471 protein-coding genes, 3 tRNA genes, 1 other RNA gene, 9 pseudogenes and 1 riboswitch (2 of these 485 running past the window's edge) are annotated in these 461,373 nt (G+C 48.0%); of the genes and pseudogenes, 173 read left to right on the top strand and 311 right to left on the bottom strand.

Annotated elements, in window-relative coordinates:
• Nucleotides 1-570 carry the 5' portion of an ATP-NAD kinase family protein gene (locus XMG48_RS02965; RefSeq protein WP_173480562.1) on the bottom strand. The gene continues 543 nt to the left of window position 1, outside the view, so only the first 570 of its 1,113 coding nucleotides appear in the window; the start codon lies at nucleotides 568-570; the stop codon falls past the left edge of the window.
• Complete coding sequence (locus tag XMG48_RS02960) at nucleotides 567-1,724, bottom strand: 4-phosphoerythronate dehydrogenase (RefSeq protein WP_173480561.1); 1,158 nt, start codon at nucleotides 1,722-1,724, stop codon at nucleotides 567-569. The genes XMG48_RS02965 and XMG48_RS02960 overlap by 4 nt, the downstream gene beginning before the upstream one ends.
• A 162-nt stretch (nucleotides 1,725-1,886) precedes the next feature.
• Between XMG48_RS02960 and XMG48_RS02955 the strand changes: the two genes are divergently transcribed.
• Genes XMG48_RS02955 through XMG48_RS02945 form a run of 3 tightly spaced genes read left to right on the top strand, consistent with a single transcriptional unit; the run spans nucleotide 1,887 to nucleotide 3,367 of the window.
• Nucleotides 1,887-2,324 carry a hypothetical protein gene (locus XMG48_RS02955; protein WP_173480560.1) on the top strand — a complete coding sequence of 146 codons (438 nt, stop codon included), beginning with the start codon at nucleotides 1,887-1,889 and terminating at the stop codon, nucleotides 2,322-2,324.
• Nucleotides 2,321-2,905: an SCO family protein gene (locus XMG48_RS02950; protein WP_173480559.1), complete on the top strand. Its 585-nt coding sequence runs from the start codon at nucleotides 2,321-2,323 to the stop codon at nucleotides 2,903-2,905. Before XMG48_RS02955 ends, XMG48_RS02950 begins: the two co-directional genes overlap by 4 nt.
• Nucleotides 2,906-2,914: 9 nt before the next feature.
• Complete coding sequence (locus tag XMG48_RS02945; protein ID WP_173480558.1) at nucleotides 2,915-3,367, top strand: copper chaperone PCu(A)C; 453 nt, start codon at nucleotides 2,915-2,917, stop codon at nucleotides 3,365-3,367.
• 4 nt (nucleotides 3,368-3,371) lie between these two features.
• On the opposite strand, the gene XMG48_RS02940 is transcribed toward XMG48_RS02945, so the two are convergent.
• The 20 genes from XMG48_RS02940 to XMG48_RS02845 form a co-directional block, all read right to left on the bottom strand.
• Nucleotides 3,372-3,881: a hypothetical protein gene (locus XMG48_RS02940; protein ID WP_173480557.1), complete on the bottom strand. Its 510-nt coding sequence runs from the start codon at nucleotides 3,879-3,881 to the stop codon at nucleotides 3,372-3,374.
• Complete coding sequence (locus tag XMG48_RS02935) at nucleotides 3,869-4,420, bottom strand: elongation factor P hydroxylase (RefSeq protein WP_173480556.1); 552 nt, start codon at nucleotides 4,418-4,420, stop codon at nucleotides 3,869-3,871. Before XMG48_RS02935 ends, XMG48_RS02940 begins: the two co-directional genes overlap by 13 nt.
• 109 nt (nucleotides 4,421-4,529) lie before the next feature.
• Nucleotides 4,530-4,742, bottom strand: coding sequence for a cold-shock protein (locus tag XMG48_RS02930; RefSeq protein ID WP_173480555.1), 213 nt, complete (start codon nucleotides 4,740-4,742; stop codon nucleotides 4,530-4,532).
• A gap of 378 nt (nucleotides 4,743-5,120) precedes the next feature.
• Nucleotides 5,121-7,316, bottom strand: a complete 2,196-nt coding sequence (locus XMG48_RS02925; RefSeq protein WP_173480554.1) for a YgiQ family radical SAM protein — start codon at nucleotides 7,314-7,316, stop codon at nucleotides 5,121-5,123.
• 78 nt (nucleotides 7,317-7,394) lie between these two features.
• Nucleotides 7,395-8,087 carry an ABC transporter permease gene (locus tag XMG48_RS02920; protein WP_173480553.1) on the bottom strand — a complete coding sequence of 231 codons (693 nt, stop codon included), beginning with the start codon at nucleotides 8,085-8,087 and terminating at the stop codon, nucleotides 7,395-7,397.
• Complete coding sequence (locus tag XMG48_RS02915) at nucleotides 8,084-8,803, bottom strand: ABC transporter permease (RefSeq protein WP_254442789.1); 720 nt, start codon at nucleotides 8,801-8,803, stop codon at nucleotides 8,084-8,086. Before XMG48_RS02915 ends, XMG48_RS02920 begins: the two co-directional genes overlap by 4 nt.
• A gap of 20 nt (nucleotides 8,804-8,823) precedes the next feature.
• Nucleotides 8,824-9,561 carry an ABC transporter substrate-binding protein gene (locus XMG48_RS02910; protein ID WP_169450310.1) on the bottom strand — a complete coding sequence of 246 codons (738 nt, stop codon included), beginning with the start codon at nucleotides 9,559-9,561 and terminating at the stop codon, nucleotides 8,824-8,826.
• A 27-nt stretch (nucleotides 9,562-9,588) separates the two neighbouring features.
• Nucleotides 9,589-10,371: an ABC transporter ATP-binding protein gene (locus tag XMG48_RS02905; protein ID WP_173480552.1), complete on the bottom strand. Its 783-nt coding sequence runs from the start codon at nucleotides 10,369-10,371 to the stop codon at nucleotides 9,589-9,591.
• A gap of 124 nt (nucleotides 10,372-10,495) precedes the next feature.
• Nucleotides 10,496-12,004, bottom strand: a complete 1,509-nt coding sequence (locus XMG48_RS02900; protein ID WP_173480551.1) for a fumarate hydratase — start codon at nucleotides 12,002-12,004, stop codon at nucleotides 10,496-10,498.
• Nucleotides 12,005-12,159: 155 nt separating this feature from the next.
• Complete coding sequence (yegQ, locus tag XMG48_RS02895) at nucleotides 12,160-13,512, bottom strand: tRNA 5-hydroxyuridine modification protein YegQ (protein ID WP_173480758.1); 1,353 nt, start codon at nucleotides 13,510-13,512, stop codon at nucleotides 12,160-12,162.
• Nucleotides 13,513-13,538: 26 nt separating this feature from the next.
• Nucleotides 13,539-14,090: an RNA 2',3'-cyclic phosphodiesterase gene (gene thpR, locus XMG48_RS02890; RefSeq protein ID WP_173480550.1), complete on the bottom strand. Its 552-nt coding sequence runs from the start codon at nucleotides 14,088-14,090 to the stop codon at nucleotides 13,539-13,541.
• Nucleotides 14,091-14,177: 87 nt separating this feature from the next.
• A complete protein-coding gene (locus XMG48_RS02885) occupies nucleotides 14,178-15,107 on the bottom strand; it encodes a hypothetical protein (protein WP_173480549.1) in 930 nt (309 codons plus the stop codon).
• A 109-nt stretch (nucleotides 15,108-15,216) separates the two neighbouring features.
• The gene (locus XMG48_RS02880; protein WP_173480548.1) at nucleotides 15,217-15,975 is read right to left on the bottom strand and encodes an ABC transporter ATP-binding protein; all 759 of its coding nucleotides are present in this window, start codon (nucleotides 15,973-15,975) and stop codon (nucleotides 15,217-15,219) included.
• Complete coding sequence (locus XMG48_RS02875; RefSeq protein ID WP_173480547.1) at nucleotides 15,972-16,727, bottom strand: ABC transporter ATP-binding protein; 756 nt, start codon at nucleotides 16,725-16,727, stop codon at nucleotides 15,972-15,974. Before XMG48_RS02875 ends, XMG48_RS02880 begins: the two co-directional genes overlap by 4 nt.
• A gap of 22 nt (nucleotides 16,728-16,749) precedes the next feature.
• A complete protein-coding gene (locus XMG48_RS02870) occupies nucleotides 16,750-17,865 on the bottom strand; it encodes a branched-chain amino acid ABC transporter permease (protein ID WP_173480546.1) in 1,116 nt (371 codons plus the stop codon).
• A gap of 1 nt (nucleotide 17,866) precedes the next feature.
• Nucleotides 17,867-18,883 (bottom strand): branched-chain amino acid ABC transporter permease, encoded by a 1,017-nt coding sequence (locus XMG48_RS02865; RefSeq protein WP_173480545.1) that lies wholly within the window; start codon nucleotides 18,881-18,883, stop codon nucleotides 17,867-17,869.
• Nucleotides 18,884-18,972: 89 nt separating this feature from the next.
• Nucleotides 18,973-20,322 (bottom strand): substrate-binding protein, encoded by a 1,350-nt coding sequence (locus XMG48_RS02860; RefSeq protein WP_173480544.1) that lies wholly within the window; start codon nucleotides 20,320-20,322, stop codon nucleotides 18,973-18,975.
• A 282-nt stretch (nucleotides 20,323-20,604) separates the two neighbouring features.
• Nucleotides 20,605-22,245, bottom strand: coding sequence for a chaperonin GroEL (gene groL, locus XMG48_RS02855; protein WP_173480543.1), 1,641 nt, complete (start codon nucleotides 22,243-22,245; stop codon nucleotides 20,605-20,607).
• Between the two features lie 47 nt (nucleotides 22,246-22,292).
• Nucleotides 22,293-22,586: a co-chaperone GroES gene (locus XMG48_RS02850; RefSeq protein WP_173480542.1), complete on the bottom strand. Its 294-nt coding sequence runs from the start codon at nucleotides 22,584-22,586 to the stop codon at nucleotides 22,293-22,295.
• Between the two features lie 219 nt (nucleotides 22,587-22,805).
• On the bottom strand, nucleotides 22,806-23,309 hold the full coding sequence (locus XMG48_RS02845) for an FxsA family protein (RefSeq protein WP_173480541.1): 504 nt from the start codon (nucleotides 23,307-23,309) through the stop codon (nucleotides 22,806-22,808).
• Between the two features lie 441 nt (nucleotides 23,310-23,750).
• Between XMG48_RS02845 and XMG48_RS02840 the strand changes: the two genes are divergently transcribed.
• Together XMG48_RS02840 and XMG48_RS02835 are read left to right on the top strand one after the other, a co-directional pair.
• Nucleotides 23,751-24,512, top strand: a complete 762-nt coding sequence (locus tag XMG48_RS02840; RefSeq protein ID WP_173480540.1) for an SDR family oxidoreductase — start codon at nucleotides 23,751-23,753, stop codon at nucleotides 24,510-24,512.
• Between the two features lie 111 nt (nucleotides 24,513-24,623).
• On the top strand, nucleotides 24,624-26,030 hold the full coding sequence (locus XMG48_RS02835; RefSeq protein WP_173480539.1) for an MFS transporter: 1,407 nt from the start codon (nucleotides 24,624-24,626) through the stop codon (nucleotides 26,028-26,030).
• Between the two features lie 66 nt (nucleotides 26,031-26,096).
• Here the strand turns inward: XMG48_RS02835 and XMG48_RS02830 are convergent, their stop codons facing one another.
• The gene (locus XMG48_RS02830; RefSeq protein ID WP_173480538.1) at nucleotides 26,097-26,579 is read right to left on the bottom strand and encodes a YajQ family cyclic di-GMP-binding protein; all 483 of its coding nucleotides are present in this window, start codon (nucleotides 26,577-26,579) and stop codon (nucleotides 26,097-26,099) included.
• A 67-nt stretch (nucleotides 26,580-26,646) separates the two neighbouring features.
• Here XMG48_RS02830 and XMG48_RS02825 point away from each other — a divergent pair, with 67 nt between their 5' ends.
• The 4 genes from XMG48_RS02825 (at nucleotide 26,647) to XMG48_RS02810 (ending at nucleotide 30,571) form a co-directional block, all read left to right on the top strand.
• Nucleotides 26,647-27,546, top strand: a complete 900-nt coding sequence (locus XMG48_RS02825; RefSeq protein WP_173480537.1) for a ketopantoate reductase family protein — start codon at nucleotides 26,647-26,649, stop codon at nucleotides 27,544-27,546.
• Nucleotides 27,547-27,616: 70 nt separating this feature from the next.
• A riboswitch (cobalamin riboswitch) is annotated at nucleotides 27,617-27,797 on the top strand.
• Nucleotides 27,798-27,828: 31 nt separating this feature from the next.
• Complete coding sequence (locus tag XMG48_RS02820) at nucleotides 27,829-29,628, top strand: TonB-dependent siderophore receptor (protein WP_173480536.1); 1,800 nt, start codon at nucleotides 27,829-27,831, stop codon at nucleotides 29,626-29,628.
• Nucleotides 29,629-29,638: 10 nt separating this feature from the next.
• The gene (locus XMG48_RS02815; RefSeq protein ID WP_173480535.1) at nucleotides 29,639-30,202 is read left to right on the top strand and encodes a cob(I)yrinic acid a,c-diamide adenosyltransferase; all 564 of its coding nucleotides are present in this window, start codon (nucleotides 29,639-29,641) and stop codon (nucleotides 30,200-30,202) included.
• Nucleotides 30,203-30,220: 18 nt separating this feature from the next.
• Nucleotides 30,221-30,571, top strand: coding sequence for a hypothetical protein (locus XMG48_RS02810; protein WP_173480534.1), 351 nt, complete (start codon nucleotides 30,221-30,223; stop codon nucleotides 30,569-30,571).
• A 3-nt stretch (nucleotides 30,572-30,574) separates the two neighbouring features.
• Here the strand turns inward: XMG48_RS02810 and XMG48_RS02805 are convergent, their stop codons facing one another.
• The gene (locus XMG48_RS02805) at nucleotides 30,575-31,372 is read right to left on the bottom strand and encodes a helical backbone metal receptor (protein WP_173480533.1); all 798 of its coding nucleotides are present in this window, start codon (nucleotides 31,370-31,372) and stop codon (nucleotides 30,575-30,577) included.
• 124 nt (nucleotides 31,373-31,496) lie between these two features.
• On the opposite strand from XMG48_RS02805, the gene XMG48_RS02800 reads away from it, so the two are divergent.
• The gene (locus XMG48_RS02800; protein WP_173480532.1) at nucleotides 31,497-31,997 is read left to right on the top strand and encodes a ZapG family protein; all 501 of its coding nucleotides are present in this window, start codon (nucleotides 31,497-31,499) and stop codon (nucleotides 31,995-31,997) included.
• A gap of 34 nt (nucleotides 31,998-32,031) precedes the next feature.
• Here XMG48_RS02800 and XMG48_RS02795 read toward each other — a convergent pair whose 3' ends face one another.
• Nucleotides 32,032-32,793 (bottom strand): Nif3-like dinuclear metal center hexameric protein, encoded by a 762-nt coding sequence (locus XMG48_RS02795; RefSeq protein ID WP_173480531.1) that lies wholly within the window; start codon nucleotides 32,791-32,793, stop codon nucleotides 32,032-32,034.
• A gap of 95 nt (nucleotides 32,794-32,888) precedes the next feature.
• On the opposite strand from XMG48_RS02795, the gene XMG48_RS02790 reads away from it, so the two are divergent.
• Nucleotides 32,889-33,977 carry a S1C family serine protease gene (locus tag XMG48_RS02790; RefSeq protein WP_173480530.1) on the top strand — a complete coding sequence of 363 codons (1,089 nt, stop codon included), beginning with the start codon at nucleotides 32,889-32,891 and terminating at the stop codon, nucleotides 33,975-33,977.
• 20 nt (nucleotides 33,978-33,997) lie between these two features.
• Here XMG48_RS02790 and hisD read toward each other — a convergent pair whose 3' ends face one another.
• The 9 genes from hisD to XMG48_RS02745 all read right to left on the bottom strand — a co-directional run bounded on the left by hisD (nucleotide 33,998) and on the right by XMG48_RS02745 (nucleotide 40,515).
• Nucleotides 33,998-35,308 carry a histidinol dehydrogenase gene (gene hisD / locus XMG48_RS02785; protein ID WP_173480529.1) on the bottom strand — a complete coding sequence of 437 codons (1,311 nt, stop codon included), beginning with the start codon at nucleotides 35,306-35,308 and terminating at the stop codon, nucleotides 33,998-34,000.
• Between the two features lies 1 nt (nucleotide 35,309).
• Nucleotides 35,310-35,954, bottom strand: a complete 645-nt coding sequence (gene hisG, locus XMG48_RS02780) for an ATP phosphoribosyltransferase (RefSeq protein ID WP_173480528.1) — start codon at nucleotides 35,952-35,954, stop codon at nucleotides 35,310-35,312.
• Nucleotides 35,955-35,968: 14 nt separating this feature from the next.
• Nucleotides 35,969-37,231, bottom strand: a complete 1,263-nt coding sequence (gene murA, locus XMG48_RS02775) for a UDP-N-acetylglucosamine 1-carboxyvinyltransferase (RefSeq protein WP_173480527.1) — start codon at nucleotides 37,229-37,231, stop codon at nucleotides 35,969-35,971.
• Nucleotides 37,232-37,252: 21 nt separating this feature from the next.
• Nucleotides 37,253-37,492, bottom strand: a complete 240-nt coding sequence (locus tag XMG48_RS02770) for a BolA family protein (RefSeq protein ID WP_173480526.1) — start codon at nucleotides 37,490-37,492, stop codon at nucleotides 37,253-37,255.
• Between the two features lie 106 nt (nucleotides 37,493-37,598).
• Nucleotides 37,599-37,844: a lipid asymmetry maintenance protein MlaB gene (locus XMG48_RS02765; protein ID WP_173480525.1), complete on the bottom strand. Its 246-nt coding sequence runs from the start codon at nucleotides 37,842-37,844 to the stop codon at nucleotides 37,599-37,601.
• Entirely contained in the window at nucleotides 37,844-38,464 is a 621-nt protein-coding gene (locus XMG48_RS02760) for a phospholipid-binding protein MlaC (protein WP_173480524.1), read from the bottom strand. Before XMG48_RS02760 ends, XMG48_RS02765 begins: the two co-directional genes overlap by 1 nt.
• A gap of 1 nt (nucleotide 38,465) precedes the next feature.
• Complete coding sequence (mlaD, locus tag XMG48_RS02755) at nucleotides 38,466-38,924, bottom strand: outer membrane lipid asymmetry maintenance protein MlaD (protein ID WP_173480523.1); 459 nt, start codon at nucleotides 38,922-38,924, stop codon at nucleotides 38,466-38,468.
• Nucleotides 38,924-39,706 (bottom strand): lipid asymmetry maintenance ABC transporter permease subunit MlaE, encoded by a 783-nt coding sequence (gene mlaE, locus XMG48_RS02750; protein WP_173480522.1) that lies wholly within the window; start codon nucleotides 39,704-39,706, stop codon nucleotides 38,924-38,926. The genes mlaD and mlaE overlap by 1 nt, the downstream gene beginning before the upstream one ends.
• Complete coding sequence (locus XMG48_RS02745; RefSeq protein WP_173480521.1) at nucleotides 39,703-40,515, bottom strand: ATP-binding cassette domain-containing protein; 813 nt, start codon at nucleotides 40,513-40,515, stop codon at nucleotides 39,703-39,705. The genes mlaE and XMG48_RS02745 overlap by 4 nt, the downstream gene beginning before the upstream one ends.
• A 181-nt stretch (nucleotides 40,516-40,696) precedes the next feature.
• Here XMG48_RS02745 and XMG48_RS02740 point away from each other — a divergent pair, with 181 nt between their 5' ends.
• Genes XMG48_RS02740 through yjgA form a run of 12 tightly spaced genes read left to right on the top strand, consistent with a single transcriptional unit; the run spans nucleotide 40,697 to nucleotide 49,412 of the window.
• Nucleotides 40,697-41,683, top strand: a complete 987-nt coding sequence (locus XMG48_RS02740) for a KpsF/GutQ family sugar-phosphate isomerase (RefSeq protein WP_173480520.1) — start codon at nucleotides 40,697-40,699, stop codon at nucleotides 41,681-41,683.
• On the top strand, nucleotides 41,683-42,219 hold the full coding sequence (locus XMG48_RS02735) for an HAD family hydrolase (RefSeq protein ID WP_173480519.1): 537 nt from the start codon (nucleotides 41,683-41,685) through the stop codon (nucleotides 42,217-42,219). The genes XMG48_RS02740 and XMG48_RS02735 overlap by 1 nt, the downstream gene beginning before the upstream one ends.
• Complete coding sequence (gene lptC, locus XMG48_RS02730) at nucleotides 42,216-42,806, top strand: LPS export ABC transporter periplasmic protein LptC (RefSeq protein ID WP_173480518.1); 591 nt, start codon at nucleotides 42,216-42,218, stop codon at nucleotides 42,804-42,806. The genes XMG48_RS02735 and lptC overlap by 4 nt, the downstream gene beginning before the upstream one ends.
• Complete coding sequence (gene lptA, locus XMG48_RS02725) at nucleotides 42,781-43,290, top strand: lipopolysaccharide transport periplasmic protein LptA (RefSeq protein WP_173480517.1); 510 nt, start codon at nucleotides 42,781-42,783, stop codon at nucleotides 43,288-43,290. The genes lptC and lptA overlap by 26 nt, the downstream gene beginning before the upstream one ends.
• Before the next feature lie 2 nt (nucleotides 43,291-43,292).
• Nucleotides 43,293-44,018: an LPS export ABC transporter ATP-binding protein gene (gene lptB / locus XMG48_RS02720; protein ID WP_173480516.1), complete on the top strand. Its 726-nt coding sequence runs from the start codon at nucleotides 43,293-43,295 to the stop codon at nucleotides 44,016-44,018.
• A gap of 30 nt (nucleotides 44,019-44,048) precedes the next feature.
• Nucleotides 44,049-45,548, top strand: a complete 1,500-nt coding sequence (locus XMG48_RS02715) for an RNA polymerase factor sigma-54 (protein WP_173480515.1) — start codon at nucleotides 44,049-44,051, stop codon at nucleotides 45,546-45,548.
• A gap of 52 nt (nucleotides 45,549-45,600) precedes the next feature.
• Complete coding sequence (gene hpf, locus XMG48_RS02710; RefSeq protein ID WP_173480514.1) at nucleotides 45,601-45,891, top strand: ribosome hibernation-promoting factor, HPF/YfiA family; 291 nt, start codon at nucleotides 45,601-45,603, stop codon at nucleotides 45,889-45,891.
• Nucleotides 45,892-45,903: 12 nt separating this feature from the next.
• Nucleotides 45,904-46,362: a PTS sugar transporter subunit IIA gene (locus XMG48_RS02705; protein WP_173480513.1), complete on the top strand. Its 459-nt coding sequence runs from the start codon at nucleotides 45,904-45,906 to the stop codon at nucleotides 46,360-46,362.
• A gap of 2 nt (nucleotides 46,363-46,364) precedes the next feature.
• Entirely contained in the window at nucleotides 46,365-47,225 is an 861-nt protein-coding gene (gene rapZ / locus XMG48_RS02700; protein ID WP_173480512.1) for an RNase adapter RapZ, read from the top strand.
• Between the two features lie 8 nt (nucleotides 47,226-47,233).
• Nucleotides 47,234-47,503 carry an HPr family phosphocarrier protein gene (locus XMG48_RS02695; protein WP_173480511.1) on the top strand — a complete coding sequence of 90 codons (270 nt, stop codon included), beginning with the start codon at nucleotides 47,234-47,236 and terminating at the stop codon, nucleotides 47,501-47,503.
• A gap of 29 nt (nucleotides 47,504-47,532) precedes the next feature.
• The gene (mgtE, locus tag XMG48_RS02690) at nucleotides 47,533-48,888 is read left to right on the top strand and encodes a magnesium transporter (protein WP_173480510.1); all 1,356 of its coding nucleotides are present in this window, start codon (nucleotides 47,533-47,535) and stop codon (nucleotides 48,886-48,888) included.
• Between the two features lie 2 nt (nucleotides 48,889-48,890).
• Complete coding sequence (yjgA, locus tag XMG48_RS02685) at nucleotides 48,891-49,412, top strand: ribosome biogenesis factor YjgA (protein WP_173480509.1); 522 nt, start codon at nucleotides 48,891-48,893, stop codon at nucleotides 49,410-49,412.
• Between the two features lie 9 nt (nucleotides 49,413-49,421).
• Here the strand turns inward: yjgA and XMG48_RS02680 are convergent, their stop codons facing one another.
• Genes XMG48_RS02680 through XMG48_RS02655 form a run of 6 tightly spaced genes read right to left on the bottom strand, consistent with a single transcriptional unit; the run spans nucleotide 49,422 to nucleotide 57,657 of the window.
• Complete coding sequence (locus XMG48_RS02680; protein WP_173480508.1) at nucleotides 49,422-53,180, bottom strand: YhdP family protein; 3,759 nt, start codon at nucleotides 53,178-53,180, stop codon at nucleotides 49,422-49,424.
• 10 nt (nucleotides 53,181-53,190) lie between these two features.
• A complete protein-coding gene (gene rng, locus XMG48_RS02675; RefSeq protein WP_173480507.1) occupies nucleotides 53,191-54,669 on the bottom strand; it encodes a ribonuclease G in 1,479 nt (492 codons plus the stop codon).
• 11 nt (nucleotides 54,670-54,680) lie between these two features.
• Nucleotides 54,681-55,265: a nucleoside triphosphate pyrophosphatase gene (locus tag XMG48_RS02670; RefSeq protein WP_173480506.1), complete on the bottom strand. Its 585-nt coding sequence runs from the start codon at nucleotides 55,263-55,265 to the stop codon at nucleotides 54,681-54,683.
• A complete protein-coding gene (mreD, locus tag XMG48_RS02665) occupies nucleotides 55,265-55,756 on the bottom strand; it encodes a rod shape-determining protein MreD (RefSeq protein WP_173480505.1) in 492 nt (163 codons plus the stop codon). The genes XMG48_RS02670 and mreD overlap by 1 nt, the downstream gene beginning before the upstream one ends.
• Nucleotides 55,749-56,585, bottom strand: coding sequence for a rod shape-determining protein MreC (mreC, locus tag XMG48_RS02660; RefSeq protein ID WP_173480504.1), 837 nt, complete (start codon nucleotides 56,583-56,585; stop codon nucleotides 55,749-55,751). Before mreC ends, mreD begins: the two co-directional genes overlap by 8 nt.
• A 34-nt stretch (nucleotides 56,586-56,619) precedes the next feature.
• Nucleotides 56,620-57,657, bottom strand: coding sequence for a rod shape-determining protein (locus tag XMG48_RS02655; RefSeq protein WP_173480503.1), 1,038 nt, complete (start codon nucleotides 57,655-57,657; stop codon nucleotides 56,620-56,622).
• Between the two features lie 195 nt (nucleotides 57,658-57,852).
• On the opposite strand from XMG48_RS02655, the gene gatC reads away from it, so the two are divergent.
• From gatC to XMG48_RS02630, 5 genes are read left to right on the top strand one after another with little or no spacing between them, the layout of a single operon-like run.
• Nucleotides 57,853-58,140, top strand: a complete 288-nt coding sequence (gene gatC, locus XMG48_RS02650; protein ID WP_173480502.1) for an Asp-tRNA(Asn)/Glu-tRNA(Gln) amidotransferase subunit GatC — start codon at nucleotides 57,853-57,855, stop codon at nucleotides 58,138-58,140.
• A 19-nt stretch (nucleotides 58,141-58,159) separates the two neighbouring features.
• The gene (gatA, locus tag XMG48_RS02645; RefSeq protein WP_173480501.1) at nucleotides 58,160-59,611 is read left to right on the top strand and encodes an Asp-tRNA(Asn)/Glu-tRNA(Gln) amidotransferase subunit GatA; all 1,452 of its coding nucleotides are present in this window, start codon (nucleotides 58,160-58,162) and stop codon (nucleotides 59,609-59,611) included.
• A 10-nt stretch (nucleotides 59,612-59,621) separates the two neighbouring features.
• A complete protein-coding gene (gatB, locus tag XMG48_RS02640; protein ID WP_173480500.1) occupies nucleotides 59,622-61,073 on the top strand; it encodes an Asp-tRNA(Asn)/Glu-tRNA(Gln) amidotransferase subunit GatB in 1,452 nt (483 codons plus the stop codon).
• Nucleotides 61,074-61,085: 12 nt separating this feature from the next.
• Entirely contained in the window at nucleotides 61,086-62,456 is a 1,371-nt protein-coding gene (locus XMG48_RS02635) for an FAD-binding oxidoreductase (RefSeq protein ID WP_173480499.1), read from the top strand.
• Nucleotides 62,456-62,635: an oxidoreductase-like domain-containing protein gene (locus XMG48_RS02630; RefSeq protein WP_173480498.1), complete on the top strand. Its 180-nt coding sequence runs from the start codon at nucleotides 62,456-62,458 to the stop codon at nucleotides 62,633-62,635. Before XMG48_RS02635 ends, XMG48_RS02630 begins: the two co-directional genes overlap by 1 nt.
• On the opposite strand, the gene XMG48_RS02625 is transcribed toward XMG48_RS02630, so the two are convergent.
• Nucleotides 62,604-63,287: a DUF3108 domain-containing protein gene (locus XMG48_RS02625; protein ID WP_256368148.1), complete on the bottom strand. Its 684-nt coding sequence runs from the start codon at nucleotides 63,285-63,287 to the stop codon at nucleotides 62,604-62,606. The two genes, XMG48_RS02630 and XMG48_RS02625, sit on opposite strands and share 32 nt — an antisense overlap.
• Before the next feature lie 209 nt (nucleotides 63,288-63,496).
• A complete protein-coding gene (locus XMG48_RS12125; protein WP_371731415.1) occupies nucleotides 63,497-63,919 on the bottom strand; it encodes a cold-shock protein in 423 nt (140 codons plus the stop codon).
• A gap of 176 nt (nucleotides 63,920-64,095) precedes the next feature.
• Here XMG48_RS12125 and XMG48_RS02615 point away from each other — a divergent pair, with 176 nt between their 5' ends.
• A complete protein-coding gene (locus XMG48_RS02615) occupies nucleotides 64,096-64,305 on the top strand; it encodes a SlyX family protein (protein WP_173480496.1) in 210 nt (69 codons plus the stop codon).
• Nucleotides 64,306-64,329: 24 nt separating this feature from the next.
• Here the strand turns inward: XMG48_RS02615 and XMG48_RS02610 are convergent, their stop codons facing one another.
• From XMG48_RS02610 to mpl, 5 genes are read right to left on the bottom strand one after another with little or no spacing between them, the layout of a single operon-like run.
• A complete protein-coding gene (locus XMG48_RS02610) occupies nucleotides 64,330-65,106 on the bottom strand; it encodes a class I SAM-dependent methyltransferase (RefSeq protein ID WP_173480495.1) in 777 nt (258 codons plus the stop codon).
• Nucleotides 65,106-65,918 (bottom strand): undecaprenyl-diphosphate phosphatase, encoded by an 813-nt coding sequence (locus XMG48_RS02605; protein ID WP_173480494.1) that lies wholly within the window; start codon nucleotides 65,916-65,918, stop codon nucleotides 65,106-65,108. Before XMG48_RS02605 ends, XMG48_RS02610 begins: the two co-directional genes overlap by 1 nt.
• A complete protein-coding gene (tsaB, locus tag XMG48_RS02600; RefSeq protein ID WP_173480493.1) occupies nucleotides 65,915-66,604 on the bottom strand; it encodes a tRNA (adenosine(37)-N6)-threonylcarbamoyltransferase complex dimerization subunit type 1 TsaB in 690 nt (229 codons plus the stop codon). The genes XMG48_RS02605 and tsaB overlap by 4 nt, the downstream gene beginning before the upstream one ends.
• A 10-nt stretch (nucleotides 66,605-66,614) precedes the next feature.
• Nucleotides 66,615-67,235, bottom strand: a complete 621-nt coding sequence (locus XMG48_RS02595; RefSeq protein WP_173480492.1) for a flavin prenyltransferase UbiX — start codon at nucleotides 67,233-67,235, stop codon at nucleotides 66,615-66,617.
• A gap of 8 nt (nucleotides 67,236-67,243) precedes the next feature.
• Entirely contained in the window at nucleotides 67,244-68,611 is a 1,368-nt protein-coding gene (mpl, locus tag XMG48_RS02590; protein ID WP_173480491.1) for a UDP-N-acetylmuramate:L-alanyl-gamma-D-glutamyl-meso-diaminopimelate ligase, read from the bottom strand.
• 129 nt (nucleotides 68,612-68,740) lie between these two features.
• Here mpl and XMG48_RS02585 point away from each other — a divergent pair, with 129 nt between their 5' ends.
• From XMG48_RS02585 to XMG48_RS02575, 3 genes are all read left to right on the top strand, one after another.
• Nucleotides 68,741-69,721, top strand: a complete 981-nt coding sequence (locus XMG48_RS02585; protein WP_173480490.1) for a class 1 fructose-bisphosphatase — start codon at nucleotides 68,741-68,743, stop codon at nucleotides 69,719-69,721.
• 80 nt (nucleotides 69,722-69,801) lie between these two features.
• Nucleotides 69,802-70,335 (top strand): inorganic diphosphatase, encoded by a 534-nt coding sequence (gene ppa / locus XMG48_RS02580; protein WP_173480489.1) that lies wholly within the window; start codon nucleotides 69,802-69,804, stop codon nucleotides 70,333-70,335.
• A 102-nt stretch (nucleotides 70,336-70,437) separates the two neighbouring features.
• Nucleotides 70,438-70,998: a hypoxanthine-guanine phosphoribosyltransferase gene (locus XMG48_RS02575; protein ID WP_173480488.1), complete on the top strand. Its 561-nt coding sequence runs from the start codon at nucleotides 70,438-70,440 to the stop codon at nucleotides 70,996-70,998.
• Nucleotides 70,999-71,002: 4 nt separating this feature from the next.
• Here XMG48_RS02575 and XMG48_RS02570 read toward each other — a convergent pair whose 3' ends face one another.
• Both XMG48_RS02570 and XMG48_RS02565 read right to left on the bottom strand, forming a co-directional pair.
• Nucleotides 71,003-71,770, bottom strand: a complete 768-nt coding sequence (locus XMG48_RS02570) for a ParA family protein (protein WP_173480487.1) — start codon at nucleotides 71,768-71,770, stop codon at nucleotides 71,003-71,005.
• A gap of 3 nt (nucleotides 71,771-71,773) precedes the next feature.
• The gene (locus XMG48_RS02565; protein WP_173480486.1) at nucleotides 71,774-72,817 is read right to left on the bottom strand and encodes a DUF2333 family protein; all 1,044 of its coding nucleotides are present in this window, start codon (nucleotides 72,815-72,817) and stop codon (nucleotides 71,774-71,776) included.
• Between the two features lie 336 nt (nucleotides 72,818-73,153).
• Here XMG48_RS02565 and accB point away from each other — a divergent pair, with 336 nt between their 5' ends.
• The 13 genes from accB (at nucleotide 73,154) to XMG48_RS02500 (ending at nucleotide 85,614) form a co-directional block, all read left to right on the top strand.
• The gene (gene accB, locus XMG48_RS02560; protein WP_173480485.1) at nucleotides 73,154-73,609 is read left to right on the top strand and encodes an acetyl-CoA carboxylase biotin carboxyl carrier protein; all 456 of its coding nucleotides are present in this window, start codon (nucleotides 73,154-73,156) and stop codon (nucleotides 73,607-73,609) included.
• A 28-nt stretch (nucleotides 73,610-73,637) separates the two neighbouring features.
• Complete coding sequence (accC, locus tag XMG48_RS02555; RefSeq protein ID WP_173480484.1) at nucleotides 73,638-74,981, top strand: acetyl-CoA carboxylase biotin carboxylase subunit; 1,344 nt, start codon at nucleotides 73,638-73,640, stop codon at nucleotides 74,979-74,981.
• 71 nt (nucleotides 74,982-75,052) lie between these two features.
• Nucleotides 75,053-75,943 (top strand): 50S ribosomal protein L11 methyltransferase, encoded by an 891-nt coding sequence (prmA, locus tag XMG48_RS02550; protein WP_173480483.1) that lies wholly within the window; start codon nucleotides 75,053-75,055, stop codon nucleotides 75,941-75,943.
• A gap of 16 nt (nucleotides 75,944-75,959) precedes the next feature.
• Entirely contained in the window at nucleotides 75,960-76,694 is a 735-nt protein-coding gene (locus XMG48_RS02545) for a DUF3426 domain-containing protein (protein WP_173480756.1), read from the top strand.
• 413 nt (nucleotides 76,695-77,107) lie between these two features.
• Complete coding sequence (gene dusB, locus XMG48_RS02540) at nucleotides 77,108-78,082, top strand: tRNA dihydrouridine synthase DusB (RefSeq protein WP_173480482.1); 975 nt, start codon at nucleotides 77,108-77,110, stop codon at nucleotides 78,080-78,082.
• Between the two features lie 37 nt (nucleotides 78,083-78,119).
• On the top strand, nucleotides 78,120-78,389 hold the full coding sequence (gene fis / locus XMG48_RS02535; protein ID WP_173480755.1) for a DNA-binding transcriptional regulator Fis: 270 nt from the start codon (nucleotides 78,120-78,122) through the stop codon (nucleotides 78,387-78,389).
• 23 nt (nucleotides 78,390-78,412) lie between these two features.
• A complete protein-coding gene (purH, locus tag XMG48_RS02530) occupies nucleotides 78,413-79,990 on the top strand; it encodes a bifunctional phosphoribosylaminoimidazolecarboxamide formyltransferase/IMP cyclohydrolase (RefSeq protein WP_173480481.1) in 1,578 nt (525 codons plus the stop codon).
• A gap of 21 nt (nucleotides 79,991-80,011) precedes the next feature.
• Nucleotides 80,012-81,295 carry a phosphoribosylamine--glycine ligase gene (purD, locus tag XMG48_RS02525; protein ID WP_173480480.1) on the top strand — a complete coding sequence of 428 codons (1,284 nt, stop codon included), beginning with the start codon at nucleotides 80,012-80,014 and terminating at the stop codon, nucleotides 81,293-81,295.
• Between the two features lie 150 nt (nucleotides 81,296-81,445).
• Nucleotides 81,446-82,489, top strand: a complete 1,044-nt coding sequence (locus XMG48_RS02520; RefSeq protein WP_173480479.1) for a YeeE/YedE family protein — start codon at nucleotides 81,446-81,448, stop codon at nucleotides 82,487-82,489.
• Nucleotides 82,490-82,561: 72 nt separating this feature from the next.
• Nucleotides 82,562-83,134: a LysE family transporter gene (locus tag XMG48_RS02515; RefSeq protein WP_254443541.1), complete on the top strand. Its 573-nt coding sequence runs from the start codon at nucleotides 82,562-82,564 to the stop codon at nucleotides 83,132-83,134.
• Between the two features lie 15 nt (nucleotides 83,135-83,149).
• Nucleotides 83,150-83,515: a histidine triad nucleotide-binding protein gene (locus XMG48_RS02510; RefSeq protein ID WP_173480477.1), complete on the top strand. Its 366-nt coding sequence runs from the start codon at nucleotides 83,150-83,152 to the stop codon at nucleotides 83,513-83,515.
• A gap of 9 nt (nucleotides 83,516-83,524) precedes the next feature.
• Nucleotides 83,525-84,463, top strand: a complete 939-nt coding sequence (locus XMG48_RS02505; RefSeq protein WP_173480476.1) for a bifunctional enoyl-CoA hydratase/phosphate acetyltransferase — start codon at nucleotides 83,525-83,527, stop codon at nucleotides 84,461-84,463.
• 2 nt (nucleotides 84,464-84,465) lie between these two features.
• Nucleotides 84,466-85,614, top strand: a complete 1,149-nt coding sequence (locus XMG48_RS02500) for an acetate/propionate family kinase (RefSeq protein WP_173480475.1) — start codon at nucleotides 84,466-84,468, stop codon at nucleotides 85,612-85,614.
• Here XMG48_RS02500 and rlmB read toward each other — a convergent pair.
• The 3 genes and pseudogenes from rlmB to folE2 form a co-directional block, all read right to left on the bottom strand.
• Nucleotides 85,606-86,343 (bottom strand): 23S rRNA (guanosine(2251)-2'-O)-methyltransferase RlmB, encoded by a 738-nt coding sequence (gene rlmB / locus XMG48_RS02495; RefSeq protein WP_173480474.1) that lies wholly within the window; start codon nucleotides 86,341-86,343, stop codon nucleotides 85,606-85,608. The genes XMG48_RS02500 and rlmB overlap by 9 nt on opposite strands.
• Before the next feature lie 85 nt (nucleotides 86,344-86,428).
• Entirely contained in the window at nucleotides 86,429-88,285 is a 1,857-nt protein-coding gene (locus tag XMG48_RS02490) for a SurA N-terminal domain-containing protein (RefSeq protein WP_173480473.1), read from the bottom strand.
• A 582-nt stretch (nucleotides 88,286-88,867) separates the two neighbouring features.
• Nucleotides 88,868-89,560, bottom strand: a pseudogene (gene folE2 / locus XMG48_RS11980) (GTP cyclohydrolase FolE2).
• A 31-nt stretch (nucleotides 89,561-89,591) separates the two neighbouring features.
• Between folE2 and XMG48_RS02475 the strand changes: the two are divergent.
• Nucleotides 89,592-90,770 (top strand): annotated as a pseudogene (locus XMG48_RS02475) (IS3 family transposase).
• Nucleotides 90,771-90,783: 13 nt separating this feature from the next.
• On the opposite strand, the gene XMG48_RS02470 reads toward XMG48_RS02475, so the two are convergent.
• The 3 genes from XMG48_RS02470 to XMG48_RS02460 form a co-directional block, all read right to left on the bottom strand.
• Nucleotides 90,784-92,442 (bottom strand): electron transfer flavoprotein-ubiquinone oxidoreductase, encoded by a 1,659-nt coding sequence (locus tag XMG48_RS02470; protein ID WP_217361981.1) that lies wholly within the window; start codon nucleotides 92,440-92,442, stop codon nucleotides 90,784-90,786.
• 27 nt (nucleotides 92,443-92,469) lie between these two features.
• Nucleotides 92,470-94,248, bottom strand: a complete 1,779-nt coding sequence (locus tag XMG48_RS02465; protein ID WP_173480470.1) for an acyl-CoA dehydrogenase — start codon at nucleotides 94,246-94,248, stop codon at nucleotides 92,470-92,472.
• Between the two features lie 202 nt (nucleotides 94,249-94,450).
• The gene (locus XMG48_RS02460) at nucleotides 94,451-95,509 is read right to left on the bottom strand and encodes an AraC family transcriptional regulator (protein WP_173480469.1); all 1,059 of its coding nucleotides are present in this window, start codon (nucleotides 95,507-95,509) and stop codon (nucleotides 94,451-94,453) included.
• A 280-nt stretch (nucleotides 95,510-95,789) separates the two neighbouring features.
• Between XMG48_RS02460 and XMG48_RS02455 the strand changes: the two genes are divergently transcribed.
• Complete coding sequence (locus XMG48_RS02455; RefSeq protein ID WP_173480468.1) at nucleotides 95,790-97,700, top strand: DUF1302 domain-containing protein; 1,911 nt, start codon at nucleotides 95,790-95,792, stop codon at nucleotides 97,698-97,700.
• A 27-nt stretch (nucleotides 97,701-97,727) separates the two neighbouring features.
• Nucleotides 97,728-99,068, top strand: a complete 1,341-nt coding sequence (locus tag XMG48_RS02450) for a DUF1329 domain-containing protein (RefSeq protein ID WP_173480467.1) — start codon at nucleotides 97,728-97,730, stop codon at nucleotides 99,066-99,068.
• A 456-nt stretch (nucleotides 99,069-99,524) separates the two neighbouring features.
• Here XMG48_RS02450 and XMG48_RS02445 read toward each other — a convergent pair whose 3' ends face one another.
• Nucleotides 99,525-100,286 carry an alpha/beta fold hydrolase gene (locus XMG48_RS02445; protein ID WP_173480466.1) on the bottom strand — a complete coding sequence of 254 codons (762 nt, stop codon included), beginning with the start codon at nucleotides 100,284-100,286 and terminating at the stop codon, nucleotides 99,525-99,527.
• Nucleotides 100,283-100,909 carry a TetR/AcrR family transcriptional regulator gene (locus XMG48_RS02440; RefSeq protein ID WP_173480465.1) on the bottom strand — a complete coding sequence of 209 codons (627 nt, stop codon included), beginning with the start codon at nucleotides 100,907-100,909 and terminating at the stop codon, nucleotides 100,283-100,285. Before XMG48_RS02440 ends, XMG48_RS02445 begins: the two co-directional genes overlap by 4 nt.
• Nucleotides 100,910-101,007: 98 nt before the next feature.
• Between XMG48_RS02440 and XMG48_RS02435 the strand changes: the two genes are divergently transcribed.
• The 4 genes from XMG48_RS02435 (at nucleotide 101,008) to XMG48_RS02420 (ending at nucleotide 107,627) form a co-directional block, all read left to right on the top strand.
• Complete coding sequence (locus XMG48_RS02435) at nucleotides 101,008-101,856, top strand: crotonase/enoyl-CoA hydratase family protein (RefSeq protein WP_173480464.1); 849 nt, start codon at nucleotides 101,008-101,010, stop codon at nucleotides 101,854-101,856.
• Nucleotides 101,857-101,883: 27 nt separating this feature from the next.
• The gene (locus tag XMG48_RS02430) at nucleotides 101,884-103,908 is read left to right on the top strand and encodes an FAD-dependent oxidoreductase (RefSeq protein WP_173480463.1); all 2,025 of its coding nucleotides are present in this window, start codon (nucleotides 101,884-101,886) and stop codon (nucleotides 103,906-103,908) included.
• Nucleotides 103,909-104,157: 249 nt separating this feature from the next.
• On the top strand, nucleotides 104,158-105,264 hold the full coding sequence (locus XMG48_RS02425; protein WP_173480462.1) for a YCF48-related protein: 1,107 nt from the start codon (nucleotides 104,158-104,160) through the stop codon (nucleotides 105,262-105,264).
• Entirely contained in the window at nucleotides 105,261-107,627 is a 2,367-nt protein-coding gene (locus tag XMG48_RS02420) for an RND family transporter (protein ID WP_173480461.1), read from the top strand. The genes XMG48_RS02425 and XMG48_RS02420 overlap by 4 nt, the downstream gene beginning before the upstream one ends.
• Before the next feature lie 131 nt (nucleotides 107,628-107,758).
• Here the strand turns inward: XMG48_RS02420 and XMG48_RS02415 are convergent.
• From XMG48_RS02415 to XMG48_RS02370, 10 genes and pseudogenes are all read right to left on the bottom strand, one after another.
• Nucleotides 107,759-108,860, bottom strand: a pseudogene (locus XMG48_RS02415) (IS3 family transposase).
• Nucleotides 108,861-109,109: 249 nt separating this feature from the next.
• Entirely contained in the window at nucleotides 109,110-110,285 is a 1,176-nt protein-coding gene (fadA, locus tag XMG48_RS02410) for an acetyl-CoA C-acyltransferase FadA (protein WP_173480460.1), read from the bottom strand.
• Nucleotides 110,286-110,297: 12 nt separating this feature from the next.
• A complete protein-coding gene (fadB, locus tag XMG48_RS02405) occupies nucleotides 110,298-112,460 on the bottom strand; it encodes a fatty acid oxidation complex subunit alpha FadB (RefSeq protein WP_173480459.1) in 2,163 nt (720 codons plus the stop codon).
• A 69-nt stretch (nucleotides 112,461-112,529) separates the two neighbouring features.
• Nucleotides 112,530-113,459, bottom strand: coding sequence for an electron transfer flavoprotein subunit alpha/FixB family protein (locus XMG48_RS02400; RefSeq protein ID WP_173480458.1), 930 nt, complete (start codon nucleotides 113,457-113,459; stop codon nucleotides 112,530-112,532).
• A gap of 12 nt (nucleotides 113,460-113,471) precedes the next feature.
• Nucleotides 113,472-114,221: an electron transfer flavoprotein subunit beta/FixA family protein gene (locus XMG48_RS02395; protein WP_173480457.1), complete on the bottom strand. Its 750-nt coding sequence runs from the start codon at nucleotides 114,219-114,221 to the stop codon at nucleotides 113,472-113,474.
• Nucleotides 114,222-114,627: 406 nt separating this feature from the next.
• Complete coding sequence (locus XMG48_RS02390) at nucleotides 114,628-115,353, bottom strand: enoyl-CoA hydratase-related protein (protein ID WP_371731416.1); 726 nt, start codon at nucleotides 115,351-115,353, stop codon at nucleotides 114,628-114,630.
• A 20-nt stretch (nucleotides 115,354-115,373) separates the two neighbouring features.
• Nucleotides 115,374-115,931: a DUF2889 domain-containing protein gene (locus XMG48_RS02385; protein WP_173480455.1), complete on the bottom strand. Its 558-nt coding sequence runs from the start codon at nucleotides 115,929-115,931 to the stop codon at nucleotides 115,374-115,376.
• A gap of 18 nt (nucleotides 115,932-115,949) precedes the next feature.
• Nucleotides 115,950-117,620, bottom strand: a complete 1,671-nt coding sequence (locus XMG48_RS02380; protein WP_173480454.1) for an AMP-binding protein — start codon at nucleotides 117,618-117,620, stop codon at nucleotides 115,950-115,952.
• A 67-nt stretch (nucleotides 117,621-117,687) separates the two neighbouring features.
• Nucleotides 117,688-118,005, bottom strand: coding sequence for an SCP2 sterol-binding domain-containing protein (locus XMG48_RS02375; protein ID WP_173480453.1), 318 nt, complete (start codon nucleotides 118,003-118,005; stop codon nucleotides 117,688-117,690).
• Between the two features lie 120 nt (nucleotides 118,006-118,125).
• A complete protein-coding gene (locus tag XMG48_RS02370) occupies nucleotides 118,126-119,913 on the bottom strand; it encodes an acyl-CoA dehydrogenase C-terminal domain-containing protein (protein WP_173480452.1) in 1,788 nt (595 codons plus the stop codon).
• A gap of 560 nt (nucleotides 119,914-120,473) precedes the next feature.
• Between XMG48_RS02370 and XMG48_RS02365 the strand changes: the two are divergent.
• Nucleotides 120,474-120,776, top strand: a pseudogene (locus XMG48_RS02365) (transposase); the annotation flags it as partial.
• A 702-nt stretch (nucleotides 120,777-121,478) separates the two neighbouring features.
• Here XMG48_RS02365 and XMG48_RS02360 read toward each other — a convergent pair.
• From XMG48_RS02360 to nfuA, 3 genes are all read right to left on the bottom strand, one after another.
• Nucleotides 121,479-121,754 carry an HU family DNA-binding protein gene (locus XMG48_RS02360; protein WP_173480450.1) on the bottom strand — a complete coding sequence of 92 codons (276 nt, stop codon included), beginning with the start codon at nucleotides 121,752-121,754 and terminating at the stop codon, nucleotides 121,479-121,481.
• A gap of 151 nt (nucleotides 121,755-121,905) precedes the next feature.
• A complete protein-coding gene (gene lon / locus XMG48_RS02355; RefSeq protein WP_173480449.1) occupies nucleotides 121,906-124,326 on the bottom strand; it encodes an endopeptidase La in 2,421 nt (806 codons plus the stop codon).
• A gap of 419 nt (nucleotides 124,327-124,745) precedes the next feature.
• Entirely contained in the window at nucleotides 124,746-125,342 is a 597-nt protein-coding gene (gene nfuA, locus XMG48_RS02350) for a Fe-S biogenesis protein NfuA (RefSeq protein ID WP_173480448.1), read from the bottom strand.
• A gap of 137 nt (nucleotides 125,343-125,479) precedes the next feature.
• Here nfuA and XMG48_RS02345 point away from each other — a divergent pair, with 137 nt between their 5' ends.
• The 3 genes from XMG48_RS02345 to XMG48_RS02335 are packed head-to-tail and all read left to right on the top strand — an operon-like array spanning nucleotide 125,480 to nucleotide 128,663.
• Nucleotides 125,480-126,646 (top strand): cation:proton antiporter, encoded by a 1,167-nt coding sequence (locus tag XMG48_RS02345; protein WP_173480447.1) that lies wholly within the window; start codon nucleotides 125,480-125,482, stop codon nucleotides 126,644-126,646.
• Between the two features lie 38 nt (nucleotides 126,647-126,684).
• Nucleotides 126,685-128,034 (top strand): 23S rRNA (uracil(1939)-C(5))-methyltransferase RlmD, encoded by a 1,350-nt coding sequence (rlmD, locus tag XMG48_RS02340; protein ID WP_173480446.1) that lies wholly within the window; start codon nucleotides 126,685-126,687, stop codon nucleotides 128,032-128,034.
• Nucleotides 128,031-128,663, top strand: a complete 633-nt coding sequence (locus XMG48_RS02335; protein ID WP_173480445.1) for an RluA family pseudouridine synthase — start codon at nucleotides 128,031-128,033, stop codon at nucleotides 128,661-128,663. The genes rlmD and XMG48_RS02335 overlap by 4 nt, the downstream gene beginning before the upstream one ends.
• A gap of 52 nt (nucleotides 128,664-128,715) precedes the next feature.
• Here the strand turns inward: XMG48_RS02335 and purC are convergent, their stop codons facing one another.
• From purC to dapA, 3 genes are read right to left on the bottom strand one after another with little or no spacing between them, the layout of a single operon-like run.
• Complete coding sequence (gene purC / locus XMG48_RS02330; protein ID WP_173480444.1) at nucleotides 128,716-129,426, bottom strand: phosphoribosylaminoimidazolesuccinocarboxamide synthase; 711 nt, start codon at nucleotides 129,424-129,426, stop codon at nucleotides 128,716-128,718.
• 39 nt (nucleotides 129,427-129,465) lie between these two features.
• Nucleotides 129,466-130,824 (bottom strand): outer membrane protein assembly factor BamC, encoded by a 1,359-nt coding sequence (gene bamC, locus XMG48_RS02325; protein ID WP_173480443.1) that lies wholly within the window; start codon nucleotides 130,822-130,824, stop codon nucleotides 129,466-129,468.
• A gap of 10 nt (nucleotides 130,825-130,834) precedes the next feature.
• Complete coding sequence (dapA, locus tag XMG48_RS02320) at nucleotides 130,835-131,710, bottom strand: 4-hydroxy-tetrahydrodipicolinate synthase (RefSeq protein WP_173480442.1); 876 nt, start codon at nucleotides 131,708-131,710, stop codon at nucleotides 130,835-130,837.
• 153 nt (nucleotides 131,711-131,863) lie between these two features.
• Here dapA and bcp point away from each other — a divergent pair, with 153 nt between their 5' ends.
• Nucleotides 131,864-132,313, top strand: coding sequence for a thioredoxin-dependent thiol peroxidase (gene bcp / locus XMG48_RS02315; protein WP_173480441.1), 450 nt, complete (start codon nucleotides 131,864-131,866; stop codon nucleotides 132,311-132,313).
• Between the two features lie 55 nt (nucleotides 132,314-132,368).
• Here bcp and XMG48_RS02310 read toward each other — a convergent pair whose 3' ends face one another.
• Nucleotides 132,369-133,442 (bottom strand): AI-2E family transporter, encoded by a 1,074-nt coding sequence (locus tag XMG48_RS02310; RefSeq protein ID WP_173480440.1) that lies wholly within the window; start codon nucleotides 133,440-133,442, stop codon nucleotides 132,369-132,371.
• Nucleotides 133,443-133,449: 7 nt separating this feature from the next.
• Complete coding sequence (locus tag XMG48_RS02305) at nucleotides 133,450-133,686, bottom strand: sulfurtransferase TusA family protein (RefSeq protein WP_173480439.1); 237 nt, start codon at nucleotides 133,684-133,686, stop codon at nucleotides 133,450-133,452.
• Nucleotides 133,687-133,761: 75 nt separating this feature from the next.
• Here XMG48_RS02305 and XMG48_RS02300 point away from each other — a divergent pair, with 75 nt between their 5' ends.
• On the top strand, nucleotides 133,762-135,171 hold the full coding sequence (locus XMG48_RS02300) for a M48 family metalloprotease (RefSeq protein WP_173480438.1): 1,410 nt from the start codon (nucleotides 133,762-133,764) through the stop codon (nucleotides 135,169-135,171).
• A 44-nt stretch (nucleotides 135,172-135,215) separates the two neighbouring features.
• On the opposite strand, the gene nadA is transcribed toward XMG48_RS02300, so the two are convergent.
• The 8 genes from nadA to XMG48_RS02260 form a co-directional block, all read right to left on the bottom strand.
• Nucleotides 135,216-136,259 carry a quinolinate synthase NadA gene (nadA, locus tag XMG48_RS02295; RefSeq protein ID WP_173480437.1) on the bottom strand — a complete coding sequence of 348 codons (1,044 nt, stop codon included), beginning with the start codon at nucleotides 136,257-136,259 and terminating at the stop codon, nucleotides 135,216-135,218.
• A 57-nt stretch (nucleotides 136,260-136,316) separates the two neighbouring features.
• Entirely contained in the window at nucleotides 136,317-136,991 is a 675-nt protein-coding gene (gene queC, locus XMG48_RS02290) for a 7-cyano-7-deazaguanine synthase QueC (protein WP_217363800.1), read from the bottom strand.
• A 14-nt stretch (nucleotides 136,992-137,005) separates the two neighbouring features.
• Nucleotides 137,006-137,851: a tol-pal system protein YbgF gene (gene ybgF, locus XMG48_RS02285; RefSeq protein WP_173480435.1), complete on the bottom strand. Its 846-nt coding sequence runs from the start codon at nucleotides 137,849-137,851 to the stop codon at nucleotides 137,006-137,008.
• Entirely contained in the window at nucleotides 137,851-138,369 is a 519-nt protein-coding gene (gene pal, locus XMG48_RS02280) for a peptidoglycan-associated lipoprotein Pal (RefSeq protein ID WP_173480434.1), read from the bottom strand. Before pal ends, ybgF begins: the two co-directional genes overlap by 1 nt.
• Nucleotides 138,370-138,464: 95 nt before the next feature.
• Entirely contained in the window at nucleotides 138,465-139,328 is an 864-nt protein-coding gene (locus XMG48_RS02275; RefSeq protein ID WP_173480433.1) for a Tim44 domain-containing protein, read from the bottom strand.
• 18 nt (nucleotides 139,329-139,346) lie between these two features.
• Nucleotides 139,347-140,261 carry a DMT family transporter gene (locus XMG48_RS02270; RefSeq protein ID WP_217361980.1) on the bottom strand — a complete coding sequence of 305 codons (915 nt, stop codon included), beginning with the start codon at nucleotides 140,259-140,261 and terminating at the stop codon, nucleotides 139,347-139,349.
• Entirely contained in the window at nucleotides 140,258-141,952 is a 1,695-nt protein-coding gene (locus XMG48_RS02265) for a TrkA family potassium uptake protein (RefSeq protein WP_173480432.1), read from the bottom strand. The genes XMG48_RS02270 and XMG48_RS02265 overlap by 4 nt, the downstream gene beginning before the upstream one ends.
• Nucleotides 141,949-142,332, bottom strand: a complete 384-nt coding sequence (locus tag XMG48_RS02260; RefSeq protein ID WP_173480431.1) for a DUF6394 family protein — start codon at nucleotides 142,330-142,332, stop codon at nucleotides 141,949-141,951. Before XMG48_RS02260 ends, XMG48_RS02265 begins: the two co-directional genes overlap by 4 nt.
• Nucleotides 142,333-142,473: 141 nt before the next feature.
• Here XMG48_RS02260 and XMG48_RS02255 point away from each other — a divergent pair, with 141 nt between their 5' ends.
• Entirely contained in the window at nucleotides 142,474-145,218 is a 2,745-nt protein-coding gene (locus XMG48_RS02255) for an insulinase family protein (protein WP_173480430.1), read from the top strand.
• Nucleotides 145,219-145,227: 9 nt separating this feature from the next.
• Here XMG48_RS02255 and sbcB read toward each other — a convergent pair whose 3' ends face one another.
• Entirely contained in the window at nucleotides 145,228-146,673 is a 1,446-nt protein-coding gene (gene sbcB, locus XMG48_RS02250) for an exodeoxyribonuclease I (protein WP_173480429.1), read from the bottom strand.
• 81 nt (nucleotides 146,674-146,754) lie between these two features.
• On the opposite strand from sbcB, the gene XMG48_RS02245 reads away from it, so the two are divergent.
• Entirely contained in the window at nucleotides 146,755-147,174 is a 420-nt protein-coding gene (locus XMG48_RS02245; protein ID WP_173480428.1) for a YchJ family protein, read from the top strand.
• Nucleotides 147,175-147,271: 97 nt separating this feature from the next.
• Here the strand turns inward: XMG48_RS02245 and phbB are convergent, their stop codons facing one another.
• Together phbB and XMG48_RS02235 are read right to left on the bottom strand one after the other, a co-directional pair.
• Nucleotides 147,272-148,021, bottom strand: a complete 750-nt coding sequence (gene phbB / locus XMG48_RS02240; protein ID WP_173480427.1) for an acetoacetyl-CoA reductase — start codon at nucleotides 148,019-148,021, stop codon at nucleotides 147,272-147,274.
• Nucleotides 148,022-148,276: 255 nt separating this feature from the next.
• Nucleotides 148,277-149,611 carry an MATE family efflux transporter gene (locus XMG48_RS02235; protein WP_254443538.1) on the bottom strand — a complete coding sequence of 445 codons (1,335 nt, stop codon included), beginning with the start codon at nucleotides 149,609-149,611 and terminating at the stop codon, nucleotides 148,277-148,279.
• A 75-nt stretch (nucleotides 149,612-149,686) separates the two neighbouring features.
• Between XMG48_RS02235 and XMG48_RS02230 the strand changes: the two genes are divergently transcribed.
• Nucleotides 149,687-150,403: a 16S rRNA (uracil(1498)-N(3))-methyltransferase gene (locus XMG48_RS02230; RefSeq protein WP_173480426.1), complete on the top strand. Its 717-nt coding sequence runs from the start codon at nucleotides 149,687-149,689 to the stop codon at nucleotides 150,401-150,403.
• Here XMG48_RS02230 and ampD read toward each other — a convergent pair.
• Complete coding sequence (ampD, locus tag XMG48_RS02225) at nucleotides 150,396-150,950, bottom strand: 1,6-anhydro-N-acetylmuramyl-L-alanine amidase AmpD (protein ID WP_173480751.1); 555 nt, start codon at nucleotides 150,948-150,950, stop codon at nucleotides 150,396-150,398. The two genes, XMG48_RS02230 and ampD, sit on opposite strands and share 8 nt — an antisense overlap.
• Before the next feature lie 101 nt (nucleotides 150,951-151,051).
• On the opposite strand from ampD, the gene nadC reads away from it, so the two are divergent.
• Together nadC and XMG48_RS02215 are read left to right on the top strand one after the other, a co-directional pair.
• On the top strand, nucleotides 151,052-151,891 hold the full coding sequence (gene nadC / locus XMG48_RS02220; RefSeq protein WP_173480425.1) for a carboxylating nicotinate-nucleotide diphosphorylase: 840 nt from the start codon (nucleotides 151,052-151,054) through the stop codon (nucleotides 151,889-151,891).
• Nucleotides 151,892-152,096: 205 nt separating this feature from the next.
• A complete protein-coding gene (locus tag XMG48_RS02215) occupies nucleotides 152,097-152,303 on the top strand; it encodes a hypothetical protein (protein WP_173480424.1) in 207 nt (68 codons plus the stop codon).
• 136 nt (nucleotides 152,304-152,439) lie between these two features.
• Here XMG48_RS02215 and yacG read toward each other — a convergent pair whose 3' ends face one another.
• From yacG to pilB, 6 genes are all read right to left on the bottom strand, one after another.
• Nucleotides 152,440-152,646 carry a DNA gyrase inhibitor YacG gene (yacG, locus tag XMG48_RS02210; RefSeq protein ID WP_173480423.1) on the bottom strand — a complete coding sequence of 69 codons (207 nt, stop codon included), beginning with the start codon at nucleotides 152,644-152,646 and terminating at the stop codon, nucleotides 152,440-152,442.
• Between the two features lie 16 nt (nucleotides 152,647-152,662).
• The gene (gene coaE / locus XMG48_RS02205; protein ID WP_173480422.1) at nucleotides 152,663-153,265 is read right to left on the bottom strand and encodes a dephospho-CoA kinase; all 603 of its coding nucleotides are present in this window, start codon (nucleotides 153,263-153,265) and stop codon (nucleotides 152,663-152,665) included.
• Complete coding sequence (mutT, locus tag XMG48_RS02200; RefSeq protein WP_173480421.1) at nucleotides 153,265-153,663, bottom strand: 8-oxo-dGTP diphosphatase MutT; 399 nt, start codon at nucleotides 153,661-153,663, stop codon at nucleotides 153,265-153,267. The genes coaE and mutT overlap by 1 nt, the downstream gene beginning before the upstream one ends.
• Nucleotides 153,664-153,684: 21 nt before the next feature.
• Nucleotides 153,685-154,899 (bottom strand): bifunctional glutamate N-acetyltransferase/amino-acid acetyltransferase ArgJ, encoded by a 1,215-nt coding sequence (gene argJ, locus XMG48_RS02195; protein WP_173480420.1) that lies wholly within the window; start codon nucleotides 154,897-154,899, stop codon nucleotides 153,685-153,687.
• Nucleotides 154,900-155,528: 629 nt separating this feature from the next.
• Nucleotides 155,529-156,776, bottom strand: a complete 1,248-nt coding sequence (locus tag XMG48_RS02190) for a type II secretion system F family protein (RefSeq protein WP_173480419.1) — start codon at nucleotides 156,774-156,776, stop codon at nucleotides 155,529-155,531.
• 36 nt (nucleotides 156,777-156,812) lie between these two features.
• Nucleotides 156,813-158,528 carry a type IV-A pilus assembly ATPase PilB gene (pilB, locus tag XMG48_RS02185; RefSeq protein ID WP_173480418.1) on the bottom strand — a complete coding sequence of 572 codons (1,716 nt, stop codon included), beginning with the start codon at nucleotides 158,526-158,528 and terminating at the stop codon, nucleotides 156,813-156,815.
• 273 nt (nucleotides 158,529-158,801) lie between these two features.
• Between pilB and XMG48_RS11940 the strand changes: the two are divergent.
• Together XMG48_RS11940 and XMG48_RS02175 are read left to right on the top strand one after the other, a co-directional pair.
• A pseudogene (locus tag XMG48_RS11940) lies at nucleotides 158,802-158,904 on the top strand (prepilin-type N-terminal cleavage/methylation domain-containing protein); the annotation flags it as partial.
• Nucleotides 158,905-159,248: 344 nt separating this feature from the next.
• Entirely contained in the window at nucleotides 159,249-159,602 is a 354-nt protein-coding gene (locus tag XMG48_RS02175; RefSeq protein WP_173480417.1) for a hypothetical protein, read from the top strand.
• A 1,411-nt stretch (nucleotides 159,603-161,013) separates the two neighbouring features.
• Here XMG48_RS02175 and XMG48_RS02170 read toward each other — a convergent pair.
• The 11 genes from XMG48_RS02170 to rpsU form a co-directional block, all read right to left on the bottom strand.
• On the bottom strand, nucleotides 161,014-161,472 hold the full coding sequence (locus XMG48_RS02170; RefSeq protein ID WP_173480416.1) for a hypothetical protein: 459 nt from the start codon (nucleotides 161,470-161,472) through the stop codon (nucleotides 161,014-161,016).
• Nucleotides 161,473-161,891: 419 nt separating this feature from the next.
• Nucleotides 161,892-164,036, bottom strand: a complete 2,145-nt coding sequence (locus tag XMG48_RS02165) for an AAA family ATPase (RefSeq protein ID WP_371731425.1) — start codon at nucleotides 164,034-164,036, stop codon at nucleotides 161,892-161,894.
• Nucleotides 164,033-164,491 carry a hypothetical protein gene (locus tag XMG48_RS02160; RefSeq protein WP_173480414.1) on the bottom strand — a complete coding sequence of 153 codons (459 nt, stop codon included), beginning with the start codon at nucleotides 164,489-164,491 and terminating at the stop codon, nucleotides 164,033-164,035. Before XMG48_RS02160 ends, XMG48_RS02165 begins: the two co-directional genes overlap by 4 nt.
• On the bottom strand, nucleotides 164,491-165,153 hold the full coding sequence (locus XMG48_RS02155; protein ID WP_173480413.1) for a hypothetical protein: 663 nt from the start codon (nucleotides 165,151-165,153) through the stop codon (nucleotides 164,491-164,493). The genes XMG48_RS02160 and XMG48_RS02155 overlap by 1 nt, the downstream gene beginning before the upstream one ends.
• On the bottom strand, nucleotides 165,146-168,280 hold the full coding sequence (locus XMG48_RS02150) for a hypothetical protein (RefSeq protein ID WP_173480412.1): 3,135 nt from the start codon (nucleotides 168,278-168,280) through the stop codon (nucleotides 165,146-165,148). The genes XMG48_RS02155 and XMG48_RS02150 overlap by 8 nt, the downstream gene beginning before the upstream one ends.
• Nucleotides 168,273-169,697: a site-specific integrase gene (locus tag XMG48_RS02145; protein ID WP_217363799.1), complete on the bottom strand. Its 1,425-nt coding sequence runs from the start codon at nucleotides 169,695-169,697 to the stop codon at nucleotides 168,273-168,275. Before XMG48_RS02145 ends, XMG48_RS02150 begins: the two co-directional genes overlap by 8 nt.
• Before the next feature lie 117 nt (nucleotides 169,698-169,814).
• Nucleotides 169,815-169,891 (bottom strand) — tRNA-Ile (locus tag XMG48_RS02140).
• Nucleotides 169,892-170,077: 186 nt separating this feature from the next.
• Nucleotides 170,078-171,910, bottom strand: coding sequence for an RNA polymerase sigma factor RpoD (rpoD, locus tag XMG48_RS02135; RefSeq protein WP_173480410.1), 1,833 nt, complete (start codon nucleotides 171,908-171,910; stop codon nucleotides 170,078-170,080).
• A gap of 141 nt (nucleotides 171,911-172,051) precedes the next feature.
• Nucleotides 172,052-173,968, bottom strand: a complete 1,917-nt coding sequence (dnaG, locus tag XMG48_RS02130) for a DNA primase (protein WP_173480409.1) — start codon at nucleotides 173,966-173,968, stop codon at nucleotides 172,052-172,054.
• Nucleotides 173,969-174,003: 35 nt separating this feature from the next.
• Nucleotides 174,004-174,447 carry a GatB/YqeY domain-containing protein gene (locus XMG48_RS02125; protein WP_173480408.1) on the bottom strand — a complete coding sequence of 148 codons (444 nt, stop codon included), beginning with the start codon at nucleotides 174,445-174,447 and terminating at the stop codon, nucleotides 174,004-174,006.
• Between the two features lie 70 nt (nucleotides 174,448-174,517).
• Nucleotides 174,518-174,733 carry a 30S ribosomal protein S21 gene (rpsU, locus tag XMG48_RS02120; protein ID WP_169451420.1) on the bottom strand — a complete coding sequence of 72 codons (216 nt, stop codon included), beginning with the start codon at nucleotides 174,731-174,733 and terminating at the stop codon, nucleotides 174,518-174,520.
• A 175-nt stretch (nucleotides 174,734-174,908) separates the two neighbouring features.
• Between rpsU and tsaD the strand changes: the two genes are divergently transcribed.
• The 9 genes from tsaD to XMG48_RS02075 are packed head-to-tail and all read left to right on the top strand — an operon-like array spanning nucleotide 174,909 to nucleotide 182,629.
• Nucleotides 174,909-175,958, top strand: a complete 1,050-nt coding sequence (tsaD, locus tag XMG48_RS02115) for a tRNA (adenosine(37)-N6)-threonylcarbamoyltransferase complex transferase subunit TsaD (protein ID WP_173480407.1) — start codon at nucleotides 174,909-174,911, stop codon at nucleotides 175,956-175,958.
• The gene (gene folB / locus XMG48_RS02110) at nucleotides 175,955-176,314 is read left to right on the top strand and encodes a dihydroneopterin aldolase (RefSeq protein ID WP_173480406.1); all 360 of its coding nucleotides are present in this window, start codon (nucleotides 175,955-175,957) and stop codon (nucleotides 176,312-176,314) included. The genes tsaD and folB overlap by 4 nt, the downstream gene beginning before the upstream one ends.
• Nucleotides 176,314-176,793, top strand: a complete 480-nt coding sequence (gene folK / locus XMG48_RS02105; RefSeq protein ID WP_173480405.1) for a 2-amino-4-hydroxy-6-hydroxymethyldihydropteridine diphosphokinase — start codon at nucleotides 176,314-176,316, stop codon at nucleotides 176,791-176,793. Before folB ends, folK (XMG48_RS02105) begins: the two co-directional genes overlap by 1 nt.
• Before the next feature lie 43 nt (nucleotides 176,794-176,836).
• The gene (locus XMG48_RS02100) at nucleotides 176,837-179,629 is read left to right on the top strand and encodes a monovalent cation/H+ antiporter subunit A (RefSeq protein ID WP_173480404.1); all 2,793 of its coding nucleotides are present in this window, start codon (nucleotides 176,837-176,839) and stop codon (nucleotides 179,627-179,629) included.
• Nucleotides 179,629-179,973: a Na+/H+ antiporter subunit C gene (locus XMG48_RS02095; RefSeq protein WP_173480403.1), complete on the top strand. Its 345-nt coding sequence runs from the start codon at nucleotides 179,629-179,631 to the stop codon at nucleotides 179,971-179,973. Before XMG48_RS02100 ends, XMG48_RS02095 begins: the two co-directional genes overlap by 1 nt.
• Nucleotides 179,970-181,481, top strand: a complete 1,512-nt coding sequence (locus tag XMG48_RS02090) for a monovalent cation/H+ antiporter subunit D (protein ID WP_173480402.1) — start codon at nucleotides 179,970-179,972, stop codon at nucleotides 181,479-181,481. Before XMG48_RS02095 ends, XMG48_RS02090 begins: the two co-directional genes overlap by 4 nt.
• Nucleotides 181,478-181,975 (top strand): Na+/H+ antiporter subunit E, encoded by a 498-nt coding sequence (locus XMG48_RS02085; RefSeq protein ID WP_173480401.1) that lies wholly within the window; start codon nucleotides 181,478-181,480, stop codon nucleotides 181,973-181,975. The genes XMG48_RS02090 and XMG48_RS02085 overlap by 4 nt, the downstream gene beginning before the upstream one ends.
• Entirely contained in the window at nucleotides 181,969-182,238 is a 270-nt protein-coding gene (locus XMG48_RS02080; RefSeq protein ID WP_173480400.1) for a K+/H+ antiporter subunit F, read from the top strand. Before XMG48_RS02085 ends, XMG48_RS02080 begins: the two co-directional genes overlap by 7 nt.
• A gap of 19 nt (nucleotides 182,239-182,257) precedes the next feature.
• The gene (locus tag XMG48_RS02075; RefSeq protein ID WP_173480399.1) at nucleotides 182,258-182,629 is read left to right on the top strand and encodes a Na+/H+ antiporter subunit G; all 372 of its coding nucleotides are present in this window, start codon (nucleotides 182,258-182,260) and stop codon (nucleotides 182,627-182,629) included.
• Here the strand turns inward: XMG48_RS02075 and XMG48_RS02070 are convergent.
• On the bottom strand, nucleotides 182,614-184,392 hold the full coding sequence (locus tag XMG48_RS02070; RefSeq protein WP_173480398.1) for an O-antigen ligase: 1,779 nt from the start codon (nucleotides 184,390-184,392) through the stop codon (nucleotides 182,614-182,616). The two genes, XMG48_RS02075 and XMG48_RS02070, sit on opposite strands and share 16 nt — an antisense overlap.
• 129 nt (nucleotides 184,393-184,521) lie before the next feature.
• On the opposite strand from XMG48_RS02070, the gene galU reads away from it, so the two are divergent.
• The 4 genes from galU to mnmC are packed head-to-tail and all read left to right on the top strand — an operon-like array spanning nucleotide 184,522 to nucleotide 190,274.
• Entirely contained in the window at nucleotides 184,522-185,400 is an 879-nt protein-coding gene (galU, locus tag XMG48_RS02065; RefSeq protein ID WP_173480397.1) for a UTP--glucose-1-phosphate uridylyltransferase GalU, read from the top strand.
• Nucleotides 185,401-185,409: 9 nt separating this feature from the next.
• On the top strand, nucleotides 185,410-187,029 hold the full coding sequence (gene pgi, locus XMG48_RS02060) for a glucose-6-phosphate isomerase (RefSeq protein WP_173480396.1): 1,620 nt from the start codon (nucleotides 185,410-185,412) through the stop codon (nucleotides 187,027-187,029).
• Nucleotides 187,026-188,291 (top strand): UDP-glucose/GDP-mannose dehydrogenase family protein, encoded by a 1,266-nt coding sequence (locus XMG48_RS02055; protein WP_173480395.1) that lies wholly within the window; start codon nucleotides 187,026-187,028, stop codon nucleotides 188,289-188,291. The genes pgi and XMG48_RS02055 overlap by 4 nt, the downstream gene beginning before the upstream one ends.
• A 15-nt stretch (nucleotides 188,292-188,306) precedes the next feature.
• A complete protein-coding gene (gene mnmC / locus XMG48_RS02050; RefSeq protein ID WP_173480394.1) occupies nucleotides 188,307-190,274 on the top strand; it encodes a bifunctional tRNA (5-methylaminomethyl-2-thiouridine)(34)-methyltransferase MnmD/FAD-dependent 5-carboxymethylaminomethyl-2-thiouridine(34) oxidoreductase MnmC in 1,968 nt (655 codons plus the stop codon).
• A 45-nt stretch (nucleotides 190,275-190,319) separates the two neighbouring features.
• Here the strand turns inward: mnmC and XMG48_RS02045 are convergent, their stop codons facing one another.
• The 16 genes from XMG48_RS02045 to XMG48_RS01970 all read right to left on the bottom strand — a co-directional run bounded on the left by XMG48_RS02045 (nucleotide 190,320) and on the right by XMG48_RS01970 (nucleotide 206,316).
• The gene (locus XMG48_RS02045; protein ID WP_371731417.1) at nucleotides 190,320-190,571 is read right to left on the bottom strand and encodes a YheU family protein; all 252 of its coding nucleotides are present in this window, start codon (nucleotides 190,569-190,571) and stop codon (nucleotides 190,320-190,322) included.
• Complete coding sequence (gene ligA / locus XMG48_RS02040) at nucleotides 190,571-192,898, bottom strand: NAD-dependent DNA ligase LigA (RefSeq protein ID WP_173480393.1); 2,328 nt, start codon at nucleotides 192,896-192,898, stop codon at nucleotides 190,571-190,573. The genes XMG48_RS02045 and ligA overlap by 1 nt, the downstream gene beginning before the upstream one ends.
• Nucleotides 192,899-192,909: 11 nt before the next feature.
• Entirely contained in the window at nucleotides 192,910-194,493 is a 1,584-nt protein-coding gene (gene zipA / locus XMG48_RS02035) for a cell division protein ZipA (protein WP_173480392.1), read from the bottom strand.
• Between the two features lie 46 nt (nucleotides 194,494-194,539).
• Nucleotides 194,540-195,787, bottom strand: a complete 1,248-nt coding sequence (gene ccmI / locus XMG48_RS02030) for a c-type cytochrome biogenesis protein CcmI (RefSeq protein WP_173480391.1) — start codon at nucleotides 195,785-195,787, stop codon at nucleotides 194,540-194,542.
• Nucleotides 195,787-196,248 carry a cytochrome c-type biogenesis protein gene (locus XMG48_RS02025; protein WP_173480390.1) on the bottom strand — a complete coding sequence of 154 codons (462 nt, stop codon included), beginning with the start codon at nucleotides 196,246-196,248 and terminating at the stop codon, nucleotides 195,787-195,789. Before XMG48_RS02025 ends, ccmI begins: the two co-directional genes overlap by 1 nt.
• On the bottom strand, nucleotides 196,245-196,778 hold the full coding sequence (locus tag XMG48_RS02020) for a DsbE family thiol:disulfide interchange protein (protein ID WP_173480389.1): 534 nt from the start codon (nucleotides 196,776-196,778) through the stop codon (nucleotides 196,245-196,247). The genes XMG48_RS02025 and XMG48_RS02020 overlap by 4 nt, the downstream gene beginning before the upstream one ends.
• Before the next feature lie 9 nt (nucleotides 196,779-196,787).
• Nucleotides 196,788-198,749: a heme lyase CcmF/NrfE family subunit gene (locus XMG48_RS02015; RefSeq protein WP_173480388.1), complete on the bottom strand. Its 1,962-nt coding sequence runs from the start codon at nucleotides 198,747-198,749 to the stop codon at nucleotides 196,788-196,790.
• Nucleotides 198,746-199,207, bottom strand: coding sequence for a cytochrome c maturation protein CcmE (gene ccmE / locus XMG48_RS02010; RefSeq protein WP_173480387.1), 462 nt, complete (start codon nucleotides 199,205-199,207; stop codon nucleotides 198,746-198,748). Before ccmE ends, XMG48_RS02015 begins: the two co-directional genes overlap by 4 nt.
• A complete protein-coding gene (ccmD, locus tag XMG48_RS02005; protein ID WP_173480386.1) occupies nucleotides 199,204-199,383 on the bottom strand; it encodes a heme exporter protein CcmD in 180 nt (59 codons plus the stop codon). Before ccmD ends, ccmE begins: the two co-directional genes overlap by 4 nt.
• Nucleotides 199,384-199,438: 55 nt before the next feature.
• A complete protein-coding gene (gene ccmC / locus XMG48_RS02000) occupies nucleotides 199,439-200,188 on the bottom strand; it encodes a heme ABC transporter permease CcmC (protein ID WP_173480385.1) in 750 nt (249 codons plus the stop codon).
• A gap of 5 nt (nucleotides 200,189-200,193) precedes the next feature.
• The gene (ccmB, locus tag XMG48_RS01995) at nucleotides 200,194-200,874 is read right to left on the bottom strand and encodes a heme exporter protein CcmB (RefSeq protein ID WP_173480384.1); all 681 of its coding nucleotides are present in this window, start codon (nucleotides 200,872-200,874) and stop codon (nucleotides 200,194-200,196) included.
• Nucleotides 200,874-201,524 carry a cytochrome c biogenesis heme-transporting ATPase CcmA gene (ccmA, locus tag XMG48_RS01990; protein ID WP_173480383.1) on the bottom strand — a complete coding sequence of 217 codons (651 nt, stop codon included), beginning with the start codon at nucleotides 201,522-201,524 and terminating at the stop codon, nucleotides 200,874-200,876. The genes ccmB and ccmA overlap by 1 nt, the downstream gene beginning before the upstream one ends.
• 79 nt (nucleotides 201,525-201,603) lie before the next feature.
• Complete coding sequence (locus XMG48_RS01985; protein WP_173480382.1) at nucleotides 201,604-202,224, bottom strand: 3'-5' exonuclease; 621 nt, start codon at nucleotides 202,222-202,224, stop codon at nucleotides 201,604-201,606.
• A gap of 40 nt (nucleotides 202,225-202,264) precedes the next feature.
• A complete protein-coding gene (locus XMG48_RS01980) occupies nucleotides 202,265-204,091 on the bottom strand; it encodes a DUF294 nucleotidyltransferase-like domain-containing protein (protein WP_173480381.1) in 1,827 nt (608 codons plus the stop codon).
• A 244-nt stretch (nucleotides 204,092-204,335) separates the two neighbouring features.
• Nucleotides 204,336-206,051, bottom strand: coding sequence for a sodium:solute symporter family protein (locus XMG48_RS01975; RefSeq protein WP_173480380.1), 1,716 nt, complete (start codon nucleotides 206,049-206,051; stop codon nucleotides 204,336-204,338).
• A 10-nt stretch (nucleotides 206,052-206,061) separates the two neighbouring features.
• Complete coding sequence (locus tag XMG48_RS01970; RefSeq protein WP_173480379.1) at nucleotides 206,062-206,316, bottom strand: DUF4212 domain-containing protein; 255 nt, start codon at nucleotides 206,314-206,316, stop codon at nucleotides 206,062-206,064.
• A gap of 280 nt (nucleotides 206,317-206,596) precedes the next feature.
• Here XMG48_RS01970 and XMG48_RS01965 point away from each other — a divergent pair, with 280 nt between their 5' ends.
• Nucleotides 206,597-210,517 (top strand): NahK/ErcS family hybrid sensor histidine kinase/response regulator, encoded by a 3,921-nt coding sequence (locus XMG48_RS01965; RefSeq protein ID WP_173480378.1) that lies wholly within the window; start codon nucleotides 206,597-206,599, stop codon nucleotides 210,515-210,517.
• Nucleotides 210,518-210,722: 205 nt separating this feature from the next.
• Here XMG48_RS01965 and XMG48_RS01960 read toward each other — a convergent pair whose 3' ends face one another.
• The 12 genes from XMG48_RS01960 to murJ form a co-directional block, all read right to left on the bottom strand.
• On the bottom strand, nucleotides 210,723-212,351 hold the full coding sequence (locus XMG48_RS01960) for an NAD+ synthase (protein ID WP_173480377.1): 1,629 nt from the start codon (nucleotides 212,349-212,351) through the stop codon (nucleotides 210,723-210,725).
• A gap of 263 nt (nucleotides 212,352-212,614) precedes the next feature.
• Nucleotides 212,615-213,097 (bottom strand): prepilin-type N-terminal cleavage/methylation domain-containing protein, encoded by a 483-nt coding sequence (locus tag XMG48_RS01955; protein ID WP_217363798.1) that lies wholly within the window; start codon nucleotides 213,095-213,097, stop codon nucleotides 212,615-212,617.
• Between the two features lie 42 nt (nucleotides 213,098-213,139).
• Nucleotides 213,140-215,161, bottom strand: coding sequence for a hypothetical protein (locus XMG48_RS01950; protein ID WP_173480376.1), 2,022 nt, complete (start codon nucleotides 215,159-215,161; stop codon nucleotides 213,140-213,142).
• Nucleotides 215,161-216,261, bottom strand: coding sequence for a hypothetical protein (locus tag XMG48_RS01945; RefSeq protein ID WP_173480375.1), 1,101 nt, complete (start codon nucleotides 216,259-216,261; stop codon nucleotides 215,161-215,163). The genes XMG48_RS01950 and XMG48_RS01945 overlap by 1 nt, the downstream gene beginning before the upstream one ends.
• Before the next feature lie 2 nt (nucleotides 216,262-216,263).
• Nucleotides 216,264-216,893, bottom strand: a complete 630-nt coding sequence (locus XMG48_RS01940; protein ID WP_173480374.1) for a type II secretion system protein J — start codon at nucleotides 216,891-216,893, stop codon at nucleotides 216,264-216,266.
• Nucleotides 216,886-217,362: a GspH/FimT family pseudopilin gene (locus XMG48_RS01935; protein WP_173480373.1), complete on the bottom strand. Its 477-nt coding sequence runs from the start codon at nucleotides 217,360-217,362 to the stop codon at nucleotides 216,886-216,888. Before XMG48_RS01935 ends, XMG48_RS01940 begins: the two co-directional genes overlap by 8 nt.
• A complete protein-coding gene (locus tag XMG48_RS01930) occupies nucleotides 217,362-217,766 on the bottom strand; it encodes a type IV pilin protein (RefSeq protein ID WP_173480372.1) in 405 nt (134 codons plus the stop codon). Before XMG48_RS01930 ends, XMG48_RS01935 begins: the two co-directional genes overlap by 1 nt.
• 57 nt (nucleotides 217,767-217,823) lie before the next feature.
• The gene (locus tag XMG48_RS01925) at nucleotides 217,824-218,252 is read right to left on the bottom strand and encodes a peptidylprolyl isomerase (RefSeq protein ID WP_173480371.1); all 429 of its coding nucleotides are present in this window, start codon (nucleotides 218,250-218,252) and stop codon (nucleotides 217,824-217,826) included.
• Nucleotides 218,253-218,753 (bottom strand): signal peptidase II, encoded by a 501-nt coding sequence (gene lspA, locus XMG48_RS01920; RefSeq protein WP_173480370.1) that lies wholly within the window; start codon nucleotides 218,751-218,753, stop codon nucleotides 218,253-218,255.
• On the bottom strand, nucleotides 218,731-221,541 hold the full coding sequence (ileS, locus tag XMG48_RS01915) for an isoleucine--tRNA ligase (protein ID WP_173480369.1): 2,811 nt from the start codon (nucleotides 221,539-221,541) through the stop codon (nucleotides 218,731-218,733). Before ileS ends, lspA (XMG48_RS01920) begins: the two co-directional genes overlap by 23 nt.
• 15 nt (nucleotides 221,542-221,556) lie before the next feature.
• Complete coding sequence (gene ribF / locus XMG48_RS01910; protein ID WP_173480368.1) at nucleotides 221,557-222,489, bottom strand: bifunctional riboflavin kinase/FAD synthetase; 933 nt, start codon at nucleotides 222,487-222,489, stop codon at nucleotides 221,557-221,559.
• A gap of 112 nt (nucleotides 222,490-222,601) precedes the next feature.
• The gene (murJ, locus tag XMG48_RS01905) at nucleotides 222,602-224,095 is read right to left on the bottom strand and encodes a murein biosynthesis integral membrane protein MurJ (RefSeq protein ID WP_173480747.1); all 1,494 of its coding nucleotides are present in this window, start codon (nucleotides 224,093-224,095) and stop codon (nucleotides 222,602-222,604) included.
• Nucleotides 224,096-224,338: 243 nt separating this feature from the next.
• Here murJ and rpsT point away from each other — a divergent pair, with 243 nt between their 5' ends.
• Complete coding sequence (gene rpsT / locus XMG48_RS01900) at nucleotides 224,339-224,605, top strand: 30S ribosomal protein S20 (RefSeq protein ID WP_173480367.1); 267 nt, start codon at nucleotides 224,339-224,341, stop codon at nucleotides 224,603-224,605.
• 259 nt (nucleotides 224,606-224,864) lie between these two features.
• Here the strand turns inward: rpsT and proB are convergent, their stop codons facing one another.
• The 4 genes from proB to rplU all read right to left on the bottom strand — a co-directional run bounded on the left by proB (nucleotide 224,865) and on the right by rplU (nucleotide 228,011).
• On the bottom strand, nucleotides 224,865-225,989 hold the full coding sequence (proB, locus tag XMG48_RS01895) for a glutamate 5-kinase (RefSeq protein ID WP_173480366.1): 1,125 nt from the start codon (nucleotides 225,987-225,989) through the stop codon (nucleotides 224,865-224,867).
• A 1-nt stretch (nucleotide 225,990) separates the two neighbouring features.
• Nucleotides 225,991-227,190 carry an Obg family GTPase CgtA gene (gene cgtA, locus XMG48_RS01890; RefSeq protein ID WP_173480365.1) on the bottom strand — a complete coding sequence of 400 codons (1,200 nt, stop codon included), beginning with the start codon at nucleotides 227,188-227,190 and terminating at the stop codon, nucleotides 225,991-225,993.
• Between the two features lie 227 nt (nucleotides 227,191-227,417).
• Nucleotides 227,418-227,675 carry a 50S ribosomal protein L27 gene (gene rpmA, locus XMG48_RS01885; protein WP_173480364.1) on the bottom strand — a complete coding sequence of 86 codons (258 nt, stop codon included), beginning with the start codon at nucleotides 227,673-227,675 and terminating at the stop codon, nucleotides 227,418-227,420.
• Nucleotides 227,676-227,699: 24 nt separating this feature from the next.
• Nucleotides 227,700-228,011 carry a 50S ribosomal protein L21 gene (rplU, locus tag XMG48_RS01880; RefSeq protein WP_173480363.1) on the bottom strand — a complete coding sequence of 104 codons (312 nt, stop codon included), beginning with the start codon at nucleotides 228,009-228,011 and terminating at the stop codon, nucleotides 227,700-227,702.
• 254 nt (nucleotides 228,012-228,265) lie between these two features.
• On the opposite strand from rplU, the gene ispB reads away from it, so the two are divergent.
• Complete coding sequence (gene ispB, locus XMG48_RS01875) at nucleotides 228,266-229,234, top strand: octaprenyl diphosphate synthase (RefSeq protein ID WP_173480362.1); 969 nt, start codon at nucleotides 228,266-228,268, stop codon at nucleotides 229,232-229,234.
• Between the two features lie 119 nt (nucleotides 229,235-229,353).
• On the opposite strand, the gene tmpT is transcribed toward ispB, so the two are convergent.
• On the bottom strand, nucleotides 229,354-229,986 hold the full coding sequence (gene tmpT / locus XMG48_RS01870) for a thiopurine S-methyltransferase (RefSeq protein ID WP_173480361.1): 633 nt from the start codon (nucleotides 229,984-229,986) through the stop codon (nucleotides 229,354-229,356).
• Between the two features lie 121 nt (nucleotides 229,987-230,107).
• Between tmpT and fabA the strand changes: the two genes are divergently transcribed.
• The 3 genes and pseudogenes from fabA to XMG48_RS01855 all read left to right on the top strand — a co-directional run.
• Nucleotides 230,108-230,623, top strand: coding sequence for a 3-hydroxyacyl-[acyl-carrier-protein] dehydratase FabA (gene fabA / locus XMG48_RS01865; RefSeq protein WP_173480360.1), 516 nt, complete (start codon nucleotides 230,108-230,110; stop codon nucleotides 230,621-230,623).
• Nucleotides 230,624-230,664: 41 nt separating this feature from the next.
• Nucleotides 230,665-231,885 carry a beta-ketoacyl-ACP synthase I gene (gene fabB / locus XMG48_RS01860; protein WP_173480359.1) on the top strand — a complete coding sequence of 407 codons (1,221 nt, stop codon included), beginning with the start codon at nucleotides 230,665-230,667 and terminating at the stop codon, nucleotides 231,883-231,885.
• 105 nt (nucleotides 231,886-231,990) lie between these two features.
• Nucleotides 231,991-232,257 (top strand): annotated as a pseudogene (locus tag XMG48_RS01855) (IS3 family transposase); the annotation flags it as partial.
• A gap of 6 nt (nucleotides 232,258-232,263) precedes the next feature.
• Here XMG48_RS01855 and XMG48_RS01850 read toward each other — a convergent pair.
• From XMG48_RS01850 to XMG48_RS01815, 8 genes are all read right to left on the bottom strand, one after another.
• On the bottom strand, nucleotides 232,264-232,428 hold the full coding sequence (locus XMG48_RS01850) for a hypothetical protein (RefSeq protein WP_173480358.1): 165 nt from the start codon (nucleotides 232,426-232,428) through the stop codon (nucleotides 232,264-232,266).
• Between the two features lie 172 nt (nucleotides 232,429-232,600).
• Nucleotides 232,601-232,855 carry a hypothetical protein gene (locus XMG48_RS01845; protein WP_173480357.1) on the bottom strand — a complete coding sequence of 85 codons (255 nt, stop codon included), beginning with the start codon at nucleotides 232,853-232,855 and terminating at the stop codon, nucleotides 232,601-232,603.
• A 115-nt stretch (nucleotides 232,856-232,970) separates the two neighbouring features.
• On the bottom strand, nucleotides 232,971-234,173 hold the full coding sequence (gene pcaF, locus XMG48_RS01840) for a 3-oxoadipyl-CoA thiolase (protein WP_173480356.1): 1,203 nt from the start codon (nucleotides 234,171-234,173) through the stop codon (nucleotides 232,971-232,973).
• Nucleotides 234,174-234,187: 14 nt separating this feature from the next.
• Nucleotides 234,188-235,738 (bottom strand): 3-hydroxyacyl-CoA dehydrogenase, encoded by a 1,551-nt coding sequence (locus tag XMG48_RS01835; protein WP_173480355.1) that lies wholly within the window; start codon nucleotides 235,736-235,738, stop codon nucleotides 234,188-234,190.
• Between the two features lie 4 nt (nucleotides 235,739-235,742).
• Complete coding sequence (locus XMG48_RS01830) at nucleotides 235,743-236,525, bottom strand: enoyl-CoA hydratase-related protein (RefSeq protein ID WP_173480354.1); 783 nt, start codon at nucleotides 236,523-236,525, stop codon at nucleotides 235,743-235,745.
• Nucleotides 236,525-238,066, bottom strand: a complete 1,542-nt coding sequence (locus XMG48_RS01825; protein WP_173480353.1) for a 3,4-dehydroadipyl-CoA semialdehyde dehydrogenase — start codon at nucleotides 238,064-238,066, stop codon at nucleotides 236,525-236,527. The genes XMG48_RS01830 and XMG48_RS01825 overlap by 1 nt, the downstream gene beginning before the upstream one ends.
• A 21-nt stretch (nucleotides 238,067-238,087) precedes the next feature.
• The gene (locus XMG48_RS01820; protein ID WP_173480352.1) at nucleotides 238,088-238,492 is read right to left on the bottom strand and encodes an alpha/beta fold hydrolase; all 405 of its coding nucleotides are present in this window, start codon (nucleotides 238,490-238,492) and stop codon (nucleotides 238,088-238,090) included.
• Between the two features lie 398 nt (nucleotides 238,493-238,890).
• A complete protein-coding gene (locus XMG48_RS01815) occupies nucleotides 238,891-239,691 on the bottom strand; it encodes an enoyl-CoA hydratase-related protein (protein ID WP_173480351.1) in 801 nt (266 codons plus the stop codon).
• A gap of 82 nt (nucleotides 239,692-239,773) precedes the next feature.
• Between XMG48_RS01815 and XMG48_RS01810 the strand changes: the two genes are divergently transcribed.
• Nucleotides 239,774-240,376: a transferase hexapeptide repeat family protein gene (locus tag XMG48_RS01810; RefSeq protein ID WP_173480350.1), complete on the top strand. Its 603-nt coding sequence runs from the start codon at nucleotides 239,774-239,776 to the stop codon at nucleotides 240,374-240,376.
• 122 nt (nucleotides 240,377-240,498) lie between these two features.
• Here the strand turns inward: XMG48_RS01810 and XMG48_RS01805 are convergent, their stop codons facing one another.
• Entirely contained in the window at nucleotides 240,499-240,777 is a 279-nt protein-coding gene (locus tag XMG48_RS01805) for a LuxR C-terminal-related transcriptional regulator (protein ID WP_173480020.1), read from the bottom strand.
• A 167-nt stretch (nucleotides 240,778-240,944) separates the two neighbouring features.
• On the opposite strand from XMG48_RS01805, the gene XMG48_RS01795 reads away from it, so the two are divergent.
• Together XMG48_RS01795 and XMG48_RS01790 are read left to right on the top strand one after the other, a co-directional pair.
• Nucleotides 240,945-241,214 carry a hypothetical protein gene (locus tag XMG48_RS01795; protein ID WP_173480019.1) on the top strand — a complete coding sequence of 90 codons (270 nt, stop codon included), beginning with the start codon at nucleotides 240,945-240,947 and terminating at the stop codon, nucleotides 241,212-241,214.
• A 39-nt stretch (nucleotides 241,215-241,253) separates the two neighbouring features.
• A complete protein-coding gene (locus XMG48_RS01790) occupies nucleotides 241,254-241,451 on the top strand; it encodes a hypothetical protein (protein ID WP_173480348.1) in 198 nt (65 codons plus the stop codon).
• Between the two features lie 26 nt (nucleotides 241,452-241,477).
• On the opposite strand, the gene paaX is transcribed toward XMG48_RS01790, so the two are convergent.
• On the bottom strand, nucleotides 241,478-242,401 hold the full coding sequence (paaX, locus tag XMG48_RS01785; RefSeq protein ID WP_173480347.1) for a phenylacetic acid degradation operon negative regulatory protein PaaX: 924 nt from the start codon (nucleotides 242,399-242,401) through the stop codon (nucleotides 241,478-241,480).
• A gap of 158 nt (nucleotides 242,402-242,559) precedes the next feature.
• Here paaX and paaG point away from each other — a divergent pair, with 158 nt between their 5' ends.
• The 15 genes from paaG to XMG48_RS11970 all read left to right on the top strand — a co-directional run bounded on the left by paaG (nucleotide 242,560) and on the right by XMG48_RS11970 (nucleotide 255,146).
• Nucleotides 242,560-243,351: a 2-(1,2-epoxy-1,2-dihydrophenyl)acetyl-CoA isomerase PaaG gene (gene paaG, locus XMG48_RS01780; RefSeq protein WP_173480346.1), complete on the top strand. Its 792-nt coding sequence runs from the start codon at nucleotides 242,560-242,562 to the stop codon at nucleotides 243,349-243,351.
• A 2-nt stretch (nucleotides 243,352-243,353) separates the two neighbouring features.
• Nucleotides 243,354-243,809 (top strand): hydroxyphenylacetyl-CoA thioesterase PaaI, encoded by a 456-nt coding sequence (gene paaI, locus XMG48_RS01775; protein WP_173480345.1) that lies wholly within the window; start codon nucleotides 243,354-243,356, stop codon nucleotides 243,807-243,809.
• A gap of 27 nt (nucleotides 243,810-243,836) precedes the next feature.
• The gene (gene paaK / locus XMG48_RS01770; RefSeq protein ID WP_217363809.1) at nucleotides 243,837-245,144 is read left to right on the top strand and encodes a phenylacetate--CoA ligase PaaK; all 1,308 of its coding nucleotides are present in this window, start codon (nucleotides 243,837-243,839) and stop codon (nucleotides 245,142-245,144) included.
• A 119-nt stretch (nucleotides 245,145-245,263) separates the two neighbouring features.
• Complete coding sequence (paaA, locus tag XMG48_RS01765) at nucleotides 245,264-246,253, top strand: 1,2-phenylacetyl-CoA epoxidase subunit PaaA (RefSeq protein WP_173480343.1); 990 nt, start codon at nucleotides 245,264-245,266, stop codon at nucleotides 246,251-246,253.
• Nucleotides 246,254-246,267: 14 nt separating this feature from the next.
• The gene (gene paaB / locus XMG48_RS01760; protein ID WP_173480342.1) at nucleotides 246,268-246,549 is read left to right on the top strand and encodes a 1,2-phenylacetyl-CoA epoxidase subunit PaaB; all 282 of its coding nucleotides are present in this window, start codon (nucleotides 246,268-246,270) and stop codon (nucleotides 246,547-246,549) included.
• A gap of 8 nt (nucleotides 246,550-246,557) precedes the next feature.
• On the top strand, nucleotides 246,558-247,319 hold the full coding sequence (gene paaC, locus XMG48_RS01755) for a 1,2-phenylacetyl-CoA epoxidase subunit PaaC (RefSeq protein WP_173480341.1): 762 nt from the start codon (nucleotides 246,558-246,560) through the stop codon (nucleotides 247,317-247,319).
• The gene (gene paaD, locus XMG48_RS01750) at nucleotides 247,306-247,824 is read left to right on the top strand and encodes a 1,2-phenylacetyl-CoA epoxidase subunit PaaD (protein WP_173480340.1); all 519 of its coding nucleotides are present in this window, start codon (nucleotides 247,306-247,308) and stop codon (nucleotides 247,822-247,824) included. The genes paaC and paaD overlap by 14 nt, the downstream gene beginning before the upstream one ends.
• A gap of 14 nt (nucleotides 247,825-247,838) precedes the next feature.
• Nucleotides 247,839-248,915, top strand: a complete 1,077-nt coding sequence (gene paaE / locus XMG48_RS01745; RefSeq protein ID WP_173480339.1) for a 1,2-phenylacetyl-CoA epoxidase subunit PaaE — start codon at nucleotides 247,839-247,841, stop codon at nucleotides 248,913-248,915.
• Nucleotides 248,916-248,943: 28 nt separating this feature from the next.
• A complete protein-coding gene (paaZ, locus tag XMG48_RS01740) occupies nucleotides 248,944-251,001 on the top strand; it encodes a phenylacetic acid degradation bifunctional protein PaaZ (RefSeq protein ID WP_173480338.1) in 2,058 nt (685 codons plus the stop codon).
• A 118-nt stretch (nucleotides 251,002-251,119) separates the two neighbouring features.
• The gene (locus XMG48_RS01735; protein WP_173480337.1) at nucleotides 251,120-251,578 is read left to right on the top strand and encodes a DUF3237 domain-containing protein; all 459 of its coding nucleotides are present in this window, start codon (nucleotides 251,120-251,122) and stop codon (nucleotides 251,576-251,578) included.
• Nucleotides 251,575-252,105, top strand: coding sequence for a TRAP transporter small permease (locus tag XMG48_RS01730; protein WP_173480336.1), 531 nt, complete (start codon nucleotides 251,575-251,577; stop codon nucleotides 252,103-252,105). The genes XMG48_RS01735 and XMG48_RS01730 overlap by 4 nt, the downstream gene beginning before the upstream one ends.
• Nucleotides 252,106-252,117: 12 nt before the next feature.
• Nucleotides 252,118-253,446, top strand: a complete 1,329-nt coding sequence (locus tag XMG48_RS01725) for a TRAP transporter large permease (RefSeq protein ID WP_173480335.1) — start codon at nucleotides 252,118-252,120, stop codon at nucleotides 253,444-253,446.
• 94 nt (nucleotides 253,447-253,540) lie between these two features.
• The gene (locus XMG48_RS01720) at nucleotides 253,541-254,548 is read left to right on the top strand and encodes a TRAP transporter substrate-binding protein (protein ID WP_173480334.1); all 1,008 of its coding nucleotides are present in this window, start codon (nucleotides 253,541-253,543) and stop codon (nucleotides 254,546-254,548) included.
• A 54-nt stretch (nucleotides 254,549-254,602) separates the two neighbouring features.
• On the top strand, nucleotides 254,603-254,833 hold the full coding sequence (locus tag XMG48_RS11975; RefSeq protein ID WP_371739844.1) for an iron-containing alcohol dehydrogenase: 231 nt from the start codon (nucleotides 254,603-254,605) through the stop codon (nucleotides 254,831-254,833).
• Nucleotides 254,834-254,864: 31 nt separating this feature from the next.
• Nucleotides 254,865-255,146, top strand: coding sequence for an iron-containing alcohol dehydrogenase (locus tag XMG48_RS11970; RefSeq protein WP_254442783.1), 282 nt, complete (start codon nucleotides 254,865-254,867; stop codon nucleotides 255,144-255,146).
• 29 nt (nucleotides 255,147-255,175) lie between these two features.
• On the opposite strand, the gene rplQ is transcribed toward XMG48_RS11970, so the two are convergent.
• The 29 genes from rplQ to tuf form a co-directional block, all read right to left on the bottom strand.
• Nucleotides 255,176-255,556, bottom strand: coding sequence for a 50S ribosomal protein L17 (gene rplQ, locus XMG48_RS01710; protein ID WP_173480333.1), 381 nt, complete (start codon nucleotides 255,554-255,556; stop codon nucleotides 255,176-255,178).
• 33 nt (nucleotides 255,557-255,589) lie between these two features.
• Nucleotides 255,590-256,594, bottom strand: coding sequence for a DNA-directed RNA polymerase subunit alpha (rpoA, locus tag XMG48_RS01705; protein WP_173480332.1), 1,005 nt, complete (start codon nucleotides 256,592-256,594; stop codon nucleotides 255,590-255,592).
• Between the two features lie 22 nt (nucleotides 256,595-256,616).
• Nucleotides 256,617-257,237, bottom strand: coding sequence for a 30S ribosomal protein S4 (rpsD, locus tag XMG48_RS01700; RefSeq protein WP_173480331.1), 621 nt, complete (start codon nucleotides 257,235-257,237; stop codon nucleotides 256,617-256,619).
• Between the two features lie 20 nt (nucleotides 257,238-257,257).
• The gene (gene rpsK, locus XMG48_RS01695) at nucleotides 257,258-257,647 is read right to left on the bottom strand and encodes a 30S ribosomal protein S11 (protein ID WP_173480330.1); all 390 of its coding nucleotides are present in this window, start codon (nucleotides 257,645-257,647) and stop codon (nucleotides 257,258-257,260) included.
• Between the two features lie 19 nt (nucleotides 257,648-257,666).
• Complete coding sequence (gene rpsM / locus XMG48_RS01690; RefSeq protein WP_173480329.1) at nucleotides 257,667-258,023, bottom strand: 30S ribosomal protein S13; 357 nt, start codon at nucleotides 258,021-258,023, stop codon at nucleotides 257,667-257,669.
• Between the two features lie 144 nt (nucleotides 258,024-258,167).
• A complete protein-coding gene (gene rpmJ / locus XMG48_RS01685; RefSeq protein WP_007021200.1) occupies nucleotides 258,168-258,284 on the bottom strand; it encodes a 50S ribosomal protein L36 in 117 nt (38 codons plus the stop codon).
• 16 nt (nucleotides 258,285-258,300) lie between these two features.
• The gene (gene secY / locus XMG48_RS01680) at nucleotides 258,301-259,626 is read right to left on the bottom strand and encodes a preprotein translocase subunit SecY (protein ID WP_173480328.1); all 1,326 of its coding nucleotides are present in this window, start codon (nucleotides 259,624-259,626) and stop codon (nucleotides 258,301-258,303) included.
• On the bottom strand, nucleotides 259,626-260,060 hold the full coding sequence (rplO, locus tag XMG48_RS01675; RefSeq protein WP_173480327.1) for a 50S ribosomal protein L15: 435 nt from the start codon (nucleotides 260,058-260,060) through the stop codon (nucleotides 259,626-259,628). The genes secY and rplO overlap by 1 nt, the downstream gene beginning before the upstream one ends.
• Nucleotides 260,061-260,076: 16 nt before the next feature.
• Nucleotides 260,077-260,256, bottom strand: a complete 180-nt coding sequence (rpmD, locus tag XMG48_RS01670) for a 50S ribosomal protein L30 (protein WP_173480326.1) — start codon at nucleotides 260,254-260,256, stop codon at nucleotides 260,077-260,079.
• 3 nt (nucleotides 260,257-260,259) lie between these two features.
• Nucleotides 260,260-260,763 (bottom strand): 30S ribosomal protein S5, encoded by a 504-nt coding sequence (gene rpsE / locus XMG48_RS01665; protein WP_173480325.1) that lies wholly within the window; start codon nucleotides 260,761-260,763, stop codon nucleotides 260,260-260,262.
• A gap of 11 nt (nucleotides 260,764-260,774) precedes the next feature.
• Nucleotides 260,775-261,125 (bottom strand): 50S ribosomal protein L18, encoded by a 351-nt coding sequence (rplR, locus tag XMG48_RS01660; protein ID WP_173480324.1) that lies wholly within the window; start codon nucleotides 261,123-261,125, stop codon nucleotides 260,775-260,777.
• Between the two features lie 9 nt (nucleotides 261,126-261,134).
• A complete protein-coding gene (gene rplF / locus XMG48_RS01655; protein ID WP_173480323.1) occupies nucleotides 261,135-261,668 on the bottom strand; it encodes a 50S ribosomal protein L6 in 534 nt (177 codons plus the stop codon).
• An 11-nt stretch (nucleotides 261,669-261,679) separates the two neighbouring features.
• Nucleotides 261,680-262,072, bottom strand: a complete 393-nt coding sequence (gene rpsH, locus XMG48_RS01650) for a 30S ribosomal protein S8 (RefSeq protein WP_173480322.1) — start codon at nucleotides 262,070-262,072, stop codon at nucleotides 261,680-261,682.
• Nucleotides 262,073-262,166: 94 nt separating this feature from the next.
• A complete protein-coding gene (gene rpsN / locus XMG48_RS01645) occupies nucleotides 262,167-262,472 on the bottom strand; it encodes a 30S ribosomal protein S14 (RefSeq protein ID WP_173480321.1) in 306 nt (101 codons plus the stop codon).
• A gap of 14 nt (nucleotides 262,473-262,486) precedes the next feature.
• Nucleotides 262,487-263,026, bottom strand: coding sequence for a 50S ribosomal protein L5 (gene rplE, locus XMG48_RS01640; RefSeq protein ID WP_173480320.1), 540 nt, complete (start codon nucleotides 263,024-263,026; stop codon nucleotides 262,487-262,489).
• Between the two features lie 14 nt (nucleotides 263,027-263,040).
• Entirely contained in the window at nucleotides 263,041-263,355 is a 315-nt protein-coding gene (gene rplX / locus XMG48_RS01635) for a 50S ribosomal protein L24 (protein ID WP_173480319.1), read from the bottom strand.
• Nucleotides 263,356-263,455: 100 nt separating this feature from the next.
• Nucleotides 263,456-263,824, bottom strand: coding sequence for a 50S ribosomal protein L14 (gene rplN / locus XMG48_RS01630; protein WP_173480318.1), 369 nt, complete (start codon nucleotides 263,822-263,824; stop codon nucleotides 263,456-263,458).
• 84 nt (nucleotides 263,825-263,908) lie between these two features.
• Nucleotides 263,909-264,172 (bottom strand): 30S ribosomal protein S17, encoded by a 264-nt coding sequence (gene rpsQ, locus XMG48_RS01625; protein ID WP_173480317.1) that lies wholly within the window; start codon nucleotides 264,170-264,172, stop codon nucleotides 263,909-263,911.
• A complete protein-coding gene (rpmC, locus tag XMG48_RS01620) occupies nucleotides 264,173-264,364 on the bottom strand; it encodes a 50S ribosomal protein L29 (RefSeq protein WP_173480316.1) in 192 nt (63 codons plus the stop codon). It abuts the gene before it with no gap.
• The gene (rplP, locus tag XMG48_RS01615) at nucleotides 264,364-264,777 is read right to left on the bottom strand and encodes a 50S ribosomal protein L16 (RefSeq protein ID WP_173480315.1); all 414 of its coding nucleotides are present in this window, start codon (nucleotides 264,775-264,777) and stop codon (nucleotides 264,364-264,366) included. The genes rpmC and rplP overlap by 1 nt, the downstream gene beginning before the upstream one ends.
• Nucleotides 264,778-264,788: 11 nt before the next feature.
• The gene (rpsC, locus tag XMG48_RS01610) at nucleotides 264,789-265,469 is read right to left on the bottom strand and encodes a 30S ribosomal protein S3 (RefSeq protein ID WP_173480314.1); all 681 of its coding nucleotides are present in this window, start codon (nucleotides 265,467-265,469) and stop codon (nucleotides 264,789-264,791) included.
• 25 nt (nucleotides 265,470-265,494) lie between these two features.
• Nucleotides 265,495-265,824 (bottom strand): 50S ribosomal protein L22, encoded by a 330-nt coding sequence (gene rplV, locus XMG48_RS01605; protein ID WP_173480313.1) that lies wholly within the window; start codon nucleotides 265,822-265,824, stop codon nucleotides 265,495-265,497.
• Between the two features lie 12 nt (nucleotides 265,825-265,836).
• Complete coding sequence (gene rpsS / locus XMG48_RS01600; protein ID WP_173480312.1) at nucleotides 265,837-266,112, bottom strand: 30S ribosomal protein S19; 276 nt, start codon at nucleotides 266,110-266,112, stop codon at nucleotides 265,837-265,839.
• A gap of 12 nt (nucleotides 266,113-266,124) precedes the next feature.
• Nucleotides 266,125-266,952 (bottom strand): 50S ribosomal protein L2, encoded by an 828-nt coding sequence (gene rplB, locus XMG48_RS01595; RefSeq protein WP_173480311.1) that lies wholly within the window; start codon nucleotides 266,950-266,952, stop codon nucleotides 266,125-266,127.
• Between the two features lie 14 nt (nucleotides 266,953-266,966).
• Nucleotides 266,967-267,266, bottom strand: coding sequence for a 50S ribosomal protein L23 (gene rplW / locus XMG48_RS01590; protein ID WP_173480310.1), 300 nt, complete (start codon nucleotides 267,264-267,266; stop codon nucleotides 266,967-266,969).
• Complete coding sequence (rplD, locus tag XMG48_RS01585) at nucleotides 267,263-267,868, bottom strand: 50S ribosomal protein L4 (RefSeq protein ID WP_173480309.1); 606 nt, start codon at nucleotides 267,866-267,868, stop codon at nucleotides 267,263-267,265. Before rplD ends, rplW begins: the two co-directional genes overlap by 4 nt.
• A gap of 11 nt (nucleotides 267,869-267,879) precedes the next feature.
• Nucleotides 267,880-268,518 (bottom strand): 50S ribosomal protein L3, encoded by a 639-nt coding sequence (gene rplC / locus XMG48_RS01580; protein ID WP_173480308.1) that lies wholly within the window; start codon nucleotides 268,516-268,518, stop codon nucleotides 267,880-267,882.
• Nucleotides 268,519-268,634: 116 nt separating this feature from the next.
• The gene (gene rpsJ, locus XMG48_RS01575) at nucleotides 268,635-268,946 is read right to left on the bottom strand and encodes a 30S ribosomal protein S10 (protein WP_173480307.1); all 312 of its coding nucleotides are present in this window, start codon (nucleotides 268,944-268,946) and stop codon (nucleotides 268,635-268,637) included.
• Nucleotides 268,947-269,305: 359 nt separating this feature from the next.
• Complete coding sequence (gene tuf, locus XMG48_RS01570; protein ID WP_173480306.1) at nucleotides 269,306-270,529, bottom strand: elongation factor Tu; 1,224 nt, start codon at nucleotides 270,527-270,529, stop codon at nucleotides 269,306-269,308.
• A gap of 294 nt (nucleotides 270,530-270,823) precedes the next feature.
• On the opposite strand from tuf, the gene fusA reads away from it, so the two are divergent.
• From fusA to XMG48_RS01555, 3 genes are all read left to right on the top strand, one after another.
• Nucleotides 270,824-272,908, top strand: coding sequence for an elongation factor G (fusA, locus tag XMG48_RS01565; protein ID WP_173480305.1), 2,085 nt, complete (start codon nucleotides 270,824-270,826; stop codon nucleotides 272,906-272,908).
• Nucleotides 272,909-273,102: 194 nt separating this feature from the next.
• On the top strand, nucleotides 273,103-273,363 hold the full coding sequence (locus tag XMG48_RS01560) for a type II toxin-antitoxin system Phd/YefM family antitoxin (protein WP_173480304.1): 261 nt from the start codon (nucleotides 273,103-273,105) through the stop codon (nucleotides 273,361-273,363).
• Nucleotides 273,360-273,623, top strand: coding sequence for a type II toxin-antitoxin system RelE/ParE family toxin (locus XMG48_RS01555; protein WP_173480303.1), 264 nt, complete (start codon nucleotides 273,360-273,362; stop codon nucleotides 273,621-273,623). Before XMG48_RS01560 ends, XMG48_RS01555 begins: the two co-directional genes overlap by 4 nt.
• A gap of 70 nt (nucleotides 273,624-273,693) precedes the next feature.
• Here XMG48_RS01555 and glp read toward each other — a convergent pair whose 3' ends face one another.
• From glp to moaA, 3 genes are all read right to left on the bottom strand, one after another.
• Entirely contained in the window at nucleotides 273,694-274,899 is a 1,206-nt protein-coding gene (gene glp / locus XMG48_RS01550; RefSeq protein ID WP_173480302.1) for a gephyrin-like molybdotransferase Glp, read from the bottom strand.
• Nucleotides 274,899-275,444 carry a molybdenum cofactor biosynthesis protein B gene (gene moaB / locus XMG48_RS01545; RefSeq protein WP_173480301.1) on the bottom strand — a complete coding sequence of 182 codons (546 nt, stop codon included), beginning with the start codon at nucleotides 275,442-275,444 and terminating at the stop codon, nucleotides 274,899-274,901. Before moaB ends, glp begins: the two co-directional genes overlap by 1 nt.
• A gap of 77 nt (nucleotides 275,445-275,521) precedes the next feature.
• The gene (moaA, locus tag XMG48_RS01540) at nucleotides 275,522-276,523 is read right to left on the bottom strand and encodes a GTP 3',8-cyclase MoaA (RefSeq protein ID WP_173480300.1); all 1,002 of its coding nucleotides are present in this window, start codon (nucleotides 276,521-276,523) and stop codon (nucleotides 275,522-275,524) included.
• A gap of 139 nt (nucleotides 276,524-276,662) precedes the next feature.
• Here moaA and XMG48_RS01535 point away from each other — a divergent pair, with 139 nt between their 5' ends.
• Nucleotides 276,663-277,202 carry a cytochrome b gene (locus XMG48_RS01535; protein ID WP_173480299.1) on the top strand — a complete coding sequence of 180 codons (540 nt, stop codon included), beginning with the start codon at nucleotides 276,663-276,665 and terminating at the stop codon, nucleotides 277,200-277,202.
• A 52-nt stretch (nucleotides 277,203-277,254) separates the two neighbouring features.
• Here XMG48_RS01535 and XMG48_RS01530 read toward each other — a convergent pair whose 3' ends face one another.
• The 12 genes from XMG48_RS01530 to wecA all read right to left on the bottom strand — a co-directional run bounded on the left by XMG48_RS01530 (nucleotide 277,255) and on the right by wecA (nucleotide 283,259).
• Nucleotides 277,255-277,533: a type II toxin-antitoxin system RelE/ParE family toxin gene (locus tag XMG48_RS01530; RefSeq protein ID WP_173480298.1), complete on the bottom strand. Its 279-nt coding sequence runs from the start codon at nucleotides 277,531-277,533 to the stop codon at nucleotides 277,255-277,257.
• A complete protein-coding gene (locus XMG48_RS01525) occupies nucleotides 277,533-277,742 on the bottom strand; it encodes a hypothetical protein (protein ID WP_173480297.1) in 210 nt (69 codons plus the stop codon). The genes XMG48_RS01530 and XMG48_RS01525 overlap by 1 nt, the downstream gene beginning before the upstream one ends.
• Nucleotides 277,743-277,861: 119 nt before the next feature.
• Entirely contained in the window at nucleotides 277,862-278,068 is a 207-nt protein-coding gene (locus tag XMG48_RS12150) for a type II toxin-antitoxin system CcdA family antitoxin (protein ID WP_173480296.1), read from the bottom strand.
• 41 nt (nucleotides 278,069-278,109) lie between these two features.
• Nucleotides 278,110-278,478 carry a type II toxin-antitoxin system HigA family antitoxin gene (locus XMG48_RS01515; RefSeq protein WP_173480295.1) on the bottom strand — a complete coding sequence of 123 codons (369 nt, stop codon included), beginning with the start codon at nucleotides 278,476-278,478 and terminating at the stop codon, nucleotides 278,110-278,112.
• Nucleotides 278,478-278,780: a type II toxin-antitoxin system HigB family toxin gene (locus XMG48_RS01510; RefSeq protein ID WP_173480746.1), complete on the bottom strand. Its 303-nt coding sequence runs from the start codon at nucleotides 278,778-278,780 to the stop codon at nucleotides 278,478-278,480. Before XMG48_RS01510 ends, XMG48_RS01515 begins: the two co-directional genes overlap by 1 nt.
• 237 nt (nucleotides 278,781-279,017) lie before the next feature.
• The gene (locus XMG48_RS01505; RefSeq protein ID WP_173480294.1) at nucleotides 279,018-279,305 is read right to left on the bottom strand and encodes a type II toxin-antitoxin system RelE/ParE family toxin; all 288 of its coding nucleotides are present in this window, start codon (nucleotides 279,303-279,305) and stop codon (nucleotides 279,018-279,020) included.
• Entirely contained in the window at nucleotides 279,306-279,536 is a 231-nt protein-coding gene (locus XMG48_RS01500; RefSeq protein WP_173480293.1) for a CopG family transcriptional regulator, read from the bottom strand.
• Between the two features lie 246 nt (nucleotides 279,537-279,782).
• Complete coding sequence (locus tag XMG48_RS01495; protein ID WP_173480292.1) at nucleotides 279,783-280,100, bottom strand: type II toxin-antitoxin system prevent-host-death family antitoxin; 318 nt, start codon at nucleotides 280,098-280,100, stop codon at nucleotides 279,783-279,785.
• Between the two features lie 191 nt (nucleotides 280,101-280,291).
• Complete coding sequence (locus XMG48_RS01490) at nucleotides 280,292-280,657, bottom strand: type II toxin-antitoxin system PemK/MazF family toxin (protein WP_173480745.1); 366 nt, start codon at nucleotides 280,655-280,657, stop codon at nucleotides 280,292-280,294.
• On the bottom strand, nucleotides 280,657-280,914 hold the full coding sequence (locus tag XMG48_RS01485) for an AbrB/MazE/SpoVT family DNA-binding domain-containing protein (RefSeq protein WP_173480291.1): 258 nt from the start codon (nucleotides 280,912-280,914) through the stop codon (nucleotides 280,657-280,659). The genes XMG48_RS01490 and XMG48_RS01485 overlap by 1 nt, the downstream gene beginning before the upstream one ends.
• Nucleotides 280,915-281,085: 171 nt before the next feature.
• Complete coding sequence (locus XMG48_RS12145) at nucleotides 281,086-282,123, bottom strand: Wzz/FepE/Etk N-terminal domain-containing protein (protein WP_173480290.1); 1,038 nt, start codon at nucleotides 282,121-282,123, stop codon at nucleotides 281,086-281,088.
• A gap of 77 nt (nucleotides 282,124-282,200) precedes the next feature.
• Nucleotides 282,201-283,259: a UDP-N-acetylglucosamine--undecaprenyl-phosphate N-acetylglucosaminephosphotransferase gene (gene wecA, locus XMG48_RS01475; RefSeq protein ID WP_173480289.1), complete on the bottom strand. Its 1,059-nt coding sequence runs from the start codon at nucleotides 283,257-283,259 to the stop codon at nucleotides 282,201-282,203.
• Nucleotides 283,260-283,792: 533 nt separating this feature from the next.
• Here wecA and XMG48_RS01470 point away from each other — a divergent pair.
• Nucleotides 283,793-284,692: a hypothetical protein gene (locus tag XMG48_RS01470; protein ID WP_173480288.1), complete on the top strand. Its 900-nt coding sequence runs from the start codon at nucleotides 283,793-283,795 to the stop codon at nucleotides 284,690-284,692.
• Nucleotides 284,693-284,743: 51 nt separating this feature from the next.
• On the opposite strand, the gene XMG48_RS01465 is transcribed toward XMG48_RS01470, so the two are convergent.
• Complete coding sequence (locus XMG48_RS01465; protein ID WP_173480287.1) at nucleotides 284,744-284,980, bottom strand: helix-turn-helix domain-containing protein; 237 nt, start codon at nucleotides 284,978-284,980, stop codon at nucleotides 284,744-284,746.
• 49 nt (nucleotides 284,981-285,029) lie between these two features.
• Between XMG48_RS01465 and XMG48_RS01460 the strand changes: the two genes are divergently transcribed.
• Nucleotides 285,030-285,926: a tyrosine-type recombinase/integrase gene (locus tag XMG48_RS01460; protein WP_173480286.1), complete on the top strand. Its 897-nt coding sequence runs from the start codon at nucleotides 285,030-285,032 to the stop codon at nucleotides 285,924-285,926.
• A gap of 127 nt (nucleotides 285,927-286,053) precedes the next feature.
• Here XMG48_RS01460 and galE read toward each other — a convergent pair whose 3' ends face one another.
• The 15 genes from galE to XMG48_RS01385 form a co-directional block, all read right to left on the bottom strand.
• The gene (galE, locus tag XMG48_RS01455; RefSeq protein WP_217363796.1) at nucleotides 286,054-287,088 is read right to left on the bottom strand and encodes a UDP-glucose 4-epimerase GalE; all 1,035 of its coding nucleotides are present in this window, start codon (nucleotides 287,086-287,088) and stop codon (nucleotides 286,054-286,056) included.
• 56 nt (nucleotides 287,089-287,144) lie between these two features.
• Nucleotides 287,145-288,242 (bottom strand): glycosyltransferase, encoded by a 1,098-nt coding sequence (locus tag XMG48_RS01450; protein WP_173480285.1) that lies wholly within the window; start codon nucleotides 288,240-288,242, stop codon nucleotides 287,145-287,147.
• 1 nt (nucleotide 288,243) lies between these two features.
• Nucleotides 288,244-289,308 (bottom strand): glycosyltransferase, encoded by a 1,065-nt coding sequence (locus XMG48_RS01445; RefSeq protein ID WP_173480284.1) that lies wholly within the window; start codon nucleotides 289,306-289,308, stop codon nucleotides 288,244-288,246.
• Nucleotides 289,262-290,476 (bottom strand): hypothetical protein, encoded by a 1,215-nt coding sequence (locus tag XMG48_RS01440; protein WP_173480283.1) that lies wholly within the window; start codon nucleotides 290,474-290,476, stop codon nucleotides 289,262-289,264. The genes XMG48_RS01445 and XMG48_RS01440 overlap by 47 nt, the downstream gene beginning before the upstream one ends.
• Nucleotides 290,473-290,982: a DapH/DapD/GlmU-related protein gene (locus XMG48_RS12120; RefSeq protein ID WP_173480282.1), complete on the bottom strand. Its 510-nt coding sequence runs from the start codon at nucleotides 290,980-290,982 to the stop codon at nucleotides 290,473-290,475. The genes XMG48_RS01440 and XMG48_RS12120 overlap by 4 nt, the downstream gene beginning before the upstream one ends.
• Nucleotides 290,979-291,791, bottom strand: coding sequence for a glycosyltransferase (locus tag XMG48_RS01430; protein ID WP_173480281.1), 813 nt, complete (start codon nucleotides 291,789-291,791; stop codon nucleotides 290,979-290,981). The genes XMG48_RS12120 and XMG48_RS01430 overlap by 4 nt, the downstream gene beginning before the upstream one ends.
• Nucleotides 291,792-291,830: 39 nt before the next feature.
• Nucleotides 291,831-293,312, bottom strand: coding sequence for a hypothetical protein (locus XMG48_RS01425; RefSeq protein ID WP_173480280.1), 1,482 nt, complete (start codon nucleotides 293,310-293,312; stop codon nucleotides 291,831-291,833).
• A complete protein-coding gene (locus tag XMG48_RS01420; protein ID WP_173480279.1) occupies nucleotides 293,309-294,556 on the bottom strand; it encodes an oligosaccharide flippase family protein in 1,248 nt (415 codons plus the stop codon). Before XMG48_RS01420 ends, XMG48_RS01425 begins: the two co-directional genes overlap by 4 nt.
• Entirely contained in the window at nucleotides 294,556-295,560 is a 1,005-nt protein-coding gene (locus XMG48_RS01415; RefSeq protein WP_173480278.1) for an NAD-dependent epimerase, read from the bottom strand. Before XMG48_RS01415 ends, XMG48_RS01420 begins: the two co-directional genes overlap by 1 nt.
• A gap of 11 nt (nucleotides 295,561-295,571) precedes the next feature.
• Nucleotides 295,572-296,738: a nucleotide sugar dehydrogenase gene (locus XMG48_RS01410; protein ID WP_173480277.1), complete on the bottom strand. Its 1,167-nt coding sequence runs from the start codon at nucleotides 296,736-296,738 to the stop codon at nucleotides 295,572-295,574.
• A 332-nt stretch (nucleotides 296,739-297,070) separates the two neighbouring features.
• Nucleotides 297,071-297,388 carry a type II toxin-antitoxin system RelE/ParE family toxin gene (locus tag XMG48_RS01405; RefSeq protein ID WP_173480276.1) on the bottom strand — a complete coding sequence of 106 codons (318 nt, stop codon included), beginning with the start codon at nucleotides 297,386-297,388 and terminating at the stop codon, nucleotides 297,071-297,073.
• Nucleotides 297,385-297,651 carry a type II toxin-antitoxin system Phd/YefM family antitoxin gene (locus XMG48_RS01400; RefSeq protein WP_173480275.1) on the bottom strand — a complete coding sequence of 89 codons (267 nt, stop codon included), beginning with the start codon at nucleotides 297,649-297,651 and terminating at the stop codon, nucleotides 297,385-297,387. Before XMG48_RS01400 ends, XMG48_RS01405 begins: the two co-directional genes overlap by 4 nt.
• Nucleotides 297,652-297,799: 148 nt before the next feature.
• Entirely contained in the window at nucleotides 297,800-298,129 is a 330-nt protein-coding gene (locus XMG48_RS01395) for a MarR family EPS-associated transcriptional regulator (protein ID WP_173480274.1), read from the bottom strand.
• A gap of 172 nt (nucleotides 298,130-298,301) precedes the next feature.
• Nucleotides 298,302-299,033 (bottom strand): nucleotidyl transferase AbiEii/AbiGii toxin family protein, encoded by a 732-nt coding sequence (locus XMG48_RS01390; RefSeq protein WP_173480273.1) that lies wholly within the window; start codon nucleotides 299,031-299,033, stop codon nucleotides 298,302-298,304.
• Nucleotides 299,030-299,458: a helix-turn-helix domain-containing protein gene (locus XMG48_RS01385; protein ID WP_173480272.1), complete on the bottom strand. Its 429-nt coding sequence runs from the start codon at nucleotides 299,456-299,458 to the stop codon at nucleotides 299,030-299,032. Before XMG48_RS01385 ends, XMG48_RS01390 begins: the two co-directional genes overlap by 4 nt.
• Nucleotides 299,459-299,600: 142 nt before the next feature.
• On the opposite strand from XMG48_RS01385, the gene XMG48_RS01380 reads away from it, so the two are divergent.
• Nucleotides 299,601-300,551, top strand: coding sequence for a tyrosine-type recombinase/integrase (locus tag XMG48_RS01380; RefSeq protein WP_173480271.1), 951 nt, complete (start codon nucleotides 299,601-299,603; stop codon nucleotides 300,549-300,551).
• Here the strand turns inward: XMG48_RS01380 and XMG48_RS01375 are convergent.
• The 3 genes from XMG48_RS01375 to rfaH form a co-directional block, all read right to left on the bottom strand.
• Nucleotides 300,548-301,039 carry a GNAT family N-acetyltransferase gene (locus XMG48_RS01375; protein WP_173480270.1) on the bottom strand — a complete coding sequence of 164 codons (492 nt, stop codon included), beginning with the start codon at nucleotides 301,037-301,039 and terminating at the stop codon, nucleotides 300,548-300,550. The two genes, XMG48_RS01380 and XMG48_RS01375, sit on opposite strands and share 4 nt — an antisense overlap.
• Entirely contained in the window at nucleotides 301,029-301,301 is a 273-nt protein-coding gene (locus tag XMG48_RS01370) for a DUF1778 domain-containing protein (RefSeq protein ID WP_173480269.1), read from the bottom strand. Before XMG48_RS01370 ends, XMG48_RS01375 begins: the two co-directional genes overlap by 11 nt.
• A 149-nt stretch (nucleotides 301,302-301,450) precedes the next feature.
• Nucleotides 301,451-301,930, bottom strand: coding sequence for a transcription/translation regulatory transformer protein RfaH (gene rfaH / locus XMG48_RS01365; protein ID WP_173480268.1), 480 nt, complete (start codon nucleotides 301,928-301,930; stop codon nucleotides 301,451-301,453).
• A gap of 1,081 nt (nucleotides 301,931-303,011) precedes the next feature.
• Between rfaH and XMG48_RS01360 the strand changes: the two genes are divergently transcribed.
• The 6 genes from XMG48_RS01360 (at nucleotide 303,012) to XMG48_RS01335 (ending at nucleotide 311,196) form a co-directional block, all read left to right on the top strand.
• Nucleotides 303,012-305,165: a type I secretion system permease/ATPase gene (locus XMG48_RS01360; protein ID WP_371731419.1), complete on the top strand. Its 2,154-nt coding sequence runs from the start codon at nucleotides 303,012-303,014 to the stop codon at nucleotides 305,163-305,165.
• The gene (locus XMG48_RS01355; RefSeq protein ID WP_173480267.1) at nucleotides 305,162-306,469 is read left to right on the top strand and encodes an HlyD family type I secretion periplasmic adaptor subunit; all 1,308 of its coding nucleotides are present in this window, start codon (nucleotides 305,162-305,164) and stop codon (nucleotides 306,467-306,469) included. Before XMG48_RS01360 ends, XMG48_RS01355 begins: the two co-directional genes overlap by 4 nt.
• The gene (locus XMG48_RS01350) at nucleotides 306,470-306,760 is read left to right on the top strand and encodes a hypothetical protein (protein ID WP_173480266.1); all 291 of its coding nucleotides are present in this window, start codon (nucleotides 306,470-306,472) and stop codon (nucleotides 306,758-306,760) included.
• A 12-nt stretch (nucleotides 306,761-306,772) separates the two neighbouring features.
• Nucleotides 306,773-310,519, top strand: coding sequence for a calcium-binding protein (locus XMG48_RS01345; protein WP_173480265.1), 3,747 nt, complete (start codon nucleotides 306,773-306,775; stop codon nucleotides 310,517-310,519).
• A 117-nt stretch (nucleotides 310,520-310,636) separates the two neighbouring features.
• Entirely contained in the window at nucleotides 310,637-310,894 is a 258-nt protein-coding gene (locus tag XMG48_RS01340; RefSeq protein WP_173480264.1) for a type II toxin-antitoxin system Phd/YefM family antitoxin, read from the top strand.
• Complete coding sequence (locus tag XMG48_RS01335; RefSeq protein ID WP_173480263.1) at nucleotides 310,882-311,196, top strand: type II toxin-antitoxin system RelE/ParE family toxin; 315 nt, start codon at nucleotides 310,882-310,884, stop codon at nucleotides 311,194-311,196. Before XMG48_RS01340 ends, XMG48_RS01335 begins: the two co-directional genes overlap by 13 nt.
• 42 nt (nucleotides 311,197-311,238) lie before the next feature.
• Here the strand turns inward: XMG48_RS01335 and XMG48_RS01330 are convergent, their stop codons facing one another.
• Both XMG48_RS01330 and mrcB read right to left on the bottom strand, forming a co-directional pair.
• Nucleotides 311,239-311,826: a hypothetical protein gene (locus XMG48_RS01330; RefSeq protein ID WP_173480262.1), complete on the bottom strand. Its 588-nt coding sequence runs from the start codon at nucleotides 311,824-311,826 to the stop codon at nucleotides 311,239-311,241.
• 62 nt (nucleotides 311,827-311,888) lie between these two features.
• Nucleotides 311,889-314,225, bottom strand: a complete 2,337-nt coding sequence (gene mrcB / locus XMG48_RS01325; RefSeq protein WP_173480261.1) for a penicillin-binding protein 1B — start codon at nucleotides 314,223-314,225, stop codon at nucleotides 311,889-311,891.
• Nucleotides 314,226-314,305: 80 nt separating this feature from the next.
• Here mrcB and XMG48_RS01320 point away from each other — a divergent pair, with 80 nt between their 5' ends.
• Nucleotides 314,306-315,850, top strand: a complete 1,545-nt coding sequence (locus XMG48_RS01320) for a bifunctional aminoglycoside phosphotransferase/ATP-binding protein (RefSeq protein WP_173480260.1) — start codon at nucleotides 314,306-314,308, stop codon at nucleotides 315,848-315,850.
• Here the strand turns inward: XMG48_RS01320 and XMG48_RS01315 are convergent.
• A complete protein-coding gene (locus XMG48_RS01315; protein ID WP_173480259.1) occupies nucleotides 315,814-316,440 on the bottom strand; it encodes a hypothetical protein in 627 nt (208 codons plus the stop codon). The two genes, XMG48_RS01320 and XMG48_RS01315, sit on opposite strands and share 37 nt — an antisense overlap.
• Before the next feature lie 52 nt (nucleotides 316,441-316,492).
• Here XMG48_RS01315 and XMG48_RS01310 point away from each other — a divergent pair, with 52 nt between their 5' ends.
• Entirely contained in the window at nucleotides 316,493-316,807 is a 315-nt protein-coding gene (locus XMG48_RS01310; protein WP_173480258.1) for a Rieske 2Fe-2S domain-containing protein, read from the top strand.
• Here XMG48_RS01310 and XMG48_RS01305 read toward each other — a convergent pair.
• Nucleotides 316,804-317,976 carry an aminotransferase class I/II-fold pyridoxal phosphate-dependent enzyme gene (locus XMG48_RS01305; RefSeq protein ID WP_173480257.1) on the bottom strand — a complete coding sequence of 391 codons (1,173 nt, stop codon included), beginning with the start codon at nucleotides 317,974-317,976 and terminating at the stop codon, nucleotides 316,804-316,806. The genes XMG48_RS01310 and XMG48_RS01305 overlap by 4 nt on opposite strands.
• Before the next feature lie 171 nt (nucleotides 317,977-318,147).
• On the opposite strand from XMG48_RS01305, the gene dksA reads away from it, so the two are divergent.
• The 6 genes from dksA to panC all read left to right on the top strand — a co-directional run bounded on the left by dksA (nucleotide 318,148) and on the right by panC (nucleotide 323,484).
• Entirely contained in the window at nucleotides 318,148-318,579 is a 432-nt protein-coding gene (gene dksA, locus XMG48_RS01300) for an RNA polymerase-binding protein DksA (protein WP_173480256.1), read from the top strand.
• Nucleotides 318,580-318,628: 49 nt separating this feature from the next.
• Complete coding sequence (gene gluQRS / locus XMG48_RS01295) at nucleotides 318,629-319,498, top strand: tRNA glutamyl-Q(34) synthetase GluQRS (RefSeq protein WP_173480255.1); 870 nt, start codon at nucleotides 318,629-318,631, stop codon at nucleotides 319,496-319,498.
• 386 nt (nucleotides 319,499-319,884) lie between these two features.
• Entirely contained in the window at nucleotides 319,885-321,318 is a 1,434-nt protein-coding gene (gene pcnB / locus XMG48_RS01290) for a polynucleotide adenylyltransferase PcnB (protein ID WP_173480254.1), read from the top strand.
• A gap of 1 nt (nucleotide 321,319) precedes the next feature.
• Entirely contained in the window at nucleotides 321,320-321,802 is a 483-nt protein-coding gene (gene folK, locus XMG48_RS01285) for a 2-amino-4-hydroxy-6-hydroxymethyldihydropteridine diphosphokinase (protein WP_173480253.1), read from the top strand.
• Nucleotides 321,803-321,837: 35 nt separating this feature from the next.
• Nucleotides 321,838-322,632 (top strand): 3-methyl-2-oxobutanoate hydroxymethyltransferase, encoded by a 795-nt coding sequence (panB, locus tag XMG48_RS01280; protein ID WP_173480252.1) that lies wholly within the window; start codon nucleotides 321,838-321,840, stop codon nucleotides 322,630-322,632.
• Between the two features lie 3 nt (nucleotides 322,633-322,635).
• Nucleotides 322,636-323,484 (top strand): pantoate--beta-alanine ligase, encoded by an 849-nt coding sequence (gene panC, locus XMG48_RS01275; protein ID WP_173480251.1) that lies wholly within the window; start codon nucleotides 322,636-322,638, stop codon nucleotides 323,482-323,484.
• On the opposite strand, the gene XMG48_RS01270 is transcribed toward panC, so the two are convergent.
• Nucleotides 323,481-324,314 carry a 6-carboxytetrahydropterin synthase gene (locus XMG48_RS01270; protein ID WP_173480250.1) on the bottom strand — a complete coding sequence of 278 codons (834 nt, stop codon included), beginning with the start codon at nucleotides 324,312-324,314 and terminating at the stop codon, nucleotides 323,481-323,483. The genes panC and XMG48_RS01270 overlap by 4 nt on opposite strands.
• 122 nt (nucleotides 324,315-324,436) lie before the next feature.
• Here XMG48_RS01270 and rsuA point away from each other — a divergent pair, with 122 nt between their 5' ends.
• From rsuA to XMG48_RS01255, 3 genes are read left to right on the top strand one after another with little or no spacing between them, the layout of a single operon-like run.
• The gene (gene rsuA / locus XMG48_RS01265) at nucleotides 324,437-325,135 is read left to right on the top strand and encodes a 16S rRNA pseudouridine(516) synthase RsuA (protein ID WP_173480249.1); all 699 of its coding nucleotides are present in this window, start codon (nucleotides 324,437-324,439) and stop codon (nucleotides 325,133-325,135) included.
• Nucleotides 325,128-326,162: a methyltransferase gene (locus XMG48_RS01260; protein ID WP_173480248.1), complete on the top strand. Its 1,035-nt coding sequence runs from the start codon at nucleotides 325,128-325,130 to the stop codon at nucleotides 326,160-326,162. The genes rsuA and XMG48_RS01260 overlap by 8 nt, the downstream gene beginning before the upstream one ends.
• Before the next feature lie 6 nt (nucleotides 326,163-326,168).
• Complete coding sequence (locus XMG48_RS01255; protein WP_173480247.1) at nucleotides 326,169-326,852, top strand: YciC family protein; 684 nt, start codon at nucleotides 326,169-326,171, stop codon at nucleotides 326,850-326,852.
• 362 nt (nucleotides 326,853-327,214) lie between these two features.
• Here XMG48_RS01255 and pnp read toward each other — a convergent pair whose 3' ends face one another.
• From pnp to rlmE, 14 genes are all read right to left on the bottom strand, one after another.
• On the bottom strand, nucleotides 327,215-329,326 hold the full coding sequence (gene pnp, locus XMG48_RS01250) for a polyribonucleotide nucleotidyltransferase (RefSeq protein WP_173480246.1): 2,112 nt from the start codon (nucleotides 329,324-329,326) through the stop codon (nucleotides 327,215-327,217).
• Between the two features lie 179 nt (nucleotides 329,327-329,505).
• Nucleotides 329,506-329,775, bottom strand: a complete 270-nt coding sequence (gene rpsO / locus XMG48_RS01245; protein WP_173480245.1) for a 30S ribosomal protein S15 — start codon at nucleotides 329,773-329,775, stop codon at nucleotides 329,506-329,508.
• A gap of 102 nt (nucleotides 329,776-329,877) precedes the next feature.
• Nucleotides 329,878-330,822: a tRNA pseudouridine(55) synthase TruB gene (gene truB, locus XMG48_RS01240; RefSeq protein WP_173480244.1), complete on the bottom strand. Its 945-nt coding sequence runs from the start codon at nucleotides 330,820-330,822 to the stop codon at nucleotides 329,878-329,880.
• Between the two features lies 1 nt (nucleotide 330,823).
• Nucleotides 330,824-331,204 carry a 30S ribosome-binding factor RbfA gene (gene rbfA / locus XMG48_RS01235; RefSeq protein WP_173480243.1) on the bottom strand — a complete coding sequence of 127 codons (381 nt, stop codon included), beginning with the start codon at nucleotides 331,202-331,204 and terminating at the stop codon, nucleotides 330,824-330,826.
• Between the two features lie 8 nt (nucleotides 331,205-331,212).
• Nucleotides 331,213-333,720, bottom strand: coding sequence for a translation initiation factor IF-2 (gene infB, locus XMG48_RS01230; RefSeq protein ID WP_173480242.1), 2,508 nt, complete (start codon nucleotides 333,718-333,720; stop codon nucleotides 331,213-331,215).
• A 28-nt stretch (nucleotides 333,721-333,748) separates the two neighbouring features.
• Nucleotides 333,749-335,242: a transcription termination factor NusA gene (gene nusA, locus XMG48_RS01225; RefSeq protein ID WP_173480241.1), complete on the bottom strand. Its 1,494-nt coding sequence runs from the start codon at nucleotides 335,240-335,242 to the stop codon at nucleotides 333,749-333,751.
• Nucleotides 335,243-335,274: 32 nt separating this feature from the next.
• On the bottom strand, nucleotides 335,275-335,730 hold the full coding sequence (gene rimP, locus XMG48_RS01220) for a ribosome maturation factor RimP (protein WP_173480240.1): 456 nt from the start codon (nucleotides 335,728-335,730) through the stop codon (nucleotides 335,275-335,277).
• A 235-nt stretch (nucleotides 335,731-335,965) separates the two neighbouring features.
• Nucleotides 335,966-336,042: transfer RNA gene (locus XMG48_RS01215), tRNA-Met, on the bottom strand.
• A 45-nt stretch (nucleotides 336,043-336,087) separates the two neighbouring features.
• Nucleotides 336,088-336,172, bottom strand: a tRNA-Leu gene (locus XMG48_RS01210).
• A 7-nt stretch (nucleotides 336,173-336,179) separates the two neighbouring features.
• Nucleotides 336,180-336,542 (bottom strand): preprotein translocase subunit SecG, encoded by a 363-nt coding sequence (secG, locus tag XMG48_RS01205; RefSeq protein WP_173480239.1) that lies wholly within the window; start codon nucleotides 336,540-336,542, stop codon nucleotides 336,180-336,182.
• Nucleotides 336,543-336,619: 77 nt separating this feature from the next.
• The gene (gene glmM, locus XMG48_RS01200) at nucleotides 336,620-337,969 is read right to left on the bottom strand and encodes a phosphoglucosamine mutase (RefSeq protein WP_173480238.1); all 1,350 of its coding nucleotides are present in this window, start codon (nucleotides 337,967-337,969) and stop codon (nucleotides 336,620-336,622) included.
• A 1-nt stretch (nucleotide 337,970) separates the two neighbouring features.
• The gene (gene folP, locus XMG48_RS01195) at nucleotides 337,971-338,840 is read right to left on the bottom strand and encodes a dihydropteroate synthase (RefSeq protein WP_173480237.1); all 870 of its coding nucleotides are present in this window, start codon (nucleotides 338,838-338,840) and stop codon (nucleotides 337,971-337,973) included.
• 56 nt (nucleotides 338,841-338,896) lie between these two features.
• Nucleotides 338,897-340,888 (bottom strand): ATP-dependent zinc metalloprotease FtsH, encoded by a 1,992-nt coding sequence (gene ftsH / locus XMG48_RS01190; RefSeq protein ID WP_173480236.1) that lies wholly within the window; start codon nucleotides 340,886-340,888, stop codon nucleotides 338,897-338,899.
• A 52-nt stretch (nucleotides 340,889-340,940) separates the two neighbouring features.
• Nucleotides 340,941-341,564, bottom strand: a complete 624-nt coding sequence (rlmE, locus tag XMG48_RS01185) for a 23S rRNA (uridine(2552)-2'-O)-methyltransferase RlmE (RefSeq protein ID WP_173480235.1) — start codon at nucleotides 341,562-341,564, stop codon at nucleotides 340,941-340,943.
• 98 nt (nucleotides 341,565-341,662) lie between these two features.
• Between rlmE and yhbY the strand changes: the two genes are divergently transcribed.
• From yhbY to XMG48_RS01165, 4 genes are all read left to right on the top strand, one after another.
• Entirely contained in the window at nucleotides 341,663-341,965 is a 303-nt protein-coding gene (gene yhbY, locus XMG48_RS01180) for a ribosome assembly RNA-binding protein YhbY (RefSeq protein WP_173480234.1), read from the top strand.
• Between the two features lie 244 nt (nucleotides 341,966-342,209).
• Nucleotides 342,210-343,253, top strand: coding sequence for a TRAP transporter substrate-binding protein (locus XMG48_RS01175; RefSeq protein ID WP_217361972.1), 1,044 nt, complete (start codon nucleotides 342,210-342,212; stop codon nucleotides 343,251-343,253).
• A gap of 15 nt (nucleotides 343,254-343,268) precedes the next feature.
• Complete coding sequence (locus XMG48_RS01170; protein WP_173480233.1) at nucleotides 343,269-343,781, top strand: TRAP transporter small permease; 513 nt, start codon at nucleotides 343,269-343,271, stop codon at nucleotides 343,779-343,781.
• Nucleotides 343,778-345,091: a TRAP transporter large permease gene (locus tag XMG48_RS01165; RefSeq protein ID WP_173480232.1), complete on the top strand. Its 1,314-nt coding sequence runs from the start codon at nucleotides 343,778-343,780 to the stop codon at nucleotides 345,089-345,091. The genes XMG48_RS01170 and XMG48_RS01165 overlap by 4 nt, the downstream gene beginning before the upstream one ends.
• Nucleotides 345,092-345,353: 262 nt before the next feature.
• Here XMG48_RS01165 and XMG48_RS01160 read toward each other — a convergent pair whose 3' ends face one another.
• From XMG48_RS01160 to ffh, 22 genes are all read right to left on the bottom strand, one after another.
• Complete coding sequence (locus XMG48_RS01160; RefSeq protein ID WP_173480231.1) at nucleotides 345,354-345,770, bottom strand: acyl-CoA thioesterase; 417 nt, start codon at nucleotides 345,768-345,770, stop codon at nucleotides 345,354-345,356.
• 51 nt (nucleotides 345,771-345,821) lie between these two features.
• On the bottom strand, nucleotides 345,822-346,304 hold the full coding sequence (gene greA / locus XMG48_RS01155) for a transcription elongation factor GreA (protein ID WP_173480230.1): 483 nt from the start codon (nucleotides 346,302-346,304) through the stop codon (nucleotides 345,822-345,824).
• Nucleotides 346,301-349,522: a carbamoyl-phosphate synthase large subunit gene (gene carB, locus XMG48_RS01150; protein WP_173480229.1), complete on the bottom strand. Its 3,222-nt coding sequence runs from the start codon at nucleotides 349,520-349,522 to the stop codon at nucleotides 346,301-346,303. The genes greA and carB overlap by 4 nt, the downstream gene beginning before the upstream one ends.
• A gap of 46 nt (nucleotides 349,523-349,568) precedes the next feature.
• Complete coding sequence (carA, locus tag XMG48_RS01145; protein WP_173480228.1) at nucleotides 349,569-350,708, bottom strand: glutamine-hydrolyzing carbamoyl-phosphate synthase small subunit; 1,140 nt, start codon at nucleotides 350,706-350,708, stop codon at nucleotides 349,569-349,571.
• A 206-nt stretch (nucleotides 350,709-350,914) separates the two neighbouring features.
• Nucleotides 350,915-352,807 (bottom strand): DNA topoisomerase IV subunit B, encoded by a 1,893-nt coding sequence (gene parE / locus XMG48_RS01140; RefSeq protein ID WP_173480227.1) that lies wholly within the window; start codon nucleotides 352,805-352,807, stop codon nucleotides 350,915-350,917.
• Nucleotides 352,808-352,819: 12 nt separating this feature from the next.
• Nucleotides 352,820-353,407 carry a YqiA/YcfP family alpha/beta fold hydrolase gene (locus XMG48_RS01135; RefSeq protein WP_173480226.1) on the bottom strand — a complete coding sequence of 196 codons (588 nt, stop codon included), beginning with the start codon at nucleotides 353,405-353,407 and terminating at the stop codon, nucleotides 352,820-352,822.
• Nucleotides 353,407-353,859, bottom strand: a complete 453-nt coding sequence (locus tag XMG48_RS01130; RefSeq protein ID WP_173480225.1) for a DUF1249 domain-containing protein — start codon at nucleotides 353,857-353,859, stop codon at nucleotides 353,407-353,409. Before XMG48_RS01130 ends, XMG48_RS01135 begins: the two co-directional genes overlap by 1 nt.
• On the bottom strand, nucleotides 353,852-354,487 hold the full coding sequence (locus tag XMG48_RS01125; protein WP_173480224.1) for an NUDIX domain-containing protein: 636 nt from the start codon (nucleotides 354,485-354,487) through the stop codon (nucleotides 353,852-353,854). The genes XMG48_RS01130 and XMG48_RS01125 overlap by 8 nt, the downstream gene beginning before the upstream one ends.
• Complete coding sequence (nfo, locus tag XMG48_RS01120; RefSeq protein WP_371731420.1) at nucleotides 354,484-355,371, bottom strand: deoxyribonuclease IV; 888 nt, start codon at nucleotides 355,369-355,371, stop codon at nucleotides 354,484-354,486. The genes XMG48_RS01125 and nfo overlap by 4 nt, the downstream gene beginning before the upstream one ends.
• Nucleotides 355,359-355,541 carry a hypothetical protein gene (locus tag XMG48_RS01115; protein ID WP_173480223.1) on the bottom strand — a complete coding sequence of 61 codons (183 nt, stop codon included), beginning with the start codon at nucleotides 355,539-355,541 and terminating at the stop codon, nucleotides 355,359-355,361. Before XMG48_RS01115 ends, nfo begins: the two co-directional genes overlap by 13 nt.
• Before the next feature lie 21 nt (nucleotides 355,542-355,562).
• Nucleotides 355,563-357,293, bottom strand: coding sequence for a single-stranded-DNA-specific exonuclease RecJ (gene recJ, locus XMG48_RS01110; protein ID WP_371731421.1), 1,731 nt, complete (start codon nucleotides 357,291-357,293; stop codon nucleotides 355,563-355,565).
• Complete coding sequence (locus XMG48_RS01105; RefSeq protein ID WP_173480222.1) at nucleotides 357,290-358,087, bottom strand: YdcF family protein; 798 nt, start codon at nucleotides 358,085-358,087, stop codon at nucleotides 357,290-357,292. Before XMG48_RS01105 ends, recJ begins: the two co-directional genes overlap by 4 nt.
• 35 nt (nucleotides 358,088-358,122) lie before the next feature.
• Nucleotides 358,123-359,517: a threonine synthase gene (gene thrC / locus XMG48_RS01100; RefSeq protein ID WP_173480221.1), complete on the bottom strand. Its 1,395-nt coding sequence runs from the start codon at nucleotides 359,515-359,517 to the stop codon at nucleotides 358,123-358,125.
• Between the two features lie 12 nt (nucleotides 359,518-359,529).
• Nucleotides 359,530-360,831 carry a homoserine dehydrogenase gene (locus tag XMG48_RS01095; RefSeq protein WP_173480220.1) on the bottom strand — a complete coding sequence of 434 codons (1,302 nt, stop codon included), beginning with the start codon at nucleotides 360,829-360,831 and terminating at the stop codon, nucleotides 359,530-359,532.
• 239 nt (nucleotides 360,832-361,070) lie between these two features.
• Nucleotides 361,071-361,787: a DsbC family protein gene (locus XMG48_RS01090; protein ID WP_173480219.1), complete on the bottom strand. Its 717-nt coding sequence runs from the start codon at nucleotides 361,785-361,787 to the stop codon at nucleotides 361,071-361,073.
• 35 nt (nucleotides 361,788-361,822) lie between these two features.
• The gene (gene xerD, locus XMG48_RS01085) at nucleotides 361,823-362,749 is read right to left on the bottom strand and encodes a site-specific tyrosine recombinase XerD (RefSeq protein WP_371731422.1); all 927 of its coding nucleotides are present in this window, start codon (nucleotides 362,747-362,749) and stop codon (nucleotides 361,823-361,825) included.
• Nucleotides 362,749-364,083 carry a hypothetical protein gene (locus XMG48_RS01080; RefSeq protein WP_173480218.1) on the bottom strand — a complete coding sequence of 445 codons (1,335 nt, stop codon included), beginning with the start codon at nucleotides 364,081-364,083 and terminating at the stop codon, nucleotides 362,749-362,751. The genes xerD and XMG48_RS01080 overlap by 1 nt, the downstream gene beginning before the upstream one ends.
• Nucleotides 364,084-364,210: 127 nt before the next feature.
• Nucleotides 364,211-364,567 carry a 50S ribosomal protein L19 gene (gene rplS, locus XMG48_RS01075; protein ID WP_173480217.1) on the bottom strand — a complete coding sequence of 119 codons (357 nt, stop codon included), beginning with the start codon at nucleotides 364,565-364,567 and terminating at the stop codon, nucleotides 364,211-364,213.
• 28 nt (nucleotides 364,568-364,595) lie between these two features.
• Entirely contained in the window at nucleotides 364,596-365,336 is a 741-nt protein-coding gene (gene trmD / locus XMG48_RS01070; RefSeq protein ID WP_173480216.1) for a tRNA (guanosine(37)-N1)-methyltransferase TrmD, read from the bottom strand.
• A 3-nt stretch (nucleotides 365,337-365,339) separates the two neighbouring features.
• Nucleotides 365,340-365,873: a ribosome maturation factor RimM gene (rimM, locus tag XMG48_RS01065; protein WP_173480215.1), complete on the bottom strand. Its 534-nt coding sequence runs from the start codon at nucleotides 365,871-365,873 to the stop codon at nucleotides 365,340-365,342.
• 20 nt (nucleotides 365,874-365,893) lie between these two features.
• Nucleotides 365,894-366,142, bottom strand: coding sequence for a 30S ribosomal protein S16 (rpsP, locus tag XMG48_RS01060; protein WP_173480214.1), 249 nt, complete (start codon nucleotides 366,140-366,142; stop codon nucleotides 365,894-365,896).
• Between the two features lie 168 nt (nucleotides 366,143-366,310).
• Complete coding sequence (gene ffh / locus XMG48_RS01055) at nucleotides 366,311-367,693, bottom strand: signal recognition particle protein (RefSeq protein ID WP_173480213.1); 1,383 nt, start codon at nucleotides 367,691-367,693, stop codon at nucleotides 366,311-366,313.
• 161 nt (nucleotides 367,694-367,854) lie between these two features.
• Between ffh and XMG48_RS01050 the strand changes: the two genes are divergently transcribed.
• Both XMG48_RS01050 and XMG48_RS01045 read left to right on the top strand, forming a co-directional pair.
• Entirely contained in the window at nucleotides 367,855-368,649 is a 795-nt protein-coding gene (locus XMG48_RS01050; RefSeq protein WP_173480212.1) for an inner membrane protein YpjD, read from the top strand.
• A gap of 65 nt (nucleotides 368,650-368,714) precedes the next feature.
• Nucleotides 368,715-369,992, top strand: coding sequence for an HlyC/CorC family transporter (locus XMG48_RS01045; RefSeq protein ID WP_173480211.1), 1,278 nt, complete (start codon nucleotides 368,715-368,717; stop codon nucleotides 369,990-369,992).
• On the opposite strand, the gene XMG48_RS01040 is transcribed toward XMG48_RS01045, so the two are convergent.
• A complete protein-coding gene (locus XMG48_RS01040; protein ID WP_173480210.1) occupies nucleotides 369,940-370,158 on the bottom strand; it encodes a DUF1289 domain-containing protein in 219 nt (72 codons plus the stop codon). The two genes, XMG48_RS01045 and XMG48_RS01040, sit on opposite strands and share 53 nt — an antisense overlap.
• The gene (locus XMG48_RS01035; RefSeq protein ID WP_173480209.1) at nucleotides 370,158-370,754 is read right to left on the bottom strand and encodes a CoA pyrophosphatase; all 597 of its coding nucleotides are present in this window, start codon (nucleotides 370,752-370,754) and stop codon (nucleotides 370,158-370,160) included. The genes XMG48_RS01040 and XMG48_RS01035 overlap by 1 nt, the downstream gene beginning before the upstream one ends.
• Before the next feature lie 53 nt (nucleotides 370,755-370,807).
• On the opposite strand from XMG48_RS01035, the gene XMG48_RS01030 reads away from it, so the two are divergent.
• Together XMG48_RS01030 and XMG48_RS01025 are read left to right on the top strand one after the other, a co-directional pair.
• The gene (locus XMG48_RS01030) at nucleotides 370,808-371,389 is read left to right on the top strand and encodes an NUDIX hydrolase (protein WP_173480208.1); all 582 of its coding nucleotides are present in this window, start codon (nucleotides 370,808-370,810) and stop codon (nucleotides 371,387-371,389) included.
• Nucleotides 371,389-371,706 (top strand): helix-turn-helix domain-containing protein, encoded by a 318-nt coding sequence (locus tag XMG48_RS01025; protein ID WP_173480207.1) that lies wholly within the window; start codon nucleotides 371,389-371,391, stop codon nucleotides 371,704-371,706. The genes XMG48_RS01030 and XMG48_RS01025 overlap by 1 nt, the downstream gene beginning before the upstream one ends.
• Here the strand turns inward: XMG48_RS01025 and XMG48_RS01020 are convergent.
• The gene (locus XMG48_RS01020; RefSeq protein ID WP_173480206.1) at nucleotides 371,700-372,182 is read right to left on the bottom strand and encodes a MarR family winged helix-turn-helix transcriptional regulator; all 483 of its coding nucleotides are present in this window, start codon (nucleotides 372,180-372,182) and stop codon (nucleotides 371,700-371,702) included. The genes XMG48_RS01025 and XMG48_RS01020 overlap by 7 nt on opposite strands.
• A 203-nt stretch (nucleotides 372,183-372,385) precedes the next feature.
• Here XMG48_RS01020 and XMG48_RS01015 point away from each other — a divergent pair, with 203 nt between their 5' ends.
• The 3 genes from XMG48_RS01015 (at nucleotide 372,386) to XMG48_RS01005 (ending at nucleotide 375,569) form a co-directional block, all read left to right on the top strand.
• On the top strand, nucleotides 372,386-373,384 hold the full coding sequence (locus XMG48_RS01015) for a glycine betaine ABC transporter substrate-binding protein (protein ID WP_173480205.1): 999 nt from the start codon (nucleotides 372,386-372,388) through the stop codon (nucleotides 373,382-373,384).
• Between the two features lie 63 nt (nucleotides 373,385-373,447).
• The gene (locus tag XMG48_RS01010; RefSeq protein ID WP_173480204.1) at nucleotides 373,448-374,344 is read left to right on the top strand and encodes a proline/glycine betaine ABC transporter permease; all 897 of its coding nucleotides are present in this window, start codon (nucleotides 373,448-373,450) and stop codon (nucleotides 374,342-374,344) included.
• On the top strand, nucleotides 374,337-375,569 hold the full coding sequence (locus tag XMG48_RS01005; protein ID WP_173480203.1) for a glycine betaine/L-proline ABC transporter ATP-binding protein: 1,233 nt from the start codon (nucleotides 374,337-374,339) through the stop codon (nucleotides 375,567-375,569). The genes XMG48_RS01010 and XMG48_RS01005 overlap by 8 nt, the downstream gene beginning before the upstream one ends.
• A 175-nt stretch (nucleotides 375,570-375,744) precedes the next feature.
• Here the strand turns inward: XMG48_RS01005 and dapB are convergent, their stop codons facing one another.
• The 5 genes from dapB to grpE form a co-directional block, all read right to left on the bottom strand.
• The gene (gene dapB, locus XMG48_RS01000; protein WP_173480202.1) at nucleotides 375,745-376,554 is read right to left on the bottom strand and encodes a 4-hydroxy-tetrahydrodipicolinate reductase; all 810 of its coding nucleotides are present in this window, start codon (nucleotides 376,552-376,554) and stop codon (nucleotides 375,745-375,747) included.
• 22 nt (nucleotides 376,555-376,576) lie between these two features.
• Complete coding sequence (gene cysE, locus XMG48_RS00995) at nucleotides 376,577-377,374, bottom strand: serine O-acetyltransferase (RefSeq protein ID WP_173480201.1); 798 nt, start codon at nucleotides 377,372-377,374, stop codon at nucleotides 376,577-376,579.
• Nucleotides 377,375-377,377: 3 nt separating this feature from the next.
• On the bottom strand, nucleotides 377,378-378,505 hold the full coding sequence (dnaJ, locus tag XMG48_RS00990; RefSeq protein ID WP_173480200.1) for a molecular chaperone DnaJ: 1,128 nt from the start codon (nucleotides 378,503-378,505) through the stop codon (nucleotides 377,378-377,380).
• A gap of 114 nt (nucleotides 378,506-378,619) precedes the next feature.
• Nucleotides 378,620-380,545: a molecular chaperone DnaK gene (dnaK, locus tag XMG48_RS00985; protein WP_173480199.1), complete on the bottom strand. Its 1,926-nt coding sequence runs from the start codon at nucleotides 380,543-380,545 to the stop codon at nucleotides 378,620-378,622.
• A gap of 105 nt (nucleotides 380,546-380,650) precedes the next feature.
• On the bottom strand, nucleotides 380,651-381,241 hold the full coding sequence (gene grpE / locus XMG48_RS00980; protein WP_173480738.1) for a nucleotide exchange factor GrpE: 591 nt from the start codon (nucleotides 381,239-381,241) through the stop codon (nucleotides 380,651-380,653).
• 166 nt (nucleotides 381,242-381,407) lie between these two features.
• Here grpE and recN point away from each other — a divergent pair, with 166 nt between their 5' ends.
• A complete protein-coding gene (recN, locus tag XMG48_RS00975; RefSeq protein WP_173480198.1) occupies nucleotides 381,408-383,084 on the top strand; it encodes a DNA repair protein RecN in 1,677 nt (558 codons plus the stop codon).
• 67 nt (nucleotides 383,085-383,151) lie between these two features.
• On the top strand, nucleotides 383,152-383,472 hold the full coding sequence (locus XMG48_RS00970) for an outer membrane protein assembly factor BamE (protein WP_173480197.1): 321 nt from the start codon (nucleotides 383,152-383,154) through the stop codon (nucleotides 383,470-383,472).
• Between the two features lie 31 nt (nucleotides 383,473-383,503).
• On the opposite strand, the gene XMG48_RS00965 is transcribed toward XMG48_RS00970, so the two are convergent.
• Both XMG48_RS00965 and XMG48_RS00960 read right to left on the bottom strand, forming a co-directional pair.
• Entirely contained in the window at nucleotides 383,504-383,803 is a 300-nt protein-coding gene (locus tag XMG48_RS00965; RefSeq protein WP_173480196.1) for an RnfH family protein, read from the bottom strand.
• An 8-nt stretch (nucleotides 383,804-383,811) separates the two neighbouring features.
• Nucleotides 383,812-384,243 carry a type II toxin-antitoxin system RatA family toxin gene (locus tag XMG48_RS00960; RefSeq protein WP_173480195.1) on the bottom strand — a complete coding sequence of 144 codons (432 nt, stop codon included), beginning with the start codon at nucleotides 384,241-384,243 and terminating at the stop codon, nucleotides 383,812-383,814.
• A 113-nt stretch (nucleotides 384,244-384,356) separates the two neighbouring features.
• Here XMG48_RS00960 and smpB point away from each other — a divergent pair, with 113 nt between their 5' ends.
• Together smpB and ssrA are read left to right on the top strand one after the other, a co-directional pair.
• A complete protein-coding gene (smpB, locus tag XMG48_RS00955) occupies nucleotides 384,357-384,833 on the top strand; it encodes an SsrA-binding protein SmpB (RefSeq protein ID WP_173480194.1) in 477 nt (158 codons plus the stop codon).
• Between the two features lie 43 nt (nucleotides 384,834-384,876).
• Nucleotides 384,877-385,236, top strand: a transfer-messenger RNA (tmRNA) gene (ssrA, locus tag XMG48_RS00950).
• 395 nt (nucleotides 385,237-385,631) lie between these two features.
• On the opposite strand, the gene XMG48_RS00945 is transcribed toward ssrA, so the two are convergent.
• The 6 genes from XMG48_RS00945 to XMG48_RS00920 all read right to left on the bottom strand — a co-directional run bounded on the left by XMG48_RS00945 (nucleotide 385,632) and on the right by XMG48_RS00920 (nucleotide 392,620).
• Nucleotides 385,632-386,060, bottom strand: a complete 429-nt coding sequence (locus tag XMG48_RS00945; protein ID WP_173480193.1) for a LacI family transcriptional regulator — start codon at nucleotides 386,058-386,060, stop codon at nucleotides 385,632-385,634.
• Nucleotides 386,057-387,412 carry a recombinase family protein gene (locus XMG48_RS00940; protein WP_173480192.1) on the bottom strand — a complete coding sequence of 452 codons (1,356 nt, stop codon included), beginning with the start codon at nucleotides 387,410-387,412 and terminating at the stop codon, nucleotides 386,057-386,059. Before XMG48_RS00940 ends, XMG48_RS00945 begins: the two co-directional genes overlap by 4 nt.
• On the bottom strand, nucleotides 387,409-387,900 hold the full coding sequence (locus XMG48_RS00935; protein WP_173480191.1) for a DUF2924 domain-containing protein: 492 nt from the start codon (nucleotides 387,898-387,900) through the stop codon (nucleotides 387,409-387,411). The genes XMG48_RS00940 and XMG48_RS00935 overlap by 4 nt, the downstream gene beginning before the upstream one ends.
• Nucleotides 387,897-388,115 carry a hypothetical protein gene (locus XMG48_RS00930; RefSeq protein ID WP_173480190.1) on the bottom strand — a complete coding sequence of 73 codons (219 nt, stop codon included), beginning with the start codon at nucleotides 388,113-388,115 and terminating at the stop codon, nucleotides 387,897-387,899. Before XMG48_RS00930 ends, XMG48_RS00935 begins: the two co-directional genes overlap by 4 nt.
• Before the next feature lie 411 nt (nucleotides 388,116-388,526).
• Nucleotides 388,527-391,580, bottom strand: coding sequence for an efflux RND transporter permease subunit (locus tag XMG48_RS00925; protein WP_173480189.1), 3,054 nt, complete (start codon nucleotides 391,578-391,580; stop codon nucleotides 388,527-388,529).
• Complete coding sequence (locus tag XMG48_RS00920) at nucleotides 391,577-392,620, bottom strand: efflux RND transporter periplasmic adaptor subunit (RefSeq protein ID WP_173480188.1); 1,044 nt, start codon at nucleotides 392,618-392,620, stop codon at nucleotides 391,577-391,579. The genes XMG48_RS00925 and XMG48_RS00920 overlap by 4 nt, the downstream gene beginning before the upstream one ends.
• A gap of 67 nt (nucleotides 392,621-392,687) precedes the next feature.
• Here XMG48_RS00920 and XMG48_RS00915 point away from each other — a divergent pair, with 67 nt between their 5' ends.
• On the top strand, nucleotides 392,688-393,314 hold the full coding sequence (locus XMG48_RS00915) for a TetR/AcrR family transcriptional regulator (protein WP_173480187.1): 627 nt from the start codon (nucleotides 392,688-392,690) through the stop codon (nucleotides 393,312-393,314).
• A gap of 150 nt (nucleotides 393,315-393,464) precedes the next feature.
• Here XMG48_RS00915 and XMG48_RS00910 read toward each other — a convergent pair whose 3' ends face one another.
• The 3 genes from XMG48_RS00910 to XMG48_RS00900 are packed head-to-tail and all read right to left on the bottom strand — an operon-like array spanning nucleotide 393,465 to nucleotide 396,188.
• A complete protein-coding gene (locus XMG48_RS00910; RefSeq protein ID WP_010548535.1) occupies nucleotides 393,465-394,754 on the bottom strand; it encodes an ISL3-like element ISPpu12 family transposase in 1,290 nt (429 codons plus the stop codon).
• Nucleotides 394,755-394,775: 21 nt separating this feature from the next.
• Nucleotides 394,776-395,288: a signal peptidase II gene (gene lspA, locus XMG48_RS00905; protein WP_173480186.1), complete on the bottom strand. Its 513-nt coding sequence runs from the start codon at nucleotides 395,286-395,288 to the stop codon at nucleotides 394,776-394,778.
• A gap of 3 nt (nucleotides 395,289-395,291) precedes the next feature.
• Nucleotides 395,292-396,188, bottom strand: coding sequence for a cation transporter (locus XMG48_RS00900; RefSeq protein ID WP_004364974.1), 897 nt, complete (start codon nucleotides 396,186-396,188; stop codon nucleotides 395,292-395,294).
• Between the two features lie 95 nt (nucleotides 396,189-396,283).
• On the opposite strand from XMG48_RS00900, the gene cadR reads away from it, so the two are divergent.
• From cadR to XMG48_RS00885, 3 genes and pseudogenes are all read left to right on the top strand, one after another.
• A complete protein-coding gene (gene cadR, locus XMG48_RS00895) occupies nucleotides 396,284-396,691 on the top strand; it encodes a Cd(II)/Pb(II)-responsive transcriptional regulator (RefSeq protein WP_173480737.1) in 408 nt (135 codons plus the stop codon).
• 100 nt (nucleotides 396,692-396,791) lie between these two features.
• Nucleotides 396,792-397,487, top strand: a pseudogene (locus XMG48_RS00890) (metal ABC transporter solute-binding protein, Zn/Mn family); the annotation flags it as partial.
• A gap of 63 nt (nucleotides 397,488-397,550) precedes the next feature.
• The gene (locus tag XMG48_RS00885) at nucleotides 397,551-398,222 is read left to right on the top strand and encodes an SCO family protein (RefSeq protein WP_173480184.1); all 672 of its coding nucleotides are present in this window, start codon (nucleotides 397,551-397,553) and stop codon (nucleotides 398,220-398,222) included.
• Between the two features lie 19 nt (nucleotides 398,223-398,241).
• On the opposite strand, the gene lspA (XMG48_RS00880) is transcribed toward XMG48_RS00885, so the two are convergent.
• The 5 genes from lspA (XMG48_RS00880) to XMG48_RS00860 all read right to left on the bottom strand — a co-directional run bounded on the left by lspA (XMG48_RS00880) (nucleotide 398,242) and on the right by XMG48_RS00860 (nucleotide 401,932).
• Nucleotides 398,242-398,748 (bottom strand): signal peptidase II, encoded by a 507-nt coding sequence (gene lspA, locus XMG48_RS00880; protein WP_173480183.1) that lies wholly within the window; start codon nucleotides 398,746-398,748, stop codon nucleotides 398,242-398,244.
• A complete protein-coding gene (locus tag XMG48_RS00875; RefSeq protein WP_173480182.1) occupies nucleotides 398,735-400,096 on the bottom strand; it encodes a M23 family metallopeptidase in 1,362 nt (453 codons plus the stop codon). Before XMG48_RS00875 ends, lspA (XMG48_RS00880) begins: the two co-directional genes overlap by 14 nt.
• A gap of 125 nt (nucleotides 400,097-400,221) precedes the next feature.
• Nucleotides 400,222-400,860 (bottom strand): thioredoxin domain-containing protein, encoded by a 639-nt coding sequence (locus XMG48_RS00870; protein ID WP_173480181.1) that lies wholly within the window; start codon nucleotides 400,858-400,860, stop codon nucleotides 400,222-400,224.
• A complete protein-coding gene (locus tag XMG48_RS00865; RefSeq protein ID WP_217361971.1) occupies nucleotides 400,857-401,294 on the bottom strand; it encodes a disulfide bond formation protein B in 438 nt (145 codons plus the stop codon). Before XMG48_RS00865 ends, XMG48_RS00870 begins: the two co-directional genes overlap by 4 nt.
• Nucleotides 401,282-401,932 (bottom strand): cation transporter, encoded by a 651-nt coding sequence (locus tag XMG48_RS00860; protein WP_173480180.1) that lies wholly within the window; start codon nucleotides 401,930-401,932, stop codon nucleotides 401,282-401,284. The genes XMG48_RS00865 and XMG48_RS00860 overlap by 13 nt, the downstream gene beginning before the upstream one ends.
• An 82-nt stretch (nucleotides 401,933-402,014) precedes the next feature.
• On the opposite strand from XMG48_RS00860, the gene XMG48_RS00855 reads away from it, so the two are divergent.
• The gene (locus tag XMG48_RS00855) at nucleotides 402,015-402,440 is read left to right on the top strand and encodes a helix-turn-helix domain-containing protein (protein ID WP_217361970.1); all 426 of its coding nucleotides are present in this window, start codon (nucleotides 402,015-402,017) and stop codon (nucleotides 402,438-402,440) included.
• 682 nt (nucleotides 402,441-403,122) lie between these two features.
• Nucleotides 403,123-403,485 carry a hypothetical protein gene (locus XMG48_RS00850; RefSeq protein WP_173480178.1) on the top strand — a complete coding sequence of 121 codons (363 nt, stop codon included), beginning with the start codon at nucleotides 403,123-403,125 and terminating at the stop codon, nucleotides 403,483-403,485.
• 578 nt (nucleotides 403,486-404,063) lie between these two features.
• Here XMG48_RS00850 and XMG48_RS00840 read toward each other — a convergent pair.
• From XMG48_RS00840 to XMG48_RS00830, 3 genes are all read right to left on the bottom strand, one after another.
• Nucleotides 404,064-405,350, bottom strand: a complete 1,287-nt coding sequence (locus XMG48_RS00840; protein ID WP_173480176.1) for a type II toxin-antitoxin system HipA family toxin — start codon at nucleotides 405,348-405,350, stop codon at nucleotides 404,064-404,066.
• 11 nt (nucleotides 405,351-405,361) lie between these two features.
• The gene (locus XMG48_RS00835; RefSeq protein WP_173480175.1) at nucleotides 405,362-405,667 is read right to left on the bottom strand and encodes a helix-turn-helix transcriptional regulator; all 306 of its coding nucleotides are present in this window, start codon (nucleotides 405,665-405,667) and stop codon (nucleotides 405,362-405,364) included.
• 458 nt (nucleotides 405,668-406,125) lie between these two features.
• Nucleotides 406,126-406,449 carry a hypothetical protein gene (locus XMG48_RS00830; protein ID WP_173480174.1) on the bottom strand — a complete coding sequence of 108 codons (324 nt, stop codon included), beginning with the start codon at nucleotides 406,447-406,449 and terminating at the stop codon, nucleotides 406,126-406,128.
• Between the two features lie 635 nt (nucleotides 406,450-407,084).
• On the opposite strand from XMG48_RS00830, the gene XMG48_RS00825 reads away from it, so the two are divergent.
• Nucleotides 407,085-407,423: a DoxX family protein gene (locus XMG48_RS00825; protein ID WP_173480173.1), complete on the top strand. Its 339-nt coding sequence runs from the start codon at nucleotides 407,085-407,087 to the stop codon at nucleotides 407,421-407,423.
• A 72-nt stretch (nucleotides 407,424-407,495) separates the two neighbouring features.
• Nucleotides 407,496-407,804 (top strand): DUF1330 domain-containing protein, encoded by a 309-nt coding sequence (locus XMG48_RS00820; protein ID WP_173480172.1) that lies wholly within the window; start codon nucleotides 407,496-407,498, stop codon nucleotides 407,802-407,804.
• Between the two features lie 4 nt (nucleotides 407,805-407,808).
• On the opposite strand, the gene gndA is transcribed toward XMG48_RS00820, so the two are convergent.
• On the bottom strand, nucleotides 407,809-409,320 hold the full coding sequence (gene gndA, locus XMG48_RS00815; RefSeq protein ID WP_371731423.1) for an NADP-dependent phosphogluconate dehydrogenase: 1,512 nt from the start codon (nucleotides 409,318-409,320) through the stop codon (nucleotides 407,809-407,811).
• A gap of 142 nt (nucleotides 409,321-409,462) precedes the next feature.
• Here gndA and XMG48_RS00810 point away from each other — a divergent pair, with 142 nt between their 5' ends.
• A complete protein-coding gene (locus tag XMG48_RS00810) occupies nucleotides 409,463-410,446 on the top strand; it encodes a rhodanese-related sulfurtransferase (protein WP_173480171.1) in 984 nt (327 codons plus the stop codon).
• Between the two features lie 65 nt (nucleotides 410,447-410,511).
• Here XMG48_RS00810 and XMG48_RS00805 read toward each other — a convergent pair whose 3' ends face one another.
• A complete protein-coding gene (locus XMG48_RS00805; protein WP_173480170.1) occupies nucleotides 410,512-411,609 on the bottom strand; it encodes an enoyl-CoA hydratase/isomerase family protein in 1,098 nt (365 codons plus the stop codon).
• A gap of 221 nt (nucleotides 411,610-411,830) precedes the next feature.
• Between XMG48_RS00805 and XMG48_RS00800 the strand changes: the two genes are divergently transcribed.
• From XMG48_RS00800 to XMG48_RS00770, 7 genes are all read left to right on the top strand, one after another.
• On the top strand, nucleotides 411,831-412,838 hold the full coding sequence (locus XMG48_RS00800) for a Fe(3+) ABC transporter substrate-binding protein (protein WP_173480169.1): 1,008 nt from the start codon (nucleotides 411,831-411,833) through the stop codon (nucleotides 412,836-412,838).
• Between the two features lie 180 nt (nucleotides 412,839-413,018).
• The gene (locus tag XMG48_RS00795; RefSeq protein WP_371731490.1) at nucleotides 413,019-414,476 is read left to right on the top strand and encodes an ABC transporter permease; all 1,458 of its coding nucleotides are present in this window, start codon (nucleotides 413,019-413,021) and stop codon (nucleotides 414,474-414,476) included.
• Between the two features lie 8 nt (nucleotides 414,477-414,484).
• Nucleotides 414,485-415,582: an ABC transporter ATP-binding protein gene (locus tag XMG48_RS00790; protein ID WP_173480168.1), complete on the top strand. Its 1,098-nt coding sequence runs from the start codon at nucleotides 414,485-414,487 to the stop codon at nucleotides 415,580-415,582.
• A 44-nt stretch (nucleotides 415,583-415,626) separates the two neighbouring features.
• Entirely contained in the window at nucleotides 415,627-416,037 is a 411-nt protein-coding gene (fur, locus tag XMG48_RS00785; RefSeq protein WP_173480167.1) for a ferric iron uptake transcriptional regulator, read from the top strand.
• On the top strand, nucleotides 416,037-417,083 hold the full coding sequence (locus XMG48_RS00780; protein WP_173480166.1) for an iron ABC transporter permease: 1,047 nt from the start codon (nucleotides 416,037-416,039) through the stop codon (nucleotides 417,081-417,083). The genes fur and XMG48_RS00780 overlap by 1 nt, the downstream gene beginning before the upstream one ends.
• 2 nt (nucleotides 417,084-417,085) lie before the next feature.
• A complete protein-coding gene (locus XMG48_RS00775) occupies nucleotides 417,086-417,856 on the top strand; it encodes a heme ABC transporter ATP-binding protein (RefSeq protein ID WP_173480165.1) in 771 nt (256 codons plus the stop codon).
• 23 nt (nucleotides 417,857-417,879) lie between these two features.
• The gene (locus XMG48_RS00770) at nucleotides 417,880-418,239 is read left to right on the top strand and encodes a hypothetical protein (protein WP_173480164.1); all 360 of its coding nucleotides are present in this window, start codon (nucleotides 417,880-417,882) and stop codon (nucleotides 418,237-418,239) included.
• A 15-nt stretch (nucleotides 418,240-418,254) separates the two neighbouring features.
• Here the strand turns inward: XMG48_RS00770 and XMG48_RS00765 are convergent, their stop codons facing one another.
• Nucleotides 418,255-418,803 carry a YaeQ family protein gene (locus XMG48_RS00765; RefSeq protein WP_173480163.1) on the bottom strand — a complete coding sequence of 183 codons (549 nt, stop codon included), beginning with the start codon at nucleotides 418,801-418,803 and terminating at the stop codon, nucleotides 418,255-418,257.
• 158 nt (nucleotides 418,804-418,961) lie between these two features.
• Here XMG48_RS00765 and XMG48_RS00760 point away from each other — a divergent pair, with 158 nt between their 5' ends.
• Nucleotides 418,962-421,073, top strand: coding sequence for a hybrid sensor histidine kinase/response regulator (locus tag XMG48_RS00760; protein WP_173480162.1), 2,112 nt, complete (start codon nucleotides 418,962-418,964; stop codon nucleotides 421,071-421,073).
• On the opposite strand, the gene XMG48_RS00755 is transcribed toward XMG48_RS00760, so the two are convergent.
• The 9 genes from XMG48_RS00755 to XMG48_RS00715 form a co-directional block, all read right to left on the bottom strand.
• Nucleotides 421,051-421,314 carry a hypothetical protein gene (locus XMG48_RS00755; RefSeq protein ID WP_173480161.1) on the bottom strand — a complete coding sequence of 88 codons (264 nt, stop codon included), beginning with the start codon at nucleotides 421,312-421,314 and terminating at the stop codon, nucleotides 421,051-421,053. The two genes, XMG48_RS00760 and XMG48_RS00755, sit on opposite strands and share 23 nt — an antisense overlap.
• Nucleotides 421,315-421,552: 238 nt before the next feature.
• The gene (locus XMG48_RS00750; protein ID WP_173480160.1) at nucleotides 421,553-422,650 is read right to left on the bottom strand and encodes an ABC transporter ATP-binding protein; all 1,098 of its coding nucleotides are present in this window, start codon (nucleotides 422,648-422,650) and stop codon (nucleotides 421,553-421,555) included.
• 5 nt (nucleotides 422,651-422,655) lie between these two features.
• Nucleotides 422,656-423,519, bottom strand: coding sequence for a carbohydrate ABC transporter permease (locus XMG48_RS00745; RefSeq protein WP_173480159.1), 864 nt, complete (start codon nucleotides 423,517-423,519; stop codon nucleotides 422,656-422,658).
• Nucleotides 423,509-424,408, bottom strand: coding sequence for a carbohydrate ABC transporter permease (locus tag XMG48_RS00740; RefSeq protein WP_173480158.1), 900 nt, complete (start codon nucleotides 424,406-424,408; stop codon nucleotides 423,509-423,511). Before XMG48_RS00740 ends, XMG48_RS00745 begins: the two co-directional genes overlap by 11 nt.
• Before the next feature lie 57 nt (nucleotides 424,409-424,465).
• Nucleotides 424,466-425,710, bottom strand: a complete 1,245-nt coding sequence (locus tag XMG48_RS00735) for an ABC transporter substrate-binding protein (protein WP_173480157.1) — start codon at nucleotides 425,708-425,710, stop codon at nucleotides 424,466-424,468.
• A 95-nt stretch (nucleotides 425,711-425,805) separates the two neighbouring features.
• A complete protein-coding gene (locus XMG48_RS00730; RefSeq protein WP_217363795.1) occupies nucleotides 425,806-427,296 on the bottom strand; it encodes an ATP-binding protein in 1,491 nt (496 codons plus the stop codon).
• Complete coding sequence (locus tag XMG48_RS00725) at nucleotides 427,293-427,955, bottom strand: response regulator transcription factor (RefSeq protein ID WP_173480156.1); 663 nt, start codon at nucleotides 427,953-427,955, stop codon at nucleotides 427,293-427,295. Before XMG48_RS00725 ends, XMG48_RS00730 begins: the two co-directional genes overlap by 4 nt.
• Before the next feature lie 278 nt (nucleotides 427,956-428,233).
• Entirely contained in the window at nucleotides 428,234-429,763 is a 1,530-nt protein-coding gene (locus XMG48_RS00720) for an ABC transporter permease (protein ID WP_173480155.1), read from the bottom strand.
• Nucleotides 429,764-429,840: 77 nt separating this feature from the next.
• A complete protein-coding gene (locus XMG48_RS00715; protein WP_173480154.1) occupies nucleotides 429,841-430,770 on the bottom strand; it encodes a sugar ABC transporter substrate-binding protein in 930 nt (309 codons plus the stop codon).
• Nucleotides 430,771-430,959: 189 nt separating this feature from the next.
• Between XMG48_RS00715 and XMG48_RS00710 the strand changes: the two genes are divergently transcribed.
• Together XMG48_RS00710 and XMG48_RS00705 are read left to right on the top strand one after the other, a co-directional pair.
• On the top strand, nucleotides 430,960-431,736 hold the full coding sequence (locus XMG48_RS00710) for an ATP-binding cassette domain-containing protein (RefSeq protein ID WP_173480153.1): 777 nt from the start codon (nucleotides 430,960-430,962) through the stop codon (nucleotides 431,734-431,736).
• Nucleotides 431,737-431,738: 2 nt separating this feature from the next.
• Nucleotides 431,739-432,929 (top strand): ROK family transcriptional regulator, encoded by a 1,191-nt coding sequence (locus XMG48_RS00705; protein ID WP_173480152.1) that lies wholly within the window; start codon nucleotides 431,739-431,741, stop codon nucleotides 432,927-432,929.
• Nucleotides 432,930-433,127: 198 nt separating this feature from the next.
• Here the strand turns inward: XMG48_RS00705 and XMG48_RS00700 are convergent, their stop codons facing one another.
• The 3 genes from XMG48_RS00700 to XMG48_RS00690 all read right to left on the bottom strand — a co-directional run bounded on the left by XMG48_RS00700 (nucleotide 433,128) and on the right by XMG48_RS00690 (nucleotide 436,974).
• On the bottom strand, nucleotides 433,128-434,978 hold the full coding sequence (locus XMG48_RS00700) for a bifunctional sugar phosphate isomerase/epimerase/4-hydroxyphenylpyruvate dioxygenase family protein (RefSeq protein ID WP_173480151.1): 1,851 nt from the start codon (nucleotides 434,976-434,978) through the stop codon (nucleotides 433,128-433,130).
• A 120-nt stretch (nucleotides 434,979-435,098) separates the two neighbouring features.
• Complete coding sequence (locus XMG48_RS00695; RefSeq protein WP_173480150.1) at nucleotides 435,099-436,250, bottom strand: sugar MFS transporter; 1,152 nt, start codon at nucleotides 436,248-436,250, stop codon at nucleotides 435,099-435,101.
• 73 nt (nucleotides 436,251-436,323) lie between these two features.
• Nucleotides 436,324-436,974: a TetR family transcriptional regulator gene (locus XMG48_RS00690; protein WP_173480149.1), complete on the bottom strand. Its 651-nt coding sequence runs from the start codon at nucleotides 436,972-436,974 to the stop codon at nucleotides 436,324-436,326.
• Between the two features lie 257 nt (nucleotides 436,975-437,231).
• Between XMG48_RS00690 and dctP the strand changes: the two genes are divergently transcribed.
• From dctP to XMG48_RS00670, 4 genes are all read left to right on the top strand, one after another.
• Nucleotides 437,232-438,236, top strand: coding sequence for a DctP family TRAP transporter solute-binding subunit (gene dctP / locus XMG48_RS00685; protein WP_173480148.1), 1,005 nt, complete (start codon nucleotides 437,232-437,234; stop codon nucleotides 438,234-438,236).
• Nucleotides 438,237-438,322: 86 nt separating this feature from the next.
• Nucleotides 438,323-438,880 (top strand): TRAP transporter small permease, encoded by a 558-nt coding sequence (locus tag XMG48_RS00680; RefSeq protein ID WP_173480147.1) that lies wholly within the window; start codon nucleotides 438,323-438,325, stop codon nucleotides 438,878-438,880.
• Complete coding sequence (locus tag XMG48_RS00675) at nucleotides 438,880-440,163, top strand: TRAP transporter large permease (protein WP_173480146.1); 1,284 nt, start codon at nucleotides 438,880-438,882, stop codon at nucleotides 440,161-440,163. Before XMG48_RS00680 ends, XMG48_RS00675 begins: the two co-directional genes overlap by 1 nt.
• A 12-nt stretch (nucleotides 440,164-440,175) precedes the next feature.
• Nucleotides 440,176-441,042, top strand: coding sequence for a shikimate dehydrogenase (locus XMG48_RS00670; RefSeq protein ID WP_173480145.1), 867 nt, complete (start codon nucleotides 440,176-440,178; stop codon nucleotides 441,040-441,042).
• 113 nt (nucleotides 441,043-441,155) lie between these two features.
• Here XMG48_RS00670 and XMG48_RS00665 read toward each other — a convergent pair whose 3' ends face one another.
• On the bottom strand, nucleotides 441,156-441,911 hold the full coding sequence (locus XMG48_RS00665; RefSeq protein WP_173480144.1) for a sulfite exporter TauE/SafE family protein: 756 nt from the start codon (nucleotides 441,909-441,911) through the stop codon (nucleotides 441,156-441,158).
• A 406-nt stretch (nucleotides 441,912-442,317) separates the two neighbouring features.
• Here XMG48_RS00665 and XMG48_RS00660 point away from each other — a divergent pair, with 406 nt between their 5' ends.
• A complete protein-coding gene (locus tag XMG48_RS00660; RefSeq protein ID WP_173480143.1) occupies nucleotides 442,318-442,764 on the top strand; it encodes a type II 3-dehydroquinate dehydratase in 447 nt (148 codons plus the stop codon).
• Here XMG48_RS00660 and XMG48_RS00655 read toward each other — a convergent pair.
• Nucleotides 442,761-443,264 carry a methylated-DNA--[protein]-cysteine S-methyltransferase gene (locus XMG48_RS00655; protein WP_173480142.1) on the bottom strand — a complete coding sequence of 168 codons (504 nt, stop codon included), beginning with the start codon at nucleotides 443,262-443,264 and terminating at the stop codon, nucleotides 442,761-442,763. The two genes, XMG48_RS00660 and XMG48_RS00655, sit on opposite strands and share 4 nt — an antisense overlap.
• Nucleotides 443,265-443,401: 137 nt before the next feature.
• Here XMG48_RS00655 and XMG48_RS00650 point away from each other — a divergent pair, with 137 nt between their 5' ends.
• The 6 genes from XMG48_RS00650 to XMG48_RS00625 all read left to right on the top strand — a co-directional run bounded on the left by XMG48_RS00650 (nucleotide 443,402) and on the right by XMG48_RS00625 (nucleotide 447,861).
• Nucleotides 443,402-443,587, top strand: a complete 186-nt coding sequence (locus XMG48_RS00650; protein ID WP_173480141.1) for a hypothetical protein — start codon at nucleotides 443,402-443,404, stop codon at nucleotides 443,585-443,587.
• Nucleotides 443,588-443,732: 145 nt separating this feature from the next.
• Entirely contained in the window at nucleotides 443,733-444,038 is a 306-nt protein-coding gene (locus XMG48_RS00645) for a cytochrome c5 family protein (RefSeq protein WP_173480140.1), read from the top strand.
• A gap of 91 nt (nucleotides 444,039-444,129) precedes the next feature.
• Nucleotides 444,130-444,906, top strand: coding sequence for a sulfite exporter TauE/SafE family protein (locus tag XMG48_RS00640; protein ID WP_173480139.1), 777 nt, complete (start codon nucleotides 444,130-444,132; stop codon nucleotides 444,904-444,906).
• 59 nt (nucleotides 444,907-444,965) lie between these two features.
• Nucleotides 444,966-445,208 carry an exodeoxyribonuclease VII small subunit gene (locus XMG48_RS00635; protein ID WP_173480138.1) on the top strand — a complete coding sequence of 81 codons (243 nt, stop codon included), beginning with the start codon at nucleotides 444,966-444,968 and terminating at the stop codon, nucleotides 445,206-445,208.
• An 11-nt stretch (nucleotides 445,209-445,219) separates the two neighbouring features.
• Nucleotides 445,220-446,092 carry a polyprenyl synthetase family protein gene (locus tag XMG48_RS00630; RefSeq protein ID WP_254443533.1) on the top strand — a complete coding sequence of 291 codons (873 nt, stop codon included), beginning with the start codon at nucleotides 445,220-445,222 and terminating at the stop codon, nucleotides 446,090-446,092.
• Nucleotides 446,092-447,861 carry a 1-deoxy-D-xylulose-5-phosphate synthase gene (locus tag XMG48_RS00625; RefSeq protein WP_173480136.1) on the top strand — a complete coding sequence of 590 codons (1,770 nt, stop codon included), beginning with the start codon at nucleotides 446,092-446,094 and terminating at the stop codon, nucleotides 447,859-447,861. The genes XMG48_RS00630 and XMG48_RS00625 overlap by 1 nt, the downstream gene beginning before the upstream one ends.
• Nucleotides 447,862-447,922: 61 nt before the next feature.
• On the opposite strand, the gene ribA is transcribed toward XMG48_RS00625, so the two are convergent.
• The 10 genes and pseudogenes from ribA to glyA all read right to left on the bottom strand — a co-directional run bounded on the left by ribA (nucleotide 447,923) and on the right by glyA (nucleotide 455,858).
• Nucleotides 447,923-448,534: a GTP cyclohydrolase II gene (gene ribA, locus XMG48_RS00620; protein WP_173480732.1), complete on the bottom strand. Its 612-nt coding sequence runs from the start codon at nucleotides 448,532-448,534 to the stop codon at nucleotides 447,923-447,925.
• Between the two features lie 85 nt (nucleotides 448,535-448,619).
• On the bottom strand, nucleotides 448,620-449,093 hold the full coding sequence (locus tag XMG48_RS00615; protein WP_173480135.1) for a phosphatidylglycerophosphatase A: 474 nt from the start codon (nucleotides 449,091-449,093) through the stop codon (nucleotides 448,620-448,622).
• On the bottom strand, nucleotides 449,086-450,054 hold the full coding sequence (gene thiL / locus XMG48_RS00610; RefSeq protein WP_173480134.1) for a thiamine-phosphate kinase: 969 nt from the start codon (nucleotides 450,052-450,054) through the stop codon (nucleotides 449,086-449,088). Before thiL ends, XMG48_RS00615 begins: the two co-directional genes overlap by 8 nt.
• Entirely contained in the window at nucleotides 450,054-450,527 is a 474-nt protein-coding gene (nusB, locus tag XMG48_RS00605; RefSeq protein ID WP_173480133.1) for a transcription antitermination factor NusB, read from the bottom strand. The genes thiL and nusB overlap by 1 nt, the downstream gene beginning before the upstream one ends.
• Nucleotide 450,528: 1 nt before the next feature.
• Nucleotides 450,529-451,002 (bottom strand): 6,7-dimethyl-8-ribityllumazine synthase, encoded by a 474-nt coding sequence (gene ribE, locus XMG48_RS00600; RefSeq protein ID WP_173480132.1) that lies wholly within the window; start codon nucleotides 451,000-451,002, stop codon nucleotides 450,529-450,531.
• 6 nt (nucleotides 451,003-451,008) lie between these two features.
• Nucleotides 451,009-452,124, bottom strand: a complete 1,116-nt coding sequence (gene ribBA, locus XMG48_RS00595; RefSeq protein ID WP_173480131.1) for a bifunctional 3,4-dihydroxy-2-butanone-4-phosphate synthase/GTP cyclohydrolase II — start codon at nucleotides 452,122-452,124, stop codon at nucleotides 451,009-451,011.
• Nucleotides 452,125-452,137: 13 nt separating this feature from the next.
• Nucleotides 452,138-452,803, bottom strand: coding sequence for a riboflavin synthase (locus XMG48_RS00590; protein WP_173480130.1), 666 nt, complete (start codon nucleotides 452,801-452,803; stop codon nucleotides 452,138-452,140).
• 9 nt (nucleotides 452,804-452,812) lie between these two features.
• Nucleotides 452,813-453,910, bottom strand: coding sequence for a bifunctional diaminohydroxyphosphoribosylaminopyrimidine deaminase/5-amino-6-(5-phosphoribosylamino)uracil reductase RibD (gene ribD, locus XMG48_RS00585; protein WP_254443532.1), 1,098 nt, complete (start codon nucleotides 453,908-453,910; stop codon nucleotides 452,813-452,815).
• Nucleotides 453,911-454,047: 137 nt separating this feature from the next.
• Nucleotides 454,048-454,509 (bottom strand): annotated as a pseudogene (nrdR, locus tag XMG48_RS00580) (transcriptional regulator NrdR); the annotation flags it as partial.
• Nucleotides 454,510-454,604: 95 nt separating this feature from the next.
• Entirely contained in the window at nucleotides 454,605-455,858 is a 1,254-nt protein-coding gene (gene glyA / locus XMG48_RS00575; RefSeq protein WP_173480128.1) for a serine hydroxymethyltransferase, read from the bottom strand.
• 269 nt (nucleotides 455,859-456,127) lie between these two features.
• On the opposite strand from glyA, the gene ettA reads away from it, so the two are divergent.
• Nucleotides 456,128-457,786 (top strand): energy-dependent translational throttle protein EttA, encoded by a 1,659-nt coding sequence (ettA, locus tag XMG48_RS00570; RefSeq protein ID WP_173480127.1) that lies wholly within the window; start codon nucleotides 456,128-456,130, stop codon nucleotides 457,784-457,786.
• A 49-nt stretch (nucleotides 457,787-457,835) separates the two neighbouring features.
• On the opposite strand, the gene XMG48_RS00565 is transcribed toward ettA, so the two are convergent.
• Together XMG48_RS00565 and radA are read right to left on the bottom strand one after the other, a co-directional pair.
• Nucleotides 457,836-458,471 (bottom strand): nucleoside triphosphate hydrolase, encoded by a 636-nt coding sequence (locus tag XMG48_RS00565; RefSeq protein WP_173480126.1) that lies wholly within the window; start codon nucleotides 458,469-458,471, stop codon nucleotides 457,836-457,838.
• A gap of 15 nt (nucleotides 458,472-458,486) precedes the next feature.
• Nucleotides 458,487-459,863, bottom strand: a complete 1,377-nt coding sequence (radA, locus tag XMG48_RS00560; protein WP_173480125.1) for a DNA repair protein RadA — start codon at nucleotides 459,861-459,863, stop codon at nucleotides 458,487-458,489.
• 106 nt (nucleotides 459,864-459,969) lie between these two features.
• Here radA and XMG48_RS00555 point away from each other — a divergent pair.
• Nucleotides 459,970-460,131 (top strand): annotated as a pseudogene (locus tag XMG48_RS00555) (PLP-dependent transferase); the annotation flags it as partial.
• Between the two features lie 269 nt (nucleotides 460,132-460,400).
• Here the strand turns inward: XMG48_RS00555 and XMG48_RS00550 are convergent.
• The 3 genes from XMG48_RS00550 to XMG48_RS00540 all read right to left on the bottom strand — a co-directional run.
• The gene (locus XMG48_RS00550) at nucleotides 460,401-460,610 is read right to left on the bottom strand and encodes a hypothetical protein (RefSeq protein ID WP_173480124.1); all 210 of its coding nucleotides are present in this window, start codon (nucleotides 460,608-460,610) and stop codon (nucleotides 460,401-460,403) included.
• Nucleotides 460,611-460,801: 191 nt separating this feature from the next.
• Entirely contained in the window at nucleotides 460,802-461,251 is a 450-nt protein-coding gene (locus XMG48_RS12140; RefSeq protein ID WP_173480123.1) for a helix-turn-helix domain-containing protein, read from the bottom strand.
• Nucleotides 461,252-461,262: 11 nt separating this feature from the next.
• Nucleotides 461,263-461,373, bottom strand: partial view of a hypothetical protein gene (locus XMG48_RS00540; protein WP_173480122.1) — the end only. 495 nt of this gene lie beyond the right edge of the window; 111 of the gene's 606 nt are visible here — the last part of the coding sequence; its start codon lies beyond the right edge, outside the window; it ends in the stop codon at nucleotides 461,263-461,265.

Genomic DNA, 461,373 nt, shown 5'->3' with positions numbered 1-461,373 from the left:
ATATTTTGCACGAACTCGGCCCTGCCTAAACTCAGACTCATCAATATCGCGAACCTCAGCCTGCTCCATGCGAACCAGACGCCCTTCGATAAGATCAGTAATTAATGACCCTGCTAGCGAAGGGGTCAGGGTATAGACGCCTGAATGAATCTTCACACCCGCCGGAACGCCAAGGACAGGCACCTGTTGCCCAATGGCTTCATAAATATTGCGTGCCGTACCGTCACCACCCGCAAACAGAATGAGATCGACACCCTCGTCAACCATTGCTCTAGCAGCGATCAACGTATCCTCTGCACTGGTCGGCCAGTGCTGCGGTGAACCTAAGACAAGGCACTCTAACTTTAACTCTTTAATTGACTCTTCACCCATGGCACCGCCCCAGGTAAACAGCTCAATTTGATCACTCTTTATGGCCTCAAGGGCGTGACGCATTTTGACCGGAGCAAGCTGCTGAGCACCTCGGCTTAAAGCCTCATCTCTGATCGCTTCACCATCACTCCCTTTCAATGCAACACTGCCACCAATACCGGCATAAGGGTTGACCAATACGCCTAAGCGAAACTTCATACCTGCACCTCATCCACCTTAAACCCTAAAGCTGCAAGCTGAACTTTCATCGCGCCTGTCGTCTGACCGGTCAGCTTCAGCGATGAAAACTCTCGACGCACCGGGTAACTCTTTCTCAATTGATCAAAGGCTTTAGGTTGATTTTCCGCAGGGGTCAAAGAGTCTATAAAACGCTGATGATCCTCCTTTATGGAGTAGACAGATTGAATCACCAGTTGAATCGTTGTCTGTTGAGTTAATTCAAGTTTTGGGGTCGGGTAATCTGTCAAAAGGCCGTCGAAAGCCGCAGAAACCTCAAGACCTAAAATCTCACAGTAACGCTCATAAAGCATGTAAGTTCCGCGTAACTTACCTTCTAAACTGTAACCCGCTATATGGGGCGTACCGATCAACACACGACAGGCCAATTCACGGTCGACTGTCGGCTCCTCTTCCCACACATCCATCACCAAGGTGACGTCGGTTCTCTGCTTGGCAAAGCTTAAGAGCGCTTCACCATCGATGGTGGGCCCCCGTCCTGCATTTAAAAGCAGTGCTCCTGGAATCAGCTGCTGCAAAAGCGACTCGCCAATCAAGTGATGGGTTGCATGCTCACCGCTGTTGGTTAACGGCAGATGACAACAGACAACATCCGACTGGGCCATTAACTGCGCGAGAGGGGTATCTATAAAGGTTGGGTCCCGAAGAGCACGAGGGGGATCTGATACAAGGACATTAACCCCCAGCGCAGTTAAACGGCTAACTAACCGAGAGCCAACATTACCAGCACCGACCACCCCGTATGAGAGATTCCGTGGATCTAAGGCTCTCTGTTCGGCATATTCATAAATAGCTGCTAGCGCATAATCCACAACTGAATCGGCGTTACAGCCTGCTGCGTTAGAAAAGGGAATTGCGCGCTCAGTCAAGTAGTGAGAATCCAGATGATCCATACCTATGGTCGCCGAACCGACAAATTCTAACGGTTTAGTCTCACTCAATAACTGTGCATTAACTTGGGTAATAGAACGTACGAGAAGCGTATCAGCTTCAGCCAACTGACTGGGTTCTATTGAGCGACCCGCCACACGGCGAACTTCACCGAAGGAGGAGAACAATGTCTCAACGGCCGGCATATTCTCATCTGCAACAATGACTTTTTTGAGCTTTATCATGAACACCCCTTTTGAAGAGCTGTATTATACGGCCTATCGATAAAAGTGCGATCTGAACTGATACCACTGATCCGGTGTAAAAAGCCGTGTAAATAAACGTAAAGTTGGTTCACTGTTAGGCTCGAGCATGAAAACATACGCACAATAGAGTTAGGAATTTAAGTGACTAATCCACCTAAGCGAATCGTTATCAGTCTGTTCCTGATCAGTTCCATAGTACTTTTAACTTGGGCTTCTCAACTCTTTTTGGGACCGAAACCGGTGTCACATTGTGATATCAACAGCGGCAGATGCGAAGTCGTTAACGATGATATTCGGTACCGCTTTACACTGGGACCGATGCCAGCTCGATCTCTGAACAATATGACTCTGACGGCTGAAACTGATCTACCTGGGATCAATCGAGTTTGGGTCGATCTGCAAGGCGCCGATATGTACATGGGCGTTAACCAGTTTGAAATGGAAAAGAGTGAACACCTTTGGCAGGGACGGACTCAGTTAGCCGTCTGCACCACAGGGACGATGACCTGGCTAGCAAAGGTGATTTTTGAAACGGATTCGAAACAAGAGATTGTTGAATTGAGGTTTGACGCACGATGAAGACTCGCAATAAAAATCTACTCGTTATTGTGATGCTGATATTGGCAGCCGTCATTGTTAGCTTGGTTTACCTAAAGCCCAATAACAGTTACCAACCGATTCAGCTGGGTGGTGAGTTTCAGGGTAAAAGTATTGATGGCGATCTGTCACTGAGTGACTTCAGAGGCAAGTTGGTACTGCTCTATTTTGGCTACACATCTTGCCCAGACATCTGCCCCACTTCTTTAACCAGTATGAAGTTTGCTTTCAATGAACTCGATGATGAGCAACTAAACCAAATTCAACCCATTTTTTACAGCGTCGACCCTGATCGGGATTCACTGGAACAGCTACAGGTCTACTCTCAGTTTTTCTCGCCTCTCATTCTTGGTATGACCGGCAGCCGTCAGCAGATCGACAGCGCGATTAAACTGTACGGGGCTTACTATCGAATGGTCGAGCAGCCTGATTCAGCGATGGGCTACACCGTCGACCACTCTTCTAAAATCTATCTAATCGATCAACAAGGTGAGTTTCTAGGAAGCGTCTCACACAACAATCCCAACCAACTTGTTGAGAAAATCCGTTCCATCTTGCAGTAGGAAACTAAGATGAAAAAACTGTTAATCGCGTCACTTTTAACCAGCACCCTTGCCCAGGCCGAGGTCGAGATTTCAGATGCGCGTGTGCGTGCTGTTCCACCGGGCCAGAAAATGACCGGCGCATTCATGGATATCAAAAACAGTGGTGCCGATCTTCAAGTGGTTTCAGCTGAGTCCTCTATCTCTAAAGTGGTCGAGCTGCATACTCATATCAAAGATGGTGAAGTGATGCGTATGCGAAAAATTCCTGCCATTGATCTGCCAGCAAACAGCACCACTCATTTGAAACCAGGCGGCCTACATGTGATGTTTATCGGACTAAAGGAGCCACTCTCCATCGATCAGACAATCGATCTGAAATTAAATTTCAGTGATGGAACTAGCCAAGCATTAGAAGTGCCCGTCAAAATGATTCAAAAGCCTGGTATGAAAAAAGAGATGAAGCACGATATGCAGCATTGATCGATCAGCACATCTTACAGCCACGGGTACGACTGTCGAAGTGGCTGTAGAGTGCTAGACAGGCATCAACCTCTGACTCCAACACTCCCAGCAGTGCCGCTTTATAACCGTCAATATACTCCACCCGATATCCGTCTATCTCTTGAGTCACCCGATAGGATTTGAAACCGACACGATAGACCCCTGAGTAGTGTGGATAATCCATTAGAGATTGCTCTTGGTATGCCACCACTGGCCAACTCTGCTCAATTTTCAGCGCCGGCACTTTTAATGGGTTATCGTTATGCAACGCAAGAAAGTACTGTAACTGCTCGACATGATCAAATACACCGAGCACCCACACACCTCGATCTGATTGACCCAGTTCCTGCTCACCTTCAGCGTAAAGATACTCTTTTGTCGGCAGCGTCAATCTTAGATAGTTAAAGCGATTAGTAACGCTAGCAAAGAGAGACCAGTCATCGCCTTTGGCCTGTAAAAGCCAATCGGTTGCAGTGATGCTTAACTGGCGCACGAATAACTCTCTAATTGGAACTGATCGACACTCAGAGGCTCCACAGCATAGAGTGTTCTCAGAGCTTCGCTGAGCGCTTTCAAGCGTGGGTTCATTCCATTGTCGAGCAGTTGATGCACCCTGTTAAGAACAGCCTCTTTAAAGCTATCTGAAGCTCCTAACCCTTGAGAGAGGTTATCGGCACTGAAATGAAATTTTCGACCCGCCGATACCGTTAGAATCCACTCATAAGCTTGAGGGGATACCTCCACTCGCTCAAACTCGGCTTGCTCTTCTTCTGTACGGCCATCTGGCTTGTACCAGTAACCGAAATCTTCAAGCAGTCGTCTTTTTGGACCCGCCACACACCAGTGAGCAATCTCGTGCAATGCGCTTGCAAAGAAGCCATGTGCAAAGATAATTCGATGATGAGGATAATCGGAATCGGCAGGCAAGTAGATAGGCTCCCCATCACCGCGAACCAGTTCGGTATTAAGGGATTCCAAAAAGAGAGTATTAAAACACTCAATCAGTTGATCGACTTGAGGATCGAGATCCATATCAGGCTCCAGAAAAAGACCGTTAGATTATAGTCGGGTTAAAGTCTGTAATTAATCTGACAGGCACAAAAAAAGCGCCATATGGCGCTTTTTTCTAAGAATCTTACTCTTATGCTACAACAGTTACGTTGTCAGCTTGAGGACCTTTCTGGCCCTGAGTAACCTCGAAAGTTACCTGCTGGTTTTCAGCTAGTGTACGACGACCAGTACCGTTGATAGCACGGAAGTGAACGAATACGTCTGGACCGTTCTCCTGCTGAATGAAACCAAAACCTTTCTCGTCGTTAAACCATTTAACTGTACCAGTTAGCTGCTCTGACATTTCTTGCCTCTTAATCCTGTCCCATTTAGGAACTTTAGTGCATCCCCGAGGGGAGTTATCTACCAAGTCAATGACTTGGCCTGAGTGCGACCTGTGCCGCGAACTAAATTACAAGCCTATCTTGTAACCCAGTTATTTATTAGCAGGATGAAGTGACAAAACGATGACACAACACTCAAAACTAACAAAATTAGTGCTTAGTTCAGAGTGGAAAAGGAGCAGAAGATCAGATGCGAAGTTTTACTTTCGGTGTTCCAGCCAACCCTAGGGTTAAGCTCTAGTGCAACTTGTTTCTCTGGACGTTTCAAACGCCACAACGTAAACAACTGAGTTAAGTTTAATCCAGTTAGTGCCGAATACAACTATTTTTTATCAATGTTACGCTTTTTGCCGCTTTTTAACGCTAGATGACCCTTTTTTAGCCTTACCACGAGGTGGCAAGCCTGTATGCTGAGTCAATAATCTACCTTTTTTAACACTCTTACTTTGCTTATTAACGTTCTTACGGCGCGGACTCTTATATTGATCACCCTCTGAATTGTTTGAAGGAATCAAATGATTAGGGCCATCGCCTATCAAGTCAGCACGTCCCATCGACTTCAGAGCCTCACGTAACAGCGGCCAATTTTCAGGGTCGTGGTAGCGTAGGAATGCTTTGTGTAAACGACGCTGTTTTTCACCTTTGACCGTCTCAACCCGCTCTGAAGACTTTTTGTAGCTTTGACGTTTCAGAGGGTTACGACCGGTATGGTACATGGCGGTAGCGGTCGCCATCGGTGAAGGGTAAAACGCCTGCACCTGATCCGCTTTAAAGTCATTGCGCTTTAACCAGACAGCGAGATTCATCATATCTTCGTCAGTGGTACCGGGGTGCGCAGCGATGAAGTAAGGAATCAGATACTGATCCTTCCCTGCCTCTTTAGAGAAGCGTTCAAACATCTTCTTAAACGCATCGTAAGTACCAATGCCCGGCTTCATCATATGATCGAGCGGACCTCGTTCAGTATGTTCAGGCGCGATCTTTAGATAACCACCAACATGATGGGTCACCAGCTCTTTCACGTATTCAGGGTCTTCCACAGCCAAATCGTAGCGAAGACCTGACGCAATCATCACCTTCTTCACCCCTTTTGTTTTGCGTGCTTTGCGATAAAGCTCCGTCAATGAGGAGTGATCAGTATTTAAGTTGTGGCATATCTCCGGGTAGACACAAGAGAGCTTACGACAGGACTTTTCGATCTCCGGTGACTTACAGGCAATTCGATACATATTGGCCGTTGGCCCGCCTAAATCTGAGATAACCCCTGTAAAGCCTGGGACTTTATCTCTGATCTCTTCAATCTCATTTAAAATCGATTCGTGAGAGCGATTCTGAATAATGCGCCCTTCGTGTTCTGTAATGGAGCAGAAAGTACAACCGCCAAAACAGCCGCGCATGATGTTCACCGAAAACCGAATCATCTTGTAGGCAGGGATCTCTTGCCCTTTATAGATCGGGTGTGGAACACGTGCGTAGTTAAGCCCGAAAACGAAATCCATCTCTTCAGTGGTCAATGGAATCGGAGGTGGATTCAACCACACCTCTTGATCACCATGCTGTTGGACTAACGCGCGAGCATTACCGGGATTTGTCTCTAAGTGGAGTACTCTGCTCGCATGAGCGTAGAGAACAGGATCTTTAGAGACTTTTTCAAATGGGGGAATGCGAATGACTGTTTTACTGCGATCAAGGTGCACCTTAGGTTCAATATGCAGAACCTGAACTTCATCAGCCTCAGGCTCCTCTTTGGAACCCTTTTCCAACGCACACTGTTCAAGGTCTCGGGTGTTAACATAGGGGTTGATCATTCGATCAATTTTGCCCGGTCTATCGATACGAGTGGAGTCTATCTCCATCCAGCCCTCGGGCGTATCCGTGCGAATAAAAGCGGTGCCTCGGACATCGGTCAAGTCGCCAACCGATTCGCCGGCTGACATTCGCTGAGCCACTTCAACAATGGCACGTTCAGCATTACCGTAGAGCAATATATCCGCCCTGGAGTCGAGCAGTATTGAGCGACGAACTTTGTCTTGCCAGTAGTCATAATGAGCAATACGACGCAGTGACGCTTCGATACCTCCCAATACAATGGGAACCTCTTTATAAGCTTCTCGACAGCGCTGGCTGTAGACAATGCTGGCACGATCAGGTCGGCTACCGGCTTTACCACCCGGCGTATAGGCATCATCAGAACGAATTTTACGATCGGCCGTATAACGGTTGATCATAGAATCCATGTTACCCGCCGCAACACCAAAGAATAAGCGAGGCTTACCCAATACTTTAAAGGCCTCAGCACTCTGCCAATCTGGCTGAGCAATAATACCTACCTTGAAACCCTGCGACTCCAGCAGACGGCCAATGATGGCCATACCAAACGATGGATGATCAACATAGGCATCACCGGTCACGATAATGATGTCACACTGGTCCCAACCCAACTTCTTCATCTCAGCTTTAGACAGCGGCAAAAACGGTGCGTGCGGAGCATCGTTACGCTGAGCAATCGAGGTGATTGTTGGAGTGGCTTGCATGATCAATCCAGAGATCTAATGAGTATGGTGAAATTATACGTGAGAGCAGTTAGAAGATCTGCTCAGAATCGATAAAAGTTATCGCGGGTATTGATAGCGATTTAGCCAGCGCTCAATAAACCGGAACGCCAAAATAAATAGCGCAGCGATAGCAAGATACAACATACCTGCCGCAAAAAAGATCTCCAGCGGGGTATAAGTACGAGCAATAATGGTTCTCGCCATACCCGTAAGATCCAACAGAGTAATGGTTGAGGCGAGCGCACTACCCTTCAACATCAGAATTAACTCATTCCCGTAAGCAGGAAGCACAATACCGAAAGCACGAGGCAGGACGATACGTCGTATCTGAACCAGTTTCGACATACCAAAAGCCTCTGCAGCTTCAATCTCCCCCTTTGGAATAGACTGGATTGCACCACGAACAAGCTCAGCACTGTACGCTGCAGTGTTCAGCGTTAACGCTATCAGTGCACACCAGAAGGGTTCACTGAAAATTTCCCAAAGGGATGTATTTCGAATGAGATCAAACTGAGCTGAGCCATAGTAGATCAAAAATATTTGGACCAATAACGGCGTGCCACGGAAGAAATAGATGTATGCCCAAGGAAGCGCAGAAACTAAGCGATTTTTAGAGGCACGCATCAGCGCAAGAGGCACTGCAATCGCTAGCCCCGTTAAGGCTGAATAGAGAACCAATTCTAGTGTTAACCAAACGCCATCAAAGAGGCGTGGAAAATATTCCCAGATCACATCCCATGACCAGTTCATGCTGCAACCCTCTTCTCAGCAGGATTTGATGCGCGCTCAAGATAAGTAGTTATCAAAGTAGATATTGCCGTGAGACCAAGATAGATCAGTGCGGCTGCCATGTAGAAAGTGAACGGCTCTTTTGTAGACCCCGTCGCAACGTAGGCCTGTCGCATAATGTCGTTCAAACCAACAACAGAGACGAGTGCGGTATCTTTTAGAAGGACTTGGAAAAGGTTGCCAAGACCTGGCAGCGCAAGACGCCAAACCTGGGGCAGAATAATTCGATAGAAGGTCGTCAGGCGAGGCAAGCCCAAAGCATAGGCTGACTCCCACTGGCCCTTCGGGAGCGCTTGAATAGCCGCTCGAAAAACTTCAGTAGCGTAGGCACCAAATGCAATAGAGAGCGCCGTGACACCCGCTGCAAAAGCACTCACCTCTATGTAATCTGTATAACCAAAACGCTCTGCGATAGCCATCAACAGCATCGAGCCACCAAAGTAGATGGTGAGCACTAAAAGCAGTTCCGGTATTCCACGAATCAGCGTTGTGTATCCGGTTGCTAACCAGCGAAGTGGCGCAATCGAGGATAGTTTCGCAGAGGCACCAGCAAGCCCAATAATAAGGCCAAAAAATAGGCTAGCGAGCGCAAGCTGAATAGTTATCCAGGCACCCTCCCAAAGAAGGTGACCGAAGCCGTGAAGATCAAACATAGAGTAAGATATTGGCTGCGCCATTTAGGCACAGCCTGTCCCGATTAGTAGATCGAGAATGGGAAGTACTTAGCGTTGATTTTCGCGTAAGTACCGTTATCAACAATCGCTTGAAGTGCTTTGTTGAACTTCTCTTTTAGAGCATCGTTTTTACGAATTGCGATACCGATCTTATCGTCGATGTCGATATCCTGGCCTTTGAACTCAAAGCCTTTGCCGTCATCAGTTCGTAGCCAGTCGTATGCTGGGAACTTATCTGACAGCATGCCATCAAGACGGCCGGCAGCAAGGTCTAAGTATGCGTTATCTTGAGTATCGTACAGTTTTACGCTCGCGCTTCCTGACATGTTGTCTTCAAGGTACTGGCCAGCGATAGTCGCACGCTGCGCACCAAGCGTTTTACCCTTCATGTCACCCATAGACTGACCTTTAGGACCCACGTAAGCGAGAACGTTTGAGTAGTATGGGTTAGTGAAGTCGACAACTTTTAGACGCTCTTCTGTGATCGACATTGATGCGATGATTGCATCGTACTTACGGCTCATAAGACCAGGAATAATACCGTCCCAATCCTGTGCCACTAGCGTACAGTCTGCTTTCATTTCAGCACAAAGTGCATTAGCGATATCTACGTCAAAGCCCTGAAGCTGACCTTTGTCATCGACCATATTGAAAGGCGCGTATGCACCTTCAGTAGCGATACGGATTTTATCGCCTGCGAAAGCTGAAGAGGCTGCAACAGCACTCAAAGTAAGACCAACGACGAGGTTTTTTAATTTCATTATTTTCTCCTATTAGGATCTACTGTCCTATTGATGACTCGACATAAAGGCCTTCACCCTTGCAGATGAAGGATTTTCGAATAGTTTCTCTGGTGTTCCCTGCTCTTCGATATGTCCTTCATGAAGAAAGACAACCTGGCTCGAAACATCACGTGCGAAGCGCATTTCATGGGTTACTATCAGCATAGTGCGTCCCTGTGAGGCCAGATCCCGCATGACCGCCAGCACTTCATTGACCAACTCAGGATCAAGCGCTGAAGTTGGCTCATCGAACAATAACAGCTGTGGATCCATCGCTAAAGCACGTGCTATCGCAATACGCTGCTGCTGGCCACCTGAAAGATGACTAGGATAGGCATCGATCTTATCTACGAGACCGACCTGCTCTAGGATCAGTTTTGCCTGCCCCACCGCCTCATCTTTAGACTGTTTTAAAACTTGAATGGGAGCTTCTGTAATATTCTCTAACACAGTACGGTGCGGCCAGAGATTAAAGTTCTGGAATACAAAACCGATACGCGAACGCATATTTTCAAGCTGCTTTCGACTTTTAGCCTGCAACTCGCCACTCTTAGATGGCACCAACTCAAGTTTCTCATCCCCAAGATAGATCTCACCCTTGCTTGGATTTTCAAGCAGGTTAATACAGCGCAGTAGCGTACTCTTACCCGAGCCACTCGAACCGAGAATAGAGATCACATCGCCATCTTTCGCCTCCAGTGAGACCCCTTTGATAACGTTCAGGGATCCGTAGGATTTATGAATATCGATCATGCGAAGCGCAGTAGCGGGTTGTGAATCTTGAGACATTAAAACTTAACCAAACAGTCATGTAATCAAGGGACTTTAGCGAGAATAGTGACACACGGCAAGCCTTCTATATTCCACAAACAAAAAAGCCGCGATAAACGCGGCCCTTAATGTGAGTTTTCGTTTAGCCTTTCGCTTTAACGATTATGTCGTGCCATTTAGCTGGACCAGATGTATGAACAGACTCACCATTCACATCTACAGCCACAGTCACCGGCATATCTTTGACTTCAAACTCATAGATCGCTTCCATGCCCATCTCTGGGAAGGCTAGCACTTTTGAGTCAGTGATCGCTTTAGATACAAGGTACGCTGCACCACCTACAGCCATTAAGTAAACAGCTTGGTTATCTTTGATCGCATCAATAGCGATTGGACCACGTTCTGATTTACCAATCATCCCCAATAGGCCCGTTGACTCTAGAATCTGACGTGTGAACTTATCCATACGTGTTGACGTTGTTGGGCCAGCAGGGCCTACAACCTCATCACGGACAGGGTCGACAGGACCCACGTAGTAGATGAATCGCCCTTTCAGATCAACTGGTAACTCTTCACCGTTATTGAGCATCTCAACCATGCGCTTATGGGCAGCATCACGACCGGTTAACATCTTACCGTTAAGCAGAATAGTTTCACCAACCTTCCACTCTTTAACCGACTCAGGTGTGATCTCATCAAGATTGACGCGGCGTGTATTAGCACCGACTTCAAAGGTCACTTCTGGCCACTGATCCAAGCTTGGTGGTGTGAGAACGGCTGGACCATCACCTTTCAAAGTGAAGTGTGTATGACGCGTCGCAGCACAGTTAGGGATCATACAGATTGGCAAAGATGCCGCGTGCGTTGGGTAGTCCATGATCTTAACGTCTAGAATCGTTGTCAGACCACCAAGACCCTGTGCACCAATACCTAGCTCATTGACCGCATCCATGATCTCTAAACGAAGCTCTTCGACACGGTTCTGCGGGCCACGCTCACGTAGCTCATGAATATCAATTGGGTCCATCAAAGACTCTTTGGCCATGACTGCTGCCTTCTCGGCAGTACCACCAATACCAATACCCAACATACCTGGTGGACACCAACCAGCACCCATAGTCGGTACCGTTTTAACCACCCAATCCACGATGCTGTCAGATGGGTTCAACATCACCATCTTCGATTTATTCTCTGAACCACCACCTTTAGCAGCCACATGAACTTCTACCTCATCGCCCTCTACAATTTCGTAGTGGATAACAGCAGGAGTATTGTCTTTGGTGTTCTGACGTTTTCCAGCAGGGTCGGCAAGAATCGAGGCGCGTAGAACGTTATCAGGGTGCATGTAGGCACGACGAACACCTTCATTGACCATATCGGTGACGCTCATTGAAGCATCCCACTGTACGTTCATACCCACTTTAAGGAATACGGTAACGATACCGGTGTCCTGACAGATAGGACGCTTACCTTCGGCACACATACGTGAGTTGATTAGGATCTGCGCCATCGCATCTTTAGCGGCTGGGTTCTCCTCTTTCAGGTAGGCTTCGTGCACACCTTCAATAAAGTCGATTGGGTGGTAGTAAGAGATGAACTGTAGCGCATCAGCAACGCTATCAATAAGGTCGTCTTGACGAATAACGCTCATTGGAAAACTCCATTTATAGTGATGATCAGGGGGCTCCACCCCTGCAGTGCTGCAAGATTATACATCATCCAATCGAGATGGGATGACCACACTTTGTCTAACGGCTAAGCAGAACCTGTAGAGACAAAAAAGCCGGCTCAGTCGCCGGCTATCATTTACGCCCTCTCTGGAGCGTTTGGAAGATCACGCATCAGTAGCGCGTATTCCATATCAGTATCAAAATCGAGTGGTAGTGTCACACGGTGTCCTGAACCTGGGGCAACATGGACTCGAGCACCTTTCTTGTCATACAGCTCATCAAGCTTGAAGCGACGATTACCCTGAGGGGTCATCAACTCAAGTGTGTCACCCACCTCAAATTTGTTCTTCACATCGATAACAAGCTTGCCAGAGTCCGCGTCACGCTCAACCACTTCACCGACAAATTGCTGATGCACACCCACAGAGTTACCCGTTTCATAGTTCTGGTATTCGTCGTGAACATGACGACGGTAGAAACCTTCGGTGTATCCTCGGTTTGCAAGATTCTCAAGGACATCCATTAGCCCCTTGTCGAATGGGCGACCAGCCGCTGCATCGTCAATGGTTTGACGGTAAGCTTGCGCGGTTCTGGCAACGTAGTAGTGCGACTTAGTGCGTCCCTCAATTTTCAGAGAGTCGACGCCCATCTCCGTCAAGCGATGCACGTGCTGAATGGCGCGCAGATCTTTTGAGTTCATGATGTAGGTACCGTGCTCATCTTCAAAGGCCGGCATATACTCTCCAGGGCGAGTCTCCTCCTGGAGCAGGTAGATCTGATCTGATGGCTTACCTTCACCTAGGGCAGGCTGCTTCTCTTCGCCTGGATCAAAGCTCTGAACGGGAACCACATCACCGGACTCATCTTCCTGAGCTTCATGAGCATCGTATTTCCAACGACAAGCATTTGTGCAAGTACCCTGGTTTGGATCTCGGTGGTTGATGTAACCCGATAGCAGACAGCGACCTGAGTAGGCGATACAGAGTGAGCCATGAACAAAGACCTCAAGCTCAATATCCGGACACTGTTGACGTATTTCAGCCACTTCATCTAGCGAGAGTTCACGTGACAGGATGATTCGCTCAATACCTGCTCGCTCCCAGAACTTCACTGCAGCCCAGTTCATAGTATTCGACTGAACAGAGAGGTGAATCGGAAGATCTGGATACTTATCTTTGACCATCATAATCAGGCCAGGGTCGGACATGATCATGGCATCAGGATTCATCGCTACAACAGGATCAATATCCTTCATGTAGGTACCCAACTTTGAATTGTGCGGCAGAATGTTACTGGCGACAAAAAACTTTTTACCCAGTTGATGCGCAATATTGATCCCCTCTTCAAGGTTCTGAAGAGTAAAGTCGTTGTTACGTACACGAAGGCTATAGCGCGGTTGACCGGCATAGACCGCATCAGCACCATAGGCAAAGGCATACTTCATATTTCGCAAGGTCCCTGCAGGGGACAATAGCTCGGGTTTTCGCATCATGTTCTCAAAATTGGTTAAACGGTTTAGCGTGTAAGTGGCACTTCGAAAAGCGGCTTATAGACACTGCCATGATCACCCTCAGTGCTCTGAAGAAGCACAATCGAGTCAGCCGGCAGGCTATGATCGATAGGCGGCAACTCTCTGTCGACAGCAAATCGATTGTCCGCTGGCAAGCGTGCCAAGGTGACGTGGGGCATAAAGTTCTGATCTTTACAAACAATGCCAACCTCTTCGGCTAACGCCACTAACTGCTCATGGAGCATCGTTAGCTGACTATTCTGCGCGGTCATCGCCGCGATCAGGGAGAGTCTCGGATTAACGGCGTAATAACTGACCTGATCTAGCTGAACGGTAAAACGACTACCAAAATCTATTTGAGTGGCACGTTTCTCGAGCTGTTCTATCTGTTCTAGGCTGACATCTCCTAAAAAGCAGAGCGTCAGGTGATAGCCAGATGAATCAAACCAGGTTGCGTCCAGCCCTAAATCAAACTGACACAACTCATCAGAAAGATTAGCGAGCTCTCGAGCCGTTCTATCAGGAATGCGTAAAGCAAAAAAGGTTCTTAGCTTCACGTCTTAACTCAGCTCCATTTCATGTGGCGCGTATTGTGCCCATTGGCAAGGATTTGGACAAGTATTGATCAGTTGCGAATAATTCAACTAACGAATAGCTCCTTCAAGCAGCAGCGTATTGAGCTGTTGTTTGATGTTCAATAGTTCGGCATTGACCGACTGGCGACTAGAATCAATGGAGCGGAGACGATCTTCAATGGTCGCTAAACGGCCATCAAGATCACTGGAATTGGAACCTGCCTTAACTTGTTCAAGCTGCTCTGAAAGCCTTGCTCTCTCGTCCCGTTCAATAGAGAGCTGAAACTCAAGGTCACTGTTGAGTTGAGCTACCCGTTCACTTAATTGAGCGATCTGCTTATCTTTACTGGCAACTAGGTCATTAAGTTTTGATAGTTGCTGGTCACGTTTTTTCAAACTGCTATCAAATTCTGATACTGATTTGGACAGTTTATTAACAGACCCTTCGCTCTTTTTAGCTTGTGCTTGAACTTGATCCACACCTGACTGAATGCTTTTTATCGATTCAGCCTGAGATTTAATCAGTTTAGCTTGTGCTTCAATCGTCTTGCCCTGCTTCTCCAACTGAGGCTTATTGCGCTGATACGAAACGGTCCAAAGCTTAGCGATCTCAGAGTCAAAATGCTTAATACGATCTTCAACACGACCATTAAGCTGCTCTAATCGAGAAGAGAGGGTTTCACCTGATTGTGACGCTGAAGTCGTTGTCTTCGTCAGCGTTGCATCGGTACTCTCAAGCCATAAGTTCATCTGTTCCAGAAGAACGGATTGTTGATCCATCTTTTGAGTCAGTTGGTAGTTCCATACAGCCATAGCCACAGCCACTAACAGTGCAATAACAGCAACACCCGTTGCTAAACCACTACTTTTAGAAGAGGGCTTAACGGCGGCATTAGTGGGGTTGTTAGGCACTTGAGGTTTTTGCTTTTCAGGTTCAAGAGTGGGCACTGGCTCGGCCAGTTGATCTAAATTGAATCCTGGTTCGCGACGTTCAGACATTGAAGAGGGTTCTTACTCAATTAGAAAGTGATACATTACCAGTTTTATCCCCCCCAAAAAAGAGTGCCCAGCAAAGCTGGGCACAGGTGGAGTACTGATAAGAGCGCGATTAAATCGCTAGGTACTCGTTACGAAGCGCTTCGTTATCAAGAACTTCTTGAGCGGTTCCGTCGAATACAACGTTACCGGTATCAAGGATCACTGCGCGATCAGCAAGCTTCAGTGCAGCAATTGCATTCTGCTCGACAATCACGGTAGTAATACCCAGCTCTTTGATCTCACGTAGAGTACGCTCAATCTCTTGAACGATAACCGGAGCCAGACCTTCATAAGGTTCATCAAGAAGAAGAACTTTGATGTCTCGACAGAGCGCGCGACCGATCGCAAGCATCTGCTGCTCACCACCTGACAGAGTGACGCCCTCTTGGTTACGACGCTCGCCCAGACGAGGGAATAGCTCGTAGATGCGTTCGATATTCCAACCTTTAGGAGGCGCAATTTGAGCCAGCTGCAGGTTCTCTTCTACCGTCAAACCAGGAATGATACAGCGATCTTCAGGAACCAGTGCAATACCCGCTTGTGACGCTTCATACGCTGTCATGTCGTGAATATTTTGGTGATCCAACCAGATCTCACCGCTTTTTAATACTGGGTCATCACAACGTGCGATGGTACGCAACGTTGATGTTTTACCGGCACCGTTACGGCCAAGTAGAGCAAGAATCTCACCCTCATGGATATTGAAACTCACACCCTGAACGATGTAAGACTCACCGTAGTAACCATGAATATCGTGGATAGAACAGTAGGTAACCGGTGTACCCAGGTTTTGAGTTCTAACGGCTTCAGTTGCGACTGTATTGGTCATACTTCCGCTCCTCCCAAGTATGCTTCACGAACTTTAGGGTTCACTTTAATTTCATCTGGAGAACCTTCAACGATCACGTGACCTGCCGCCATAACACTCACTTTATCAGCGAGTGAGAAGACTACATGCATATCGTGCTCGATGATGACCATGGTCATTCCATCCGCTTTGATCTTCTTCAACAGATCGATGGTGTTGTTGGTATCGGCACGTGCCATACCCGCGGTTGGTTCATCAAGAAGTAGTAGTTTTGGCTCTTGAGAGAGACACATTGCCAACTCAAGACGGCGCTTATCACCACGGCTCATGCTGCCTGCGTGAGCATCAGATTTACCCAGCATGTTCACATACTCAAGGTATTTTGCTGCTTTCTCTTGCAGATCAGCATCCTGATCAGAACGTTTCCAAGCATTAAGCTTGAATTCGCCATCACGGTGAGCCAACAGAGGGATCATCATGTTTTCCATAATCGTAAGATCGGCAAAGATCTCAGGAGTTTGGAACACGCGTGAAATACCCAACTGGTTAATCTTATGTGGCTTAAGGCCGATCATGCTGTTACCAGAGAACGAAATCGTGCCGTTATCTGGGATCAACTTACCGATAACTGCGTTAAGCAGTGTTGATTTACCGGCACCGTTCGGACCGATGACCGCATGAACGGTTTTCTCTTCAATTTTTAAGTTGACGTCATCCAGTGCTCTCAAGCCACCGAATGTTTTGTTTACGCCAGAGATTTCTAGTACTGACATATAAATATCCTGTTAGCTTGAGTTACTCTTCGCCCTGCTTCGAGAAGCGAGCTTTGATTCGACGGTAACCTTCCATGATGCCACCAGGCAGGAAGATAACGACCAGCATGAAGATTAGACCTAGCGTTAGGTGCCAACCTTTACCTACGAACAGAGACAGTACTGGAACAAGGCCAGAAACCAAGAAGTCTGGTAGGAAATCTAGAGCACTAGTCAGAACTGCACCATCGATAGCAGAGAAGATGTTCTCGAAGTACTTGATAGCTACCGCACCAAGGAACGGGCCAACCAATGTGCCGACACCACCAAGGATTGTCATAAGAACAACCTCACCTGATGCAGTCCACTGCATACGCTCCGCACCCGCTAGAGGGTCCATCGCTGCCATTAAGCTACCAGCAAGACCCGCATACATACCTGATATTACAAACGCTGCCAGTGCATATGGGCGAGTGTTCAAACCTGTGTATGACATACGGTTTTGGTTAGTTTTAAGGCCACGTAGCATCGAACCGAAAGGTGAACGAGTGATACGTAGAGCGACATAAAAACCAACAATCAAGAATGCTGCACAGATGTAGAAGCCTGCTAGGCCACCAAAGTCTGTCATCTCAATGCCGAATAGGTTGGTACGAGGTACCGCACCTTCAGCTAGAGGCGCATCCCAAGCACGTGGGTCAGCCGCTTCAACCTGCAGACCTGTCTCACCCATGGTGATAGGTGTGAGTACAGAGTAAGCAAGGTTGTAACTCATCTGAGCTAAAGCCAGTGTCAGGATCGAGAAGTAGATACCTGTACGACGAAGACAGATGAAACCAATAACTAGGGCGAAGATACCTGACACCACAACACCGGCAACCATCGCTGGAAGGATGTTCAGTGTAAACAGCTTGAAGATCCAAACCGTTGTGTAAGACCCCACACCGATAAACGCTGCGTGACCAAACGACAGGTAACCTGTCTGACCGAATAGAATGTTAAAGCCAATTGCGAACAGACCGAAGATAGCGAAACGCTGCATTAAGTCTGGGTAGGCTGCACCGAATGGCTGAAGCCAAAGTGGCATTAGCAGGACGGCTGCTGCAAAGCCCAGCAGCATCATCATGTCTGATTTAGGTGTAAATTTATCAATATGCATCTTAGTCCTCCATTACACCCTTGCGACCCATTAGACCACGTGGACGAACGAGCAGTACGATCATTGCAACTAGGTAGATAATTACCTGGTCGATACCTGGGATGATTTGTTTGATTTCGTTCATCGATGCGAACGATTGGAGGATACCGAGTAGGAAACCTGCCGCTACCGCACCCGGTAGTGAACCCATACCACCCACTACTACAACCACGAATGACAGAACTAGGAAGTCCATACCCATGTGGTAGTTAGGAGAGAGTATTGGTGTGTACATCAAACCTGCCAAACCTGCGACGACCGCAGCTAGACCGAAGACGATACTGAAACGTTTGGTGATGTTGATACCCAACAACTGAACCGTTTGACGATCCGCCATACCGGCACGAACCACCATACCAAAGGTTGTAAACTGCAAGAAGGCAAACACTGCAGCGATGACAATCGCAGCAAAGCCTAAATAAACAAGACGCCATTTCGGGTAGACGATATTGTCACCTAAGCCCAAGAGTGCGCCGATGTTCGCTGTACCCTCAAACATTTCTGGTGCTGGCTGTGGAATCGGGTTTGCACCGTAGATAGCTTTGATGATCTCTTGAATAACGATCGCAAGACCGAAAGTTACAAGGATCTGATCAGCATGTGCGCGACGGTAGAAGTGGCGAATTAGACCACGCTCCATCACCAAGCCAATCACAAGCATGATAGGTATAGCGATTAAAATCGATATTGGAACAGACCAGTCGATAATGGCTCTACCCGTATCACCGAGCCAGAGCTCTAGGTATGGGATCTCTTTGAATGCTTCAAAGAAAGTAACCGACTCATCTTTAACTTTTGTTGAAATAGTAAGTACTTCGCGAACTGAAACTGCGACGAAAGCACCCAACATGAAAAGAGCACCGTGAGCAAAGTTCACGACACCTAAGGTACCGAAAATCAACGTTAGACCTAGGGCAATCAGTGCATAAGCACCACCCTTATCTAGACCGTTCAAGATCTGGAGGATTATTGCATCCACAGCTATGAATCTCCAAAAAAGCTAATAAAAAACGAAGGGGTCCCTTGGACCCCTTCGCGTGCCAAGGTGTAATTAAAATTACACTTGGATTAAGACCACTGAGCGCCGCCGGCGAATGGGCCTTCGTTTGGATCGTAAGTAAGCTTCTCACGTGAAACCACATCCAATACTTCAAGACGGTCGAAGTCAGATGTTGGGTTCATGTTACCGCGTACCACTAGGCCATTCTTCATTACCTGGTGGTCCGCTTTACGGTATAGAGAAGCACCGTTACCCATGCCATCGAACTCGTGATCTTCAAGAGCAGCGATAACTGCTTGTGGATCGAAAGTACCAGCACGCTCAACAGCATCTGCGTAAAGCATAGTCTGTACGTAACAAGTGTGAGCAGCCTGTGATGGTGGGAAACCGTATTCCTGACCGAACGACTTAACAAATGCTTTAGAACCTTCGTCAGTTAGCTTCCAGTTCCAGTTTGTAGAACCTAGGATGCCCTTCATGTTGTCGCCCGCACCTTTCGCCATTAGACGAGAGAATAGAGGAACGATGATCTGGAAGTCCTTACCGTTAACTTGCTTATCTTTCAGGCCGAACTGAATCGCCTGAGTCAAAGAGTTAACCATGTCACCGCCGTAGTGGTTAAGGATAAGAGTATCTGCACCAGAGTTTAGGATTGGTGTGATGTACTGAGAGAAGTCACCTGCACCTACTGGTGTTTTAACGTTAGCAACTGTGTTCCAGTTTGCTTCAGCAGCCATACCCTTCTCGATAGAGTCCTGCTGAGACCAGCCCCAAGTATAGTCAGCTGTTAGGTGGTAAACCTGACGATCTGTACCGTACTCGTTTTTAAGTACTGGACGCAGCGCTAGTGCTGATTGGTGACAGTTGAACATGTGGCGGAAACCGTGACGACGACGGTCTTTACCAGTTGTATCGTTTGAGTGTGTTAGACCTGCCATGAAGATGGTACCCATCTCTTCAGCTAGAGCCTGAACTGCGATAGCCACACCTGATGATGAACCACCAGAGAACATGATAACGCCATCTTTCTCGATCATACGTTTAGCCGATGCACGTGCTGCGTCAGACTTAGTCTGAGTATCACCAGTTACGTACTCAACTTTCATACCAAGAATACCGTTACCTTTAAGGTTCATTGGTTTCATGGTTTGCATCATGCCGCCATCGCCTTCGCCGTTAAGGTGTTTAACAGCAAGTTTGAATGCGCGTAGTTCGTCTGCACCCTCATCTGCGTAAGCGCCTGATTGAGGTACGTTAAAACCTAGGACACACTTACCAGAAGCCTTAGGGTCGTTACGGAACGAACCTGCAGCAGAAGCAGTTGGGATGTAGAAGCTTGGTACTGCGATAGCCGCTGCAGAAGCTGCAGTGCCTTTAAGTACCGTACGGCGTGAAACGCCTTGAGTCTTATCAGTCATTACTTTGTAACTCCGTTGTTGGGTTTGTTTTTATTACAATCGGAAACTGCAAACTACTAGAGTCAACACTGAGTGACTACCCTACTAAAGGTTGATTTAGACCAATGTACTAGGAAAACTCTTTCAAGATATGAAATCTCATACCAACCTATAACCAAAGTAAAAATATTAAAGTAAATACAAAAACTTAGCGGTATAAAGAACCTCTTCAACTACTGAATTATAGACATAAAAAAACCCCGAGCGGCTGACCGCTCGGGGCTTCACTTTTGGGGGGGATGATTACATCATGCCGCCCATACCACCCATGCCACCCATATCAGGTGCACCCATAGCTGGCTTATCTTCTGGGATCTCAGCAACCATCGCTTCAGTCGTAATCATTAGACCCGCAATTGACGCTGCCGCCTGAAGTGACGAACGAGTTACCTTAACAGGGTCGATGATACCCATCTCAAGCATATCGCCGTAGACTTCTGTACCCGCGTTGTAACCGTAGTTACCTTTACCGTTACGAACTTCGTTGACAACCACTGATGGCTCACCACCTGCGTTTGCTACGATTTGACGAAGTGGTGCTTCCATTGCACGTAGTGCTAGCTGAATACCGATCGTCTGATCATGGTTGTCACCCTCTAGGCTCTCGACAGCCTGAAGTGAGCGAATCAGAGCAACACCACCGCCAGGAACGATACCCTCTTCAACGGCTGCACGAGTTGCGTGAAGTGCATCGTCTACACGAGCTTTCTTCTCTTTCATCTCAACTTCAGTCGCAGCACCCACTTTGATCACTGCAACACCGCCTGCTAGCTTAGCAACACGCTCTTGCATCTTCTCTTTGTCGTATTCAGATGTAGTATCTTCCATCTGTACACGGATCGCTTGAACACGAGCGTCGATGTTTGCTTTAGCGCCAGCACCGTCAACAATGGTAGTATTCTCTTTGCTAATCTCTACGCGCTTAGCTTGACCAAGCTGCTCAAGTTCAACTGCATCTAGGCTCAGACCCACCTCTTCAGAGATCACCTGACCACCAGTAAGAATAGCGATATCTTCTAGCATTGCTTTACGACGATCACCAAAACCAGGCGCTTTAACAGCACACACTTTCACGATGCCGCGCATAGTATTCACTACAAGAGTCGCTAGCGCTTCACCTTCAACGTCTTCCGCTACGATAAGCAGTGGACGTGATGATTTAGCAACACCTTCAAGTGCTGGAAGCAGCTCACGGATGTTAGAGATCTTCTTATCAACTAGAAGAATGAATGGATCTTCTAGTTCAGCAACCATAGAGTCTTGGTTAGTTACGAAGTAAGGAGATAGGTAACCGCGATCGAACTGCATACCTTCAACAACGTCTAGTTCGTTTTCGAAACCAGAACCTTCTTCAACAGTGATGACACCATCTTGGCTTACACGCTCCATCGCTTCTGCAATGATGTTACCCACTTCAGCGTCAGAGTTTGCAGAGATAGTACCAACCTGAGCAATCGCTTTAGAATCAGCACATGGCACAGCCATTTCAGCAAGCTGAGCAACTACAGCAGCAGCCGCTTTATCGATACCACGCTTAAGATCCATTGGGTTCATTCCCGCTGCAACAGACTTAAGACCTTCATTAACAATCGCTTGAGCTAGAACAGTTGCAGTCGTAGTACCGTCACCAGCAACGTCGTTAGCTTTAGAGGCTACTTCTTTAACCATCTGTGCGCCCATGTTTTCGAACTTATCTTTAAGTTCGATCTCTTTAGCGACTGAGACACCATCTTTAGTCACTGTTGGTGCACCAAATGATTTTTCTAGTACAACGTTACGACCTTTAGGGCCTAGAGTTGTTTTAACCGCATTTGCTAGAACGTTTACGCCAGCAAGCATGCCCTGACGAGCATCATTTCCAAAGAGTACTTCTTTAGCAGACATTTCTTAGAATCCTTTAAATTTATTCAATTCTTTACCAGTAAAACGAATTAGGCTTCTAGTACGCCGTAAATTTCGCTCTCTTGCATGATCAGCAGCTCTTCACCATCTACTTTGATAGTGTTAGTGCCCGCGTACTGACCAAAGATCACTTTGTCACCGACTTTGACAGACAGCTCAACAACCTGGCCATCATTAGTGACACGACCAGCGCCTACTGCGACAACCTCACCTTGGTTTGGTTTCTCTGCAGCTGCACCTGGCAATACGATACCGCCAGCCGAAGTAGCTTCTTCTTCGCTACGACGAACTACTACACGGTCATGAAGTGGACGAATTTTCATCTGGTTCTTCTCCTGAATCTAGGATCCAATACGATGTTGGTTTTTTGTTTAAAGCCAGTGAACCAATAATTCACCGACAATTCTTAGGTGAAATATTTAATTGGGGAGGGGGGAAAAGATTTCAACACCCAAGCTGAAAAAAATTTAAATTTCCAACTTAGGTCTTAGCAGGCCACAAGCAGAAAGTGCAGGACTTATTAATGGACAACCCGGTGTAAATTAGTGCAACCGTTTGTCGTCGTTATTACTTGTTGGGTCATTCACCTCAACAAAATCACCATCAATGATGTCACTTCTATTTTGAGAGAAGGGTTCTTGGGAGTTCTGGGTCGATGAGTAAAAGTGTGCTTGCCCACCACTCTTGGTAAACGCATCACTTATGCGTTGTCCGAAAAGATTAAAAAACAGGCCACGAGTGAATGGCAACAGGCAGGAGAAACCAATTACATCGGTCACAAACCCAGGGGTAACCAAAAGGGCTCCGCCTATCGCTATCAGTATCCCATCTCTCATTTCTGATAGCGGAATCTCACCGCTCTCGATACGACTGCGAGCTTTTAACAGAGTCGTCACACCCTGATAACGCAACATATTTACCCCGATAAAAGCTGACAGCAGAACCAGGCCCACGGTATACCAGCCACCAATCGCCTGACCGACCTTTATAAGGATGGTGATTTCAATAACGGGGATTACGACAAAGATAATAAAGAGTATTGGCATGCTGTTCTCGCTCTGTTTTAACCAAGGCTATCAAGGCTTAAAAGAAATCTAAAGAGAACAACAGGTGGTTTAACTTAAATTTACATTCAGGCAACTTTTTACATATAGACTACAACCGAGCTACAGCAGGACTACAACCGGGCTTTTGCAGCGCAATATCACTTTTGTGCAGTGATCTTTTACCTATGTCTAATACCTTAAATGGTGGGTATAACCAACTTGAATAAACAATAAATTCAATTACTTAAATGCACAAAAACGGAATTCACTAGCCTCTCAACTAACTATTTATTTCAATTTTTAAAAAACTCCACAAAAGCTATGGATTTTGCACTGCAGAAGGCTTAGTTTGTGCAGTGCACTAGCTGCAACGCAAAATAAAAACAGGCAGCAATCAGCCTTAAGCGCTGAAAATATTAGATTGTTGGTAGGAGTCCGGAAATGGATCTAAAAGATAAAGTAGTAGTGATCACTGGTGGTGGTCGTGGTCTTGGCCGTGCAATGGCACTTGAGCTAGCAAACAAAGGTGCACGTCTTGCACTGGTAGACCTTAACCAAGATGACCTTGATGAGACTCTCAATCAAGTAAAAGCTGCTGGCAGCGATGGCCGCACTTACGTATGCAATGTCTCTAAAGAGGCTGAAGTTGAAGCTCTATTCGAATCGGTGGTTGCCGACATGGGTGGCTTAAACGGTCTTGTTAACAATGCTGGCATCACACGTGACGGTCTATTCATCAAAGTAAAAGATGGCGAAATCGTCTCGAAAATGAGCATGGATCAGTGGAACCTAGTAATGGATGTAAACCTTACTGGTACTTTCCTTTGTGCCCGTGAAGCTGCGGCACAAATGATCAAAAACAAGCAAGAAGGCTGCATTATCAACATCTCTTCTATCTCTCGCAGTGGTAACATGGGTCAGACCAACTACACCGCGACTAAAGCAGGTGTAGAAGCGATGGCCGTTACTTGGGCGAAAGAGCTTGCTCGCTACGGTATCCGTGCAGCATCGATTGCACCAGGCTACATCGGTACTGAGATGGTTATGGCGATGAAAGAGGAAGCACGCGAGAAAATCGCTGCGGGTATCCCGGCTAAACGTCTAGGTAAACCTGAAGAGATCGCCCACACTGTCTCTTTCATCCTTGAAAACGACTATGTATCAGGTCGTTGTTTCGAGGTTGATGGTGGTCTTCGAATCTAATTCGAATCGCTCTTTAAAAAAGCTGGCTTCTGCCGGCTTTTTTATTGCTTCATTTACCGTTCATACACGAATTGATAGCATCAACTTTAAGTTTTAAGGATGCTATAAAAAATGTTAACAAACTGGATCGATACCCTTCGAGTTTATAAAGATAAGCGCCTACTTTGGGTCTTCTTGATGGGGTGTAGCTCCGGCTTCCCCTGGGTTCTAATCGGCTCCAACATGAGCGGTTGGCTCAAAGATGAGGGCCTATCTCGAACCGCCATCGGTTTCTTCGGTTCGATCTTTGCCGTCTATGCATTTAACTTTTTATGGGCCCCTTTGGTCGATCGTGTTCGCCTGCCGGTTTTAAGCCGTTTAGGACAACGCCGCTCTTGGATATTTTTATGTCAGGGCATCATGCTGTTTATGATTCTGCTGATCACTCAGGCAGACCCAAGCAGTGCCTATTCCGCGATGGGAGAACCAACCACAGAGTCTGGCAAAGTGCCGGGTATGCTCTACATCTCACTGATCGCATTGATGATCGCCATTGCATCTGCCACCCAAGACATTGCAGTTGACGCTTTCCGTATCGACCAGTTTGATATCAATGAAACCACGAAGATGCCGCCCGCTTCAGCTATGGCCGTTGTCGGCTGGTGGACTGGCTACTCGCTTCCAGGCTACCTAGCCTTCGTTAATGCCGACTCAATGGGCTGGAATGGTGTCTACGGTGTTATGGCAGTGATCATGGGCCTATTAATGGTATTTACTCTGTTAGTGGGTGAGCCAGTCGATCGCCGCTCCAACCTTCAGAGCAAACTGGAAGAGAACTACCAAAACCGCTTTGGTTTAGGTCGCTTCGCCAGCTGGTTCGCAGTTACGGTCATTGAACCCTTTGCCGATTTTATTCGCCGAAACGGTCTGTCGGTAGCCATCACACTAATCGCCTTTATCTTTATGTTTAAGATTGGCGAGGCTTTCTTGGGCCGGATGTCAGTGGTCTTCTATAAAGAGGTTGGCTTTACAAACGAGCAGATTGGTGAATACACCAAGATGCTAGGCTGGATCGCGACGGTAGTGTTCACACTCATCGGCAGTGCCATCAACGTTCGCTTTGGTGTGCTTAAAGGGCTTATGATTGGTGGTATCGCAATGGGTGCATCTAACTTAATGTTCGCACTGATAGCAGAAGTTGGGCCAGTAGAGTGGCTGTTTGCAGCAACTATTATCGTCGATAACTTTACTACCGCCTTCTCAACAGTTGCCTTTGTAGCCTTCCTAACAGCACTGACAGGACGAGCGTTCAGTGCCACTCAATACGCCCTACTCGCGTCGTTGGGTAACCTCGGTCGTACAACGCTGGCGAGCTTCAGTGGCACCATGGTAGATGGCCTTGATGGTAACTGGTCACTGTTCTTTATCATCACCTTCTTGATGGTCATTCCATCACTGGTCATGCTGTGGATGCTGCGCGACAAACTGGAGGTAGCTCAAGCTAAGACTCTAGAACAGAATCAACGTGAGCAAAGCTGATCACGACTCTTAAGAAACAAAAAAGCGACCTCTTTTCAGACGTCGCTTTTTTATTGAGCGTAACCTCTAGTCGCGGAAGTTTTTGTACTGTAAAGGCAGTTCAAAATCTGACTCACGCAGCAGCGCCATGACCGCTTGAAGGTCATCACGTTTCTTACCGGTGACACGCAGTTGTTCGCCTTGCACTTGAGTCTGAACTTTTAGCTTTGAGTCCTTGATCAATTTACCTAGCTTCTTGTTCGCCGCCTGATCTAGACCTTGCTTAAGAACAATCGTCTGGCGAGCCTGTTTACCATTCTGCTCAGCTTTTTGAATGTCCATGCAGTTTGGATCGATCTTGCGATTAACCAACTTAGCTCGAAGCACATCGATCATCTGCTTTAACTGGAAGTCCGCTTCAGCTACCGCTTTAACCGATTCACCGTCTAGCTCAAAACTGGCATCCACGCCCTTAAAGTCAAAACGTGTTGAGATCTCACGATTCGCTTGATCGACCGCATTAGCCACTTCATGAGAATCTACTTCAGAAACAATATCGAACGATGGCATCGCCCTCTCCTCTCTTAAAACGAATGAATGGTCGATATAATACCTTTTTTCATTAGGAGTGGTACGTGTGACTTGGCATATTATTGGTGCAGGTGCGATTGGCAGCCTTTGGGCTGATCGATTACATCGACAAGGCGAAGCGATAACATTAGTACTCCGTTCTTCTGAACAGGTCGACGCATTCATTCACAATGGACAATCACTTCGTGTTGAGAGCCCCAATAAAGAGACGAGGGTTGTTAGGTGTGCAGCAACCGTAGCAGAAAATCTTTCTGACACCATTACACATCTACTAATCACTACTAAAGCGTTTGATGCACTTAATGCCATGAACGCGGTTCAAAATCAGTTAGCGAGTGATGCCACCATCGTCGTTATGATCAATGGCTACGGCGTACAACAGACGATTCAAGAGACCTTTACAGATCACAACATTTTATTTGCCAGTACGACCGATGGTGCATTTAATCGGGCACCTTTCCATACGGTTCATGCGGCAGATGGCACTACGCTAATCGGAAGCCTTAATAAAAAGGTAGATAGTAAAGTATCACCGCTTTTTGGAGCCGACTGGATCGATAATATCGATACCATCTTATGGCGAAAAGTCGCGATAAACTGCTGTATAAATCCTGTCACTGCCATACATCAATGCACTAATGGCGAAATATTTTCGACTGACGAGCGGGCAACAGTGACAACCAACCTGGCAGAGGAAATTGAGCGGCTTGAGATCAAGATAGGGGTTGATCGTCACACACCACTGATTGAAGAAGTTAAAAGCGTTTCCGAATTAACCTATAGAAACCGATCATCCATGTTGCAGGATGTCACAAAGGGTCGACGCACTGAAGTTGAGCATATTAACGGGGCCATTGTGGATCTCGCTAAAAAGTACGCAGTCGAAGTTCCCTGTAACAAAAAGATGCTTAATACCATCCAAAGCCTAACGCTTGCTGAACGTTAACAGAGTGAATGCCATTCAACATCGCTTGAATCGATTCAAGTTGCCTAACCTAGTCGCGCTGATACAATGCGCGTCACTCATCGGAGTAGGTGCCCTTTAATGGGGTTAAACGGGAAGTTCAGTGAAAAACTGACGCTGCCCCCGCAACGGTAAGGACGGTTATTTCAACATCATGCCACTGGCGACAGCTGGGAAGGCGTTGAGATAGAGACCTCCAAGCCCGGATACCGGCCCACTCTCAATTCCATCCAACCATGCGCGGTGGGCGCATCGAGAGAGATCATGAAATTATTTACGACCCTTTTACTGGCAGCGTCGACAGCTTCCTCTTTTGCTATTGCTGAATCAATTGACCCATTAAAAGTTACAGTGACCGCAAAAAGAATAACTTCTTCTATTGCGACCACACCTCAAGCGATATCTATTTTAACCAGTGAGGAACTTGAAAGCGGACAATTCTCCTCTTTGAGTGAAGCACTAGAATCAATGGCTGGAGTGTATATCCAGCGATTTGGTGGGAATGGTTCGCAAGCTAAAGTTTATTTGCGTGGAACATCATCAAACCACAGCATTGTTCTTATGGATGGCAGAAGACTTACATCGACAAATGATGGCCGTGCCGAACTAGAAAATATACCTCTAGATTCAATTGAACGAATCGAAGTAGTGCGTGGTGGGTTGTCGAGCAAATACGGTGCGGATGCAATTGGCGGTGTCATCCAGATATTCACTAAAGATTTTGGTGCAGAAACTAACAGCAACAAAGTAAGCATAACTGCGGGCTCTCAAAATACTTTAAAAGAAAAAATCGAGCTCAAACGTGGCGATGACAGTTTTGAAAGCAAAATTGTTATAGCCCATGAAAAAAGCGATGGTTTCGACACTCACACTTCTATAATCCGTGGCGATAACGATGATGATGGTTACAAAAAACAGAATGTTGATGTTTACCTTTCTAAATCATTAAGCAATACAACAACGGTCAATTTAGATACTGGTTTTTGGAAGGGCACAAACCAGTATGACTACATTGATTTTGATAACCCAACTTGGAACATCAAATACAATAATGAAACTGAATACACAACTAAATATTTAAGCCTTGGGTTCAAACACACAACGAGCCAATTCTCTGTTGATTCAAAGTTAAGCAGAACGGAAAACGAGCGGTTAAATAAACCTGCTGATACTCGCAAGACTATAATTGATACCAATGAGTGGAACACCTCCGTAAATTATAGCCTCTCTGATACAACCAACCTTCATGGAGGGATTGATTTAAGAAGAGAGTATGGAAGTAGCACCTACGGTAGTGGAGATTACATAACCAAAGGTTTCTATTTGGGTGCTGAGCACACGATTGATGACTTGGTTATTGAAGGTACCGTTCGCCATGAAAATCACGACCAATGGGGAACCAATAACACTTGGTCGACGGGATTTAATTATAATTTAAATGAAATGGCATCTATTTTCGGCTCAATGAAAACAGCCTTTTCCGCACCAACCTTCTCAGACTTAGATCCAGTTTACGGTAATACGGACCTTAAACCAGAAGAGGTTAAATCAACTGAAGTTGGGGTTAGAAATCTAATTAACAGCTCCTTCACTTCTGAAATCGTATTTTTTAAAAATGACTTTAAAAACCTTATTCAATACTCTTCTGGTGGCATGAAAAACGTAGCCAAAGCGACCAGCGAAGGCACAGAGATTTCACTAAAACAGAGATGGGCATCGGCTGATTTATCTGCATCTTACTCATTCACACAAACTAAAGATGCAAACGGCAACCAACTGGATGAGCGTCCAATGGATAATTTCGTTTTATCCTACAACCAAGATATAGCGAGTGATTTCAGTATTAATTCATCACTAAATTGGATAAATCGATTAAAAACATACGGTAGCAACGGTCATTTGCCAGCCTCGACAACAATCAATTTAGGCTTGATAAAAAACTATACAGATTCAATGAAAGTCTCTTTAAAAGTGGATAATGTTTTAGATGAAGATTATCAGGTTGCTTATGATTACAATGGCCGCGGCAGATACTTTGAAGCAACGTTAACTTACAGCTTTTAATGGTAAAAATATGGCTAATCGACTTACCAAAATCTATACACGTACTGGCGATAAAGGAACTACCCGACTCGCCACTGGTGCAGAAGTGCATAAGACACATCCGCGTGTTGAAGCGATGGGTACTGTTGATGAGTTAAATAGTCTGATTGGTGTGATCGATTCACACCTTTCAGAAGCTGATGATCTATCGCCAACCTTTCGCAGAATTCAAAACGATCTGTTCGATCTTGGTGGTGAGATTGCCATTGCTGATGACAGCTATGTGGTTATTTCACCCGAGATGGTTAATTGGCTTGAAGAGGTGTTGGATCACTACAACGACACCCTCCCAACACTAGAGAATTTCATTCTTCCAGGCGGAACACCTGAAGCGGCTCACACTCATCTCGCCCGAGCGGTCTGCCGGCGAGCTGAACGCGGCTTGGTGGAGCTAGCACAGGAGAGTAGCGTCAATCCGCAAGCCATAGCCTATATAAACCGCCTGTCGGATCTGCTGTTTGTACTAGGCAGAGTCCTAGCTCGACGCGATGGACAAGAAGAGATACTCTGGCAACAACGTTCACCTAAAAATTAATCTATCGAGAACCCAACCATGCGCCTTCTGGCTTTTCTTACGCTTCTTACCTTCAGCAAAACCAGTTTTGCAGACTGTGCGTTTGATCAAGATGTGTGCGAAGCATCCTGTAAACTTCGCTTCATTACCAATGATGCTGAAAAAGCGGGTTGTATCTCGCGTTGCGTTGCTGAAAGAACTCTCTGTTCGGCTAAAATCGGGGCGGGTAAAGCGAAAGAGTTTGGTGAAGAAGCACTAGAAGAGTCAAAATCCTTTATTGAAGGATTTACGGCTGATCAAGCTAAAGATCTGGGTAAAAAGGCTTGGGAAAACACCAAATCGTTTATCGATGGAATGATCGACAAACCTAAAGATGAAGCAACAGAGTAGTGGTTAATCCAAGCGACTCAAAATTTCACAGACCTCATCCACTCCATCCAAAGTTCTCATCGTCAAACGGTGCAGATAATCAGAATTGATTTTATAGAGATTCTGGTGCCTAACCGCATCAAGAAATGGCCACTGCTGCCAAGCCTCTTGCCAAGCATCGGGAAGACCATCGGATGCTAAAATCAGCTCTGGATTCATACCGATGACCGATTCAATACTGACTTGCGGTGCCATTTCAGGCCGATCTTTGAATACATTGACTCCACCGCAATGATCCACAGCTTCTGAAACAACCGATTGGGCGTTAAGCGTGAGCATCGGATCTGACCATAGTTGGTAAAAAACTCTCTTAGGCTCTTTTACCTTGACGGCGCTGCTGGCCAAGCGGCGATTAAACTCGGCAATCAAATTACTCGCCTCTGCCTCTGCATTGAGCAATCTACCCAACTCCGTTAACTGAGCAGGTATCTCAGTGAGAGTATCGCCTTTAATCCTGATCAAATTCAGACCCAGAGATTCAAGGTAAGTTAACTGCCGTTCGGGGTTACCCCCCTGCCAAGCCAATACATAATCGGGATCTAACTTCACAATCGCTTCGGCATCGAGCGATTGGTAGTCCCCTATCACTTGAACATCTAAAATCTCTTTAGGGTAATCCGCGGCAGATACCCTACCAACAACCCAACCCCCTTTTCCCAGTGCATAAATATTTTCAGTAAGGTCCGGCGACAACACCACCAACCGAAGGTCTGCTAGAGCCGAAGCAGGAATGAGTAGAATAATCAGAAAGCGCAGCAGCAAAACTAGCCTCATTAATACTTATTACTGAGCAATAATTGAATTAAGCCTCAAGTTTAGCATGGGCTTTAGCGCGACTTTCATTTATTCTTATCGGATAGAGTTCGAGTCACACAAAGGAGTTAACGTGGATCAGAATACTGTTTGGGTTATTGCAATCGCTGCGCTTATTATCGGTACTTTATTGGGTTTCTTGTTTGGCCGCAGTGGCAGTAACGGTTCACGCGAAGTACAACTTGCGAACGATCTTGAGAAGGCTCAGCTTGATTTAGAGCGCTACCGTGATGAAGTTAACCAACATTTCAGCAAGACGGCTGAACTTGTGAACGGCTTAACCAACCAATACCAAAAAGTGCACCAGCATTTAGCCGAAAGTGCTGAAACACTGGTTCGTGATGAAAAACTGGTTGCTAGTCTAAAAAGCAGTGCAGGCAGCCAACTGGAAGACAAGTCTACAGCTTCTAGCACTCAAGCAGAGCCACCGACTCTATCAATGCCACTAGACTATGCTCCGAAGAGAGAAGATGAACCTGGCACACTGTCAGATAGCTTTGGACTTCACTCTGAAATTGTTGAGAACCCAGCGGACCCCGCCAAGGTTTACAACCGAGACGAAAAGAGCGCCTAAGCGCTCTTTTTTATTGCTAATTAGCCAGTCAAAATCAGGCGGGGTTATCGATATCGATAAATTGATGTTCGATACCAAAAGCATTCGACAAATGCTCTCCCAGCGCTTTTGCACCGTAACGCTCCGTCGCGTGATGTCCAGCTGACAGGTAGTGAATACCCGCTTCTCTGGCATAATGAACCACTGGCTCAGAGATCTCACCACTAATGAAAAGGTCAGCCCCAAGCTGATCAGCACGCTCTATCATGCGTTCTGCCGATCCGGTGCACCAGGCAATGCGTTGCACAGAACGATCGTCACCCAGCACCAATTCAGCCTGACGGCTCAGCTTTGTGGAGACTAAATCTGAAAACGCTTGAGCACTCATCGGTTGTGATATTGACCCGACATTTCCCACGCTGAACGGGTTACCCTGATCCATGCCATCTTCTATCTGCATGCCGATGATCTCAGCCAACTGAGCATTGTTTCCCACTACAGGATGCGCATCCAGAGGCAGATGATAAGCCAATAGGCTGATATCGTTTTTCATCAGGGTACGAATGCGATTGCCTTTGATACCGGTTAATGGCTCGGACTCCCCTTTCCAAAAGTAACCATGGTGAACCAACAGAAGATCAGCACCGGCTTCAATTGCCGCATCAATCAACGCTTGGCTTGCTGTAACACCACTGACAATTTTCGAGACATTTCTCTTACCCTCAACTTGCAATCCATTGGGGCAGTAGTCTTTAAACCGATCAACGGATAAATAGTCGTTGCAGTAACTGACAAGATCTTTCAACGCGACAGACACCGAATACCTCTTAGAAAAATAGTGTTCAAGTTACATCTTACCCCGCTATCGCCTTATAATCAGTAATCATTACAAGCTGGTAAGAGCAATTTAACATGGGCAAGTATCTGAACACCTTGGTTTGGCCAACACTGGCTGGCATTCTAGCGGCAGTATTGATCGTTCAATTCTTCCCACAGCTCAGCGGTTCTAACAGTACCGAAATTAAGCTGATCAACACACCCGCAGATCAAGCTGGGCCGCAATTGATTACAAGCTACTCTGAAGCCGTGAAGAAGGCAGCGCCATCAGTTGTCAGTATTTATGGACGCGCTTTAGAGACTAATGAGAACAACCAGATTTCACTCCCTCAAAGTTTAGGTTCTGGCGTTATTATCAGCAAAGATGGTTTCGTCATGACCAATAACCACGTTGTAGCTGCTGCTGAACAGATCATCGTTTCGTTAATTGATGGACGTGAGGCAGTGGCTTCCATTGTCGGCACCGATCCAGAATCAGATTTGGCACTGTTAAAAGTAAACCTGGAGAATCTACCCGGCATAACACTGCTTCCAACCAGCAGTGTAGCGATCGGTGATGTTGTGCTGGCCATCGGGAACCCTTTCGGTGTTGGGCAAACCGTTACCCAGGGAATTATCTCTGGCATGGACAGACACAGTTTAGGGCTGAATACCTACGAGGACTTTATTCAGACCGATGCTGCTATTAATCCAGGCAACTCCGGTGGTGCACTGATCACGGCCACCGGCGATCTGGTTGGCATCAATACTGCCATTTTTTCAAAGTCAGGTGGCTCACAGGGCATTGGCTTTGCCATTCCAACTGAACAAGTCATAGATGTTCTATCCAATCTAGTCCGTTATGGCCGAGTCATTCGCGGCTGGGTAGGCGTGGAAGCTCGTCCGATGCTTCCAAATGAGGCGGAGGCCTCTGGTCTGAGACGAGACATCAAAGGTTTGTTGTTAACCGGCATCTATCGCAATAGTCCTGCGGAGCTGGCAGGCCTACAACCGGGTGACGTTTTATTAGCGATCAACGGTGAACCCGTTAAAGGTTCCGGAGTCGCATCAATGAATCAGATTGCTCGCGTTAAACCGGGTGATGTAACAGAGATGAAGATCTTTAGGGACAACAAAGAGTTGGTACTTGAGGTGACAACCAGTGAGAGACCTCCAAGCCGATAACCATCAGCTTGGAGACTAAGTTAAGTGTTGTCCTTAATTCGGTACTCAGCAGAGCGAGCGTGAGCCGTTAGCCCCTCTCCTCGCGCTAGAACAGAAGCAACCTTGCCCATCTCTGATGCACCCTCAGCAGAGAACATGATCAGTGAAGAGCGTTTCTGGAAATCGTAGACTCCCAATGGTGAACTGAATCGCGCAGTACCTGAAGTAGGCAGAACGTGGTTCGGACCCGCACAATAATCACCTAGAGCCTCTGCCGTATAGCGACCCATAAAGATGGCACCAGCGTGCTTAATCTTCTCAGTCAAGGCGACAGGGTCTTCAACAGAGAGTTCAAGGTGCTCTGGCGCAATTCTATTAGAGAGTGCAGCCGCTTCATCCAAATCAGCAACTTCAATCAATAGAGCACGATCTGCTAAAGATGCTGAAATAATCTGCTCACGCTCAAGAGTAGGCAGTAATTTGGCAATACTCTGTTCAACACGATCAATGTAAGCGGCATCGGTTGCGATCAAAATAGGCTGAGCGTCTTCATCATGCTCCGCTTGAGAGAAGAGATCCATCGCAACCCAATCTGGGTCCGTTTTGCCATCGCAAATCACAAGAATTTCCGAAGGTCCTGCAATCATATCGATACCAACAGCACCAAAGACCGCACGCTTAGCTGTAGCAACATAGATGTTACCTGGACCAACTATTTTATCGACTCGAGGCACTGTCTGTGTTCCATAAGCGAGAGCAGCAACGGCTTGTGCGCCACCGATTGTAAAGACACGATCGACGCCAGCAATCGCTGCGGCGGCTAAAACCATCTCATTGATAACACCATCCGGTGTCGGCACAACCATGATAATCTCTTCAACACCGGCTACTTTCGCAGGCATTGCGTTCATCAAAACTGAAGAGGGGTATGCCGCCTTACCACCAGGAACGTAGATACCTACGCGATCCATAGGGGTTACTTTCTGGCCTAACAACGTGCCGTCAGCCTCTTCGTACTGCCAAGAGTGAGAGAGCTGTCGTTCGTGGTATGAACGCACACGATCAGCAGCCACTTCAAGTGCATTACGCTGTTCTGGCGAAATAGCCTCAAGTGCCTGCTGCAAACGAGCTTTTGACATCTCTAACTGAGAGATCTCAGATACAGACGTGCGATCAAAACGATTGGTTAACTCAACTACCGCCTCATCACCCATAGCTCGAACCTGCGCAATGATGTCATCAACACGCTCATTGACGGCTTTATCTGAGACACTCTCCCAAGCCAACATCGCATCAAGTTGCTGATCGAAATCGGCTTGTGAACTTTTTAGACGTTTAACTTGAGAAGTCATATTACTTTCCACGTTTATCAATAACCGCTTGTGTTAGTTGATCAAGAATTGGTTGAATCAGATCGTACTTCATCTTCATAGAGGGCTGCCCTACTACGAGACGAGAGCTGATATCAGCAATGTGATCCATCGCTTCTAAGCCATTGGCACGTAATGTGTTACCGGTATCGACGATGTCTACAATACGATCGGCCAAACCCATGATAGGAGCCAACTCCATCGCGCCGTATAACTTAATAATGTCAACCTGACGTCCTTGACGGGCAAAGTATTCACGAGTCACGTTGACAAACTTGGTAGCGACACGCATGCGACCTTCAACCGCTTCAGCATCTTTCATTCCTGCTACGCGTAGTTGGCAGGTTGAGATCTCTAAATCTAAGGGTTCGTAGAGTCCGGCCCCGCCGTGCTCCATTAAAACATCTTTCCCGGCAACACCCATGTCAGCACCACCGTACTCAACGTAGGTTGGAACATCGGTCGCACGAATCACCACTAGCTTGATGTTCTCGTGATTAGTATCAAAGATGAGCTTTCGGCTTTTAAAAATATCTTCAGTCGGCTCTATGCCCGCTGCAGCAAAAAGCGGTAGGGTCTCTTCAAGAATTCGACCTTTAGACAACGCTATGGTTAATTGCTCTTTCATCACTAATCCAATTATTAAGCAGGAACACGGCGAATTTTAGCGCCTAAGGACTGCATCTTCTCTTCGATACACTCGTATCCACGGTCAATGTGGTAGATGCGCTCCACTGGAGTCTCGCCCTCTGCAACTAACCCTGTAAGTACAAGACTTGCTGATGCTCGTAGATCTGTCGCCATAACCGGTGCCGCTTTAAGTTTTTCGACCCCTTCAATCGTGGCGGTATTACCATCAATAACTACTTTCATTCCAAGACGAATCATCTCTTGAATGTGCATAAAGCGGTTTTCAAAGACAGTCTCTTTGATGCGACCCACACCATCAGCAATGCTGTTAAGCGCTGCAAACTGAGCTTGCATATCGGTCGGAAACGCTGGGTATGGAGCGGTTGTAATGCTCACCGCTTTCGGACGGCGGCCCTCCATATCCAGCTCGATCCAGTCATCACCTTGTGTAATCTTGGCACCAGCCTCTTCAAGCTTTTTCAAAACCGCTTCAAGAATATCACCGCGAGTATTACGGGTACGCACTCGACCAGAAGTGATAGCGCCAGCGACTAGGTAAGTACCGGTCTCAATGCGATCCGGCATAACTGAGTGAGTACACCCTTTAAGAGTCTCTACACCCTGAACACGAATCGTATCTGTACCAGCACCTGAAATTTTAGCGCCCATAGCGATAAGGCAGTTGGCTAGATCGACCACTTCGGGTTCACGTGCCGCGTTTTCAATGATCGTTTCACCTTCAGCTAAAACTGCAGCTGATAGGATGTTTTCAGTACCGGTTACCGTCACAGTATCAAAAAAGACCGTAGCCCCTTTTAAGCGGCCATCAACACGAGCATCAATGTAGCCATCCATGACTTCAATCTGAGCCCCCATCGCTTCCAATCCACGCAGGTGAAGATCGACCGGACGACTACCAATGGCACAACCACCAGGCAGGGAAACCTGTGCACGACCATGTCGCGCTAACAGAGGGCCCAATACGAGAATTGAAGCACGCATAGTTTTCACCAACTCATAAGGTGCTGTGAATTCGGTGATCGTAGTGGGATCAAGCTCAACACTCATCTTCTCACCCACGGTAAGCTCAACGCCCATACGACGCAGCAGCTCAAGCATGGTGGTGATGTCATGCAAATGCGGCAGATTGCATATAGTGACCGGCTCACTGGCGACTAGGGTTGCAGCAAGAATCGGTAGCGCAGAGTTCTTTGCACCAGAGATCCACACTTCGCCGTCTAAACGAGCGCCACCTTCAATGATTAATTTATCCATCTGATTACCTAAGCAGATTAATTACTGCTGTGACTCCCACTGATCTGGAGTAAACGTTTTAATGGAAACAGCATGGATAGCACCTGATGCAATTTGATCAGTCAAACAAGCGTATACCGCTTGCTGCTTCTTAACCGGACTCATTCCGGAGAACATTTCACCAACAACCGTTACCTGAAAATCACAGCCTTCGCCCGCCGTATGGACCGTACAACCCTCAAGCTGACTCTCAACCAGTTGCTTCACTTCATCAGCGTGCATAGTAATCTCCAGATAATCCTTAAATTTAGCCGCGTATAATAACGAAAAAGGGCCCTGATATCATCTATCAAGGCCCTATAAATGCATTCAAAACGAACACTACAGATTATTGAATATCAACGCCCACTAGGTCCGCAATGGTCTCCATCTGAGTTGGAAGATTGGCCCACTCAATATTGGCGTTATTTCGTTTGATCTCTACCCACAAGGCGACCGCACAACTATCGACTTTCGTTACATTAGATAGATCGATCGCGCTTGCTCCTGCAGCAATAGCAGAGCAAACCTGTTCAACAACTTGGTTGTAGGTGTTACGAGTCAACTCACCTTGAATCTTAAACACCGGATCCATTAGGCACCTGACACTTTATCAGACATCGCTTCAGACCACTGCTCGATCACTTTAGCAATTTTTCCATGCTGCTCCATCAAGCCAGCAAATTGGTTACGGAAGGTAATTCTCAGATTAATACCATCGACAACCACATTGACCAATAACCAACGGTCATCTTTGTAAACCATGTAGTAAAGAAGAGAATAAACCGTTCCATCTTCCGCAGAGACATTCACGTTGACAATCTGTTTGTCGGGATCTGGGCTTTGCTCAACTGGAGGGATGATTTCAAACTCTTTAAAGTTGAACCCAACGACTGCTTTGGCATAAGTTCTAAGCAGAGTGCTTTTCACAACGACCGCAAAATCAGCGACCTCTTTGTCACTAGCGCGGCGGTAATATTTACCCATGATCGATTTCGCAATGTACTCAAAATCAACCGACTCACCGACCAGCTTATCGATCTCCCCCATCAACTCATCAACATTCTCTGGCTGTCGAAGGCGCTCATCATTAACCAAGGCGAGCATATCCGCAGTCGCTGTCTCCATGATCTGACTGGCAGAGTCCCAATTAGCCTGCGCAGGAGATAACGTCCCCATCAAGAGAGTAGCCAGAAAAATAAAACGACCTAACATGTTACTCACTCACCTTATTAAACAGGAACTTACCTACAATCTCTTCAAGCACTAATGCTGACTGCGTATCTTCAATCGTCATACCATTTTCCAAAAGATCATCTTCAAACCCAGGGGTAATACCGATGTACTTCTCCCCTAAAAGACCTGCCGTTAGAATTTGCGCTGAGCTATCAATGCTAAGGTAGTCAACATCATCAAAGATCTGCATCTCCACTTCGGCCATCAGGCGCTTAGGATCAATGCGAATAGCTGAAACCTGACCAATTTGAACACCGCTCATGGAGACTTTTGCACGCTCAGTTAGCCCCCCAATATTGTCAAAGCGAGCATAGACGGTGTAGCCAGTCCCCTTCTGAGAGAGGTTTAAACCGCTGACATTTATTGCCAGAGCGACAAGAGCCAAAATACCGGCGAGGATAAGTGCGCCAACACTGATTTCGAGGGCACGAAAACGCATTAAAAATCTCCAAACATCATTGCGGTTAGAAGAAAGTCCAACCCTAGTATAGCCAGCGAAGAGTAGACAACTGTGCGAGTGGTCGCCTGCGAGATGCCTTCTGACGTTGGCACACAATCATTACCCTGAAAAACAGCTATCCAGATCACTACAAAACCAAATACCAACGATTTGATTACACCATTTAAAACATCTTCAGAGAAGCTGACTGAAGCCTGCATATTGGCCCAGAAACTTCCAGAAAAAATACCTAGCCAGTCAACAGCGACTAAAGATCCACCCCAGATACCTACGATCGCAAAAATCATCGACAGTAAAGGCATACTGATAAAACCTGCCCAGAGACGCGGAGCAATAATGCGTCGCATGGGATCGACACCAATCATCTCATAACTGGCTAACTGCTCGGTCGCCTTCATCAAACCAATTTCAGCAGTGACCGCGGAACCCGCTCGTCCAGCAAATAGCAGTGCAGTAACCACAGGGGCCAACTCACGAACCAGCGACAGCGCCACCATCTGACCAACAGCCTGTTCTGAACCGTAATCCACCAGAATAGTGTAGCCCTGCAAACCGAGTACCATTCCGATAAACAGACCCGATACGATGATAATGACCAGCGATAGCACACCAATGAAATAGAGCTGGCGAACCAACAGCGGCAACATCATCACAGGTGCTGGCTTGGCAATTAGAGATTGACTCAATAACTGCCCTGCACGACCCACTGCAGCCACGCGATTAAGAGTTTTAGCGCCCAATTGTTGCAGAAACTGAATCATTGTGAGCCACCAAACAACTGATCTTTGAAAGAGGGAGCTGGAAAGTGGAAAGGAACGGGGCCATCAGGTCGACCTTTCATGAACTGTTCAACGCGCGGATCTTCAGAACCATTGAGTTGATCAGGTGCACCTTGAGCCAGCACCTTCCCATCAGAGATAAGATAGACGTAGTCTGCAATGCTCAAGGTCTCTTGGATATCGTGCGAGACTATGACTGATGTATGACCAAGCGCCCTGTTCAAACGAGAAATCAAATTAATCAGAACGCCCATGGCAATAGGATCCTGTCCTGCAAAGGGCTCGTCATACATCAAGAAATCCGGATCAAGGGCTATTGCCCTAGCTAATGCAGCCCGCCTTGCCATACCCCCTGATAACTCAGCTGGCTTAAGTTCACTGGCACCTCGCAAGCCGACAGCATTCAACTTCATCAAAACCAGATCTCGAACAACGCTTTCGGGTAAATCTGTGTGAACTCTTAAAGGAAAGGCGACATTTTCAGCTACTGACATATCCGTAAATAGAGCACCGCTTTGAAACAGCATCCCCATTTTTGCCCGTAACTCGAAGAGACGGCGACGTGAAAGAGAGTGAACATTGTCACCGTCGACTCTAATCGAGCCCTGATCAGGCGTAAGCTGTCCCCCAATCAATTTAAGAAGGGTCGTTTTTCCCGTTCCTGAGGGCCCCATGATCGCTGTGATCTTGCCGCGAGGAATGGTTAACGATAGATCATCAAAGATCTTTCGTTCACCACGCCAAAAGCTGAGATTACTCACTTCGATATGTGTGTCATTTAATTGAGCCATCAGTGCCTATCGATGAATAAATAGAAAATATTGGTAGAATTCTAGTCTAAAAACATAGCTTATCAAGCAGACCTTTAGATTAAGAGAAAAATATCGAGACTCTTTACCGGACAGTCACTTATAAAAACAGTAATATACTGTAAATTAAACAGTATTAACGCGAACTTAAGGATCTCGACCCTTGTCCGACTCCAATACCACTCGATTCGATTACGTGAGCGCAGGCAAACAGACCATCTCGATTGAGCAAGAGGCTATACAAGCCCTAAATGACTCTCTTGGAGAGGCGTTCAACCAAGCTTGTCACTCTCTTTTGAACTGCAAAGGGCGTGTCATCGTGACTGGCATGGGCAAATCAGGGCACATTGGCACCAAAATAGCAGCAACTCTAGCAAGCACCGGAACACCCGCGTTTTTTGTGCACCCAGGCGAGGCGAGTCATGGCGATCTGGGCATGTTCACGAAAGAAGATGTTGTCATTGCCCTATCCAACTCAGGTGAATCCAACGAAGTCGTTACTATTTTACCTCTGCTTAAACGCAAAGGGATTACGCTCATTTCAATCACCTCTAAACCCCATTCAGCGTTGGCAACCAGTGCTGATATCAGCCTTGTGACCCCTATCGAACGCGAAGCTTGCCCACTTAATCTTGCCCCCACCTCCAGTACAACCGCACAACTGGTGCTTGGCGATGCGATCGCAACGGCTCTTTTAGAGGCGAGAGGATTTAGTGCAGAAGATTTTGCCTTTTCACACCCCGGCGGTGCGCTGGGTCGTCGACTGCTGTTGAAAGTGAGTGATTTAATGCACTCTGGAGACGAAGTTCCCTCAGTTGCACCAGGCACTCCCATTCAAGAAGCGCTTTTGGAGATCACCCAAAAACGCCTGGGAATGACAACCGTTGTGGATGAAGAACTCCAACCTCTTGGCATTTTTACCGACGGGGACCTCCGCCGTGCCATTGACCAGGGCGTTAATCTGAATCAAGCCTCAATCGACTCTGTCATGACAAAGAGTTTCACAACGGTGACGCCTGAGATGTTAGCCGCCGAAGCTTTACAGATCATGCAAGATAAAAAAATTAATGCACTCATTGCTTTAGATGAGACAGGGAGAGTTGCTGGGGCATTGAACATGCATGATATGTTAAAAGCAGGGGTCATCTAATGCGTCCCAATCCAACAGAAGAACAGATAGCACTAATCAAACCCATTCAACTACTGGTGATGGATGTTGATGGCATACTGACCGAGGGCAATCTTAGCTTCCTAGCCGATGGCAGTGAGATTAAGAGCTTCAATATACTGGACGGCCTTGGCATAAAGCTGTTAACGGAATCCGGCGTAAAAACCGCCATCATTACCGGTAGACAATCTAATCAAGTCATCCAACGCGCTGAGTCACTGGGCATCAATTACATACAGCAAGGCCGAGAAGATAAATTGACCGCGCTTCAAGAGCTTTGGAAAAACACCGGTTTTAACGCTTCAAACACGGCCTATATCGGCGATGACTTACCTGACCTATCTGCCATTATAGCCGCACGCTTTGGGGTCACCGTTCCGAACGGTCACTGGCTCGTAAAAGAGAACGCTGATCATATTACGACTCAATCAGGCGGTCGCGGAGCTGCACGTGAGCTGTGTGAATTGATCATGGCTTGCCAAGGTACGCTAGACAACGCGTTGGAGCGATTTAAGTGATCACTAATCTCAGAGCGAAAATTCGATTAGCCATTGCGTCGACGTTGATTGCTCTTTTTTTGATCTTCACACTGTTATTGAATCAAGGCGATATTGAAGAGGGCGTACTCCTAAAAGAGAACCCGAACAGAATTGATTTTTTTGTAATAGACGCCACTCTTACTCGTTGGTCTGAAGCGGGCAATCTAAGCTCTGTCACCCACACTCCGCGAGCAGAGCATTTAGTTAACTCAGAACAGATGAAGTTAACAACACCTTTCTCAGTAGGCTATCGCCAAGATGGCACGACTGAACACACCATCAATGCTGATCTGGGCTTTTTTGCTGACGACAACAGTCAACTAGACCTTGAAGGCAGTGTAGAGCTTCACCATAATCCAGATTCTGAGAAAGACACTGCACTCTTCACAGAGCAGTTGAGCTACTTTCCAGAACAGAATCTGGCGACCAGTGATGTAGCCGTCGAATTTCTGAACAACCAGGGTTCAACCAAAGGGGTTGGCATGACACTGAATACGGAATTAAACACCTTAGATCTTCATTCAACCGTGAGGGGGGCCTATGTCGCTTCGAGCACTGACCAGTAACCTATTTCTAGCCTTTACAGTTGTTCTTAGTGGATCAGCTTTAGCGCTGCCAACCGATCGAGACGAACCCATCTACGTAGAGGCAGACTCAGCTAATATTGATGAGGCCAAAGGAGTCACTCGATACACAGGCAACGTCATCATCACCCAGGGATCAATGGTGCTTAAAGGTGAAACCGTCGATCTGTTACGTGGTAATGATGACGCCATCAATCAGATTATCTCAAAAGGTGCTCCAGCCTACTTCGAACAACGCCCTCAACTGGACCAAGAGATTACCTATGCAACGGGCTCAACTCTAGATTACACAGTAAGCTCTCAACTGCTGTTAATTACGGGGAACGCCAGAGTGACTCAGGGTGGTGACGAGTTCACTGGCGCCAAAATTAATTACGACATGGCGAACTCTAAAGTAAAAGCCTTTAGCAGTGAGAGCGGAAGCCAGCGTGTCAAAATGGTTCTTCAGCCTAAAAAAGATAATTAACCATGAGTTCACTCGAAGCCCTTCACCTAGCCAAAAGCTACAAAGGACGCTCTGTTATTCAAGATGTGTCCGTCACTGTTGAGCCTGGTGAGATTATCGGATTGCTTGGGCCCAACGGTGCGGGTAAGACAACCTGCTTCTATATGATTGTAGGTCTGGTCAGAGCGGATCGAGGCAACATTCGTCTCAATGGCGACGACGTCACTAGAATGCCTATTCATGAGCGCGCAAAACGCGGCTTAGGCTATCTTCCGCAAGAGGCCTCTGTATTCAGAAAGCTGAGTGTCTACGATAACCTGATGGCCATACTGGAGCAGAGAAAAGACCTGACCAAAGATCAACAACACGAGAAAGCTCAATCTCTACTAGAAGAGTTCCATATCACTCACATCAAAGAGTCCAAAGGGATGGTCCTATCTGGGGGTGAGAGACGCCGAGTTGAGATTGCAAGAGCCCTAGCAAACGACCCTGACTTCATCCTACTGGACGAGCCTTTTGCTGGTGTAGACCCCATCTCTGTAAGCGACATCAAACAGACCATCAGGCACCTTAAAGATCGAGGTATTGGCGTCCTGATAACCGATCACAATGTCAGAGAGACTCTCGACATTTGCGAACGGGCTTACATCGTTAGTGAGGGTAACATTCTTGCAGAGGGTGAGCCTGAGCAGATCATGATGAATCAAGCCGTTAAAGAGGCTTATCTGGGCAATGATTTTCGCTTGTAACTCTCACACTTTTAAGTAATTATCATTTTAATGAAGCACTCTTTACAGCTCAAAGTCGGACAGAACCTGTCCATGACCCCACAATTGCAGCAAGCGATCAAATTGCTGCAACTCTCCTCCTTAGAGCTACAGACAGAGATTCAAGAGGCACTCGATAGTAACCCACTACTGGAGGTAGCCGATGAAGAAGATCAGAGTGAAGAGAACTCTCAAAGCATTGAGCAAAAAGAGTCATCAACCTCAGATGAGACCCAATCTAATTCAGAGATCGAAGAGACGTTCGAATCGTCTCAGCCGGAAGATAGCTGGTCTACTGATGACATCCCTGAACAGCTTTCAACCGACAGTCAATGGGACGATACTTACCAAAGCTCTTCAAATTCCAATCGTGATGATGATTGGATGCCAGGTGATAATGACGCTGCGGTTGAAACCATCCAAGACCACCTTAACTGGCAACTGAATCTGGTTAATTTCAGCGATGTTGATCGATACATTGCTGAGATGATTATTGACTCTATCGATGATCGTGGCTATCTGATCACCGATCTGCAGGACATTCTTCTCAGCTGCCAAGAGGAGCTACCTGAACTCTTTTTTGAAGTGGAAATGGATGAGGTAGAGTCAGTACTTCACCGTATTCAACAGTTTGACCCACCCGGTGTCGGTGCCCGTGATCTTGCAGAGTGTTTGAAAATCCAGTTAAGACAGCTACCCATAGAGACCCCTTGGCGAGCCGAATCTCTGCGCCTAGCGACCGACTATTTAAATCTGTTGGGCAGTCGAGACTTTAAATCTTTGATGCGCCGTATGAGGCTCAAAGAGGAGCAACTGTCAGAGGTGGTTAGGTTAATTCAATCACTTAACCCAACACCAGGGGACTCGTTAGATCTGGGTGATACTGATTACATCGTACCGGACGTGATCGTGCGTAAACGCGCGGGGGAGTGGACACTCACTCTCAATAACGACGTAGTCCCTGAACTACGTATCAATGATGTCTACTCAGGCATGATTAAACGTGCAGACAACTCCGCGGAGAACCAATTTTTAAAAGACCATCTCCAGGATGCACGCTGGTTCATAAAGAGTTTACAAAGCCGCAACGAGACCCTCTTAAAGGTCTCAACGGAGATCGTTTCCAGACAGATCGGTTTTCTTGAACAGGGTGAACAGGCGATGAAGCCTCTTATTCTTCACGACATTGCTGAAGCCGTTGATCTACATGAATCCACCATCTCCCGTGTTACAACTCGAAAATACATGCACACCCCGCGCGGTGTCTTTGAATTGAAATATTTCTTTTCGAGTCAGGTGGCTACCAGTGACGGCAGTGGTGCATCATCAACTGCGATTCGAGCAATCATTAAAAAATTAATTTCAGAAGAAGACCCTCGCAAGCCACTAAGTGACAGTAAGCTTGCTACACTACTAGATGAAGAGGGGGTGAATGTTGCAAGACGAACCATTGCTAAATATCGCGAAGTTCTCAACATTCCACCTTCAAATGAGAGAAAGCGTTTGGTTTAATTGAGGTGGGCGGCCTCATTTTTTCACTCCGCCTAAGACGAGGAGAAGTCATATGCAGATAAATATTACTGGTCATCACGTGGACCTGACTGAAGCTCTAAGTGAATACGTACGTAACAAGTTCGATAAGCTAGAACGTCACTTCGACAACATTCAGAATGTACAAGTTACTCTCAGTGTCGAAAAGCAGGGTAAAAAAGCCGAGGCTGATGTTCACTTAGCCGGTGGCCAAGTGGTCGCTTCTGATGAGCATGATGACATGTATGCAGCGATTGATGGCTTAGTGGATAAGCTTGATCGCCAAATCATCAAGCATAAAGAAAAAATGAAATCTCACAAATAAACGAACGACAACATGCAACTAGGTGACCTACTGACGACTGAAACAACCGCCTGCCGGGAGTCAGTCGCCAGTAAAAAACGCCTTCTACAAGTGGCCAGCGAAAAGCTGGCCTCTTCAGTTGATGGCGTGACAGAAGATGAAATTTTTACAGGCCTTCTCAATCGTGAACGGTTAGGCAGTACAGGAATAGGTTCTGGCGTGGGTATACCACACTGTCGGATCCCAGGTTGCTCAACAGCATCCGCCTGCTTAATCACACTTGATGACGGTGTCGATTTTGATTCAATCGATTCAGCGCCGGTCGATCTTGTCTGCGCACTGATCGTGCCCGATGATGGAAATGATGAGCACCTTAAGACACTGGCTGGTTTAGCCGAGCTGTTCAGCAAGCCCGAAGCCCTTAATTCACTCAGAGACTGCACGAATTCTGAGGCCCTACTCAATAAAGCAACTGAGCTATCAAAGGTCTGATCATGAGAGTCGTTGTTATCTCGGGTCGCAGTGGTTCAGGGAAGAGTACCGCCTTGCAAGCACTTGAAGATGTTGGGTTCTATTGCATAGACAACCTACCGGCGACGCTATTGCCAGCGTTGGTCGAGCAGATGCTTAACGACCAGAATACCGCACCCCTGATTGCTGTGAGCATTGATGCCCGCAACCAGCATACCGACCTAAAAGCCTTCCCAGAAATCATGGAATCCTTGAGGGCTAGAGAAGATATAGGCATCGAGATCACTTATCTTGACGCATCAGAAGCGACCCTATTGAAACGGTACAGCGCCACTCGAAGAAAACACCCGCTGAGCAACCAAGATATTGGACTGGAAGAGGCAATAGCCTTAGAACGAGATCTGCTTGAACCCATCGCAAGTTCTGCAGACATGAGAGTTGATACCACTCGGCTTTCACTCTATGAACTGCGTGACACCATTAAATTGAGGGTAGCACAGCGTAAAGAGCAAGCGCTCTCTTTGCAGTTTGAATCCTTTGGCTTCAAGCACGGCGTTCCATTAGATGTTGATTTCAGCTTTGACGTCAGGGTGCTTCCTAACCCCTACTGGTTTGTAGAGTTGCGCCCTCTCTCTGGGAAAGATGAACCGGTTAAAAAATTTCTCAACGCTTCCGATGAAGTGAATGAAATGATTAATGACATAGAGCAGTTCATTGTGAAGTGGATTCCCCATTTCAAAACCAATAATCGAAGCTATGTTACTGTTGGCATTGGTTGCACGGGCGGCCAACATCGCTCTGTATACATTGCGGAGAGCCTTGCATCTCGCTTTGCTGACAGAATGGATAACATCCAAGTACGCCATCGAGAATTATCAGAATAAGTTTCGCAATGATTGAAAAAAACGTTACTATAATCAACAAATTGGGACTACACGCGCGTGCAGCGGCTAAACTTATTGGCGTAACAGGTAAGTTTGGTTGTGACATCAAAATCACAAAAGATGGCAAAACAGTCGATGCTAAAAGCATTATGGCCATTATGATGTTGGCTGCATCCCAAGGAACAGATCTAATCATACAAACGGATGGCGCTGATGAATCCGCCGCGATGAATGCCGTGATTGAGATCATAAATAACCGTTTTGACGAAGATGAGTAGAGTCTAACCTACTCGTAAAGGAGGGCTGCATGAGTACGGACGAAGCACCGATCGCTCTAGATACGTTAAGCGAAGCCCTTCAATCAGATAATCTCAAACAGATTCGCTACATGCTCAACAAGGGCATGCGGCCTGTGGAAGTTGCTCACCTTCTAGAGAAAACCCCTCCTCGCGAACGTCGCATTGTATGGAACCTGCTCAACCCAGAGATAGAGGGTGAGGTTCTACAGCACCTCGGTGAAGATATTCAGGCTGAAATTGTCAGCGATTTAGACGCGGCAGAAATTCTGGCGATGACAGAGTCACTCGATGTCGATGACTTAGCCGATATTCTTCAGCAGCTTCCTGACACAGTCATGCAAGAGATGCTGCAAAACATGGATTTGCAGAATCGCCAACGGGTTGAAGCGGTACTCTCCTACCCCGATGATACGGCCGGCGGTCTGATGAATACCGATACGGTAACCATTCGACCTGATATCACGGTTGAGACGGCGCTTCGTTATCTACGTCGACACAGTGAGATTCCTGACAGTACTGACAGTATTTTCGTGGTGAGTCGCAAACGCAACGCACTAATCGGTGTACTTCCTATTACTCGACTTCTCATTTCAGACCCACAGATGCTGGTTCGTGAAATCATGAAGACCGAGAATGACCATGCGATCCCTGCCGATCTTCCTGAACGAGAGGTAGCTCGCATCTTCGAACAGCGCGACTTGATCTCGGCCCCTGTTATCAATGAGGATCGACAGCTTCTAGGTCGTATCACCATCGATGACGTAGTCGACGTCATTCGAGAAGACGCCGATCACTCACTGATGAGCATGGCCGGTCTGGACGAGGATGAAGACACCTTTGCTCCGGTACTAAAAACCAGTCGCCGTCGTGCAGTCTGGCTGGGAATTAACCTTATTACTGCTTTTTTGGCCTCGGCCGTCATTGGCCTATTCGAAGCCACCATCGATCAGGTTGTAGCCTTGGCAGTACTGATGCCAATCGTCGCCTCAATGGGTGGTATCGCCGGCAGTCAAACCCTCACTCTTGTCATTCGTGGCCAAGCACTTGGACACATTGAAAGACACAATATTGGCTGGCTGTTTAACCGTGAGTTAATCGTTAGCATCATCAACGGGTCACTCTGGGCTGTTGTAGTGGCCGCCATTGCTGTCCTCTGGTTCCAAGATATGACCATCGGTATAGTGATCGCAATGGCCATCGTGATCAATCTAGTCGCGGGCGCTATGGCAGGCAGTCTTCTGCCACTGACCCTTAAGCAAGCGGGAATCGATCCAGCACTAGCCGGGGGTGTATTACTCACCACCATTACAGACGTGGTAGGTTTTTTTGCCTTCCTCGGACTAGCCACCTTTTTCTACGGTTAATTATGAGCAGTAAAAATTTTTCAAAAGAGAGTGATCAAGAGATCGAACTCGTCAGCCGCAGCCAGGTTAAACGAGAAGCTGAAGAGCTTCAAAAACTGGGTGGTCGCATCACTGAGTTACGACTTGATCAACAAGCGAAAGTCCCCATGTCTGAACGCCTCGCAGAGGCCTGTGCAGAGATGACAAGAATCACCTCTAATGGTGCGAAAAAACGTCAACTGCAGTACATCGGCAAATTGATGCGCACAGAAGATGCCGATGCGATTCGTGTCGCCATTGACCAATTCGACTCGGCTAGCGCTGCTCACAACCAGAAGTTTCATGCACTTGAGCAGTTGCGTGAGCGGCTAATAACCGGAGACAAGTCTGCGCTCTCTGAAGTACTGGAGAAGTTTGAAAACTGTGATATGCAGCATCTACGAGCTTTGATTCGAAATGCTCAAAAAGAGCGCAAAGAGAACAAGCCACCGGCCAACTTCAGAAAGATATTTCAGTACCTTCGTGACTTAGATGACGAGTCTTGAGGATAAATCTTAACGATCTCTCTTATTAATGATTTCAAGCACAGGTTCTCGCCAAGGGCCTGTCATTGAATAGCTCAGTTTAGTCGCTTCGTTGATCTTATCCCCAATCAACTTGTCGATAAGAAACAGGGCACCTGCCACCTGAGGGGCTCCAAGCAGAACGGCGGCCAGCGGTGAATTACCGGTTAATGGCAAAATCACATCGACCCGTTTATCCACCGTTCTATTGATAAGATTCAGAGAGCCCTCTGCAGTCAAATCAGCCGAGGCGCCTCTCATAATGAGTGGATCTTGAGTCTTAGCAACCCCATCCTCTAAATGGTACTTACCGACCAGCTTATCAAAGGTGATACCGGATTTATAAAGGTCACTAAAATCGAGGCGCAGACGTTTAAATAGATTGTTAAAATCGAGTATTCCGAACAATCGAAGAAGCGCTGAGTTACCTTTTGCTTCAGTAATCTGCCCATCTCGAAGGTCAAATTGCAGATCACCTCCTAGGCGATAACGACTGAATGACCAAGGTGCACCAGGCCAGCTCAGTGCAAACTCAATGGAGAGACTTTTCGTCTCTATCGCCCTTGGATCACCCATCGACTCAAGATAGTCGGCAAGGTTACTGCCTTTTGCGCTCAGGGCAATGCGACTCTGCTCGCCCTCACCAACTGACCAGATACCCTGTCCAGTTAAGCTGATACCTGCGACATCGGCCTCCAATTGATCGATCAAGAGGCTATTACCGGATGAAAGTAGATGGGTTGTCCAACGGCCCCATTGATCATCATTCCACACAAGATTTTCAATCAGAAGGTTGGTTGAAGGTATTTTGCTAATCACCTCGATGGGAGTCGGATCAGGCAATGGAACTTCTGGCTCTATTATCGATGGATCGCTCTCTGGTGTGCGCAGGTGAAGGTGGCGAAGATTTAAGTCCAAGCTGGAATCTGCAAGCTTGTAATCTATAACACCCTGAATATCACGACCATCCAGTACAATAGACCACAGATCATTATAATTACTAGCTTCAGCAAGGATTGACTCAAATTTAAGCGCTCCAACATTCAGCTGTCCGATCTCGATCGCTGTCGTAACGGAAAGCCCCTCTTTAGTTCCAGTTTTTGACTCTGATAGAGCATCAATAAACCCAAGTAGCTCCTCAACTTCAATTGAAGGAAGGGATCCATCAATGTGAAGGCGATCAGATATTTTATAGCTCGCCTGATTTCCGCCTAGACGAATATTACCGGTTAAGGGTGAATCTAAATTTAGGTGAGCCTTTAAACGATCCGCATAATTAAGCTGTATTGTTGGTGATGAGTGCAGGGTCATCAGTAGGCTCAAGCGGCTAATATCGGAAGATTGATGTGCTAAATAGTCTGGAGCATCTACTCGGGTACCGGTTAATTGAGACTCCACTTTTAGAGTCGATTGACACTGTTTAGAACAGAGTTTTAATGTCGAGTTGAGTGGAATTTCACCCGAGATGACACCTGACAGTGGGATACCGGCCCATTGCATTAACCTATGAGAATCGATTCGACCAGCAATCTGAATATCAGTTGCGGTTGAGTCATTTGAGATATCAACATCAAATGTTCGACCTAAGAAGCTTGCTTTCAAACCCTCAGCCGACAGTCCACTTGCCAAATTAAAATTAACTGTGCCATCTATATCCGTTACGGCAACCCGTTGGGTTTCAGATATAAAGACACCACGATTCAGCTCGGATTGAATCTGCAGTTTAGGGGCCCCTCCTTTGAGAGGAACGTATAGATCCACTAAAGATTTATGACTACCCGATAGCTGCCAATCCCCTAGCTTATTGCCAACGCTGTTGGCCAACGCCTCACTGTGAAATAGGCTGTTCAAATCAAAAGCTGAACCCTCAATCGCTAACAAGGTCTCGAGTTCACCCGACCCACTCTCCATCCAAAGATCTGCAAAACCGATCTCAGTACCTGCAGCACTGCCCTGCTCTAACTGAACACGAGCTGCCCCATCTCGAGCATGAATGATGGCTTCGGCCCGGTTCAACACGGGCCAGGGTGATTGATAATCTAGTGTTGTATTCTCTACCGCTACGTAGAGCTCGCTCAATGGCTTAGGTCTATCAGCCACAAGCCTAGTCGGAGTCACCAGAACTAAACCGGCCTCTTTGACATCACCTTGAATCAGCGCTCTGTTTAACCAGCTATAAAGCCCTTCACCGACAACCTTAGGCGGAGTTAGCAGTAGAGCCTCTCGGGCTATTGCACCCTTAAGCCCCATCGATAGATTAAGTAGCGCTTGTTGCTCTTTATCATAGGGTAGATCAATCGAGAACTGGCCTCGTGTTCGGATGTTATTCAACCCCAGCTCTAATAGATCAGATCCAACGGCCACATAATCACTGTGGAGCTGCCAGTTAACACGTCCTTGCGCAAAATTAAACGGCAATGCCCAGTCGTAGACCGTTGGGAACTCCATGACAAGCTGCTGACTGTCAATATCTACCCAGCCGCGGTCACTTGAAACATAAAACGAACCATTCAACTGTGATGCAGCAGGTGAACCTTTCCAGGATTTGACCGACACATCTGACAACTCACCGACCACAGAGAGGTTTTCAAATCCCTGGCTAAGATCAACGGTTAACCCTTTGACTAAACCACCGGGAGAGAGCGATTTAATCACCTCTCTGCTTTGATCACCCAAAGGCTGGTTAAGCGCAAGAGCCGACAGGTCTGATAGATTAAGCTCAGCCAGTTGAATTCGATTAGCCATCCAACCATTGACGCCAGTACTTAAATCGATCGCAGTCGGTGGCAGTGAGAATTCACTGCCTTGATAGAGGGTTGAAAAGTCTTGAAGTTGCAGCTGATAATCACGATCAACCGACTGAACAGAGAAATTTGTTGAAAGCTGCTCTAGTGCCAGCTCACCAAGCTCATCGGGCAGTACAAGTTGCAAGCTATTGGCTGATAAATTACCGACAAGATAATCCAGACTGGCGCCACGCAACTGCCCCCATAGCCGCGCATTCGCACTAATAGAGAAGCGCTGTTCGACACCTGCAAGATCGGCCAACTCTGAGCCAATGTTATCGAGTTCAACATAGAAAGGTAATAGTAGCTGACCGTTTGTGGATTGACCTTGGTGCTGAATCGCAAAACGCATGCGACTATCTTGACCCAACACTGGCATCCAAAAACTACCGCTCAATTGATGCTCTGTTTCACTGCTTTCAAGAGACATATTGTCCAGATTGATGAAGCGGGAGCGACCTGATTCTGGAATCAGATGAAGTTGTGATTCAGAAAATTCGATGGAGGGCTGTTCAAATAGAATAGCAATCAACGTATCGAATGCGCGATTATCGGTCTCTGATTGATTCGAGTCAGCCAGCCAACGCCCTTCAGACTGACGCCACTTTACATTCAGACCCTGTGCCGTGACCCGTTGAAAAATAGGCGCAGCATCAATCAATGAACGCCATGGATCGAATTCAAACGAGATGTTTTGGAGGTGAAACTCGATCTGCTTTGATTTGAGGTAGTCAATATCCGAATGGATCTCTTTGAACTCAAAGGTTGGATAGGGACCGCGCCAGCCAGTCTCTAGCTCGCCTATGGTGACTTCAATACCAAGGTATTGACTAAGCTGAGCCGCAATATCAGTTCGGTAATCGCCCAGCAAAGGGAATGCTAGACGCACAGCCGTTAGCAGGATGGCTAACAGTGCTGCCACCATCAAAACCCACCAACTGACCCAAAGCGTATGCCGAACCATGAATTCCCCGCTACCTCAGAACCACATCAAAGTGTTCTGGGTTGTAGTGAGTGTCACTCTGGAATCGAATCGTTTTCCCAATAAACGACTCCAGTTCAGCGACATGGTCTGATGCATCATCCAGCAAATAATCAACCACGGCTTTAGCCGCAATGACCAAATAGGAGTCGGTATCGTAGGCCCTATGTTGACGCAAGATCTCTCGAAAGATTTGATAGCACACCGTCTCAGGCGTACGAATCATGCCTCGACCTGAACAGGTCTCACAGGTTTCACACAGAACCTGCTCTAAACTCTCTCGAGTACGCTTACGCGTCATCTCAACTAGCCCCAATTCGGATACGCCGGTCACTTTGCATTTAGCGTGATCTTTATCTAGCTGTCGCTGAAGAGTTCTCAAAACTTGACGCTGGTGCTCTGGGTCTTCCATATCGATAAAATCGATAATAATAATGCCACCCAAATTACGAAGCCTCAGTTGGCGACCAATCGCTGTCGCAGCCTCCAAATTAGTTTTAAATATCGTCTCTTCCAAATTGCGATGGCCTACAAAAGCGCCGGTATTGATATCAATCGTAGTCATCGCTTCGGTTTGGTCAAAGATGAGGTAGCCACCTGACTTAAGCTCAACCTTGCGGCCCAGTGCCTTCTCAATCTCCTCTTCAACGTTAAAGAGGTCAAAAATGGGACGTTCGCCTGGGTAGTATTCCAGCTTTGATTCAATTTCAGGGACTAGTGTTCGAGCGAAACTTTGTGCACGCTGAAAGGTCTCTTTAGAATCAATTCTGATACGTTCAATCTCAGAATGAGTCATGTCTCTGAGTGCTCGCATATTGAGCGGCAGGTCCTCATAGACGGTTGCCGGCGCTTTCGCCCCTTTGACTCGGTTCTGAATACTCTCCCACAAGCGATGCAAGAAACTGATATCGGCTTTTAATTCCAACTCTGTCACACCCTCAGCGACGGTGCGCAGAATGTAGCCATACTCAGGCTCAGCTGTCTCATCGTCAGAATTGATCAACTCAGATCTGAGAATCTGCTTCAAGCGATCTCGTTCTTCTTCATCTTCAATTCGTTGAGAGACCCCAATATGAGAGGCATCGGGCATTAAGACCAGATAGCGTGATGGCAGAGATATATGGGTCGTCAGGCGGGCTCCTTTACTGCCAATAGGATCTTTAGTCACTTGTACTAGCAGTGATTCGCCTTCACGCAACACCTGAGCAATGGAAAGAGCAGCACGTTCATCCGGTGTCAGAGACTGATCAACCACTTCATCAATGTGTATAAAAGCAGCTCGCTCAAGCCCCACATCGACAAATGCAGCCTGCATGCCCGGAAGCACTCGAACCACTCGCCCTAAATAGATATTACCTAAAATCCCGCGACGCTTTGCACGCTCAACATAGATCTCTTGCGGCATGCCATTTTCAATGACTGCGACTCGAGTCTCCATCGGTGTGAAGTTAATTAGTATCTCTTCACCCAAAACCTTACTCCTTACTCAACAGACCCTTGGGTCCACGCTGAGAATCCAAATTTTTCTAAAATCTTTCCAGTTTCAGCGATCGGCAAACCCACGACTGCGCTGTAACTTCCCTTAATCTCTTTGACAAACAGTGCACCCATGCCCTGAATGCCATATCCACCCGCTTTATCCTGAGGTTCTCCGCTGAACCAATAGCGCTCCATATCTCTCTCATTGACAGGATAGAAGCTAACCTGAGTAATCACCACTTCGCTGCGAGTCTGTTGACCATCAGTAATAGCGACCGCCGTCATAACCTGATGTTGATTACCCGACAGGCGTTTAAACATAGTAAAGAAGTGGTCAGGACTTTCAGGCTTCCCTAATATCTGATTATCGATCACTACACTGGTATCGGAACCTATTACCAGAGCCCCTGGGTAGTGTTGTGCAACGGCTTTGGCTTTATTGCGTGCCAGGCGGTTTACATAATCCTCAGGTGTTTCCTCGCTAAGTGGTGTCTCATCGATATGAGCCGGATGAACTTCTGGAGAGATCCCTATCTGTTTTAATAACTCCAGTCGTCTAGGTGACTGAGAGGCCAAAACCACGTTCATTAGTTCAGATCCAAGGATCGTGCCAAGCGACGCAAAGACATAAACACGAATGGCCAGAGAAGCGCACTGGTCAAAGCCGGCACAAGAAACAGCAGTGTATCAGCAGAATTTCCCACCAGACCTTGCATCCAATAGTAGATCAATTGATTCAGCCCCACCAACAGCAGCAACACAAAGGACTGCTGAAGCATTGGAAACACTCTTAACCGACTGTGCAGTAACTGTGTAATGAAGGCAATCAGAGTCAGAGATAGAGCACCTAAACCAAGCACTGAGCCTCGCATTAAGTCCAGTAATAGCCCAATAAAAAACGCATAGACTAAGCCAACACGATTGGGGGCCCAAATAAGCCAAAAGAAAAGAACCAACAGAACGAAGTCTGGCCGGAACCACTGCAGAGAGCTCTCCAAAGGAAATTGACTCAGCGTTATTGCTAGCAGAAAAGTAGCCAGTGTGACAAAAAAGCCACCACCAGAGGCTTGATCACTCACTCTCCAACCTCTTTAGTCCATTCACCTGCTGAACCAAAAGCAGATAGCGGCTCTTATCAAGCGTTGCCGTTGGCCTTGCTCTAACCACTGCAAAGGAGCGACCAGGCTCCTGTCTAAATTCGGTTATCTCAGCGACGGGGTAACCCATTGGAAAGACGCCGCCCAACCCTGAGGTAACCAACAGGTCACCAATACGAATATCTTCAGTATTGGGGATGTGGTCCAGTTTGAGCTCAGTAGTGGATCCACTACCGAGCGCAAGGGTACGGAAACCCGTACGTAAGAGTTGAACAGGCACAGAGGATCTAGAGTCAGTCACCAACATGACTCGACTGGTGACGGGCGCAAGATCAACGACAAGACCCATGATACCGCCGGAGTCCAGTGCAGGTTGCCCAATAACAACTCCATCCTGTTCACCGCGGTTAATCAATATTTCATGCTGAAAAGGGTCAGAGCTAACGCCGATCAACTCAGCCATCTGAACCTCTTCCTCCACCTTTTGGCGAGCATTCAGCAAAGTTCTTAAACGGCGATTTTCACTGGCAAGAGTCGCGTTTTGTAGCACTTTTTGTTCTAGCAGAATGGCTTCTGTTCGCAACTCATCATTCTCTGCAATCAGTGTGGCACGACTGACCACCACATCTGAAACGCCACCTGCCATTTTGACTGGCAAATCCACCAACCACTGCAAGGGGGTAGCAACAAGGTTTAGATAGGCTTTGCCTTCACGAAATTTGTTGGAGGTAAGATCGAGCGCTACGATAGAAAGCGCTACGATTATGAGAAGAGTAAACAGCAAACGCGACGGACCACTTTTAAAGATCATGACTTTAAACCCTTCGCGTTGCCGTTATTAAAGATCAGTCACGTGACAGTAACTCAAAACCCTGTTTATCCAGTATCTCAAGTGCTTTACCGCCACCACGGGCCACACAGGTCAATGGATCTTCTGCCACAATCACAGGAAGGCCGGTCTCTTCCGTCAGAAGGCGATCAAGATTTCTTAGCAGTGCACCACCGCCTGTCAAAACAATACCGTGCTCAGCAACGTCCGCTGCCAATTCAGGTGGACACTGTTCTAGTGCTCCTTTAACAGCCTGAACGATCGACTGAAGTGGCTCTTGAAGGGCTTCAAGAATCTCATTCGAGTTGAGCGTAAACATGCGAGGAATACCCTCTGCCAGGTTACGACCACGAACATCAATCTCTAACACTTCTGGCGCAGGGTAAGCTGTACCGATCTCTTGTTTGATTCGCTCGGCTGTCGCTTCACCGATCAAGCTTCCATAATTACGACGAACGTAAGTAACAATCGCCTCGTCAAATCGGTCACCGCCGACACGAACAGATTCAGAGTAGACGATACCGCTCAACGAGATCACCGCAATCTCAGTGGTACCGCCACCGATATCGACCACCATCGAACCGGTTGCTTCATCAACTGGGAGACCAGCACCGATCGCAGCCGCCATTGGCTCTTCGATCAGGTAGACCTCTCGAGCACCTGCACCTACTGCAGACTCTTTGATTGCTCGACGCTCAACCTGAGTTGACTTACAAGGCACACAAATCAGAACACGAGGCGATGGACGAAGAAAACTGTTGTTGTGAACTTTACTGATGAAGTACTGAAGCATCTTTTCAGTCACGTGGAAATCAGCAATTACACCATCTTTCAATGGACGAATAGCGGTAATATTGCCTGGCGTTCTACCCAACATTCTTTTTGCATCGGTACCGACAGCCGCTACGGTCTTCTGGTTGCCTTGCTGGCGGATAGCCACTACAGATGGCTCATCTAGCACGATCTCACTATCTCGAAGATAGATCAGCGTATTGGCAGTTCCCAGGTCGATGGAAAGGTCGCTAGAAAAGAGACCACGAATCTTTTTAAACATTGGATTTAAAACCTTATAAGCGATGACTTTAGAAGCCAATTCATTAATCAAAGAATGTTAGCAACGACGGGGATTTTGGGCAAGGCGCAAATGTGATAGATTACGCGCCATCACAATGTTTTTACGAAACTATTTTCCACTTCTTACAGCCGCAAAATAGTTTCAATCACACCATTTAAAGAAAGAAGGTTAAGCATGTCCATCGATCGCTCCGATGTTGAACGTATTGCCCATCTTGCCCGTTTAGAGTTGAACGAGCAGGATATTCCGGCCTACACCGAAAACCTAAGCAGCATTTTAAATCTTATTGATGAGATGCAGCAGATTAATACAGACGGTGTGGAGCCATTGGCACACCCACTGGATGCAGTCCAACGCTTGCGTGCTGATGAAGTTACCGAGCTGAATCAACGAGATAAACTTCAAGCGGTTGCACCAGCTGTTGAAGAGGGGCTTTTCCTTGTCCCTAAAGTCATTGAGTAACAGGATTCGGATTAGAGATATGTTTGAAAAAACACTGAGCGAACTGGCTCAAGACCTTCGCAATGGCACTGTGAGCAGTGTTGAGCTTACCCAAGCGTTTATCGATCGCATCAACCGTTGTGACAGCGAGTACAACTCGTTCATCACCACCACCCCTGAACTGGCTCTGCAGCAAGCAAAAGCAGCTGATGAGAGTATTGCAGCGGGCACAGCGGGCACCTTCACAGGACTTCCGATCGCGCACAAAGATCTGTTTTGCACCGAGGGCGTCAAAACCAGTTGTGGCTCCAAAATGTTGGATAACTTTGAGTCCCCCTATGACGCTACCGTAGTAGCAAAGTTTAAGTCAGCGGGCGCCGTTATGTTGGGTAAAACCAATATGGATGAGTTTGCGATGGGATCAACCAACGAGAGCTCTTTCTATGGTGCTTGTAAAAACCCTTGGGATACAAGCCGTGTACCAGGAGGCTCTTCAGGTGGTTCTGCTGCTGCAATCGCAGCACGACTAACACCTGCAGCAACAGGTTCAGATACAGGTGGTTCGATTCGCCAACCGGCAGCGTTCTGTGGCATTACCGGCATCAAGCCAACTTATGGACGCGTCTCTCGTTACGGCATGGTTGCCTACGCCTCTTCGCTTGATCAGGGCGGTCCAATGGCTCGCAGTGCTGAGGATTGTGCTCTTATGCTGAACGTCATGGCGGGACAGGACTCAATGGACTCAACCTCATCGGCACAACCGACTGAGGATTACACTGCGTCGCTCAACAACTCGCTTCAAGGCCTAAAAATCGGAGTTCCGAAAGAGTTTATGAGTGCCGATTTAGACAGTGCAATGGCGGCTCAGATTGAGACAGCGATCAAACAGCTTGAATCGCTGGGCGCCACAATCAAAGAGGTTAGCCTTCCGAATACACGCATGTCGATTCCGGCTTACTACATCATTGCTCCGGCGGAGGCATCGTCAAACTTGTCACGTTTTGATGGCGTACGTTATGGCTACCGTTGCGAGAACCCACAAGATTTGGAAGACCTCTATAAACGGACTCGTGGCGAAGGCTTTGGCTCTGAAGTTAAACGCCGCATCATGGTTGGAACCTACGCACTCTGTGCCGGCTACTACGACGCCTACTACAACAAAGCTCAACAGATTCGCCGTTTAATCCAACAAGATTTCATGCGCATCTTTGAAGAGGTCGATGTCATTGTTGGGCCGACAACACCAAGCCCTGCGTTTACCATTGGTGAAAAAGTGAATGACCCTGTCGCAATGTACATGGAGGACATCTTCACACTGTCGTTAAACCTGGCTGGTCTTCCCGGTATGTCCGTACCTTGTGGACAGGTAAACGGCTTGCCTGTTGGCCTTCAGTTGATAGGGAACTACTTTGACGAAGCTCGCCTATTGAACGTAGCTCACCAATACCAACAAAATACAGAGTGGCACACCCTGTCACCGGTTACGGCATAAGGAGATCGATATGGAATGGGAAACAGTTATCGGTCTAGAGATCCACGTTCAGCTCGCGACCAATACGAAAATATTTTCAGGTGCTAGCACTGCCTTCGGTGCCGAACCCAATACACAAGCGTGCGCCGTTGATCTGGCATTGCCGGGCACACTGCCGGTATTCAACGATGGCGCACAGAAAATGGCCATCATGTTTGGCTTAGCGATTAATGCCGAAATCGGTAAACGTGCCGTTTTTGAGCGCAAAAATTACTTCTATCCAGATCTTCCCAAGGGTTACCAGACAACCCAACTAGAAGCACCTATTGTTGGCGAAGGTTACGTCGATATTGAAACGGAAGATGGCGAACGTCGTGTTCGTATTCATCACGCTCACCTAGAGGAAGATGCCGGAAAATCCTTACACGAAGATTTTCACGGCCAATCCGGTATCGACCTTAACCGAGCCGGTACACCTCTAGTCGAAATTGTCTCTGAACCCGATATGCGCACCTCTAAAGAGGCCGCTGCTTACGCTCGCAAGATCCATGCGATTGTAACCACTCTTGGCATCTGTGACGGTAACATGGCCGAGGGCTCAATGCGTTGTGACTGTAACGTCTCCATTCGCCCAAAAGGCAGTGACACCCTAGGTACTCGCACCGAGCTCAAGAACATCAACTCGTTCCGCTTCATTGAGCGCGCAATCGACACCGAGGTAGAGCGTCAAATCGACTTAATCGAAGATGGCGGCACAGTAGTACAAGAGACTCGTCTTTACGATCCAGACAAAAACGAGACTCGAAGCATGCGCTCGAAAGAGGATGCTAACGACTACCGTTACTTCCCTTGCCCAGATCTACTTCCTGTCGTGGTCGATGATGCCTATGTAGAAGCCATTCGTCTAACGCTTCCAGAACTGCCGGACGCACGAAAAGAGCGTTTCATCAGTGAACTGGCTCTGTCTGAATACGACGCAGGTGTTCTGTCAGCTTATCGCAACCAAGCGGACTACTTTGAGTCAGTGGTTGAGTGTTGTGGCGATGCCAAATTGGCTGCTAACTGGGTGATGGGAGAGTTGGCCAAAAACTTAAACGCAGCCGATCTAAGCATTGATAACAGCCCTGTTAGCGCAGAGCAGTTAGGCGGTCTTCTGGTTCGCATCAAGGACAACACCATCTCTGGCAACATTGCTAAGAAAGTCTTTGAAATCCAATGGAACGAAGGCGGTACCGCCGACGAAGTGATTGAAGCCAAAGGGTTGAAGCAAGTTACTGACACCGGTGCGATAGAGACAATGATCGACGAGGTCATTGCCAATGCGACAGCACAGGTTGAGCAATACAAAGCCGCTGAACCAGAGAAACGCGGCAAAATGTTAGGTTTCTTTATGGGCCAGGTCATGAAAGCATCCGGTGGCAAAGCCAACCCTGGTGCGGTCACCGGCATACTTAAATCTAAACTGGATGCTCTTTGCGACTAACAGGTAAACACTATGTCTGAACTACTGAATGCAATCCACGCCATTGTAGGTGATAAAGGTCTCATCACCGACGAGCGTGTTGCTCAACGACCTAATGAGAGTTGGAGTAAAGGCAGCTGTCCGGCGAAAGCGGTGATTCGACCCGCGTCGACGGAAGAGGTCTCAAAAGTGCTCGCCCTGTGTCACGAGGCAAATCAGACCATCATTCCACAAGCCGGCATGACCGGCTTAGCGGACGCGACCAAAGCGACTGAAGGGGATTTTGTTCTAAGCCTTGAGCGCATGCGTTCCATTGAGCAGTTAGATACCCAAGGTGCCACTGTGCTCGTTCAAGCCGGTGTGGTTGTTGAGGATCTTCAAAATGCAGCAGCCGAGCACGACCTCCTTTTTGCAGTAGATTGGGGTGCTCGGGGTTCAGCACAGGTTGCAGGAATGCTTGCAGCCAACGCCGGTGGCAATAAGGTTATTCGCTACGGTATGGCACGTGATCAAGTTCTCGGTCTAGAGGTGGTGCTAGCCGATGGCACCGTCCTAACCAATCTTAAAGAGACACTGAAAGATAATACCGGATACGACCTAAAACAGCTGTTTGTCGGCTCAGAAGGAACTCTAGGTATTATCACACGCGCCGTTTTGAGACTTTGGCCTTCAGCGCCAGCACGTCAAACCGCACTGGTCGGCGTCGAGAGTTTTGATAACGCACTCTTACTGCTTAACACGCTGAAACAGAAACTCGAAGGTAAGCTCTCGGCATTTGAAGCGATGTGGAACAGTTTCTATAGCTTTATGGTTAACGAAACCGGTAATCATCAAAAGTTTATTGATGACTCCCTACCCTACTACATCCTAGTAGAGTCAGAGTGTGTCGATGACACTCGCGGAAAAGAGCAGTTCATTGAGGTGCTTGGCGAACTTCTAGAACAAGAGGTCATTGTCGATGCTGTGATTGCCGAAAGTCAGCAGCAGTCAGCGGCACTCTGGGCAGTTCGAGATGACATTGAGGCGATGGTTCAAGCCTTCAGTCCTCTGATTCCTTACGATATCAGCCTACCGTTGCGTCATATGGAAGCCTACACAAACGAAGTCAAAGAGGCACTGTCAGAACAGTTCCCTGAATCGACCTGCCTGACCTTTGGGCACCTTGGCGATGGCAACATTCACTTCTGTGTAGGTCCGGTCAGCGATAAAAAAGCGATCGACACGGTAGTCTATAAGATCCTAGAGAAATACAAAGGCTCTGTTTCGGCAGAACACGGCATTGGACTGAGTAAAAAGCCCTATATCCAGCTAAGCCGAAGTGAAGCTGAACTCGCCGTCATGCGCAGTATTAAAGCCGCTCTGGATCCTAAAGGGATTCTAAACCCTGGGAAGATTATTGGCTGATGAGCTCGATAGACTCTCTTCAGGAACCGATTCCACCAGGGGATTACGACTGCTGCGAAAGTGGTTGTGAACCCTGCGTTTGGGATATCTACTATGCAGATAGAGCCGCATGGCAAAAGCAGCAGGCAGCACAAAAATCAGCAGAGACTAAGGAAGATCAATCAACTGAAGGCGATTGATCTTCTCTCCTTCTCGTTGCTCAAATGAGTACAGAAGGTTATTTAATTCAGGAATTAAGCCGACCTTTTCAATTTTATCACCATCGACCCTTTGCCAAGTTTCCAGAACCAAATCCTTATCACGGCTCTTAATTAAAGAGTCCTCACCTTTAACAAAAACAACCTCCGAAACCCCTTTCGACTTCACAAGAGGTATCTTCAGCGTTTCAATAGATTCACCGCAACTAGTCGCTGCTTGAAGCTGAAGGATGAAGGTCAAAGGATCCTGAAAACCCTGCGGAAGCTCCAACTGAGACGTCTTACCTTTTCTATTCACTTCAGCCGTTGCGCCATTGAACTGAATGGTCGTTTTACGCGCCCCAAGCCCTTGCTGTTCAAAGAGGTAATTAATCGGAACGATGCCTTGCTCATCAACAATAAAATGGCTCTCCTCCTCTAGCGAAGCCAGTAGAACAGAGACAGACTGAAGCAATGTGAACTGACCTGAATCTGATTGAGAGATCGCTCGAGCCCCTTTCGCCCGAATACCATCAATTTCAACACGATACTCAAGAGTCTCGCCGACTCTGGATGCAAAATAATTCTGCATACATTGAGTGTCTGCCGACGCCAAAGAGCTGAGGAACAAAAAAAGTAGAGGATAGATTTTCATAAGATTTATTCTAACCCACTTAACTGAGTAGAAAATGAATACGCATACCATTCTGGGCATTCACAGCTCCTTTCCTTCCGTGGAATCGCTGCATACCGTCCGTCCTGGACATTCACAGCTCATTTCCATCCATGGAATCGCTGTATACCGTCCGTCCTGGACATAAAAAAGGGTAGCTTGAGCTACCCTTGTGTTAGACGTCTTATTCATCACTCACGGATGATTGAAACATCCTCAGCTTGAAGACCTTTATCGCTGTCGTGCACATTAAAACGAACACGTTGGCCTTCGTTTAATGAACGGTGTCCACGGCCACGAATGTTACGGAAATGAACGAAAACATCATCTCCATTGGCACGAGTAATAAAACCGAAACCTTTAGAAACATTGAACCACTTAACAGTACCGACTTCACGACCATCATCGATGTCATCCTCTTCATCCGCACCGTTTACACGACGTGAAGATTGAGATGCTGATGCGGAGCCAGAGCTAGCCACAAGAGTACTGATGAAAACAGCCACAAACGAAACGGCAAGCACTGGTAAGTAGTGCGATTCCGCTTTAAAGAAGTGACCAGCAGCTGCGATAACACAGGCTGCAATTACGCTGATAATGATATTTTTAATCACTGATTAACCACCCATTGGAAATATTTCTTTGTATTTTTTGGAACAAACAAATTACTCTGTACGACATTAAAAAACCCGCACAGAAAGTGAGATATAACGTATTAGTTATATTTTTTCAACAACTTAGGGGTTTACGGCGGATAAATTAACCCAAAGAGTAAGAAGAACACGAAATTATGAGTGAATCGAACAGTCGTTTAGATGATCTGGAGAGTCGAATAGCGTTTCAAGAGGAAGCGATCGATCAACTGAGTGAAATCACCATTCGCCAAGCGAAAGAGCTGGATGAACTGCGACGCATGATTATGATTCTGAACGACCGTGTTAAGAACGCTGATAATAGTGGCTTTTCACCAGCGGCGGATGTGCCACCACCACACTATTAATCGACTCATTTAGCGGTTAACAAACTAACTGCCTAACTTGCGTCTCGCATAGATATCAAAACGCCCAGACTTACCCTCTAATGCATAGCTAGGCTTCGGTCCTTCAATAATAGGCGCCTTTCTTGGTCGCTTCACAACAACCCTTGCTGGGTCATGTTGCAAAGCGGCGTCTAGCAACTCTGCACTGTCCTGATCGGCACCCACAAGCGAGCGAAAGGCTAGCATCTCTTTTTTCACCTGAGCCGACTTATCCGTGTGAGGGAACATCGGATCGAGATAGATCACGTCGTACTGATTAGAGGTCGTTTGAAGGAACTCAACCGCTTGGAGGTGACTTAATGAGAGTCTGGCCAGAATCTCCTGCAACTCTGGATCGGATGAGAACTGAGCTCTGTGCAACCCATCTCTCAACAACGCATGAACTACTGGCACCCGCTCCACCATATCCACACGACAACCTAAGGTCGCCAGCACAAAACTATCACGACCCAGCCCAGCGGTCAGATCGGCTATGTAAGGGGTAAATGCAGAGGATACGCCACAAGCCTTAGCAATCTGTTGCCCTTTACCGCCACCAAAACGACGACGATGAGCCACCGCACCCGATTCAAAGTCTACTCGAATAGGACCGGGCGCTTTAGGGCCAAGCTGGACCAGCGACAGACCATCAAATCCCACCTGAAGTAGATAGTCGAACTCAGAACCTGATTGACCACTTTTTACCAAGGGAAGATTTAAGCCATTGCTAAGCTTTTCGGCTTCCGGAAGCAGTTCATGAGACTCAACGGAAAGACCAATCATCAGCGAGTCAAAGCCCAAACTGCGATCAAAGTAACACCTAGAATCAAACGATAGATTACAAAAGGACGCATGCCGATTTGATCAAGCAGCTTCAGAAACAGATGAATACACGCCCAAGCGCTGAGGGCCGCTACGAGTGCACCAACACCAATCATCTGCCAATGCGCGTCTGCGCCGATATCGATAAGCTCTTTACCCTTCAATAACCCTGCCCCCAGAATAACTGGGATTGAGAGCAAGAATGAGAAACGGGCGGCACTTTGACGATCAAATCCCAACATAAGCGCTGCTGTAATGGTGATACCCGATCGAGAGGTTCCAGGAATGAGAGCGATGGCCTGAGCTACACCAATCACAATAGCATCCTTAAAGCCGAGCTCTTTCATAATACGCGTCGCCTTATTGGTAGCGTCTGCCCAACCGAGTGCAAGGCCAAATAGAATGGTGGTGCCAGCAATAACCAAAATGGATCGACCATAGGTATCAATCCAGTCGCCCAACAGCAGGCCTGCTATGACAGCTGGGATCGTCGCAAATGCTACAAACCAACCAAGTTTCCCATCATCCGAGGTTCTACCAGCCAGAGTTAATGTTGACGCTGCCACAATCGACACCACTTCGCGCCGAAAATAGATGATGACAGCCGTCAGCGTGCCAACATGAACACCAACATCAAATGCTAATCCCTGATCACTCCAACCAAACAGCTGGGAGGGTAGAATCAAATGTGCAGAACTTGAGATCGGTAGGAATTCAGTTAACCCCTGTATCAGGGCCAATATCAGAGTATGTATCCAATCACTGAGCGTCACTGCTCACTCCTTTTTTTCCAAGTGCCCTCTCGAACATAAACGGGTAAAGCCTCTTCAGGCGGCACTTGATCACCCCTTTCTAGAGCTGACACTGCCATATTGAGCATACTCTCAGCCTGAGGGTACTGATCAGACAACACCCTACCCAAACCGTTTTGAACTAATGAATTCAACTGATCCAAGTAGTTAAGGCCTGGGCCAATTGCTACGCATTGAGAAACCTTTTCAGGCAGAACAACGGCTGAGGGTGCCGTCACCTGCTCCTCAGTCAAAGCAAAGATTGTGCCATTTTCCACCTTATAGACTGCCCAATAGACCTCATCCATTCGGGCATCCAAAGTCGATAGAATAAAGCCAGCCTCTGGGCATAATGCAAGCGCCTGATAAGCCAAGGTCTCAAGGGTCGATAGAGGGATCACAGGAGTATCAAAGGCGACTGCTAGCCCCTGTGTTGCTCCTGTTGCTATACGAATGCCGGCAAATGACCCTGGCCCGCGCCCAAAAGCGATCGCATCAAGCTCTTTTACCGATAGCTTGGCCTCTTCAAGAACACTTTCAACCATCGGCAACAGCAGTTGGGTATGCCCTCTGGGTACCACTTCAAACCGACAAATGCGCTGTTCGCCGTTTAGTAAGGCGACTGAACAGGCATCAGTTGAAGTATCTAGTGCTAGAACCTTCGTCATAATATTACTCTTAAATTAAATCTGAGCCCCAGGATGGCATGATCGATTGATCATAACCGAGCTGACTCAACACCCTTGCGACCACAAAATCGATCATATCTTCGACCGTGGTGGGTTTATGATAGAAACCTGGTGACGCCGGCAGTATGACCGCCCCCATGCGGGTCAACTTCAACATATTCTCAAGATGTATCTCAGAATAGGGAGCCTCTCGCGGCACCAAAATAAGTGATCGACGCTCTTTTAGGGCAACATCCGCAGCACGCTCAATCAGATTATTACTGGCCCCAGTCGCAATGGCTGACAGTGTTCCTGTTGAACAGGGACAGACCACCATCTGACTGGGAGCGCCTGAGCCTGAAGCGACAGGAGCAAACCACTGCTCTTTACCAAAGACTTTAATCTGCTCCGCTTTAGCACCCGTGAAATCAGTAAAAAACTGCTGCTGAGCATCAGGAGTCCCTGGCAAGCTGTGCTCTGTTTCAGCCGCGACAACAACTTGAGCCGCTTTGGAGACCATCACAAAGAGTTGAACGTTCTGCTGAACCAAGCAGTGCATCAAACGCAGTGCGTACTGAACCCCCGAAGCTCCGGTAATGGCTAGGGTTACTCTTGAGTCAAAATCTGCCACGGTTCACCTCAATGTGTCGTCGAAATAAGGAGTTGTTTAATTCGCTCGTGAATGCCTTCGAATCCACCGTTCGACATCACTACGATATGACTGTTGTGTTGTAGCTCTGATTCGAGAGACTCAAGCAGAAGATCAATGCTATTAAATACAGCCTGCCCGTCAAAGCCAGCAATCTGATTCTCTAAAGACCACCCCTGAGAATCCGGTTGATACCAAAAAACAGTATCAGCTTGCGCGGCGGATTCAGCTAACTGGCTCTTAAATACGCCTTGTTTCATGGTATTAGACCTTGGCTCGATGATGGCAATCAACTTCTCATCGTGCACTTTCGCTCTCATACCTTGCAAGGTCGTCGCAATAGCCGTCGGATGGTGAGCAAAATCATCATACAGAGAGACCCCTGAGAACTGACCTAACAGCTCCATGCGGCGCTTCACGCTTTTGAATTGGCTTAATGCCTCCGCACTCACTTCGGGGGTAATGCCAACGTGTCTTGCTGCCAACAGAGCATGCAGTGCATTGCGTTGATTGTGCTCACCGGTCAATTCCCAATCAACCCAGACAGGGGCCGTCTCTTTGACGCAAATTTGAAAACGCTGACCACCAGACTCTTGCTCACCGATTGCAGCACCAGAGTGACCAGGATTCATTGAAGTTGACTCTAACTCACTCCAACACCCCTGCTCTATCACCTGCTCGACTGCCGGAATATCCGAGGGGTAGATCACTCGCCCAGTAGCAGGCACCAAACGCATGAGGTGATGAAACTGCCTCTGAATCGCTGCAAGATCATCAAAGATATCTGCATGATCAAACTCTAAGTTATTAATCACCAGTGTTCTTGGGTTGTAGTGGACAAATTTAGATCGCTTATCAAAAAAAGCGGTATCGTACTCATCTGCCTCGATAACAAAAAAGTCGGTCTCTCCCAAACGAGCTGAGCAGTCAAAATCGAGCGGAACGCCACCAATCAAAAAACCAGGCTTCAACCCAGCGTACTCCAGAATCCATGCCAACATGGTCGCTGTGGTGGTTTTACCGTGAGTACCTGAAACAGCCAATACCCAACGATCCTTGAGCAAGTGATCATGTAACCACTGTGGTCCCGATGTGTGGTGAATCCCTCTCTCAAGCACCGCCTCAACACAAGGATTGCCGCGCGACATCGCGTTACCGACTATCACTAGATCGGGATTGGAGTCCAATTGAGTGGGATCGTAGCCTTGAATAATCTCAATGCCTAAGGTTTCAAGTTGCGTACTCATTGGCGGATAGACGTTCTGATCCGAACCGCTGACACGATAACCTAGCTCTTTGGCCAAAATCGCTAAAGAGCCCATAAAGGTGCCACAAATACCAAGAAAATGAAGATGCAAACCGGTGGTATCCCACAAAAAATTATAAAGATGGGCTTTAATTAACCGAAAAACCCATTTCGCACATGCAATAGCGTACCAACTTGCCTATAATTTTCATCATATTTCACACGACTAAGAGATTCTCTAATGCAGTTACTGAGCTCCTTCCTAAAGCACAACAAAACCGATGCAGACCTTGTAGAGGTGATCGAAGTCTTAATGATCGCCTGTAAAGAGGTTGCATTGCAGCTTCGCGAAGGCGCTCTGGCCGGCGTTTTGGGCACCAGCACTCTGACTAACGTACAGGGCGAGACCCAAAAGAAACTCGATATCGTTTCTAACGACATCATTAAAAAAGTCCTTCTGGATAATCGACTTGTTCGTGGCGTTGCCTCAGAAGAGGAAGAGGAGCCAGTTTGGGGATCTCGTGATGGTCGCTACCTTGTAACTTTTGACCCGCTGGATGGCTCATCAAACATCGACATCAACGTCTCGGTTGGCACGATCTTCTCAATCATCGAAGCCCCAAAACCTTGGGCTAAACAGGACACCAATGAGTTCCTCCAGCCAGGACGTAAGCAAGTGGCGGCAGGATACGTGCTTTATGGGCCTTCTGCAGTATTAGCCCTAACCACTGGTAGCGGCGTTAACATGTTCACGCTGGCTCATACCGGTGACTTTATCCTGACAGAGGAGTCGGTCAAAATTCCTGAAGAGACCAGCGAATTTTCGATCAACATGTCGAATAAGCGTCACTGGGAACCTCAGATGCAAGAGTACATCGACGATCTACTGCTTGGCGAAGAGGGTCCTCGCGAGAAGAACTACAACATGCGCTGGGTGGCCTCTATGGTGGCCGAAGTGCATCGCCTACTGACCCGTGGGGGCATCTTCACCTACCCATGGGACTCACGCGATCCGGGCAAACCGGGCAAACTACGCCTGATGTACGAAGGCAACCCAATGAGTTTCCTTATCGAGCAGGCTGGTGGCGTCGCTTCGACCTGTTACGAAGAGATTATGGATCTTAGCCCAGAGCACATTCACCAACGTGTATCCGTCGCGCTAGGTTCAAAACAGGAGGTAGAGATGTTGAAAGCCTACCACCGTAAGAAAAGTGAAAAATAGCGCTTAGTAGCATTTAGTTATATTACCAAGGTGCCTATAATGCGCCGCAGAAATTAATGAAACGTTCATAGGGAAACAACATGAGCTTTGAAAAAGTACCAGCGGGTAAAGACCTGCCAAACGACATCTACGTTATCATCGAGATCCCAGCTGAGAGCTCGCCTGTAAAATACGAGATCGATAAAGACTCTGACTCTATCTTTGTTGACCGCTTCATGGCTGCGCCAATGTTCTACCCAGCGAACTACGGCTACGTAAACAACACACTAGCTGACGATGGTGACCCTCTAGATGTACTTGTACTGACTCCACATCCAGTCATGACAGGTTCTGTTATTCGCTGTCGTCCAGTCGGCATTCTAAACATGACCGACGAAGCGGGTGAAGATGCGAAACTGGTTGCTGTTCCTCACGAGAAACTAAGCCAGGCTTACAACGACATCCATGACGTTGATGACCTGTCGCCACTTTTGAAAGATCAAATCTCTCACTTCTTCGAGAACTACAAGAAGCTTGAAAAAGGCAAGTGGGTTAAAGTTGAAGGTTGGTCTGACGCTGCTGCAGCTCGCGACGCGATCATCAAATCAGCTGAAGCTTACGAAGCAGCTAAGTAATTAGATAATTAAAAAGCCCGATCCGCTCTGCGGGTCGGGCTTTTTTGTATGTAACAGGTTAAACTTGTCGATTCAGTCAAGTTTAACCGCTCTGGAGCTAACATGAGCCGCCCCGATATTAACGAAATCAAGCAAGTTTACATTGAATCAGACTTGCTCTTTTCAAACTCTGAAGTCAACCAAGCGATCGACAAGATTGCTGATGAGATCACCGGCGAATATGCTGATCGCGATCCTGTCATCTTCACGATAATGAACGGCGGTCTTGTTATCTGCGGTCAGCTACTGACTCGCTTAGAGTTCCCTCTCGAAGCGGGCTACCTACATGCGACTCGCTACCGCAACACGACCTCTGGCCACGAACTAGAGTGGAAGGTTCCACCGATGATCGATTATCAGGGACGCGATGTGTTAGTGGTCGACGACATCCTAGATGAGGGACACACACTTCACGAAGTGATGAATCACCTCAAAGAGGGTGGAGCTAAAAGCGTGGCATCGGTCGTACTGATCGACAAAATACACGATCGCAAAGCCGTGCCTGGGATGAAAGCAGACTTCACCGGTCTAACCATACCGGATCGCTACATTTTTGGCTTTGGACTTGATTACAAAGGCTACTGGCGCAACGCACCCGGTATCTTTGCAGTCAAAGGTCTTTAGTAACCTACTGATTGATCTCATCAAACAGTAGGTTAAATGCCTCAGTCAATTTATGTTTGGCTGCCATGTGAACCAGTGGTTTAGCCAGCATATGACTCTCTTTCATTTTCACTGACGCAGGTAGCTTGGCGTTTAGCACCGGCAGATCTTGCTCCACGAGCGATTCAATGATCTGCCTAGGCAGCGACGCTCGTGGCTGAAACTGATTCACCACAATCCCTTCCAACACCAACTGCTCATTATGATCTTCACGCGTTTCGTTGATGTTATGCAGTAGGCTGTAAAGAGCTTGGCGTGCAAACTCATCACAATCAAAGGGGATCAAACAACGCTCAGCGGCGCAAAGTGCGGAGAGCGAAAAGAAGTTAAACGCTGGCGGCGTATCAATGTAGATCGCATCGTAATGGTCATCCAGAGCGTCACACAGATCTCTAAGCTTATAGATCTTATGTTTCGACTCTAACTTCGACTGCAAATCACCTAAATTCGGGTTACAGGGAATAATATCGAGATGATCGAATGGGGTCGCAAAACAGTAATCTTGTTCGGCCACTTTGTTCAGCTGAAAGCTCAATACCGACTCAAAGAAACTCTGTACATCGAGCTCTGGCGCATCGGAGTCATCACCCAACAGGTAGTGTGTTGAGTTACATTGCGGATCCAAATCGATCACTAGCGTTTTAAGTCCGCGAGCTGCACTGATAGCCGCCAAATTGACCGCGATACTCGACTTACCAACGCCACCTTTCTGGTTGAAAATAACTCGACGCATAAATTACCCCTGGGAGAGAAGATCTCTCAAATCAATAATGGCTGCATTAGCACGGGAAATGTACGAAGCCATCACCAAAGAGTGGTTGGCTAAAAATCCAAATTCGGTGCCGTTAAGAATAATGGGACTCCAGATGGTGCCCTGTGTGGCCTCTAGTTCACGAACAATCTGCTTCAACGAGGTGACCGCACTCTTCTTCTCAAGACTCTGTGCAAAATCCAACTCGATAGCACGTAAAATATGAATCAGAGCCCAGGCAGTTCCACGCGCTTCATAGAAGACGTCATCAATCTCACTCCAAGGCGTTTGTATCTCTAACTCTGAGGGCTGAGCCGTTGCTTGGGCGCCCCCCTGACTGCCGGCGAGATCGGTATTAATACGGCGCTGCCCAACGCTGGCACTTAAGCGCTGTGAAATACTACCCAGGCGAGTTGAAACGTCGCCCAACCAATCTTGAAGGTTATCGGCACGAGCATAGAACTGCGCCTGTGATTCATCCTGACTAGAGAGTTTGCCTTGATAGGCTCTTAATGAAACCAACGCATCTCGATACTCACTTTCACTTGACGGTATCAACCAAGAGTTATTATCAAAGTGTAATTTGGGTTCCGCAGAGGCTAGATCCTTCTGTTCAGTCGACTGCGACTGAGAACGACTGAAGGTTTTGCGCATTGCTCGACTCAGGTCACGAATCTGCACAAGCACACCAAATTCCCAATTAGGCAGGTTATCCATAAGAACACCCGGCGGAAAACGATCATTGGAGAGGTAGCCACCTGGCTTGTTAAGAAGCGACTCTGTCAGTTCGATCAGTGTAGCGGTTGTGTAACTGCCGACCACCACCGTTTCATTTCGCTCGGCAGCGCTAGCTTCAGTCAACTGCTTCACATCAAATTCAGCTGGAGTCCAGCTCCAGAGAAAGCCCAATACAACCACCACCAGTGAGTAGGCTGCCAGAGGCGCCAGCAACAGATAAAAGCGCTTCACTCCGAGCCCTTCCCGAAGACGATCAAGGAGATCCAACAGAGTTCTAAATAGACCTTTCATACACTACCTTTTGCGTAAATAAGCATCACAAAAATACAAATGCTGCACTGCACTATGACCTGTACAGCCCCTTGGGTCAATCCATCGATAAGTTGCTTAAAACAACCTCGTTTTAATATCAAAAGCCATTTTGCACAAATAATAGACAATTAACGTGTAGATAGCGTTAAATTTGCCGAAATTCACACCATTTTCGCAACTTTCAGCTGGACAACCCCCTTTAGTCTCATGCAAACTTAACCTTATAGGGCTCTGTTAATAGATATCTGCCTATTCGATGCAATTAACAGCCATATCCCAACAATTTATTACTTAACTGCGCTACAGGAGCACATCATGGATATTCGTAAAGTTAAAAAACTGATCGAACTTCTCGAAGAGTCAAACATCAATGAAATCGAGATCAAAGAGGGCGAGGAGTCTGTTCGCATTAGCCGTGGTGGATCTATCGTTGCAGCTCCAGTAGCAGCACCTGCAACTGTCGTTGCCGCAGCAGCACCCGCTGCTGCTCCAGCCACTGCACCTGCTGCAGCAGAAGCCGCACCTGCAGCGCCAGCGGGCCATACTGTTAACTCACCAATGGTGGGTACTTTCTACCGTTCACCAGCGCCAAGTGCTCCGGCATTCATCGAAGTGGGCAAAACGGTTAAAGCGGGTGACGTCATCTGTATCGTTGAAGCGATGAAGATGATGAACCAGATCGAAGCAGACAAGAGTGGCGTGATTGAAGCCATCCTTGTTGAAGATGGTCAGCCGGTTGAATTTGATCAACCACTCGTTGTCATTGCCTAAACTCTAATCAACAGAGGAATATTCCATCATGTTGGATAAAGTTCTGATCGCAAACCGTGGCGAAATTGCGCTACGTATCATGCGAGCTTGTAAAGAGTTAGGCATTAAAACCGTCGCTGTTCATTCACAGGCTGATCGTGATTTGATGCACGTCCGTCTTGCTGATGAAGCGGTCTGTATCGGCCCAGCTCAATCTGCTCAAAGTTACCTAAACATCCCTTCCCTAATTGCAGCGGCAGAAGTCACTGATTCAGTGGCTATCCACCCTGGCTATGGCTTCCTCGCTGAAAACGCAGGCTTTGCTGAGCAGGTAGAGCAGTCAGGTTTTACATTTATCGGCCCTAAAGCTGAAACCATACGATTAATGGGTGACAAGGTGTCAGCCATTGAAGCGATGAAGAAAGCGGGTGTTCCAACCGTACCTGGTTCAGACGGACCACTGCCAGAGAACGACAACGATACGCTTTATAAAATTGCAAAACGTATTGGCTACCCTGTAATCATCAAAGCCGCTGCCGGTGGTGGTGGTCGTGGTATGCGTGTTGTTCATACAGAAGCTCACCTAGTCAACGCTGTGCAAGTGACTAAGTCTGAAGCAAAGGCTGCCTTTGGTGATGATACTGTCTACATGGAGAAGTTCCTTGAGAACCCACGCCACGTAGAGATCCAAGTATTAGCCGACGGACAAGGGAATGCGATTCACCTTTACGATCGCGACTGTTCATTACAGCGCCGCCATCAGAAGGTTGTTGAGGAGGCACCAGCACCTCACCTAGACCCAGAATCACGCGCAAAAGTACTGCAGTCATGTGTCGATGCTTGTATTGAGATCGGCTATCGCGGTGCAGGCACCTTTGAATTTCTGTACGAAGATGGTGGCTTCTACTTCATCGAAATGAACACTCGTGTTCAGGTTGAACACCCTGTGACAGAGATGGTTACCGGTGTCGACATTGTAAAAGAGCAGCTGCGTATCGCTTCTGGTGAAAAACTATCGATCAAACAGGAAGATGTCGTGTTACGTGGCCACTCTTTCGAATGCCGTATCAACGCAGAGGATCCAAAAACCTTTATGCCATCACCGGGTAAAGTTAATGGTTTCCATGCGCCAGGCGGCAACGGCATCCGTGTTGATTCGCACCTCTATGCGGGCTACACAGTACCACCTCACTACGACTCATTGATCGCTAAGTTGATCACTTATGGTGAAGATCGCGAAGTGGCAATGCAGCGCATGCGCAATGCTCTGGATGAGATGGTCATTGATGGTATTCGTACCAACATTCCACTTCACCACGAAATCATGCGTGATACCCATTTCGAAGTGGGTGGTGTTAACATTCACTACTTAGAAAAGAAATTAGGCCTGTAAGTTAACTTACGTCCTAATCAAAGCCCGCACTGTTGCGGGCTTTGTTGTCTTTAAATTACGAGCTCAAAAGAATGCCTTGGCTACAGATAAAAGTTGTTACAAATCCTGATATTGCAGAGTTTTACGAAGATCTACTTCTTGAAGCGGGCTGTGCTGCCGTGACCTTTGAGGACGCAAAAGATCAACCTATTTTCGAACCTGAATTAGGGACTACTCCGCTCTGGGGCACAACCGTAATAACCGGTCTGTTTGCAGCAGAGCATGATTTAGAGTCGACACTTACCTTTCTAAACGAGCAAAAACTCTCCGTTAAGGGTGGCGATACAATACAGTTCAAGGCAGAAATTCTTGAGGACAAAGATTGGGAACGAGAGTGGATGACTCACTATCACCCGATGCAGTTCGGTAGCCATTTTTGGGTCTGCCCAAGCTGGATTGAAGTACCTGATGCGAATGCAGTCAATCTGATGCTCGATCCTGGACTAGCCTTTGGCACAGGTACCCACCCAACCACTGCACTCTGTCTAGAGTGGCTCGCCAGTGAGCCACTACAGAACAGATCGGTTATCGATTATGGCTGCGGTAGTGGTATTTTGGGCATTGCCGCCATTCTTTTGGGTGCAAGCGCAGTGTCAGGCGTCGATATTGATCCGCAAGCGTTAACCGCCACTCAAGACAATCTTGTCAGAAACGGTCTAGATAAAGAACGTTTACCGGTATTCTTCCCAGAGAGCTTTGAATCAGAAGCGGTCGATTTAGTCATTGCCAACATACTCGCCGGACCACTGAAAGAGCTTGCTCCCACCCTGGCCGAATTGGTTAAATCAGGTGGTCAGTTAATTCTATCGGGGCTTCTGATAGAACAAGCGGATGAATTGATTGGCACCTACTCCGAGTGGTTTGATATGGAACCCCCATCAACCAAAGAGGAGTGGGTTCGTTTAACGGGTCGCAAACGTTAAGGTTGAGAAGGGATAGATGTTTGTAACAGAGTGTCCAGAGTGCCAAGCCAAGTTCAGAGTGACTGATGGTCAACTGCGCCTGGCTAATGGTCGCGTTCGCTGCGGCAACTGCCTCTCTATTTTTGATGCCGAAAATGGGCGTGCTGATCGAACACCCGCTACAGCAACTGAACAGCCTCAACAGACATCCACCGGAGCACAATTCGCTCAGCTAGATGCTGAGCCAATCGTACTTGAGCGATTTAATTCTCAACCAGAGTCGCCTTTCAAAACGGCATCAATGATTCTAATTCTTCTTTTATGCACAGTACTCGGCGCCTTACAGTACCTCTGGTTTGAACGAGCTAGGCTAAATGCACACCCCAGCTTACGACCCTTCTACATTATTGCGTGCAGTCAGATAAATTGTGATTTAAGTGCTAAAGAGGGGCTGGCTCTACTGGCGATTGAACAGACCCTAGTGAGGGAACACCCTCGTTACTCCAATGCACTTGAAGTGACACTGAGAATCAACAACCAATCTACCCTCTACCAGCCCTATCCGGCGGTTGAACTCTCTCTAAAAGATCTACAAGGCAAATTGATCAGCCGCCGCACATTTGATCCAAATGAGTATTTAGAACTTGGCATCAACGCTGAGCGCTTAAGCCCAAAACTCCCCATTCAAATTCAACTGACCATAACCAAACCGGATGAAGCGATCGCCTCTTTTGAAGCGAACCTTTCTGAAGCCCGTTTCAACCAACGCTAGGGAACCTACGAATAAGTCCATGACATCTCAGGCTTACAGTCAAATTTGTCATCCAGGCGTGTTTTTGAAGGCCTAGCGGGCTAAGTCGAGAAAACAGAACGCAGAGGATGGATTTGACTGTAAGCCCCGTAGGGCGCGACCTGAAACATCCATCTACAGCGTTGGATCGCTGACTAAAGGCGATGGCCATTAGTTGCACAATCCGCCTTGTATCTGAATGTTTCAGATCACGCTGAGAAATTATGGACTTGTTCGCAGGTTCCCTAGTTAGCCTGTCAACCCCAAAATTGATCATTTTTTATTCAAAAACGTCTTGGACCCTCGGTCCGTGAAGAGTATTATATGCGCCCTTCATAACCAACGACGGACATTCCAATTCATTGGAGTTACACCCTCGTTGTGGCAGGTTTTTGATGTTACAGATTGGTCCATACAGCCTTGACACTCAAGTTGCTCTAGCCCCAATGGCTGGTGTGACTGATCGCCCGTTTCGACAACTCTGTCGCGAACTGGGTGCAGGCCTTGTTGTGTCAGAGATGGTGACGTCAGATCCAAATCTTTGGCACACACGCAAGTCCTCATTTCGCCTAAACCATCAAGGCGAAGCGGAGCCTCGCTCCGTACAGATTGCGGGTGGCGATCCAGAGATGATGGCATTAGCTGCTCAGTTAAATGCAGAGCGTGGCGCACAAATCATCGACATCAATATGGGCTGCCCGGCTAAAAAAGTCTGTAATAAAGCAGCTGGCTCAGCACTGCTGAAAGATGAACCTCTGGTCGAATCTATATTGGAAGCCGTGGTCAATGCAGTCGATATACCAGTGACCCTAAAAATTCGGACTGGTTGGTCTCCAGACAATCGCAACGCACTCACCATCGCCAAAATGGCTGAACAAGCTGGTATAGCCGCGCTGACCGTTCATGGAAGAACCCGGTCAGATAAGTACCTTGGTGACGCTGAGTACGAGACCATTAAATCCGTTAAAGAGAACATCAGCATCCCTGTCATTGCTAATGGCGATATCACCACCCCAGAAAAAGCGCGTTTTGTTTTGGATTACACCGGTGCTGATGCAGTCATGATCGGTCGTGCAGCGCAAGGCACCCCGTGGATTTTGCGAGAGATTGATCATTATCTGCGTCATGGTGAAAAAATAGCGCCACCCACTCTTTCAGAAATACACTCTATTTTTAATCGCCACCTGAAAGCTCTGCACGAGTTTTATGGAGAGTTAATGGGCGTTCGTATCGCCCGAAAACACCTTAATTGGTATCTGCAATCAGTTAGCGATGTGACTGGCTTTAGAAAAGAATTTAATCAGTTGGAAACAGCTGAAGAGCAGCTTAACGCCCTCGATCAATATTTTGATCGTGCCCAAGCTGCTTAATATTTAGGTAACCGTAGTAGTGAGTAGTAACGATACAATGCAACATCTCGATATCTCTGAAATAACAACAGAAACCCAGACACCAACACTGCGTGAGAGTGTTCAATCTTCACTTGAGACCTACTTCAAGACGTTAGATGGACAGCCCGCAAGTGATGTTTATCAAATGGTGTTGACTGAAGTAGAAGCACCGCTGTTTGAAGCTGTTATGCGCTACACCAAAGATAACCAAACCCGTGCTTCAGAGCTTCTTGGCCTGAACCGCGGCACGCTTCGCAAAAAGTTGAAGCAGTATGATCTTCTTTAAATCTCTGAAAAATGGAAAGCCTCATGTCTAACGACTCATACACTCCTATTCGTCGCGCTCTGATCAGCGTGTCAGACAAAACTGGCATCGTAGATTTTGCCCGTGAACTGACTGCTCAAGGCGTTGAAATCCTATCAACTGGCGGCACTTACAAACTGCTTTGTGATGAAGGCATCGCAGCCGTTGAAGTCTCAGACTACACGGGTTTTCCAGAGATGATGGCAGGCCGCGTTAAAACCCTTCACCCTAAAGTGCACGGCGGGATCTTGGGTCGTCGCGGTACTGATGATGCGGTGATGACTGAGCATGGCATCAACCCAATCGACATGGTGGTTGTCAACCTATACCCCTTTGCAGAGACCGTCGCACGTCCAGATTGTGATCTTCCGATGGCCATTGAAAACATCGATATCGGTGGCCCAACCATGGTTCGATCTGCTGCCAAAAACCATAAAGATGTCGCAATTGTCGTTAACGCTTCTGACTACGATTCAATCATCGCTGACCTTAAAGCCAACAAGGGTCTTAACTACAACACCCGTTTTGACCTTGCTGTTAAAGCGTTTGAACACACTGCTGCTTACGACGGCATGATTGCAAACTATCTTGGTGCTCGAGTGGGTGTGGAAGAGCCAGAGACCTTCCCACGCACTTTCAATACTCAGTTCGTCAAAGTTCAAGACATGCGTTACGGTGAAAACCCACACCAACGTGCAGCCTTCTACGTTGAAGAGAACGCAACTGAAGCCAGCGTTTCAACCGCTCGTCAACTTCAGGGTAAAGAGCTCTCGTTTAACAACGTAGCCGATACTGATGCGGCACTTGAGTGCGTTAAGCCTTTCAAAGAGCCTGCCTGTGTCATCGTTAAACATGCTAACCCTTGTGGTGTCGCCATTGGCGGCAACATTCTGGAAGCATACAACCGCGCTTTCCAGACAGATCCTACCTCAGCATTTGGTGGCATCATCGCATTCAACCGCGAACTTGATGCAGAAACAGCAAAAGCGATCGTTGATCGTCAATTTGTCGAGGTGATCATTGCTCCAAAAGTGAGCGCTCAGGCATCCGAAATCGTTGCCGCTAAACCCAATGTTCGTCTACTTGAGTGTGGTGAATTTGCGGCACAGCCTGGTGCAGCTTTCGATTACAAACGTGTCAACGGTGGCCTACTGGTGCAAGATTGTGATCTAGGCATGGTGAACGCATCTGAGCTTCAAATTGTCACTAAGCGTCAACCATCTGAACAGGAGATCCGCGATCTACTGTTCTGCTGGGAAGTGGCTAAATTCGTTAAATCGAATGCCATTGTCTACGCTCGTGATGGCCAGACTATCGGTATCGGTGCAGGCCAGATGAGTCGTGTCTACTCAGCTAAAATTGCGGGTATCAAAGCGGCGGATGAAGGCCTACAAGTTGCTGGTTCGGTGATGGCATCTGATGCTTTCTTCCCATTCCGTGATGGCATTGACTCTGCAGCAGAAGCGGGTATCAAAGCGGTTATCCAGCCAGGTGGCTCAATGCGTGACCAAGAGGTTATCGATGCTGCTGATGAGCATGGCATGGCGATGGTATTCACCGGCATGCGCCACTTCCGCCACTAAGCGTTAAAGGGATTGAACGATATGAATATTCTAGTAATTGGCTCAGGTGGCCGTGAACACGCGCTAGCTTGGAGCGCCGCTAAAGATGCACGTGTAAATACTGTCTTTGTTGCTCCAGGTAATGCAGGTACAGCGATTGAAGCTGGTATTGAAAACGTCGCGATCGATGTCATGGACAAAGTTGCTCTTGCCAACTTCGCTAAAGAGAACGGCGTTGCCTTGACCATCGTAGGTCCTGAAGCACCGCTAGTCGATGGTGTCGTGGATTACTTCCAGTCAGAAGGCCTAGCAATTTTCGGTCCATCAGCAGGCGCTGCACAGCTTGAGGGCTCTAAAGCGTTTACTAAAGACTTCCTAGCACGCCAAGAGATCCCAACGGCAGAGTACCAAAACTTCACAGAGATCGAACCAGCACTTGCTTACCTTCGTGAGAAAGGCGCGCCAATCGTTGTGAAAGCGGATGGCCTAGCAGCGGGTAAAGGCGTTATCGTCGCGATGACACTTGAAGAGGCTGAAGATGCTGTCAAAGATATGCTTGCCGGAAATGCCTTTGGCGATGCCGGTAGCCGTGTTGTTATTGAAGAGTTCCTAGATGGCGAGGAAGCCTCTTTCATCGTCATGGTCGATGGCGAAAACGTTCTGCCAATGGCAACCAGCCAAGACCACAAACGTGTTGGTGATGGTGATACTGGCCTTAACACTGGCGGCATGGGTGCTTACTCTCCGGCTCCAGTGGTTACACCAGAGATCGACCAGCGCATCATGGACGAAGTGATCTACCCAACCGTTCGCGGTATGGCTGCAGAGGGTAACCGATACACTGGATTCCTATATGCAGGCCTAATGATTGCAGCCGATGGCACACCTAAAGTAATCGAGTACAACTGCCGCTTTGGTGACCCAGAGACACAACCAATCATGATGCGTCTACAGTCGAGCATTGTCGAACTTTGTGAAGCTGCGCTTAAGGGCGAACTCGACAAAACAACCGCTCAATGGGATCCTCGTCCATCCATTGGCGTTGTTATGGCTGCCGGTGGATACCCTGGTGATTACAACAAAGGCGATGTGATTTCACTTCCTGCATCACTTCCAGCTGACAGCAAAATCTTCCACGCAGGCACAGCCCTAAATGGTGATGATGTCGTGACAGCCGGCGGTCGTGTTCTTTGTGTCACTGCACTTGGCGACACAGTAACCGACGCACAAGCACGCGCTTACGAACTTCTAAAGCAAGTAAGCTGGAAAGATGCCTACTTCCGCACCGATATCGCTTACCGAGCGATTGCCCGCGAAAACGGTTGAACATCAACCTGAACTATTAAAGACCCTTCGGGGTCTTTTTTATTGCCTATTGGCCGGCATTGATATCCGTCAACAGATCCAACCAAACTTCTCGCACTTCGGCAGTGATCAAGGCAATATAATGAAATTACCCTTGTATAAGAGACGACTATGCCCGAGTTTTTAGATGCCTACTCCAGCGGAGAGGTTGCCGTTCTTTTAGGTTTGATCACCGGATTGGTGTTTGGTGTCTTTGCTCAGCAGAGTCGGTTCTGTCTACGCGCTGCTTGTATTGAGTTCTGGCGCAGCAAGCCTGGTCCTAAATTCGCCATTTGGCTCTTTACCTTCTCGACAGCGCTTATCCTAACTCAGCTTCTGATGCTTAACGGAAACCTAGAGAAAAGCAGCATCCGACAGCTGGTTACCACGGGTTCTATGTCTGGGGCCATTATTGGTGGATCCATGTTTGGTATTGGCATGGTTATGGCCAGGGGCTGCGCGAGCCGCCTTCTTGTTCTATCCGCGACCGGTAACCTACGTGCCCTCATTGCAGGACTGGTAGTCACCGTTGTCTCGCAAGCCGCGCTGAGAGGCATTCTATCTCCAGCCAGAAATGAGATCTCATCTTGGTGGCTAATCGATGGATCATCACGTGATCTGTCACTTTGGCTCCCAGAGTTTGGGGCATTAGGATTCGGTATTATGCTATTTGCCGCCGCTTTCTATTTGGCGAAAAGAACCTCACCCCGTATCTACTGGCAATTTGGCGCCGTCATGGTCGGATTAAGTGTTGCTCTGGGCTGGGCACTGACCTCTTGGCATGCCGTTAACTCCTTTGACATTATCGCAGTGAAAAGCGTCAGTTTCACTGGGCCATCGGCCGATACCTTAATGGCACTGATCAACGAACCAGAGGTACCTCTGTCGTTCGATATTGGCATTGTTGTCGGCGTATTTGCGGGCTCATTCTTGGCTTCTTGGATAACAAAAGAGTTCAAAATTCAAACCTTTACCGAAGAGACGGGCCTTTCACGCTATTTGGTTGGAGCCGGTCTCATGGGCTTTGGTGGTATGCTTGCAGGCGGATGTGCAGTTGGAGCTGGTGTTACTGGTGGAGCAGTTATGGCTCTAACCGCTTGGGTAGCTCTATTCTTTATGTGGCTAAGTGCTGGTATCACTGACAGGGTACTCGACTACCGTCGCGAGACAGCCTAAATTATCCGCTCTAACGACTGAGCAATTTGTATGTCCTTTGAACTCTGGCTTGCCCTATTAGGCGCAGCCATTATGATTTCGCTTTCCCCTGGCGCTGGCTTTGCTACTGCTGTGAGCTTTGGCCTCTCAAATGGTTTGCGAGGTGCAGCACCTGCGGTGTTTGGGCTCATTTGTGGCTATGGCACCCAGATGCTGGTGGTATCACTAGGGTTAGGGGCTCTCATTGCAACCTCACCCATTCTATTTACAGTCATTAAATATATAGGCGCGGCCTACCTTATCTGGCTGGGCATTCAGATTATTCGATCGCAAGCTAATCTCGAACTGCATAATGCAGATCCTTTACGAAAGAGGGAGCGGTTTATACGAGCCTATTTTGTTAACATCTCTAACCCAAAAGGGATGGTTTTTCTTTTAGCATTAGTACCCCAATTTTTAGATCCCTTTAAACCCCAAGCTCTGCAGTTGTGGATAATTGGACTGACGCTCGTTATGGTTGATTGGGTGGTAATGACGGGCTATTCAGGGATCGCCGCGCGTTTACGAACCTTTGTGCAAGATCCTAAGGGCAGAGCTTGGTTAAATAGAGTTTCAGGGAGTGCACTGGTACTGGCGGGTCTGGTATTGTCATCAGCAACCCTTTAAGAACTTGGAGAGATTATGGACTGTCTATTTTGTAAAATCGTTGCAGGCGATATTCCTGCTGAAAAACTTTATGAGAACGAGCATGTCATCGCGTTTCGTGACATCAACCCACAAGCGCCATTCCACGCCCTAGTGATTCCAAAGAAACATATCTCCACACTCGATGATGCGACATCAGAGGATCTTGAAGCCTTAGGTCATCTTCAACTGGCGGCTGCAAAGATTGCACGTGACCAAGGATTTTCATCAGATGGTTATCGTACTGTCATGAACTGTCGCGAACATGGAGGGCAAACGGTCTACCACATTCACCTTCATCTATTAGGCGGCAAAGCGATGGGGTGGCCACCGTATAGCGATACACTTAAGCAACCACTTTAAGGCTGTATGATGACTGTCATAAAAGATCTACCCTCCAATAATCAACTCGAGTACTTTATTGAACAGGCTCGACAGACAACAGCCATTACCACTGCTGTCGTCCACCCTGTGGAGGGTAATGGCTTAGCTGGCGCACTTGAAGCGGCTAAACAGGGATTAATCAACCCTATTTTAATTGGCCCCGAACATAAGATTCGTCAGGCTAGTGAGGAGATTAATGCCGATCTTAGTGGTATTCAGATCATCAATACTGAACACAGTCATGAAGCGGCTGAAGTCGCCTGTGACATTGTTAGACGGGGTGAAGCACAAGCGTTGATGAAAGGCTCACTGGGCACTTCAGAGCTGCTAGGAGCTGTTCTACACAAAGAGAGTGGCATCAGAACAGAGCGACGTTTAAGTCATCTGTTTGTGTTTGACGTACCTAACTATCACAAACCCTTAATCATCACTGATGCGGCGATCAATGTTGTTCCTGATCTCTATACCAAAAAGGATATCATCCAGAATGCGATAGACTTTGCGCATGCATTAGGGAATGAACACCCCAAAGTAGCCATTCTAGCGGCTGTCGAGAAGGTGAAAGCGAACATGCAGAGCACCATTGATGCTGCTGCCCTCTGTAAAATGGCCGATCGCAACCAGATCACTGGTGGGATTTTGGATGGTCCTCTCGCCTTTGATAACGCCATATCAAAACAGGCTGCGATCGATAAACATATAAACTCTCCAGTCTCCGGTGAAGCCGATATTCTACTGGCACCTGATCTTGAAGCCGGCAATATGATTGCTAAACAGTTGATCTATCTAGCTGGAGCTCAGTCAGCCGGTGTCGCAGTAGGCGCTAGAGTACCGATCATTCTGACAAGCCGTGCTGATGGTGTTCTCGCACGGCTCGCAAGCTGCGCCCTTGCCTCTTACATGGTGCACCACGGCCGCAAGATATAGTCATGAACATTCTGACGCTAAATGCCGGCTCTTCGAGTCTTAAAGCGGCTCTCTACACTCGACATAACGAGCTTTTATCCAAGATTGGAGAAGCTTCCTTATCCGGCGTAGGTTCAGCCCATTTAGCTCTAAAGATTGATGGCAAGGGTGTCGATATTACTGACCTCGACAATACCGATCCTGCCAGCATCCATGCTGCCGTTGTCGACAGACTCTTTGAGCAGTTCAATTTGGTAGAGAACGAACTGATAGTCTCTCACCGAGTGGTTCATGGAGGTGGACTATTCACGGCACCAGCCCTTGTCGATGATGCTCTGATTACTCAACTAAAATCGTTTAACCCACTGGCCCCGCTGCACCAGCCATTCAATCTACGCCTAATCGAACAGGTGCGAGCCGCGCACCCAAGCTCAATTAATGTGGTCGCTTTCGATACGATGTTTCATGCTCACCAACCGGAGCTTGAAACTTGCTATGCACTGCCTAAATCGATCCGTGACATGGGTATACGCCGCTACGGTTTTCATGGGCTGTCGTATGCCTACATAGCAGACTCACAACAACTCTGTGAAAACCCAGACGAGCGAACCGTCGTTCTACACTTAGGAGCAGGCTCATCGGCTTGCGGCATGTTGGGCGGTGTCTCTAGAGCGTCGAGCATGGGCTTCTCAGCAGTTGATGGCTTACCGATGGGATCACGAACAGGCAATTTAGATCCTGGCGTGATGATTCATCTAATGCGTGAAGGAATGAGTGCTGACCAACTGGAGGAATTGCTCTACAAACAGAGTGGCTGGCTGGGTCTTTCAGGTCTATGCAGTGATATGCGAACACTGCTCGAATCAGATTTAGAGGAAGCGAAGTTCACCGTCGATTACTACTGCTATCACATTACCCAAGAGATTGGTCGGTTAGCCGCAATATTGGGTGGATTAGACAGAGTCATTTTCACTGCTGGCGTTGGCGAACATGCCCCACTCATTCGAGAAAAGGTGTGCAGTCAACTGGCTTGGCTAGGCCTAGAGATCGATAACAAACTAAACCAGAGCAACCAAATTGAGATTGCCACTGAATCATCCAAAGTCAGAGTGCAGGTCGTCCCTACGGATGAGGAGTGGATGCTAGCCAAATACGCGACGCAGCTAGTTTGATCGCTGTCTGACGATCTCAAACAGGGTAACACCGGTTGCTACTGAGACATTCAAACTGGAGACTTCGCCCGCCATTGGGATTTTAATCAACAGATCACACTGCTCTCGTGTTAAGCGGCGCATCCCCTTGCCTTCAGCGCCCATCACAAGCGCTAATGGGCCGGTTAGATCTGTTTGGTAAATGGAACCTTTCGCTTCACCCGCCGTTCCGACAATCCACACTCCACGCTCTTGAAGCTGATTAAGCGTTCTCGAGAGATTGGTTACCTGAAAATAGGGCACTGCATCCGCTGCACCACAAGCAACTTTAATCGCTGTCGCATTTAATGGCGCCGATTTATCACGAGGGGCGATGACAGCTGCGACACCGGCCGCATCAGCGGTACGCAGACATGCACCTAGGTTGTGAGGGTCAGTAACCCCATCAAGCACTAGCAGAAGAGGTGTTTGGTCAACCTCATCCATCAGCTTAAACAACTCTTTATCACCCAGAATGGGTAGAGGTTTAGCTTCGGCCAACACCCCTTGATGAACACCATCGACACGCTCATCCAAACGATGTTTGCTGATAGTCTCAACATGAACACCGGCCTGGGCAGCTAGGGCTAGAATTTTCTCTACTTTCGGATCAACGCGTCCCTGAACAATAAAGAGGCGTTTTACCCTCTCAGGGTCACGGTTTAACAGCGTTGTGACAGCATGAATGCCAAATACCTGATCCAATTTCATTCTCTTTTACCTTAGAGTTAAAGGCGCACCGACGTGCAACTGAAAAAAATAGCCGCTAAAGAGCGGCTATCTCACTGAAGTCGACTTAATTAATGACGATTTCAGCGTTTGATTTTAGTGTTTCAAACTGCGTTCTAAACGCCTGACTACCCTCACCGGCAGCCAACATGGTTGAAATTTGTGTCTGAAGCTCTTCAGCAATCTGCTCTTGCGAGGTCCCAACAGCATCGACAGTGATCAATGCCGCTGTACCATCAGAGAGCTGAACAACCTGATAACTTGCACTCCCTTCTGGACGTGCCATAGCGAAAGCTGCTTCTACAATCTGAGGTTCAAGATCAACGGCTGCACCGCGTGCAATCGATTTGACTGAAGTCCACTCTAGGTCAACGTTACCCTCTTGTGCAGCAGAGAGTGCACTTTGAGCCTGTTCAAAGGCCAGTTTAGCCGCCTGAGAAGACTTAAGTCTGCTGACTAAATCATCACGCACTTCAGCAAGCTCAAGCTGACGTGCTGGTCGTAATTCATTCATATTAAGAACAAAGGTACGACCACTGCTCACCTCAATAGGGTCAGAGTTTAGACGCTCTTTGGTCACAACATCAGAGAAGGCTGCACGAACCAGTTTCTGGTCAGAAAAATCGCCAGTCCCACCATTACGAGTCAAAGGCTCTGAGGTTTGTATCTCGAGTGACAGCTCCTCAGCAAGCACTGCAAGGTCGCCAGAAGAGAAGGCCAAATCCGTTAAACGTTCTAGTGCGCTGACATAAACCTCTTCTGCATTGGCTTCAGCAACATCATAGATGAGATCCTCGCGCACTTCGCTCAGTGCTGGCACCTCTTTAGCACGTACATCGTTTAACTTGATGATGTGCACACCAAACTCGGTCTCGACCGGTTCAGAGTACTCGCCGGCATTTAATGAGAACAGAGCATCATCAAAGGGACCTTCAAAAAGGCCTGGCGTCAGGTAACCTAGATCACCGCCTGAATTAGCTGAACCAATATCTTGTGAGTATTCAGCAGCTAGTGAGGCGAAACTTTCACCGGCCGCTAATTTAGTACGAATCTCTTCAGCTTTTGCTAGCGCTGCATCCAGAGGCTGGGCATCGCTTATCTCAAGGAGTATGTGACTAGCAGAACGCTCTTCACCACCTTCAAAACCGGCTTTTAACTGATCATAAGCAGAGTTGATTTCGGCTTCGGTCACACTGTCCGGATCAACAAAATCCGCTTGGTCCAGTACAACATAGTCAACAACGACCTGCTCTTGGGTCATTAGCTGATCGCCCATACTGTCATAAGCAGCTTGCACATCTGCATCACTCACTGTCTGTGAATCAGCGTCAACAGAGAAACGCGCCACTCGGATATCACGCGTCTGTGTATTCAAAGCTAGAAGGTGATCAAGTTCCGAAGCAGTTAGAAAGGCTGACTGCTCGTAAGCACCGCGCATCTGATTCATCAGCGCTTCACTCTTAAGAAGCTCACGGTATGTCAAAGGTGTAAAACCTGCTCCTCGTAGAGCGGATTCAAACTGGTTGCGATCGAATCGACCGTCAACCTGAAACTCACGCGTTGATACGATCATCTGGTCCAGCATTTGATCAGACACAAAAAGCCCTAGCTCTTCTGCTGCACTGATCTGTACGTTGCGATCTATGAGATTGTCCAAAACCACTTTGCGTAGAACAACATCGTCTAACATGGCTGGATCAGCATTGTCGCCCATTTGAGTTAGAACTTGTCGACGTTGCAGATCGATACCACGATAGAGCTCATTCTTAGTGATGGCCTTACCGTTGACTTCAGCGGGTGGTGGTTCGGCTGTAGCTAGGCCGACAAGTGAGTCAACGCCCCACAGAGCGAAAACTACAATGATCAAACCAACCAGAACTTTAGCAATAATCCCTTGTGAATTATCACGCATTGATTGCAACATGACTGAGTGTCCTATGAATTAAAAAAAGCGCAACCTGAGGTATGCGCTTTTTTAGTGGGGAGAGTCTGAAACTCTTATGCGCAAAAGCGCGCCCCTGGAATAACCGATATTACTTGTTTACAGCGTCTTTCAATAAGTTCAAAGAGAAATGTTTCATTTCATGTGAATGCTTAGCAGCCACGTAAACAAACGCTTTGAGAGCATATCTTCAGTAAAGTAAACAGCCATTGTTTCAAACTACTATATAATCTTACTTACAAGCGCATATTAGCTCGATTGTCTGGGCAAGAATGAAACGATTGCACGGATGATAACATCTCTTATGCCATAAGCAAGAAAGAATTTTTTGAAACAAAACAAAAAGCCAAAAGGCTTCAAAATGAGCATACTTATGAAGATTTTAAACCGACTTATGAGGAGGTCTTCTTAGAGTCCAAAAGAAGAAATTCCTGTCCAAATCATGGTGGCTGTTTACGTATAATAACCTGCTGGAACCTACAAACAATGTTTGGCAAATGCACTGTTAATTAACTTCCGATAGAACAGCCGTAAATTGCCGACAAAAAGCATATGCTCAAGGATCTACGAATAGCTCAAACCGCCAGGAACCCCTTTTACCACCATGGCAACAGCATCGTGCGCATGTAAGCTCTCAAAGTGTTCCACTTTGATTTTGAAGTCCGTGTAGACTGGATCCAGACTTAACTCGCGTTTAATTCTCCGCGCGGCGTCCTCGCAGAACATCAAGTTTTGCCCATTCCTTTTCGCAAACTCTTGTTCATCCTCTCGTTTAACCGCAGTTTGTACCGGAGTTTTCAAGGTTTTTTCTACCTTATTTATCAGCTCAAAAATTGGGAAATGCTCGAAGCTTTTACCCAGTCTCACGGTTACAGTTGCCCTACTTCTCTGGCTATGCGGTGTCGCATGTGAACCGTTGGCACTCAATTACCATCCCTCAACTTCAGAAACTGACACTGTTTCCCTGGTAGTAAAATCTGCAGAGAATTTTTCCTGCAAAAGCTGTCTTGCCAATGAAGCAGAACAGGGGCATGTTGATGAATAATCAACTCCTACCGATAGATCAAAAGTGAAACTAGAACTACTTACTTCTGCCTGAATGCTTATGTCATAACTTTTCCAGCCACTGTTATCACTGAGTAATGCTTTACGCTTTATAGGCAACTCAAAATCTAGTTTTAAAAGTGCTTTATCACTTAATCCTACATGGCCGGACTGTAGTGGCATAGTGAATTTGGCCACCTGATTAGAGGTGATATGATCGCCTCCTGACTACACAGGTGACACTATGACAAAACCAAAACGACCTAACTTTAGCCCCGAATTTCGTCTAGAATCAGCGCAACTTGTTGTCGATCAAGGATACAAGGTACGAGAGGCTGCTGAAGCAATGGGCGTGGGTAAATCCACCATGGATAAGTGGGTTCGACAGCTGCGAGCAGAGCGTAAAGGAGAATCCCCCAAAGCCACGCCGATGACAGAAGAGCAACGTCGTATTCGAGAGCTGGAGAAGCAGGTAAAGCAGCTTGAGATGGAAAAAGAGATATTAAAAAAGGCTTCAGCTCTCTTGATGTCCGACGAGCTGAAAGGTTTGCGGTAATACGTCGACTTCAAGGGAGCTACTCTGCAACACGACTATGCCATCTATTCGGCGTACACCGTAGCAGTTACAAATACTGGCGGAATTATGCCAAAGGGGAAAACCCTGCTCGCATCCTTTTGAAAGAGAAAGTCAGAGAGGCCTTCAGCATTAGCGAGGGTTCAGCAGGTGCACGAAGTGTAGCAGCTATGGTGACGCTCTCAGGCACACCGCTCAGTCGTTATGTTGCGGGCAAACTGATGTCAGAGTTACAACTGTTTAGTTGCCAGCAACCCAAGCACCGTTATTAGGAAAGCAACACAAGAGCATCCCGTTGCCCCCAATCTGTTGGCAAGACAATTTAAGTCTGCGGCTCCAAACCAGGTATGGTGTGGCGATATTACTTATATCTGGACGGGGCGGCGTTGGGCCTATCTGGCAGTCGTACTGGACTTATATGCTCGCAAACCTGTTGGTTGGGCTTTTTCTCTTAATCCAGATAGTGACCTGACAAGTAAAGCCCTAACGATGGCTTTTGAATTAAGGGGTAGACCTGAAGGCCTACTGTTCCACTCCGATCAGGGCTGCCAGTACACCAGTGTGAAGTATCGTAGGCTACTGTGGCGGCACAAGATAAAACAGAGCATGAGTCGACGCGGCAACTGCTGGGATAATGCTCCAATGGAGCGTTTCTTCCGCAGCTTGAAAGCCGAATGGGTTCCAGAGATAGGTTACGCCTCAATAACAGAGGCTAGGAACTCAATTACTGACTACATCGTTGGATATTACAGCCAGCAAAGGCCGCATCAGCATAACGGGATGTTGCCACCGAATTTGGCAGAAGAAATATACTGGAATGACTACAAAGTGGTGGCCAGTTTTACTTGACCACTACACATCCTCACATGTTCGGATAGTTCGGTCCGCCCATACCCTCTGGCGTTACCCAGCGTATATTCTGAGCCGGATCTTTGATATCGCAGGTTTTGCAATGCAGGCAGTTCTGGGCGTTAATCTGGAAGTGCTGTCCGGCATCATCTTCAACCACTTCGTACACCCCCGCAGGGCAATAACGCTGAGCAGGTTCTGCAAACTTCGGCAGGTTTTGTTGCAACGGCACTGAGCTGTCTTTAAGCTGCAAATGACAAGGCTGATCTTCTTCATGGTTAGTATTCGACAGGAACACTGAACCCAGCTTATCAAAGCTCAACTCACCATCCGGTTTTGGATAGTCAATCGGTGTGCATTCACTGGCCGGCCGTATCTGTGCATAGTCTTCTTTATCATCGTGTAGGGTGACCGGGATCTTGCCGCTAAACAGGTTCTGATCGATAAAGTTAAAGGCACCACCCATAATCGGACCAAACTTATGCAATGCAGGGCCAAAGTTTCGGGAGCGGAACAGCTCATCATAGAGCCATGAACTTTCAAATTTATCGGTGAAGCTGTTAAGTTCTTTACCGCCTTCACATCCCTCAATCAGAGCTTCAAAGATCGTTTCTGCGGCCAGCATGCCGGATTTCATTGCCGTATGCGTGCCTTTAATCTTGGAGAAATTGAGCGTACCGGCATTACAGCCAGCAACAATACCACCCGGGAAGGTCATCTTCGGCAGAGCATTGAAACCACCTTTGGTGATTGCTCGAGCGCCATAAGAAACGCGCTTTCCACCTTCCAGGTACTGTTTCAGTACTGGATGGTGCTTCATGCGCTGGAACTCATCAAATGGACTCAGGTAGGGGTTGCTGTAGTTCAGATCAATGATCAGACCCACTACCACCTGATTACCTTCGGTGTGATAGAGGAAGAAACCGCCACTGGCGCCATCGCTTAAAGGCCAACCTGAACCGTGCAGAACCAGACCTGGCTTGTGATTCTCCGGGTTAATATCCCAAAGTTCTTTAATACCGATGCCGTAATGCTGCGCATCCGCTTCTGAGTCCAGTTCAAACTTCTCGATCAGCTCTTTACCCAGATGACCACGACAGCCTTCTGAGAAGATAGTGTATTTCGCATGCAGTTCCATACCCGGCATATAGCTGTCTTTTTGCTCGCCGGATTCACTGATGCCCATATCACCGGTGGCAATGCCTTTAACACTGCCATCATCGTTGTACAGCACTTCAGCAGCGGCAAAACCCGGGAAGATTTCTACGCCAAGTTGTTCCGCTTGCTCCGCCAACCAGCGGCAAACATTACCCAGGCTGACAATATAGTTACCATGGTTATGCATGGTTTTGGGTACAAACGCATTCGGTACCTGAACGGACTTTTCTTCGTTTTTCAGTAGGAAAATCTGATCTTCTGTGACGAGAGTATTGAGCGGTGCGCCCAGCTCTTTCCAGTCCGGGAACAGCTCATCCAGAGCACGGCTTTCAATCACCGCGCCAGAGAGAATATGGGCGCCCACTTCAGACCCTTTTTCTACTACACAGACAGTCAGTTCCTGCTCTGCTTCGTTTGCCTGTTGCATCAGTCGGCAGGCGGCGGATAAACCCGCCGGGCCTGCACCTACAATAACAACATCAAACTCCATGGATTCGCGCGTTATCTCACTCATCGTAAACCTCACTTATGCTGTTATTGCTTAAAACTGATCTTCAGAAAGCGCCATTACCGCTTCACCACCGCTCTGCATCGCCTTAAGAAGAGCGCCGGTTCTTGGTAATAACTGTTCAGCATAAAAACGCGCACAGACGATTTTACTCTCGAGGAAATCTTTATCTGCATCAGGTGCCCCTAGCTTGCCTTCTGCAATAGCCGCGGACTTCGCCATCAACCAGCCACCGCATAGGTAACCCAGTAACATCATGAAGTTCACGCTGGCAGCGCCTGCTGCAGCGGGGTCTTTAGCTCCTTTATCAAGTACCCACTTACGCGCAACATCAGCATCATCGAGAGCTGAATCTACCGCTTTTACAATAGCGCTCATGGCTTCGGAGTTGATGCCATCCAGATCAGCTTTAATCTCTTCCAGCAATGCAGATAGCGCCGCACCTTTATCTATGAGGGTCTTACGGCCAATCAGATCAAGAGCCTGAATGCCTGTTGTGCCTTCGTAAATGGTCAGGATACGTGCATCACGGTAATGCTGCGCAACCCCGGTTTCCTCAATAAAACCCATACCGCCATGAACCTGCACAGCCAGATAGGTGAGCTCCTGAGACAACTCAGTCATCCAACCCTTTACAATTGGGGTGTAGAGTTCGGTACGTGCATGGTGAATCGCTTTTGTCTCTTCATCCTGCGCATTTTTAGCGCGATCAGCTTCTGCTCGCGCCACATATGCAAGGGCCCGCATTGCCTGAGTACCCGATTTCATCTGCAGTAACATACGACGTACATCCGGGTGTTTAATGATGCTGATGCGAGAACCATCCCGAAGGGTTCCCTGGATACGGTCTTTGGCATACGCCAGCGCATGCTGGTATGCGCGCTCAGATATTGCCAACCCCTGTAATCCTACTGCCTGACGAGCATCGTTCATCATGGTAAACATGCATGCGAGACCATTGTTCTCAGCACCCACCAGATAACCCACTGCACCGCCGTTATCACCAAAACTCATGACACAGGTCGGGCTGCCATGAATACCCAGCTTATGCTCCAGAGCAACAGGGGCCACATCGTTTCTTTGGTCAGTGATATTACCCTCTGCATCCAGCATGAACTTAGGCACAACAAACAGAGAGATACCCTTCACGCCTGCTGGCGCATCCGGTAACCGGGCTAATACCAGATGAGCGATATTGTCTGTCATCTGATGATCACCCCAGGTGATAAAGATTTTTTGTCCGGTGATACGGTAATGATCACCTTCAGGGACGGCTCTGGTTTTCAGAGCGGCCAGATCGGTGCCGGCATCGGGTTCAGTCAGGTTCATGGTACCTGTCCACTCACCGCTGATCAGTTTAGGCAGGTAGGTATTCTGCAACTCTTCGCTACCATGGGTTTCAATCGCTTCAATTGCCCCCTGAGTCAGCAACGGGCAAAGCGCCCAACCAAGGTTTGCAGACTGCCAGATTTCATTCACAGCAACAGACAGTGATAAAGGCAACCCCTGCCCTTCAAATTCCGGGTTGCCCGCCAGAGATGGCCAGCCACCCTCACAAAACTGCTGGTAAGCCTCAGAAAAACCCTCGGTTTGCTGAACATTACCATCAGCAAGGGTTGCACCCTTCAGATCGCCTACCCGGTTAAGTGGGGCCAGTTGCTCTTCGCCCAGCTTAGCCGCTTCATCAAGCACAGCTTCACCAAGGCCTTCAGCGAATTCATCAAGCCCTGCCTGATGACAAATCTGTTCAAGACCCACCAAGTCATTTAATACAAACAATGCATCCTGATAAGGAAAACGATACTCACTCATCGCTCATGTTGCTCCGTTCCTCGCAAGCCTGAATACATTCCGGCCTGCTTTTATTATTCTTCGAAAGCGTTTTTACATTTGGGAAATGCTTAATTCATGATCTTCTCAGAGCACGCCCCAAACAATAACAATTCAAGCCTTATCTACTGACAAAAAAATTCATACGCTATAAAAACTCAGCAATTATAGGCCTCAGCGCGGTTTATGTTTGCTCTAATTGCTGGCAATAGGTGTCACTGCGGCGATATTCACCCGGTGTCATCCCGGTCCATTTTTTGAAGGATCGGAAAAATGCCGATGGCTCCTCAAAGCCCATCAAGCCGGCCACATCATTAATCGAAAGCTGCGGTGAATTCATATAATTCAAAGCTGCCATTTTGCGGCATTCATCCTTAATTTTTTGATAGGAAGTATCTTCCTCAAGTAATCTCCGTCTCAAGGTGGAAAATGACATGTGCAGCCTGTAGGCAATGTCTTCTGCACTCGGCAACTCCTGGCTGAAATCCTTACCAATCAGAGCAACTACCTGAGCCTTCAGACTGGCATCGTCATCTACCATCACAATCAACTGATAAGGGGCCGTTTTCAGAAAGCTTCGCAACGTATCCGGGGTCTGGACGATGGGGTAATCGAGGAATCTTGCTGGGAAAACAATTGCGTTATCGTGCTGATCGAATTTAACTTCAGACTGGAAAACGGTTTTGTATAAGGAGATATCTTCAGGTTCCGGAAATGACAGATAGGCCGCTTTCAAGTCCAGTCGGGCGCCCAGCAACCAACATAAGAAGTGATGCCACATCGACAAAGAGGTCCGAATTTTTTCCGGTGTAGAATCCTTCAACAGTTCCTCCAGATCCATTCCAGAGGCATCAGTAGTGGTGAAAGAAACCTTGGCGTATCGGCCTTTTCTCACCAGAAAAGGTTTGACCTGAGTGCCACGACAAATTTCATGGAAATCACTGGCACGATAGATGGCGTGTTCAAGAGTTTTACAGTGAATCAGGCAATGGCACATCATCCGGAAGGTACCATTAGGCACCTTTCCTCCACTCAACATGCCAAAATATTCATCCTGCGCAATGTAATAGATTCGCTGATACAACAGTCCAAACTTATCCGCCGGAAACTCTGTTTGGGTATCAATCATGCTTGAATCGATACCAACATAGTTCAGCAGTTCATCAACACTATAACCCTGCTCTTCAACCAGTTTCAGTAACTGCCGCACGTAGCCAGCAGGAACCGTTATCTTACGTTCCATTGCTTCTCTAACCTGTTTTTTGTTAACCAGAAACGCACTTCCCATTTTTATTTTTGGCACTTAAGGTCATTTTTTTCAACCCTAAAGAACAAATTTGTTACTAAGCTTGGCGGCAATTGTCATTGAGAACTGTTTTAAGACCGACAATGATTACTAACATCCAAAAACCTGCATATAGAGCTTTAACCCTCTATTTATTCAGTATTTTTGGATGTTTTGACTAAAATCTATAAATATATAGTCAGAACCTTTTAGAAAAATAAGAAGTCAGGTGAACGAAATGGCAATAAAAAACAGGCTTTTGCAGCGCAGCAAAAACCATTCCCCGGTGTTTACACGCCGTCTTCTGCCTCTGCTGGTGGGCACTGCAATCAGCATCAATCAGGCTCAGGCCGTCGAATTTAACCTCGGTGAAATTGAAGGTCGTTTCGATTCACAGATCTCTGTTGGTGCCAGCTGGAGAGCGAAAGATGCTTCTTCCGGACTCGTATCAAGAGGTAATGGTGGTATTAGTGCGGGCTCTGGTAGCTATGATGACGGTAACCAAAATTTTAAGCAGGGTGAAACATTCTCACAGATTGTCAAAGGCGTTCACGACCTAGAGTTAAGCTACGAGAATATGGGTGTTTTCACTCGTGCTAAATACTGGTACGACGCGGAACTAGAATCAGGATCTCGAGCACATGGTCATTCCGCCAACAACTACACCCCTGGTGCAGAACTGGATGACTCGGGCTTTAACGATTACGCTAAGTTTTCTGGTTTTGAACTTTTAGATGCTTATTGGTACGGCGGTTTTGATTTAGGTGAGAAGCCTCTGGATGTGCGAATTGGCCGCCAGGTAGTGAACTGGGGGGAAAGTACCTTCATCCAGGGTGGGTTAAACACAATAAATCCGTTTGATGTAAATGCATTTCGTCGTGCAGGCGCCGAAGTTAAAGAAGGCCTGCTACCTGTCAATATGGCCTTTGCCTCTTTAGGTGTCACAGACAATCTTAGCGTAGAAGGCTTCTATCAAATAAAATGGGAACCGACTGCCGTAGATGGCTGTGGTACATACTTCTCAAATAATGATTTCGGTGCGGAAGGTTGTGACGGCATTCGGGTACAAACAACGGACCCTACCCTTTCTGCACTTCTCGGTATAAATGTTTCTGACCAAACTTACTTTAATTCATTATCAGGCTCAGCCCCATGGGTACTTGCAGGGATTGACCCTGTTGTAAACAGACATGAGGACGGCCGCAGGGAGGCTGATGACGATGGCCAGTTCGGCCTGTCTCTTCGCTATTTTGCAGAAGACCTAAATGCCACAGAATTTGGTTTCTACCTGGCGAAATACCATAGCCGCTTCCCTATCTCCAGTGGCATCAAATCAAATACATCCCCAGCCGATATTGCAGCCAGCTTAGCCCGAACTTACGGGATTAACACACCTACTGCGGCAGCAGTCGTAGCAGCATTTGATTCCGAATACTTTGTTGAATATCCCGAAGATATCAAAATGATTGGCCTGAGTTTCAACACTAACGTTGGGGATGTTGCCTGGTCAGGGGAGATCAGTCACAAGAAAGACGCTCCAGTTCAGATCAACGGCCCCCTTCTGGTAGGTGCGATACTACGCCAGAATGTTCCGGGCGGTATAGGTAACACTGCGGCTGACAATTTGATAGCAAGTACCGCAGCAGGTGGTGAAATTTCAGGCTATACCCCTTTCGATATCACTCAGGTACAGACAAGCTTTATCAAGTTCTATGATCAGGTTCTAGGGGCCAGCCGCCTTGCGCTGATAGGCGAAGCGGCATGGACACATGTACACGGCTTAGACGAAGGCGCAAATGCCCTAAAATATGGACGTAATGGTGCTTATGGATACGCCTCAGGGGATACCGAGGGTTTCGTAACTCAGGATTCTTACGGTTATGTACTGCGTGCAAACCTAAACTATCCCAATGCGTTTGCCGGCGTTAATCTAACCCCTCAGATCAGCTTTAAACATGGCCTTGAAGGCTATGGCCCACAACCAGGTGCAGCATTCAACGAAGATGAAAAAACCCTTGGCCTGAGCCTGACAGCTGATTACTTAAATAAATACAGAGTCCAGCTATCTTATACGGACTACTTTGGCGGTAAGTTCAATTCAATTGAAGACCGCGACTTTATCTCTCTTAGTGCGTCAGTATCGTTCTAAACTCAGTAGTTAATGGAGACAATTTATATGTTTAACACTAAAAAATTACTGCTGAGCACTGCATTATTACTAAGTTCTGGCTCACTCATAGCGGCTACTACAGCTGAACAAGCGGCTGAGCTGGGTGCTTCACTCACGCCTATAGGTGCAGAAAAAGCAGGTAATGCTGCAGGCACGATTCCGGCCTGGAACGGTGGATTGGCTGGCAGCTCTGATCGCTACAACAATCCGTTTGCAGACGAACAACCACTGTTCACGATTACCGCTGCCAATGCAGAACAATACAAAGACAAGCTGACTCCTGGACAGCTGGCGATGCTGAATAAGTATCCTACCTTCAGCATCCCGGTGTACCCGACTCACCGAACTGCGGCGATGCCTCAGGAAGTGTATGACGCGGCCAAAGCCAATGCGACAACGGCACAGCTCACTGATGGTGGTAATGGCCTTCAGGGGTTTAACACTGCCATTCCATTCCCTGTCCCGAACGATGGTTTGGAAGTGATCTGGAACCATATGACCCGCTATCGTGGCGGCGCTTTGGAACGGACCTTTGTGCAGGTTCCGGTGCAGGCTAACGGCAGCTTCACACCGGTGAAAATCAACGAGAAGATGTCCTGGCCAACTCACCTTAAAGGCGGCACAAACCCGGAAAAAGATGCGAACATCCTGTTCTACTTTGTACAACAGGTTAAAGCCCCCGCCCGTCTGACCGGTAACGTACTCTTGGTTCATGAAACCATGAATCAGGTTACACAACCACGACAAGCGTGGACCTACAATGCAGGTCAGCGCAGAGTGCGTCGGGCTCCTCAGATCGCCTATGATGCACCGGGTACTGCCAGCGATGGTCAGCGTACAACCGACAATCTGGACCTGTTTAACGGCGCACCTGACCGTTACAACTGGAATCTGGTTGGCAAACAGGAGCTGTATATCCCATACAACAGTTTCAAGCTTGCAGACCGGGGTCTGAAGTACGAAGACATTCTCAAACCAGGACACCTGAATTCAGAACTCACACGTTATGAATTACACCGAGTCTGGAAAGTGGAAGCTACGCTTAAAGAGGGTGAACGCCATATTTATGCCAAACGTACCTTCTACATTGATGAAGACACTTGGCAGATCGCTGTTGTAGATCACTATGATGGTCGTGGCGAACTATGGCGCGTAGGTGAAGCACACCAGTTCCAGTACCGGGATGCAAACGTACCTTGGTTAACGGCTGAAGCGTTGTACGACCTTCAATCCGGCCGTTATCTGGTTGGTAGTCTGACAAACGAAGAGGGTGATGGTTTCGACTTTACCCAGCGCTTCAAGCATAAAGACTTTACCCCTCAGGCGATCCGTCGACTGGGAAAATAACAAGTTATCTCCAGCAAGGTAACAACAAAAAGCCCTCTCATATGGAGGGCTTTCCATTTGAATTCTGAAGTGTATTAGCTGTAACAGCAGTCTTTGCTGACTTCTTTGCTCACTTGGGTTAAAACTCAATCCTGTTCCAGTGGTTTTTACCATATCCTCTTTCAGGGCTTGTATACATTCCTTGCATTGAGGCATTTCACGACCATAACGTTCCCAGTCGAGTTCTTTTTTTGCCATCGCATCTTGCATGACTTCCTCTAAACACTGGTTACATTCAACCGGGATATCCACACTCGCTTTCATCAACCCACTCCTACTGACGTGATCTAATAATAGTAGACGCTGTGTCAGAAATTTCTTTAGGAGTTTTTCCTAATTAGAACCACTCTCTACCAAAGTCCAAATGGCTGATAGCTGATGACTGATAAACAGGTGACTGGAGAATCGAGGGCAGGCTTATTTTGAAAGCGCTGAATTAATAAGTTCAGCTGTGATTTCCGGGGATTCAAGAGGGAAAAGGTGGCCGCCATCAACAGCAACCAGATTCATTTCAGGAAAGTTGCGTTGCCACCAGCGTTTATCATGACGGTTAAACAAATGACTCTTACGACCGTAGATGACAGTACCGCGTACACGCTTAAGGCACCGGGGTACATCCAGTAAGACATTGCGAAAAACATCCGCTTCGATATCTGCTGAGATGCTCAGCTCAACACCCTGCTCGTTTTCGGTTAAACCGTGTTTGATATAGTCAGCAAAACATGCAGGATGAAAATCTTTGAACAGGCTTTTACCTGCAAAATAAGCTTCCGCTTCTTCACGACTGGCAAACTGAGCCCGCCTTTTAGCGGCTCTTCCGGCAGGAGTAATCCGATCCATAAGGCCCAGGGCCTTACACAGTTTCAAGGCATAACGTTTGCGTTTACTGAATACCACCGGATCGAGCAGGATAACCTGTCTAAAAAGTTCAGGTTTTAACGCAGCGGCTATCAGGGTGACAACAGCTCCGGCTGAATGACCAACCCCAATTACGGGCTTATTATGCTGCTGTTCGATCTCAGCAATCAGTTCCTCCGCGTAATTACGCAGACTGCCATTCAGTGGGTAATCCCCGTGCCCCATCTTTTCAACGCAGCTGACTTCATGCTCAGGTAATAAGCTGAACAAGTGGCCATAGCAACTGCCGGGGAATCCGTTAGCATGGCTGAACTGAATCACTTTTCTGCCTCTGCCGGGTAATTCTGATTAATCAGTAACTGCACCGATGTACGGGCAATATCCTGTAGATCTTCACGGTTTACATAGATACCGTCATTAAATAATCGGCACAAACCATGGATCGAAGCCCAGGCAGACTGAGCAATCCTCAATGCAGGCAAAGAAGGTTCAAAAACGCCCTCGGCTTGCAGCTCTTCAACCCAGTTCAGCAAAACGCGAAAACTGTTTCGGGACACTTCCTGCAATGTTGGCGTAGGTTCTCCGGTTTTCCAGATATCGCGGCCATACATCAGGTCATAAGTTTCGCGTTGCTCATCAGCAAAGCGGATGTAGGTAATCACATAGCGCTCAAACTGCTCTACAGGATTCAGCTCTTTAGCGTTTTCGTTCAAGGCTTCAATCAATTGATCCTGAAGATGGAAGCCCTGTTCTGCTATTGCACAAAGCAGTTCATTTTTGTCTTTAAAGTGATGATAAGGCGCAGTGCGAGAAACGCCGGCCTTGTCCGCAAGTTTGCGGATAGAGAGGCTTTCAACGCCCCCTTCAGCAATCAGATCCGTGGCTACCTGCAACAAGGTAATCCGGAGATCACCGTGGTGATATGGTTTTTTTCTACTGTTCATGGACGCAATCTATCAACCAATCTTGACAGTGTCAAAATAGATCACTATCTTGACACTGTCTAGTTTAATAATAAAAACCTAAACAGGATTGTTTTCAGATGAGCTATAGCTGTTTTAACCTCAACGTTGAGAACCACATTGCCCGGTTAGAATTTAAACGCCCCGAAGCCTGCAACTCCATGAACAGGGACTTCTGGATAGAGTTTCCGGAAGCCATCAGAGCGCTGGATATTGAGGGAGACACCCGGGTACTGGTCATAAGTTCTCAGGGAAAACATTTCTGTTCCGGAATGGATCTGGAGGTTTTTACTCAGCCGGACCAAAACCTGTTCAATGGTGAAGCCGGTCGCAGAGCAGAATCTGTGCGCCGTCTGGTTATGCAACTGCAAGAATGTTTTATGGTGTTGGAAACCGCACGCTTTCCGGTTATATCCGCGATTCAGGGTGGCTGCATAGGCGGCGCTCTGGATCTGGTGTGTGCCACCGATATGCGTTATTGCACTGAGGATGCTTATTTCACTGTAAAAGAGACGGCGCTGGGAATGACTGCAGACCTGGGGACCCTGCAACGTTTACCAGGCCTTATACCGTCTGGGCTCGCCCGAGAACTCGCGTATACCGCACGTAAAATGCATGCTCAGGAAGCTCAAACATCCGGACTGGTAAATCAGACCTTCCCGGATCAGGCATCGATGCTGGATGCAGTAATGGGCATTGCCCAACAGATTGCTGCCCACTCCCCTCTGGCAATCACTGGCACCAAGCAGATGATCAACTATGCTCGGGATCACAGCCTGCATGACAGCCTCAGTTACATGGCTACCTGGCAGTCCGGCATGTTTCAACCTAATGACATGATGCAAAGCTTCAGCGCGAAGGTTTCTGGAAAAGCCGCTGTATTTGAACCATTACGCAAAATAACCCAGCCACTTCAAGCTGCCGACTAAAACAATAACGATAAAGAGATACTAAGAATGACGACAACAGCCTACCCTAATCTTTTACAGCCCCTGGATCTGGGTTTCACAACTCTGAAAAACCGTGTCCTGATGGGTTCTATGCATCTGGGCCTTGAAGAAGCACCCAATGGATTTGAACGTATGGCTGAGTTCTACGCAGAACGTGCCCGTGGTGGCGTCGCCCTGATCGTAACCGGAGGCATAGGTCCAAACAAGGAAGGTGCTGTGCATGGTCATGCTGCGCAAATGGCTTCATCAGAAGATGTAAAAAACCACCGCATCGTGACGGATCGGGTACATCAGGAAGGTGGCAAGATCTGTATGCAGATCCTGCATACGGGCCGCTATGCCTACAACCCTCAGCCAATTGCGCCCTCTGCGATTCAGGCACCGATCAACCCATTCCCACCCAAAGAGCTTTCGGAAGACGATATTGAGCAACAGATCAGAGATTTTGTGAACTGTGCCTCGCTGGCTAAGGAAGCTGGATATGACGGTGTCGAAATTATGGGGTCAGAGGGCTATCTGATTAACCAGTTTATTGCCGCACGCACCAACCAGCGCGATGATGGCTGGGGGGGTGAATATGACCAGCGTATCCGCTTTGCTCTGGAAACCGTTCGAAGGGTGCGTGAAGCCGTCGGTACTGACTTTATCATTATCTACCGCCTTTCCATGCTGGATCTGGTTGAAGGCGGTAGCAGCTACGAAGAGATCGTTCAACTTGGACTGGCGATTGAACAAGCCGGTGCCACCATCATCAATACCGGCATCGGCTGGCATGAAGCCCGCATTCCCACTATTGCCACAAAGGTACCTCGTGCTGCATTCACTTGGGTGACAGCCAAGGTGCGTAAGGCACTTAATGTTCCGGTCATCACCTCAAACCGAATCAATATGCCCGATGTGGCTGAAGAGGTCCTGGCCCGTGGTGATGCGGATATGGTCTCTATGGCCCGTCCGTTTCTGGCAGACCCGGAGTTCGTGCAAAAAGCCGCCGAAAACAGAGCCGATGAGATCAACACCTGCATCGGTTGCAATCAGGCTTGTCTGGATCACGTTTTCGTTGGCAAACTGACTAGCTGCCTGGTTAACCCGCGTGCCTGTCATGAAACAGAACTGGTGATTACCCCAGCCACCGATATTAAGAACATTGCAGTAGTCGGTGCAGGGCCAGCCGGTTTAGCCTTTTCCACCACCGCAGCTCAACGTGGCCACAAAGTCTCTCTGTTTGATGAAGCATCCGAGATCGGCGGCCAGTTTAATATTGCCAAACGCATTCCAGGCAAAGAGGAGTTCTATGAAACCTTGCGTTATTTCGGTAAGCAGATTGAGCTTACGGGAGTAAACCTTCAGCTAAACACTAAAGTAACTGCAGAAACACTTCAGGTAGGCGGATTCGATCAGGTTGTACTTGCCACTGGCATTAGCCCCCGCACCCCGGATATTGAGGGTGTTAACCACCAGAAAGTGCTCAGCTATCTGGATGTTATGAAGGGTGCTGAGGTTGGTCAGAAAGTCGCGGTTATCGGCGCAGGCGGTATTGGTTTTGATATCTCCGAAGTACTGGTGCATCAGGGTGAATCCACCAGCCAGAACATCTCCGCCTTTATGCAAGAATGGGGAGTGGATATGAGCATGAACGCCCGAGGCGGTGTAGAGAACATGAAACCTGTCTTTGAACCGGCTGCTCGAGAGGTGTTCCTGCTGCAACGTAAGAAAAGCAAGGTCGGCAGCGGTCTGGGTAAAACAACCGGCTGGATACATCGTACCGATCTCGCCAAGAAAGGTGTGAAAATGCTCAACAAATGTGAGTACCAGAAGATCGATGATCAGGGCTTACACCTGCTGGTCGATGGCGAACCGCAATTACTGGAAGTTGATAATGTCATTATCTGTGCTGGGCAGGAGCCTAAACGTGATCTGGCTGACCAGATTAAAGATGTGCCGGTCCATCTGATCGGCGGTGCTGATGTGGCTGCGGAGCTGGATGCCAAACGCGCGATTCATCAGGGCACGCAGTTGGCTGCAACAATTTAAACACCCATTCCATCTATAAAGGGCAGCGGTTTTGATCAACCCTGCCCTTTTTTATGACCGTAAACGCCACCTTTTTCCCTATCAATTTTCACAGTAATTCAAGCACCTAAGCAGGGTTTGAAAAATAATGTCATAAAAACTGGTGACTTTTGTTATTGGCGATTCTATACCTAATAAAGCATGATTCAGGTAACCTTTCAGGCAGATCCAGAAAGGCCACCAAATATAAAAATAATTACTGGTTATCAGATGTTCAAAAGAATTACTGGCAGTTCGTTACTGATACTCTGCTCACTATTTACACCTCTATCTTCATCTTCGGCCTCAGAACAACTGACGCCAGATCGCCTGTCTACTTCAGCCCTCACCCGTGAAGGTGCTGAAAAGTCACTGCTGTTATCCGTCGCTAATACAGGCAAAAGACTGGTTGCTGCCGGAGAGCAAGGCGTCATAGTTTACTCGGATGATCAGGGCAAGAAGTGGCAACAGGCATCAGTACCCGCCAGTACACTGCTGACCAGTATTAAATTCACGGATAATCAGACCGGCTGGGCGATTGGTCACGATGGTCTGGTGCTTAAAACCAACGATAGTGGCTCCAGTTGGAAATCCGTTCTTAGCGGTAACGACATTAACCAGTTACGAATCTCGGCTCTTGAGAATCTGCTCGGTTCCATGACGACCGATAACTTCACACCCGAACAGATTGAAGATACCGAATATGCCTTGGATGATGCGGTCATCGCACAGGAAGAAGGACCAACTTCACCCCTGCTGGATATGCTGTTTCTGAATTCCAGCCACGGTTTCCTGGTCGGTGCCTACGGTACGATGCTCGAAACCAGAGATGCAGGACAAAGCTGGCAGTTTATCGGACATATGCTACCGAACCCGGAAGGTTTCCATCTTAACCGCATCTATCAACTTAAATCCGGACGCTTGCTTATTCTCGGTGAAGCCGGGCTTCTGCTCGTCAGTGACGATAAAGGAGAAAGCTGGCTAAACCTTGATTTTCCTTACGATGGTTCCTTCTTCTCAGCAGCAGAATCGGATGCTCTGTACATCATGGGGTTACGCGGCAACACCTTCCGTTTTGATGATCAAAACCAGAACTGGCAAAGAGTTCAGCTGCCGGTCGCAGCCACCATCAACGATGCCATTGTGGTTGAAGATCAGATTATTATGGTCGGTCAGGGCGGCACGCTGTTGCGTCAGGAAGGCACTGGATTTGAGCCTCTGGGTAAACGTCAGCTGCGAACATTTACGTCCCTGACACAGGTGGCTGATTCACTGGTGATTACCGGTGAAACCGGCATTGTGCACCTATCGCTTATTGGTAAGGAGGCTGCACAATGAACAAGCTATCCGCTCTGCTTTTGTGGCCTATCCAGACCAGTGAACGCCTGGCCGAATACTTTCTCTATACACATCGCAAACTGGTACTGGGCCTGTTCCTGATTGCTACTGTGATTCTGGGCTGGCAAGCAAGCCAGATCCGCCCGGATGCCAGCTTTATCAAGATGATCCCATCCTCGCATCCCTATGTTGAGAACTATATCAACTACCGCGATGACCTTGCCGGATTAGGCAACAGTATCCGTGTGGTGGTGGCTGCAAAAGATGGGGATATCTTCACAGCAGAATTTCAGGAAACGTTGAAAAACGTTACCGATGATCTGTTTTTCATTCCCGGTGTCGACCGCTCCGCCCTGAAATCTATCTGGACCCCTAACGTCCGCTGGACCGAGGTTACCGAAGAAGGTTTTGTCGGCGGCCCGGTTATTCCCGCTAAATACGATGGTTCCGCGCAAAGTCTGGAACAGGTACGGACTAACATTCTGCGTTCCGGTCAGGTAGGTATTCTGGTTGCTAACGATTTCCGCTCTGCGATGGTTCAGGTGCCGCTGTTTGATAAGCACCCGGATACCGGTGAACGCCTTAACTACCAGAGCTTTTCGGAACAGGTTGAAGAGCTGATTCGTGACAAATACAGCTCAGACGCCGTCGATATTCACATCACTGGGTTTGCCAAAATCGTCGGTGATCTGATTGATGGTGCGACTGAAGTGGCTCTGTTCTTTGCCGTGGCTATTCTGATTACCCTGGCCCTGCTCTATCTCTACTCCGGCAGTGTTATGGGTACGATTGTGCCACTAATCTGTTCCCTTGCTGCGGTTATCTGGCAGCTGGGGCTGCTCAAAATGCTCGGCTATGGCATCGACCCCTACTCCATGCTTGTGCCGTTTCTGGTCTTTGCCATTGCAGTCAGCCACGGTGTGCAGATTGTAAATACAATCACTCTGGAATCCGCAACCAATGGCGCCGATAAGATTCAGGCATCGCGCCATGCATTTAAAACCATCTATATTCCCGGACTCACAGCCCTGATCTCAGACGGTATTGGGTTTATTACACTGATGGTGATTCAGATTCAGGTGATTCAGGATCTGGCAGTCGCAGCATCGGTTGGTGTTGCAGTAATCGTACTGACCAATCTGATGCTACTGCCACTGCTGATGAGCTATGTAGGTGTGGGTAAAAATGCGATCGCCCGGGCAAAATGCAATATTGCAAAAGAGAACTCTCACTGGCGCATGTTCTCTGTATTCGCCACACCTAAAGGTGCCACCATGGCGATTACCGTTGCCCTGTTTATGCTGGTTGGCGGTTTATACTTCAGTCAAGATCTGAAGATCGGTGATCTGGATAAAGGCGCACCAGAACTACGGCTGGACTCCCGTTACAATCTGGATAACGCCTTTATCACCGACAACTACTCCACTTCCAGCGATGTCTTTGTGGTGATGGTCGCAACTGAAGAGGAACAGTGCAGCAGTTTCCAGACCCTGTCACTGGTTGACCGCTTCCAGTTCTACCTGCAAGGCATTGAAGGGGTGCAATCCAGCATATCCTTAACTGATGTCTCTGAGCGGGTAACTGCGGGCCTTAACGAATGGAACCTGAAATGGCGCTCTGTCAGCCGCAACCAGTTCGTAATCAACGCCTCTCTGGCTTACGTTCCGGCAGGTCTGATGAACAGTAGCTGCTCTCTACTGCCAGTCATCGTTTTCCTGGATGATCACAAAGCCGAGACCCTGAAAACCATCACCGCTGCCGTAGAAGACTTTACCAACAACCATCAGGTTGAAGGTATCGAGTTCCTGATGGCCGCGGGTAAAGCCGGTTTTGAAGCCGCAACTAATGAAGTGATTGAAGACGCCCAGTACGAGATGCTGATCTGGGTATATTCCGTCGTCAGTATTCTCTGCCTGCTGACCTTCCGTTCCATCAGCACCGTGATCTGCATCATCGCGCCACTGGCACTGACATCCGTGCTTTGTCAGGCATTGATGGCCCAACTGGGTATTGGCGTTAAGGTCGCTACTCTGCCCGTCATCGCATTGGGTGTAGGTATTGGTGTCGACTACGGCATCTATATCTATTCGAAGATGAAAACCTACCTGGAACAGGGCCATAGTCTGCCAAACGCTTATCTGGAAACACTGCAAAGCACCGGTAAATCTGTTGCCTTCACCGGCCTTACGTTAGGTATTGGTGTGGTCCTATGGGTACTCTCACCCATCAAATTCCAGGCGGATATGGGTATCCTGCTGACCTTTATGTTTATCTGGAACATGCTGGGTGCGCTGATTCTGTTACCGGCGATTGCCTGCCTGCTAAATCCTTACGGTAAGACGAGCAACAAAGTAGAGCCTTAGAATATTTAGAGTTTAAAGGTGTGCAGGCTGGTGAAAAGAGCAAAATCAAACACGATAGAGTTTGGATAGAAAACCAAACTCCAAATGATTTTGCTCTCCCCTTTATATAAATTTGAATCGCCACTAGTTCTTTAGACACTCAGCAGCCGTTTTTCATATCGGTTTTCATACTCTTTCGGTGATAGCTGATCATTAAAACCATGACATCGTTTGCTGTTGTAAAACAGCTCTATGTATTCAAAGATATCACTGCGTGGATCTTCTCTGGTTGCATAAACCTTGCCGCGGATTCTTTCTGATTCAGTAGTTGGAAAAAGCTCTCAGCAACGGCATTGTCGTGGCAGTTATCTCGTCGGCTCATACTGCCTTTTAGGCCATGTATCTCTAAAAAGGATTGCCAATCATAGCTTGTGTACTGACTTCCCTGACCAGAATGAACGACTACCTCTGACTGAGGATTACGTCGCCATACAGCCATGAGCAACGCATCTAGCACCAGTTGCTTTGTGATACAGGATTGCATTGACCATCCAATCACCCTTCTTGAGAGCAGGTCAACGACAACACCCAAATACAGCCACCTCTCATGGGTTTTGATATAGGTGATATCTGTTACCCAAGCTTTATTAGGGGCAGCGACACTGAATTGCTGCTGTAGTCGGTTCGGAGTAACAATATGAACCTTCAACCCAGCTAACCGCATGAGCCGATAAACTCTATTGGGGCCACAGGTTTCACCATACTCGCGCAGATCACTATGGATCTTCCGATAGCCATACAAACCACCTGACTCCAGCCAGTACTGCTTGATCAATCCAGTGAGCCGTTGATCTGCTGCATAGCGCCTGGAAGAAGGCTGCTTACGCCATGCGTAATACCCACTAGGATGCACATCCAGTAATGAATAGAGCTGGCGTACGGGCCAATCCTTATGATGATCACGGATAAAGGTTTACCTCAATCGGACTGGTTGGCGAAGTACACCGCTTTTTTTAATATATCTCGCTCTTCAGTGACTCGCTTCAGTTCTTTCTTGAGGCGGCGTATCTCTAACTGCTCATCTGACTTCGCTTTATACTCGGCTGAATCGGGGCCGTACTTCTTGACCCAGGCATAAAGGCTGTGGGTTGTAACATCGAGCCGATTAGCCACATCTGCAATGCTGTAGCCTCGGTCAGTGACCTGTTTAACCGCTTCGATTTTGAACTCTTCGGGATAACGTTTGTTGCTCATAAGCACCTCTTTAAAAGCCATTTTCTATGGCTGAGAGGTGTCTAGCAAACTAGTGGCGATGAACTGGGATAATGTAGAGCGCCATTAGCCTTCCTCTTGGATACTGTGGGTAATCCTTACATGAGTGTGAGTTGGTTAAAATTGCTTTCTGATTCTATCGCCTGATTTTAGGCAATATTAAATGAAAAGCCCCGCAAATGCGGGGCAAATAGCGAAAAGCGAGTGTTGCAAGAAAGAGTTAGGGCTGGGTTAAACACGCTCTATGATGGTGGAAATACCCTGGCCCATACCAATACACATGGTCGCCAGACCTAATGTGCCATCGTTCTGTTCCAGTACGTTCATCAGCGTGTTGGTGATACGGGAACCGGAGCAGCCCAGAGGGTGACCCAGTGCAATTGCACCACCTTTGAGGTTTACTTTGTCTTCCATCTTATCGAGCAATTTCAGACCTTTTAGGACAGAGAGGCCTTGTGCTGCAAACGCTTCGTTGAGCTCGACATAGTCGATATCGTCGATGGAGAGACCTGCACGTTTCAGTGCTTTCTGAGTGGCCGGTACCGGGCCGTAACCCATAATGGATGGATCACACCCTGCGACTGCCATGCTCACAATGCGGGCACGTGGCGTCAGGCCCAGCTCTTCTGCTTTGGCTGCTGACATCACCAGCAGTGCTGATGCGCCATCGGAGAAAGCAGAGGATGTACCAGCAGTAACGGTTCCCACTTTAGGCACGAACACTGGCTTGAGGGCACTCAGAGTTTCTACTGTGGTTTCCGGACGGATTACTTCGTCCGCTTCCAGCAGGGATTTAAAGCCGTTTTCATCATGACCTTCTACCGGGATGATTTCGCTGTCCCACAGGCCTTTAAGATGAGCTTCGTGCGCCAGACGATGGGAACGTGCCCCGAACTCATCCTGCATCTCACGGCTGATCCCGTTCATCTTGCCCAGCATTTCTGCGGTTACGCCCATCATCATGGCCGCTTTTGCCACCTGCTTAGACATTTCCGGGTTGATATCCACACCGTGCATGATGGATACGTGACCCATATGCTCCACACCACCGGCGATAAAGATGTCTCCGTTGCCAGTCATGATCGCCTGTGCTGCTGCATGCAACGCTGCCATGGAAGAACCACACAATCGGTTGATGGTCTGCGCTGCTACCGTGTGAGGAATGCCTGCCAGAACAGCAGCGTTACGGCCAATGTTGAAGCCCTGTTCTTTAGTCTGGTTTACACAACCCCACATGATATCTTCGATATCACCGCCTTTAACTGCTGGATTACGATCCAGCAGACCTTTCATTACTGCGGCTGACAATGCTTCGGCACGGACGTTACGGAACGAGCCGTTTTTCGATTTACCCATCGGGGTACGAACACCGTCAACGATTACTACGTCATTTGGTTTTAAGTTCATTTGTCTTACCCCTTAAGCCTGTGCAGTTGCTGGTAGATATGTCTCGCCTGCGGCGGCCATCTTTTTCATTTTCTCTGTTGGCTGATACAACGGCCCCAGAGATTCGTATTTCGCTGCCAGGGCACAGAAGTTATCCAGGCCAAGCTGGTCCAGGTAGTGGAATACACCGCCACGGAATGGAGGGAAACCGATACCGTAGATCAGGCCCATATCGGCTTCTGCCGGGCTGTCTACGATGCCATCTTCGAGGCAACGTACCGTTTCGATGCACAGTGGAATCATCATACGTTCAACGATCTCTTCATCGCTGAATTCGCGGCTTTCTTTGGCAATGCCTTCCAGCAGTGCGGGGACGTCTTCATCAACAATTTTCTTCGGTTTACCTTTGCGGTCCAGCTCGTACTGGTAGAAACCTTTGTTGTTCTTCTGGCCGAAACGCTCCAGTTTGAACATACGGTCGATCACGTTTTCGCCTTCATGGCTCATGCGATCTGGATAACCTACCGCCATCACCGCATCGGCGTGGTGTGCGGTATCGATGCCAACAACGTCGAGCAAATACGCTGGGCCCATTGGCCAGCCGTACCCTTCCATCACTTTGTCGATCTGCCTGAAGTCTGCGCCATCTTCCATCAGGGCCGTAAAGCCACCGAAATACGGGAACAGAATTCGGTTAACCAGGAAGCCTGGGCAGTCATTCACAACAATTGGGGTTTTACCCATCGCTTTTGCATAAGCGACGGTACGCGCAACGGCTGCTTCCGAAGATTTCTCACCGCGGATAACCTCAACCAGCGGCATCTGATGCACGGGGTTAAAGAAGTGCATACCGCAGAAGTTTTCAGGTTTTTTCAGAGCCGTAGCCAGCTCTGTAATCGAGATCGTTGATGTGTTGGAGGTCAGGATCGCGCCTTCCTGTAGCTGTTCTTCAACTTCTGCGAGAACCGCTTTTTTAACCTTAGGATGTTCAACTACCGCTTCAACCACCAGATCAACGTTACCGAAATCACCGTAGTTCAGTGTTGGGGTGATCTTGTTCAGTACGCCTGCCATTTTCATGGCATCCATACGACCGCGGGATACACGTTTGTTCAGCAGTTTAGTGGCTTCATCCAGACCCAGTTGCAGGGCACCCTCGTTAATATCCTTCATCAGGATTGGCGTGCCTTTAACCGCGGATTGATACGCAACACCGCCGCCCATAATACCGGCACCCAGTACGGCAGCCTTGGCAACAGGTTCTGCTTGTTTCTCAAAGCTTTTGCTGACTTTTTTCACATACTGATCTTTAAGGAACAGGCCCACCAGTGATGCGCAGACATCTGTTTTAGCCACTTTGACGAAATTTTTCGCTTCCACTTCGTTGGCTTTTTCACGTGGCAGGTTGGCATGCTTCTGAACCGTTTTCAGAGCTGCCATAGGTGCTGGATAGTGAGGACCCGCCTTACCACCGATGACACCTTTAGCGGATTCAAACGCCATCATCTGCTCAACCTGATTCAGTTTGATCGGGCTCTTCTTCTCATCACGACGGGCCTGATAATCAAACTTGCCGGAAATACAGCCTTTCAACAGATCCAGCGCGGCTTCACGTACCTGTGCTGTGGTCACTACCGCATCAACCGCGCCATCTTTAAGCGCTGCATCGGCACGTTTTTCGACACCTGCGCAGATCCACTCATTCGCGTTATCAACACCGATCAGACGAGGCAGACGAATGGTGCCGCCCCAACCGGGGAAGATACCCAGTTTTACTTCAGGCAGGCCCACTTTGGCCTGATCACCCAGTACTCTGTAATCTGTCGCCAGGGCGACCTCAAACCCACCACCGAGGCAAAGTCCGTTAATTGCTGTAACGGTGGGGGCTTTTAGGTCTTCGATCTGATTTAACAGACCGTGGGTCTCCATTAAACCGGCAATCAGTACATCGTCTTCCTGTGTGAAGAAGCCCATGAACTCGGTGATATCGGCACCGACAATAAAACTCTCTTTGGCGCTGGTAAAAATAACGCCCTGCAGGTCATCAATCGCCTGCAATACAGCCACGGCTTCATGCAGTTCTGCAGTGGTGGTACGGTCAAGTTTGTTAACGGCATCATCTTTGCGGTCAAAAACCACTTCGTAGATTCCGTTTTCGACCGGCTGAACCTGAATCGATTTTCCTTCGAAAAGCATCTAAGTTGCTCCGTCTATTTTTTATTTTTGGCCTCGGTATAACGAGGCTCTTTGATATTAATGAAGGGCTTACAACTTGCCCTCTAACTCGGGTACTGCCTCAAAGAGGTCTGCCACCAGACCATAATCTGCCACCTGGAAGATTGGGGCTTCTTCATCTTTGTTGATCGCAACAATGATTTTGGAATCCTTCATACCTGCCAGGTGCTGAATGGCACCGGAGATACCCACCGCGATGTACAGATCCGGCGCAACCATCTTGCCGGTCTGACCTACCTGCATATCGTTAGGAACAAAACCTGCGTCAACTGCGGCTCGGGATGCACCCACCGCAGCGCCGAGTTTGTCTGCCACTTTGTAAAGCAGGTCAAAGTTCTCGCCGTTGCCCATACCGCGACCACCAGACACCACTACGGATGCAGCAGTCAGTTCCGGACGGTCACTCTCTGCCAGTTCTTCACCGACAAAGCTTGAGATGCCCGCATCACAGGATTCACCTACAGTTGAGATTTCAGCTGAGCCGCCGCTGTTTTCAACCGCATCAAAAGCGGTACCGCGCACGGTAATGACTTTGACAGCATCAGCGGACTGCACAGTGGAAATTGCGTTACCTGCATAGATTGGGCGTTTGAACGTATCTTCCGACTCTACAGAGATAATGTCGGAGATCTGGTTTACATCCAGCAGCGCAGCAACCCGTGGTAGGAAGTTCTTTCCGGTTGTAGTAGCAGACGCCAGAATGTGGCTGTAATCTGCAGCAATGCTCAGAACCAGTTTGCTGACATTTTCTGCCAGCTGATGTTCATATGCCGGGCTATCCGCAGTGAGTACTTTGCTTACTGCAGGAATCTGTGCCGCTGTATCTGCCACAGCACCACAACCGCTACCCGCCACCAGTAGGTGCACGTCACCGCCAATTGCTTGTGCTGCCGCCAGTGTATTTAAGGTAACTGGTTTAAGTTCTTTGTTATCGTGTTCAGCTATTACCAACGTAGTCATCACTCAACCTCCTTAAATCACTTTTGCTTCGTTGCGCAGTTTCTCGACCAGCTCATCCACCGAGCCGACCTTAATGCCTGCCTGACGTTCTGCAGGTGGCTCTACGCGAAGCAGAGTGATATTACTGCCGACACTGACACCCAGATCATCCGGGCTCAGTACTTCCAGAGGTTTACGTTTTGCTTTCATGATATTTGGCAAGGCTGCATAACGTGGCTCGTTAAGACGCAGGTCTGTAGTCACAATGGCTGGCATGGCCAATTCAACTGTTTGCAGGCCGCCATCGACTTCACGGGTTACCTGAACACTGTCACCCGATACGTTAACTTCAGAGGCGAACGTACCTTGTGGACGATCCAGAAGCGCAGCCAACATCTGACCGGTCTGGTTATTGTCTGAATCGATCGCCTGTTTGCCCAGAATCACCAGGCCTGGTGCTTCTTTCTCAACGACTTTTTCCAAGAGCTTGGCAACGGAAAGTGAATCCGGTGCATCTTCAGTCTCGATACGAATACCGCGGTCAGCACCCAGTGCCAGTGCAGTTCGAATCTGCTCTTCACAGCTTTTGCTACCAATAGAAACCACAACAACTTCATCCGCAGTGCCCGCCTCTTTAAGACGTACTGCTTCTTCCACTGCGATTTCACAGAAAGGGTTCAGGGCCATTTTTACATTGGCCAGATCAACATCACTGCTATCTGCTTTAACGCGCACTTTGACGTTGTAATCTATGACACGCTTTACAGCGACCAGTACTTTCATAACTGCCTCTTCTATTTCTTATCCGGCTGTTGTTTTTAGTTATGTTTAAATACTAGTTGCGGACCAAAATTCAACAATGACAAAAAGCAGCTACATAACTGACAAAAAATGGCATTAAGCAACAAAGCCTCGTAAATAGTGGCTTACAGAGGCGTTTACAAACAAACAAAAACAATCAAAAAACACCAAAAAAGGCAGAAAGGTCTGCACAGCAACATCTGCTGCTGGCAGATAAAGTATGAAAAGTCAGAAAAACGAGGGCTGTTGGTTGCTATCTTTATCGCTATAGCTGGCAATAGCGTAGCGGTTTCGGCCGTTATCCTTAGCGACATAAAGCGCCTTATAAACGGAAATATTCACTGAAAAATAAATAAGTTAGGGAAACAGAAAAGGGGCTGTTGCCCCTTTATGATTTCTGTAAAAAAGCCATAAACGCCTGACACGCTTCGTCCGAAAACAGTCTCTCGTAAAATACCTCAAGCTCTTCATCAATCACAGCAAGCAGGTTTTCCTGATACTGCTTTTTCATCAGACGCTTGGATTCCAGAACCGCCTCTTTGGGTAAACGAGCCAGCGCTTGTGCTCTTTCTCTGGCAACCTCGAGATAGGTTTCAACTTCGGCTATCACATTTACTAAACCGCTCTGTTGTGCTTTTTGTGCACCAAACGGGCGGCCTTCAACCAGGAGTTCAAAAGCCTGCCTCTGGCCTAACATCGAAGGGATGATCAAAGTCGCTCCGGCTTCAGGAACCAAACCCAGATGTACAAAAGGCATCTGGCATTTGAGATCCTCAGAGGCGATCACCAGATCACAGTGCATCATCATGGTGGTTCCAATACCAACCGCATTGCCCTGAACAGCCGCCATGAGAGGTTTATTATAGGTGGCTATATGATGCAGAAAACTGACCACGCCTTTCAGATTTTCGCGGGAACCCATACCTGAAACGAAATCCTGAATATCATTTCCGGCACAGAAGCTTTGTCCCTCTCCCCGCAACAGGACCACTCTGACATTTTCATCCGTAGCGGCCTGCTCCAGATAGGATACGGCCTGTTCGTACATATTCAGGGTAATCGCGTTTTTTTTATCCGGTCGATTCAGCGCAATCTCAGCGACACCATCGTCCACCGTGTATAGAACCAGGTCCGTCATCCGTTCACTTCACTTTCCGGTTGGTAAAATTGCGGCGCGTAGGTCTTTACCATCTCACTGCTCTGCCCCCAGGTATGGCAACTATTGAGCATGAGCTTAGCTCCGGTTTCCAGAACATCCTCTTTGCTCACAGGCCATAGAGTCTGTACGGCGGTGGTCGCTACCACTGGCAACAGCTCATTCATATGGGTACAGCCTAAAACGCCACCCAACTTCTCTTTTACCTGCCTTAGCCACCCAGGACCAATACGGGTACCTTCTAACTTACGAAAGGCATCCGCAATTCTGGGGCACATGCGAAAGGGGCTGCTGTCGATACAGGCTTCCACTTCATAAATTAAGAACCGGCGATCCATAGTTACCCGGATGCTCATATCATGGTAGTTTTCACCTGCAGAGACATAACCGTCCCGCTCAAGGTTATCGATATCATAGGCTTTGATATCGGTCATTCTTGCTTCAATATCCCATAGCTGATCATCACGTTCGAAGCCATTACACATCACATTACGATTATGATGCTTTTTACGACGAACGGGTTTTGAGAGCGGCATAAGCAATGTTCTCGCTATTCAGGCAGCATCAGATTTAGTTTCAGGTGTTCTCAGCATTCGACGCAGAACTTTGCCTACATTGGATTTGGGCAGTTCCTGTGCAAACTTAACCTGTTTAGGGACCTTGTAGCGGCTCAGCTTATCCTTACACCATCCGCGCACTTCTTCTGCGGTAAGAGATGGATTACTGGATACAACAAAGACTTTCACTACTTCTCCCGATATATCATCAGGTACACCAATGGCGGCACACTCAACGATATCCGGGTGCAGGGTCAGAGTATCTTCAACTTCGTTTGGATAAACATTGAAGCCGGATACCAGAATCATATCTTTGGCACGATCCACAATGCGGATATAGCCTTCATCATCCCGGGTCGCGATATCACCAGTAATGAAGTAACCATCATCTGTGAATGCGGAGCTGGTTTCGCGTTCACGTTGCCAGTAACCACGCATTACCTGCGGCCCTTTGACGCAAAGTTCACCCGCTTCACCATTTGGCACATCCTCGCCATCTGTGCCAATCAGACGCAGATCGGTATGTACCATTGGTTTACCAATAGTGCCCAAATGAGTCTGGTTTGGATCGTTGAAGCATACGGCTGGAGAAGTTTCGGTCAGACCGTATCCTTCAATGATTTCGCAGCCGGTTTTTTCTTTCCACAAAGCTGCGGTTGATGGATTCAGGGCCATGCCACCGGATGCGGTGAATTTAAGGCTGCTGAAATCCAGATTTGGAAAATCCTCGTTATTGCAGAGTGCAACAAACAAAGTGTTCAAGCCCACAAAGGTACTCATATTCCACTTGCCCATCTCCTTAACAAAACCCGGAATATCACGCGGATTTGGAATAAGTACGCTGTGACCACCCAACAGGGAGACCACCTGGGCAACCGTAAAGGCATAGATATGATAAAGAGGCAGCGGTGAAATAACGGTTTCAGCCCAGTTCACACCCGGCACGACCAAACGCTCTTCAGCTTGCAGCATATTGGAAATCAGGTTTGCATGAGTGAGTACCGCACCCTTGGACACGCCAGTTGTACCCCCGGTGTACTGCAACACGGCAACATCCGCCGTTTTTACCTCAACTGCTTCGGGTGATTCACCCACATACTGCATTAAAGCCTTACGCAGTGGCACGGCCTGAGGAAGGTTGTAATCCGGCTCCATTTTCTTGAGATATTTAACGGCTGCATTAAGCAGATTACGCTTAATGAAATCATGCAGGTCTCCCACCTGCGTCACGATCAGATGTTCAATGGCGGTGTTCTGCAATATTTTTTCTGCTTTGTGCGCCATGCTTTTGTGAATGATCAGCGCCTTGGCACCGGAATCACAAAACTGATGTTCCATCTCATTGGAGGTATAAAGCGGGTTGGTATTCACAACCACCAGCCCCGCTTTGAGAATGCCAAACAGCACAATAGGGTATTGAATCAGGTTGGGTAGCTGGATAGCGACGCGGTCACCGGGCTGAAGACTGGTTTCTTTTTGTAGATAGACTGCAAACGCATCCGATAACTCATCCAGCTCCTGGTAATCGATGGTACGTCCAAAGCTGGTGAATGCAGGGCGCGCTGCATATTTTTCGACACTGTACCGCAGGACATCGGGTACGGTCTGAAAGCCATATGAATTTATATCAGCCGGAATAGTATCCGCCGCAGGTAGCTGCTGCACCATCGTGGGCTCCTCAATAGTTATTCTTATAGAGAACCTGAAGGTTCAAATTTATTTGTTGTAATAAATTTTAGGCTACAGGGAAAATCGCAGCCAGTTTAGTTGCCAGCATAATATCGCCATCTGCCTGGATACGGCCACTCATAAACGCCTGCATGCCGTCAGTTTCTCCTGACATCACCTCTTCAAGTGTTTCAGTGTCCATTCGCAGGGTAACGGTCGCATCATCATTACTACCTTCTGTCACTTCGCAACTGCCGTCCTGTACAGTTACAAACCATTCACCACCGTCACTGATTTCATACTGGAACACTGCATCTGTGCCCGCTGCAGCATCTGCATTAAAGCGACTTTTCATTTCGGTAAAGATTGAATTCATATCAGCCATTTGTGTACTCCCGGAACTGTTTTTATTTTTAAGTTGATAACGTTTGGCGTTCAGTTTGAGCAGGCCGCGCAACATTGTGCGGCCTACTGGGTTGTTCAGAACTCTTTTCATACTGCCGCCCTAAAACGCAAACTTCTCTTGATCCAGTGCCATCAGGTTATCTGAGCCTGACTGCATAGTTACCACCAGAGAACGTGTGCGCGGCAGGATGCGTTCGAAGTAGAATTTAGCGGTTGCCAGTTTGGCTTCGTAGAACGCCTGATCACCCTCGCCTGCAGCCAGTTTTTCCTGAGCCACTTTTACCATTCGAGCCCAGAAATAACCCAGTACCACATAGCCGGAGTACATAAGGTAATCCACCGAAGCAGCTCCCACTTCATCTCGGTTCTGCATTGCTTTCATACCGATCTGCATAGTGAGTTCACCCCACTCTTTGTTCAGTTCAACCAGAGGTTTGATGAACGCCTGCAGTTCAGTGTTATCTGATTCAGCCTGACAGAACTTGTGTACGATTTTGGTAAAGCCTTTCAGAGACTCACCCTGAGACATCAGCACTTTGCGACCCAACAGGTCCAGCGCCTGAATCTGTGTGGTGCCCTCATACAACATTGATATGCGGCTATCACGTACGTTTTGCTCCATACCCCATTCGGAGATAAAGCCGTGACCACCAAAGACCTGCAAACCGTGGTTAGCGGATTCGAAACCCACTTCAGTCAGGAAGGCTTTGGCAATTGGTGTCAGGAATGCGAGCAGCGCATCTGCTTTCTCTTTTTCCTCACCTTCTGTCAGCTTCACCTGGTCTACGAGCTGTGCACAGTAATAGATTAATGCCCGACCACCCTCTGCAAAGGCTTTCTGGGTCAGCAACATCTTACGCACTTCAGGGTGAACAATGATTGGATCGGCAGGTTTATCCGGGCTTGCAGGACCATTCAATGAACGCATCTGCAAACGGTCTTTTGCGTAGACCAGAGAGTTCTGGAAACCCCATTCGGCATGAGCCAGGCCCTGCAATGCGGTACCCAGACGTGCAGTATTCATAAAGGTGAACATACAGTTCAGACCTTTGTTTGGCGGACCAATCAGATAACCTGTTGCATCATCAAAGTTCATGACACAGGTTGCGTTACCGTGAATGCCCATCTTGTGTTCAAGCGAACCGCAGGACACACCGTTGTTCTCACCCAGAGACTGTGGAAGATGTTTAGGCACAATAAACAGGGATATACCTTTAGTGCCTTCAGGTGCATCCGGAAGACGTGCCAGTACGATATGCACAATGTTGTCTGCCATATCGTGATCACCGGCCGAGATGAAGATTTTGGTGCCGCTTAGTTTGTAGCTGCCATCTTCCTGAGGCTCTGCTTTAGTTCGTAGCATACCCAGATCGGTACCACAGTGAGGCTCAGTCAGGCACATCGTGCCGGTCCACTCACCAGACACCAGTTTGGTCAGATAAGTTTCTTTCTGCTCATCGGTGCCGTGAGCATCCAGCGTATTCATCGCACCATGACTCAGACCCGGATACATACTCCAGGACCAGTTGGCTGTACCCACCATTTCGTTGATGATGATACCGATGGATTCAGGCAAGCCCTGACCACCCCACTCCTCTTCATGAGCCAGCGATGGCCAACCACCTTCAACAAACTGCTGATAGGCATCTTTAAATCCTTCTGGAGTCGTTACTGCACCATCACTCCACTGGCAGCCCTGCTGGTCACCAATCTGATTCAATGGTGAAAGAACACGCTCCGCGAATTTAGCACCCTCTTCCATGATCGCAGACACCATATCCGGAGTCGCATCTTCGCACCCAGGCAGGCTCTGATAGTGCTGCTCTGCATTCAATACTTCGTTCAGCACAAAATCCATGTCACGAAGTGGCGCTTTATATTCTGGCATTACATCATCCTCATCATTCTTGTTATGACTACCAGTTCTTAGAGGGTAATACTGATAGTTCCGCTGAACCTTTTTACTGGTCCAACTAAGCTTTATTGGTTTTATTAAGCTTGGTTCAAAGGGCATGATCCGCCAATGACAAAACCCACCAGTTTTACTGACAAAAGATTTCAGAAACCATTAAAGCCAAGAATTACGAGGGATTGAGGGGCTGTTTACTTACATAAACAGCCAAAGAAAATGACAATTTCAATCAGAAGATGTTTTTACCCGGGAGGAGCTATTCGCCAGTCCTATGACAAACTGCCCAACAAGTGACGGCATAGGAGCAAATCGATAAGAGCAAAAAAAAAAACAACCAACGGCAGAAGCGTCTGGTTATATAACTGCTCGATCAGGGAACCAAAAACAACCGATAACAGCATAGAAACCACACCAACAAAGCTGGAAGCAAAATGAAAAAGCTCCACTAGCTTAGGGAAATGGGATGGACTCCCCCAATCCCGGCATCTTGTGCCACATTGAAGGTGAGATAATCAATCGAATAGCAGGAGTCCACCATGAAAAGTATACGTATCGGTTTCGATTTGGCCAAAAACGTCTTTGAAGTTTTTGCTGTCGATCACCAAGAAAAGCCTGTTGTACGGAAAACGATCAAGCGCGCCAAGGTATTAGAGTTTTTCGCTCAACAGGAGCCCTGTATTGTGGGCATGGAAAGTTGCGGAGGGGCACACTACTGGGCCAGAGAGCTTCAGAAGCTCGGACATGAAGTTCGCATGATGGCACCCCAGTTTGTAGCGCCGTATCGTAAAAGTGATAAGAACGATCGCAATGATGCTGAGGCGATCTGTGAAGCGGCTACCTTCATCTTCCCATCAGAGTTATAGGGTGCCTTGGCATAAAGGGAAAATCCCCTTTTCATTCTTTCCCAATGCTTTTCACTGACTAATAGCTTCTCCGGGTCATGTTCTAATGATTGATAAAACATCCAAACAAACTTTAGATAACGTTCAGCCCCTAGAAAACGAATTGCATACCAACTAGAACTATAAAGCTCACCCGTAACCGAATTTACACTGCATGATGAAGAATATTCTTCAATTTCTCCTGCCGTTAACGGCTTAAGCTTCCTAAGTTCCTCTTTAAAATTCAATGAACGCTCATCATAGAAGCGATAGAGGTGTTGAATCGCTCGCTGATCCGTTCTAACAGTATTAACCCGCTTTCCTGATTGGAACCTCTGCAAAGTATAAGAAGCCGCTAGCGGATCAACAAGACCGCCTACCATCACAATTGGTAAGGTGATACCACCTAGTTTTTCAAATCTAACATCCTCAATTTTGATCTCTGCCATCTAATGAAACACCCTGTTTATTAAACGATTCGATTAAGACAGCTTAGTATAAAATTAAGAAATTATTTGAAACGATCGGTTTATGAACGAATATTTTTACTTCGATTGAAGAATGAAACACTTCAATTTAGAACAAGAAAGGCAAGAAACAAAAAAGGCTCCTATGAACAGGAGCCTTTGGAAATCTATCAACAGCTATTGAAACAGTTTCTTATTTATTCACGGCATCTTTCAGAGCCTTACCTGGCTTGAAAGATGGAAGAGTTGCTGCAGAGATCTGGATTGGCTGACCAGTCTGTGGGTTACGACCCGTACGAGCAGCACGCTCTTTAACACCGAAAGTACCAAAACCAACTAGTGCAACTGAGTCGCCTTTAGCTAGTGCGCCAGTGATTGCTTCTAGAGCGGCGTCTAGAGCGCGGCCAGCAGCTGCTTTTGGAAGATCTGCAGATGCAGCAATAGAATCGATAAGTTCTGATTTGTTCACGTTGTGCCCCTTAATAGAGAGTATGTTTTGTTTGTTTTGTGTTATGAAATAACCGTAAACACTTTATACCAACTGTTTAAAACCAGTGTCAACATTAAAAACCCAGAAAATACGGTGTTTTCAGCGAGTTTCATAAAATTGACACTTAAGTCTAGTGTGCCGTTCTTGACCCCGTAGTTAATTTTTTACCTTTAGTCTCATTGGTTAGCTCTTCAATTTCGGCATCATCCAATGGAACAGGCTGCTCTACTAATGCAACTTCCAACACCTGATCAATCCATTTAACCGGCTTAATCTCTAAATCTGCCTTAATATTATCTGGAATCTCTTTCAGATCTCGGCGATTCTCTTCTGGAATCAGCACTGTTTTAATACCACCGCGGTGCGCAGCAAGTAGCTTCTCTTTGAGACCACCGATAGGAAGAACCTGACCTCGTAGAGTAATCTCACCCGTCATGGCCACATCTGAGCGAACAGGAATCCCTGTCAACGCTGAAACAAGAGTCGTACACATACCGATACCGGCACTGGGACCATCTTTTGGTGTTGCGCCTTCAGGAACGTGGATATGAATATCCTGTTTTTCATGGAAGTTGGGTGCGATGCCTAGAGACTGAGCGCGATTCCGAACGACCGTCAAAGCGGCTTGGATCGACTCTTTCATGACATCGCCTAATGAGCCTGTCAAAACCTGACGGCCTTTACCTGGAACTACTGCACTCTCAATGGTCAGAATATCACCACCGACTTGCGTCCAAGCCAACCCTGTTACTTGACCCACCTGATGCTCATCTTCTGCACGGCCAAAGTTAAACTTCTGAACCCCAAGGTAGTGCTCAAGGTTATCACTGTTCACAAGAACGGATTTAGCGGTTGATTCACCGAGCGCAATCTCTTTAACGACTTTACGAGCGACTTTAGCCACTTCTCGTTCAAGGCCACGCACACCCGCTTCACGGGTGTAGTATCGAATCATATCGATGATCGCTGAATCATCAATCTCCAACTCTTTCACCTTAAGGCCATTCTGTTTGATCTGTTTAGGGATCAAATAGCGACGTGCGATGTTCAGCTTTTCATCCTCTGTGTAACCCGGGATGCGAATAATCTCCATACGATCCAACAATGGACCCGGAATGTTCATCGAGTTAGAGGTACAGACAAACAACACTTCAGAGAGATCATAATCCACCTCTAGGTAGTGATCATTGAAGGTGCTGTTCTGCTCAGGGTCCAGCACTTCTAGTAGAGCAGATGCAGGGTCGCCACGCTGATCCATACCCATCTTATCGATCTCATCAAGAAGGAATAGCGGGTTTTTAACACCGACTTTGGCCATCTTCTGAACTAGCTTACCTGGCATAGAGCCAATGTAGGTTCGACGGTGACCACGAATCTCGGCTTCATCTCGCACACCACCCAGCGCCATACGGATGTATTCACGATTGGTCGCTCGGGCGATAGAACGCCCTAAAGAGGTTTTACCGACGCCAGGAGGTCCGACTAAACAGAGAATTGGACCACGCAGCTGACGTACACGCTTCTGTACCGCTAGGTACTCAAGAATACGCTCTTTGACCTCATCCAAGCCAAAGTGATCTTTATCCAATACTGCTGAAGCACGCTTCATATCCAGACGAACTTTAGAGCGTTTGCTCCAAGGAATCTGTAGCATCCAATCGATGTAGCCACGAACAACGGTCGCCTCAGCGCTCATTGGTGACATCATTTTTAGCTTATTGAACTCAGCTTTAGTTTTATCCAACGCTTCTTGCGGCATACCCGCTTCATCAATGCGTTTTTCTAGCTCGTCGAGCTCTCCACCGCCATTCTCATCCAGATCACCCAGCTCCTTCTGAATCGCTTTCATCTGCTCATTCAGATAGTACTCGCGCTGACTCTTCTCCATCTGTTTCTTCACACGACCGCGAATGCGCTTTTCAACCTCGACTAGATCAATTTCAGACTCCATTAGTGACATCAAATGCTCTAAGCGAGCTTTCGCATCCAGCATTTCGAGAATGGACTGTTTTTGATCAAGCTTAAGCGACATATGAGCCGCGATCGTATCGGCCAAACGACTTGGCTCATCGATGTTATTCAACGAGGTCATGACCTCATTGGGGATCTTTTTGTTAACTTGGATGTACTTCTCGAACTGTTCCAGCGTCGAACGCTTGTAGAGCTCAGCCTCAGACTGGGCAACCTCCTCCTCTTCAAGCACTTGAAGGTGAGCCGCATAGTGCTCCGCCTCTTCAAAGAAGTCACTAATAGAAGCTCGATACTCACCTTCAACTAACACTTTTACAGTGCCGTCGGGAAGCTTAAGCATTTGCAGTATGGTCGCGACCGTGCCTGTATGAAAAAGATGATCCATCTTAGGCTCATCTTCAGAGGCACTGCGTTGTGCAACTAACAGAATCTGTTTGTCACGCTGCATCGCCTCTTCCAAAGCTTGGATCGACTTTTCGCGCCCAACAAACAGAGGGATGACCATGTGAGGGTATACAACTACGTCTCGAAGCGGGAGAACCGGTAGTTCAATTTGAACACTGCTCTGATTATTTTCCATGATGCATACCTCTATAGTGAATCTTTTACCGATCTATAAACTGACTATAAGTCATTTATGGGGATCCGTTACGAAAATGCAAGCAAGGGAGCCTACGAACAAGTCCATAATTTCTCAGCGCGATCTGAAACATTCAGATACGAGGCGGATTGAGCAATTAATGGCCGTCGTCCTTAATAAGCGATCCAACGCTGTAGATGGATGTTTCACGTCGCGCCCTACGGGGCTTACAATCAAACCCATCCTCTTCGTTGTGCTTTCTCGACTTAGCCCGCTAGGCCTTCGAAAACACGCCTTGATGCTGAATTTGATTGTAAGCCTGAGATGTCATGGACTTATTCGTAAGCTCCCTAGAACAGCCCACAAATTGAAAAACGCCTCTAATGAGGCGCTTTGGGTGTCTAGTTAACAATCTCACGTTATTTATAGTAAGCCTGTTCACGCTGGCTGTGATCTGTGACATCTCGAACTCCGACCAGACCAGGTACTTTTTCAATTAAAGTCGCCTCAACACCGTCTTTTAGGGTCATATCAACGGCACTACAACCCTGACAACCACCACCGAAACGAAGGATAGCGACAAGTCCAGCCTCCTCTTCAGAGACCTCTTCGAGCTTAACTTCGCCACCGTGTGAAGCTAGACCGGGATTAACCTCTGAGTAGAGAATGTAGTTAATCTGCTCTTCGATTGGGCTGTCGGCAGACACCTTAGGCACTTTGGCATTCGGCGCTTTAATCGTTAACTGACCGCCCATACGATCAGTAGCATAGTCAATAAACGCTTCATCAAGGTAGGGAATGCTGTTCTTCTCAATGTAGAAGCGAACCTGTTCAAGCTGCATCACCTCGTCCTCATCATTGACCTCATCAGGACGGCAGTAAGCTAGACAAGTTTCCGCATAGGTTGTGCCCGGTTGTGTCACAAACAGACGGACCGCAATGCCTTCAACGTTCTGCTTCTCTAGAAGCTCGGCAAGGTAACCTTGTGCACCTTCTGTCACTTCAATATTTAACATCAAAACTCTCCAGTAGTCGTACCGATAATGCGCTATAGGATAGCGAGTTATTAATTCCGAGTAAAACACTCAATTATTTAAACGTAACGATTTTCTCTCTCACTTGTTACAATTTGCTCATCCACCGGAGAGCACTCATGCTAGAGCACAGTCTGTTTACATCTTTCTTTCTTATTTTTACCGGCGCAGCGGTGCTAGCATCTGTAGCACTGTTTACACGCCAGCCCTTGCTTGTTGCTTATATTGTGCTTGGGGCACTGCTCGGACCTTACGGTCTTGAACTGGTCTCCGATACTAATCTACTCAGCGATATCGCTCATATCGGCATTATCTTTCTGCTGTTCTTACTGGGTTTGGATATGCAGCCTGCCCATCTGATCCATATGCTCAAGAAGGCAACACTGGTGGCGATTGCCAGTTCGGCACTGTTCTTAGGCTTAGGTTTTAGCGTGGGTAGCCTGTTTGGATTCAGTCAGGCTGAGTCAGTTATCATCGGTGCTGCAGTGATGTTCTCCAGCACGATCATAGGGATTAAGCTGCTACCCACGACCGTCCTACACCACAAACACACCGGAGAACTGGTCGTCGGTCTTCTACTGTTGCAGGACGTGATCGCCATTATTGTACTGTTGATACTCAACTCGGGAGGTGACAGCGATCCGATGAGCAGTTTCGTCAAATCGGCCATCGCACTACCGGCATTGGGTATTTTTGCATGGGCAGGCGTTCGCTATGTCATTTTGCCCTTACTGATGAAGTTTGACCGTTTTCATGAATACATTTTCTTAGTGGCGATTGGCTGGTGTCTTGGCATGGCAGAGGCGGCAAAACTGGGTGGCCTATCGGCGGAAATGGGTGCCTTTATCGCGGGCATTGCTCTGGCAACCAGCCCAATTTCGCAATACATCGCAACCAATCTAAAACCGTTGCGCGATTTTTTCCTAATTCTATTTTTCTTCTCAGTCGGCGCCAGCTTCAATTTAAATCTAATTGGATTAATCATAGTACCTGCGCTGATCTTAACCATCGCCGTTCTGCTGCTAAAACCGGTTGTTTTCCGACTTCTTTTAGGCCGTATCTCCGAATCTCCATCGACGGGTTGGGAGATAGGCTTTCGTTTGGGACAAATCTCTGAGTTTTCGCTACTGATCGCCTATCTCGCTTTTGCAGGTGGTTTAATTGGCACTGAGGCGTCCCACGTTATTCAGGCCACCGCTATTTTAAGCTTTCTGTTATCGACCTACATCGTCATCTTTAACTACCCATCACCAATCGCGGTTAAAGATTCGCTTAGAAAAGATTAATGGGCCAAAAAACCCACATTTAAGAGTATTAAGTTACCATGCGCAGACGCACCGTTAGATATGGCGGCCCTAAAAAGGCCCCTGCAAAAGCCACTCACCCCCTACCAGAGAGTATTCAGATTGAATCTCTCTCTTTGGAAGGTCGCGGAGTCGCAAGAGTCGACGGCAAGGCACTGTTTATCCAGGGAGCACTGCCGGGTGAAACGGTCAGTGCTACCTTAACTAAAGCAGGTAAGCGCTTTGATGAGGCGGTTGTAACTGAGATTCAAACGAGTTCAGATGCCCGCATCCAACCTAGCTGTGAATATGCTGGTGAGTGCGGTGGCTGTGATCTTCAGCATTTAGACCCTGAGCGTGCAGTAGAATTGAAGCGTGATCAGATACTCAGCACACTCAAGCGTCAATCCAATCTTGAGCCACAGATCACTGAGCCCCCTATCGTCTCGGAACAAAAACTCAACTACCGCCGCTCCGCTCGTGTCGGTATTAATCAACGTGAAAGTGGTGATTTAATCATCGGTTTTAGACGTTCTGAATCTAATAAGCTTATTGATATACCTAGCTGTCCCGTCCTGACCGATCGGTGTAACCGTTTTTTAGGCGCACTGCGCGAACGCCTGGATGGACTGGATAAACTTAAGACATTAACGCATCTCTCTTTGAGCGATGGCGACAACTTACTGGCGGTTGAGATACGTGCTAAAAAGCGCCCATCAGACGAGATTATGGGTGCCCTAACCTCACTAGCCGTCACTGAGGGCATCAACTTACGAGTGAGTTTTAATGATCAAACCCTGACTCTGAATAGCATTGAAGAGCCGGAGTTCATCAATAGACAGCGTGATATCCGTTATCAGTTTGATACCAATGACTTTATACAGGTGAATGCTTCTGTCAACGAAGCTCTCATTGAGTGCGCAATTGAGTGGCTAAAGCCTAAGCAAGAGGATCGTCTTCTCGATCTTTTCTCAGGGCTCGGTAACTTTAGCCTACCTTTAGCAAAACTGACCAAAGAGGTGGTGGCAGTTGAGGGCGTTTCAGCTATGGTCGAACGCTCACAAGCCAATGCAGCACTCAATGTGATCGACAACTTAACATCCATCAAATCAGATCTTAGCAACGTCAATACAGAGACAGCTTGGTTGAATAGCCCGTACGATCTTATTCTTCTTGATCCGCCAAGAAGTGGTGCGGCTGACCTGATTCCTCACCTGCAAAATCTTGGAGCAAGAGCCATCCTCTACATCGCATGTGACCCAATGTCGCTGGTGCGCGACAGTAAAACACTGTCTGATATTGGCTTTTCAATGACGCGATTCACAGTCGCTGATATGTTCCCGCAGACTCATCACGTCGAATCAATTGCACTGTTTGAGCCGACACCATGATCCAGTGTCACTATGAAGATCAGGATATGCTGATCTTAGAAAAACCGGCTGAAATGCTCTCTGTCCCCGGACGAGGAGAGGATAAGCAAGACTGCTTATGGAGTCGTGCCGTTGAACAGTGGCCTGATGCGTTGATCGTGCATCGTCTCGACTGTTCAACGTCAGGGCTGATGGTGCTTGCTCGCTCAAAAATGACTCATCGCGAGCTCAGCATACAGTTTCAAAATCGTATTCCATTCAAACGATACGCCGCCCTAGTCAGCGGCGAAATGAGTCAAGCTGATGGCTGGGTTGAACAACCCCTTCGTTGTGACTGGGATCGCCGTCCCCTTCAGATCATTGATCACGAACAGGGAAAGCATGCGCTCACCTTCTACCGTAACCGAGGCCTGGAGCTAATCAATGGGCACACAGCCACTCGATTATCACTCTACCCGATTACTGGGCGTTCCCATCAGCTTAGAGTCCACTGCCAATACCTGGGTCAGCCAATATTAGGCGACAACCTATATGCTGAAGGGGAAGCGTTGACCTGTTCAGATAGACTGATGCTCCACGCTGACCTACTTGAGCTTCACCACCCTATTTCTGGAGAACGCCTGAGCTTTTCATCCCCCGCTCCCTTCTAAAGACAAAAAAGCCGGCATATTAAGCCGGCTTCTTGATGCGTTTTGATTGGAATTAAAAAGTAATTCCAAGACGGCGACCCACCTCTTCATAGGCTTCGATGACACCACCCAGCCCCTGACGGAAGCGGTCTTTATCCATCTTTTCACGGGTCTCTTTATCCCACAGACGACAGCCATCTGGAGAGAACTCATCACCTAATAACACTTCACCATTGAAGACGCCAAACTCAAGTTTGTAATCCACCAGTAACATACCAGCATCATCAAACATCTTCTTCAACACATCGTTAACTTTGAAGGTCAGTTCTTTTGCTGTGGCTAGATGAGCAGGCTCAGCCCAACCAAAGGTCTCAACAAGAGACTCATTGACCATCGGGTCACCCAACGCGTCGTTCTTAAGAAATAGTTCAAAGGTCGGCGGATTCAGCTCCAGCCCCTCTTCGACGCCGATACGGCGACAAAGCGAACCCGCTGAGATATTACGAACAACACACTCAACAGGCATCATGTCGAGTCGTTTTACCACAGATTCGTTATCAGACTGCAGCTCAACGAAATGAGTAGGTATACCCGCATTCGCAAGAGCCGTCATAATAAAAGCGTTGAACTTATTATTGACCATACCTTTACGATCAAGCTGTTCCATCTTTTTGCCATCAAACGCCGAGGTATCGTCTCTGAACTCCATGATCATTAGATCTGGGTTATCAGTCGTAAATACCGATTTCGCTTTACCGGCATATAGCTCTTCACGCTTTTCCATTCAAAACTCCAAAGCAGCTGCATCTATTGCAACTTATAATCAAAGAGGCAGATTATCCTTAATCAACCATAGAAGCTGTTCAGCACCACCCGCGTCAGCAGGCTTACCTTTATCATCATTGACCGTCAACAAAACACCAGTACGAGCACGATTGAAGCTCAACTGAAAACGTTTAATCAACTCAAGTTCACCAGTCGCATCGTTTAGGCGCTTCTGGTTATCTTGCCCAAAGACATAAACGACTCGACCGCCCATCCAAACTTTAAAGCCTTCCATTGCCTGAAGCTCTTCCTGAGTTGCTTGCGCACCAGCGACAATCGCATTGGGGTCTGAACTATAAACCACATCAGAGGGCTGCTCATCAGTTGCTTTGCCTGACAGCAGTTCGGTGTCCAGAGTGATAGGGCCCATCTCGTTGGAACGGAGCCACTCCAAGAAACCTTTAGGTTTCTCTTCTGCTACAGTCTGTTTAAAGGTTAGATAGATGATACCCTCGTCTCGATCGCGAGTACCTACGTCGACGCCGGCACTATCAAGAGCTTTATTCACAAGTTCCCAAGCCTGATCACCACTGGTTTTAACATTCAACAAGGGACGGTTACGTGAGTCACGCCCCATAGTCGCCGTTAAACGGTCGGCAGTTTGGAACTGAGATAGAGTAGGCGCGGTAGAAGCAACATCCCCCTTACCCAGGTAGTTCAACATAGCAAACATGATCTCATTAGAGTACGCCAACTCAGTCGCATCACTGCTCCAATCAAGTTCACTCTTATCAGCACTCAATGCAATCTGAGCATGCTCCATGCTGATGGCTGTTCTCTCGGTGTTATCAGGGTCAGGACGCAAACGCACTCGCAGTTTGTTGAGTGAGGGCTCATTTGCTTCAGAGTTAAACTTAACGGTATTCAATAGACGCTGAAAGTAGTTAAGATCCTCGCCTGCAACCTCTATCCACTCAGATTCCATCACGCCCGTTTTTGGGTCTGCAATGGCCAGGTTGATGTTGGCATCCTGCCAGAATGGCTTTAGTTCAACCCACACCTGGTCAATCGGCTCATCGACCAGAATGACACGCTCACCTTCAAGTGGTCGAATCGATGCACGATCATTGCCATCAACGGCAAAAAAGAACTCTGGGCGAGGCGCTTCTGGAACCAGTTCGTTTGATACGACTTCTGATTCATTTATCTCAGGAACCTGAAGTAGATCTTCAGTGCTCTTGGCATTGATACCCTCAGGGATGACAAGACGTTTACCCGGCTGTGCAAGAGCGTACTCTTGACCGCGATCACGGATAACACCCTTCTCGCCGTATATCGGGTTCGACTTGATTGCATCCTGCATCGTACAACCCGATACAACCAACGTTCCACACAGCATCCAAAAGCGAGCGTTCATAGTAGGGACCTTAAATCAAACCTGTCTGTTTCAGCGCAGCAACAACCGTTGGGCGATTCTCTTCAGATAGCGGCGTCAAAGGCAGACGAATCCCCTGACCAATCAAACCCATCTCATACATGGCCCATTTCACTGGAATAGGGTTGGATTCAACAAATAGATCTTTATGCAGCGGCATCAGCTTCTGCTGTAGTGCTCGAGCTTCGTCGAACTTTTTATCCAAGCCGAGCTGGCATAACTCGGCCATCGCCTTAGGCGCTGCGTTAGCGGTAACAGAGATATTCCCGTGACCGCCAGCAAGAATGAGCTCGATCGCGGTGGCATCATCGCCTGAGTAGATTGCGAAGTCGGCTGGTGCGTTATCGATCAGGTATTGAGCACGCTCGATATCACCGGTCGCCTCTTTGATTCCGACGATATTTTTCACCTCAGCCAGACGAAGCGTTGTCTCTGGCAACATATCACAGGCCGTACGACCGGGAACATTGTAGAGAATCTGAGGGATATCAACGGCTTCAGCAACCGCTTTGTAGTGTTGGTAGAGACCTTCTTGAGTCGGTTTGTTGTAGTAAGGGGTCACCAAAAGACAGGCATCAGCACCCGCATTTTTGGCACCGCGAGTCATCTCAATCGCTTCACGAGTAGAGTTAGCGCCTGTACCGGCAATGACCGGCATTTTGCCTTTACAACGCTCAACAACGCGAGCCACCACCTCTAGGTGCTCATCATAATCCAGTGTCGCAGACTCTCCAGAGGTACCCACAGCAACAATTGAGGCTGTACACTGTTCGATGTGCATATCGACAATGCGATCTAAAGCCTGCCAATCAATATCACCGTTATCGTGCATCGGCGTTACCAGCGCAACGAGGCTGCCAAGAATCATATATTTCACCTTATTATGGCTCGGTTGCTGATCTCTAAGGCGTTATCCTTTTAATGATCAGCAAGAATACTATTTAGCCAACCATTTTAAACGATTTCCGGGTAACATTCGTAGAGGCACAGTAACTTTTTATTGCATTACTAGGAGATAAAGATGGTTGAAGTCGGTCAAACAGCTCCGGACTTTGAAGCAAAGGACCAGAATGGAGAGACAATCACGCTAAGTCAGTACAAGGGTAAAAAGGTTGTTCTCTACTTCTACCCTCGTGACAACACGCCTGGCTGTACCGCTCAAGCTTGCGACCTGCGAGATAATATTGAGCGATTGGCGGACAATGGCTATCAAGTGATCGGTGTGAGCACAGATTCAGAGGCCAAGCATCGTAACTTCATCGAAAAGTATGATCTTCCCTTTCCACTTATTGCCGATACTGACAATGCCGTTCATGAACTCTACGGAACCTGGCAGCTAAAAAAGAATTACGGCAAAGAGTACATGGGTACGGTCAGAACCACCTTCATCATCGATGAGCAGGGCAAGGTTTCTGATGTAATTGCCAAAGTCAAAACCAAAGAGCACACCGCTCAGATATTGGGCGACTGATCGATACGATAAGGGGTGCCTCAGCACCCCTTCTTTTTAAAATTGACGATCCAACTTACCCTGCATCAGATGGGGGCAGTTCATCCGCTGTAGGCCAAGCTGAAACGATCGACTTAACCAGAGTCGCCAACGGGATAGCAAAGAACACACCCCAGAACCCCCATAGCGTTCCAAACACCAATACAGCGACAATGATAGAGACCGGGTGCAAATTAACCGCTTCGGAAAAGAGCAAGGGTACAATCACGTTACCATCGATCGCCTGAATGATCGTATAGGCAAGCATTAGGTAGAGAAACTGATCGCTCCAGCCCCATTGAAAGAAGGCAATCAGCGCCACTGGGACAGTCACCACCGCAGCACCGATATAAGGAATCAACACCGACAGACCAACCAACAAACCAAGTAGCGCAGCATAGTTGATACCCAGCAGTGCAAAAGAGATAAAGGTAGCGACACCAACGATTAAAATTTCAATCGCCTTACCGCGGATATAGTTAGCCAACTGAGAGTCCATCTCGTTCCAGACCTGATCCATCATCTCCCGCTTCTTAGGCAGAAATGCAGTCCAACCAGCGATCAAACGATCACCGTCCAACAGGAAGAAGAGCACCAGAATAGGCACCAAAACGAAGTAGATCAGCGCGGTTAACACACCCGTTAGAGAGCTTAACGAGAAGCTAAGTAGCCACTGCCCTAACTGACTCAGCTCAGCGGCAGCGGTGCCGATAAGGTTGCGAATCTGTTCAGCAGAGACCAATTCAGGGTAGTTCTGAGGGAGCAGCATCAATACCTGCTGCAGCTTGGTCACCATGCCGGGCAGCTCATTGAACAGGTTCACCAACTGCGTCCAAACAGCAGGGAGAATGAACAGGAACATTGCTACAACAAAACCGGTAAAGGCGATAAACATCGTTGCAACGGCACTTTTGTGACCCAAGCCAATGCTTTTCAATCGATTGACACCGCCCTGCATCATGAAAGCAAGAATGAGCCCTGCAAAGACCGGAATCAGCGCACCACCTAAGTGCCAAATCACCAAACCAGAGACAAACAGCAGTAAAAACAGCAACAGTGCCTCCTCATTTGAGAAGTAACGTTGTACCCATTTACTAAAAATCTTTTGCATCGCTCAATTAACCTCTGCGAAGAAGGTGAATATAGGTTTGGTTGTTCTCTGTCGTAGAGATCAACTCATGATTCGACAGATCAGCATAAGCTTTAAAGTCACGTACAGAACCCGCATCCGTCGCAATCAACTCAAGGACCTGCCCCACTTCAAGGGTGTTCAGCGCCTGCTTGGCTTTCAATAACGGCAGCGGACAAGCTAAACCGGTCGCGTCGACTCTTTTATCAATGTGAATCTCTGTCATACTAAAGTCAGTGTAAAAAGCGAATCTATCGGCGCAATGTAACTGATATACAGAACAAAGGCTATGCTACCTCTGATGCGAACCCCTTTAATCATTCTACTATCCAGCCTTATCTGCTTTAACGTGCAAGGCTCAGAGAACCTGCCCTCCCTAGCAGGCAGCACCAACTCGAGCTATCAGCTTGAGCAAGAACGAGCACTTGGCCAGGCCTGGATGCGCATGATGAAAGCCCAAGCCCAGCTTCTGGACGATCCGATTGTCGAGAGCTATCTCAAGGATCGACTGTGGTACCTATCACCCTTTTCTGAGCTACAAGATAAGCGGTTAGATCTCCTGGTCATCGACCAACAGGAGGTTAATGCCTTTGCCGCACCGGGTGGCATCATTGGTATCAATGCGGGTCTGCTGCTAGCAACAGAGACAGAAGATCAATTAATGTCGGTGATCGCTCACGAGCTTGCCCACTTAAGTCAGCGTCACTTTGCACAACAACAGGCGGCCAGCGAGAAGCGACAACCACTAGTATTAGCTGGCATCGTCGGCAGTATTTTACTCTCTAGCATCAACCCCAACGCAGGAGCGGCCGCACTTCAAGGCACTATTGGAGCTTCAGAAAATGCAAGACTTAGCTTCAGTAGACAAAATGAGCTTGATGCAGACCAAGCAGGCATGCGCACGCTGGTTGCCGCAGGGTATGACCCTCAAGCTATGCCACAGATGTTTGCACAGCTAGCGCAAGCCAATCGTTTTTCGGGCAGCGCTGTACCCGAGTTTTTACGAACCCATCCAGTGACTGAATCGCGAATCGCTGATTCCACTAACCGTGCCATGAATTTACCGAGCGCTAGTACAGAGCATCGTGACCACCAAAACTTTATGATTGCCAAAGCGAGAGCGGCCGTTAAGTATGGCGCTGAAAATCAGTTATTCAACAACTCAGAATTAGATGAGTCAGCCAAGCATTTTACTCACTACTTAAAAGCGCTCTCTGTGAATAACAACGAGGAAGCGCAAAACCACTGGGAGGCACTCTCCAAAAGCTGGCAACAACACCCTTGGGTCCAACTCAGTCGTTTAACTGAACTCTCTCTCAGTGGGCAACCAACCGAGCCGTTAATGGAAGAGCTGATGGATCTATACCCTAATGACTTTGCCGTGCAAGCGACACTGGCCAAGAGTTATAGAGAACAGGGGAATGTATTACAAGCGATCAGCCTTTACAGGAAACTGCTTAGAGATCACCCCAACAATACACTGTTTCTCTACCATCTCGCCGAGCTATATGGCTTGATCAATGATATAGAGCAGCTTCACCGTACCCGAATTGAGTTCTTTTTTCAGCGAGCTGAGTTTGATCTAGCGCTCAGACAGGTAGAGTTTGCCCGCAGGGATGCTAGAAACAATAGAGTTCAACTGGGTTGGCTCGAACAGAGGGAGAGAGAGATTCGAGCAGACCAACTGAGGTTTGATGAACTGTTTAAATAAAGGTTGATGTGAGCAACAGGGAGAGTCACTCACTCAATTAGAGATTAGCGGGCTTGAAAGCTCAACATTCTCTCAAGTGGGCGAAGCGCACGTTGACGAAGCTCTGGATCGACAAAGACCTCTTCACGGCCATGACGCAGTCCATCCAAAATATTTTCAAGGCCGTTCATTGCCATCCAGGGACAGTGTGCGCAACTTCGACAGGTTGCACCAGAACCTCCGGTGGGTGCTTCAATAAAGGTTTTGCCTGGAGCAGCCTGCTGCATCTTAAAGAAGATGCCTCGATCGGTTGCTACAATGAACCTATCGTTTGGTAGATCATGAGCCGCTTTGATTAACTGACTGGTAGAGCCCACTGCATCGGCAAGCTCGACAACAGAAGCGGGCGATTCTGGGTGAACAAGCACCGCAGCGTCTGGGTAGACCGCTTTAAGATCTAACAACCCTTTCGCTTTAAACTCTTCATGGACAATACAAGAGCCATCCCACAACAGCATCTCTGCGCCCGTTTGATTCTCGATGTAACTACCCAGGTGCTTATCAGGGCCCCAGATGATCTTTTTATCCTGATCAACCAGATGTTCAACGACTTGCAGTGCGATACTCGATGTCACCACCCAGTCCGCTCTGGCCTTCACCTCGGCAGAGGTATTGGCATAAACAACCACTTCATGATCAGGATGTGCATCACAAAACGCACTAAAGTCTTCGATAGGACAACCGATATCAAGTGAACAGGTTGCTTCCAAAGTAGGCATCAAGATGCGCTTATCTGGGCTAAGAATCTTAGACGTCTCACCCATAAATTTTACACCAGCGACCACAAGAGTAGATGCCGAGTGATTAGCACCAAAACGCGCCATCTCAAGCGAATCAGCAACACAACCACCGGTCTTCTCTGCCAGTGCTTGAACCAGAGGATCAGTGTAATAGTGAGCGACCAAGCATGCATCGCGCTCTTTCAGTTCAACCGCTATCTGCTCTTCAAGATCAGCGACTTGAGCAGGCGTAAGATCACTGGGCAGATGCTCTTGAGCAAAATGCTCTTGCACCATAATACGTTGATCAAGATCTGCTTTTGTTTGCATACCAACCTCAAAAAGTGACGTATAAAGCAACGTCGTAACGAGTCAATTAGTTAAGAGTTAGACTGGGATATAACGTGTCGGATCCGAAACACCCGCATCATCAAAGCCTTTAGCTCGTAGGCGGCAACTGTCACAGCGACCACAAGCCCGGCCATCATCGTCTGATTGATAGCAGGAGACAGTCAAAGCGTAGTCCAGACCCAAACGATGACCGGCTTGAATGATCTCTGCTTTAGTAAGATCAATCAAAGGTGTCTCAATTTTGAATGGCTCACCCGTGACGCCGTTTCTAGTCGCTAGGTTTGCCATCTCTTCGTAGGCCTTAATAAACTCTGGACGGCAATCAGGGTAGCCCGAATAGTCCACAGCATTAACACCTATAAAGATCGCATCCGCATGCAAAACTTCCGCCCAGGCCAGCGCCATAGAGAGGAAGATCGTATTACGAGCAGGCACATAGGTGATAGGAACGCCCTCGGTTTCACCCTCAGGCACCTCAATCGAACTATCGGTCAGGGCAGAGCCACCGAACTGAGCAAGATCAAGCGAGAAGACACGATGCTCTTTTGCACCAACAGAGGCGCAAACCGCCTTGGCCGCATTCAGTTCAGTCAAAGCGCGCTGCCCATAGTCAAAGCTTAGCGCGTAACACTCATAACCTTGATCAGCAGCAATCGCCAATACCGTAGCAGAGTCAAGGCCGCCTGATAGCAGGACGACCGCACGTTTCATCTTTTGATTCATAGTTATGAGCGAGGCTTGTAGTTACGAGCTAGGCCAGCAGCAGAGCTTTTAGGATACTCATCAAGCAGCTGTTTAAAACTGCTCTGTTGCGCTGCAGAATCACCCAAACGATCCTGCACAACACCCAGTTTATAAAGTGCATCTGGGCGCTTGCGATGGCCAACAAACTGAGAAACCACCGTTTCAAATGCGGCTTTAGCTGAATCTAGTTGCTGTTGAGCAAGCTTCACTTCGCCAATCCAGTAGTAGGCATTCGCTAGGTTATCACTGCTAGGATAGGTCTGAATAAACTGTTCAAAGGCTTGAACTGACTCATCAAACTTACGTTCACGAACCAGTGTAAACGCCTGCTGGTAAGCCACTCGATCACTGACTGTAGGTTCAGCAGGGGCTACAGGTGCTTCCGCCTCAACAGGAGAACCAGCGACGGTCGTCTCAACTGGCTGTGTCGCAGCAGCGCTACTTGATACGGGTGCATTTGTTTCGGAAGCAGCCCGATTCTCACCGAGAGCCACACTTGGAGACGCTGTCTCAGCAACAACAGGGTTAGACGTAACTTGGTCAGCAACAACAGGAGCCGGCGCAGCAAGCGGGTCAGCTTGTTGAAGCACTAAAGAGCTTAGGCGGCGATCCATATCACGGTAACGATCCAACTGCTCTTTTTCGAGCTTTTGTAGACGATACTGCTGTGTCTCGATCTCACCACGCAACTGACGAACCTCAGCCTGCAACTGCTGCAAAAGAAGAACCAGTTCACTGTTGGCAGATTGGGAATGTTGTGCCGCAGAAACAGAACTGCTGGCAATAGTGCCAGCAGTCAGTAGAGCAATCAGTAGACGCAATTTCATTAGCGGCTAGTGTAGCTCAGTTCTACACGACGGTTTAGCGCCCACTCAGCTTCAGTGTGGCCAAGCATAGCTGGCTTCTCTTCACCGTAAGAGATAGTTTCGATCTGGTTGCTACCAGCACCGTTAACCATCAGAAGACGAGCAACGGCGTTAGCACGCTGTTCACCCAGTGCAATGTTGTACTCACGAGTACCACGCTCATCAGCGTGACCTTCTAGACGAACAGTTGCACCTGGGTTGTTCGATAGATACTTAGCATGCGCTTCAAGATCAGAGAAACCTTCTTGTTTAACAACAGCCTGATCGAAGTCGAAGTAGAAAACGGTGCGCAGTTTAGCAACTTCAGCAAAAGAGCCAGCAGTCACATTGCTGCCATCAGCGCCTTGAGTGGTTGCTGCATTATTGGTAGCTGCACCATCTGCACCGCCATCCGTTGTTGTGCTAGTTGAACTACAACCTGCAACAAGCGCTACGGCTGCTGCAAGTGCTGCTACTCGAGTCATTGCGATTGCGCGCATCGTCAATCTCCTAAAATAAATTTTTATTGGTCCTATTGGATAGTGCTTAAACTATAGGCTGAGCTAAAGGATTTCAAGCGACTACCTAAAAAAACTTAAGAAACCTGCTCAATCCCGACCAGAGTCCAGTTTCCAGAGTCTAAATCCGCATCTCGACTGAGGTGCCATGCTTCTGCAAACGGTGTAGTGGTGGCCGAACCGTTTTCACGAATTTCACCTTCAAAATAGAGGCTTACAATGTGTTCACCCAACAGCGTTTGGAAGTTAGCCAACTCAACATCAACTGACAAAACCTCAGTTACTTGGTTTTCTGGTAACACCATTCGATTGGTTTTAAGCGACTGCAATAGCTCTGGTGAGGTGTAAGAAGAGATCTCCTGCCAATCTTGACGATCCCATGCACTCTGCAAATTTTTGAAGTGATCCTTAGCGCCGGCCAGGAAAGCGTCTTCATCAAACCACTCAGGCGTATCAATCTTAGCGAACGTCGCGCTCATACCTGAAGCGTTTGAAGCACCACCCAATCCCTGTTCAGCATTTCTAGCCATGGGTACTTCATTCGGGGCGTAACCTCCCTGAGAGGCGCCAGCATAAGCAGCCCTTCTTTGCGACCCGAACAGTTTAAACAGCATAAAGATGACCAGACCAATCAACAGCATATCCATCAGCTGGATACCCTCAAAGGCACCACCGAAAAAGAGAGCTCCCAGAATACCGCCGGCCAATAGTCCACCCATTAAACCACCCATACCCGCTTTACCGCCTGCCGTTGAGGTCGGTGCCGTTTTTGATCCGGTTTGAGAAGGGGCAACCTGTTTGGTCGGAGCCGGAGCCGCCTTCTTAGGCATGGAGTAGCTTTTGCCCAAGCTAAAACCGCCACCAAAACGTTTAGCCTCCGCTTGATGGGGAATAGCTGCCACCAAACAAAATGCAAACAGGAGCGTAAAGAGTTGTTTCATTATTTTATAAACCTCAGATCAATTAACGGTTTTAGTACGGTTTTGTCGAATACCTGCTATCACTCGTCTTACGACGGCCAACCAGATGCCGAGCACAATGAGGGCAATTCCGATTAAATGGAAGCTGTGCATAGTCTCATTCAACACCAAGATAGACAAGAGGGTACCGAATACCGGAATCAGATAGATAAACAGCCCAGCGGTCGACGCTCCCAACTGCGCCACACCACGATTCCAGAAAGAGTAAGAGAGTATCGAGGGAAAGATAGCAATATAGACCACAACCGCCCAGACCGGCGTCTCGAGAGTCGGCACGACAAAGCCACCCTGCTCAAACAGTGCGAATGGGAAGATCACAAGCAAACCAATCAAAACCGACAGCCCGAAAAAGGTGAACGGCTCTAGCTCTTTAGGTTTGAACTTTAAGGTGATCGAATAGAGAGCCCAAGTCACAATCGCAGCCAATATCCAGACATCCCCTGGGTTAAGGTGCAGTGAGGCAATTCGCTGTAACTCACCTTGGGTAATCAGTACAAGAACTCCCATTAGTGAAGCCGCTATCCCTAACCACTGCAGCCCGCCCACAGACTCTTTGAAAAAGAGTCGGTTCAAGAGCAAAATTAGAACGGGAATAATTGCATGCATCAAGGTCGTGTTAGTAGCGGTGGTCGTCTCAACCCCCAAATAGATGAAAGTATTGAAACACCCCACACTGGTGAGTGATAACCAAAAGAGCAGTGGAAAATGCGCTTTTATAATCGGCCACTGTCGAATCGCTTTGGGCAGCCAGAAAGGCAATAGGATCAAAAAGGCGAGTCCCCAGCGTAAAAATGCCATCAATAGTGGGTCGGCAATATCAGCCACTCCTTTAGCCGCGACATGATTACCCGCCCAAAATAGTGGCGTTAAGATCAACAATAGATAGGCGATCAACGTGCATTTCCTTTAGCAAAATAACTCAACAGACCGTAATGCGGCTCTTCACCTGTCACAACGTAATTGAGAGTACGAGCGTTCTCAAACAACCAGCGCTGTTGAGACAGGTCCGCCCCTCTCCCGGCAAACAGGATCTGATCTCCCAACTGCAGCTCAGTCAGCTCACCCGGCTCGATCATAAATTGACCACCACGCTTCACCAGCAGAGCCAAACATTTCAGCTCCTTTGCTCGATCTGCTGGGGATTTGAGTAGTGATCGTAACGTCAGGATCTGACCAGATTCTATCCACTCTTTTACAGCAGGCGTCTCATCGCCCAGTGTAAAGGCTTGAATGCGAACCTGGCCATCACCTACCAAGCGATTGAGGCGCTGAATAAGCTCTCTGGCATCCACTTCATCAAGCGCCATCGATTGGTCTAAAAACTCAGCTAGCAAGGGTGTACGGAGATGAGCCAGAATGCGACTGGCAATGGTACGTCCTGGGTTCATGACAAAATCGGCTTTAAGTCGCTCAAAAATTAACTCATTAGAGTCCAAGTTTTGGCGAACAACCGTCTGCAACCTAGGATTTAATTCGCGAGCGGTCATGATAATCGACAGATTATCCGCATCATTACCGGTACCGGCAATAATACCCACCGCCCCTTCAACACCCGCTTGAATCAGGGTAGACGCCTCAGTACCTATACCGACAATCGATGTGGGCTCATCACCTCTGAAGCTATCCATATGAGGATCCACTAACGTAATTTCTGTCCCCTCAGCACGCATTGAGCCAGCTAACGCGCGACCAAAGCGACCATAGCCACATAAAATCCATCGACCCGATTGATGCTTATAGGTTGATGCGATTGAGCGGTGCTCAGAGTAAATTAGCCAATCAACGATCAGGTGCTTTTGCGGGCTGTGGGCCGCTAGGCCAAGGTACTCGGCAAACTGCTTAAAGGGGTCAACTACCAGATCGGTGCCAAAGGAGTAGAGGTTGGCAGTGGTCGTATCATTTTCGCTGCGGCTCACCACAATGCGTTTCGGATAGAGCAGCTTGCTGGCAATCGAGACCGACAGATTGACGTTATCATCATTGGTCAGGGCCAACACACCCAGACAACTTGAGTTCTGCAAACCGGCCAGATCGAGATTTTCTGGCAGTGAAGCATCGGCACATAGACCCACCACCGGCAGTGAATACTGTTCAAGTTCTAAAGCATCAATTCGGCTCTGATCGATATCGATGACCACTGACTTGATACCCTGTTGCTCTAGTCCAGCCACCACATCTCGGCCCGTTGTGCCAAAGCCACAAATTAGATAGAAGGGCTCTCGAATCGATCGAACTTGATGAGCAAAACGGCGAGTGCGCAACAGACGCGAGAATCCTTGATCTTGCAGCACACTCAACATGGCACCGATGGCATAGAGCCAAGCAATGACGGTTGCGTAGATGCAGACCAGGGTCCACATCCGCTGAGCACTGGTGAATGGGTAAGGAATCTCACCAAAACCGATGGTGGAACCCATAAACGAGACAAAGTAGAAGGCGTGGAAGAAATCCATACGCCAAGGCTGACCCTGATCATCAAGCCCAGGTATTAAAACAAACCCAAGCACAGAGACGGCGTAAACGCCGATTAGAACGCTCAGGGGCAGTCTTAGCCGCCTAAGTAGAATATAAAGCAGTGTATTCATCGACGAATCGACGCACTCTCAACCACTAGCAGAACCACCGACACAACATTCGCCACCAGTGCACCAGCAGCAAGCGACACAATACTCGCCATCGTCCCATCCGTCATTCCCAGTGACGAGATCTGCTCGGCATACGCCCAGACCACCGCAGCTGCAATCAATTGCAAATCGGCAACCAAACTGGTCGCCAGCAACAGTGCTCCAAGGTGGCTGCGGTCACCAAACTTCAACACCGTACAAATTAAACTAACTACCAGGGCCAAAAAGAGCTCAAACACTTCATGATGTGCAGGATTATCGATATCCCCAAGAACAAAGCCGACATTCAGCGTCAGGGCTAAGATGATAAAGAATCCAAATACAACCTTTTCACGGTTCATCAACAAGCGCTCCCAATAATCCAGTTAGTCAGCTTAAAACGTATTTCTGTTCAACATCTTAACGACGTTTAAGTTAGGCTTAATATTAATGACTGAAGCTAACACTTATCGTGACTGTTTATCTAGGGGGTATTTCACATCGTGATCAAGAAATCGATCGTTTCTCTTCTATTTCTCGTTTTTTTATCACTGTCGTCGATCGTTGGTGCCGACGTAATCAAAAGCCTCAACGACACTCGTGAGTATCGAATTCTTGAGCTGGACAATCAGTTAAGAGCATTGCTGATCTCGGATATGCAGAGCGACAAAGGAGCCGCCTCCTTGAATGTACAAGTAGGTAGTAGCGCCAACCCACCGGAGCGTGCAGGACTGGCCCATTTCCTAGAGCACATGCTCTTTTTAGGCACCGAAAAATACCCAGAGGCGGACGCCTATCAAGCGTTCATTAACTCTAATGGCGGCAGCCACAACGCCTTCACCGCCTACGATGATACGAACTACTTTTTTGATGTCCGAGCAGAGGCGTTCCCAGAAGCGCTCGATCGTTTCGCTCAATTTTTCATAGCACCACTCTTCACTGAGGCTTACGTGGATCGTGAACGAAATGCCGTCCACTCTGAGTACGAGTCAAAACGGCTGGATGATGGACGTCGCATCTACGTGGCTAAAAAAGAGGCGATGAACCCAGAGCACAACTGGACCCAGTTTTCGGTCGGCAACCTCGATACTCTGGAAAACACGCCAGAGAACCCCATCCGCCCCGATTTGATCGACTTTTACAACCGTTACTACTCGGCCAATTTGATGACACTAGTGGTCAGCGCACCGCTCTCTTTAGACGAACTAGAGACGCTAGTAACTCAGCGTTTCTCTAAGGTTAAAAACAGCAACGCCACGCCCTACAGCGATGCGGTGCCGCTGTTCACAGAGAACGAGATAGGTCGTGAGATTCGCATCAAAACCCTCAAAGAGAGCCGCCAACTAACGCTCACTTTTCCTGTTCCCCCCAGAGAAGGTTACTGGAAGAAAAAACCGCTCTACTTTATTGCAAACCAAATCGGCTATGAGGGCAAAGGGTCACTCCTCTCTTACCTTAAGGATGAAGGTCTAGCCGACAGCGTCGGGGCTTGGATTGGCATCGATCAACCCGAACAATCGACCTTTGATATCCATATCGATCTCACCCTAAAAGGTCTGGAGCAGAAAGAGCGTGTGATTGAGGCAGTGTTTAGCAAAATTGAGCTTATTAAACAGGCCGGTGTTCAACAGTCACTCTTTGATGAACAAGCTCTTCTTGCGATGAATGAGTTCCGATTCCAGCAGAGTTCAGAACCGATCCACAACGTGATGCGTCTTTCTAAGATGATGGTGGACTACCCTGAGGCTGAATTGATCAGGGCCTCCTACGCGTTTGATCAGTTTGATGCCGCGTTGATTAATGACTACCTCTCGTACATGACGCCGGACAACTTAGTGCTAGGCCTCTATTCACAGCAGGTTGAGACCGATCAGCAAGAACCTCGATATGAGATCGACTACAGCATTAAAACGATCGACTCCGCCCTTCTAGAGCGCTGGAAGAGTCCAAAACTCATTCCGGCCCTCAGCATTAAACCCTTGAATCCCTATATTGCTGATCAGTTCGATCTTCTCGAAGAGACGCAAGCAGAGTTGCCTGAGACTGTTTTTAAAGAGGGTAATCTCACTGCGCTGCACAAGGTTGATGTCAGCTACAAGCAGCCCAGAGGAGCAATCAATCTGGCGATACTGTCGAATAATGCTCAGCCTGATGCAGCCGCATCCGTCGCCAATTCACTGTTGACCGACATGATCAATGAACAGCTCAACGAAGCGCTCTACGATGCCGCACTGGCTGGACTGAACGCCGAGATCTACCCTCACCTGCGAGGCCTATCCATTAAAGTGAGTGGCTACAACCAGCGTCTGGATCGTCTGTTAGAAACACTGCTCAGGTCTCTGAGTATGCCTTTGCAGGATGAGGCGTTGTTTGCTCGATTGAAGCAGAACCTTAAAGAGGATCTTGCCAACAGCCTTAAAGAGAAACCCTACAACCGAACCTTTGCCCTGCTCTACCAAGAGTTATTGGATAATAGCTGGAGCAGTGAAGAGAAACTGGCGGTGATTGATTCGATGACACTGGCTGATCTTTCCAAGCAGAGAGAGAAACTGCTTGCTGAAGGTCAGTTAAAACTGTTTATCCACGGTAATATCAGTCGTGAACAAGCCGAGCTGATCAGCTCAACCGTTCACTCAGCACTGTCTGCGATGAAACCCGCTAATGTGAACCCGATCAAAGCGAACAGCCTAGATGATGGAGAGACAACTAAATCGATCTCGGTCGCTCATACCGACTCCGCACTGCTGCTCTACCTTCAGGCGGACAGTGACACGGCTCAAGCACGCGTGGAAACCGCTCTGATCAACGAGCTTCTGTCGACACCGTTTTACACTCAGCTGAGAACAGAGCAGCAACTGGGCTATGTGGTCTTTACAAACCTTCTACCTATAGGTGAAACACCCGGAGTCGGTTTGACCGTGCAATCTCCGACGGCTGATTCGCAAGCGCTGAAACAGGCTTATAGTGATTTCTTATCGGGTTGGCGTGCAGGGTTAGCAGCAGAGCTAGAGCAAAACATCGAACAGTATCGAGCAAGTCTGCGCTCGCGAATTGCCTCACCCTCCAAGCGGTTGGCGGATGAGACTGAAAGACTCTGGCGAGAGATTGATCGTGACAACCTAAACTTTGATACCAGAGAGCAGCTTCTAACCGCGTTAGACCATCTGACGCCTGAGCAGATACTCAAACGCGCAGATCAGCTGCTTGAACGTAAACTTTGGATAGAGGCTAACCCTGAGCAATCTTAGTCATACTCTCTAAGGTTCAAAGGGGTAGATCGACTCCGCATAGAGGGCGATATCTTCCAATATCGCCCTTTCCTCAGCCGTAGTCTCCGGTAGTTCAGCAATGCGATTCAGCTCTGCATAGAGTGCTTCAAAGGTGAGGTAACCACCGGTGCCTTTCAGTAGCTTTTGCGCTCGAAACTCCTCCCAACTCAACTGTTCCTCATCGGTTAGGGTTTCTGGGAAATTTCGAGCTTTATAACGCAGTAACATCTCCTCTAGACGGGGATCCTGAAACGGCAGCTGTAATTCGTACAAGCTCTCTTCATCCGCCTCACGCACGCGATCGATCAGTTTTTTGTCATCATTCGAGAAGAACCCCCCTGAGTAGATCTGCAGATCAGGGTCAGCAATCGCATCGCGATCCTCTTGGTAAACCGCCATCAGTTTCTCTCGGAGATTAGGTTCATTGCGCAATAGCGCCAAATGCGCCCGACATTGATCGCCATCAATGGAAAATTTTGCCGGTTCATCACCGCGCAACATGTTGGCCGGTGCCACAATCGGGCAACGATTGGCATGCAGTAACTTCAGAGCTAATTTAGGGGTATTCTCATCACGCTGGTCGCGCGGGAGATAGAGATTCTGTTTAATCTGCTCGGCAGTCAGTTCAAAAAGCGGGGCTGGGTCGTGTCGTAGATCCCAAACAATGCTGGCATTCTTGTTGGTTGGGTGCACCGCAATCGGGGCAACAACCGCCATATTGCCTTGCTCTACCGGGTAACGTGATGAGATGTGTAACACCGGCTTCATGCTTTGCGGATCGATCAGTTTTTGAATCGCCAACTTGGAGCGGTTCCGAATCACATAATCAAACAGCTTGGGTTGTCTCTCTTTAACCAGCTTGGCCATCGCAATGGTGGCATAGACATCAGATAGCGCATCGTGGGCATTACCATGCTCAATGCCGTTAGCCTTGGTCAGATCTTCCAGACGCAAACTCGGCGTGCCATCTTCGTAGGTAGGCCAAACGATTCCATCGGGACGAAGTGCGCGAGTGAGACGTAACATGTCGATGATATCCCAACGAGAGCAGCCATTTTGCCACTCACGCGCATAGGGATCGTAGAAATTGCGATAGAGGGTATTTCGCGTCACCTCATCATCAAAGCGGATTGAGTTGTAACCGACACCGCAGGTACCCGGCCGTGCAAGTTCTGCATGAATCCTTGCGATGAACTCGGCTTCACTAAGCCCTTTCTCTAAGGCGATTTGTGGCGTAATCCCAGTAATCAAACAGGCCATCGGGTGCGGCAACATATCATCGGCAGGACGAGCGTAGATCATCACAGGATCCTCAATGATATTGAGGTCGGCATCGGTCCGAATACCAGCAAACTGCATGGGACGATCTCGTTGTGGATCGGTTCCGCTGGTCTCGTAGTCGTGCCAAAAAAACGTCTCGTTTTGCGCACTCATCTTCGCATCCTTGATGAAAATTGCTGATAATAGCGTTAAGAGTAACAGGCCCTTTCCATTCTGGCTAAGAGAGTTCTAAAAATGCTAAACAATCCTACTGAATCAAACTGCCCCTGCGGCAGTGGCGCCCCCTTTTCAGAGTGCTGCCAACCCTATCTAGCCGGCATCGCAGTCGCACCCACTGCTGAAAAGCTGATGCGCTCACGCTACACCGCTTTCTCTGTCGGTGCTGTGGACTATTTGATCGATACTTTAGCGCCAGAGCGACGCTCACCAGGTGAAGCGAACATGCTGGCACAAGAGCTTCGCTCAACCGAGTGGGTGAAACTGGAGATACTGGATACGCATGAGGGTGGACCTCTGCACCAAAAAGGACAGGTCGAGTTCAATGCTCACTTTAAAGCGGCCGATGGAAGAACGGGGGTGCTGCACGAACGATCCAATTTTCGCCGTGAGGCTGACAAATGGATCTATGTGGATGGCGACGTTGAAGTCAATTGAGTGAAAGTGATGTCAGACGCAATGACTAGGCCTTTAAATCGCCTTTTGAAATAATTGCGTCTGACATCGATTAATCCCTAACTCTATTAGAGAGGGATTAGAACATGTGAAGACCACCGTTCACTGAGAAGTCCGCACCGGTCATGTAACCCGACTCTTCGTCCGCAATAAAGGCTACCGTGCGACCGATCTCATCCGGTGTACCGAAACGTTTAACCGGAATCGTTGAGGTAATTTTATCCTGAATTGCCTGATCAATCTTAGCCACCATTGGAGTTAGGATATAACCAGGTGACACCGTATTGACGGTAATCCCTTTAGCAGCCACCTCTTGCGCCAGCGCCTTGGTAAAGCCGTGGATACCCGCTTTAGCTGCAGAGTAGTTTGCCTGACCGAACTGACCTTTCTGCGCATTCACAGAGGAGATATTGATGATACGACCAAAGCCTTTCTCAAGCATTGGGTTAATCACTAGGCGTGTCATGTGGAACATACTGTCGAGGTTGGCGCTAAGTACTTCGTCCCACTGTTCCCAGCTCATCTTCTTGAACTGACCATCGCGAGTAATACCCGCATTGTTGACTAGGACATCAACTGAACCACCAGTTAGCCTTTCAACCGTCGCAATACACTCAGCACAAGACTCAGCATTAGTGACATCACCGTAAGCGACTTCGATCTCGTAGCCATCTTTGCGTTGCTCCTCTTGCCAAGCTTTGGCTTTCTCGTGATTACCACCTGAGTTGTAGCCAGCAACGACTTTAAAACCAGCATCAGCCAATTTGCGACAGATGCTGACACCCAAGCCACCGGTACCACCAGTAACAAGTGCGACTTTTTGACTCATATTATTCACCCTTGTGTTGTGATCGACTCTCAATGAGGCGATTGATATGCAGGGAATTGGCCTCTCTTTTTGCGTTCTGCGTTCCACTCTCTGCAAACAAGAAATGGAAAAACATAGACCATGGAGGCTTTAAAAACCCTACGTTAGATAAGTAATTACTCTACTTTTTAGAACCTGACAAGTTTTAATGTCAGACAATGAACCAAAGTAGTGGATCAATTTAAACCAGAGAGATGACAGTGGTATGACGTCTGATTAGACCCTTTTTAGGGTCCGGATCATCCAGAACCAAGCGAACAGCGCCGTCAGCGCATTCGCTACCACTAGGCCGATAAAGAGCCCTTTAAGGTCGAACAGGGTGCTACCTAGCCAGCCGAGTGGAATGTAGAAGAGAAAGAGTCGAACGATGCTGACACGCATCGCATGATAAGGTAGATGCAGAGCATTAAAGCTGGACGAGCTGAGGAAAGTAGTCGCCTGAAATCCAAAGCCCAGCGGTACAATCAACATCCAGAGAACCAACCAGCGACCAACCTCAGAGTCGTTAGTAAACAGTGGCACTAAAAGCCCTGCACCAAGGGCTAACAGCAGGTAGATCAACAACTGCCAACTCAATGCAAAGAACACCGCATCACTGTAGGCAGACTTAACACGCGCGATCTGTTTCGCACCTAAGTTCTGACTTATGAAAGGTGGCAGCGTCATCGACAAGGCCAAACAGACCAGTAGGGCCAGAGATTCGATACGACTGCCTACCCCAAACGCTGCAACCGCAGCTGCACCATGCTGCGCAACAATCGCTGTCAAAATCCCGTTAGCCAGCGGCGTCATCATATTTGACAGAGCCGCGGGCAGACTGATCTTTAGGACTGAACGCCAATTTTTAAACAACACACTGGGGTCTAGTACTCCCAGCAGGATCATCTTTTTACGAACGAACAGCACCCAAATCGCTAACACAGAGGTAATCGCCCAAGCGATTAAGCTGGCAATGGCAGCGCCCTGTATGCCCATCGCAGGGATCACGCCCCAACCAAAAATCAGGATGGGATCGAGAATAAAGTTGAGAATTGAAGAGCCCAACATCAGCGCGGCTGAGGTGCGAGTATCACCCATCGAGCGGAAGGTGCTGTTACAGACCATGTTCAGAACCATAAAGATGGCCGCAAAGAACCAGACCGACATGTATACGTCTATATAAGGGATCAGATACTCAGCAGCCCCCATCAACTCTACGATGGGGATCAAAAGAAACTGCCCGATAAAGCCCACCACAGCAGTAATCAAAACTGCCATCAGTAGGTTATCAGTCGCTAAACGTGCCACTCGCTGTTTCTCACCGCGACCGATCAGGCGAGCTAGAGTTGCAGAAGTCCCCACACCAAGACCGATGGCCAGACTGGTCAGCGAGAAGCTAATCGGAAAGGTAAAGGATAGTGCCGCCAGCGGCCAAGTGCCTAAGCGACCGACAAACCAAGCGTCTGCCAAGTTAAACAGCATCAGACTGATCATGCCGAACATCATCGGCACAGTCATGCGCACCAGTGTCGGTCTTATCGGGTCATTAGTCAGATCTGCAGCTTTAGACATGCGGGCACTATAACCTAGGTTCCCACGCACACCCAGCTTTGCAGTACACTATTACAAAATTTGTCAGGGCTTAATGTGAATTTACTGATTCTAGAAAAAGAGGATTTCACCTCCTCAACTGAGGTGCGCATCAGTGACCGTCGTCACCGCCACATGCTTGAAGTACAAAAACTAGAGGTCGGCGACACCCTAAGAGCGGGCGAACTGAATGGACTGATTGGCTCAGCCAGAGTGGATCAGATCGATTCTGAGTCGGTATCCCTTAAGGTTGACCTTCAAAAAGAGCCCCCCAAACCACTGCCAGCGACTCTACTACTGGCCCTACCCCGTCCAAAAATGTTGAAACGGACCTTTCAAACCCTAGCCGCCATGGGGGTAAAAGAGATCTACCTGATCAACGCCTATCGCGTCGATAAGAGCTACTGGTCAACGCCTGTCCTGTCAGAAGACTCGATCCGCGAACATCTGATTCTGGGTCTAGAGCAAGCTGGCGACACACAACTGCCCAAAGTGCATATCCGTAAACGATTTAAACCCTTTGTTGAGGATGAACTGCCAGCGCTGGTTAATGGGAAACGCGCACTGATCGCCCATCCCTACAACGCTTCACTCTGCCCTGAACCATCAGATGAAGAGACATTGATAGCAGTCGGTCCTGAAGGCGGATTTATCCCTTACGAAGTCGATCTGATGCAGCAACAGGGGCTAGAGGCCATTCACCTTGGGGAGCGGATTTTACGGGTCGAGACCGCTGTACCCGTGTTACTGTCGCGACTTTTTCCCATTAGTTAGCTGACAGTGATCCAAGGGCGTTTAAATAACGACCCCAATCGAAACAGGGTCCCGGATCGGTTTTACGTCCCGGTGCAATATCACTATGACCGGTGATTCGGTGTGGGGTAATCAGCGGGTAGTGGGTCAGCAGTTGCTCAGTGATCTGAACCAATTGGTCGTACTGCTGATCGGTAAAGGGTTGATCATCGCTCCCTTCCAATTCAATGCCAATCGAGAAATCATTACACTGTTCGCGTCCATCAAAACTGGACTGCCCGGCATGCCATGCACGCTTGTTAAATGGTACAAACTGAACCACACGCCCCGTCCGCTCTATAAGCAGATGGGCAGAGACCTCTAACCCCTCTATCTGTTGGTAGTAGGGGTGCTCGCTGCAGTCCAACTCATTACAAAAGAAGCGCTCTACCGCCTGAGTATTAAACTGTCCTGGCGGCAAGCTGATGTTGTGAATCACCAACAGTGAGATCTCATCACTAGGTCGCTCATTACAATTGGGCGAGGCGATCCAGTCGGCGCCTATGAGCCGGCCTGAAGGCTGATCGATACTGAAACTAACTGACAAATTGAACCCCGCTAACAGTGGCGATGCAGGTAAGATCACGTACAATACCTGCTCAAATCATATTACCCGAAGAGTCCCTGTCGATGCTAACGCTAGAAACCCTAAAGCCCACCATTGAAGCGAATGTCCGTCTTGCAATTGAAGAGGACGTCAGTACAGGTGACATCACGGCGGAGCTGATCCCAGAGAGCCAGCAGGCCAAAGCCGAGATCATCTCACGCGATCAAGCGGTGATTGCCGGCAGTGCTTGGGTCAATGAGGTCTTTAAGCAGGTCGATCCGACCGTAGAGGTAGATTGGAAAGTGGCAGATGGGGACTCCGTCGCACCGAACACACTGCTCTTCACTCTAAAAGGTTCGGCCAGAAGCCTATTGACCGGAGAGCGCGCAGCACTGAACTTCCTTCAAACGTTATCAGGCACTGCCACCCTCGCCAAACAGTACTCTGACAAGGTCGCCAACACCCCAGTTAAACTCTTAGATACGCGCAAGACACTTCCGGGGCTGCGTTTGGCACAGAAGTACGCCGTCACCTGCGGCGGTTGCTACAACCACCGCATCGGTCTGTTTGATGCGTTTCTAATCAAAGAGAATCACATTCTAGCGGCCGGCGGCATTGAATCCGCCATCTCACAAGCCAAGTCCAACCACCCAGGCAAACCGGTGGAAGTCGAAGTCGAAAGCTTTGACGAGTTAAACCAAGCCCTAGAAGCGGGTGCAGACATCATCATGCTCGATAACTTCACTCCCGATCAGATGCGCGAAGCGGTTGCCTTGGTTGATGGCAGAGCCAAACTGGAAGCGTCCGGCAACATCACCGACGACACCCTGGTGAGTTACGCCGAAACCGGAGTCGACTACATTTCGATTGGCGCGCTCACCAAGCACTGCCGCGCGATTGATCTATCAATGCGGTTGGTCTAGTTCAGATAAGTAATATCGTAGGAGCGATCTCGCAGAGGTCGCGATAGTGCCGGTGACTGGCTTCAGCCTGTCATCCGCCGTTAGAATTTATTACCTATCTGAAAAAAACCGATAAAGCAGATGACAGGCTGAAGCCAGTCACTGGTGTTTTTTAAAAAATTTTATTGCATACCAATCGCGGCCTTTTCAAGACCGCTCCAACAAAGTGACAGATACAAATCTCGTGCCGATTCGTCCACGTCCGATCGAGAGTGAGTACGATGGTTTTTCACGGTTAAGAGTTCAATCGGCTGAGGCTCGGATGGCCGAAGTCTGCAACGGAGGCAGGAGCCGACTTATTGCCATGGAAGGCATGTATTCCGTTAATGCAGGAGCAATTAACGGTTTGCAGTGTCCTATTGGACTTCAGTGAAAAATCATTGAACGGAGCGTGCCGCAGGCCGAGTGAGCGTGGTCAGTTTTTGCTTACTTTTTGCTGACCAAAAAGTAAGGTTGATCGCCTTTAGGCGATTAGAAAGTTCTGGCTTTAAATGAGTTTGCCAACAAACTCAATGCCGAGTCGGTGTATGTTCAAACTCTTCAGGACTCATACCCGAACTGAAATCCTCAATATCCGGCTGAGTCGCGACCTTGTATCCCTCGCTTGCCCACTCGCCTAGGTCAATCAACTTACAGCGCTCTGAACAGAATGGGCGGTACTTGTTTTCGGTGGAGTACTCGACCTTTTTTTCGCAGGTGGGGCATTTAACTTTCACAAGGGCTCCTGTCGGATTATGTCGTTTGTTGAGTGGTCAGCTGATGATAGAGCGCATCCACCTGAGAATAAAGCTCATCCAGGGTGCCGGTATTGCTGATCACATAATCGGCCCGATCAATTCGTGACTGACGATCCATCTGGGCGGCAAGAATCGAATCGACCTGCGCTTCACTTACACCGTCACGACTCAAGGTTCGCTGTCGTTGTACCTCGACCGGCACATCGATCACTAGCGACGCATCGATCTCTTGGTATTGCCCGCTCTCAAACAGCAACGGCACAACCACCACCGCAATAGGGGTATCTGCGTTTAAAGCTCGTTCGAGGGTCGTTTGACGAATCAGCGGGTGCAGCAAGGCCTCTAACCACTGACGCTCGCTGGGATCTTGAAAAACCCTCTCACGCAGCGCCCCACGATTCAAATGGCCATCGTCTTGAATCACTTCAGGCCCAAAGTGCTGTTCAATCTGAGTCAGTGCCGGCTGACCAGGCTCCACCACTTCGCGTGAAATAAGATCGGTATCCACCAGTGTTGCACCTAGGGACTCTAAACGATCAGCGGCGGCCGTTTTACCGCTGGCGATACCACCTGTTAACCCTACAATAAACGGAGGCATTAGAGGCCCAATCTCGTTTTCAGTGCGGCGATAATCGGCAGATTTGCTTCTGGAAATTGGTAGGAGTCCATCTCAACAGGGTTGATCCACTCAATGGGTTGGCCTTCTAAACCGGAAGCCTCGCCACTGAATGAGCTGACCACCCAGACATCTAAGACCACCGATTTATCGATGTAGTCGTGCTCAATGCGGACCAGAGGCTCACACTTCACAATCTCAATACCGATCTCTTCTAGCAGTTCACGCTTAAGTGCTGTCTCAACCGACTCTTCGGCCTCTACCTTACCGCCCGGAAACTCCCAAAGCCCGCCCTGGTGTTTATCATCGGGGCGCTTGGCAATCAGCAGTTGGCCTTGTGGATTCAGTATTGCAGCGGCAGCAACCAGTATCTGTTTCATAGCGAATCTTTAAACAGTCTCTTATGAACGGTAGTCGGCATTGATCGACACATACTCTTTCGATAGGTCAGTCGTCCAAACCGTCTCGCTCGCACTACCTCGGTTGAGCACCACGTGAATCAGAATATCCTCCTCATTCATCACCGCCTGTCCCTGCTCTTCGGTGTAACTAGCCGCTCGACCACCTTTCTCGACAATGCAGACATCGCCTAAGTAGATTTGCAGCGCGTCCAGATCAAGGTTTTCAATGCCGGCACGACCCACACAGGCCAAGATACGGCCCCAGTTAGGGTCACTGGCGAATAGAGCGGTTTTCACCAGTGGCGAATGAGCAATGGTGTAAGCAACATCCAACGCCTCTTTTGACGTTTCAGCCGAGTCGACACGGATCTCAACAAACTTCGTTGCGCCCTCGCCATCACGCACAATCAACTGAGCGAGTTGCAACATAATACGGTTAAAGGCTTCAACAAAGGCCGTTGCTGCAGCGCTGTCCGCCTCTATTCGAACCCCAGAAGCACCCGTCGCAACCAGAGTACAGCTATCATTTGTCGAGGTGTCGCCATCGACAGTGATGCGGTTAAAGGATCGTTCCGTCGCAGCACTCATCCACGACTGCAACAAGACCTGATCAATCTCGGCATCAGTCGCCACATAGCCGAGCATTGTCGCCATGTTTGGCATGATCATCCCTGCACCTTTGGAGATGCCGGTAATCGTAATGGTTTTACCATCCACTTCGATCTGCTCAGACGCCGCTTTAGCACGAGTATCGGTCGTCATAATGCCCCAAGCGGCATCCAACCAGTTGTCCTCTTTAAGATCAGCCAATGCAGCATCTAACGCACCAACGATCTTATCGACTGGCAGAGGCTCACCAATGACGCCGGTTGAGTAAGGCATTACCTGAGAGTCAGCAACACCCGCGCGCTGTGCAAGCTCTGCACAGACCGCTTTAGCATCCATCATCCCCTGCTCACCAGTACCGGCATTCGCATTACCCGTGTTAGTGACCAAGTAACGCACCTGACCCGTCGCCATATTGGCTTTCGCTAAATGAACAGGGGCCGCACAGAAAGCGTTCTTAGTAAAAACACCGGCCACTGATGCACTCTCTGGAAACTCCATCACCACAATATCGCGACGCCCAGGCTTCTTAATGCCCGCACTGGCAATACCAATTTTGAAACCTGCAACAGGGTGAAGCGTAGGAAGAGTGTCAGGACCGACAGCCATGGAGAGTACCTCGGAGTTAAAATAATAGGCCATTATTTTAATGGGTTTGATCTGTGCCAGCTAACTATTTTTGTGTTGTTGTTTTGGGAAGATCAAGGGCAATCTATCCGACTGGCGTCGGCTAGCCTTCTTCTTTGTGTGAGCAAAGAAGAAGCAGGGCCGAAAGTGTGCTCCTGCACTTTCGGCATTCACCACATCTTGTGGATCAAACACACCCCGCTCCTTCGGCCTTCGGCACACTGCGCGCGATACTCTTTTTTTAACATCGAAAGGCACATTTCAGACAGATGATTTGCACCTGCATCATCTGCATACAAAACGTCGTGTTTCTAAGCCTGCTCCGTGCAGGCGCTGAAACTCTCGCCCATCCGGGGCTCGATCCTTTCAACGTCTTAACGAAAAAGAGCACCGTGCTCGTTCTCAGTCGGACGGGGACGACTGGCACGAGATTCGAATCAGGCACTTTGTTGGAGCGGTCTTGAAAAGGCCGCGATTGGTATTCATTAGAATTATCTAAAAGCATCAGTGACTGGCTTTAGCCTGACATCCACTCTTTCAACGTTTTCCAGATTGCCGGTTAAAATCTACCAGCAGATGACAGGCTGAAGGCCAGTCACCGGCCCCAGAGATTATCCCCCAACAACCTGCCCAAGCTGGAAGATCGGTAGGTACATGGCAACAACCAAACCACCAACCAAGGTACCTAACACCACCATGATCAACGGTTCTAACAGGCTGGATAGGTTATCGACGGCATTATCGACGGAAGCCTCGAAAAACTCGGCGACTTTATCGAGCATGGAGTCGAGTGAACCGGCCTCTTCACCGATGGCGACCATCTGAACGGTCATCACGGGGAATACACCGGTCATATTGATCGCATTTTTCAAGGATTGTCCGGCCGCTATACCGTTGCGGATCTGCATGATGGCATCGTGGAACACCACGTTACCGGCCGCACCTGCACAGGACTCTAGAGCTTGCACCAAAGGGACACCCGCCGAGAAGGTCGTCGCCAGTGTCCGAGCAAATCGGGCAACCGCTGCGTTATATAGGATTCCACCAATCACTGGGATTTTAAGACTGGCTCGTTCAACTGAGTCTCTGAACTTTTTCGAATGGATCATGCCGCGCCGGAAGAAGTAGCCACCAACAAACAGCAGGCCCAGTACATAGAGCCAATAGCTTTGCGCGATCTCAGAGAGATTAACAACGAACTTAGTAAAGGCGGGCAGATCGGCGCCGAAGCTGCCGAATACATCCTCAAACACTGGCACCACTTTAACCAACAGAATCGCGGTGACTAGAATACCGACCACAATAACCGCGGTTGGGTAGGTCAGTGCTTTTTTGATCTTGGCTTTAAGCGCTTCACTCTTCTCTTTGTAGAGTGCCAAGCGATCCAGCATCGCCTCTAGGGAACCAGACTGCTCACCGGCAGCGACCAACGAGACGTAGAGATCATCAAAATATTGTGGAAATCGTGACAACGCAGTTGATAGATCCGAGCCACCATTCACATCCGCACGAATGTCGTAAATCAGTTTTTTCAGTTTCGCCTTCTCAGCACCCTGACCGACGATATCTAAGCCCTGCAATAGTGGAACGCCCGAACGCATCATGGTGGCCATTTGACGTGTGAAAAAGGCGATATCGATCGGTTTAATCGGTTTATCTTTGTTCGAGAAGATCGAAACGCTCTGTTTTTTGACCTTATCGTAGTTGATCCCCTGCTTACGCAACTGAATCTTCGCTTCAGAGAGCGTCAACGCATCAACCGTACCCTTACTCTTGTTACCGGCTTTATCTTTACCGGTCCAAGCAAAGGTCAGAATTTTTGGCTCTTTGTATTTTTTTCGCGCTAAGGTCTTCGCCATTCAGAGTACTTCTATCAATCAATTAAGCGTCAATGATCAGTTCTTAATGACGCGGTTCATCTCTTCGAGACTGGTCAGTCCCTCAGCAACCTTTTTAAGTCCTGCTGTCCTAAGCGTAGCAAAGCCTTCACGTTTCGCCACCTCAAGGATGTCGAGCGACGAGCCATTCTCCATAATGCACTCAGCCACCGCCGGCGTCACTTCAAGCATCTCGTAGATACCGACACGCCCCCGGTAGCCACGGTTACAGCGTGGACAACCCTCTGGGTTATGTTCAAACAGGTGCAGATCAGCAAGTTGAGACTCTTCAAAGCCCTGATCTAACAGAGTCTCATGTGGAATATCGGTCTGTTTTTTACAGCCGGTGCAGAGTCGACGTGCCAGGCGTTGCGCTATGATCAAAGTAGCTGAGGTGGCAATATTGAACGACGCCACCCCCATGTTACGTAGACGCGTCAATGTCTCAGGCGCCGAGTTGGTGTGCAGGGTTGATAACACCATATGACCCGTTTGAGCCGCTTTAATCGCGATCTCGGCCGTCTCCAAGTCTCGAATCTCACCGACCATGACAACATCCGGGTCCTGACGCAGGAAGGCGCGCAGCGCTTCGGCAAAGGTTAAACCCACTTTTGGATTCACATGGACCTGGTTGATTCCATCCATGTTAATCTCGACCGGATCCTCCGCGGTGGAGATGTTTCGCTCCTCTTCATTGAGGATGTTCAAACCGGTATAGAGCGTCACCGTTTTACCCGAGCCGGTGGGACCGGTCACTAACACCATCCCTTGAGGACGAGCCAGAGTATCCAGGTAGAGTTCCCGCTGCTCTGGCTCAAAACCCAAGGCATCCACACCCATCTTGGCACTGGAGGGATCCAAAATACGCAGGACGATCTTCTCGCCCCATAGGGTCGGCAAGCTGTTGACACGGAAGTCGATCGAGCGCTTGGCCGAGATCTTTAACTTAATGCGGCCATCCTGCGGCACACGACGCTCGGCAATATCCATATTGGACATCACCTTAAGACGCGCAGAGAGGCGCGCTGCCAGGTTTCTAGGGGGTGAGCTAACCTCTTGCAAGATACCATCGATACGCGAGCGGACACGGTAGCTCTTCTCGTAAGGCTCGAAGTGAATATCGGACGCACCACCATTAATGGCATCCAGTAGAATCTTGTTGATAAAACGAACAATTGGCGCATCGGATGCGGCATCTTCGGCACTACTCTCCTCTTTCGGCAGCTCAGTATCGCTCACTTCGAGGTTATCTAGGTCACTATCGCCCAGGTCGCCAAGGGAGGCGGAACTGTCCTCGGAATCGAGTACCATCTCGATCTTGCGCGTCAGCTTATCCTCTTCTACCAAAATCGCTTCGGTCGGAAGACCGCTGGTAAAGCGCATTTCGTCGAGGGCTTTGATATTGGTCGGATCCGAGATCGCCACATAGAGACGCGAATTACGCTTCATCAGAGGCAGTGCGTGGTGGCGAACAATCACCTTAGAGTCGACTACATCTTTAGGAATCACATCCAACGGGATCGCATCCAGATCCAACACCGGCAGACCAAATTCTTCAGAAGCGGCACTGGCGGCACGACGGGCACTGATAATACGATTGGCAATCAAATAGGAGATAAACGAGCGCTGCTCAGCACGCGCTTTAAGCAGAGCCTGTTGCGCCGTATCGGCAGAAAACACTCCGTCACTGACCAACCGCTTCGCCAAACCGCTTAAGTTACTCGATGCCTGCACAGATGATTCCTAAATTATGTGTCAAAAATTCTCTATTAACTCTCTTAACTATGGCAAAGAATTCGAATTCCTGCATCTTTAAACGAAAAAAAGTGAGTCAAATCAGTCTTTTTCACAATTATTTACAATTTTTTTTAATTTTTACTTGGAACTTCCCAAATCTGGTCTATGTTTAATACAACGGATTGAGAAGCCCTCAGGGAGGGTTCAAGTGGGAAAATGGATGTACCGCTTAATTTAATTAATAGTTAACTCACTGGAGAGTTTCTTATGATGAAGAAAACACAAAAGGGCTTCACCCTAATCGAATTGATGATCGTAGTCGCGATCATCGGTATTTTGGCTGCGATCGCCTTGCCGGCTTATGATGAATATGTCACAGACTCGAGAAATAATTCTTGTCTAGCAGAGGCTAAAGGTGAATCTAATCGCCTCCTTATAGCTCAAGCGCAGGATGGTACGGCTGCATCAATTGCTACTCCTTCTTCACCATCTGCTTGTGCATGGGAAGGTGATACTTGGTCAGGCACTTCTTCTAAGACTGTTTCAGTTGCAAATACAACAGATACGGTAACTTGTTACATCGCTTCTGGTGGCCAGTGTAGCGTAGATTAAAAGTATTTTTTCAAAGGCCGCATCAGCGGCCTTTTTCTTTGGTCGAGTTGTTCTTCCCCGCCCCTCATACTACACTGCGCCTCAATTGATTAATGAGGTCTCCCCTTGAAAAGCTATAAGCGTCTTACCCTGCTCATTCTGATTATTTTAGCCGCCGCCGTTACCTACTACATTGAGAGTGGCAAACCGGAAGTATCACTTCAGACTCGTGCACAAGTTGAGGCGGAGCTCGCCAAAGACCCCACCTTCCCCGCTCGCCCTGTTTGGTGGGATAAGGGGCATATTTTAGGGGTGGGTGTTCTACCCAATGGCCAAAATCGCAATAGCGATGCCGAACGCGTCTGCCAACTACTGACCCGCTACGACATTAAACCGGCCGAAGTGCAGGTATTTGATGTACTGCAAATTCAAAATGATGATGAGTGGGTACAGATTGGTGGGGCGGTTTGTAGCCGATAGATGAAGCATCATCGGTGACAGGCCTTCAGCCTGTCATCCGCTCGTAGACTTTAAGACAATCTGGAAAACGCTGAGAAAGTTGGGTCAGACCAGAGGTCAGACCCGCAGCGGCGTATCTAGTTTAGCACTCCGGTGTCTGACCTTTGGTCTGAAACCACTCTTCAATTAAACACCAATCTATCGCGGCCTTTGCAAGACCGCTCCAACTTCAAAATCAAAATGCCGAACTCGATCGGACGTGGACGATTGGCACGAGATTCGAATCTGGCACCCCGTTCCCCGTCCGACTGAGAACGAGCACGGTGCTCTTTTTCGTTAAGACGTTGAAAGGATCGAGCCCCGGATGGGCGAGAGTTTCAGCGCCTGCACGGAGCAGGCTCTGAAATGTGCCTTTCGATGTTAGAAAAAGAGTATCGCGCGCAGTGTGCCGAAGGCCGAAGGAGCGGGGTGTGTTTTCTTGCTTCTTCTTTGCTCACACAAAGAAGAAGGCTAGCCGACGCGAGTCGGATAGACAGCTCTTGATCTAGAGATAAAATGATCGCGACCTCTTCGAGATCGCTCCAACAAGAGAAAGTCGCGGCCTTTTCAAGACCGCTCCAACGGGAGCTAAAGAGAGTGGTGGGCCCAGCAGGACTTGATCCCTTATGTAGGGTAATTTTATTTACCGATACTAACTGTCCGTCCGCTTTTTGATTACTCTAAACCCCTAATATAATGATGAACTCAACACAACAACCTTAATCTATCATGGATTTTATAAATATGTCAACGTTGATACATTTATAAATTACTGATTTTTGGGATGTTCCAGCTTCGCTGTAACGAGTTTTCCATTGTGTGGGAGGGGGGGTTGTACATGCAAATACACGCAGTACAATTTTATAAACGTAATGCGATGCCCGCTCGGCGGGCATGATCCATGCTAAGTGAGCTAGTGAGTGTATAGCTTAGTTAGCCTTACCAGCTCTGTATCGTCTTGCAACTTGAGAAGGTCAGTGACAAGTTTGGTAGAAATCCCTAAATCAAGGCACCTTTCTATGGTCGACACAAGATCCACATCTGATGATGCTTCGCCAGTGATCCGATCTGTACAAATTAATAGCCTTGCTGCGAGAGAGCGGTTTGAGTTATTTGGGGTTTGCATGCGATCCTCCTTTTCGCTCACGGTAAGAGTAAACGAAGGATGCGTCCAGTGAATTTGTTTCAACAACCTTTATTGTAAGGCATTGTTTATATTAGGTTTTATTAACAACTCTCAATTCGATTATTGATGCTTGAATTAATCAATTATCAACCTGACAACCTGACAACCTTGGATGGCTGATGCTATTTGATCGTACAAATGCAAGCTCCGCAACCAAACATTGGGGACATTCACGCAGAGGAATTTACATTAACCCTAGCGCATTATTTAGTGTGTATTCCAACTATATCCGCAACCTTTTTTAAAGGATGGATAAATTTCTTTTAACCCATCTGTACTTACAATAAAGCGCTTTCCAGAATAAGCAAATGCGACATCAGGGCTTCTTCCTGAGACTTGGATGATGGTTCTGGAAAGATTAGGGTTTGCTACAATTATTGAGGCAATACTGTCATTTGGTAGGTATGACCATACAGAAGGCTCCCCTATAACCATATTTGTTTTCCATGATACAGTGACCCCTTCCTCGGGAAACTCTGTATCGACAGAGGTTATAGTTACAAATGGAATTGCGTTACTGGCACATATCAATGAAACGCTGTCACCAAGACCATCTGTATACATCAATATTTGATTCCCCTCTTGCTCTAAGAATTCCCATTTGCCAGCCCAGGCTGACAAAGATGTTAGAAATGTTAGAGCCAATAACAAAATTCTAAGTTTCATTTTTGGCCTCATCGACAATTTACATTTGTGATTGAACCCATTGTATTGGCGGTACAATTCACAGTTCTTGGCTGCATCGAACGATATAACGCTGCACCCCTAGCCGCCCGTTGATCGGCAGCGTTCGATGAGTTCATGCGCTCTTGAGAAATGCACTGACTCATTTCAGGAGTTCCTTCTTTGAACCCATAACTCCTACAAATACTGGAGAAATACTGCACTTGCTCTTCGATAGAAGCAGTGTTGTGCCATAGTTTAGAGCCAGGTCTACCAATAGTCTGACAGCCTGAAATCAAGGAAATTGTTACTAGAATTGCGAGGACTTTTCTCATTGCTACACCTGTTTTCTTGTTTCTATTTATAGATTAATTGGAGTGAGTGGCAAAAGTAAAATTTTAGATTGGTGAGTTTAAAAAATTCTATGCCCTCACACTAAAACCTACGCTCAGCATGTCGGCTCGATTTTGGCGTTCTGCAGCCTTACGCGCCACATCTCTACTACCTACCAAAAGAGTCAGATTCTTTGAGCGCGTGATTGCTGTGTAGAGCATACCTCGCTCAAGCATATCTGTGTCTGACACCACACATACTATCGATGTATCGTACTCACTACCTTGGGATTTGTGTATTGAGATTGCATACGCCAATCGAATCCCAAGCTCCCAACAATCTGCTACTGATAGATGATGTGTTTTGCCATAAAAATCTAACACCCCGACTAATTGCTCATCTTCCGTGAGAATCTCGACAAGATGACCAATATTTCCATTGAACAGCTGACGTTCATAATTATTGCTCGTGACAATAACAGGGTCACCTTGCTTCAACCAAAATGAGCCAAGGTAAAGTCCTTGCGCATCCTCAAGATGTTCATTGAATTGAATCGCATTATTAATCGCATTACCTGAATCAACTGCACCGTCATACATGTAAGGCGTGATTATTTGATGGTCTTGATTAACGGACTTTCGGATTCTCACCAACGTCCTACAAAGTTCTTTTTGGTTTACCTCGCAATCAACGAAGAAGATTCCGCTGGACTCACCATTCCAGTTTGGAATTTCTGGTAGAACCCCTTCTCTAATTGACATTGCAGCGTCATGTAACGAGGTAGAAGACGTTCGGTGAACTTCCGTAAGGTTAACTACTGGTACCAAGTCAGACTTAGCCAGAAGATGCCAGAACAAGCCGAATCCTACTGGTGACAACTGCCCCGTATCTCCCACCGTAACCAGCGAGAATTCATTCTTACCCATAACCCTAAGGAGTTTATTTGTAAGCGCTATATCAACCATTGAGGCTTCATCAATAATCAGTAACGGATTACCTTCAACACTCAGCTCTCCATCCGCTACACGCTTGATAAATCCATGTATTGTGTAGGCATCTACACCTGTTGATTCTCTTGCTCGCTCTTTAGCCTTACCCGAAAGCGCAAGCACATAAACAGGTCTACCTGCCAACTCAACTATGGCTCGTAGAACAGTTGTTTTACCCGTTCCGCCAAACCCTGTAACAACGGAAATCTTGTTACTCAAAGCAGTTTCAACAGCCTCTTTTTGCTGCGAGTTCAGTGCAAATCCGTATAGCTTTTGAAAGGAATCAGAATAGTCTTGAATTAGGCTAGAAACATCAGTAACCAAATCGATTTGCAGAGGAGCCTTAGCCATCTCACAGATTTTATTCTCAACTTCATGCTCGATGATTGCAGCACCTATAGACTGAATGTATTTATGATCATCACGCTCCAATAGACAGGCAACTCGTGAATCTAGTGCAGATTGCATTGCTACATTAAATAAGTCTGTTGATTTGGTAATTTTCGAAAAACCATCCTTCAATACACTTACTTCACAGGCTGTATTGCCCTGATCAAGCTCCCTGTACAACGCCAATTCAATCGCGCCGACTAATCGTCTGCTATCGTTTTTTTCGATCCCCAATCGTGCTGCAAGGGAATCTATGGTTACCCAAATCTTTGGAACTACATTGCTGAAAGCAACTAAGACGTAAGGGTTACGTTTGATGCGATTAACCGTGTCAAAAGAACAAATTCTTAGGATACGTTTTGTTAGCTCTACAGGAATCTTATTTTCAACCAGAAAACCTATGGTCTCTGTTTCATTAGATAACTGACTCCATGTAGAAATAATCTGCTCAGCTAGTTTTTGATTAACGACTTCTGCGAGATGACTTACTTTTCCTGCGTCAAGCGCAGAGATCAAAGCTGATGCGCCAAATGCATCAATCAATTTATCAACTTTCTTAGATCCAAATCCAAACCCACGGAAAGCGGGGTGTTTAAGAAAAAAATTCCTTACATATCCTGACTCTGGAAGCGATACCAGATGGCAGTTTTCAATGGAAATAAAATTACGAAACTCATCGTGCGAGGCTATAAATCCATCTATCTGCCAACACTCACCTGGCTGTGGAATCCTTACAATTTTTTTATAGTTTGCCTTGCAAACAGTGACACGGCGCTGACCAAGTATTCGACCTGAAAAAACCGCACCACCAATACTACCTGGCGTGACCGAATTGACCTGTAAGACTCCCGTCACACGTTCCAATTGAAGCTCCTTCCCGTATCTCTTAGTAGTTCGATACGATCTTCCTCTTCGCCACATTTAGCCTTGAGAAGACGGTTCTCAGCTTTCAATTGTTCGTTTTCTTCACGGAGAGCCTCAATCTCATTTAATTTAAGATTTAGGGTTTTTCTCAACCTATTAACTTCTTTCGACTTTGCCTCAGAGCGTTTTGCAAGGGTTTCAGAAACGTCCTTCGGCTGTATTTTATCCGTACCTAAGGCGGTAAAATCATCCGAAATTATCTGCTTAAGAGTCTTACCGTCACTACCAAAAACCTTACCCGAATTTTCTGAGAACCACTGACGGCGCATTCCGCAATCAGACGCTATTTGAGTAAAATTTAAATCACCAAACTGATTGGTCGGGAGCGTCTTTCCCTCCCTTTCCAACCCTGCTACGTAATCTCTATATCGCTCAAACGGCTTCATTAGACTGCACCATTCAACTTAGATGACTTGTTCTTTAGCCAACGGATATAGGACTCTACAACGTCCTTAGGAAGCATTCCCTCGACTTCCTCTAAATCGTCTGCTAAGTCTCGCAACGCAATTCCTTCCAAATCAACTTCTACAACACCATATTTCGCAATCAGTAGCTCGATTACCTTACCCATGTTGTCTATATCACGCTGAGACCTCTCAGAATCGCCCGTATCGGCTTTTTCAGGACTCTTTGGTAAACTGCCTAGGGATAACCTAAGAGCCCTATTTTCGGCTTGTAGGCGCTCTATTTGCTTATCTAGTTCGTTTACCCTTTGAGAATTTAGAGTAGATGTCGAAGAAGCTTTGAAGTCTTCAAGATTCTTCTTCTTCGCGAAGTGTTGGTAGTACACAGGGCCAACAATAGCCCAGTAATCTTTACTCTGATTCAAGCGTCTGTAGCTAATAGGATTTTCGTTAACAGGCAAATCCTCATTGTAAATATCCGCCGCTAAGCTACAGAACTTATTGATAGAGCTAATTGACGTATGCGCTGCCAATGCTCGCAACTTTGGAACGACAATATCCTTCAACCGATTCAGTCGGTATTTGGTTAACGCCTTCTGAGCGCCCTTAAATCGGTTCTCACCAGGTTTTGCACCTCTAGGCATGATTACCTCCACCAGCGGTCGATAAAAGTAGCAGCGGCGAATTTGAAGGCTCAGGCAATGCAATCGGTTGCTCAAGCTTCTCTGCCAAATCAGTAACTCCGATTCCGAGAGTCGAACAAATGGAATTCACCAAACCACGATATTGGTCAATCAAAGCAAAGCCATTCGGCGTTTCGTCCATCAACGCTTTGAAATTACCCGTATGTGCTAGTAGTTTTGTGCGAGCTTTTGTTATCTGGTGCTCTAACGTTGGAGTAAAGAACTCTGCATAAGATTTAGCCTCAGAAGCCTTAACCAACAGTCCTTGATATTGGGGATTCTTTATCTCCATTTTTGTTAGTTCTTTAGACAACATTTCTGGTTTCTGAACTAGCCAATCATCGCGTTCAGCTAACACATTAGCCATCTGTTCTAAGCATTGAAACGTAACTGTCCAAGCGATTATCTCATCTGAAAGGAATCGTCTACGCTTGACGTATGAACTTAGCGCATTTGCATCAGCACCACTTGCTTTAGATTCTTTAAGGTATTGCTGAATCTCGCTTGATTCATCGGTAAACGCACGAATCTTAGCGAGAATAGCTGGTATATGATCAACCGTTTTTACAGAGTAGTAACAACCGCCACAAGGTTTACTAGCTTCATCAGTATTGAATTGTTTAAGTAACGTCTCTGGACATATGTTATTGAATGGGCAAATGTGAGTTGTATTAAATGCTACTTCATCCACATTCTTGGTCTTAATCAACTCAACCGCATCGATTGCTTCTGACGTACTGTTGTTTTCGTTTGTCGTAAAGCTTGTTGCCCCAAAATCGCTCAGCATCGCATCACGGTTTTTCCTAAAACTTTCTCTTAATGCTGAGTTTTCCGCCTGAGCAGTGATTGATGCGGGATCAGACAACTCCCTTACAATCTCCTCAAACTGCTTCTCCTTTGCCTTATCAAGCACCATTCTATCGAGCTGAGCATAATAGACTAAGTGAGCTTCGGTAGTATGACCCGTGATTTTCATAACCTCTGAAGGAGGGAGAATCGTAATATACTGACTGACCACCTGCGAACGAGCACTGTGCGGCGTTATTTTAATTAGATCACGGTTATAAGCCTTCAGAATATTTTCAAAGCCATAATCCGTAGACACTGAAAATTCTTCAACGTCAGTAGGATCATAATCTAGCTCCATAATCTTCTCGCCAGTTGCTTCAAAGTAGTAAGCTTGAAACAGGTAAATAAACATTTTGTGAGCGGCTCTCATTGAGGCATCTGTGATTGGGGAGTGCCCATTTACCGCCCCCCTAGACACACCACCAAGCGCGAACAGTGGCAATATCTTCCCGAATGGGGATTGTTCATGACCGTCATACCAAGACTCCACGGTAAGACACTCTTCATCCATTGCGTTTCTGAATTCAGCCTGTCTATCAAGGATTTCTATTACGGTATTGACCACCGTTGAATCCCAACTGTGTCCAACTTTATCCGTATTCACATGTAATTTTGTGATGCCATAATCTCTTTCACGATAGGTTCTTGGATTCACCGATTTCCTATAGTTTCTGACATCCAGCCAGCGTGCAGACATACCTCTAATACCAGTTTCACAAAGAACAGTGAACAAGTTCACGTAGTGGAGATCGGGAACATTACGAGTTGTAGATACGCCCTTAAATTGCCTATTCGCCATTGGAGCCATTTTAGGCGTTAAAAACTTTATAGGATAAGGCTTTCCATCGACCCAAAAAATAGGAATGAATCCCACACTTTCATTATCGACAACCTTCAAATTGTTGTAGTACACACCTGCTAAACCATCATCCTTAGACTTCTCGAATAAGTACCAACCCCAGTCAGCAAGCGCATATGCAAAACTGAGCAACGGTGCAAATAAATCCCCATCAAAAATGACTTTAGATGTACTGTTACTACGTTTAACCAACGGAAAATCTATATCTCTGTTTATCTGGTTCCTGAAATTGAACTCATCATGCATTGATAAATAATCAAAAAATTTATCAATTTTATATAGGTTGCTTTGGTAGCTCTTTGGTGAGTTATCACCTCGAACGTACTCTAGAAGCCCTTTCACGCCGTCAAATCCATCAAGATGAATACGTTTAAACTCAGAAATAGCTGGAATTTTAGCCTGATCAACGGATGCCACCTCATTGATCAACCAACCTACAATCACTGAGGGAATCTTAACGAAGTCTTTCCAAGACTTTGCTCCTTGAGCTTTTTTCGCTTGACCAAACTTATGAATGTATTGATTCCATTGATTAATCTTACTATTACCTTCTTCACCTAATCCGTGGTCAGCGTTTAAGTCTATCTCCCCTTCCTCGGTTAAAATCTGGACTTGTCCGCCAAGTTTACCGACAGGAATCTTAGCCAAATCATACGGAAGATCTGAAACTACATTTCCCAAACCAAGAAGCCACTGTCTAAGCGTGAATGGATAGCCAGGATGCGAATAGGTAAAGTTTGTGGCTGTTACGAAATCAGCTTGTTCTATATCACTTACGCTATACCAATCACTTGCACGAATTACCCTGTACGCATACCAAAGAGTGTTTTTAATGGAACGCGCATCAACAATACTTTCCAAAGGATATTTTTCATTTTCACCCAAGAAAATACCAAGCAACTCAGGCATTAAATCACTGCAAGCATATAACTCTTTTCCAATGTTTGAATTTCGTGTTGGCATGCTCACATTCACAGGGAGTAATATTGCTTTACCTACCCACAGCAAATGCAATAAAAGAAGAGCATCAGCCTTACAGTATTTCGTTAAACCATTATTGAGTTTTCGAGACCTACCTAGCTCAGTACAAATTGCATATACGCTGCCATAACCCTGAACACCATTGGTGACTAAGCTCAGAACATTAATCACCCAATCTTCATTAAAAAGTACACGATTTTCTCTTGAAGTGTATCCATCAAGAAATCTAAAAATTGTGGCTGATGGGTATTTTCTACTTCCACCTTCATCAGCACTTAAAACATTTTTACCGTAAGCTCTGGCAACAATGTTACGAGCTATCGTTATGCTATCCAGGATAGCCGAATATAACTCTTCTCCATTCTTTATAAAAACAACGCTATCTGAGCTATTAAACATGCTCAATCAACCCCGTCTTCATCGCCTTAAGTTCCTCAATCTGTGCATCGATAAAGCGATTTTTAACCTCTTCTAGAGTTATATTTTGACCGCGATTTAGGCGATTGGCTGTTTCTATATAAGCCTCTAACAAGTCCATATCATGAATCGCATATTTTTTGGTTGATGTGATGCTTGCATGCCCCATCAAACGCTGAACATACTCAATTGGCATACCATAGCCACCTTTACCGTTCGGGTAATAATTAAGTAAATAACGCCCGTACATATGCCTAAGACTGTGAAGACCTAAGTTAATACTTTCAAATCCAGAGGCTTTCGCATAGCTCCTAAACTGTTTATTTCTGTCGCTTCTGTTAGTAATAAAATAAGGTCTTCCGTCAGACTTCTGAAAGATAAAGTCATGGCTTACATTAGTGCGATAAAAATCCTTTAGGTACAATCTAAGGTGTTCCCAAAAGTGGTCATCAAACGGAAACATTGGTAATGCCTTTTCCGTATCACGACCTTTCCAGCGAAGCACTTTTGCCTCTTCAGAAGTCAAGCCAGGATTATCTCTGGTAAACGGATTAACCAAACGAATCTTGCGATTTTCAAAATCAATATCACACACGCGCAATTGTAATGCTTCATGTGTTCTACAACCTATCGCTGCCAACAGGGAGTAAATTGCCATATCACGATGAAAGCAACGAGACTTACGCTTTGGCTTAAGCATCAAAAGATTTTCAACCAACTCTAAGGGATATGCCTCACCGTTATCGTACTTTTTCTTATTTGAATCCCTATTGCGCCTGGAAATTGAGAAGACTTTTGCTTTTCGTTTATCTACGAAACTACGCTCTAGACTTCCTCTAACAGTGCCTGCTAACCAGCTCGAATCTTTGATAGCTGCCTTCTGGCTTGACGACCTGATAAAGCCATTAGTCACAAACTTGCTAAAGACGTTCCCATGACTGATTGATTCGCTCTTTACAATTTGCAGGGTAATAAATCCACCTAATGCGGATTCAATACCTTGTGAAACAGAATTGACAGATGTCTTTTCCCTCTTACCCAAGCGCTCACACAACTCTACAACCATAGGATTTTCACTATCACGGGCGTAGAGCAAATAATCTTGATACATGTAAAGCAAATCTGAGATCTCAGATGTTTTAAGATCTAATGTGGAAGCTTCGAATATAAAATCTATGAATCGCGCCACATGACCTGCGTATTGATCAACGGTTGCACTTGCATAACCCTTGGTAAATTCAAGCCATTCAACGTAATCAGTGAAGGGTTTGTATTCGACAGAACCTGAATCCGAAGCATGCAAGGACAACAGCATCCAAGATGCTCGCCTTCCTACAACCCGTTCCAGTAAAAAATTCTTCATCAACACCCCTTTTAAATGTATCGAGATATTTGACATATTAGAACGGTAATCCTTATCAGTCAACCAGGCACTGTATAAAAACACATATTTCGGAGATGTAGACGTAAAAAAAGCCCATCAAAGGGCTTTAAAAAATGAGATAAGTTATTGAAATGGTGGGAATTAAGGGGCTCGAACCCTTGACCTAACGATTATGAGTCGTTTGCTCTAACCAACTGAGCTAAATTCCCACATATAAGGCTTCAAACCTTAAATTATAACCCCTACAAATGCAACCTTTCAGGTTACCCTTCATAAGAACCTGCGACCGATCGATTATGAGTCGAGCGCTCTAACCAACTGAGCTATGGGCCCTAAGAAGCGCGCCCATAATACCTAGCTGGTAATATGGGCGCAATAACTTATAAATCAAAGATTTATTCGTCGATGAAACCACGTAGGTGATCAGAACGACTTGGGTGACGAAGCTTGCGCAGTGCTTTCGCTTCGATCTGACGAATACGCTCACGCGTTACGTCGAACTGCTTACCCACCTCTTCTAGAGTGTGGTCAGTGTTCATATCGATACCAAAGCGCATACGAAGTACTTTTGCTTCACGAGCAGTAAGACCCGCCAAGACAGCACGAGTCGATTCACGTAGGCCTTCACCCGTTGCTGAATCGATCGGTGAGTCCATCGTTGTATCTTCGATAAAGTCACCTAGGCTCGAATCTTCGTCGTCACCGATTGGAGTCTCCATCGAGATCGGCTCTTTCGCGATCTTCAATACTTTACGGATCTTATCTTCCGGCATCTCCATACGCTCTGCCAGCTCTTCCGGTGTCGCTTCGCGACCCATCTCTTGCAGCATTTGACGCGAGATACGGTTCAGTTTGTTGATCGTCTCGATCATGTGAACTGGAATACGGATAGTACGTGCTTGGTCGGCAATCGAACGAGTGATCGCCTGACGGATCCACCAGGTCGCGTAGGTCGAGAACTTGTAACCACGACGGTATTCAAACTTATCAACCGCCTTCATCAAGCCGATATTACCCTCTTGGATCAGATCCAAGAACTGCAGACCACGGTTGGTGTACTTCTTAGCGATCGAGATAACCAGACGTAAGTTGGCTTCAACCATCTCTTTCTTCGCGCGACGTGAACGCGCTTCGCCGATCGATAACTGACGGTTAACCTCTTTGATCTCGGTTAGATCAATGTTTAGCTCCTCTTCAACGGCAACCAGACGACGCTGTGCACGTTTAAGATCATCTAGGCTTGCTGAGATCGCATCAGAGTATGGCTTACCCGCTTTAACGAGATCATCGAAGTAATCAGGATTAGTTTCGTTACCTGGGAAGGTTTTAATGAACTGATCGCGCGGCATACGGCACTTCTGAGTACACATACGCATGATATTGCGCTCTTGTGTACGGATGCGATCGATGTAGCCACGAACACGGCTAACCAACATGTCGTAGTAGCGTGGCGACAGCTTAACGGGAGCGAATACCAGTGCCAGCTCTTCTAGGGCTGCATCAAAGGCTGATGAATCACGACCTTTGCTCTCTGCTTTAATCAGTTTAGCCAGAGCCTCTTCGATGGCACCGAAACGTTCAGCCGCCTCTTCTGGGTCTGGACCACGATCCTTTTCTGAATCATCATCGTTGCTGTCGTCGTCATCCGAATCATCGTCTGCGTCTTCAACCTCCTCCTCTTCAGGAATAGGATTGTTATTGGCGATTTCAGCATCAGGATCGATGTAACCGCTGAACAAATCGCTTAAACGACCCTCCTCTTCAACGGTTGTTTTGTAGGCATCAAGCACCAAGGCAACACTGCCTGGGAACTGAGCAAGCGCCCCCATGACACCACGGATACCCTCTTCAATTCGTTTCGCAATTTCGATCTCGCCTTCACGAGTCAGCAGCTCAACGGTACCCATCTCACGCATGTACATGCGCACGGGATCGGTAGTACGACCGGCATCCGATTCCACTGCAGCAAGAGCGGCAACCGCCTCTTCGTCAGTATCGTCACCTGCATCACCATCGGTCATTAGAAGGGTCTCAGCATCCGGCGCAACTTCAGACACAGAGATACCCATGTCATTGATCATGCGGATGATATCTTCTACCTGATCGGGATCGGCGATATCTTCAGGGAGGTGATCGTTCACCTCAGCGTAGGTCAAATAGCCCTGTTCTTTACCTTTAGCGATAAGTTCCTTAAGGCGTGATTGCTGCTGTTCAGTGTTGTCAGACATTTAAAATCCTGTGTCTAGCCACGTTGGGCGCGCAAAAATTGCAAGCGCCGAAGTATAGCTAAAAAGTTCAACCTCTGCCAGTTAAAGACGGATTAACGGCAGGGTTATTAATAGTTTATAAATGGGGACAGAGCGAAGGGTTTACAAGGCCTTACGCGCCAAGAGTTGCGCCAGCTGTTGTTTCTCTTCGTTAGTCAGTGGTCGCTCACGCGAGAGACGTGTCAATTCAGCCAATTCGTGCTCGTATTTACGTGATAATAAGCGCCCCATGGCATCATCCAGCAACACCTTGGCATCGACATTGTCGAGCACTGGATCGACCTGTGAGATCTCATTAAGCATCAGCAGGTTGGGCGCCATTTCTGGGTCACGCTGCCAATCCAACAGAAGCGTACCCAGACTCGCATCGGGAGTGGTCTGCAGATAGCTGAGCAACTGCCTAAGCAGCGAAATATTCTCAACGTAGAGCCCTTCCAATTCGGTCGCCTGAACCACCTGATGCGCTAAGTCAGGACGGTGCAGCAGTATCGAGATTGCAGAGTTAACCAAGTTGATCTTAGTACTGATACCCGATCGCACTGGCCCTGAAGCTTGTGGAGTCTGAGAGGAGTAAGAATCTGAGGAGCTCGACTCCGATTCGAAATAGCGCGGATGCTGATACTCACCCGAGTCGTAATCCGGCATCGAATCTGACTGATACGAGGGCTTGGGTCGAGCAGCAGGTTCGGGAGCGATCGTCTCCACTTTGGAGTGCAGATTCGCGATGGTATCGAGCTGCTCTATCGTCAGACCGGTCATCTCGGCAACCCGATCCAACATCATCTGCTGCAGCACCGAGGTCTGCATGCTACGAATTTTGGGCAGCGCCTGGGTCGAAAATCGAGCTCGACCATCCATAGAAGTGAGATCGATGTTGTCACTCAAGGCTTTAAAGAAATACTCACTGAACGGCAGAGACTCATCCACTCGTGCCGTAAAGGCATCCAGACCTTCACTGCGCACCAGTGTGTCGGGATCTTCACCATCGGGCAGGAATAGAAAACGGGCTGTTAGGCCATCTTTCATAACCGGCACACAGGTATCCAACGCACGCTTGGCCGCTTGACGCCCTGCAGCATCCCCATCAAAACAGAAGATCACTTCAGTCACTATCTTAAAGATACGCTCGAGGTGCGCTTCAGTGGTTGCTGTACCCAAGGTAGCCACCGACCAGGTTAAACCGTGCTGCGCCAAACTCACCACATCCATGTAGCCTTCCACGATCAGCAGACGCTCTAATGAGCCGGTATGCTGACGCGCCTCATAGAGGCCATAAAGCTCTTTACCCTTATGGAAGGTATCGGTCTCTGGGGAGTTGAGGTATTTCGGTTTTTCGTCCGTTAATACACGTCCACCAAAACCGATCGTGCGACCACGCATATCACGAATAGGGAACATAATACGGTCACGAAAACGGTCGTAACGACGGCCGCGCTCTTCGTTCTCGACCATCAAGCCGGACTTTAGCAGCAGCGAATCGGCGTCCTCAGTCTCTTTGGCAATGTGTTTCTGCAGATTATCCCAACCCGGAGGGGCATAACCCAATTGAAAACGCGCAGCGATCTGACCACTTAGGCCACGCTCTTTCAGATAGGCTACTGCTTTGGCTTTGTCGCTGTGATTGCGCAACTGCTGTTGGTAAAAGGCGTTAGCACTCTCGAGCAGATCGAACTGTTTCTTGACCTGTTTCTCATAAGCCACATCGCGCTGACGATCATGCTCACGCGGCACATCCACACCAACGGTACGCGCTAACTCTTCAATCGCTTCAGGAAAGTTGAGCTTCTCATACTCCATAACAAAACCGAGCGCATTGCCGCCAGCACCACAACCAAAACAGTAGTAGAACTGCTTATCAGGACTGACTGAAAACGACGGGGATTTCTCTTTATGGAATGGGCAGAGTGCGGAGTAGTTTTTACCGGCACGCTTAAGCTTGATGCGCGAATCGATCACATCAACGATGTTCACTCGCGCTAAAAGGTCATCTATGAAGTGCTGCGGAATTCTTCCTGACATTCAACTGCTCGCTGTCTGTTCCAGCGAACACTCTATCAGAGTTTCGCTTTGACCTTACCTGAAACGGCTCCCATGTCGGCACGACCTTGAAGTTGCGGCTTGATGATGGCCATCACTTGGCCCATCGCCTGCATGCCGGAAGCATCGGTTGCAGCAATTGCTGCATCGATGATTGCATCGATCTCTACATCACTGAGAGGCTGCGGCAAGAAAGTTTTAATCACCTCCGTCTCTTGCTGCTCCTTTTCCGCCAGTTCAGGACGCTCAGCCGCCTGATACTGGGCAATCGAGTCTTTGCGCTGCTTGACCATTTTGTCTAGCACCGCGAGCACGCGATCATCATCAAGTTCGATGCGCTCATCCACTTCGATGCGCTTTATCTCAGCCAGCATCAATCGGATCGTCCCAAGACGCACTTTATCTTTAGCGCGCATTGCAACCTTCATTTCATCAGTAATCTGACTTTTCAATGAAGACATCTCAATAACCTAATCTATCGTTTACTACAAAGACTCGACCACAAGGAATCTAGTCTGCGTCTTTACTTAATTAGTAAAGGCGAACGCGACGAGCGTTTTCACGCTGAAGCTTTTTAGCGTGACGCTTAACTGCTGCTGCAGCTGCACGCTTACGAGCAGTAGTTGGCTTCTCGTACGCTTCACGTTTACGAACTTCAGCTAGGATACCTGCTTTTTCGCAAGAACGTTTGAAACGACGTAGTGCAACGTCAAATGGCTCGTTATCTTTAACTTTAACGGCTGGCATGTTTTCCAATTACCTTTCAAGTTTGGTTTAAATTAACCTCGGACGTAATTTTCCGAGGGCGCCAAATAATACAGAGCACCACACCTGATGTAAAGCAATTTAACGCTTCACTAACTAGCCAGATTTCTGAATAATATGAGGCACCATTAATAGCACTAATTAAGGCCAGCTCTGAATGCTTGTACTCGGTATTGAAACCTCCTGTGATGAAACCGGCGTAGCGCTCTATGACAGCGAACGCGGCCTTTTAGGTGACGCGCTCTACTCGCAAGTAGAGATGCACGCCGAGTATGGTGGCGTCGTACCAGAACTCGCCTCGCGAGATCACGTGCGCAAGCTAATCCCACTGATTAGAGAAGTCTGTAAAGAGGCAGAGTGTACGTTGCACTCTATTGATGCCATTGCTTATACGGCTGGCCCCGGTCTAATTGGTGCCCTGATGGTCGGTGCCTCTACCGGTCGGGCATTGGCTCTAGCTCTGGGCATCCCTGCGGTGGGCGTCCATCATATGGAGGGCCACCTATTAGCCCCGATGCTAGAGGAGACACCGCCCAGCTTTCCTTTTGTCGCGCTTTTAGTGTCAGGTGGCCACACCCAGCTCGTCAGCGTCAAAGGGATCGGCGAATACTCACTGCTGGGCGAATCTTTGGATGATGCAGCCGGCGAAGCCTTTGATAAAGCGGCCAAAATGATGGGGCTGGACTACCCTGGTGGCCCGCTGATCGCCAAACTGGCCGAAAATGGCAACAGCGATCGCTATACTTTCCCAAGACCGATGACCGATCGTCCTGGGCTCGATTTTAGCTTCTCAGGTTTAAAGACCTTCACCTTGAACACCGTCGAAGCAGCAAAACGCGAAATGGGCGAACTGGATCAACAAACCTCAGCTGACATTGCGGCCTGTTTTGAAGATGCCGTGGTCGATACATTGGCGATTAAGTGTCGCCGTGCGATTCAACAGACCGGTTTTAAAGAGCTGGTGATCGCAGGTGGTGTTAGCGCCAACAAAAAACTTCGTAAAAAATTGGGCGATATGGCCAAAAAAGAGGGCGCTAAACTCTTCTACGCCCGCCCCAAGTTCTGTACCGACAACGGCGCGATGATTGCCTATGCAGGCACTCAGCGCTTGATGGCTGGAGAGCGTTCACCGCTCGCCATTACAGCCCAGCCACGCTGGCCAATGGAGACACTGCCAGCCCTTGGTTCAGTTGGAGAGGTGCAATGATGGACACTATCTTTATAAAAAATCTTAGATTCGAAGCGATCATCGGCATCTATCCGCATGAGCGGACAGAACTTCAGCCTATGGTGATCAATTTAGAGATGGCCAACGACATTCGTGACGCGGCCAAGAACAATGATTTAGAGGCCTCTATCAATTACGCCGCCGTCAGTGAAGCGGTTATCCAGTTCTGCCAAGAGGCCAAAGCGGAGCTACTAGAGACGCTCGCCGAAAATCTATCCGAGTTCTTAATGGCTCAATTCAATATTCCTGGACTGCGTCTTGAAATCGGCAAACCGATCGCCGTAGCTGAAGCGGAACTGGTCGGCGTTCGAATTGCTCGCGGGGTGAGTTTCTAGTGCACCACATTCTGCTCGGCGTCGGTAGCAACCATCATGCTGAATCCAACATTCGCGCCGGCCTAGAGCAGCTCACTCACTTTTGCAGCAGCATCGAACACTCACCCTGCTACCGCAGCTCCGCTATCGATCCATCCCAACCCGACTACCTTAATCTGGTCACCAAAGCTGAAACAGAACTAGACAAGGCGTCGTTGATTGATGCACTGAAGTCGATTGAAATTCAGCAGGGACGCATGAGCGGTCGTTACTGCGCCCTCGACATCGACCTGCTCTGCTTTGACCAAGAGATCGTCGAAACCGAGCAGTTCAACCTGCCACATAAGGACCTGGAAAATTACGCACACGTGTTACTGCCAGCCGCCGATCTATGCCCAAACCAGCAACACCCAACGCTTGGTTATACCTTTATTGAATTATGGAATAAAAAAAGGGATCAGTTGCTTGAAAATCAATCCCTTTACCCGCACTCTTTATAGATCAGAAATAAGATAAAACCTTACATTTCAGAGGTCTACTTCGGTGCTAAACCTGTTCTGGATCCCCCTACTGACACTCATAGGGGTGTTCGTTTCACTTTCTGCCAACAAGGTGTCGAGAACGGCCTGTGCGTTTGCGACGGCCGCACTGCCAGCGGTCGCTTTGGCTATCCTGATCTCATACACACCCTCGGTACTCGATGGCGAGCGCTTTGTTGAGCGATTCGAATGGATTCCAGCAGCCGGATTAGAACTCGCCTTCCGACTCGATGGGTTTGCACTGCTGTTTGCCCTGTTGATCTTAGGCATCGGCCTTCTTGTTATCCTCTATGCTCGTTACTACCTCTCCGAGCAGGACAACATGCCGCGCTTCTATGCGATGTTGATTCTCTTTATGACTGCGATGCTGGGTATTGTGCTGTCAGAGAACCTGATTCAACTCTGGCTATTTTGGGAACTGACCAGCATCAGCTCCTTCTTGTTGATCAGCTTCTGGAATCACAAGAGCGAAGCGCGCAAAGGTGCTCGCATGGCACTGACCATTACTGGAATCGGTGGTTTGGCGTTGTTTGCAGGCATTTTGCTGATTGGCCAGGTAGTCGGCAGCTACAACCTGACGGATGTATTGTCTCAAGGGGATCTAATCCGCGGCTCTGAGCTCTACCCCTATATTCTAGTCCTCGTGCTTTTGGGTGCTTTTACAAAGTCGGCACAGTTTCCATTCCACTTCTGGCTGCCCCACGCAATGGCGGCGCCGACACCGGTCTCCGCTTATCTACACTCAGCAACCATGGTGAAAGCGGGCATCTTTTTGATGGCTCGACTCTACCCGGCACTTGCGGGTACCGATATGTGGTTCTTGATTGTCACCTTGACCGGTCTTGCCACCTTGCTGGTTGGCGCTTACATGGCTCTGTTTAAGCACGATCTTAAGGGGCTTCTCGCCTACTCCACTATCAGTCACTTAGGTCTGATCACGCTCCTGCTCGGTTTAAACTCAAAGCTTGCGGCGGTCGCTGCTACCTTCCACATCATTAACCACGCGACCTTTAAAGCCTCACTGTTCATGGCAGCGGGCATCATCGATCATGAGACGGGTTCACGGGATATGCGCAAGCTGAACGGCTTGTGGAGATACATGCCTCACACAGCAATGCTAGCGATGGTCGCGGCACTGGCCATGGCAGGGGTACCGCTACTGAACGGCTTCTTGTCCAAAGAGATGTTCTTTGCAGAGACCCTACAGCAGGGGTCACTGGGTGCGCTCTCATGGATTCTGCCTGTTCTAGCGACTGTTGCCGGTATCTTTTCGGTTGCCTACTCGTTGCGCTTCATTCATGACGTCTTCTTTAACGGTGAACCGATCAATCTTCCTAAGACACCGCATGAGCCTCCACGCTACATGAAGATTCCGGTCGAGATACTGGTCGCACTCTGTTTTGTCGTGGGTATTGCCCCTGGTCTGGTAGTTGCAGAGATTCTACACAGCGCTGCAACCTCTCTGCTGCAAGGCGAGACGCCCTACTACAGCTTGGCCATATGGCACGGATTTAACTTCCCACTGCTGATGAGTTTCATTGCACTGTTGGGTGGCATTGTCGTCTACGCGACCCGTAAGCAGTTGTTTGAGTTTCAGGCGCAATTCCCTGAACGAGACGCTAAAGCGATCTTTGATCAAAACATCAAGCGCATTGTGGATGCTGCCACAAGAATTTACGGCACACTTGAGAACGGATCGCTGCAACGCTACACCATGCTGTTCATCTTGAGTGTTGCGCTCTTTACGACGGTTCCAATGACGAAGCTGATCAATTTAGAGGGAGCACGCCCACTGCTGCCGGTCGATGGTATTAGCATCGTCGCTACCATCATTTTGGTCGTCTCCACACTGGTGACGCTGATCTGGCACCGCAAACGGATGATCGCACTGATTGCTGTCTCGGTCGTCGGCTTAATCGTCTCGCTTATCTTTGCCCGCTTCTCAGCACCTGACCTAGCACTGACTCAACTCTCAGTTGAAGTGGTCACGGTGATACTGTTGATGCTCGCACTCTTCTTCTTACCACAGGTCACTGCAAAAGCCGCTAGCCCCTCATCGGTGGTACGTGATCTTGGTTTGGCAACCCTGATTGGTGGTGTGATGGCAACCATTAGTTACGCCATGATGACGCATCCGCAAACCTCGATCGCCGACTTCTTCATCGCCAACTCAAAAACAGGTGGCGGCGGCACCAATGTGGTCAACGTGATTCTGGTCGACTTCAGGGGCTTTGATACCTTTGGCGAGATCACTGTACTGGGCATTGCCGGTTTAGGTATCTACAAACTGATCGCACGTATGAAACTCTTCATGCCATCAGCTGATCTTAACGGCATACCTTGGAGCAACGATCACCACCCGATGATGCTTGCGACCGTCTCTAGAGCACTGCTTCCACTAGCTCTCTTGGTGTCGGCTTACATCTTCTTACGTGGCCACAACCTGCCTGGTGGTGGCTTTATTGCCGGTCTAGTAACCGCTGTAGCACTGATCCTGCAGTACATCGCCAACGGTGTCGATTTCATGCGCGAACGCTCGAAACTGAACTACCAGTGGCTGATCTCTGTCGGTTTGATCATCGCAGGCGCTACGGGAATGGGCAGCTGGCTGTTTGGCTACCCCTTCTTAAGTTCGTGGTTTGATTACTTCTATCTGCCGGGTATCGGTAAGTTCGAGTTGGCCAGTGCCATGTTGTTTGATCTAGGGGTCTACCTAACCGTCATTGGTTCAACGCTGCTTATACTCGGGAACCTTGGTGCACTGACGACCCACGCACGTCCAGAGGAGTCTAAATAATGGAGCTACTGATCAGTTTGATTATTGGCCTACTCACCGCTGTGGGGGTATTTCTGGTACTTCGTGGTCGTACTTTCCCAGTGGTACTTGGTTTAACGGTGCTCTCTTACGCCGTGAACCTGTTTATTTTTTCCGCCGGCAGACTCGTCATTGATGGTGCCGCGGTATTGAAATCTGGCCTAGCAATACCGGACCCTGTTCCGCAGGCGCTGGTTCTCACCGCCATTGTTATCGGTTTTGCGATGACCGCCTTCGCGGTCATCCTGGCCATTCGAGCCCGTGCCGACCTAGGTAACGATCATGTCGATGGCCGACTACCAGAACAGAGCGGAGAGCAGAAATGAATCACCTAATCACTCTGCCTATCATTCTGCCGCTTCTGTTAGCCACGCTGCAGCTACTGCCTCTGTTTGAAAAAAGCATTGAGCGCCAACGTGTCATCAGCCTGGTAGGTTCGCTCACTATGGTGATCGTCTCAGTCGCTCTGCTCATGTCAGCATCAGCAGGTAATGTAACGCTTTATGCACTGGGTAACTGGGATGCGCCGTTCGGCATCCAGCTAGTTGGAGATCGTCTATCGAGTCTGATGGTTCTGCTGACCTCTGTTCTGTTATTGGCCGCCAATCTCTATGCCAGCGCAGGTGACGATAACCAAGGGCGCTACTTCTACCCATTGATGATGTTCCAAGCGATGGGGATCAACGGTGCTTTTCTGACAGGGGATATATTCAACCTATTCGTCTTTTTTGAGATCCTGCTGATCGCCTCTTACTCTCTACTGATTCACGGTGGCGGAAAACACAAAACCAGTGCAGCTGTGCACTATGTTTTCCTGAACCTTGTCGGCTCTGCGATCTTTCTGTTTGCGTTAGGCATCATCTACGGCACGCTCGGCACCCTAAACATGGCCGATATGGCGCTGCGAGTACGTGAGCTTAATGAGTCTGAGATTCAACTGACTAAGATTGGCGGCATGATGCTGCTCTCGGTGTTCGCTCTGAAAGCGGCGCTACTGCCTCTACAATTTTGGCTACCAAGAACCTACGCATCGGCCCCAGGCCCCGTTGTGGCGCTCTTTGCCATCATGACCAAAGTGGGCATCTACTCAATCATTCGCGTTCAAAACCTGATCTTTGGTGACAGCGCTGGTGCTCTAACCGATCTAGGACAGGATTGGATCTGGGTATTGGCGCTCGGCACACTGGTGATGGCAACTCTGGGGGTTATTTCAGCACCGAGCGTGAAACGTCTAGCCGCTCACTTAGTCATTTTGTCTGTCGGCACGCTGTTGGTGGCCGTCGGTTTTGGCAGTGCAAACTCGCTATCAGCAGCGCTCTATTACGCCGTTCACTCTACGCTAGCGGGCGCTGCTTTCTTCCTAATCGGGGACATTATCGCTGAGCAGCGTGAACGCTCGTTTGACCGAATCGTGGCCGGTCGCTCTTTGGCGCAGCCGATGGGCATTGGGATACTCTTTTTCATTGCAGCTCTAACTCTGATCGGCATGCCACCACTGTCGGGCTTTATTGGTAAGTTTTTGATCATGAAGTCGATCGACAGCAGCTCGGCACTGGTCTGGGCTTGGCCGCTGTTATTGATCGGCAGTTTGGCAGCACTGGTCGCCTTTTCACGCGCCGGATCGACACTGTTTTGGCGTTCCAACGGCAAACCGGATAGCAGCAAGGCCTCAGCAACGCGTAAATTTATTGCGGTCGGCATACTGCTGAGCGCTGCACCGTTGATGAGCCTATTTGCCGGCCCAATCACCCAGTACACAGACGCAACTGTTGAGCAGTTACGAGCGTTTGAGCAGGACCCGACACAGATTATGGCTAAAGGAGTGCAACGATGAGTTTCGTACGATCTTGGCTACCACGCCCCTTCTTATCACTGGTTCTGTTAATTGTCTGGTTGCTGATGAACAACAGTTTCTCGCTCGGGCAAATAGTGCTGGGGTTGATCCTAGCCTTGGGAATCCCACTACTGACAGAACCTCTACAGACTCAACAGATGGCGGTTAAGAGACCGCTAACACTGATCAGATACATTCTGGTATTACTGTGGGATATCGTGGTCGCCAATCTTGCGGTAGCCAAATTGATTCTAGGGCCAACCAAAGCACTGCAACCTGGTTTTATCGCCTACCCGCTTAACTTAACGGGGGATCTCCCGATCACCCTGCTTGCCTCAACCATATCACTGACGCCTGGAACCTTGAGTGCCGAAGTGAGCAAGGATCGAGAGTGGCTTTACATACACGCCCTTGATCTTCCCGACGAGCAAGCGTTGATTGATGAGATTAAACAGCGTTACGAGACCCCGCTGAAGGAGATATTCCAATGTTAGAGATCAGCCTTAAAATCGTTCTCGTCATGATCAGCATCGCTCTTATCATGAACACTTACAGTTTAGTCAGAGGCCCCTCGTTGCCCGAGCGCATTCTGAGCTTGGATACGCTCTACATTAACAGTATTGGTTTGATTCTGATCTATGGCATTGTGCAAGCCAGCTCAATCAACTTTGAAGCCGCACTGTTAATCGCCATGCTCGGCTTTGTCAGCACGGCCGCGCTCTGCAAATACCTTCTGCGCGGCGATATCATTGAGTAAGGGATAGGACAGAACAACTATGAATTTTGCGATTGAATTGATCCTATCTCTGCTACTGCTGCTAGGCGGATCATTAATTCTGATTGGTTCACTGGGTCTGATTCGTCTTCCTGACGTTTACACCCGTTTGCACGCACCTACAAAAGCGACCACCCTCGGTATGGGTGCGATCTTGATTGCATCAATGCTATTCACTCTGTTTGATCAGGGTTCATTAAGTGTGCAGCAACTTTTGATCACGCTGTTCCTGTTCATCAGCGCCCCTTTAACTGGGCACCTGTTAGCCAAAACAGCCATGCATCAGCGCTTAAAACAGATCGACAAGACCAAAAACGCGGAACTGATTGAAGTAGCTCGGGATCGAGAAGCTCCCAATCACTCTTCGGATTGAGGCAAGGCTAGGCTCGACGTCACCAACGGCTCACCGGCCTCTAATCGACGGTGAGTATCTTCGATGGATCGATCCTTAGGGTAGATCGCTTTCGCTTGAGCAATCAGCGCTAGCGCACCCTCCTCATCCCCGATATTTTGACGAGCAATCGCCACATCTCTGTAGAGTTGAATATCCGGTATCTGTTCAAGATAAGCTTCGCCCCACTCAATAAAGCCCAATACAGCATTCTGATCTTGATGCTCTATCGCACCATAGAGTGAAGAGCGCATTACAAAGTACTCACCCAACTCTTTAAAGTAGACATTGTTGAGCGCGAACCTCAAATGGGTGGGCTCAGTGCCGCGATGTTTGTAGTACTGCATGATTCCGGTCTGCGACAACAGCGAGTGAACCAAAAAGAGCACCATAATCGGCACAATGAATAGTGGACTACCTTTCAAAAGAGCGGTCGCACCCAGCGAGAGTTTGACCGGTTTGATAAGAGTGCGGTGCGAGAAGAGCACGGCTAACAGCAGTGTCAGTAGAATCCAGTGGTAGGTTGAAATATAAAAAGGTAACTCTGTCTGGGTATGCAGAGCGATGGGTAATAGCAGTGCGGCAAGCGCCAACCCCTCTCCCCACCCTAAACGGATCAACTGCAACACAACCCCTAAGACCGCGATACCAATGGCCAGCAGTGCGACCAAGCCGCCCTCGTCCATCCAAAACAGCAGTTCATTGTGAGGATGGGAGAATCGAGGACTTCCATCGACCGCTGAAGCGTCCGTTGTCTGATAGTAGGTGACACGCTCTTTTTGGAATTCAGACTGGAAGCTACCGATGCCGTGACCAAACAGCGGCGAGCGCTCAAAAACATCATAGGCGATACGATAGATATGAGGACGAGCATCCTTACCCTCCTCAGCCAGTTTTTCGATCTTGTTGTAGGCCTGCAGTGCACCATCATTGGCTTGATAACCGGCAATAGCTCCGGTTCCCAGCGTGAACGCCAACGCAATCGCCAATAGCGGCTGACTGATTAACGCTTTAATGCGCCCAACACAGATTAACAACAGCGCTAGCACAGCACCGATCAAACCGACCCTAGAACCGGATGCGGCGACCTCTAGTGACGCTAGAAACAGCGTCAGAAAGAGCGCTGATTTTTGCGGCCAGCGCTGTTCACTGAAGGTTTTCGTAGTCGCTAACCAGAGTGCCAGCGCCACTGCCGTTGCCATCAATGAGGCTTGTAAATTGGGTTGCTGGAACATCCCCAGCAGCCGATTGCCCGATGAGATAGGCACCCAACCTCTAAACAGTGGGTGTGAAATCATCTGTACCAGGCCGACCAGGGCATGAATCAACATCGACGCCATTAACAGATAGAGCAACTGATTCATCTGTTGCTCACTGAGTCGATACTGCAACACGGAGAACCAGAGCGCGATACCGCCAAACACCACACCGAGTCGAATTAGCCACTCGCCGGGGCGATCCATGCCGGATACAAACCCCGTCAGGTAGAGCCCTATCGGCATCGCCAAAATTAACCAAAGGTAGTTTGGACGCACCCATTCACCAGACTCTATAATCTTAAAAATGGCGCCCGCAATGATAAAGAGCACCGGCAACCAGACCACCGCATTAAACGGTAGATTCAACCCTTCACCACCTAAATTGTCCTGGTAATAGAAGGGCGCAACCAGAAACAGCAGGCTCAAAAGAATCGTTAAAACCTTAGATGCACGACTCTCATCTGAATCTTGGCCCAATAGTTGCATGTAATCTCCATAAGTTTGGTAAATAGCAGTCGACTATTAAGTAATAGCACATGTAAGAAAATTGTCGTGCTTTTATGCTTATAATGACAGTTATACCTATAAAGTAGATTTATTAATTAAGGAAATTCAATGCTCTCTAAAGTGATCATCCCCGTTGCCGGCCTAGGTACTCGAGTTCTTCCAGCCTCTAAAGCTATTCCGAAAGAGATGCTGCCCGTCGTCGATAAACCAGTTATCCAACACGTTGTGGAAGAGGCTGCACGCGCAGGATTTCGCCAGATTGTTCTAGTAACTCGATCTGGCAAAGAGTCGATCGAAAACCATTTCGATGCCAACTACGAGCTAGAGCAGATGCTTGCCCTTAAGAATAAGACTGCTCTTTTGAATGCGGTAGAGAACTCACTACCAAAGGGCATCGAGGTCATCTCTGTGCGCCAACCTAGTGCAAAAGGTTTGGGGCATGCGGTGTTGTGTGCTGCCCACGTCATTGGTTCAGAGGACTTTGCCGTCATGCTGCCCGATATGGTGATTGACGATGAGGGTCTTGCCAGCGACTTCTCTGAGATGGTGAAACGTTACCAGAAAAACGGTTCTGGCCAGATCATGGTAGAGGGCGTACCACAGGAACATGTGGATCGTTACGGTATCGTTGATTGCGGCGGCCAACAGTTGACCGCCGGCACAGGCGCCCCAATTCATGGCATGGTTGAGAAACCACCCGTCGATCAAGCGCCATCAAACCAAGCGATTGTCGGTCGTTACATTCTGCCTAACCGTGTGATGGAGCTGTTGAAGACGACACAACCCGGTGCCGGCGGCGAAATCCAACTGACCGATGCGATGCTTGAGCTACTATCAGAATCAACAATGGAGGCCTTCAGCATGCGCGGCACCGTCTATGACTGTGGTAACAAAGCGGGTCTTCTACAAGCTAACCTTGCATTCGGTTTGAAGCACCCTGAAACCGCTGATGCGATGCGTGACTTCCTAGCTAAGAAGCAACTCTAAGAGGTCGATATGACTCAAGCTTGGTCGAAACTGGAACAATCAGCTGCACGCCTGAGTGCACAGCATCTTCGTGAATTGATCGATACCGATCAACGCTTTGAATCACTCTCGTTCCGACATGAAGGGATGTTGATGGACCTCAGTCGTCAGCGCATTGATGCTCAGGTGATGAATGAGCTACTTGCACTGGCCGACGAGAAGCAGCTTCCGTCAGCCATCAAAGCGCTGTTACAAGGTGAGCACGTCAACAACACAGAAGACAGAGCGGCGCTTCACTCTGCCCTTCGTCTTCCTAAAAGTGCACAGCTCCGAGTCGATGACCAAGATGTTGTCAGTGATGTTCACAAAACCTTGGATCGCATGGAGCAGTTTGTTGACCAGATCCATCAGGGGCAGTGGCGTGGCTACACGGGGAAACCGATCACCGACGTTGTCAACATCGGTGTCGGGGGCTCTGATCTTGGGCCGTTGATGGTGTGTGAAGCGACCCACCAGTTCCGACCAGAAGCGTCATTGAACATCGGTTTGCACTTTGTCTCCTCTATGGATGGCAGTCAGCTCTCGAATCTTTTGCTCGAGCTGGATTCTGAAACCACTCTATTTGTTCTGTCGTCTAAATCCTTTGGCACCATTGATACGCTAGCTAACGCGGCAACTGCGGTGGATTGGCTACAAGAGCGTAGCGGTCTAAATCGTGAGCTGCTGATCAAGCAGCACTTTATTGGGGTCACTGCTGCTCCTGAAAAAGCCGTCGCTTGGGGCCTTTCTGAAGAGACACTGCTTGAGTTTTGGGAGTGGACCGGCGGGCGCTACTCGCTCTGGTCCGCGATCGGCCTACCGATTGCTATCAGCATAGGGATGCAGGGCTTCCGTGATCTGCTGGCTGGTGCACACAGCATGGACAAACATTTCGAAGAGGCGGAGTTTGCCTATAACCTTCCGGTTCTTCTGGCGCTGATCGGTATCTGGAACATCAACTTCCAGGACATTCATGCCCATGCGATCTTGCCGTATGACGGTCGATTAGCCCATCTTCCCGCTTATCTAGAGCAGTTGGAGATGGAGAGTAACGGCAAGAGTGTTGGCATTGATGGAAACTCGATTGCACAGCGTACCTGTCCGATTCTTTGGGGTGAAATTGGCCCGAATGCACAGCATGCGTTTTACCAGCTTCTTCACCAGGGTACTGAGCGTGTGATGTGTGACTTTATTGTCCCTGCACGCCGCTACGTCGATCGTGAGAGCTCACTGCAAGAGCAGCACCAACTGGCACTGGCCAACTGTTTAGCTCAAGCTCGAGTGCTTGCGCTAGGCGATGCAGCGCTGACCGATGGTGTTGAGCGTCCAGCCTGGCAACGCTACTTCGGCAACCAGCCCAGCACGGTTCTGATGCTGGATGAGCTAACGCCTTACAACTTAGGCAGCCTGATTGCCCTCTATGAACACAAGGTCTACGTCCAAGCAGTTATCTGGGGCATCAACCCATTTGACCAGTGGGGTGTTGAGCTGGGTAAAAAAGTGGCGAACGATCTAATTACTGCACTCAACCAAAGTGCCGACCATCAGTACGACCCGGCTACCGAGGGACTTCTGAATGAGATTCAAAATTTGCGAGGTAACGGACAATGAAGATCAGCGTTTGGGGACACGAACTCAGCGCATGGATTGCCCGTGCGCAATTGGCTGCCTATGGTAATGACATCTACCACGCGGTCGCCGATAACGAACCCATTGAGAGCCACCTGCGATCTGAGCCAGGACTTCTGACCAGCATCCAAGCAGCCGAGTTTAATCAGCGTCTGATTATCGACCCTCATAAAGCCCTAGAGTCCGATGTTCACTGGATAGCCATGGAGTCGAGCGCTTTCGATGAAGCGAAAACGCTGGTCGAGCGTTTAGCCGAATCTGACAAACCTCTGCTTCTGATTAACCAGAGTAACTTTGGGGTTGGCGCCAGCGATGAGCTGCAGTCGATGCTGGATGAGAGCAAAGGGCAGTACGTCGTCTACTTCCCCGATGTATTGCAAGCAGGCCAAGCGATGCAGCAGTTTGCCAACCCTCAGGCTCTACTGATCGGCAGTGAGCACGAGGTAGCAACAGATCTACTGCTAAGCCTGTTACGCCCCTTCCACCTAGGGCAGAGAGCCATTCAACGCATGACACGCCGTGAGGCCGAGTTCGTTAAGTATGCGATCACCGGTATCTTGGCGCTCCGTCTAGGCTACATCAACGAGATGGCGGGACTGTGCGATCAACTGGGTATCGATATTGATGCGATTCGCCGTGGCATGACGACCGATGTGCGTATCGGTAGCCACTACCTGCAACCAGGCTCTGGATTTGGTGGTCAGCAGTTCACCCAATATCTAGAAGGACTATCAACACTGCTCAGTGAACAGAAGGGCTCTGTCTTTGTCGATACCCTACTGCAGCAGAATGAGGTCAATAAAGAGTGGCCATTTAGAACGCTGTGGCAACACTATCAGTGTGACCTGAGTAACAAGACCTTTGCTATCTGGGGCGTCGCGTTCAAGCCAGGTGTAGCCGACGTTGAGACCTCACCCGCACTGCGCGTCATTGATGCACTGTTGGCGCAAGGGGCAAAACTTCAGATCCATGATCCTGAAGCGCTACAGACACTGGCTGCGCGCTATCCAGGCAACCAGCAGATACAACTGATGACGCATAACTACGATGCTTGTGAGGGCGCCGATGCGCTATTGGTACTGACGGCTTGGCCAGAGTATGCATCACCCGACTTCAATCGCATCGCCTCTCAGTTAGAGAATCCTCTTATCATTGATGGGCGCAATCTGTATGATCCAAACCGCGTCCAATCAGCGGGAATTACCTACTACTGTATGGGACGCAGCTGTTTAACCAACGCCTAATTTCAAAAGGTTGCTGTGACCGATAAAAAGATTGAACACGCCCAGCTGAACTGGCGTGACGAACAACCCGAGTCGACTCAGTTTGGTGATATCTACTTCAGTGTTGAAGATGGTATCGCCGAAACTGAGCATGTGTTCATTCAATCCAATCAGCTTCCAGAGAGACTAGCATCACTCGACAAGCCAATGTTCACCATTGGTGAAACCGGATTTGGTACCGGACTTAATTTCCTAGTAGCTCGTCACCATTTTTTAACGACGGCTAAACCGCAGCAAACACTGCACTTCATCAGTTGTGAAAAGTACCCAATGCGCCTCGCTGATCTTAAGCGCGCATTGACACCCATTGGTGCAAAAGAGCCGTTCGCAGAGGGCGTTGATCAACTGGTGAGGCTATGGCCTGCTGCTCTACCTGGGTTTCACCAATTAAGCTTCGACAACGGGAGAATTCAGTTATGGCTCCTATTCGGCGATGCAGCCCAACAACTGTCGCAGATCGACGCCAGAGTGGATGCATGGTTCTTAGATGGGTTCGCTCCGTCAAAAAACCCTGAGATGTGGCACGAAGGTCTGTTTAAACAGCTGGCCAGATTGAGCAGTGAGAACACCAGTTTTGCGACTTTTACTTCTGCCGGCATCGTTAAACGAGGCCTGCAATCGGTGGGTTTTGAGATCAAAAAGATTCCTGGATTCGGCCGAAAGCGAGAGATGATTCACGGCCAATTTATTCAGGCCAGAGATTCACAGTCGCAGACTAAGCCATGGTTAGCTCGCCCGACTGCTCAAGAGAGAGGCAAAAACTGCGCTGTCATCGGGGCTGGGCTTGCCGGTGCTAGCGTTGCTCACGCATTAGCTGAGCGGGGCATAGAGGTTGATCTCTATGAGCGAGCACCGAAACCCGCAACGGGCGGCTCCGGTAACCCACAAGGGGCGCTCTATGCCAAGTTACCGGCGGTGCCGACTGCGGCATCCCGCGTCCACGCCAACGGCCTGCAGTTCACCGTCAATCAACTCAAGGCATTAAACCTTGATGACCAACAGCACGCCGATCTGTGTGGGGTGTTACAGCTCGCTGTCAGTGAAAAAGATCAAAAACTGCAGCAGAAGTTGATCGAAGCAAACAACTACCCTGAATCGCTGGTTAAACGGGTATCTGCAGAAGAGGCGTCTGAACTGGCAGGTACCGTCACAGAACATTCAGCACTCTATTTTCCAGACGCGGGTTGGGCATCGCCTCCTAAACTGGTCGACTATCTACTCAAACATGACAATGTTCGCAGCCACTTTAACTGCCCCATTGAAACCCTTGAGCGTGACGGCAGCCAATGGCTAATCAACGGTGAAGCCTATTCACAGGTGGTTATCTGCAGTGCGTATGAGACAGAGCTACTAACAGGGTTAGCGAAGCTTGATCTGAAGCCTATTCGTGGCCAGACCAGCTGGTGCTCATCCGAAGAGACACCGAACTTAAAAACCGTGGTGTGCGGTGAGGGGTACATTTCACCGGCTCTGAATGGACAGTACTGTTTTGGCGCCTCATTTAAGGTGAATGACACTAGTCAGGATCTGAAACAGGCAGAGCACCAACACAACTTAGATCTTCTTGAACGGGCGCTGCCTGAGCTGTCTGAATCGGTGCAAAACAGAGAACTCTCTGGACGAGCATCGCAGCGAGCAGGGACTCGCGACTACCTGCCGATGGTCGGGGCTTTGTGTGATACAGAGAAATTGGTTGAGCAGTACCAGCGCTTAAGTGTCGATGCCAGTACAGAGTTCAATGACACAGCGCCTTGGCTTGAGGGGCTCTATGTCAGTGTGGGGCATGGCTCTAAAGGGTTGATCACCTGCCCTATCGCAGCGGAGATCATTGCCGCGCAAATCACCCACCAGCCCTACCCCTTAGAGCAGGAGTTGGTGGATATCTTATCGCCACAGCGATTTGCGATCCGCGATCTGATTAGAGCGGCTCATTCAAAAGGCTAATGCGAACCGCTAGTAAGCTTGAGCCAGGTTTAATCAGCTAATCGCTTATTCTGAGGCTTGCTCTGCGTTCTGCTGCTGAATCTTGGCAAGATCTTCAGCAGGGATAATGGTTGTGGTCTCGGTTTTACTGTCGAACATGATCAGCGCTTTACCGGTAAGGATCTGCTCTCTCACCTCTTCGACACGCTCTTCAAGACTCACTTCCTGTTCACCGTAGTCTGTCCCATCACGGGTAACAAACTCTTCGATCATGCCACGTAGGGCATCATCCGAAAGCATATTCGCTGGAACAATCACTACACTCTTCCTAACAACTGGTTAAATTCATTTTCATCTAGCACGCGGATGCCCAACTGCTCTGCTTTGGCCAATTTGGACCCAGCACCGGGTCCTGCGACCACCGCATCCGTTTTGGACGAGACACTGCCAGAGACCTTCGCACCCATCTCTTGAAGAAGCGCTTTCGCTTCACTGCGTCCCATAGTTTCAAGCGTACCAGTAAGCACCCAAGTCTGCCCTTCTAATGGCGCACTGGCGTCGCTGACCCTTCTCTCAGAGTACCAATGCATACCGAACTCAATCAGCTGCGTTTCAAAACGCTGCAACTGTTGGCACCAAGTCTCATCTTGGATCGCTTCTAGGACGCCAGCTGCCGCACGACTACTCAATTTAGGCACAGCTTTAAGCGCATCTTCATCTGCAGCCAAAAGCGCTTCGACTGTTTCAAAATGGGCTGCCAAAGCCTTAGCACCGGTCGCTGCTACACCTTTAATGTTAGACCCCTCAATCAGCTCAGCAAAGCTGACACTGGCCTGCAGCTTGGCGGCAATCTGCTCCTGCTCTTCCAGTTGAATGCCTAACGACAGGAGATCATCCAGAACCTTCTGGTTATGTTCCTCCGCCATAAAGTGGGTAATCTCATGGGCTACTTCCAGACCAATATCTGGAAGAAGGGTCAACGTACGAGACTGCGCCTGACGAATTCGTTCAAGCGTCCCCAAACTTAGCGCTAAAGTTCGAGCCGTCTCTTCCCCTACTTCAGGAATACCGAGGGCATAGATAAAGCGAGCTAGAGAGATGGTTTTAGACTGACCGACCGCATCGATCAGGTTTTGCGCTGACAGCTCAGCATATCCCTCTAGGGTTAACACCTGATCTTTGGTCAGTCTAAACAGATCCGCAGGTGATTTAACCAGCTCACGATCCACCAGTTGTTCAATCGCCTTGTCGCCCAGACCATCAATATCGAGCGCTTTACGAGAGACGAAGTGGATCAACGCCTGCTTCAACTGGGCACTGCAACTGAGGCGCCCAACACAACGGTAGACCGAACCTTCGACCTTCTGCTCCTGTCCTTTGCTGCGCTTAACGAGCTGCACACGCTCCACCTCAGAGCCACACACAGGACAAGCAGAAGGGATAGCAATCGGTTGTTCATCACCGGTGCGACGATCGGTTGCCACTTTGACGATTTGCGGAATAACATCACCTGCGCGGCGAATAACAACCCAATCCCCTACTTTCGCATCCAGTCGCGCGATCTCGTCCATGTTGTGTAGGGTGGCATTACTGACCGTGACTCCACCGACGAATACGGGTTCTAAACGAGCAACAGGGGTCACAGCACCTGTACGGCCAACTTGGAAATCAACATCGAGAAGCTGTGTCACCTCCTCTTGGGCAGGGTACTTAAACGCCGTAGCCCAGCGAGGATCACGTGAGCGGAAACCTAGGGTCTCTTGCACCTCTCGCGAATCGCACTTCAATACCACGCCATCTATGTCATAAGGGAGAGCGTCACGTTTAGCACCCAGAGCCTCGATGTAGTCGAAACAGGCATCCGCGCCCTCAACACGAGCGATTTGATCACTGATCTTGAGGCCCCAGCTATTAATTAACTGCAAGGTCTCATAGTAACTATCAGGCAGCTCATCGGAACCAACGCCCGTTCCATAACAGCAGAAGGTCAAAGGACGACTGGCGGTAATCGATGGGTCGAGCTGACGCAGGCTGCCTGCTGCAGCATTACGCGGATTCACAAAGCTCTTTTGACCCGTCTCACGAGCCTGTTGATTGAGCGCTTCAAACCCAGCCCGCGGCATATAGACCTCGCCACGCACTTCAATACGCTCTGGCCAACCCGCTCCCATCAATTTCAGAGGGACACTTTGAATGGTGCGTACGTTGCTGGTGATATCCTCACCGGTAGAGCCATCTCCACGGGTCGCTGCTCGAACCAACATGCCGTTCTCATAGAGGACGCTGACGGCCAGACCATCCAGTTTTGGTTCAAGCGTAATCGCCAGAGAGGCATCACTCTCCAACCCCTCTTGAGCACGACGGTAGAATGCATGAACCTCATCACGATTGAACTGGTTGCTCAGACTCAGCATAGGGATCTCGTGCACCACCTCGGCGAAGCCACCCTCGGGTTTAGCGCCGACACGTTGTGTTGGCGAATCCGCGGTGACTAACTCAGGGTGGTCTGCTTCGAGTGATTCAAGCTGGCGATAGAGATGGTCATACTCAGCATCCGTGACCGAGGGATCATCGAGTACATAATAGCGATAGGCGTGCTGTTGGAGCTGCTCTCTGAGCTCCAGAATCTGTTGTTCAATCGACATAAGGTTTGGACTTATTTGGATTTGCGAGTACGACGGCTCTTAGCGCGTGAACGAAGCTTGTAGGCCTTCACCAACTCACGATAGTGCTCTTGAGTTTGTGGGCGCATCACTGAACGATCACTGTCGAGCATCTCACCGCCCAGTGCCTTAGCCAACGTCTCCGCCGTGGCCAACATGCAATCAACCGCGTAGGAAGGATCACGTGGTTCGGTCATCGACATAAAGAAGGTGACCGCAGGCGTCTCATGTTCAGCCAAGGTCTCTATGTTGAATGAGCCAGGTTCACCCACATCACTCATGGTAAATTGAATCGGTGAGTGATCACTGTTGTCTTCGTAACGATGGAAAAGATCCATCTGACCAAACTCCATACCACAGCGCTCAACCACGGTTTGAATATGAGCACCCGATAGCGAGCCACCCTTAGGTGCAACGACAAAGACAACTAAGCGGGTTTCTGGATCACTGAGATCAAGTTCACGGAACTGTCGTCCGGTCGATGGAGATGCAGCGGCGACTGCAGCCTCTTGAGTCTCGGAGTCCTGCATAGCATCACTCTGGTCGTTCAGCTCAGGCTCTTCGATCTCTGGCAGCGAGCTCACCAGTGATTCAATATCCTCAAGCGGTTCATCAACGGCATCTACATTAGGCTCAAGAAGCTGATCGAACTCACTGGTCTCTGGTTCGGGCTTTTTGACAGGTGATTTGCGTTTACGAACTGGCTTCTCTTTTTTGGCGCCCGCATCGACCAACTCATGAATTGGGCGATCTAGATCTAGACCAAATAGGTCATCGACGTGACCGACAGGTTGTTCTGCAACGGGTTCAGGCTCTGGCTCTGGCTCTGGCTCTGGCTCTGGCTCTGCAGTCTGTTCGACTGTAATCTCTTGTTCAAGCGCCTCTTCAGGTGACTCGTCAGCAATTTCAACTTCAGGTGCTGCGGGCTCTTCCTGAACGGCTTCCTCTTGGATTGCCTCTTCTTGGACAGACTCTTCTAGAACGGCTTCTTCGATGGGTTGCTCAAGCGTTTCTTCAGGCTCAGTGCTATCTTCAGGCTCAGGACTGTTCTCAAGCTCAAGGCTACTTACAGGCTCAGGACTGCTCTCAAGCTCAGGGCTGTTCTCAGACTCAGGGCTGTCAATAGAGAGCGTCGGCTCACTGGGCTTAAGATTGGTTTTGCGAGGAGCCGATACGATACCTTCATCCGATAGGCTATCAAATGGATCGGGCTCAAGATCATCGACTCGAAGATCAGCGAGAGGGTCATCAATCACTGGCTCAGCTTCAACAGAGGATTGTTCAGGCTGCGCCGTTAGACTATCAAGTGGGTCTTCAGTTTGACTGGCTTGCTGAGCTTCGGCTGCCATTAAGGCATCGATATCGGGGCGCTCAACTTTGCGCTTTACTCGAGCACCCCCGTTAGGCAGTTCAGGATTATGTTTATCGGCAATTTCATCAGTGTCAGTCGATTCAGAGGAGGGATCGATCTTCATGCGGATTCGATTGGAGCCACCGCTGATACGTCGCCATCCATCGACAAGGATAAGCAGAATCAGCACGGCACCTGCCGCCATCAACCAATCTCTTAACTCCATTAAACGCTATCCTTGAACCGCTGAAATTTATGCTTTTTGTAAACCCCTACTTTACAACTTCAGAGACCACTATTTCTAGTGGTTGAGACAAACCTTTTGTAGGTATATCAGTGATTTCCGCAATCATATCGCCAGGCTGTGGCGTCACATCTCCACTAAGACTGATTCGGGCGCTGACTGAAACGGTCTCATAACCCGATAGACGGGCTTGAGGTGTCATCGCATTGGCATCACTTAACACCAACTCAACCGGCAAATCGGCCGCCGTTAAACGCACACCTGCCAGTGGCATACCACCCTCTAAAGGACGCGCAACAATGAAGACTGGCGTCTCTGCTGGTACATTAGTGAGCAGTTCAGCAGCCACTGAAACTTTTACGGGTATTGCCGCCATCGCGGGCATTTCGATATCGCTGACATCTTCACCCAAGGCGATTAACTCATTTCGAGCTCGCTCAACACCGTTCTGTAACGACTGAGCGGAAGCACCATCGGCATTAATCAGCGCTTTTGACCAGAAGCCAATCGCATCGCGATAGGCCTTACGCTCAAAGGCATCGATTCCCAAAATGCCTAGTGCTGTGATTTCAAACGGTTCCGCCGCTAGCGTTTTATCAACTTGGTCACGAACTTCAGGCGTCATGCCACCGGCAACGAAGAACATAGACTGTGCCAACTGCCCCATCACCGTCGCATACTGAACATCCTGAGGTGTGAGGTAGGCTAAGGTATTTTGATAAGCCTCCAGCGCACCCTGATAATCTTGCTGGCCCATCAGAGTGCTGGCTAACAGATACCATCCTTCTGGGTTTGCGGGTTGTAGCTCCAGCTCTTTACGCAGCTGATCAATCGCTTCTTGCAGCGTGGGCTGACGACCATCAAAAGGATCCTCAGACATGTTCAGTGCCACTTCTAGCGCCGGTGCACTACCCACTTTGGCGTAAAGTCCTAATGAAGCAACCACCACCACTAACGCGATAAAAGAGGCTGCCATAAACTGTTTAGTTGAGATCGATTCAGAGCTGAGCGAACGACTCTCCGTACTGGCATCAATCAGCAAGTTCTTTTCAAGCTCTGTTTTAAGAACGGCAAAGTCCTCTTGTGACAATGATCCCGATGCGACCTCTTGCTCCAACTCCTGAAGACGATCTTTAAAGACTTCGACGTTATCGCGTTGCGGGTCAGAGGTAACGACCGTATCGACTTTATCTTTGAACTGTTTCCAAACCGGGTAGATAACAAACAGAATTGCTACGACCGATAACAGCGCAATACCCAACCACAAATACAACATTACTCTTTATCCTGTTTTAAAAGCGCATCGAGACGTGCCTGATCATCAGAGCTTAGCGCTGCCTCGCTCACTTTTCGACGCGAACGGCGCTGCCATACAACCGCTAAAATCACTAACACACCAAAGCCCAATACTAAAAACGGCCCATTCCATAGCAACCAAGTCTGACTGTTCATTTTGGGGCGGTAGAGAACAAATTCCCCGTAGCGAGTCACCATAAAATCGATAATCGACTCATCTTCAGCCCCCTCATCGATCATGCGAAACACCTCGGTGCGTAGGTCTTTTGCGATGGGGGAGTCCGAATCGGCAATATTCTGGTTTTGACACTTAGGGCAACGCAGTTCAGCCGCTAAAGCATGAAAACGCTTCTCATCTTCCACTGATTTGAAGTTGTGGGTATCAATGGCTGCGAAGCTGGAGCTCGACAATAGAACCAACAGAAACAGTGCGCGAATCATGAAGCTTCACCCTTGATCGTCTCAATGACGGACGAGAGATCCTGCCAAACTGTTGCATCCACCGCACCAACATGACGGTAACGAATAACACCCTGCTGATCGATCACGTAGGTCTCTGGAGCACCGTAGACCCCTAGATCCAATCCGAGACGACCTTGGGGGTCAAAAACAACCTCTTTGTAAGGGTCTAGATAGCGACGTAACCAATCATTCGCTTTGGTTAAATCGTCTTTATAGTTGATGCCATAAATGGTGACACCCTGGCTGGCCAACTGATTAAGGAAGGCGTGCTCCTCTTTGCAGGTGGGACACCAAGTAGCCCAGACATTAACCAGTGCGATATCGCCTTTAAAATCGTCCACCGTCAGCTTGCGACTTGGATCAGTAACAGAGGTCAACTCAAACTCAGGCATCGGCTTGTTCAACAGTGCCGATGGCAGTTCACGCGGGTCTAGGTATAGACCCTTCCAAAGAAAGAAGCCTAAACCGATAAAGAGCGCCAGCGGTGCAAATAGAAACAGTTTCTTCATGACGACTCCTTAGGCCAATTTCGCATCGCGCTGCGACATCTTACGGTAACGTTTGTCCATCGCCGCAAGGAAACCGCCAAAAGTCATCAACAGACCGCCCAACCAGAGCCAGCGAACATAGGGCTTAAACTGCAGACGAATCGCCCAAGCACCATCCTCTAGAGGCTCACCCAGTGCCACATAGAGATCTCTGAATAGACCCGCATCAATCGACGCTTCGGTCATCACGTTGCCACGGGCAGTATAGAGACGCTTCTCGGGTGTCATGACTTCGTAGAGTTGACCATCCTGGTAGACGTTGATGACACCCTTGTCAGAGGTGTAGTTAGGTCCTTCAACGTGCTCGATACCTTTAAATTCAAAGACATATTGTCCAACCTCTTGGCGATCACCGGGCGCCATACGCAGATCACGATGTTCAGTAAACGCTGAGACCATCGCGATACCCACCGCAAGCACTGCCATACCCAAGTGTGCCAAATGCATACCCCAGTAAGCACGAGGTAGTTTCTTCAGAGAGGCAAAGAGTGAACCTGAACGCTTACCGGCACGATCGTATAGATCGACCAGTGCACAGAAGACGATCCAGTAGGCCAAGATAATGCCCACATAAGTCCAGTGATCCCAACCCTCGCCACCACGAATCATCATGGTTGCGACGCCAAAGACGACGGCAAGCACTAAAGGACCGATCAGACGTTTGAGCAGTTGAGATGCATCAGTTTGACGCCAGCGCACCAGCGCGCCGACACCCAGAGCCACCATCAGCAGAGCGCCTAGAGGAACCGTCAAAGCATTGAAGTAGGGAGGTCCAACCGACATTTTACCCATGCCCAGAGCATCAATTAGCAGAGGATAGAGGGTGCCTAGTAGCACAGTGAATGCGATGACTGTCAGTAGAACGTTGTTGACCAACAGCAGAGTTTCACGCGAGACCAAGGTAAAGCTAGAGTCACTCTTCACCTGAGCGGCACGAATGCCGTAGAGCAGAAGGGAACCCCCAATGGCCACTGCAAGCATCACCAGAATGTAGAAACCTCGTGCTGGATCCGATGCAAAGGCATGCACCGAGGTCAGAACGCCGGAACGAACTAAGAAGGTTCCTAACAGGCTGAGCGAGAAGGCAAAGATCGCAAGCAGTAGCGTCCAGCTTTTGAAGACACCACGTTTTTCAGTGACTGCCAGGCTGTGAATCAATGCAGTGCCAACTAGCCACGGCATCAATGACGCGTTTTCGACTGGATCCCAGAACCACCAGCCGCCCCAACCAAGTTCGTAGTAGGCCCACCAACTGCCTAGTGCAATACCCAGCGTCAGGAATGCCCAAGCAACGTTCGTCCATGGACGTGACCAGCGTGCCCAAGCGGCATCCATACGTCCGCTCAACAGGGCCGCAATAGCAAAGGCAAACGCAACTGAGAAGCCAACATAGCCCATGTAGAGCATTGGAGGGTGAACAATCAAACCAAAATCTTGAAGCAGTGGGTTAAGGTCTGCACCCTGTGCCGGAGAACGAGGTAAAAGACGCTCGAACGGGCTTGAGGTAAAGATGACGAACGACAGAAAACCGGTCGTAATGATGCCTAACACACCTAAAACGCGACCTATGATGTCCAAGGGCAACGCTTTACTCTTCAGAGCAACAGCCAAAGTCCAGCCAGCAAGGGTCAGCACCCAAAGGAGAAGAGACCCCTCATGACCACCCCAGACAGCACTGACACGGTAGTACCAAGGTAGAGCCGTATTGGAGTTATTGGCAACGTACTCAACACTGAAGTCGTTGGTTAAGAAGGCGTAGACCAGAAAAGCAAAGGCCAGAGCAACAAAAAAAGTCACACCGATCGTCAGCGGGCGAGCGTAGCTGACTAACAACAGGCTCGAACGCTGAGCACCTACCATCGGAACAACCGACAGCAGAATGCTTAAAAACATGGCTAAGATTAGAGAGTAGGTTCCCAGTTCGGCAATCACTTGTTGAACTCCTCTTTGGAAGGCATCGGCATCTTACCGCTCTTCTCTAACGCTTCTGCCACTTCAGGCGGCATGTAGTTTTCGTCATGCTTCGCAAGTACTTCAACGGCTTGAAGTGTGCCAGAGGCGTCAAGTTTACCCTGCGCAACAATACCCTGTCCTTCACGGAACAGATCCGGAAGAATGCCACTGTATTCAATGGCAACCTTGTTCTCGTAGTCAGTCACTTCAAAGGTAACACGCAACGAGTTTGGATCGCGTTTCACACTGCCTTCAACGACCATGCCACCGGCACGAATACGGGTATCAGCAGGGGCTTCACCCTTGGCAATCTGAGTGGGTGAATAGAATAGATTAATGTTTTGACTCAGTGCATACATCGTCAGACCGATCGCTGCACTGGCGCCAAACACAATCATAAGGACAATAATTAATCGCTTTTTTCGTTTTGGATTCATGACTTAACACTTTCACGTTGAATGCGGCGGCGAAGAGAACGACGAGTCTCGCGGCCTTGAATAATGGGCAGATAAAGGCAGAGCGCGATGGTCAGCAGACCCAGCCCATAACTTAACCAGACATACAGGCCATGACCGCCCATATTTAAAAAATCTGCAAAGGTTTCAAACGCCATAGTTCACCTAAATTTTGAGTTGGCTGTAAGGTAGTGTCATTTTCTGACGCAAACCTTAACTACCGAGAAGCTCTTTTACCCAGCCGGCACGGCGTTCGCGAGTTAAAATCTCATTACGAAGACGCAACATCATCGCAAGACCAAACACCAGATAAAGGGCGATCACCATCACCAGAAGTGGCATCCACATCTCAGCGGGCATGGCCGGTTTCTCTGTGATTTTAAAAGTGGCTGGCTGATGCAGTGTGTTCCACCACTCCACCGAGTATTTAATGATCGGAATATTGACCAGACCCACTAAAGCCAATACAGCAGTCGACTTAGCGGCGGTGGTTTCACTCTCAATGGCCGAGTTGAGCGCCATCACCCCCAAGTAGAGGAATAGAAGCACTAACATTGAGGTTAAACGCGCATCCCAAACCCACCAAGAGCCCCAAGTAGGCTTACCCCAAATAGCACCGGTTGCTAGAGCTAACACAGCGAGCGCAGCACCCAGTGGCGCCACAGATTTAGCCACCATGTCAGCCACTTTCATCTTCCAAATCAGACCAATTGCACCGGCAATCGCCATCAACATATAGAAGCTCTGCGCCAGAATCGCCGTCGGCACATGCAGATAGATAATGCGGAAGCTATTGCCCTGCTGATAATCCGATGGCGCAAACGCTAGCCCCCACACAAGACCAATAACAAACAAAAGACCACCAATGGCCGCAAACCATGGAATCAATTTACCGGTGATAGAGTAACACCAACGAGGTGATGCCAACTGATAGAACCAACGAGGTAACCAACTACTAGCCATAACTTTTATCCACTCACTGAAATTCGTAATGCCGCACCGGCTGCAATAGGCGCCAATGCCAATGCTAATGCCAACATAGCCCCCAACAGCGCCAAATAACCATCTAGGGGCAAACCTGTTACTGCTGCTTGTACGGCGCTAGAGCCAAAAATGAGCACCGGAATATACAAAGGCAAAACCAACAGAGAGATCAACACGCCACCACGACGCAGACCCACCGTCAGTGCCGCACCGATCGCACCAATCAGTGACAGCGTTGGAGTGCCCAACAACAGACTGAGCATCAACCCGGGCATCCCCTCTGAAGGCAAGAACAGCATCACACCCAAAAGGGGTGCCACTAAAGTCAACGCCAAACCTGATAGTAACCAGTGTGCCAACACTTTGGATAGCACCACTAAAAATACTGGCTGGGGTGATAGCAGCAACTGCTCTAACGAGCCATCTTCGTAGTCCGATTTAAACAGGGTCTCCATCGACAACAGTGTTGCCAACAGAGCCGCTACCCAGACCAGACCGGGGGCTAGCTGAGAGAGAAAATTCGGCTCTGGGCTAACACCAATTGGAAAGAGTGATGCGACAATTAAAAAGAAGATCAGCGGATTCACCAGTTCGCTTTTGCGACGAAACGCGAGCGTAAGATCACGCTTAAAAGTCTGCTTAAACAGCTGTAGAGTGGAACTCATTATAACCACTCCCGTTGAGACGAGGCGAAGTGTTCAACATTGATTGTATGCAGAGGAATCTCTGCACTAAGATCCTGGTGAGTGGTCATAATGACACTGCCACCCGCTTGAATATGTTCCACCATTAACGCCTCTTTCGCTGCCACACCAATTTTATCAATTGCTGTAAACGGCTCATCGAGTATCCAGAGTTTCGCTCTGCTCATATAGAGTTTCGCCAGTGCGATACGACGCTTCTGACCGGCGGACAGCTGATGCGCAGGCACATCTTCAAACCCTTTCAAACCAACTCTTTCAAGAGCTTGTTGCGCTCGACTAGCGTCCAGCGAGGGGTGTAATGCGCACTGCCAATGCAGATTCTCCTCTGCCGTCAGCATGGCACTGACACCGGCTTGGTGACCTATGTATAGAAGTTCTGATAGGAACTGCTCACGCACCTCATCCATTGGCTCACCGCGCCAATAGAGCTCACCTTCATAATGGGAGCTGAGACCACACAAAATACTCAGCAGCGTCGTTTTACCGGAGCCATTACGTCCTTCGACCTGCCAGATTTCACCTTCGGAGACAGTCAGCTGTAGCTGATCGAACAGAATACGATCATCACGCTCACAAAATAGGGATTGGGCTGTTAAAAGCGCCTGCGCCACAAAGACTCCAAAAGGTTAGCAAATTACAATTCACGAAATTATAAACTTATTACCATCTGTAGTCAGGTGGAGATAGCAGTTAAAGCGGAGTATCGCCGTGCTTGAGACGGACATACATCAACGCCACTGATATTGCGTCACCTAATGCCGTATGACGTTGAATCATTGGCATATTCAATTTGTCAGCAATGGTGTCGAACCGCAGGTCGACATCACCCCCAACGTGACGCCATTTGATGATGTCGTGATAGACGTGCGACAGCTCGATCGCCTTGTTAGGAAGACCAAAGCCAAACGCAGGACGCAAGAACTTATCGAGCATGCGAATATCGTAGTTGACGTAGTAGCCAAGGATGGGGCGATTACCGACAAACTCCAACACCTGCTCCAGCGCCTCCTCAATGGAGACACCGTCGGCCAGATCGGCTGCGCGGATTTTATGGATTTTGATCGATTCAGCCGTCAAATCAGCCGGTGGTTTCAATTTAATATCAAGACGATCACTGGTCTTTACGCGTTTGCCTTTAATTTTGACGGCGCCAATCGACAGGATTGATGCCTCGCTGACATCAAGACTGGTTGTCTCACAATCTAACGAGACAACCTCATCACCCTCATACTGATCAAAAAGAGAGACCCAACGCGGATCTTTAACCGCACGTTTGTCTTTAAATTTGCGTATAGCACGAGGCAATATCATGTTTAACCAATATCCTTTTGGTTCAGAAGCAATATTCAGCTTAGCTTGACAGATGGAATCGGGACGTTAGTGATTTCTTAAAGCTTTTCACGACTAACAGAGCATCCCTTAACAACTCTCTATCCATTTTATTCAATTGTTGCAACTCAATGATATTAGGCGTTGGGTCAATACCGTCCTCTGCCTGCTCAGCACGACGGATCTGCTGACGCAGACGAATATTCACAAACAGACCTAGGGCTTCTGAGATATCTTTAGAGACGCTATCTTGCATCACACCTGCTTCAACTAACGCCTCGAGACGTTCAAAGGTATTGGTAGCAAGAATTCTCTGCTCGAGTGCGAAGGTTCTTACGCCGTGAACAATGGGGAAGATCCCACCCTTCTTGATATCCAACTCTCCACGCTCTTTTAAATTGCCAAAGAAGGTTAACGGTGTATCAAACTCAACCGCCGCCTTAGCAAAGTGCGAGAAGAACAGATCATTGTTACGCATAGTACGCAGGAACCAATTTCGAGCCACTTTAAACAGTGCCACGTTACCCGCGACCGGTTTAGCATCCACCGCTATCGCCAGTCGCATCTGGTCTTCGGGATCGCTACTCATCGACCAGTCCTGCAGTTTCTGGGTCCAATCATCAACTGAATTGATCCACTCAGGGTTAGATACCATGATATTGCCGGGACAAGGCGGAAAACCAAACGAGATCAACGTCTCACTAAATCGCTGCATGGTCTGTCGTTTTTCAGCCCAGTTAAGGCCATTACGGAAGATCAACGCATTATCTTGGTCCGTCTTCATGATCTGTTCACCGCGGCCTTCAGAGCCCATCACAATCAAGCAGACGTGAGGCTGCATATCGGCCGGCACCACCAGATCAAATAGCTTAGCGATGATCCGTTTATTCATCGCCGCTAACAGATCCATAGTAAAGCGAATACGGACACCGGTAGAGATCAGCGCCTTGATTAGGTTGTTCAAACCGGTTGCTGCCTCTCTGAGATCCTCTATCGTACTAGCTCGTTCGAGGCGCAGACCAATCACGTGAGAATGACTAGAGAAGTAGGAGAGCACGTCGGTCAGTTGCACCACGCCAACCAGGGTATCTCCCTCCATGACAACCACACGCTCGATCTGTTGCTGCGTCATAATGACCAATGCGTTAAAAAGGAAATCATCCGGCTTACAGGTGATCAATCGATAGGTCGCGATGGTCGCAACATCCTCATTGACCGATCCATCATTAAGAACGATGGCATTAAGAATATCGGTACCCGTGACCATACCTATTCTGCCACCTCGGCGAACCAAGACCGAATCCGACTTAGTCTCACGCATCAACTGAGTCGACTCTTTGATACTGGTTCCTTCGTTAACGATCAGTGGGTCACGAACCACAGCCTCCTCTATCGTGGCCAGCATAAACTCAGCCATATCCTGACCTTCGCCCTGCTGCGCCACAATCTCTGATTTAGCAGCTAAATTTTGCTGAAAGTAGTCGGCAAAACCGGGGTTCGAGTCGATGAGTTCAAGCAGGATCTCCGTCGAAAAGATATGACAGATCGTCTCCTCCTCAGCGGTAAAGTTATGAATCGCAGAGCCATGCATCGCGGACCAACCACCAAAGTAGTCCTCATTCTCATAGTGCATAAAGACGTGCAGCATCTCATCACCTTCATCCTGAGGCTCACTCTCTGCAACGCGTCCACGAAAAACCACATAGACACCTTCTGACTGCTCACCCGCTTTGATGATCACTTCACCAGACTGGTAGTAGCCGATATCAAGATTGGCGCGCAAAAACTCCTGTTCAGACTCGGTCAGCAGGCTAAAAGGGAGATTCCCCATCTTAAAAGAATCAGGCATTGGACCCTCACTTAGATCGTCGAATAATCAGTTGAGTATTGCGCGTTTTAGAAAAAATTGCAGGAACTCAAATCAACTTTTTCTAAAAAGCATCACGGTTTTAGTTTTACTAAATTCGTTCCTACAAAGTTAGGTTGTAGGAGGGAATTGGCGCGCAGCGACAAACCCCGACATCTATACAAAGCCACCATCGGCAATTAAAAAAGGCGCCCCGAAGGACGCCTTTCTCATTGTCAGCTAGCTCTTAGTGAGACTGAGCTGCGCCAGCACCACGTGGGATACGGATGTCTTCAACGATCTGCTGGATTTCAGCAGGTGGTTCAGCTGTCATAGAAGAGACAACTTTAGCCACGATGAAGTTCAGGATCATACCCACAGTACCGAAGCCCTCTGGAGATATACCAAACCACATTTCGTCTTTAGTGCCGCCCATGAACTTGAAGTACACGATGTAAGCCATAGTCGATACGATACCAACGACCATACCAGCGACTGCACCTTGAGTGTTCATGCGCTTGCTGAAGATACCCATTAGGATCGCAGGGAATACAGAACATGCTGCTAGACCGAATGCCAATGCAACTACCTGTGCTACGAAGCCTGGAGGGTTAACACCGAAGTAACCGGCTACAAGAATCGCAACGACTGCTGCACCACGTGCGTATAGAAGCTCCTGCTTGTCGGTGATGTTCGGATTAATGGTTTTCTTCATCAAGTCGTGCGAGATCGATGTCGAGATTACCAACAGTAGACCTGCTGCTGTTGATAGTGCCGCTGCCACCGCACCTGCTGCCACTAGAGCGATTACCCAAGCTGGAAGCTGAGCGATCTCTGGGTTAGCAAGTACCATGATGTCACGGTTAACTGTTAGCTCGTTTGCATCTGTTTTGCTGTAGAAAACAACGCCATCGTTGTTCTTGTCTTCCCACTTGATAAGACCAGTGTTTTCCCAACGAGCGAACCACTCAGGGATGTCTTCGTATTTAACACCAGTGTTAGCAACGCCAGAAGCTGCAGTTTCAGCAGTACCGTTTACAGTCTGGATTAGGTTTACGCGACCGAAGCCCGCAACACCTGGTACAGATGTGTAAAGGATAGCGATGAAGATAAGCGCCCAACCAGCTGATACACGAGCGTCTTTTACGCGAGGTACAGTGAAGAAGCGAACGATTACGTGTGGAAGACCTGCAGTACCACACATTAGTGCAGCCGTCATGAAGAATAGGTCAACCGTAGTTTTAGAGCCTGCAGTGTACTGAGCAAAACCTAGTTCAACAGACAATGCATCCAGAGTTGCAAGTACTGACTGACCGCTCTCCAGAGTTGCACCTAGTGCAGTCTGTGGAAGGAAGTGACCAGTTACCTGAACTGATAGGAAGATCGCAGGAACCATGAATGCAAGGATCAATACACAGTACTGAGCGACCTGAGTGTAAGTAATACCCTTCATACCGCCTAGTACAGCGTAGAAGAATACGATCGCCATACCGATCACAACACCTGTGTTGATGTCTACGTGTAGGTAACGTGAGAATACGATACCAACGCCGCGCATCTGGCCAGCTACGTATGTGAACGAGATGATGATGGTACAGATAACCGCAATCGTACGAGCAGTGTTGCTGTAGTAACGGTCACCGATGAAGTCAGGCACTGTGAACTTACCAAACTTACGTAGGTAAGGTGCAAGTAGCATCGCTAGTAGTACGTAACCACCTGTCCAACCCATTAGGTAAGCAGATGCGTCACGACCGATGAACGATACGATACCCGCTAGTGAGATGAACGATGCAGCAGACATCCAGTCAGCAGCAGTCGCCATACCGTTTGCGATTGGTGGTACACCACCGCCTGCAACGTAGAATTCTTTAGTTGATCCGGCACGTGCCCAGATCGCAATACCAATGTAAAGGGCGAAAGAGCCACCTATAAATAGAAACGTTAACGCGTCAAGACTCATGATTTACTCCTTACTCGTGAACGTCATATTTTTCGTCAAGTTTGTTCATGCTAGACACGTATGCCCAGATCAACGCGACGAATACAAAAATTGAACCCTGTTGAGCAAACCAGAATCCTAGCGGGAAGCCGAAGAATTGGATTTGATCAAGAGCGTCGACGAATAGCACACCGCATCCGAAAGATACGACGAACCAAATCGCCAAGTAGGTGATAATAATGCGAAGGTTCTCACCCCAGTATGCCTGCGCATTTTCTTTGGTCATTGACATAACCTATCCCTTTACAAGTTGTTGTTATAAACAAAAAGGCTGTGATTACCACAGTTGATGATCATCATACCTAAGCCATCTCCCTAAAAGGAGAGCAACTTTAGTCGCAGAGACTTAAGTAAGTGGCTGATTTTAATGATTTTTCAAACTTTTAGATATACCTTTATAACCAAAAACACATCAAAAACACTGTTTTTAAACATTGAACTGAAACTTTTGGTAGCAAGAGCACAAATCGTTAGAATGTCAGGCAACTGTTGTTAGGAATTACACCATGCTGTCAGGTCTATCCGTCACACTCATCGCTTTAGGCTACCTTGGCCTACTCTTTGCGATCGCTTACTTAGGCGATAGAAGTCGTGCAGGAAAGAGCTGGGCGGGCAACCCGATCATCTATTCACTCTCCTTAGCGGTTTACTGTTCATCTTGGACTTTTTATGGCGCAGTTGGACGAGCCCATAGCACTGGCTGGGAGTTTCTGGCGACCTATTTAGGGCCGGTCATAGTCTACATTTTGGGCTGGCAGGTTATTGAGAAGATCAGTCGCGTCAGTAAACAGCAGAACATTACTACCATCTCCGACTTTATCTCGTCACGTTACGGCAAAAGCCAAACCATCGCCGTTCTGGTTACAGTCATAGCGGTATTGGGTACCATTCCCTACATAGCGCTTCAACTGAAAGCGGTTGCAGTGAGTTACAACGCGATTGCGCCTGCTGCGACCGAGGCACTGAGCAAAGGTAGTGATACCGCCCTTGTAGTAGCGCTCACAATGGCACTGTTTGCGATTCTGTTTGGTACTCGCCATATCGATGCCACTGAACACCATCAGGGTTTGGTGTTAGCCGTTGCGTTTGAGTCGGTCATCAAATTGACTGCCTTCCTAGCGGTCGGTTTCTTTGTCACCTTTGAGTTTTATGGAGGTGTAGAGCAGACCGTTGCCAGTGTTCAATCGCAACTGCACTCGACAAATTTTTCAGGTTCACTGTTTGCGGGAAGTTTCTTAACTGAAATTCTGCTGGCCTGTGGGGCGATCATCTGTCTACCACGCCAGTTCCACGTGACCATTGTCGAGAACATCAAACACAACAACCTTAGAATCGCCCGCTGGCTCTTCCCCGCTTACCTCTTTTTACTAGCGCTATTTGTACTGCCTATCGCTTCGGCCGGCGCAATCTCACTGCCAACCTTCGCGCTTAACCCGGACTCTTGGGTACTGACCTTACCGTTGAGTCAGGGCTACCCGGGACTGGCAACCTTTGCCTTTATCGGCGGTCTGTCAGCTGCGACCAGTATGGTTATCGTGGCCTCTATCACTCTGGCAACCATGGTCTGTAACGACATAGTCATCCCGATTCTGCTGCGCATTCCAAGCCTTCGTATTGCAGAGAGCAAAGATCTTGGTCGACTACTGTTAAGTGTGCGCCGTATCACCATCTTCCTGCTTCTATTAATGGGTTACTTCTACTACCGAATTTTGGGCGATCAGGGTTCTCTCGCCTCCTTTGGTCTGCTCGCCTTTGTTGCTGCGATTCAATTCTTACCCAGCATCATCGGTGCACTGTACTGGAAAGAGGGCAACCGAAACGGTGCGATTGCCGGCTTAGTCAGCGGCTTTGCACTCTGGTGCTACACGCTGGTCTACCCCGTATTCGAAGTCGCCAATTTAGTTCCTGATACGCTGATTCGTGACGGTGTCATTCCAACTTGGTTACAACCAACCTCCCTGTTTGGCATTCAAGGAATTAACCCACTGACTCATGGTGTCATCTGGTCTCTGGGCATTAACATCTTGGCCTACTATCTAGTTTCCAACCTAACGCGTGCCCGCCTGGTGGATCGAATTCAAGCCAGTGCCTATGTCGATAGCCGTCGTGACGAAACAACAGAGCCAGGTCGTCAGACGACACCCGTCACCATCAGCGACCTGCAGATGCTTGCAGAGCGTTTCTTGGGCATTCGCCGCACACAAGAGGCGATGAACGAGTATTGGAGCAGTCGTGATGAGGAGCCACTGCCAGCGGGTGTCAAAGCGGATAACGAACTGATCCAATACATCGAACGCTTGCTAGCAGGTGTTATCGGTGCGTCGTCAGCTCGAATCGTCATGGACTCGACACTGCGCGGTAAAGACATGCAGATTGGTGATGTCGTTGCGATTGTTGATGAGGCATCACAGGCACTGCGGTTCAACAAATCCCTGCTACAGTCGACCATTGAGAACGTTTCCCTTGGTATCAGCGTGGTCGATCAGAAGTATCGTTTGGTTGCATGGAACCAAAAGTTCATCGACATGTTCGACTACCCTGAAGAGCTCATTATTGTCGGCAGACCGATTGAAGAGATCATTCGGTACAACGCAGTCCACGGTGAGTATGGGTTCTCTGGTAACTCAATCGATGAACAGGTTGAACAGCGCATGCAGCTTCTGCGTTCTGGTAAACCGCACGGGTTTGAGCGTTACCGACCTAACGGACAAGTCCTTGAGGTGCGAGGCAACCCAATGCCGGATGGCGGTTACGTCAATACCTATATGGACATTACCGAGCACAAGCGTGTCGAGGACGCGCTGCGTGAGAGTGAGCAGAACATCCGCGTCTACACCGACAACGTGCCGGTCATGATCAGCTACTTAGACCCCGAACAGAACTTTCTATTCGTTAACAAAGCCTTTGCTGATGGCGTTGGTATTAACCGTCATACCATTGCAGGAACTCCAAGCCATCAAATCTTCGCACAAGATCAGTATGAACTGCGCCAGCCATTCCTTAGACGAGTACTTCAGGGTGAACGCGTTAAATTTGAGGCACGCTTACCAACACAAGACGACTCCCTGCGTTATGCCGAGCTGACGATGATTCCACACGTCGGTGAATACGGTGACATCTTAGGTTACTTCACACTTTATCAAGATATCACAGAGCGCCGTAACGCCGAGATCGCTCTGCAAGAGACCAATGAGAACCTAGAAAAACGTGTCGAAGAGCGAACGCAAGCGGTATCGCTGATCAACAAAGAGCTGCGCAAAGAGAACACCGTCCGTGCGTTAATGGAAGATGAGCTACGCCAGGCCAAATCGGACGCTGAAGCGGCTAACTTAGGTAAAACACGATTCCTTGCAGCGGCCAGCCACGACCTGCTGCAGCCACTGAATGCTGCTCGCCTCTTCACCTCGGCGCTGGCTCAACAGAGTCACCAGAACGAGACCGCACAGTTGGTTGATAACTTGGATGGTGCTCTGCGATCAGCGGAAGAGTTAATTACCGCCATTCTGGACATATCCAAACTGGATGCCGGTGCGCTAGAGCCCAATATGACGCATTTCTCTATCCAAAATGTTTTCTCGAACCTGGATACTGAATTCACCGCGATGGCGGAGAAGAAGGGGCTGAAATTCAAGAGTATCGACTGCAAAGCGGTGGTGCATTCAGATCAAACGCTACTGCGTCGTATTCTGCAGAACTTCATCTCAAATGCGATCCGCTACACCAATTCGGGTCGAGTACTGCTGGGTGTTCGCCACCACAACAAGTTTATCCGCATTGAAGTATGGGATACCGGTGTCGGCATTGCAGAGGATAAGATCTCTGAAGTCTTTGAAGAGTTTCGTCGCATCGACAACCCACGCCACTCAGAGGTACAGGGTCTCGGATTAGGCCTGGCGATTACAGAACGTATCGCGAAGATGCTGAAGCATAAGCTGAATGTTCGATCCTGGCCAACCAAAGGCACGGTCTTTAGTGTTGATGTTCCATTGGGCGAGCCAGCACTTGCCGTGAAACAGAAACCACAACAGCGTGGCTGGATCCGATCGAAAGGCCTAAACGGCGTCAACGTATTGGTGATCGATAACGAACCGAAGATCCTAGAGGGGATGAGCGCACTACTGACTGGCTGGAGCTGTGAAGTACGAACCGCCCTCTCCATTCAAGCGGCTGTTGAAACCTGCAGTGATGGTTCTTTCACACCGGACATCATGCTGGTCGATTACCACCTCGGCGAGACCGATACCGGCATCATGGCACTGAATGAGTTAGCTGAATTGGGACTAGGTGATGTACCAGCGATCATCATCACCGCCGACCGAACCGACGAGGTCAAAGCTGAGATAACGGAGCATGGCGCGATACTGCTGAACAAACCGGTCAAACCAGCCGCCCTACGCCAGCTGATCAGCAAAAACGTCTCTAAATAGCTGTTGAAGCGGTCTTAAACTAGTTGTTGGAGCGGTCTTAAAAAGGCCGCGATTTTTTGATGGCGGTGTCTGGCCTTCAGCCTGACACAGTAAAACTGGGTCTGACCTCCGGTCTGACCCAACATTATCAGCGTTTTCCAGAACTTATGAAGTGTAAATTAATAGTCGGGTCAGACCGGAGGTCAGACCCGGTGACGCTTTGGCGTCACACTCCAGCCTTCCACCCAGACGTTATCGGATAACGTCGATCACGACCAAAGCCACGATTGGTGATACGCGTGCCGATCGGCGCTTGGCGACGTTTGTACTCGTTAATATCGATCAGACGAATCACGCGCAGCACATCGGCCTCGTTGTACCCTTCAGCAATGATCATCTCAGCACTGTAATCATGCTCGACGTACATCTCGATGATCGCATCTAACTGATCGTAATCTGGCAAGCTATCTTGGTCTGTCTGATCAGGACGCAGTTCCGCCGAGGGTGGACGAGTGATTACACGCTCTGGGATGACTGGGCTGATCGTATTGCGGTAACGCGATAGCTCATAGACCAGAGTTTTCGGAATGTCTTTGAGGACACAGAAACCACCGGCCATATCACCGTACAAGGTCGAATAACCGACGGCTGTTTCCGATTTATTGCTGGTCGTCAGAACAAGGTAGCCTTTCTTGTTGGAGATCGCCATCAACAAGACACCCCGACAGCGTGCTTGCAGGTTCTCTTCCGTTGCATCGACCTCTGTACCAGCAAATTCGCCCGCCAACTCCTGCATGAACGCTTCATACATCGGCTCAATAGAGATCACCGAGTGGCGAATACCTAAAGCCTCTGCTTCTAGTGCAGCATCCTCGACACTAATTGAAGAGGTGTACTTAAACGGCATCATGACACACTCAACACGATCCGGACCCAAGGCATCCACAGCAACTGCAGCCGTTAATGCCGAATCGATACCGCCAGATAGGCCAAACACTACCCCCTTAAAGCCGTTCTTGTTAACGTAATCGCGTACGCCCATCACAAGCGTTTGGTAGACCATACTATAGTGATCAGCTTCGGGCGTTGAAGGCTGTAGCGGCTCAACAGCACCCGATTCAAGATCGATAGATACCTTGTAGATACCCTCTTCATGATGAGGCGCCATGTAGGCTAGCTGCCCCTTGGCATCCACGACCTGCGAACCACCATCAAAGACCAACTCATCCTGCGCACCCACTTGGTTTACATAGACAATCGGGGCATTTGCAGTGGTTGCACGATCTTGTAACGCCTCGGTACGCTCATTGGTTTTACCCATGTGATAGGGAGATGCATTAGGCACAAGAATCGCTTTAACACCGGCCTCGGCCTGGCGTTGAGTCGGCTCTCTCTCCCAAATATCGGCACAGATTTGCAGCCCTAAAGTGTGACCCTTGTACTCAAATACACCGTCATTAGTGTGCGGTTCAAAGTAGCGATCTTCATCAAAGACAAGATAGTTAGGCAGATGCTGTTTGGCATACTCGATCAACACCTCACCATCCTCAATGATGGCCGCCATGTTGCGTAACTCGCCCTCTTTCTCAGCTGGATAGCCCACCAACAAAGCAATGCCACGGACCTCAGTTTTCAGCCGTTCAAGGGCCTCATCAACCCGACGTTTAAGACTGGGACGCAGCAACAAATCTTCGGGCGGATAACCGGTAATCGACAGCTCAGAAAAGACGATAATATCCGTATCACCTTGAGACGCTGCATCCATAGCAGCATCGATCATCTTTTGTGTATTACCCGGAATATCACCGACTAAGAAGTTAATCTGCGCCAGCGCAACAACAAGTTTTTCAGACATAATGGGAGTTGAAATCTGCAAATTAAATAGATTTGCAGAGTATAACCCAATGTGATGCTCTGCTTGTAGGAGGGAATTCAAGCAAAGCTTGAAACCCCGAAACTGTTGGAGCATTCTCGAAGAGGACGCGATCAGGTAACAGGCTTCAGCCTGTCACCACCCCAATAAAAAAGCACCCTGTAGGAGGCCTCCCAAAGGGACGCCGACCGCTTTTAGATATGGTGACTGGTTTTAACCTGTCATCCGCACAATCATCCATACTTTCACTCCCGACAAAACCCCGGCAAATACTCACTAGGAATCAACGACTCATCCGAATCATCGCTAATACATCGCCAAGTCGTCGGAAAATCCGGATTCTCCGCCCGCAACACAAACCGCCGCCCTTCCAACTCATCAATATTGGCAATTGATACCCGAATTTCGCCGGAGGAATGACTCCACCATGCATTCTTTACATAAGCGGAGTTATCCCCAAAGTATTCATTACTGACGCCTAGTTCACTAAGGGCTGTATTCCATTTCAAATCTTTTAAACCTGAAGTACCGCCATTCGCAATCGCATAATCAACCAGCGCCAGCTTAATCGGCTCCGTTGCTGCCAGAGCATCGATCAACTTGGCACGCACCGTGAATTGAGTATACGCAGGCAGTGCAATTGAAGAGAGAATAGCGATGATCACGACCGCGATCATCAGTTCGATGAGGGTATAGCCACCCATCCTTGGGTTTAGCTTCGTTTTCAATTTCTCCTCCTTGAGAAAATTATTTCTGTGCTAAAAACTTGTCTAAGGAGATGTACTGTAATTATTTTTCTTAAACCTGCAGTAACGTTGCGAAAAAGCACTCACTTCCCCACTAGCGACACTTTTCACCTCTAGACACACGGTAGAATTGTAGCTTGGTAACAACGTAAATCTATTGCCCATTTGATTAGAGGGGTTGCTTGACTCCGGATCACATGAAGTAATGTTATTGCTAGTGACTGTGCATGTGTAAACATTATAACTTGATGCTCCGGCAACAGATTGCCATCCCACAATTCCATTACCCTCATCACTCCAATATAGATTAGGCGAAGCAATACTACCCTCTGGGGGCTCAGCACAAGAAAGCGCAATAACAACATTTGCACCTTGAGCAGAACTAGAAACTGCACCAAAACTGCTATCCACCCCACCATCAGGAGAGCAAATAGAGTAGCCAGCATTAGATGCTGCTTCCGACAAACTATGAACAAGCTCTCCACTCCAAGAAGCTCCACTCGCTACAAAAAAATCACATGAGTATTCACTATTATTAACCGAGCAAACGGGTATTGTTTGAGTAGATGGATCGTTACAATCAGGTGTGCCATCAGCACTATCTAAACAGACGGTATAGCTACCAGATGGAAATTGGCTAGTAACAGAAGCAACTGCATCTGAGGCGGGTAAATAAGCACTTGATACTGTTCCCGTTATCGTGAACTGATATGCGGAGACACTTATAGATGAATCGCCAGGAACTGTTCCTGGACAGCTCTCTTCGCCATTAACTTCCAAGCAAATAAAGTCACCCTTATTATCTTCAAATGCATCACTTATTGAACTATATCCAGAAGAGCTAACTGACACCGCTGAAAGTTTTGTAGAACATCCTGAATCAGAAGTCACGGTGTTACCAACGATCATATAATCGTGAAAGCCAACTCCTCGTTTATGCTGGTTATCGGCAATCTCACCAAAACCGTACACATCACCTTCGCCAAGTCCCTGAGCGACTAGCTTTATCTCTCTTCCATCAACTCCAATTACACCGCCGTTTGTAAACGCGAGGCCATAACCCCTGTATTCTCGTTTATCGTCAGCTGCTAAAATAATTTGAGGATGATGAGACAAATCTGTTCCGTCATCAGTATAGGTAGGGTCACCAACACATTGTGATTTAGTACTATCAATACTGTACCCCTGATTTCCGGTACCTTCAGCTATAAACTGAACATCTATATTCCCGTACCAACCAGCACCAAAGAAGCACGTGTACTCAAAAAACCAGTCGTTAGATCCACTAACAGATGTGCCTGTTCCTTTGGGGCACAGGCCAGTATCAGCAGGCCTAACAATTATTGCATCAATATCACTGGACGATAATCCAGTTGAATCATAGTCAACATATACAAAACCTCGTATCTCTGAGAAGGCGCTCCCCCCAGAATATGTAAGCAATTCAATTGTATTTTCCGTGTTGTTTGGGTCTTTAGCTGTCAACTTAAGTACCCCTGACTCTATGGATGAACTCACAGTACCTAGATCAACACCTAGTGGAAGCATCCCGTTATTTGCTACAACATCGCTTCCGTACTCAGCTTCTCCTGTCGGCATATCTATAGAGAATGGATTACTCCCACCCGAGCCTGAACCATTAGCCCCCTTGGCTTTAGAATCATAAATATCTTCAACAACCACTGTATTCAGAGTTACCGAGCCAGTGCTCCAGGAAACGACCACTCCTGTTTTTAGCAAACCATCACTATATGAACTATCTGCTCGACTGCTAACATAAAAATTATCGGACACTCCGGAAACAGGTAAACTTTCAGGCCACTGAACAGATCCATTAGCAATTGATGCTATGGGCTGCTCACCCGCAAGTTTTCTCAATTTTTCAATCTCTTTCTGAGCTATAGCAATTGCCTCTGCGCGAGCTTTTGATTCGGAAGAATCAGACAAATAATTAGATGAAATCAAAGCTACGCCTAGTAAACCAACTGCGGAGACTATTAAGGCTATTAACGCTTCTATTAGTACAAAACCTTTATAACTTCGCATCACCAATCTCTCCAAGTACCACTAATAGCCGTTGCATCAGATGAATCACCCAAATTAGTGGTGTAATCAGAATTAAAGATAATCGATGGTGTACCTGCTCCATTCCCTACCTCTCCAAATGCCATCAAACTACCGTAAATAGGACTATTACCAGTAAGTTTTTTTACATCTTGTGTAACGAAAACTAATCCGCGAAATGTATTTGAATTGGATTGATCCCAATTCCCATCAATGATGATTGTTTTCTGAACAGATCCATCAAATGTATCCGTTGGTATTTCAACATCACCATCAGAAGTGTCTCGAATACATACGACTGTCCCTGCGTTCTGAAGAGCCTCTTTAAAGGATGTTTCACCCTGACCGCCAGTCGAGTAATCGTTTCTATCGATAAAATCTTGCTCACAAAATTCCTCGACTGTACTTCCAAGAAAAGCTTGTTGAAATTGATCTTCATCAAGACCAGCCAAATTAGGATCGTTTTCTATGATGTCACTACCCCGATAATTTATCGTTGTTGACTCTATTAGTGTGTCTGGATCGAGGGGATTAGGAACCTTTGTAGAGAAGGCATTGGAGCTTATATTGACTGACTGCCCAGTCCATATAGTGGTATTACCACTTAGATTAACGATCTCAAAATCACCACTAAAATTAGGTGCCGCTGCTGTAACTATTGGGGCATTTGGTAAATCTAATTTTGCGAAATCAATTTTCATTCGTAAGATTCTATTTACAGAACCATCATCACTAGCTCCTGTTGAATGAAGCTCCCAGTCCACGCCTCCAGAAGAATCTGGCATTGATGCTCCCCAATAACTCCATGTCTCTAGATAACCAGAAGCGACAGAACCAGATGCTTTCGATGTAACAGATGGCAACACACCAAACTTGCGATAATAATTCACACCTTCAGCTAGGCCAGATTGAGCAGCTTCAAGAGCCATTAGTGATCTCTGTTCATCGGCCACTACTTGCTTTTCGCTAACAATAGAAGAAGAAATAGTGAAAGCTGTAATAGTTGTAGCTATTAGCAGAACGATAACTGTAACTAGTGTCGCTATGCCTTTTTGATTTTGTATTCGGTGAGAAATGATCATGTTCAGTCCTCAACGTAGTTGTTAGGTATTAAAACAGAAACTGACTTAGTAGAGCTAAGTGATTCAGTCGCATGGGATGCTGTAATAGATAGATCAACCGATCGTGAGTAGACGGTTACGCTACCGTTAGCTGTGGACACAGTATTCAAAGCAATCGTTAGATCACTAATATCCATAACTGATTCATCTGTAATTGCAGTCCAATGTGTTTTGTCAAAGACAGGGTCACAGTTAGCTGACTCGTCTGCTTTTGTATGAATTACTCCACTATCTAGACGAAAACCTTTCTGATCACTTGAGACATCAGAAACTTCATTATCGTTTGAATTAACATCGTAACCATACAAAATGCAGTCGCCACTCATATTAACTTCTAGAGAGGAGCTGTTTGTCTGGTAGTAACTATTACTACCTAGAGCCGAATAACCATGACGACGAATCTCGCCGCTCATGGTATCTATAAGTATGCTCAATTCTCGGTTGAGTTGAGTAGAAGCCAGGGTTGTTTTACTCACATTAAATATCTGCAGGTAAAGAAAAAGCGCTCCAGAGAGAACGATAAGACCCACAGCCATACCGATCATTAGCTCTATGAGTGTGTAGCCCTTTTGCTTAACCAAATATTTATTCATATGAACCCACCGAGATCATATGATGCTCTGATGTAGAAATAGTTTTTTTCGCGTTACCACTAGGACTTGTGAATTTAATCGCGGTACTAACAGATCGGAGATCCGGCATGTAAAAACCAATCGCCACTGAAGCCACGTCAACAAGCACGCCCTCAAACTTTGATTTATCTACATATAAACCAGATGTATCACAGGTATTTGAACTAGCCGCTGAAGTACTAACGTAGACACACCAGTTACCAGAATCGGTTACTAGATTGGCATAACGATCAGCGTTATTTGAAACAGCTTCGCGCTTAGCTAAGACGATCTGATTGTATACGGCTTCAACGGCACTATTTAGACGAGCTTTATCTACGTAATCTTGGTAGGAAGGGATCGCGATAGCAGCAATGATTCCTATAATTGCCACTGTCACCATGACCTCAACCATAGTGACACCCTTTTGAAATATAAGCCGTTTACACATCATCGTCCCCAGCACTCTAGACTGGCATGCTCAGATGGATCTGGTTGACTCACTCCGTTTCGATCAACAACAAAGGTTTTACATTCATCCGTTTCCTGGGCACCCTGGGGAATTGCATAACCTAAATACTGAGTATTTGATAAAACGGATACCGAAACAGTATAAAAACCAGACTCTGTTGTTGCATCTACATCTAAGCCACTTAAATCGTCAGTGAACGAAGTATGGTTCGCTCGCCATTTTTCCTGTGCGATACGAACTTCTGAGAGAGCATTCATCGCCTCGGTTCGACGTGCCTGCTGAACATAATCCTGATAAGCCGGATAAGCGATAGACGCAAGAATGCCGATAATCGCTACTACAATCATCAGTTCAATCAGAGTAAAGCCTTTTTGGTGACGCATAGAATCCCTCCGTTACATTCATTAAATATAGCAGAGGAACAGAAAATGGAGGGGGTTTTACTGAATATTCAGAACCTGAACTTCGAAAAGAATCGTTTTTCCTGCAAGAGGGTGATTGAAATCAACTTCTACGCGTTCGTCATCGAACTCAACAATGACACCGGGCAGTTCACCACCGGGCTCTTGGAATGAGATGACCAAGCCTGGCTCTAACTCCATATCTTTGAAGTCTGAGCGTTTCATGGTTTGAATGTTGCTTGGGTTGTGCTGACCAAAGCCGCGCTCTGGATCGATGGTGAGATCGAGATGATCGCCCACTTTCAGCCCTGTCAAAGCGGCTTCAAAGCCTTCTGGGATATTACCATCACCCACTTCAAATTCGACCGGAGCGCCTTCGAAGTTAGAGTCTACGATCTGTCCATCGGTGAGTTTGATCGCGAAGTGCATGGTCACTTTACGGCCCTGTTCAATGGTGAGTTCGCTCATCTATTTACTCCGGTCTTTTGATAAAAATAGTGCATCAACAATCAATGCAATGGCGCCGAGGGTGATACCCACATCGGCGATATTAAAGGCTGGGAAGTACCAACCTGCGTAGTGAAAGGATAGAAAATCCACCACATAACCGTGAACAATACGGTCAAAAAGATTGCCCAGAGCACCGCCTAAAATAGCGGCATAACCAAAGGCCTGTATCTTTTGCTCTGGCTCTGTTTGGCGAAGCCAGTGAACAATCAACCCACTCACGACAACCGCGATGGTCACAAACAGCCAGCGCTGCCACCCTGCTTCACTGGCTAAAAAGCTAAAGGCGGCGCCTGTGTTGTGCAACAACCTTAAATCGAAGATGGGAAAAATCGAGATCGGCAGGTTGTAGCTCAGCATACTGGATGCCAGCGCTTTACTGCCAAGATCAAGCACCACAATGGCTAGGCTGAGCCATAGCCACTGCAGTGCCGAAGGATTACGCGTAGTGACGCTGCTCACCTTCGCCCTCTACGTTATCGACACAACGTGTACACAGCTCTGGGTGATCGGCGTTTTGGCCGACATCTTCACGGTGGTGCCAACAACGAGCACACTTCGCCTCTTCCGACGCTTTAACTGCGACTTTAAGACCTTCAACCGCTGTTTCACGAGCGTCTGCGCCATTCGCTAGCGGCTCAATGCTGGCGGTCGATGTGATCAATACGAAGCGAAGCTCATCACCCAAACGATTCAAATCGGCTGTGATCTGTTCGTCGGCATAGAGCGTCACTTCAGCGGCAAGAGAGGCTTTAACTAGCTTCTCGTTACGCGCTTCTTCAAGACACTTGTTAACTGCCTGTTTAACCTGAAGCACACGCTCCCAGTACTCACGACCAAAGGCATCGTCTGCAGTCATCTCAAACAAGCCTTCGTACCAGGTCGTTAGCATGGCACTTTCAGGGTTATTGCCTGGCAACACTTCGATGATCTCATCAGCGGTGAAGCTCAAGATCGGTGCAATCCAGCGAACCAGTGCCTGCGCAATATGGTACAGAGCCGTCTGACATGAACGACGAGCCAAGCTATCTGGCTTAGTGGTGTACTGACGATCTTTAATGATGTCTAGGTAGAAACCACCCAGTTCTTGTGCACAGAAGTTGTGAACTTGCTGGTAAACATCCAAGAAACGGTAGCTGTTGTATGCATCGATCACACGCTGCTGCAGACGGTAAGCCGAATCAACCGCCCAGCGATCCAGCGCCAGCATCTCTTCTGGTTTTACGCTGTGCGCCTCTGGATCAAAACCGTTTAGGTTCGCCAGTAGGAAGCGTGATGTATTACGGATACGACGGTAGCTGTCTGCCGTTCGCTGAAGAATCTGATCCGAAACAGCCATATCACCCGAGTAGTCTGTAGAGGCAACCCACAGGCGAAGAATATCCGCACCCAGTTTGTCATTCACCTGCTGAGGCGCAATGACGTTACCCAGTGACTTAGACATCTTGTAGCCCTTCTCATCGACGGTAAAGCCGTGAGTCAGAACCTGCTTATACGGTGCACAACCGTTAATCGCGATCGATGTTTTCAGTGACGACTGGAACCAACCACGGTGCTGATCCGACCCCTCTAGGTACATATCAGCCGGGAAGTGCAGGCTCTCTTTGGTACGCAGAACTGAGTGGTGCGTGACACCCGAATCGAACCAGACGTCCATGGTGTCGGTCACTTTATCGTAATCCGCTGCCTCATCACCCAACAGCTCAGCTGGATCTAGATCAAACCATGCATCGATACCAGTCTCTTCGATACGTAGCGCAACCTGCTCGATCAACTCAGTCGTGCGTGGGTGAAGCTCCCCCGTCTGCTTGTGTGTGAACAGCGTAATCGGCGTACCCCAGGTACGTTGACGTGATACACACCAATCTGGGCTCTGACCGACCATCGCTTCGATACGCGTCTGACCCCAATCTGGGAACCACTGCACCCCTTTGATCGCATCCATCGCATCGGCTTTCAGGTTCTCTTTCTCCATAGAGATGAACCACTGCGGCGTTGCACGGTAGATCAGTGGCGTTTTGGTACGCCAGCAGTGTGGGTAGCTGTGTTGGAAACGTTTTAGGTGCACCAACTTACCTTCACGCTCTAGCGCTTCCGTTACCGGTGCATCCGCTTTGTAGACATGGATGCCAGCAAACTCACCTGCCGCGTCAGTGTAAACACCATCGGCTTGAACAAGGTTAAGGGTTTTAAGGTCGTAACGGTTACCGACAATGAAGTCATCCATACCGTGATCAGGCGCTGTATGGACCGCACCGGTACCGGCATCGGTTGTAACGTGATCACCCAAGATGACTGGCACTTCACGATCAAACACAGGGTGTTCAAGTTTAAGTAGCTCCAGCGCAGCACCGTTTACACGACCCAAGACTTCGTACTTATCCACTCCCCAGCGTTCCATGATCGACTCAACCATCGACTCGGCTAGAACCTGGTAATCGACACCGCTCTCAAGGTGAACTTCAACCAGGGCATACTCCAACTCACCGTTAACCGATACCGCTTGGTTAGCAGGAATTGTCCAAGGTGTGGTTGTCCAGATGACAAGCGAAACCTTCTGTTTGTCAGTACCGAACAGTGCATTCACTTTAGCTTGATCGACAAAGGTGAAACGCACATCGATCGCAGTAGAGGTTTTGTCTTGGTACTCAACCTCAGTCTCAGCCAAGGCCGATTTACCGACCACACTCCAGTAGACCGGCTTGTAACCTTTCACTAGGTGGCCACGTTCTGCAATTTTGCCCAATGCACGAACGGTATTCGCTTCGGTTTTGAAGTTCATCGTTAGGTAAGGCTCATCCCAATCACCCTGAATACCTAGACGAATAAAGTCCTCTTTCTGACCGGCGATCTGCTCAGTCGCATAGGAGCGACACTTAGCACGGAAATCCGCGTAAGAGACTTTCTCGCCCGCCTTACCGATCAGTGTCTCAACCTTGTGCTCGATCGGCAGACCGTGACAGTCCCAACCTGGCGTGTAAGGCGAGTCAAAACCACTTAGGGTTTTGGATTTGATGATCATATCTTTGATGATCTTATTCACCGCGTGACCAATGTGAATGCTGCCGTTAGCGTAAGGAGGGCCATCGTGCAGAATAAATTTTGGTCGACCTGCGCTCACTTCACGAATTCGTGCGTAAAGATCCATCTCTTTCCATTTAGCAAGACGCTTAGGTTCAGCAGATGGCAGGTTACCGCGCATTGGGAACGCAGTTTCCGGCAGGTTTAGAGTCGGTTTGTAATCGGTCATCAATCCAGTCCCAGTTTAGGTATTTGCGGCAGCGAACCAAGCGCGCGCTGCAGCGATATCTTTTGCGATCTGTTCTCGCAAAGCATCCAATCCATCAAAGCGTTGCTCCGCACGCATTGGATGTAAAAATTCAACACTGAGCAGCTCCCCATAGAGCTGCCCCGAAAAATCTAGCAGGTGCACTTCCAACACAGGACGCACACCATTAAGTGTCGGCCGACTGCCAACATTGCAAATCGCGTTATAGGCCTTACCCGCCAAGTGCGCCCTTACCGTGTAGACACCCCGCATAGGGCAGGCGTATTTATGCATGCGCACATTGGCTGTCGGAAAGCCGAGCTCACGACCCACTTTTTGCCCATGTTGCACACGGCCGGTGACGCGATAGCGACGCCCTAACAAACGAGCAGCTAAGGATAAGTTGTTAGCGGTAAGCGTTTCACGAACACGTGAACTGCTGACTCGCTCATCCTCTAAAATCAGTGTCGGTGTGTCAGCGACGGTAAATCCATGTGATTCACCTGCAGCCTTAAGCAGTGCGTAATCGCCACAGCGATCACAACCAAAACGAAAATCGTCACCCACCACAAAGTGCTTTACATCCAAGCCCTTCAGCAGCAGCTCATCAATAAACGCCTCAGCTGACAGTGAACGTAAACGCTCGTTGAAACTAAGACAAAGCACGCGATCAACCCCTTCAGCTTCTAACAGGCGAAGCTTCTCGCCGAAACGCGTTAGGCGAGGTGGCGCAGACTCTGGCGAAAAAAACTCACGTGGTTGCGGTTCAAACACAATCACAACAGAGGGCAACCCCAGTTGTTGCGCTTTTTCTCGCACACCTGACAGTATCATCTGATGGCCTAGGTGAACGCCGTCAAAGTTACCGATCGTCGCAACGCAGCCGCGATGATGATCGCGTAAATTGTGAAGCCCTCGAATCAGTTCCATTGCGTTATCAGTTTCACCCAAGCATCAGACAAATAATAAACGCGCGATTATAGCGCATGCAGGCCCCTCTAATTAAGACCTAAAGCGCTATGTTTGAAGGAATTTGTTGGCTTTAGCCACGCAAATGACGAATTCTGACACCGGAAAGGATCAAAGCGATGCAATAAACCAGAACAGCACCGGCCACGAGTAGGAACATCCACTCGACTCTCTGCCATAGACTAGCCGATAACCAGTCGGCAGCAGCCGGTGCAAACAGCAGAATAACCGCCGCCATCAATGCATTAGCAAACAACAACTGCATCGACCATCTTAACCAGCCAGCTTGCCACTTAAAGACACCCTGTTTAATTAAGCCATGCAACAGCCAGCCAGCATTCATGAAGGCCGACAGCGCGGTTGCTAAAGCAAGCCCTGCATGCGCCAGAGGGAAGATAAGAATCAAGTTAAACACCATATTCGCCACCATCGCTTTAACAGCGATTTTGACGGGGGTTTTGGTATCTTGGCGAGAGAAGTAGCCCGGCGCCAGCACCTTAATCAGCATAAATGCGAGCAGACCTAAGCCATAAGCACGAAGACTCATGGCGGCCATGCTGACATCTCGATCGGTCATCTCACCGTAGTGGAACAGCGTCGTTAGGAGGGGTTCCGCCAACAAAATCAGTGCGACAGCCGAAGGAATGCCAATCAAAAGCACCATGCGCACGGCCCAATCCAACATTTTGGCGAACTCTTCCCCTGACTTTTCAGCGTGCTTACGAGAGAGACTTGGCAGAATCACCGTCGCAATCGCGATACCAAACACACCTAAAGGCAGCTCTGCCAGACGATCTGAGTAGTAGAGCCAAGAGACACTGCCCGTCTGCAAGAACGAGGCAAGCACGGTATCCAATAGCAGGTTAATCTGTGCAACCGATACACCAAATAGAGCCGGCAGCATCAGTTTCAGGATGCGCCGCACCCCTTCATCCTTCCAACCGGCTTGCGGCACGGGCAATAGACGCAGGCGCGCTAAAAACGGCAACTGGAACAGCAGTTGGACGGTACCGGCCATCAACACACCCCAAGCCAGCGCCATAATGGGCGGATCAAACATGGGGCTTAAGTAGACCGCTGAACCGATCAGACAGAGATTCAGCAATACCGGGGTGAAGGCAGGCACCGCAAATCGCTCATAGGAGTTCAGAATGGCACCACAAAATGCGGTTAGGGATATCAGCATCAGATAGGGAAAGGTAATGCGCAGCATGTCAGCCGCAAGACCAAAGCTCTCGGAGCCTGACATATAAAACCCAGGCGCAAACAGCATCGCCAATAGTGGCGAACCCAGACTGCCCACCAGCGTGACCAGCAACAACACCGAACCCAAGCTGCCGGCGGTGCGATTTACGAGAAATTGAACCGCAGTTAGATCACGTTGCGATCGATACTCAGAGAGCACCGGCACAAAGGCTTGAGCAAAAGCCCCTTCAGCAAAAAGACGTCGTAAAAAGTTGGGGATTTTGAATGCGACAAAAAAAGCGTCGGATGCACCACTGGCGCCAAAGTAACCTGCAACCACCACATCACGAATCAAACCCAGCACTCGCGAGATCATGGTCATGATGCCAACCACAGCACTTGAGCGCAGCAGACCGCCGCCAGATGTCGCTTTTTGACTCAACTTTTAACCTCAAAGTGCCGAATTAATCCGTCGATTATCGCCTACCTAAGAAGAAGGTCAACTAAAAGTGCATTTCTTCTGTGTTTAATGCTTGACAGACGGCAACGATATCGGAATAATTTCGCATCCAATTTTGAGAGACACTTGTCTCGTTTGTTTAACTCAAATTTAAGGAGCTCAGCTGTGGCAAATTCCGCAGGATCTCGTAAACGTGCTCGCCAGGCGGAAAAGCGTCGTCAACATAACGCTAGCCTGCGCTCCATGGTACGTACTTACATCAAGAAAGTACTAAAAGAAGTTGCTGGTGGTGACCAAGCTGCTGCTAACGAAGCATTCAAAGTTGCTCAGCCTATCCTAGATAGCTCAGTAAACAAAGGAATCTTCAAGAAGAGCGCTGTTGCACGCACTAAGAGTCGCCTAAACGCACGCATCAAAGCGATGGCTGCATAAGCGACTGCTTAAAAGCTTTTCTAAAAACCCGCTACTTAGCGGGTTTTTTGTTGCCTGCAATCTGGAAGATGCTGACAGAGTCCATACCGGTGACTGGCTTTAGCCTGTCATCCGCTGGTAGACATTACTGACAGTCTGGAAAACACCGATAAAGCAGATGACAGGCTGAAGCCAGTCACTGGTGCTATTAGCTAGAGGATTAACCTGCTGGGATAGCGGTTGTCAGGCTGAAGCCAGACACCAAAACCGCTCCAACGGTTTAGGCCAACGCCATATTATCGCGATGGACTAGCTCTGGATCGGTGATGTGACCGATAAGGGACTCTATCTCTTGGCTGGCGTGACCTTTGATACGGTCCGCCTCATCGAAGGCGTAGTTAACCAAGCCGCGTGCGATAACCTCACCGCCAGTATCGACCAGCTCGACCATCTCACCGCGTGAGAAATCACCCTCTACTTTGACAACGCCCGCAGGCAGCAGTGATTTGCCACCCGTTTTAAGCGCTTTAACCGCGCCAGCATCCAATACTAGACGACCACGCGCCTGAAGATGCCCTGCGATCCAGTGTTTACGCGCAGCTTGGCGACCGTGATCAGGTACTAACAACGTACCAATCTCTTCACCCGAGAAGATTCTTAACAACGCACTCTCTTCACGACCGCTAGCAATAACCGTTACAGCACCTGAACGAGCCGCAAGTCGAGCAGCACGCACTTTGGTTGCCATACCACCACGACCCAACTTACCACCGCCACCGGCGATCTGAAGGAAGTGATCATCTTCGGCACGACCTTCGGCGATTAATTCAGCATTAGGGTTAGAGCGAGGATCCGCAGTGAACAGCCCTTTCTGATCCGTCAGTAGAATGAGCGCATCAGCTTCAATGGCATTAGCCACCAACGCACCGAGCGTATCGTTATCACCAAACTGAATCTCACTGGTCACAACCGTGTCATTCTCATTAACGATGGCTACAACGCCCAGATCGATTAGAGAGCGCAACGTCGAACGTGCGTTTAGATAACGCTTACGGTTAGAGAGGTCATCATGCGTCAGAAGAACCTGAGCGGTATGAAGGTTGTGTTGCTGAAAGCTGGACTCATACGCTTGCACCAAACCCATCTGACCGACAGCGGCGGCGGCTTGCAGTTTATACATCTCGCTTGGACGTTCTGACCAGCCCAAACGATTCATCCCCTCGGCTACAGCACCCGAAGAGACAAGAACCACCTCAACACCTTGCTGCACCAGTTTAGCGATCTGCTCAACCCAGCCAACAATCGCTTGCTGATCTAGACCTTTACCATCATCCGTCAGCAGCGCACTGCCGATTTTGACGACCCAACGACCCTTTTCTGTTAACCGTTGACGTGATGCAGACATGTTACTTTACGTACTCCACTTCAACATCGTAATCGTCATCATCGAAGTCATCCCAATCATCAGCTTCGCCCGCTTCACGACGCGCACGCATTTCGGCACGCATACGCTCAAGATTTTCACGCGCTTCACGGTCAATCTGCATACGCAGCTCACGCTCTGCATCCACCAATTCTGGATTCTCTGCAAGCGCCTCTTTCTTCTCATCAAGATAGTCTTGCAACTGATGGACCAAAAGATCAGTGCCTTGCTTGTTAATCGCAGAGATACGGAATACCGGACCATCCCATTCCAACGCATCGATCACTGACTGACAACGCTCTTCAAGCTCCTCTTCTGGCACCATGTCGATCTTATTCAGCAACAACCAGCGAGGCTGATCAGCCAAGGTAGGCGAGAACTTATTCAGCTCATTAACTGCAGTGACCGCTGCTTCAGCAGGTGTCACCTCGTCCCAAGGCGCCATATCAACCAGGTGCAACAGTACACGGTTACGCGCCAAGTGTTTTAGGAAGCGAATACCAAGACCGGCACCCTCTGCGGCACCTTCAATGATTCCAGGGATATCGGCAACGACGAAACTGCGGTGCGCTTCGGTGCGAACGACACCCAGGTTAGGTACCAAGGTAGTGAATGGGTAGTTAGCCACTTTAGGCTTAGCGGCTGAGATCGAACGAATCAGCGTCGATTTGCCGGCATTTGGCAGACCAAGAAGGCCGACATCAGCCAGGACACGCAACTCCAGACGAACGTTACGCAACTCACCCTCGGAACCTTTAGTCGTTTGACGAGGCGCACGGTTTACACTGCTTTTAAAACGCGTATTACCCAAGCCGTGCCAACCGCCCTGAGCGATCTTTTCGACCTGACCGACAGCCGTCAGATCCGCCAACACCTCATCGGTATCCACATCCACAATGGTGGTACCGACTGGCACTTTAAGCACCAGATCTTCCCCTTTGGAACCGGTACACTGACGACCCTGACCGCCCTCACCGTTTTGTGCTTTGTAGTGACGCGTAAAGCGGTAATCGATTAGCGTATTAAGACCTGAATCGGCTTCGACAAAAATAGAACCACCATCACCACCGTCGCCACCATCTGGGCCACCTTTTGGAATGTACTTCTCGCGACGGAAACTCATACAACCGTTTCCGCCTTTACCGGCTTGTACGGTAATCAGTGCTTCATCAACAAACTTCATCTCTTTCTCCTAAATGGAGGAAAAATAGGGCCAGATCGTCTACCAAAACTAACGACATGATCCTATTTTCCCTCAGTGGGCTGATTTTACTCTGGTAAGAATCAACCTTACATGCTTTTTTAATCTTTATGCCTTTTGAAACCGCGTCTGGCTTCAGCCTGACACGCTGACACGGCCTAAAAAACAAAAAAACCCGCCTAAGCGGGTTTTTTACGTAACAACGAAACTTAGGCAGTTTCGATGCTAACGAATTTACGGTTGTGAGGGCCTTTAACTTCGAACTTAACAACACCGTTTGCTTTCGCAAATAGAGTGTGGTCTTTGCCGATGCCTACGTTTGTACCAGCGTGGAATTTAGTACCGCGCTGACGAACCAGGATGTTACCCGCAAGTACTTCCTGACCACCAAAACGTTTAACGCCTAAGCGTTTCGACTCCGAGTCGCGTCCGTTACGCGTTGAGCCGGCTGCCTTCTTATGAGCCATTCTCTAATCTCCTAGATTCGTTGATCAGCCGTTAATGCCAGTGATTTTAACTTCAGTGTACCACTGACGGTGGCCCTGACGCTTCATGTGGTGCTTACGACGACGGAACTTGATGATTTTCACCTTGTCACCGCGACCGTGTGATACCACTTCAGCAGAAACTTTAGCACCTTCAACAACTGGCGCGCCAACTTTAACGTCGTCGCCGTTGCTAACAAGTAGTACGCGATCGAAATCAACGTTTGAACCAGCTTCAACAGCTAGCTTTTCTACTTTAAGGGTCTGACCCTCTTGTACGCGGTACTGTTTACCACCGCTTACGATTACTGCAAACATCTGTGTTCTCCAATATTTTGCTTACCCGGCTACTAATACGAAACCTGCTCTGAAGGGCTGATGTCTTACGACACCCTCGCACAGGGAGCGTTATTTGGACAAGCTAGGGCGCAGAATAATACAGAACCCCCCACTCAAACTCAACCCTTATTTACACTAAATTGAGGCATTGGAAGGCCTATACACCAGAGTCATATTGACACCCCCGCTCTCACCCCCTAGCATCCGTCTGTCATTTATAAGTAGTAACCAAAATGCAACCACACCAACTCAACCCACTGATCGAGCCTCAATTCGATGCCGTTACGGATTACATCCTTAACAATCTTGGCTCCAATGTCCCTCTAGTAGAGAAGATTGCACATCACATTGTTGAAGGTGGCGGTAAGCGCTTGCGTCCGTTGTTGGTTCTACTGGCTGCCAATGCCGCTGGCTATAAAGGGGAACAACACATTCCACTGGCAGCGGTCATCGAATTCATTCATACGGCAACACTGCTGCATGACGATGTGGTCGACAACTCTGAGCTACGTCGCGGTAACGCCACCGCAAACGCTCAGTGGGGTAATGCGCCGAGCGTATTAGTCGGTGACTTCCTCTACTCTCGCTCATTCCAGATCATGGTTGAGATTGGCCGCATGGAGATCATGCAGGTCATTTCACACGCCACTACGATCATTGCCGAAGGCGAAGTTCTGCAGCTGCTAAACCAGCGCAACCCAGATACCAGTGAAGAGTCTTACCTTCAGGTCATTCTTGGCAAAACGGCCATGCTGTTTGAAGCAGCAACAGAGGTCGGAGCAATTCTAGCGGACAGCTCTGCAGAGAATCGCGAAGCCCTAAGACTTTATGGTCGCCACCTTGGCATCGCCTTCCAAATCGTCGATGACCTACTCGATTATCTATCTGATAGCGAAACCATGGGTAAGAACGTTGGTGATGACCTCGCCGAAGGCAAAGCCACACTGCCGCTGATTCATGCAATGCGCGTCGGCAGCGATGAAGATAGAGAGTTGATTCGCCAAGCGATTCGCAAAGGCGGACTGGATGATTTATCACCGGTACTCGAGATCGTGCAACGCAATGGATCGATCGACTACTCGCGTCAAAAAGCAGCCGAAGAGATCGATAAAGCGAAAAACGCCATCGCCTCTCTACCAGACACTTCGTTTAAAGAGACGCTGAATCAGATTGCTGATTTGGCTATCGCAAGAACACAGTGAACACTTAGGTGACAGGCCTTCAGCCTGTCATCCGCTTTCCAATAACATGAAATATCTGGAATACGCCGAAATAGCCGATGACAGACTGAAGTCAGTCACGGTTCTTGGCTGGTTTCGACCTACCGACGCACCAACCGATAAACCACTTCACGCTGATTTTCAAAACGCCCTTCACTTAGATCAGCGCTATCAAGCTCTTCAATCTCAAACTCAGCAGAGAATAGACGTTGCACTTCATCACCTTTTACTGAGAACGGCGGTTCGTCTCTAGGATTGTCATACTCAAGCGCAATCAACAAAATCTGATCGCCTGCAACCGTCACCTTAGCAATATGGGCGGCGTAGTCGATTCGCATCTCAGGCGGTAGTGCTATCAATGCCGCTCGATCGTAGATGGCTCGCGGGTTATTGAGCGCTGCACGGGTGGTTTTAAACACATCACCAGCCAACAGAGAGATTCCATCACGCTCACGACGGTGAAAAGCACCATCGCCAATGGCATCGATATCGACACCCTGCTCTGCAAAAAAGTCACGGCACGCCAGATCACTCAACTCAACACCGGTCACCTTATGACCCTGTTCACGCAACCAGAGCATGTCACGGCTTTTACCACAGAGCGGGACAAAGACAGACTCCTCTCCAGACAGCTCAAGTGTGGACCAATATTTCGTCAACCAATGGTTAAAATCTGACTGGTGAAAACCGATGCGATTTTCAGTCCAGCGCTCATGCCAGAAGGCGTGTTTCATAGGGGTTTTTCCTTAAAATGGGGTGATTCGGGTAATTTAACTGATCGATGTCGTGCTTAGCGAGCCCTAAAAAGGTATAATCCGGCAAATTTTTGTAATTAAGACTGTGAATTAGAACACCATGACTAGACAATCATCTTTTAACCGTGACGAACTTCTAAGCTGTGGCCACGGCGAAATGTTTGGCGAAGGCAACGCCCGCCTACCTGTTGGCAACATGCTTATGATGGACCGTATTACCAAGATCTCTGCTGAAGGTGGCGAGCACGGTAAAGGCGAAATCATCGCTGAACTTGATATCCGTCCAGATCTTTGGTTCTTCGACTGTCACTTCCCTAGCGATCCTGTAATGCCTGGCTGTCTTGGTCTAGACGCAATGTGGCAGATCGTTGGCTTCTACCTAGGCTGGAAAGGCAACCCAGGTCGCGGTCGCGCACTGGGTTCAGGTGAGGTTAAATTCACAGGTCAGATACTACCGACTGCTAAGAAGGTCACTTACAACATCCAGATGAAACGCGTGATTGAGCGTAAATTGGTTATGGGTATTGCAGACGGTTCGGTATCAGTGGATGGTCGCGAGATCTACACAGCAACAGATCTTAAAGTCGGTCTATTCACCAGCACCGAAAACTTCTAAGAGCGTTAACGCTTAGAAACACAATTAGAGAGAGAGTAAACATGCGTCGAGTAGTTGTTACCGGAATGGGTATCGTTTCTTGTCTAGGTTCTGACAAAGAGAGCGTTCTGGAATCACTAAAAGAGGGCAAGTCAGGCATCAAATTCCAACAGGAATACGCTGACCTTGGTTTCCGTAGCCAGGTTGCTGGCAGTATTGATGACCTGGATCTTGATGAACTGATCGATCGTAAACTGCGCCGTTTCATGGGTAATGCAGCTGCTTACTCTTACATCTCAATGGAACAAGCCATCAAAGATGCTGGCCTGACTGAAGATCAGGTATCAAATGTACGTACAGGCCTAATCGCGGGTTCTGGTGGTGCATCGTCAGCCGACATTGTTGAAACCGCTGACATTCTTCGCGATAAAGGTGTTCGTCGTGTCGGTCCATACCGTGTGACTCGCACCATGGGCTCTACTGTATCAGCCTGTCTTGCAACCCCATTCAAAATCAAAGGTGTGAACTACTCAATCACCTCTGCTTGTGCGACCAGCGCACACTGTATTGGCAACGCGATGGAGCAGATCCAACTCGGCAAACAGGACATTGTCTTTGCTGGCGGTGGTGAAGAGCTACACTGGTCTTTGAGTGTCATGTTTGATGCCATGGGCGCCCTATCAAGCAAATACAACGAAACACCAGAAAAAGCGTCTCGCGCTTACGATGCAAACCGTGACGGTTTCGTGATCGCAGGTGGCGGCGGCATGCTGGTTCTTGAAGAGCTAGAACACGCTAAAGCGCGCGGCGCGAAGATCTACGCTGAATTGGTCGGCTACGGTGCAACCTCAGATGGTTACGACATGGTGGCTCCTTCAGGTGAAGGCGCTGTACGTTGTATGCAGCAAGCTATGAGCACCGTTGATGGCAAGATCGATTACATCAACTCACACGGCACTTCGACACCAGCAGGTGATATCCAAGAGCTTAAAGCGATGAAAGAGACCTTCGGCACAGAGATGCCACCGGTCAGCTCGACCAAATCACTGGCGGGCCACTCACTGGGTGCCACAGGCGTACAAGAAGCGATCTACTGTCTCCTAATGCAAGAGAACAACTTCATCTGTGCTTCAGCGAACATTGAAGAGATCGATCCAGAGGCGGAAGGCCTTCCAGTCGTGACAACTCGCAAAGATGGCGTTGACCTACAACGAGTCATGTCTAACAGCTTCGGCTTTGGCGGTACCAACTCGACGCTTGTCTTCGAGAAGTACAACGGCTAACCGGCTGACTGCCAAAAAGAAAGCGACCTTAGGGTCGCTTTCTTTTTGCCTGTGTCCCGTCCTAAATAACGTTGACACTTTTCAAACTTAAATTTGGAGAGTGTAATGAATTCAAACACTAAACGTACTCAGCGTGATTATTCCCTGGCCTTTAAATTATCAATCGTTGATGAGGTCGAAAAAGGCGAATGTACCTATAAACAAGCCCAAGATCGCTACGGTATTCAGGGGCGCTCTACTGTTCTAGTTTGGCTTCGCAGGCTTGGACGATTAAATTGGCCACTTGGGACCCCACCAATGCTTGCCAAAGGTCATGATATGAATTTACCTAAGAAAGAACTTACTCCTGAGCAACGTACAAAAATGCTTGAATAAGAGTTAGCTGATACCAAGATAACGCTCTGAAACATCTGAGTACTTGGATAGGCTCTTTCGAGTCATACCAAGCTTAGCCCTGAGAGATCTGACTCTGTTACCAATCTCTTCTATGTATTGTTGCAACGCAAGTTCATCGAATTGGGTATCAATATCTGAGTTACTCATCAATACCTCCACAGGCCTGCACATAAGACTCGAGTCGATCACGATACTTTTCAGGAATATCGATCTTGGTCATCGACTGATTGTTGACGAACAGGTTGACCGTTTCAGCAACTACACTTCAAACCTTGATCATTCAAAATGGTGACGTGAAACCCAACAGAGGTTTTCCCACCTAACTTACAAGAACTTTACAGTGGAGTTCAGATCGAGGAGTCAACGGTGCAAAGATATCGTATTTCACGGACACAAAAGGCGTACCAATATGCTCATCTATATTGAGTTCAAACCAGGGCATCTCTAACACCTCACTCATAAAGTGATCGATCGCTTCTAAAATGTAATCATCAATCCGGCCTGTATAGACTATTTGAGCAGCGTCTGTGTCGCCCCATTGGGGGCGACGCTCATAAATCAGAGGGGCATTCATTGGTAAGACTCTTAACGAATAAATAGGTATCTATATGATACCTACCTTCCGATTTAAGTGACGAACGAATTTCTGATAATGGAAATGAAACCGGAACTCTAGGTCATCTAATACGCTAAACTCGCTCGATAATGGCAGCAATACCCTGCCCCACACCGATACACATGGTACACAGTGCATATCTACCTCCGCTACGCTCAAGCTGAGTCATAGCAGTTGTGACAAGACGTGCACCGCTCATGCCAAGTGGATGACCCAACGCGATAGCACCACCCTGAGGATTAAGTCGAGTATCATTGGGATCAATATTGAGTCCTCTCAATACGCCCAATGCCTGAGAAGCGAAGGCCTCGTTTAACTCAATAAGATCCATTTGATCCAATGATAGACCCGATAGTTTTAGTACTTTATTGACTGCTTCGATTGGGCCAACACCCATGATTCGAGGATCTATACCAGCGGTTGCCATAGCAACAACACGCGCTCGAGGTGTTAACCCGTTAGCAACGGCACCTGATTCACTGGCCAGCAGCACGGCACAAGCGCCATCATTTATGCCAGAAGCGTTGCCCGCAGTTACCGAACCATCACCACCATTGACTGTTCTTAATTGAGCTAACTTCTCGAGTGTTGATTCACGTGGGTGCTCATCGACATCAAAATAACTAATGTTGCCGCGACGGTCTTTGATTTCGATTGGTACAATCTCATCAGCAAAAAGGCCCGCTTTTTGAGCAGCCGCCGTTTTAGCCTGACTGTTAAATGCAAACAAATCTTGCTCTTCGCGGCTGATACCATATTCAGCAGCTACGTTATCAGCCGTTTGTGGCATGGTATCAACGCCATACATCGCTTTAAGCGAAAGGTTAGTAAATCGCCACCCCATCGTGGTGTCTTCTAAAATTTGAGAGCGCCCATAAGAAGTTTCAGACTTACCCATAACAAAGGGAGCTCGCGTCATCGATTCGACGCCACCGGCAAGAGCAATATTGAGCTCACCGGCTTTAATGCCTCGAGCCATCGTACCAATGGCATCCAAACCAGAACCACATAGGCGGTTGATGGTTGACGCAGGAACCGATGTGGGCAAACCAGAGAGCAATACTGACATGCGAGCAACATTTCGATTATCTTCACCCGCCTGATTGGCACAGCCCATCAGCACATCATCAATCGACGCAGTATCTAAAGAAGGAACCTCAGCCAGAGTTGCTTTAATAACCTGAGCTAACAAGTCATCAGGACGAACGGTGGCCAGTGAACCAGCGTAACGACCAATAGCAGAGCGTTTTGCTGCACAAATAAAAGCTTCAGTCATTTTTATATCCTTATTTAATCAATCTGATGAAAAGGGGCATTTACGAATGCACGCTGGAGCAGCGCAGGCGATACTCGGTAACGATCATCGCCATAAAATAGGCTGATGTTATTCAACACATCGGCTACGAAACTGGTGCCAAGCTTATCGGCCCATGCTAATAGACCGGTCGGATAGTTAACACCTGCCTGCATAGCAGCATCTATTCCAGTGGCATCAGCAATTCCTAAATGAAGCGCATCAGACGCTTCATTAATAAGCATAGCGACTGTTCGCATCACTATCAGACCCGGCAAGTCCTTTATAACCCGAGTTTTGACACCCAAGAAATCAAACATTGCATAGACTTCGGCCCAAACCTCTTCAGGCATTTCAGGATGTGTTGATAGCGCTAGAGATTCACATGTCGAATAGTCGATAGCGAGATCCATTTGAATAATGTTGCGATTATCTTCAGCCAGAGAACGCTCTAGGGTTGTGCGACCATCCGTCAAAACCAGTGTTGCGCCGTTAGCAAACACGATTTCGCCCTCATCACCTTCAGTCTCGGTAGGAATCTCTATTCCACGCGCCTTAATTCTATCAATAAGCGACTTAATCGCGGGTGATACCACAGCACTGCTGATATTAAAGAACCCACCAAAACGGATATCATCCCACTCAAGGTTTGGGACTAACTGTTTACCCTCAGGGTACTGATAAAAGCCACGACCACTCTTACGTCCAAGCCAACCGGCATCAACTAACTCTTTTTGCATGAGCGATGGTTTAAATCGAGGATCAAAATAGTAAGATTCAAATACTGAGCTCGTCACTGCGTAGTTAACGTCCTGCCCAATAAGATCAGTCAACTCGAAAGGCCCCATACGAAAACCGCCGGCTTCTTTTAATAAAAGATCGATTCGCTCAGGTTCAGTAACACCCTCTTCAGCCATTCGAAGACCTTCAGCGTAAAAAGGACGTGCTACTCGGTTAACAATAAAACCTGGCGAGGATTTAGCAGCCACACCTACTTTGCCCCACTGCTTAGACAGTGCAAGTAATGTTTCAACAACATTAGCGTCGGTCGCCAAGCCATGAATCACCTCAACCAACTTCATAATAGGTGCAGGATTAAAAAAGTGCAGACCTGCTAAGCGAGCAGGATCTTTCAACGCCGATCCAATAGCAGTCACTGAGATTGAGGAGGTATTAGTTGCTAAAATAGTTTGGTCTGAACAGATCGACTCCAGTTGTTGAAACAGCTGTTGCTTAATGTCCAAACGCTCAACAATGGCTTCTACAACCAGATCGGCCCGTTCCATAGAGTTGATATCATTGACGTAGGAAATTCGATCGCAAATGCCCTGAGCATCTTCCTCACTGAATTTACCGCGTGACACCAGCTTATCCATCGATTTTTTTAAATTCGCTTTTGCAGCCTCGAGTACCGATTCACTCAAGTCAAAGAGCACTACATCTAAACCAGCTTGAGAAGCGACCTGAGCGATTCCTGCACCCATAGTGCCTGCACCAACTACGCCCACCTGTTTAATTTGGTCAACCGTTTTGTATTGTGTGGTCATATCATTACTTCTTATCTAAAAATTGATGAACTTTCTGCCAAAATTCCGGATTGCGACCGGCTAGCTTCTGACATTGACTTTCCAGTTCCAGTTGAGCGGCAAAGTCATTATCAAAAGCGCGGTAGAGGCTACGTTTAATGAGTTCCAAGCCCAACCGAGGCTTACCCTTTAAGTTGGAAACAATATTATTCACCTCTGATGAGAACTGATCCTCTTCTACCGCTTTCCAGATGAGTCCATATTCAGCCGCCTCTTCACCCGTAACAACCTCACCGAGCATGGTAATAGCCATTGCTTTAGCCTGACCGGCATTCCTCACAAGCGTAGCTGTTGCACCAGCATCAGGCACCAAACCTAGATGACTGAAAGGAAACGTGAACTTTGCCTGTTTCTTTGCAATAACAATGTCACAAGCTAGCGCGAGCGATGCACCAGCTCCAGCAGCGACACCATTAACTGCAGCGATAACTGGAACAGGCAGATTTCTCAATCTAGTAACCAGAGGACTGTAGGTATTTTTTAGAGAGTCCCCTAAATCAGGCTTCGGTTCTCCCTGAGGAATACGACGCTCCTCAAGGTCCTGCCCAGCACAGAAGCCACGACCCTGCCCTGTCAAAATGAGACAGCGTAACGACTCAAAACGCTCAATCTCTTTAAGAGCTACTTTTAACTCTGCGTGCATAGTTTTGCTGAACGCATTGAGTCTGTCAGGTCGGCTCAATTTTAATTCAACAACACCATCCGTCTCAGTAACTTGAAGACATTCATAGTTATTTGACAAAGACATCACTCACCTCTTAACGCAGCTGCACGCGCTAAATTAGTCTGCACAGCTGTTGTCACATGATAGAAGTCTAATCCTCGTAAACCACCTAATTCTTGACCACCGCCGGCACGACCCGGGCCACCGTGAACACACATCGGCATAACACTGCCATGACCTGAGTGGCCGCGACTAATACTGTCGTCAACAATCAAAAGACGCCCATGAGTCGAGCCGAGCTCGACCACTGCGTTCATTGCAAATTGATCATCGTTAGTGAAGATTGAACTCACCAATGAACCTCCACCTCGGCGCACCAACTCGAAAAGTTCCTTTTCGCTACTGTAAGGCATCAGTGTTGCAACAGGGCCAAACACTTCTGTCTCGTGTACTTGAGTAGCTGATTTAGGATCCTGACATACCAATAGTTTCTGCGTGACGTAAAAACCAGATGATTCGCCATCTAATGTTCCAATATCACCCTCAAAAGCGATCTCTGTCTCACTTAGCAGTGTTTTGACACTCTCTTCTGCCGCTATCTGTTGCGCCGCACTGACTAATGGACCATAAGTAACACCTTCATTAATTGGGTTACCTGGTTTTCCTTTAGAAAGCTTGGCAACCAACGCTTCCTTCGCAGCCTCTAACTCCAAAGCAGGCACAAAGATACGACGAACAGCGGTACATTTTTGCCCCGACTTAATCGTCATCTCTTTAGAGACCTCGTGAATAAATGACTTAAATCCGTCTGAACCTTCAGTAAGATCGGGTCCAAGGATGGATGAATTAATACTATCGGCTTCGGCATTGAATCGAACTGATTCACTGATAACCCTTGGGTTCGATGCAAGCATGGCCGCGGTATCCGCTGAACCTGTAAACGCTACCGCGTCTGCCGATGTAATGTGATCCATTAAATCTCGACCACCTCCCGCCAAAAAGCTAAATGCACCTTTAGGAAGAATGTCTGCATTAACAATATCGCGCGCCATGGCCCATGCAACCGGCAAAGAGACAGCCGCTGGTTTAACCACCGCGGGCACACCAGACAGAAGCGCAACACCGAGCTTTTCTAGCATGCCCCATGCTGGGAAATTGAATGCATTTATGTGAACAGCAGCACCTCGCAGTGGCGTCTTTACATGAATCGCCCTGAAGTTCTCATCTTTTGTGAGCTGTACCAATTCACCATCTGCAATCCATTTACGATCACCAAGCTTCTTACCCAGTGAAGCGTAGTATTTTAATGTACCGATACCGCCTTCCACATCTAGAAATGTATCCATTGCGGTGGCACCGTTATTTTTCGCGCTGAGTTCAGCGTACTCCTCTTTGTTCTCACCCAGAACAGCGCCTATCTGTTTCAATAGGCCGGCACGCTCTAAATAGGTCATGCCACGCAGTGCTGTACCACCCTCTGTTCGAGCAAAGTCGAGAATGTCACCCCCACTGACCTCGTAACCTGCGATGCTACCCATTACTGAGCCATCCAACGCACAATGAACTTCTGCTGCGGTGCTACCGTTATCTTGCCACTCACCTAATAGGTAACTCATCATTCGCATGGTTATTTACTCCTTAACGTCTTATAAACTGTGCTTAAATTCTTTTATCGCAGCAATTAATTGCTCCGGTGCATCTCTATGGGTAGAGTGACAACAATTTGGGATGACTAATGACCCAGATCTAGAAACGGCCTGTGAGACAATAGCATCAACTTGCTCAAGAGTCCCATACTCATCTAGATCACCTTGAACAACGAGCAAAGGCACTCGGATCGACGCCAAGTAGGACTCGATATTAAAATCGAGAAAGTCTGGCTCAAGCCAAGCCTTATTCCATCCCCAAAAGGCGCAGTCAACATTGTCATCTTGGTAACGAGCCAACCTTTTACGAAGACCGCCTGACTCATAAGCGTCACGGGCCTTCTCGATACTTGCTACATAAACAGGTTCGTCCTGCTGAAGATCAAGAACGCCCTTGCCAAACAATTCCGCCGTTTAAATGATGGAGGAGTGAATATGAACCGTACCCTTGGTTGCACCAGTCGAACCTGATGAGTACAACGAAAAACAGGGATCATCACAGGTCGACATAGGCCCTACAAATGAGTCGGAGCTTTTTGCTTCTATATCAGCCACCGAAGCACATCCATCCAAGGACTCTGATCCTGTTACAATCAGAGTTTATAACGTCGGTACTTTACCAAGAAACTCTTTAAACGTTGGGACAAAGTTAGGGTCTATTTTGAGTTCAGAAAACCATTCACTGTCACAGGAAAACTCTGAGTTGAGGGGGTCGGTTAGAGCAGGAAGCCTATTTTGTATATTGTTATAGGCTATATATTGCATTATCCTTGAGAAAAGTCGATGCAATATATTTCATATTATTATTTCCCCTGATAGTTAGGGCGTCGTTTTTCCTTAAAAGCAGAAATACCCTCTAGCTTATCTTCAGTATCTAAAAGACGAGAAAATGATGAGCGCTCAGCATCCAAACCTGCATCAAGTGGCAGATCAACGGCTGCTTTAATAGCTCTCTTATTTTCGATAACTGCAAGTGGCGCTTTGGTTGAGATCAAGGTAGCAATATCCAAAGTCTTTTCGACCGTTAGCTCGGGTAAACAAACTTCAGTTACCAAACCACAAGAGAGAGCCTCATTGGCCTCAATAAACTCGCCCGTTAAACACCAACGCATCGCTTTCCCCTTTCCAACAAGGGTAGCAAGCCTTTGGGTCCCCCCTGCACCCGGCAAGATAGCAAGATTAACCTCAGGCTGCCCGAACTTAGCATTATTGCCTGCTACCAAGAAATCACACAGCATAGCCAACTCATTACCGCCACCCAAACAAAAGCCGTTCACGGCCCCGAGTAAAGGCTTTTGCAACTGTCGTATGGCTGCCCAGTGTTGATTTCGCGGATCGGTAGCTACGTCCGCGCCTGTTTTACGTTGCAGCTCATCAATATCAGCACCCGCAGCAAAAGCTCGTTCATTACCGGTTAGAACCATCACTGAAATGTTAGTATCAGCATCCGCCTCGACCAAACACGTCGCTATTTGACCCAACATATCAGTCGATAACGCATTGAGCTCACGAGGTCTATTGAATTGAATCAATAACACGGATCCATGAAGTGAAAGATTAAGCGACGGAAAACGATCGCTATTAAAATTTTCTAGAGTATCCATACCAAAGCTTTAAGCTGACTATCAATAAAACCAGACATGCAATATATTACAAATTCAATCAAAATAATATTGGTAAAGTAACATGCCCATCTATCAATTAGCAGGTGTCACACCCGTCATTCACCCTAGCGCCTATGTTCATCCAACAGCTGTCGTTTTGGGTGATGTACACATTGGTGAAGATTGCTATGTAGGACCTCTGGCAAGCCTGCGAGGTGATTTTGGAGCCATCAAACTAGGTAAGGGTGTCAATATCCAAGACTGCGTAGTGGTCCACAGCTTCCAAGATATCACGGTCATTGTCGAGGATTATGGCCACATAGGGCACGGTGCAATATTGCATGGATGCACCATCCGCGAGGGTGTACTGGTAGGTATGAGCGCTACCGTTATGGATAAAGTCGAAATCGGTGCTCGAAGCTTTGTCGGTGCTCACAGCTTTGTAAAAACAGGAGACTCTTTTCCTGAGAGTTCGATGATTCTGGGAACACCCGCTAAAGTAGTGCGCGAACTATCAGAGCAAGAGTTGGCTTGGAAACACAAAGGCACTGAGGCTTATATTGCACTGGCGAAAGAGTCTCTCAAATCATGCGTGGAAGTAAAGCCACTCACAGAAGCAGAGCCAAATAGAAAAACGATCAGCATTGGTGAGAAGGTCTTACCAAAACAGGACACCGTTAAGTAGTTAAGTAACTAAACATGTCACTAACCCGCATTGATTGAAAAAAGATCTCCAAGCTCTGCCTAGGCACTATGACTTGAGGTGAGCAGAACAGTGAAGCAGATGCCCACGAGCAGATCCAATACTCAATGGATCAAGGCATCAACTTCATGGACTGTGCTGAAAAATAACCTGTTCCCCATGTTGCTGAGACTGCTGACCGTTTCTGGTTTAAGACCAAGGTTTTTAGACGACTCTTCTGCTTTACAACCTCTAGCTGCCCAATAGAGAAAATCTAATTCTCGTTTTGTGAGCTGTCTTTTAATAGATGCGTGGAACAGAATGTGAGAAATGGCATTTTGTGTTCGAGGCGACTTATCCTTTTTCACGTCGTCATGGGGTGCCACTGAAACGGCTCCGGCCATCACTAGCATCCACTTTGAAATGGACAAAACAAGTAATCTCGGACTTCCATTACCTGGGATAGTTCTTAAATTCGTTCCCTCCGGCGACAAATTGGAAATGAGAGTTAAAGGGCCATCTATTTTTCCTGGATATCGAAACAACTCTGAAAAGACAAAAGATGCTTTTGATGAAGGTTGCTTTTACAAAATTGAAGACGCAGGCAAGTTTATCGATCCTGAGCGACGGTCGCGTCACCGAAGACTTTAAACTAACCACAGGAACTTGGGTGTCCGTGGGAACTCTTCGACCAGCATTGGCAAGCAAACTCAGTCCTTATTTCCAGGATTTTGTCATATGTGGTCACAATGAGGACTCTGTCGGTGCATTAGGTTTTATTACACCAGCCCTCAGAGAACTCGCTGGTGCAGAAGCTGAAAACCTCGCACCTCATGAGTGAGCTAACATTCCTGCCGTAAAAGAGATGATAATCGGACGGATGAAAGAGTTTAAAAATGAGCACTCAGGCTCTTCCCAACACATCTGTTCACTGCTTATCTTAGATACGCCGCCCAACCTAAAAACAGGTGAAATAACTGATAAAGGCTACATAAACCAGAGAGTATGCCTAACTGAGCGTTCAGAAGAGGTAAAAAAGCTCTACTCTTTAGATGAAGATGCTGTCATTAGAATCTAATGACTTGATTGTAGATTTTTCAATTTTTAGATTTCTAAACCGCCGAATCTGCTTAAGAACTCTTCGGATGCCAGCGGTAAGTTACCCTGCCTACCCTCTAACTCACTGATAAGCCATTGGTGAGCTGCTGGTGTGAGCTGTTTATACAACGAGGCACACAAAGCGCGCGCTTCATTACCAAGCCAGCGACTCCCGAGTATCAAATCCGGCAGGTTAGGGTCTCTTAATGCTAGTTTTCGATATTCATGAATCATTAGCGTTCGAGTGATAAAAGCCGTTTTGGGGTCTTTGAGTTGAGCCGCGATTGCAGAGGCCGTCAGGGACTGATAAAAATCGACAAAGTTAATATAGGTATCATTTAAAGACTGAAGTCCCCAGCCCTGCCAAATTAAATTGCGGAGTGCTTGTTTACTCTCATTAGTTACTTGAGATTCGCAAAGAACCACTCTGTCAGCAAATCCCTTCTCTCTGAGTATTGATTTAACCTCATTGAGATCAGCGTGAGATGACGCGAGTACAGAGTGGCTGAGCGAACCAAAACCACAGAGTGATAACTCATCTGAAAGCGACTTTTTCTCATCTGCAGTTAGAGCGGAGATTAGCAATAACGTCCAAATTCCTTGCCACTGAGGGACATTCAGCCGATAGACGCGATTAAACGCTGCTCTAAAACGGTACTCACCATCAGGGCTTAGTCGATAAAAACTTTTGCGGCCCACTTTATGGGATAGGAGCCAGCCCTCTTGGGTCAGGCGAAAAACGGATGTTCGCATCAAACGTTCATTGATACCAAAGGGTTCCAAAAGTCGAATAAGACTTCCGAGCCATACTTCCCCGCCATGGGCAACAATCGAATCTCCCCAAACACTAATAATAAGAGAAGGAACCCTGAGAGGTGTTTGAGATTGAAAGCGCTGGATGCACAAATCGGCGCATAAGGTTTGTTGCATTAATCTATTTCCAAATAAAGCGATACGAAAATACAGAAAACATAATTTGAATTGTATCTTTTTTTACGGCATATTTAGATACGTTAACAAAGTATCCAGTACACGGGTACTTAATTTCTGTGCATTAATTAATAACGACAATAGCACGAGTCTAAGTAATGAATTTAACCGATATCATATATGAGGTGTCTGAGGGTGTAGCTATGATTACACTCAATAGACCAGACACTTTAAACAGTTTTAATGAAGCAATGCACCATTCGCTGCATTTAGCATTGGATTCAGCCGCCAAGGACTCTCAAGTAAGAGCTGTTTATTTAACCGGTGCTGGACGTGCTTTCTGTGCTGGTCAGGATCTCTCTGATCCGATGGTAAAGCCTGCTGAGCCAATGCCAAATCTCGGAAATGTGATTGAGTCCTACTACAACAACACTGTAAAACGTCTCTACCACATGGAAAAACCCGTCGTTTGTGCAGTCAATGGCATCGCAGCAGGCGCAGGTGCCAATATTCCACTGGCGTGTGATTTCGTTATCGCGGCTAAATCCGCTAAGTTTGTTCAAGCTTTTTGTAAGATAGGTCTGATACCCGATTCAGCCGGCACATGGCTATTACCTCGCCTGGTTGGCCTGGCACGTGCGAAGCAACTCGCTATGCTTGGGAACCCTTTGAGTGCCGAACAAGCCGTTAATTGGGGCCTTATATTTAAAGCCGTTGATGATGACCTCCTTCATGAAGAGTCGATCGCATTCGCAAAGCAACTGGCGACACAACCCACACTTGCGCTGACTAAAACAAAGCAGGCACTGGACCTAAGCTTTAACAATTCTCTTGAGGATCAATTGGACGTTGAACGAGACATACAGACCCGTCTTGGCAATTCAGATGATTATAAAGAGGGTGTTAACGCCTTCATTGAAAAGCGCCAGCCTGACTATAAAGGTTGCTAATTATGAAGGATTCAAGATCTCAAACAGCACAAGAGCTTGCTGAAGCCTGCGCAAAGGAGCTCTATTCCCGTGATACTGCAACCAATCATCTTGAAATGAAGATGAGCAGCGTGTCACCTGGTCAAGCCTCTATGTCGATGTTCGTTAAAGACTTTATGGTACAGGGCCACAATACATGTCATGGTGGTTATCTGTTCACACTGGCTGACTCAGCCTTTGCACTCGCCTGTAATACCTACAATCAGCCCTGCGTTGCGATAGGTTGCAGCATCGACTACGTTGCACCTGGTTTGATGGGTGATCATTTAACTGCAACTGCACAAGAGAGAAGTCGATCAGGGCGTACGGGTAATTATGATGTTGAGATACGTAATCAAGATAATAAATTAATTGCGATTTTTAGAGGCAAATCCTATGCCTTAAAAGGAACTGTTCTTCCGGAAAGTGAGCACTCATAACAAGATTTTAAAAGGAATTAAGCAATGATGGTTGATACCTCTTTCACACCAGATCAACTGGACCCGATGGAACGGGCCAGTATTGATGAGCTTCGCGCCACACAACTAGATCGTTTAAAGAAAAGCGTATCTCACGCTTATGATAATGTCGCTCTATACAAAAAGCGCTTTGATGATAAAGGTATACACCCTTCAGACATCAAAACACTGGATGATTTATCTATTATCCCATTTACCACCAAGAGTAACTTGAGAGACCACTACCCATTTGGGTTGTTTGCAACGCCCATGGATCAGATCGTGCGACTTCATGCTTCAAGTGGCACAACAGGTAATCCAACTGTGGTGGGTTATACTAAAAATGATATCGATCACTGGGCCAATCTCGTAGCACGATCGATTCGTGCGGCAGGAGGAAAACCGGGCGATAAGGTTCATGTATCGTATGGATACGGTCTATTTACGGGTGGTCTAGGCGCCCACTATGGTGCAGAGCGGCTTGGCTGTACTGTCATCCCTATGTCCGGTGGACAGACAGAAAAGCAGGTTCGCTTAATTAGGGATTTCAATCCTGACATCATTATGGTCACACCCTCTTACATGCTCAATATTGCCGATGAGATGGAGAGACAGGGTATCGACCCACATCAATTGAGTCTAAAACTCGGGATATTTGGTGCTGAGCCTTGGACAAATGATCTTCGTCTTTCCATGCAGCGACGTCTTGGCATCACGGCTACCGATATCTACGGTCTCTCAGAGATCATGGGACCAGGTGTAGCACAAGAGTGTGGCGAAACACAGGATGGACCCACAGTATGGGAAGATCACTTCTACCCCGAGATTATTAACCCTGAAACCGGTGAAGTACTGCCCGATGGTGAGCTTGGTGAATTAGTCTTCACAACCCTGAGCAAAGAAGCTTTGCCTATGCTGCGCTATCGAACGCGAGACCTGACAAGGCTTCTTCCGGGTACCGCTCGCCCTATGCGTCGAATCGATAAAATCACCGGCCGTAGTGATGACATGATGATCATTCGCGGTGTAAACGTATTTCCTACTCAAATTGAGGAAGAGGTTTGTAAAGTTCCGCAATTCTCGGAAAATTACGAAATCCACCTGCACCGCGAAGGAAACATGGATAGCATGATGGTTCATATAGAGTTACGTCCAGAGTTTGCTCAACAACCTGAGGAGACAACGGCTCAACAAATCGCGGCATTGAAGCATCATGTAAAATCGTCAGTCGGCATCAGTATCGGTGTTCAACTTCGAGACATAGGGTCCATAACTCGTTCAGAAGGTAAAGCACAGCGCGTATTTGATGAGAGATAAATGAACACACGCAATATCGTGTGAACTTGAGCCCAAATGCGATACATAAAATAAATATTTGTTATTTTTTAGTGTCGCTTTTGATATCATGACTTGAATCACTTATAGAGAGGTCTGTTATGTACGCACAGATGGTTGAAACCGGTGTTAAAAGTGTCAAATCAACTACAGAGATGTCATCAGAAGAACAGGCATTTCAGGCTCGTATTGACGCGGAAATAAAGATTGAACCTAAGAACTGGATGCCAGAGGCATACCGGAAAACACTGATACGTCAAATTTCACAACATGCGCATTCAGAAATCGTGGGCATGCTGCCTGAGGGTAACTGGGTTACTCGCGCACCCACACTGAAGCGAAAGTTGCAATTGATGGCCAAAATTCAAGATGAAGCCGGGCATGGTCTGTACCTCTACAGTGCTATGGAAACACTGGGCGCTGATCGTGATGAAGAGGTCCAAAAAATGCACGAGGGCAAGGCGAAATACTCCAGTATTTTCAACTACCCTACTTTGAACTGGGCTGATATGGGAACCATTGGTTGGCTTGTCGATGGTGCGGCCATAGTGAACCAAGTACCTTTGCAAAGAACCTCTTATGGACCCTACTCTCGAGCAATGATCCGAGTCTGCAAAGAGGAGAGTTTCCACCAACGCCAGGGCTATGAAATTCTTCTGCACCTTATGCGCGAAGGAAACGACGCTCAAAAGGAGATGGTTCAAGACTCCATTAACCGTTTCTGGTGGCCTGTACTGATGATGTTTGGGCCATCCGATGCTCACTCACCCAATAGCGCCCAATCAATGGCTTGGAAAATCAAACGTCACTCAAATGATGAGTTGCGCCAGCGTTTTATCGATCAAACCATTCCACAACTGCAAATTCTAGGCTGTACTGCGCCTGACCCTGATCTAAAATTTAATGAAGAGACCGGACATTGGGAATATGGCGAAATCGATTGGACAGAGTTCTTCGAAGTACTCAAAGGTAACGGCCCTTGTAATAAAGAGCGTGTTGCCCAGCGTAAAAAGGCGATTGATGAAGGCGCTTGGGTTCGTGAAGCTGCTGTTGCTTACGCCAACAAAAAACAACAGCGTAATGCTGCTTAATTTGGAGAACTACTATGGCTGATTGGACCCTATTTGAAGTGTTTATCCGAAGTAAACACGGCCTAAACCATAAGCATGTCGGGAGTGTGCATGCCGCGGATTCTGAGATGGCTATCGAGAACGCGCGCGATCTATATACACGACGCAACGAGGGAGTGAGTATTTGGGTCGTACCATCTGCATCGATAACGGCCACAGCAACGGATGAAAAAGAGGCGTTATTCGATCCATCCGATGACAAAATTTACCGACATGCTGGCTTTTACAAACTGCCTGATGAAGTTGGACACATGTAGAGGCCCCTATGAAACGTTTTGATGATACAACGGAACTTCTGCTTCAACTTGGCGATAGCGCCATGATACAGGCCCAGCGTCTGTGTGAACTTGTTGGAGGAGCACCCGCTCTTGAAGAAGAAGTCGCATTGATGAATGTCGGCCTTGATCTAGTCGGACAAGCGCGTAACTGGTTAGAGTATGCCGCTGAACGTATTGGTGATGGTCGCACAGCCGACGATCTGGTCTTCCTGAGAGACCAAGGCGAGTACAGAAATCTTCTAATTGTTGAACAGCCAAACGGTGACTTTGCGATGACGATGGCTAAGCAGTTTCTATTTGATGCTTGGCACTATCCTCTTCTTGAAAAACTGTGTAGTTCATCTGATGAGAAAATAGCGGGCATCGCGGCTAAGTCCCTTAAAGAGTCTAGTTATCATATCCGTCGTTCGAGTGAATGGATAAAACGACTGGGCGACGGCACTTCTGAAAGCCACGAACGCATGCAATCCGCATTAGACAAAATCTGGCATTTCACATTCGAGCTAGCCAAGCCGTGCGAACTGTTCAAGACATTGGATTCATCTGGTATTGCACCAGGTGTAAATGATCTTTGCAGTGATTGGCACGCGATCATCTCAAAGACATTAACTGAAGCAACACTGATGCAACCTGAGGCTGCTGATAACAACTACCTCAGTGGAGCTAAGGGTCTGCATACAGAAAGCCTTGGTTTTATCTTAGCTGAGATGCAGTTTTTACAACGAGCATACCCGAATGCAAGCTGGTGAGTTGATTGCAACTGATCGACCTGAGCTGACAGAAGAGTCAATTAAGTTAGCTTGGTCAGTTCTGGATGAAGTCATGGATCCGGAAGTACCGGTTGTGAGTCTTACTGACTTGGGTATTGTTCGCGAAATCACACCCGTTGGTGGACTATTACAAGTCGTTTTAACGCCAACCTATTCCGGTTGTCCAGCCACTGAGCACATTGAACAGAGCGCTAAACGAGCCCTTGAAGATTCGGGGTTCAACGCCGTCACCATTGAGCAAAGACTTGCACCCGCTTGGACGACAGACTGGATTACAAAACGCGGTCGACTCCGTTTAAAAGAGTATGGCATAGCACCGCCCATCGGCAGTGCTGACAAGCCACAACTCGATCAAGCGATTCCTTGTCCAGTTTGTGATAGTACCAATACCAAAGAGATTACAGAATTTGGTTCCACAGCGTGTAAAGCGCTGTACCAATGTAACGACTGTCTAGAACCATTTGATTACTTCAAATGCATCTAGGCCAGGGAGATAAAATGAGCAACTTCCACCGTTTAAAAATTGCTGATCGCACAGAAGAGACACGCGACTCAGTCTCGTTAGCTTTCGAAGTACCGTGCGAGATTCAGGAACGTTTTCGATTTAATCAAGGTCAATACCTAACATTAAAAGCTAACATCAATAACGAAGAGGTACGCCGCTCTTATTCAATCTGCAGTGGTGTCCATGACAACGAGCTTAGAGTTGCTATAAAGCGAGTGCCTGACGGTTTGTTCTCCAACTTTGCCAATGATCAGTTGGCAATTGGGGATGAAATTGATGTCATGGAACCCATGGGGCACTTCTATACCGATCTTAATGAAGAGCACTCAGGTAACTATCTTTTAGTGGCAGCAGGCAGCGGTATCACACCTATTCTATCGCAGGTAAAAACCATTTTGAGATCGGAGCCAAAAAGCCACGTCACACTGATATATGGCAACAGAGCGACGGGTTCCACCATGTTCAAAGATCAATTGGAAGATCTTAAAAACAGTTACATGGGACGTTTAAATCTCATCTTCATCTTCAGTCGCGAACAACAGGACATAGACCTTTATAACGGTCATATCGACGCAGAGAAATGTGAAGCCCTCTTCTCTAGATGGATCGATGTTAAGCGATTAACGGATATCTTTATTTGTGGTCCTCAATCAATGACAGAAACCGTGAGTGAATCACTTATTAAAGCGGGAGTCGCGAAGCAAAACGTTCATTTTGAGCTCTTCGGAACGACTCAGGGCAGTGAAAAAAGAGCACAGAGAACAGAAGCTGCTGAGCGTGCAACACACCTATCTAGCATTGAAATCATGCGCGATGGGCATGTTAAGCAGTTTGATCTTGCGCAGAACACGCAAAACATCCTAGATGCAGCTAACGAACAAGGGGCAGAACTTCCCTATTCTTGTAAAGCAGGCGTCTGTTCAACCTGCAAATGCAAGGTGGTTGAGGGGCAGGTTGAGATGGATGTTAGCATCGGGCTTGAAGACTATGAGGTCAAAGAGGGGTTCGTACTCTCCTGTCAATCGTACCCAGTAAGCGACAAAGTCGTTCTAGATTTCGATCAAATATAAAAAACTATAATCAATAAACGGATTTATCATGACATCAACACCAATCGTTCAAAGTTTCATCGCAGGCCAATGGATTGGTCAGAATGCTCATCAAACACTCAATAGTGCAATTAATGGTGATGCCGTCTTTTCTACTCACTCTGAAGCAATAGATTTTAGTTCAAGTCTGGACTACGCAAAGACGATTGGTCACAAAAGTCTGTTGGCTCTCGATTTTCAACAACGAGCCACGGTGTTGAGAAACCTAGGCAAATATCTGATGGAGCACAAAGAGTCTCTTTATCAGATTTCTGCTCATACTGGTGCTACAAGAAATGACAGCTGGATCGATATAGAAGGTGGTATTGCAACACTGTTTGCTTATGCAAGCATGGGGCGTAATGAACTCCCCTCTGGCAATACACTTCACGAGGGAGATCCTGTCCAACTGGGTAAGGTCGGACAATTTTTTGGCAGCCACATCCTAGTTCCGAAGCAAGGTGCTGCAGTTCATATCAATGCATTTAACTTTCCTATATGGGGAATGTTAGAAAAATTCGCCCCCAATTTTCTTGCTGGCGTGCCCGCTATCGTTAAACCTGCCTCGCAAACCTCTTACTTAACCGAGGCGTGCGTGAAGCTGATGCATCAATCTAATCTGCTTCCATTAGGATCTATACAACTGATCATAGGGTCTACAGGTGACCTGTTGGATCGACTTGATTCTCAAGACATCGTAACCTTTACCGGCTCTGCAGACACCGCTCTGATGTTAAAAAGCAATGCGAACATTCTAAATCACTCTATTCCATTCAATGCAGAGGCAGACTCATTAAACTGTGCGATCCTAGCACCTGATGTGACACCAGAGGATGCGGAATTCGAGCTTTTTGTTAAAGAGGTGGCGCGTGAGATGACGGTCAAAGCAGGACAAAAATGTACTGCAATCCGTCGTATCCTAGTCCCAGAGCATCTTATCGAACCGGTTTCAGGTGCGTTAACACAGAGACTGGGTAAAACGACTTTAGGTGATCCATCGATTGAAGGTGTTCGAATGGGAGCCCTTGCTTCAATAGATCAGCAGCGTGATGTACAAGAAAAACTAGAGATTTTGATGACCAGCAGCGACGTGCTTCTGGGTAGAGGTGCAGAGTGCAAACCCGTTGGAGAAGGCGCTGAAAAGGGCGCGTTTTTTGAACCTACATTGCTTCTAAACACTTCTCCAGACGCAGAGGGGGGTGCTCACGATATTGAACCTTTTGGACCTGTAAGCACACTGATGCCGTACAGAGACGTTGATCACGCTTGCACACTCGCCGCACGCGGCAAAGGCTCTTTGGTGACCACATTAACCACTAAAGATCCTGCCATCGCAGGCGTGGTAGTACCTAAACTGGCTGTATGGCATGGACGCGTTCACATTTTGGACGAACGTTCATCAAAAGAATCTACTGGTCACGGGTCACCGTTACCCATGCTTAAACATGGCGGACCAGGTCGAGCTGGCGGCGGTGAAGAGTTAGGCGGAATTCGAGCGGTTAAACACTACATGCAACGTGCTTCTGTTCAAGGATCACCAACGATGTTGATGGCGGTGACAGGCCAATATGTTCGTGGCGCAGACAAAATCGAAAAACCGCTTCATCCATTCCGTTACCATTTCGATGAGCTCGAGATCGGTCAGACTCTATTAACTCACAGAAGAACGGTTACAGAAGCTGATATTGTTAATTTTGGATGCCTCTCAGGCGATCATTTTTACATGCACTTCGATGAGCAAGCGGCCTGTGACTCCATGTTCGAGAAACGCATCGCTCATGGCTATTTTGTGCTTTCAGCGGCCGCTGGCCTATTCGTTGATCCGGGTGTAGGGCCTGTCCTCGCCAACTATGGATTAGACACACTCAGATTCGTAAACCCTGTTGGTATCGGCGATACCATACAAGCCAGAATCACATGTAAGACGAAAATTGATCAAGGTAAAGTCAACAACAAGGGCGATGCTATCGGCGTTGTCTCTTGGGATGTCGAAGTCGTAAATCAAAACGGCGAGCTTGTCGCAAGCTACGATATCCTGACCCTTGTTCAAAAATCGCAAAAGCCATAATTTTTTGTGAATTAGTTGGAAAAGTGCATAGATTTAGAGACGACACGTGATATGTTGTACTCCTAAACAATAAGCTTCGTATCCAAAAACTCCAGATAATAAGTAGAGTATAGCGTTAATGGATATTCCACATTTAAAGCACTTCGCATCACTTCGTGTTGAAATTGCTGCACCCCAGGAGATAGGTGCAGCACAATTCGGCACGCGCAGAGTGATTCCGATTACAGGTGGCACCGTTCAAGGTAATGGCTGGAATGGCCGTGTTTTAACTGGTGGTGCTGACTTTCAACGTATCGTTTCACCAAGATTAGCCGAACTGGATGCACGTTATGTGCTTGAGTCGGATGATGGCGAGACCATATTTGTACAGAATCGAGCACTGCGCGCTGCTGATCCAGAAGTAACACAAAAGATCATCGATGGAATCCCCGTCGATCCAAGCGAAGTCTACTTCAAGTGTACCCCTATTTTTGAAACCAGTGCCGAACGTTTTCAGTGGATTACGGAACGTCTGTTTATCGGCACGGGTGTTCGAAAGCCTGACTGTGTAGAGATCGATTTTTTTGAGGTCATATGAGTAACGAGACAACCCTTAGCCGCGCGGAGTGGCTTGATCAACACTACCCAGAGCCCGGCCCTTTTAGATGGATCGCTTTTGGCTTAGAAGTCATAGCGGCTTGTGGCCTCTTCTTTTTAATGATGTTGACCGTTGCCGATGTCTTCGGCCGTTATCTCTTCAACAATGGGGTTGATGGTGCTTTTGAGATCACCCAACTAGGTCTTGCCATCATTATCTTCGCCGAAATGCCTGTTGTAACCTGGCGCGGTGGACACATTTTAGTGGACCTACTGGATTCAACGCTTGGCCACAAAATCGTGCGTATTCTGGCTATGTTTTCGGCACTGGCGATCTCAACCTCCTTCTACGTTGTCGGTGTACGTATTTGGCAACTGGGTGCACGAAAACTGCGCCGAGGCGAGGTAACAGAATACTTGGAACTACCAGTAGGCTATCTAATTGAGTACATCGCCGTCATGAGTTGGTTCACTGCACTGGGTATGATCACCTATGGCATCTATCGTATATACAAAGAGAAGCATTAAGGATTTATCACGATGACCGCAGTAATTATAGGCTTCGCGCTCCTTATCTTTTTAATTCTAGTCATCCGAATGCCCATCGCCTTTGCGATGGCGATCGTCGGGTTCTTTGGTTTCGCTATTTTACAGGGCCTAACTCTTGATAACCTTTTCGACTTCCGTTGGAAAGCATCACTGACTTTGGCTTCTAACCGTGTCATTGAGACGGCACAGGAGTACTCTCTCTCAGTAGTCCCTCTGTTCATATTAATGGGTAACTTTGTCACTCGCTCAGGCCTGTCTCAAGAGCTATACAACGCCGCTTATACTTTTTTGGGTCATCGTCGCGGCGGTCTCGCCATGTCTACGGTTGTTGCGTGTGGTGGCTTCTCTGCTATTTGTGGCTCCAGCCTAGCAACGTCGGCGACCATGGCCAAGGTTGCACTGCCACCAATGCGTAAGTTTGGTTATGCCGATTCACTTGCAACCGCATCCATTGCAGCGGGCGGTACACTTGGCATTCTGATACCACCGTCAGTCATCCTTGTTATTTACGGCCTACTGACAGAGACCAGTATCCGCGAACTGTTTGCGGCAGGTTTTATACCAGGTCTTTTAGGCGTCATTCTTTACATGTTAGCTGTGCGCTGGGTCGTTATGCGCAATCCTAAATCGGGCCCAGCCGGTGAGAAATTCACCTGGGCAGAACGCATGCAGGCACTGAAAGGCATCTGGGGTGTACTTCTGCTGTTCACGATCGTAATGGGCGGTATCTACTTAGGCGTCTTTACGCCTACCGAAGCAGCCGGTATTGGTGCGGCAGGCGCATTCTTGATCGCCCTACTTCGTGGACAACTCAATCTGGTGAAAACCTACGAAGTACTGTCGGATACCGTTCGAACATCGACCATGCTATTTGCCGTGATCATCGGCGCATTGATCTTCTCTGACTTCATCAACCGTGCCGGTCTACCCGTTTGGCTTCTTGAGTTTGTGCAGTCGCTTGATGTCTCTCCCATGGCCGTCATTATCGTTATTCTTTGCATCTACATTCTTTTGGGAATGGTATTTGAAAGCCTATCAATGCTGCTGCTAACGGTCCCTGTGTTCTACCCGTTGATTGATAGCCTAGGATTCGATCTTGTCTGGTATGGCATCGTGGTGGTTGTAGTGACAGAGATCAGTCTGATTACACCGCCGGTGGGTATGAACGTATTTGTCCTCAGCGCTGTTCTCAAAGACATTAAAACCGGCACGATCTTTAAAGGCGTAACACCATTCTGGTGTGCCGACATTGTACGCTTAGCACTGATCGTCGCTTTTGTACCGATCACCCTATTCTTGCCGGATCTGCTATATCGTTAACAGTTTCGACTAAGGTGCAGTGGAAGTCATCCCTAAAATAACTTTTACTGTTTTTTTACTATAAAAATAACCATTTAAAATGAGAGCAATAAACATGACCAACCTAAAACTTAAAGCAATCGGCCTAGCGGTAGGCGCTGCAATCTCAATGAACGCAATGGCTGAAACAACCATGCGTGTTGCGACTTGGCTACCACCTACTCACCCACAAAACTCTGTTGCGATGCCAGAGTTCAAAAAGATGGTTGAAGAGGCAACTGAAGGCCGCGTTAAGGTTGTTATCGAAAACTTCCAAGGTCACCCAAAGACAATCTACTCGTCAGTAGAAGATGGCATCATTGATGCCTCTTGGGGTGTAAACGCTTACACGCCAGGTCGCTTTGCTTTAACCGGTGTTGCTGAAATCCCAGGTGAAATGTCGGATGCAGAAGATGCATCTGTAGCATTATGGAAGGTGCAGCAAGAGTATTTTGCTGATGCCAACGAATACGAAGGCCTAGAACTACTAGGCATGTGGGTACACGCACCTGGCATTATCCACTCTAAATTCCGTATCAACAGCTTAGACGACCTCAAGGGTAAAAAGATCCGTCTTGGCGGCGGTATGGTCAATGAACTAGCTGCACGCTTGGAAGTGACCCCTGTCGGCGGTTCAGCGCCTAGCTCTTACGAGAAGCTGCAGCAAGGTGTTGTTGATGGTACCTTCCTTCCAGCTGGTGAACACAAGTTCTTTAAACTGGATGAAGTCACTGACCACCTAACCGTCTTCCCAACAGCGCTTTACACCATTGTGTTCAGCTTCGTAGCTAACCAGGAATTCATGGAAGATCTAGATCCAAAAGATGCTGAAGCAATCCGTGCAGCTCTAGGTGAAAATCTATCTCGAATGCAAGGTAAGACATGGCAGGATATGGATGCGATCGGCATGACGCATGCAAAAGAGGTAGGTACTAACATCCATATGGTTGATAGCTACGAAAAACTCGCTGCAGACATGCGTAACACTATGAAGGGTCTTGACGCAATGTGGATGGAATCGGTAGCCGATCGCGGTGTCGATGCAAAAGCCGCTCTTGAAGCGTTCCGTAACTACCAAAAGTAATCTGTTCTAAATAATCAAAGGGAAGCATATGCTTCCCTTTTTTGTGCTCGACGTATTATAAATAGGTATAAAGTCGGTGGTGGCAGCGTACTGGACGGTTCTAAATTAATCGCTGCTGGTATCGCGAATCCAACTGTTGATCCATGGGAAATTGTAAGAAGCGGTGGAAGAGCAGCACAAACAGCACTCCCTATTGGAGCAGTGTTGACTCTGCCGGCAACAGGATCGGAGTCAAATGGTAACGCGGTCATTAGCCGTCGCGCTACAGGAGCCAGAAAACTATGAGGTAAGAGCAAATATTATTTGGTCGGCGACAATGGCTCTGAACGCCTTGATTGGCGCCGGTGTACCTCAGGAATGGGTGACACACATGATTAGCCATGAAATCACAGCAGAACATGGTTTAGATCATGCCCAAACACTTGCCATCGTTCTACCAAGCCTAATGACCCACCAAAAAGAGTCAAAACGAGAGAAGCTACTGCAATACGCAGAAAGAGTATGGTATGACAGCACTGGGAGAACATCAAAAGATCGATCTACAAGCAAGTCGAGAGATACTAGAAGCAGCACGTTAAAAACAAAAAACCCGGCATAAGCCGGGTTTTTTATGGATCAACACAGTGCTTAGTCTTCAGAAGACTCAGCAACTGGACGATCAACTAGTTCTACGTAAGCCATTGGAGCCGAATCACCAGCACGGAAACCGCACTTAAGGATACGAACATAGCCGCCTGGGCGAGTAGCGTAACGCTGACCCAGTTCGTTGAATAGTTTACCTACTGCTGCATCGCTACGTGTACGGGCAAAAGCCAGACGACGGTTAGCAACAGAGTCGTTTTTCGCCAATGTGATTAGTGGCTCAACAACAGAACGAAGTTCTTTAGCTTTAGGCAGAGTCGTTTTGATCAATTCGTGTTCGATCAAAGAAACTGCCATGTTCTTGAACATCGCTTTGCGGTGTGAGCTGGTACGGTTCAAATGACGACCAGATTTACGATGACGCATCTTATCTATCCTTTAAAACTTAGCTAAGTCGACTTAAGAAGCCACTTTGTCGTCGCCTTTAAGAGAAGCTGGTGGCCAGTTCTCAAGACGCATACCTAGTGACAGACCTTTAGACGCAAGTACGTCTTTGATCTCTGTAAGTGACTTTTTACCCAAGTTCGGAGTTTTTAGCAGTTCAACTTCGGTGCGCTGAATTAAGTCACCGATGTAGTAGATCTGCTCAGCCTTCAAACAGTTCGCGGAACGCACAGTTAGCTCAAGATCATCAACAGGACGAAGTAGTACTGGATCGATCTCTGGCTCAGCTGGCTCAGACTTCGCTTGTTCGCTTGCATCTTCAAGGTCAACAAATACTGCTAGCTGTTGCTGCAAGATAGTTGCTGCACGACGGATGCACTCTTCTGGATCGATTGTGCCGTTAGACTCAATATCGATAACCAGTTTGTCTAGGTCTGTACGCTGTTCAACACGCGCAGCTTCAACTGCGTAAGAAACACGTAGTACTGGGCTGTAGCTAGCGTCTAGCTGCAGACGGCCAATAGCACGTGTCTCATCGTCCTCGCTAGTACGTGCATCAGCAGGTACATAGCCACGACCGCGGGAAACAGTTAGGCGCATGTTCAGACTGCCAGCGCTTGTTAGCGTAGCAATCACGTGTTCCGGATTAGCGATCTCAACGTCTTGGTTAAGCTGGATATCTGCAGCTGTAACTGCACCAGGACCCGACTTGTTGATTGTCAGCACCGCTTCGTCGCCGTTGTGCATGATGATCGCAACACCTTTAAGGTTCAGGAGGATCTCAATGACATCTTCCTGAACACCTTCGATGCTGCTGTACTCATGCAGAACACCGTCGATTTCTACTTCTGTAATTGCACAACCTGGCATAGAAGATAGAAGGATACGGCGCAGCGCGTTACCCAAGGTGTGACCGAAGCCACGCTCTAGAGGCTCCAATGTAACCTTAGCGCGAGTCTTGCTAATCTCCTGTACGTCAATGTGACGTGGGCTTAGAAACTCATTTACTGAACTCTGCATAGTTCCACCGTTTAATTAAAAATTACTTAGAGTAAAGTTCGACGATCAACTGTTCGTTGATCTCAGCTGGTAGTTCTGCGCGTTCTGGCATGGCTTTAAAAGTGCCTTCCATTTTTGCAGAGTCAACTTCAACCCACTCTACCGGTGCACGCTGTGCAGCCAGTTCCAACGCCGCTTTAATACGTAGTTGGTTTTTAGCTTTTTCACGTACTGCAACCACATCGCCCGCTGCTACTTGGTAAGAAGCAACGTTTACTACTTCACCGTTAACAGTGATTGAGCGGTGAGAAACGATCTGACGTGCTTCTGCACGTGTAGAGCCGTAACCCATGCGGAATACAACGTTATCCAAACGACTTTCAAGAAGTTGCAGAAGGTTTTCACCTGTAGCGCCTTTACGACGTGCTGCTTCTTTGTAGTAGCCGCGGAATTGCTTTTCTAGTACGCCGTAGATACGACGAACTTTCTGTTTTTCACGAAGCTGTAGACCGTAGTCTGACAAACGACCGCGACGAGCGCCGTGTACGCCAGGTACAGTTTCAGCCTTGCACTTGCTGTCTAGTGCGCGAACACCGCTCTTAAGAAAGAGATCAGTGCCTTCGCGGCGAGACAACTTGCACTTAGGTCCAATATAACGAGCCATAATTACTTACCGTCTCCAGATTAAACGCGACGTTTCTTCGGAGGGCGACAACCATTGTGTGGAATAGGTGTCACATCCGTGATGTTTGCGATTTTGTAGCCACAAGCGTTCAGTGCGCGCACTGCAGACTCACGACCTGGTCCAGGACCCTTCACAAACACGTCTAGGTTTTTCAAGCCGTACTCAAGTGCAGCTTGACCAGCACGTTCAGCAGCAACCTGTGCAGCGAACGGAGTGCTCTTACGTGAACCACGGAAGCCAGAGCCTCCAGAAGTTGCCCATGAAAGAGCATTACCTTGACGATCGGTAATAGTAATAATGGTGTTGTTAAAAGAAGCGTGGATGTGCGCAAGGCCATCCGCAACTTGCTTTTTAACTTTTTTACGTGTGCGATTACTCGGCTTAGCCATAGTTAGTAATTCCTATCGCTTACTTACGGATCGGTTTACGTGGGCCCTTACGGGTACGTGCGTTAGTTTTAGAACGCTGTCCGCGCACCGGTAGATTACGACGGTGACGGATACCACGGAAACAACCAAGGTCCATAAGACGCTTAATATTCATGTTGACTTCACGACGAAGGTCGCCTTCAACAGTCAACTTAGTAACTTCACCACGAACATTGTCGAGTAGCTCTTCAGAAAGATCGCCAACTTTAGTCGTTGGATCGATACCTACTGTGTCACAAATCTGCTGTGCAGTTGTGCGGCCGACTCCATAAATGTAAGTCAGTGAAATTACCGCGTGCTTGTTGTCAGGAATATTGACGCCAGCTATACGGGCCATTCAATGTACTCCATTAGTTAATTATTCGCTTCCAGCAAGAACTGGGTACGAAATTACATTCAGTTCGTGGAAGGCGCGCAATTATACGGGTTGATTATTATTAAATCAACCCATGCGCCCTTCCGCCTCGTTTACAGCTTAGGATTAACCCTGACGCTGCTTGTGACGAGGTTCAACCTTACAGATCACGCGAACGGAACCGTTACGACGTACGATCTTACAGTTACGGCAAATTTTCTTAACAGATGCGCGTACTTTCATAATTCACCTCAATGGTTTAACGCAGTAGACCTGCGCCACCCTTTAGATTCGACTTCTTCATCAATGATTCATACTGGTGTGACATTAGGTGCGATTGCACTTGTGCCATGAAGTCCATTACCACCACTACAACGATCAGTAACGAAGTACCACCGAAGTAGAAAGGTACGTTCCATGCAACTACCATCGCCTGTGGCATCAGAGATACCGCAGTGATGTAAAGAGCACCAAACAGAGTAAGGCGGCTCAATACTGAGTCGATGTAACGAGCAGACTGTTCACCTGGACGAATACCTGGGATGAAAGCACCCGATTTCTTCAGGTTATCTGCCACTTCACGAGGATTGAACATAATCGCCGTGTAGAAGTAACAGAAAAATATAATTGCTGCCGAGAACAACAGAATATACAGCGGCTGGCCTGGGCCTAGAGCCAATGCAACATCCTGAAGCCAATCCATACCCTCACTCTGACCAAACCATTGGCCTAGAGATGCAGGGAATAGCAGAATAGAGCTTGCGAAGATCGGTGGGATAACACCCGCCATGTTGACCTTCAAAGGCAAGTGACTGGTTTGGCCCGCATAAACGCGGTTACCCTGCTGGCGTTTTGCGTAGTTAATGGTGATACGACGTTGTGCGCGTTCCATGAACACGACAAAACCAACCGTCGCTACCGCTAACACTGCAATTGCTAGCAGCGCCAGGATGTTAAGATCACCCTGACGAGCCGATTCAAAGGACTGACCGATCGCACCAGGAAGACCCGCTACGATACCAGCAAAGATCAGAATCGAGATACCGTTACCGATACCACGTTCAGTGATCTGCTCACCAAGCCACATTAGGAATACTGCACCAGCGACCAGTGTAATAACAGCTACAAAGTAGAAGTTAAACGCTGTGCTGAATGCCACACCCTGATTAGCTAGACCAACGGTCATACCCAAGCCCTGAACAGTTGCTAGTGCAACCGTACCATAACGTGTGTATTGGTTGATCTTACGGCGACCAGCTTCACCCTCTTTCTTCAACTGTTCAAGCTGAGGGCTAACCGCTGTCATCAACTGCATGATAATCGATGCAGAGATGTACGGCATGATACCTAGAGCCAAGATCGACATGCGCTCGAGTGCACCACCCGAGAACATATTGAATAGGCTTAGGATCGTACCCTGGTTCTGATCAAACAGAGCAGCAAGACGATCTGGGTTAATACCCGGAACCGGAATATGCGCGCCAATACGATACACAATGATCGCAATCGCAACGTAACGTAGACGAGCCCAAAGCTCACCTAGTCCGCTTGCATTTCCTGCTGGTACTTGTCCTTTAGTTGCCATTACGCTTCTACCTTACCACCGGCAGCTTCGATTGCAGCTAGAGCGCCTTTAGTCACTTTAAGACCTTTAACGGTAACTGCTTTAGTAATTTCACCAGACAGAATTACACGTGCAGAGGTGATCTCTTCACGGATAATGTCAGCCTGTTTAAGCGCTGCGAGGTCAACTACGTCAACACCGCAAGCAGCCAATTCGTTTAGACGAATTTCAGCTACGTAACGCGCTTGGCGAGATGTGAAACCAAATTTTGGCAGACGACGCTGCAAAGGCATTTGACCGCCTTCAAAACCTGGCTTAACACTACCGCCTGAGCGAGATTTAAGACCCTTGTGACCACGACCACCAGTCTTACCTAGGCCGGAGCCGATACCACGTCCAACACGCTTAGGAGCGTGCTTAGAACCGGCACCCGGGCGAAGAGTATTCAAACGCATTTGGGTGACTCCTCTATTAGTCTTCTACACGAAGCATGTAGTTGACTTTGTTAATCATGCCACGAACTGCAGGAGTGTCTTCCAACTCAACAGTGTGGTTCATGCGACGTAGACCAAGACCTGTTAGGGTAGCTTTATGCTTCGGAATGATACCGATTGGGCTGCGTACCAAAGTGATTTTAACTGTATTAGCCATCGATTAGTTCCCCAGGATCTCTTCGACTGACTTACCGCGCTTAGCTGCAACATCTTCAGGAGACGCCATAGACGCAAGACCTTTAACAGTCGCGCGAACAACGTTCACTGGGTTAGTTGAGCCGTAGCACTTAGCCAATACGTTTTCTACACCAGCCAGTTCAAGAACTGCACGCATCGCGCCACCGGCGATAACACCAGTACCTTCAGATGCAGGCTGCATGTAGACCATTGAAGCACCGTGACGTGCTTTGATTGGGTACTGCAACGTGTGACCGTTTAGAGAAACGCTCACCATGTTACGACGTGCTTGTTCCATTGCCTTTTGAATTGCAACAGGTACTTCGCGCGCTTTACCGCGACCAAAACCAACACGGCCATTGCCGTCACCAACTACAGTAAGAGCTGTAAAGCCGAAGATACGACCACCCTTAACTACTTTGGCTACACGGTTTACCTGAACAAGCTTCTCTTGCAGTTCACCGTCTTTCTGTTCGTGATTTGCCATAATAGAAACCTTTAGAATTCCAAACCGCCTTCACGTGCAGCGTCTGCTAGAGCAGCTACACGACCGTGGTATTTAAAACCAGAGCGGTCAAACGCTACCTGGCTAACACCTGCTTCTTTTGCACGGCTAGCGATCAGAGTACCGACCTTTTTAGCCGCTTCGATGTTACCAGTTGCGCTTTCACGCATATCTTTTTCAACTGTAGAAGCTGCAGCAAGAACTGTAGCGCCATCTGCAGTTACGATTTGCGCGTAGATATGGCGCGGTGTGCGGTTAACACACAGACGTGCAGTACCGATCTCACGCATTTTAGCGCGTGAACGACGAGCACGACGTAAACGAGATTCTTTTTTAACGTTCATAACCCTGCCTTACTTCTTCTTAGCTTCTTTACGGCGAACAAATTCGTCGCTGTAACGAACACCTTTACCTTTGTATGGCTCAGGTGGGCGGAAACCACGAACTTCAGCAGCAACCTGGCCTACAACTTGTTTGTCGGCACCAGAGATGACAACAGTCGTTTGGTTAGGTACTTCTGCCTTGATACCTTCAGGCAGTGCGTACTCTACTGGGTGTGAGAAACCCAGAGTCAGGTTTAGAGTGCTTCCAGAAACCGCAGCACGGTAACCAACACCGATCAGTGTTAGCTCTTTTTTGAAGCCTTCGCTAACACCAGTAACCATGTTGTTAACGATAGAACGAGTTGTGCCAGCCAGTGCAACAGATTGTTTAGCACCGTCACGAGTACCGAAGTTCAATGCACCTTCAGCCTGTTCAACAGTAACTGATGGGTGTACTTCGTGTGATAGCTGACCATTTTTGCCTTTAGCGCTGATCGTCTGGCCAGAGATTGAGATCTCTACACCAGCAGGCACAGCAACAGGCGCTTTAGCGATACGTGACATCGTAAATCCCCTTAGAATACTGTGCAGATCACTTCACCGCCGATACCAGCAGCGCGCGCAGCGCGATCGGTCATTACACCTTTGCTAGTAGAAACGATTGCGCAACCTAGGCCATCTGATACTTTTGGAAGATCAGATGCAGATTTGTAGATACGTAGAGATGGCTTAGATACTCGCTTGATCTCTTCGATAACTGGCTTGCCTTCGAAGTATTTCAGTTCGATAGACAGCACAGGCTTAACGTCACCTTCAACTGAGTAACCGTTGATGTAACCTTCTTCTTGAAGAACCGCTGCGATAGCAACTTTCTGCTTTGAAGATGGCATAGCAACAGCAACTTTCTCAGCCATGTGACCGTTGCGGATGCGTGTGAACATATCCGCGAGCGTGTCTTGCATGCTCATGCTTTTACTTCCTCTCTTGTGCAGCGTAGTGCGGTAGCCCCGTCATCACTGACGTGGCCCTGACCACTACGCTTACCGTTAACTAACCGGTGGATTACCAGCTAGCTTTCTTAAGGCCTGGTACGTCGCCGCGCATTGCAGCTTCGCGTAGCTGGTTACGGCAAAGACCGAACTTGCGGTAAACCGCATGTGGACGACCTGTTACCTGACAGCGACGCTGTTTACGTACTGGGCTAGCGTCACGTGGCAGTTTCTGCAACGCAACTTGTGCTTCCCACACTTCATCTTCAGAAGAAGCTGGTGAAGCGATGATAGCTTTCAGAGAAGCGCGTTTCTCAGCGAACTTAGCCGCTAGTTTTTCGCGCTTAACTTCACGCTCCCACATAGATACCTTAGCCATATCTTATCCCTTCCTTATTTCTTGAACGGGAACTGCAGTGCAGTCAAAAGAGCACGACCTTCGTCGTTTGTCTTCGCAGTTGTCGTGATAGTAATATCAAGACCACGGATCGCGTCTACTTTGTCGTAGTCGATCTCTGGGAAGATGATCTGCTCTTTAACACCCATGCTGTAGTTACCACGGCCGTCAAATGACTTAGGGTTAAGACCACGGAAGTCACGGATACGTGGAACCGCAACGTCAACTAGACGGTCTAGGAATTCCCACATACGCTCGCCGCGTAGAGTAACCTTACAACCGATTGGCCAACCTTCACGAACTTTAAAGCCCGCTACAGATTTACGAGCCAACGTAACAACAGGCTTCTGACCAGCGATTGCAGTCATATCATTTACTGCATTCTCTAGAAGCTTCTTGTCTGCCAGTGCTTCACCAACACCCATGTTAAGAGTGATTTTAGAAACACGTGGAACAGCCATTACGTTTGGCGAATTCAATTCTTCTTTAAGACTCTGTTTGATCTGAGTCTCGTAAAGCGCTTTCAATCTAGACATCTGTTCTACTCCTCTTACTCAACGATTTCGCCAGTTGATTTGTAGAAGCGAACTTTAGTGCCGTCTTCAAGAGTCTTGAAGCCTACACGGTCGCCTTTACCAGTCGCAGCGTTAAAGATAGCAACGTTAGAAGTCGCGATAGCCGCTTCCTTCTCAATGATGCCACCTGGTTGCTGAAGCATAGGGTTTGGCTTCTGGTGTTTTTTCACCATGTTGATGCCAGACACGATCAAACGATCGTTTTCAAGTACGCGAGAAACTTTGCCACGCTTACCTTTGTCTTTACCTGCGATAACGATGACTTCGTCGTCACGTTTAATCTTGCGCATTTTAATTTACCTTCGTTTCCTACTACCTTCCTCATGCTGAAAAACGCCAAACTCGTTAGAGCTTGACGTTTTCCTTAAAAACTTCGAATTTTTCGAGGTTTTATAGCACTTCAGGCGCCAGGGAAATGATCTTCATGAACTTCTCAGAGCGAAGCTCACGCGTTACTGGGCCGAAGATACGAGTTCCGATTGGAGCGTCGTTCGCGTTCAATAGAACCGCTGAGTTAACATCAAAACGGATCAATGAACCATCGGGACGACGAACACCTTTACGGGTACGTACTACGACAGCTTTAAGTACTTGGCCTTTTTTAACTTTGCCACGAGGAATCGCTTCTTTAACCGATACCTTGATAACATCGCCAACGTTAGCGTAACGACGGTGTGAACCGCCTAGTACTTTAATACACTGCACTCGCTTAGCGCCGCTGTTATCAGCGACATCAAGCATCGTTTCAGTTTGAATCATGGTTTACTCCACAATCTCTAGTGCCTCATTCGACCCTCAATCGACCGTCGAATAAGGCGGCTAGTGAAGCAAAGGTGCAATAGTTTACACCTTTGCTCCACGTTCTTCAATGCGTACCAATGACCAAGACTTAGTCTTAGACAGAGGGCGACTTTCCGCGATTGTCACTAGGTCACCCGCTTGGCATTCATTCTTCTCATCGTGTGCGTGCAACTTAGTTGAACGCTTCATGAATTTACCGTAGATCGGGTGCTTTTCCTTGCGCTCAACCAACACAGTGATGGTCTTATCCATCTTGTCACTGATAACTTTACCAGTAACGGTACGAGTACGTTTTTCAGCGCTCATTTAGTCACCTGCTTTTTGGTTAAGTACTGTCTTAACGCGAGCAATGTCGCGACGAACCTGACCCAACATGTGAGTCTGTGCCAACTGGCCAGTAGCCTTTTGCATACGCAAGTTAAACTGATCCTTTAGGAGAGTCAGCAATGTTTGCTGAAGCTCTTCTACGGATTGATCACGTAGTTCAGTAGCTTTCATTACATCACCGTCCGTTTAACTACAGTTGTTGAAAGCGGAAGCTTAGCTGCCGCTAGTTCAAAGGCTTCTTTCGCGAGTTGTTCAGGTACGCCTGCCATTTCAAACAGCACTTTACCTGGTTGGATCTGAGCGACCCAGTACTCAACGTTACCCTTACCTTTACCCATACGTACTTCTAGTGGCTTACCTGTGATCGGCTTGTCTGGGAAGACACGGATCCAGATTTTACCACCACGTTTTACGTGACGAGTCATGGTACGACGAGCTGCTTCGATCTGACGCGCTGTGATGCGACCACGTTCGGTCGATTTCAGTGCGAATTCACCAAAGCTAACGCTGCTGCCGCGTTGAGCCAAACCGCGGTTGCGGCCTTTCATTACCTTACGGAATTTTAGACGCTTAGGTTGCAACATGTTCCGCTACCTCACTTCGCTTTCTTCGCAGGTGCATTTTTCTCAGCGCGTACCTGTTCGATACCACCAAGAACTTCACCTTTGAAGATCCAAGTTTTGATGCCGATCACACCGTAAGTAGTGTGGGCTTCGTATGTAGCGTAGTCGATATCTGCACGTAGAGTGTGTAGAGGTACACGACCTTCACGGTACCACTCAGTACGCGCGATCTCAGCACCACCTAGACGGCCTGCAAGAGAGATCTTGATACCTTTTGCACCAGCACGCATTGTGTTCTGTACGGCGCGCTTCATAGCACGACGGAACATAACACGACGCTCTAGCTGACCTGCAATGTTCTGCGCAACTAGCTTCGCATCCATATCTGGCTTGCGAATCTCTTCGATGTTGATGTGAACTGGCACACCCATCATCTTAGAAACAGTTGAACGTAGAACTTCTACGTCTTCACCTTTTTTACCAATCACGATGCCTGGACGCGCCGTGTGGATGGTGATTTTCGCATTCTGTGCAGGACGCTCGATTTCGATACGGCTTACAGATGCTTTTTCTAGCTGCTTCTCAAGGTACTTACGTACTTCAAGGTCATTCAACAGCTTCTTCGCGTAATCGGCTTTGTCCGCATACCACACAGAAGTATGGTCTTTTACGACACCAAGTCGAATACCGGTTGGGTTAACTTTTTGACCCATGATTAAATCTCCTAGTACTCAGCTCTTAGTCTGCGACCTTAACAGTGATATGACACGAGCGTTTCAAAATACGATCAGCTCGTCCCTTAGCACGCGGACGGATACGTTTCATGGTCATGCCTTCATCAACGAAGATAGTCGCAACGCGAAGTTCGTCAATGTCAGCACCTTCATTGTGCTCTGCGTTAGCAATAGCAGACTCAAGCACTTTCTTAACCAGGTGTGCACCTTTCTTGGTGCTGAACGCCAAAATATTCAGAGCTTCGCCAACAGATTTGCCGCGGATCTGGTCAGCAACCAGACGAGCTTTCTGAGCGGAGATGCGGGCGCCGTTATGCTTTGCAATAGCTTCCATCATCAACTCCTATTACTTCTTAGCCTTCTTGTCTGCAACGTGGCCTTTAAAGGCACGAGTCACTGCAAACTCACCCAGCTTATGACCGACCATATCTTCAGTAATGAATACTGGGACATGCTGACGGCCGTTATGTACCGCAATCGTCAAACCGACAAAGTTCGGAAAGATTGTAGAACGGCGAGACCAAGTTTTAATTGGCTTACGATCGCTGTTCTCGATTGCAGCTTCTACCTTTTTCAACAAGTGAAGGTCGATAAATGGACCTTTCTTAAGTGAACGTGGCACAGCTGATTCCTCTTACTTAGCCTGACGACGACGTACGATAAGCTTATCAGTACGCTTGTTCTTACGGGTCTTGTGGCCCTTAGTCGGAACACCCCATGGAGTCACTGGGTGACGACCACCTGATGTACGACCTTCACCACCACCGTGTGGGTGATCGACTGGGTTCATCGCCACACCGCGGACGGTAGGACGAACACCACGCCAGCGCGTAGCACCAGCTTTACCCAAGCGACGTAGGCTATGTTCACCATTACCTACTTCACCAAGAGTCGCACGACACTCAGACAACACTTTGCGCATTTCGCCAGAACGTAGACGTAGAGTCGCGTACTGACCTTCACGAGCAACTAGCTGAGCTGATGTACCCGCAGAGCGAGCCATCTGTGCACCCTTACCAGGCTTCAATTCAACACAGTGAACAGTCGAACCTACAGGTACGTTGCGTAAAGGCATACAGTTACCTGGTTTAAAGTCAGCCTGTTCGCCAGACATCAGAGCAGCACCTGCTTCAACGCCCTTAGGAGCGATGATGTAGCGACGCTCACCATCTGCGTACTTCAACAGAGCGATGTTCGCAGAACGGTTTGGATCATATTCCAGACGCTCAACGACAGCAGGAATGCCATCTTTGTTGCGACGGAAGTCGATTACACGGTAAGCCTGCTTGTGACCACCACCAATGTGACGCGTAGTGATGCGACCATTGTGGTTACGACCACCAGACTTAGATTTCTTTTCAACCAACGCTGCAAAAGGCTTACCTTTGTGAAGGTTTTGGCCTTTAACAGAAACGACGTGACGACGTCCTGCAGAGGTTGGCTTAGCTTTAACAGTTGCCATTTCTTAACCCCTCCTTATTCGCCAGCAGCCAGAAAATCGATTTCTGAACCGTCAGCTAGACGAACGTATGCTTTGCGAACATCGTTGCGCTTACCCATGCCACGCATAGTACGCTTCGTTTTACCTTTCGCATTAAGCACGTTCACGTTTGCAACAGTCACGTTGAACAGCTGTTCAACAGCAGCCTTGATTTCAGGCTTAGTTGCATCGTTAGCGACACGGAATACTACTTGTTGAGTATCTTCCGCTACGATCGTTGCTTTCTCAGAGATGTGTGGTCCGAGTAGCACTTTGTAGATGCGTTCCGGGTTCATGCAAACACCTCCTCGATCTTCTTAAGAGCTGGGACAGTCACAACGACTTTATCGAAACCGATTAGGCTCACTGGATCGATACCTGCCGCATCACGTACGTCAACGTGTGGTACGTTACGAGCAGCAAGGAATAGGTTTAGATCAACCTCTTCAGTGATAACCAAAGCGTTGCTTAGGTCAAACTCTTTCATTTTTGCTAAGAACTGCTTAGTTTTTGGAGCTTCGACAGCGAAGTCTTCAACAACAACTAGACGCTCTTGGCGGACCAACTCAGACAAGATAGAACGCATCGCAGCGCGGTACATCTTCTTGTTAACTTTCTGAGAGTGGTCACGCGGAGTAGCAGCGAATGTTACGCCACCAGTACGCCAGATAGGAGAACGAGTAGTACCCTGACGAGCACGACCTGTACCTTTTTGACGGAATGGCTTAGCACCACCACCAGCTACAGCTGAACGGTTTTTCTGAGCTTTAGTACCCTGACGCGCACCTGCCATGTAAGCAGTTACAACCTGGTGTACTAGAGCTTCATTAAACTCTTTGCCAAACGCAGTATCGGCTACTTCAACCGAACCCTTGGCACCAGTTAGATTCAAATTCATGACAATCTCCCTTAGCCGCGCGCTTTAACAGCTGGTTTAACGATGACGTCACCACCAGGAGCACCAGGTACGGCACCCTTGATTAGCAGCAGGCCGCGCTCAGCATCTACGCGTACAACCTCAAGGCTCTGTACGGTAGAACGCTCTGCACCCATGTGCCCAGCCATCTTTTTACCTTTAAAAACGCGACCCGGAGTTTGGCACTGACCAATTGAACCCGGAGCACGGTGAGAAAGTGAGTTACCGTGAGTCATATCCTGAGTACGGAAGTTGTGACGCTTAACGCCACCCTGGAAGCCCTTACCCTTAGATTGACCAGTTACATCTACTTTTTCGCCTGCTTGGAAGCGCTCAACAGTAAGTGCATCACCTACGTTGATTTCCTCATCACCCTTCGCGCGAAACTCCCACAAACCTGCACCTGCTTCAACGCCTGCTTTAGCAAAATGACCAGCTTCTGGTTTAGAAAGGCGGTTAGCCTTCTTAGTACCAGTAGTCACTTGTACAGCAGCGTAACCGTCAGTTTCGACAGTTTTAACGCAAGTCACTCGGTTCGGTTCCACCTCGATGACGGTGACTGGCACGGACACGCCGTCTTCAGTGAAGACACGGGTCATGCCCGCTTTACGTCCGATAAGTCCTAATGACATTTTATATACCTCTTGCCAGTTGTGTACGGGGCTGTTACCCACTACGGCTACCCTTTTCAGGGGTATTCCACAAATAGCGCTTCATTAATAAAAAATTAATAAATCTGCGCGTGCTATTAGCCTAGGCTGATCTGCACTTCTACACCCGCTGCGAGATCTAGCTTCATTAGAGCATCAACTGTTTTTTCAGTTGGCTCAACGATGTCTAGAACACGCTTGTGCGTACGAATTTCGTACTGATCACGCGCGTCTTTGTTGACGTGCGGAGAGACCAATACGGTGTAACGCTCTTTGCGAGTAGGAAGTGGGATCGGACCACGGACCTGAGCACCAGTACGCTTTGCAGTTTCAACGATCTCCTGAGCCGAAGTATCGATCAGACGATGGTCAAAAGCCTTCAAGCGGATTCTGATTTTTTGGTTCTGCATTTTGATCACGCATTTCCTAAAATATTAAATAAACGGCAATAGCCGACCTCCCCTCAAATGAAGGGACGCAAATTCTACTTGAGTTTTGGGCCACAGGTCAACTAAAGATTTACCAAATGATTGGTGCGTAATTAGACAGCGGATGACAGGCTGAAAGCCAGTCACCGGAGCACCTAACCACCTACGCAGTATCGGTGACCGGCCTTCTGCCTGTCACCCGCCTTACCAGCGCGCACCTTTCTCAGTTACGGTGACTGGCTTCAGCCTGTCACCCGCTTTACCAGCAACCACCCAACCCCAAACCGTGGACACAAAAAAACCCGCTCGAGAGCGGGTTTCTTTTAGAAGATTATCAGCAATTAAGCGATGATCTTAGATACAACACCTGCACCTACAGTACGGCCACCTTCGCGAACTGCGAAACGTAGACCTTCGTCCATAGCGATTGGGTTGATTAGTGTAACGTTCATCTTAACGTTATCACCAGGCATTACCATTTCAACACCTTCTGGAAGCTCTACAGCACCAGTGATGTCAGTTGTACGGAAGTAGAACTGTGGACGGTAGCCTTTGAAGAATGGAGTGTGACGACCACCTTCATCTTTGTTTAGTACGTATACTTCACCTTCGAACTGAGTGTGAGGAGTTGTAGTACCAGGAGCACATAGAACCTGACCACGTTCAACTTCGTCACGCTTAGTACCACGAAGAAGGATACCACAGTTCTCGCCTGCACGACCTTCGTCAAGAAGCTTACGGAACATCTCAACACCAGTACAAGTAGTCTTAGAAGACTCACGGATACCAACGATATCGATCTCTTCACCAACTTTAATGACACCACGCTCGATACGACCAGTTACTACAGTACCACGACCAGAGATCGAGAATACGTCCTCGATTGGCATTAGGAATGGCATGTCTACTAGACGCTGTGGTTCTGGGATGTAAGAGTCTAGCGCTTCAACTAGTTTCTTAACAGCAGTAGTACCTAGTTCGTTGTCGTCCTGACCGTTAAGAGCCATTAGAGCAGAACCAGCGATGATTGGAGTATCTTCGCCTGGGAAGTCGTAAGTGTCTAGAAGTTCAACGATTTCCATCTGAACTAGCTCTAGCATCTCTTCGTATTCTTCAGTACCAACGCCGCCACAGTCTTCAGCAAGAAGGTCAGCTTTGTTTAGGAATACTACGATGTAAGGTACGCCAACCTGGCGAGAAAGAAGGATGTGCTCACGAGTCTGTGGCATTGGACCATCAGTCGCACCACAAACTAGGATAGCGCCGTCCATCTGTGCAGCACCAGTGATCATGTTCTTAACGTAGTCGGCGTGCCCTGGGCAGTCAACGTGCGCGTAGTGACGGATGTTTGAATCGTACTCAACGTGAGAAGTGTTGATCGTGATACCACGCTCACGCTCTTCAGGAGCTTTATCGATACCGTCGAATGCGACAGCTTCACCACCGAAAACTTCTGCACATACACGAGTAAGTGCTGCAGTTAGAGTTGTTTTACCGTGGTCAACGTGGCCGATAGTACCAACGTTAACGTGGGGCTTGGAACGTTCAAATGCTTGCTTAGCCACGAGCTTAATTCCTGTGTTAGGTTTAAAAAAATAAGAAGACTGCCAATTCGAGTTAGCAATCCTACTGGGCGCGAAATTTTAACGTCATTGCCTATATAGTCAAGCAATGTGATCAATTTTCTTTAAAAAAGATCTCTCCAACCGGTTTAAGGCAAATAATAAGCCTGTTCGTTTTTACTTATACATATATATGTCACATCTTTTTGGTTACATTTCGATCAGCTATTCCATCGAGGCTTATACAAGCGTATAATCTCGCGACTTTTTAAAACGTCCATGAATTCGAGTGAGAACATGACTGATCTAAACAAATACCGAAATATAGGCATCTTCGCCCACGTTGATGCGGGTAAAACCACAACTACTGAGCGTATCCTGAAACTAACAGGTAAGATCCACAAAACTGGTGAAGTACACGAAGGTGCTGCTACTACCGACTTCATGGAACAGGAGCAGGAGCGTGGTATTACTATCCAGTCTGCAGCAACGACCTGTTTCTGGAAGGACCACCGTTTCAACATCATCGATACTCCTGGGCACGTTGACTTCACTGTAGAAGTTTACCGTTCTCTTAAAGTACTTGATGGTGGTGTTGGTGTATTCTGTGGTTCAGGCGGTGTAGAACCTCAGTCTGAAACTAACTGGCGCTACGCGAACGAGTCAGAAGTTGCACGTGTTATCTTCGTCAACAAACTTGACCGTATGGGTGCTGACTTCTACCGCGTTGTAGACCAGATCAAAAACGTACTAGGTGCTAACCCACTTGTATGTACTCTTCCTATCGGTACTGAAGATCAGTTCGTGGGTGTTGTAGACGTTCTGACTAAGAAAGCTTACGTATGGGATGATTCTGGCCAGCCAGAAAACTACGAAATCCAAGACGTTCCTGCTGACATGGTTGACGACGTGGAGATGTACCACGAGCAACTAATCGAAACAGCGGTTGAACAAGACGACGATCTAATGATGGCTTACATGGAAGGCGAAATGCCATCTATCGAAGACATCAAGCGCTGTATCCGTAAAGGTACTATCGCTCTAGACTTCTTCCCAACATTCTGTGGTTCTGCATTCAAGAACAAGGGTGTTCAGCTAGTACTAGACGCAGTGGTTGACTACCTACCAAGCCCAACTGAAGTTGATCCACAGGATCTAACAGACGAAGAAGGTAACGCAACTGGCGAGAAAGCGATCGTATCACCAGACGAGCCTCTACGTGCGCTAGCATTCAAGATCATGGATGACCGCTTCGGTGCTCTAACCTTCGTACGTATCTACTCTGGCGTACTGAACAAAGGTGACACAATCCTTAACTCTGCAACAGGTAAGACTGAGCGTATCGGCCGCATGGTTGAGATGCACGCAGACGAGCGTAACGAACTATCTTCTGCAACGGCGGGTGACATCATCGCGATCGTTGGTATGAAGAACGTACAGACTGGTCACACTCTATGTGATCAGAAGCACCCATGTACTCTTGAAGCCATGGTCTTCCCAGAGCCAGTAATCTCGATCGCTGTTGCACCTAAAGATAAAGGCGGCTCTGAGAAAATGGGTATCGCAATCGGTAAGATGGTTGCAGAAGATCCATCATTCCGCGTTGAAACTGACGAAGATTCAGGCGAAACCATCCTTAAAGGCATGGGTGAGCTTCACCTAGACGTTAAAGTCGACATCCTTAAGCGTACATACGGCGTTGAGCTAAACGTAGGTAAACCACAGGTTGCTTACCGTGAGTCGATCACTATCCCAGTTGAAGATAGCTACACGCACAAGAAACAGTCGGGTGGTTCAGGTCAGTTCGGTAAGATCGACTACCGCATGAAGCCAGGTGAGCCAGGTTCTGGTTTCACATTCAGCTCTTCAGTTGTTGGTGGTAACGTTCCTAAGGAATTCTGGCCAGCTGTTGAGAAAGGCTTCGCGTCTATGATGCAAGAAGGTACGGTTGCAGGCTTCCCAGTTGTGGACGTTGAAATCGAACTGTTCGACGGTGGCTTCCACGCAGTCGACTCTTCTGCTATCGCATTCGAAATCGCAGCGAAAGGCGGCTTCCGTCAATCTATGCCAAAAGCGGGCCCACAGCTTCTTGAGCCTGTGATGAAAGTTGACGTCTTCACTCCTGAAGATCACGTTGGTGATGTTATCGGTGACCTTAACCGTCGTCGCGGCATGATCAAAGACCAGGAAGCTGGCGTAACTGGCGTTCGCATCAAAGCAGACGTACCTCTATCTGAGATGTTCGGCTACATCGGTCACCTACGTACTATGACATCGGGTCGTGGTCAGTTCTCTATGGAGTTCAGCCACTACTCACAGTGTCCAGCTAACGTAGCAGAGACTGTTATCGCTGAAGCGAAAGAGCGTAAAGCGAACAAGTAATTCGCCCAACGCAAAAAACCCCGCCATCGCAAGATGCCGGGGTTTTTTAATGCCCACTTTTCAATTAATCGCGGCCTTTTTAAGACCACTCCAACAAGCGCTGAGTGTTGGAGCTTTATCGCAGATGAAGCGATAAGCTAATTGCATCACCATCACCAAGTGGTACACTATATGGTACACGAATGGAGGGTGTTATGATTACTCTAAACGCAACCGAAGCACGCAAATCTTTCTTCGACATCATTAAACGAACCAATCAACAGCATGAAATCGTTGAGGTTCAACATAAAAACGGCAAGTCCGTAATCATGTCGTCTGAAGAGTATGAAAGCCTACAAGAAACCCTCCACCTCCTATCGCAAGAGGGTTTTGCCAAGGCGTTTAAAGAGGCTGTTGAAGAGGCCAACAGCGGCAAGACGGACAGCTTTGATAATGTTTTCGGTGAGTCATTGTGACCGACAGACGTTACGACATAGAACTAACCAAACAAGCCCAAAAAGACATTAAGAAACTATCACCGAAGCTGAAAGAGAAACTTAAAGACATACTAAGGAACAAGATTGCAGTGGATCCGTTGTCCGGAAAAGCACTGCTAGGCGACTTAGCCGGTTATTACTCGGTAAGACTCACCTTTCAGGACAGAATTGTCTATCGAATCGAAGATGGGCGCTGTGTGGTGATTATTATTCGGGCTAAGACACACTATGGTGATTAGATCGCGGCCTTTTTAAGACCGCTCCAACTGGCGCTGAGTGTTGGAGCTTTATCGAAGATGAAGCGATCGATTAACTCGTCAACAGCGAGCAAAACGGAATAAAGTCGTAACGCTCACCCGCTTTAATCTCAACATCCGCTGGTAAATGCAGCAAACCATCCGCATTCAACGCTGAGGATAGAACGCCTGAACTCTGATTCACCACACGTTGTGCGACACCGGCATGCAGCTCAACACGCATATACTCATCGCGAGACTGTGCAGCTCGAACCACAGACGTTTCAACCGGAATGCGCAACGCCTGCTTGTACTCCGCTCCCTGAAGATGCATCAAACAAGGACGCGCCAGCAACGAGAAGGTCACTAAGGCTGACATTGGGTTACCCGGCAGACCAAAAATAGGGGTCTGCCCTACCCGACCCGCGGCAAAAGGCTTACCCGGACGAATACGAATACGCCACAAGTTAAGGGAACCCAACTCATCGATCGCACTCTTAACATGGTCCTCTTCACCTACTGAGACACCGCCCATAGTCAGAATCGCATCCGCCTGTTCTGAAGCTGCAATCAATGCATCGCGGGTCGCCTGATGATTATCAGCTACCTGCCCCATATCAACCACCTCAAAACCCGCTTGGCGAAGCAGCTCAACCAACATAGGTCGATTAGAGTTGTAGATCTGCCCAGGTTGCAGAGCAACACCGGGCTCTACAAGCTCATCACCCGTCGACAACAGTGCGACTGTTAGGGGCTTAAAGACCTTTACATGTGTAATACCGGTTGAGGCACAGATACCTAGAGCCGGCGCCGTGAGTCGCGCCCCCGCCTCTAAAATCACTTCTCCGGCTGTAATATCCAAACCGGCCGCTCGAACATTCTCGGACGCTTTAGCGGTTTGTAGAATACGCACACCCATGTCACAGGCTTCGGTGTTCTCTTGCATCACCACACAATCCGCACCATCGGGAAGCTCGGCACCGGTAAAGATTCGCGCCGCAGTACTGCTGACTAATGGCGTAGTGACTGCGCCAGCAGGAATGCGTTGTGAAATGGCCAGTTCGGCACCCGCAACCGCATCTTTAGCGGCTAACGCATACCCATCCATCGCGGAGTTCGCTTTAGGCGGTACATTAATCGTAGCGACCACCGATTCTGCTAAAATCCGGCCTGCTGCATCATTCAGAGCGAGAGTCTCTACCTCTGCAATAACAGAGAGCTGATCAAACAGCGCTTGGCGCGCATCATCCAATGGAATCAACGGCTTCATCGCCGACATTACTCTGCCGCCTCGATAGCCAGACGCTGCTCTTTTACCTGCTCAAGCAGCGCCACAAAGTTACATGGGCGGTGACGGTTATCAAGCTGTGACTCAATGATGCTCCAGCCTGTACGGCAAGCACCGGTTGAACCTGGCATACAGACGATCAACGTACCGTTAGCCAGACCGGCAAACACACGTGACTGAATCGTCGAGGTACCGATCTCATCCCAAGAGACCTTGCGGAACATCTCACCAAAGCCTTCGACCTCTTTATCGAATAGCACCTTAAGTGCTTCAGGCGTTGAATCACGCATCGCAAATCCAGTACCACCGGTACTTAACACAACCTGCACTTCAGGATCCGCAATCCAGTGTGAAACCTGTGCACGCAATAGATAGACATCATCGGGTAACAGTGCGCGATCGATCAGGCTATGTCCCGCCTCAACGGCTGCATTCGCTAGAAAGTCACCCGAGGTGTCATTCGACTCGTTACGAGTGTCTGATACGGTCAATACTGCAATATTCAGACTGACAAACTCTTTACCGTTACTGCTCATTGTCTCTCCAAGCTCATACAGAGGGTTAATTTAAGGGATATTATTACGAACTTTACCGGCAGACGCACTGATGCGCATCAACCACCGGTGGCATTCATAAAACGGAGTATTTGCGGTTCGTTCGCTAGATCGAAGTGGTGTTTTTCAGGCTTAAGATCCATAGAGTTGATGATCGCCTGTTCTAGCTTAGCAGCACGTAATTCAGGATCCGCTTCTGAGCGCAACAGATCACGCAGATCCATAGAGTGTTCGTTACCCAAACAGAGCAACAAACGCCCTTCAACAGTGACACGCACACGATTACATTCCGAACAGAAGTTATGCGAGTGCGGCGAGATAAAACCGATGCGCGTATTCGAATCCACCATGCGGTAGTAGGTAGAAGGGCCCGCAGTCTGCTCTTGCGTCTTCTCCAGTGGGTAGACTTGCTCAATTAACTGACGCACATCATCGCTAGAGCAGTAGGCCTCTTCGCGATCATGCTCAGTAATGGCACCTAAGGGCATCTCCTCGATAAAACTGATGTCCATGTCACGATCACGCGCAAAATTGACCAGATCGACCACTTCATCATCATTACGGCCTTTTAAGATCACCGCATTTAACTTAACGCGTTTAAAACCTGCCGTACAAGCCGCATCAATACCGGCAATGACCTGATCAAACTTATCTTTGCGCGTCAGCTCTTTAAAACGATCCGCCTTCAGCGTATCCAAAGAGACGTTGATGCGCTTTACACCGGCTTCAACTAGATCGTTCGCCATGGTCGGTAGTTGCGAGCCATTAGTCGTTAATACCAACTCAATGTCCAACTCACCCAACTTGCGGATCAGCGTCAAAATATCACGACGTACCAATGGCTCACCGCCAGTCAAACGCAGCTTATTGACACCCAGACGCACAAACGCAGCACCCACCTCATAGATCTCCTCCAGAGTCAGCACCTGCTCGCGAGGAAGAAAGGTCATCTCCTCGGCCATGCAGTAGACGCAACGGAAGTCACAACGATCCGTCACCGAGATGCGCACATAGTCGATGTGGCGACCAAACTTATCAATCAGTTTCAAGGGTGTATTCATAGGCTCAAGTATAACGACTCATGTCACAGTTTTTTAGCAAATCTTTGCGAAACTTTACGTTGGAGATCAATGCTTTTGATCAACCAACAAACTATGATTAGTTAACTCTAATCTAACCGCCTTAATAAAAGGACTTCCCATGGATACCAAAGCAAAACTGAGCCACACCAGCGTCGCATTGCACTGGATAGTCGCTCTTCTGATGATCAGTTCAATGATCATTGGCCTGACGCTAGAAGAGATGGAGCGCAGCCCAGAGAAGTTCGACCTACTGAAACTGCACATGACGGCCGGCGCCGTTGTATTTGGTTTTGCCGTATGGCGCTTAATGGTTCGTGTGAAAAACGGATTCCCAGAGTCACTGAGTGATGTCCCACCGAGGCAGAAGAAGATCTCCATCATAGTCATGAGCTTCCTGATTGCAGCGACACTGTTCATGCCTATCTCTGGTGTACTGATGCAGGTTGGCGAAGGTCACGCCGTAATTATCTTTGGAATGGAAGTGATCGCACGCAGCAACACAGAGATCGAATGGTTAGAAAAGCTCGGCCACATCGGACACGGCCTAGGCAGCAAACTACTGATGCTGGCCTTCTTCCTACACGTCGCCGCCAGCTTCAAGCATATGCTGTTTGCAAAAGACGGCACCATGGCTCGTATTTTTGGGAGAAGAGTTTGATGCTTTCAAGCAGGTAGCGCAATTAGAATTGCTAGATATCTAGAATCTACTACTAAGAATCAATCCGCTTTAGGGTCCGATAGAAATTTTCATGGGGCCCAACCATTAATAACTTAAGTGTATTTTCATCTAATACACGGTAGGCCAATAGAGTTAGCATTTTGCCCATATGAAACTTGTAGACCTTGATACCCACAAGATCACCTACCTTAGCACCTCCCAAATCAGGATCAGTAATAATATCCCGAACAGCTTCGTCGAGTATTACTTTTTGTTGAGCTCGCATTTTTTTAACCGCGCGCTCAAATGTCGGCGTGACAAGAACCCGCATCAGCCGAACTGGTACTCATTAACAGCCTCTTCCTGATCAGCGATCAAGATTTCGCGAATAACACTAAAAGGAAGATCCGGATTTTCAGCTGCGATTTTCCCAATATGAGACCAGTATTCAATCTGCTTGGGAACAGAGCGATGCTCTATCGAACCGTAGTGACGAGCAGTGTCGACTAATTCTTCAGGCAGTTTAACGTTAATAGACATAGCAACCTCCACTAGTTAATGATCATAATAGACCAAAAAGTACCATAAGGTAACCTATTCAAAATCTCTTAACTATATCAGTTCACCGTCTTTTAAAAGGTAAACATCGAACCTAGCGCCTAAAATGACCTAAACTTTTCGAGAGGTAATCCGTTCTCTTCAATGAATGCATTGGAAGACAGTAGGAAGTCTTTATTCTCTTGAAGCCAAAGCTTACGTAACTTAATCTTAACAGCTTGGTGGATACTGGCTTCAGCTGAATTCTCGACTTGATCCTTCAGCCAAGCATCATTCTGAGAGGTGAGGGAAATACTTTGACGGATCATAACCTTTATCTATACATAGCACGGTAACTGTATAGCCTCCATCAAACGGAACGAACCGGATAATCTTTAATCAGGCTTTCGGTAGGTATCTTGAGTCCAGCATGCAATTTGCGAATCATAGGTAAAGTCAGCTTTCTTTTATAATTAAGAATTTCAGAGACTCGACCAGACCGTCCTATATATTTCACTAAGTCTTTATCTTGAAGACCAAATTGCTCCATTCTAAAACGAATAGCCTCAATTGGATCTGGCAAATCAATTGGATAATGGGACGCTTCATACTGCTCAACCAGCAGCGCTAACACCTCTAACTCGTCACCTTCTGGTGTGTTTTTCGAAGCATCCATCAACTGATCGATTCGCTCTAGTGCGACATCATAGTCACTTTCATTTTTAATTGGTTTAATCATTAGATAACCTCCACATCAATTAGATCATACTGTTTGTGAGTTCCTATGAAACGAACAAAAACAATTTTATGGTCAAAGTTGATTCTCACAACCAAACGATAACTATTACCTTTGATGTTAAATACAACGCGATTGTTTTTAACCACACTCGCATTTCGAAATTGAGCTTTTAGCTCCTTTGGGTTTGACCAATCAGCTTTCAACACCTCTTCATGCCATGCTTCCAATACACCTTTAGCGTCAAAATATTGAGGTTCTGATTCCCAAAACTCACGTAGTGTTCTCTTTGATATTATTCGCATGCCACTGCCGATCACCTAGACTCCCGTTATGGGAGGTGTGCAAATCGATGTCAATGGCAACCACTATCCCGAATTCAATTTCAAATGCTTATAGCAGTATAAATTCAAATGCCGATAAGCCGTCATTATCGTATTGGAAGGGTAATAAAAATCAGTAACTTAACCGGGTTCGTTTTGTCACTTTTTGTTATTTTTGTGCTCGCGCGGTTTATGGCTTCAGCCTGACACCCGATCTTTTTACAGCCACTCATCTACATCCTGGCCGCCTAAAATAGCCATTATTTCGACTTGTGAAGAGTTAATACGAAAATATATGGTATCCGACTTGTATACACAGCGACGGTAGCCTATTCGGATATGATCAACAGCCGGGTACTGCTCAGGACGCTCAGCTATCTTTTCAAAGCACTCAAAGAATCCCCAAAAGTAGCAATCAGCCTGCTCTTCTCCGAACTGCTCGAAACCGTATTGGTATATTCGCTGCAGATCCAGCTTAGCCTGATAGGAGATTTTATAGTTAGACACTTAGCGGCCTAAACTAGCTTTAAACTCAGCCAACATAGACTCAGACGACTGCTCTATAAAACCACTTTGCTCCGCAGCTTGAAGCTTCCTGTTTATCATTTCGGCCCGACGCGCCCTACGAATAAGATCATTAACGAGCTCACTTTTACTAGCATAGTCGCCAATATTCTCGACATGATCTTTAAGCCAGGCATCATTTTGAGCAGTAAGGGAAATACTTTGGCGAGTCATTAGCTGTACCTCTGATCTTTAAATGACTTAATGGTGCAATAATGCACCAGAGGTGTGCAAAATACAACAAAACTATCAGCTGCAAAAAGAGGCCACACCCGATAGGACAATATTAATTAAGTTGCCAATAAGGCGTCGTTTCATAAGTCGCAAAAACGGCCATAAGCAGCCGCTTAATTTGGGAGGCTTGCTACAACATTTTTGAGCCGGGCTTTTACGTAACCTATAGTTTTTCTAGAAATTAGCTCAGTAATGGTAACGACACGAGATGATTGTTATTGCATCGTCATCAATTACGTAAACAAGCCTATTCGTATCAATCACATCTCGTGCTGTAGTTTTAACAGCACGGTACTGTGCAATTGAGCGGTTTAGATGAGCTGCATTGCTTGGTGAGCGAAGTAAATGGACGGTTTCCATGAGGCTATTGTAATACTCCAAAGACATAACGACTGCGTCTTCGGCATCTCGGCGTGTAATAACTGTTGTATCAGCATCGTTGACTACGTCATCCAAAACGGTTTTTAAGCCATTTCTTGCTTCAGTAAAAGATACAATTCTCATAAGAACCTCTTCATGCACATCCAATAGCACAAATAGATTCGCCATTAACCTACATGTACAGTGACTTGAACATGACGTCTTTTTAGTAGCGACCAGTTTTGTACAGGAGCACTTAAGCAACTAACGCTAGCCCCAGAAAATATCTGTTCTCATTAATTCTGGAGGTAACGCAGATAAATGCAGCAGCTAAACTAATCCAAGTATTGCTCCAACACTTTGTCCGCACCAATTAGTGGTAAAAGCCGCAATAGAACTTGCTCAACTACCTCCGCATCGGACTGGATAATAAACTTGGCTTTACGTTGTTCCCAAGCAAGGGTTTGCACCAGGCTGGATGCGACAACAGATGGTTTGTCTAGATTATTAACAGGCACCTCGGTAGAAGCACCACGAATACTAGTGCTTACAGGACAGCAAATAAGCAAGCCTGTTTGCTGATTATATGCTTTGGATGACAGAACTAGAGCTGGGCGATATTTACCGATCTCTTTACCCTTTACTGGCTCAAAATCTAACCAAATTATCTCACCACGTGAGGGGACGTAAGAACTAGGCATCACTCGCCCAATTCCGAAAGCATTGGTGATACCAACTCATCAGCATGTGCAGTATAAGAGTCTAACCCCTCAAGCAAGGACTCTTCAGTAAACGGCAACTTTAATCTTTTTGCTGTTTTTTTAGGCTCAATGACAATTCGGCCATCAGATAACTCAATGTTGATCGATGAGTTTATCGAAAGCCCCAAGTCCGACATAAACGTGGATGGGATTCTAATTGCGGCACTATTACCCCATTTATTTATTTGTGATTCCATATCAACGCCTACAGTTTATTCAATGTATATACAGTAACACACAAATCACCCGTGTCAACTTTGTATATACGCATGATAAGAAGCGATTATCGTACACAAAAAAGCGGCCATAATCAGCCGCTTAAAGTTTTTAGGAGGGAATTGCCCTAAGGGCAAACTCCGACAAAGAAGTTACGCTAATTTCGCTTTACGACTCCTAACAGCCGAACGAATAAGAACAAACATCACACCAACCATACCGCCCAAAACGACTGCCAAAGCAACGATCAATTTCTTCTTAGGCTTAATAGGGCTCAGCGGCGCTATAGCTTCGAGGTCGATTAATGCTGGTTGAACTTTATCTGGATTTAATTCAATAGCCCTTAATCGCTCCAATCTTTGATTTAAGTCGGCCAATCCAGGAATCAAATCATCACTTTTTCCACGAGCTTCTAACGCAGCAACTTCAGCTTCTAGAGCTTCTGAACCAAGTCGATAAAGCCTTCTCATTTCATCAACCATCAGGTTTTCATTCTGCCCACCAAATCGATCTGTATCTTCGGGCTTTTTGAGACCGATCATCTCAGCCACGAACAAAGCTTCTTTCAGTTTTGCCAATTCAGATGCCAATTGATCAGAATATGTATTCTTCTTGCTTTGAATATCGGTCTCGATTTTTTCAATAGCCTGATTCAAGCGAGCCGAAAAATCCTCTACAAGCCCCGAAACTGTTTTGTCTATCGCTAAAGCGACAAAACGATTCGCCATACCAGCAGCTTGATCAGCATCTGGTAACTGAACCTTCACTGAAGAGTAGGCCACATTTTTGGCTGGTTTAGATAGCACTATAGACTCGTTATAACCTTTCCAAAACTGAGACTCAGGTAACCCTTCAGGATTAAATACTTCTAAAACACCTTGCTGATCTAAAAACTCTTTCTTAAGAGAACTACTCTCAAGTACTTGATTAAACTGATCAAAAACAGCGTTAGCGTTAGCGTTAGCGTTAGCGTTAAATTTATTTAACTCCTCTACATTACGACTTGAAGGCGGCAGTAATCGAACTTCTGCCTCATAAGTTGGAGTAGCCATAAACGCATACCCTGCTCCACCTAGAGCAGCAACAAACGTAATGAGGATAATTAAAACCTTCTCTTTCCATAGAGTTTCTATCAACTCAAAGAGATCAATCTCATCATCTTGGTAAGCAGGTTTTAACTCTTCAGACACTCTGAATTCCTTAAAAGGCTAATATGATTTTAATAATGTTAACTTTGACGATTAGTGTAACAAATAACTGAAGTATTTCATTCAAGCGTCGAGGGAGAGCGCTTAAGAAGCTTCTGAACTTTCCAAGCTCGAAGTAGCATCAAAGTATATATTCCGAATACAACTATGAATGCAGGGAAGCTAAGAGCAGGCACGTAAGCCTCAAGTACTAATCCTATGATTAGTAACAGTGATGCAACGGAAATTAAAAAAATCAAAGCTCCAAAGGAAGAGAATCCAGCACGCATTAGAATATGATGGAGATGATTCCTGTCAGGCTTAAATGGTGAATCCCCTTTCATGATTCGACGAGACATAACACCAACGGTATCAATCAGAGGAATAGCGATACACCAGAGCGCACTGGTGGGAGTAATTTTTACTGAGCCAGACTGAGACTGGTGTATCAACGTCCACACGATTACAAAGCCGATGAACAAACTTCCAGCATCACCCATAAAGACTTTGAATCTTGCCCCACCCCAAATATTGAGAATCAGGTAAGGAATTAATGCGGCTCCCAAAGCAACAATGTAGCCATAGTCTCTGTAGGTACCTAGCTGACTTTGAAAAACTAGAATTCCAGCAATGGCAACTAATGCCAAAGACCCTGCTAGGCCATCAATACCATCAACGAGATTAAAAGCATTAGTCACACCCACCACAGCCAAAACTGTAATCGGTATGGATAGATATCCTAGGCTAATCTCAGGCATACCAAACAAAGAACCTAGAGATTCGATTTTCAAATCAGTCATCCACACCATCAACAATGCACACACGACCTGAATAAAAACACGGATCCGAACACCAATCGGCCGGTAGTCGTCAATAACACCAACTAAAAACAAAATTGAACCTGTAGCTAACAGAGGTAAGACTTTTTGGCTTAAGGACGGTGAAAAAATTGCATAGGCCACTACTGTTACAAAAATAGCAATCCCGCCTATGAGCGGAACTGAACCAGAGTGAAGCTTCCGCTCAGAAGGCTTGTCAACCAAGCCAATCGCAACAGCAAAAGGACGAAGCACTAGTAGGCTAGCGAACGCAACAGAAATACTAATAAGAATAATAGGTAAAACCGACATTAAATCCATGTGATTCGCTGATCCTGATCCTGATCCTGATCCTGATCCTGATGAAGTTTCAATATTGAGACTATTATAGATTATAAACTTTAGATGACAAAGCAGTTAAACCGACTATTGATATTCTAGGCGATCAAGCGCAAATGAAATATTAAGACAAATATCTAAAAACAAAAGGCAATTGAGAAGCTTTAACCAACACTTATCGCATCCTACCCTGCCTAAACGGGGTCCGACCTCCGGTCTGACCCCACTTTTAACCCTTTCTACTTAATTTTGCATAACCGTAAAAAGACGAATTTTCGGACACGTTAAAAAACCTTGGTGTCAGGCCTTCAGCCTGACACCCGCCCTCACAGCAGTTCGTTTTGCAAAAACACCAATAAATAAGAATAAGAATCATTCATTGGCAATAGCGAATCAACCTAAAAGCCCCGTAAACACAATGTGTTGACGCCCAAATTCTGCAACAGAAATAACATTGACCACCCATTTGCATTTGGCATACTGATTAAATATCAACCAAATTGAGTAGGCGATACATGACAAACAAAGGCGGCCCAAAAACAAGGGAAGGAAAATCAATTAGTAGCAAAAATGCTATCAAGCACGGAATCACCTCCAAAAAACTTCTCTCAGACGAAGAAAGCTCAAAACTTACCCGCATCTTAAAATCTCTAACTGAAGAACACACCCCTCAGGGAGAAACTGAGGAGATACTTATTAAAGACTTGGCAATGATCAGAATAAGACTTGATCGATTTGATCAGGTAGAAACATCTCTATTTGTCATCGAACAAAATAAGCAAAGCGCACTCGACTCTATTCTTGATTCTGAAAAAATTCATCTTCGTGACAAAAAGTCAGAATTTATAAAGAAAATAGAAGCTGATAAAACATTTTCTGAGGATTTCACTGATCAGGAAAGAGACTGGTGCCTTAAGGCCACTAGATTAACAAATGAAGATCAGCCCCTTTCAGATGAAGCATTGGAATTCTTAAGAGATAGCATCAGAAGAGACTGCCAACTTCACAAAACAGACCCGTTAGGAGTCATTGAGATTACTCAAAATCAGTCAAGCTACTCAAGCCGAAGAACAAGCGGGCATTATAGTAGACCTGAAAATGAACATGAGATTGAAGAACGGAATCAATTTATTGAGTCTGAGATAATGAGCCTTACAAAATACAGGCTAGAAAGCTATTTACATAGCAAACTATCTAGAGAAGCATTTCTTCAAGAGTTAGATGAAATGCTTTTCCAAATAAAATCAGCAGTCGAATTATACCGTGATGCAGCTCTGCCACCTCAAGGGGAAATGGATAGAATCTATCGTTACAAAAACAATCTGGAGAAACAATTCTCAACTAAACTTAGCCAGCTAATTCAGCTCCAAGATATAAAAGCTAAAAAAGCACGCATAAAAGCAATACAAAACTGAGATAGCATAATTTGTAGGAGCGCATTGAGGCGAAAGCCTCAAGCCGTGATCTCATTTCAGATGCAACATAACCCCAGGATTCGCAACAGGATCTCCAATAAACTCTACACCAGCTTCTTCAAACACTGATTTGATTCTCAGTAGCGTTGCTGTGCTACCAGCAGGGATACCTTCCTGTGGCTCATAACGACGAAGCGTCTTCAAACTAACATCACATTTAGCAGCTAAATCTTCACCACTCCACCCAAGAAGTGCACGTGCAGCACGAATTTGACTTGAACTTATCACTATTAGAGACTATACTGACCTTTAAAGAGACATTTAGAGGTATCACCCCATGATAGAAGAAATACTAGCATCATTCGACGGAGCTTTCGCGGAAAATACTATTCGCGCATACAGAGCTGACTTCAACCACTACGAAAAATGGTGCGAACCACACAACTTAGAACCTATCCCCGCAAACGCAGAAAACCTAGCTCTATACGTAGAAGAAATGTCTGAAAACTACAAAAGCGCAACCATAAGACGACGTTTAAACTCACTCAGCTCCATCTTCCACCTATCGCGCAATCCAAACCCTACACGCGATCCAGAAGTACTATTAGCCCTAAAACGAATGCACAGAAAAATCGGTCGTGCACAAAAACAAGCATCACCACTAACACGTGAATACTTAGATCTAATGATGAAGAAATGCGACAACTCCGTTATCGGCCTGCGCAACAAGGTCCTGCTCCAACTAGGCTACGAAAGCATGCGCCGTAGAAGCGAGATCTGTCAATTCAGATTCGAAGACCTAAAGAAAATGCCCAACAACAAATACGCACTGCTATTACGCCAATCAAAAACAGACCAATTAGGCAATGGACGACTAATACCTATATCAGACAAATTGGCCAACTTGATAATTAAATGGCAAAGCCGAATCGATATTAGCAAAGGAGTGGTTCTAAGAAGCATCCGTAAAAACGGCACCGTAAACGGCCCACTCTCACCTGCAGCATTGTCTAACATCCTAGTCGACCTGCAATACAGATCTCGACTTCGTCATCTACCCCATTTCAGTGGGCACTCATTCAGAGTAGGCTCAGCCTTAGATCTGTTAGAGAGAGGCGTACCATTAGAAAAGATTATGCTACGTGGTGGCTGGTCATCAAAATCTACCGCACTAAAGTACCTAGCAAGCTGGGTAGGAAGTGACTTAGATGTATTTGAAGAATCTAATTTATGAATCTACCGGCAGAGTTACTTACAGCAACTGACAGAAGGATATTCGTAAAAAAATTAAAGATAGACATTTTAGCAAGATATTCAAATCTGACTCAGCCTAAGGTACCTCTTGAGTGGAAAGTCAAATATTAAACAGAGTAACCTTCTGGATTCAGCAACTGCCAGCGCCAAGTATCCTGCATCATCTCATCCAGACCACGCTCGGCAACCCAGCCCAGCTCTTCTCTTGCTTTAGAAGGATCAGCCCAGCACTCAGGAATATCGCCAGCCCTACGCGGTGCAATTCTATAGGGAACAGCTTGACCTGAGGCATGCTCAAATGCTTCGATTATCTGGAATACAGAGAACCCCTTACCCGTGCCCAGATTCCAGATATTTACGCCACTAAGTGAATTAAGTGCATTCAAAGCCTTCGAATGCCCTTCAGCCAAATCAACAACATGTATATAATCACGGACCCCCGTACCATCGAACGTCGGATAATCATCCCCAAAAACCAAAAGTTCACTACGTTTACCAATCGCCACCTGGCTGATATAAGGCATTAAATTATTCGGGACCCCATTAGGGGATTCACCAATCATGCCGCTTTGATGTGCTCCTACTGGGTTAAAATAGCGTAACAAAGCTAATCGCCAACGCTTGTCTGAGCGCCCTAAATCAGCCAATAACTCTTCTACAAACAACTTTGAGCGACCATATGGATTTGTTGGTATACCTGTCGGACAGCTCTCGGAAATCGGATTAATCATAGGCACACCATACACTGTCGCAGAAGAGCTAAACACAAGAGTAAAGATCCCTGCGGCGGCCATCTCCTGACATAGTATGACTGTTCCAGAAACATTGTTATCGAAATAACTTAAAGGATCGGCAACACTCTGAGCGACAGATTTAAGACCAGCGAAGTGCATCACTGCCGTAATAGGGTATTCGGCGAAAATGCGTTTCAACAGAGACCCGTCGCGAATATCACCTTCAATAACTTCAATATGTTTCCCCGTGATAGCTGACGCACGCTCAAGCGCAACTATCGATGAGTTGGAAAAATTATCAAGAACTAGTATTTGATAGTTTTGATTGAGCAAACTAATAACAGTATGAGAACCAATATAACCGGCACCTCCGGTAACTAAAATCATTCGCTTTTTCACTGAACTCATAAAAACCTTTAAAACTAGGAAAAATTTAATATTTTAAAAACATTAATCGAAAAAAATCAACTAAGTATAGACTTCCATTTGGAAGTAACACTTTTAATTGAATATTTTTCCAATGTATTAGCACATGAAACGAAATCAAAATCATCTGCACTAGTCAAATCAAGCATAGCATCAGAATATACATCTAAAGCGCGAGCCCCAAAAACATCGACGATGCCATAATTACGACGAGTTAGATCACTTCCAACGTTCGTACCCTCATCAAAGATTTCGTAACAAGAAGGGGAGAAAGCAGAAGTAAGTACCTTTACACCACCAGCAAGCGCCTCAAGAAAAACCAGAGGAAACCCTTCTACTTTGGATGCCAAAACAAGCAAATGCGAATCATCAAAAACTTTTTGGATGTTAGAAACATAACCACAAAATTCAATATTACTCGATACATCTAAATTACGGGCTAGAGATTTAAGTCGGTCCATTTCAAAACCCTCACCACATATTTTCAGACGAAGATTTCCACCCTTAGCAAGATACATACAGTAAGCATTTATAATGAAGTCTACATTTTTCTCGGCAGAAAGCCTCCCTGCAAAAACAATATAATTATTAGATTTTTTTCTAACACCAAACACCTCATTCCAATCAAAAGGATTAGGAATTGTCATGATAACAGGGCCAGACACACCCAACATATACCTATTTTCAAAGAATTCTCGCTGAGTGTTAGTCAAAAAAACAACGACGTCTAAAAAACGAAAAAAATAAATAAAAATATTGAAAAAAAATCTTTTAGAAAATGATAGAGAGGAAGTATAAGATTCTAAATCCGTATGCACATAACCAAAAATTTTGAATTCGCCCCCGAAAAAACGCACTAAGAGACAAAATAAAATAGAATCAAAATGCATTGCAACGACATCACCGCTTAATACATTTCGATAATTTTTAATTATTGAAATTAATGAAAAAATTCGTAAGAAAGAATTTATTCCTAAAAAACTGATGTTATAGCCTTCAAAATTTTTAAGAGCCAACTCATCAATGTTATTATTACTTAAAACTAAAACTTCCACATCTTTAGAAAAGCACTCGATATGTAAACGGGTAGCTTTAGTTACACCACCTTGGTTGATACTCGGCAAAACAACATACATGCTAAAAAAGGCCTTCGACTACAAAATTAATTTTGGGAAGCTGAACAAGATCGTCAAATCTATGCGCCTTAGATACTATATAATCACGATTCCACTTTTTTTCAGCTGCACTTTCAATTGCATACGAGAACGACTCAACAGAGAAATCAGTGACAAGAAGACCGTTATAGTCATCTATAATTTCTCTTGGGCCGAAATCGCAATCCGATGAAACTAAAACCAAACCATTTGAAATCGCTTCAATCAAAACATTAGGAAACCCTTCGTAACTAGAAGCTAATAAGAAGAAACTGTGGCTCTTATAATGGACTGAAGAATCATTTGTCCACGGTTCTATAAACACGCGCCCATTACTCTCGATTCTATCTATTACCTCATAAATCCGAGCTAATGTATTTCTATCCTCTACCATATCTTCACGAAAACCAACAAGAGTTAGTACACTCTTATGCAAATTTGCGATCAAAAAAGCCTCAACTAAAGACTCAAGTCTTTTCTGTTGACTAAAGCGACCAACATAAAGAAACTTTTTATTGCTTTTAAGCTTCAGCGGAGCACTTACAAAAGACTTACTATCTAAAGAATTATATATAACGTGAATATTAGAGGGTAATAGACCCCAGGAGTTAACCAAATCAGATTTCATACCTTCACATTGAGCAATGACAAAATCAGCACGCGAAATCATATCGCGGAAAATAAATTTAAAAAAAAGAGATCGATTAATTAGAAGGGCCGAAATATTGTTAATACACCTAAAACCAACTTTAAATCCTTTAAAAAATAAAAATTTACGGATTAAAACCATAAAAAAGGCAACTTTGTGATCGGAGCAAAATACGATATCACAACGCGAAGAAAATAAAACTTTCAAAAAAACAGAAAACCAGCTAAGTCCCGAGGATACTGCGATATTAGGTGATATAAAACTCTCCAAATCGCTATACTCTTGAGAAAAAACTAGCAGCTCAACATCATGCTGAGTAGCAAGCTGATTTATTAATTTGATAGTATTTTTTTCAGCCCCACCTTTTCTTAACCAAGGCATTATCGCTAGAATTTTCATTACCACCTCGCATTACTAGAATAAAAATCCATATTAAAGGAAACGCAAACTGCAATTTCGTTAACAACAAAACAAATACATAACCAATTCTATCAAGTTTTCTACTAAGAAATAACGGGTAAAAAACAAAAAGGAGAATCAAAAATGAGGCCACTCCGAATTTTATAAATAAATAAAATAAAATTCCGTTATCAGCAGGAGATGCAAGCTGACGATTAACTACACTTGTGCATTCACCTACAGCACCGCAAGCAGCTTCCGAACCAGAAATAAGTGTTTTTTCAATTCCAAATAAACCACTACCAAAAACCAAGAGAGATTCATCACGATTTAATACAAAGTCTATCAAATTAAAACGTATACTTGACGTTGAGGAAGCTTTCTCAGACTGTACTTGATATATTTCTGTTTGAGGAATTAACGCAATAGACACTACTAAAAAAACAAGAATAGATAACAAACTCTTAATCTTAAGAAATTTATGAAGATTTGCAAAAAACAAATGGAGGAGAAGAATCAATATTGAAAGTGTCGAAAGAGTAAGAGCTATTGACAGAAAAGCCAGTTTTAAGTACTTATCTAAACCTCCATTATATTTGGGATTGAATTTTATAATTAAGATCAAGCAATAAATCGACGCTGCATACGTTGAAGGTTCAACAAATAAACCTGTACATCGATATAAAGATGATATTGAAGCTAAACCATAAAATCTAAACCGTGATGCCTCACCTGTAAAAGGGAGAACAAAGTCGATATAGTAACCCAAAAAGTAGGCAAATATAAATTGGATGTAGAAAACCACAATATGAAAAATCAAAACAAGGAAACATGATTTTAAAAAGCTAGAAGGAGAATTTCTTATTGCCACAGCATATACGTACAACAGAAATATTAAAATAAAATATTTTATAAAATTATTTAAGAAGGCCTCATTAAATTCAGGCGCAGACTTATATTCAGGAATACCAATCTGAAATAACAATCCCTCAACAACTACAAATACTGCTGAAATATAGAACCAAACAAAACTTGGCAGATAAAAATTGTCAAAACGGAATTTTAAATATGCAAGAAAGCAGAAAGCAAAAAACAAAGCTAAAGGGATTGTAATCCCACTATGATTTGATAATGTTGCAAAAAACAATGAACCAGTCAAAAACATCATAACAATTTAGCCGGTATACCACCAACACAGCTATTGTTTGGTATATCTTTAGTAACAACAGCACCGGCGGCAACTATACAATTGTTACCTATACAGACACCCGGCAATATAATCACTCCCGCACCAATCCAACAGTTATCACCAATTGTAACGGGTAAAAGTATTTTTCTTGCTTTGCCTATAATTTCTTCTTTTGAAGCGTGGTTCATTGTCGCTATTGTAACATTAGGGCCTAATCGTGTGCCTTGGCCGATTCTAACAGTACCACTACAATCGATAATATTATTTCTACCAACTCCAGAATTACTACCTATATAAAAATTATGTGGACGGTAGATTTCTACATTTTCCTTAATCGTTATCCGTGATCCTTTGCTACCAAAAAACAAACCTAAGACCGAGCCCCTGGTGAAATGTCCCACTCTACCAGGTAAAAATAAAAGGACCCATTGTAAGAATGACCAAATCTCTTCTTTAAACACACGTAAAAATTTTAAATAATTCATCTTAAGTATTTATACGCAAACTTAGTAACGGCTTCTGGTGAAATTCTAAGCACCAGAATTGAAAAGGCTGCTAATAAATTACGAAACGAATAAAGCCTTAACTTCCGCATAGCATAAAATCTTAAATAAAAATCATTTTTAGCTTTTTTGAACCCTCTTCTTTTATGAAAATCTTTACTAATTCGAAATTGTAACAGCGGCTCTGCAACATTTCCAAATAACATACCTTGAAACGCCATATCAACCCACAGCTTATAATCCTGTGTATTTTTTAAAGATTCGTCATATTTTATTCCGGAATCAAATACTTCACGTCGAAATAATACTGTAGGATGATTAAAAGGGCACCTGACAACAATATTTTTCTTAAGATCATCATCGTAAATTACAGATTTTTTTGAATGCCGAACTCCTGTTTCCAAACAAAATTCAACCACACTAGACCCTATTACATCAAGCTCATTTTGCAATATATAATTCAATTGTTTTTGCAGTCGATCTGGCATTGATATATCATCCGCATCCATTCTTGCAATAAACCTCACATCAGGATCTAACAAAACCTTTTTTATTAAAAAATTCAAGCGAGCTGCTAGTCCACAGCATTCTTCAAAATAAAAGACATTCACATTTTCTTTTATTGATAACCCTTCAACATACTCCATTAATGTATCGCTTACAGGCCCATCAACAGCAATAAATAAATCAAAATTCTCATATGTCTGATTAAGAATACTATCAACACTTTCCCTCAGCCATTCAAGTTTATCATTCTTATAAACAGACATTACAACTGATATTTTATTCATTTAATACTCTTAAAATAATAAATTTAATATCTTAAAATTCTAATTTATATATTTGCAATTATTTAACCATGCAGATAACAAAAATATACGATGTATTGTGCTTGCTGCGACACTAGCACCCCGACCCGATCCACTTAAAATCTTCACTAGATCCTCTAAATATATATTCATACTAGAGCTATTCCAGTAATTACAGCTTTTAATTTCCTGCACCATCCAGGATAAATTATTTACCACCAAACTTTTATAATCAAATGTAAAGCCATATTTACCTAGCTGGTTGGAATCAATACCAATCTTCTTAATTAAATTACGAAGTACTAGTTTATTGCGCAGCTCCTTTCTATTAAATAAGAATTCAGCTGGCATCTTTGAAAAATACAAAGCTAGCTCTTTATTGGCCCAAGGTAGCACTAAATTTGCACCAATTGAATCTGCAAAATTCCTTGCTTTTCGTGTAAATATTTCTGTGTCAATTACCGCGCCTCGTATCAATGCTCTGAAATCCAAGTAATCATCGTCATTATCTTTAGCTAACCAGTATTTCGATATATCTTGAGAATCTTTAAGTACTTTCCCGCTATCCTTAAACGACAAGCCTGACATCCCAGTACACTCACTACGAGTGCGGCCGATAACATTTAACCTACTTGTCGTATGGCATTTTTTTGAAAGTACTCGTAAATATTTTAAATAAACCGATAGCTGCTGTCGTGTATATTCAGAACGGGTAGGAATATGCCCCATATAAACATCATTACCCATGCCATCAATAATATTAGATCCTTTTAGCATAGGTAATTGATTTACGTACGAAGGGTAAGCTAACGTAACACTATCGGTACTTGGAAAAGGTAAATTTAAAAAGTAATCTTGAGCTATCACTTTGTAATCATTACTAAGTAGTATCTGCTCAATAAGCACTTCATGCTTAAATCCCAATTTTTTAGCTATTTCTTTACTTATATGGCTTTCGTCATTAATACCTTTAGTTTTGTGCGTTATCAACGTTACCTTATTCTGCCAGCCAGCTTCAGCTAAAGCTAATGCAATGCTATTACTGTCTTTACCAGCACTATGAAACAAAAAACTTTGTTTGGATTCATCAAGCCGATTAATCGTAACTTCGGCTAGAAGTTGCGTAATATAAGTTTCGTCTGGCTTAATCTCTTTAAAATCAAAACGATTTGAGTTATAGAATGGGAATTCATTACTAAATTTAATATCTATTTTATTGTTCACAGTCGATACACTTGCCTTATTACCGACGCTCAGTATATAGATATTTTCATATGCAGTTTTGGGTGGCGGTACCACCCCACTTTGCAATAAAAATGATAAACCTTCAATGCTCACCTTCAAAGGTTTTGGTACGCGAGCATCATCCAATAGTTCTGTGATGGACTTTGAATACAGAAAAGTAGATTTATCTTCCGACCAATAGAGATATAGCGGAAATTCGCCCGCCAAATCTGACTCTAAAGCTATACTGGGTTGGTTTGGGGTATAGTGTACTATCATTTATGATATTCTACTTTGTTGTATTTCTGATAATTTATATAGTGCAAAATTGCTATGACTGTGCGTGCGCCAGCGAGCACAACGATGGCGCCCCAAATCTCAAATATCGGAATCACTACTAGTGCTATTAGAAAGAAGATTATTGAAGTGTAAAGCGCAATATTTTTGACTACTTCCTCTTTACCAATAAGCATCAGGTAATTTGCGCCGTAAGTCATGTTTATAAATAACATCAAAATAGAGATAGCTAGAAATTTTATGTAAGTAACAATATCGGGATTATTTAAACTAAAAATTAAACGCACGATCCAGTCAGCAGATAAATATGTTGTGCATGTTAGGGCTATTCCAGAGCCTAACATAATTGCTTGAAATGTATTGTATCTTTGAAGACTTCTTGCTAGATATGGTAAAAACGTACTAGAAATAATATAAGCAAAAGAATTAAATGCGTCTATAATTTTTGTTGCCGCTGTATAAACTCCAACCGTCGTACTATTTGTAAAATAACCCAGCAAGAATACAGCTGTGTTATTGTAAAGATTCGGTGCAAGCTGAGAAACAAATGCATGGTATCCAGCTTTATATACAATTTTCAGATCTTGGAAACTTGGCATTTCAAACCGGACCTTAAACTGTTTTTTTATTAGTGATATAGATATGAAGAGCGTTATAAATGCTGCAATCGCATTCAGTAACGGTACAATTTTAAAATCTGCTTCTTGCTTTACAAATACAAGCAATCCTATTAAATACATACAACTAGTACTAAGCTTTAAAAATGTTATGTATTTCATTTTTTCCATGCCTTGATAAAACCAAATTGGAAACAGACTCTGGAAAACAATAAAAGCCATACTATACAAATAAAGATCAACATAGCTCTTGAATTTTTCAACATATATCACAATTACGCAAAATAAGATTATGCTAATAATCGCTAATAAAGCTGAAGCGATAAAAGTTGCTGAATATATGTTAGATAATTTAATTGCATCATTTCGATGTCTAGCAATTTCTCGAGTAGCAGAAAGTCCAAAACCATATTGAACAATAGCGCTAAAATACAAGGCAAATGACAACGCAAAATTCACCAACCCAAACTTATCTAAACCTATTGTTCTTACTAGATATGGTAAAGTAATCAATGGAACTAAAAACTGGAAACCGCGTAGAATCAATAATGAAAAAAAGTTATTTATTAAAGTCTTTTTATTTTCTGTGCTTCGAATCTTTTTAAACATTACACGTAATAGCCACTAAACCAAGCGGCAAATTTGTTCACCCCTTCTTCAATAGGGGTATTTGGCTTGTAGCCTGTATCGCGCATCAGCATAGTTACGTCTGCGTAGGTATGCTCTACATCACCAGGCTGGAGTGGCAGTAACTCCTTCTCGGTAGTTTTTCCTAACGACTTCTCAATGCACTCAATGTAGTAGAGCAGCTCTACAGGCTGACTATTACCGATGTTGTAGATACGCCAAGGAGCTTTGGATGTTGCTGGATCAGGATTTAAGCCAGACCACTCAGGATTTGATTGCGCTACATTATCCAGTGTGCGAACCACCCCTTGTACGATATCATCAATATAAGTGAAATCACGGCGATGTTTGCCGTAGTTGAATACCTTCAGTGGTTTGCCTTCAGTAATCGCCTTTGCAAACAGAATCGGCGACATATCAGGACGACCCCAGGGGCCATACACAGTGAAGAAGCGCAGACCTGTAGTCGGCAAGTTGTATAGCTGACTGTAACTATGTGCCATAGCTTCATTTGCCTTTTTAGAAGCGGCATACAGCGAAACGGGGTGGTCGACATTATTGTTTTCGCTAAACGGAATTGTCTCGTTTGCGCCGTATACTGAGCTCGATGAAGCGTACACCAGATGCTCAACCTTATTTTGACGACAGCCTTCAAGAATATTTAGAAATCCAACAAGATTGGAATCAGCATATGCGTGTGGATTTTCTATCGAGTAGCGAACACCGGCTTGTGCGGCTAGATGCACAACGCGATTAAACTTCTCTTCTGTAAATAACTTAGCTAGCCCATCACGATCGGCAATGTCGAGTTTGATAAAACGGAAGCTCGATAGAGGCTCTAATTGAGCGAGGCGCGCCTCTTTAAGGCTAACTTCGTAGTAGTCATTAAGGTTGTCAATACCGACCACTTCATCGCCACGGTCACACAAATACTTACTTACGTGAAAACCTATAAAGCCTGCTGCTCCAGTTACTAATATTTTCATACCATCAACTCTCAATCTGATCCGAATATATCTCGCGTAAAGATCTTTTCAGAAACATCTTCAAGATCTTCAGATCGACGATTAGCAATAATCACGTCACTCAGATCTTTGAATTCAGCAAGATCTGAAACAACACGAGAATTAAAGAAATCCTCTTCATGGAAAGTAGGCTCGTAAATAATAACCTCAATACCCTTGGCTTTAATGCGCTTCATTACGCCCTGTATTGCGGAGGCTCTAAAATTATCCGAGCCAGTTTTCATTACCAATCGGTAAATGCCGACAACTTTTGGTTTTTTACGAAGAATACTATCCGCAATAAAATCTTTACGCGTCGAGTTCGAATCCACAATTGCGCGAATCATATTACTCGGAACATCTGCATAATTAGCAAGTAACTGTTTAGTATCCTTGGGTAAACAGTACCCCCCATAGCCAAACGAAGGATTGTTGTAGTGACCACCAATTCGCGGATCTAAACTAATACCATCGATAATTTGCTTAGTATTTAGACCGTGAGTTGCTGCATAGGTATCCAGCTCGTTAAAGAATGCCACACGCATGGCGAGATAAGTATTTGCAAACAGTTTGGTCGCCTCAGCCTCGGTAGAGTCGGTATACAGAATTTGGATCTCTTCTTTAATTGCTCCATCACGAAGCAGCTTTGCAAATACTTCTGCACGTCCCGATTGTTCACCCACGACAATTCTTGACGGGTGTAGGTTATCGTAAAGTGCTTTACCCTCACGAAGAAATTCTGGCGAGAAGATTAGATTCTCCGTACCAAAGCGTTTGCGAGCCTCGGCTGTAAACCCAACAGGAATGGTTGATTTAATCACCATCAACGCATCAGGATTCACCCGCATTACATCTTTGATAACAGACTCAACACTTTTCGTATTGAAGTAGTTAGTTTCGGGGTCGTAGTCCGTCGGAGTCGATATAATGACGAAGTCAGCGTCTTTATATGCTAGCGCCGCATCTGTAGTGGCCGTTAAGCGAAGAAAGCGCTCTGATAAGAACTCTTGAATTTCTTTATCTTCAATTGGTGACTGCTTTGCATTGATCATATCCACTTTGGATTGAACAATATCAACAGCAACTACTTCATTAAATTGAGCGAGAAGGACTGCGTTTGATAGGCCGACGTAACCCGTGCCGGCAACTGCTATTTTCATCAATTAAAACTACCTAATTCAGAATCGCTTCGCTATTCGAGTTAGCTCCTACGACTTTTTTTGTGGCCTAATTTAAATTTGGTATAAGAAATTTTTTAAAGTAAAAAGTGCAACAAGAGACTCAATAAAATATTTATATTCAAAACTATTTAGCAGCGATAATGTCGCCTTACCCACTCTAACTAAGTCTTTAATTTTAACACTTAAATGCATTAGCTCTCTACCTACAGCTAAGCCTTTCTAAATCAAACTACTTTAGTTTGCGATAAGGGCCTCGTATCGCGCACTCATTAGGGGCTTAGCGACAAAACTTTTCAACCAATCGGTTAAAACTATCTAACACTAGGTCGCCAATAATCTCTTTGACCATGTCGCACATGGAGAACGTAAACCTTGGAATTTATAACAGTAAAAAGAACTCTCCAACGGCTTGCTTTTCCATACAGTAATTGTCGGATTTCTTCTTCGAACTCGGAGTTTTCAGGCGCCAAAGGATGCGATTCAGGAAATATTTCCAGGCTTAGAATTTTTTCCTCAAGGCCACTTTTCCATTTCGCGGCATAAACAGGATTTTCAAGCTGATACCACCTGAAAGCCTCAAGAATGTTTTCCCCAGCAAATGGCGTAATAACGACAGCGTAATGCTTCATTTTAACGTCGCAAAAAAGTCACTCGCCTCAAGTCCGTCACCATCTAGGGCTTGAGATAGGCCTTTACGAATTCCTGCCACACTTTGCGCGTATTCAAGTTGATCCTGTGCTTCTTGCCAAGCATCTGCATCCATAACCACAAGGGCAGGCTTTCCATTCACGGTTAAGATGGAAGGTCGACCGCTATCTTTTAAATGACTTACAAAGTTAGCCGTATCTCGCTTAAATTCAGTTAGCGGTCGAATATCTTTAGTTATATCCATAATAGACACCATATAAACACTTAATATGCGTCATTATAGATGCGAAAGCGATGTTTTGTCGAATGTGCATCTCATGGTTTTGCCCAGGGAAAAACCACTCTAAAGCAACACCTCGTACCCAATTTTGATTTTTAGTTCTCAACACTCACTATTCGATTCTTGATTGAATGTCCGCTATTTCAGCCTTTAAACGCTCGTACTCTTCCACCTTCCGTTTTAAGAATCGCGCAGTAATAACCCCTTTATCTGAAATGCCTTTGGGAGTCAGAAGGTACAAGTAACCGGATTTGTTATTTGAACGCTTGAAGTTTTCCGCTTTAACCAGGCCACGCACTATGAGTGCAGACAATACGTAGTTGGTTTTACCCACACTCACCCCCAGCTGCGAAGCCAGTTCGCGCTGTGAAATATCTGGGCGCTCTTCTATTAACTGAAGAACCCGGTAATCGTATTCAAGGGTATCGCTGTTTTGGGTCATTTAGGCACGCTACCGCCCCTGCTTGCCACAGTGCGGTTACATTTAAAACGTTCGTTCAATCTATGAACATAGACTAACAATGTTGCAATACCTTTACAAAGCATTGTTAGTTATATCGATCTAATATGCAGACTTTAATAAGGCACTCAGGAACCGAATTACCTATAAGATGTTACAAACAATTAGCGGAATCTCGCTCTAACTTTTTCAATTTTTGCCATAGCACAGCTCTAGGGAGATCGATACTCATTGCCTCCATACATTGATCGAGTCGTTTCGGTGTTTCAGTTAGGTAGGTAAGTGACTTTTTCAAATCTTGCATAATTGAGGATCCATAGGCTGTTTCAGCTTTGGAGATGGCCTGACCAAGCTCTTTCTTTGATAGTCCCAACATCGATAAATCAATAATATCCCTAGAATAAACCGCGCGATCCGCCCAACGATCTGAATTAGCAAGTAATTTTGTAGTCGCCATATCAAGCCTACTCAATATGGATACTCCACATATCCTCGAGACTACACCAGGCTTTTGAATCTCTACTCTACCCTCATTCACTATTTCAAATTTTATCAATGCACTTTCGTTAATACTCACCACCATACGTATTCCATACTGATCCATACGCATTCGATCTATAGCTAACCCTTCTTGGTGCTCTTTAAACAGACCCAATCCCACTTGGTGTCCTTTCGCTACCTCTCGCAATGCGCGATAACCTTCCTTGCTAGAGACCACAAAATCTATATCAATAGATTCTCGGTATTCCCCATAAGCAAGGGCGATTGCCGTTCCTCCACCAAAAAAGCACTCACTCATATCAAAGAGATCTGTATTAATCGCCTCAAGCACCTTAGCAATAAGTTGATGGTGGGGTCTTTTAAAATTGTAATCGCAAGTCTTCATGAAAACGCTCTATTTAAATTTGCCATCAATAACTTTTCTGATTCTGCCATTTCATTTTCATCAAAGTGACGGGAGTTCCTTTCGTAAATGGCATGTGCTTCGAAAGGTTTTAGGTAGTCTCTACCCGTTATATGCCAAGAGAGCTTTTTAAGTTCTGGATAGTCTTTAAGTCGAATGATGACAGGGATAAAGTCATCTGGATTGAGCTGGCGAGACCCCTCTTTTACTTTCTCGGCTAACGTTAGCTCAAGATTTAACGCATCGACTACAGCGAGATAGCTATTCAAGCTTGATGCTCCCTCACCTTTCTCAATTCGATGCAATGTAACTCTTGAAATACCCGAAGCACCTGACAATGCTTCAGCGGTTACGTTCAAGCGTTTTCGTTCTTGCTTTATTGCTATCCCAATATTTTCAGCGTCCACTTAAAACACCATTTTTGTTTCATATTTTTTACAATATAGTGTTTTTGATAAATTTTTGATACATTTTTATCTATGAACTTTTTAAAACAGTATCCACACTTTGCGTCTACACTTAAAACATCACGATACAGGGAGGTAAGTGATGGACGTAAAACAATTTTTAGATGATTTGATGGCACAACTCGATGGTGCCTTTGCTGAAAACACCCTCAAAGCGTATCGCAGTGACTTTAAGCACTTTGCTAACTGGGCAATATCCAATGGTTTAGATCCTCTACCCCCTAAAGCTTCAGATCTAGCAGCCTACATCGCCGATATGTCCGAACGTCAGAAGAGTGCAACGATTCGACGCCGTATAGACACGTTGGGATCCATCTGCTTTTTCTCTGGCTTTGGTAGTCCTACCAAAACACCAGAAGTTAAAATTGCTCTGAAAAAGATGCATCGAAAAATCGGTAGGCAGCAGAAACAGGCGCACCCGCTGACACTCGATCTTTTAGAGCAACTTTTAAAAAAATGTGACTCCTCTCTAGCCGGTCGGCGCAATGAACTTCTGCTTAGAATCGGTTATGAGACCATGCGCCGCTCCTCAGAGATCTGTTCATTCTGTTTCGAGGACTTAAAGACACTTCCAAACGGTCACTTTGCGTTAAACCTTAAACGCTCTAAAACCGATCAGTTGGGCGATGGCAAACTCATCCCTATAAGCGATCTACTAGCAACCAAGATAAATAAATGGAAGCGTCGAATCGGTGCTACAGAGGGGCGTATTCTGCGATCCATCCGCAAAGACAACAAAACCTTGGGTGACAAACTCAACCCGGCATCCATTAATATTATTCTGGTCGATCTGCAATATAGGGCTAGGCGTAGAGATCTGCCACACTTAAGCGGCCACTCGTTTCGAGTAGGCGCTGCTCTGGATATGTTGAATGCAGGCGTGCCGTTAGAGAAGATTATGCTGCGTGGCGGATGGCGAAAAGAGACAACGACATTAAGGTATCTGCAGAGTTGGGTCGATAACGTAAACCCAGCCGAACTTCAAATTGAGGAGTGTACGCCGGTTTGGGAAGTGACCCGCTCGAAAAATTAAGAAGCCTGATTTAGCCTCAGCATCAGCACCAATGGATCGGCTGGTGACTCTTTAAAACCATAATACTCGTAAAAGCGTTTAGCAGATTCGCTCAACGCATGCACAAGCAAAGCACGGACACCTGTATTCTCAGCAACATTAATAGCTCTATTAAATGCATCTTGAAGAAGCGAACCGCCAAGTTTGATACCTTGAGCGCGACGATCAACGGCAAGCCTTCCTAGCACCAACACTGGCACTGGATCTGGCATATTTCTTCTTATGTTACCAGTTGCTAGTTGATGTGATACGGCGCCAGCGGCCATCGCATAATAACCCCATACACGCTGATCACTGTCAGTAGCAACAAATGTACGGCTGGCCCCACTTGCCTGATTAACCAACGCTTTTCGTTTTAACCAGTCATCAAGGATACGCTCAACACAGCAAAAATCTGCATAGGTGTGATGGGATGCCAACGGCTGGGGAGCAAGCAGATCAAGCTTCACTTGTGTTCCACACGGGATCTAAAGCCAACAAACGCTTCAGGCCCGCATTGGGTTTAGGAGGTGTATCCAGAAGATCTGTAAACTGTTTAAATTTTTCCGCATCCAAGGAGAAATGAACCTGGTCCAGAAGAACGGACTGTGCACGCTCACAAGCAGCTTCAAGCATAAAGTCAGACCGGTTTTTACCCAACATATTGGCAGCATGATCAATCAAGTCGCGCTGCTCAGGCAGTGCACGAAGATTTATAGCGGCAGCACGCATAACAAGACCTCTTTGTATGTACAAACGATACACAAAGAATAAATACCTCGTATATCGATTGTCAACACGAATGATTTGGCAGAATTATCCAAATTAACTACTTTTTGAAAATCCAAACCTCCAAAAAGCGAAATTAGAAATGATGAATTTTATTTAAGTACTGACAGCTCTACGGACATCTTCTGCCAACGCCCCAATAACTCGAGCAAGACAAACGCTCTTTGTTCACCGTCGTATTCTAAAAACACTGCTTGCAGGTCTTTGAATGGCCCATCATTGATAGAAACCTTATCGTCTTTGGTGAACTGCTTTTCAGAATCGATGTGCCTTAACTGAGCTCGAATGGCATTGACGGCAGCTGTTGGCACGATAGCCGGTTCATTTCCAAAGCTAATCAGCTTAGCCACTCCGCGTGTTGATCGAATAGGGCGCCAATTACTCTCTTCTTTGGAGAGGTAAATGAATAGATAACCTGGAAAAAGCGGTGTCTCTATTTCAGTTCGCTTTCCTTGTTTGATTTGCTCAGTTTTAAGCAGCGGCAGGTAGGTTTCAAAACCTTGCTGTTCAAGCTCAAATTGGGCTTTAAACAATTGACTAGGCTTTGATTGAATAACGAACCAGTTGTACATAACCTTGTCTCAAAAACTAATCTTAAAAGCATTATAAACAAAAAAGAACGCGCCTTGAGAAATTCCATCTTCTCGCGGCGCGTAAGATTTTTGGCATTTGCCTGAGATCCCTCTCATCACTTCAATCCTTTGAAGTGTTTGTAAAGCTCACAACAATCCATTGCAGTTCACTTTACTGGGATCACTCCCATGTGAGCCATTCCTTTGGCTCCTTTAGCTACATAGGTAACTAAATCAAAAATAGGGTGCGCTTTGAAAAATTCCCTCTTCTCGCCACGCATCGGATATTAGTCGAAACTTGAGATCCCTCTCCAAACCTCACTCCGTTGAGGTTTGCGTGTAATGCATCATTGCCATCCTTTGCCGATCACATCACTGGACATTAAACGACAGACTCAATCGAAGGGACTCATTCCTGTAAAACTGAAGTGCCTGCTAGGGAACACTACAGAGTCAGAGTCTATCGTTCAGGGATCCCTCCCTGCTGTGCCCATCCTGCGGCACCCTTAACCGCCCTCATAACACGGTTAAATTTATGGTTGATGCGCATTGAAAAACTCCCTCTTTTCGCGGCGCATCAGATTTTGGCAATTGCCGAAGATCCCTCTCCAAACCCAAATCCCTTTGGGTATTTGCATGCATCGGATCATCCTTGATCGATCAACATGTCGATTTCAATCAGCTCTCAGGAGCGAAGGGGGAGCTCACTAACTAATCCTCTATGCTGGATGGATTGGTTAGGTGGAAAACCGATTCGAGATCTCTCTCGTTATCCCCATTCCGTCGGGGATGTATATAGGTATAGAACAAGATTTAAATTTTTGCGTAATAAAAAATGAAAAAAAGTTTAAAAAAGTTCGATTTTTTAACAAAAACCCAGAGCAACATCTCTCTCAAACCCCTATGGATAGTGACTTTCAGGTAGATTTTAAAAAACTAAAAAAATTTGTCGTTTTTTTCTAAAAAATGATGGCCATCGCAAATCTAAGACTAACTAGTGGAATAAAAAGAAAAAATTATTACGCACATTTTCAATTCCTCTGCTAAACCTTAATGAGGTGTCCACGGAGGGATAGTTATTGTGAATCCATTTGAATCAGCCATATACAGCATTACGACATTAGCCAAGCTTAGACATAAAGCTTGTGATACAGAGCAGTTGCGCCATCAATGGCAAACATCCAAATCCACACTGACAGAAACGGATTTCATAAGAGCGCTAAACTCACTTAACCTAAAAGCAGGGATAAGAAACTGTAAAATCAGTGACTTACACAATGAATTTATGCCCGTTGCAGCACCTATGTCCGATGGGCAATACCTCACCCTTCTTCGCGTTAATCAAAATGGACAGGATTGGTTCTGCTTAGTCATCAAGCCCGGCGAGACCACACCCAGAAAACTCAATTTGGCAGAGTTTGATCAGCTCTGGGATAACAGAATTATTTTCATTAAAGAGCGAGAAACCCTAGGTTCTGATCGCCGATTTGATCTGAAATGGTTTATCCCTTCCCTGATTAAACACAAAGGGATTTTTACCGAAGTCATCATAATTTCTGTATTCCTTCAGCTATTTGCCCTAGCCACGCCCTTTTTCTTTCAAATCGTTATGGACAAAGTGCTGGTGCATAGAGGCTTCACTACGCTGGATATTCTGGCCATCGGATTTGCTGCACTGCTGATGTTTGAATTGGTGATGGGCATCGTTCGCAACTACCTGATGGTTCATACCACCAGCAGAATTGACGTGGAGCTTGGCGCTAAGCTTTTTAACCATGTCATGCGCTTACCTGCAGCCTATTTCGATTCACGCCAAGTAGGGCATACAGTGGCGAGAATCAAAGAGCTAGACACACTAAGGGAGTTCATCACTGGGGGTGCATTGACCCTGATGATTGATCTTAGCTTTCTTCTGCTCTTCATCGCTGTGCTTTGGATGTTTAGCCCTACGCTCACGTGGATCGTTCTTGGGTCACTTCCGTGCTACTTGCTGTTATCTATACTCATCACACCCACTTTGCGCCATCGCTTAAATGAGAGTTTCAAACGCAGTGCCGAAAACCAAGCGTTTCTGGTTGAATCGATCACGGGCATCGATACCGTTAAATCAATGGCGCTTGAGCCAAAGATGCAGCAACGCTGGGAAAAGCAGATTGCCCAAGCGACCAGCATCGGCTTCAAAGCTAAAAACCTCGGTAATATCGCGACTCAAATTGCTCAGTTTATTAGCAAGTTCACCACGGTGTTAATTATCTGGTTTGGTGCCCTTCTGGTCATGGACAATCAGTTAACCATCGGTGAATTGATCGCATTTAATATGATCGCGGGTCGAGTCAGTGCACCCATTTTGAAACTGGTTCAACTCTGGCAAGACGTCCAACAAGCGGGTATATCCTTGAAACGTCTCGGCGATATACTCAATACGCCCTCTGAGTCTGACGCTCAGACAAGCCAAGCGTCTCTCCCTAGCTTGCAAGGCTCCATTGCCTTTCAACACGTCAGTTTTCGCTACAGTCTGAATAGCCCCACGGTTCTGAATAGGATCAACATTGAGATCAAAGCCGGAGAATCGATCGGGATTGTCGGCGCTTCAGGCTCTGGCAAAAGCACACTGACCAAGCTTATTCAACGAACTTACCTACCCAACTTAGGAAAGGTGCTCATTGATGGTATCGATTTAGCACAGGTCAATACCGATTGGCTTAGATCCAATATCAGCGTCGTTCCACAAGAGAGTTTTTTATTCAATAAAAGTGTGCGCGACAACATTGCAATACGCACACCCGGCGAATCACTGGAAACCATTGTCAAAGCCGCCAAACTGGCCGGTGCACACGCGTTTATCACTGAGCTTCCAGCCGCTTATGACACCTTGGTGGGTGAGCGTGGCAGCAACCTCTCAGGGGGGCAGCGCCAGCGAATCGCGATAGCGAGAGCCCTGATCAGCAACCCTAAAATTCTGATCTTTGACGAGGCAACGAGCGCGCTCGATTACATTTCAGAAGAGAAAATCCGTCAGAAGATGCACTTGATCTGCAAAGGGCGCACCGTCATCACCGTCGCGCACCGCCTCAACACAGTAAGACACTGCGATCGAATTATTGTACTTGATCAAGGCGAGTTAGCTGAGTCTGGCACCCATCAAGAGCTGTTGAGATTAAACGGTCGCTACGCCGAAATGTTTCGTCTTCAATCGGCCGATCAACCATCAGAATTTAAGGAGGCCATCGCATGAGGCTGACATCAAAAGAGCTGCACGATTTTTTACCTGGTGCGCTACTGATTCAAGAGCGACCACCCAAGAAATGGCCGAGGGTAACTGCCTACTTAATCGCCCTGCTGATGATGTCAGGCCTCACCTGGGCGTCTATTGGTGAGGTAGACATTGTGGCAAGGGCATCTGGAAAAGTCATACCAACCGGACAAACAAAACGAGTTCAATCGTCTATCACAGGGAAAATCGATTCGATCAACATCACCAATGGTGATGCGGTTCATGCCGGTGAAACCCTAATTGAACTGGATGCCACAGAACCTTTTAATCAACTCCAGCAGAAACTGGAGCAACAGAAGTTTAAGCAACACGAGATAGAACGCACCCGGCTCTTTGCTGAGTATTTAGAGAAAGGCAACGTCAAGCTGCTGTCATCCTCTAACCCTCAACAGGCGCTCTTTTCAGAACAGATAGAGAGCTATAACAAGAAACTTGAACAGTTAAACGCGCAACTGCGCAGCTCAGAATTGAGTCATTCACAGGCTAAAACGCAACTTGATTCAATGTCACAGCTCTACTCAATTGTAGAGGCAGAGACAGAAGCGATTGAGTCATTGGTTAACAACGGTGCTGCATCAAACAGCGCTCTTCTTACCCAACGCCAACGGCTTATTGAAGTGGAGGGTAGCCTAAGGGCTTTACAACTGGACGTAGCTTCAACCTTGAGCCAGGCCGTTTCAATTCAAAAGCAGATCCAAGCATTTAAAGCAGAGAGCAAAGCGCAGACGTTGAACGAGCTGCTTCGACTGCAAGAGGCAGCCAGAGTTCTTAACGGCGATATCACCCAATTAGAGTGGTTTATTGAGCAGCATAACATTCGCGCACCCATTGACGGGATCGTCAGTGATCTCAACGCATTTACAGTTGGCGCTATCGCTACCAGCGCTGAGACCCTAATGAATCTTGTGCCACTGAATCAATCATTAAGAGTCGAAGCCTGGTTGCAAAACAGCGATGTAGGTTTTGTACAAACAGGCCAACGCGCCGAAATTAAAGTGGATGCATTCTCGTTCACAAAATACGGCGTAATCGATGCTGAGATCGTTCACCTTGGCGCCGATGCACAACAAAATGAACAAGGCGTTTTACTCTTTCCTGCAGAACTTAAACTCTTCTCAGAAACCTTAGAAATCGACGGCAATTCCCACCCCCTGCAACCCGGGATGAGCGTCAGCGCGGAATTAAAAACAGGCAAAAGGAGGATCATCGAATATCTACTTTCACCGTTACTAAGAATGAAAACTGACTCAATTGAGGAGCGTTAAATGGAAAATGAAGAAGAACATGATGTGTTTAAGGAAGAACCGGTCACTCTTAAACAAATACTATTTGGAAAACTAATCTTCTTTGGGACTCTAACTATTTTCATGTTGTTTATCCCAAAAAATGAATATTTCCAATACTTCGGTTACACAGTAATCATAGCAATCATTACAGCTCTAGTTTCACGAATGAAACTGGTTTCTATGAGTACTACACATTATCTATTACTGGGTCTAACAGGATACGGAATTGCCCTATGGATCCTCGCAATCACTCAAGCATTTAATAAATAAAAGGATATAAAGATGACGACTATCGCCAAGGAAGGTTTTGTTGACGCACTTTCACTAACCGTAAGCACCCATACCTATGAACGAAACGTGGGTATATTCAGTTCTAAAGAATCTACAACACTAGAAAAATTATCAGCTTTTGCTGCTATTACTGCAGCTGCAATTGACGCTACTACAGACAGCAAATCTCCATTGGGCATGACTTTAGGGCGTATGTTTGGAACCGTTGCTTTTACCACAGCCCTTGCTGAGGTCCTTGAGGATTTTGATCAAGGTGAATTCGAACTTGGAAATGCAATCGCACTAGTTGGCACAGCCGCCTCACTGGTACCCGGTCCTCATACTGCCGCTCTAGTGCCATTGATGGCGCTCTATCCGCTTGCCGATGACTTTGGCGAGTATCTCGCTGAAAAGGGAACATTAGATCCGATCTTCGACCTGCTTTTGCATCAGCCTGATGTGGAACTCACCTGGAACGATTGGGAGTTTGCAGCGAACGATCAATATGTTGAGGCACCCAGTTTCGCCAATGCAGAGTCGATCACCTCACCACTCGTTTTAGATCTGGACGGAGACGGAGTCGAAACTATTGGTATTGATCAAGGTGTCTATTTCGACCACGCTGGCGATGGTTTTGCTGAAAAAACTGGATGGGTATCACCTGATGATGGCGTGTTGGCCATCGACCTGAATAATAATGGCAAAATCGATGACGGAACGGAGCTGTTTGGTAATAACACCGAGCTATCTATCGGAGAAACGGCCGCCAATGGGTTTGAGGCTCTAAAAGAGTACGACTCTAATTCCGATGGGGTGATCGATGAGTTTGATCGAGATTTCCAAGCGCTTAAAGTCTGGCAAGACCTCAATTTAGATGGACAAACTCAAGAGTTTGAACTGAAAACTCTAGAAGAGCTCGGAATCACATCGATCAACCTGGACTACTCTGAAGATTCACAGCAACAACAAGGCAACCACTTCATTCAAACGAGCTCGTTTGCAAATACAAATAGCCCTTCCAATGAGCTGGTCGATGTCTGGTTTCAAACTGATGAAACGCAATCCATCTATCAGGATTCCACTCAAACAGCTGATGACCTAATCAACTACCCTGATATTAAGGGCTGGGGTTATGTGGCCAACCTACAACAGGTAATGGCACACAATACAGAGCTCAAATCGATGGTTGACCAGTTCATTCAAGAGTCCGACCCTGCTGCACGATCTGCGTTGGTTAATGAGATCATCTACCAGTGGACGGGGGTAGCCGACGTCGACCCCTACAGTCGCGACCCAAGCCGCATTTATGGGCACGTCATGGATGCTCGACAGCTTGAGGCGTTAGAAGAGTTAACGGCTAAAGACTATGTTGGCACCTGGTGCTGGGGTGAACATGACCCAAACCCACATGGCCGCGCGGCACCGGTTCTGATCGCACAATTCAAAGCATTTAGCGACTATGTCGAAGGGCAGCTCAACGCCCAAACCCACTATGCTGAGGCTTTTGATTTGATTGGGGTTAAATTTGATTCAAGCACTGGTCAATTTGCTCCAGATACGGAGAATTTCGAAGCCCATCTGCAAAGCCTTATCGATCAAAACGATCTGTCACAAGCCAACTTACTCTTCAAAACAGTGCAGCAGCTATCGAGCCTGTCACCGGCTTATGACGTTGTAATAGATGATCTGAAAGAGCACCCCACTCTTGCCCCATGGCTTATTGATTCACAGATTACAGGTACAGATGCTTCTGAGACCCTGACGGGCTCAAATGCTGATGATCTCATTACGGGTGGTTTAGGCGATGACCGACTTTTTGGCGGCGTGGGTAATGATATTTACCACTACAGCATTGGAGACGGCTCTGATCAAATCTATGACAGCCAAGGGGACGATGTGCTTCTGTTTGGCGAGGGTATTTCGGCCGATAACCTTCTATTTGAGCGAGGCATCAGTCACATCGACATTCATCTGCTGAATGAAGATGGCGCAAAAAGTGGCGCTGCTATTCGGTTAGAAAACGTATTTGACTTTGATGGCAGCCTTCAGGAGGGCACCATTGAAACCCTACGTTTTTATGATGGCAAAGCTCTTAATCTATCAGAAGTGATCACTCACTTTTCGACGAAAGGCGGCAACAGCGACGATTATTTATTCGGTTCCGATCTGGCGGATACACTTCAAGGCAATCAAGGTAATGACACAGTTTACGGTGGTTCCGGGGATGATCTTTACCTATTTACTCAAGGGGATGGGCAAGACACCTACATTGAACATTCCGGCAGAGACACAATTCGCATCGTTGGAATAGAGCAATCTGATCAGCTAACTCTTCGACGCATTGGAACTTCTGGAGAGGATCTACTGATCCAATTCTCAGACCAAAACGGTCAATTGACGGGAGATCAGATCACCATCAAACAGGTCTATGACAAAGGTATTATCACACCCAATCTGATTGAAACAATTGAACTAGTGAATGCGGAGGGGGTTTCAACACAACTATCTATTTTTGAGCTTAACAGCCTCTACCAATCACTCGACTCCAATAGGCTCTATGGACTTGAGGGGGATGATAGGTTGCAGGGAGCCGATGCCAATGAATACCTAGAGGGCGCCGGTGGTGACGACCATTTAATAGGTAACCGTGGAGATGATCACTTATCTGGAGGTGAAGGAGGTGACCTGTTAGTAGGTGGTGAAGGGGCTGACGTTTTGCAAGGAGGTAAAGGCAAAGACACCTACCTCTTTAGCCGAGGTCACGGTCAAGATGTGATCAACAACCGCGACCGTGACTCCATCGATAGGGTGTTGTTTGATTCCACTATTAGCAAAAAGCAAGTTGATATCAGCCGGATCAACGATGATCTCTTAATCGAAACAGGGCAGCCGGGGGATCTAATTACCGTCAAATCCTTCTTTAATGGCGATCTTATATCACTCGACACCATCAAATTGATTGAGTTCAGTAACGGTGAACAGATGAATCTATCGGACATTGCCCAGCAGACGCTTGCGACCAGCAACGGCGATGATCATATCCAAGGCTTAGCCTCTGCTGATGTCATCAGTGGTCATGGTGGTGACGATACTATATCCGGAGGTGGCGGTGATGATCTTATCCACGGAGATCAGAACAACGATCTCATCTATGGCGATTCCGGCGATGACGAACTCTTTGGTGATCAGGGAGAAGATCGTCTGCATGGCGGTAGCGGTTCGGACCACCTGTTTGGCGGCAACGAGTCGGATCAACTTTATGGTGGATCCGGAAACGATAAGCTATCAGGCGACAACGGCACGGATCATCTCTTTGGGGGCAGTGGCCAAGACAGGCTTATGGGCGGCAATGGCGATGACCAGTTAACCGGCGGTAAAGGGGATGACCTGCTGGAAGGCGGAAAAGGGGATGATACTTACATTATTCGAGCGCATGATGGATCTGACCAAATAGCCGATAGCAGTGGGAGCGATACGCTTGTATTAAATGGCATCAACTGGGAGCGTCTTCAACTTGAGATGCTGAATGATTCGCTACTGATAAAAGACCGTGATTCCAGCACCGAGGTGACTATACAATCGGCTAATAAAGAAGGCATTGAGAGGATAGAAACTGAAGATGGCTGGGCTGACATGGCTGATATCTACGCCATCATTCATGCAATTGCCCAGTTTGATGCACTCGATGAAGAGGAGGTGACTCTGGAGGATAGAAACACTCTCAACAACGTCTTAGCAACTGCCTGGCATAGTGAGTGATATTGATACTCGATAAGGGGGTCAGACCGAAAGGTCAGCCCCCTTAAGTTACCCCTGAGATGAATTCCATTTAGATAAAGTGATACAATTGTATCACTTAAAACTCAGGGGTTATCTATGAAAACAGAGTTAGTAACCAACCTTAAAAGGCACGCGACTAAAATTCTTAGTGAGTTGCACGTCAACAAGGAGCCTATCTTGATTACAGAACATGGACAGCCTTCGGCCTACCTAGTAGACGTAGAAGATTACGAGTACATGCAAAACCGATTGGCTTTGCTTGAAGCGATTGCGCTTGGTGAAAAAGACGTTGCTGAAGGCAAAGTTCATACTCAAGCTGAAGTAGAAGCCAAGTTGGACAAATGGCTAAGCTAATCTGGACAGAAAAAGCGATCGATGACCTTTCAGAATTAGCAGAGTATGTTGCTATTAGTGACAGAGCCGCAGCAAAGCAGTTAGTGCAGAGAATACTGTCTAGCGTCAGGCGACTGGAACAACATCCTGAATCAGGTCGCCGCTTACCTGAGCTTCCATTACAAAACTACAGGGAAGTGATCACTCCACCCTCACGCATCGTCTACAGAATCGAGAAAGAAAATGTCTTCGTAATTAGGGTGATACGACAAGAACGCGATTTAAGGCGGTTAATGCTAGGGCTTAACACTCATAACCGATAAGTCTTTCAAATAAAATCGCGGCCTCAGAAAGACCGCACCAACTTACCGAGTAGCCTCTGCCCTTGCAGCGGCGGCGCCAGCTGCATCGCCGGCTTGTTCGCGAATCAGTGCCAGTTCACGCCAAAGTTTTCGCTGATAATCGGGAAGTCCCGTTGCAACGGCAACACCTCTTAGCGCAACCTGCTCTGCCTGAATCAGATTCAGCTGGCGGCGTTTAATAGATGCTAAATGCAAATAGACCTGTGGATCGCGCGGTGAGATACGCAGTGCGCGCTCAACTTGGGATTCAGCAGCTGCCAGATCACCTCTATCCGCAGCCTGTTTTGCTTCTGCAAGCAGTGACACCGTTGCTGAGTTGGAGTTTTCATCAATCGCGAGCGGCTCAGAGGGTGCAATTTGAGCGGGCTGCTGTTGTGAAGGTTGAGTCGGTGCAAAGTTCGGTACATCGTAGATAGGTGCAACATTCACATCACCGCGGGGTTCCACTGGAACAACGGCCCCCGGGGCAACCTTTGCATTTCGTGGCGATACATCACGCTCTTCTACCGGAGTTAGGTAAGGGCTTGGGCCCGCACAGCCGACCAGTAAGGTCAGCACAGCTGTAATGGATAAAGATTGGTACAGATTCATGAACCGGCTCGACGTTCTCAAGATTAAGACGAACTAAGAATAATCAGTTGATTAAAGAAAATCTAATTAAACCAACCTTTGAACCAATCTAATGGCGATTTAATCGCCTCCCCTGGTTTGCGCTTACCGCCACAACTGACTTTCTGAACCGGTTCTGTGCCTTGAATATAGGGAACTGAACGCGCACCTTCACACTGCTGATCGGTTTGAACATTTTGCGCTGCATCGACCCAAACATACTCCACCTCTCTCGGTTTCAAGGCCAAATAGGGCTCGGGCTGCTCTTTTTTCATCAGATCCGTCCACACCTTTAATGCGCCACCTGACCCAGTAAAGGGTAAGGTCGCATTGTCATCCCTACCTACCCAAACAACGGCTAAACGACTGCCGGTAAATCCTGCAAACCAACTATCTCGCTGCTGATCGGATGTCCCTGTTTTACCCGCCACATTTAAGTTGGCGGGCAAGGTTCTGTAGAGCGATCTAGCCGTACCCTCACGAGCCACTGATTGCATTGCGTAGTGAATCAGGTGTACCTGTTTAGGATCAACGACTTGATTGAGCTTAAAGGGGTAGCGAGAGAGCTCTTGCCCATAGGCGTCGGTTACTCGACGAATGGCGCGAAGCGGCATTCTAAACCCATTCGCGGCTAGCGTTTGATAGACCTGCGCCACTTCAATAGGTGCCAAGTTAAGCGCTCCCAATAGCAGCGATGGGTAGGGTTTGATCTCTGAATCAACGCCCAGACGCTTCAGCATATCGATGACCGAATCGACTCCTATATCCAAGCCTAGGCGTGCAGAAGAGAGATTGTAGGAGCGAGAAATGGCCTCATACAGGGGCACCATGCCCTTCTCTTTGCCATCAAAGTTCTCAGGTGACCAGACAGACCCATCCGGCTGCTGCATCTGAAAGGCGCTATCTTCGATAAGAGTCGTGAGGGTGTACCCCTTCTCTAACGCGGCCAAGAAGGTAGCCGGTTTGACCAAGGAACCAATCGGACGGCGAGCATCCAAGGCCCGGTTAAACCCAGCAAATCGAGCATTCCGTCCACCAATAACCGCCAACAACTCACCGGTTTGCGGATCGGTAACCACCGTTGCACCCTGCAGAGGCTGTGCCTTTTTGCCGTACTGTTTTTCTAACAACGCGATGCGTTCACTTAACGCCGAAGCCGCATTCTGCTGCACTAAAGGATCCAGTGCCGTGAAAATACGAATCCCCTCAGAATTCAAATCCTCTTCGCGATACTCCTGTCGAAGCTGTCGTTTCACCACATCGAGGTAGGCTGGGTAAGCCCCTTTTAAACGGGCGCCTCGTTTAATGACATCAAGCGGCTGTTGTATCGCGCGTTGATACTGATTTGAGCTGATCATCGCTTGATCCAACAGCAGTTTCAGTACCAGATCACGGCGTTTTAGAGCTCTCTCTGGGTGACGCCGAGGATCATAATAAGAAGGCCCTTTAACCAAGCCCGCTAGCAACGCAATGTGATGCAGCTCGAGTTCAGCGGCAGGACGGCCGAAGTAGAAGAGGCTACCTTGACCAAAACCGTGGATCGCACGCGCGCCGTCCTGTCCCAGATAAACCTCATTAAGATAGGCCTCAAGAATCTCGTCTTTCTCGTAGTGTAGATCCAGTAAAACTGCCATCGGCAGTTCAAGCAGTTTACGCGAGAGGGTTCTCTCAGAGGTCAGGTAGAAGTTTTTAATCAACTGCTGAGTGAGGGTACTTCCCCCCTGCACAAATCGACCCGCACGAATATTGACCCACATCGCTCGAGCAATGCCTTTCAAAGAGATGCCGAAATGATCGTAAAAGGCACGATCTTCAACGGCAACTAAGGCCTGGGGCAGTAGATTGGGCACATCTTGAATACGCACCAGTTCACGATCTTCATTATCACCAGGGTAGATCCCCCCTATCAGCACCGGTTCTAAACGCGCCAACGTCATGGAGCGATTGTTGGCATCCATCAAGCGAGCTATCTGCCCTTGCTGAAAGCTAAGAGTGACGCGTTTTGATCTCTCAGCGCCCTCAGGAAAATCAAAGCCACGGGTATAGATGTCGGCTCGAGTGGCACTGATTCGCGCTGTGCCAGGGCGATTGACCTGATTACCAATACTGTAGCCAAGTGCTTTCAATTCGAGTTGCAAAGCCTGAGTGTCCAGACGTTGCCCAGGGTAGAGTTCTAATGGGCGTGCATAGACCTTAGCCGGCAGTGACCAGCGTTTGCCTTCAAACTTTTCACGCACCTGCGCATCGAGGTAGACCAGACCCACCGCAGCAACAACGGTAGCGACCAAGCCCAGTTTAAAAAGAAACCAAAACAGCGATTTAGCCCAATTGCGGCTCGATTTTGCTTTGGTTTGCTTAGATTGATGTCTCTTTTTTGTCATCTTCTCAGTATAATCTTCGACCCGCTGGCGCGTATCTCGTTAGGCCAGCTTATGTTTAGTAAGGGCAGTTTAGTCGAACTATGGAATCCACGCTGGTAAACAATCTACTCAATCCAGCTTGCTACCCGCATGAGGTGAGCGAGTTTGAAGTGATTGAGACGCACATCGCGTGGCTTATCAGAACCGGCGAGTTCGTCTACAAAATCAAAAAGCCGGTCAACTTTGGATTTTTAGATTTTACTACACTTGAGAAGCGAAAGTACTTTTGTGAGGAGGAACTTCGCCTCAATCAACGTCTTTCTGAAAATACCTATATTGAAGTTGTGGCTATCGGCGGTACTGAGAGCGATCCAGTGATTGGAGCGACAGGTGAGCCGATCGAATACGCCGTCAAAATGCGTGAGTTTGCTTCAGGGCTACTGCTCTCCGAGCTACTAAACGTCTACAAATTCGACCCCAACTGGATCGATAAACTGGCTGATAAAATTGCTGACTTCCATCAGCGCGCACCCATTGTTGCCCCCGGAAGTCCATGGGGCGAACCCGACAGTATTGCCGCCATTTCCGAAGATAACTACAGGGACATCGATCGTTCGCTTATTCCCGAAGAGGATGCCAAAGAGCTCGACCGTCTTTGGCAGCACATTAAAGATCGTTACCAACTGCTTGAACCCTTAATGCGTCGTCGCAAGCTCGATGGCTCGATTCGTGAGTGTCACGGTGATCTTCACCTGGGCAACATCACCTTAGATGGTGATTCACTCCTCGTGTTTGACTGCATTGAGTTCAACCTAGAGTTCCGTTGGATCGATAAGATGTCGGACATTGGCTTCCTGTTGATGGACCTAGAGGCTAGCGGCCACCCTCGTTGGGCGAACCGTTGTCTTAACCGCTATATGGAGATCACCGGCGATTACGAAGGGTTAATTCTACTGCCCTACTACAAAGCGCACCGCGCGATGGTAAGAGCGAAAGTCGCCATGTTAGGCGAGAAACCCAATCTTGCTGAGTTCCAACACTACCTTAAACTGACCGCCGAATACGCGGCTGCGCCACTACCGATGTTGGTGATGATGCAGGGGATTAGCGGCTCCGGTAAATCACATATCTCTAGCAAATTAGCCGAGCTGATCTCCGGTGTTCGTGTACGATCAAGTGCTGAGCGTAAAAAGATCTATCGCAAAGCGTCTCGCGAAGGTGAAAGCCTTGAGATGTACGGTGCAGACATGAATATGCGCACTTTCCTAGAGATGAAGCGCGTCTCTGGCATTCTGTTAGAAGCGGGCCAGACTCTGATTCTGGATGCCGCATACATTCGCCAACGTTCACGTCGACAGTTTCTGCAACTGGCCGAAGAGCTGGGCTGCCCAGCACGAATCATCGCTTGCGAACCTCCAGAGAAAGTCATCGAGGCGCGCCTGGCTAAACGTTCCGAAGAGCGTGAAGACCCAACAGATGCCACCATTGAAGTGATGCAAGCGCAGAAACGCGTCGCTGAGCCATTAAGTGAAGAGGAAGAGAAGATCGCCCTTCACATCGATACCAGCGAAGAGAATGCGCACCTTAAGATCATTCAATACTTGATTGATCAGAAGCTGCTACCAGAGACGGTAAACTGCGGATAACCCTCCTCAGTGGGCTCTGCACTCTCGACTTCCACCTCGAACAGTTGCCTTAAGTGAGCGACCGTTAGAACAGAGTGGTCACCCTCGACAACAGAGTCTTGGGTGCCAAGTAAGTAAAAGTAATCCCCCATTCGTGAAGCTAAACTCGCCTCTTGCAGGGTCACTACAACCGCATAACCCTCCTCTTTAAACGATCTAAGTAGCTCCCCTGCCCGACGTTTAAACTCGGCATCCATTGCAGTGCAAGGCTCTTCAATTAACATTAGGCTGGGCTCATTGGGGCGACTCACCAAATCACAGGCCAGCTGCACACGCTGTCTCTCGCCTCTCGAGAGCGTTTTAAAGGGGCGCTGCAATATTGATTCGAGTAACAACTGAGTTTTTACCCTTTCACTGCGCGATTCGAATAAGGCTTCACCAGCACCCGAAGAGTGACCGGCCTGCAGAAGCAGAGACGAAACATTCATATCAGGATCAAGATTAAACTTTGAGAGAGCCTGACTTAACTCAGGAAAATGGCTAAACAGATCCACGTCGTAGGCCTGCAAGATGACACTGACTCTGTGACGTTCAAAGGGATGATCAGGCATACCGTTTCTCTCTATAAAGCATTAAAATTTGAAAAAATTTTAGGTGAAACCCATGATTCTGTGCAGTGTATCGGATTTAGTCGACGGTGAAAGCCGTGGTTTTGAACGGGAGGGCCTATCCCTTTTTGTTGTAAAACAGGGCGACCAACTCTCAATTTTCAAAAACAGCTGCCCCCATCGCGGAATTCGCCTAGAGTGGCAACCAGACACTTTCTTGGATGTCGAAAAGCAGTTCATCCAATGCGCCACGCATGGCGCACTTTTCACGATAAACGAGGGTGAATGCATTGCGGGCCCCTGCCCAGGTGAACGGTTAGAGGCGATCCCCTTTGAAATCATCGACGGGAATATTAGGTTAACGATTTAACCTCTAGTGTCGCTGACAAACTGTTCAATTCGGTTAAGCGCCTCATCGATATTGGCCAAAGAGGTGGTGTAAGCGAAGCGAACAAATTTGTGCGCCTGATACTCACCAAAATCGGCACCAGGCGTCGCGACCACGCCCGCCCTCTCTAGTAACTCCCAGCACCAACTAAAGCTGTCATCACACAAGTCTGAAGCATCGGCATAGATATAAAAAGCACCCGCTGGCGTTCTAGGGACTTTAAAACCAATTCGCTTGAGCCCTTCTAACAGGCGATCACGTCGCTGCTGCAACTCCTCTCTTCGCAACTCGAACAGTTCAATCGCATCAGGTTCGAATGCTCTGAGCGCAGCATACTGAGACAAGGTCGTGGGAGAAATGTAGAGATTTTGTGCCATCTTCTCCATTTCAGCCACCGCTGATGCATCCGCTACCAACCAACCCAAGCGCCAGCCCGTCATGCCGAAATATTTTGAAAACGAGTTGATCACGATGCAGTTTGTATCGATGCTAAAGGCACTGGGAGTCTCTGCACCGTAGGTTAGGCCGTGGTAGATCTCATCAACAACCAAGGTGCCACCTAAACGAGAGACCGTTGCTGCAATATTGGCAAGCTCTTGTGGATCGATGACCGCTCCGGTTGGGTTAGCTGGCGAGGCAATAAGAACGCCTGCAGTCTGTTCATCCCAATGCTGCTCAACCAATTCAGCGGTTAATTGGTAGTTCTGTTCATGATCCACGGGAATAGAGACCGCTTGGGCCTCCACTATGCGCAAAAATTGACGATTACAGGGGTAGCCTGGATCGGCCATCAATATCTTTTGATCACGATTGGCTAACAGGGCAAAGGTCAATTGCAGTGCTGCTGAAGCACCTGCTGTGACTAACACATTGTCTGCGGCGATCTTCTGCCCGTAACGCTGTTGGTGAAAGGCTGCAATTTTTTCACGAAGAGCCGAAATACCTGCTGCCGGTGTGTAGGTCATAGGGGTAGTGTCCAGCAGACGTTTTGCCTCCTCGATCACCTGGGGTGCCGCACCAAAATCGGGTTCGCCCGCCCCTAAATGGATGATAGAGCGCCCCTGATCGGCTAACGCATGAGCGTGTTTAAGCAGATCCATCACTTTAAAGGATTCAATTAACTGCGAACGCTGACTCCAACTCTTAGACATATCACCTCCCGATCGAATCGACACAGTATACTTGTTACACCAACAGAGACTAGCCATCTTTATACTGTTCTGGTAACTTCGCTGACTTACTAAAAAACGGACTCTCTCGATCCAACGTATTACCCAATAATCGAGAGCAATAATACAATCACAGGGTACGAGGCAGACACTATGCCAAGCAGTAATACTGAATCTTTTACTCACATTGCGCCATACGACATCAAAGACTCAGAAGAGTACATGAACGATGCGCAGAAGGATCACTTCCGACTTATTCTTAAAGAGTGGAAGCGCGAACTGATGGAAGAGGTCGATATGACCATCAACCACCTTAAGGAAGAGGCTAGCAACTTTGCTGACCCTGCCGATCGTGCCAGCCAGGAAGAGGAGTTCAGCCTTGAACTTCGCACACGAGATCGTGAGCGCAAGCTGATTCGCAAGATCGATAAAGCACTCGAGTCAATCGATGAAGACGATTTCGGCTATTGTGAAGCCTGCGGTGTAGAGATCGGTATTCGCCGACTCGAAGCTCGACCAACGGCAACTCTCTGTATCGACTGCAAGACGCTTGCAGAGATAAAAGAAAAGCAGACAGGCAAATAATAGAAGCGCGGTTTGTACCGCGCTTTTTTATGTCCTTTATATTCATACAATGAACTACATTGGTCGATTCGCCCCCTCTCCAACAGGCCCTCTTCACGAAGGCTCACTGCTAACCGCGCTGGCCAGTTACCTAGAAGCTAAAAAGCATCATGGACTTTGGCTAGTCCGAATAGAGGATCTTGATCAACCACGCTGTCAGCAGGCGCATGAAAAGGCGATTCTTGAAGCGCTAGAAGCCTACGGTCTCCATTGGGATAAAACGGTCATGCGTCAAACTGACCGAATCGATCGCTACACTGATCTCTTTCAGTCGCTCATCGCTCAAGGGCAGGCATATCGCTGTGGTTGTAGCCGAACGGACTTAAAGAGTCGGCACGCCTTACCGCATTACGATCGGTACTGTTTGCTGCACCCTGCCAATAAAGAGCCAACCGCAGTCCGATTTAAAGTGGAGCAATGTTCAGGGTTTGATGACCTCCTTCAAGGCTCTCAGCCGACTCCTTCAGAAGGGGTTGGTGATTTCATTCTCTACCGTCGTGATGGCATTGTTGCTTATCAGCTTGCCGTCGTACTGGATGACTATGAACAGGGAGTGACTGACATTGTTAGAGGGTCAGATCTGCTTGATGAAACGCATAAACAGCGAGCACTGCAGCTCACACAGGACTACCCTCTGCTGAAATATGCTCATTTGCCGTTGGTGTTAGCCGCTGATGGACAAAAACTATCGAAACAGACCTTTGCGTGCGCCTTGCCAACAGAACCATTGGAAATCATTAAACAACTTAAAAAGGCGATGGTTAGGCTTGGGCAGATTGATGAAAAGTGCGATATACCGAGCGATGTAGAGACTTTTATTCAGTTCGCACTAGACGTTTGGGATATACAAAAAGTTCCAAAAGTTATTAAAAACAGCTAGTTATTTAGACTTTGGTATGAAGTGTTAAATTTTTTTCACTTTAGAGTTGAATAGAGCTAATGGATTACCTATAGTCGCTCCACAACAACAAGAAAGGACGGCGCAATACTTAGCTCAAATAAAAATAACAAGAGCAAAAGGTGCCGACGAAATACCTGCTCCGAATAAAAATAAAAATGGAGCATTACTCGATCGTGAGGACTGTCACCGCAAGGGACAATAAAAATAACACCAAATTATTGGTGGCAGCCTCACGCTCGAACCCCCAAACGCAAATCCTACCCCTCTAAAATTCATTTTATATAAGACATTTTCAGACCGGTTATTAATTCTTACTAACTACTGGTAGACTAGCGCCTTTGTATTTTGACTCGAACTGTTTTTAAATGACTTCTCAAATTGTTCTGTTCCTTTTGGGCATTGCCGCGATTGCTGGCCTCTATTTTGCGCTTCGTACTAAAGCGGCACCGATCACTGAAGCCAATATTGAAAACACCCAAGCGGATGATCTAGTCACAGCCATTTTGCCGGAAGGTGAACGTCGCGTTGTTCCCGAGTCGATCCATAACATTCCTCGCCACGCTCTGGATGACAATGCCATGCGTGTCGTCTACCGTTTGCTTGATAACGGCTACGATGGCTATCTAGTCGGCGGCTGTGTACGCGATCTTTTGGTCGGAAAAAACCCTAAAGATTTTGACGTTGCTACCTCCGCAACGCCTGAACAAGCAGAACCCCTATTCAACCGTGCTCGACTCATTGGTCGCCGCTTCAAGATCGTCCACGTCCGTTTTGGCCGCGAAGTTATCGAAGTCACCACCTTCCGTGCCGGACACGACAGCGTTTCAACCTCTAAGGATCAGTCACGACAGGCCGCCTCTGGCATGCTGCTTCGTGATAATGTCTACGGCACCATCGAAGAGGATGCAAAGCGCCGCGACTTCTCGATTAACGCGCTCTACTACAACGTTGAAGATAACTCCGTTTATGACTTCGCTAATGGCTACCCAGATCTTCTTGAGAAGCGTATTCGCATCATCGGCGATGCAGAGGAGCGCTACCGCGAAGATCCCGTTCGTATGTTACGTGCAGCTCGCTTTGCCGCAAAACTGAGTTTTGATATCGACTCCGACACCGCCCAACCGATTCATAAACTGGGTGGTTTGATCAGCAAAGTCGCTCCTGCTCGCATGTTTGATGAGGTACTTAAGCTACTCCAGACCGGTTACGGCGAAGCCTGCCTTCGCCAACTGCTCCGTTTTGACCTATTTAAGTACCTTCTACCGGCCACTGATCGCATGTTAGGTAGCGATGAGTACCCAGTCGAGCAGCTCGTTAACAATGCGTTACGAAATACTGATCGCCGTCTTGCTCAGGATAAGAGCGTCAACCCCGCTTTTCTATTTGCAGCGATGCTTTGGTACCCGCTGGTGGATCGCATGCGTGATCTTGAAGGACACAAAGACCTACCGCCTCTACAGCGACTTCACGAGGCCGCTAATCAGATCCTAGGTGAACAGGTCCGAGCGACTGCCATTCCAAGACGTTTCTCCACGACGATTCGTGAAATCTGGGAGATGCAGCACCGTCTAATGCGCCGCGATCGTGCCGATCAACTAATGGAGCACCCTCGCTTCCGTGCTGGCTACGATCTATTAGTGTTGCGTGAAGAGAGTGGTGAAGATCTTAACGGAATCAGTGGTTGGTGGACCGAATACCAGAACAGCCAACCCAATGCTCGTCCTCAGATACCCGCTGAAGAGCGCCGCAAACGCTCGCGCCGTCGCCGTCCTAATCGTAAGCCAAAAGAGCAGTCATAAGATGATTCGCGCCTACGTCGGTTTGGGCAGCAATTTAGAGAATCCTCTACAGCAGGTGGCTGACGCTCTGCGAGAACTTCAGGCGATTCCCAACTCTAAGCTAGTAGAGCACTCCAGACTCTATCGCTCCGACCCAGTGGGTCCTCCTGGACAACCCGACTACATCAATGCGGCTGCTTGCCTCGAGACAAGCTTAGAAGCTGAACAACTGTTGGATGAACTGCAAGCGATAGAGCAGTCCCATGATCGTGTTCGAGTGCAACACTGGGGGCCGAGAACCTTAGATCTGGATATTTTACTCTTTGGTGATCAAGTCATTAACACTGAGCGACTTACTGTACCCCACGCTTTTATGCGTGAGAGAAGCTTTGTCCTCTACCCTCTCGCTGAGATTGAACCCAATTTAGTGCTACCAAATGGTGATCACCTAAGCGAAATTTTGCTGGAATGTCCTATGGGCACACTGGAACCAATCGCACTATAATAGTGCGCATCTTATCGAATAGAGAGACTGATTAAATGAGCACACCAAGCCTGCACCGTTTAATTGAGAAAAAACAGGCGAGAGAGAAGTTTGCGGTTCTAACTGCTTACGATGCAACCTTCGCCCATGTCGCCAGCAGTGCTGGCGTAGACCTGATACTGGTCGGTGATTCATTGGGCATGGTTCTGCAAGGTGAATCCAGCACACTGCCGGTAACGGTTGACGATATGGCCTACCACACTCGCGCGGTGGCTATGGGCAACCAAGGGTCGCTGATCGTGTCTGACCTGCCCTTTATGAGCTACTCAAACACTCAGCAAGCGGAAGAGAGTGCCGCAAAACTGATGCGCGCTGGTGCGCACATAGTCAAACTGGAAGGCGGTGCTTGGTTAACTGACACCATTTCAGCACTCAGCCGCCAAGGCGTACCTGTCTGCGCACACCTAGGTTTAACACCACAATCGGTCAATAAATTGGGTGGATACAAGGTACAGGGACGCGACAATCATGCTGCGACGTTGATGCTTGAGGACGCTCAGCGCTTACAGGACGCAGGCGCAGATATGCTGGTGTTAGAGTGTGTGCCAACCCTACTGGCCTGTGAAATCACTAAAAACCTCGACATCCCAGTGATTGGCATCGGTGCAGGTAATCTTACCGATGCTCAAGTGCTTGTAATGCATGATCTGCTAGGTATTACACCTGGACGGCGTCCCAAATTCGTTAAAAACTTTATGGAAGGTGCTGGCTCGATCCAAGAGGCGATTGAACAGTACGTTGCCGACGTTAAAAGCGGCACATTCCCTGGCCCAGAGCACAGTTTCGAATAATCTATGAAAACCGTTACGACCATTGCCGAGCTTCGAGCTGCGGTCACTGCAGCACGTGCTGCAGGTAAAAAGATCGGCTTCGTGCCGACCATGGGCAACCTTCATCAAGGTCACTTAAATCTTTTGATTCGGGCTCGCGAGCTTTCAGACTTTGTTGTCTCATCGATCTTCGTTAACCCGTTACAGTTTAATAACGCTGACGACTTGGAACGATACCCTCGAACCCTTGAAGAGGATCAGGCGAGTCTGAAGGAGTTTGGTTGCGATCTGCTGTTTGCGCCAGCTGAGGCAGAGGTCTACCCCAAGGGTCGTGATTCACAGACCTTTGTTGAAGTACCAGAAGTCTCTAATCTTTACTGCGGTGCTAGCCGCCCCGGACACTTCCGCGGTGTCACGACCATCGTCAACAAACTGTTTAATTTGGTCCAACCTGACCTAGCGGTATTTGGACGAAAAGACTTTCAACAGCTGCACGTAATTCGCCGTATGGTCGATGATCTATCGATGCCCATTGAGATTGTTGGGGAAGAGACAGCCCGTGCTGACTCAGGTTTAGCCCTGAGCTCTCGTAACGGTTATCTGACCGACAGCGAACTGGCTGCAGCGCCAGCGCTCTACCAACAACTGAGCCAAATCCGTGATCAGGTTCAAGCGGGTAGCAACGAGTTTGCAGTGCTACAGGTCAAAGCGAGTGAAGCATTAGAAGAGGCGGGGTTCCGTCGTGATTATGTGCATATCGTTAATCGCAATACGCTTCAGCCGGCGACACCGGATGACACTCAACTGGTGATCTTAGCGGCCGCCTATTTAGGTCACGCTCGTCTAATTGATAATCTTGAGTTCGATCGCTAAGCCGTTGCGATCGAACCCTTACCAATTCCCTCAAACGCACGCACTTCAATCTGTTTTCCAGGTAGGGTTGCCGCAATGGTTTGCGCCAGATGATTGGCGATCAACTCCACGGTAGATTCCGTGTCGATCATGTAGACCACTGAGGTAGGAAGCGTCAGGCTGAATGCCCCCTGGGGTGCTTGGTAGGCAAAATTGACAGACTGTTCGGTACGACTGACGACATGATCTTCTGTCCCTATGTAGATATCTTCAAAGCGCTTTGCCCACTGCGCTTCAAGTGCTAGATCACGCTCACCATCAATTAGAATATGGATTCTTGAGCGGTGTCCATGAGCGATACGTTGGCAGTTACCGTCATGCTTCTGTAGACCGTGTGTGTAATGGTAGTAGGCACCGTCAATCACTTCCGGGTATAGGGTCACTTTGATACCACTGACCGTTGGAAAGATCGCAGCTAACTCCTGTTCACACCAACGAGCGACGGGTTCAGGCTCTATCGCATCCACGGGAAGGATCTCAAACGCTTGATGTGGCGCGCTGCAACGAAGGGGCTCACCCGATGGGTAGAGCCACTCCACAGTCGTGTTCTGTTCGGCTAAAGTCACCTTTAGGTTAGGTGTCTTATCAGCAATCACTAACGAGTGATCTAAGCCAGCATCAAACCACTGTTTCACGCGCTTTTTAACGATGCCAAAATCGACAATCATCCCCTCATCGTTTAATTGGCCGTCCAGCTCTAAACGGACAGCCCAGGATTCACCCACAAGACCGCGTTGCGCGTCCAGATAGGTAAAATCAACATGGGTAAGATCATCAACAAATAGCTTCACACACGACTCCTAACAGTTTGTGCAGCTATTTTAGCGAATCGGGATAAGAAATCACCTGATTGTTCGCAGCCATCGGTTGCTCCGGTATAATGCAATGATCTTAATTCAGGTGAACCCTTCCTATGCGACTCGATAAGTACCTTGCTCAATCCACCGGTTTCTCTCGTAAAGAGGTGAAGCGTATGCTGCACGCCGAAGAGGTACGAGTGAATGGCGAACTTGAAAAGAACCCCGCTCGCAAAGTGGCTGAAGAGGATGAAGTCATTCTGGACGGCTACGAAATTGAAGCCCCGCGTGATCGCTACATCATGCTTAATAAGCCCCTGGGTTATGTCTGCTCACACGATGAGGGTGATCATGCGTCCGTGCTGGGCCTTATCGAACTTCCACGTGTCGATAACCTCACGATTGCCGGTCGGTTAGATGTTGATACAACAGGGTTAGTACTGCTCAGTGATAACGGGCAGTGGTGTCACCGTATCACCTCGCCACGTCATAAGCTGGGTAAGATCTATGAAGCGACCTTGGCAGACCCGATTGATGAGAGCTACATCGAGAAATTCGAGCGCGGTATTCAGCTTAATGGTGAGAAAGAGCTCACTAAACCGGCAAAATTAGAGATTCTCTCTGAGCAGGTAGCCAGAGTGGAGCTGTTCGAAGGACGCTACCACCAAGTAAAGCGCATGTTCGCAGCACTGGGTAACAAAGTAGAAGAGCTGCATCGCGAATCGATTGGACCGATCGCACTGGATGATGATCTCTATGAGGGTGAGTGGCGAGAGCTCACTGACGACGAGGTAGCCAGCATCTTTAATGGCTAACTTCGAATCGCTCATCAATCAGGAGATTCAAGCCAATCCAAACGGACTTCTGATTGTTGATGAAAACCTCAACCCCAAATCACTTCAAGCCGCCTCCGGTTGGCAGGCTCTGACCAATCGCTTTGATCAGCAGCAATCACTTTGCGCTCAAGGCTGGCAATGCTCACTCTCTGATTTTGAGTGGCCTACAGACTTAACCACTGATTTTATTCTGTTTCGCATTAGCAAAGAGAAGGCGGTTGTTAATCATCTCATCAATTTGGCGGCAGAGCAGTTAAAGCCCGGTGCTCGCCTTATCTTATTAGGTGATAAATCCGAGGGGATCAAAAGCTACGCCAAAAATGGCCAAAAATGCCTAAACGGTGATCGCTCTGAGGTTAAATTGGGCGGCGATAGCTGGAGGGTCGAACTCACAGTAGGCCAGGTAACAGGCACACCGTTAGATGATCAAGACTATCATCAAGTCCGAGAGGTTATAAAAGTAAGTGAATACTCACTACTATCAAAGCCCGGTGTATATGGTTGGAAAAAAATCGACCAAGGTAGCCAGCAACTGGTTGAGCGCCTACCTTTCATGCTCAACTCTGAGCTACCGATAGGTGCGAATCGGGTGTTAGACCTGGGCTGCGGATCAGGTTATCTTACACTCGCTTCCTGTAGCCAAGCATCTTTCATAACAGCGACTGACAATAACGCAGCGGCAATCAAAGCGACTCAAGCAACCTTGGCAGCAGCGAACTTTCAGGCTGAAGTTTGCTTAACCAATGCCGGTGAAGAGTTGGCCTCTGAGTACGATCTGATACTATGTAACCCGCCCTTTCATAGTGGTTTTGGGATCGATTACGATTTAACTGACCGCTTTTCGAGAAATGCCGCTAGACTGTTAGCAGCAGAGGGGAAAGCCTGTTTCGTCGTGAACCAGCATGTACCACTGAAACGTATCGCATCAAGCTACTTCGAGTCTGTCGAGCTTGACCAAGATACAGGACATTTTTGCACCTATTTACTGACTAAGCCTAAGCGCTAGAGTTTTATGACTAAAGATTATCTACAACAATCGTTTTTCTTCTTCCGTTCCAACTTCAGTGCTCTATTGAGCATTCAACTGCCGTTTCTGATCATTCTGATGATCATCCAGATGAGCACTATTTCCGGAGTGGATGAGTCGAGCAACATGCAGGCACAGCTGATTCTGCTAACCGGTATGGACATGCTGTTTGTTCCTATCTACCTAGCGGCGACCATCTTCTATATGCAAGCCGTCATCGATGGAGGCTCGATCACAACCACGCAAAGCTGGTTTATGGCATTCCGCTGCTGGGGCAGACTATTTTTAACCTTCGTGCTTTCGGCATTGGTAACAGCACTGGGACTCATGTTGCTGATCGCCCCCGGTATCTATATAGCCGTTCGCTTAGCCCTGGCTAACGCCATCTGTGTCATTGAAGGTAAAGGGCCAATCGACTCGATGAAAGAGAGCTGGGAAGGCACTGACGGCCTGTTCTGGACCATGTTCAAAGGTCTGGCTCTGATCTTTGGTGGCCTGTTCATTCTAGAGGTGATCCTATCGCCGATGGTCGATCCAAGCAGCATGATCTCGATGCTGATCTCAGTCACCCTAGACTTCCTAAATGTCCTAGGCACCATCTACGCCTATCGCGTCTACCGCGCATGGCGTGACAAAGAACCGGTTGAGGATGAACCTTCGGTTCTTTAATGGTGTTGGAGCATCTTTTCGCGGTTTGCCCTTCGGGGCAATTCGCTCCTACAGTAGGACTCCGTTGCGGGCTTATCGCGAAGTCCTATTGTAGGAGGGAATTCAGCTCTGCTGAAACCCCGATCGATTTCAACAGCGGGTAACAGGCTGAAGGCCAGTCACCATACTTCGTAGGAAGATCAGCGCCCCAGTGACTGGCTTTAGCCTGTCATCTGCTTTCTTAGCGTTTTCCAGAAAAGGAGTAAAGCCTACCTGCGGATGACAGGCTGAAGGCCAGTCACCGCAAAGATCGCCACATCTTCGATATGGAACCAACAAAAAACCGCCATAAAGGCGGTTTTTTTAGTGCGAATCAGCAGTGATTAGTTCTCTGCAGTTTCGTCTTCTTCAAGATCTTTCATTGAAAGCTTGATACGGCCGCGGTTATCGACGTCCAGTACCTTAACTTTAATGACATCATCCATGTTGATGTAGTCAGTCACTGCGTTCACGCGCTCTTTAGCGATCTGTGAAATGTGTACTAGACCATCTTTACCAGGAAGGATGTTAACGAATGCGCCGAACTCTTCGATGCGAACAACCTTACCTTCGTAGATCTTACCGATCTCTGCTTCTGCAGTGATCGCAACAACACGGTCAACAGCCGCTTGTGAAGCTGCTTTGTTGTCTGCGTAGATACGAACAGTACCGTCGTCATCTAGATCGATCGATGCGCCTGTCTCTTCAGTAATAGAGCGGATAGTTGCACCACCTTTACCGATAACGTCGCGGATCTTCTCTGGGTTCACTTTAAGCTGAGTCATAGCAGGAGCGTGATCAGCCAGTTCTGGACGAGCGTAACCGATCACTTTCGCCATCTCGCGAAGGATGTGAACACGAGCGTCCAGTGCCTGTTCTAGAGCGATCTCCATGATCTCTTCAGTGATACCCGTGATCTTGATGTCCATCTGCAGTGCTGTAACACCGGCTTCGGTACCCGCTACTTTAAAGTCCATATCACCTAGGTGGTCTTCGTCACCCAGGATATCGGTTAGGACAGCGAAACGATCGCCCTCTTTAACCAGACCCATTGCGATACCGGCAACTGCTGAACTGACTGGTACACCCGCATCCATCATTGCAAGTGAAGAGCCACAGACAGAGGCCATTGATGATGAACCGTTTGATTCAGTGATCTCTGAAACAAGACGCATGGTGTAAGGGAAGGCTTCCTGAGTTGGAAGTACCGCAGAGACACCACGACGAGCCAGACGACCGTGACCGATTTCACGACGACCTGCACCACCCATACGGCCAGCTTCACCAACAGAGTATGGAGGGAAGTTGTACTGAAGCATGAATGGATCACGACGCTCGCCTTCTAGCGCATCGATGATCTGTACGTCACGGCTTGTACCCAGTGTACAAGTAACGATTGCCTGAGTTTCACCACGAGTGAACAGAGCTGAACCGTGTACGTTTTTAAGAACGCCCACTTCCACTTCGATTGGACGAACCGTTTTACTGTCACGACCGTCAATACGTGGCTGACCGCTAAGGATGCGCTCACGTACAGTCGCTTTCTCGATAGACGCGAATACTTTAGAGACTTCACCAGCGCCTGGTGCGCCCTCTTCACCTGTTGCAAACTGCTCTACAGCGGCATCGCGAAGTGCTTTAAGCGTGTCTTGACGCTCCATTTTGTCAGCCACTTGGAACGCTGCTTCAACCTGTGCACCGAATGCAGCAGTGATCGCATCAGTCAGCGCTTCGTTTTTAGCAGCTGGCTGCCAATCCCACTTAGGTTTAGCGGCTTCGGCGGCAAATTCGTTAACGGCATTGATAACCACTTGCATCTCTTGGTGAGCAAATAGAACCGCACCTAGCATCTCATCTTCGCTAAGCTCTTTCGCTTCTGACTCAACCATCAGAACCGCTTCGTTGGTACCCGCTACGACCATGTCTAGCTCAGAGTTTGCTAGCGCTTCGTAGGTTGGGTTAAGGATGTAACCTTCATCTTCAGTGAAGCCCACACGTGCTGCACCGATTGGGCCAACAAATGGGATACCAGAGATGGTGAGTGCTGCAGAGGTACCGATCATTGCAGCGATATCTGGATCAACATTCTTATCAGAAGAGACCACAGTACACACCACCTGAACTTCGTTCATGAACCCTTTAGGGAACAGTGGACGAATTGGGCGGTCGATTAGACGAGACGTTAGTGTCTCTTTCTCAGTTGGACGGCCTTCACGTTTGAAGAAGCCACCAGGGATACGGCCAACTGCGTAGTATTTCTCTTGATAGTGCACTGAAAGTGGGAAGAAGTCTTGTCCCTCTTTCGCTGTTTTTGCGCCAACGACAGTACACAGAACCTGTGTCTTTTCGTTAACAGTAACCATAACTGCACCAGTCGCCTGACGAGCGATCTTACCAGTTTCGATCGTTACGGTGTCATTACCGAACTGGAACGTTTTAGTAACCGTGTTAAACATCGATTAACTCCTAGTAATTAACTATGTTCCGCGTCCCCTGATCTTCACTCTTTTAAAGCCAGTACTCAGTTGAATTCAGTAAACTCAAGTGAGTACAGGCTGTCAGATCATTTGGTTTTGCGGAGGGTTTAAAGTAGAAAGGGCCATACTAAGTATGGCCCTAACTGGGTATCTAGCTCTTAGCGACGAAGACCTAGACGACCGATCAACTCAACGTAGCGAGTAGCATCTTTCTTCTTAAGGTAGTCCAGCAGCTTACGACGCTGGTTAACCATACGAATTAGACCACGACGTGAGTGGTGATCCTGCTTGTTCGCTTTGAAGTGACCCTGAAGGCCTTCAATGTTTGCAGTTAGAAGGGCAACTTGAACTTCTGGTGAACCAGTATCGTTCTGACCACGACCGTACGCTGCAACGATTTCAGCTTTCTTTTCAACAGACAATGCCATTGTTTTATCTCCTATTAGCAATATGCACACAGCCTAGGCTGCGGGTTAAGTCGCGCAACACCGAGCATATTTTCAGTGAAGCGTCATACCCTTGAGGGTAAATCAGTTTTCAGAGGTATCGAGTAGTCGACGAGCGCGTAATCGCCCCTCATCATCCACTTCAGCCATACCTAAGAATCGCTCTTCAGCAAAGAGTCTGACGAGGCCGCGCTCTGAGAATAACTCCCCTAAACGTTGCCCCTGCAGAAGACGATTTGCTAAATCTGCGGGTAATTCGATTGAAGGCAATGACTCCACTGCACTCCAGGGCGGCAATAATAGCGCATCTAAACGCATTTGTATGCACTCTAACGACTGATCTGACTCACGATGTTGTGCAATCTCATTCAACTGTTCGAGTGTCAGCATTGCGCTTCGATCGTAGGTAGCCACGGCAAGCCGTCGCAACATACTGACATGCGCACCACAGCCAAGTGCCAGACCTAGGTCTTCGACGATGGAGCGAATATAGGTGCCTTTAGAACAGTGCACCTCAAGATCAATCTCATCAGCACGCAGATCCAGCAGTTTGATCTCGTAAATGCATACCTGACGCGGCTTAACTTCGACCTTTTCACCTTTGCGCGCCAGCTTGTAAAGCGGCTGGCCATTGTGCTTTAAGGCCGAGAACATCGATGGAACCTGTTCGATTTCGCCAGAGAATTTGGCTTGAATCAGATCGTTTAACGCGTCTCGATCTAACTCAGGAACAGGCTTAGTTTCGATCACTTCGCCATCAGCATCACTGCTGTCAGTGCGAACCCCTAGCTTTGCCGTTGTGATATAGCGCTTATCAGAATCGAGAAGAAACTGTGAAAACTTAGTCGCTTCACCCAAACAGATGGGCAACATACCGGTAGCTAGAGGGTCTAGTGCGCCTGTGTGACCCGCTTTCGCTGCGTCATACAGACGTTTTACCTTCTGCAGGGCAGCATTCGAGCTGATGCCCTGAGGCTTATCAAGCAAAAAGACGCCGTCAATGCGGCGTCCTTTTTTACGTCGAGCCATGTTAGCCCTCGTTATCTTCGAGACGGCGAGCCTTCTCGATCAAGCTCGTTAGGTGACGACCGCGATGAATGCTCTCGTCATAATGGAAACGTAACGCCGGCATGACACGTAGTGAGATGCCTTTTGCCAGTTCAGCACGAAGGAAACCTGCAGCCTGCTTAAGCACCTCTAGACTCTGCTTGGTCGCTTCCGCCTCATCCTGTTCACCCAGTGGGAGAACGGTAATGTAGACATCCGCATAGCCTAAGTCTTTCGCTACTTTGACGTGGTTAATCGTCACCATTCCAATGCGTGGATCTTTAATCTCACGCTGAATAAGGGTCGCCAAATCACGCTGGATCTGGTCCCCTACTCGGTCTGTGCGTTTAAAATCGCGAGCCATACAACCTCTTAGATGGTACGTTGAACTTCAACTGTGTCGTAAACCTCAATCTGGTCGCCGACTTTAACATCGTTGTAGTTCTTCACGCCGATACCACACTCCATATTCTGACGAACTTCGTTGACGTTGTCTTTAAAGCGACGCAGTGACTCAAGCTCACCTTCGTAGATAACAACGTTATCACGTAGGACACGGATGCGTTTGTTACGGAAAATTGTACCTTCGATAACCATACAACCGGCAACTGCACCGATCTTAGGCGCACGGAAGACATCACGAACTTCAGCAATACCAACAATCTCCTCTTTGAACTCAGGAGAGAGTAGACCACTCATCGCCTGTTTCACGTCATCGATGATGTCGTAGATAACACTGTAGTAGCGAAGCTCCATCTCTTCACGCTCAACAATCGCACGCGCCTGAGCGTCTGCACGAACGTTAAAGCCGATTAGGATCGCTGAGGAGGCCAACGCAAGGTTAGCATCGGTTTCACCGATACCACCAACACCGCCAGAGACGATGTTCACTTTTACTTCATCGGTAGAGAGATCTTCTAGTGAGCTAGTCAGCGCCTCTAGAGAGCCTCGAACGTCGGTCTTAAGGACGATGTTAAGCGACTTAACTTCACCCGCTTCCATGTTCGAGAATAGGTTCTCAAGTTTCGCCTGTTGCTGACGCTGCAGTTTAACTTCACGGTATTTACCCTGACGGAATAGAGCGATTTCACGCGCTTTCTTCTCAGTGGATACTACGGTGAAGTCTTCACCTGCATCTGGCGTTCCGTCTAGACCTTGAATCTCAACTGGAATCGCAGGGCCACCCGCTTCTAGCGGCTTGCCGTTTTCATCAAGCATGGCACGTACACGACCGTAGTGAAGACCAGCTAGTACGATATCACCGCGCTTAAGGGTACCGTTTTGAACCAGTAGCGTAGCAACCGGACCACGACCTTTATCGAGACGTGATTCAACGACAACACCTGTACCTGGCGCATCTGGAACTGCTTCAAGCTCAAGAATTTCTGATTGAAGAAGGATCGCTTCAAGCAGCTCATCAATGCCCTGACCTGTTTTAGCAGAGACTGGACAGAACTGAACATCGCCGCCCCAATCTTCAGGAATAACATCACGTTGAGCCAGCTCGTTCTTAACTCGATCTGGATCCGCTTCCTCTTTATCGATCTTGTTGACCGCAACAACAAGAGGAACACCAGCCGCTTTAGCGTGCTGAACCGCCTCTTCAGTCTGTGGCATCACACCATCATCTGCGGCAACTACTAGAACAACGATATCCGTCAAAGAGGCACCACGGGCACGCATAGCGGTGAACGCGGCGTGTCCAGGAGTATCTAGGAAGGTCACCATGCCGTTGTCAGTCTCAACGTGGTAAGCACCGATGTGCTGGGTAATACCGCCAGACTCGCCAGAAGCTACACGTGTTGAACGGATGTAATCGAGCAGGGATGTTTTACCGTGGTCAACGTGACCCATAACGGTAACGACCGGAGCACGTGTCACAGACTCACCGCTGTGAGCGGCTACCGACTCCATCAACTCATCTTCGATCGCGTTCTCTACCATAGGCACCGCTTTGTGGCCCATCTCTTCTACCACAAGGATCGCAGTATCTTGGTCGATTGGCTGGTTGATGGTTGCCATCGCACCCATCTTGAACATCACCTTGATCACTTCAGCCGCTTTGATCGACATCTTCTTAGCCAGATCAGCAACCGTGATGCTCTCTGGAATAGAGACTTCATGAACAATCGCAGTCGTCGGCTCTTTAAAGCCGTGCTGGTTATCGCCTTGACGCATTGGCTTACCACGACCTGGCTTACCGCCTTTACCCGGACGAGCGTTCAGCGTGCCATTACCACGACCTTTCGACTTACGACGATCGTCGTTATCACGCTGGTTGTTACGGCGCTCATCGCGCTGCTTGTTCTTGTTGCGAGGATTTTCAGTTTTAGGTTCCGCAGCTGGTTTCTTCTCAACCGGCGTTTCAACCACTGGCTCAGGCTTAGGCTCTTCAGCTTTAACCGGTTCAGCGGCCTCTTTAACTTCTGCTTTTGGCGCTTCCACTTTAGGCTCTGCAGCCGTTTCAACCGCCACCTCTGGTGCCGCTTCAACGACCGGTGCTTCAACCTGTGGTTCAGGCGCTGCCACTGGAGTCTCTTCCACTGCTGGAGCTTCTGGAGCCTGTTCAATCTCTGTACGTTTCACGTAGGTACGCTTTTTACGCACTTCAACGTTAACGGTTTTACGACTGCCGGCACCGCCCACTTTCAGCGTAGAGGTTGTCTTACGCTTAAGCGTGATCTTCTTCGGTGCGCCAACGTCATCGGCATCTTCGCCGTGACTGCGTTTCAAATGGGCTAATAGCTGCTGACGCTCTATCTCTGTGACAGTTGAATCGTTGGATTTACCTTCGACTCCCGCTTCCTGCATCTGTGTTAACAAACGCTCAACGGATACACCAACCACATCGGCAAGCTGTTTAATCGTTACTTCTGCCATAAATGGGTTCTCCTTTTCCGTTGTCTAATTACTGCTGATCTTCTGCAAACCAAGGTGCACGCGCTGTCATAATCAACTCACCTGCGCGCTCTTCGGTCATGCCTTCAATGTCTAGCAGCTCTTCAATAGACTGTTCTGCAAGATCTTCCATGGTAACCACACCACGGCTTGCTAATGTGTACGCTAGGGTACGTTCCATACCTTCCATAGTTAGGAGGTCTTCTGCTGGCTCTACATCGCCAAGTTGCTCTTCACCTGCAATTGCAAGGTTAAGCAGTGCATCTTTTGCGCGTTCACGAAGGGCGTCAACGATCTCCTCGTCAAACTCTTCGATCTCAAGCATTTCGTTAGCCGGTACGTAGGCAACTTCCTCAAGCGTGGTGAAGCCCTCAGCAACTAGGATCTCAGCAAGGTCGCTGTCGACATCAAGGTGCTTGATGAACAGATCCACTGTTTTACCCACTTCAGACTCGTGTTTAGACGCCGCTTCCGCTTCGCTCATCACGTTCAGTTCCCAACCAGTCAACTCTGCTGCTAGACGAACGTTCTGACCGGCACGACCGATCGCCATCGCCAAAGCATCTTCATCAACCGCGACGTCCATTGAGTGAGTCTCTTCGTCCATAACGATCGAAGCGACTTCAGCAGGCGCCATTGCATTGATCACAAGCTGCGCAGGGTTGTCGTCCCAAAGGATGATATCGACACGCTCACCACCCAACTCATCAGAGACGGCTTGAACACGCGCACCGCGCATACCAACACAGGCACCTACAGGATCTAGACGACGATCCTGAGTCTTAACAGCGATCTTAGAGCGAGCACCTGGATCACGAGCCGCTGCACGGATCTCAATCATCTGCTCGGCGATCTCTGGCACTTCGATAGAGAAGAGTTCGATCAACATCTCGTTTGAAGTACGGCTAAGGATAAGCTGTGGGCCGCGACCTTCAGAACGAACTTCTTGAAGCACCGCGCGAACACGCTCACCCATACGGAAGATTTCACGAGGTAGTAGGTTTTCACGTGGCAGAAGTGCTTCTGCGTTGTTACCCAGATCAACAATCACATTGTCGCGAGTCACTTTCTTAACAGTACCCGCGATCAATTCGCCCTGGCGATCACGGTAAAGATCAACTACTTTAGCGCGCTCAGCCTCACGGACTTTTTGTACGATAACTTGCTTCGCTGTTTGAGCTGCGATACGACCGAATGCAACCGACTCAACCTGCTCTTCGTGGTAATCACCAGGCTGCAGATTAGTGTCGATCTCTTCTGCCTCTTGCATGGTCAACTCGGTACCCAGTGCAGGAACCGCTTCGTTATCCACAACCAACCAACGGCGGAAGGTGTCATAATCGCCCGTTGCACGGTCGATAACCACTCGGATATCAGCTTCTTCGTCGTAGCGCTTCTTAGTGGCTGTTGCCAGCGCGACTTCAATCGCCTCAAAGATGACCGCTTTCGGGACATCTTTTTCGTTAGAGACGGCTTCAGCAACCAGTAGAATCTCTTTATTCATATCAGTTCTTCGCTCCTAATAGTCAAAGCGGATTAAAATTGCGGAACCACATTGGCCCGATCGATCAGGTCATGCGGTAACAAATATTCGTGATCATCAACGACCAAAAGCACATCTTCGCCTTCGATGCCGTTAAGAATCCCTTTAAACTTGCGACGCCCCTCAAACGGCGAGCGCAGACGCAGTTGAATCGTATGGCCAGCATACGCAGCGAATTGCTCTAGAGTGTAAAGGGGACGATCCATCCCTGGGGATGAGACTTCAAGGGTGTAGTTCTCTGAAATGGGGTCTTCTACATCCATCACAGCACTCACCTGCTGGCTAACGCGCGCACAGTCATCGACCGACACTCCGTTAGGGCCATCTATATAGATACGCAACAGGCTATTTTTACCTGACGCGTTGTACTCCAGCCCCCAAAGCTCCAAATCTAAGCCCTGCACAACTGGATCAATCAACTCTTGTAACAGCTTTAATTTTGCTGACACTGTTCACCTATAAATTTCAAAAACAAAAAATGGGTCATATAGACCCATTTTTGACTTATCTACCACCATGTACGGAAGGCAGATATCACTGTCTTCTGTTTGGACGCGGCCATCAAATAGCTACGAAAAAGCCCCATAAAGGGGCTTACCAAACAAGGATGTAACATCCTAAAAGTGGTAGTAAAAACCCGTCAAAACTAGTCTTCAGGATTTTCACAAATACCCAACGTAAAGTTGGTAGCGGGGGCCAGATTTGAACTGACGACCTTCGGGTTATGAGCCCGACGAGCTACCAGGCTGCTCCACCCCGCATCAAAAACAGGTAAATTTTACGCTTCACCCACTGCGTTTACAACTTGGTGCCCAGAGCCGGACTCGAACCGGCACGTCCTAAGACACTACCCCCTCAAGATAGCGTGTCTACCAATTCCACCACCTGGGCTAAACTTTTAGTTGTCTCCTGCTGTTGGAATCTCTGATTCCGACACAACAGGCAGTTCCGTTGTTGACGCTTGCTCAACCTGGGCAGCCGCTTCAATCGTTGCAGCATCAGGGATACCTGCATCACCAACAGACGCGGCTTTCTCTTTCGCGAACACAGCCAAAACGAAGCTGGTTACAAAGATACCCGCAGCAAGAATGGCTGTAACGCGACCTAGGAAGCTACCGCTACCCTGGCTACCGAAAACAGTTTGAGAGGCACCACCACCAAATGACGCACCCGCTTCTGCACCCTTACCCTGCTGAATAAGAATCAGGCCGATAACCGCTGCTGCAAGCAATACGTGAATGATAAGAACGATGGTTTCCATTCTAGCTTTAAACCTTAATTACGCACCGAAAACAGGGGTGCCATTTAAAAGAGGCGCAAATCTTACCCGAGCACCCGTCAAGATACAAGCGCCTGCAGCTCTTTTTCAACCTGCCCCGCCAGTGTCTCACAGACCTGATCCACCTCATCAAGATCGGAGCCTTCAACCATAACACGGACCACAGGCTCAGTCCCGGAGGGACGTAGCAATACGCGACCACGATCAGCCAAACGCGCCTCGGCTGCTGCAACATGCTCTGCCACGGCTGGCGAAGATGCGATATCTACCTTCTTAGCCAAGCGCACGTTGATCATCTTCTGCGGTAGTTTTTGCATACCGTGCTTCAGCTGATTAATCGTTTTGCCTGACTGCGCGACCGCTTTAAGCACCTGAACAGCGGCAATGGTCGCATCACCCGTCGGTAGAATATTACGACAGACAATGTGACCTGACCCTTCGCCACCCAAATTCCAGTCGTGCTCTGCGAGCTGCTCTAATACATAGCGATCGCCCACTTTAGCTCGCACGAACGGAATATCCATTTTTGCCAGCGCTTGCTCTAAACCAAGATTAGTCATCAGCGTACCAACGACACCGCCCTGCAACTCACCGCTCTGCTGTAACGCCTGGGCAATGATGAAGAGGATCTCATCGCCATCGACGATCTCTCCCTTATGGTCAACAAGAATCAATCGATCGGCATCACCATCTAACGCAACACCCAGATCTGCCTCTGCTTCGAGCACTTTAGCTTGAAGTGCTGCAGGCGCCGTCGCACCACACTGCTCGTTAATATTTAGGCCGTCTGGATCGGTACCAATCTCGATGACTGAAGCGCCTAGCTCAGCAAAGACCTTAGGCGCAATGTGATAACCAGCGCCGTTGGCACAATCAACGACAACCTTAAGGCCCGCTAAATTCAAACAACCCGCGGCAGTCGATTTACAGAACTCTATGTATCGCCCAGCGGCATCATTGACTCGACGAACCTTGCCTAATTCGGCTGAGCTAACCGTAGTCATAGCCAGATCAAGCTGGGCTTCAATGCGCTCTTCGACATCATCTGGCAGCTTAGTGCCCGCCGAGCTGAAGAACTTAATACCATTGTCGTCATAGGGGTTGTGCGATGCACTGATCACAATACCGGCATCAGCGCGGAAGGTACGAGTTAGGTAAGCGATCGCTGGCGTTGGCATAGGGCCTAGCAATAACACATCAACACCGGCGGCAGACAGGCCTGCCTCAAGCGCCGACTCAAACATATAACCGGAGATTCGAGTATCTTTGCCAATCAGGACTTTACTACGTCCTTCACGGGCAAACACACGACCCACAGCCCAACCGAGCTTCAACACAAAATCTGGGGTGATAGGAAAGGTTCCTACCTGTCCACGAATACCATCTGTACCAAAATAACGACGACCCAATTTAGATCCCTTCCTTTAAAACGGCTTCCGTCATACGAACCATATCGACGGTTGCTAAAACATCATGCACACGAATAATTTTTGCACCGCGCTCAACCGCGAGCGCAACGGTTGCAAGACTACCAAAGAGTCGCTGGTCAGCCTCACGATTAAGCACCTGGCCCACCATGGTTTTTCTAGAGGTGCCCGATAACACAGGCACGCCTAAGTCCAATAATTTATCCAAGCGATTGAGTAACTGTAAATTATGTTGCAAGGTTTTGCCAAACCCAAAACCGGGATCTACGATTAATCGTTCTTTCGCAATCCCTGCAGCCATACACCGATCTAACTGCTGATCGAGAAAATCCATCACCTCAGAGACCACATCGGCATACTCTGGCTGTCGCTGCATTGTCGCCGGGCTACCCTGCATATGCATCAGACAGATTGGCAGATCCGTTTTTGCAGCAGCCTCTAGCGCGCCTTCACGCCCAAGCGCTCTAACATCATTAATGAGACCAGCCCCTAGCTTGGCCGATTCTGAAATCAATTGAGCCGAGCTGGTATCGATGGAGACGACCACATCGATCTCGGCATTGATTCGTTCCAGAACAGGCAAAACGCGATCCATCTCCTCCTGCTCACTGACTTCAGCGGCACCAGGACGAGTCGATTCACCGCCGATATCAACAATCGTCGCGCCGTCGTTAACCATCTGCTGGGCATGCTGGAGCGCTTTATCAATCGAGAGCGCAGAGTGTTGATAGAGGTGACCGCCATCCGAAAAGGAGTCAGGCGTCACGTTAAGAATACCCATTACCTGCGTTTTAGAGAGATCGAGTACTCGACCGGCACACTGTAGCTGCGTCACATTTCTACCTTTATTCATACACTCTACAAATAACGAAAAAGCCCTCACGAGTGAGGGCTTTTGTGAATCACGACTTACTGTTTGGGCTCATCTTTTTGATCATCTTGAGGATCGCCCCAACCTGACTGACCCTCATTAGAGTGAGACGCCTGATCATCCTGATCTACCTCTGGCACATCAGACTCAGCCTCAGAACTGTTAGCCGCCTCTTCCTCTTTGACTGCATCAACACGCTCTTGAGAGTCGTTCCAACCCTCTGGTGGAGTCACCTCTTGACGCGCCATCAACTGATCAATTTGATCGCTGCTGATCGTCTCGTAGGTCATCAACGCTTCACACATTGAGTCAAGGATATCACGGTTATCCGTCAGAATTTGGTAAGCCTTCTGGTAGCACTCATCGATGATTTTGCGAACTTCGGCATCGATCTTGTTCTGAGTTTCACCCGACATCGGTTTAGATGGCTGCCCCATGCCGCGACCAAATGGATCATCATCTTCATCACCGTAGAGCAGTGGACCCAACTCATCGGTCAGACCCCAACGCGTCACCATGTTGCGCGCAAGCTGAGTCGCACGCTGAATATCGTTTGAGGCACCGGTTGTTACCCCCTCTTTACCCAGTGTCATCTCTTCCGCAATTCGGCCACCGTAAAGCGAACAGATTTGCGAGATAATGCCCTGACGACTGAACGAGTAGCGATCCTCTTCAGGAAGGAACATCGTCACACCCAACGCACGACCACGCGGGATGATAGACACTTTGTAGACAGGATCATGCTCAGGCATCAGACGACCGACAATCGCGTGACCTGCCTCGTGGAATGCCGTATTCAGACGCTCTTTGTAAGACATGACCATAGAGCGGCGCTCAGCACCCATCATGATCTTATCTTTCGCTTTCTCGAACTGCTCCATACCGACAGTGCGACGGCTATCGCGTGCGGCAAACAGGGCTGCTTCGTTAACCAGGTTAGCCAAATCAGCACCCGAGAAGCCCGGCGTACCACGCGCAATCAACTCAGGCTTAACATCATCACCCAGCGGAACTTTGCGCATGTGGACTTTAAGAATTTTTTCACGACCTTGAATATCAGGCAGACCAACGTGCACCTGACGGTCAAAACGACCTGGACGTAGCAGAGCAGGGTCAAGCACATCGGGACGGTTGGTTGCCGCGATCACGATGATACCCTCAGTGCCTTCGAAACCATCCATCTCGACAAGAAGCTGGTTCAACGTCTGCTCACGCTCGTCATTACCACCGCCAAGGCCGACACCACGTGAACGACCAACCGCATCAATCTCATCTATGAAGATAATACAAGGCGCATGTTTCTTAGCTTGATCAAACATGTCACGCACACGTGAAGCACCGACACCGACAAACATCTCAACGAAGTCAGAACCCGAAATACTGAAGAAAGGCACCTTAGCTTCGCCAGCAATCGCTTTGGCAAGCAGCGTTTTACCGGTACCAGGGTTACCCGCCATTAGGACACCACGAGGGATATGGCCACCTAAACGCTGGAATTTACCTGGATCGCGAAGGTAGTCGACCAACTCTGCAACTTCCTCTTTGGCCTCTTCAACACCAGCGACATCTTCGAAGGTTGTTTTAATCTGATCTTCACTCATCATGCGCGCTTTCGATTTACCGAAAGACATAGGACCACCTTTACCGCCGGCACCGCCCTGCATTTGGCGCATAAAGAACATGAAGATGGCAATGATGATAAGAATCGGGAAGGTCGCGACGAGCAGCTGCTGCCATAGACTCTGCTGCTCAGGCATTTTGCCTTCAACGACGACATTGTGCTCTAGAAGGTCATCAATCAGCTTGGGATCCGAGATCGCTGGGCGAACGGTTTCAAAACGATCGCCATTCTGACGCACACCTTCGATGGTAAAACCATCAACCGTCACACGCTCAATACGGCCTGATTGAACCTCTGCCACAAAGTCAGAGTAGCTCAGGCGGCCGCTCTCGGTCTCGGCGCTAAAATTATTAAAGATGGTTAGCAGTACGGCTGCAATCACTAACCATAGCACCAAATTTCTTGCCATATCGTTCAACTTCTTACCCTCTATAAACTAAAACGAAAGCTCTGTTTAAAAGCTATACGTCTTTAAAACCTTTTCCGAGCAGATAGACCTCACGCGAACGCGCGCGAGATGAATCTGGCTTACGGGTGACCACCGATTTAAAGCTACTGCGCAGTTCTGCAAGGTAGGGATCAAACCCTTCACCCTGAAATACTTTCACCAAAAAGTTGCCGTTCGGTTTCAGTATCTGACGCGCCATATCCAACGCCAACTCCACCAAGTACATCGCAGCTGGCTGATCCGATGATGCATTACCACTCATATTGGGGGCCATATCTGAAATTACAAGGTCTACTGGCTCATCTCCTATCGCAGAGAGGATCTCCTCGAAGACGGAATCTTCAGTAAAGTCACCCTGAACGAATGTAACTCCGCCCAGCGGAGCCATCTCAAGAATGTCTGAAGCCACTACACGACCAGAGTCACCCACGATTTCGGCCGCCACTTGAGACCAACCACCTGGCGCAGCGCCCAGATCGACAACCGTCATTCCAGGCTTTAACAGATGGTCTTTATCATTCACTTCCATCAACTTATAGCAGGCGCGTGAACGGTAACCATCATCTTTAGAACGCTTTACGTATTGATCGTCAAAATGCTCTTTTAACCAACGACCACTGCTTTTAGATCTTGCCAAGGGATGTTCCTAGAAAGCATCACTCTATGATGCATGCAACAAAGGGGTTAAAATGAAGAAATTGTAACGCCCACCAAATTTAAGGCACTAATTCTAATATGAGCTTAACAACTGATCAAAAAAAGCGTCTTCGCACGCGTGCACACACTCTAAACCCAATCGTTATGGTTGGCGGCAACGGACTGACTGAAAACGTTCAGTTAGAAGTCGACCGAGCATTGGAAGATCACGAACTGATCAAAGTAAAGTTCGCCGTTGGCGATCGTGACCTAAAGCGCGAACTGATCAAAGAGCTAGTCGCTGTCGTTGAAGCGGAACTGGTGCAAGAGATCGGTAACGTAGCCGTGCTATTCAGAGCATCGGATGAACCAAATCCAAAACTCTCCAATCTAATGCGTTAACCATTGGTTCATTTATTGATATTACAGGCCTTACAGCTTAATTAAATGTAACCAACCCCCTATTCAAAAATGTGAACAAGGGATTGTTGAACAACCGTATAAAAAATAGTGTTACGCAACGAGACGCTTTAATAGAAGAAAAACAACTTCTAATATCTAGATCCAATTCAACGAGTTTAATGATTCTTGAGCTAGTATTAACAAGTTAGTCGATGTCTTGTTTAAAACCCCAAGGAGAAAAATAATGATCAAACGTATTATCGCTCAGACTGCCGGTGTTGCAGTTCTTGGCGCTGCTATTGCAGCTTCTGCACAGGCCGCTGAATTCAATCTAAAGATGCACCACTTCCTACCTGCGAAGGCACCTGCACACGCTAAGTTCTTCCAGCCATGGGCTGATTCTATTGAAGAAGCGTCTGAAGGCCGTATCAAGATCAAGATTTACGGTTCAATGTCTCTAGGTGGAAAACCACCTCAGCTAGTTGACCAAGTACAAGACGGTTTCGTTGACATCATCTGGACGCTTCCTGGTTACACTCCAGGCCGTTTCCCAGCGATCTCTGCATTTGAAAACCCATTCATGGTAACGGATGCATACGAAACGTCGCAGGCACTTCAGGCTTACTACGAAGCTAACCCAGAAGTTCAGAAAGAGTTTGCTGATATGCACCCTCTAGCATTCTGGACGCATGACCGTGGCGTTGTTTACTCTAAAGGTGACGCAATCGACTCTGTTGCTGACTTCGCTGGCAAAAAGATTCGTAACCCAAGCCGTCCAGTTGCTGCTGCTCTAGATGCTCTAGGCGCTACTCCAGTCGGTATGCCTGTACCAGAGATGCCACAGGCACTGGCCAAAAACGTGATCGACGGCACAGTGATTCCATTTGAAATCGTACCTGCTCTCAAACTTCATGAGCTTGTCGACAACGCGGTTGAAGTTCAAACAGAAGATGGCCGTGGTCTATACACCGCAGTATTCCTTTTGGGCATGAACAAAGCTAAGTACGAATCAATGCCTGCTGATCTTCAACAGATCATGGATGACCACGCTGGCATGTACTTCGCCAAGCTAGGCGGTGAGTTCTTCAAAAACGCTGAAAACTACGGTCGTAAGCTGATTGACGAGAACGCAACTCGCTCACAGATGCCAGCTGCAGAAGTGAAGAAAATGCAGGAAGTAACCGCTAACGTACCCGTTGAGTGGGTTAAAGAGATGGACGGTCTAGGTCTACCAGGCCAGAAGCTTCTTGACTCTGCTAACGCTATGCTTGAGAAATACAGCAAATAAACAAAAGGTGTTCAAGTGACAACACTGTTACTGAAAACCCGGTCTCTAGCAGACCTCTACGAGCGAGCCACTTTGTGGCTCGCTCTTTTATCAGGATTCATCCTGACGATCATGGCATTCACTACGGTGACCAGCGTGGCAGGACGATACTTTTTCTCCTCACCCATTAATGGTGATACCGAGATTGTCCAAATGTTTACCGCTGTGGTTGTTGCGTTAGCAATGCCTTACTGCCAAATGCGCTTTGGCAACGTCATTGTAGACGTCTTAACAGCCTCAGCTCCCGCGCCTTTCCGTCTCACTATGGATGTAATCGGCAGCATAATTTTGGCCGTGCTCTTTTACTTCCTGGCGACACAGGCCTATGAGGGTGGCTTAGCTGCCCAGAAATACGGCAATGAGACGATGATGCTGCGGATGAAAGAGTGGTGGTTCTATATGACCATCGCCTTTGGCTTTAGCCTTACCTCTATCGCTGGTGTGCTTAAACCACTGGCAATGATTGCAGAATATAAGGGTGTGAAATGAGTGACGAATTAACGGCAGGCGTCATTATCCTGTTCATGCTAGTCATCATGTTTTTGCGTGTGCCGATCGGCATCGCAATGATGCTTGCCGGTGCGGTCGGTTACTCAATCATCGACGACTTCAGCACCCTAATGTTCTACATGAAGGGCTCATCCTTCGGACAGATGGCAAGCCATTCGCTATCGATCATTCCTCTGTTCCTACTGATGGGTAACCTCGCAACTCGTTCAGGTATTAGCCGTTCACTATTCACCGGTGTTAACGCCTTTATTGGCCACTACCGCGGTGGCCTGGCGTTAGCTGCCGTTGGCGGCTGTGGTGTATTTGGTGCGATCTGTGGTTCATCACTGGCAACAGCAGCGACTATGGGTCAGGTTGCACTTCCAGAGATGAAACGGCACGGCTACCACGGTGCTATGGCAACAGGCGCACTAGCCGCTGGTGGTACTCTAGGCATTCTAATCCCACCATCCATCGTTCTGATCATCTACGCGATCATGACCGAGCAGAACATCGTCAAGCTCTTCATGGCAGCGATGGTACCCGGCATCATGGCGATCATGGGCTACATGCTGGTTATCGCGATTCTGGTGAAGCTGAAGCCTCACTACGCGGACAAGAGCGCGAAAGCGAGCTGGTCTGAACGCGGTAAGGCACTGATTGAGCTGCTACCTGCAAGCTTCCTATTCATTGGTGTATTGGGCGGCATCTATGGTGGTATCTTCACACCCTCTGAAGCAGCCGCTTACGGTGTGGTGGGTACCATCGTCATTGCGCTAATCAACCGCCAACTTACCTGGTACGGGTTCATCGACTGTATCAAGCAGACCGCTATCAACAGCGCGATGATCTTTGTCATCCTTCTAGGTGCCGATATCTTCAATGCCTTCCTGAGTCTAAGCGGCATGCCAGAGACACTGGCGGAGTGGATTCTGGATCGCGAATTGTCGCCTATGCTGGTACTGATGTTGATGTTAGCTGTCTACCTCGTGCTGGGCTGTTTGATGGATTCACTCTCGATGATCCTTCTGACAGTACCGATCTTCTTCCCAGCCATCATGGGTTTAGACTTCGGCATGACTGAAGAGCAGACCGCGCTCTGGTTCGGTATCATCTGTTTGATCGTGGTTGAGGTCGGCATGATCACCCCACCGGTAGGGATGAACGTCTTCATCATCAACAAAATCGCAGAGGGCGTTCCGATGCGGGATACCTTTGTCGGTGTTCTACCCTTCTTGGCGTCAGACTTCGTTCGCGTAGCCTTGCTACTGCTATTCCCTGTTCTGACCTGGGGTATTATTCCGGATTAAGCGCGTTAAATCGTACTGCAAAAACCGCCTTTATGGCGGTTTTTTTTGTTGGAGCCATATCGAAGATGTGGCGATCTTTTCGGTGACTGGCCTTCAGCCTGTCATCCGCTGTTGAAATCGATCGGGGTTTCAGCAGAGCTGAATTCCCTCCTACAATAGGACTTCGCGACAAGCCCGTAACGGAGTCCTACTGTAGGAGCGAATTGCCCGTAGGGCAAACCGCGAAAATATTCCGAAGCTTGTCACCTGATTTGAAATTACGCTAGAGCAGTGTCTCAACATACTCCGGCAGCTCTTGTGCTGGCGGGACTGGCTTGGAGTTACCCTCTTCATCCAGTGCGACAAACTTGAAGATCGCTTCGGTCACTTTTTCACGATGACCTATGCGACTGCGGCGCACCCAGCACTCCACTTTGATATCCATTGAGCTACTGCCGACTCTAACCACTTCGGTGTAGACACCCAGTACATCTCCGACACGAACCGGGCGGATAAAGCTCATACCATCCAGTGCAACCGTCACCACTCGACTCTGTGCACGCTGGCCCGCACAGATGCCGGCAGCCATATCCATTTGTGACAATACCCAACCACCGAAGATATCGCCTGAGGGGTTGGTATCAGCCGGCATTGCGATGGTACGGGTAGTAAGACGGCCTGTAGGGGTTTCTTGGGACATGAGGAACTCCAAATAATAAAAAACCGCCCGAAGGCGGTTTTTTGAATCAGCTTAGATATGCTTAACTTCTGCAATCTCATATTCAGTCACACCGGCCGGGGTCTCAACCGCGGCGATGTCACCCTCCTCTTTACCGATCAGTGCTCGTGCAATCGGGGAGTTGATAGAGATCTTATTCAGTTTGATGTCTGCTTCATCGTCCCCGACGATCTTGTAGGTCACTTCCGCGTCGGTATCGACGTTAATTAGATCAACCGTCGTACCAAAGATCACTTTACCCGTGTGAGGCAGGCTGGTGACATCGATCACTTGAACCACTGAAAGCTTGCTCTCAATGTCCGCGATACGACCTTCGATAAAGCCCTGCTGTTCACGCGCTGCGTGGTACTCAGCATTCTCTTTAAGGTCACCGTGCTCACGTGCTTCAGCAATCGCTGCAATCACGGTTGGGCGATCTTGGGTTTTAAGACGCTCCAGTTCAGCGCGAAGTGCCACTTCGCCCTCAACGGTCATGGGAACACGATTGACACTCATGCAGACGCCTCCGCGTGGATCTCTTGAAGACGACGCACGGTACGCTCTTCACCGTAACGAAGTGCTTCGGTAATCGCGACGGCACCGGCCATCGTCGTTGAGTAAGGCACTTTATGCTGCAGTGCTGCACGACGGATATCGGCTGAATCAGCAATCGCTTTACGGCCCTCCGTTGTGTTTACAACGTAGTTAACTTCGCCGTTCTTCAACATATCAACGATGTTTGGACGACCTTCAGTGACCTTGTTCACAACCTTAGCTGTAATGCCGTGAGTCTCTAGTAGTGCTGCTGTACCGCTGGTTGCAACGATATCGAAGCCAAGTTCAACCAACTGTTTAGTCAGTTCACAAGCGGCCTCTTTATCGACGTCACGCACTGAAACAAACGCAGTACCTGGCTTAGGTAGCTTGTCGCCAGCTCCCAAGTGAGCCTTCATGAATGCTTCACCGAAGGTTTCACCGGTACCCATGACTTCACCCGTAGACTTCATCTCTGGGCCAAGGATTGGGTCAACACCTTGGAATTTATTGAACGGGAATACCGCCTCTTTCACGTTGAAGTAGCTTGGTACGATCTCTTTCGTAAAGCCTAGCTCTTCCAATGACTTACCGGTCATAACCAGTGCAGCGACTTTCGCTAGAGAAACACCGATACACTTAGATACGAAAGGAACTGTACGTGATGCACGAGGGTTAACCTCGATCACGTAGATCTCGCCATCTTGGTAGGCTAACTGGACGTTCATCAAGCCAACAACACCCAATTCAAGTGCCATCTTGCGCACCATCTCGCGCATCTCGTCCTGGACGTCTGCTGCAAGGTTGTACGGAGGGAATGAACATGCTGAGTCACCTGAGTGAACACCCGCCTGCTCAATGTGCTGCATGATCGCTCCAATCACGACCTGCTTACCGTCACAGACCGCATCGATATCCACTTCGATCGCTGCGTTTAGGAAGTGATCAAGCAGGACAGGTGATTCGTTAGAGACCTGAACGGCTGTATTCATGTACTTACGCAGCTCGTCCTCTTTGTAGACGATCTCCATAGCACGACCACCCAATACGTAAGATGGACGAACAACCAGTGGGTAACCGATCTTCTCGGCTTCAATGATCGCCTCTTCAAGGCTACGTACTGTTGAGTTCTCTGGCTGTTTCAGACCAAGACGCTTAAGCATCTGCTGGAACAGTTCACGGTCTTCAGCACGGTCGATCGCTTCAGACGAGGTACCAATGATTGGAACGCCAGCCTGTTCTAGAGCTACGGCTAATTTCAGAGGAGTCTGACCACCGTACTGAACAATCACGCCTTTAGGCTGTTCAACTTCAACGATTGCCAACACATCTTCTAGAGTGATCGGCTCGAAGTAGAGGCGGTCTGATGTGTCATAGTCGGTAGAGACGGTTTCAGGGTTACAGTTAACCATGATGGTCTCGTAGCCATCTTCACGCGCTGCAAGCGCTGCATGAACACAGCAGTAGTCAAATTCGATACCCTGACCGATACGGTTAGGGCCACCACCGATGACCATGATCTTGTCACGATCCGATGGGTTCGCTTCACACTCCTCTTCGTACGTTGAGTACATGTAAGCGGTATCAGTCGCAAATTCTGCGGCACAGGTATCGACACGTTTGTAGACTGGCTTAATACCAGCTGCCTGACGATGCTTGCGGAACTGCTTCTCTGAAACACCCAATAGCTTGGCTAGACGAGCATCTGAGAAACCTTTGCGCTTCAGCATGAACAGATCGGTTGTAGAGAGTTCACTCAGTGCGGTTTCCGATACACGCTGCTCATCTTTGATGATGTCTTCGATCTGAACCAAGAACCAAGGATCAACGCCACTCAGCTTGTAGATCTCATCAACGCTCATACCCATACGGAAGGCGTCGCCGATGTACCAGATGCGCTCAGAACCTGGAGTTGTTAGCTCGTAAACGATCTTATCGCGTGCATCTTCAGCGGTAATATCAACAATCGGATCGAAGCCTTCAGAACCAACCTCTAGACCACGTAGCGCTTTCTGCAAAGACTCTTGCTGAGTACGACCAATCGCCATCACCTCACCCACCGACTTCATCTGAGTCGTTAGGCGATCGTTTGCTTGTGGGAATTTTTCAAAGGTGAAACGAGGGATCTTAGTTACTACGTAGTCGATGGCAGGCTCGAAGGAAGCTGGTGTTTGACCGCCAGTGATATCGTTCTGAAGCTCATCAAGGGTGTAACCGACCGCCAGTTTTGCCGCCACTTTCGCAATTGGGAAACCTGTTGCTTTTGAAGCCAGTGCTGAAGAGCGCGATACGCGTGGGTTCATTTCGATCACCACAACGCGTCCAGTCTTTGGACAAACACCGAACTGTACGTTCGAACCGCCTGTTTCAACACCGATCTCACGCAGAACTGCAATCGAAGCATTACGCATCAACTGGTACTCTTTATCGGTCAAGGTCTGCGCTGGTGCGACTGTGATCGAGTCACCAGTGTGTACGCCCATGGCATCAAAGTTTTCGATCGAACAGATGATGATACAGTTATCGTTCTTGTCGCGGACAACCTCCATCTCGTACTCTTTCCAACCGATCAACGACTCATCGATAAGAAGCTCGTTGGTTGGTGATAGATCCAGACCACGCTCACAGATTTCGATGAACTCTTCACGGTTGTAGGCGATACCACCACCAGAACCACCCATAGTGAATGATGGACGGATGATCGCTGGGAAGCCAACCTGATCCAGTACCTGAAGAGCCTCTTCCATCGAGTGAGCGATAGAGGCGCGTGGACACTCAAGGCCGATGTTCTTCATCGCCTTGTCAAAACGTTCACGGTCTTCCGCTTTATCGATCGCATCTTGAGTAGCGCCGATCATCTCTACACCAAACTCAGCCAATACGCCTTCGCGGTCGAGATCAAGCGCACAGTTCAGTGCAGTCTGACCACCCATAGTCGGTAGCAGCGCATCTGGACGCTCTTTCTCAATGATCTTAGCAACCGTTTTCCAGTTGATTGGCTCGATGTATGTCGCATCAGCCATCGCTGGATCGGTCATGATCGTTGCTGGGTTTGAGTTAACAAGAATAACTCGGTAACCCTCTTCGCGAAGCGCTTTACACGCTTGTGCGCCAGAATAGTCAAACTCACACGCCTGACCGATAACGATCGGGCCTGCACCTAGGATAAGAATACTTTGTATGTCGGAACGTTTTGGCATCGTAAAACCTGGTCTAAATCTGTTTCTCTAAGTTACCCGTTACAACTCAGCCCTGTTGGCGTGAGCGCATCATCTCAACGAAGCGATCGAAGAGTGGTGCCACATCGTGTGGACCAGGGCTCGCTTCTGGGTGCCCTTGGAAACTGAACGCTGGACGATCAGTACGCTCAATACCCTGTAGTGAGCCATCGAACAGTGATTTGTGTGTTGCACGTAGTGTGCTAGGTAGTGAATCTTCAGCCACCGCGAAACCGTGGTTCTGGCTGGTGATCATCACCTGCTTGCTATCTAGATCCTGAACGGGGTGGTTGGCACCGTGGTGACCAAACTTCATCTTCTCAGTCTTAGCACCTGACGCAAGCGCAAGTAGCTGGTGACCAAGACAGATGCCGAAAACTGGCAGTTCTGTTTTTAGAATGTCAGAGATCGCATCGATCGCGTAATCACATGGCTCTGGGTCACCAGGACCATTCGACAAGAAAACGCCATCTGGATTCATTGCAAGCACTTCAGATGCTGGTGTCTGTGCAGGCACAACCGTCAAACGGCAGCCTCGCTCAACCAGCATGCGTAGAATATTTTGTTTAACACCGAAATCGTAAGCCACTACGTTGAACGGTTGATCAGCATCGGCTTTCTCTGTGTAGCCAGTACCAAGCTCCCAAGTGGACGTGCGCCAAGCATCAGAACTGTCACGTGTAACGACTTTTGCTAAGTCCATGCCTTTCAGGCCAGGGAAGCCACGAGCAGCATCGAGTGCTTTCGCTTCATCAATGTTATCACCCGCAACGATGCAACCATTCTGGGCACCTTTCTCACGAAGAATACGCGTTAAGCGGCGTGTATCGATGCCGGCAATACCCATGATGTTGCGCTCTTTTAGGTACTCATCTAGCGCCTGCTCAGAACGGAAGTTGCTCGCAAGCAGTGGCAGATCACGAATCACAAGACCTGCAACCCAAGTGCGATCAGATTCTGCATCTTCAGCGTTACAACCCACGTTACCAATGTGTGGGTAGGTGAGTGTCACGATCTGGCGGCAGTAGGATGGATCGGTAAGGATCTCTTGATAACCGGTCATTGAGGTGTTGAATACAACCTCACCTGATGATTCGCCTTCGGCGCCGATCGAAATACCCCTAAAAATAGAACCGTCTTCAAGGGCTAAGATGGCTGGCTGCGTCAAAAGAACCTCCCCGCGCGCTGGCTAGATATGAAAAATTACTGTGGCTTGGCTGCAAAAAAGCGAGGCCAACTTGGGGTCCGCCTCGCTTTCAAAAACATCTCTTCGGTGGGATGCGCCGCTATCGCGGGCAAAACCTGCGGTATTCTAAGGGAATTAGCTGCGCAAGTCCATGCCGAATCGGTCGAATATGGTGAGTAAAAGTCAACTTAAACTGTAGCTAAGTTGCCCTTCTCCTCAAGCCAGCTCTTGCGATCCGAAGCCCGTTTCTTCGCCAACAACATATCAAGCACCTGGTGAGTATCATCTCCAGACTCCAGCGTTAACTGAACCAAACGACGGGTATCAGGATCCATCGTTGTTTCACGCAGCTGCATCGGGTTCATCTCACCCAAGCCCTTAAATCGTTGCACACCGATGCGCGCGTTTTTGCGCTCCGCTTTGATGCGTTCAACGATGCCATTCTTCTCAGACTCATCCAGAGCGTAGAAGACCTCTTTCGCCACATCAATTCGGAACAGCGGCGGCATAGCGACATAGACATGCCCTGCAGCCACCAAAGGTTTGAAGTGTCTTAGGAAGAGTGCACAGATCAGCGTGGCGATGTGCGCACCATCAGAATCGGCATCGGCAAGAATACAGACCTTACCGTAACGCAAATTACTCAGATCCTCGGCACCCGGATCCACGCCAATAGCCACCGAAATATCGTGAATCTCTTGCGAACCGAGGATCTCTGAAGAGTCGACCTCCCAGGTATTCAAAATCTTACCACGCAGCGGCATGATCGCCTGAAAGTCTCGGCTACGTGCCTGCTTTGCTGAACCGCCTGCCGAGTCACCCTCGACTAAGAAGAGCTCACTGCGCATAGGATCGGTGCCCGAACAGTCGGCTAATTTACCTGGTAGAGCGGGCCCCTGCGTTACCTTTTTACGCACCACTTTCTTAGCAGAACGCAGACGTTTTTGTGCATTGGCGATCACCAATTCAGCAATCGCCTCACCCTCTTCAACGTGCTTATTGAGCCATAATAGGAAGGCATCTTTTACCGCACCCGAGATAAACGCCGCAATTTGACGCGAAGAGAGACGCTCTTTGGTTTGACCAGAGAACTGCGGGTCACGCATCTTGGCTGAAAGAATAAAGCAGCAACGATCCCAGACATCCTCTGGCGACAGTTTCACACCGCGTGGCAGCAGACTGCGGAAGTCACAAAACTCACGCAACGCCTCCAAAAGACCGGTACGCAGGCCATTCACATGGGTTCCGCCTTGCGCGGTCGGGATCAAGTTGACGTAGCTTTCGCAGGTCATCTCGCCACCCTCTTTTAGCCACTGGACAGCCCACTCAACGGCATCCTCTTCACCCTGCAAAGAGCCACAAAATGGCTCTTCAGGAAGGGTCTCATAAACTTGTGTATTACCTTTCAGATACGCCACTAAGCCATCTTCGTAGTACCACTCCTCTTTCTCTTTCTTACCCGTAGAGAGATCGGTAAAGGTCACTTTTAAACCGGGACAGAGAACCGCCTTGGCACGCAGATTATGCTTCAGACGACTGACACTAAACTTAGGCGAATCGAAGTAACTAGGGTCGGGCAAAAATCGAACGGTGGTACCGGTATTGCGCTGACCACAGGTATCGACCACTTCAAGATCCGATACTTTCTCGCCGTCTGCAAAGCCGATGCGATGCACCTGACCACCACGACGAATTTGCACCTCCAACAGCTTAGAGAGTGCGTTAACAACGGAGACACCCACCCCGTGGAGACCGCCCGAGTAGTTGTAGTTGTCATTGTTAAACTTACCGCCGGCATGAAGCTTGGTCAGAATCAGCTCAACCCCTGGGACACCCTCCTCTGGGTGAATGTCCACCGGCATACCGCGACCATCATCGGACACAGAGAGTGAGTTGTCGGGGTGCAGAATGATATCGATCTGCTTTGCATGGCCTGCCAACGCCTCATCGACTGAGTTGTCGATCACCTCTTGTGCTAGGTGATTGGGACGATCCGTTTCTGTGTACATTCCCGGGCGACGCTTTACTGGGTCAAGCCCGCTTAGTACCTCGATCGAACCAGCATTATAGTCCTTTGACATATCTCTCTTTTCCTAGCCGTTCTCAGGCTGCCAGCGATTCTCAGCGAAGGCAAAAATCGTCGGCAACATGGATTCAAAATTTTCAAAGCCGTGATGGCCGCCCGGTTGAACAATCTGCGAGGACTCACTGTAGTAGCTAACAGCCTCACGATAGTCGAGGGTCTCATCTCCCTCTTGCAGCATCAGCAGTAGACGTTCCGGGTATGTCAGTTGAGGATAATACAACCGCTCTAACTGAGCCATATGTTCAAGCGTCAATTCATACTCTTCGCCAGAGTAGAAATTCTTTTGCGGACCTAGTAACGCACCCAACAGTGTGTGTGGCGCAACCGCCGGGTTAACTAAAATGGCTTTTACATGTGCGTAGCGCTCACTGAGGCAAGTCGCATAAAAACCACCCAAAGAGCTGCCAATCAATAGTAGCTCGTCATGCTGCTGAACAATCGTCTCTAGCTGCTGCATCCCCTCTTCTGGCCAGTGCGACAATGCGGGTACTGATAGCTGCGATGCCCTACCGATCGACTCAAAGTGGCGTATCAACTGCTGACCTTTAAGCGACTCGGGTGAACTGTTAAAACCGTGAATATAGAGAAAATGCATTACTGTCCGCTCACCACCTTCACATCATGACGCACACCCTGAGTCGCACAGTGTCCTAACCACTCCGCAAGATGTTGATTAAGCTGGTATTTTTCATCTGGCTGATGCATCGCATCATTAGGGTAATCGTAACGTCCAGGCAGTTGTGAGCGACGTTTTAAACAGACCACTTCCGCCATCCGTGCATCATGATAGAGACGTATCACAAAAGACTGTGGGTTAAACCATGGGGAAGCTTGCTCAGGCCAGTAAGAGAGTGTCCACGTCGAGGTGTAGGCAAACTCCTCATCGCGTTTAATGGCGACAACATAGGCGTGTTGATGCCACTCGATACGAAACTCAATAGACTCCTGCTGAGCAGGAAGCAGACGCATCAGACGGGCATAGTTGGTCTCAGAGACAACACTCTGTTTTACCAAATCCGGTACGTACTTACGCTTCACATCATGCATCAACAGCACCTTGTAAACTTAATTTATTCAGCGCCAGCCACTGCAAACCTATGATGGCAGGCGAACTATTAATAACACCCTGATTGACTAACTCTATGGCATCATCACTCGAAAGGACGTGAACACGAATATCTTCACCCTCCTCCGGCAAACCATGAATGCCTCTGGCCTGCTCCGAATCCACCTCAGCATAAAGCAGATCGATCCACTCATCACAGCCACCGCCACTGGGCAGATAACGAATAATTCTACGCGGCTCGCCGATCACCAAGCCAGCCTCCTCAATCGACTCACGCTTAGCAACCTGTACAGAGCTTTCACCCTCTTCCACCACACCAGCAACCACCTCAAGCATCCATGGAGAGGGGCCCTGCAGAGACCCAACCCGAAACTGCTCAACCAACACGACAGAGTCCTTCGCAGGATCATAAAGCAGCACACAGACCGCATCTCCCCGCTGAAACAGCTCGCGTGTGATCTCAATCGATTGACCTAAAAAAGTCTTATGCTCAAGCGTTAACCGCTTAACCCGAAAATAACCCTGAAAGGCCGTCTCATCGTTGATCAAGCGATAATCTTGTTGCCCAAAGCTGGGAGCCCAAGCCGGTTTGGAGTGCTCAGAACTCATTGCGCAGCCTGTTTCTCGCCAGCAAATTGACGCAACTGCTGAATCTCTTCTGGCCAAATCGTCTCATCAATAGTCTCTAAACAGAGCGGGACACCACGAAAACGATCGTCCTGCATGATGTAACGAAACGCCTCCCAGCCAATTTCACCCTGACCCAATGAGTGGTGACGATCGACGCGACCACCCAGCGCTATTTTAGAGTCGTTAATGTGCATACCGCACAACCTATCAAAGCCGATCAGTCGTTCAAACTCGGCAAAACTCTGCTCACAGGCTTCAAAAGTGCGTAGATCATAACCTGCAGCAAAAATATGGCAGGTATCGATGCAGACACCAATGCGTTCAGGGTATCGGCTTTTGTCGATGATGGCCGCAATCTCTTCAAATCTGTAACCTAAATTGGATCCCTGCCCCGCCGTCGTCTCAATCACGGCGATGACCTGTTCGGTCTCCTGAGTCGCGATATCGATCGATTCAGAGATGGTCGCTAAACAGCTTGTCACATCGATCTTTTTAAGATGACTGCCCGGATGAAAATTCAGATAACAGAGCCCTAACTGCTCGCAACGCTGCATCTCATCAACAAAGGCGTCGCGTGACTTCTCAAGTGGCTCTGCCTCTGGGTGCCCCAAATTAATCAGGTAACTGTCGTGCGGAAGAATTTGCTCTGGCAGAAAGCTATGCTCGGCACAGTTCGCTTTAAACTGCTCGATTGTCTCATCGGCAAGCGGCTTAGCTACCCACTGTCTCTGATTCTTAGTAAACAGCGCAAACGCATTGGCACCGATCGCCGCCGCATTCAATGGCGCATTCTGCACCCCACCCGCTGCGCTAACATGGGCACCAACGTAGTAGGGCTTCAGTGAGTTACTTACAGCTTGCACGCACCACCTGCACAGTCGTCAAAGTCCATCGACTCAAGCTCCATTCGCTCAGAGTGTGCGCTTTTAATCACCTTCAATAGACTACCCTCAGCGGATCCATCTTCAGCGACTCCAGCACGCTCAAATACAGAGACCAAAATACCCAGTTCGTCTGTCGTAAAATCGTTCATTCTCTTCTCCTTATTATCGGGCTAGAGTGGCTTAAGCCACTCCACCATTAGCTGTAAGCTGCGCTGCCCACGAAATTCATTGATATCCAATCGGTAGACGGCACGCACACGATTGATCGACGCATTCGGCCAAATATCAGACTCTACATTAAAGGCGATTGCATCCAGTGCCAAGCCTGTTGTCGGCTCTTGCAGTACCATTTTCAGATGTTTTTGACCGACGATACGCTGCTGCAACAGTCGAAACTCACCATGGAAGCTCGGCTCTGGGAATTGGTGCCCCCAGGGGCCCGCTTCTTGAATCATCTGAGCCAACTCCATGGTGAATTGATTAGGTGCCAACTCACCATCTGTCTCGATCACTCGATCCAGATCCTCTTTGCGTGTCTGACGAGTCACTTCAGCCGCAAAAGCAGTCTCGAAACGGGCTAGATCCGCTTTAGAAATGGTCAAACCGGCTGCCATCGCATGACCACCAAACTTTGAAATTAAGCCAGGATGTTCGGTCGCTATACGATCCAATCCATCGCGTATATGGAACCCCTCAATGGAACGAGCCGATCCTTTAATCTCACCCTCATCACCCGGCGCAAACACGATCACCGGTCGATGCAGTTTCTCTTTAACGCGAGAGGCAAGAATACCAATAACGCCTTGGTGCCACTGCTCGTTAAAGAGCGCTATGCCGGCTGGGCGTTCCGCCTCCAAAAGATCCAACGACTCTAAATGGGCCATCGCTTGAGCCTGCATTTCAGACTCAATAGAGCGTCGCTCGCGGTTTAAGGCATCCAGCTGTTCAGCGTATTCACGGGCACGTTGTGGATCCTCCTCTAGTAGACACTCAATACCCAAGCTGATGTCATCCAAACGACCTGCCGCATTAAGACGTGGTGCAACGGCAAACCCCAAATCAGAGCTACTAATGCGTTGATTATCACGCCCAGCAACCTCTAAAAGCGCAAGGAGGCCCGGACGCGCTCTGCCGGCACGGATACGGGCCAACCCTTGATGCACTAAGGTGCGGTTATTCCGCTCCAGAGGCACTACATCGGCCACCGTACCCAAAGCAATAAGATCAAGATAGTTAGCCAAATTCGGAGCCTTAACTCCGCTCTTCTCAAACCAACCAAGCTGCTGCAGCTGACGACGAAGTGCGATTAAAAGATAGAAGATGACTCCGGCACCACAGGTCGATTTCGCCATGAACTGACAGCCGGCCTGATTGGGATTAATAATTGCCACAGCCTTGGGCAATACCGAGCCCGGCAGGTGGTGATCTGTCACGATCACATCGATCCCTAGCATATTGGCTCGATCAACACCTTCGATACTGGAGATACCATTATCAACGGTAATGATCAGATCGGGCTGCTTCTGCTGAGCAACCTCAACAATTTCCGGAGACAGGCCATAGCCGTATTCGAATCGATTCGGAACGAGATAGTCGACCTGATTAAAACCAAACGCACGCAGAGCCAGTAACGCTGTCGTCGTACTGGTCGCACCATCACAATCGAAGTCGCCAACAATCAGGATCGACTCCTGTTGCCGAAGCGCAGTGACAAGCCTTGCCACCCCGGCATCAATGCCTAACATGGCACCATCGGGGAGCAGGGTCTCCAACCCCTTTTCAAGCTCACTGAGCTCAGACACGCCGCGCCCGGCGTAGATACGCGCAATCACCGGATGCAAAGAGGCAAGTGAGGAAGATACAGCGCCTATTGGGCGCTCAATAATCATCGCTTCGCTCAAGACTCACCTGGCAAAAGCTGATCAGTTTTATCGGTTAGGTAGTAGACAACCAGGCCTATCCATTCGCGCAAACCGGTGTGAAGGTCTCGCATGTTACGCCACAGCCTTGGATCCAACTTAAAGCCTGTTGTAGTCGTCGTGTAGTAATCCACTGGGTAGGGAATGACCTGCCAACCCTGTTTCTCAAAGATACCTACAGAGCGCGGCATATGAAAAGCCGAGGTCACCAACAACCACGGCTTATCAGGCACATCACCCAACAATTTTGCCGACAATAGCGCATTTTCATAGGTGTTTCGGGACTGGTTCTCCAAAAGGACCCTATCCGCAAGACCTATTTGCCCCAGATAATCGGCCACACCATCCGCCCCTTTGAACGATTGACGGAGAACGGACCCACTGCCACCGGTAAAGATGATTTTCGCTTCAGGAAAACGCTTAGCCAAGGCTGGAATCACCATCACCCGCTCAGCAGCGGCATTGAACTGGGACTGTTGCCAAACCGAAGAGAGATCAGGGTTTTCACCGCCGCCCAAAATCACGATCCCGGCGGGCTCAATCTGATTCAGATCCGGTTGCTTAAAACGTGACTCCAAAGGGTACAAAACCGCATCTCCCAAGGGCATCAATAAAATCGCCATCAACAGCAGTAGATCAATAGATAGCAGCCAGCTAGCTAAGCGGCGCTTACCTAACCAAAGTAAAAAAAGGCCAAGCAGCATCAACCAGACCAAAAGATGGTCAGGTGCAGCGAGGAACCAGAAAAGCTTTGAGAGTGAGAAGAAACTGTCCATACAAAAAAACGCCCCTCAAAGGAGGGGCGATTCATTTAGCTCTTGTGCGAGTGAGTCGCCACAAACTGTTGTACTGTGGCCAGATCGTTATCCAGCACCGACAGACGCTCTTCTCGTTCAAACAGATCGCTCATATGAGCCGGCAAGCTAGGCGATTCAAGACCTGCTTTCACAACAGGATCTGGGAACTTAACCGGGTGCGCGGTGGCCAGAGTGACCATCGGTACACTCATATCACGACGACATTCGCGTGCTGCTTTAACACCAATCGCTGTGTGCGGATCCAGTAGGTACTCAGTCGACTCGTAGACATCAGCAATAACCTGACAGGTTGTCTCATCATCAACGGCGTAGCTGTTAAACAGCTCGCGAACCTTATCCCACTCACCATCACCAAGATGAACAGACTCTCTCTTAAAGCGCGCCATCAGATCAGCAACGGCTTTACCGTCACGACCATAAACATCAAATAGAAGACGCTCAAAGTTCGACGAGACCATAATATCCATCGATGGCGACAGAGTATGCTCAAGCTGACCTTTAGACATATCGTTACCGCTGATGACGCGGTGAAGAATGTCATTACGGTTAGTCGCTACCACCAACTGATCGATCGGCAGACCCATCTGTTTAGCGAGGTAGCCGGCAAAAATATCACCGAAGTTACCCGTTGGAACCGAGAAAGAGACTGGACGATGAGGGCCACCCAAGGTCAGCGAGGCTGAGAAGTAGTAGACGATCTGAGCCATGATACGAGCCCAGTTGATTGAGTTCACTGCACCCAGCTTCATACCGTTTAGGAAGCTCTGATCAGCAAAACTGTCTTTCACCATCTCCTGACAGTCATCAAAGTTACCTTCCAAGGCGATATTGAAGACATTGTCTTCCAATACGGTCGTCATCTGACGACGCTGTACTTCAGAGACACGGTTGTAAGGGTGAAGAATGAAGATATCCAAGTGATCAGAGTGACGACAGCCTTCGATCGCTGCAGAACCCGTGTCACCTGAGGTAGCACCCATAATCACCAGGCGTTCATTGCGCTGTTTCAGCACATGATCCATCAAACGACCGAGCAACTGCAGTGCGAAGTCTTTGAATGCCAAGGTAGGACCATGGAACAGCTCAAGAACGAACTCGTTGCTATCGATCTGAACCAAAGGTGCTACGGCATCGTGTTTAAAGACAGCGTAGGTCTCATCGATCATCGATTTAAGATCCCCGTCGCTAATGCACTCTTCAACGAACGGCTTGATCACTTTGAAGGCAAGATCCGCATAGCTAAGGCCTGCCCAGCTTGCGATCTCCTCTTTCGAGAAAGTCGGTAGAGTCTCAGGTACATAGAGACCCCCATCAGACGCCAAACCAGCTAATAGCACATCCGCAAAATTGAGTGCGGGCGCATCACCACGAGTCGAAATATAACGCATCGAAAATTCCTCTTAATCAGCCAGCTGTTCAACACGGATGCGGGTCACTTCACCCACAACGTCTGGCAGTGCTTCGATCTCGCGAAGCGCTTCGTTCATTGTCGATTCAACCACTCGTTGAGTCAGCAGAATGACAGGCACCTGTGATTCACGGATCGGTTTCTGAATCACGGCTTCAATATTGATCCCTTTTTCACCGAGGATGCGGGTAATGTGAGCCATCACGCCTGGGCGCTCAACGGCTTGCAAGCGAAGGTAGTAAGCACTCTCAACCTGTTCAACAGGAAGCACTTCAGCATCTGAAAGCTCGCTAGGCTGGAAAGCCAAGTGGGGAACTCGGTTGTCACGGTCAGCAGTGAGTGTACGAACCACATCCACCACATCAGCAACTACTGCAGAAGCCGTTGGCTCAGCACCGGCACCCGCACCATAGTAGAGGGTTTGACCCACCGCATCACCATCCACAAGGACGGCGTTCATGACACCATCAACATTGGCCAGTAACGCTTTCTCTGGAATCATCGTTGGGTGAACACGTAGCTCAATACCCTTCGCTGTGCGGCGGCTAATACCTAGGTGCTTGATGCGGTAGCCTAGCTCTTCAGCGTAGTTCACATCCTGTGAAGTGATCTTACTGATACCCTCGGTGTAGGCTTTTTCGAACTGCAGTGGGATACCAAACGCGATTGAGGCAAGTATGGTCAGCTTGTGCGCTGCGTCTATGCCTTCAACATCAAAGGTCGGATCCGCTTCTGCGTAGCCCAACGCCTGAGCTTCCGCCAATACATCTTCAAAGGCACGACCTTTGTCACGCATTTCGGTCAAAATGAAGTTACCGGTACCGTTAATGATGCCAGCCAACCAGTCGATCTTGTTCGCAGATAGACCTTCACGAATCGCTTTGATGATTGGGATGCCACCAGCAACTGAGGCCTCAAACGCGACCATCACATTCTTCTCTTGCGCAGCCGCAAAAATCTCGTTGCCATGCACCGCGATCAACGCCTTGTTCGCAGTGACGACGTGTTTACCGTTTTGAATGGCCGTCATCACGAGATCAAAGGCTGTCTCGTAACCGCCGATCAGCTCAATGACGATATCGATCTCAGGGTTGGTTGCGATCTCGAAAATGTCCGATGTAACGTGGATTCCTGTCGTATCAAACGCAGGGTTAGGGCGACGCATAGCGACCTGTTCAATCTGAATTCGACGACCCGCACGACGTGCAATCTCAGACGCATTGCGATTAAGAACATCGAACGTACCGCCACCGACAGTACCCATTCCACAGATGCCAACTTTTACCGGCTTCACAACCTTACCTCATTCGAAGTGAGCTCGAGCGGTTCACCCGACCCAGAGCGTTAAAAAATGGGGCATATTATAGCTAAAAAAGGGTGTTTGAACTATGGGTATTAGGGAGGTTTTACTGATAAAAAGCGTAATTAGAGGGCGGATGTCAGGCTGAAGCCTGACACCAGTGCTTCAACCTAACTACAGAGAAACGTGACTGGCTTTCAGCCTGTCACGACCCTACCAGCATTTTCCAGAGATTACTTAATCCCCAACACCGGCAGCAGACGCTCGGCTGGCATGTAACCCGGTAATAGATCACCCGTCTCGGTAATCATCGCAGGGGTGCCGGTAACCCCTAGCTTTTGACCCAGCGCCAGCTGTTCAAGCACGGGTGTTTGGCAGCCATCCGCTTTAACAGAGCCACCATCTAGCGCTGACTCCATTGCTGCTAAGCGGTCATCGGCACACCAGATCTGATCCATACGTGACGCAGTAGCACCGCCAGGACCAGAGCGAGGAAAGGCTAAGTAAGCGACTTCGACACCCGCTTCGTTCAGAGCATCCACCTCTTCGTGCAGCTTCTGACAGTAGGGGCAATCGATATCGGTGAAGACATAAAGTCGAGTTCTCTTCTCACCTTTAGCTGGGAAAATAACCATATCGCTATCAGCCACCTGCTGCATGGCATCTAAACGCATCCCACTTAAGCGCTTCTCGGTAAGATTGATCAGACGGTTCTCTTGTGTGATCTGATACGCCTTGCCCGACAGAATAAACTGCGCATCTTCACTGACGTAGAGCACCTCACCAGAACCGAGTAGCACCTCATAAAAACCGGTCATATCGGACGGCTCAATCAGCGTAATAGGAATCGAAGGATCAACCGCTTTCAGCTTCTCTTCAATCAGGGTCTCTGTATTTGCCAGAGCCGGCAAAGTCACAAGGGACAACAACAGTACGAACAAGGTTTTCATCTTAACTCCTTAAAAATTGCGCCCAGTGTGACAGTTTAACCCCGCGGATGAAACTGCTTGTGCAACTGCTCTAAGCGATGCGTGGCAATTTGCGTATAGATCTGGGTGGTCGATAAATTGGCATGCCCCAATAGCATCTGCACGGCACGAAGATCCGCCCCATGATTCAACAAGTGTGTTGCAAACGCATGTCTAAGCGTATGGGGCGATAGTTCTGATTTAACGCCCGCCTGCTGGGCCCAAAATTTAATACGATGCCAAAAGGTCTGTCGGGTCATCTGCTGTCCTCGACGACTCAAGAAGAGCGCTTCAGGGTTGGTAGCACCCATCAACAGTGGCCGTGCAGCTGATTGATAGCGTTTCAACCAATCAATGGCCGCCTCGCCAACAGGGACCAGTCGCTCTTTATCACCCTTACCGACAACCTGTAATAGCCCAGCCCTCAGGTCAATTTGACCCACCTCAAGCCCAATCAACTCAGAGATACGCAACCCGGATCCGTACAACAGCTCCAACATAGCTCGATCTCGCAACCCCAGTGAATCTTCAACATCCGGCGCCTCAAGCAGCGCATCCACTTCTGCTTCGGAAATGGACTTTGGCAACGCGCGCCCGCGCTTTGGATTGGAGATATTCAACGTAGGGTCAACGTCGATCACACTTTCGCGCAATAGGTAGCGATAAAATCCACGGATACAGGAGAGTTGTCGTGCAGTAGAGCTGGCTTTAAACGCTTCAGAGAGGCGCCAGGCAAGATAGTGCTGTAAATCAGACTGCGTAACAGCCATCAGTGATTTTCCCTGCTGATTCAACCAACAGGCAAACTGATTAAGATCGCGTCGATAGGAGCTCTGCGTGTTATCACTTAAGCCACGCTCCATCCACAAGCCTTGAATAAACTCTTTGATTAACGCGGCATCTTTGGAGTCAGGGCTTTGCGCAGTAAAACGTGCATCCGGCACTAACGGTAGACCTCAATAGTTTCTAAAAAGTTTCGATCAACAGAGTAGGAAGCATACCCTTGATCGACCCTTCTTAGTAGAACTAACTTATTGTCTGCCACCTCGATCAAACGCCCCTCAATAAAGCGCCCGAAGTGGGTGTAGAGACGAATCTGATACTGTAGATAGTCATCCAACTCATCAAAGCTAGCAGGATAGAACTGCTTAGAATCCTCAAGCTTTTGCACTTCGCGGCTAGAGAGAATCTTCTCCTTGAGCTGCTCAACATTGACCAACCCCTCCTCCTGAGGGGTTAACTGTTCAGCCTGCTCCGCATCTGGCAACAAGGACTCCCAATCCAATCCCGCTAAATCAAGCCCCACAGAGTTAATGCGCAAAGAGGGATTCAAGCGTTCAGCTAAGACGTGGGGGGCGTTCATCAATACGAACAGCTCACTGCCCATACCGCCTGCGGGTGAGATGCCCAAATCAACACTTGAGCCCGGAGCAATGGCCTGCTCATAGGCATTCCAAAGCCGCTCTGGTACCTGCATACCCAACTGTGTAGCCTGAGCTTTTAACAGATCGGCATGCGCCAAGCGATACTCCGCCTCGGTTACATCAGTCTGTTCAGCACAGTAGGTATCGCGGCGAGCATTAAATCCAAGGTCTTGGTAGGCAAACTGAAAACGCTGGACTCGCGGGCTGGCCGCCAACAAGGTTTGTGGTGCAAGGTATCCAGGTGTAAAACTGACTTCCAACACCAATCGTTGCGAGGCGATACCCAACAGCTGAATCTGACTACCCAAGACTAGACGTCCATTATCGTTATCTGGGTCTAAGCGAATGTTAAGATCCGCCTGAATTTCGGGGTATCCCATATCTCGCAACACAGGCAGAGAGAATTCACGTACATCGCCACAACCCAGTGCCGCGATGTTAACTAACCCTTTGCTCGCAGCAGCACTCTGGTTCGCAAGAGCCGTCTCCATAAAATCGGATGCCAGATCCATTCTTAACTTATCGATTTTGATGGCCAAGAAACTGGGCCAGTCAGAAGCACTGCTGACAGGAGAGGGCTGCAGGAAGAAGAGCGGCGCGTCCGCTCGAATACTGATATTGGCCACTTTAATGGCAGACTCATAACCGAAAGGAGCCGCCTGCAGCAACTCAATTCGGACTTCACCGCGTGGATCCAGAACCAACTGCTCATAGTGCACACGATAGCCAGGCAGCAGAACCGTCAACGTATCATCGATATAGGCTTTAGCTTTGTAATAGACATAGGCATAACCGCCCCCACCGACCAGTAGCGTCGCTATCAATAACAGTAGAACGGTTTTAAACCAACGCAAAGGATTCCCCCCAACAGTCATCACTTCATACTAGACCACTATTAGAAATAGGAGAAATTTGAGCAATAAAAAAGGCGACCCATGGTCGCCTTTTTTAATCGAGATCAACTCAGTTAATAAAATTAACTTAGTTAAGCTTCTCTTTGATACGTGCAGACTTACCGCTACGCTCACGTAGGTAGTAAAGTTTCGCCTGACGAACGTCACCACGACGCTTAACTTCGATCGCTTCAACCGCTGGGCTGTAGGTCTGGAAAGTACGCTCTACACCCACACCGTGAGAGATTTTACGTACAGTGAAAGCAGAGTTTAGGCCGCGGTTACGCTTACCTAGAACTACACCTTCGAACGCCTGTAGACGGCTACGGTTGCCCTCTACTACACGTACTTGAACTACTACAGTGTCACCTGGGCCGAAGTTCGGTACTTCTTTACCAGTTTGTTCAGCTTCGATCTGCTGAATGATTAAGTTTTTGCTGCTCATCGCTCGCTCCTAACTTTTCAACTGCGGACTACTTTTTAGTCTCGCCGATGTATTCGTTTAACAACGTTTGCTGTTCTGGGTCCAAATCGATCTTCTCTAGCAGATCAGGGCGACGCTCATAGGTCCTTCCTAACTGCTGTTTTAGGCGCCATTTACGTATCTCTGCGTGATTTCCACTCATCAATACCGACGGTACGCCAACGCCATCTAACTGTTCTGGTCGTGTGTAGTGTGGACAATCAAGCAATCCTTCCGAGAAGGAGTCCTCTTCAGCAGAGGCTTGGTCACCCAGTACACCAGGCACCATTCTTGATATCGCATCAACCATCACCATGGCTGGGAGCTCACCACCACTCAGGACAAAATCACCGAGTGACCACTCTTCATCCACTTCCGCTTCGATCAGGCGTTCATCAACCCCTTCGTAGCGACCGCAGACAAAGATCAAACTCTCTGCCGTGGCCAGTTCTGTCACACCTTGTTGATCTAAGCGTCTGCCTTGTGGCGACAGATAGATCACTTTAGCCTGACTGGGTGCTGCCGCTTTCGCCGCCGCTATCGCATCTCTCAATGGCTGAACCTTCATCAACATCCCAGGACCACCACCAAAGGGGCGATCATCGACGGTGCGATGTTTGTCGTGAGTAAAATCTCTTGGATTCCAACTCTCGACTTGGATCAGTCCGTTTTTAACTGCTCTGCCTGTAACACCAAAACGGCTAACCGCCTCAAGCATTTCAGGGAACAGCGATACGATCCCAAACCACACAACTTAGAACTCTGGGTCCCAATCGACCCGCATTGTTCCAGCGTTTAAATCAATTTGTTTGATCACCTGATCCGGTACATATGGGATCAATCGTGTCTCACGATCAACGCTCTCGTCTGTACCTTTAACAACCAACACATCATTTGCGCCGGTCTCTATTAGGTGATCTACCCGACCCAACAATTCGCCGGATTCGGTATAAACCAATAATGTCTCTAATTGACTCCAGTAGTACTCACCGTCATCCAACACTGGTAGAACCGAGCGTGGTACTGCAATCTCCGCTTCACAATATTGGCGGGCTGCTTCGGGTGAATCTATAGAGTCCAATTTTGCGATTAAACCCTTACCCTGTTTTTTAGCGCTGGTTACCTTAACCGGTACCCATTCACCTTGTTGTTTTACCAACCAGGGGCGATAGCTGAGGATATTCTCCATCGAATCAGTGTATGAGTAGACTTTAATCCAACCCTGTACACCGAAAGGTGAGTTGAAGCGTCCAAGAACTACGTAGTCCTCTGCTGCAATCTCTGCCACTGCTATCAGGCCTTAATCAATTACTTAGCTTTACGTGCTTCTTTAACCAGTGTGCTAACACGTTCGCTCATTTGAGCGCCCTTGCTAACCCAGTACTCTACGCGCTCTAGATCAAGACGTAGACGCTCTTCCTGGCCGCGAGCAACCGGATTGAAGAAACCAACACGCTCAATAAAGCGGCTGTCACGCGCAAAACGAGAGTCTGCGACATGAATGTGATAGAACGGACGCTTTTTAGCGCCACCACGGGACAAACGAATAGTGACCATTAAGGACCCCTTTATTTCGCGGATGGGTTTTGAGATCGCCCATCATTGTTGTTTCTTCACCAATCCCAGCAAATTGCCCAGACAGATGAAGGCCAAATTAAATAGGGCGCAGATTCTACGTGAATACTGCGCCCATTAAAAGCTATTTTTTGATCAGAGTTTGATCAATTACATACGTGGGAAACCACCAGGACCACCCATACCCGGTGGCATCATCCCTTTCATGCCACGCGCCAGTTTCGCCATACCCGATTTAGAACCAAACTTCTTCATCATCTTGGCCATCTGCTTGTGCTGTTTAAGCAGGCGATTGATCTCTTGGATGTTGGTACCCGAACCAGCCGCAATACGGCGCTTACGCGAGCCGCTGATAATATCTGGGTTGCGACGCTCTTTAGCCGTCATTGAATCGATGATCACGGCAAACTTCTTCATGCCCTGCTCAGCCTGAGCTGTTTGTGCCGCTTGGATCATCTGCCCCATACCCGGCATCTTCTCCATCATCGACATCATGCCGCCCATGTTGTTCATCTGATTGATCTGATCACGGAAGTCTTCTAGATCAAAGCCCTTACCTTTGCTGACCTTCTTCGCCAGCTTTTCCGCTTTATCCTTATCAATCTTGCGCTCAGCTTCCTCAATTAAGGAGAGCACATCACCCATACCCAATATACGCGAAGCAACACGATCAGGGTGGAAAGGCTCAAGGGCATCGACCTTCTCACCAACACCTAGGAACTTAATAGGCTTGCCAGTAATGTGACGTACCGACAGAGCCGCACCGCCACGGGCGTCACCATCGGTCTTAGTCAGAATAACACCAGTAAGAGGCAAGACTTCATTGAAAGCTTTTGCCGTGTTCGCAGCGTCTTGACCCGTCATAGAGTCAACGACGAACAGTGTCTCGACCGGATTAACCGCTGCATGCAGCTCTTTAATCTCAGCCATCATGGCATCATCAACCGCTAGACGACCCGCGGTATCGACGATGACTACATCATGATGCTGAATTTTTGCATGCGCCGTCGCGCCATTAACGATATCGATCGGCTTCTGTTCAATAGTCGACGGGAAGAACTCGACATCCACCTCACCAGCCAGAGTCTCTAGCTGACGAATAGCTGCTGGACGGTAGACGTCAGCTGATACGACCAACACCTTCTTCTTTTCACGCTCACGGAGGAAACGCGCCAGCTTTGCAACCGAGGTGGTTTTACCCGCACCCTGCAGACCGGCCATCATCACCACAGCAGGTGGCGTTGCCGCAAGGTTAAGCTGCTCGTTCGCTTCACCCATCACGCGAACCAACTCTTCGTTAACGATCTTAACGAAAACCTGACCAGGACTTAGGCTCTTAGAAACGTCTTGTCCAACCGCACGCTCTTTGACCGCGTTTACAAACTCTTTAACCACCGGCAGGGCAACATCAGCCTCAAGAAGCGCCATACGTACTTCACGCAGCGTATCCTTAATATTGTCTTCGGTCAGTTTCGCGCGTCCTGTAACGGAGCGAAGCGTGCCAGTTAAGCGTTCTTGAAGATTTGCAAACATTCTATTCCTCATTGTGCGGGTCTAATGGGTCGTTTCGATATCGAGATATCCCGCCAAATTTGCGCCGTAGTATAGCGCAGGGACAGGCTGACTGTATATTTCGCATCCCAGCAATTTGTGCCACACTTGTGGAATTAGGTTTACACAGTCCGGAGTTTTGGATGCTATCGCTATTTACCCTTGCCGCCATTGGCCTCTATCTGATTGCCAGCCAGTGGCAAATGAAGCAGTTCGCGACTCAACAAGGCGGACCGCGCAACCGCATACAGGCTTTTGGTTTCATCGCCGTCATTTTTCAACTGATCGCGACTTTACAGATCATTTCGGGCGGATTTGGCTTAAACCTCAGCTTCTTTGTTGCCGGCTCGATGATCTCGATCGCCGTGGTCGTTCTTCTGCTATTGGGTAGCCTACGTCATAAGCTCGACAATCTGTTTATGTGGGTCTTTCCAATGGCCGCCATCACTCTGGCTCTGGCCTATGCTTTCCCTGGCGAAGGGACCAAATCAAGCTACAGCGCTGGACTGCTAAGCCACATTCTGTTGTCTATTATCTCCTACAGCCTGTTCACGCTTGCCGCACTGCAAGCTCTGTTGCTCTCTAAGCAGGAGCATGCTCTGAAAAGCCATAAGACCAGAGGCTTACTGAATACCCTGCCACCACTGCAGGTGATGGAGAACCTACTGTTTGATTTGATTACTGCGGGTCAGGTGGTACTGACGCTGGCGTTGATAACGGGTTACGTCTACACCGATGATCTGTTTGCACAACACCTCGCTCACAAAACGCTGCTATCCCTTGGCGCTTGGGTTGTCTTCACCATTCTGCTAACAGGACGTGCGATGTTTGGTTGGCGAAGCCGCACGGCTCTACGCTGGACACTCAGCGGATTTGTTCTGCTGATGCTCGGCTTCTTTGGTTCAAAAGCCGTTCTAGAGCTAATACTTGGGGCTTAATTGGGTTGACACCCACGCCCCATCTACACAAAATGAGCTTCCGTTAACAATATAGGCATTTCCCCTTGGAAGACGCGTCGATAAGCTCGCTCTCAATTCTTCTGTTTATCCTGATCCTCTGTTCTGCATTTTTCTCTAGTTCAGAAACTGGCATGATGTCGCTCAATCGCTACCGTTTGAAGCATTTAGCGAAGAATAACCACCTAGGTGCACGCAAAGCCGCCAAACTGCTAGATCGCCCAGATCGTCTGATCGGCCTGATTTTGATTGGCAACAACTTCGTCAACATTCTCGCATCAGCCATCGCGACCGTCATTGCGGTTCGAATCTGGGGGGATGCAGGTATCGCCATCGCGACCGGTGCCTTGACGCTGGTCGTGCTGATTTTTGCGGAAGTGACACCAAAGACACTGGCCGCCATGTATCCAGAGAAGGTGGCTTTTCCGGCCTCCTATGTTTTAGTACTGCTACTTAAAGTGTTTTACCCCTTGGTGTTTGCCGTCAACCTCATTACCAATGGAATTTTCCGTCTACTCGGTATCAAGACGACCGGGGAAGATGCCCACAATCTTAGTACCGAAGAGTTACGTACCATCGTGAATGAGTCAGGCGCTCTGATCCCTCAATCGAATCAATCGATGCTACTTGGGGTCCTGGAGCTTGGTGAAGTGACCGTTAATGACATCATCATTCCACGCAACGAGGTAGAGGGCATCGATCTGGACCATGAGATGGACCAGATTCTTGAGCAGCTCTCTAAAACCAAACATACCCGCCTTCCGGTCTACCGTGGCGACATCAACCAGATCGTCGGGGTACTTCACATGCGCAATCTGGCCCAGTTGATTCAACAGGGCAAGGTCACCAAACCGGCCATTATGGCGGTGGTTCATGAAGCTTACTTCATTCCAGAGAGCACACCGCTGCAGACACAGCTCCTTAACTTTCAGAAAGAGAGCCGCCGCATCGGCGTCGTAGTGGATGAGTACGGTGATGTACAAGGCATTGTCACCCTGGAAGATATCTTAGAAGAGATCGTCGGCGAGCTCTCCAACGATCAATCGGATATCCATGAAGACATCCACCAACAGGAAGATGGCAGCTACTTTATCGATGGCTCGGCTTATATTCGTGAGATCAATAAAGCACTGAATTGGGAGCTATCGACCGAAGGGCCAAAAACGCTTAACGGTTTGATCACGGAGCAGCTCGAATCCATTCCCGACGCTAACGTCTGTATCGAACTGAATGAGTACCGTTTAGAGACGCTACAAATCAGTGACAACCTGATTAAGACGGTTCGTGTCCAGCGTCTCGAGATCGAGAGTGACGAGGAGGAGTAGCCTCCCGCTCTCGAATCAACGCCCAGACTTCACGCTTCTTCTCGTTGGAGTAAGTACTCCAATAGGCGATCTCTAGACCTGAACGACGACAGGCAATACAGAGATCGTCCTCATCGAGAGCACACACGCCCATGCAAGGATTGGGAATCGGTTTTTCTGAATCCATTATGTTCGCTCTGGCCTCGGTCTGGTTTGAATCTGTGCATCAAAGGCACTGTTTAATAGCTCAGCAATGACCCAGGCGGTTAGCCCCCAGATCTCATAGCCTTGATAATCCCATGCTGGTGCATATCGAGTCTTACCGGATAGATCCATGAACTGATCAAATCGCGCACGGCCCGGCTCCATAAAGAAGCTCAACGGTACTCGAAAAACAGCTTCGATCTCATCGGGATTAGGTTGCTCGACAACCGTATGCGGCACAACACCAACCCAGGGAACCACTTTGAGGCGATGCTTAGAGAGCACATCACTTAAAGCCCCCAAGGGCCTAACTTGTGAAGGCTCAATACCTAGCTCTTCATGGGTCTCACGCAAAGCCGTAGCAAGAATATCCTGATCCTCGGGATCTCTGCGACCACCTGGAAAAGCCACCTCACCGGCATGACTCGACAGCTTGCTGTGTCGCAAGGTCAGTATCACCTCTGGTATGGCCAGATCGGTGATTAACATCATCACACCCGCCTGCCGATCAGACGAATAGTGGTCAGATAGCTGCCAAGGCTTGTAGTGAGTCAGGGTTTGCTCTATTTTCGAAATCATTAGTTTAATCATACACCGAATAGAAGAAAGCTACGCAAAAGATAGGAGATTCGATGAAGTTCTGCAGCGAGTGCGCCACACCTGTTGAATGGACCATTCCAGAGGGTGACCACCTTCCCAGACACGTCTGCCCCAACTGCGAGACGATCTTCTACTCCAACCCCAAAATCATCGCCGGCTGCCTACCCATCTGGGAAGAGAAAGTATTGATGTGTCGTCGCAACATCGAACCACGCAAAAACTATTGGACCCTACCGGCAGGCTTTATGGAGAATGGTGAAACCACTGAACAGGGCGCCATGCGTGAGACTTGGGAAGAGGCTGAAGCGGAAGTCGATATCATATCGCTCTACACCCACACCTCCATTGTGCATGTGAATCAGCTGCAGCTCTTCTTCCTAGCCAAGATGCGCACCCCAAGCTTTTCAACGACGTCAGAATCCAATGAGGTCGCACTGTTCAGCGAAGATGAGATCCCTTGGGATGAGATCGCCTTCCCGACGGTCAGCAACGCACTGCGTCTGTTCTTTAAAGAGAGAAACGCTGGCGGGCCGTTTAACTTCCACAGAATCAGTATCGATCGCCACAACGAGCAGAACAACGCATCGACCACCCAGCATGAGATTCACATTTAATGCCAGTGTTAAAAGAGAGCAAAGCGGCCAAAGCCTTCCAACGCAAACTGCTGATCGCTTGGTGTATTGATCAGCACCCAGGCAACCTCACCCACCTACAGAAACTCACAGGCATGCCAAGACGGACACTGCAGGATGCCATTAAAGATCTGGATGATCTGTCGATCGAGTGTTCATTTCAACAAACTGAGGGGGCTTTGAATAACCAGGGCGTCTACCGCATTGATCAGTGGGGCTGTATTGATCCAGACTGGGTTAACCAGAATATTGAATCAATCGCAGAATCGTTAGAGATAAAACTTCAGCTCGACTACTGATTCGCCGTCGCCGCCAAATCGAGAAGCGGCGAAGCGTCGATCGCCTCAGCATCCATCATCTGAGCAAGATCCTGCAGGGTATTAACGACCTGGAATCGCTTCGCTTCAGATAACTTAGAAAAGCGCTCTTCAAAACGCTCATGCAGAAGTGGTGGAACGGAACCCAGGGTAGAAGCACCCTCTTCGGTCAGACGCGCATTTACTTTACGCTTATCGGTCACTGAACGAACACGCACCGCTAAACCGCGCTGCTCTAGGCGGTTTAAAATAGTCGTTACCGTCGCCTGACTCAGTGAAACGCTTTCCGACAGCGTCTTAACAGTCACATCACCCAGATCCCCAATTGCACGCAACACCATTACCTGCGGAATGGTGAGGCCACAGCTCTTCGCAATACGCTTTGATTGAATATCCGTCGCACGAATAATCTTACGTAGAGCAATGAGTACATCTTGTGATTGCTGAATGTCTGTCATGTAAAGCCTGTCATTGAGATAAGTAGCACGATTAACAACCTGCTGAGCGGGCGCATTTATAGCCCATCCCCTTTTCATCATCAATCACTATTTAAATAATTACAACTATAATTATTTGAACTCTAATGATTAGACCTGTTAGGATGTTTGTCACGAGAGGTTAATAGCCTAATAAGAAACTGAAAACGAATGGGAACAGACACATGAAAAAACAGATACTTGCTGCATCACTGCTAGCCGCTAGCTCAACTGCATTTGCAGGTTCACACGGCTCTAATTGCGGTACTGTAACAATTGCCGAGATGAATTGGGCGACAGCTAGCCTATTCGCTTACATTGATAAGTTCGTTCTAGAAAATGCATTTGGATGTGAAGTTGAAGTTGTTCCTGGCGATACAGTTCCAACATCAACCTCAATGATCGAAAAACAACAGCCAGATATCGCCCCTGAGCTTTGGACTAACTCATTTCAAGCTCAGCTCGATAAAGCTGTCGGCGAAAATAAACTGGCAGTTGCTGGTGAGGTATTCATTGGCGAAGAAGGCCTATGGATTCCAAAATATATGCTAGAAAACAATCCTGAACTTTCTAGCATTGATGGTATTAAAGCGAATTCGGCTCTATTCCCACACCCAGAAGATGATAGCGTTGGTGCTTATTGGGGCTGTCCAGCAGGCTGGGGTTGTCAAATGGTTAACCAGAACCTTTTCAAAGCTTACGAAATGGAAGATTCGGGATTTGAGCTAGTTGATCCGGGTACGGCTGCTGGTCTAGATGCTTCACTTTCTCGAGCTTACAATATGGAAAAACCTTGGTTTGGTTACTATTGGGCACCCACTGCGTTTCTTGGTCAATTTGATATGGTAAAAGTAGATCTTAAATCCGATATTGATGCAGATTATTGGAAATCTTGTATTGTAAAATCGGACTGTACTGATCCAAAACCAAGTAATTTTCCTGAGTCACCTGTATACACTTACACGACTCAAGAATTTGCAGATCGAGCACCGGAAGCATTTGCTTATTTAGATCGCTTCTTCGACAACCCAACTGTTAACAAAATGGCAGCATGGATGAATGAAGAACAAGCAAATGGTGAGATTGCAGCTGAGAAATTCTTCCAAGACTACCCTGAGCTTTGGAAATCTTGGCTAACACCTGAGCAAATCAAAAAAGTTGAGAAAGCTGTAGCCGAACTGTAGGTTAAGCAATATTACAAGCCCTACCATAGCGTAGGGCTTTTCGCGTTTAAACCAGAGGAAAATATGGCAGAGAAATCCTGGATAACTGATATCCCAGAATTAGACAGAACTAGTCTCAAAGAAATACGCAAAACACTTGATGGTGCTTATCTGGACTTTTCACGAGCGTATGGAGACGCAATTGAAGCTTTTTTTGATCCACTATTAACTTTTTTAATTTGGTTTGAAAAACTGCTTTTGAATTCACCTTGGTGGATTGTCCTTGGTGCAATTGCAGTATTTGTATATGCAGCGAGTAGATCCTCTAAACTCACTATAGGTGTAGCTATTGCGATGATGGTGGTTGGTTACTTTGGTATGTGGGATAACACCATGAGAACCATGAGTATCATAACTGTTTGCACCATGTTAGCAATCGTACTAGGAATTCCTATTGGCATAGCAATGGCTCGCTCAAATAAAGTACAAGGAGTGGTTACACCACTTTTGGACATCATGCAGACCATGCCAGCCTTCGTCTACCTAATTCCAGTCGTCATGCTTTTGGGCATAGGGCGCATACCGGGCCTAATTGCCGTTGTCATCTATGCAATTCCGCCGGTTATTCGTCTGACCAACTTGGGTATTCGCTTGGTGGATAAAGAGGTATTAGAAGCCGCAACTGCCTATGGTGCTAACCCTCGTCAGCGTCTATTGGGTGTTCAGTTACCGTTGGCGATGCCGACAATTATGGCGGGCATCAACCAGACCATAATGATGGCACTATCAATGGTAGTAATCGCATCAATGATTGGCGTCAAAGGGCTCGGTCAACCTGTATTGCAGTCAATAACCAACCAGTACTTTACTCAAGGTCTTCTAAACGGTTTAGCCATCGTTGTACTTGCGATCATCTTTGACCGCGTTTCACAGGCATACGGCAAGCGCACTCAAGCGCACCTAGGGGGTGGCCATGAGTAATGCAGACGTATTGATTCAGGTTAAAGACCTCTACAAGGTCTTTGGCGACAAACCAGAAGGCGTTATGCCGATGGTTAAAGCGGGTAAAAGCAAGGATGAGATCCTAGCGGAAACTGGCCACACCGTCGGTCTTAAAGAGATCGATCTCGAAATCAAACGCGGTGAGATCTTTGTCATCATGGGTCTATCAGGCTCAGGCAAATCGACACTGATTCGCCACTTCAACCGTCTGATTGAACCGACTGCGGGTGAGATCATTGTTGAAGGCACCGACGTCATGAAACTCAACACCAAGGAGCTTGAACAGTTCCGTCGTCACAAGATGTCGATGGTGTTTCAACGCTTCGGTTTGATGCCTCACTACACAGTACTCGATAACGTCTCTTACGGGCTTAAGATCCAAGGTGTCGACAAGTCAGTTCGTGAGCAGAAAGCGGTTGAGTGGTTAGAGACGGTTGGTCTGAAAGGCTATGAAGAGCAGTACCCCAACCAGCTATCGGGTGGTCAGCAGCAGCGTGTCGGTCTTGCTCGCGCACTCTGTACTGATGCTGAAATCCTCTTGATGGATGAAGCCTTCTCGGCACTGGATCCTCTGATCCGTTCAGAGATGCAGGATCAACTGATTGAACTGCAACACAAGCTCAATAAGACCATCATTTTCATCACGCACGATTTGGACGAAGCTCTACGCCTAGGTGATCGTATCGCGATTCTTAAAGATGGCCTGCTGGTCCAGCAAGGTGAGCCAGAAGAGATTCTACTCAACCCTGCCGATGAATACGTAGAAGCCTTCGTTAAGGATGTGAACCGTGCCCGCGCATTGACGGTAGAGACCGTTATGAAGGAGCCGGAACACCGTATTACAGCTGAAACCATCGGTGAAGCGCTGAAAGAGATGAAGAGAGGCGCTTACGATTACGGTCACGTGGTGGACGATTCAGGTAGCTACCAAGGCACCGTTACTCAAGAGTGGCTTGAAGAGGAAGCTAAGGGCGGTAATGCAGATTCCACTTGGGAAGAAGCCGATCTAACCGAGACAACGACCATCACCTCTGATGCAGTACTTGAAACGGTTATCCCGGAGACGCTTGAAGCGGATCACCCAATCCCTGTTGTGGATGAGGAGGGCCAGCTGCAAGGTGAGCTATCTCGCTCAAGCTTGGCGGAAGTACTGGTCGACTCTTCTGAAACAGAGTCAGAATCTGTAGAGAATCAAAAGGTTTAACAAGCCCATTGATACAGACACAAAAAAGCCAGCTCATGTAGCTGGCTTTTTTTCGCCCTGAATAAAACAGGGCCCGTGCGAGTAACTCGACACGGGCCCATAAAAGGAACAACAACAGATAAATATTATCAGAGAGCGGTAGGAAAAGTACAGTCCTCAACTCTCTGGAGCGGGCTTAACGAAGCTCTAAAACATCCTGCATATCGAACAAACCTGCACCCTTGCCTGACAACCAACCTGCTGCTCGTACAGCGCCTTTTGCAAAGGTCATACGGCTAGACGCTTTGTGGGTAATTTCGATTCGCTCACCCTCTGTGGCAAAGAGTACAGTGTGATCACCAACCACATCACCAGCACGAATGGTCTCGAAACCGATCTCTTTTTCAGGGCGCGCACCGGTCTGACCTTCACGACCATAGACCGCACACTCTTTCAGATCACGTCCCAGCGCATCGGCAACCACTTCACCCATACGCAATGCTGTGCCTGATGGCGCATCCACCTTATGACGGTGGTGTGCTTCGATCACTTCGATGTCGTATCCACCATCATCACCCAAAGCCTTGGCAGCCACTTCAAGCAGTTTGAAACAGAGGTTTACGCCAACAGACATGTTCGGCGCAAAGACAATTGAGATAGTCTCACCGCCCTCTGCCAACTTCGCCTTCTGCGACTCGGTTAGCCCCGTCGTACCAATCACCATCGACTTACCGGCCGCTTTACAGATCTCAAGATTAGCAAGGGTCGACTCTGGGCTAGTAAAGTCGATCAATACATCAAAATCGTCTGTCACAGACTCCAGCGAGCCAGTAATTGCGACACCCAGACGACCCACGCCTGCCAACTCACCTGCATCGGCACCGATCAACGAACTATCAGGAAGCACAATGGCTGCGCCTAGGGTCACACCCTCTGCCGCGTCTACAGCTTCGATCAATGTTTTCCCCATGCGCCCTGCGGCACCCGTGATGGCAATACGTGTCATCTCTTTTTCCTTAACTGAAAATCTATTCGTCAGTGACACTCAGCCCTTGGTCCATATCCAAGGCTGGCATATCACTCATTAGGCAACCCACCACTTTGGCTGGAACACCCGCTACCGTCGTATGTGCCTCTACAGGCTCCAAAACCACACTGCCTGCACCTACTTTGGCACCCTGGCCGACTTCGATGTTGCCAAGAATCTTAGCACCGGCGCCAATCAAAACCCCAGCGCGAATTTTCGGATGTCGATCGCCCGACTCCTTACCGGTACCCCCTAGGGTCACGGATTGCAGTATCGAGACGTCATTCTCAATGACACAAGTTTCACCGATAACAATGCCTGTTGCGTGGTCAAACATTACACCCTGACCGATGTTGGCAGCGGGGTGAATATCAACCTGCAGGGTTGAGCTCATGCGACTCTGTAGATAGCTTGCCAAGGATTGACGCCCTTGACGCCACATATAGTTAGCCACTCGATATGACTGAAGCGCGTGATACCCTTTTAAGTACAACAGCACCGTGCTGTAGTCACGGATTGCAGGGTCACGCGTGTAGACCGCAAGGAGATCGGCACAGGCGGCTTCGATCAATGTAGGGTCCGCTTCATAAGCGACCTCAAAGATCTCACGCATCGCCACAGCGGGCACCACTTCATCCGACAGCTTTTCAGCCAACAGATAAGAGAGTGCCGAACGCAAGGTCGGATGGCTGTTTATCGTTGTATGGTAGAAACTCGACAGCAGCGGCTCGTTAGCACTTAATGTACTCGCCTCACTCTGAAGTGCTTGCCATACCTCTGCAACCGCCTGATCACCCATAACTTAGGTCATATCCTCAAAGAATTTTTTGACTGAATCAAAGAAGCCGTGCTTCTTCGGTCCATGTTTCTGGTGCTCTTCCGTAGAGTCACGGAACTCTTCTAGCAGCTCTTTCTGACGTGAAGTGAGGCTGACCGGGGTTTCAACAACCGCACGAACCATCAAATCACCCAACGCGCCACCGCGCACCGGCTTCACACCCTTGCCGCGCAAACGGAACATTTTGCCCGTCTGTGTCTCTGCCGGGATCTTCAGTTTAACCTGACCATCCAGTGTTGGCACGTTTAGTTCTCCACCCAATGCCGCATCGACAAAGCTGATCGGTACTTCACAGTAGAGGTTGGCGCCGTCGCGTTCAAAAATCGGGTGATCTTTAACACTCACCTGAACATAGAGATCGCCTGAAGGGCCACCGTGTGCTCCCGCTTCGCCCTCACCAGATAGACGAATACGATCACCGGTATCCACACCCGCTGGGATCTTAACTTCCAATGTCTTGGTCTTCTGCGTGCGGCCCTGGCCGTGACAGACATTACAAGGATCAGAGATCACTTTGCCTTCACCATGACAGGTTGGACAGGTCTGCTGAACCGCAAAGAAACCTTGCTGCATACGGACCTGTCCGGCACCACCACAGGTACCACAGGTCTTAGCCGTTGTGCCCTTCTTAGCGCCGCTACCATCACAGGTTTCACAAGAGACGTAGGTAGGAACTTTTAGCGTCTTTTCACAACCGCGCACAGCCTCTTCAAGACTCAAATCGAGGTTGTAACGCAGATCGGCACCGCGACGCACGCTGGAACGACCGCGACCACGACCACCGCCGCCACCGAACATGTCGCCAAAGACATCGCCAAAGATATCTGAGAAGCCACCTTCAAAGCCGCCGCCCATACCACCTTGGCCACCCAACCCAGCATGACCATACTGATCGTAGGCCGCTTTCTTCTGCGCATCGGACAGTACTTCGTACGCTTCGCTGATCTCTTTAAACTTGAGTTCAGCCGCCTCGTCATCCGGGTTGCGGTCAGGGTGATACTTCATCGCTAAGCGACGGTAAGCCTTTTTGATGTCACGGTCAGATGCATCACGAGAGACACCTAAGAGTTCATAATAATCTTGCTTGCTCATACTGCGTGTAAACCTGTAATTACGCTATCGTGAATATGACAACGCGGGAGTAAAGACCCCCGCGCTGACACACGATTTTGTGAGAGTCTTAACTCTCGTTATTGCTTGCTAAGCTTACTTCTTGTCGTCTTTGACTTCTTCAAACTCAGCATCAACAACATCATCGCCTGCATCGCGAGCCGCTTCAGCTTCAGCGCCTTGGCCAGCTTCTGCTTGTTGTGCAGCGTCTGCATACATCTTCTGAGCAACACCCGAAACCGCTTCTGTTAGCGCTTCAGTTTTTGCTGTGATCTCTGCAGTGTCAGAGCCTTTCAACGCCTCTTCAAGTGCAGTGATGGCTGCTTCGATGTTCGATTTCTCTTCATCAGAAGCCTTATCACCCGCATCTTCTAGCGTCTTACGTGCTGTGTGAACCATGGCATCACCTTGGTTACGAGCAGCCGTTAGCTCTTCAAATTTCTTATCTTCTTCAGCGTGCGCTTCGGCATCCTGAACCATCTTCTCGACTTCGTCATCGCTTAGACCAGAAGAGGCTTTAATAACGATCGACTGCTCTTTGCCAGTCGCCTGGTCTTTAGCAGAAACGTTTAGGATACCGTTAGCATCGATGTCGAAAGTCACTTCGATCTGCGGCATGCCACGTGGTGCTGGTGGGATATCGGCAAGGTCGAAACGGCCTAGCGACTTGTTCTGAGTCGCTTGCTTACGCTCACCCTGAACAACGTGAATGGTTACCGCTGTCTGGTTGTCTTCCGCTGTCGAGAAGGTCTGCGACTTACGCGTTGGGATCGTCGTGTTCTTGTCGATCAGTGGTGTCGCAACGCCACCCATTGTTTCGATACCTAGAGTCAGTGGTGTTACGTCCAGTAGAAGAACGTCTTTCACATCACCTGACAGTACCGCACCCTGAAGCGCAGCACCCATCGCTACCGCTTCGTCTGGGTTAACGTCTTTACGTGGCTCTTTACCGAAGAACTCAGCCACTTTCGCCTGCACCATTGGCATACGAGTCTGACCACCGACGAGGATAACGTCGTCGATCTCAGAAGCGGATAGGCCAGCATCTTGTAGTGCAATGCGACATGGCTCAAGTGAACGTTGAACAAGGTCTTCAACCAGTGACTCTAGCTTCGAACGAGACAGTTTAACGTTCAAGTGCTTAGGACCTGTTGCATCCGCTGTGATGTATGGCAGGTTAACGTCAGTAGACTGTGCCGATGATAGCTCAACTTTCGCTTTCTCACCCGCCTCTTTTAGACGCTGTAGCGCTAGCGGATCGTTATGTAGATCGATGCCAGACTCTTTCTTGAACTCGTCTGCTAGGTAGTTGATAACCGCAAGGTCGAAGTCTTCACCACCTAGGAATGTATCACCGTTGGTTGCAAGTACTTCAAACTGGTGCTCGCCATCAACGTCTGCAATTTCGATGATCGAGATATCGAAAGTACCACCACCTAGGTCGTACACTGCGATCGTGCGATCGCCGGCAGCTTTATCCATGCCATACGCAAGAGCTGCAGCGGTTGGCTCGTTGATGATACGTTTAACTTCTAAGCCTGCGATACGACCCGCATCTTTTGTTGCTTGACGCTGAGAGTCGTTGAAGTAAGCAGGAACCGTGATAACCGCTTCCGTTACCGATTCGCCTAGGTAATCTTCAGCAGTCTTCTTCATCTTCTTAAGAACTTCTGCAGAGATCTGAGGCGGTGCTAGCTTCTCGCCTTTTACCTCAACCCACGCATCGCCATTGTCCGCTTTAGCGATGTTGTAAGGCACCATTTTGATGTCTTTCTGTACAACATCGTCTTCAAAACGACGACCGATTAGACGCTTGATCGCAAATAGAGTGTTGTCTGGGTTAGTAACTGCCTGACGTTTCGCCGACTGACCAACCAGAGTTTCGCCTTCTGCCGAGTAAGCAATGATCGACGGAGTGGTACGATCGCCTTCAGCGTTCTCAATAACTTTAGTTTTATCGCCTTCAAGTACTGCTACACACGAGTTGGTAGTACCTAGGTCAATACCGATGATTTTACCCATGTTTAAATCTCCTAATGACACCGCGCTGGGTGTTTAAAACTGTTTTACCTTAACCCCTATATGGGTGTGGTCTTTCAAATATCAAGTCTGGTTTATAAAAAGGTCTTAACCTTTAGCGACCATCACCATCGCAGGACGAACTAAGCGACCATTAAGTAGGTAGCCCTTCTGCATCACCGCAATGACAGAGTTTGGAGCTGCACCTTCCGCTTCAACCATCGACATCGCTTGATGGTGCTCTGGGTTGAACGCCTCACCCTCTGGGTTGATCACTTCTAGATTGAATTTAGCAACGCCATCGATGAACATTTTGTGCGTCATCTCAACGCCTTCACGAAGCGGTTTAACTACCTCATCTTCGACCTGGCTCGCCTCAATAGCGCGCTCTAGACTGTCGATGACCGGCAGTAGTTCTTCGGCAAATTTCTCAACAGCAAACTTACGCGCTTTATCCACCTCAACCTCAGCACGACGGCGCTGGTTAGCGATCTCCGCTTGGGCACGAGGTTCAAGCTCTGCCAGCTGTTTTTGCAGCTCAGCAATCGTCGCATTCGCAGCGGCTAGCTCTTCTTGAAGGGATTCAACGGTCAGCTCTTCCGTCTCAACCAGTTCAGGCTCCACAAGATTCTCTTCAGCCGTCGCGTCGACTTGACTCTCTTCAACCTGATCTTGGTGTGTCTGATCTTCATTCGCCATGGTGTTATCTCCAGAATCATTCAATCTTGTCTCCTATGTGGTATCGACCATCTGAAATTCAACCCTTCCACGCGCTTTTTTGACCTAAGACTGCACTTTTCTATTGCCTAATACACAAACATTGGTTAAAAATACAGTAACTGTATATCTAAACAGGTATTAAGCCATGTTAACGCTACTCAGCATCCGAAACTTTGCGATCGTCTCAACACTCGACCTAGAACTGAAATCGGGCATGACCGTCGTCAGCGGTGAGACCGGTGCCGGCAAATCGATCATGCTTGATGCACTGGGATTAGCCTTAGGCAAACGCGCTGAAGCCGACTCGGTTCGAGAAGGGGCAAAACGAGCTGAGATTAGCGCCGCGTTCGATATACAAGCACTACCCGATGCGAAACGCTGGTTAGAGGCGAATGAGCTAGAGTCGGAAGAGATCAACGAGTGTATTTTACGCCGCACACTGAGTGCCGACGGTCGCAGCCGAAGCTATATTAATGGCCACCCCTGCCCACTGAACCGCGTCAAAGAGCTGGGTGAGCTGCTTGTCGACATACACGGCCAGCACGAACACCAACGTCTATTAAAGCGCGATTTTCACCGCACCCTGCTCGACAACTACGCCAAAGCCAATGAGACAGCACAGGAAGTACGTAAACTCTTTACCCAGTGGCAATCAAAGCAGAGTGAGTTGAAACGCCTTCAAGACATGAGTGAAGAGGCGAATGCGCAACTGCAACTGCTGAGCTATCAAACGGAAGAGCTCAACCGTTTAGACCCTCAAACAGGTGAACTGCAAGCCTTAGAAGAGGAGCAGAAGATACTCTCCAACGCAGGGTCAATCCTTAACAGTGGCCAACAGATCCAGATGCTTCTTAGCGAGGGTGAAGAGAGCAACGCCACAGCGGTACTCAACCAAGCACTGCACCTATTGGGCGACATCGAAGCGGACTCACCTGCACTACAGCAGACCGCCGAGATGCTAAACGCTGCTCTGATTCAAGTGGAAGAGGCCGAACGCGAGTTGAGCCATTTTGTTCAACGAGTTGAGTTGGACCCTGAGCGCTTACAAGAGGTGGAAGATCGCTTAACCAGCATCTACGATCTAGCCAGGAAACACCGCATTGCGCCAGAGCAGTTACCGGAATTAAAAGACCAACTAAATACTGAACTCGACTCTTTGGCTCATGTCGATGAGAACTTAGAGCAACTCGAATCCGAGGTTGCTACGGCTAATGCCGCATTGATTGAGAAAGCTCGCCAACTCAGCAAACTACGCAGCAAAGCAGCCAAACAGCTTGATAAAGAGGTGAATGAACAACTTGCCATGCTGGGCATGAACAGCGCGCGTTTCACAGCCAGTTTGAGTGATATCGATCCTAAATACATTACGGCTCAGGGCTTGGAAGAGATTGAGTTCCTGATCAATACCAATCAGGGCCAAACCGCAAAACCGCTGGCCAAAATTGCCTCGGGTGGTGAACTGTCACGAATTAGCCTTGCGATTCAAGTTGTAACGGCTAAGACGACTGACACCCCGACACTCATTTTTGACGAAGTCGATGTCGGTATTGGCGGAGGCATTGCCGAAGTCGTTGGCCGACTGTTACGTCATTTGAGTGAACGAGCACAGATTCTCTGTGTCACACACCAACCTCAGGTGGCTTCACAAGGAACCCAACACCTGTTTGTCAGCAAAGGCGCAGACACCGGTTCGGTTGAGACCAAAATCACACCACTCACCGAAAATCAGCGCATTAATGAGATCGCTCGAATGCTGGGTGGACTTGAGATGACTGATACCACCCTTGAGCACGCTAAAGAGATGCTGACCAGCGCGCTATAGACTGGTCGATTCAAACAGTGGCGTGTAAACTAATGCCACTTTGAACAGTAACAGGAACAACCTGAACATGCGCAAGCTCATCATCTCTGCCTTTCTTGCTACTCTCGTGACCGGCTGTACAACCTTTCCAGGCGTGTACAAAATGGATGTTCCGCAAGGCAACCAGGTGACACAAGAGATGGTAGATCAGCTTCGCCCTGGAATGACGCCGAGCCAAGTTCGCTATGTGCTAGGAACACCCCTGTTAACGGATACCTTCAACCAGAACCGATGGGACTATGTCTTCCAGTTGGTACAAGAGGATGAAGTGGTCGAGCTACGTCAGTTTCGCGTCTACTTTGAAAACGACAAGCTGGTGCGTTTGGAAGGCGATCTGAAACCTCAGTAACGCAGAGCTCAACGAATACAAAAAAGCCAACTTACGAGTTGGCTTTTTTGGCTTTAGCTTCGGCTGCTCGACGAGCGCGAACATCTTTAGGGTCAGCAATTAACGGGCGGTAGATCTCTACTCTATCACCGTCACGCAAGACCTCTGCTTTAGGGTCCTTGATCGCACGACTGAAGATACCCATTGTGTCACTGTTGATATCGATCTGTTTATACAGCTCAGCAATGCGCGAGCGAACAACCGCATCATATGCCGTTGTACCCTCTTCTACTTGCAGAGCAATGATCTTCTGCTCAGTCGGCAGAGCATAGGCCACTTCAACGTTAATCACTGATCACCTCATCCGTAAATTTGATCAGCGCGCGACACAAAGGCATCCACCAAAGTTGTCGCGACACTATTAAACACTTTAGACATCGCCATTCCAGTTAGCTTGCCCTCAAACTCGAAACTGAGATTGAGTTCCACCTTAGAAGCTTCATCTGACAACTCAGTGAACGTCCAAACCCCCTCAAGACTTTTAAAGGGGCCATTAACCAAACCAATGGTCATTGAAGAGGGACGGACCAGACGATTACGCGTCGTAAAATCATAACTAAGCCCCCCTTTAGCGAGCTTCAGTGTCGCTTCGAGCATCTCTTCACTCTCGGCGATCACTTCCGTGCCAGAGCACCAAGGTAGGAACTCTGGGTAGCGACGCACATCGTTGATCAGATCAAACATCTGCTCAGCGGTGTGTAATACAAGGGCGGTTCTATTTACGACCGTCATAACGGGTGGCAAGTCTCAAATAACAGTTACAAGCTGCTTATTGTCCAGTTTATATACGCTTTGAACAAGAGGATTCCTTCCTTTGCTTACAACAGCTCTATATAATCCGCCGCATGGCAAAAAAGAAGAAAGCTCCTGGCGGAAACACCATCTGCCAAAATAAACGTGCACGATTCGAGTACAGCATCGAAAATAAATTCGAAGCTGGCCTCGTGCTGACCGGGTGGGAAGTCAAAAGCCTACGCGAAGGCCGCGCACAACTGGTTGAGTCTTACATCGATTTTAAAAACGGTGAAGCTTGGCTATTAGGTGCCCACTTCTCGCCATTAAAAACCGCCTGCACACACGTTGTTGCAGATCCGGTTAGACCACGCAAACTGCTTCTAAACCGCACAGAACTGAACCGCCTAGCCGGTGCAGTCGAAGCCAAAGGTTTCACCTGTGTTGCACTGAGCCTCTACTGGAAAGAGAGCAAAATTAAGTGTGAGATCGGTTTAGCAAAAGGTAAGAAGCTTCACGACAAGCGCGCCACTGAAAAAGAGCGCGATTGGAACCGTGAAAAACAGCGTGTTCTCAGCAAGAACCAATAGAGTTCTTGTAACCCAGATAGCAAACGCTATACTGGCAAGTTCTGGGGGTGACTTGGATTCGACGCCGATTGCGAACCCTTAGGTGCATGTCGAGAATGTGATGATTCTCGTAAATCCCTCATCACACAGTTATAGTTGCAAACGACGATAACTACGCTCTAGCAGCCTAAGCCTGCTAGCGCTGCCCTCTAAGGTGTCTATAACTCAGAGTTTCGGCAGTGTCATATGAGATAGAATCGCCCGGAGACTTCGCCTTAAGGCAAAGGGTTAAAACTCAAAAAGGCTCGCCCATAACAGCCTGACTCTCGGCTCGTGACGGGTTAACTCAATAGAGATGTCTATGCATGTAGAGCTTGAGGCAGAGGATTGACGGACGCGGGTTCGAAACCCGCCACCTCCACCAATACACTAAGGTCAACCGTTATCGGTTGGCCTTTTTTATTACCTATCTCTTTGTATTATTTGGGGTTAATGAGGGTTTTTGCTGACTTCCCTATAAGTTTGAAAATCGACATATCGGGCTATTTTCTCTCTGATGGCCCTATATTCTCTGTCTCTCTCCGTTTTTTGAAACAGCGAAGTCAACGAACATCGGATTTCCAGTCCCGAGCAAACATCGGTTAGCCAGCGAACTAATCGACGAGTTTTATTTTTAAACTTCAAGGCAATCGTTTTTAACAACTCTTAAAAGGCCACTCTAAATGCCACAATCCAAGCCTCGCCCTGGCAATGTTTGGATTGAGGGATGACCGCCTGGAACTTCAAAAATAGGTAACGTCCCGAGCCTGCCAGGTTCATTTAGTATTCAAACCGCTGACGCTGCTCGCTCCACAACACCGCAGTATCAACAGCCAAATCAAACAGCGTCACGTGATCCGGCACTTCATCATCCAGAATAGCTTCGACGATCTCCGGTGCCAATGTGGTCAGGTTAATCATGCGACTGACATAACTACTGTCAATCCCCTCTCGCTTGGCAATTTCCTTGAGACTGCTGACTTTTCCTGACTCAAACAACCTGAGCCACCGATGCCCACGTATTAAGGCCAACTGCAGTACCGTGAACTTTTTCTCCCAGGGTCGTCCAATTACTTCGCCTGTAGGTTTCCTCAGAACTTTGCGACCTTCACGACGGGTTATCTTGATAGGAACACGAATGCTCATAACACCATCGGATGACTCATAAGTTTCTCGTTGGCCGTTGGATTTGATTTCGATCTCATTCATACGCTAGCCCCCGCTCTGTCTGTCTGTGTTGCTGTGAGTAGTTCTCTGGCTACAGATTCCAAGCCGTTTAGTCTGAGCCGGACCTCTATATCCTCGGGTGAGACCACCACCTTCTCGATCAGAAGTTTGGTGATCCGCTCCTGCTCGGCCGGGAACAGAAACTCCCAGATATCATCCAGTTTACGCAACGCTATGGTGACTTTCGCTTCATCAAGCTCATTATCAATTGATACCGCTGCAGGGAGTATCTTTTCGATCATCTGTTGTGATCGCAGTATTTCACGCAGTTGCGTCTGCACGGTTGCCTCTAGCTGCGCAGCTGGATATCGCGCTAACCCTGACGCGCCTGCATATTCCTTAGCGTCGCGCTGAGGAATGTAATAGCGATAGCGCTTGCCGTTTTTCTTTTTCGTCGTCCAGGGCGTGAGTGTTCTACCATCGTTACCAAACACAATCCCTTTGAGCAGGAATGGCACTTTGGCTCGCGTACGATTCGCTCGCACTTTTCCGTTGGTTGCCAAAATCGAGTGGACTGAGTCCCACTCCTCCTGAGTGATGATTGGAGTGTGCCGTCCGTCATACCAGTTATCTTTGTGATGAATTTTACCGATGTACGTCTGGTTATGGAGGTACTTGTAGATCATGCCCTTATCGATGGGCTTACCAGCTCGGTAGTTTCCTTCCTGTGTCGTCCACGACTTGCTTGTTGCGCCTTCAAGCTGAAGCTCTCGGACCAGCAGTGTCGCAGATCCTAGTTCAACAAAGCGTTTAAATATCCGTTGAACCAATTTCGCTTCTTTCGGGTTGGGTACCAGATGGCGGTCTTTAACGTCATAACCCAGCGGCGGAATACCGCCCATCCACATGCCCTTCTTCTTACTGGCGGCGATCTTGTCTCGTATACGTTCACCCGTGACCTCGCGTTCGAACTGGGCAAAGGAGAGCAAGATGTTTAATGTTAATCGACCCATGGAAGAAGTAGTGTTGAACTGTTGCGTTACAGAGACAAACGAAACATTGTGGCGATCGAAAACCTCAACCATTTGCGAAAAGTCTGCGAGGCTACGAGTTAGTCGGTCGATCTTGTAGTCCACAACAATATCGATTTTTCCCGCTTCGATGTCCCTCAGTAACCGCTGTAATGCGGGACGCTCCATTGAGCCGCCGGAGTATGCCGGATCGTCATAGTCATCAGCCACAGGTATCCGGCCTTCGTGACGTTGGCTATTGATGTAATTATGCCCCGCATCAGTCTGGGCATGGATGGAGTTGTACTCCTGATCCAGACCTTCTTCAGTAGACTTTCGCGTATACACAGCGCAGCGTTTTCTCTGTCGAGTCGATTCGCTCATTTAGCACCTCCTTTTTTGCTTGGTTTAGATGCTGAGCGCAGGCCAAAGAACACAGGGCCCGACCACCGAGTACCGGTGATCAATCGCGCGATCTCAGAAAGACTGCTGTACAAAGTGCCTTTGTAATCAAACGCCCCATCTAAGGTAACAGTGACCTCATGCCGCTCCTCCTGATATTCACGAATGAGCACCGTTCCCGGCTCCGGTACAATCTTTCCAGCCGCACGCGGATTGCCGGTATCCTTTAGCAACTGCTCGATTCGTTTTTGGTTCCTCTCTAAAAGTCCGGGGTTCTGTTGCCTGTAAACATTCTCCTGCAACTTGTAGGAGAGACGACGTTCAAGATATGGCCTGCGGTTTGTAGGCGGTTCAGTTTGATAGACATCGAGCCAGAAGGACTTGAGATCTTCGAAGGACATCTCCTTAAGACCAACAATCTGTTCTATCACTGATGAAGGTATCGCGACGGGTTGATGTTTTCTGTTCATATCGACTCCTTAAAGTTGGTTAGGGTGTCGTTTGTATGAACGCTCTTCTCCTGGTAGAAGCCAAGCTGAACTTCGCTATACTCCTGAGGTTTCTGCGAACTAGCGCATCCACTTTCTCGCAAACGAACCAAGCCATTCGCCAGCAGTTGCGCGACCTCATTGAGTCGCTGGCTCGCATCCATCTTGTCAGGTGGAATCTGTTTGATTTGATACATTGGTAGGCACTCCTGAATAACTAACGACTGTTGACGATAATTTTCAGGGTGTGCGAGCTATCTGGCCATCACGTGGTTTCGAACGGATTTAAGCTCGTGAGGGTTAATGCAAAAAGTGATCAAATTATTTGGCTGTTTACATTCTTAGGTTGGAATACTGAACTGCTGGTTCTGGCCCTTTCCGGACCTTCAATTTATTCAATCAAAGAGGCTTTGAATGACAAAATTTTGAGAAAGGTGGACTCCCACATTTTATGGCTGATACGTTATACATCTAGTTTGGTAAGTTACGAATTCCACTTTTGATTAGGCGATAGCTGTTCCTCATTTCTAATTCTTCATGAATCAACTAGGGGTAGTAGCCTGAAGTTCAATTCTGTTGACTCGTTGAATCTCTGTTTTAATCGCAGTTTAAAGCGCATCATCATATTTTGGTGCTTCAACTTTAAACCACAATGCATACATAGCTGGGACAAACAGCAGTGTTATAAATGTCCCCATCATAACCCCGCCAATTAATACATAGGCCAGAGGTCCCCAGAATAGGTCGAATGTAAGCGGGATAAAAGCGAAGATGGCCGCGAGTGCTGTCAGAATTAGGGGGCGAGCTCGTGAGACGGTTGCCTCGATGATCGCCTTGCCTGCTGCCAACCCTTCTTCTAAATTATCCTGTACCTGCTGAGTCAGGATCATGGTGTTACGCATCAAAATACCGCCTAGTCCGATCAAGCCTAACAGGGCGGTAAAGCCAAAGGGTTGGTCAAATATAAAGAGTGCAACAGCAGCACCAATTAACCCGAGCGGTGCAGTAAAAAACACCATGAAGGTTCCAGAGAACGATCGCATTTGTAGCATAATAAATATCAGCATTAATGCGAGCATCAGCGGTTGCAGCTTCTGGATAGACTGATCGGCTTTGCCGGATTGCTCTACTGATCCCCCAATATCAATTCGATAGCCGGCCGGCAAATCATCTCTAATCTGCTGCATCGTATCCCAAATTGCTTTAGTGACATCAGGCGGCTGCGCCCCCTCGACATCGGCATGCACGGCTAGAAAGGGTTCGCGATTGTAGCGTTTGATAACAGGTTCTTCGTATTGAATGGTGAGTTTGCCCAACTGCCTAACCGGAATTTTCTTTCCATCCTGAGTCTTGATTTCTAACTGTTCGGGTAAGAGTATAGTGTCGCGTGAACTACGCGCGACCACTTGAACACTTCTTATATCCTGTCGTACCTCGGCAACTTCGACTCCGTTTAGTTGAAACTGAAGTTGCTGTGACACGTCGTTAGGTGTGAGTCCCATTAATAGAAGTCGCTCTAGATCCATATCAAGATGGAAGCTTGGAGCACGCTCATCCCACTCTAGGTGCGGAATTACAGTGTGTGGGTTAGATGCGATTTTATCTCTGACTTTATAGGCAATATCGCGCAATATCTGTTGATCAGGACCTACGACACGGAAGCTGACAGGCCAGACAACCGGTGGCCCGAACAGCAGGCTTGTTACACGGATTCGAGCTTCTGGAAACTCGCCGTTGGCAATTCTCTGCTTAAGTGCGGCCATGATTCTATCGCGTCCTGCTGCATCATCACCTATTGCGATAATCTTAGCGAAGGATGGATCAGGTTGCTCAGGGTTTGCTGAAATGAAGAATCGTGGAGCTCCCGCCCCGATGTAAGAGGAGAGGCTCTTAACCTCCGGTAGCTCAGATAACGCACTCTCTAATTTTTGTACTGTAGCATCCGTTGTTTTAATTGAACTGCCTTGAGGTAGATAGACTGAAACCAATACCTCGGGTCGGTCAGAACTTGGGAAGAACTGTTTATCAACAAGTATCGCCATCACAGCTGCGCTCATAACAAGCGCTGCAACGGTAACTAGAATAACTGTCTTACGAAAGCGTACACAGTAAGTGATGATTGCCCGTAGTTTAGTGTAAATCGGGGTTTGATAGAGGCTCGCTGCATCGTGTTTCTGATAGTTAGGGAGTAACTTCACCCCGAGGTAGGGCATAAAGGTGACGGCGACGACCCAAGATATCAGCAGTGAAAATGCCAGTACCCAGAAAATGTTGCCGGCGTATTCTCCGACTCCCGATTGAGCAAAACCGATAGGGACAAAGCCAGCAGTCGTAACTAGGGTCCCAAAGAGCATAGGGGCTGCGGTAACATTCCATGCATGGCTTGCAGCACGAATTCGATCCCAGCCCTCTTCCATTTTTACGATCATCATCTCTATGGAGATAATTGCATCGTCGACTAGCAGTCCCAAGGCGATAATCAACGCACCAAGTGTGACCCTGTCGAGGTTGATATCAACCATTTTCATGATGAGGAACGTCAGACCGATAGTGATCGGTATTGCGATGCCGACAACAAGACCTGCTCGGAAGCCAATAGCGATGACAGTGACCGCCATCACCACAAGTACAGCCACTAGAAATTTTACCTGGAAAAGGTCAACAGCCTGGCTTATGGCATCCGTTTGGTTGGTGAGCACCTGTAGCGAAACACCTAAAGGAAGGTTGGAGCGCTCTTTATCGAGAAAGTTTGCGAGGCTTTCACCAAAGGCCAAGCCATTTTCACCTTTGTTCATGACCACGCCTAACAGAATCGCATCTTCGCTATTGGCCCGCACTAGATAGGTTGGCGGATCTTCATATCCACGACTCACCTCTGCGATGTCGGAGAGGCGTATCAATGCATTACCAACTCTGAGCGGTAGGTCTGCTAGCTTGTCTGGGTCGCTTAAATCAGAGTGTGTACGAAGATAGGCACGCGGCCCGTTTAGGTCCAAAGAACCCTCAGGAATGAGTGTGTTACTTGCATCGATCGCTGCAAAAATCTGTTCGGGCGTTACTCCTAGGTTATTTAAACGGTCCATATCGAAATCGATAAACACACGTTCAGGTCGATCACCAAGTATCATCGCCTTTTGAACGGCTGGGAGCTGTTGTAACCGATCCCTGATTGTCTCAGCTTCCCGACTAAGATCCCTCATAGGCATGCCGGGAGCTGTTAGAGCTATAAGGGAGAAGTACACATCGGAGAAATCATCGTTTACTATCGGCCCTATGACACCTGAGGGTAGGTTGTGCGCCTCATCCTGCATTCTTTTTCGTACTTGATAGAAAAGATCAGGCACAACTTCACTAGGTGAGAAATCCTCAAACTCTATCTGTAAGTCTGCTCGACCAGGTCTAACCGTGGTCTCGATCTTACTTAAGTATTCGACCTCTTGGATTCGCTTCTCCAAGCGGTCGACGACTTGATTTTGTAAAACCTCAGGTTCAGCTCCTGGCCATACAACGGAGACAACCATAACCCGCACTGTGAAAGCCGGATCTTCTGCGCGCCCCAAAGAGAAGAATGCAAAAACACCAGCCAGGACAGAAAGTATTATAAAAAACAGAGTAATTGAGCGTTCACGTACAGCAAGCGCTGAGAGGTTGGGGAAACTCATCGCGCCTGCTCCCTAACCGCCATTCCAGGTTCCAATAGATGGGTGCCAACGGCAATGACGCGACTTTCGCTGTTTAGTGGCGCGCGAATAGTCGCATACTCTAATTTCAATTCCAGTACCTCAACTGAGACTGGTTGAGCTGTATTGCCTACAACCTGCCAAATCTGAGGGCCCTGGTTGCGTTCATCAAGCGCGCCCAGGGGAACCTCGAAGGTGACATCTGATGTGTTACGGTTAAGCGCAACCTGCACAACAGTCCCTATGTTCAACGCCTCTGTCACGGCTTCTATTCTGTACCTAGCTTTCCAGCTTCTACTCTCTGGGTCTGCTGCACCAGCTACCTCACGTAGACGAAGCGGCAAATCTTGCTCTTGTAGCTTTAATACACCTGATTCTGGAGCTTGGTTGCCGTCGGATAGGAACACTTCGACCTCTAGATCACCATCTTCTACGAGGAGTGCCACAGGTTGCCCCACTCCAACAACCATTCCCGGTTCACCTGTAACCTCGGCTAATACACCGGATTTATCTGCACGTAGCTCAGCATAACTAAGCCCGTTTTGGGCTTGAGATAATACAGCTTTGGCGGAATCACGACGGCTTTCCGCGTTCTGTAGTGCGAGCTCAAATGCTTCTAGAGTTTGTCGGCTAACAAAGTTGCGTTCAATTAACTGGCGTTGACGGTCGAGCTCATTTTGAGCGATCGCGAGGGCGACCTGTGCAGTTTGAAGTTCCGCTTTGGCAACTTGCATAGTAGCCTCTAAGTCACGTTTATCGAGTTCAAAAAGCAGAGCGCCACTCGCTACCTTCTGACCAGCATCCACCTCTCGCTTGAGAATGCGCCCAGAAACCTGAAAAGAGACAGGAGTCTCATAATGCCCTCTAATGGTTCCCGATGCTCTGATTTCGTCGTGGTCGTCCGTCTTAACCGCCACCGTGCGTACCCAAGGTGCATCGGTCGTTGGCGTTTCAGTTGGAGTGGTGTCGCCACAGCCGACGAGAAGAAGGGCTAGTATAAGCGGCGGCAGAACCTTGCGCATATTTGCTATTCTCATTTGATTAATATTTACTGTACGGTATCGTACATTAAGTTATTCGGAAAATAAATTGATTACCAATAGTCGAGTCGGCCGGCCTTTAGATCACTCCAAAGATACAGCGATTCTTGATGCAGCCTGCGCTCTTATGTTCGCTAAGGGGCCAGCTAAGATGTCAATGGAAGCGATAGCTCGGCAAGCAGGTGTGTCGAAAGTAACGCTTTATAAGCGCTTCGCGGACAAAGAAACATTAATTGATGCCGTGATACAACAGCTGTCGCAAAGGATAAACGGCACGTTGACAGTGTCACCGAATGACTATAAAGATTGTCACCATGCTTTATCAGAGTTTGGATTATTGCTCCTTAATTTTATCGTCAGTCATGAGCACATGAATCTGATGAGAATGATGGCATCTATCTCCGAGGAGCATACGCAGATACTCCATAATATCTACAGTGGCGGAGTGATGGCCGCGCACCAAGCGTTAAGCGAATGGTTGACGCTGAAACACAAGGAAGGTTTGATCAACTGCGCGGATCCCGACTTCGGAGCAGAGATGTTTCTCAGTATGATTACTGGATTAGATATCGTGCGGGCGTTTCATCGTATACCTCCGCGTAGCGTCGAAGGGGAAACCAGATTACATGTAGAGAAGGTAGTGAGCTCTTTTTTGAAGCTCTGGCAATTGGAATAGATTCTTTGGAAGTAGCGGTATATCACAGCGATATACTATCACTGTCCAGCAGATCAGAAGACCAAGCTCAGAATTGAAAATAGCCCAATTTTGGGTATACGGATTTAATGGTTGATGGGGCACCTTCACCCCATCAATCTGATACCACCCTCAGATGGTTGATAGATCGACTCCGTAGTTGAGTTCCTCTGCGAAGTCCGGCAGTCCGTAACCGATGGTTTTCTTGTAGAAAGGAGAGACCTTCGCAGTCGGTGCCTTCTTCTTGTGCTTCGTGGTGTAGAGCATTCGTGCCCGCATCACCTCGAAGGAGTAACCGCGCCCTTCACGGTTCTTGTCCTTGGCCAGTCGGTTGATGGACTCCGTGTAAGCGTTGGTGACGGGCATGTCCGTCTCGAAGTAGGTCATGGTCTCTTCGCGCCAGTTTCCCACTGCCCTGACCAGATCGCTCCAGACTTCCTTTTGGCCCTTCGGGATGGTGGCTATCCACTCGTCCAGGGCGGCTTCTGCCTGGAGCCGTGTGGTGGCGTCCCAGATGCCGTAGAAGCGCTCCTTGTGCTCGTAGGCGGCCAGCAGTTGCGGGAACGCGCCTGTCCAGGTCTCCATGATGAGGCGCTCCCGGTCTGAGACTTCGTGAGCGCGTTTCAGCAGGATTTTCCGGTCTCCCTTGAGAGTCCGGCTCTGGGACGGTTTCAGCTCCTTTCTGAGGCCCTTGCGCACTTTCTCTAGGGCATCGTTGGCCATGCGCACCACATGGAACTTATCGACCACGATACGGGCCTGGGGCAGCACAGCCTTGACCGCTGCCCGGTAGGGGTTCCACATGTCCATGCTGACGATCTCGACCTTCTGCCGGTCTTTCAGCTTCATCAGGTAGTTGGTCACCACGTCCTGGCGGCGGGTGGCCAGCAGGTCGAGCAGGGTTCGCTCCTCAATGTTGGTCAGAATGCAGCGGTAGCGCTTGTTCAGGTATAGCTCGTCAATGCCCAGGATGCGGGGCGTCTCGAAGCGGTGCCAGCGCCCCAGGAACTCGGCGCGGGCGTTGAAGATGTCGCGCACCGTCTTCTCGTCCAGGCCGGTCTGTGCCGCCACAAAGGTGTAGGGGTGGTTGAAGGATTCCTTCTCCACGTACTCATGCAGCCGCAGTGTCATACGGAATCCGTCCACCATCTCCGGTAGCTGGGGCCTGAATGTTGTCTTGCAGGCCCGGCAGGTGTATCGGCGGCGGACCACCCAGAGAGTGACCCGCTTGCCGTGGATGGGCAGATCACGATAGGGAACGTCACGCTTGCCGAACCGTACGAGCTCACCCTGCACGCCGCATTCCTCGCAGGCGATGGGATCGGGCACGTCCACCTGGAAGTGCATTTCGTCGTCGGTTGATTTGCAGCCCAGTACTTGGTATTGCGGCAGGTGAAGGATGTTGTCGGGAAGTTCGGTCATGGTGTTGTATAGGCGTAGGTGTCAGTCAGATCCATCCGGCTCGGCATTGGTGTTTGCTTTTTTACCCAACAAGCTGCTGGAAACGAAAAGTAAGGCACCGAGGACAATTGCAATATCAGCCAGGTTGAAGGCCGGCCAATGCCAGTCTCGCCAATAGAAATCAAAGGAATCCACAACATAGCCGCGAAAGACCCGGTCAATCAGGTTGCCCATGGCGCCACCGAGGATAAGACTGTAAGCGATGGCTTCTCCTTTATGACGATTTTCAAGGATCAGCTTGATCAGAAAAATCGTGACCACTACCGCGATTCCGATAAAAAAGTAGCGCTGCCAGCCTCCACCATTCGCAAAAAGACTGAATGCGGCACCGGTGTTCCATAGGTGCACCCAGTTAAAGAACGGGGTCACCGAAACATACTCGCCATAGGCCATTGATTGCTGCACCAGCCACTTTACAGCCTGATCAGACGCTGCCAGCAGGCCCGATATGGACAATAGGGCATACGGCGAGAGCTTTTTGCCAATAATGAGCATTATTTAACCCTTCAACGCCAAAATGCGTCTGGCACCGTTAAGTACAATGCCCCCCGCGATGGTGCCGATAATCAGATCCGGATAATTGGAACCGGTCCACGCGACCAGGGCGCCGGCGGTGATGACCCCCAGGTTGATCACCACGTCGTTGGCCGAGAATATCCAGCTTGCCTTCATGTGCGCCCCGCCTTCCCGATGTTTGGATATGAGCAGCAGACAACTGGTATTGGCAATCAATGCGACGAATGCGATAGCCATCATCACCAGCGATTCAGGCTCACTACCGAATACAAAGCGTCTCACCACCTCTACGAGCACGCCCACAGCCAAGATCAGTTGCAGTACACCAGCAAGATGCGCGGCACGTACCTGCATTTTCACGCTATGTCCAACCGCATAAAGGGCAAGCCCGTACACCGCCGCATCGGCAAAATTGTCCAGGGATTCTCCAATCAGGCCGGTGGACCGGGCGATCAGACCGGCAGTCATTTCCACCACGAACAGAAGTGCATTGATGCCGAGCAACCAGCGCAGGGTCCCGGATTCTTGCTTAGCAGAAGCTGCCGAAAACTCGGCGGCCTTGATGGTCTCCGGATTTGCAGCGACGGTTTCCTGAAGCGAGGCGCCTAGCCCCAAGGTCTTCAGTTTCGAGGTAACGGGCTCGACCTCGCCGTCATGCACGACCTTCAGCCGGCGGTTCGACAAGTCGAAGGACAGCGCCCGAATCTCCTCAAAGCCGTTCAGGGCTAGGCGAATCATTCGTTCTTCTGATGGACAGTCCATCTTCGGCACGGCATAAACACTGACCCATCTCCCTGGCGCCTCGGAGGAGGCCTGTATATCGGTATCCGCTGCGGACGTTGCATCACCGCCACAGGCGCCACCACAGGATTTGCTCATGATACGACTCCACTTGAACAATGTTGTGGTACCATTTAAAACTATAAAGCTACTATAAGGTCAATAGAGTAAAGAATCCGTTGGGGAGGAGGCTGATGCGCATTGGTCAGTTGGCGCAGTTGGTAGGGGTCGAAACACAGACGATCCGCTTCTATGAACAGCAGGGCTTGTTGCCGCCGCCTGATCGGCAGGACAACGGTTACCGTGTCTATACCGAGAAGCATGGTGAGGGGCTGGCCTTCATCCGTCGCTGCAGAATCCTGGGCCTGTCACTGGCTGAGATTCACGAACTACAGAGCTATCAGGACGACCCTCATCAGCCTTGTACCGCCGTCAACACCTTGCTCGATGATCACATCTCTCATGTGCGGTCGCAGATAACCGCTCTGCAAGCGCTTGAGAAACAACTCGTTTCACTGAGAGCGAGTTGCAACGATGATCGGGAAGTTGAGGCGTGTGGGGTTCTTGCTGGAATTAGCGAAGGAAGCATGCACCAGCAGTAGGTGAAGCATCAACCAGATAATCCGATGAGATGCCGGTCTGTCTCACTCTCATGCAAAGGTAAGATCAACCATTTAATCCGCTTACCCGTTAAAACGTGCTGATTTGGTCGTTTGGATGGGGCCGGAATTAGAGAAAAGTGTTGCGGATGTTTTGACTCCTGAAACAAAGAACTACGAAATGTTAAGTGATACAGATTTCAAAGTTCTCCCATCACGTAAATCAGATGATTTACGCGACCCGTATATGTGGCTTGATGTTCGAAATGCCGAAGTTTTTATTGATGCCCTCTATACACAAATTGAAGCTATTGACCCCAAAAATAAACAAATATTCATGAAAAATCGGGATGCCTTGAAGTATAAAGTTGCGGCATTAGACCGTAAGTTTGAATTTGGTTTCAGAGGTATCGCTGCAGGTATCTCCTGGATGTATCATGACACTCAACAATATTTTGAACAATCTTACGCTTTTAAAACTCGTGGCTTTTTATCTGAAAAACCGGCGGAGGATGCACTAACAGAAAACTTATTTAAAATGAGGGCTGCGCTAAGTGATCTAGATAAGATATGTTTCTTCACTGAAGAAGGTTTAACTGAGAAAAACCTGTCTCTTGCAGTCATTAAAGATCAGGTCAAAGTAGAAAAACTAAAATCTTTCGGTTTAAGCTTTCCTGCTGGACCCGAGTTATATGTTGATTTGATGCAATATAACTATGACACCATTGCGAATTGCTATGCTTCGATCGGTGCAAAATATTCTGGCCCTCAGGCATCAAAGCTAAAAACTCAAAACTAAAAAAACACCTTCATAGCCATATTCAACCTGCTTCAATTCCTCCACATAAACAGAAGAAAGTTAATGTGCGAGATCAAGCATTTGAAGACAAAATTTTATGGCTTTTCCTTTTTTAATTCTATTGGAAAAAATATCATGAAAACCTTCTTAGCAATAATCGGGTTACTCTTATTTTCTACGGTTTCGTATGCTGGAAATTTGGAATGGGAAGCCAAAGAAAAGTCAAACGAACGAACCATCGGTGGCAGATGGATGATGAGTAATCATTTTAATGAGTTTGTTACAGATGCAGATTACTTTGGCAAATTTCAGATTATCTTCTTCGGGTACACTTTTTGCCCTGATGTTTGCCCGACATCCCTTTCAAATATTGCAGAAGCCATGGACGAGTTGGAAGGTATGAAAGAAGAATTTCAGCCCCTCTTTATCTCAGTCGATCCGGAACGTGACACGCCAACAGTTCTACGTGAATATGTCAGAAATTTCCATCCTTCGATCATAGGTTTGACAGGGCCAGCCAATCTCATCAAACGAACAGCAGATCTGTTTAAAGTTAAATATTCCAAAGTTCCTGCAAGTGACGAAAAAGATGAACATTATCTAATCGATCATTCAGCGGGGGTCTATTTTATGAGCCCCGGCGGGCGTTTTATCCGCAAGTTTGCTCATGGTCTTCCAGGCAAAGATATGGCAAAACGCATAAAAGAAATTATTGCAGAAAGTAAGGGGCAGTGACGCCCCTTACTTTCTTGCCTTATTTATTCTCACGAAGGATCACGCTGGAAACTAATAAAGATACTGTGCCGACTGTAATGAATATATCTGCACCGTTAAATACAGGCCAATAGAATGAACCCGCATAGAGACTCAAAAAATCGGTAACGGCATTATCGTGAAAACGATCAATGATATTGCCAATAGAGCCCCCAATAATGAGCGTAAGACCAATAACTTCATATAGGTGCTTGGTACGCCAAAGCCATACGATCAAAAGAATCGTTACACATGTTGTCAGAAGAGATAATAGTTTTGGCCCCCAAGGTCCAATCTCTCCGAACATGCCAAAGCTGATGCCGTAATTGAAAACAAGTACGAGGTCAAAAAAAGGCAGCACAGAAAATCTTTGTGGCGGATCCATAACAACTGACGCAACAAGCCACTTCGATGCTATGTCAATGACAACTAAAAGGAAAACCGCCTCAATTGCATAAATGAATTTAACGATTGGTTTGTCCAAGATTCTAGCTTCAGCTTTTTCCATATGTATCACTTGAAATACTGAGCTTACTCATTTTGTATTTAAAATGAGACTTAAGCTTATATTCTACTAAGAGGTTATTCTTTGCCTGTTCAAATCCCTCCAATTCTTCTCCTTGAAGAACATGACGAGATGGTAATTTAACGGTAAATGGATTGATTTGTTTACCACGATAAATAACCTCATAATGAAGATTAGGCCCACTGGTTAGCCCTGTGGTTCCAACATATCCAATTATGTCTCCCTGCTGAACGCGGCTACCTACTGCAAGGTTTTCATCATATTTGTTGAGATGAGCATAGGCGGTGGCATAATCGTTGTTATGATTGATACGAATATATTTCCCAAAACTACCATTTCTTTTACGAGCTGTTACAACACCATCACCTGAAGCAAAAATCGGCGTTCCAATTGGTGCTGCGAAATCTAACCCTTTATGCATTCGCGCATATGCCAAAACCGGGTGCTTACGTTTACCATACAACGAGGATAAGCGACCTCCTCCTACTGGGGTTTTTAACAAACTGGTGTCAATACTTTTGCCATCAGCATCAAAAAAACCAGAGTATCCATCATCAGTCTCGTATCTGAAGTAGCTAACCTCTCGTTCATTCAAGGACATTGAAACATACATAAGCCTGCCGGGGTGCGTCCCGCCGTATTCTTTGTCATCGTAGCTCTCGTAGCCAAGTATAAAACCATCCCCTTTATTGATATCACGTTGAAAATCAATGGCGTGGCTAAGAGTAGAAAATGTGTCCATTAAAATAGAATTTGGAACACGTTCTTTTTTTGCAGATGCATAAAAGCTGTTTTTGATTTTACCAGAGGCAAATACCAATTCAGAGCTATGTTCAATCTTTTGCAATGTGGTTTCAAATTGATCTTGTTTTGTCTTGTGGGCAACGACAAGGCGATCTGTACTGGCAACCACTACCAATTTCTCGAGATTGAAGGCTGCTCCTCCATCATCAGTTTCTTGCAAACTCAGCTCTATTCTCTGGCCTGGTTTAAGTTTCCGTAGATTAATAACATCCTTTAAACTTTCACTGACCGCATTGATCTGGGTCTTCAATATATTTTCTGCAGCCAGGGCATCAAGTAGATTGCTTCCGGGTTGCAAAGATATATTTACTTTGATATTTGGCTCTTCGGTGGCTTTCTCTATTGTTTGACGAAGGTCCGATTGTACTGCTTCATTTGTTTGTTCTTTTGTTGATGCAATTTTGGGTGGCTCAATTTGAGGCGTTTTGTCACGCTCGATAATTGGATTATTGCTGAGCCATATTGTAAGAACGACAGCACTTATTCCGCACATACTGATAAGCGTTTTTTTTGAGAAAATTAGCATTAAGTTAGACCTGTTTCCCTATGGGCTTTCTGGGAAGGGTATGGCAATAGGAATAAAGGGAAAATAAGGGGTGATAACACCCCTTAAAAAGTGTCGTTATCAGAAAATTGTTTCCAATACCTTTGTTAAGATGAAGCCTTTACTTCCTCTGCGACCAATTCTTCCAATTCAGCTACACCAAACTTTGGCAAGGGTTTTCCATTCACAAAGAAGGTCGGCGTTTTACTAACGCCTGCAGCTTGAACATCCTGAGCAGAAGTGGCCAAGATCGCATGAATATCTGGAAGGTTTTTGTCGATTTTTGCTTTATCTATATCAAGTCCTAAACCTTCAACCATTGCCCATACACTTGCAGCCGGACGACCATGCGGAGCCCATCTTGGCTGAGTTTCATAAAGGCGTTTCAGCGTTTTGGTAAATGCTCCTTGAACTCGTGCAGCTTCCAAAAGGCGAATGGCTTCTTCGGATGGTCCATGGAAGGCAACATATCGCAATACCAATCGGACTTTGCCTTTGTGCTTCTTCATAATATCTTTAACGATTGGATAGAAGGCACGACACGCTTCACAAGCAGGATCAAAGAACTCAACAATTGTTACCGGAGCATCATCGGGGCCGTATGTTGGTGCAAATGGGCGTAAAAGAGGCCCGTCTTCTGACATCTTCTGAGCAGGGCCGCCGGATGGTTTGTAAAAAAGAACACCACCTGTAAAGAGAGCCAAAGCTCCAGCTGCTGTTGTTGCGATGAGAGCACGTCTATTCATGTTGCGTCCTTTTTAAATGGAATTGTTAGTAATCCGAAAATGGTGAGGAAAGTTAAAAGCGATAAATATGGCAGTGGTAAGATACCAAAAAGAATTTGTCCTTCGCCAGAACAGGATGGACCTGTTTGTGAGCATGGCTGAACTTCGGCAGGCACAATTCCGGCAAAAACTAGACTGTGCCAAGCTGCAATCAATAGCCCAATGACGACAAGCGGAAGCGCATATTTTCGCCCTGACGCATCACCTGTATAACAGGCAACCCCAAGAATAATCGCTAACGGAAACATCGCTATACGTTGGTACCAACACAAAAGGCAGGGCGTTTTACCTAATATTTCCCCAATAAACAGAGCACTTAATGTTGCTGTCAGGGCAATAACCCAAGAAAGATAGAGGGCATTCATTTGTTTTTTAGGAACAGCTATTTCTGACATATTTTTGTCTCTTCTTCGCATGAAGGGATGCTTCGCATTTCATTCAGGGATTGGATAACAATCTGCGTTGCAGACCACAAGAATAATCCAGCCATAACACCAGCCACGACCAGATCGGGCCATGCTGAGCCCGTATAGAAAACCAGAACGGCAGCAATTAACACGGCGATATTGCCGATGGCATCATTGCGACTACACAACCAGACAGAACGAACATTGGCATCGCCATCTTTATAACGAACAAGGATAAGAACGCTCGCCATGTTTGCAGCTAATGCTAAAAATCCAATCGCTCCCATGATTGGTGCTTGTGGCACACCTAGAACAAACACTTGATAGACTGTTGAACCAAACACCCAAAAGCCCATCAAAGCGAGACTAATGCCTTTTAAAAGGGCTGCGGTGGATCGCACTTTCAATGACATGCCGATCACGTACAAACTGATACCGTAAGTAACGGAGTCCCCGAAGAAATCCAACGCATCAGCTTTCAAAGATTGAGATCCCGCGATTGATCCTGCAATCATCTCAACAATAAACATGATGGCGTTTATAAAAAAAACAATCCACAGTGCTGTGCGAAACCCATTTGAGGTTCCATCAAACTTTGTTTCGTGGTTGCAGCATCCAGCTGACATTTTAAACTCCATATTTTTCTATGAATTTTCTTATAAAAAATCTAACATCTACAGGAACTATAGGTTCAAGGGAAAAATGAACATGGCTGAAAAAACAATTGGCAGAGTTGCGAAAGCTACAGGCTGTAAGGTGCAAACCATTCGATATTATGAACAAATTGGTCTTCTTCCAGAGCCAAGACGCTCAGAAGGTAATCAGCGCTTGTATACCGAAGACACGGTCAAACGACTTACTTTTATTCGACATGCGAGAGATTTGGGGTTTCCACTACAAGCGATCAGGAATTTGTTGAAACTATCTGATAGCCCCGACAAACCTTGTTATGAAGCTGATGAAATTGTCATTTCACAACTCGCAGATATTAACAAACGCATCCGGGAATTGACCGATCTAAAGACCGAAATGGAACGAATGTTGGACCATTGCAAAGGGGGGCCAATGTCAGATTGCCGAGTTATTGAAGTTCTCTACGATCATAGCCTGTGTGAAACTCAACACACAGAATAGAAAGTCCGTTTTTGGCTAAATTCGGCTGTTTCTGTTGTAGTTTGCTAATTTCCGCTTTGCCACAAACAACAGAAATAACTCTTCAGAACAAATTGTCACGCCCTGATACAGGTTATTTCAACCTATAACGCCCTATAACAACCTAAAACAATGTATTACAATTTAAAACAATGTGCGCGGAACTAGTGCAAACCTCAACATAAGCGTTGCAAACCTATTTTAAGGTGATTCATCTAACATCTAACCTGATACATTTGCCCCCAATTTACGGTATTTTTTCCTATGCTTGATGTATTATATATCCATAAAGGTTAAGCAAGCCATGGCGTCTACATTACATTCCAGACACCGCTTGCGAGGGGATTTCACACCCCGTCGACCCCAGTATAATTTATAGCAAGATAAATTCCTTTCGATGACATCTTAAAACCTGCATCCGAAATTATTTTTCACTTATTTTCATAAAACTATTGCGCACTCTATGCTGTTTACATATGTAACAGCTATAAGCCCAAGACACCGCCTTAGCCTTTCCATGCAAACAAAGTTTACGGGGCTAGGTACCGGGTATCTTGAACATTATTTTCCGAGCAAGATTTAATCTGACGAATGTCATCTCTAAATCTGGCTCACTTAAAGAAAGAATATAACATGAACATATAATTTAAGGAGTTTAATCATAATGCATTACAGAGAAAGGGACCGTTTAAGTAAACAAAACATAGAAACCATCGAAACAGAACTCATGATGAAAGAACCAGAGTTCTGCCAATCATTAGCCTGCAAAATGAACAAGAAGCATATCGACCAGGTGGAATATGCAGCAGCATTGTTTAATCGTGCTGTTGATATTGCAGTCCAGAAATTCGACACAGCCGAAGGCAACCAGCACTTAGCGGACTACCTCATTCATTTAAGTCGTTCCGTCCGTGAAGACAGCGAACAAGTTTTCAGCCTTGTCTATCATTATGAAAACTATCTTTCATCACGAAAGGTCAATCGAGTTATCCCTGTTGGCGGTAATTCTGTTGAAGTCGAACTTTAAGGAACCTGCAATATGGGTTCCCCTATATCTCGCGACTTCGTAATTTCCTTTAGACTAAACGGCGAGGAAATTGCCAAGATTGATAAAGTCCGAGACGGCACAAACAGAACAAGAAACGATTACAGCAGAAGCATTATTCAAGGTCATCTAAACCTGGAAATATCGGAACCAGTCAAACCTGTCAGGCTTCCACCCAGAAAGATGCCAACTTATGACAGACAGCAGCTTTCACAGATTTTAGGACAGCTTGGTAAGATTGGTTCCAACATCAATCAGATTGCCAGACATTCAAACGTTACCAGAAACGCACCTGTTAATTTTAAACTGAATGCAATCCAGGCTGACCTACATGCCATTAGAGATGATGTTTCAAATGCCCTTTATCCGAATGGGAGGGCAAGCTGATGGTGCCTTCGGAGAAATGGGTGTAATTGGGTGTATTAATGGTTTTGAATTGTTGACCGGTTAGCTGATATACCCTATGTTCACCTCGAGCTGGGAGCGCTGCTTAATTTTACAGAGCGTTGAGCGATTGCCTCACCCAGCTTACCGAATTTTGATGCGCCGCAAAATGAAACTTAGATCCTGAAATCTGGATGTAAGCTTCTCCAGTGCTCAATCAGATGGGCTTTGTGCTTCTCATTCATCGGTAGATTCTTCAGCGCGGGTGTCCACTGGCTCCTCGCTCGATCCATAACGTCGGCAAGATGGGGCTTGATAGCCCGCCAAGGAATTCCTGATTTTTCAGCCCAAGCCTGGAAATTCATATACGAGACCTGATACCAGTCTTTCGTCTTTCCTAGGTTCAACGCAAAATTGCGTTCACCCTCGATATACACGCTCGTCGTAAGGATATCGTAGGCTGGGGACAATCTAGGCGTCACTTGGTCGGTGTACAGCAGACTCCAGTTCTTCAGATGCGCATCGCCATTCGCCAACAGAATATTGACCAGCAAGCGCCGAGCAAACTGCTGCGTATCCGCCAAAGGATCTCCTGAAAATTGATACAGTATGCGGCCTATCTGTTCGTAATTGGCAGAGTCATACTTTTCATGAGGATACTTCACCAGCACCTGAGCGAAATCTTCCATGTGAATCCTCGACACGCTCTCGCTTAAAGAAATGGCTTCACGGTCGAATCGTTTGATTGCAAACGCGTAGCGCTCATCTGGCAGGTTTATCGGCGGTAGGTTGTCTAACTTATCCAACTCAACTAACTGAATCTCTGGTATCTCAACCCCCACCAGAGTGGCCAAGGCCATTGCGGTGTACTCATTGAGCGGCACATCTTTATGTTTGGTAGACGGTGTCTTAATAATCCAGTCGCCTAAAGCGTCTGCCGTTGAGAGGTTGTATCGACCATCCTTAGCCTTCATCGAAAACTTCATCTGGACGCCGGCTAGAGAGAATTTATTTTCAGGCGATAGCTTCTGGAAGCCAACCAGATTCAGGTCTTTGTAGCTCCTACCATTTAGCGCTTCCAATACGGAATCAGGAACCTCGCCCGGGGACAGAGGACTTGCGACAATCGCGCCTGGAAGGTCTTGACCTAAATATGAAAATATTTGGAACTCATTATCTTGATGTACCTTCAGGCCCTGCGCAATGAGCTCTCGAAGCGAGCCTTCAGGGAGTAAGTTTGAGAGTGTCGGATGCAGCCTTTGATTTCGTGTCCACGGCTCAGACATCAGTTTGGATGACAATGGAAATTTCGGATGGGTCGTCAGACTGAAGGTTGGCCGACGGCTGTCGCCTCGGAACTCATCGAGAAATGTAAGTATGTTTCGGCCACTCTGAAAACCTGCCAAATAGCCTACAAGCCGACCATGCAGTGTGAGTTTGATGACACTGACGTTCTCGCCCATGAGTTACACTCTCACTCCTCAGGATCCAGAAGCCCTTTCCATGGGTCATCCGATAAGGTTCGCTCAGGTTTTACCGCTTCTCGACTTTCTGAACTCTCTAACACATCCAAGACCGCTCCAAGCTTCTCATTTGGGATCAACATGATTTCGCTGTTCAGGCCTTTCGCGACTAACTCCAGGGTATCTAGCCTGGGGTTTCCCTTCGACTCAAGGCGCTGATATTGCTGGCGGGATACCCCTATGCGCAGCATCATATCGTTTTGCTTTAGCCCCATTTCGAGCCGTCGATGCTTTAATTGCTGAAGTAGATCGCCCATTACAAGTAAACTCATATATTGCCTAATTTCAATAAGCATCATATTAGTTGCACATAAAATCGAAAGCAACATAAATGACGCTTTCGTGCCATATTAGACAAAATTCAAAGAAATGAAACTTATATGTTGCTTATCATAGCTAGGCAACCTAAACGCCCTCTGAAAACAGGTGCATATTTCGACGATATCGGTAATGGCTTTCAAATGGCGCGATTCAAAATAATCGTGACATTTTTTGGCGCGATTGGTGTCACAATCAATTGCCGGGCATTAATGAGAGGCGCTCCACCAGGCCGTCCTAGTGCTTATCCTCATTATCAACCGCCGCGTCCAGCGGGGAGGCTTCATTGCTTGCGCAGATCCACCTCAATTACAAAGCGGGTCTTCGCTGGCTAGGCTTGCCTGCTATCTGAAAAGAGCAGGACAATTTGAGCATCACAGCGAATCTAGTCGGGATTCTAATCCCCTGACTCTTGTGCCTGACGATCTGGCTCATCCACGGCGTTTAAACTTTTCTGGCGAGGAGTCTTCACTGTATCTGCCCACTTGTAGTAAGCAATCCGCGTTTCCGTCATAAAATCAGTAAAATCTCTGAGACTCATTCGATACCGGAGCAGCAGATACAGAGCTTCAATCAAGGCGATTCGATCATCGATGACCCAGCCGGGTGTTTGTTCGACCGGTTGCTCAAAATAGGGCTCCTCTAAATTAATGGCGTAGTCTCGTTTGAGAGCGGCAAGGACAAGCCCATCCATCAAATCGTCATCGATATCTATATTCACTAACCACTCCTGAAATCATTTTGACCTCGTCTATAGACGCTCAACGCAGAGGGAATAGCAAGGAGATTAATGCCAAACGGACGCGGGTTCGAATCCTGTTTTTGAGTTCGAATTCAAATCACCAAACAGAGCCCTCAGCAACACCCAAGCAACTGTATATGTATACATATTTATAATTTATTTATCCAGAATAATCAGCGGTTTACAAAACGCATCAAGCGCTGATATCATGCGGTTTGGTGCAGGGTTACGCCACCTCCACCAAACAAAATTAAAAAGGGCCACCCCGAAGGGAGTGGCCCTTTTTAATTTTTGTGGCGGGTTACAGAGCCCGCGGAGCGGGTTCGACAAAATTGCAGGAGGCCAATTTTGGACTGACTTTAGTCAGGTCCGAAGGACCGAGGGCCAAGGATGGCCCGAGTCCAACCCGTCACTTACTTTAAAGCCACAATCGGCTTACCCGAATCACAAAACTACAAGGATATAGTTTTGGACAACACAAAGTGTTGCCCCAAAGGGGTGAAGGCCAAGGATGGCCCGAGTCACACCCGCCACACATTCCCATAAAAATCCCGCCCCACCACCAAAATCCTCAACTACACTTAATCCAGACTCACCCACCCAAAGGGAACATCATGGATAAATTCATCACCCCGTTAATCACCCTCATCTTCGTTACATCAGGCAGTGCTAAGCTGCTGGGTCTGGAGTTTGAATTAGAAGCTTTTGATCGCTGGGGTTACCCGCTCTGGCTTATGTATTTCACCGGTGTCGTCGAAGTGATCGGAGGCTTAGTTATTTGGGTTAAGCAGCTTCGATTCATCACATCAGTAGGGCTCAACTGCGTGATGATAGGTGCCATGGCCACTCATCTGTTGAATGCTGAATGGCCGATGCTAGGCGTTGCAACGGTTATTCTAATCCTAACCCTTATCAACACTTGGCGTTTTAAGAAGGATATCAAGCCAGCCTAAAGACAGCATCTTGAGCAGTGACTGTTCTGAGGTTAGGCTAGTTACCATTAGAATCAAAAAGGGTAAAACACGATGGCTAAAGGTTACTGGATGGCTCATGTCGATATTTCAGACCCAGAGGGTTATAAGCTCTATCAGGCCGCTAATGCGGAGCCATTTAAACAGTATGGCGCTAAGTTTTTAGTCCGTGCAGGCGATAACCAACAGGTTGAGGGGAGCGTGCGATCACGTCATGTGATCATTGAGTTTCCGAGTTACCAACAGGCGTTGGATTGCTACCACTCCTCTGGCTACCAAAATGCTAAAGCTCTTCGTGAACATGCCGGTATTGCTGATCTAGTGGTTGTCGAGGGCTACGAAGGCCCCCAACCTGGGGAGTAGGTATTTACACCTTCTCCATCGGCCTACCTGGCTCACTCCAACGCACATGGTATTTGCCATCCGTGCGATCTGTTCGCTCGAATGTATGCGCACCAAAGTAATCACGTTGCCCTTGCAGTAGGTTGGCAGGCAGCACCTCGGTTCGGAATGAGTCGTAGTAACCCAGGGCAGAGCTGATCGCCCCAGCAGGGATACCCGCCAGTGCTGATTGCGCAACAATCGTGCGCCAATTATGTTGATGTTTAGCCAACTTTTCAGAGAAAAACGGATCCATTAGCAGGCTTGGCAGATCCTTATTGCGCTGAAACGCTGCTGAGATCGGCTGAAGAAACGCTGCACGAATAATACACCCAGCACGCCAAATTCTTGAGATGGCGGATAAATCGAGCGCCCAACCCTGCTCTTTTGCGGCCATCTGCATCAGATGATAACCCTGCGCGTAGGCACAAATTTTTGCACAATAGAGTGCATCATGTAGCTGTTCAATTAACTGCTCTTTTGGCGTTTCTAGGGTGTACTCCATTGGCCCAGGCAGAACTTTAGACGCTTCAACGCGAATCGATTTAAGGGTGGATAGTGAGCGAGCAAAGACTGCATTGGTCAGCGTTGGTGCAGGAGCGCCCAGTTGAAGCGCGCTAACCGCGGTCCATAAACCGGTACCCTTTTGACCCGCTTTATCAAGAATGACATCGACCAACGGCAGGCCGGTAAACTGATCCTCTTGATCCAGAACTTCAGCACTGATTTCGATCAGGTAGGAGTGCAGTGGGCCACGACTCCATTCTCGGAATACACAAGCGATCTCAGAGGGCGCCATCTGCATGGCGTACCGCATGAAGTGGTAGACCTCACAGATCAACTGCATATCAGCGTACTCAATGCCGTTGTGAACCATTTTTACGTAGTGGCCTGCACCAGAATCGCCAATGTACGTTGCACAAGGCTCGCCCTCAGTAACAGGATTACCGGGCTCTCGACGCTCAATAGGAAGTCCTGTGGTTGCATCCACTTTCGCTGCGATCGCTTCCATAACAGGGCGTAAACGTGACCAAGCTTTTTGATCACCCGATGGCATCAAAGAAGGGCCAAAGCGTGCACCGACTTCACCACCCGATACCGCAGTAGAGAAGAAGGTAAAGTGCTCTTTATAGTTCACTTCACGATCACGTGTGTCGGTCCAGAGTGAGTTTCCGGTATCCACAACGATATCGTCGACATCAACGCCTGCATCAATCAGCTGACGGCAGACTGCATCGACAGGATCACCTGCTGGGACAGAGACAAAAATGGTTCTTGGTGATGGCAAAGCCGCTAACAGTTCACCGAGCGAGGAACAGGCTTGAATCGGTTGAGGGCGATCCGGAACTTCAGCAGCTGCTTGAGCGATCGCGTCATCTACTTTGTTGGCATCCAGGTCAAAGGCTGCAATTTGGTAACCATTATCAACGAGGTTGAGCACCAAGTTTTTACCCATAACGCCAAGCCCAATAAAACCGATCATCTCTCTATCTGCCACTACCTAAGCCCCAAAAAAGTTGTTTATCTGAACCACGCTATTCTAACGTTTTTCAAGCTTGAAAACTCTACTCTATAAACCTCAATGCCTTATCTGGTAAAATTGCGCGGTTTTCAACTATCCAGATTACGCTGGGGAGATTATGGCCAATATCGTTGTATCCGCACTCTATCAATTTGTTCGCTTCGAGGAGTGTGAAGCACTGCGTCAGCCTCTGTTAGAGTTCCTGAACGAGCAAGATATTCGCGGCACATTAATCCTAGCTAAAGAGGGTATAAACGGCACAGTCTCTGGTAGCCGTGAAGCGATCGATGCGCTCTACGCATGGTTTAAAGAGCACCCACCGCTGGATCAGGTGAGCTCCAAAGAGTCGTTCTTTGATGAGCAACCGTTCTACCGCACCAAGGTAAAACTGAAACGTGAAATCGTTACCATGGGTGTTGAAGGCATCGATCCACTGAAAACCGTCGGCACCTATGTCAAACCTAACGAGTGGAATGACCTGATTTCCGATCCAGAAGTACTGTTGGTCGACACACGTAATGACTACGAAGTGGATATCGGTACGTTTAAAGGCGCGATCAACCCTCATACCGACACCTTCCGAGACTTCCCTAGCTACGTTAAAGAGCAGCTAGACCCTAGCAAGCATAAAAAAGTCGCCATGTTCTGTACGGGCGGTATCCGTTGTGAAAAGTCGACCGCGTTTCTCCGTGAACAGGGCTTTGATGAGGTCTACCACCTAGAGGGCGGTATTCTTAAATACCTTGAAGAAGTACCTGCCGATAACTCGATGTGGGATGGTGAATGTTTCGTCTTTGACAACCGTGTATCGGTTGGACACGGTTTAGAACCCGGTGACTACCAGCTCTGTCACGCCTGTCGTATGCCGCTATCCGCTGAAGATCGTCAGAATGAGCACTTCCAAGAGGGGTTAAGTTGTCACCACTGCTACGACAAAGTAACCGATAAGCAGCGCAAACGTTTTCAGGAGCGCCAGCACCAGCTCGAATTAGCAAAGGCGCGCGGCGAACACCACTTGGGTAAAGACGCTGTGCACGATTTCGAACAGCGTCGCCAAGAGAAAAAAGCCAAACGCGAAGCTCAGCGCAAAGCTAATCAGTAATGGCAGAGTTCAATGCAAGATAACCAGCATATTATCCTGCATTGATACCCTATCGTCTGTGAGTCTTAAAGATCAGCCAGCGGATTCACCGGCCATGGCGCTTCAAAGAACGCTTCAACAACGGCTGACTCCACAGTATCAACCGACTTGAACATCCAGTTTGGACTGCGATCCTTATCGACCAACAGTGCTCGAACGCCCTCAGGAAATTCAGGGTGTTGGCAGCACTGAACGGCCAGTACCAGTTCGGACATAAACACCTCTTTTAAAGAGAGATGACGAGTGCGTTTCAACTGCTCAGCAATTAAATGAACCGACAGAGGCGACCCGTGAGTGATCGCCTTTTGTGATCGTTGAATCCATGGATCGTCACTCTCAATGTTGGCCATTGCTTGCATCAACTGAGTTAAGTCATCCTGATCAGTCACCGATTGAATGAAATCATAGTGATCTTGAATCGGTGACTCTTGTCGAAACGCCGCTTGCGACTGCTGCTCTAACTGGCGAAGCGTCTGGTTGACCGTCTGAACACTATCACAGTGCCATTCGGCTGATTGGAGGCCAGTCACCATCTCAGTGTATCGCGCCGATTCAATAAAGCGATCCGCTAACCCTAAGAACAACGCATCCGCCGCGAAGATAGGGTTACCCGTTAAACCCAAGAAGAGTCCTGTACGACCCGGCATCCTGTTCAGAAAGAATGAACCACCAACATCGGGGAAGAGCCCAATCGTCACCTCTGGCATCGCCATGTGTGACGTCTCTGTCACGATACGGTGGCTGCAGCCATTCATCAGCCCCATACCACCGCCCATCACTATGCCACTGCCCCAACAGATGATCGGTTTAGGGAAGGTGTGAATGCGGTAGTCCAGACGGTACTCGTGTGTGAAGTATTCGGTCGGGAAGTTGGGGTTATCGCCTGAGGTAATCGAGCGGTAGAGTCTAACCACATCCCCGCCGGCACAAAATGCCTTTTCTCCGACGCTAGTTAATAGCACCGCTTTGATGCAGTCATCCTTTGCCGCCTGGTCCAGACGAGGCTCGATCAGCTGAATCATCTCCAACGTCAACGCATTGAGGGACTTCTCAGCATTCAGGGAGATCTCTAACAGCTTATAACCATCTTGGGTGGGGTATTCGTGAAACTGAACAACGCTCATTGCCATGACTCTTATGATTTAACGACAAGGGACAGCCTACTTAAGAGCGGGACGATGTCAAAATCTATTTGCAAAACCTTATTGCAAATGCAAATGATTCTCATGTAGAATCGCATCATTACTTCAATAAATTAGTAGTAATGATTCTCAAATGTTCTAAGGCTCTTATTTAAGGAATGAGTAAGGCCGGTTTATAATTCGCAGCTCAAGGAGAAACAAACATGTGGATTCGTCGTATTAGCGCGGTTGCAGCACTCTGTTTTACAACCACTGCCGTCGCTGACATTAACCTCTATTCATCACGTAAAGAGGCCCTGATTCAACCATTACTGAATCAGTTTACCGAGAAGACAGGTATCGAAGTACGCCTGCTCACCGGTAAAGATGATGCACTGTTAAGCCGTTTGAAGATGGAAGGTGGCGCCTCCCCTGCGGATCTTCTTATCACTGCAGACGTTGCACGTCTTCACCGCGCGAAAGAGATGGGTCTAACTCAGCCGGTTGAATCCACTGCATTGAACGAGGCGATTCCTGCCAACCTGCGCGACAGTGACAACCACTGGTTTGGTATGACCAGTCGAGCTCGCCCAATCATCTATGCCAAAGATCGAGTTAATCCAGAACAACTCAGTACCTACGAAGCACTAACCGATGAGCAGTGGAAAGGTCGTATCTGTATTCGCTCCTCAAGCAATGTCTACAACCAGTCACTGATTGCCTCTGCGATTGCTGCTAACGGTGTCGAAGCAACAGAAGCTTGGGTTGAAGGTCTAGTGGCTAATTTTGCTCGCCCACCGGCTGGCGGTGATACTGACCAACTAAAAGCGGCAGCCGCGGGTGTCTGTGACATCGCTATTGCCAACACCTACTACTTAGCGCGTTTGGTTCGCTCTGATAAAGCGAGTGACAAAGCGGTTGCTGATCAGCTAGCGGTGTTCTGGCCCAATCAGAACGATCGCGGTACCCATTTCAACATCAGTGGTGCTGCATTGACGGCGTCATCTAAGAATCGTGACGAAACAGTTGCCCTACTTGAGTACATGGTGAGCCAGGAAGCACAAGAGTGGTACGCTGAAGTCAACAATGAGTACCCTGTCGTAGCCGGCGTTGAGCCATCCAATGTACTAAAAGCCTTTGGCACAGCTAAGAGCGATGACGTTGCACTGTCTAAGCTTGGCGAACTGAACCAAGAAGCGCTTCGCCTTATGGATCGTGCTGGCTGGAAGTAAAACAGATGAGAGTTAACTATCAATAGTATCCGTGCAAATTGGGTAGCCTTATCGATCGCCGGTCTGGTTGCCCTTCCCATTCTAACCGTTGTTAGTCAGTCCCTATTTGCTGGATCTGAGGCTTTCTCTCACCTTCTTGATACCGTCCTCGCCGACTACGTTCTCAACTCATTAATCCTGATGGCCGGTGTCGGTATCGGCACCGTCATTATGGGAGCACCGGCTGCCTGGTTGGCAGCGATGTGTGACTTCCCCGGTCGTCGTTGGCTCGATTGGGGAATGCTACTGCCTTTAGCCATGCCCGCCTATGTCATCGCCTATACCTATACCGGTATGCTCGACTTTGCCGGCCCAGTACAAACCCTGCTGCGCGAACTGACCGGTTGGGGCTATGGTGACTACTGGTTCTGGGAGATTCGATCGCATAGCGGTGCCATTGCTATGTTGGTGCTGGTGCTCTATCCCTACGTCTACCTGATGGCTCGCGCGACCTTCCTTGAGCAGTCAGCCGTTAGCTTTGAAGCCTCTCGCAATCTTGGTTACTCACCCTTCAGGGCCTTTCTAAAAGTCGCCATTCCTATGGCAAGACCCGCCATCATTGCCGGTGTCAGCCTAGCCCTAATGGAGACATTGGCCGATTACGGTACGGTGCAATACTTTGGCATTCCGACCTTCTCAACAGGTATCTTTAGAACCTTCTATGGCTTTGGTGATGCCAATGGTGCGGCACAGTTAGCCAGTCTGTTGCTAGTGTTCGTAGCGACATTGATCTTTGTCGAGCGCTATTCACGACGCAAACTGAGCTACAACGTCCGAGCAGGATCTCGAGCGATGGCTAGCCGAATTCAGCTTAAGGGTGGACGCGCTTGGCTGGCGGCTCTGGCTTGTTTCATTCCGTTTTTCTTTGGCTTCTTGTTGCCGGCCGGTCAACTGCTCTCTTGGTCGGTGTTTGATGCGCAAATGCCCTGGAGTGACTTCCTCAGCCTCTCTTGGAACTCTTTCTATTTGGCAGGTCTTGCAGCGCTAATCGCCCTTGTTCTGGCCACGCTGCTGGCGTACACCCAACGCTTTAACAGTGGCTCATTGGTGAAACAGGCCACACAGTTCGCCGCACTGGGCTACGCACTGCCGGGTACCATTATTGCCATTGGGGTCTTAGCACCTTTAGTGTTTGTGGATCAGAGTCTGCTTGCTCTCTCCGAACGCTTCGGCTTAGGTATGAGCGGGTTGATCTTCAGTGGCACTCTGTTTGCCCTGTTGATCGCCTACACCGTGCGCTTTTTAGCCGTCGCGCTTGGCAGTGTGCAGTCTGGCTTGGGGCAAATTAGCCCTAGCCTGGATGAAGCGGCCAAAGGGATGGGACGATCCCCCTTTCAAGTGTTGCGACAAATCCATGCGCCCTTAATGAAGAGCAGTCTTCTAACTGCACTACTGGTGGTCTTTGTTGACGTCCTCAAAGAGCTGCCGGCTACGTTAATGCTGCGCCCGTTCGACTTTAACACCCTGGCCGTTCGCGCCTTTGAGCTGGCTTCGGATGAACAGCTTATCGAGGCGGCACCACCCTCATTAATGATCGTTGCCGTTGGGCTAGTCCCAGTTTTGTTGTTGAATCGTGCCATAAGCCGCCACAAGCACTAAGGAACTCTATGAGTATTGAGTCAAACATACCGACATCTACACACCTAAGTATTGAGAATGCTTATGCCGGGTATGCTGATCTGTCGGTTGTGAATGGGGTCACACTGAACATTCAACAGGGCGAACTCATCTGCCTGTTGGGGCCCAGTGGCTGTGGCAAATCTTCGCTACTGCGTTGCATTGCAGGATTTCACGCGCTCTCTAGCGGCAGCATCATGCTGGGCACAAAACGTCTGGATGATGGAAAGTCTCAACTCCCGCCGGAACAGCGCAACATCGGTATGGTGTTTCAGGACATCGCTCTGTTTCCCCATCTTAGCGTCAGGGAAAACATTGAGTTCGGACTGTTTGAGTGGTCAAGCCAACAGGCTAAAGCCCGAAGTGAGCAGTTACTTACAATGATCGGCCTACAAGGCATGGGCGGTCGTTACCCACATGAGCTATCAGGTGGACAACAGCAACGTGTCGCCTTAGCGAGAGCACTGGCACCCAAACCCGATCTACTGCTACTCGATGAGCCCTTTTCTGGCTTGGACGCCGCACTGCGAGATGAGCTCATTCCGGAAATTGCCGAGCTACTAAAGCAAGAGCAAATTACCACGCTGATGGTGTCACACGATCAGGCAGAGGCCTTTGCTTTTGCAGATCGCGTTGCGGTTATGAATCAAGGCAAGCTGGAACAGATCAGCCTGCCTGAAGCGATCTATTACGAGCCGAAAAGCCGGTTTGTAGCTGAATTCATCGGCGAAGGTGAGTTCATAAAAGCAGAGTACGTCGATACCCAGCATGTGAACTCTCTGTTTGGCCAGAGCCGCTCAACCACCGAGGTGAGTGAGGCACCCTACAATAAAGAGCTATTTATACGACCGGATGATGTCGAGATTGTTGAACAGAGCGAGGTTAGCGCACAGGTAGAATCCAAGCGTTTTCGTGGTGGGCAATCTCTATTGAGTGTGCTCTTGGAGGATGGCCAGTCACTTGCGGTGACCTGTCATGCAGTTCAAGCCCCCAGCGTGGGTGATACGGTCTATCTAGCATTGAAACAACACCGATTTTTAGTCACGGATGACCTAGGTAAAATTGAACCTAAAAACGAGGCCCGCTAAGATGTCTCTTAGCGTCTGAACAGTAAACATTGACGAGAACAACTATGTCTTCAAGCAACCAAGAACTTAAAAAAGCGGGACTCAAAGCGACTCTTCCGCGCATCAAGATTTACCAGCTACTCGAAGATGCCAATGAGAATGACCATTGGAGTGCTGAAGACATCTACAAGCACCTCATGCTTCAGGGCGAAGAGATAGGTTTAGCCACGATCTACCGTGTTCTGACTCAGTTTGAAGCGGCCGGTCTTGTTATGCGTCACCGTTTTGAGAACGGCCACTCAGTCTTTGAGCTGGCGTCGGATGACAACCACGATCACATCGTCTGTGTTAAAACCGGTGAAGTTAAAGAGTTTAACGACCCCATCATCAACGCTCGCATCGAAGAGATCGCGAAAGAGCACGGCTATGAGATGACCGGTCGAACTCTTCACATCTACGGCCTTAAGAAGAGCTAATGCAGGCTACGGGCGATCGCTCTTTACAGGCAAAGTTCACCATCTCTCTATTGATGTTGGCTCTGTGCCTGGTTGCCCTATTCAGCCTGACCATTGGCTCATCAAACACTTCTCTCGCCAGCTCACTTTGGGCGTTAATGCAGGGCGAAGCCATCGGCATTCAAGAGCAGGTCATCCTGTTTGATATTCGCGCCCCCAGAACAGTCATGGGCCTATTGGTCGGCGCTAGCTTAGCTGTCTCGGGTGCCATTATGCAGGGGCTGTTCCGCAACCCTTTGGCTGATCCAGGTCTTATTGGTGTCAGCTCCGGTGCAGGTTTGGGTGCCGTGACAGCCATTGTCATAGGTGGGCTGTTACCCATCTCACTCTTAAATAGTATCGGTGGATTTCTGGTCCCAATCGCGGCCTTCTTAGGTGGCTGGGGCTGTATGCTGATTCTCTACAAGATCGCGACGCGTCAAGGCAGAACCTCGGTCGCCGTGATGCTGTTAGCTGGCTTAGCACTCAGCGCCTTTGCTGCGGCACTGTCGGGATTGTTGATCTACTACTCCAACGACAGTCAGTTGCGTAACCTAACCTTCTGGAATCTTGGCTCCATTGCCGGTGCTAGTTGGAGCTCACTGAAAGTCGCTGGGCCGTTGATGCTAATCTCGCTACTGTTAGCTCCGTTACTCGCTTCTGGCTTAAACCGTTTAGCGCTGGGTGAAGCCGCTGCCATGCATTTAGGCGTTTCGGTGCAGCGTCTTAAACGAGCCGCTATCCTACTGGTTGGATTATCCGTTGGGGTCGCCGTAGCCGTTTCAGGTGCGATCGGATTTGTCGGCATCATCGTGCCCCACCTGCTGCGCCTGGTCATAGGACCAAACCATCGCTATCTACTGCCTGCCGCGGCACTGTTAGGCGCTATTGCTCTTATGTTAGCCGACATTCTCAGTCGTACACTGATTGCACCGGCGGAGCTACCCATCGGCATTGTCATGGCGATATTGGGTGGGCCATTCTTCCTCTACCTGCTGCTGCGTAATCGTAATCTGCTGGATCTCTAATCATGATTATCACCAAGGATCTCAGCGTAGGATTCCACCAAACCGAGGTACTGTCGAAGGTCGATTTTCGCGCCGAACCGGGGCAGTTGGTCTCGATTGCAGGACCGAATGGATCGGGGAAAACCACCCTATTAAGGGCACTCTCAGGTGAAATTGATTACCGAGGCGAGATTCATTTTGATGGCGAAAACCTAGCTGATCTTTCACACCAAACACTCGCCAAACGCCGCGCGATTCTACCGCAAGCGACCCAGTTGGCTTTCCCCTTTACTGTGTTGGAAGTGGTACAGATGGCGGACCTAGATCGCCGATCAGAACGTCCATTTCAGGCTCTCCAGCGTGTCGGTTTAGAAGGCTTTGAATCACGTTTTTATCAAGAGCTCTCTGGCGGTGAGAAACAGCGCGTTCAACTGGCACGTATTCTGGTACAAGTCTGGCAGCCTGTGATCGATGGTAAAGCCAACTGGCTGCTGCTCGATGAGCCAGTCTCCTCTTTGGATATCGGTCACCAAATCGAAGTCATGCAGATTGCCAGAGAGTATGCCAATGCCGGTGGTGGCGTCATCTGTGTCATGCACGATTTGAACTTGGCTGCGATGTTCTCAGACAGCATTGCTCTATTTGAGAAGGGGCGCCTGCTGATTCAAGATACACCGAATACCGTTTTAACCGATGAGACGCTTTCACGAGCTTATCAATGGCCCGTTCGAGTGAATCGCACACCGAAAGAACCCATACCCTTCGTTCTGCCGCAAACCGCTAAGAGCGATTAAAATATCTGCTTAAGGAGATCATCATGTATAGAAAAACTGCACTTGTTCTAGCATCACTGAGTATCACCGCTTGCGCCACGGCACCCGATCTTCGCTTTAATAGCACCGAAGAGATCAGCGACCGTCTAATTGAGAAGGACAAGGCCGCGATCGAGAAACAGCTCGGACAACCTCGTTCGATCGCACAAGAGGGACCACACACTTGGGTCTGGACGTACCACTCTGACATGATGCCCAATAAGAGTCCAAACCAAGGGAAGTGCGAGCTAATCATCACCTTCGATGACGACAAACCGATTAAAGCGGTGGTTAACTCAACTGAGTACTCACCCTTTGTGCAGGAGCTGCAGACCTGTAACGATCTGGTACAGCAGCTGCAATAAACACCCTAAATTCTGTTAAACAGCTGGGTAGATCTGTTGCGGATCAATGGTCGCCGAACCGGCCTCGGAACTGAGCCAGATCTGCCCATCAGTAATCGAAGCACTGATTTGTGCACCGCGCTGAGCAAGCGCTGTTAACGCTTCTCTTTGATCCACACTGATGCGATAGATCGTCAAATCCTTTTGACTGGCGACCAATTTTTTCACACTCTGCCACCAAGGATCGAAAGCCTGATCAGATCCATAGGTAATCAAAACAGTCTCTTGTGAACGGTTGCAGGCTCTCTTTAAACGCTTTTCACTCGGCAAGCCCACCTCTAACCAGAGTTCGATCTCATCAGCGTAACTCTTTAACCATAGATCAGGTTCGTCCTCTTCGCAGAGACCGCGAGTAAACTCTAGACGCTCTTGCGCGTTCATAACAAACGCTAGCAAACGCATCATCATGCGCTCGTCGGTCTCTGAAGGGTGTCTTGCCAACGTCAGCGAATGATCCGCGTAGTAGTTACGATCCATATCAGCAATTTGCAGAAAGATTTTAAAAACGGTGGAATTTTGCGCCATTTCTGTCCCCTAAAAACACGCTGTCATTAGTGACAGATAAAAAAGTTACGACTTAACTGGATTTTACTACAAAGTGGTCTATGCTGACTCTAACTTGTTGCGAATGCGATTTTCTATTTACAGGCCAGTAACAAAAACAAATTTAAAGCTGGATTTTTATGCTCGAACGTTTAAAACAGATACCCCTTTGGCTGAAATTAATTATGCTCGCTACGCAAGGTCTATTCTTGTTTGCGGTTGTGGTCACTTTATACGGGTTCTACTCTGACAAGACTCGTCATCAAGCGTATGATCAAGCGACGCAACAGCAGAAGCTCTATCGCGAAGCAATTACCAAACTGGGTGATTTTCGAGGGGTATGTACACTTAAGCGAATTAAAACCGACCCATCGAAAGAGCTGACTCAGCTCTGTGAGAGCGCTGAATTGCAACTAGTCGAAGCATTAGAGTCGCTGGATTACCCGGCTTATGAGATAGAGCAAATCCTCTCAGTCGAAGGCCAGTATTTCGAGGTCTTTTTAAAGAAAACAGCCTATTCTGAGCAACTGTTAACACAGCTTTTTCAAATCTACCGAGACTCAGGCGTTCAGTTGGAGGAAAATATCCTCTCTTACACATCAGGGCGAACTATCTTTATACACCTACCCGATCTGATTGAAAAATTGGGTGTCGTTCGCGGCATAACGGGATTATCCAATTCTGGCCTGGTCTCACGCAATAATCTTTACATTGCAGAAGGTCGAGTTACGGAGATCCTTATCAACACCCGAAACACCTTAGAAGCCTTCGAACAGGCCAATGCAAGTAGCTCCCCGTCAGAATTATTACTCGATTTTGAAATCATCGAACAGCATATCGTTGAGCATTTTGAGCGATTAGATCGATACCGTTTCATGGAGTTGAGGGATCCAACCAAAGACTACGATCTCGATCTCTTTTTAAAAGCGACTGAGATTATTGATCAGATACAGACTCTATACGATGACACAGAAGCAACCTATGCGGGTCTGTTGGCAGTAGAACAAAACAAAACTCATCAATACGCCATCTCCTCTTCTCTCTTATTTGTAATTGCTCAGTTACTTTTAATACTGATGTTCCGATTTATGTTACGAGCCATTCACCAGATTGAAGAGACCTCTGAACAAGCGACTAAAGCGTCAGCATCCCTATCTAAAACGCTTAAACAGCAAGATAAGATGTTCGCCATTATTGGGCATGAACTCAGAACCCCAGCGGCTGCACTCAATATGCAACTGAATGAATTGCAACTTAAAGAGCAGCAAAACCAACAAGTTAAAGAGGCGCATGCCACATCACAGCATCTGCTCGAAGTACTGGATGATATGCGAGTTGGCACCGACACATCATTAATTATGGAGAGTCGCGTCGAAACTCAACTGTCAGTCTATCGATTAATTAAAGAGGCAAGCCACACGCTCTTTTACACTGCCGATCGGTTTGGGATAGATATTCAAGTTCGCGGCATGAGTGATGATCTGCATGTTGGCTATAAAAAACAGATTCGCCAGATCATTATTAATATGACTAAAAACGCCATCGTGCACAGTCAAGGTACCCAGGTCATTCTGGATCTGAGTTATACCTCGGCCGAAGATCAAACCAACTATCAATTGCAGATTATTGATAATGGCAAAGGCATTCCCGACAAAGACGTTGAGCGTCTGTTCGAAGCCTTTGAACGAGGCGACACTAAAGCGTCCGGAACCGGTCTCGGTCTGCATATCAGTCGCGAACTTGCACGCAGTTTATCTAATGGAGATTTGGTCTTCAGCCCTAACCCTGAAGGGGGTGCCATCTTTACCCTGAGTTTCACACTCAAACAGGCCAAACACGAAGAAGCAGCAGCAGCAGCAGCAGCAGCAGCAGCAAAAGAGCATGCAATCAAAGGCAAAAAGATACTACTGGTCGAAGATACCGCCACATTAAGAATGCTGGGCAAAACCATACTGACACGCGAGGGTGCCGAGGTGGTTGATGTAGAGAACGGTCAATTAGCCCTAGACGCCTACTCTAAGCAGAGCTTTGACCTAATCATTACTGACATCATGATGCCGATAATGGATGGCTATGAACTGACCGAAACGCTGAGATCCTGGGGTGCAACGCTTCCGATTATTGGGGTTACCGGTGCCACGGTGGGTAATGAGGCAGACAACCTGCTGGCGAAAGGGGCCGATCGAGTGATGCCGAAGCCTTTGAATCTCGACCAATTAGAGACTGCGCTTAAAGAGATAGAGGCGAATTAACTACCCCGTTGGAGCGATCTTGCAAAGGTCGCGATGCTTTACCGTTCATCGCCTCATCTACGATAAGGCTCCAACAAGAGCGTTTAGAGAGACTGTACGAACCGTTGGAGCGATCTTGCAAAGGTCGCGATACTTTAACGCTCATCGCCTCCTCTTCGAGAAAGCTCCAACAAGAGCGTTTAGAGAGACTGCACGAACCGTTGGAGCGATCTTGCAAAGGTCGCGATGCTTTACCGTTCATCGCCTCATCTACGATAAGGCTCCAACAAAAAGCATTAACGAGAGACTGCACGAACCGTTGGAGCGATCTTGCAAAGGTCGCGATGCTTTACCGTTCATCGCCTCATCTACGATAAGGCTCCAACAAAAAGCGTTAACGAGAGACTGTACGAACCGTTGGAGCGATCTTGCAAAGGTCGCGATACTTTAACGCTCATCGCCTCCTCTTCGAGAAAGCTCCAACAGATATAGGGCAAGGTTTAGCAGATACGCTCACCGGTTTGGATATCAAACGCGACCGCTTTCGCCGTATTAACCTGCACCTCTGTACCAGCGCCTGCCGTCATGCCCGCTTTAGGAGAAAGGCGTGAGTGAACATCAATGCCGTTCCATTGACCAATTGCCATGGTGTCAGCCCCCATAGGCTCCACAACATCAAAGTCCAGCTTCATGCTGTGCAACCAATCCTGATCTTCAGGTGCCGGCTTAGGCTCGGTAATCATCTCTGGACGAATACCCAACACCACACGATCAAGGCCTTTTGCAGCAATGGCCTCGGCACATGGTAGTTTTAGGTGATGAGTTTCACCCGCAGATTCAACAACCGCTTGCCCCTCTTTGATGTCGACCTCAATAAAGTTCATCGGCGGCGAGCCCATGAATCCTGCGACAAACATATTGGCTGGGTTGTTGTAGATCTCGTCCGGAGTACCCAACTGCTGCACGATGCCATCTTTCATAACGGCAATACGATCAGCCAGAGTCATCGCTTCGATCTGATCGTGCGTCACGTAAACAATGGTCGTGCCAAGACGCTTGTGCAGCTTCTTGATTTCAGTACGCATCTCTACACGCAACTTAGCATCCAAGTTCGATAGAGGCTCGTCGAATAGGAAAACCCGCGGCGAACGCGCTAGGGCACGGCCCATGGCAACACGTTGACGCTGACCACCCGAAAGCTGGCTCGGCTTACGATCCAGTAGGTGATCGATCTGAAGCAGCTTAGCCACCTCGTTGACGATGCGATCACGCTCCTCTTTAGGGACTTTACGCATCTCAAGGCCAAAGGAGATGTTGCGCGCAACGTTCATTGTTGGGTAGAGCGCGTAGCTTTGGAAAACCATCGCAATGTCGCGATCTTTTGGCGAGGCCAAAGTCACATCCTTACCCGCCAACTCAAGCGTACCACTGGTCGCATCTTCAAGACCCGCAATGATATTCATCAGCGTCGACTTACCACAGCCTGATGGACCCACCAGGATGAGGAATTCACCATCCTGAATGTCGATGTTGATCCCTTTTAGGATGTCTGTTTCACCAAAGGATTTAGTGACGTTATCGATTAATAGAGAGCCCATAATAGTTATCCTTTTACCGCGCCAGCTGTCAGGCCGCGTACAAAATATTTACCTGCAAAGATGTAGACCAGTAGAGTGGGAAGCGCTGCAATCACGGCAGCCGCCATATCGACGTTGTACTCTTTACCGCCCATCGATGTATTAACTAGGTTGTTCAGTGCCACTGTGATCGGCTGCGTACCCGGACCTGAGTAGACCACGCCAAATAGGAAGTCGTTCCAGATCTGGGTAAACTGCCAAATGATCGTTACCGTGAAGATAGGTAGAGATACCGGCAAGAAGATGTGGCGGAAAATCTGGAAGAAGCTTGCGCCATCCAGTTGCGCCGCTTTCACCAACTCCGTCGGTACAGAGACATAGAAGTTACGGAAGAAGAGCGTCGTAAACGCAACCCCGTAGATCACATGCACCAGAACCAGACCGGTTACTGTGTTGGCCAAGCCCAATTCAGCCAGTAGACGCGCCATCGGTAGCAAAATCACCTGAAACGGAATGAAGCAGCCAAACAGCAACATACCAAACATTAGGTCGCTGCCGCGGAAACGCCATTTAGAGAGCACGTAGCCGTTCAGCGCACCGATCACGGTCGACAGAATGACGGCCGGAACAACGATCTTCACACTGTTCATAAAGAAGGGTGCTAGACCCTGACACTCGGAACCGGTACACGCACTGCTCCACGCTTTGATCCAAGCGTAAAGGGTTGGATCCTGTGGCAGTGCCAGTAGGTTACCGCTACGAATCTCTTCGATGTCTTTAAACGAGGTTGTCAGCATCACATAGAGTGGCGCTAGGTAGAACAGCGCAAACGCAAGCAGACAGCCATAAATAAATAGACGACCTAAGTTAAATGAACGATTAGCGACCATTTTTTCCACCTCGTAGTTCTGAGTAGAGGTACGGCACAATAATCGCCAACACACCCATCAACATAATCATCGCACTGGAGGCACCCACACCCATCTGCGCTCGGTTAAAGGCGTAGGTGTACATAAAGTTAGCCGGTAGGTCAGACGCGTAACCCGGACCACCGCCAGTCAACGCTTGCACCAGGTCAAAGCTCTTAATCGCAATGTGAGAGAGAATGACAATCGCACTGAAGAAGACCGGACGCAGAATAGGCAGAATCACATACCAATAGGCTTTCATCTTGCTCGCGCCGTCAATCTCAGCTGCTTTAATCAAGCTGTCGTCAACACCACGAAGGCCCGCAAGGAACATCGCCATAACAAAACCACTCGACTGCCATACCGCTGCAATCACGATGGTGTAGATCGCCATGTCCTGCTCAACCAGCCAGCGGAACTCGAAGTTCTCGAAGCCTAAATCACGGACCAGTTTCTCAAGACCTAGACCTGGGTTGAGGATCCACTTCCAGGCCGTACCCGTGACCACAAACGAGACCGCCATGGGGTAGAGATAGATGGTACGCAGCGTACCCTCTAAACGAATTTTTTGATCCAGTAGGATCGCTAGGAACAGACCTAGCAGTAACGAGACCGCGATAAACAGAACGCCAAACACTACCAGGTTATTCAGAGCCACATCCCAACGAGGGTTGGCAAACAGCTTGGCGTATTGATCAAAGCCGACAAAGTCCCACTGAGGCAACATTCGACTCTTGGTAAAAGATAGCGCTCCGGTCCAAATCATAAAGCCATACATACAGACCAACATCACCGCAGTGGTGGGGGCTAGCACGATTTTTGGCAATAAGGACTCTAGCGTCATTGGCTTTTTAGCCTTTGACACACTCATCGTGAATCTCCTAAAAAAGTAAATAAGAGCCCCCAGGGTTGAGGGCTCTTGGTCGGATTACATCGCTGCTTGGATAGAAGCGATTAGCTGAGCTTTACCCTCAGCAGCCGACTGATCTGAGTTGAAGAAGTTAGTAGCGGTATCGTAGATAGCGCCAGAAACTGCTTCAGGGACAGCCATACCGTGCGCGAAGCTTGGTACTAGACCGCCAGTTTGTGCAGAAGATACAAAGGCATCCATTGACGCGTGTGCACAGCTATCGAACTCGTCACGAGCCATGCCTAGACGTGCTGGGATAGAACCTTTGTTAAGGTTGAAGACTTTCTGGAAGTCCTGACCTAGGATCTGCTTAGCCATCTCTTGTTGAGCTTTCTGTGCGTCAGCATCAGACTGCGCGAAGAAGGCAAAAGAGTCGACGTTGAACGTGAATGAACCTGACGTGCCTGGTGCTGCAACACATGCGTAATCAACGCCTGGTGTCTTACCAGCAACAGTGAATTCACCTTTCGCCCAGTCACCCATAATCTGCATTGCAGCTTCACCGTTGATGACCATTGATGTCGCAACGTTCCAGTCACGACCTGGAGAGTTTTCATCGATTAGACCACGGATCTCACCGAATACGCGGAACACCTCTTCAGTCGTTGCGCTGTTAAGAGCGTCTGCATCTAGCTCAACGAATGCTTTCTGGTAGTACTCAGGACCGCCCACACCAAGCACAACAGCTTCAAATACAGTCGCGTCCTGCCAAGCTTGGCCACCGTGCGCTAGGGCAATGTAGCCAGCGTCTTGGATCTTTTTAGCTTGAACTAGGAAATCGTCCCAAGTTGTTGGGATGGTAGCGCCCGCTTTTTGGAAGATCTCTGGGTTAGCCCACAACCAGTTTACACGGTGTACGTTAACTGGAGCGGCAACGTATTTGCCGTCGTGTTTCATTACATCAGAAACCACACCAGGTAGAAGTGCATCCCAGTTGTTCGCTTTAGCGACGCTATCGATGTCTGATAGGAAACCTAGCTCACCCCACTCTTGGATCGATGGGCCTTTGATCTGTGCTGCAGTCGGTGGGTTACCCGATACTGCACGTGACTTAAGAACGGTCATTGCGTTCTCACCGCCACCACCAGCAACTGCGAAATCTTTCCAGCCCACACCCGCTTCAGTCAGTTTCTCTTTTAGGTATGCAACCGATTTCGCTTCACCGCCACTTGTCCAGTAGTGAAGAACTTCTACGTCAGCAGCTTGTGCTGCAGTTGATAGTGTTGCTGCAGCTACGCATGCAGCTAAAGTACGTTTGATCATTGAGTAAACCTCTTTATTGTTGTTTATAGGTAAGAATACCTTGGGAACTGGCGATCAAGATCTTCAGTTCTTCAATCAATATAACAACTTGAGTCTTACGCAGAGTTTCGTTCTGTTACAAAGTGTGACAATGGAAAACGAAGCTCAACGATCAAACCGCCCCCTTCACGATCAAGCAGCTCAATACTGGCACCGTGCAGCTGCGCAATCGACTTAACAATGCCCATACCCAGACCGACATGAATCGATGAGGGCGCTTTATCGATGCGATAGAAGGGCTCAAAGACTCGCTGCTTTAACTCATCACTGAGACCCGGGCCTCGGTCACACACCTGCACCACCAACTCATTGTCTTCCGGCTCTTTATGGCCAAAGATCTCGACTCCACGCCCGTAGTGCAACGCGTTATCGATCAGGTTAGTAAACAGGCGTTCAAGCGAGAGACGGCGACCCTCTAAGACAAACTCATCGGGCAGTGTCGCAGAGCTGGGCAGCCCTTCGATCTCTGCACTGGCAAGGGCTGACTCAATCACCTGTTTCAGATCGATCTGTTCGCTGTTCTCGTGAATGGCGCCATCTTTAATCATCTGCAAGGACGCTTTGACCAGCAGATCGACGTTCTCGATGTCACCAATCAGGTTATCGCGCAGTTTATCGTCATCAATCATCTCAACCCGCAAACGGGCGCGTGTCAGCGGGGTTTTCAGGTCATGGGAGATTGCGGCAAACAGCTTCTCGCGATCGGAGATAAACTTCTCAAGCCGTTGCGCCATCTGGTTAAAGGCACGAATGGTTGTCTGCATCTCCCGGGTACCCTCGGCCGGAATCAGGGAGGGCGTTTTACCGCGCCCTAGGGCATCCGCCTCACGAGCTAACCTTCGCAAGGGTCGAACAATACCGGCCACCAGCAGGGTCACCAAAACAACCACGGTCAGTGTCACTGCTAATAAAGAGACCAACCGCTCAGACTCAAACAGAGTACTGCCCATGAAATCCCCACCAGGGAATACCGTGGCCAGATAGACCCACTCGTCCGGGTTTAATTTAAGCTGCACAACGACGACGGGGCTGTCATCACCGGGATCTAACAGGGCAAACCGCTGCCATTTGGGTGGCAGCTGCACCATCAGGTTGTCATCAGAGAGAATGCGAAGATTCGAAAACGCAACGAACTCAACCGCAAAGTCTTCGGATTTATAGGCTAACTGGCGGGCTGCATTCTGTTTTACACGCTCGCCAACAAGCTGCTGTAGCTCAGTGTTGGGCAAGGTCTCTAGATGAATTTTTTGACTGTTAATCGAGACAAAGTAGCGCGTACCGCCCATATCGCGCAGCTGATCGAGCACGATGTGACGATATTCACGCGGTAGTTTAGAGAAGAACTGAATCGTCTGACCTATGCGCGCGCCCATCACTTCCGAGATCTCAACGAGACGTTCGCGTTCTGCCTGTTGAATCTGGCGTGTCCAGACATAAGAACTGACCGCCTGTGCCACTAAGACACCGATGATCAACACCAGAGACATGCGTGCAATGATCGACTTAGGCATCAGCCGATCGCGTAGGCGGGACCAAAAACCGATCATTTTAGAACCAGGTGGTACCCTTTGCCGCGAATAGATTTGATCGTCTCATCCTCGCTGAAGGGGGTCAATTTGGTGCGGAGACGACTGACTAAGGTATCAATCGAACGATCTTGCGGAAGCGCCGCATGCCCCTTAAGCTCCATGCTGAGCTGATCACGGCTGATGACACCGTCATGGCCATGCAGTAGCGCCAACAGATCAAACTCAGCCCCAGTCAAACTAAGCGCTTCACCATTGACTGACACGGTTCGTTTCGCCCTGTCTAACAGTAGAGTAGAGCTAGCAGTTGGTGATTCGACGGGGGCGGATCGACGCAGCAGCGCTTTAATGCGAGCCAACAATTCGCGAGGGTTAAAGGGTTTACCCATGTAATCATCTGCACCCAACTCAAGACCCAGGATACGATCCACATCGTCACTGGCAGCGGTGAGCATAATGATCGGCAAGTTGGAGTCCTGACGCAGAGTACGACAGAGAGCCAGTCCATCCATGCCCGGCAAACCGACATCAAGAATCAACAGCTCGGCAGCACTGTAGTCGCCCTCAAGCAGCGCTTCAGCCGACTCAAACGCAAGTACCGTGAAACTGTTTTTCTCTAAGTAATCCGAGAGCAGTGAGCGTATCTCGTGATCATCATCAACGAGTGCAATGACAGGCATGTAGGGTAACTTCCTAATTGTTATCTTTTTACTCTAACGAGAAACACTTACGAGAGCTAGCCTTACTAAGTTCACCACCAAATTACCGTTGGAGCGATCTTGCAAAGGTCGCGATTCTTTCAATCCCCATTCGCCTCATCTTCGATAAGGCTCCAACTAAGTGCATTGAAGGGGTACTGCACGTACTGTTGGAGCGGTCTTAAAAAGGCCGCGATGCTATTTGCTTTCAACAAAAAACCCCATAGCCTAGGCGATGGGGTTTTTTAATCATTGGGTGATTAGCCTTCTAGCGTACGAGCTCTTTCAAACATGTAAGGCACCGTCGTCATACCAGCCAGTACTACCGCACCCAAGATCAATAGAGGCGCAACAGCTGCCATGCCCATTGATACTAGCAGAACCGCTGCTGCCACGTAGACGGCTGCAAGGATAAGCGCCAGTGAACGTTTCAAGGTCACAGCTACAGCCACGGCACCCAACACAAGCACGAGAAGCGACGCGAAGGATTGCCAGTTGCCAGACACAATGGCTTGTAGTTCAGCCACAGCCGGCGCATCCAGTAGGCGAGCCGTTTGGTTAGCCGCAAGATCAAGTCCAGCTGCTTGCATTGCCACCATGCTGTTGTGCTCATGCAGTGAAATCGCCGAGCTGATCAGTGCAGAACCCGGTGTTAAGCAGGCAAACAGAGCAAGAACCAGAGCCACAACACCCAGCATACGCTGAACTTTAACCGCTGATTTAGATTGGCGAACAATATCCAATCCAACGGCAACCAAAATGATCAGACCCAGTACCACCATCTGCCAGAAAGTCTCTAGCTGAGCCAGGGTCAGACCGTTATTGATCAGTTTCAGAAGGATGACACCCATGAAGGTACCGATGATCGTACCGCGGCCACCAAACAGAGAGGTACCACCAATAACAACCGCAGCAATGGCATCCAGCTCCCACATCTGGCCGTAGTCAGATTTTGCATAAGGCGCGCGACCTAGGAAGAGCATCGCACCCAATGCAGCGCCCATCGAACAGATTACGTAGGTGTAGAGAGTGTAGAGACGCGTATTGATACCCGCTTGGCGAGAGCCCTGTTCGTTACTACCAATCGCATAGATGTATCGACCCAAACGCATGTTGGATACAACGACCGCCAACAGAATGAAGAAGACGATGAAGATGATCATAGACATCTGGAAGGTACGGAAGAAGTCCATCCAGTGCTCGTTCACGAAGGCGCCAATCGACTCCATAAAGCCGCTCAGTTCACCCGCTTTGTAATCAGCACGAAGTTCGGCAAAGGGGTTGTAGCGACCAAATAGGTCGAACGTTTCAGGTAGCTTAGGTGTTGCACGCGCATCCGTTGAAAGGTGTGCCGTACCACGCCAAATCGAAAGACCCGCCAGGGTAACGATAAAGGCCGGCATCCCGAGATAGGCGACCAACGTGCCATGAATAATACCCACTAATGCACCCATCGCTAGGCCAGACATGATCGCTAACCAAGGTGGGAAACCCCAGTAGCTAACAATGTAACCGGTGACCGCTGCGATTAAGCCCATAACAGATCCAACCGAAAGATCGATACCTGCCGCAAGAATCACCAACGTCATACCACCCGCAACAATACCGATAGCGGCTGAGTTGTTCAGAATGGTCATTAAGTTAGTGGGATGGAAGAAGGGTTTACCATCCGTTACTAGCTCAATGGCTAGAGCAAGAATCAGAATCGCCAGCAGTGCGCCAGACCACTCTTTACGGAAGAAAGAAACCGTAACGCCGATCGCTTTATCTTGAAGGCTTTTAGAAGTCATTATTCAGGACCGTTTGTTTTAAACAGTTAAAGAAGAGATCGGGCTAATGCCCGATCTCGACGGAGTGTAAGTAAAACTTACTTGATACCTACTAGGTCTTTGTAAGCACCTGAAGTAGATGGAGTCACTAGGAAGAAACCAGTGTCGATGCGTGGTGATACATCTTTACCCTGTGATGCAGCAACCGCAGCTTTGATGCCTTGGTAACCCATCTGGTAAAGCATCTGAGCTGTGTCAGCGTGTACCCAACCTTTATCCATCGCTTCGATTGCGTCAGTTGCGCCGTCGAAACCAACCAGTTTGATGTCACCTGCGCCTAGGCCAAGGTTTTCCATCGCTGCTTTAGCACCCATAGTGCCGCCGTCCCATGCGTTAGCAACCATTTTGATGTCGCTGCGTGAGTTTAGGATCGCTTCAACACCTTCCTGAGCTTGGTTAGAGTCCCACTCAGTTGGTACTTCTAAGATTTCAGAGTTTGGGCGAGCTGTTTTGAACGCTTCAACGAAGCCGTTACGACGCTCTTGGCCAGTAGACTGAGCTTGGTTACCCGTCACGTAGATGATCGCATCGCCATCGTTGATCAGAGTTGCTGCAACAGCACCCTGTACTTTAGCCACTGCGTAGTTGTCTGTAGCAACGAATGACGTCACTGCAGCGCCTGATACGCCAGTATCGATTGCAACAACAGGGATACCTGCATCCATTGCATCGTTTACTGCTGGAGCAACACCTGAAGAGTCAACTGGCGCGATACCGATTGCATCCACACCCTGTGCTACTAGGTTTTCGAACACTTCTAGCTGGCTTGATAGGTCGCCTTGGAATGCTGGACCTACAGTTACTAGGTCAACGCCCGCTTCTTGAGCTGCGTCTGCTGCACCCTGGTTGATCATCATCCAACCTGAGTTTGTTGCTGATTTAGTGATGTAGCCGATAGAACCTGCGTATACAGAGCCAGACATAAGTGCGCCAGCAGCCATTACGCTAAGCATTTTTTTCAATTTCATGTGTAGATCTCCACATTTGTTTGTTTTTGTTTTCGGCGGTCTATTTCGATGCCTAACTGCGATCTTCTAATACTTTATAGCGCCCTGTCAATAATTAAATTGAATTGATTTAATTATTGACTCGCTATTAATTGTTAGTCATATTTAGTCACATTCAAATAAAGAGAATTTTCGTTCAGGAGTCTTAAAGTGTCTCAAAAAGTCTTAGAGATCAGAGGGTTAACCAAGCACTACGGCGGTGTACACGCGCTGAATGATGCGGACTTTGATCTTGCTCCGGGTGAGCACGTAGCGATTGTTGGAGATAACGGTGCGGGTAAATCGACCTTCGTTCGTAACCTAACCGGTGTAGAGCAACGCACTCGCGGTTCGATCAAATTCTATGGTGAAGAGGTCAACTTCGACTCTCCTCTTGAGGCTCGCGATGCTGGTATTGAGACCGTGTATCAAAACTTGGCACTGGCAGATGAACTAGACGTGCCAGCCAATATCTTTTTGGGACGTGAAAAGACCAAATTCAATCTTGGCCCATTCAGCTGGATGGACAAGAAAGGGATGCGCCAAGAGTCAGAAGCACTGCTTGAAAAGACCGGCGTTAAGATTCCTGACCTAAGCCAGTCCTTACGTGGCATGTCGGGTGGTCAACGCCAGTGTGTAGCGATCAGCCGTGCAGCGGGCTGGGGTGAGAAGTTGATCATCATGGATGAGCCAACCGCAGCTTTGGGTATCCAAGAGACCACGCGTGTTGAAAACATTATTCGTGGCTTAAAAGACCAAGGCATTCCCCTAATTTTGATCAGTCACAACCTTCGCCAAGTCTTTAACCTTGTGGATCGCATTATTGTCTTCCGCCAAGGTCGTATCGTTGGCAACGTTGTAGCGGCTGAAACGACCGGCAACGAGATCGTCTCGTTGATCACCGGTGCAGCGGATCAGGGTGTCCACGAAAACGCGAGTTACATCTAATTATGCGCAGCGCTTCGGCTTCTCAACGCGCCTCTGGTTCAAACCAGGTCGGTGTTCGCCAATACAATGAACGACTCATCCTCTCGTTAATTCGTGAGCATGATGCGTTGACGAAAGCCGAAATTGCCAAAGCAACCAACCTTACTCCACAAACCGCATCAACGATCATTAATCGATTGATGGAACAGGACCTGTTAATCGCAGGCACTAAACGCCGCGGCGGTTTGGGACAGCCTTCTACCCCCTACGCACTCAATCCTGAAGGGGCGTACAGTATCGGTGTCAAAATTGGCCGCGCCTCGTTGGAGGTGCTGTTTATGGATATGACAGGGAATATTCGTACCCGCATATCGCACGAATACCCCTTCCCGACGCCTAAAGAGGTCTATGCCAAGATCGAGCAGAGCATCAACACGCTTCTTGAACCTCTTGACGAGATGCAACGCGATCGCGTTACCGGTGTTGGCCTGGCAGCGCCGTTTGCGCTGGAAGGTTGGGGCGATGAGCTAATTGAAGCGAAAGAGGCTTTAGCTGAGTGGGCGAAAATCGATCTGCTCGAAGAACTAAAGAAGGTCACCGACCTAGATGCGGCCATGCTGAACGATGCAACAGCAGCTTGCCTAGCCGAGCTAACCTACGGTAATCCGCAGAGCTGGGAGAACCTACTCTACTTCTACGTGGGTACGTTCATCGGTGGTGGTGTCGTTCTTAACGGACAGATTCTTCCAGGCAGCCATGCCAATGCCGGTGCACTGGGTTCAGTTCCGAGCGCCAATGGCAAGCAACTGATTCACTATGCGTCACTGCACCAGCTTGATAAACGATTGAAATCAGAATCGATCGTGGCGGATTTTGCCAATCTATCGGAAACCCTAGAACAGGATGCCTGGGCTCTGTTTACAGAGTGGGCTGACAACGCAGCACCCTACATTGCCCAGACTATTGCGGCAGGTGCTGCCTTTGTTGATCCAGACGGAGTCATCATTGATGGACGCCTACCGGCGGTCGCGACACAGTACTTAGTACTGGCTATCAACCGTGCTTCGAGCGATGTGAACTGGGAAGGTCTCAACAAACCCCCGGTAATCGCAGGCAACCTTGGATTTGAAGCCCGCGCGTTAGGCGGTGCTCTACTGCCGATCTACTCTAACTTTGGCTTAGATAACCAAGCCTTCCTTAAGGCCGCTCAGTAGCAGCTAAAAGGTTGGAGCGATCCTCCGCCCCCGTGGGAGCGATCTTGCAAAGGTCGCGATTCTCTTTCAAACCTTTCGCCTCATCTTCGATAAGGCTCCAACAAAGAGCGTTCGTTGGAGCGGTCTTAAAAAGGCCGCGATGTGCAAAACCTGCATCGCTTCCTCTTCGAGAAAGCTCCAACAAATACTCAGCGAAGATCAAAGCAACAAATTCGTTTCATACTCACGCAACGCCGCCTGGGCTGCAAAACGAATGTGAGCATTCGCTTCACCGTAGGCCTGATACCCACCGATACGCTGCACAACTTCAAAGAAGACACCCTGTACTTCACGCGTGTAGAAGTGCAAAAACTCACCCTCATCATTCGCATCATACAAAATATTAAAGCGCTGTAACGTCTCAATACGCTCAGCAGAGAGACCAAACTTACCCTTAATTTCACGGTAATAGTTGTTGGGTACCGGCAACACCGATTCCGGATTGACCTGCGCTGCAAAAGCCAAAATATCCTCACACTCAAATGCGATCTGCTGCATACCGGCACCATGGGTTCGCTGAATAAAGCGCTGCGGTGACGCCTGACGAGCCTCAGTCATGTTGATTGGAATCTTCACCTGCCCGTTCTGACTAGAGGCCACTCGACTGGTCACTAGGCCATAAATGTCAGGCAGATCCTGTACCGGTGTAATGTCAAAGTTGAACACTGATTTATAGAAGAACGCCGCCGATAGGAAATCGGTATTGGTAACAGACTGTGCCATATGATCGACGCGCTTAACGCCCACTTTGGGTAGTTCTACTCCCTCGACCGATTCAAAATCGACATCAAAGAAACGGAACTTCTTATGACGCTCAACCAGATAGACCAAACTGTCTCCAACACCGCGCAGCGCTGGAATATTCAACTCACCTGGGCCTGCTGTGTTATTGAAGCGTTTGATTTGATACTCGTCTGCCTGTTTCAACGACTCTTTGACACTCGACGTCGTCAGTGCCAAAGCACAAACTGATGCGCCGTGCAGCTGGAAGTGCTGGTGAGCTTGGCTGGCAGGCTCGCGGTTAAGCACAAGGTTTATATCACCCATCTGCATCAGACCGACATCTTTAGAGAGGTGTTTGTGCGTCTCTTGGAAGCCTAATGAATTCAACATAGAGACGATCGATTCACCCTCTTCACCAGCAATCGCAAACTCAATGAACTCAACGTCAGTAATCTCAGCTTTAGGCGTTTCATCCTTGCACTGCTTATCCAACCAGATCAATGAACGCATACCATCTACTGCACGCTCTTTGGCAGGAGAAGCACGGAACTCATCATTGAAGATCTCGTGCGAAACGTAGTCATCAAAGCCTTTGTCACACAAGACTTTCATGAAATCAACGACCGGAAGATCACCCTGACCCGGGAAGCTGCGGTAGTGACGGCTCCAACTCATCAAATCGCTCAAGTGCATCACAGGCGCATCGGCCACCTGAACCAAGGCGATTTTATCAACAGGAATCTCATCGCGCAGACAGTCGAGCGTATTACCTCGAGAGAACATGTGGAAGGTATCAAGGTTAATGCCCAGCGCAGGATGATCGGCACGCTTTACCAGATCCCAAGCATCCTCATAATCAGCGATGAAGCGCCCCCAAGAGAGCGCCTCGTAACCCATAATAAAACCTTCTTTTGCTGCCAGCTCAGCCGCTTCGTAAAGGTCCGCAGCACAGCGTGCACGATCATCACTGGCATGAGGAGAGACACTAGAGCAGCACAAAATTCGTTGAGTGCCCAGCTCATGCATCATCTCGAATCGACTCTGCATGTGATAGAACTTTTGACGCTTTAACTCAGCAGGCAGACCTTCCAGATCACGAAACGGCTGCAGCGCTAGAATATCCAAACCTAAGTCATCGGCAATCGACTTCACCTCACGAGGTGAACCAGCAAACTGAATCAGGTCATTATCAAAAATCTCAACCGCATCAAAACCCGCATCCGCAGCGGCTTCAAGTTTGTTTGGCAAACTGCCAGAGAGAGTAACGGTAGCAATGGATGTTTTCATAATGAGGACTCACATTGGGTTACTTTGAACCAAACGGTTCAAAACTATGAGTGCATATTAGCAAATACCATTTAAATTAATAAATAGTATTTAATTGATTAGATATAACTTAAAGGAAATTTATCTTTTACGAATCAAGGTAAGCAGCAAAAAGACGCTGGCGGTCATGCCCAAGAAAACCTGCGCCAGCGCTTCCAATCCGACACTAGAGACTATAAGCCCCAAGGAGAGTGGCATAACCACTAAACCAACTCCGGCAGCAGAGATCTGCATGCCGATCAGGTTGGTCACATGCGATTTTGGGACTCGCTTTGAGGTGGTTGAAAGCAGTGCTGGGAAGGTTGGTGCAAAGCCAAGGCCGACCAGAGCAAGCCCATAGACCCCACCTGGTCCACCTATTTGAAGGGTGAACAGAACCAAGCCAATCAGTGAAAGTAACAGACCGTAGAGCGTCAGGTTCATCTCACCTAACTTGGGCGCAAGTAGGCCCGCAACGATTCGACCAAGGGTAAAAGATCCCCAGTAGATCGTTACCCAAAGCCCCGCTGTTGCAAGCACTACACCGCGGGATTCGGTCAACAGGGTAAATGCCCAAAAGCCCAATCCAATCTCTGCCGAGGTATAGAGAAAAAAGGCCAACATACTTAGCCATGCCGCCGGTAATTTTAGCGTGGCGAGCATGCTGGCATTGCCCTGCTCTTCCGTTTCGCCAGCGTCAGGCTGATCACTCCATAAACCGCGATAGTGGATAAAAGCAGAGAGCATCAATAACATCAAAAACGCGACCAACAAATAGCCAGGCCGCCACAGACCTGTCATGGCCAGCGACAAGGTCATGATGGCAGGACCTAGGGTGACTCCGACACCAAAACTGGCATGCAACCACTGCATGATACGGCTTGAGTAGTGTTTCTCTACATAGGCATTGAGGCCCGCATCGATACCACCACCGCCCAGACCGGCAATCAGTGCGACAAAGGGCATCCAATACCAGTCAGGCACAACCATAAACAGCACCAATGCGATGACGGTAAGCGAAGCACTTTGAATCAGCAGGCCAGCCAGCCCAATACGATTAACAATCGCACCGATCATGAAACTACTTAGAGCATAACCAACGGTTCCGCCGGTCATAATGATTCCGAGACGATCCAGAGTGGTTGAGAACTCATCGGCCATAGTGGGCCAAGCCACACCGAGCAGCGCATCAGGCAGGCCTAAGGAGATGAACGCGATAAAACAGAGAATTAAAAGAAGGCGGCTAGGATGCATGTAAAACTCACTAAAAAGAGCTTCAATCTAGCGAAGCTGTAATGAAGTTACCAATCCAAAATATTCTTAAATATCAGTTGGCGACAAAGCGCAGGATCATCTCTTGTACCTGCTGATTAAGATGACTTTGCCCCTCTTCCGTAAATAGATCGTTGCCAAAGGCTGCACTGAAGGTTGAGCGGTTTGAGTTATTGAAGAAACAGGCTGAACTGATCAACCAGTGAAGCTCAATGACACTGATGCCCGATCGAAAAACACCCTCCTCAACACCTCGTTGGTAGATCTCGCCAAGCCGATCGATGGCAGGGTTGTTAACCTCCTCAAACGCCTCTTTTGCGATCAGATTGCGTCCCTCGTGAATGTTCTCAATCATAACCAGGCGAATAAACTGCGGATTGTTGCGCTGATGTTCAAAAGTGAACGCCACCAGTGAGCGAAGCGCCTGCTCGGGATTGAGATCATTCAAATGCAGCTGTTGCTCGCCCAAACGGATATCTCGGTAGGCAGCCTCAAGAACGGTACGGTAGAGCTCTTTTTTATCGCCAAAGTAGTAGTAGATCATCCGCTTGGATGTATCGGTTTTTTCAGCGATCACATTGACCCGCGCACCGGCATAGCCTGAGGTGGCAAACTCTTCGGTGGCGACACGCAGGATATTGGCTTTAACTGCTTCAGGATTACGTTTTTTTGCGGCTGAACGGTTCGATGTAGAAGGGATACTCATTTTACTTTTAACCAAACGTTTAAAAAACGGTTATAAAGGTTCTAACAAATTGTTTTAACCAAATAGTACAAAAAGCTTGAATGCCTGTATAGGGCTATGGCAAATTTGCACTACTTAGTTTTAACCAAGTAGTACAAAAGCTAAGAGCAAGACAATAAAACCAGCTTGCTTGGGGTAGGTGGTTTTAGACATCTTGCTACAAAAAATCTTGGAAACGTCATCTCTAGGCGTGAAACGATAATAAATTGGAGAGCCCAATGAAAAAGGCGATGCTAAAAACTCTTGTTGCTACTGCTGTAGCCGCTGCTTCTGTTTCAACTTTTGCAGCACCCACTATCAAACTAGGTCACGTTGACGGCGCTGACTGGCAGACATCTAAAAAAGGTGCTGCTGGTGTCATCTTCAAAAACATTGTTGAAGGTGAGACAGATATCAAAGTAGAACTTTTCCCAGCAAAAGCTCTAGGTAACGAAGGCGATCTAGTTCAGCAAGCACAGGAAGGCACTACGCACATGGCGATCGTTTCTGGCGCTATGGCTAAAATCTGTAAAGAAGCTGACGTTCTAAACATTCCTTACACATTCTCAAACGCAACGATCGCCTGGGACGTACTTGACGGTCAGTTTGGTCAAGATCTTGCTGCACACTGTCTAGAAGAGACTGGCCTACGCACACTTGCATACGGTGAGACAGGTTTCCGTAACTTCACTAACAACGTTCGTGAGATCAAATCTCCAGCAGACATGAAAGGTCTTAAGTTCCGCGTTCAGCCAATCCCTCTATACGTAGAGATGGTTGAAGGTCTTGGCGGTGAACCAACGCCTATCGCTTGGTCTGAACTTCCAAACGCACTTACAACTGGTGTTGTTGACGGTCAGGAAAACCCTGTCGGCACTATCTACAACAACAACCTTCACAAGCTACAGAAGTACATGGTTCTTGATGGCCACGTTTACGCTGCTGACTTCATCGTAATCAACGACGAATTCTTCCAGTCTCTAAGCGCTGCTGAGCAGGACATCATTGCTAAAGCCGCTCGTACTGCAGGCCTAATGGGTCGCGCAATTCAGCAGTTCAACACGGCTGAAGGCGTAACGAAAGTGGTTGCTGAAGGTATGAAAGTACACTCACCAACAGCTGACGAAATGGCTCAGTTCAAGAAGCTTGCACAGCCAGCGGTTAAAGAGTGGCTTGCTAAAGAGCTAGGTAGCGATGAGTGGATCGCTAAACTAGACGCTGCTGTAGAAGCTGCTTCTAAGTAATACTCCAAACCTCTTCAGGTTTGCACGGCTCCGACCATCCGGTCGGAGCCTATTTCTCAAAAAACTTATAACTGTCGGTATGACTTATGCACACTCTATTGCGTAAGGTGACCCGCTTCGTCGGTACCTTTTTTGCAGCAGGTTCAGCCATCTCTATGGCTTCAGTGTTCCTGATCATCTTCATAAACTCAGTACGCCGTTACACCATCGGAGAGTCGATCCCATGGGGCGAGGAGTTACCCGTCTACCTGGCAGTCTACGGAATTATGTTTGGCATGGCTTGGGCTTACCTGCTCGATCGCCATGTCTCTTTTGATCTTGTCGCGGGTCTGCTGCCTAAAGCAGCCCACAAACCGATCAATTTCTTTGTGGACCTCTGCATGGTCGTTATAGGTGCGCTGTTGAGCTACTCCGGCTACCTCTTCATGATGAAGCGCGGCAAAGTCGATGCATCCAGCATCCTTTCAAGTGCGCGTGAACTTCGAGATCTATTCGGTATCGAACAGCTTGCGGTTCTTGGGCAGATGTACCCCTACTACTTCGCTATGGTGCTGGGTGGCGCCATGCTTGCAGTAGCAGCACTACTGCGCCTGCTAAATCGAGCTGCGAATACCGATCAACATGAAGCGGAGGGCGCATTCTAATGACTTATGCCATTCTTCTAGGCGGTATCTTTATTGGCCTACCCATCGCTTTTGCCATCATCGCTGCACTGCTCTACTTCATGGCTGTGGGCGAATTCCCATACCACCTTCGCATCGTGGCAACACAGATGTTTGGTGGCATGGCCTCTTACCCACTATTGGCGATCCCTCTATTTATTCTTGCCGGCGAGCTGATGAATGAGTCGGGTATCACCAGTCGTATCATCGCATTTGCGAACGTTTTGGTCGGCAAAATGCGTGCCGGCTTAGCCATGGTGAATATCTGGGCTTCGGTCATATTTGCCGGTCTCTCTGGCTCTGCGGTTGCGGATACATCGGCGATTGGTCGTGTCTTTATTCCAGAGATGGAGAAGAAAGGCTACCCACGTGAGTTTGCTGCTGCCATTACGGCGGCCTCTTCCGTCATTGGTCCGATTATTCCACCATCGATTCCTGTCATCATCTATGCCCTGACTGTGACGGGTGTCTCGGTACCCGCGCTATTCATGGCCGGTGTGGTTCCCGGTGTAATGCTTGCGATCTTCCTTTCGGTCTACGTCTACTTCTTCAAAGGCCACTACGAGAAGCAGGGCACAGAGCACGAACTTGGCGAAAAGCAGAGCAACTCTCGCGCCCTGATCCAAGGGATTATTCCTCTATTGATGCCTGTCTTCGTGGTTGGCTCAATACTGATGGGGGTCGTGACGCCAACGGAAGCGGCCAGCTTTGCCGTGGCCTACGCCCTGTTTGTCGGAATCTTTGTCTTCAAAGAGCTGAAAGTCTCTAAACTGGCCGGTCTTTTCGCCCGAGCGATGCGCGACAGCTCGATCATCATGGTCGTTATCGGTGCGGTTGCTGCTGCTAACTGGTTGATGAACTACAACCGCGTTCCCAACATGATCACTGACTTCGCCTTGGAGTACATGACGGTTCAGTGGATGTTCTTAGTCGGCGTCATCATTCTCTTCTTAGTGGTCGGTCTGTTCCTAGAGGGCATCGCGGCAATGTTGGTACTGGTGCCGATTCTGCACCCAATTGCTGTGAGTCTAGGCGTCGACCCAACTCACCTTGGCATCATAATTATCTTCAACCTAATGATTGGCTTGATCACACCACCAATGGGACTCTGCCTGTTTGTCGCGGACTCCATCGCTAAGGTCGGTATGGCGAAGCTGAGCAAGGTGATTTTGCCGCTATTCTTAGTGGAGCTTTTAGTTCTTATTATTATCACGTTCGTTCCAGATTTGGTGATTGGATTACCAACAGCACTGGGCTTGCTGTAAAGGATGACAGCTATGAAGCAACTTAAACTGGGTTTAATCGGTAACTCAATCTCACAATCGCGTGCCCCTTTCCTGCACAAGATGTTGGGCGATATCTATGGCTTTGATGTCTCTTACGACTTGAAGGATCCGGGTCAAAGTGACAAAGAGGCATTTAAAACCATGCTTCAATCACTTCGTAATGATGGATTTACCGGTTGCAACGTCACCTTCCCCTTCAAATCCATTGCCGTTGAGTTCGTTGATGAGCCCGATGAAGCGGTACGTGAAGTAGGTGCAACCAATACACTCTACCTAGCCAATGGTGCTGTAAAGGCAACAAACACGGATTACACCGGTTTTATTCACGGCTACAAAGCTCAACGTGGTGACAAGCCAGCAGGTGAAGTACTGATGCTAGGCGCCGGCGGTGTCGGACGTGCGGTTGCCTTTGGACTGTTCCATTGTGGCGCAACTAAGCTGAACATCTTTGACCTGAACATTGAAGGGGCTGAAGCGTTAGCGGCTGCAGTACGGGCTAAAGGGTACAACGCTGAGGTTATCTCTAAAGAGCAGCTAGCCGAAACAGCTAAAGCCGCAAACGGTTTGGTCAACTGTACGCCCGTAGGACATTACGCTACACCAGGTATCCCACTTGATCCAGAACTATTTGGTGGCCAAGAGTGGGCGTTTGATGCGGTCTATGTCCCATTAGAGACTGAGTTTTTGACTGCTGCACACGAAGCGGGTTTAGATATCGTCAGTGGCTTTGACCTCTTCTTCCACCAGGGCATTGATGCCTTTGATACCTTTGCTGGCATCAAAGCGGATGGGCATGAAGCGTTGGGACGTTTTATTGAAGAGTTTGATATTCAGAGCACGTTTATTAAATTAAAATAGTTTGCCATCGCTCCGGTGACTGGTTTTAACCAGTCATCCGCTTTATCAGCACCTGCTAATTCTGAGCGTAACAAGAATGCGGATGACAGGCTGAAGCCTGTCACCAATGTTACTCATAATGAGTCGATTACTACTCCGTGGATCAGCTTTATAGAGACCAGCAACAGTCCGACTTCTACTAAGCCAAAGAACCATCGATCCTTCAAAATCTTAGTCAGCTTAGCCCCCATAAAGGTACCCAACAGTGCACTGGGCACCATCCAAAGCGCCAGCGTTAAATCCTCTGTGGAGTAGCCACGAAGCGCTAGGTAGGGTGGCAGTTTTGAGAGGTTGATCACAGCAAAGAAGAGCGTTGCTGTCCCGGCAAACACCAGTTTCTCCAGTTTTTGTGGCAGAACATAGACCTGAAAGGGTGGGCCACCAGTATGGGAGATAAACGAGGTAAAACCGGCAATGGTGCCCCAGATCCAACCGCCCACTTTGGTCGGTTTTTTCGCCTCTTTTACTTGGCGCTTTCCAAACCAGATATAGGAGACAAACGTGAGGCCCATAATACCGATCAGCAGGGCGACAAACTGATCAGAGACAATGGATGCCGTTGCCCAACCAATAAACACCCCTAGCAGACCCGCGGGGATAAGATTTTTCAGATTGATCATTGAAAAGTGTTTTCGATAGAGCCACACCGCCACCATGTCACTGATGATATAGATGGGTAGCAACAGAATGGCACCCGTCATAGGTGACATCACTAGGGAGAGGATCGGCACCGACAACATAGCAATGATGGGCAATCCACCTTTTGATAGGCCAACAAACCAGGCGGCAATCAACGCAATGACAAAGGCTGTACTTCCAAATTCAATCAATTAGGGAAACCTGCACTGAACATAAAGAGCTTCAAAGTATACGGCTCTTTTTCAATCTATGTACAAAAGATGTTGCACTCATGCGGCAGGATCTTAGACTAGGAAGCCTGCGAATAAGTCCATAGCATCTCAGCGAGATCTGAAATGTGTAGATACAAGGCGCTTTTTGCCGCTAATGGCCGTAGTCCTTAGCAAGAAGAGCAACACAGTAGATGCACATTACAGGTCACGCCCTGCGGGGCTTACAGTCAAATCCATCTTCAGCGTTGTGCTTTCTCGACTTAGCCCGCTAGGCCTTCGAAAACACGCCTTGATAATGAATTTGACTGTAAGCCTGAGATGCCATGGACTTGTTCGCAGGCTTCCAAAGCGACCAGTTGTCTGGCAAACAGTTAAGGATAGAACCATGGCAAAAATACTTCTGCTTCACGGCATCAACCACGCAATGTTCGGCAAGCGTGACCCGAAACATTACGGCACCTTTACGCTGCAAGATATCGAATCGGCCGCAGCTAATTGGGCTGCTGAGCAGGGGTGTGAGCTTGAGTGCTACCAGACAGACATCGAAGGTGAGCTGGCACGCAAAATTCATCAAGCCTTTTTGGAAGATGTTGATGCGATCGTTATCAACGCAGGTGCTTGGACTCACTACAGCTACGGTCTCACCGATGCGTTGGCGATATTCAAAGACAAAGGCCCTATCGTTGAGGTGCACATGTCCAACGTTCACGCGCGCGAGGAGTTCCGACATAAATCGGTCTTCTCACAGGTCGTTATTGGTCAGATATCAGGCTTTGGTTTGACCAGCTACAAGTTGGGTATTACCGCAGCAGCGGATGCGCTTAAAGCCTAAGCAAGAATCTGCTTAACCAAATCAAGGCCACCGGCTTCTAATGTAAGCAGGTGGCTTTTTCGTTCCACCCCCCAACGAAAGCCCCCTAATCCCCCGTCAGAACGCACCGCACGGTGACAAGGTATTAAATAGGCATGTCGGTTTTTACCTAGAGCACTACCCACAGCTCGAACCGCTGCTGGCTTACCAACCTCTTCCGCTAGCTGTTTATAAGTCAACACTTCACCTACTTTGCTAACAGCAATCCGCTGCCAGACCGCCTTTTGAAAATCTGTACCAGAGACGATCAAAGGTAACTGACCACCGTTAGTGAGGATGAATTGCTTAAATTGACAGTAATCCTCATTGGGTGGGATGGCCTCTGCATCGACGAAGGAGCTCTCTAAAATTCCCTGTTCGCACCAAACTATTTTAAGCAGACCCGCTGTAGTCTCTTTATAACAAGAGTGTTGGGCCTGTTCAGAAACCATCACATCTGAGTCGTTGATCAGTTTTATCATTTTGTCATCTCGATATTAATCCACAAAGGAGATAGGCCCAACGTTATAAATTGTTAACGCAAACGTCACCAAACTGTCATGTTTAAGGCGTTTAATCACGCTACTAAATTGATAAACGATAAAAAGGTAGCTGCACAATGAATCATAGTGATGCGCTAGTAAGAATGCACCATCGTGGCTTTAACGTTTCTGAGCTTAAAAACCAACCTAATATTGACCGCACCGATCTTGATGCTGCGTTGAAAAAGATCGAACGAGAGCATGAAACCTCTAAAAGAGGTCTAGCTCAACACTCGCAAGCCAGCTTTGCGATGCGACTTTAGACGCTAATTGCTCCAATAGCCCCTCATCTTCGTAGATTAATTGGACTTACACGAACCTTTGGTTATAAACTTATTCGATCGGGCGCTCTAAGCTAAATTTAGCTCCATAAGAGCAAACGAAAGTTCATGAATTGAGGTGGATATAATGAAAAAGACTCTACTTGGCCTAACAGCCGCTGCTCTTATGGTTCCTGCAACTGCAATGGCTGAGCGTGATGGCGCAACTGTATACAACACATACTGTCTAGCTTGTCACATGGTTGGCGTTGCTGGCGCTCCTAAAATGGGTGACGCTGCAGCATGGGCTCCACGTGCCGCTAAAGGTATCGATGCGCTTCTAGCGACTGCTAAGACGGGTATCAACGCAATGCCTCCAATGGGTACTTGCATGGATTGTTCTGATGCTGAACTTCAGGGCGCTATCCAACACATGCTAGATTCCTCTAAATAAGTTTTAGACGTCTCTACAAATAACCGGCCTAGTGCCGGTTTTTTGTTTTCTGGCATACAATAGCGGCTCTTAAAAACTCTCGGGGTACAGCTTGTCTGATCTAATCTGGTGGCAATACCTTCTCATTGCACTCATCTTTGTCTGGAGCGGCTTTGTTCGAACCGGCCTTGGCTTTGGTGGTGCCGTACTCGCCCTACCGTTTCTGCTGTTAATCGTTGATGATCCCCTCATCTTTCTGCCCATAATCGCCGTGCACCTGCTCATCTTTTCAGGGGCTATTACGCTGGGGAATCATTTCAAAGCGAAGCGTTTGGGAACCAGTGGGCTCAAAGAGAATGTCGATTGGCCCTATCTGAAGAAAACCCTAAAAGTGATGATTATCCCGAAGCTGATTGGGGTATTCGGGCTCTTAACACTGCCCAACGAGATCATGTCTGGGCTAATTTTTGTCATCGTCATCGTCTATTCAATTGGTTACATTCTTAATAAACCCTTTAAAAGCAACTCCGCTTGGATCGATAACCTCTTCTTAATGCTGGGAGGCTATGTCAGTGGTACTTCTTTGATTGCAGCGCCACTGGTCATGGCCGTCTACGCTAGCCATGTCGCTAAAGAGCAACTGCGCGATACTCTGTTTGTTCTCTGGTTCATTCTGGTGGTTATCAAGATGGGATCCTTCTTTGTCGTAGGCGTCGATCTGCAGTTAATCCACCACCTCTGGTTGCTGCCCTGCGCATTCATCGGCCACCTTCTTGGGCAAAAGCTGCACCGCTATCTGGTCAAGACCGATTCCGCCCGTTTCTTCAAAATTATTGGCACAGTACTGATCATTACCAGCACCATAGGTATTGCACGGACCTTTGCTTAAGGACAGGGTATACTACAAAACTTGTTCGCAGGTTCCCTAAATTTAAGGACTGAGTAATCATGGCAGAAAGCAAACAGACAACGGACTTCGAAGGCTCCCTAAAACGGTTAGAAGCCCTGGTTTCAGAGATGGAGAAGGGGGATCTCTCTATCGAAGAGGCACTAAAATCCTTTGAAGAGGGGATCAGCCTGACCCGCGAATGCCAAAACATTCTGCAATCGGCCGAACAGAAAGTCGTGATGCTAACAGAGCAATCCGGCGAGCTGGTTGAACAACCGTTTAACGAATCTGAACAAGCCTAATGCCGCAACCGATGTTAGCCCTGTACCGACAGAGAGTTGAAGCTGAGCTCAGTCGACGTTTAGCTGAACGTAACGGGATTGACCCTAGCCTTCATCAGGCGATGCACTACAGCCTGATGAATGGAGGCAAGCGCCTTCGTCCCACGCTGGTCTACCTGGCCACTGAGTTACTAGGTGGACAAATTGAGCAAGCGGATACGGCCGCGTGTGCTTTGGAGTGCGTTCACAGCTATTCACTGGTGCATGACGATCTACCGGCTATGGATAATGATGAGCTGCGCCGCGGCAAACCAACCTGCCATATCCAGTTCAATGAAGCGACCGCCATATTAGCCGGTGATGCACTGCTAACCTGGGCATTTGAACTGCTCAGCCAGCCTATTGATGCACTACCAGCGTCCACTCAGTTACAGATGGTTCATACCCTAGCTAGATGCAGTGGTGATCTGGGTATGGTTGATGGACAAGCCTTTGACCTAGGCTCAGAGGGTAAAAGACTGAGTCTAGAGCAGCTGAAAAGCATGCACGCAGCTAAAACGGGCGAACTCATTCGTGCAGCTCTGCGTTTAGGCGCTTTAGCCAGTGGTAATGCTACCGATACGGATCTAGAGGCACTCGATCGTTACGCGCAAAAGATTGGACTAGCATTTCAGATTCAAGATGACATCTTAGATATCGAAAGCACCACAGAACAACTGGGCAAACCCCAAGGTTCTGATGAAGAGAGAGACAAAGCCACCTACCCTGCACTTATTGGGCTTACTCAAAGCAAGCAGTGGTTGAATGAATTGCACCAACAGGCGATTGAAGCTCTAGAAACCTTCGGTGAACGTAACCAGTCATTAATAGCCCTTGCTGATTTTGTCATTGCCCGTAACCATTAATGATTACTGATATCCCCACACAACGTCCTGCGACTCCACTGTTGGACCAGATTGACTCCCCTTCAGATTTAAAAGGGTTGAATCTGGGCCAATTACAGCAGCTAGCGGATGAGTTACGTCTCTATCTGCTCTTCTGTGTCGGTCAGACTGGGGGACATCTTGGTGGCGGACTAGGGGTTGTCGAACTGACACTAGCGCTTCACCAGCTATTAGACACACCAGACGATCATCTGGTTTGGGATGTAGGTCACCAAGCCTATCCGCACAAAATTCTGACGGGTCGTCGTGAGGCGATGCTTAACATACGGCAACGAGAGGGGCTTACTCCCTTTCCCGATCGAGCTGAGAGTATTTACGACTGCTTTGGCACTGGGCACTCCAGCACCTCTATCAGCGCCGTTCTCGGCATGGCGATTGCCGACACACTGCAAGGCAATGATCGTAAATCGGTGGCTGTTATAGGTGATGGGGCTCTGACGGCTGGTCAGGCCTTTGAAGCACTCAACCACGCAGCACATACTGATGCGAATCTACTCGTCATTCTGAACGATAACGACATGTCGATCTCGCCCAACCAAGGGGGATTGGCCACCTATCTAGCCAAGAATCTACGTGAGCAAGCACCCACTAACCCTGTGATGCCTCTATTTGAAGCACTGAACTTTGAATACTCTGGCCCTATTGATGGTAATGACCTGAGCCAATTAATCCCTGCCCTTAAGCAGTCATTGAGCCAAACAGGGCCTCAATTCCTGCATATTAGAACTCGTAAGGGGTTTGGGTTTAAGCCAGCTGAAGAGGATCCGGTCGGCTATCACGCCATCACTAAACTGGAAAAACCATCAGAGATCAGTGCTCCTAATCTGAAATACAGCGATCAGTTTGGCCAATGGATCTGTGAAACTGCTTCAAGTGACCCTCGAGTAGTCGCGATTACCCCGGCCATGAGGGAGGGTTCTGGCCTTGTGCAATTCGCTGACCAATACCCAACACGTTACTTTGATGTTGCCATTGCAGAACAGCACGCAGCCACCTTTGCAGCCGGCCTTGCGGTAGGTGGGATGAAACCGGTTCTGGCAATCTACTCAACTTTTTTGCAGCGCGCTTTGGATCAGGTCATCCACGATATCGCCCTGCAAAATCTCGACTGTTTGATCGCTGTAGATCGTGCAGGATTGGTTGGGGAAGATGGTCCAACCCACTCAGGTATCTTCGATATCCCAATGCTTCGCTCGCTACCCGAGGTTGTCATTATGACGCCCTCCACACTGGATGAGCAGCAGCAGATGCTGACTCTAGGCTACCAATACAATGGCTGTGCTGTGGTCCGCTACCCTCGAGGCGAAGGCGTTAAGAGCAGAACTCCATTAGCGTCCTTAGCCATGGGTCAAAGCCGGTTGGTAAGAGTTGGCAAAGGTGGCGTCATACTCAACTTTGGCCCTCTGTTACCCATTGCCGAGCAGGTCGCTGATCAGTTGGATCTTGGCTTAATCGATATGCGCTTCGTCAAACCACTCGATGAAGCGATACTCAAAGAGCTAGTAAATACTTACTCTCACTTTATTACCCTCGAAGATGGGGCTATTGCGGGCGGAGCGGGCAGTGCTGTGAATGAGTGGCTAGCTAACAATGGCCAAACTTTATCTTGTCTTAACCTTGGCATTCCCGATCGTTGGATTGAGCATGCGACTCGGGATGAACAGTTACAAGATGCCGGCTTAGATGCTGACTCAATTCGAGAGCAGATAGAGCACTTTCTACAGACCTAAAAAAACCCCAGCACTGCTGCTGAGGTTTATCAATGCACCAAATCAGTACCAACCTATGCCATTAAGCATCCGGTTTGAAATGCACTTCGCTCATCATATGACCGAGTTTACCCATTTTCGTCTCTAGGTAGTGCTCGTTGTAGCGGTTCTTACCGACTTGCAGTGGCACACGCGACGAGACATTCACACCATACTCTTCGAGTGCAGCGACTTTACGCGGGTTGTTGGTCATTAAGTTAACGCTCTTAACACCGATCGCATCCAACATTGGCTGACACATTGAGTAGTTACGCATATCAGCGGCAAAGCCTAAGCGCTCATTGGCCTCTACCGTGTCACAGCCAGAGTCTTGCAGGTTGTAGGCTTTGACCTTATTCAAAAGACCGATACCACGGCCCTCTTGGCGTAGGTAGAGCAGAACGCCTTTGCCCTCTTCGGTAATGCGCTTTAGGGCCTCTTGCAGTTGAAAGCCACAGTCACAGCGCAAGCTGAACAAGGCATCACCTGTTAGACACTCTGAGTGCATGCGGGCTAGAACGGGTTCGTCACCTGCAACATCACCGTATACCAGCGCGATGTGCTCTTTACCGCTCTCGACCTCTTCGAAACCAACCATACGGAATACACCCATAGGCATTGGCAATTTACATTCCGCTATCAGTTTAATATCCAAAATCTTATCCTCAATTCGATGCATCCTTGCATCTTTACCTCTGAATTAGTGAAAGGTATTACGACCAGATCACTAAAGCAGATTGCTATACAGCATAGTTTACCGCTTGCACGACCCCTAGCGCCATCAATCCAGCCAATAGATCATCCAACATAATGCCTAGGCCACCCGAGACGCGTCGGTCTGCCCAGCCTATCGGCCAGGGCTTCCAGATATCGAATAGACGGAACATCACAAACCCGAACACGACCCACTCCCAGCCCGTCGGAAGCGCAATAAAGGTAATCCATAGGCCAACAAACTCATCCCAGACAATGCCGCCATGATCATGAACACCCAGATCGTCTGAGGTTTTGCCACACAACCAGCAACCCAATAAAAAGGTCACCAACATTAATAAAAGATAGGGTATCAGTGCCCAATCGTTGAATAGGTACCAAATAGGAATGGCCGCAAGCGTACCGACGGTGCCGGGTGCTTTTGGCGCGGCACCACTGCCCAAACCAAAGGCTAAAAAGTGAATGGGGTTTCGCCAGATACTGGCAGGCGCTCTATTCATGTTCGTTTCCAAAATGGTTGAAACCCAATGAGGCAGGCAGAGGCACAGGTTCGCCCGATTTCAACAGTGTGATCCCTGTTTGTTGTGTGATCTTGCCTACTAGAGTCAGGGGTAGTGCTAGACGTTCACTGATTTGTTGAAGTTCAGGCACTCTATCCTGTGGAAGTGTAAAGCAGAGTTCAAAATCCTCACCGCCTGAAAGCGCCCATCTCTCTGCCAAATCTGGGGCAAGATCTTTAATGTCGGCTGATAGAGGTAGTGACTCAGTATGGATCTCTGCCCCAACACCCGAAGCGGTTAATAGATGCCCAAGATCCGCTAATAGACCATCCGACACATCCACGGCTGAATTCGCAATTCCACGCAGCGCCTCACCCAGCGCAAGTCGCGCGGTTGGGCGATAGTAGCGTTCAAGTAGGTAATCAGACCCACTTTCACACTCAGCAGTTAATAGCGCTAATCCGGCTCGGGAATCGCCTAGAGTGCCGCTGACCACAATGGCATCGCCAGCTTTAGCACCGCTACGTTTAAGCGCCATGCCTAACGGAACCTCTCCATGCACCTGAGCCGTAAACACTTGTTGTTGCCCTGAGGTGGTATCCCCGCCGACCAATATCAGTGAGTAGTGATGACAGGCCTCTGCTAAACCTTTTGAGAAGGCTGCTAACCACTCTCGCGTAGGCCCATTCAGTGTACAGGCAAGTGTCAGCCATTTGGGGAATGCCCCCATTGCCGCCAAGTCGCTGACACTACTGGCAACTAATCGCCACGCCAAATCTTCTGGATCGATGTCCGGTAGAAAATGAACACCTTCAACCAGCGTATCGACAGAGATAGCGAGTTCGGTATGGGGACTGGACGTTAACAGAGCGCAATCATCACCAATGCCGAGTTGAACACTGGGATGATCGCCACTGATGGAGTCAAAATAGCGGCGAATCAGATCGAATTCGCCTGGCATTACTTACCGCGGTTGGCTTTGATCTCGACAGCGCGGACTTTTTGCGCCAGCTTATCGAGGACGCCATTAACGTACTTGTGGCTCTCGGTTGCCCCAAAAATTTTCGCCAACTCAACGCTCTCGTTGATAGCGACTTTATAAGGGACTTCGATACGATTGATCAGCTCATAAGCACCGATACGAAGTACGCTCACTTCCACCGGATCTAACTCTTCGACGTTACGATCCAGATAGATGTTAAACGCTTGATCAAGCTCTGCTTTTTGCGCATTCACGCCTTGCAACAGTTCAGAGAAGAGCGGTACATCGGTTTCACTCATGTCGTTGTCGACACGAAAATGAGCCTCTACCTCATTCGTTGGGTTTTTTGTCAGCTCTTGAGAGTAGAGTGCCTGCAGCACAAAGCTGCGAGCGTTGCGACGCTTCTCTGTATTAGAGACTTTTTTGCGCTTAGGAGCCTGTTCTTCGCTCATCTTAAACCTCAAGTTGGCGAAGAAGACTCACCATCTCAACAGCTGATAGCGCGGCTTCAGCGCCTTTGTTACCTGCTTTCGTGCCAGAGCGCTCGATTGCCTGCTCGATAGAGTTCACTGTCAGAACGCCGTTTGCAACTGGGATATCAAAGTCGAGAGATACCTGGGCTACACCTTTAGACGCTTCGTTAGAGACGTACTCAAAGTGTGGCGTACCACCACGAATTACCGCACCCAGTGCGATGATTGCATCATCTTGTTTCTGTTGAGCGACGCGCTTAACCGCCAATGGAATCTCAAACGCACCCGGTACACGAACGATGCGGATATTATCTTCAGAAACGCCGTGGCGTTTAAGAACGTCGATAGCACCTTCTAATAGGCTCTCTACGACAAATGAATTGAAACGGCCAACAACGATTGTGTAGCGACCATTTGCAGCGACAAAATCGCCTTCAACTACTTTTACACTCATGATCTTTTACTCTGCAAAAGGGATGTATTCATCAATCTCAAGATCAAAGCCTGAGATTGCATTAAATTTCATTGGTGAACTGAGCAGGCGCATTTTACCTACCCCAAGATCACGTAGAATCTGTGAACCTGTACCTACTGTCAGGTAAGCGCCGGACGCGCTGACATTCACTTTAGACGGTTTAGAACCACTGGTGATCTGGCTGATAGAGTCGCCAAGATCGATGCGATTACCACTATCCAGAAGCAGGGCAACACCCTTACCTTCTGCAGCGATACGCTCTAGTGCGCGACGCAGTGTCCACTTAGCTTCACTCTCCTCAGCTACGCCAACCACGTCACGCAGAACTTCAGAGCGGTTGTGTACACGAACCATAGTCGGCTCATCAGCACTGATATCACCTTTGTGAAGTGCAAGGTGGGTACAACCGAGGATCTCATCGTTATAGGTCGTGTAATTAAATTGACCGTAATCTGTCTCCAGTGAACCGGTGTCTGCCACCGTCACTGTCTGTTCATTAGTCGTACGGTAGTGGATTAGATCCGCAATGGTACCGATCTTCAAACCGTGCTCTTTAGCAAAGATCTCAAGATCGGGACGACGCGCCATGGTGCCATCTTCGTTCATCACTTCGACGATCACAGACGCTGCGCTCATGCCTGCCATACGAGCTAGATCACAACCCGCTTCTGTATGACCGGCACGGCTTAGAACACCACCTGGTTGCGCCATCAATGGGAAGATGTGACCCGGCTGAACGATGTCCTCAGGTTTAGCATCACCCCGCACGGCTGTACGCACAGTATGGGCACGATCAGCGGCTGATATACCCGTGGTCACACCTTCAGCAGCTTCAATAGAGACCGTGAAGTTGGTGGAGTAGGCTGCACCGTTGCTCTGCACCATCAGCGGTAGGTTCAGACGTTCACAGTGTTCACGCGTCAGGGTAAGACAGATTAGACCGCGGGCATTCTTCGCCATGAAGTTGATGTCATCTGGACGCACCATTTCGGCCGCAATCACTAGATCACCTTCATTCTCACGATCTTCATCATCCATCAAGATAACCATCTTACCTTGGCGAATGTCGTCGAGTAGCTCTTCGACGCTGTTTAATTGCATATCCACTCCTAAATTAACGCCTGTGCATAAAGCCTGCAGAGGCCAACATCTCCAATGAAATCCCTTCACTGGACGATTCAGATTCCTGCTTCGTTTGAAGCAAACGCTCTAAGTAGCGAGCGATCATATCCACTTCGATATGAACACCATGCCCCACTTCATACTGACTAATGATCGTCGTATCTGCCGTATGAGGCACAATGTTGAGGTGAAAACTGTCTGCATCAACACTGTTCACCGTCAAACTTACGCCGTCTATTGTAACCGATCCCTTCGGCGCGATATAGCGAGCTAACGAGCTTGGCATGTCGACGGCGATGCGCACTGAGCGGGCATCGCGCTCAATGGAAGCGATGCTACCCACACCATCGACATGTCCAGAGACTAAGTGCCCGCCTAGACGGGTTGTTGGCAGCAGTGCTTTTTCAAGATTGACCGCTTCACCGGGTTGCAGATCCATCAATCGAGTATGTGCCAGACTCTCTTGCGAAACATCGGCCGTGAAATGTTGCTGATCATACTCAATGACGGTGAGACAGACCCCGTTGGTGGCAATACTGTCACCTAATGCCACATCAGACATATCCAATTGACCCGTTGCTAAGGTCAATCGAAGGTCGCCACCAACCTCTTGTTTGGCAGCGACGGTACCGATCGCTTCTATAATTCCGGTAAACACCTTCTGCTCCTAAACCGTCCAGGTCATACGAAGATCATGACCAAACTGTCGGACATCTTTCAGTTTCATCTCGATCGCTTCAGACATCTCAGTTAATGGAAGCTCAGCTAGCGGGCGTGCATCAGACCCCATCAATTTAGGTGCCATATAGTGAACCAACTCATCCACTAGCCCTGCTGCTAGCATGGCACCGGCTAACTGGGCGCCACACTCAACCAACACTTCATTACAGGACTCTTTTTCCGCCAAATAGCTAAGCAACTGCGGCAGATCGATACGCCCTGCCTCGTTCGCTAGTTGAACCTGTTCAGCACCCTCAAGTAGGTTGCAGTCGTTTGCAGCGACAACCTGCAAGGTTCTGCCAGGCAGCGCCAGCATCTGGGCTGAGGCTGGCAGTCTTCCCTGAGAATCCAGTACCACGCGCAACGGCTGACGACCTTCAGTCAGAGGCACAACGGATGCAGGCAACTGAGCTTCTCGAACCGTCAAAGCAGAGTCATCTTGTAGTACCGATCCGACCCCGGTAATCACTGCACTACTGCGGGCACGCAATCGTTGCACATCGGCACGCGCTTCAGGCCCAGTAATCCACTGCGACTCACCCGATGCCATGGCCGTTCGGCCATCAATACTGGTGGCAAGTTTCAATCTAACAAAAGGACGGCCGCGCTCCATTCTGGAAAGAAACCCAGGATTCAGTGCCCGCGCTTCACTCTCAAGTAACCCGGCAGCCGCATCGATTCCCGCCGCTTTCAACATTGCAATGCCTTTTCCGGCGACTTCAGGGTTTGGATCAACCATGGCCGCAACGACACGCGTCACTCCGGCGTCGATGAGTCCTTGAGAGCAGGGTGGCGTCCGACCAAAGTGGCTGCAGGGTTCCAGAGTGACATAGGCAGTCGCACCGGTTGCATCACCGGCCGCTTTTAACGCGTTGACTTCTGCATGGCCCTCACCGGCGCGCTGGTGGTAACCCTCGCCGATAATCACACCATCGCGCACCAATACACAGCCGACTCTGGGGTTAGGGTCTGTGGTGTAGGTGCCTTTAGCCGCCAGCTGTATGGCTCTTGCCATGTACTGGCGATCTTCGATCGTAAAACTCAAAGTAGCTCGTCTCCAAACAGATCTGGACTATCTGGAACCTGTGGCTCCGGTTTTTTCTGACGAGATTTACGACTCGGTTTCGATTTAGGTTCTGGTTGGGCGTTAGCCGTCAGTGCCGATTTCGAGGCACTTTTAGTCTCAACTACTTCGGGCTCAGCTAGACGCTCAATTTCAAGTTTAAACTCATTGATGTCTTGGAAGTCACGGTAGACCGAAGCAAAACGAACGTAAGCGACCTGATCAAGCTTACGCAGTTCAGCCATGACCGCTTCGCCGACCAGTTTTGACTCAATTTCACGCTCTCCCGGTGCACGCAAACGCTGCTTTACACGGTTCAAACAGGCTTCAATCTGTTCAATACTGACCGGGCGCTTCTCTAGGGAACGTGTAATACCTGAACGGAGTTTCTCTTCGTCGAACGGCTGGCGACTGCCATCATTCTTAATCAGACGCGGCATTAACAGTTCAGCCGCTTCAAAGGTGGTGAATCGCTCATGACAGCTCACGCATTCGCGACGACGACGAACCTGCTGACCTTCTGAGATCAGTCTTGAGTCGTTCACTTTGGTGTCCGATGCGCCACAGTAGGGACAATGCATATTGGCCTCTCAGTGCTGTTAAAAGAGCGAAAAAGGGCAGCTCAATGCTGCCCTCGGTATTCTATGTGGTTGAGAGCGAACTCTCAAATCCACAATTAAGCGTAAACTGGGTACTTCGCGCAGATCGCTTTAACCTGCTCTTTCACGCGGTTGATCACATCATCATTGTCGATGTTCTCAAGCACGTCACAGATCCAGTTAGTTAGCTCAGCCACTTCAGCCTCTTTGAAGCCACGACGAGTAACGGCTGGAGTACCGATACGTAGACCTGAAGTGACGAACGGTGAACGTGGGTCGTTTGGAACCGAGTTCTTGTTCACAGTGATGTTAGCACGACCTAGTGCCGCATCAGCATCTTTACCGCTGTACTCTTTGCCAATTAGGCTCAGTAGGAATAGGTGGTCATCAGTACCGCCAGAAACGACATCAAAGCCACGCTGCTGGAATACTTCAGCCATCGCCTGTGCATTCTTAACAACCTGTGCTTGGTACGCTTTCCACTCTGGCTCCATCGCCTCTTTGAAGCAGACAGCCTTAGCCGCGATAACGTGCATCAATGGACCGCCCTGAGACTCTGGGAATACCGCAAAGTTCAGTTTCTTCTGCAGCTCTTCATCAGCGCGCGCAGATAGAATCAAACCACCACGTGGTCCGCCCAGTGTTTTGTGAGTCGTTGTTGTCACGACGTCAGCGTATGGCAGTGGGCTTGGGTAAACGCCAGCAGCCACTAGGCCTGCAATGTGTGCCATATCGACAAATAGGTATGCACCCACTTTGTCAGCGATTTCACGGAACTTAGCCCAATCAACGACACGCGAGTAAGCAGAGAAACCGGCAATGATCATTTTCGGTTTATTTTCTAGAGCAAGACGCTCAACTTCCGCGTAGTCTAGGTCACCGTTCTCATCAAGACCGTACTGGAAGGCATTGTAGATACGGCCTGAGAAAGAGACTGCAGCACCGTGAGTCAAGTGACCGCCGTGTGCAAGGCTCATACCCAAAATAGTATCGCCGGCTTTACAAAGCGCCATAAATACAGCCGCGTTAGCTTGTGAACCTGAGTGTGGCTGAACGTTTGCAAACGTTGCACCGAAAAGCTCTTTAGCACGCTCAATCGCAAGCGTTTCTGCTTTATCAACGTACTCACAACCGCCGTAGTAACGTTTGCCTGGGTAACCTTCCGCGTACTTGTTAGTAAGAACTGAACCCTGCGCTTCCATAACACGTGGACTGGTGTAGTTCTCTGACGCAATGAGCTCGATGTGCTCTTCTTGACGCGTCTCTTCAGACTGCATTGCTGCCCAAAGTTCTGCATCGTAGCTAGCGATGTTCATATCCTTACTAAACATGGAGATCCCCTGTATTGGTTCAACGATCTGACGACTTTGGCTGCAATCGAGAAGCCTGGTCAGCTCGAAAGATTTTGATGACGCGCATTATAAGGCAAAACGGGTAGAAAAATCACTTGAAAAGCGATCAGGTCAACCTGCAATTGTTCTCAAGTTTAAGTGTGCCGCCCTGTGATTTGACCGCCCCCTATCTGGTATACTCTGCGCAACCTTTTTAAATGGGTCATGCAACGGCGTTGTAGCCCAGATATTTTGCTAGGAATCAACACATGGCACAGTTTGTCTATTCAATGAACCGCGTTGGTAAGGTGGTCCCACCTAAACGCGAAATTCTTAAAGATATCTCCCTATCCTTCTTCCCTGGCGCGAAGATCGGTGTCCTCGGTCTGAACGGTGCGGGTAAATCAACGCTGCTAAAAATCATGGCGGGCGTCGATCAGGATTACATCGGTGAAGCGCGTCCAATGCCCGGCATTAACGTCGGCTACCTACCGCAGGAACCTGAGCTGGATGAGACAAAAACCGTTCGTGAAGTGATCGAAGAGGCGGTGGCCGATGTCAAAGGCGCTATGGCTGAGCTGGATGAGGTCTACGCAGCATACGCTGACCCAGATGCAGATTTTGATGCCCTAGCGAAACGCCAAGGCGAACTAGAGAACCTTATCACGGCCAAAGATGGTCACAACCTTGATACAGCATTAGAGCGTGCGGCCGATGCGATGCGTCTACCGCCTTGGGATGCTGAGGTAAAACACCTATCTGGTGGTGAGCGTCGCCGAGTGGCTCTTTGTCGTTTGCTGCTTGATCACCCAGACATGCTGCTACTCGACGAGCCGACCAACCACTTGGATGCTGAGTCGATCGCTTGGATCGAACGCTTCCTTCAGGAGTACCCAGGTACCGTGGTTGCGATTACCCACGACCGCTACTTCCTTGATAACGCGGCTGGTTGGATTCTGGAACTGGACCGTGGCCATGGTATTCCATGGGAAGGCAACTACAGCTCTTGGCTAGAGCAGAAAGATGCACGTCTAGAGCAAGAAGCGAAACAAGAAGCGGCTCACCAGAAAGCGATCAAAGCGGAACTTGAGTGGGTTCGCCAAGGCGCTAAAGGTCGTCAATCGAAATCGAAAGCTCGCTTGAAGCAGTTCGAAGAGATGAACTCTAAAGAGTTTCAGACTCGTAACGAGACACAAGAGATCTACATTCCACCTGGCCCACGCCTAGGTGACAAGGTGATCGAACTGAATAACGTGACTAAGAGCTACGGCGATAAGCTGTTGTTTGAAAACCTCAACTTCTCAATTCCACCGGGTGCAATTGTCGGCATCATCGGTGCCAACGGCGCGGGTAAATCGACTCTGTTCCGCATGATTGCCGGTGAAGAGCAGCCAGATTCAGGCTCTGTCGAGCTTGGTTCAACGGTACAGCTTGCCTACGTCAACCAGTCTCGTGAATTAGATGGCAACAAGACGGTCTTCGAAGAGATCTCTGACGGTTCTGATATGATCACGGTAGGCAACTACACCACCCCTTCACGCGCCTACTGTGGTCGCTTCAACTTCCGCGGTTCCGATCAGCAGAAGTTTGTGAAAGATCTGTCAGGTGGTGAGCGTAACCGCCTGCATATGGCGAAATTGCTTAAAGAGGGTGGCAACGTACTGCTTCTCGATGAGCCAACCAACGACCTGGATATCGAAACGCTACGTGCACTTGAGGAGGCAATTCTAGCCTTCCCAGGTTCTGCGGTAGTGATTTCCCACGACCGTTGGTTCCTTGACCGTATCTGTACTCACATGATCGCCTACGAAGGTGACTCACAGGTGACCTTCTTTGAAGGTAACTACACTGAGTACGCGGAAGACTACAAGAAACGCTTCGGCAAGGATCACCAGCCAGAGCGCATCAAGTATCGCCGCATGAGCTAAGCTCCTGCCACCATCAAAAAAGCCGCTTCTCAGCGGCTTTTTTTATCTCTCAATCCTGATCAAAAACCAAATCTGCCTTTCGGCTTCGTTCTACCACCGTTTTAGCGTTCGGAAGGTCGTTGTTCCAAGCTTTTTGCTCAGCCTGCTGTTGTGTGTAGCCATGATCTAACCAACGCTGAATCAGCCGACGTTCCAGCTCTTCAAATGTGGGTGATGTAAACACTGTCAGATCAAAATAGGGGGCCAACTCTGACCAAGGCGCTTCGTCTAGTAAAAGGTAGTTACCCTCTACTACGACCACTTCACACCCTTTAGGCAGAAGACCCGCATCGATATGACTCGCCTCAATTGAGCGATCAAAAATGGGGTAACGTACATCAGCATCCGCTTGTTTAATACGTCGTACCAGGCTGATCAATCCCTCTACATCGAAGGTGTCTGGAGCACCCTTTCGATCTAAACGACCTCGTTCGACCAGGACCTCATTGGTTAGATGAAATCCATCCATTGGGATAACAGCGGCCTGTCCATCCCCTTTAGTGTCATTGATAGTGTCGACCAGCTCCTCAGAGAGCGTCGACTTACCGGCACCGGGCGGGCCAACCACAGCGATGACAACCCGTGTGCCAAGCTGATGATAATTGGTTAACCATGAGAGTAGATGTTGTACCTGTTGTGAAATCATTACTGCTTACTCAGATTAGATAGAGTCCAGCGCTTCTGAGAGGCGATCAACGGCGATGATCTTCATACCCGGAACGCTCTCTTTTGGCCTGTTCCCTTTGGGCACAATCGCACGAGTAAAGCCGTGTTTAGCCGCCTCTTTGATTCGCTCCTGCCCGTTTGGCACAGGGCGAATCTCACCGGACAAGCCAACCTCACCAAAGACGATCAAGTCGGTTGGCAGTGACTTATCACGAAAACTGGAGACAATCGCCGTTAGTAGCGCCAAATCCGCGCTGGTCTCCATGACTCGTATACCGCCAACCACGTTGATAAAGACATCTTGATCGCCGGTCATTAATCCACCATGACGGTTCAATACCGCTAGCAGCATCGCAAGTCGATTTTGATCCATTCCGACAGCCACACGTTTGGGGTTGGAGTGGTGCGATGTATCGACTAGGGCTTGAAGCTCAACCAGCATCGGACGGGTGCCCTCCCAGACCACCATCACGACGCTGCCTGGCCTTGCATTATCATCACGACTTAGAAAGATAGAACTGGGGTTCTTAACCTCTTTTAACCCTGTCTCCAGCATGGCAAACACACCCAGCTCGTTGACAGCGCCAAAACGGTTTTTATGGCTGCGCAGTGTGCGGAATCGGCTGTCGCTCTCGCCTTCTAGTTGCAGTGAACAGTCGATCATATGCTCAAGTACTTTGGGGCCAGCCAATGAGCCATCTTTGGTCACGTGGCCTACCAGAAAGATCACCGTACCCGTCTGTTTGGCGTAACGCGTTAAATAGGCCGCACTTTCACGAACCTGAGATACTGAGCCCGGCGCCGATTGCACATCGGATACGTGCATCACCTGAATTGAGTCGATGACTAACACCCTAGGCTTGAGCTGATCCGCCACATCACAGATGGTCTCGACAGAGGTCTCAGAGAGCATCTTCAGATCCCCAACCGCTAGGCCTAAGCGTTTAGCACGCATGGCGACCTGTTGCAGTGACTCCTCACCGGTCACATAGAGCGCTGGCATATCGGCCACCAGTGCGGCCATGGTTTGTAACAACAGAGTCGATTTACCGGCGCCGGGATGCCCGCCGATCAACACGGCAGATCCAGGTACTAAGCCGCCCCCTAAGACTCGGTCCAATTCACCGATCTTACTGCTGATACGATCGGTCGCTTTCAGCTCCACCTCAGAGAGATTCACCACTTTCGACTGACCCGCTTCACCAGCATAACCCTGACGACGCACCGCGGCCTGAGCACCACCTGCCGGTGCCGAGCCAAGACGCACCTCTTTCAATGAGTTCCAAGCTTTACAGGCAGTACATTGCCCTTGCCATTTACTGTAATCAGCTCCGCACTCGTCGCAGACGTAGGCTAACTTTGCCTTTGCCATATAAGGTTATTACTCCATAGAAGTTGCGTAAGGTTTGGATTACGCGTACAAAATGTCTATCTATTTTGCATTAAGCGTAGATCAATAAGAAGAGAAGGAAAGATAAATGAAATTGGAAACACAAGCGGTACACGCGGGCTACCAAATCGATCCAACCACCAAGTCGGTTGCGGTACCTATCTACCAGACAACCTCTTACGCTTTTGACGACGCACAGCATGGCGCTGACCTATTCGACCTTAAAGTAGTCGGCAACATCTATACGCGCACGCAGTATTCTAAATAACCATTGTCGTTGACATAACAAATCATCCGCAAAACCTCGCTATCCGAAAAAACGATGTCAACACCCATCTATAAACAGAAACCCTCCTTTTGTTGACATAAAACCCTAAAACATAAAAAGATTTGTCAACACAGATCGAGCAATTGAACTGCTATATGTCAACACGGCGATTTCGAAAGAGGTGATGTCCTCGGTCTTTAGACCGAGAACGAATTCCAATAGTTGGTATGGATGTGACTCCTCCATGTTAGCTAGTGCGTCATGCTTAACTTCTGCTTTCTTGAATCAAAATCTGGTTTGACTAAAAGCTTGAGAAGACTGTCGGCGTGCATGCCCGCGTCAAGGCAACGCTCAATGGATGTGACTAGATCTATGTCGGGTAGCGCTTTTCCCGTGGCGCGTCCTGATTCGATGAGCAAGTGGGCTGCGAGGGCAAGGTTTGAGCGATTGAGTGAGTTCATGTGGTCCTCCTTTTCCGCAAAGGCTAAGACGGATGGAAGGGCGAGTCCAGTGACTTTATTTCAAGAATGTTTATTGTAAGGCTTTGTAATTAAAGGAGAATATTAAACCTTTCGTATTCTTACCTACGGTGATGTTACTTAAAAAGGCTTTGTTATATATTGTGTTTTAAGAGTTCATTCAAAAAGAACAATCAGCCAAACGGGAGAGCTATTTGCTCATCGATTTCCTTTTTGATTTTGTAGTACGTTGATCTTGATATTGATAGCTCTGACAAGATTTCGGAAACACTCTTCCCGCTATCGATCATCGTTCTGACTGGCTCTATGTGGTTTTGATACGTTGGCTGTTTACCTTTGTAGTTTCCTTTAAGAGCTGAATGCTTAATGCCGTTAGCTTTTCTAAGATCTCGGTCTTCTTCGAGCTGATGAAGCCCTCTGAAGGCTTTAAAGAAGTCAGGATTGCTGCTTAGCGTAAAGATGCTTTTGTCTACGTCGCAATATACGATCTCAATATTATTTAAAATACATAATTGTATGATTTCGCTGAAACTGGAAATGCTCAGGTGGGGATAGACTTCAAGATTGGTTCCAATATTTTGGATAAATGAGGTTGTGGGTTTAAGGGTGGAGTATCGCTCCACCCTTTGTAAGCCTAGTTTCCGTAACGCTCTTTGGATTTGATAGTGTTTTCGGTCTCATGAACCGAAATGAAGTCAGCGACACTGTCCAATGCGTCTTTAATCCATTTAGCGTGAGTGTGGCG

Source organism: Marinobacterium sp. xm-g-48, from assembly GCF_013282925.1.
Lineage (GTDB): Bacteria > Pseudomonadota > Gammaproteobacteria > Pseudomonadales > Balneatricaceae > Marinobacterium_E.
This window is presented reverse-complemented; position numbering and strand designations above follow the sequence as displayed.

Coding starts and splice junctions, on each gene's coding strand:
- XMG48_RS02960 (WP_173480561.1), bottom strand. CDS start 1,724: ATGATAAAGCTCAAAAAAGTCATTGTTGCAGATGAGAATATGCCGGCC.
- XMG48_RS02950 (WP_173480559.1), top strand. CDS start 2,321: ATGAAGACTCGCAATAAAAATCTACTCGTTATTGTGATGCTGATATTG.
- XMG48_RS02945 (WP_173480558.1), top strand. CDS start 2,915: ATGAAAAAACTGTTAATCGCGTCACTTTTAACCAGCACCCTTGCCCAG.
- XMG48_RS02935 (WP_173480556.1), bottom strand. CDS start 4,420: ATGGATCTCGATCCTCAAGTCGATCAACTGATTGAGTGTTTTAATACT.
- XMG48_RS02930 (WP_173480555.1), bottom strand. CDS start 4,742: ATGTCAGAGCAGCTAACTGGTACAGTTAAATGGTTTAACGACGAGAAA.
- XMG48_RS02925 (WP_173480554.1), bottom strand. CDS start 7,316: ATGCAAGCCACTCCAACAATCACCTCGATTGCTCAGCGTAACGATGCT.
- XMG48_RS02920 (WP_173480553.1), bottom strand. CDS start 8,087: ATGAACTGGTCATGGGATGTGATCTGGGAATATTTTCCACGCCTCTTT.
- XMG48_RS02915 (WP_254442789.1), bottom strand. CDS start 8,803: ATGGCGCAGCCAATATCTTACTCTATGTTTGATCTTCACGGCTTCGGT.
- XMG48_RS02910 (WP_169450310.1), bottom strand. CDS start 9,561: ATGAAATTAAAAAACCTCGTCGTTGGTCTTACTTTGAGTGCTGTTGCA.
- XMG48_RS02905 (WP_173480552.1), bottom strand. CDS start 10,371: ATGTCTCAAGATTCACAACCCGCTACTGCGCTTCGCATGATCGATATT.
- XMG48_RS02900 (WP_173480551.1), bottom strand. CDS start 12,004: ATGAGCGTTATTCGTCAAGACGACCTTATTGATAGCGTTGCTGATGCG.
- yegQ (WP_173480758.1), bottom strand. CDS start 13,512: ATGCGAAAACCCGAGCTATTGTCCCCTGCAGGGACCTTGCGAAATATG.
- XMG48_RS02885 (WP_173480549.1), bottom strand. CDS start 15,107: ATGTCTGAACGTCGCGAACCAGGATTCAATTTAGATCAACTGGCCGAG.
- XMG48_RS02880 (WP_173480548.1), bottom strand. CDS start 15,975: ATGACCAATACAGTCGCAACTGAAGCCGTTAGAACTCAAAACCTGGGT.
- XMG48_RS02875 (WP_173480547.1), bottom strand. CDS start 16,727: ATGTCAGTACTAGAAATCTCTGGCGTAAACAAAACATTCGGTGGCTTG.
- XMG48_RS02870 (WP_173480546.1), bottom strand. CDS start 17,865: ATGCATATTGATAAATTTACACCTAAATCAGACATGATGATGCTGCTG.
- XMG48_RS02860 (WP_173480544.1), bottom strand. CDS start 20,322: ATGACTGATAAGACTCAAGGCGTTTCACGCCGTACGGTACTTAAAGGC.
- groL (WP_173480543.1), bottom strand. CDS start 22,245: ATGTCTGCTAAAGAAGTACTCTTTGGAAATGATGCTCGTCAGGGCATG.
- XMG48_RS02850 (WP_173480542.1), bottom strand. CDS start 22,586: ATGAAAATTCGTCCACTTCATGACCGTGTAGTAGTTCGTCGTAGCGAA.
- XMG48_RS02845 (WP_173480541.1), bottom strand. CDS start 23,309: ATGCCAATACTCTTTATTATCTTTGTCGTAATCCCCGTTATTGAAATC.
- XMG48_RS02840 (WP_173480540.1), top strand. CDS start 23,751: ATGGATCTAAAAGATAAAGTAGTAGTGATCACTGGTGGTGGTCGTGGT.
- XMG48_RS02835 (WP_173480539.1), top strand. CDS start 24,624: ATGTTAACAAACTGGATCGATACCCTTCGAGTTTATAAAGATAAGCGC.
- XMG48_RS02830 (WP_173480538.1), bottom strand. CDS start 26,579: ATGCCATCGTTCGATATTGTTTCTGAAGTAGATTCTCATGAAGTGGCT.
- XMG48_RS02820 (WP_173480536.1), top strand. CDS start 27,829: ATGAAATTATTTACGACCCTTTTACTGGCAGCGTCGACAGCTTCCTCT.
- XMG48_RS02815 (WP_173480535.1), top strand. CDS start 29,639: ATGGCTAATCGACTTACCAAAATCTATACACGTACTGGCGATAAAGGA.
- XMG48_RS02810 (WP_173480534.1), top strand. CDS start 30,221: ATGCGCCTTCTGGCTTTTCTTACGCTTCTTACCTTCAGCAAAACCAGT.
- XMG48_RS02790 (WP_173480530.1), top strand. CDS start 32,889: ATGGGCAAGTATCTGAACACCTTGGTTTGGCCAACACTGGCTGGCATT.
- hisD (WP_173480529.1), bottom strand. CDS start 35,308: ATGACTTCTCAAGTTAAACGTCTAAAAAGTTCACAAGCCGATTTCGAT.
- hisG (WP_173480528.1), bottom strand. CDS start 35,954: ATGAAAGAGCAATTAACCATAGCGTTGTCTAAAGGTCGAATTCTTGAA.
- murA (WP_173480527.1), bottom strand. CDS start 37,231: ATGGATAAATTAATCATTGAAGGTGGCGCTCGTTTAGACGGCGAAGTG.
- XMG48_RS02770 (WP_173480526.1), bottom strand. CDS start 37,492: ATGCACGCTGATGAAGTGAAGCAACTGGTTGAGAGTCAGCTTGAGGGT.
- XMG48_RS02765 (WP_173480525.1), bottom strand. CDS start 37,844: ATGGATCCGGTGTTTAAGATTCAAGGTGAGTTGACTCGTAACACCTAC.
- XMG48_RS02760 (WP_173480524.1), bottom strand. CDS start 38,464: ATGTTAGGTCGTTTTATTTTTCTGGCTACTCTCTTGATGGGGACGTTA.
- mlaD (WP_173480523.1), bottom strand. CDS start 38,924: ATGCGTTTTCGTGCCCTCGAAATCAGTGTTGGCGCACTTATCCTCGCC.
- mlaE (WP_173480522.1), bottom strand. CDS start 39,706: ATGATTCAGTTTCTGCAACAATTGGGCGCTAAAACTCTTAATCGCGTG.
- XMG48_RS02745 (WP_173480521.1), bottom strand. CDS start 40,515: ATGGCTCAATTAAATGACACACATATCGAAGTGAGTAATCTCAGCTTT.
- XMG48_RS02735 (WP_173480519.1), top strand. CDS start 41,683: ATGCGTCCCAATCCAACAGAAGAACAGATAGCACTAATCAAACCCATT.
- lptA (WP_173480517.1), top strand. CDS start 42,781: ATGTCGCTTCGAGCACTGACCAGTAACCTATTTCTAGCCTTTACAGTT.
- lptB (WP_173480516.1), top strand. CDS start 43,293: ATGAGTTCACTCGAAGCCCTTCACCTAGCCAAAAGCTACAAAGGACGC.
- XMG48_RS02715 (WP_173480515.1), top strand. CDS start 44,049: ATGAAGCACTCTTTACAGCTCAAAGTCGGACAGAACCTGTCCATGACC.
- hpf (WP_173480514.1), top strand. CDS start 45,601: ATGCAGATAAATATTACTGGTCATCACGTGGACCTGACTGAAGCTCTA.
- XMG48_RS02705 (WP_173480513.1), top strand. CDS start 45,904: ATGCAACTAGGTGACCTACTGACGACTGAAACAACCGCCTGCCGGGAG.
- rapZ (WP_173480512.1), top strand. CDS start 46,365: ATGAGAGTCGTTGTTATCTCGGGTCGCAGTGGTTCAGGGAAGAGTACC.
- XMG48_RS02695 (WP_173480511.1), top strand. CDS start 47,234: ATGATTGAAAAAAACGTTACTATAATCAACAAATTGGGACTACACGCG.
- mgtE (WP_173480510.1), top strand. CDS start 47,533: ATGAGTACGGACGAAGCACCGATCGCTCTAGATACGTTAAGCGAAGCC.
- yjgA (WP_173480509.1), top strand. CDS start 48,891: ATGAGCAGTAAAAATTTTTCAAAAGAGAGTGATCAAGAGATCGAACTC.
- XMG48_RS02680 (WP_173480508.1), bottom strand. CDS start 53,180: ATGGTTCGGCATACGCTTTGGGTCAGTTGGTGGGTTTTGATGGTGGCA.
- XMG48_RS02670 (WP_173480506.1), bottom strand. CDS start 55,265: ATGAACGTGGTTTTGGCCTCTCAGTCACCTAGACGACTGGAGTTATTA.
- mreC (WP_173480504.1), bottom strand. CDS start 56,585: ATGATCTTTAAAAGTGGTCCGTCGCGTTTGCTGTTTACTCTTCTCATA.
- XMG48_RS02655 (WP_173480503.1), bottom strand. CDS start 57,657: ATGTTTAAAAAGATTCGTGGTCTCTTTTCTAGCGACCTTTCCATCGAC.
- gatC (WP_173480502.1), top strand. CDS start 57,853: ATGTCCATCGATCGCTCCGATGTTGAACGTATTGCCCATCTTGCCCGT.
- gatA (WP_173480501.1), top strand. CDS start 58,160: ATGTTTGAAAAAACACTGAGCGAACTGGCTCAAGACCTTCGCAATGGC.
- gatB (WP_173480500.1), top strand. CDS start 59,622: ATGGAATGGGAAACAGTTATCGGTCTAGAGATCCACGTTCAGCTCGCG.
- XMG48_RS02635 (WP_173480499.1), top strand. CDS start 61,086: ATGTCTGAACTACTGAATGCAATCCACGCCATTGTAGGTGATAAAGGT.
- XMG48_RS02630 (WP_173480498.1), top strand. CDS start 62,456: ATGAGCTCGATAGACTCTCTTCAGGAACCGATTCCACCAGGGGATTAC.
- XMG48_RS02625 (WP_256368148.1), bottom strand. CDS start 63,287: ATGAAAATCTATCCTCTACTTTTTTTGTTCCTCAGCTCTTTGGCGTCG.
- XMG48_RS02615 (WP_173480496.1), top strand. CDS start 64,096: ATGAGTGAATCGAACAGTCGTTTAGATGATCTGGAGAGTCGAATAGCG.
- XMG48_RS02610 (WP_173480495.1), bottom strand. CDS start 65,106: ATGATTGGTCTTTCCGTTGAGTCTCATGAACTGCTTCCGGAAGCCGAA.
- tsaB (WP_173480493.1), bottom strand. CDS start 66,604: ATGACGAAGGTTCTAGCACTAGATACTTCAACTGATGCCTGTTCAGTC.
- XMG48_RS02585 (WP_173480490.1), top strand. CDS start 68,741: ATGCAGTTACTGAGCTCCTTCCTAAAGCACAACAAAACCGATGCAGAC.
- ppa (WP_173480489.1), top strand. CDS start 69,802: ATGAGCTTTGAAAAAGTACCAGCGGGTAAAGACCTGCCAAACGACATC.
- XMG48_RS02575 (WP_173480488.1), top strand. CDS start 70,438: ATGAGCCGCCCCGATATTAACGAAATCAAGCAAGTTTACATTGAATCA.
- XMG48_RS02570 (WP_173480487.1), bottom strand. CDS start 71,770: ATGCGTCGAGTTATTTTCAACCAGAAAGGTGGCGTTGGTAAGTCGAGT.
- XMG48_RS02565 (WP_173480486.1), bottom strand. CDS start 72,817: ATGAAAGGTCTATTTAGAACTCTGTTGGATCTCCTTGATCGTCTTCGG.
- accB (WP_173480485.1), top strand. CDS start 73,154: ATGGATATTCGTAAAGTTAAAAAACTGATCGAACTTCTCGAAGAGTCA.
- accC (WP_173480484.1), top strand. CDS start 73,638: ATGTTGGATAAAGTTCTGATCGCAAACCGTGGCGAAATTGCGCTACGT.
- prmA (WP_173480483.1), top strand. CDS start 75,053: ATGCCTTGGCTACAGATAAAAGTTGTTACAAATCCTGATATTGCAGAG.
- XMG48_RS02545 (WP_173480756.1), top strand. CDS start 75,960: ATGTTTGTAACAGAGTGTCCAGAGTGCCAAGCCAAGTTCAGAGTGACT.
- dusB (WP_173480482.1), top strand. CDS start 77,108: ATGTTACAGATTGGTCCATACAGCCTTGACACTCAAGTTGCTCTAGCC.
- fis (WP_173480755.1), top strand. CDS start 78,120: ATGCAACATCTCGATATCTCTGAAATAACAACAGAAACCCAGACACCA.
- purH (WP_173480481.1), top strand. CDS start 78,413: ATGTCTAACGACTCATACACTCCTATTCGTCGCGCTCTGATCAGCGTG.
- purD (WP_173480480.1), top strand. CDS start 80,012: ATGAATATTCTAGTAATTGGCTCAGGTGGCCGTGAACACGCGCTAGCT.
- XMG48_RS02520 (WP_173480479.1), top strand. CDS start 81,446: ATGCCCGAGTTTTTAGATGCCTACTCCAGCGGAGAGGTTGCCGTTCTT.
- XMG48_RS02515 (WP_254443541.1), top strand. CDS start 82,562: ATGATTTCGCTTTCCCCTGGCGCTGGCTTTGCTACTGCTGTGAGCTTT.
- XMG48_RS02510 (WP_173480477.1), top strand. CDS start 83,150: ATGGACTGTCTATTTTGTAAAATCGTTGCAGGCGATATTCCTGCTGAA.
- XMG48_RS02505 (WP_173480476.1), top strand. CDS start 83,525: ATGACTGTCATAAAAGATCTACCCTCCAATAATCAACTCGAGTACTTT.
- XMG48_RS02500 (WP_173480475.1), top strand. CDS start 84,466: ATGAACATTCTGACGCTAAATGCCGGCTCTTCGAGTCTTAAAGCGGCT.
- rlmB (WP_173480474.1), bottom strand. CDS start 86,343: ATGAAATTGGATCAGGTATTTGGCATTCATGCTGTCACAACGCTGTTA.
- XMG48_RS02490 (WP_173480473.1), bottom strand. CDS start 88,285: ATGTTGCAATCAATGCGTGATAATTCACAAGGGATTATTGCTAAAGTT.
- XMG48_RS02470 (WP_217361981.1), bottom strand. CDS start 92,442: ATGAGTGAGATAACGCGCGAATCCATGGAGTTTGATGTTGTTATTGTA.
- XMG48_RS02465 (WP_173480470.1), bottom strand. CDS start 94,248: ATGAGTGAGTATCGTTTTCCTTATCAGGATGCATTGTTTGTATTAAAT.
- XMG48_RS02460 (WP_173480469.1), bottom strand. CDS start 95,509: ATGGAACGTAAGATAACGGTTCCTGCTGGCTACGTGCGGCAGTTACTG.
- XMG48_RS02455 (WP_173480468.1), top strand. CDS start 95,790: ATGGCAATAAAAAACAGGCTTTTGCAGCGCAGCAAAAACCATTCCCCG.
- XMG48_RS02450 (WP_173480467.1), top strand. CDS start 97,728: ATGTTTAACACTAAAAAATTACTGCTGAGCACTGCATTATTACTAAGT.
- XMG48_RS02440 (WP_173480465.1), bottom strand. CDS start 100,909: ATGAACAGTAGAAAAAAACCATATCACCACGGTGATCTCCGGATTACC.
- XMG48_RS02435 (WP_173480464.1), top strand. CDS start 101,008: ATGAGCTATAGCTGTTTTAACCTCAACGTTGAGAACCACATTGCCCGG.
- XMG48_RS02430 (WP_173480463.1), top strand. CDS start 101,884: ATGACGACAACAGCCTACCCTAATCTTTTACAGCCCCTGGATCTGGGT.
- XMG48_RS02425 (WP_173480462.1), top strand. CDS start 104,158: ATGTTCAAAAGAATTACTGGCAGTTCGTTACTGATACTCTGCTCACTA.
- XMG48_RS02420 (WP_173480461.1), top strand. CDS start 105,261: ATGAACAAGCTATCCGCTCTGCTTTTGTGGCCTATCCAGACCAGTGAA.
- fadA (WP_173480460.1), bottom strand. CDS start 110,285: ATGAACTTAAAACCAAATGACGTAGTAATCGTTGACGGTGTTCGTACC.
- fadB (WP_173480459.1), bottom strand. CDS start 112,460: ATGCTTTTCGAAGGAAAATCGATTCAGGTTCAGCCGGTCGAAAACGGA.
- XMG48_RS02400 (WP_173480458.1), bottom strand. CDS start 113,459: ATGACTACGTTGGTAATAGCTGAACACGATAACAAAGAACTTAAACCA.
- XMG48_RS02395 (WP_173480457.1), bottom strand. CDS start 114,221: ATGAAAGTACTGGTCGCTGTAAAGCGTGTCATAGATTACAACGTCAAA.
- XMG48_RS02385 (WP_173480455.1), bottom strand. CDS start 115,931: ATGCCGCTCTCAAAACCCGTTCGTCGTAAAAAGCATCATAATCGTAAT.
- XMG48_RS02380 (WP_173480454.1), bottom strand. CDS start 117,620: ATGGTGCAGCAGCTACCTGCGGCGGATACTATTCCGGCTGATATAAAT.
- XMG48_RS02375 (WP_173480453.1), bottom strand. CDS start 118,005: ATGGCTGATATGAATTCAATCTTTACCGAAATGAAAAGTCGCTTTAAT.
- XMG48_RS02370 (WP_173480452.1), bottom strand. CDS start 119,913: ATGCCAGAATATAAAGCGCCACTTCGTGACATGGATTTTGTGCTGAAC.
- lon (WP_173480449.1), bottom strand. CDS start 124,326: ATGGAAAATAATCAGAGCAGTGTTCAAATTGAACTACCGGTTCTCCCG.
- nfuA (WP_173480448.1), bottom strand. CDS start 125,342: ATGTTAAATATTGAAGTGACAGAAGGTGCACAAGGTTACCTTGCCGAG.
- XMG48_RS02345 (WP_173480447.1), top strand. CDS start 125,480: ATGCTAGAGCACAGTCTGTTTACATCTTTCTTTCTTATTTTTACCGGC.
- rlmD (WP_173480446.1), top strand. CDS start 126,685: ATGCGCAGACGCACCGTTAGATATGGCGGCCCTAAAAAGGCCCCTGCA.
- XMG48_RS02335 (WP_173480445.1), top strand. CDS start 128,031: ATGATCCAGTGTCACTATGAAGATCAGGATATGCTGATCTTAGAAAAA.
- purC (WP_173480444.1), bottom strand. CDS start 129,426: ATGGAAAAGCGTGAAGAGCTATATGCCGGTAAAGCGAAATCGGTATTT.
- bamC (WP_173480443.1), bottom strand. CDS start 130,824: ATGAACGCTCGCTTTTGGATGCTGTGTGGAACGTTGGTTGTATCGGGT.
- dapA (WP_173480442.1), bottom strand. CDS start 131,710: ATGATTCTTGGCAGCCTCGTTGCGCTGGTAACGCCGATGCACGATAAC.
- bcp (WP_173480441.1), top strand. CDS start 131,864: ATGGTTGAAGTCGGTCAAACAGCTCCGGACTTTGAAGCAAAGGACCAG.
- XMG48_RS02310 (WP_173480440.1), bottom strand. CDS start 133,442: ATGCAAAAGATTTTTAGTAAATGGGTACAACGTTACTTCTCAAATGAG.
- XMG48_RS02305 (WP_173480439.1), bottom strand. CDS start 133,686: ATGACAGAGATTCACATTGATAAAAGAGTCGACGCGACCGGTTTAGCT.
- XMG48_RS02300 (WP_173480438.1), top strand. CDS start 133,762: ATGCGAACCCCTTTAATCATTCTACTATCCAGCCTTATCTGCTTTAAC.
- nadA (WP_173480437.1), bottom strand. CDS start 136,259: ATGCAAACAAAAGCAGATCTTGATCAACGTATTATGGTGCAAGAGCAT.
- queC (WP_217363800.1), bottom strand. CDS start 136,991: ATGAAACGTGCGGTCGTCCTGCTATCAGGCGGCCTTGACTCTGCTACG.
- ybgF (WP_173480435.1), bottom strand. CDS start 137,851: ATGAAATTGCGTCTACTGATTGCTCTACTGACTGCTGGCACTATTGCC.
- pal (WP_173480434.1), bottom strand. CDS start 138,369: ATGCGCGCAATCGCAATGACTCGAGTAGCAGCACTTGCAGCAGCCGTA.
- XMG48_RS02275 (WP_173480433.1), bottom strand. CDS start 139,328: ATGAAACAACTCTTTACGCTCCTGTTTGCATTTTGTTTGGTGGCAGCT.
- XMG48_RS02265 (WP_173480432.1), bottom strand. CDS start 141,952: ATGAATACACTGCTTTATATTCTACTTAGGCGGCTAAGACTGCCCCTG.
- XMG48_RS02260 (WP_173480431.1), bottom strand. CDS start 142,332: ATGAACCGTGAAAAGGTTGTATTTGGATTCTTTATCATCTTAGCCCTG.
- sbcB (WP_173480429.1), bottom strand. CDS start 146,673: ATGAGTGCGCAAAACGAGACGTTTTTTTGGCACGACTACGAGACCAGC.
- XMG48_RS02245 (WP_173480428.1), top strand. CDS start 146,755: ATGCTAAACAATCCTACTGAATCAAACTGCCCCTGCGGCAGTGGCGCC.
- phbB (WP_173480427.1), bottom strand. CDS start 148,021: ATGAGTCAAAAAGTCGCACTTGTTACTGGTGGTACCGGTGGCTTGGGT.
- XMG48_RS02235 (WP_254443538.1), bottom strand. CDS start 149,611: ATGTCTAAAGCTGCAGATCTGACTAATGACCCGATAAGACCGACACTG.
- nadC (WP_173480425.1), top strand. CDS start 151,052: ATGCTAACGCTAGAAACCCTAAAGCCCACCATTGAAGCGAATGTCCGT.
- coaE (WP_173480422.1), bottom strand. CDS start 153,265: ATGCCTCCGTTTATTGTAGGGTTAACAGGTGGTATCGCCAGCGGTAAA.
- mutT (WP_173480421.1), bottom strand. CDS start 153,663: ATGAAACAGATACTGGTTGCTGCCGCTGCAATACTGAATCCACAAGGC.
- argJ (WP_173480420.1), bottom strand. CDS start 154,899: ATGGCTGTCGGTCCTGACACTCTTCCTACGCTTCACCCTGTTGCAGGT.
- XMG48_RS02190 (WP_173480419.1), bottom strand. CDS start 156,776: ATGGCGAAGACCTTAGCGCGAAAAAAATACAAAGAGCCAAAAATTCTG.
- XMG48_RS02170 (WP_173480416.1), bottom strand. CDS start 161,472: ATGAAACTTAGAATTTTGTTATTGGCTCTAACATTTCTAACATCTTTG.
- XMG48_RS02160 (WP_173480414.1), bottom strand. CDS start 164,491: ATGAAGCCGTTTGAGCGATATAGAGATTACGTAGCAGGGTTGGAAAGG.
- XMG48_RS02155 (WP_173480413.1), bottom strand. CDS start 165,153: ATGCCTAGAGGTGCAAAACCTGGTGAGAACCGATTTAAGGGCGCTCAG.
- XMG48_RS02150 (WP_173480412.1), bottom strand. CDS start 168,280: ATGTTTAATAGCTCAGATAGCGTTGTTTTTATAAAGAATGGAGAAGAG.
- XMG48_RS02145 (WP_217363799.1), bottom strand. CDS start 169,697: ATGTCAAATATCTCGATACATTTAAAAGGGGTGTTGATGAAGAATTTT.
- rpoD (WP_173480410.1), bottom strand. CDS start 171,910: ATGTCTGACAACACTGAACAGCAGCAATCACGCCTTAAGGAACTTATC.
- dnaG (WP_173480409.1), bottom strand. CDS start 173,968: ATGTCAGGAAGAATTCCGCAGCACTTCATAGATGACCTTTTAGCGCGA.
- XMG48_RS02125 (WP_173480408.1), bottom strand. CDS start 174,447: ATGTCTTCATTGAAAAGTCAGATTACTGATGAAATGAAGGTTGCAATG.
- rpsU (WP_169451420.1), bottom strand. CDS start 174,733: ATGCCAGCCGTTAAAGTTAAAGATAACGAGCCATTTGACGTTGCACTA.
- tsaD (WP_173480407.1), top strand. CDS start 174,909: ATGCTTGTACTCGGTATTGAAACCTCCTGTGATGAAACCGGCGTAGCG.
- folB (WP_173480406.1), top strand. CDS start 175,955: ATGATGGACACTATCTTTATAAAAAATCTTAGATTCGAAGCGATCATC.
- XMG48_RS02095 (WP_173480403.1), top strand. CDS start 179,629: ATGGAGCTACTGATCAGTTTGATTATTGGCCTACTCACCGCTGTGGGG.
- XMG48_RS02090 (WP_173480402.1), top strand. CDS start 179,970: ATGAATCACCTAATCACTCTGCCTATCATTCTGCCGCTTCTGTTAGCC.
- XMG48_RS02085 (WP_173480401.1), top strand. CDS start 181,478: ATGAGTTTCGTACGATCTTGGCTACCACGCCCCTTCTTATCACTGGTT.
- XMG48_RS02080 (WP_173480400.1), top strand. CDS start 181,969: ATGTTAGAGATCAGCCTTAAAATCGTTCTCGTCATGATCAGCATCGCT.
- XMG48_RS02075 (WP_173480399.1), top strand. CDS start 182,258: ATGAATTTTGCGATTGAATTGATCCTATCTCTGCTACTGCTGCTAGGC.
- XMG48_RS02070 (WP_173480398.1), bottom strand. CDS start 184,392: ATGCAACTATTGGGCCAAGATTCAGATGAGAGTCGTGCATCTAAGGTT.
- galU (WP_173480397.1), top strand. CDS start 184,522: ATGCTCTCTAAAGTGATCATCCCCGTTGCCGGCCTAGGTACTCGAGTT.
- pgi (WP_173480396.1), top strand. CDS start 185,410: ATGACTCAAGCTTGGTCGAAACTGGAACAATCAGCTGCACGCCTGAGT.
- XMG48_RS02055 (WP_173480395.1), top strand. CDS start 187,026: ATGAAGATCAGCGTTTGGGGACACGAACTCAGCGCATGGATTGCCCGT.
- ligA (WP_173480393.1), bottom strand. CDS start 192,898: ATGTCGATTGAACAACAGATTCTGGAGCTCAGAGAGCAGCTCCAACAG.
- zipA (WP_173480392.1), bottom strand. CDS start 194,493: ATGGAGTTAAGAGATTGGTTGATGGCGGCAGGTGCCGTGCTGATTCTG.
- ccmI (WP_173480391.1), bottom strand. CDS start 195,787: ATGTTGTATTTGTGGTTGGGTATTGCGCTGTTATCGGTCGTAGCAATT.
- XMG48_RS02025 (WP_173480390.1), bottom strand. CDS start 196,248: ATGATTCGCGCACTGTTTCTGTTGGTTCTATTGTCGAGCTCCAGCTTC.
- XMG48_RS02020 (WP_173480389.1), bottom strand. CDS start 196,778: ATGAAGAAACTGTTTCTATTTGCACCGCTGGCGCTCTTTATCGGTTTA.
- ccmE (WP_173480387.1), bottom strand. CDS start 199,207: ATGAATCCAAAACGAAAAAAGCGATTAATTATTGTCCTTATGATTGTG.
- ccmD (WP_173480386.1), bottom strand. CDS start 199,383: ATGGCGTTTGAAACCTTTGCAGATTTTTTAAATATGGGCGGTCATGGC.
- ccmC (WP_173480385.1), bottom strand. CDS start 200,188: ATGGCTAGTAGTTGGTTACCTCGTTGGTTCTATCAGTTGGCATCACCT.
- ccmB (WP_173480384.1), bottom strand. CDS start 200,874: ATGAGTTCCACTCTACAGCTGTTTAAGCAGACTTTTAAGCGTGATCTT.
- XMG48_RS01985 (WP_173480382.1), bottom strand. CDS start 202,224: ATGATATTGCCTCGTGCTATACGCAAATTTAAAGACAAACGTGCGGTT.
- XMG48_RS01980 (WP_173480381.1), bottom strand. CDS start 204,091: ATGCCTGATTCTTTTAAGATGGGGAATCTCCCTTTTAGCCTGCTGACC.
- XMG48_RS01975 (WP_173480380.1), bottom strand. CDS start 206,051: ATGAGTCTTGACGCGTTAACGTTTCTATTTATAGGTGGCTCTTTCGCC.
- XMG48_RS01970 (WP_173480379.1), bottom strand. CDS start 206,316: ATGACCAAAGAAAATGCGCAGGCATACTGGGGTGAGAACCTTCGCATT.
- XMG48_RS01965 (WP_173480378.1), top strand. CDS start 206,597: ATGCTGTCAGGTCTATCCGTCACACTCATCGCTTTAGGCTACCTTGGC.
- XMG48_RS01960 (WP_173480377.1), bottom strand. CDS start 212,351: ATGTCTGAAAAACTTGTTGTTGCGCTGGCGCAGATTAACTTCTTAGTC.
- XMG48_RS01950 (WP_173480376.1), bottom strand. CDS start 215,161: ATGCGAAGTTATAAAGGTTTTGTACTAATAGAAGCGTTAATAGCCTTA.
- XMG48_RS01945 (WP_173480375.1), bottom strand. CDS start 216,261: ATGATCATTTCTCACCGAATACAAAATCAAAAAGGCATAGCGACACTA.
- XMG48_RS01940 (WP_173480374.1), bottom strand. CDS start 216,893: ATGAATAAATATTTGGTTAAGCAAAAGGGCTACACACTCATAGAGCTA.
- XMG48_RS01935 (WP_173480373.1), bottom strand. CDS start 217,362: ATGTGTAAACGGCTTATATTTCAAAAGGGTGTCACTATGGTTGAGGTC.
- XMG48_RS01930 (WP_173480372.1), bottom strand. CDS start 217,766: ATGCGTCACCAAAAAGGCTTTACTCTGATTGAACTGATGATTGTAGTA.
- XMG48_RS01925 (WP_173480371.1), bottom strand. CDS start 218,252: ATGAGCGAACTCACCATTGAACAGGGCCGTAAAGTGACCATGCACTTC.
- ileS (WP_173480369.1), bottom strand. CDS start 221,541: ATGACCGATTACAAACCGACTCTAAACCTGCCGGAAACTGCGTTCCCA.
- ribF (WP_173480368.1), bottom strand. CDS start 222,489: ATGGAACTGATTCGAGGGCTTCACAATTTACGCGATCATCATCGCGGC.
- murJ (WP_173480747.1), bottom strand. CDS start 224,095: ATGACCATGATCTCGCGAGTGCTGGGTTTGATTCGTGATGTGGTGGTT.
- proB (WP_173480366.1), bottom strand. CDS start 225,989: ATGTCTGCATCACGTCAACGGTTAACAGAAAAGGGTCGTTGGGTCGTC.
- cgtA (WP_173480365.1), bottom strand. CDS start 227,190: ATGAAGTTTGTTGATGAAGCACTGATTACCGTACAAGCCGGTAAAGGC.
- rpmA (WP_173480364.1), bottom strand. CDS start 227,675: ATGGCTCATAAGAAGGCAGCCGGCTCAACGCGTAACGGACGCGACTCG.
- rplU (WP_173480363.1), bottom strand. CDS start 228,011: ATGTTTGCAGTAATCGTAAGCGGTGGTAAACAGTACCGCGTACAAGAG.
- ispB (WP_173480362.1), top strand. CDS start 228,266: ATGCAACCACACCAACTCAACCCACTGATCGAGCCTCAATTCGATGCC.
- tmpT (WP_173480361.1), bottom strand. CDS start 229,986: ATGAAACACGCCTTCTGGCATGAGCGCTGGACTGAAAATCGCATCGGT.
- fabA (WP_173480360.1), top strand. CDS start 230,108: ATGACTAGACAATCATCTTTTAACCGTGACGAACTTCTAAGCTGTGGC.
- fabB (WP_173480359.1), top strand. CDS start 230,665: ATGCGTCGAGTAGTTGTTACCGGAATGGGTATCGTTTCTTGTCTAGGT.
- XMG48_RS01850 (WP_173480358.1), bottom strand. CDS start 232,428: ATGAGTAACTCAGATATTGATACCCAATTCGATGAACTTGCGTTGCAA.
- XMG48_RS01845 (WP_173480357.1), bottom strand. CDS start 232,855: ATGAATGCCCCTCTGATTTATGAGCGTCGCCCCCAATGGGGCGACACA.
- pcaF (WP_173480356.1), bottom strand. CDS start 234,173: ATGACTGAAGCTTTTATTTGTGCAGCAAAACGCTCTGCTATTGGTCGT.
- XMG48_RS01835 (WP_173480355.1), bottom strand. CDS start 235,738: ATGACCACACAATACAAAACGGTTGACCAAATTAAACAGGTGGGCGTA.
- XMG48_RS01830 (WP_173480354.1), bottom strand. CDS start 236,525: ATGTCTTTGTCAAATAACTATGAATGTCTTCAAGTTACTGAGACGGAT.
- XMG48_RS01825 (WP_173480353.1), bottom strand. CDS start 238,066: ATGCGAATGATGAGTTACCTATTAGGTGAGTGGCAAGATAACGGTAGC.
- XMG48_RS01815 (WP_173480351.1), bottom strand. CDS start 239,691: ATGGATACTCTAGAAAATTTTAATAGCGATCGTTTTCCGTCGCTTAAT.
- XMG48_RS01810 (WP_173480350.1), top strand. CDS start 239,774: ATGCCCATCTATCAATTAGCAGGTGTCACACCCGTCATTCACCCTAGC.
- XMG48_RS01805 (WP_173480020.1), bottom strand. CDS start 240,777: ATGGCCGGAGCCGTTTCAGTGGCACCCCATGACGACGTGAAAAAGGAT.
- XMG48_RS01795 (WP_173480019.1), top strand. CDS start 240,945: ATGAAGGTTGCTTTTACAAAATTGAAGACGCAGGCAAGTTTATCGATC.
- XMG48_RS01790 (WP_173480348.1), top strand. CDS start 241,254: ATGAAAGAGTTTAAAAATGAGCACTCAGGCTCTTCCCAACACATCTGT.
- paaX (WP_173480347.1), bottom strand. CDS start 242,401: ATGCAACAAACCTTATGCGCCGATTTGTGCATCCAGCGCTTTCAATCT.
- paaG (WP_173480346.1), top strand. CDS start 242,560: ATGAATTTAACCGATATCATATATGAGGTGTCTGAGGGTGTAGCTATG.
- paaI (WP_173480345.1), top strand. CDS start 243,354: ATGAAGGATTCAAGATCTCAAACAGCACAAGAGCTTGCTGAAGCCTGC.
- paaK (WP_217363809.1), top strand. CDS start 243,837: ATGGTTGATACCTCTTTCACACCAGATCAACTGGACCCGATGGAACGG.
- paaA (WP_173480343.1), top strand. CDS start 245,264: ATGTACGCACAGATGGTTGAAACCGGTGTTAAAAGTGTCAAATCAACT.
- paaB (WP_173480342.1), top strand. CDS start 246,268: ATGGCTGATTGGACCCTATTTGAAGTGTTTATCCGAAGTAAACACGGC.
- paaC (WP_173480341.1), top strand. CDS start 246,558: ATGAAACGTTTTGATGATACAACGGAACTTCTGCTTCAACTTGGCGAT.
- paaD (WP_173480340.1), top strand. CDS start 247,306: ATGCAAGCTGGTGAGTTGATTGCAACTGATCGACCTGAGCTGACAGAA.
- paaE (WP_173480339.1), top strand. CDS start 247,839: ATGAGCAACTTCCACCGTTTAAAAATTGCTGATCGCACAGAAGAGACA.
- paaZ (WP_173480338.1), top strand. CDS start 248,944: ATGACATCAACACCAATCGTTCAAAGTTTCATCGCAGGCCAATGGATT.
- XMG48_RS01735 (WP_173480337.1), top strand. CDS start 251,120: ATGGATATTCCACATTTAAAGCACTTCGCATCACTTCGTGTTGAAATT.
- XMG48_RS01730 (WP_173480336.1), top strand. CDS start 251,575: ATGAGTAACGAGACAACCCTTAGCCGCGCGGAGTGGCTTGATCAACAC.
- XMG48_RS01725 (WP_173480335.1), top strand. CDS start 252,118: ATGACCGCAGTAATTATAGGCTTCGCGCTCCTTATCTTTTTAATTCTA.
- XMG48_RS01720 (WP_173480334.1), top strand. CDS start 253,541: ATGACCAACCTAAAACTTAAAGCAATCGGCCTAGCGGTAGGCGCTGCA.
- XMG48_RS11970 (WP_254442783.1), top strand. CDS start 254,865: ATGGCTCTGAACGCCTTGATTGGCGCCGGTGTACCTCAGGAATGGGTG.
- rplQ (WP_173480333.1), bottom strand. CDS start 255,556: ATGCGTCATCGTAAATCTGGTCGTCATTTGAACCGTACCAGCTCACAC.
- rpoA (WP_173480332.1), bottom strand. CDS start 256,594: ATGCAGAGTTCAGTAAATGAGTTTCTAAGCCCACGTCACATTGACGTA.
- rpsD (WP_173480331.1), bottom strand. CDS start 257,237: ATGGCTCGTTATATTGGACCTAAGTGCAAGTTGTCTCGCCGCGAAGGC.
- rpsK (WP_173480330.1), bottom strand. CDS start 257,647: ATGGCTAAGCCGAGTAATCGCACACGTAAAAAAGTTAAAAAGCAAGTT.
- rpsM (WP_173480329.1), bottom strand. CDS start 258,023: ATGGCCCGTATAGCTGGCGTCAATATTCCTGACAACAAGCACGCGGTA.
- rpmJ (WP_007021200.1), bottom strand. CDS start 258,284: ATGAAAGTACGCGCATCTGTTAAGAAAATTTGCCGTAACTGTAAGATC.
- secY (WP_173480328.1), bottom strand. CDS start 259,626: ATGGCAACTAAAGGACAAGTACCAGCAGGAAATGCAAGCGGACTAGGT.
- rplO (WP_173480327.1), bottom strand. CDS start 260,060: ATGCGTTTGAATACTCTTCGCCCGGGTGCCGGTTCTAAGCACGCTCCT.
- rpmD (WP_173480326.1), bottom strand. CDS start 260,256: ATGGCTAATACAGTTAAAATCACTTTGGTACGCAGCCCAATCGGTATC.
- rpsE (WP_173480325.1), bottom strand. CDS start 260,763: ATGGCAAATCACGAACAGAAAGACGGTGAACTGCAAGAGAAGCTTGTT.
- rplR (WP_173480324.1), bottom strand. CDS start 261,125: ATGAACGTTAAAAAAGAATCTCGTTTACGTCGTGCTCGTCGTTCACGC.
- rplF (WP_173480323.1), bottom strand. CDS start 261,668: ATGTCACGTATCGCTAAAGCGCCTGTTGCTGTGCCTGCTGGTGTAGAG.
- rpsH (WP_173480322.1), bottom strand. CDS start 262,072: ATGAGCATGCAAGACACGCTCGCGGATATGTTCACACGCATCCGCAAC.
- rpsN (WP_173480321.1), bottom strand. CDS start 262,472: ATGGCTAAGGTATCTATGTGGGAGCGTGAAGTTAAGCGCGAAAAACTA.
- rplE (WP_173480320.1), bottom strand. CDS start 263,026: ATGTCTAGATTGAAAGCGCTTTACGAGACTCAGATCAAACAGAGTCTT.
- rplX (WP_173480319.1), bottom strand. CDS start 263,355: ATGCGCAAGATTAAACGTGACGACGAAGTCATCGTTATCGCAGGTAAA.
- rplN (WP_173480318.1), bottom strand. CDS start 263,824: ATGATTCAAACTGAAACGATGCTTGATGTCGCTGATAACAGCGGCGCT.
- rpsQ (WP_173480317.1), bottom strand. CDS start 264,172: ATGAGCGCTGAAAAACGTACTCGTACCGTTACTGGTAAAGTTATCAGT.
- rpmC (WP_173480316.1), bottom strand. CDS start 264,364: ATGAAAGCTACTGAACTACGTGATCAATCCGTAGAAGAGCTTCAGCAA.
- rplP (WP_173480315.1), bottom strand. CDS start 264,777: ATGTTGCAACCTAAGCGTCTAAAATTCCGTAAGGTAATGAAAGGCCGC.
- rpsC (WP_173480314.1), bottom strand. CDS start 265,469: ATGGGTCAAAAAGTTAACCCAACCGGTATTCGACTTGGTGTCGTAAAA.
- rplV (WP_173480313.1), bottom strand. CDS start 265,824: ATGGAAGCTATTGCAAAGCATAACGGCGCCCGCATCTCCGCTCAGAAA.
- rplB (WP_173480311.1), bottom strand. CDS start 266,952: ATGGCAACTGTTAAAGCTAAGCCAACCTCTGCAGGACGTCGTCACGTC.
- rplW (WP_173480310.1), bottom strand. CDS start 267,266: ATGAACCCGGAACGCATCTACAAAGTGCTACTCGGACCACACATCTCT.
- rplD (WP_173480309.1), bottom strand. CDS start 267,868: ATGAATTTGAATCTAACTGGTGCCAAGGGTTCGGTTGAAGTAGCCGAT.
- rplC (WP_173480308.1), bottom strand. CDS start 268,518: ATGTCATTAGGACTTATCGGACGTAAAGCGGGCATGACCCGTGTCTTC.
- rpsJ (WP_173480307.1), bottom strand. CDS start 268,946: ATGCAGAACCAAAAAATCAGAATCCGCTTGAAGGCTTTTGACCATCGT.
- fusA (WP_173480305.1), top strand. CDS start 270,824: ATGACTGATCTAAACAAATACCGAAATATAGGCATCTTCGCCCACGTT.
- XMG48_RS01560 (WP_173480304.1), top strand. CDS start 273,103: ATGATTACTCTAAACGCAACCGAAGCACGCAAATCTTTCTTCGACATC.
- glp (WP_173480302.1), bottom strand. CDS start 274,899: ATGTCGGCGATGAAGCCGTTGATTCCATTGGATGATGCGCGCCAAGCG.
- moaB (WP_173480301.1), bottom strand. CDS start 275,444: ATGAGCAGTAACGGTAAAGAGTTTGTCAGTCTGAATATTGCAGTATTG.
- moaA (WP_173480300.1), bottom strand. CDS start 276,523: ATGAATACACCCTTGAAACTGATTGATAAGTTTGGTCGCCACATCGAC.
- XMG48_RS01535 (WP_173480299.1), top strand. CDS start 276,663: ATGGATACCAAAGCAAAACTGAGCCACACCAGCGTCGCATTGCACTGG.
- XMG48_RS01530 (WP_173480298.1), bottom strand. CDS start 277,533: ATGCGGGTTCTTGTCACGCCGACATTTGAGCGCGCGGTTAAAAAAATG.
- XMG48_RS01525 (WP_173480297.1), bottom strand. CDS start 277,742: ATGTCTATTAACGTTAAACTGCCTGAAGAATTAGTCGACACTGCTCGT.
- XMG48_RS12150 (WP_173480296.1), bottom strand. CDS start 278,068: ATGATCCGTCAAAGTATTTCCCTCACCTCTCAGAATGATGCTTGGCTG.
- XMG48_RS01515 (WP_173480295.1), bottom strand. CDS start 278,478: ATGATTAAACCAATTAAAAATGAAAGTGACTATGATGTCGCACTAGAG.
- XMG48_RS01510 (WP_173480746.1), bottom strand. CDS start 278,780: ATGCGAATAATATCAAAGAGAACACTACGTGAGTTTTGGGAATCAGAA.
- XMG48_RS01500 (WP_173480293.1), bottom strand. CDS start 279,536: ATGACTCGCCAAAGTATTTCCCTTACTGCTCAAAATGATGCCTGGCTT.
- XMG48_RS01495 (WP_173480292.1), bottom strand. CDS start 280,100: ATGAGAATTGTATCTTTTACTGAAGCAAGAAATGGCTTAAAAACCGTT.
- XMG48_RS01490 (WP_173480745.1), bottom strand. CDS start 280,657: ATGCCTAGTTCTTACGTCCCCTCACGTGGTGAGATAATTTGGTTAGAT.
- XMG48_RS01485 (WP_173480291.1), bottom strand. CDS start 280,914: ATGGAATCACAAATAAATAAATGGGGTAATAGTGCCGCAATTAGAATC.
- wecA (WP_173480289.1), bottom strand. CDS start 283,259: ATGGATTTAATGTCGGTTTTACCTATTATTCTTATTAGTATTTCTGTT.
- XMG48_RS01470 (WP_173480288.1), top strand. CDS start 283,793: ATGACAAACAAAGGCGGCCCAAAAACAAGGGAAGGAAAATCAATTAGT.
- XMG48_RS01460 (WP_173480286.1), top strand. CDS start 285,030: ATGATAGAAGAAATACTAGCATCATTCGACGGAGCTTTCGCGGAAAAT.
- galE (WP_217363796.1), bottom strand. CDS start 287,088: ATGAGTTCAGTGAAAAAGCGAATGATTTTAGTTACCGGAGGTGCCGGT.
- XMG48_RS01450 (WP_173480285.1), bottom strand. CDS start 288,242: ATGTATGTTGTTTTGCCGAGTATCAACCAAGGTGGTGTAACTAAAGCT.
- XMG48_RS01445 (WP_173480284.1), bottom strand. CDS start 289,308: ATGAAAATTCTAGCGATAATGCCTTGGTTAAGAAAAGGTGGGGCTGAA.
- XMG48_RS01440 (WP_173480283.1), bottom strand. CDS start 290,476: ATGATGTTTTTGACTGGTTCATTGTTTTTTGCAACATTATCAAATCAT.
- XMG48_RS12120 (WP_173480282.1), bottom strand. CDS start 290,982: ATGAATTATTTAAAATTTTTACGTGTGTTTAAAGAAGAGATTTGGTCA.
- XMG48_RS01430 (WP_173480281.1), bottom strand. CDS start 291,791: ATGAATAAAATATCAGTTGTAATGTCTGTTTATAAGAATGATAAACTT.
- XMG48_RS01425 (WP_173480280.1), bottom strand. CDS start 293,312: ATGATAGTACACTATACCCCAAACCAACCCAGTATAGCTTTAGAGTCA.
- XMG48_RS01420 (WP_173480279.1), bottom strand. CDS start 294,556: ATGTTTAAAAAGATTCGAAGCACAGAAAATAAAAAGACTTTAATAAAT.
- XMG48_RS01415 (WP_173480278.1), bottom strand. CDS start 295,560: ATGAAAATATTAGTAACTGGAGCAGCAGGCTTTATAGGTTTTCACGTA.
- XMG48_RS01410 (WP_173480277.1), bottom strand. CDS start 296,738: ATGAAAATAGCAGTTGCCGGCACGGGTTACGTCGGCCTATCAAACGCA.
- XMG48_RS01405 (WP_173480276.1), bottom strand. CDS start 297,388: ATGAAGCATTACGCTGTCGTTATTACGCCATTTGCTGGGGAAAACATT.
- XMG48_RS01400 (WP_173480275.1), bottom strand. CDS start 297,651: ATGGATATAACTAAAGATATTCGACCGCTAACTGAATTTAAGCGAGAT.
- XMG48_RS01395 (WP_173480274.1), bottom strand. CDS start 298,129: ATGACCCAAAACAGCGATACCCTTGAATACGATTACCGGGTTCTTCAG.
- XMG48_RS01390 (WP_173480273.1), bottom strand. CDS start 299,033: ATGAAGACTTGCGATTACAATTTTAAAAGACCCCACCATCAACTTATT.
- XMG48_RS01380 (WP_173480271.1), top strand. CDS start 299,601: ATGGACGTAAAACAATTTTTAGATGATTTGATGGCACAACTCGATGGT.
- XMG48_RS01370 (WP_173480269.1), bottom strand. CDS start 301,301: ATGCGTGCTGCCGCTATAAATCTTCGTGCACTGCCTGAGCAGCGCGAC.
- rfaH (WP_173480268.1), bottom strand. CDS start 301,930: ATGTACAACTGGTTCGTTATTCAATCAAAGCCTAGTCAATTGTTTAAA.
- XMG48_RS01355 (WP_173480267.1), top strand. CDS start 305,162: ATGAGGCTGACATCAAAAGAGCTGCACGATTTTTTACCTGGTGCGCTA.
- XMG48_RS01350 (WP_173480266.1), top strand. CDS start 306,470: ATGGAAAATGAAGAAGAACATGATGTGTTTAAGGAAGAACCGGTCACT.
- XMG48_RS01345 (WP_173480265.1), top strand. CDS start 306,773: ATGACGACTATCGCCAAGGAAGGTTTTGTTGACGCACTTTCACTAACC.
- XMG48_RS01340 (WP_173480264.1), top strand. CDS start 310,637: ATGAAAACAGAGTTAGTAACCAACCTTAAAAGGCACGCGACTAAAATT.
- XMG48_RS01335 (WP_173480263.1), top strand. CDS start 310,882: ATGGCTAAGCTAATCTGGACAGAAAAAGCGATCGATGACCTTTCAGAA.
- XMG48_RS01330 (WP_173480262.1), bottom strand. CDS start 311,826: ATGAATCTGTACCAATCTTTATCCATTACAGCTGTGCTGACCTTACTG.
- mrcB (WP_173480261.1), bottom strand. CDS start 314,225: ATGACAAAAAAGAGACATCAATCTAAGCAAACCAAAGCAAAATCGAGC.
- XMG48_RS01320 (WP_173480260.1), top strand. CDS start 314,306: ATGGAATCCACGCTGGTAAACAATCTACTCAATCCAGCTTGCTACCCG.
- XMG48_RS01315 (WP_173480259.1), bottom strand. CDS start 316,440: ATGCCTGATCATCCCTTTGAACGTCACAGAGTCAGTGTCATCTTGCAG.
- XMG48_RS01310 (WP_173480258.1), top strand. CDS start 316,493: ATGATTCTGTGCAGTGTATCGGATTTAGTCGACGGTGAAAGCCGTGGT.
- XMG48_RS01305 (WP_173480257.1), bottom strand. CDS start 317,976: ATGTCTAAGAGTTGGAGTCAGCGTTCGCAGTTAATTGAATCCTTTAAA.
- dksA (WP_173480256.1), top strand. CDS start 318,148: ATGCCAAGCAGTAATACTGAATCTTTTACTCACATTGCGCCATACGAC.
- gluQRS (WP_173480255.1), top strand. CDS start 318,629: ATGAACTACATTGGTCGATTCGCCCCCTCTCCAACAGGCCCTCTTCAC.
- pcnB (WP_173480254.1), top strand. CDS start 319,885: ATGACTTCTCAAATTGTTCTGTTCCTTTTGGGCATTGCCGCGATTGCT.
- folK (WP_173480253.1), top strand. CDS start 321,320: ATGATTCGCGCCTACGTCGGTTTGGGCAGCAATTTAGAGAATCCTCTA.
- panB (WP_173480252.1), top strand. CDS start 321,838: ATGAGCACACCAAGCCTGCACCGTTTAATTGAGAAAAAACAGGCGAGA.
- panC (WP_173480251.1), top strand. CDS start 322,636: ATGAAAACCGTTACGACCATTGCCGAGCTTCGAGCTGCGGTCACTGCA.
- rsuA (WP_173480249.1), top strand. CDS start 324,437: ATGCGACTCGATAAGTACCTTGCTCAATCCACCGGTTTCTCTCGTAAA.
- XMG48_RS01260 (WP_173480248.1), top strand. CDS start 325,128: ATGGCTAACTTCGAATCGCTCATCAATCAGGAGATTCAAGCCAATCCA.
- XMG48_RS01255 (WP_173480247.1), top strand. CDS start 326,169: ATGACTAAAGATTATCTACAACAATCGTTTTTCTTCTTCCGTTCCAAC.
- pnp (WP_173480246.1), bottom strand. CDS start 329,326: ATGTTTAACACGGTTACTAAAACGTTCCAGTTCGGTAATGACACCGTA.
- rpsO (WP_173480245.1), bottom strand. CDS start 329,775: ATGGCATTGTCTGTTGAAAAGAAAGCTGAAATCGTTGCAGCGTACGGT.
- truB (WP_173480244.1), bottom strand. CDS start 330,822: ATGGCTCGACGTAAAAAAGGACGCCGCATTGACGGCGTCTTTTTGCTT.
- rbfA (WP_173480243.1), bottom strand. CDS start 331,204: ATGGCTCGCGATTTTAAACGCACAGACCGAGTAGGGGACCAGATCCAG.
- infB (WP_173480242.1), bottom strand. CDS start 333,720: ATGGCAGAAGTAACGATTAAACAGCTTGCCGATGTGGTTGGTGTATCC.
- nusA (WP_173480241.1), bottom strand. CDS start 335,242: ATGAATAAAGAGATTCTACTGGTTGCTGAAGCCGTCTCTAACGAAAAA.
- secG (WP_173480239.1), bottom strand. CDS start 336,542: ATGGAAACCATCGTTCTTATCATTCACGTATTGCTTGCAGCAGCGGTT.
- folP (WP_173480237.1), bottom strand. CDS start 338,840: ATGAATAAAGGTAGAAATGTGACGCAGCTACAGTGTGCCGGTCGAGTA.
- ftsH (WP_173480236.1), bottom strand. CDS start 340,888: ATGGCAAGAAATTTGGTGCTATGGTTAGTGATTGCAGCCGTACTGCTA.
- yhbY (WP_173480234.1), top strand. CDS start 341,663: ATGAGCTTAACAACTGATCAAAAAAAGCGTCTTCGCACGCGTGCACAC.
- XMG48_RS01175 (WP_217361972.1), top strand. CDS start 342,210: ATGATCAAACGTATTATCGCTCAGACTGCCGGTGTTGCAGTTCTTGGC.
- XMG48_RS01165 (WP_173480232.1), top strand. CDS start 343,778: ATGAGTGACGAATTAACGGCAGGCGTCATTATCCTGTTCATGCTAGTC.
- XMG48_RS01160 (WP_173480231.1), bottom strand. CDS start 345,770: ATGTCCCAAGAAACCCCTACAGGCCGTCTTACTACCCGTACCATCGCA.
- greA (WP_173480230.1), bottom strand. CDS start 346,304: ATGAGTGTCAATCGTGTTCCCATGACCGTTGAGGGCGAAGTGGCACTT.
- carB (WP_173480229.1), bottom strand. CDS start 349,522: ATGCCAAAACGTTCCGACATACAAAGTATTCTTATCCTAGGTGCAGGC.
- parE (WP_173480227.1), bottom strand. CDS start 352,807: ATGTCAAAGGACTATAATGCTGGTTCGATCGAGGTACTAAGCGGGCTT.
- XMG48_RS01135 (WP_173480226.1), bottom strand. CDS start 353,407: ATGCATTTTCTCTATATTCACGGTTTTAACAGTTCACCCGAGTCGCTT.
- XMG48_RS01130 (WP_173480225.1), bottom strand. CDS start 353,859: ATGCATGATGTGAAGCGTAAGTACGTACCGGATTTGGTAAAACAGAGT.
- XMG48_RS01125 (WP_173480224.1), bottom strand. CDS start 354,487: ATGAGTTCTGAGCACTCCAAACCGGCTTGGGCTCCCAGCTTTGGGCAA.
- XMG48_RS01115 (WP_173480223.1), bottom strand. CDS start 355,541: ATGAACGATTTTACGACAGACGAACTGGGTATTTTGGTCTCTGTATTT.
- XMG48_RS01105 (WP_173480222.1), bottom strand. CDS start 358,087: ATGGACAGTTTCTTCTCACTCTCAAAGCTTTTCTGGTTCCTCGCTGCA.
- thrC (WP_173480221.1), bottom strand. CDS start 359,517: ATGCGTTATATTTCGACTCGTGGTGATGCGCCCGCACTCAATTTTGCG.
- XMG48_RS01090 (WP_173480219.1), bottom strand. CDS start 361,787: ATGAAAACCTTGTTCGTACTGTTGTTGTCCCTTGTGACTTTGCCGGCT.
- rplS (WP_173480217.1), bottom strand. CDS start 364,567: ATGAGCAGCAAAAACTTAATCATTCAGCAGATCGAAGCTGAACAAACT.
- rpsP (WP_173480214.1), bottom strand. CDS start 366,142: ATGGTCACTATTCGTTTGTCCCGTGGTGGCGCTAAAAAGCGTCCGTTC.
- ffh (WP_173480213.1), bottom strand. CDS start 367,693: ATGTTTGCAAATCTTCAAGAACGCTTAACTGGCACGCTTCGCTCCGTT.
- XMG48_RS01050 (WP_173480212.1), top strand. CDS start 367,855: ATGCTATCGCTATTTACCCTTGCCGCCATTGGCCTCTATCTGATTGCC.
- XMG48_RS01040 (WP_173480210.1), bottom strand. CDS start 370,158: ATGGATTCAGAAAAACCGATTCCCAATCCTTGCATGGGCGTGTGTGCT.
- XMG48_RS01035 (WP_173480209.1), bottom strand. CDS start 370,754: ATGATTTCGAAAATAGAGCAAACCCTGACTCACTACAAGCCTTGGCAG.
- XMG48_RS01030 (WP_173480208.1), top strand. CDS start 370,808: ATGAAGTTCTGCAGCGAGTGCGCCACACCTGTTGAATGGACCATTCCA.
- XMG48_RS01025 (WP_173480207.1), top strand. CDS start 371,389: ATGCCAGTGTTAAAAGAGAGCAAAGCGGCCAAAGCCTTCCAACGCAAA.
- XMG48_RS01020 (WP_173480206.1), bottom strand. CDS start 372,182: ATGACAGACATTCAGCAATCACAAGATGTACTCATTGCTCTACGTAAG.
- XMG48_RS01015 (WP_173480205.1), top strand. CDS start 372,386: ATGAAAAAACAGATACTTGCTGCATCACTGCTAGCCGCTAGCTCAACT.
- XMG48_RS01010 (WP_173480204.1), top strand. CDS start 373,448: ATGGCAGAGAAATCCTGGATAACTGATATCCCAGAATTAGACAGAACT.
- XMG48_RS01005 (WP_173480203.1), top strand. CDS start 374,337: ATGAGTAATGCAGACGTATTGATTCAGGTTAAAGACCTCTACAAGGTC.
- dapB (WP_173480202.1), bottom strand. CDS start 376,554: ATGACACGTATTGCCATCACGGGTGCCGCAGGGCGCATGGGGAAAACA.
- cysE (WP_173480201.1), bottom strand. CDS start 377,374: ATGGGTGATCAGGCGGTTGCAGAGGTATGGCAAGCACTTCAGAGTGAG.
- dnaJ (WP_173480200.1), bottom strand. CDS start 378,505: ATGAGCAAGCAAGATTATTATGAACTCTTAGGTGTCTCTCGTGATGCA.
- dnaK (WP_173480199.1), bottom strand. CDS start 380,545: ATGGGTAAAATCATCGGTATTGACCTAGGTACTACCAACTCGTGTGTA.
- grpE (WP_173480738.1), bottom strand. CDS start 381,241: ATGGCGAATGAAGATCAGACACACCAAGATCAGGTTGAAGAGAGTCAA.
- recN (WP_173480198.1), top strand. CDS start 381,408: ATGTTAACGCTACTCAGCATCCGAAACTTTGCGATCGTCTCAACACTC.
- XMG48_RS00970 (WP_173480197.1), top strand. CDS start 383,152: ATGCGCAAGCTCATCATCTCTGCCTTTCTTGCTACTCTCGTGACCGGC.
- XMG48_RS00960 (WP_173480195.1), bottom strand. CDS start 384,243: ATGACGGTCGTAAATAGAACCGCCCTTGTATTACACACCGCTGAGCAG.
- smpB (WP_173480194.1), top strand. CDS start 384,357: ATGGCAAAAAAGAAGAAAGCTCCTGGCGGAAACACCATCTGCCAAAAT.
- XMG48_RS00945 (WP_173480193.1), bottom strand. CDS start 386,060: ATGAATGAGATCGAAATCAAATCCAACGGCCAACGAGAAACTTATGAG.
- XMG48_RS00940 (WP_173480192.1), bottom strand. CDS start 387,412: ATGAGCGAATCGACTCGACAGAGAAAACGCTGCGCTGTGTATACGCGA.
- XMG48_RS00935 (WP_173480191.1), bottom strand. CDS start 387,900: ATGAACAGAAAACATCAACCCGTCGCGATACCTTCATCAGTGATAGAA.
- XMG48_RS00930 (WP_173480190.1), bottom strand. CDS start 388,115: ATGTATCAAATCAAACAGATTCCACCTGACAAGATGGATGCGAGCCAG.
- XMG48_RS00925 (WP_173480189.1), bottom strand. CDS start 391,580: ATGAGTTTCCCCAACCTCTCAGCGCTTGCTGTACGTGAACGCTCAATT.
- XMG48_RS00920 (WP_173480188.1), bottom strand. CDS start 392,620: ATGCGCAAGGTTCTGCCGCCGCTTATACTAGCCCTTCTTCTCGTCGGC.
- XMG48_RS00910 (WP_010548535.1), bottom strand. CDS start 394,754: ATGACCGAACTTCCCGACAACATCCTTCACCTGCCGCAATACCAAGTA.
- lspA (WP_173480186.1), bottom strand. CDS start 395,288: ATGCTCATTATTGGCAAAAAGCTCTCGCCGTATGCCCTATTGTCCATA.
- XMG48_RS00900 (WP_004364974.1), bottom strand. CDS start 396,188: ATGAGCAAATCCTGTGGTGGCGCCTGTGGCGGTGATGCAACGTCCGCA.
- cadR (WP_173480737.1), top strand. CDS start 396,284: ATGCGCATTGGTCAGTTGGCGCAGTTGGTAGGGGTCGAAACACAGACG.
- XMG48_RS00885 (WP_173480184.1), top strand. CDS start 397,551: ATGTGCGAGATCAAGCATTTGAAGACAAAATTTTATGGCTTTTCCTTT.
- lspA (WP_173480183.1), bottom strand. CDS start 398,748: ATGGAAAAAGCTGAAGCTAGAATCTTGGACAAACCAATCGTTAAATTC.
- XMG48_RS00875 (WP_173480182.1), bottom strand. CDS start 400,096: ATGCTAATTTTCTCAAAAAAAACGCTTATCAGTATGTGCGGAATAAGT.
- XMG48_RS00870 (WP_173480181.1), bottom strand. CDS start 400,860: ATGAATAGACGTGCTCTCATCGCAACAACAGCAGCTGGAGCTTTGGCT.
- XMG48_RS00865 (WP_217361971.1), bottom strand. CDS start 401,294: ATGTCAGAAATAGCTGTTCCTAAAAAACAAATGAATGCCCTCTATCTT.
- XMG48_RS00860 (WP_173480180.1), bottom strand. CDS start 401,932: ATGTCAGCTGGATGCTGCAACCACGAAACAAAGTTTGATGGAACCTCA.
- XMG48_RS00855 (WP_217361970.1), top strand. CDS start 402,015: ATGGCTGAAAAAACAATTGGCAGAGTTGCGAAAGCTACAGGCTGTAAG.
- XMG48_RS00850 (WP_173480178.1), top strand. CDS start 403,123: ATGCATTACAGAGAAAGGGACCGTTTAAGTAAACAAAACATAGAAACC.
- XMG48_RS00840 (WP_173480176.1), bottom strand. CDS start 405,350: ATGGGCGAGAACGTCAGTGTCATCAAACTCACACTGCATGGTCGGCTT.
- XMG48_RS00835 (WP_173480175.1), bottom strand. CDS start 405,667: ATGGGCGATCTACTTCAGCAATTAAAGCATCGACGGCTCGAAATGGGG.
- XMG48_RS00825 (WP_173480173.1), top strand. CDS start 407,085: ATGGATAAATTCATCACCCCGTTAATCACCCTCATCTTCGTTACATCA.
- XMG48_RS00820 (WP_173480172.1), top strand. CDS start 407,496: ATGGCTAAAGGTTACTGGATGGCTCATGTCGATATTTCAGACCCAGAG.
- XMG48_RS00810 (WP_173480171.1), top strand. CDS start 409,463: ATGGCCAATATCGTTGTATCCGCACTCTATCAATTTGTTCGCTTCGAG.
- XMG48_RS00805 (WP_173480170.1), bottom strand. CDS start 411,609: ATGAGCGTTGTTCAGTTTCACGAATACCCCACCCAAGATGGTTATAAG.
- XMG48_RS00800 (WP_173480169.1), top strand. CDS start 411,831: ATGTGGATTCGTCGTATTAGCGCGGTTGCAGCACTCTGTTTTACAACC.
- XMG48_RS00795 (WP_371731490.1), top strand. CDS start 413,019: ATGGCCGGTGTCGGTATCGGCACCGTCATTATGGGAGCACCGGCTGCC.
- XMG48_RS00790 (WP_173480168.1), top strand. CDS start 414,485: ATGAGTATTGAGTCAAACATACCGACATCTACACACCTAAGTATTGAG.
- fur (WP_173480167.1), top strand. CDS start 415,627: ATGTCTTCAAGCAACCAAGAACTTAAAAAAGCGGGACTCAAAGCGACT.
- XMG48_RS00780 (WP_173480166.1), top strand. CDS start 416,037: ATGCAGGCTACGGGCGATCGCTCTTTACAGGCAAAGTTCACCATCTCT.
- XMG48_RS00775 (WP_173480165.1), top strand. CDS start 417,086: ATGATTATCACCAAGGATCTCAGCGTAGGATTCCACCAAACCGAGGTA.
- XMG48_RS00770 (WP_173480164.1), top strand. CDS start 417,880: ATGTATAGAAAAACTGCACTTGTTCTAGCATCACTGAGTATCACCGCT.
- XMG48_RS00765 (WP_173480163.1), bottom strand. CDS start 418,803: ATGGCGCAAAATTCCACCGTTTTTAAAATCTTTCTGCAAATTGCTGAT.
- XMG48_RS00760 (WP_173480162.1), top strand. CDS start 418,962: ATGCTCGAACGTTTAAAACAGATACCCCTTTGGCTGAAATTAATTATG.
- XMG48_RS00755 (WP_173480161.1), bottom strand. CDS start 421,314: ATGAACGGTAAAGCATCGCGACCTTTGCAAGATCGCTCCAACGGTTCG.
- XMG48_RS00750 (WP_173480160.1), bottom strand. CDS start 422,650: ATGGGCTCTCTATTAATCGATAACGTCACTAAATCCTTTGGTGAAACA.
- XMG48_RS00745 (WP_173480159.1), bottom strand. CDS start 423,519: ATGGTCGCTAATCGTTCATTTAACTTAGGTCGTCTATTTATTTATGGC.
- XMG48_RS00740 (WP_173480158.1), bottom strand. CDS start 424,408: ATGAGTGTGTCAAAGGCTAAAAAGCCAATGACGCTAGAGTCCTTATTG.
- XMG48_RS00735 (WP_173480157.1), bottom strand. CDS start 425,710: ATGATCAAACGTACTTTAGCTGCATGCGTAGCTGCAGCAACACTATCA.
- XMG48_RS00730 (WP_217363795.1), bottom strand. CDS start 427,296: ATGATCGGTTTTTGGTCCCGCCTACGCGATCGGCTGATGCCTAAGTCG.
- XMG48_RS00725 (WP_173480156.1), bottom strand. CDS start 427,955: ATGCCTGTCATTGCACTCGTTGATGATGATCACGAGATACGCTCACTG.
- XMG48_RS00720 (WP_173480155.1), bottom strand. CDS start 429,763: ATGACTTCTAAAAGCCTTCAAGATAAAGCGATCGGCGTTACGGTTTCT.
- XMG48_RS00715 (WP_173480154.1), bottom strand. CDS start 430,770: ATGAAATTGAAAAAAATGCTTAGCGTAATGGCTGCTGGCGCACTTATG.
- XMG48_RS00705 (WP_173480152.1), top strand. CDS start 431,739: ATGCGCAGCGCTTCGGCTTCTCAACGCGCCTCTGGTTCAAACCAGGTC.
- XMG48_RS00700 (WP_173480151.1), bottom strand. CDS start 434,978: ATGAAAACATCCATTGCTACCGTTACTCTCTCTGGCAGTTTGCCAAAC.
- XMG48_RS00695 (WP_173480150.1), bottom strand. CDS start 436,250: ATGCATCCTAGCCGCCTTCTTTTAATTCTCTGTTTTATCGCGTTCATC.
- XMG48_RS00690 (WP_173480149.1), bottom strand. CDS start 436,974: ATGAGTATCCCTTCTACATCGAACCGTTCAGCCGCAAAAAAACGTAAT.
- dctP (WP_173480148.1), top strand. CDS start 437,232: ATGAAAAAGGCGATGCTAAAAACTCTTGTTGCTACTGCTGTAGCCGCT.
- XMG48_RS00680 (WP_173480147.1), top strand. CDS start 438,323: ATGCACACTCTATTGCGTAAGGTGACCCGCTTCGTCGGTACCTTTTTT.
- XMG48_RS00675 (WP_173480146.1), top strand. CDS start 438,880: ATGACTTATGCCATTCTTCTAGGCGGTATCTTTATTGGCCTACCCATC.
- XMG48_RS00670 (WP_173480145.1), top strand. CDS start 440,176: ATGAAGCAACTTAAACTGGGTTTAATCGGTAACTCAATCTCACAATCG.
- XMG48_RS00660 (WP_173480143.1), top strand. CDS start 442,318: ATGGCAAAAATACTTCTGCTTCACGGCATCAACCACGCAATGTTCGGC.
- XMG48_RS00655 (WP_173480142.1), bottom strand. CDS start 443,264: ATGATAAAACTGATCAACGACTCAGATGTGATGGTTTCTGAACAGGCC.
- XMG48_RS00650 (WP_173480141.1), top strand. CDS start 443,402: ATGAATCATAGTGATGCGCTAGTAAGAATGCACCATCGTGGCTTTAAC.
- XMG48_RS00645 (WP_173480140.1), top strand. CDS start 443,733: ATGAAAAAGACTCTACTTGGCCTAACAGCCGCTGCTCTTATGGTTCCT.
- XMG48_RS00635 (WP_173480138.1), top strand. CDS start 444,966: ATGGCAGAAAGCAAACAGACAACGGACTTCGAAGGCTCCCTAAAACGG.
- XMG48_RS00630 (WP_254443533.1), top strand. CDS start 445,220: ATGTTAGCCCTGTACCGACAGAGAGTTGAAGCTGAGCTCAGTCGACGT.
- XMG48_RS00625 (WP_173480136.1), top strand. CDS start 446,092: ATGATTACTGATATCCCCACACAACGTCCTGCGACTCCACTGTTGGAC.
- XMG48_RS00615 (WP_173480135.1), bottom strand. CDS start 449,093: ATGAATAGAGCGCCTGCCAGTATCTGGCGAAACCCCATTCACTTTTTA.
- thiL (WP_173480134.1), bottom strand. CDS start 450,054: ATGCCAGGCGAATTCGATCTGATTCGCCGCTATTTTGACTCCATCAGT.
- nusB (WP_173480133.1), bottom strand. CDS start 450,527: ATGAGCGAAGAACAGGCTCCTAAGCGCAAAAAAGTCTCTAATACAGAG.
- ribE (WP_173480132.1), bottom strand. CDS start 451,002: ATGAGTGTAAAAGTAGTTGAAGGCGATTTTGTCGCTGCAAATGGTCGC.
- ribBA (WP_173480131.1), bottom strand. CDS start 452,124: ATGCAATTAAACAGCGTCGAAGAGCTACTCGACGACATTCGCCAAGGT.
- glyA (WP_173480128.1), bottom strand. CDS start 455,858: ATGTTTAGTAAGGATATGAACATCGCTAGCTACGATGCAGAACTTTGG.
- ettA (WP_173480127.1), top strand. CDS start 456,128: ATGGCACAGTTTGTCTATTCAATGAACCGCGTTGGTAAGGTGGTCCCA.
- XMG48_RS00565 (WP_173480126.1), bottom strand. CDS start 458,471: ATGATTTCACAACAGGTACAACATCTACTCTCATGGTTAACCAATTAT.
- radA (WP_173480125.1), bottom strand. CDS start 459,863: ATGGCAAAGGCAAAGTTAGCCTACGTCTGCGACGAGTGCGGAGCTGAT.
- XMG48_RS00550 (WP_173480124.1), bottom strand. CDS start 460,610: ATGAACTCACTCAATCGCTCAAACCTTGCCCTCGCAGCCCACTTGCTC.